Origin of the sequence: Cohnella thailandensis, assembly GCF_014212135.1 — a bacterium.
GTDB classification, from domain to species: Bacteria; Bacillota; Bacilli; order Paenibacillales; family Paenibacillaceae; genus Cohnella; species Cohnella thailandensis.
This window is the reverse complement of sequence record NZ_JACJVQ010000007.1, coordinates 57,672-399,691: the sequence shown is the minus strand read 5'-3', so window position 1 is coordinate 399,691 and position 342,020 is coordinate 57,672. Positions and strand designations below refer to the sequence as shown.

The window sequence follows — 342,020 nt, the reverse complement described above, 5'->3', positions numbered from 1 at the left end:
GGCGGCTTCGCGTGGACGAGCGGCGCCGGCGGCTGCGCGGCGAGCGCCGGGAAGCCGAGCTGCGGCTCGCGGCCGGCCGCGACGCGACAGGCCTCGCCGAGCTCAAGGCGAGGCTCGCGCGGAGCGACGAAGCCGCGCTCCGGCTGGAGCTCGCGCAGGCGCTCGAGGCCGTGCGCGAGCAAGAGCGGCTCCGCTCCGAGCTGCTGGAGCGGCGCGGGCGCCTCGCGCAGCAGCTGGAAAGGCTGCGCGCCGAAGCCGAGACCGACGATCGCGTCGTCTCGATCGAGGAGAGGCATGCCGAGCTCGCGCGGCTTGCCGAGAGATACGCCGTCCTGGCGATCTGCGGCGAGCTGATCCGGCGCACGAAGACCGTGTTCGAGCAGGACAAGCAGCCGCTCGTTCTGCATAAGGCATCTCGCTATTTCTCGATCCTCACGGCCGGCGCCTACATTCGAATCGTTGCGCCGGGCGATTCTCCCGTCCTGCTCGCCGAGACGAGGGACCGGAAGGTCGTCGACAGCTCCTTCTTAAGCCGGGGCACGAGGGAGCAGCTTTATTTGGCGCTGCGTTTCGCGCTGGCGGGAGCCGCTTCGCCGGAGCAGGAGCTTCCGCTGCTGCTCGACGATCTGTTCGTACACTTCGACGACGTCCGCTTGAAGCAAGCGGCGGAAGTATTGAAGGAGGTATGCGCGGAGAGGCAGGTTATCCTGTTTACTTGCCACGAGCACGTGGCGAAGAGCATGGCGGAAGGAGTGCCGGGATCGCTGCTGGTCAGGATGAAGGGAAGGTCGGCGGCCTTGGCCGAAGCCGGTCGTCTTTTCCCATGAGAAGCAGCCAGCCCAAGCTAAGCATTCCGAACATCGGATACAGCGTCGTCAGAAGCGGACCGAAGCCGAATTGGCCGGCCGCGTAACAGAACAGGAGAACGCCGAGCGTGAGCCACATTTTGCCGACGTGGATTCTCTCCTGCAATTGAAGCGTGAGACCGTAGATGTCGGCGACCAGGGTCGTGAAGATCTCCATAAAAATTAGCAGAACGAAGATCCAATGGATCCAAGGCCCGACTTCCCGGGCGATGCCGCCCATGGGGATGTCGTACTGCCTCACGCCGGGCATTCGCGAAGATAGAGTCAGATGGCCGGCGAGCAGCATCACCCCGATTCCGACCCCTCCGAGCCACGCTCCCCTTTTGAGAACGACGGGGTCGGAGACGGCGTTGCCGAGCGGAACGAGCACCGCTTGCGACATGGATAGGTTAAAAGCCGCGTAAAGCAAAGGCGACATCCATGCCGCCCAAGGGGAGTGGTCGGTCTCGAGCGTCAGCCAGCGGTCGGCGCCCGGACCGTTCAAGGCGTGGACGACCAGCATCGACGTGAATACCATCATAAGAGGAACGACGACGGAGTTGATCGTCAGAATCGCGGACATGCCTTGGCGAAGAAGAAAGAAGCAGGCGAACATCGTAACGAGAAGCCCCGTCTGGTAACCGAGATTCAGATGCTCGGAGAAGACGGACCCGGCGCCTGCCAGCATGACCGAGTTCACTCCCAGCATCACGATAAGCATCAGGTGGCTGACCCATTGTCCCGCCCGGTCTCCGAACAAATGCCTGTTCATGTCTTCGAAGGACTTGGCTTTGATCTCGGCTGCGGTGAGCATCATCTTGGAGCCGAGCCATACGAACAACGAGGTCGAGACGAGAATCATCAAGGCGCCCCAGTGGCCGAATCGGGTGAAAAACTGCATCACCTCGCGGCCGGTCGCGAAACCCGCGCCGACGACCGTTCCGATAAAAGTGAAGGCAATCTGCAAGCTTAACCCCCAACGCTTCATGCGCGGTACCTCCAATGCCACCTAATCCTTGTCCTTCTACTGATTCTATGATGGAAGTCGGACGGGCATGCCTGCGAGACGTCGGCCGCGCGAATCTATCATACTATCGAATACTACTGGAGTCCGAGCCCAATGGCGATCACAAGCTCTCTTACCGTATTTATCGCAACCTTGATTCTGATTATCCGCAAGCCCAAGCAGTGGCACGAAGCGATGTTCGCCGTTCCGGCGGCGCTTCTGCTGCTTATCGTCGGCAATATCGGCCTGGACGACGCCTCTTACATATGGAAGCTGATCTGGAACGCGACGCTTTCCTTGATCGGCATCATGATTCTGACGACCGTGCTCGACGATATCGGGTTTTTCCGATGGGCGGCGCTTCATATCGTCGGCAAATTCCGGCGCCGTCCGCTGCTGCTGCTAATCGGCTTCGCCGCGCTGTCGAGCCTGATCGCGACTTTCTTCAACAATGACGGCGCCGTTCTCATCATGACCCCGATCGCGCTGGAAGCGACCCGCCTGATGGGCATGAGCCTTCCATCCAGATTAGCCTTTCTGCTGGGCGTCGGCCTTATGGCGGATACGGCAAGCGCCTCGCTTCTGGTCAGCAATCTGACCAACATCCTGACGGCGGATTACTTCGGCATCTCGTTCGGCGATTACGCCCGTCATATGCTATTCCCGGGAGCGACGTCCGCGCTGGCTACGATGTTCGTTCTCTTCGTCGCTTTTCGCGGCACCCTGCGCAAGGAGACGAAGAGCTTGCCGGACTCCATGCTATTCCCTCCGCCGAGCAGCGCCATCGAAGATCCGGGATTGTTCCGCTTCTCGTGGATCGTTCTCGTTCTGATTCTTGCCGGCTATCTGCTTGGAGAGAAGCTCGGCATCCCGGTATCGGCCATCGCTTGCGGAGGAGCCGCGCTTCTGTGGACGGTCGCCGGCCTCAGGGGAAGCGTGAACTCCAAGCGCGTGGCGCTGCGGGCGCCTTGGCTGATCGTCGTATTCGCGTTTGCGATGAATCTAGTCGTATACAGCCTTCATCTGCACGGGGCGACCGATTGGTTCCCTGCGCTGCTTGAGCCTCTGGCGAAGGAAGGGCCGGCGGCTTCGATCTTCGGTACGGGAATGCTTGTCTCGCTGCTGGCGGCCGTTCTGAACAACCTTCCAGCCGTATTGATCTCTTCCTTGTCGATTACGGAAGCGGGGGGCGAGGGGCTGTTGCCGTTTGCGGGCTTGCTCGGCCTGACGATCGGCGCGAAGCTGACTCCTATCGGTTCTTTGGCCACGTTGCTGTGGCTTGCGTTAATGAGAAGGGATGGAATTCGGGTATCGTGGGGGCAATACATGAGAGTCGTCGCCCTCTTGACGCTGCCGGTGCTGCTTTTATCGCTAGGGGCGTTGTGGCTGCAGACGAAGCTTGGCCTCGGTTAGGACTGGCCGATCAGCTTCACCGACATTGTATTACCGGTAGAAGGATCGAGATCGATTTTGTACAAGCCACCCTCGACCTCCAGCAGAAGAAGCAGATCCTCCGGAGCGAGCGTCAAGCCTAGCGCGTCCGCTGCGGCTTGGCCGCTCTCGCCGAGACCGATTCCCTTGATTCCGGAAGAGGCGCCGATTTCGGTGAGCTCGATATAAACGGCTCGGTTATCCCTTCCGAATCCGACGGTTACGCCGGCGTAATCCTTCATATGAATCATGTCGCTATCGTCGGGAAGGTCGTATTCGTCTCGTGCCGTCCCCAACCGCTTGGATACCGAAGCAAGGGAATCGCCCAGACGGATTCCGGCAAGGCTCGGCGACTTCGGATCGAGATCGCGCTCGGGAAGCTTCTTCGGAGGGACGGCTTCTTGCTCCGGCTTAGGTTCCGTTTCGGAGGAAGAGACGGCGGCCTCCGCATCGGTCTCCGTACCGGCTCCCACGCCGGTTTCCGCGGAATTTCCTTGGACAGGCGAGGACTCGACCGAGGCCGACGGCGAAGGCGGGAAGTCGACTTCGCTCGCTTGAGGCGGGAGATCGTCCGGCGATGAGGCCGAGAAGGCGGAAGACTCGGGCAAAGCGGAAGGCGAGAAGTCTCCCGTCGGCGTACTCCCGCCCGAGGTATGGCTGCAGGCGGTCAGCATGAGGGCAAGCAGCCCTGCCTGGACGATGGACGCGCACGTTCCGGACTTCCTTCTCATCGCGATCTCCCCCTTTGGCCCGTCAGCTTATTGGTTTCCTTAATAATTATGACATTTATCACTCGACAAAAGTTTCGGCAAATTGGTAAAAATGCAAAAAAAAGTCCTTAGGTCCCATTTCACCAAAGAAAAAGAAGCCCAAACGAAAGTCGGGCTTCTTCGGCATGCTTTTCCGCTTACATTTTGATGCTAGGATTGTTCGCGGTTGCGGAATGTCCGAAGGTGCTGCTGCTTTGGATGCCGCCTTGGTTAAAGGCTGCGGATTGACCGAAAGTGCTGCTGCCTTGAGTATAGGTTGGGGATTGATAAGAGTGAGCGGTATTGAACGAAGAGGCGACGTGGGCCGTTTGCTCGATTTGCCTGCAGAGACCGGAAATTTGATTAAGCTGCTGAATGGCCGTTTGATGGCCGTGAAGCGCGTTTTGGATCATTTGAGTCGCGCGCTGCTCGCGTTGGGCCAATTCCTCCAAACGCTGAGCGTTTTGCTGCTCTTGCTGCAGAAGCATTTGATAATTTTGGCTCGCTTGCTGAGTTTGCGAAATGAGCTGTTGAATCAGATGTTCGCATTGCTGAAGGGAAGAGCTGCTGCTTTGGAAGTTGTTTTGGTACATGCGTAATGCCTCCTTTTTTTGTGAACCAAGGGTATTATCTCGTAATGGAGACGAATTATTCGGTCGATCCGGGATAACAAAAAATTGTTGCAAACGACAACCGACAGGTTATAATCTAATGAAAACAATAGTGGCTCAGGGCATGTGATTTCCTTGATTTGATGCGAATGCCGGGAATTGGGTATAGCTATGGTAGGCTTGAAGGTTACGCATATGGAGAAGATTGGACGGTGAGAGCGAAATGGATATTTTGAAGGAACGCATCCTCCAGGAAGCGACGATCGTCAATTCGGGCGTGCTGAAGCTGGACTCGCTCCTCAACCATGGAGTGGACCCCCAGCTCACGATGGAGATGGGCAAGGAATTCGCGAGAAGGTTCGAGGGCAAAAAAATCACGAAGGTCATCACGGTGGAGTCCTCCGGAATTCCGGTCGCTTTCGCCACGGCCTTGACGCTCGGAGTTCCTCTCGTCTTCGCTAGACGGAAGAAGACGCTGCTTGGAGACGCGGATGCCTATGTCGAGCGCGTTCCGTCGTTCACGAAGGGAATCGTAACGGATCTGATCGTTTCCCGGCACCTTCTCGGAGCCGAAGACTCGGTGCTCTTTATCGACGACATCATCGCCAACGGCGACGCGGCAAGAGGGCTGCTCAAGATCATCGAGCAAGCGGGAGCGTCCGTGGCCGGAATCGGAATCGTGCTGGAGAAATCGTTCCAAGCCGGAGGCAAGGCGCTGAGAGAGCTTGGTTTCCAGGTGGAGACTCTCGTACGAATCTCTTCCTTGGAAGGCGAGACGATCACGTTCGAATAAGGATAAAGCCGGCTGGGATGGATTCCTAACTATAAATTAGGCTCCAGCGGCTTTCGAATTCCGAGCTCTTGAATTATAATAAGAGTAAGTTGCAGAGGGGAGGCGAGCAGGATATGGGAGATAACGCGAATATGTCGGCCGAATTTTTCTCGGAACAGCTGAACGATGCCAAGATCCATTTCGAGCGCGCGCTCGACTGCAAGCACACCGAATTCGATGATTTGTATCCTTATATGATCGAGCATCCGCAATTTTTCTGGTATAAGAGATATGTGGCTTGGTCGGAGCTGCTGACGATAGTGAAGCTGTGCGAGAAGCTCGGAATCGCTTGGGAGAACCAGTTTACCGATCGGCAGGCCGAATATGTCCGCGGCCGGGTCATGTCGAGCAAGGTGCTGGACTACTGGTACGAGACGAACGAATCGCGCGAGCATGTCGGTTAAACTAGCATTAGGAAGCGGATCCGCTCTAGTCACTTCGACGGTGGCTGGGGCGGATTTTTGACATAGAGGAGGGATTGGCGATGATGACGGAAGAACAATTGGACAAGCTCCGGGTCGACGGCACCCTGATTCGGGTCGTGAGAGACGCCCTCGAGATGAACGATATCATCGGATTCGTCGTGGCATGGGATGATGAGAGCGTTCTCGTTCGCAGACGCAATCGCCGGGTCGTCAAGCTTAGCCGGGAATATAAGATCGTGCCGAAGAGCGAGCCGAGACCGGAATTCGAAGGATAATGATCGCAAGGCCGGAAGCGGCCATTAACTGAAAATTAGAACTTCCGATCTACGCTTGACTTGAGTCGAGCCCGCGTGATATTATAAGTCTCGTTGCTGCTGCGAATGACCTTCGAAGAAAGGCCTCGCGAGATAGCGCGACATATGCGGACGTGGCGGAATTGGCAGACGCGCTGGATTCAGGTTCCAGTGGGCTAACCCCCCGTGGAGGTTCGAGTCCTCTCGTCCGCACCACTTACTTAAATGAGAGAAGCCTTGCTTGCAAGGCTTCTTTTTTGTTGTTTGGCGCGCTTTTCAAGGATATGTTGTAGTCCTGCAGCTCCCAACTCGGAGTAGATATTTCACGCTCAAGGATCGGAGCGGGCGCGGAGATGATCTCGGATGAGACTAACGCGGCGTTCTGGGATCGGCGAGGATGCGGAGATAGTAAGTATTTAGTACCTCCGGCCGTATGGGTGAATATCCTGCCATCATAGCCTATATGCGTGGAGGAAAATGCATGATACCGATGTATCCCTACTACAGTGAAGAAACCGTGTGCAAGCAAGTGCCGATTACGTTCCCGCCTCAGCATCAAGACCGTCAACCGGGCCTTGAATATCTCATGTCGCCGGCTCCTATCTCGGATAATCCCGGGTACAAGGGGAGCGGCAAGCTCGCCGGCAGGGTCGCCATCATCACCGGAGGGGACAGCGGCATCGGCAGAGCCGTCGCCATCGCGTTCGCCAAAGAAGGAGCGGACGTCGCGATCGTGTACCTCTATGAAAGGGAGGATGCGGTTGCGACCCAGCAAATGGTCGCCAAGTACGGAGGCCGCTGCCTGTTGATCGAAGGCGACTTGCGTCATCCGGCCTTCTCGCCGGAAGTCGTGAGGAGGACGTTGGAGTGCTACGGAAAAATCGATATTTTGATTCTGAACCAAGGCGTTCAATATCCGCAGCAGAGCATTATGGGCATCTCCGACGAGCAGTTGGAACAAACGTACCGTACGAATATTTTCCCCATGTTCTACATGGTTCGGTCCGCTCTTCCTCACTTGAAGCCCGGCAGCGCGATCGTCAGCACCGCTTCGGTAACGGCGTATGCGGGAGCTCCCTTGCTGGTGGATTACTCTTCGACCAAAGGCGCCATCGTTTCGTTTACGCGATCCTTATCGCTCCAATTGGTGAAGAAGGGCATTCGCGTGAACGCCGTTGCTCCCGGCCCGATCTGGACGCCGCTGATCGTCTCCAGCTACTCCGCCGAGTACGTGAAGACGTTCGGACTCGAGACGCCGATGAAGCGGGCCGGCCAGCCGTTCGAGCTGGCACCGACCTATGTCTATCTGGCTTCGGACGACTCGTCGTTCGTGACCGGCCAAGTGTTGCACGTCAACGGCGGGATCATGACGGAGACTTGAGAAACCGTAACCCGAAGATCTCGGGTTACAGGGGTTGAGAGACGCTGGATTGAATCCGTAACCTGAAGATCTCGGGTTACAGAGGTTGCGAGACGCTGGATTGAAGCTGTAACCCGAAGATTTCGGGTTACAGAGGTTGCGAGACGCTGGATTGAAGCCGTAACCCGAATATTTCGGGTTACAGAGGTTGCGAGACGCTGGATTGAAGCTGTAACCCGAAGATCTCGGGTTACAGAGGTTGCGAGACGCTGAATTGAAGCCCTAACCCGAAGAATTCGGGTTACAGAGGTTGCGAGACGCTGGATTGAAGCTGTAACCCGAAGATTTCGGGTTACAGAGGTTGCAAGACGCTGGATTGAATCCGTAACCCGAAGATTTCGGGTTACAGAGGTTGCGAGACGCTGGATTGAAGCTGTAACCCGAAGATCTCGGGTTACAGGGGTTGCGAGACGCTGGATTGAAGCCCTAACCCGAAGAATTCGGGTTACAGCTCCCCAAAACCCAAAAAAGCGGCGAAGGGACTACTCCCATCGCCGCATTCACGTCTTATTCCTCCGAAGGCTCCAAATCGCACTCTTCGAGCTTTAGGGTTTTCGTTTTGAACTTCCACTTGTGGCCAAGCCACAAGGCCAAGAACAGCGGGATGCCGACATAGGAGGCGAACAGGAACTGCCAGTCGACCTCGCCGTCCGAGAAGGCGCTGATGCTCTGGCCGAGGATGACGATCGCGCACATGATGCCCGCCAGGATCGGTCCGAACGGGAACCATAGGGAGCGGTAAGGAAGCTCGGCGAAATCGCGGCCCTGCGCGACGTAGGCCCGGCGGAAGCGATAGTGGCTGATCGCGATGCCGAGCCAGGCGATGAAGCCGGACATGCCCGAGGCGTTGAGCAGCCAAATGTACACCTGACCGTCGCCGAAGAAGGAGGCGAGGAAAGCGAGCATGCCTAACGCCGCCGTCGCGAGCAGCGAGTAGACCGGAATGCCTCGCGAGTTCAGCTTGGCGAACGGCTTAGGCGCTTTCCCTTCCTTCGCGAGCACCCACAGCATGCGCGTGGAGGCGTACATGCCCGAGTTGCCCGCGGACAGAACCGAGCTCAGGATGACGGCGTTCATGACGGACGCCGCGAAGCTGAGGCCCGCTTTCTCGAAGACGATCGTGAACGGGCTCGCGGCCACGCTGTCGCTGGCCAGCGTATCCGTGTTATAGGGAATCAGCATGCCGACCACGAAGATGGCCAGAATGTAGAACAGAACAATTCTCCAGAACACGGTGCGGATCGCGCGGGGCACGTTTTTCCTCGGATTCTCGGATTCGCCCGCCGCGATGCCTACGAGCTCGGTGCCTTGGAACGAGAAGCCCGCCGCCATGCAAACGCCGAGCACGGCCAGCCAGCCACCCGAGACTGGGGCGTCTCCTTCCGTAAAGTGGCTGAACCCGACCGCTTCGCCGCTCCAGATGCCGACGATCATCAGCAGGCCGATGACGATGAAGATGATAACCGTCGCGATCTTGATCATGGCGAACCAGTATTCCGACTCGCCGTATCCCTTGACGGACAGTAAATTAAGGCCGACCATCAGGATAAGAAAGAGGGCGCTCCATAAGAAGGACGGGCTGTTCGGCAGCCAGAACTTGATGATGAGCGTCGCCGCGGACAGCTCCGCCGCGATCGTAATCGCCCAGTTGTACCAATAATTCCATCCGAGCGCGAAGCCGAAGGAAGGATCGACGAATCTCGTGGCGTACGTGCTGAACGTTCCGGATACCGGCATATAGGTCGCCATCTCTCCTAAGCTGGTTACCAGGAAATAGACCATGATCCCGATAATCGCATATCCCAGCAGCGCGCCGCCGGGGCCGGCATCGTGTATCGCCCCGCCGCTGGCGAGGAACAGTCCCGTCCCGATCGAGCCGCCGAGCGAGATCATCGTCATGTGGCGCGATTTTAAACTTCTTCGTAACTTGTTCTTCGTATTCACTCTCTGCGCTCTCCCCAAGATGTTTGTCGTTCGCTCGCGTTAGTATGGCTGTTCACGCCAAAAAAGCCGCCCTCGCAATGGCATGCAAGGCAGCTTCGACTCCCCCCGCATCCTCTTGTTCCAAGATAGCTCATCATTCTGTCGTCGGATCGACAGAATGACAGTTCCGCCCCTGTTCGGAAGCGGCCCCAGCCGGCGCGGTCGGTAACCCGCGCTGCTTCGGCGACGGTGCCTTTCGATCGGAATCCTTAGCCTCTACCGGACTTCCTCCGACGTACTCATCAACATCGCAACCTCTACCTCATCCAAGACGATGAGGTTGTTATATACAATTTTCTTAAAGCCTTCCTAATACTAATGAGATCGCGACGTGAAATCAATGGCTAAATCGTACCATCTCCAGTAAGAAGAAAAATAAGGGAAATAACCATAAATAGTAATAAAATAACGAGCTAATGCAAGCAATCTGAAGGAAACGGGAGGTTAACCCCAATTTCATTTCCATTACGATGGTTGCAAGCGCTTTTATTTGCATTTTATAATCAAAACCAAGTTGAAGGCCCTGATACCCGAAAAGGGGTACATCCTCGGTTACTTATGTAACGCGATGGATGTGCCCCTTTTTTTGTTGCGTCCGGAAGCAACCGGGATAGAGGGCCGTCGACGATTCCATTCCAGTTGTGAAAAGGAGAGGTCGGTACATGATCGGAAGAAAAAGAACGATCCAAACGGCAAGCGCATTGTTGGCGGTTTCGCTCGTCCTCGCGGGCTGCGGAGGCAATTCGAACGGCAACGGCAACGCGGACGGCTCGGCTCCGGCAAGCGCAAGTCCTTCGCAAGAGGGAGCCGCCGGGCAGGCGAGCCCATCCGCGGAAGAAGGAGCGGGCCTTGAGCCGGAACCCGGAGCGAAGCTCGTCGTCTGGGAGGCGAATGAGCAAGTCGAGTACATGAAGGCGGTCGCGAAGGAGTTCGAGACGAAGTATGGCGTGCCGGTCACGGTGGAAGTCGTCGCCGGAGGAGATCAGGGTACGAGGCTGTCGACGGACGGGCCGTCCAAGACCGCGGCCGACGTGTTGACGCTGCCGCACGATCAGATCGGTCTCGCGGCGAAGGCCGGGCTGCTGCTGCCGAACGACGTGTTCGAGGAGGAGACCCGGGCGACCTCCGTCGAAGCTGCAACGAACGCTTCCAGCTACGAAGGCGTTCTGTACGGCTATCCGAAATCCATCGAAACTTACGCGCTCTTCTACAACAAAGACCTGTTTCCCGAGCCTCCGAAGACTTGGGACGAGATCCTGAAGTTCGGGGAGACGTACACGGATGCCGGGCAGAAGAAGTACGCGATCATGTGGGAGTTCGTCGGCTACTACTCGTATCCGTTCATCGGCGGCTTCGGCGGCTACATGTTCGGAGCCGACGACAAGGATATCGGTTTGAACAAGGGGGATACGGCGAAGGGATTCGAATTCCTCCGCTCCCTGAAGAAGATTCTACCGATGAATGCAGGCGATATCACGTACGACGTCAAGACGCAGCTGTTCAAGGAAGGCAAGCTGGCGCTGAACATCGACGGGCCGTGGTCCGTGGCCGCGTTCAAGGATTCGGTCGACTTCGGGGTCGCTCCGCTGCCCAAGCTTCCGAACGGCAATGACGCGATGTCCTTCTCCGGGGTCAAGTCCTACTATGTCAACTCTTACTCGAATTACCCTCAGGCGGCGCGTTTGTTCGCGCACTTCGCCAGCAACAAGGAGAATCAATTGATGAATTACCGGATGACCGGAGCGATTCCGGCGAACAAAGAAGCCGGCGAAGATCCGTTAATCGCGAACGATCCGATCACGAGCGGGTTCTTCCGGCAATTCTCCCATTCCGTCCCGATGCCATCGAATTCCGGCGTGGATCTGGCTTGGGAAGCGTTGAAAGCAACCTTCATCGCTCTCTGGGACGATCCGAGCCTCGAAATCCAACCGACTCTGGACAATATGGCGAAGACGATCGAAGACGGCATCGCTTCAAGAGGATAAAGGACGCCCTTGTCCGAGGAGACTTGCCTCGGGCAAGGGTATTCCTACTAGATTCGCAAGGGAAAGAGGGCTATCGCGCATGAAAAAGCCTGTCGGAGCGGCCATTCTGTCCGCCGTCATGTTCGGGTTCGGGCAATGGAGCAATCGCCAGTGGATCAAAGGATTCGTATTCGCGGCCTTCGGGGCTGTCGGTCTGTATGCCTTAATATTCGAGCTGTTCGATTATTTGCGAGGGTTGGTCACGCTAGGGACGCAACCATCCGGATTCGTGAAGGTCGGGAAGCTGACGAAGATGGTGGAAGGAGACCATTCCATCTTCATGATGATCAAAGGACTTGCCGCATTAGCGGCGTCGCTGTTGATCTGCTTTTTTTACGTATTGAATATCCGGGACGCTTATCTCGTGGCGAAAGCGCGCAAGGCAGGACATCCGGTGCATGATTTCAGGCAATCGCTCGCTTCGCTCGGACAAAAGCACTTCGCGTATCTCGTGCTTCTGCCTCCCTTCATTACGATCGCGTTCCTGACGGTGCTGCCGCTCGTCTTCTCCATCCTCATCGCCTTCACGAATTACGCGGATCCGATTCTCCCTCCGGCGAGGCTGGTCGATTGGGTCGGCTTCGACAACTTCTCGCAGATGCTGAGCTTGAAGAAGTGGAGCCATACGTTCGGAGGGGTCCTAATGTGGACGCTGATCTGGGCGGTAATCGCGACGGCGACGACTTATGTCGGAGGCGTCCTGGTTGCGGTACTGATTCATCAGCCGCGAGTAAGATTCAAGAAGTTCTGGCGAACGGCGCTTATCATTCCGTTTGCGATTCCGAACATGATTTCTCTATTGGTCATGAGGAATATGTTCAACAACCAATTCGGTCCGATCAACGATTACCTCCGGAGAATCGGCCTTCAAGGCTTGCCCTGGCTGACCGATCCGTTCTGGGCGAAAGTTACCGTCATTCTGGTCAACATGTGGATGGGAATTCCGATTACGATGATTCTCGCTTTCGGGGTGCTCACGACGATTCCGAAGGATCTGTACGAAGCGGCGGACGCGGACGGAGCGGGCTCGTTCCAGAGGCTGCGCTACATTACGATGCCGATGGTGCTCTTCTCGACCGCGCCGATTCTCATCATGCAGTTCGCGGGCAATATCAACAACTTCAATGTCATCTATCTTCTGACGAACGGAGAGCCGGTCAATATTCGTTACCAATTTGCCGGACATACGGACTTGCTCGTCACTTGGCTATATAAGCTCGCCCTCAATCAATCGCAGTTCAGCTTCGCCTCCGTCATCGGCATCTTTATATTTCTCATCGTAGGGTCGTTCTCCATCTGGAGCTACACTCGCACAAAATCGTATCGGGAGGAGGACATGATCCATTGAGAACTTCGACGGGTAACGGGAAGTTGTTTATGACCTATGCGATCCTAGGCGTCTTAACGTTCTTGAGCTTGTTTCCGGCGCTTTGGATCGTTCTATCCTCCCTTAAGGAAGGCAACAGCCTGTACAGCGACACGCTCATCCCCCGGGAGATGACGTTCGTCCATTACAAGGATCTGTTCGAGAAAACGATGTATCCCAGATGGTTCCTCAATACGCTGAAGGTGGCGGTATTCTCGACGATTATCGGAACGTTCCTGCTGCTGCTCTCTTCCTACGCGATCTCGAGGTTCCGTTTCGCCGGCCGCAAGACGACGCTGAAGACGTTCCTCGTGCTTCAGATGTTCCCCGGCTTCATGGCGATGATCGCCATCTTCGTCATGCTGAACGCGATCGGCTTGCTGAATTCGCATTGGGCGCTGATCTTGGTCTACAGTTCCGGCTCGATTATCACGAACGTATTCGTGGCCAAGGGCTTCTTCGATACGATCCCGAGGAGCTTGGAGGACGCGGCGAGAATCGACGGAGCCAGTCCCATGAAGGTGTTCTTCTCCGTGATCGTCCCCTTGTCCACTCCGATGCTGACGTATGCCAGCCTCATGATCTTTAACGGAGCGTTCGTCGACTTTATCTTCGCCGACCTGATCCTGAGGACGGAGGAGCAACGGACGCTTGCCGTCGGTCTTTATAAGATGGTCAGCCAGCGCAATTCGACGGAGTTCACGCTGTTCGCAGCGGGAGCCGTTCTCGTCGCGGTTCCGGTGACGTTCTTGTTCTTGTTCCTCCAACGTTATCTCGTCGACGGACTGACGGCGGGGGCTTCCAAGGGGTGAGAAGGCCCGTTACGATCCGTCAGGTCGCGAGGCGAGCGAGAGTCGCCCCGTCCACGGTGTCGAGGGTCATTTCCGGCAAAGGAAGGGTGGGCGAAGAGACGAAACGGCGTGTGATAAAGGCCATGGAGGAGCTGAACTATCATCCGAACTCGTTGGCGCGGAGCCTCGTCAGCGGCGCAAGCCGCAAGCTTGGCGTCATGCTTCCCCGCATGACGGGGCAGTGGTACCAGGACACGATGATCACGGAGCTACTTCGCGGCATCGCATCGAGCGCGAGAAAAGCCGACTACGATTTATTGCTCGCAAGCGGCGAATCCGGCATCGAAGAGCTGTCTTCGTTGGATCGGCTCCTCCAAGGGAAGCGGGTGGACGGGGTTGTCCTGCTCGGCGCCGGCGAGGACGACAGGCTCCTGGACCGGCTGACGGAGGCCGGGTTCCCGTTCGTTCGAATCGGGAGGCACGAGTTCCGAACGGACATCCTGTCCGTGGATACGGATAATCGGGCGGCAGGGCAAGACGCCGTGCGCCATCTTACGGAGCTCGGCCATGAGAAGATCGGCTTCGCTATCGGGCCGCGAGGCTTGACGGCGTCGTGGGATCGGCTGGAAGGCTACGAGCTGGCTCTGAAGAAATCGGGAATCGTTCCCGCGAAGGAATGGTTGTTAGAGGGCGACGCGCTGACGCTTAGCGCGAACCGCACGCTGTCCCTCTTCCTCGGACAACCGAATCCGCCTACCGCTCTCGTCGTCGGGGACGATCGCCTTGGCATCGCCGTGATCCGTGCGCTCGCGGAACTCGGCATTCCCGTTCCGGAGAAGCTTGCGTTGGTCGCATTCAACAACAGCTCGATGGCGGATTGGACGACGCCGTCCCTGACGAGCATGGACATCGGCATCGATCAAATCGGTTTCGAGGCGGTCGAGCTGCTGCTGCGCTCCCTTACGGACGGAGAGCTCCAAGGTCGGTCGTTGACCGTTCCGCATCGTTTGGTCGCCAGGGAATCGACGCTGGGAACGCGTCGCCCCGGTGGCATCCCTTTTTCCGCCAAGCCTCGTTAACCGAGGCTTTTTCCATAAAACGCGGATTCGATCCAAAAAAACCGGATTACCTAAAAGCGCCGCGATTGGTTACAATAGAAAGTGCTATTATTCTTGCGCCTACGACCCCGGCACCTGATCGAGTTATCGGGCGGCCGGGGATTTCTGCGTTGCGCCGAAGCCGCGTTAAAAGGACGATACACATGATGAAGAGGATAGGGTCTTGGCTGAAGACCTTCCGATTGCAGAGAATCCGCAGCCGTTTTCTGACCGCCATGATCTTGGTTTCGCTGCCGCCGTTGATCGTCTTGGGCTATGTCTCCATCAATATCGCCAAGGACACGCTGGTCGAGAACCACATCGAGACGATCCAGAGCCACCTGAAGACGTCGAGCGAGATGGCGGACCTGTTGTTCAAAAACATCATCGACATGAACCGGATCATTCTGTCGAGCGACGAGCTGAGGCAGCAGCTATACAAGAGCGGGAACGCGGAGGGCGACGGCCCCGACACCATCGACGTGACGACCGCCAACCGGCTGCAGAACATCGTCGTAACGAATCTGTACGATACCCAGTACATCCAGTCGATCTGCTTGTTCGATCGAAAGTTCCGGTCGGCCTGCTACGGAAGATCGGAGCTGGCGGGGCCTTACGGCTCGGAGGTGTCGAGAGGACTGATCGCCGGAACGGATTGGTACCAGAAGAGTTTGGACGCCAAGGGCAAAGAGGTGTTCTTCGGCTATAACGTGCTCGAGGAGAATCTGGCCGGCGATACGTTCTCCAGCGTCAAAATCCTGCGGGATCCCAACCAACTGAGCGGCGACGACCTCGGCTTTCTCGTCATCAACATTCGCAAAACGATTTTCGGCCAGACTGTCAACGAGGGAGAGGACAGCGGCTTCTGGGTGCTGGATGCCGGCCGCACGACTCCTCTCATCATCTACGACCACCATCCGGACTTGACCGCAGGAGCGGGAATCGGACAAGTGTCGACCGATCCGTTCAAGGATTTGAAGGAAGCGGGTTACTTATACAGCCGGTATTCGAACGCGACAAGCGGCTGGCAGTTCGTTCATTACGTCCGGAAGGAGACGCTGCTCAAGCAGTCGAACCGAATCGGCACGTTCACGATGCTGATCGCCGCCTTTATGGCGATCATCGCTCTCCTTGTCTCTTATTTCGTCTCCGGTTCGATTACGAAACCGCTTCTGCAGCTCAAAAAAATGATCGTAGACTGGGCGAAGGGCCATTCGGCGGGCGACAACAAGGAGACGGCGTTCGTGGCGGACGAGGTCGGGGTGATCGGCCAGACGTTCCAACGGCTGTCTTCGGAATATCAGCAGATGGGCGAAAAGCTGCTTCAGTCGCAGCTCAAGGAACGGGAAGCGGAGCTGAGAAGCCTGCAGTCGCAAATCAAGCCGCATTTTCTATACAACACGCTGGATTCGATCTATTGGATGGCGATGCTCGAAGAGAAGAACGACATCGCCCAGATGGCGCTGTCGCTATCGGAGAGCTTCAAGCTGAGCCTCAACAAGGGCAAGGAGACGATACCCGTCTTCAAGGAATTGAAGCATATCGAGCACTACATGATCATTCAGAATTTGCGCTACGACAACCGATTCCGGTACGTCGCGGACGTCGATCCGGAAATCATGGGCTACGAGATCATGAAGCTGCTGCTGCAGCCGCTGGTCGAGAATTCGATTTACCACGGGCTCGAGCCGAAGGTCGGAGACGGGACGATTCGCCTTGCCGGCCGCAAGGAAGGCGGCGATCTCGTCTTCACGGTAGAGGATGACGGGGTCGGCATGGAGGATATTCGCCGAACCGAGCAGGGCTACGGAATCCGCAACGTCAAAGAGCGTTTGGCGCTCTATTACGGCGAGGGAAGCTCCTTCGTCATCGAGAGCGCGCCCGGAGAAGGCACCAAGATCACGTTGCGATTCCCTCATGGGGACAACGGAGGAGACAATCATGCTTAAGGCTCTTGTTTTCGACGATGAATTTATCGTGCTAAGGGGATTGGAGAGGCTGATCGACTGGTCCGAATACGGAATCGAGCTGGCGGGAACGGCCTCGGACGGAATATCGGCGCTGAAGCTGTTCCGCGAGATCAAGCCGGACCTTATCCTGACGGACATCCGGATGCCGGGAATGGACGGGCTGCAGCTGATCGAAGCGATTCGCGCGGAGGCACCCGACACGATGTGCATCGTGTTCAGCGGCTACAACGAATTCGAATACGTGAAGAGCGCCATCAAGCTGGGCGTCGTCGATTACCTGGAGAAGCCGGTCAACATCGAGAAGATCCGGGACGGCATCGGGAAGGCGGTCAAGCGGATCGAGGAGCTGAACGAGTATTCGTCCTTGAAACGGAAGTGGCATCAAGGTCTCTTGGAGAAATCCGTTCAACAACTGTTGGAAAAGGGAGCCGAGGCGGCCGCGGCTTGGGAGGAGCAGTTCGGCGAGGACAGCGAGCGGGTAAAAGGAGTTACCGTGCTGGTCAGCAAGGAGCAGACGGATGCCGTCCCGGACGGGGAAGGGTATCGCGTCGTTCGGACGGGCGGCGGCTCCGAGCATATCGTCGTCGTGTTCCATTTCGACCCGGCTTCGGAGGAATGGATGGCCGGACTTGCGGAATGGACTTCCGCGGTGATCGGTTCGGGTCGAACCTATCCGAGCGCGGAGGACGCTCCGAAGAGCTACAAGGAAGCGCAGCGGGCGCTTCGGTACGGCAAGTTCCTGGAAGGCAAAGGCTGGGTCCGGTTCGAGGATCTGGGCGACAGCCAGGCCGACAGTCCGCTATTGTCCGAACGGGAAGAGGCGATGCTGTTCGACCTGCGGATCGGGGACAAGGAGGGTCTCCTGGAGAAAATCGACGGTTATCTGGAAGAGTTCCGAAGCGCGAAGCTGACTCCCGAGGCGGCCGAGGTGGAGCTGCTGAAGATCGTCATGCACGGGCTGGACGTCGCCAAGGGGACCGGCGGCAATCCGTCGGACATGTATCCTTCCGGCTATTGGCCGCAGCTCGAGATTCGGAACCTGAATACGCAAGAGGAGATGGCGGCTTGGCTGCGAAGTCAGATGGAGACGATCATGGATTGGATTCTGAGCGTCCGCCATCGTTCGAAGCACGCGGCGATCGAGAAGGCACTCAAGTACATCGGCAAGAACTACGGAAGAGACCTTACGCAGCAAGAGGTGGCGGACCACGTCCAGATGAACTCCACGTACTTCAGCCTGCTTTTCAAAGAAGAGATGGACATCTCCTATATTAAGTATTTGACCCAAGTCCGCATGGAGAAGGCGAAGGTGCTGCTGGGTGCCGGAGAATCCATTCAGGAGATCAGCGAGAAGGTCGGGTATCAGCATGCTCGCCACTTCTCCGAAGTGTTCAAGAGGTACGCGGGCATGACGCCGGGGCAGTATCGGGAAGGGAGAGCGCCGAAATGAGGAGGCTGGCTGTCGCATTCGTTCTGATCTCCTTGCTGATCTCATCTTGCGGACGTACCGATTACGCAGACGAAACTCAGGCGGAAAAGAAGACGGATATCGTCTATATCTCGAACGAGGAAGTCGGGTCCAGCGTCGAAATGATTCGCCAGCTCTCCGAAGAGTACGAGGCCGAGCATCCGAACGTTCGATTCTCGATCGAGGCGATCCCGGAGGGCGATCTGTCCCAGCGAATCACGCTGCTGGCCGCGAGCAACGATCTGCCGGCGCTGTTCCGGTATCAATCGGGCCGGCCGCTTCTGGATTTGATTCGCAGCGATTCCGTGTTGAACCTGGAGGAGACGTTCAAGGAGCTGGGCCTTTACGACCGGTTGAATCCGGCTGCCGTGGAGCTGCTTAAGTCTGCCGTGGACGGAGCCGGCTTGTACGCCCTGCCGCTGGAGATGAACATCGAAGGCTTCTGGTACAACAAGGCGATTTTCGAGAGGTATGGGCTAAAAGAGCCGCAGACGTGGGACGAGATGCTGCGGATCGCCGAGACGCTGAAGGCGGCGGGCGTTCAGCCCTTCTCCGTGGCGGGCAAGGACAAATGGCAGATCACCCGTCTGATCAACGCGTATGCGATCCGCAAGATCGGCGTAGACGCGATGGAGCAGGTGGACAAGGGAACCCTGAAGCTGACGGACCCGAGATTCATCGAGGCGGCATCCGTGGTGCAGGACATGGGATTGAAAGGGTACCTGGGCGGAGCGGTCAATACGTTGGACGTCAACGCCGCGACCGACCTGTTCCTGCAAGGGCAAGCGGCGATGTACTATTCGGGAAGCTGGCTGCTGCGCGACTTCAACGTCCCGGAACGGAACAAGCTCGGCGCGGAAAATATCGGGTTCTTCAGCATTCCTCTCGTGGAAGGGGGAGCGGGACAGCTGGACGAGTATCCGATGAACGCGGGACTGACGACTTCCTTCTCCAAAGCGGCTTACACCGAGGAAGTCGGGGATTGGATGAAGGACGTGTTCGAGGAGTACGGGGATCGGGCGATGAGCGAGCTCGGCATGGTGACCGGCTTCAACGTGGAGAGCATGCCGGAGAACGTGCCGCCGCTGACGCGGATGGTTCAAGAGAAGATCGAAGGCGTCAAGCGGGCGTCGGGCTGGTTCGAAGCGAAATTCAGCACGAAGGCGCAGCTGCTGGCATGGAACAACGCGCAGCTTCTCGTTACTGACTCCAGGTTCGCGCCTACGCGTTATATGACGGAACTGCAGGCGGTTCTGGACTCGGAGCAGTAGCGAAGGATGACCCGCTTAGCCGGAAGGCTGGGCGGGTTTTTGCGTTAAGCCGCGATCATCCCCATGAAGATTCGTTCCGTGAAGTAAACGAACGTTAAGCAAGTAAAAAGATGCGAGTTGTATGGCGTTACCCGGCCTCCTATAATGAAAGCGTAACCAGCAGAAACCGATGCCAACGATTCAAAGGGTTGGCAACAACGGCAAGGGTAGCAATAGGTTAGCGGCCGCGACCAACCTGGAGGAAATCGAGTAAGAAAGCTTTCCAGCGCAATCAATGAAAGCGCTTACAATTATGTGGGCTAACTTGTATCGGAAGACGTTGTATCCGGATTTTGAAAAGGAGTGATCGGTTGCGCATGTATAAACAGACCATGAGAGGCGCTTCGTTTCGCAAGTTTCTCTATATATCGCCATTTATGGTTCTTCTGGCGATCTTCGCTTATTATCCGCTTTATGGATGGGTCTATGCTTTCTTCGACTATATGCCTCCGATTCCTCTTTCCGAATCGCCGTTTGTCGGGCTTCAGTGGTTTCGTTCCTTGGTCGAGAATCAGGTCAAGATCGATCAGTTGCTGCAGGTTCTTAAAAACACGTTCGGAATGAGCGGCTTGGCGCTTCTCTTCTCCTGGCTGCCGATGATGTTCGCCATATTCCTGACCGAGATCAAGGCCGTCCGATTCCGGAAATTCATTCAGACGGTCACTACTCTTCCGAATTTTATCAGCTGGGTCTTGGTTTACTCGTTGGCGTTCTCCATGTTCTCCAGCGAAGGGATCGTCAACGGTCTGTTGAAGCAGCTGGGGCTGATCGAATCTCCGTTCTTGTTCCTTCAAAGCTCGGACCACGTTTGGTTGACGATGTGGATGTGGATGACTTGGAAATCGTTGGGCTGGTCAGCCATCCTATATATCGCGGCGATTATGAGCATTGACGACTCCCTTTACGAAGCGGCCCATGTAGACGGCGCCACCCGAATGCAGGTCATTCGCCATGTCGTTATCCCGAGCATGCTTCCGACTTATTTTGTCTTGTTAATGCTGCAAATCGCAAGCTTCCTGAACAACGGGTTGGAGCAATACTTCGTCTTTCAAAATGCATTCAACAAAGACGCCATCCAGGTTCTGGACCTTTACGTATACAACCTCGCAATGGGGGGCGGCAGTTATTCCGTGTCCGTCGCGATCAGCATGCTGAAGAGCTTGATCAGCGTCGTGCTTCTCTTCTCGGTGAACGGATTGTCCAAACTGACGAGGGGAGAGGGGATCGTATGAGGGACCAAAAAACGAAGTATCAAGCCAGCGCGGCAGATAAATGGATTACGGTTATCATCTACGTCCTGTTCTCGGCGTTTGCCTTTATCTGCGTGTTTCCTTTCTACTCGATCATTATCAATACCATCAGCGCCAACGATCTTAGCGCCAGAGGCGATGTGGTGTTCTACCCTAAAAAAATTCATTTTCAGAACTACTTGGATGTGTTTAAGATACCCGGTTTGGGGAACGCGGCCATGATTTCGTTGGGAAGAACGGCGATCGGAACGACGCTGACGGTAGGGGCTTCGGCTTTTCTGGGCTTCATGTTTACCCAAGAGGATATGTGGGCTCGTAAATTCTGGTATCGATTTACGGTTATCACGATGTTTTTTAGCGCCGGGATCATTCCTTGGTATTTAACCATGAGATCGCTGCACTTGACCAACAACTTTATGGCTTATATTTTGCCAACTGTCGTAGCCCCGTTCTTTATCATTCTTGTCAAGACATTCGTCGAATCGACGCCTAAGGAATTGCAGCAGGCGGCCAGCATCGACGGAGCCGGAACCATGACTCTCTTCTTCCGAATCATGCTGCCCATCTGTAAGCCTATATTGGCGACGGTTGCCATATTCGCGGCCGTGGATCAATGGAATTCCTTCCAGGACACGCTGCTGCTGATGACGGACAGCAACCTCTACAGCCTGCAGTTTATCCTGTATAACTACATCAATCAGGCGAGTTCGTTATCGACCATGGTTAATCTGCAAAATGCCGGATCGACGGCCATGGCCAGCTTGGCGACCAAGCAAACGACAACCTCTATCCGCATGACGGTGACCGTTATCGTTGTAGCGCCCATCCTGCTGGTCTATCCGATCTTCCAACGGTTCTTCGTGAAAGGAATTATGATTGGCGCCGTTAAAGGTTGAACGCGCCATTATAATACAATGATGAAATATGGGGGGCTGCAAATGAGCAAGAGCAAGCGAATGGTCAAGAAATCGATAGCCGTGTCGATGGCCGGATCGATCCTGGTATCGGCCGCACTGGCTGGATGCAGTAACGGTTCAAACAACACCTCTACGGCATCGAACTCGCCATCGGGATCGAGCGCAAGCGCAAGCGCATCGCAGACATCCGGCGCCATCGACCACAGCAAGCCGTTGACCATTACGGTGTATGACAATGCGGCGAATTACCAGGGGGAACAAACGGGGTGGTACGGCAAACTTGTCAAGGACAAGTTCAATATCACTTTGAACATTCTCGCGCCGCAAGTGGCCGGCGATCAGCTGTACAAGACGAGAACGGCGGCGGGCGATCTGGGGGATCTGCTGATCATCGACAACAGCCAACTGGAAGAATTGATTCCGGCCGGACTCATCATGGATCTCACGGATAAGATCAAGAATACTAAGTACTTGTCCCAATACGTAGACAATCACTTCAAGCCGTTCAACGCGGCGTTCGATCAGGTTAATCCGGAAGGCAAGATCTACGCGTTGCCGACTATGGAAGCCGATACCTCGCCGACGACGTTCTCGGAGGAGATTCCCTATTCGAGTCCGATTATGCCTTGGGATTATTACAAGGGAGTCGGCGCCCCCAAGCTTAACAACCTGACCGATCTTCTGAACGTTCTGAAGCAGATGCAGGAGAAGTACCCCAAGACTCCGGATGGCAAGCCGATCGTTCCGATCTCCTTGTGGAAGGATTGGGACGGCGGCAGCATGGAGAATGTGCGCTGGCTCAGTAACTGGTATGGGTACGAGCAGCCGGACGGAACGTCGACCATTCAATTGAATGCGAAGGGCGAAATCGTTCCGCTTGTCGACGATAACAGCATGTACAAGAAGATTTTGCAGTTTTACTTCGACGCCAATCAGATGGGATTGGTCGACCCCGACTCTCCGACCCAGGATTGGAACAAGGTAGCCGAAAAGCTGACCAACAAGCAGGTTCTTCTTCTGTGGTACTCCTGGCAGAGAGGCTTCTACAACTCGATCGAGAGAGGCAAGAACGGAGACGGAAACGTGGCGGTTCCGATCATGGATACTCGCATTATCCAGAACAGCGACGCCTATTACGGCAATGGAAGAGTGTTCGCGATCGGCTCGAAAGCGAAGGATCCCGACCGAATCATGGAATTCATGGATTGGCTAGTCTCTCCCGAAGGGATGCGCTACTATACGAACGGCTTCGAAGGCTTCAATTACGAGAAGACGGCCGATGGCAAGTTTGCTTTGACCGAAGTCGGACAAACGGCGTTCCAGAACAATACCCCGGTTCCGGATGAATACGGCGGCGGCGGATACCAAGACGGTCAGAGCAAGATCAACACCATGATCATGGGCGATTTCACCGTCGACCCGGATACGGGAGAATTCTATAACAACAACTATTGGAGCTCGACGATCGAGGCAAACAAGACGGCCCTGACGACGGATTGGCAGAATGCCTATAACGCTAAGAACGCAACGGAATTCTATCTGAAGAACAATATGATCGATATCGTACCCAATATCAACACGAGTCTTGGAAGCGATTCCTCCGATATTAAGAACAAACGCAGCCAAATCTCGGACTATGTTAAGAATACATCCTGGAAAATGGTATTCGCGAAAAACCAAGCGGAGTTCGACCAGTTGTGGACAAAGATGCAGAAGGATGTAACGGGCCTCGGCTGGAATGACGTCGTGGCGGCGGATACGGCGAAAGCCCAGAAGATCGTGAAGCTTCGCGCGGAAGCGACGGCTAATCCGTAAACGAGCATTCCGTACTCAAGGGGGAGGATATCTTAAGGATATCTTCCTCCGATTTTTTGGGATTCGAGAAAGAAGGGAGACGATCGCGTGCTTCGAGTAACAAAGGTAGAAAATGGAATCGTGAGGGGATTGCCGGCAGCCGACCCTCGAATAACGAGCTTCAAGGGAATCCCGTTCGCCGCGCCGCCCGTCGGGGAGAATCGCTGGCGGGCTCCGCAGAAGGCCCAGGACTGGGAAGGCGTGCTGAAAGCGTACGAATTCGCGCCGGTTTCGATGCAGGTTAGGCAAGAAATCGATGTCAACAACATCTATACCCGGGAATGGGCTGTCGAGCCCGATATCGCCATGGACGAGGACTGTCTCTATCTGAATGTATGGACGCCGGCCAACGGCGCCGATGAGATGCTTCCGGTTTACGTATGGTATTTCGGAGGCGGCTTGCAGGTCGGTCATCCGGCCGAAATGGAATTCGACGGCGAACGTATTGCCCGAAGAGGGATCGTAGTCGTTACGATCAACTATCGTTTGAATGCGTTCGGATTTCTATGTCATCCCGAGATTACGGCGGAAGCGCCGGAAGCGCCGGCGAATTTCGGTCACTTGGATCAACAGATGGCTACGAGATGGGTCAAACGCAATATCCGGGCTTTCGGCGGCGATCCGGATAACATTACCATCGGCGGGCAGTCCGCCGGAGGCGGCAGCGTCATGAACCAACTCGTCTCTCCTCAGAATGAAGGACTCTTCCATAGAGCGATCGTTCAGAGCGGGACATTCGCGAAGCTTTATCCGGGAGATGGAACGCACAGGTTTCTGCGCGGCTTGTCGGAAGCGGAGGAGGAAGGAATTCGATTCTTCGAATCTCTCGGCGTAACCTCGCTAGCAGAAGCCCGAAAGCTGGATGCGGCCTATGTTCTCGGCAAATACCTGGAATCCCGTCAATTCTGGGGGACGGTAACCGACAACAAGTTCAACGTAGGCGATGCGTTTGAATTGTTTATTCAGAACAAGCGCTGGCCGGTGCCGGTTATGCTCGGGCACACGTCTTCCGAATTTTACAGCGTTCCATCCACGAAAACCATGGATGAATTCAAACGGATGGCGGCCGATCTGTTCGGAGAGGATGCGGAAACATTCCTCGCGCTATGCCGCGCGGATTCGGGTAGGCTCGAAGAGGCCGTGAAGAAGTCTTCGGTCAGCTGCATCGAATATGCGATAAGGATCGCGGGGCAGGCCAATTCCGATACCGGCGCCCGTCTCCCGTTGTATTACTATAACTTCGATGCGGAGATCCCGGGTTGGGACGATCCCGGAACGTTCCACTCGGTCGATCTTTGGTTCTTCTTCGAGACGCTTGCGAAGTGCTGGAGGCCGTTCGTCGGCAAACATTACGATCTGGCCCGCCAAATGTGCGACTATTGGGCGAATTTCATTCGATCCGGAGACCCGAACGGTCGGGGGACGTCCGGAGAGGAGCTGCCGAAGTGGGAGCCTTATACAAACGAGGCGCCGTACGGCATGCGGTTCGCGGATCAAGCCGAGTTTGCTAATGAAGAGCCTAGCGAGATCATGAAGTTTCTGGTGGGGCAATATTTCAAGTAAACCCATAGCGGGCCCAAGCGTTGTATTTCGCTTATTGAGGGTGTTTCGATACGAAGACAACCGCTTGCATTTTCTATCTATCCTCTTGATAATATGGAGAATACAGCGCTTACATGGTTGTCCGATGAAGGGGGTTGACTATGAATATTGGCAAGGCTCATTCCATTTTGGCTTTGGGTTTGGCAATGACTCTCTCGTCGGCGTTAACGGCTTGCAGCGGCAACGGTAACCATACTAGCAAGGCAACGCCAAGTCCATCTGCCAACCCGTCATCCTCAGCGGCAGCAGAAGAGGCGAATCCCATAGGCCGATACGATCCTCCAATCGAGATCACGACGGTTCGCAATCGGAGCGATGTCGTTGAAAATAACGTTCTGAGCGTGCTAAAGAACGAGAAGTTCGAGGATAATCGTTGGACGCAGCTCTACTCCGAGGAACTGGGCATCCGCATCAAGTATAACTGGGTCATTCAGGGCGATGATACGTCGGACCCTTATTTGCAGAAGATGAGCGTCATGCTGGCTTCGGGCGACCTGCCCGACATCATACCGGTTAACGCTACCCAGCTTAAGCAGCTTGTCGACTCGGACCAGATCGAAGATATGACCAATTTATTCGAGAAATACGCTTCTCCGCTTCTCAAAGAGATTCTATCCGAAGAGGGCTCCGGGCCGTTCGATGCCGCTACCTTCGACGGGCGGCTAATGGCCATCCCGCAGACGGGCTCGTCGATCGAACAAGCCCAACTCATCTGGATACGCACGGACTGGCTGAGCAAGCTGGGCATGTCGCCTCCCCGAACGATGAACGACGTTCTGGCCATCTCGAAGGTATTCGCGGAGCAGGACCCGGACGGCAACGGCAAGAAGGATACCTACGGACTGGCCATTACGAAGGACCTGTGGGGAGGGGCGATGGGATTAGAGGGTTTTATGGCGGGGTACGGGGCATATCCGAACATCTGGCTGGAGGATTCATCGGGCAAGCTGGTGTACGGAAGCGTTCAACCGGAGACGAAGAAGGCGCTTCAATCCTTGCAGACGATGTATAGAAACGGCGAACTGGATAAGGAATTCGGCGTCAAGGAAGGCCACAAAATCTCCGAGGTGATCGTCAGCGGCAAGATCGGCATGGAATACGGACAACAATGGAATTCTATCTGGCCTCTGCAATGGAATAAAAACAACGATCCGAATGCGCAATGGCAGGCGTTCCCGATCGTTACCGAGTCCGGCGAGCCGGCGAAGGTTCCGCTTAAATTCAGCACGACCAAGTTTTTCGCCGTCCGCAAAGGCGCAGCGCATCCGGAAGCCGTCATCAAGCTGTTCAATATGCACGTCGAGAAGAACTGGGGATTAACCGAGGAGAACGAGTATTACTATGCCCCTCCAGATACGGAGAGCGTCTGGCAGCTGTCTCCGGTCCAACCTGCTCCCACCAGGAAAAACCTGGAACTATACAGGACGTTGGAAGAAGTGAGGAAGACGGGCAATAAGTCGATGCTGACCGGCGAGGCGAAGGCGATTCAGAAGAAGCTGGATTCTTATGCTTCCGGCTCGAAGGAGGGGTTTGCGCTGTGGGGATGGGAGAGAATCTACGGACCTGACGGGGCTGAAAGCATTGTCGATCAATACGACAAGAACAATCAGTTCCTCCTTGATAAATTCGCCGGATCGCCGACGGCAACGATGGTGGAACGCCAATCGACGTTGGAGAAAATGAGAGACGAAGTGTTCGTTAAGATCATCCTGGGCTCGCCGATCGATGATTTCGATCAATTCGTCGAGGACTGGAAAGAGCTTGGCGGAGATCGGATCACGAAGGAAGTCAACGAATATTACGGAATGATGAAGGTAGGAAATTGACGAGTAGAGCTTTCGCTGCCTGCCATCGATGGGAACCTAACGGGGGTACGCCATGTTCAATTCGCCGATTTTCTCGATTCGCAACACTTTGTTTCTTCGTTTGATCTCTACCTTTCTACTCATTCTTATGCCGCTTATAGTCCTGGGAATATACCTCTATCAGTGGTCGATACAAACGGCGCGGGAAGATATCGTCAAGACGGCGACTTCCCAGACGGTATTTTATTTGACCGAGCTCGAGAACGAGGTAGAGAGAATCAAGCTGCTGCAATTCGGTCTTCTGGAGGACGAGGATCTAAACAAACTGACTCTCCTCTCGAACCGGATGGAGATCATAGAGAAGACCGATAAGATCAATTCGCTTCGTAAACGGCTTTACCTCATTCAGAATAGCAGCATGTACATCAAGGAGGTCAGCGTCTCCATTCGCCCGATTGGTTTTGAGATTTCGTCGGTCTATGGCGTAAGTCCGTTGGACGAGGAACGCTATGACGGTCTCGACTCCGTATTCGAAGGCCGAAATTCGAGGATCGTCGAACGGGGGAACGGATTGTTCCTAAGCGCCGCGAAGCCGAGCGGAGGCAAGACGGGGCCCCCGTTGTTCGACGTCGAGATCGAACTGGACCAGCAGAAGCTGACGGAAGCGCTGGCCCAATTCAACACCCATCCGGGAAGCGGCACTCTGCTCGTTTCGGCTAGCGGCGGGCTCGCGCTCGCAAGCGGCGCCGTCGCCTCCTTTATGGACGAAGTATCCGGCTTTGTCGGACAGTCGCGGAGCGCTTCAGGCGGATATGGCGAAGATACCGTGTTCGCAGGTCGGAGGTACTACACGGTTCATGCCGGCTCGGATAAGCTGAGCGTGTCGATCTATCGGTTTATTCCATCCGAGGTTATTCACAAGCCGTTGGATAAGTTTTATACGTGGGCCTGGTTGTTCGCAGCCGCCGCTCTCGTGATAGTCGCTCTCTATGCGATGTCGACCTATAAGTTTATTCACAAGCCGCTGCTTCGGCTCGTGAAGAGCTTTCGTCGCGTTGAACACGGCGATTTGGATCAAGTCATCACCCACGAGTCGAAGGATGAATTCGGTTATTTGTACAGCCGTTTTAATCAGATGGTCGCCAATCTTCGCTCGCTGATCGATCAGGCTTATCGACAGAAGCTCTTGACGCAGCGGGCGGAGTTGAAGCAGCTTCAATCGCAGATCAATCCCCATTTTCTCTTCAACAGCTTGTTTATGCTCAGCACGATGGCCCGATCCGGAGATAACGAGCGGGTGGAGCAATTTACGATCCAACTAGGCGAGTACTTCCGCTTCGTGACTCGCAGCGCTTCCGACGAGATTCCGCTTGCCCAGGAGATTCAGCACGCCCGCACGTATACGGAGATTCAACGGATGCGGTTCTCCAGACGAATCCGAGCGCAGTTCGACGATCTTCCGGAAGAAGTCGCGCAGCTGAGGGTACCGAGGCTAATCGTCCAACCGATCATCGAGAACGCATTCGGACACAGCCTGGAGCGCAAAGAAGAGAATGGGTTGATCGTTGTTCGCTTCGAGCGCAAGGACGATGAATTTCTTATCGTCATAGAGGATAACGGAGAGGAATTGACGGAAGAGAAGTTAAACGAATTGATGAAGGCTTTGACGAACAGGGACGAACTCGCAGAAACGACGGGGATTGTCAATATTCATCGCCGATTAATGATAACGTTCGGAGAAAGAGGCGGGGTTCGAGTCGCTCGAAGCGATCTTGGAGGCTTGCAAGCGACCCTCATCTTGCCATGGGAAGGAGAGAGCCTGTGTACCGACTGCTGATCGTGGACGATGAAGACATGATAACGGACGGCTTGTATGAGGCGTTGTCCGGGTGCGGGATGGATTTGGATCTCTACAAAGCATATTCCGGCCGGGAGGCGTTGGGCTGGCTCCACCGTACCCGGGTAGACATCGTGCTAAGCGACATTCGGATGCCGGGAATCGACGGGCTGCAACTGTTATCCATCATTCAACGGAATTGGCCGCATTGCCGCGTGATCTTCCTCACGGGCTATAGCGACTTCGATTCCGTCTATCAAGCCATTCAGACGCCCGGAGTGAATTATCTGCTCAAAAGCGAAGGGTATCCGAAGGTGATCCAGGCGGTCCGTCAGGCCGTGGCGGAACTGGACGACAGTCTGCGCGTAAACGATCTGATCCAGCGCGCGCAGGAGAAAATGAACACGCTGGAGGTGCTGGCGCGCGGCGAATACTTCTGCCACCTCCTGCACGGCGCGAAGCCGGCGCCTAACCTGGAAGAGGACTTCCGCAAGCTGAAGCTGCCTCTAGATGCTTCCCGGCCGGTATACGTCGCGTTGGGGGACATGTCTAACGGCGCTTCCGTGCTGTCCTATGCCAGCAAGCAAGAATCGGCCTTGGCCGTAACGCTGCTGGCCGAGGGTTTCTGGGCGGAACCCATGATCAGCCTAGGCATGCTTGATCGCTTCGGCGAACCGGTCTGGCTGATCCAGCCGCGGAACGATCGGGAGGAAGAGGACGAGCCGGATAAAGCCTCGCGGATGCTTCCATATCTGGAGGGCCAATTCGAGCTGATCCAGGAAGCTTGCATCGAGAGCTTGAAGCTTTCTGTCTCCATCACGCTCGGAGATCGGCCCTGCGAATGGCCGAAGCTGTCCTCCACCTATGACAAAATCAGGCAGCATCGCCAGCTGCGGGCGGGAGACGGCGATCATCTGGTACAGACGGTCGTCTTGGAAGCGGTGGAATCTCATGGGAGCGCAAGAGTGCGTTCGCCCCGGGAACGGTCGGATGCACTGGCGGCGCATCTGGATGCCGGAAGGCGCGATGACTTTCTTCAGCTGTTCGACGAACTGACCGAGTCGGACCGGGAGCATAGCGCAACGTTCCTGCAGGAGAGCTATTACACAATCGCGCTTGTCCTGCTCGCGTACATCAATCGGTTGGAGCTCGAAGATCAGGTGAGCGGAGCTTCGGCTCTCATGCGCCGGGACGAGCACCCGACATGGGAGGCAGCGTTCGCGTACCTCCGGGAGGCGGCCGAATCCCTCTTTGAGCTGAGGAGATCGGGAGAACGCAACCGCGCGGCAGGAGCTATCCGCAAAGTCTGCGAATATATCGAGGAGCATCTGGCTGAGGATCTGTCGCTGGTTCGCCTGGCCGGCTTTATCCATTTCAATCCGTCTTATCTGTCGCGGCTCTTCAAACAGGAATGCGGAACGAATTTGTCCGATTATATCGAGACGATGCGGATCGAACGGGCCAAGGAACTGCTGAAGAACGGCGAGTGGAAGGTACAGGAGATAGGACTTCGCGTCGGCTATGAGGCGTCCCAGTCGTTTACGCGTTTCTTCAAGAAAGCCACGGGAGTGACGCCGCAGGAGTATCGCGAGAACGCGAGGGCATAAGCGAACTGCCAAGGATACTCAATTAATAGAGGACTCAAAAACCCCTTAACTCCTGTTTTGGGGTCTTTCGGCATGCGATGGTTATATGGTGAATGAATGTGCGGATGTTTGTTGAAGAGAATCATCGAACCAATCGGCGAGAATCCGGTATCCGGCAAGTTGTCCCCCATCCAAAAAATCCGGTACTGAGCCAAAAAAGCATGCGCTTTATGGAGAGTGTTGCAACCCCTTACAATTAGAGTTGTTAAGAGCAATCGAACATCACACATAGGGGGATTTGCAATGAATAGCTGGAAGAAGAAAGTCGCCGGTATCACCTTGGCATCCCTGGCGGTCGCGTCTTTAAGCGCCTGCGGAAGCAACAACAATAACTCGGGCGAAGGCGCTTCGGGCAGCCCGGCGGCGTCGCCGAGCGCATCGGCATCGGCAAGCGCCAGCGCCAGCGCGAGCACCGACACGTCCAAGCCGGTTACGCTGACAATGCTGGTGTCCGGCTCGAAGGCGGCGAGCGGCGAAGACTTCGAGCTGGACACGCTGCCGAAGCTCGTGAAGGAGAAGTTCCCGAACGTGTCGCTCGAAGTGCAGAAGCTGCCGGACGACCAGTACTATACGGCGGTCAAGGCGAAGCTCGCTTCCGGCGAAGGTCCGGACTACTTCCTGGTGTTCCCTAAGCTGGCGAACATGGGCGCCATCGAAGTCGCCAAGGCCGGTTATGCGGCGGACCTGTCCGACCTGAGCTTCTGGGACAACTTCAGCCAATCGGCCAAGAACGACATGAGCTACGAAGGCAAGACATATGCGGTATCCAAGGGCATGGACATTCTCGGCGCTTACTACAACAAGGATCTGTTCGCCGAAGCGGGCATCACCGAGATTCCGAAGGATTGGCCAAGCTTCCTGGCGGCCGCTGACAAGCTGAAGGCGGCGGGTATCACGCCGATCACGATGGGCGACAAGGATCCGTGGGTCATTCAGTTCGGCATGTACCAGCTGGCGGCCAACTCGGTATACCCGTCCGATCCGGAGTTCGACACGAAGCTGCAGACGGGCGAAACCCACTTCTCCGATGCCGGATGGATCAAGACGATCAACCAATACAAGGAGCTCTATGACAAGGGCTACGTCTCCAAGAACTCCCTCGGCATGGCCAGCGCGCAAGCGATGCAGCAGTTCGTCGACGGCAAGGCCGCGATGATCTTCACGGGCACCTGGGATCTCCCGGGAGTCACGGCTAAGGGCGCAGCCGACTTCGAGCGCGGATTCTTCTCCTTGCCGGGCAACGACGCCGGACAGCCGGTCTACGCTTCCGCTTCCACGGCCGCGGGCTACGCGATCAACGCGAAGTCCAAGAACCTGGACGTCGCCAAGCAAGTGTTCGAGTACATGTTCGACGGACAGTCCCCGCTGTTCCAAGCTTGGGCAGCCTCCAACACGTCCATCCCGGTCTACACCGGCCTGAAGCCGAACAACGACATGTTCAACGACGTTCTGGCCGATATCCAATCGACCGGCCATGCGTACTACTTCTCCAACCAAATGTGGCCGGCGGGCGTGAGCGACGTCATGCAGACGAAGTTCTCCGAGATCATCGGCGGCAAGAAGACGACGGCAGAGGACGTGGCCAAGGCGATGCAGGCCAAGTACGACGAGCTCAACAAATAAGCCATAAGCCAAGCTAAATAGAGAAGGGAGAATCAAGGGAGGGCCGTCCTCCCTTGATTCATTCCCCGATAGGATAGATTGGATAGATTAGATAGGAGGAAACATCATGAATCGCGCCGTCATGAAAAAAACGATGTATTTCTTCGTGCTTCCCGCGCTTATTTTTTACCTGCTGTTCTGGATTATTCCGATTCTTAAGCTGTTCCAATACAGCGTTACGGACTACAACGGTTATGTTCAATCGTTCAACTACATCGGCTTCGACAATTTCAAGACGCTCGCTCACGAAGAGATTCTGGGCGTTTCGATCAAGAACACGCTGCTCTACACATTCATCAGCGTTATTCTCGGCAATATTATTGCCCTTGCTCTCGCTTTTCTCCTCAACGCGAATATTCGAGCGAAAGGTCTGTACCGGTCGGCGTTCTACATCCCTACTTTGTTCAGCGCCATCGTGGTCGGGTTCATCTGGAGCTACATCTACATGCCCGACGAAGGACTGATCGCCTCTCTCTTGAATAAGCTTGGCATCACCGGCATCGACACGAATTTCCTGGGCAGCTACGACAAGTCGCTGTACTCCATCATTGCGGTCGACATCTGGAAAAACATCGGAACGAGCACGATCATCTTCCTGGCGGGCCTGCAGACGGTTCCCCATGATCTGATCGAGGCGGGTAAAATCGACGGAGCGGGCCGCTGGAACCTCGTGCGCTACATCAAAATTCCGCTGCTCGCCACTTCCGTCACGATCAACGTCACGCTTAGCGTCATCAACGGCCTGAAGGCGTTCGACTACTCGTACATCATGACGAACGGCGGACCGGGCACGTCGACGAACACGCTTATCTTCGCGATCTACAAAATGGCGTTCACCGAGCAGCTCTTCGGCAAAGCCTCTGCTCTCGGCATTATCTCCTTCGCCATCATTATCGTCATTACGGCCGCGTTCGTCCTTACTCTGAATCGCAAGGAGGTATCCGCATGACCGGCACCGCAAGCCGCGCGCGCAGCGCTTTTACCCATCTTCTCATTATCCTGATCGCGTTCGTCAACCTGGCGCCGCTGCTCATCGTCGTATCGAGCTCCCTGCGGTCTCCGAGCAACATGACCAATCCGCTTAATTGGTTCAACGAGTTCACTTTCGAGAGCTTCCGTTCCGCCTTTAATCGCATGCATTTTCCGACCGCGCTGCTGAATAGCGTTATTCTGACGGGGGTTTCCGTTATCTTCGTCGTCCTTCTGGCGGCGATGGCCGCCTACCCGATGGCGCGTATCCGCAGCAAGACGAGCAAGTTCCTGTACCTGTTCTTTCTGTCGGGACTCGTCGTGCCGGGCCAGATGGTGCTGATCCCGATCATTCAGATGATCAAGGATCTTGGCATCCCAATGAACCAATATACGCCGATCCTGATGTTCATTACGTGCAGCCTACCGTTCTCGACTTTCCTCTATACGGGCTTCATCCGCAGCAGCGTTCCGGAGGAGATGGAGGAGGCGGCGCATCTGGACGGAGCGGGCTTGTTCCGCAGGTTCTGGATTATCGTGTTCCCGCTTATCCTGCCGGTAACAGTGTCCGTCGTCATCACGCAGGGCGTCTGGATCTGGAACGATTACTTCTTTAACATGGTGTTCATCACGAAGGCGCTGGAATCGCCGATTCCGGTCGCGATGCTCGGCTTCCTCGGGGACCAGCAGAACCCGGCGCAGTGGAACGTCCTGTTCGCGGCTTGTATCCTGTGCGTGCTTCCGCTGCTGTTCGCGTTCCTGTTCCTTCAGAAATACTTTATCGGCGGCCTGACGGTCGGTTCGGTCAAGGGATAAGGGAGGGAAGGGCGACATGATTCAATCATCATACGTAGACAAGTCGTTCGTGGAAAAGGCGGAGCGCCTGACGCCGACGCTGCATGAGCGCCGCGTGGAGCCGGTTCGCACCATTGAGGTGGAGGCCGATTCGACTTCGCTGCATGGGTGGAAGGTTCGAGAGACGGGATCGATCGAAGCTTTGCGCCGGCGGGCATTGTCCAAGGGAGAGAGCTTCGTCGTCGACTTCGGCGATCATCAGGTCGGGTATTTGACGTTCAAGATCCGGTCGGAGGAGGCGCGGGCAGACTCTCCGGTTCGACTGAAGCTGATCTTCGGCGAGATGCCCGTCGAGATCGGGGAGGATTTCGATACGTACGACGGCTGGCTCGACCGTTCCTGGCTGCAGGACGAGATCGTGAATCTGGATCTGGTGCCGGGAACGTACACGCTGCCTCGCCGCTATAGCTTCCGCTATCTGAAGGTCGAAGTGCTGACCCCGGCTCGCAAGTTCAAGGTCGCGTTCGACGAACTGTACGCGACTTCGGTTAGCTCGGCGGATTTGGCGGCGGTGAAGGGTTTGCCGGACAGCGTGCCGGAAGACCTGCGCGAGATCGACCGCATCGCGGTCCGCACGCTCCAGGATTGCATGCAGACGGTGTTCGAGGACGGCCCGAAGCGGGACCGCCGTCTCTGGATCGGCGACCTGCGGCTTCAGGCGCTCGTCAACTACGAGACGTTCCGCAACATGGAGCTGGTGAAGAGATGCCTGTATCTGTTCGCGGGCTTGCGGCTGCCGGGCGGCCAAGTGTGCGCCTGCGTGTACGAGAAGCCGGAGCCTTCGGCGGACGACATTTACTTGTACGACTATTCTTTGTTCTTTATCGCAACGCTGCACGATTATTATGAGGCTTCGCAGGACCGCGAGACTCTGGTCGAGCTATGGCCTGTCGCGTCGGAGCAGGTTCGACTAGCCCTGGAGAGGTTGGACGAGAGAGGAATCGTCAAGGACGACCCGTCTTGGTACTGCTTCACGGATTGGCACGACGACCTGAACAAGCAAGCATCCGCTCAAGCCGTGCTCATCTATGGCATGAAGCGGGCGGTCGTGATCGCGCAGCGGCTCGGAGACGAAGCGGAAGCGGAGAGGCTGAAGGGCGAGATCGAGCGGGTAACGGCGGCGGCGCTCAAGCATCTACGGAATCCGGAGACCGGCTTCTTCGAGAGCGGCGACGTTCGGCAAGCTTCTTGGGCGTCGCAGATCTGGATGGTGCTGGCGGGAGTTCTTCCGCGCGAAGAGAACGCGGCGCTGCTCGATCGGCTGTTCGAGGAGAATCCGGAGGTGCGGCCGATGACGCCGTACATGTTCCACCATCTGATCGAAGCGCTGCTCGAATCGGGCCGCGCGGAGAAAGCGTTGGAGCAGATGCGCGCCTATTGGGGAGAGATGGCCCGCGACGGCGCGGACACGTTCTGGGAAGTATACAACCCTTCCGACAAGAACAACTCGCCGTACGGCAGCAACCTGATCAACAGCTACTGTCACGCCTGGAGCTGCACCCCGGCTTACTTTATTCGAAAGTATTTCGCTTGAAGGGCCGGCATTGGCCATCGTAAAAAGCCCTTCTCCCATCCGTCATGGAGGGAGAAGGGCTCTTCGGGCGTTTAGTATTGGAATCGGTTGATCAGAGCCCGCAGCTCTTCGGACATCTTGGACAGGGACTCGGCGGAGGAGGAGATTTCCTCCATGGACGCCAGCTGCTCCTCGGAGGAAGCCGCGACCTGCTGAGAGGTTGCCGCGTTGCCCGTCGCGATGACGGCGAGCTCTTTGGCGCTTGCGGATACTTCCCGGATGCCCGCGGCGATCTGCTCCGCGACGCTTGAGATGTCCTCGATCTGGGGAGCGGTATCCTTCATGTCGGAGATGATCCGCTCGAACTTGCGGATCGTATCCTCCGAGAGGCGCAGGCCGCTCTCCACCTCGCCGGAAACTCTCGCCATCGTCGACACGGAGCTGTCCGTTCCTTGGCGGATCTCCGATATCAAGCCGAATATCCGCTGGGCGGAGGCGTCGGATTGCTCCGCGAGCTTGCGCACCTCGCCCGCGACGACGGCGAAGCCTTTGCCGTGCTCGCCCGCTCGGGCGGCCTCGATGGACGCGTTCAGCGCGAGCAGATTCGTCTGGTTGGCGATATCCCGGATCGCGCCGGAGATCTCTTCGATCTCCAGCGTTCTCTCGTGCAGCTCGCGGATGATGCGGTTCGATTCTTCGACCGAATCCGCGATCGAACGCATCTGGGAGACGGATAATCGAACGGCATCTCCGCCTTCATCGGCTTGAGCGGCCGATTGCTCGGACAGCTCCGCGACGGCCGCGGATCTCTCGGCGATCCTGCCGACTCCGATCGCGATTTCTTCCAAGGAGCCGACGTTGGCTTCGATGGCTCCGGTCTGCTTCTCCGCGCCGCCGGCGATCTCTTGCACGGCGATCGAGACCTGCTCGCTCGCCTCGCTCGTCTGCTTGGCGCTGGCCGTCAGCTCCTCCGAGGAGGCGGCGACTTGCTCGGCTCCCGCATCGACGTTCTTGATCAGCGTGCGCAGGTTGTCCTGCATGACATTGAACGCGTTCCCGAGCTCCCCGATCTCGTCCGTGGAATCGATACGAATGTTCTCCCGCAAATCCCCCTCGCTGATTCGGATCGCGTTGTTCTTAAGCCGGCGAATCGGACGGACGATGGACAGCATGACGAGGAAGACCAGAATCGCTCCCGCGACGACGCATACCGCTATCGTAATGGCCGTGTTGATCAGAATCGGCCGCAGCGAATCGTCGATTTCCGATGCGAAAATCGTACCGGCGATTTTCCAGCCCGTCAGCGCGTTCGTCGCGAAAGCCATATGCTTCGCACGGCCGTCCAACTCGTAATCGAAGCTAGCGGCATCGGACTCGTAGACGCGGTCCCAGAACGGTTCGACCGCGTCCGCTCCGGCAGCTTCGGTCGGGTGGGAGATGTATTTGCGAGATCCGTCGAGCAGGATGACGTACCCTTCGCTGCCGACTTTCACGTTATCCGCCTGCTTTTTGAGCTCGTTGAGATTCAAGCTGATCCCGACGACGCCCGTTCCGTCCGACGTAGCCTTCGAGATCGTGATGGTGACCTCGCCGGAAGCGGCCGACACGTACGGGGCGGTGATAAACGGCGCATCCGGGTTCTTCATCGCGCCGAGGTACCAGTCTCTGGTCCTCGGATCGTAGTCGGCGGCCATCTCTTGAGCGGGCTGACGGATAAACAACCCGGCGTCGGTTCCGACGAGGATGCTGCTCGCCTCCGGATGAAGCCTCATGTATAAATCGAAAAGTCCATTCAACTCCGGAGACGCCCCTTGACGATAAAAGGATGAGTTTAGGATCTCCGAATAATATCCGATATCGTTCAGCTTGGGTTCGATCATATTGTCGATGACCGAATCGAGCAGCTCCACGCTGGAGGAGGCTCCGATGATCATCTGTTCCCTAAGCTCGTTCTTAGCGCTGTCGACGGCAAGAAGGCCGACCGCGGCCGAAGGAATGATCAGGATGACGGCGAAAGCTACGATCAGCTTAACTTTGAAGTTCTTGTAGAAACCCTTCCATTTAGACAACTTTTTCTCGCTCCTATCTCTTCGCTGTAAGGAAAATCTCTCCAAATTTATTATAGATGGGAATTTTGCGAGGTTTATAGGACTATAAGGCAATTAATGCGCGGAGGGGTACTAAGTATACAAAATGGAACTTAAAAAAGGGAGAATGCCGGTCATCTCCTTCGGTTGGGGTCCCGATATCGCTTCGGAGTCGTACCGGCGTGCTTCTTGAACACTTTGACGAAGTGGGCGTGATCGTAGAACCCCAAGCGAAGACCGATCTCCGAGATCGAGTCGCGGGTATGGTCCAGCAGCTTCTTCGCTTCTTCGATTCGCTCTCTCTGAATATAGTTCATAAGCGTGAGCCCGGTTTCTTCTTTAAACAGTTGGGACAGATAGCCCGGATGCAGGCCGGCTACTTCCGCTAGCCGAACAGGAGTGATGTCCTCGTGCAGGTGGTTGAAAATGTACTCTTGGCAGGCATGGACCGGCCGGGACACCGATTGGCGCCGGGTTTCGCGAACCCGACTTGCAAAGTCGAGAAACGCTTGATTCAGGGCGGCCTCCACCGAGCCCGAATCGCTTAGTTCCTCGATATGCTGAATATGGAGGTCGCTGAGCGAATACGCCAATTCCTCGTACAGCCCGCCGTCGACGGCCGCTCTCGTGGCGATAGCGATTCCGCAGATGGCCAGGTTCTTCAGGTTGCGAAGCTGGCTTCTTTTGGAGAGGACGCCTACTTTCACGGAGGAGAAGTCCGCCAGCAGGCTCATCAGCTCGTCCGGCTTGCCGCCGCGAATGCAATCCAGCATCCTTCTCTCGTAATCGCGGCTGCCGGGCAGGAGGAAGGACTCTCTCTGGCTCCATATCGCGGCGTCCGTCTTCTCTCGCGAGCCGAAACGAGGATCGTCATGCAGGTTCATTTGCAGCACTTCCGTCATCTCGATCGGCTCGCGGTTCGCCGTCCAATGAGCCAGCGCGCCGACGTGAAGAAGCTGCATTCGGCTCGCGACGGGGAGAGCGCGCCAATAGCGGAGCCAACCCGGACGTTCCCGGCGAGGAACGTCGAGGTCGTTCAATTGGTTCATGGCGACTTCTTCGTCCGGATGCTGAAGGATCGTCGGTCCGACGACGATTAACGCTTGATTGGAGCCTGAGCTTCTTACGGGCACGAGAATGAACTGCTCCATAAAAGGAGTTGCTCGCAGCAGGGGATAAGGCGAATCGATTCCGTTAGCCGCGACGGAACGAATCAGCTCCGAAGGATCCGCGTAAGCCGGATGCGGCTCGAATTCGCCGTTCCATAGAACGTTCAAGTCCGGCTCGGTCGTTACGACGCACACCGGTAGCCGCACGCTTTCTTGAAGCAGCTTGCCGAGCTGGATCCATTCCATGGCAGTGCCTTCGATCGTCATGTTCATAGTGATTTCCTCGATTTCATCCTATTTTTCTTGATATTATACCATCTTGGCGGCCATAACCGTGCGATAATATAGATAGAAAACGATTACATTTCGTTATAGGAGGCTTCTCATGAGCAGAGACATTCAAGCTCTTATCTCGCAGATGACGTTGGAAGAGAAGGCGGGAATGTGTTCCGGATTGGACTTCTGGCGGTTAAAAGGCGTCGAGCGGCTCGGCATTCCTTCGATCATGGTGACCGACGGCCCGCATGGACTTCGCAAGCAGCAGGGCAGCAGCGATCATCTGGGTCTGTTCGACAGCGTTCCCGCGACTTGTTTTCCTTCGGCGGCGGGCATGGCCAGCTCATGGGACCGGGAGCTGATCGGCAGCGTAGGCGTCGCGCTCGGTGAAGAGTGCCAGGCGGAGGAGGTCGCCGTTCTTCTCGGACCGGGAGCCAACATTAAACGGTCGCCTCTGTGCGGCCGGAACTTCGAGTATTTCTCGGAGGATCCTTATCTGTCGTCGGAGATGGCGGCAAGCCACATTAACGGGGTGCAAAGCCAGGGCGTCGGAACGTCGCTGAAGCACTTCGCCGTGAACAACCAAGAGCATCGGCGCATGTCGGTGGACGCGGTCGTGGACGAGAGAACGCTCCGGGAGATTTATTTGGCCAGCTTCGAAGGAGCGGTGAGGAAGGCGCAGCCTTGGACGGTCATGAGCTCTTACAACAAAGTGAACGGGACGTACGCTTCCGAGAACGAATTCCTGCTGACTCGAATTTTGAAGGAAGAGTGGGGGCACGAGGGCATCGTCGTGACCGACTGGGGCGCGAACAACGAGCGGGTCGACGGGCTGGCCGCCGGGAACGAGCTGGAGATGCCGGGCAACGGAGGGTTCGGGGACCGGAAAATCGTCGAGGCGGTGCGCGGCGGCAAGCTGTCGGAGGAAGCGCTCGATCGCGCGGTCGCGCGGCTGCTGGAGCTTATCTTCAAGACCGTGGACGGCAAGCGGGTGAACGCCGTTTATGATAAGGACGCCCATCACGCGCTTGCCCGCAAGGTCGCCGGCGAGTCGATGGTGCTGCTCAAGAACGAAAATTCCCTGCTCCCGCTTTCGCGCGGGGGCAAGCTCGCGGTCATCGGCGCCTTCGCGGAGAAGCCGAGATTCCAAGGCGGCGGAAGCTCCCACATTAACCCGACCAAGCTGGACAATCCGCTCGAGGAGATCCGGAAGCTGGCGGGCGATTCCGCTGCCGTCGCTTACGCGCAAGGCTATTCGCTCGACAGCGACGACGCGGATGCGGCGCTGATCCAGGAAGCGAAGAACGTCGCATCGGCGGCGGACGTCGCGATCGTGTTCGCCGGACTTCCGGACCGGTATGAATCGGAAGGCTACGACCGGACGCATCTGCGGATGCCGGCCAATCAAGAGCAGCTGATCGAAGCCGTGGCTGGCGCGCAGGGCAATACGGTCGTCGTGCTGATGAACGGCTCCCCGATCGTGATGCCATGGCTTGGGCAAGTCAAATCGGTGCTCGAGGCTTATCTCGGAGGTCAAGCGGTCGGCGGCGCGGTGGCGGACCTGCTGTTCGGCGAGACGAACCCGAGCGGCAAGCTGGCCGAGACGTTCCCGGAGAAGCTGAGCGACAACCCGTCCTTCCTGTTCTTCCCGGGAGAAGAGGATCGGGTCGAATATCGCGAGGGGATTTTTGTCGGCTACCGCTATTACGATTCGAAGCAAGTGAAGCCATTGTTCCCGTTCGGGCATGGTCTCAGCTATACGACGTTCGACTATTCGGATCTGCAGCTGGGAAGCGACCGTCTGAGCGACGCGGACACGCTGGAGGTGCGGGCAACCGTCCGCAACGCCGGTTCCCGCGCGGGCAAAGAAGTCGTTCAGCTTTATGTCCGCGATGCGGAAAGCACGGTCATAAGGCCGGCCAAGGAGCTGAAGGGCTTCGCCAAAGTCGAGCTTCAGCCCGGGGAATCGAAGACGGTCACGTTCGTGCTCGACAAGCGCTCGTTCGCCTATTACAACGAGAAACTTGGAGATTGGCACGTGGAGACCGGGGATTTCGAGATTCTGATCGGCCGCTCGTCGGCGGATATAGTCTTGTCCGGCACGGTGAGGGTGGAATCGACGGTCGCGCTGCCGCTTGAGGTTCATCGCAACTCGTTGCTCGGCGATCTGATGAACGATCCGAGGACGGCGCCGATGGTTAGCGGTTTGCTGCAGCAGTTCCAAGCGGGCATGGGCGTCGGTTCGGGCGAGTCGGAAGCCCCGGATGGCATGGGGGACATGATGGCGGCCATGATGAAGTACATGCCGCTTCGCAACCTGGTCGCGTTCAGCCAAGGGGCGTTCTCGGACGAGATGCTGGACGGCTTAATCGCCCAGTTGAATCAGGGGCGGTAGGAAGAAGAAAGCCGACACCCGGATGGGTGTTGGCTTTTTTCGATATTTAAGAGTTTCCAGGCGGCCGCGGCAGCATTAACGGGGAGGATCGGGCAGCTTATACGTGCGATAGCGGGTTTTCCCGTTGGCTACGACGAGCCGTTTTTTCTCGGTTAGGCGATGAAGGATGTGACGAGTTTGACGCTCCGTTAGGCGAAGATGCGCAGATAGCTCGCGGGGAGTGAACGGAAGAACCGTTCTCCTTGCAAAACGGATCGTCTCCGCTTCCGCCCAGTTCAGCTCGGGAGGCGTCTCCATGGATAAGAATTTGCCGACAAAAGCTAGCGTCAGTTGCTTGCACACGCCAGGGTCTTCCCGTATCGAGAGATAAGCGACGGGGAGAATAAGCCAATCGTCCAGTCCGAGCAATGCTTGCTTCATGCACAGATCCTTAAAACGACCGCTCTCGATATCGCGAGCATGAGTACGATAATCTTGGATTTCGACGCAGCCTCGGGCCCCGTTCGGCATGTACGCAAGATCCAAATACCGATATCCGTTCCCCCAATCACGAATTTCGTATTCCGCATAGAGATAGTCCAGGTTGCCGACGGCAGGGAACCAGATTTCGCGCAGATAGGCAATCGTCCCATAAGTCAGTCCTTTTCTCAGCCGTTCCTTTCTCCTCGGGTTCGTTTCCTCCGTTATTTGCTTGGCTAGCCACTTCTCATAGACTTCATCGAACAAGCTCATTGACTTTCCTCCCTTGGCCATGGCCAAATGCAAAAAGCCGCCTAGATCCCTTAGCGCTCTAGATAGAGCGGTCCGGATCCAAGCGGCTTGTGCTTCAGGCCGATATGACGGATATATTGATCCCACTATATCACGCCAAAGTTGGATTGTACATCTCTTCCATTTTTGCAACGGAAATGAGAGCCCTTATTTAATGAAAAAATACGATTTTCGAATTTTTACGGAAATGAGAGCCTTTATTTTTACGAATTTAATCCGATTAAAGGGAATATCACGAAATAACGTCTCTCACTTCCGTTAGATGGGCAATCGGCCCAAAAACGGTAGAATAAGGGCCATCAGTTCCGTTAGAATCTCGTCTGCTCGGTATTGCAATGGTGGATATTTTCGAAATGATTAAGGTGGATTTTACTCTATGGATACAGTAACTAAGCGCGTTTGTGCAAGCGTTTGCGCGAATCGGGCGGCGATCGTACGGATCGTACGGCAAGCTTGCTGCCTTTGATCTGCTGGGCGAGTATTAATTCAGCAGCCCATATCGGTGACCCGACTACCGGAGCATCGCGGTCTGGTCGCCTGCCGTGGCTGCCGGGAGCGTCCGGACCGCCTATCAGTTCTGGAAAAGAGGGCTTCGCGCTTTGCGCAAGCACGGGAATTATTCGGATGTCGAAGGATTTTGCCAAAAGCTGTCGAATAGTCGAATAATCGAATAATAGACGGGAGAAGGGAGCGGGGCCATGGATACGAGGCAATGGATGTCGATACTGCTCTGCCTGGCAACGGCCCTGATGCTGTTCGTCTCGTTCCTCTCTTACCTGAAGCGGCAGCACCCGATGGCCCGAACGATGATCGCGATGATGCTGGCGGCGTCCTGCTACGCGCTCGGCTACGAGTTCGAGATCATGAGCGGCAGCCTGACCGGAGTGAAGCTGAGCTACAAGCTCGAATACTTGGGCATTCCCTTCGTCTCCGCGTTCTGGCTTCTGCTCGTTTTTCAATTTACCGGATTCGCGGCTTCGTACCGGAAGCGGCTGGCGGTCGGGCTTTTCCTCATCCCCATGGCTACCTTCCTCCTTCACCTGACGAACGACTGGCACCACTTGATATACAAGGAATTCGTGCCGAACGCGGACGGAACGGTTCCTTTGTACAACACGATCAAAGGCCCCTGGTATTCGGTACACGCCGTTTATAACTATACGATTCTGATATTCGGCATCCTTCTGTTCCTTCCCATGTACCTAAGAGCCGTTCCTATCGTAAGAAAGCAGATCGTCATCCTCGTCGTGGGCGCGGCCGGTCCGATTCTGTTCAACGTCGCCTACATGTTCAACAAGGAGATCGATTTTACCCCGCTCGGCTTCGCTTTCTCGGGCTTGATGTACGCCTGGGGAATTTTCCGCTTCCGGCTGCTTCGTTTGACGCCACTCGCTTATGCGAAGATGTTCGATACGATCCGGGATGGCGTCATTCTGCTCGATTACGAGAATCAGATCGTGAGCCGCAACGGAGCGGCCGTCGAGGTTTACCCCGAACTGGCGCGGATGAGAGACCCGTCTATCCCCGCCCGAGACGTTCTGTCCGCGAGCCCCGAGCTGCTGAAGAGGTTGGAAGAGCCGATCTACCGGGACGCGCGGTTCCCCCTTGAACGGGTGGCAGACGATCGGACAAGGCACTTTATATGCAGCATCACTCACATTTACGATACAGGGACGACCCCCATCGGGAAAATGATCATGCTCAGCGATGTTACGGAACTGAAGGAGAACGAAGAGAGACTGCGAGAGAAATCCCAGCAGCTGACGCAGCTCAACGCGTTCAAGGACAAGCTGTTCACGGTGATGGCCCACGACATCCGCGATCCCATCGCGCTTCTCGTCAGCTTGACGGAGCTGCTGGAGGCGGAACCCTCGGAGCCTGATTCGACGAAGAACGAGGTGCTTCCGGAGATCAAGCGGCAGGTCCGGGGAACCTACCATCTCGTAGACAATCTGCTAGATTGGTATCGCAGCCAGAACGGGCAAATCGCCTTTCGGCCGCTCGACTGGAACCTGCAGCAGGTCGTTCGCCAAGCGATGGCTTTGGCCGGCGCAAGAGCCGCCATGAAGAGCATAACGCTGACCGAACATGTCGATGAGAAAATAACGGTGTACGCGGACAAAGAGATGCTCGATTTGATTTTCCGAAACCTGTTGGCTAACGCCATCAAGCATACCGGTATCGGCGGACGGATCGAGGTGAGCGTCGTCGCCGGAGGGGACCGCGTTACCGTGTCCGTAAGCGACAACGGGAGCGGGATCGACGAAGAGACGGCGAAGCTTCTCAGGCACGACGAGCTTTACTTTAAGGAACCGGGCTTCGCCAGCGGAGAGGACGGGGGAGAGATGCGGTTCGGCCTCGTCCTGACCCGCGAATTCCTCCGGATGCATGGCGGAAGCTTGTGGTTCGAGAGCGAGCCCGGACTCGGAACGAAGTTCTATTTTACGCTGAAAGGCTCCGCTAGCCGCGGGGGAACGGCAATCGGCGACAGATTGGCGGTGCAAACGAATGAAAGTCATGCTGGTTGACGATGAACCGGTGATGCATTTGATCATGAGGAAGATGCTCGAGAAGCACCCGGAGATCGAAGTGGCGGGAACGTTCTCGGATTCGCAAGCGGCTTCCGCGTTCCTCATGGAGAACAAGGACGTCGAGCTCGCGTTCGTGGACATCTCGATGCCGGGGGGAAGCGGATTGGAATTCGCAGCCAGGCTGGAAGATGAGAGGATCAGGCCGCAGATCGTGTTCGTCACCTCTCATAAGGATTACGCTTTGGAAGCGTTCGAGCTGTATGCGCTCGATTATCTGATCAAGCCGGTTACCCATGAGCGTCTGGAGAGAACGGTTCATCGCGCGTTAAAAAGCCGAAAGCCGGCGCTAAGCCTTCCAACGGAGGAGTTATCGGCCGCGATTCATAACCGGGCGTACATCGCTACTCTCGGGGACTTCTCCGTACGGAGCGACAAGGGAAGAGCGAAGTGGATCTCCAGCAAAAGCGCCGAGCTCTTCGCCTACCTGCTGCTGCACCGAGGCAGATGGATCTCCCGGCAGCGTCTGCTCGGGGATATTTTCGCGGGAATGATCGGCTCGAACGCGGAGAAATATTTGAATACGACCGTCTATCAGCTGCGCAAATCCCTCGAGCCGATCGGCCTGAGGGAAGCGGTCCGCTCGGAGAACGACGGCTATGCCCTGGAGCTTGAGCATGCCTTCGTCGATTACGAGGAATTCGAGCGCCGGACGGCGATTCTCGGGAAGCTTCACGCTGGCAACGCGGAAGAAGCGGCGGAAGTGGAAAAGGCCTATACGGGGGAACTGTTCGGGAGCAAATCCTACGTTTGGGCGATTCAGGAGAGAGAGAGGCTTGCCGCCCTCTATACGGCTTTCGTTCTGGAGGCCGTCGAGGTTCTCCTCGAGCTTCCCGATCTCGCGGCCGCGTCGAAGCTTCTCGCGAAGCTGCACGCCCGAGACCCGTTGGACGAAGCCGTCGTCGGCCTGCTTATGAAGAAGCACGGGAAGAGCAGGGACAAGAAGGGATTGACCGCCCAATACACCGACTACGTGAAGCTGCTCAACAAAGAGCTGGGCATTAAGCCTTCCAAGGAGCTGCTTCTGCTGTACGATTCCCTCGTAAGCGGGCTGACCGACAGCGCCAAATAAATAAATCCGATAGGGGAAAAGGACCGCTTAGCCTTGATGCTATGCGGTTTTTCGTCATTTTTTGTCCTTTTCTTTCATTATTCTTTTATTCGGCATCCCTACACTTGATTTTGGACGCTCGCAATCTGTCTACTTTTTCCAAGGTAGTCCGATAGATGGTCGGATCAAGGCCGAGTCAAGGAAGGGGATCGTCGTATGAGGAGAAGGGCATTCGGATTCAAAGGTAAGGCCGCGCTCGTTTGGACGCTGGTGGCCAGCTTGATTTGCGGGCTTGTTCAGCCGGGTATTGGCATGGGGAACAGAGTCGCGTCGGCAGCCGGTTCCGCCGCGGCTACACGCGATATTGCCGGCCATTGGGCGGAGGAGACGATGGCGGAATGGCAGCGATTGGGGCTCATCAACGGGTTCCCGGACGGCAGCCTTCGGCCCGATCAGACCGTTAGCCGTATCGAATTCGTGGCGCTGGCGAATCGGCTATTTGCCTATTCGGGAGCGGCCGATGCCGCTTTTGCGGACGTGCCGGATAACGCGTGGTTCGCTTCTCAGGTAAAGGCTGCCGTCCTGGCGGGCTACATCAACGGGTTCCCGGACGGAACCTTTCGGCCGAACCAAGCTCTCTCCCGCGCGGAAGCCGCCGTCATGCTGGCGAAGCTCGTTCCGGTGCTCGAGAGAGACGGGGCGAATGCGCTTGGCGCGTTCCGGGACCGGGACAGCGTCCCGGCCTATGGCCGCGCTTCGCTCGGAGCATTGATCGAGAGCGGCTACGTGAAGGGCTCCGCCGATCGGACGGTTCGTCCGGGGCAGAAGCTTACGCGCGCGGAGGCCGTCGTGCTTCTGGATCGGATTCGCAAGGACTCCGTTCCGGGCACCGACGGGGGGATTGTCCCTTCCGCGCTTAAGCTGACGGAACCGGGAACTTATGGACCGGCAACGGGTACGTTTACGGTCGCGGGGGATGTTCTCATCGACGTTCCCGGAGTATCGTTGCGGAATGTAAACGTTAAAGGGAATTTAACGGTTGGCGAAGCCGTCGGAGAAGGAGACGTCTTCCTAGACCGCGTGACGGTGAACGGGCGCACGGTTCTTAACGGAGGCGGAGAGAACAGCGTGCATATCGACGACTCCGATCTCGGGACCGTCGTCATCGAGAAGAAAGACGGCCGGATTCGGGTCGTGGTCGGCGGTACGACGGTCATCGAGCGGATGGAGGTTCAGTCGGACGCGAGCATCGAATCGAACGGCGCCGCTGCAAGCGGGATCGAGGGCATCACGATTTCTGCCTCGGGGGAAGTGAGTCTATCCGGGAAGTTCCGTCAGGTCGAAATTGCGGGCGACGTTCAGCTAACCGTACGCTCAGGGGCGATCGAGCGGTTGGTCGTGAAGGAGGGCGTCAACTCCTCGGCGATCGCCTTGAATGAAGGCGTGCGGGTTGAAAGCATGGAGCTTCACGGAACGACCAGCGTGAAAGGAAGCGGCGAGATCGTCAAAGCCCTGCTGGACGCGCCGAACATCGCGTTCGATACCCAGCCGTCCGTCGTAGAGAAGACGGATCGGGCGGGAGGAAGCGGCGGTTCCTCTAGCGGCTCGGCCGGCGGAGGGAGCGGATCGGGAAGCGGGGGAGGGGGTTCCGGAAGCGGCGGCGGGGATGGCTCGGGCGGCGGCGACGGAGGCTCGGGCGGAGAGGAGCCGGATCCTGAGCCTACGAGCGTAAACGTCACGGCAGGCGAAGCGAGCGCAAGCGGGTTCCGCTTGACTCTGAGCCCCGCCGTTCCGGGATTGACCGCGTCCGCGATCGCCCTGACGAATTCTTCCGGCGAAGCGGTGACGGTCGCTTCGGCCGCGACTCTGACGAACGGCAGCGCGTACCGGGTCGTCGCTTCTTTGCAGGAGGGCGAGACCTACACGGTTCGCTTGTCCCTGATCGGATACAGCTTCGGCAACGGAGTCCGCTTCAGCGTGCCGGTTACTCCTCCTCAAGAGGTCGCGGTAACGGCGAACGTTCAAGAGATTGGGGAAGCGGGCTTTCTAGTTACGCTTAACCCGGCGGTTCCGGGACTGTCGGCGGCGAGTTTTGCCCTTGCGAGGATAGGTGCCGAGGGAGGCGCCGCTGCGGTTACGGATGCCGCGACGACCGATAACGGTTCGACCTACGTTTTATCGGCCGCTCTAGAGGAAGGCGCGACTTATTCCCTGACGATCGCGAACAGCGGATACCGATTCGGCAGTCCGATCTCCGTATTCGTGCCCGTAACCGATCCGGAAGTCGTCTCGGTGACGACGACGGTGTACGAGATCGGCGAGAACGGCTTTAAGCTGTCGTTCCGTTCTCCGGTAGCGGGATTAACCGGGGACAACTTCAAGCTTGCGAACGACAGCGGAGCCATCGTGGGGATCACCGACGTCGCGGAGGAAGCGGGAGGAGCCTCGTACGCGATTTCCGCCTCGTTGGAGGCGGGAATCGTCTACACGCTCGCGATTGTTAAACCAGGCTATAGCTTCGGCGCGGCATCGACCTTCTCGGTTCCGGCCGAGGAAGCCATCGTCGTGACGCCGGTCGCCAGCAACGTCTCGGTGAACGGATTCCTTCTGTCGATGGACAAGACGGTAACCGATCTGGACGCGTTGAACTTTGACCTAGCTGACGCCGGAGGACAGGCCATCAGCATCGACATGCTCAGCGCCGTTGTCGTCGGCAAGCAATACGAGGTATGGGCATCGCTCGATAAGAATCGGGAATACTCTTTATCCCTGAACAAAGAAGGATACGTCTTCAGCGAGCCGGCCTCGGTTCGGGTACAGCCCGAAGCGGTTCCGGCGACGGTCGATTGGGTTACGCACGGCGGCTTTAAGCTGACGTTCGCCGTGCCGGTATTCGGGTTAACTTCCGATGAGTTCGTCCTGACGGATCCGGACGGACGCGCCGTCGATATCCATGGCTTCCAGTTGGCGGCGAACGGCATGTCTGTCGTCGCAACGGCCGATTTGGCCGCGCCGGGAAGCTACGCTTATCGGTTCGAGACGGAAGAAGCCAAACAAGCGGAAGGCGCGATCGAGGTTCCCGAGGCCGTATCTATGGGGAAATACACGACTTTCGAAGGCTATGCGGGTTCTTATACCGGGCTTGCCGTTCATATGGAGCGGCCGGTGCCGGGATTAACCGCGGCTTCGTTCCGGCTGACGGATTCCGCGGGAGGCGAAGTCGTTCTCGATACGGTCTCGACGGCCGACGGCGGAAGCACGTATTCGCTCGCGACGTCGGGACTGAATTCGGGCGGCACCCCGTTCAAGCTGGGCATCGAAGCGGACGGCTATGATTTCGGGGAGCCGGCGACGCTCGTAAATCCGACTCTGAACCTGTGGGGCGCCGGGCATATCCCGACGCAGTTCATGGCCGGATTGAATCCGTACGTGGCGAATCTGACGAAGGATAACTTCTCGGCGAAGGATGCGTCGGGCAACGATGTCGAGATTCTCGACGCGTATTACGACAACAACTACCGGTTGTACATCGTTTCCTTCAACGGCTCCGGCGGCAACGATTATTGGGTATCCGTGCACGCCGACGGCTACGACTTCGGCGCTCCGAAGATGATTCACGTCTACAGCCAGACCGATATCGGAGAGATTTCCTACACAGGGTTCACGCTGGCGCTCGTTCCCCCCGTACTGATCAATACGCAGTACGGGTTCCACCTGACGAAGGTCTCCGGCGAATCGGTTCCGATCCAGTCGGTCGACAACGTCGATGGGATAGGCGGGACTTATCGGATCAACGCCCGGTTGGCGCCAGGGGGGTACTTCCTGAATGTCGATGCCGATCTCGACTCGAACGGTTTCTACGTCGACGTTCCCCTGATCGCGACCCTGTCCGTCGATCAGGCGACGAGCAAGGGGCTGACGGCCAAGCTGAACTATGCGGTCGCCGATCTGGACGAGAATAGCTTCGACTTGACGAATGCCGATTCGGGCGAGCCGGTGAGCATCGTTTCGGCGGTTACGGACGATCAAGGAAGCACCTACCGTCTTACGGCGAGTTTAACGGCAGGCAATTACAGGTTGAAGCTGGCCGGTCACCTGCCGGAAGACGGAGTCGCGTTCCAAGTCGGCGAGACGACGAACGCGGGCGCGACTACGGTCTCGAGCGTATCGACTGCGGGCTTCACGCTCGCGTTCGAGAACGCCGTGCCCGGCTTGCTTCCGGCCGATCTCGATATCCGGGATGCTCAGAACATTAAGCTTGGCGGGGTCAAGCTGACGACGAGCGACAACGGGTCGACTTACCGGGTCAGCGTGACGTTGGCCACGGGCGCGACTTACGCGGTTTCGCTGCAGAAGGACTACATCGAGTTTGATTCTCCGATCGCGGTGACGGTGAAGCCCGTCATCAAAGGGACCGTAACGGACGTTACGAGGGCCGGGAAGCTAACCTTGACGTTCGACCGGGCCTTCCCCGAGATCGAGAATTATCTAGGTCTGTCCATTACGGATCCGGACGGGCAAGTCTATACGCCGAATTACTTCGAGTCTTCGGATCATGGCGCAAGCTATCAGATTCGGGTGCCGAATAACGTCCTGAAGCCAGGCGTCGACTATACGATCCGGCTCGATCACGAGCTCTATTCCATGGAGCCGGTCAGCTTCACGGTTCCGGGCGTGCTTGCCGTTACGGATGCGACGGCATCCGGACTGAAGATTCGGTTCGACGTTCCGGTCGGCGGGCTGACCAAGGCGAACTTCGCCATCAAGAGCTCGACCGGCGAGACCTACGTCGTGTCCTCGGCCGCGACGGCGGACGGAGGATCTTCCTATACGATTGCCGCCGCATTAACGGCAGGCAAGAAGTATACTTTGCAATACAAGCCGAACGACTTGAAGATGAGCGTCGAGCCGGTCGCGTTCGTCGTGTCCAAGCTCGTCACCGCCGCCCTCAGCGACATCTCGACGGCTGGCATGAAGGTGACGTTCAGCTCCAAGGTGCCGGATCTGCAGCTTTTGCAGCTTGTGCTCGCCCAGGGAGGGAATGAATTCCATCCGGATCTCTACATGCTTAAGACGTCGGATGGCGGGCTCAGCTACCAGGTTGCCTTTAAAGCGATGTATCCGGGCAACGATTACACGATGGATCTGGCGCGAGAGGAATTTAAGCTGGCCGCACCTATCCGGTTTACGGTTCCCGCGGACAGGACGCTTAAACTGGTCAGCACGACGGAGACGCAAATCATCGTCGATGTCGGCGTTGCCGGGCTGGAGGCGGATCAATTCGCGCTGTACGACGGCCAAGGGCAGAAGGCAGCCGTCACGGTAACGGAGAACGGGAACTCCCTCGGGTCCTATGCTCTGACGGGCACCTTCGACATCAACCGGAAGTATACGCTCAAGGTGATTCATCCCGACTATACGTTCGCGCCGCTGACCGTCGGATTTAAGATCGAAATAGCCGCCTTCGTCTTCGGCTCCCAGAACGGGTTTAAACTGCTCTTGTGGCCCGGGGTGGAAGGACTGGAGCCGTCGGACTTCACGGTGACGGACGACCAAGGAGGAACGGCGACGGTCACGGATTTGCAGACGGCGGACTCCGGATGGACTTACTATGCGAAGGCGCAGCTGGTCAGCGGCAAGAAGTACAAGGTCGCCATCGCGGACAAAGGGCCGCATACGTTCAAGTTCTCGTCCAATACGTCGATTTCGCTGAACACGAACGGAGCGTCGGTCGACCGGCTGACGCTGAAGGGCTTCCGCTTGATTTTCGACGCGCCGATCTACATGTACGACAACGACGTTCGGTTGATAGACGAGGACGGGCAAGAGGTCAAGATTCGTTCCTTCTACTCTACGGACGGCGGGCTCTCCTTTGCCGTGGATGTGACGCTGGAAGCGGACAAAAACTATACGCTTAAGTTCGATAAGATCGGGTACGACTTCGGCGGAGACATTCCTATATCCGTTAAAAGCGTCAAGACGACGTTCGAGGGGATGGAGAGCGGCAACAACAACGCGTTCACCCTAAGCTTCGATAAAGCCGTGCCGGACCTTAAGCCGAGCGACTTCACGATCTCAAGATTCGGACAACGAGCTCCGTTGCCGGTGCTTGACGCGACGACCGAGGATAACGGCTACACTTACCGCATCGAATCCAGCTTCTGGGGCTCCGAGACGGTAACGGTGCTTCCGTCCAAGAACGGGTATGATTTCGGCGAGGCCGTGCGAATCCTGGTACCGATTATCGTGAGCCCGGCGGTGCTGAGAACGGGGGCCAACTACGTCGACGTCGGATTGAATCCGTCCGTCTTGGGTCTTACCGCAGCCGACTTCATCGTGAAGGATAGCGGCGGGCGCTCGCTTGCGTTGACGTCCGCGGAATCCTTCGACGGCGGGCAATCCTATCGGTTAACGGGAGCGTTCTCCGGAGGAGAGACCTATACGATCGTTCCTCGCCATGCAGGCTACGACTTCGGCAACGAGGCGCTAGCGGCCGAGCTGGCTAGAGCCGTAACGACCGAAATGGCGACGATCGACGAGACGGGAATGACGATCTTGCTGAATCCTGGAATCGCGGGCCTTGCTTCGGGTAATTTCTCGATTCGGAATGCTTCCAACCAGCCCGTCTCAATTCAAGCCGTAGAGGAGTTAAACGACGGCAAAGCGTACAGGATCAGCGCCGAGCTGACTCCGGGCGCGACCTATTCCTTGACCGTGACGGCTGCGGGCTACGAATTCGGTTCTGCCGCTTCCGCGACAGCGCCGGTTCCCGTCAGCTTTACCTATGAAGGAGTATCGACCGGCGGCCTAACGCTGAAGTTCGCCAATATGGCGATCCCTCTGTCCGCAAGCAACTTTAAGCTGATCGACGAGCATGGACAGAGCATCCCGATCGATTCGGCGACGCCGATTGACGGCAGCTCGGGCTATGTCCTTGAGGCGGAGCTGCCTTATGACCATACGTACAGCCTGAGCATTGCCGCAAGCGGATTCGACTTCGGCGCGGGGCTTGCCTTCTACGTGAAGGAGCCGGCATCGGCCGCCGTTCAGAACGCGATGCAGACGGGCTTCACGCTGAGCTTGGCTCATGCGGTCAAGAATCTGACGGCTGCCAATCTCTCGCTTAAGGACAGCAAAGGCAGCGCCGTCGCGATCGACTCCCTGACCGCTTCTAATGGCGGGCAGACCTATAAAGCGAATGCCGCGCTGATCGGCGGGGAGACATACTCGCTCGCGATTTCGTCGCCTCAGGTTGATTTTGGCTCGGCCCTGACGTTCGAGGCGAAGAGAATGATCGGAGTGACCCTCTCGGGCATCGGTCCTACCGGTTTCGACGCTGCCTTCAGCGAGCCGGTACCGAATCTGAAGGATATTCCAACGAAGCTTGTCAGTGACGACGGAACGGTTAACCCGATAAGATGGGTCGCCGTTCTAGGCTCCGACAATGCCCGTTACATGGCTCAAGTCGAGCTTGCCTACGGAGTCGTTTACTCTTTAACGATCGAAGGAACGAATCGCGCTTTCGAGGCTCCGGTCGAATTCGTCATGCCGATCTATGCGAGCAGCGCGGTGAAGGGAGTCTCCGACAGCGGAATAACGGTCGCGTTAAGCCGGACGGAGATCGAGCTTCTGCCGACGGACGTGGAGCTTCTGACTGCGGATGGGGATCCGGTTCGCGTGAGCGGGGTCGTCGCAGGAGAGACGGCCGGAACGTTCATCATTCAAGCGGCGCTGGCGCAAGGCGCGACATACTCGCTGCGCATTAACAAGCATACGTACGACTTCGGAGCGGCGAAGAGCGTTTATGTTCCTTATCGGGTCGACGCCAAGATAGCCGCCATTCACGAAGGCGGATTGACGGTAAGCTTGTCGAGTCCGGTGCCCGGCATGGACGTGAAGCTGATCGAAGCGGCGAGCGGTAGAGATTTCGTTGGCAAGGTCACCGCCATTGACGATGGCCTCACGTATGTGATCGAAGCGGCCTTGTCCTACAATAAAGACTTCACGCTTAAGCTCAGCAAGCCGGGCTACGAGTTCGGCTCCGACATGCCCGTCAACAATGCAAGCGCGCCGCCGCAAGTGGTATCGGCGGTAACTAGTCCCGATGGCAAGAGCATTACTCTTACCTTCGATAAGCAATTGAATCGGACGGACGAGAAATCGGTGTTCTCGGTCAAGATTAATTCGCAATGGCAGAGCGAGGTCTTGTCCAAGCTCGGAAGCGACAACAGGCAAATCGTGCTGTCTTGGAAAGGCAAGGTCATCGACGAGAATTCGACCGTATCGGTAGCTTCCAGCAGCGTGAACAGGGTATATGCCGTCAACAAGACGTTCATGGCGCCTTTCGAGGAAGTCGACGTGACGAACGTCGCGACACTGCTGGGCATGATCCAGAGCTATGCTTACAGGGATGACATCGCGAACCCGGCATCCTACCCGGCGCAAGTGCTTCGCGGGCAATACGGTTTGACGCCGTCCGAAGCGGCACGCAAGCTTCAAGAAGGCGGATTCAAGAATGCGGTCCTCTTCAGGGCGGTCATCAACGAATACAAGTTGGACGACTCCCAACTGGCCAAGCTGCTCTATTCGATGAATGCCGATTCGCAGACGATTTACGAAGCTTACGGCAGCTTGTATCTCAACGTCGGCAGCAACGCCGTTCCGATCGTCAAAGAATTGATCGCGGCTGGCTATACCGCCATCGAGTATGGATCCGTTCTGCAGAGAATGGCCATCTCGAGCCGGAAAGCGGCAATTGTCCTTAAGAAAGCAGGGGCGAGCGCCAATGGGGTCGCGCAGGCGCTGCGTTCCAGCTATAACGAGACGAGCGGCGGCTCGGTCTCGCAGATGAAGTCCGCGGCTTATAGACAGAGCGATATCGCGTCCGGCGTACGGGCCGCATACGGATTAGACATTCCGGATACGGTTCATGCGCTGGCGGCCGGGGGGCTGGCCGCAGGCGAGGTCGCGGCGGTCGCGCAATCGCTCTTCGGCAAGGATGCGGTGACGAATGCGGAGCTTCTGGCCCGCGCCGGGTTCGGCGCCGACGCGATCGGTTCCGCCCTGGCGCAATTGTACAGCTACGATAACGATCGCGAAGCGTTGGACGTTTTCCTCGGAGCGGGCTTCTCGGCCGCCGATTCCTACGCGATCCTGCGCAACGAATATCCGCGCGAAGCCGTCGCTTCGGGACTTCTGGACAGAGGCTTCTCCGCCCGGGAAGTCGGCGAAGCCGTACGCATGGCCGCGGACGGCGCCGGAGTGATCATTACCGCCATGAAGGGCGAAGGGGCCTCGGATTCGGCCACTGCCCAGCTCGTCAAGGACATCTGGGTGTCCTCGGGGACCTCCCTGAGCGCTATCCTTCAGGAATTCGCGGCGAACGGATATACCTACGAACAGCGCGCCGCCTTGTTGCGAGAGGAATTTGGCGCGGATGTCGCCGAAGCGGCAAGCGCAATTAGCTCAAGCTTGAACTACAGCACGCGAAGCAAGATCTATAAGATTATGCTGGCGGGTGGATACGAGCCCGCGAAGCTGATGTTCTACTTCATGAAGAATGGAGTCAACCATTACGAAGTGTACCGGCAGTTCAAGCAAGCGGGCATGACGACCGCGGACGCCTTGAAGAGCGTATACGATGCCATGCTTCAAGACGGAGCGGCGTTCGGGCTGGAAGACGCGATGGCGGTCGTGCTGAGCGATTATAGCCGCCGCTCGTCGGCGCTAGAGGCCATCTCGGCCTTGAAGACGGTATTCGCCCAAGATGCGAACGTAACGCTGGATGCCGTTACCCTTGCCGGCGCGGCAAGCAATCATTGGGCCAAGCTTGAGATTGCCGGGGCCATCAAGGACCAAATCGGGTTGACGCTTAAGGAATTCGTCGACCTGGAAGGATCGGGCGGCTTCTCGAAGTTCGGTTGTCCTTGTTCGGCGGTGACGGTGGTCCGGGATGCGCCGTATTTGTTTTCGGGCGCGACGATTCAAGACCTTACCACCGCGATGAGCTTGTCCGGCGCTTACGGCCTTCGCGACGTGGTCGCCGCGAATTTCGACCTGCAAAGCACGAAGAACGGACGCGATTGGAACGCCGCCGCGCCGTATGTCTTGTCGGCCCTTAAGAATTCAGGGTATGCCTTCGAAGATATAGCGGCCGAATTCGATCGATTGAATCTGGACGGTTGGATCAAGGCCTTCAGCAAGAACGGGATCGCGGCCAGCGACGTCGCTTCCTACCTGAAGAACAAGTCCGTTACGGCCGATGAAACGGTCGTTAGATTAGCTCCCTATCCTCTGACGGATCGCGCACTCGTCCTGCGCGAGGTATACGGCATCGACTCCGCCGAAGCGCTTGCAAAGCTGGTAGCCGGAGCGAACGAGGATGACGAAGAGATCGGCCGGGCAGTCGCTTGGGCGTACGGGGGCGATCCCATTCACCTGTGGGTTCAGACCCTACGTTCGCAAGGAGGGACGGCGACGTCCGTCATGAATTCGATACTCGCCCGGTATCCGAGCTATCGCGATGCCGGCACCATCGGACCGATTCTGATGAATGCCGGATTCTCGCAGGACGACATCCTGGAGGCCATGATAACGATCGCCTATCGTTATTACGGCGTCGTTCAGCTCAAGGACACGATTCGCGTGCTGCAATCGCTGTATTCCCAGCAGCAGGTGACGATCGGCCAGCTTCTGAAGTCGGCGTCCTTGACGACGCCGGAGAGCGGAATCGACTTCCTGTCGTACGCCGGCTACAAGATGGGGGATATCGCGGGAAGCTTAAAGGATTACTACGGTCTGACGGCCGGGGAGGCGTCGGCGCTTCTAGCGAAGAAGTATCCGAACGACAAGAAAGCGATCGTGTCCGTTCTGGCCGGCTTGTACGGGCAGAATCTCTCGGAGACGATGGCCGAATCGTTGGAAGCGGCCGGGATCGCGACCGCGGAAAGCGCGCTCGATTATTTGCGCTATGAAGGCTTCGGAATTCAGGAATTGGCCGTCCTGTTCAAGGACCGGTTCGGCTGGTCGGTCGGACAGACGGCGGCGGCCTTCAGCCAGAGGAATATGGGAGGCACCGAGAACGTGCTCGTGACGGCGATCGCGGCCGCTTACGAGCTTCCGGCGGAGAAGGTCATCCACGCGTTGCTCGTATCCTCGGGAACGGGCACCTATGCCGGAGCGATCTCCTTCATCTACCACGCCCCGTTCTCCCTGGCGACCAGCGTGAAGGTCGCGAAGGACGGCTACGGGGTGTCGTCCGGGGAAGCGTTAAAGGCCCTGCTGGCTTCCGGGTTTTACCCGCAATCGAATGTCGTTAGCGCCGTAGCGGACGGTTATGGAACTTCCCAACAAGCAAGCATCGTGGATTCCCTGGCGGCCAATGGGTTCGATACGTTGGCGAGCGCGGCTGCGTTTTTGGGCCGAATGGGCTTCGGCTTGAGCGACATCGTTCGGGTCGGCAAGGAATATTACCATCTGACCGCAGGAGATGCCGCGGCATCGTTGAACGGCTTTTACACTTCGGAAGAGATCCAACAGTCCGCGACTTACGTATACGGACAAACGATGACGCAGACGATGCTCGATACGCTGACCGCCATGGGCAAACCGAATTTCTCGGACGGCATTCCCGAGATGCTGAAGCTCCAATACGCTTTGTCCGATATCGTTCTTGCCGGCAAGGACTATTATAAGCTGAGCGCGGGGCAAACGACCTTCGCGTTGCTGGAATCGAAGCAATTCGCGACGGCGAACGTCTTGGCTGCCGTAGCCGAGTTTTATGGCAAGCCGATTGCCCAGAGCGTTCAAGACGTGCTGGACGAGAGCGGAATCGCCGGAATCGGCGACGCGGCCGTGCTGCTAAGGTCGATGGGCTATTCGCTGAGGGACGTGGCCGAGATCTCGAAGACGTATTACGGCAATTCCCCGCAGGCTACGATCGATGCGCTCTCCGCGCTCGGCTTCGAGGACGGCGCCCTTATCGAATGGACGGTACGGAACGCATACGGAGAGGCATCGGGGGGAGCCTCCGAATCCCTTACGCCGATAGAGGCGCTGGAGGATGCGGGAATCGCCGATGGAAACGCGGCGATCGATTACCTGTGGAACGCGGGCTATTCCGTTCCGGAGATCTCTCAATTCCTGAAGGAATTCCACGGCAAGTCGGCCGTCCAAGCGGCCGGAATGCTGCTAGCGAACCCGTCCCTAGACCGAATGGCCGTCTTGTACAGCATGAACGGAGTATACGGCTCCTCCTACGACGAAGCGATGATCGAAGTCTTCAAGGACTCGGGGGTATTCGATTCGGCGGACACGGCTGCCCGAATGCTTAGCGGAAGCGGGTTCCGGATGGCTTACATCGCCGAGACGATGAAGAAGAGCTACGGCAAGACGTTTACGGAGACGCAGGCGATACTGACTTCGTTAAGTTTATATTCTTCGTCCGCCATCGAGACGACGGTCTCGCAGATCTATGATTCGGTCAGCATGTCTTCCGGAACGCTGCAGCAGGTTCTGGACCTGTACGGCATAACGACCAAGGAGAGCGCCGTTCCGTTCTTGAAGGGGCAAGGGGTACCGGTTCTGGACATCGTCCAATACTTGAAGGACGCGTATGAGCTCGGCGCCGACGAAGCGACGGAGACGCTCGTTCCGTTCTACCCGGGATCCGACCTCGGACTGGCCATCGTCAAAGCGTATTACAGCGACAACAGCATTCAATACGTCACGCAAGTGATCTCGGGCGACGGGAATACGCCAAGCTCGGTCGTCAACGCGATGAAAGGCAAATTCGGGAACGCGCAGCTCGCCCTTGCGTTGAAGGTCATGTTCCGATTGGATGCCCTCGGGGTCGCCGACGCGATGACGAACGGAGGGATCCCGGCCGAAACGGTACGCTCCGCCGTCGCGGAAGTATTCGGGGAAGATCCGTTGTTCGCCTACCTGAAGCGAATGAAGGACATGGGCAAGACCGCCTACGACATCGCGGCCGAGCTGAATCAACGCGGACTGTTAGAGGCGAATCCGTCGGGTTATCTGGTCGATCTGCTGCTGCAGCTCGGCTACGACAAAGATACTATTTTGAAAGTGCGCTACCTTTATTACAACACGGGTCGCTTCAACGAAGGTACCGAGCTGGAGCAAGGAACTCAGTTGGCTCGGCTAGGCGCGACTTCGCCGACGGATGTCATGGTCGTCCTAAGCCCGTATTCGATGCTGGCTTACAAGGCTATCGCTATCATGAGGACGGCAAATCCGAATGCTGCGCTCGAAGAAATCGCGCTTGCGATGAAGGATTACGGCCATTGGACTGTCGCGGATATCATGGGAGGAATAAGCGCCGTCGGCGAGAAGCCTTCATCGCTCGCCGCCAAGTTCAAGAGAATGGGCTTGAACGCTCGCGAAGCGATGAATTATGCCAACGATCTGCCTAATGCCGACATGGTTCGAAATCTCGTCGCCAACGGATATGCGATAACCGATTACTTCCGTTATCTGGATCTCGATACGGCCTCCGAGGGAACGATCGCGGCCTTGAGGCAATCCGGGTACTCCGCGAACGAGCTCGCGAAGCTTATGGTCCAGTATCGGAACTTCGGCTTCTATCAAGTCGCCAAAGTTCTGTACGACGGCGGATACACGTCGATCAGCGAGGTGGCGGGAGCCCTCTTGGCCGCGAATTGTTATCCGGAGACGATCATTTATTACCTGGACCCGATCGCGGATTGGACGCCCAAGGGCATCGCCAAAGAGCTGCTGGATTCGGGTTTGCTCTCCCTTGTCGAACTGGTAGGAGCCCTCCAGTACGCCAACGACAACCGATTGAACGACACCTATTCGATCCTTCGCGAGATCTCGACGAAGGAGAGACAGGCGTATTACGACAATCTGGACTCGGTCAGCCGCAAGATCTTGAACAACGACGAGATCGCGATGATCGTCATGGCGACAACGCTGCGATACGCGAATATCAGCCTGACGAACGTCGCCGAACAGCTGCTGAACACCGAGCGGGAATACGATCTTATGACCGCCATGAAGGTGTTGGCATACTCCGGCTTCAACGTGCTCGACGTCGCGGAGACCATGTGGGACGTGTATCGGGACGTCATCGGCTTCAGCATTCTCAAGTTCATGGTCGTGAAGGCGGCCTCAAGCTTTATTCCGAACTTCAAGCAATATTACGATATGGCGAATCGGCTTTACAAAATCGTCAATTTAACGGTTAAAGTGGTCGATGCAACGACTTAAACGTATGAAGGAGCTGTCCCTGGTCCTATGGATCATCGGGGGCAGCTCCTTTTTTTGACAATACCTGACATGAAGCGCTTTCATTTCAGTGTGCGGACAGATTGCTTCGCTAAAATAGGGAATTGAATGCAGGCCGAATGCTCGCATAACATCGGCACACACATAGGAGGGGTGTTCATGAGCGACCAAGTAGTCGGAGAAGTACGAATGTTCGGTGGCAAATTCGCGCCGGTCGGATGGCTATTCTGCGAGGGGCAGCTGCTTAAGATCAACGATTATTCCGCTCTGTATAGCGTAATCGGAACGACATTCGGCGGAGACGGGCAATCGACCTTCGCCCTTCCGGATTCCAGGGGACGCGTTCCGGTTCACCAAGGGTGGGGCGATTTCGGCAAGGAGTATTCATTAGGCGGGTACGGAGGAGCGGAATCCGTCGTTCTGTCCCGATTCGAGCTGCCCGAACATACGCATGCCGTCCATGCGTCTTCCGCTCCCGGGACGACAAACAATCCGTCGGACGCGGTTTGGGCCGTCAGCACCGTAGCTCAGTATTCGACGGATTCGGGCAATGAAGCCATGATCGCGGGCAATATTTCGGTAGAAGGCGCCATGCGGCCGCACGATAACATGATGCCGTACTTGCCGATATCGTTCATTATCGCGATAGAAGGAGACCTTCCATGATCAAGATTGGAATGTTGCCGACATCGCATAAATTAGGAGGGCTGTCACATGGCTGCTGAACCGTATATCGGCGAAGTCCGTATTTTTGCTTTTGACCGCGTACCGAATGGCTGGCTGCCTTGCAAAGGGCAAATGCTGCCGATCGCGACTCATGGAGCCTTATATTCTATCCTGGGAACGACTTACGGAGGAGATGGAAGGAGCACCTTTAGTCTTCCTGATCTGCAAGGGAGAGTTCCCATCCATCCCGGAACGAACATCTCCCTCGGTCAAGCCGGCGGCGAGGAGAAGCATCGATTGACGATAGAGGAGATGCCCGTACATTCGCATCGGGCCGTCGCGGGTTCCGATGCGCCCTCTACGGCTACTTCTCCCAAGGGGAAGACGTGGGGCACCTCTTTTGTGAATTCCTATTCGAGTATCAAAGACGGCCTCATGAAGGCAAGCGCGCTTGGAGAGAGCGGGGCAAGTCAGCCTCATAATAACATGCAGCCTTATATTGTATACCAATACTGCATTGCGATTGCGGGATATTATCCTCCTAGACCATAACGAAGAGAGGGTTGGAACATGGATCCATATGTTGGCGAAATTCGAATATTCGCGGGCACGTTCGCTCCTAGGGATTGGAAGCTGTGCGACGGATCGGAATTGTATATCCGCGACTTTCCGGAGTTATTCTCCGTTATCGGCACGGCATACGGCGGCGATGGAACGTTTCGCTTTGCCTTGCCCGATTTAAGAGGCAGAGCTCCGATGCATTTCGGCGAAGGACAGGGACTAAGCAATCGTCCGTTCGCAGAGGCGGGCGGATCGGCCAAAGTCGCATTGATTCCCGAGCAAATGCCGCCGCATGTCCATACCGCAAGCTGCAGAACAGGAACTTCCTTGCTAAAGAATCCTATAGGAGCTGTCTGGTCCGAGTCCACGGACGGCCGCAAAGCCCCCGGAATTTATTCGACGAAGTCCGATCTGAGGATGAGCCCCGAGGCGATCGGAGCAGCGGGCGGAAGCGAACCGCACAATAATCGGCAGCCCTATCTGGCTATCCATTATATTATCGCGACTACAGGCGAGCTTCCTCGGCGTCCGTCCGACAGCTAAGGAAGCGGACCGTTCAAGCTCGAGCGGAGGGTTCAACATTGTATCCTAATCGAATCAATAAAAGTTTGGCCATCGTACTCCTTGTCGCTATTTTGCTCGTTTCCGTTTTTCCGACAGCTTCCCAAGTACACGCCGCGACAGCGCCTGTAACGGTGGAATTGCCGATCGTAAACGATTATTACGTAGACGAATCGGGCAACTACCCGGCGGGAGACGGCGTATACAATGCAAAATCCGGCAATTGGGTGGGCAGCTCTTCCGATCCCGAATACGGAGAAGCTAGGGCAGCCGTAAAATTCGATCTGTCTTCCCTGCCAACGAACGCCTCTATCTCTAGCGCCGAGCTGAAAATTTACGTAAACGACGCGCTGGGATCTCCGGATTCGCTAACCGTGTGGGGCTCATTCACGAACGATTGGGACGACAATCGGACCTCGATGCTCCCCATGGATGAGAAGCTTAGCGAGAAAACGGGGGACATAGCCATCGGTCAATGGCTCTCGTTACCCGTAACGGGGTTTGCGGAGCGCCGTTTGGCCGCCGACAAGCTCGTCAGCTTGGTGCTGACCGGCAACGCGACGGGCAATGCCTCCTTTAATTTCAATTCCATGGAATCGACGGATAGCGAACAGTATGGTCCGGCTAACCACCCCGTGTTGACGGTCACCTATTCGATCAAAAGCTCCAATGCCGATCTTAGCGATTTATCTGCATCGAATATTTCGCTCACTCCCGTTTTTAACGCGGGTACGACCAGCTATTCGGCTTCGGTGGCTAACGAGGTGGCTAGCGTTGATCTTACTCCGACATTGGCGGACAGTACGGCAAGCGTAACGGTGAATGGGAGTGCCGTCGCAAACGGAACGGCTGCCACGGTGGAGCTGGACGTTGGAGTCAATGATATTGCGGTCGAAGTGACGGCCGAGAACGGAACGACGAAAAAAACGTATACCGTGACGATAACGCGGGCGGAGTCTAGCAATGCGGATTTAAGCGGATTGGAGCTGAACGCGGGAGAGCTGAATCCGGCGTTCGAACCGGCGAAGACGGAGTACGTCGTTAGCGTCGGTAATAGCGTTGCCAGCATGGAGATGAAGCCAACCGTTGCGGACAGCACGGCGTCGGTGGCTATCGAAGGCGCGGAGGTTCCCGGCGGCAGCACTAGTTCTGTGCCCTTGGCAGTAGGAGCGAACGAGATCGAGATTGTCGTCACGGCTCAGGACGGCACGGAGAAAACGTATAAGTTGACGGTTACGCGAGCCAAGTCTAGCAATGCGAATCTAAGCGGATTGGAGTTGGATGAAGGCGAGCTGAGCCCAACGTTCGATCCTTCGAAAACGGAATACGCGGTGAGCGTTGGCAATGACGTAAGCGGCGTCGAGTTGATGGCAACCGTTGCGGATAGTACGGCGACGTTGACGATTGACGGTGAAGCTGTGACGAGTGGTTCCTCAAGAGCTGTGCCATTGATAGTTGGTCCGAATGAAGTGGAGATTGTCGTCACGGCGCAAGACGGTACCAAGAAAATATATACGGTAACAGTTACGCGAGCAGAATCCAACAACGCGGATCTGAACGGATTGGAGCCGGACGTGGGAACGTTGAGTCCAACATTCGATCCGGCGAAGACGGAATACGCGGTGAGCATCGGTAATAGCGTAAGTAGCATTGAGTTGACGGCAACCGTTGCGGATAACACAGCGACGTTGACGATTGACGGTGAAGCTGTGACGAGCGGGACTGCATTTTCGATCCCGATAAACGTTGGTTCGAATGAGATCGAAATCGTCGTCACCGCACAAGACGGCACGGAGAAAACTTACACTGTGTTAGTGTCGAGAGCAGAATCTAGTAACGCGGATCTGGTAGGATTGGAGCCGGACGTGGGAACGTTAAGTCCGACATTCGATCCGGCGAAGACGGAATACGCGGTGAGCGTCGGTAATAGCGTAAGTAGCATTGAGTTGACGGCAACCGTTGCGGATAACACAGCGACGTTGACGATTGACGGTGAAGAAGCGATAAGTGGAACGGCATTCCCAATCCCGATAAACGTTGGTTCGAATGAGATCGAAATCGTCGTCACTGCACAAGACGGCACGGAGAAAACGTACACTGTGGCTGTGACGCGAGCGGAATCTAGTAACGCAGATCTGAGCGGATTGGAGTTGGACGAAGGCGAGTTGAGTCCAACTTTCGATCCGGCGAAGACGGAATACGCGGTGAGCGTCGGTAATAGCGTAAGTAGCATTGAGTTGACGGCAACCGTTGCGGATAACACAGCGACGTTGACGATTGACGGTGAAGAAGCGATAAGTGGAACGGCATTCCCAATCCCGATAAACGTTGGTTCGAACGAAATCGAAATCGTCGTCACCGCACAAGACGGCACGGAGAAAACATATACGGTGACGGTAACCCGAGTAGAATCCAGCAACGCGGATCTTAGCGGATTGGAGTTGGACGAAGGCGAGTTAAGCCCAACGTTCGATCCGGCGAAGACGGAGTATGAGGTTAGTGTCGCTAATAGCGTAAGCAACGTCGAAATGACGGCAGCCGTTGCAGATAACACAGCGACGTTGACGGTCAACGGCGAAGATGCGACAAGCGGAACGGCATTCTCAATCCCGACAAACGTTGGCTCGAACAAGATCAAGATCATCGTCACGGCACAAGATGGAACGGAGAAAACGTACACTGTGACAGTGACGCGAGCAGAATCTAGTAACGCGGATCTGATAGGATTGGAGACGGATGTGGGCGAACTAAGTCCGATATTCGATCCGGCGAAGACGGAGTATGCGGTGAGCGTTGGCAATAGCGTAAGCATCGTCGAATTGACGGCAGCCGTTGCAGATAACACGGCGACGTTGACGATTGACGGTGAGGATGCGACAAGCGGAACGGTATTCTCAATCCCGATAAACGTTGGCCCGAACGAGATCAGGATCGTCGTCACGGCACAAGATGGAACGGAGTTAACGTACACTGTGACAGTGACGCGAGCAGAATCCAGTAACGCGGATCTAAGCGTATTGGAAACGAACGTTGGAACGTTGAATCCATCATTCGATCCGGCGAAGACGGAGTATGAAGTGAGCGTCGGTAATAGCGTAAGTAGCATCGAGTTGACGGCAACCGCTGCAGATAACACGGCGACGTTGACGGTCGACGACGAAGTAGCGACAAGCGGAACGGTATTCCCAATCCCGATAAACGTTGGTTCGAACGAGATCGAAATCGTCGTCACTGCGCAGAACAGCACGGAGAAAACGTACACTATAACAGTGACGCGGGCAGAATCTAGTAACGCGTATCTGATAGGATTGGAGACGGATGTGGGAACGTTAAGTCCGACATTCGATCCAGCGAAGTCGGAGTATGCTTTGAGCGTCGGTAATAGTGTAAGCATTGTTGAATTGACCTCAACCGTTGCAGACAGCACGGCGACGCTGACGATCAACAATGAAGAAGCGACGAACGGAACCGCACAAGCAATACCATTGGAAGTTGGCCTGAACGAGATCAAAATCGTCGTCACTGCGCAGGACGGTACGGAGAAAATGTATACTATAACAGTGACGCGAGCAGAATCCAGCAACGCGGATCTGAGCGGATTGGAGTTAGACGAAGGTGAGTTGAGTCCAACTTTCGATCCGGCGAAGACGGAGTATGAGGTGAGCGTTGGTAATAGCGCAAGCAGCGTCGAATTGACGGCAACCGTTGCTGATAGTACGGCGACGCTGACGATCAACAATGAAGATGCGACGAGCGGAACTGCACAAGCAATACCATTGGAAGTTGGCCTGAACGAGATCAAGATCGTCGTCACGGCACAAGATGGAACAGATAAAACGTATTCGGTGACGGTTACGCGAGCAGAATCTAGCAACGCGGATTTAAGCGGATTGAAGACGGATGAAGGTGAACTGAGTCCGATGTTCGATCCGGCGAAGACGGAGTACGCGGTGAGCGTTGGCAATAGCGTAAGCGGCGTCGAGTTGACGGCAACCGTAGCGGATAGTACGGCGACGTTGACGATTGACGGTGAAGCTGTGACGAGCGGTTTCGCAAAAGCTGTGTCAGTGGCAGTTGGTCCGAATGAAGTGGAGATTGTCGTCACGGCGCAAGACGGTACCGAGAAAACATATACGGTAACGGTTATACGAGCTGAGTCTAGCAATGCGAATCTAAGTGGGTTGGAGTTGGATGTAGGAGAGCTGAGCCCATCGTTCGATCCGGCGAAAACGGAGTACGCGGTTAGTGTCGCTAATAGCGTAAGCAGCGTTAATTTGAACGCAACCGTCGCTGACAGCACGGCAATGTTGATGATCGACGGTGAGGATGCGACGAGCGGAACGGCAAGAGCTGTACTGTTGGCAGTTGGTCCGAACGAAGTAGAGATCGTCGTTAAGGCGCAAGACGGCACGGAGAAAACGTACACTGTGATTGTGACGCGAGCAGAATCCAGCAACGCGGATCTGAGCGGATTGGACTTGAACGTTGGAACGTTGAATCCATCATTCGATCCAGCGAAGACGGAGTACGCATTGAGCGTCGGAAGTAACGTAAGTAGCTTCGAATTGACAGCAACTGTTGCTGACAGCATGGCAACGTTGACCATTGACGGCGAGGAAGCGACAAGTGGTATAGCTTTCTCTCACCCGATAATCGTTGGCCCGAACGAGATCAATATCCTCGTCACTGCGCAGGACGGCACGGAGAAAACGTACACTGTAACAGTGACGCGAGCAGAATCCAGCAATGCTAGTCTAAGCAGGTTGGAGACGGACAAGGGTACGTTAGGTCCGACTTTCGATCCAACGAAGACGGAGTACGCATTGAGCGTCGGAAATAGCGTAAGCAGCCTCGAATTAACGGCTACTGTTGCGGATAGCACGGCAACGGTGGCTATAAATGGCGCGAAAGTTGCCAGTGGAAGTGCTAGTGCTGTGCCGTTGGCAGTGGGATCTAACGAGATCAAGATCGTCGTCACCGCTCAAGATGGAACGGAGAAAACGTACACTGTGACAGTGACGCGAGCAGAATCTAGTAATGCGGATCTAAGCGGATTGGACACGAACGTTGGAACGTTGAATCCATCCTTCGATCCAGCGAAGACGGAGTACTCATTGAGCGTCGGTAATGGCGTAAGCAGCGTTGAATTGACACCAACCGTTGCGGACAGAACGTCGAAGTTGATGATCAACGGCGAAGAGGCGACAAGCGGGATCTCACAAGCCATACCATTAGCAGTGGGAGCGAATAAGCTCGAGCTCGTAATTACCGCGCAAGACGGAACAGAAAAAGCCTACAACATAACCATAACGCGCGCCTTTTCCAGCAATGCCAATCTTAGCAGTCTGGCAACCGATCCAGAAGGGTTAAGTCCGTCGTTTGCTCCCGGGTTTTTTTCGTATAACCTCAACACCACTGCAACCGAATTGAAAATAAAGCCAACGGCAGCGGATCCTGCTTCAATCGTTAAGGTGATGAACGCCGTCGTGGCTAGCGGTTCGCAGGCGAGCTTAGATTTGAAGGTGGGAGCGAATACGATAACGGTGACCGTCGTAGCCCAAGATGGCGTCACTGAGCAGACTTATTCGATAAACGTCATCCGGAGTCTTATCGATTCGAACCCGGGCCCCGGACCGGGAACGATCTTCCCTCCAGGGAATCAAGATGCGGATAGCGACACCGGTACCGACGTCGAACAAGATGACGAATCGACCGTTTTTACCGACGATGTGGACTCCGAGCGGCTAACCCAACTCTTGACGCAGCTTGGACCGGATAGAACCATTTCGATACCGGTATCCTCAGGAGCCAATGCTGTCTCTATTCGTTTTAACGGCTCTGATGTGTATAAGCTTGCGGAACAGCACGTCTTGGCGGAGGTCCGGGCTCCAATCGGCACCTATACCGTTCCCGCTGCGGACATTCCGTTCCGACAGCTATTAAGCGAATTCGGTCAACCGGCCGATGTTTCAGATATCGTCTTTACTATTGAAATCTCGATTAGCGATAAGGATAATGCCCAACTCGTGGAGAAAGCGGCTAGCGAAAGCGATTATCGGCTTCTCGTGCCTCCGGTAGATTTCTCGATGAGCGCAACTTATCGGGGACGGACGATCGAGATAGAGAGGTTTAACCGATTCGTGGAACGCCGAATTCCGATTCCCGATGGCACGGATTCGAGCCGTATCAGTACGGCGGTTGTGTTAAATACGGATGGCAGCCTTAGGCCCGTTCCAACGCGGTTGGAGGAGAAGGATGGCCGAACCATCGCCATAATAAGCAGCTTAACGAATAGCACGTATGCGATAGTCGGTTTTTCTCCCAAGTTTGACGACATTGCACGTCATTGGGCGGCCGATGCCATCCGCGACTTAGCTTCCCGTCTTATTGTTCGCGGGGGGACGAGTTCCGCTTTCAATCCGAACGTTTCGATTACCCGAGCCGAATTCATCGCAATCGTGGTTCGAGCCCTCGGTCTTCCGGAAGATGGAGAAACATCTCGTTACGCGGACGTCCGAGCTGGAGATTGGTTTAGAGGAGCGGTAAGTGCCGCGCAAGAATACGGGCTGATTCAAGGGGCATCGGATGGCCGTTTTCTTCCGTTGAATACGATATCGAGGCAGGAAGCCATGGTTATCCTATCGCGGGCGATGGAGTTGGCCGGAATGAATACCGACATATCGGCAGAGGAGTCCGAAGCAGTTCTATCCAAGTACGCCGACTATGGGAAAATCGGGGCTTGGGCCAAACAAGCGGCAGCGGCATCGGTTCAGAATCAGCTCATTACGGGCAACGAAGCAGGGATCATGCCTCTGAGGAACCTGACCCGAGCGGAAACCGCGGCCGTCGTGCAACGATTCCTCGCGAATGCCGGGCTGATCTAGAGAGGGATTGGCCTTCGTTGCAAGCTTTGATGCAGCGGAGGCTATGGCCTCTTGCAACATTAGCAAAATATTAAGCAAATGAGAAACCGGCTTTACTTTGTCTTTGTCCGGAAATATAATGATATCTGTGCTTTGCGGACGTGGCGGAATTGGCAGACGCGCTGGATTCAGGTTCCAGTGGGCTAACCCCCCGTGGAGGTTCGAGTCCTCTCGTCCGCACCATCTATTTAAATGAGAGAAGCCCTGATTGCAAGGCTTCTTTTTTTGTTTTTTGCAGCTCTTGCTAGATTAGAGTGCGGAGATAATCTCAGATGAGACTATCTCTGCCGGCGGGGAGCGTTTGGGATAAGGAGATCGTCTCACCTTTTTGTTCGATTTCTATTGGAATTCCCGTAAGAAATCGATATGATGATGGGGCGATATTTCGCAGCAAGGAGAATCCCATGGACTACACGACTCTTCAAGTGATCGTAACGATCGTCTGCGCAGTGATGGTCGGCTTCACGAAGACGGGCTTGCCGACTCTTGGCATTTTCGTCGCATCCATCATGGCTTCGACTTTCCCGGCTCGCGAATCCGTCGGCTTGCTAACGCCTATCCTTATTACCGGCGACATCGTCGCGATTCTCTATTATCGCAAGGCGGTCGTGTGGAAGCATCTGTTTACGCTGCTGCCGTGGGTGCTGGCGGGAATCGCCGTCGGCTTCGTCGTGTTGGACTACATAAGCAACGGCGCTTTGTCCGTACTGATCGGCTCTCTGGTGCTGGCGCTGATCGTCGTGCATCTCTTAAGAGCGAAGATAGAAAGCTGGCTTCGCATCTCGCTTGGCCAATCGCGCTTATTTACCGGAACGCTTGGCGTGCTCGCGGGCTTCACGACGATGATCGGCAACGCGGCCGGAAGCATCATGTCCATCTACTTGCTGTCCAAGGGAATGAACAAGACGAATTTCGTAGGAACGAACGCCTTTTTCTTTTTTATCGTCAACGTCATCAAGGTTCCTTTCACCGTCTACCTCGGGTTGATCGACGCCCGATCGCTTACGCTTAACGTCTGGATGATCCCGGCCGTGCTTGTCGGCGCGGCGATCGGCTTCAAGGTGCTTCCGCTCATTCCTCAAAAATACTTTCAGGCGATCATTCTCTCCCTGGCCGCCCTTGGAGGCCTTCATTTGATTTTCTTCTGAGCAGGTTAATAGAGGCGGTATTCATTTCGATACTAATTGACACCCTCCGACAAGCGTGGTAAATTGATCCATACAGTCAGCTAGAACCATTCTTCGTCCACCGATGCTCCGTTTACGGTCGCATGTGTAGGGACGCTCACGGGAGATTCCGGTCTCCTTTGAGGCGTCCCTATTTTTATTTTTCTTCCGAGCGATATTCCTCCTGCACTCTACCGAAAATTCGACCCGATCGGACGCGAAGTAACAAAATTTATACGATTATTAGTATGAAAAATATACCATAAAAACAAAATTAATCCTCGATAATGATTGAAGTCCTAGGACTTGTGACTTATAATTGCCGAAGGATTAAGTAAAATTTACCTATAAATCGAGGGTAGGTCGCAATAACTATATTTTTTGCAATATAGGAGGATTTTATGGATGTTCTAATCACGGGAGGTTCCGGTTTTATCGGGTCGTTCGTTGCGGAGAGGTTCCACAAGGAAGGACATAAAATCTATATCATCGACAATCTATCGACCGGCCGGAGAGAGAATCTGACGATCCCCCACAAGCTGTATACGCTCGACGTCGAGGATCCGAAGTGCGACGAGGTGTTCCAAAGCGTATCGCCTGACGTGGTCATCCACCTGGCGGCCCAGGTTGACGTCGCAACGTCCATTTTGCGTCCGCAGCTGGATACGCAATCGAATATCAATGGTCTCGTGAATATGCTGCAATGCGCCAAGAAATCGGGAGCCGGCAAGTTTATTTTCGCCTCGTCGGCCGCCGTTTACGGCAAGGCGGAGGAGATCCCGCTTCGCGAGGATGCGCCGGCCGAGCCCTTATCGCCTTACGGAATCAATAAGAAGATGGGCGAGTATTACTGCGCGAAGTGGAAGGAGATGTACGGCCTCGATACTCTTTGCTTCCGGTTCTCCAACGTATACGGTCCCCGGCAAGGCGGCAGGGGGGAGGGCGGCGTCGTTTCGATTTTTGCGGAGAGGATCATCGAGGGACGGGAACTGACCGTTTACGGGGACGGCGGACAGACGAGGGATTTCATCTTCGTGCGGGACGTCGTCGATGCGATCTATCGCGGCGCCATGAGCGGCGCTACGGGCGTCTACAACCTGTCTACCCAATCCCAAACAAGCGTGAATCGCCTCCTGGAGACGCTTGGAAAGTTCGCGGAGCTTCCGAAGATCGCCTACTCGGAGCCTCGCCCGGGCGATATCTATCATTCCAGCCTGGATAATAGCCGCGTTAAGAAGGATCTGGATTGGGTACCGCTCTATTCGATCGAAGAGGGGCTAAAGCTGACGTACGAGTGGTTCCGCGAGAAAACGCCGGACAAGGCGGACAAGCCTAGAGAGCGAAAGGCATCGAGCGTACTCTGGTCCCGGTGGATCAAGCCACTTGCGGAGAACCTGATCGCCTTCGCCGCCGTCGCCGTTTTGGCCAAGACGGACCTTCTTTTTCATAGCAATATCGACTTTAAGCTGATTTACGTCATCCTGCTCGGAGTCGTATACGGCATGCGCCAATCGATCCTATCCGCCGTTCTCGCTTCCGGATTGTACTTTTACGAGAGTCTGTCCGCCGGTCGGGAATGGGTGTCTCTTCTCTACGACCCGGAATCGTTGTTTAACGTCGCGATTTATCTCTTCTTCGGCTTCCTGGTCGGCTTCGTCGTCGACCGGAACAAGCGGACCGTCAAGCAGACGAAGACCGATCTGAACGTCCTTCGGGAGAAGTATTCGTTCCTCAAGGGCATCTATTCCGACACGAAGAGCATCAAGGAGCAGCTGCAGCGCCAGTTGATCGGAAGCAAGGACAGCATCGGGCGGATCTACGGCATTATCAGGCAATTGGAGAAAATGGAGCCGGAGGAGGTCGTCACTTCATCGGTAGGCGTCCTGACGGAGATCATGGAGGCGAAGCGAATCTCCGTCTATTCGACCAACGGTTCCGATTATATGCGGCTTCTGCTTCATTCCTACGATACCGGTTTCTCTCTTCCGAAGACGATGAGGCTGTCCGATCATCCGCAATTGCGCGACGTCGCCTTGCACGGAAGAATGTTCGTCAACCGGGAACTTACGCCGGATCTGCCGATGTTCGTGGCGCCGGTCATGCAAGGCGATCAGGTCGTGGCGCTCGTCTCCCTGCACGATCCCGACTTCGAACGCTTGAACCTCCGCTACGAGAACCTGTTCAAGGTGTGCGTGGAATTGATCTCGGGCTCGCTCTCCCGCGCGTTCCAGTACGTCGGAGCCACGAGAAGCGATCGTTTCGTCGGGGACACGTCCGTGCTGCAATCCGCCGTGTTCAAGCAAGTGCTGGAGAGCAAGGCAGCCGCGAAAATGCAATATAACGCCGATTACGTTCTGCTCGGCATCGAGCAGGGGGACGAGGAGTTGAAGCCGGTAGCCGACCGTCTGACATCGGCCCTTCGGGATTCCGACTATCTGGGAATGGTGGACGGCGAGCTCGTGCTCTTGCTCTCCAACTCGAGCGAATCGGATGCCGCCCACGTCATTCACCGTCTGGACCGGACCGGAATCCGGACCCGAAGGATCAGCGAGGAGCAGCTATATGGTTGAGGCTGCGCTGCTTGGCTATTATGCGATTGCCGCCATGTACCTGATCCTGCGTCTGCGGACAACAACGGGGGCCAGGCTAGCAGATGCGACGTTGGTTGTCGGGCTTCCCTTCGTCGGCCTTCCGCTGGCCGTCCTTCGGGCGATCGCTTCCCGGATGAAGCCGGTCGGGACGCCCGACATGGCGGCCGAAGGCGAACAAGAAGAGTATGAACAGCCGTTGTACGATCGGATTAACGTAAACAAAGAGAAAAATCGCGTTCCCTTGGAAGAGGCGCTCCGCATCAACGATATGCAGACCCGCAGAAGGCTGATGCTCGACGTCCTGAAGGAAGAGCTGAACGAGGAAGTCATTCCGCTGCTCGAGCTGGCCGCAAGCAACGAGGACACCGAGACGTCGCATTATGCGGTAACGGCGGCGATGGAGCTCAAGCGCAAGAGGATGCTCGACATCCAGAAGCACTCGGTCGAATTCGAACGCGACCGAAGCAATCTCGATGCCGCGGAAGCGTATGCCGAATCCATTCGCCAATATCTGGCCAGCGGATTCATGGACAATAGAACGCAGACCGCTTACCGGCTGACGTATGCGCAGCTGCTCGGATTACTGGTCGATTCGGAAGCGTGCAGCGAGGAATGGCTGGAGAAGAAAATCCTCTGCGAGATGGAACTGGGGAATTACGAGGAAGCCCTTCGCTGCTGCCGGCTCTATCTCGAGAAGTATCCGGACAGCGAGCAAGCCTACATCGCTTCTCTGCACCTGTATTACCGCTTGAAGCAAGGGGATAAATTCGAGGAGACGCTGCACCGGCTCAAGTCATCAAGAATTCGCGTATCGAATGAAGGTTTGACGATCATTCGATACTGGTCCAATAAGGGTGCGTAACGAGGATGAAAGAATTTAAGCTTAACAGGCAAATTTACATCATATTAGGCGTCGTCCTGCTGCTCGCCATCCTGATCCAGACGACCCGGTTCGAGACGTTTCTGGACGTCGGATCCGATCCCAACAAGTGGTCGGAGACCGCCGGGGGAGCGGAACCGTCCGACGCGCTCTCCGCCGCCGAGACGGCAAAGCTGGACGAGCGGAAGACGCTCGTTCTCTATGACCCCGAGGAGTCTTATAGCGTCCGTCTTAAAGACAACGCGATCCATTTGCTGGATTACATGAAAAAAAGCTTCGAAACCGGAGACATTCGGTCCTACTCCGGGAAGGGAGACGGCTATCTATCGGTTATTCTGACGTTTACCAACCTGGAGCGGATGAACGACACCGATTGGATCGACGGGTTCGTGAACGACGGCGGATCCGTTCTGTTCGCGACAATGCCGGAGCCGGGGGATACCATGCTTCGAATCTACCGGAAGCTCGGCATTAACGAATGGGGCGACTACTTGGTCTCCAAAGGGCTTGTGCTGACGAGCAACGTGCTCATTAACGAGAAGGGCAAAACCTACTCCGAGGAGATTATCGAGAACACGAGCTTCCAGGTTCGGCTCGGGAAGGAGAGCGAGGTGCTGGCGGAATCCAAGGACGGCCTCCCTTTATTGTGGAGAACGCCTTACGGGAACGGAGTTTTTGTCGTCTTCAACGGAACGATGCTTCAGGAGAAGTCGAGCCGAGGATTCTTCGCCGGGGCGATCAGCGAGTTGAAGGAAGTGGACATCTATCCGGTCATTAACTCCAAGCTGATGTATATCGACGATTTCCCGGCTCCTTTTCCGACGGGGTACCAGGAAGACATCTTCGATCTGTACCGGAGAGACTTGACCCGGTTCTTCAAGGAGGTGTGGTGGCCGGACATGATCCGGCTGGCCAGCCACCACGGGTTAAAGTATACCGGCGTGGTCATTCAAACCTACGAGAACAAGACTCGGGGACCTTTCAACGCGGACTCCGACCGCTACTATCTGAGGACATACGGTCGCGAGATCCTGAAGCGCGGCGGGGAGGTCGGCATCCACGGCTACAATCACCAGTCGTATACCGACAATCCGGCCGTCCTGGAAGAATACGGCTACAAGGCGTGGGCTTCGGAGGAGGACATGCGCGCTTCCGTTCGAACGGTGGTCGATTTCGTGGGGAAGTCTTTCCCGGATTACGGCCTTCATACGTTCGTGCCGGCTTCGAACGTGCTTAGCTCGCAAGGACGGGAAGCGCTGAAGGAAGCATGGCCGGAGATGCGGACGATCTCGGCCGTTTACAACACGGATCCCGAAGGTCTTAGCTACGTTCAGGAGATCGGCGTGGCGGACGACGGGATCGTCGAACTGCCTCGAATCACGTCCGGCTACAAGGAAGACGAGTTTAACTTATGGGCGTCGGCGAACGCGATTACTTCCGTCGGATTATTCTCCCACTTCGTTCACCCCGACGACATCCTGGACCGCGAGCGAAGCTTCCCGTACAACTGGGACGACCTTTATCGGATGACGGACGGCTTCCTAAGCGAGGTCGACCGGGAATGGCCGTGGCTTCGCGACATGACCGCCAACCAGGGGAGCATGGAGGTCGTCCGATATACAAAGAACGACCCGCACTTTCGATACACGGACGAGGGAGTCGAAGGGTACGTCAATCATTACATGGGCGGCGAGATGTATTACTACTTAAGAACGGACAAGCAAGTCGGCCGCCTGGTGAACTGCAAGGCTTACCGGATCGACGACGGTACGTATCTCGTGGAGGCTTACGACAAGCGGTTCTCGCTCGGATTGGAGGGGTAAACGATGAAAATCTGTCTCGTAGCGGAAGGATCCTACCCATACATCACGGGGGGCGTATCCAGCTGGATCCATTCGCTCATTCGCAACCTGCCGGAGCACCGGTTCGTCATTCTGGCCATCGCCGCGGAACGGAAGCAGCAGGGCAAGTTCAAGTACGAGCTTCCTTCGAACGTCGAGGCGGTCCAAGAGGTGTTTCTGGACGACTATTTGCGGATGGAAGGGGAATGGAAGCGCCGCTCGGTGCTCGGGTCCGCGGAGCGCGATGCTCTCAAGAAGTTCCTGACGGGCAGCTCCGAGCTGGATTGGGGACTTCTCTTCGACCTGTTCCGGCACGCGAAGTTCGAACAGGCGACCGATCTTCTAATGAGCCGGGATTTCTTCGACATCCTGAACGAGATCTGCCACGAGAAATACGAGCATATCCCGTTCACCGAGATGTTCTGGACGGTTCGCTCCATGATTCTGCCGCTTCTACTTACGATGCGCGAGTCGGTTCCGGAGGCCGATCTCTACCATTCGGTATCGACCGGATACGCCGGGGTATTCGCCGGACTCGGCAAGCATCTGTACGGCAAGCCGATGATCCTGACGGAGCACGGCGTTTATTCCCGGGAGCGGGAGGAAGAGATCATCAAGGCGGATTGGGTCAAAGGGTACATGAAGGACATCTGGATCGAATATTTCTACACGCTGTCCGCCGGAGCCTACCATTATGCGGATCGCGTCATCACTCTCTTCGAGAGGAACAAGGAGATTCAGATCGAGCTGGGCTGCCCGGAGGACAAGATCCGCATTATCCCGAACGGCGTGCCTTATGCCGAATTCGAAGAGCTGCCGGCCAAACCCGCGGATGAGCCGCTATGGGTCGGAGGATTCGTCCGGGTCGTCCCCATCAAGGATATCAAGACGATGCTGCTCAGCTTTCAAGCCGTCTCCCACGAGCTTCCGGACGCCAAGTTCTTTATCATGGGTCCCTACGAGGAGGCTCCGGACTACTACGAGGAATGCTTGGCGCTGACCGAATCCCTTAAGCTGAACAACGTCGTTTTTACCGGCAACGTTAACGTCAAGGAATATATCGGGAAGATGGACGTACTGGTCCTGACGAGCATCAGCGAAGGCCAGCCGCTGGCCGTTCTGGAAGGGATGGCGGCCGGCAAGCCGTTCGTCGCGACCGACGTCGGCAGCTGCAAGGAGCTGTTATACGGCGTTCGGGACGACTTCGGCAAGGCGGGATTCGTCGTTCCCGTCATGAATCACGAAGAGATCGGCAAAGCGATCGTGACGCTGGGCCGGAGCGCGAAGCTTCGCAAAGAGATGGGACAGAACGGGTTGAACCGGATTCGCAGGCACTATACGAGCGAAGCGTTTATTTTCAGCTACCGGTCGCTCTACCAAGCTAGCAGGGAGGGCAAGTAGAATGGCGGGTATCGGGTTCGAATTGAAGAAACTGTTCGACAAGTCGGGACTGGTGAACAAGGCGAGGGCGTTCGCGTACTCGTCCGTGGTAACGATAGGCCCGATGCTGAGCTGCATCGTGCTCGTCTCGATTATCCAGGCGCTGCTGCTCGAGACGAATGTCGGCTTCACCGACCGGGAGCTTTTTATGGCTTGCGTCGTTTATGCCTTCACGTTCTCTTATATCGTCTCCAATATCATGAACCTGTTCGTGACGAGAACGGTATCGGATTTTCTCTACTTGGGATACAAGCATGCGCTGCTGCCTTCGTTCTATGGAAGCTTGACGGTCAACGCCGTCATCGGAGGAGTTCCCGCGCTCGTCTTTCTGGCGTTCGTGCCGATTCCGCTAGAGGTCAAGGCGCCGTTATTCCTCCTGTATATGCTCCTGCTGACGATTTGGTCCGAGACCGTCTTCATTTCCGCCATGAAAAACTTCCGGATGATCGGATACTCCTTCATCATCGGCGCGGCCGTCGCGCTCGGAGGAGTTCTGGCTCTGCTTTATCTGGCGGAGATTCGGTCGATCCCGTTCATTCTGGGAGCCGTCGACCTCGGCTTCGCGGTTACGGCGGCCATGCTGCTGGTTCAGATCGAGAGGTTCTTCCGGACGGACAAGGCGGTATCGCCGTTCACGTTCCTCGCCTATATCCGCAAGTATCCTTCGCTGATCGCGACGGGGACGATCGGCGCGCTCGGCCTGTACGCCCATCAATTCGTGCAATGGTTCGGGCCGCACGGCTCCATGATCGGGGAGAGCTTCCGGATGGCTCCCGCTTACGACATCGCCGTGTTCTACGCCTTCCTGTCCGTCGTTCCGACGATGGTCATGTTCGTCGTAGCCCTGGAGACGGCGTTCTATCCGAAGTTCAGAAGCTATTATCAAGCCGTCTTGGAGCAAGGCTCGATCGCCGATATCGAGAGAGCCAAGAAGGAGATGTTCCAGGTCGTCCTGCAGCAGCTGACGATGATCATGGGCATTCAGCTCTTCTTCTCGATCATCTCGGTCGCTCTCGGCATCCGGTTTCTGCCGTATATCGGATTCACGTCCGCGCAGATCGATACCTTCAACATACTCGTCATGGGCTTCTATGCTTACATGATCACGAGCGTGCTGCTGCTTCTGCTGCTCTACTTCGACGATCGCAAGGGTACCTTGGTCCTTCAATGCGCGTTCCTCGCGTTCAACACGGTGCTGACCGGATTCTCCGTCTATCTGGGAGATATGGGCTTCTCGTTCTTTATCGCGGCGTTCGTAACGCTGCTGCTGACGATTCTTAGGCTGGTGTACCTGTTCCGCAACTTGAACTATTACACCTTCAGCGCCCAGCCGCTCATCGCGAAGGAATACGACAACAAATACACGCGCATTTTGAAGCGCAGCGCGCAAGAGCTGTAAGCGAACAGGAAAATACGAAGGAGGGAATTATGAGAATCCAGAACAGAACGGTCAAAGCGGCGGCTGTCGCCGCGCTGGCGCTGTGGCTGGCGGGCTGCACGGCTAGTCCGGCCGACACGGGCGGCAACGACGCAAGCGCCGAGCTTCCGATCCCAACCTCCAAGGCCGAAGCCGTCGCGCAAACCCGCGACAAGCTGGTCGAGGACCGAAGCGTTTATCTCGACGACCAAGAGGATAGCATCGTCGACTTCTATATCACGGTAACCAAAGACAACTTGACGGCGGAGCCGCCCATGACGTGGGGGGAGCTTAACGCCATCCATTCCAAGGCGGAGAATACCGAAGAGAAGAAAGTGCAGGTTATCCTTCAGGAGGGCAACGCGGAAGGCCCGGAGAACGGCCTGTTCGGCTACTCGGACACGCACGCGAACGGGGACTTGACGCTGCGGGGCAACTCGACGCTCGCCGCCGCCATGAAGTCGTATAAGATCAAGCTGTACGACGAGGCGGGACAGTGGCGCGGCCAGAGCACGATCAACTTCGTCAAGCATGCCTATGATTTTACCCGTATCCGCAATAAGCTCAGCTTCGATTATTTCAAGATCCTGCCGGACTTCACCAGCCTGAGAACCCAGTTCGTGCACCTGCACGTGAAGGACTTGACCTCGGGCGACACCGCGTTCCGGGATTACGGGTTGTACGAGCAGATCGAGCAGCCGAACAAGAGGTTCCTGAAGTCCCATGGCCTCGATTCGAACGCTCAGCTGTACAAGGTGACGAGCTTCGAGTTTCTGCGTTACGAGGACGAGCTGAAGGAAGCGGACGATCCCGAGTACGACGAAGCGAAGTTCAATTCCATTCTCGAGATCAAAGGCAGCAACGACCATAAGAAGCTGCTAACCATGTTGGACGATATCAACGATTACTCCTTGAATTTCGATCAGGTGTTCGATAAGTACTTCGACCGGGACAACTTCCTGACCTGGCTGGCGGTGAACATTCTGACCGACAACATCGACACCATCAACCAGAACTACCTGCTCTATTCGCCGGTCAATTCGGAGAAGTTCTTCTTCCTTCCCTGGGATTACGACGGGGCGTGGGGGTACAACGATTTCAACCGCGAGGAGGACAGGCGGGCTCCTTGGCAGAGGGGAATCTCCAACTATTGGAGCAATACGCTCGAGAACCGCTTTTTCAAAAATCCGGACAACGTCCAGCAGCTTCTCGATAAAGTAGCGGAGCTGGAGAAGATCTTCACGCCGGAGCGGACCGCGCAGATGATCGAATCGTACAAGAAGGTGGTCTCCCCGTTCGTTCGCCGGAGCCCCGACTTGGATATTCAGCGCGCGCCGATCGAGCTGTTCGACGAGGAATTAAAGCGATTGGAGACGCTGCCCTCCTTGAATGCCCGGCAATTCAGGGAGAGCCTGGAGAACCCGATGCCGTTCTTCCTGGCCGAGCCGGATTCGTCCGGGAGCGAGACCGTCTTTCAATGGGGAGCATCCTATGATCTTCAGGGCGACGACATCAAGTACGACTTCCAGGTAGCGAAGACGCCGGACTTCCGGAATCCGATCTCCCGCCAGACGGGACTCCAGACGACGAGCGTCAAGCTGCCGAAGCTGGAGCCCGGACGTTATTTCTATCAAGTGACCGTCACGGATTCCAAGGGCAACTCGAACACGGCGTTCGATATTTATCAAGATACGGATGACGTCAAGTACTTCGGAGTCGTGCAATTTTACGTGGAATAGACATTCGCGCCGAAGAAAGGCAGGCAAACCATGGAATTCTCGGGCAAGAAGCTGAGGCACGAATTGAAATATTACATCCATGAGCACGAGGGCATCGGGCTGAGACATCGAATCCGTCCCTTAATGAGAATGGATGACCATTCTATCGGTACGGAAGGCTATCATATCCGGAGCCTTTACTTCGATAACGTGCACGAAGCTTCTCTATACGACAAGAACAACGGTATCTTTCAACGCAAAAAGTACCGGATCCGGATTTACAACTGCAGCGACAGAGTCATAAAATTGGAGCGCAAAAGCAAGTTCAACGATTACATCGCCAAGGAATCGGCGAGCATTACCCGGGAGCAATACGAACGGCTCGCGATCGGAGACGCATCCGCGCTCAAGGGGGAGAGCCATCCGTTGCTTCAGGATTTTTATCACGACGCCGTCAGCGGAAGGATGCTGCCGACCGTCGTCGTCGATTATATCCGCGAAGCGTATATTTACCCGGTCAGCGACGTGCGCATTACGTTCGACAAGCGCTTGAAGGCGAGCATCCAGTCCATGGACATCTTCGATCCCGACCTGCCGATGGTCGAATCGATAGCGAGTCCGAAGACGATTCTCGAAGTGAAATACAATCAATTCCTGCCTGAATTCATTCAGAACCTCGTTCGGATGTCCGCGCACAACCGATCGTCGATCTCGAAGTACGTCATCTGCAGAGAAAAGAGAAAAAGTTACGCGGATTAGCCGCTGGGAGGCCACATCGTGGGGGAAGAGCTTAATTTCACGGACATTATCAAGAAGAGCGTCCTGAATCTGGAATCGTTCCAGCAGGCATCCGTCATCCAGATTATCATCGGACTCGTGCTGGCGTTCGCGCTGGGGATGTTTATCTACTGGACCTATTACAAGACGTTTCGGGGCGTCGTCTATAGCCACAATTACAATATCACCTTCGTCATCATGACGATGCTGACCACGCTCATCATCATGACGATCAGCACCAACATCGTCCTGTCTCTCGGCATGGTCGGCGCGCTCAGCATCGTCCGGTTCCGGACGGCCGTCAAGGATCCTCTCGATATCATGTTCATGTTCTGGGCGATTGCGGTCGGCATCGCCACGGGCGCCGAGATGTATCCCCTCGCGGTCATCGGCTCGATCGCGACGAGCGCGGCCTTGTTCTACCTGTCCCGTCGCCGGAAGATCGGCGCTCCTTATCTCGTGATCATTCAATTCGAGGAGAAAGCCGGAGACGAGGTGAAGATCGCCCTTCGCAAGCTGAAATACGTCCTGAAGTCCAAGACGGTTCGCAAGCAGATGACCGAGATGACGGTCGAAATCCGGCTTCGCGAGGACAACACGGCGTTCGTCAACGAGCTATCCGCGATCGACGGCGTTCAGGACGTCGTGCTGGTCAGCTACAACGGCGATTACGCTCCGTAATAGGAACGGAAAAGGGGAGGTCCCAGATAGAATGGGACCTCCCCTTTACGTTTTTCGCACGATTCCGCCGATTCCTCGGCTATGCGCGGGACATGCCCGTTGAACCGAATCTACTCCCCATTCATTATCCTCGGATCTCGACTTCCCCGAGAGAATATCTTCCGTCCGCGCGTTTTCCTTCCATGGCCCAATCCACGGCGGGATTGCCCGACTCCGGGTCGAGGATCGCGACGTTCACGGTGTAGATTCCTTCCGTTAAACCGTCGGGAACGGGCAGGTCGGCCGAGACGTCCGACGTTCCGGGAAGCCACTTGCGAATGTCGGCGCCGGTCCGGACGGTCGCCGCGATGCGGCCTTCCGCGTCGGAGAGGGAGAGCTCCAGAGGCCACTCGAAGTAGAAGGGAGCGACCCCCCGGTTGTTGATTCGGAGTTCGACATGAAGCGTATCGCCCGGCTTGGCTTCCCGTTCGTGCGACTCCTCGGCGACGGCGAATCGGTACCCGATCGCGTTCAGGAAGCGATCGATATTGCTCTGAATGGAGCTTCCGATCGGTTCGTCATAGGGGGCGTTCGGCCCCAACCAGGAGACGTGAGTCATGCGGGCTTCGAGAATCGCTTCTTCGATTTGGCCGTCCGATAGATCCGCGCCTCCCGCGAATTCGCCTCCGCTGGGCGCGACGGTCCAGAAGTCGGGCATGGCGGGCTCCTGCTCTCCGGTCAGCCAATTCTCGTAGCCGTTCAAGTACCAATCCCTGAACTCTTCCAAGGTAGAGTCCCTGCGCCCGAACGCGTCGTTGAACAGGCCCATGCCGTTCTCCTTCGCGATTGCGTGAGGCCGGCGCATCATCAGAAGCTTGTCGTCGAAGTAAGTCAAGTAGGGCTGCACGTATTGATCCGTGATCGCATGCTTAGGGAAAGGAATGACGGCCGATTGGGTCCCGTCGTACGTATGCCACTCGCCCCAATGCCCGACGCTGCCGAGCGCCACGAAGGCGATCTCGGGATCGTCGTTATATCTCTCGGCGAGTCTCTTGATAAGATCCTCATGCGCGCGTATGAGGACGGGGCTCGAATAATCCGGGCTGAAGCCTTTCCCGTATTCGTTGTCGTACTTCGTGCCTTTGCCGCCGATCTCCTCATAGAGCCATTGGGGGATGTCCATGTGCGCCTCGTCCCTGGGGTAATCGAGAACGACCCGGATGATGAGCTTCACGCCTTTGCCGCGCCAATAGTCGTACCGGATGCTGCGCTCGATGGCTTCGAAGTCGATCTTGCCCTGCTCCGGTTCGAGCTCGGACCACATCAGGTTGGCGTACGCGAGCCGGAACGGCTGCTCGAACTCCTCTTCGGAACGGGCGGAGACGGCGAAGCCCATATAGGGATTGTTCAGCACGTCGTCCGTCTCCGCGGGGATATAAGAGATTCGGGATGGCGGCGTGTCGGCCAGCATCGTTCGCTGCACGATCGCGGCGGCGGCGATGCAGAGCAAGATGGACAATCCGATTAGAGTACGTTTTCGATTCCTCATGTCAACCTCCATTGTCCGTTCGCGCGACGATCTGAATCGTGCGGGTCGGTCCTTCCCAAGCGATGTCGGAGCCGACGGCCTCCGATACGACCCTCAAAGGCACGTAAACGGAACCGTCATGGACCCTCGCCGGAGAGGCTAACGTCACGGAACGGGTGCCGACGACGGCCTGCTTGGCGCCTAGCTTTAGCTTGAGCTTCGCGCTGCCTTTGGCCACCGTAACCGTCTGAGAAGCCGAGTCCCATTGCACCATCGCTCCCAGCTTCTCCAGCACTCCGCGCATCGGGACAAGCGTCGTTCCTTGCGCGACGACCGGCTTGCGCGCCATAAACAGCTCTCTGCCGTCAAGGAAAAGGCGGGGAGAGTCCGATTTCTCCCGGATGCCGATCAATCCCCAGTCCGCCGACAGGCAGGCCGAATCGCCGGATGGAGCGACTACGCAGGCCGGAACGGAGCGAGATGGCTCATCGCCGAACCGCAGGGAGAAGCGTTCTTTCCCTCCGGCGTCGACCGAATACCAGTTGCCCTTCGAGCCTTGGATGTACCAATTGCCGGAGGCGTCCGCCTGCAGCGTATCGGATCGCAGCGACGGCTCGCCTTGAATCTCGTAAGTCCATGCGTTGCCCGGTTCGCGTGATTGCAGCCGGTTGGACTCGATTGATAAGCCGGAGTCGGCTGCGGGCCGGGCGCTCGAAACGAGCGAGCCAGCGTCCGCCGGAACGCCTGAAGGGAGGACGGCAAGCCGAACGCCGTCGCTGACGTAGGTGAAGGCGCTGTCGGCATCGACCGCCAGACTAGCGGCCCCTTGGCCGACGGTTCGCCTCCATTCGACCGAGAAACGGGCGGAGCCGCTCAGCTCCGCCTTGTATTCCAATGGGAGCGAATCCGCAGCATTGTAGACTTTGAACACGATCGATCGGGCGTCTCGCGCCAGGTCGGCGGAGGCCGTAGCCGGAACGGCGAAGGAGAGCAGAGCCAGCAGCGCAAGCTTCCGGCGGAAGTAAGTAGTCAAGAATTCGTCCTCCGCGACAGTAGTAAACAATGGAATTAATTATACATGATTTGTCGAATGAGGAGAACCGAATAATCGCGTCAGCAATAGGATTGGAGGCCGGAGGAGGGATTGCGGCGCGCGGCTTCTCACCCGAACCAATAGCTTATGTACAGCATCATCAGCAATCCCAGAATGAAGGAGTAGGTCGAGGGCCGTTCATAGCCGTGTCCATGGCTCTCGGGGATCAGCTCCTTGTAGGAGATAAACAGCATGGCTCCTGCCGCGAAAGCGAGGCCGGCTCCGATCAAGCTGTCCACGTAGCTCGCGGCGAAGTAACCGGCGACGGCGGAGACGGCCTCCATCAAGCCTGTCAGAACGACGATCAGGAACGATTTGAGCTTGCTGGCTTTCGAATTGATCAGGAAGACCGCCAGAATGAGTCCCTCCGGAATGTTCTGCGCCCCGATCGAGATGGCCACGAGAGGCCCGAGCCCTTCGTTCTCGCTGGCATAGCTGAAGCCCGTGCTGAGCCCTTCGGGAATGTTATGGATAAACAAGGCGATCAGGACGAGAAGAGTCTTGGAATCGAAGGATTGCTTAAGAGGCTTGTTCTCCACGTCGATGTGCGGAACGTTCTTCTCGATCAGATCCAGGACGATGATTCCGAGCAGCAAGCCTAAGGTCAACGCAACGATGCCCGACTCCTCGATCGCTTGAGGCATCAAGCCGAAGGTGGACGCGGAAACCATGATTCCCGCCGTGAACGCCACCAGAATGTCTTTCCATTTCTCGGACAGCCTCCGGATAAAGAAGATCGGTGCCGCTCCCAAAACCGTTGCCATAGCGGAGATGATGCTTCCGATTAACGCCGATGCCAAAAAAGTCGCTCCTCTCCACAGTTAAAATTGCCCAGTCTTTTTCCCATTTTATTATATACGGCCAAGAGGTTACAAACGACGCGAGCTTGCGAGAGAGAAACGGCAGCGTTTGCGCCCGATAGACGTTATCTATAGCGTCATTCAATCTATCTACCAATGATTAACGGCGAACTTACGAGCAGCTAACGTCCGGCAGACGATCCCTTGCTAAATTGGAAGCATCCCCAATGCAAAGGAGAGAATGGATGGATGAAAAAGAAGCTCAAGACCGTCGCGGGAAGAATTTTGCTTGGCGCGGGTCTGCTGACGGCAGGCCTGTCCGGCTTGACTCCGGCCCATGCCGCCGGAACGGCGGTGCCGAATTACGAGGTGAAGTGGTATCTGGATCCCACCGTCGTTCTGGACTCGGATCACAAGCTGAAGAGCTCCGTGCGGAGCGAATTCGGCATGCCTTCCACCGTGGAGAAGATGAACGTGGAATATCTGGATAGCGACGACTTGGAGCTGAACGACGAAGGCTGGAACGTTCGGATTCGCAAAATGGAGGAATTCAGCGACGAGGAGTTCGAGCTTACCTACAAGAAGCGCTACCCGATCGTGAACGGCGACATTCAAGCGGCGCTGGAAGCGGCGGCGGACGACGGCTTCGACGCGGACGAGGAGGATTACAAAGCTCAGGTAGAGTGGGGCTACTCCTCGCAGACGCTAAGCTTCAGCAACGACAAGGATGCCGAGGAGAACGGCTACGACGGCATGGAGCTGCCGGACGCGGGCGATTCCCGCGACATGGCCGTGGATAAGCTCCCAGGCAAGCTGGAGGATTGGCAGTCCGGCGGTTGGGCCGAAGACATTCTCGACGACGCGCATATTTACGGACCGGCAGAAGCCAAGCGGTCGATCGGGGAATGGGACGGCGAGGAGCTGTATATCGAGGTTTGGGAGATTCGCAGCGCGGCCGGAACCGGATACGACTATCTGGTGGAAGCTTCGATGAAGATCGACGGCTACGCCGCCGCTTCTTCCAAACGGGATTCGCTTAAGAACAAGCTGATCGCGAAGGGATGGTTCCTGCCGATCGACGGCTTGAAGACCTCGCTCATTCTGGAGCGGTATTGAACGGCTAGTCGATTAACGCGGGTACCGGCATTGAATGCCGGGCCCGTTTTTTTTATGTCGCCATCATTTAACATAATGCCCAATTCCTTATGACTCTGGGAAAACAGTATGAATTTACATTAATAAAGGGATCCGGCAGCACGAACTTCCTATCGTCCCACCACCATTCGTAGGAGGAAAAGAGAAATGCGGAGAGTTGGAGAGAAGAAAAGATGGTTTTCCGTTCTAAGCGCGACCGTGGTCCTGTCCTCGATCTTGTCCGCATGCGGGGACGACGATAACGGCGGCGGCAAGGATTCGGCTACCGTGAGCGTAACCGTGGATTCCTCCTCCCTGGCCGAAATCGAAGCGAAGGCCAAGGAAGAAGGCGCCGTCGCGAGCGTCGGAATGCCGGACAGCTGGGCGAACTGGAAGGATACCTGGAACGATATTCAAACGAAATACGGCCTGAAGCATACGGATACCGACATGTCGAGCGCCGAAGAGATCGCGAAGTTCGAAGCCGAGAAGGACAAGCCGACCGCGGACATCGGGGACGTCGGCATCGCGTTCGGACCGGTTGCCGTCGCCAAGGGAGTCACGCAGCCCTACAAGCCCACCCACTGGGAGGAGATTCCGGACTGGGCGAAGGACGAGGACGGCCATTGGGTCGTCGCTTACCAAGGCACGATCGGCTTCCTGACCAACAAGAACCTCGTCAAGAACCCTCCGAAGAGCTGGGAGGACCTGAAGAACGGCGATTACAAGATCATCGTCGGCGACGTCACGAAGGCCGCCCAAGCCCAAATGGCGGTGCTTGCGGCCTCGATAGCCTTCGGGGGCGACGAAAGCAATATCGAACCGGGAATCGCGTTCTTCGAGGACCTGGCCAAGAAGGGGCGCCTGTCCAACGCGGATGCGAGCGTCGCCAACATCGAGAAAGGCGAGGTTCCCGTCACCCTGCTGTGGGATTTCAACGCGCTGAATTACCGCGACCAGATCGACAAGGACCAATTCGACGTCGCGATTCCGACGGAAGGCAGCGTCGTCTCCGGGTATGCGACGATCATCAACAAGTACGCGCCTAACCCGAACGCGGCCAAGCTCACGCGGGAATACATCTTCAGCGACGAAGGCCAGATCAACCTGGCCAAGGGGTACGCTCGCCCGATCCGGGACAGCGTGAAGCTTCCCGACGACGTGGCCGCCAAGCTGCTGGACAAGGACGAATACAAGAACGCGAAGCCGGTCGGGGATTACTCAGTTTGGGACACCGCGTCCAAGACCTTGCCTCAGACCTGGCAGGAACGCGTGCTCGTCCACATGAATTAACCGAAGCCGCAAGACAAGATGGATAGCCGCAGGCGTCTTCGTCTCGAACGAAGGCGCCTGCTTCGCGCCCCGAAGGGATGTGTCCTCGTGATAAGCAAGAAGAAGCGATATCGGCTTCGCGGCCGGCTCTGGGTGCTTGGGCTAGTGCCGTTCGCGGTCATGGTGCTGGCTTTCCAACTCGCTCCCGTCTGGTCGATGCTCTCGGGAAGCTTCCGATCGGATGCCGATTCCCGTTGGACCTGGCACAACTATTACACGGCACTGAATAGCCCGTTCTATCTCAAGGCGATCGAGAACAGCCTGCTGATCTCCGCTTATTCCAGCCTTATAGGGATCGTCGTCGGCCTCGTCTGCGCGTATTCCGTGACGCGGTTCGCCCCGACCGTACGGGACCGGATCCTGATGCTGTCGAACATGACTTCGAATTTCGCGGGCGTGCCGCTCGCTTTCGCTTACATTATCCTGCTCGGCTCGAACGGGGTGTTCACTCTGCTTTTCCGGGAGTGGGGCTGGAACGTCTTCGACGGCTTCGACCTCTATAGCTGGACCGGGTTGACTCTCGTCTACGTGTATTTCCAGGTGCCGTTATCGCTCCTGCTTCTTTACCCTTCCTTCTACGGCATCCGGGAGCAGTGGAAGGAGGCGGCCTCAATGCTGGGGGCATCCTCCTGGCAATTCTGGCGCTCGATCGGCGTGCCGATACTCGCTCCCGCCATCTTCGGTACGCTCGGCATTTTGTTCGCCAATGCGATGGGGGCGTATGCGACCGCTTATGCCTTGGTCGGCGGCAACTACAATTTGCTCGCGATCCGGATCGGCTCGATCGTATCGGGCGACGTCACGAACCAGCCGAATCTCGGCAGCGCGCTGGCGGTCCTTCTCGCCTGCACGACCTTGCTCGCCGTATCGCTGAATGCCTGGATGACGAAGCGCTCCGCGAGGTACTTGACGGGGGCCGCGAAGGCGCCGCCGCGGAAGGGGTTTGTACGGCAAAGAGGAACGGGAGTCGCGTTGGCGGAAGCGAAGGAGGGGACGGGATGACCGAACGGAACCAAGCCGGATGGGGGCACCGGACGCTGCAATCCTTGCTGCTCCTTTATTTGCTTCTTCCGTTGGCGGCGACGGCCGTCTATGCTTTCGCGGGAGATTGGCAGGACACCGTCCTGCCGAAGCAATGGACGTTGGAATGGTTCGAGAGCCTGTTCCAAGACACCCGGTTTCTTGAAGCGCTATGGAACTCGCTTTATCTCTGCTCCATTAGCGTCGCGCTAAGCCTGGCGGTCATGATTCCGGCCGTATTCGTCCTAACGGTATACGCCCCGCGCCTCGAATCGCTGATGAAGGGGATTGTCGTTCTCCCGTACGCGGTGCCCGGCGTGGTCGCCGCGGTGGGGCTGATTCGCACGTATTCGGGCGGACCGATCGATATCGCGGGCACGGCTTATCTGCTCGTCGGCGCCTACTTCGTCGCCATTCTACCGTATATGTACCAAGGAATCCGCAACAGCCTGCTGACCGTTTCGGCTCCTGAGCTCATGCAGGCGGCCGGGCTTCTCGGCGCGGGCCCGGTCCGGGCGTTCCTGACGGTCGTGCTTCCGAATATCGTCCCGGGAATCCTCGTGTCCACGCTCCTGAGCTTCTCCGTGCTGTTCGGGGAGTTCGTGCTGACGAACATGCTGGTCGGGGCCCATCTTCAGACGGTTCAGGTGTATCTGTCCCGGAGGATGGGAGAGAGCGGCCATCTGGCGAGCGCCATCGCGATCTCTTACTTCGCGTTTATTCTCATTCTATCCATGGTTCTGATGAAGCTTGGTCAAACTAAAGGCAGGAGGGTCAGAGGATGAATTCCTATCTCGAATTGCAAAGCGTTCGCAAACGATTCGGCAACGCCGCGGTGCTGAACGGCGTTCATCTGGACGTCGCCGAGGGGGAGCTCGTAACCTTGCTCGGTCCTTCCGGCTGCGGCAAAAGCACGCTGCTCCGGTGCATCGCCGGCCTGGCCGTCCTTGACGGCGGCAGGATCGTTCTTCAAGGCCGGGATCTTGGAGGGCTGGCGCCGCGGGAGAGGCAGGTCGGGATGGTATTCCAATCGTTCGCGCTGTTCCCGAACCTGACGGCCGGAGAGAACGTCGAATACGGCCTGCGGATGCGCGGCGAGTCCAAGCGAGGCCGCAGGCGCCGGGCGGAGGAGCTGCTCGCCCTCGTCGATCTGGAAGACAAGAGAGACGTCTATCCGCACCATCTATCCGGAGGCCAGCAGCAGCGGATCGCGCTCGCCCGTTCGCTGGCGGTTCAGCCGAAGCTGCTGCTGCTCGACGAGCCGCTCAGCGCGTTGGACGCGCAAATCCGCAAAAACCTGCGTTCGGAAATCCGGAGCATCCAGCAACGGCTGAACATGACGACTCTGTTCGTAACCCACGATCAGGAAGAGGCGCTGACGATGTCGGATCGGGTGTGCATCATGAACAAGGGCGTCATCGTTCAGGAAGGAACTCCGGAGCAGATCTATATGACGCCGCGAACGGAATTCGCCGCGAGGTTCATGGGAAGCTACAACGTTATGACCCGTCCGGAAGCTCTTCGCCTGTTCGGCAGTCTCGAAGGCTCCTCGGACAGCTATGCCCTTCGCCCCGAATCCGTGAAGCTGATCGGGATGGAGGAGGACCCGTCGGGCCATGCCGGCAGAGGCAAGCGAATCGTGGACGGAACGGTCGATTCCGTATCCGTGCTGGGCACGATCGTTCGTTACTCGATCGAGGCGGCCGGCGTGAAGCTGACGATCGACGCGCTGAACGACGGCAGATTGATCGGGATCGGCGAGCGAAGGAATGTACGGCTTGCGCTGGATTGTTCGCAATTGCTGCAACTGGAGAAGGAAGGCGCCTGAGGCAAGCGAGTAAGAAGTGTCGGGACTCGTAAAAAAGGGAGGCGAATGAGGCTAATGGGGAATCGCGAAGGCAATAAAGTCATCATGGTCGTCCTGGACGGCCTGCGTTACGATTCGGCTCGCAGGTATTTAGGTTATCTCGAGCATCTCGTCGAGCAAGGAGCCGCGGCTTGCCGCCAAGTCCGCTCGGAGCTGCCCAGCCTGTCGAGGCCGTTGTACGAGGTGCTTCTGACCGGCACGCCCGCCGTCCGCAACGGCATTACGGCCAATCCGATCGCGCGCCGCAGCCGAGAGCTCAGCCTCTTCCATTTGGCGGCGGACGGCGGGTTGACGACCGCGGCGGCCGCTTATCACTGGGTAAGCGAGCTCTACAACTCGGCGCCCTTCAATCCGCTGACCGATCGCCATCAATACGACATGAACAAGCCCATCCAGAACGGCATTTTTTACTTCGAGGATTCGTATCCGGACAGCCATCTTTTCTCCGATGCCGAATATTTGAGGGGGGCCTGCAATCCGGACTTCCTCTATATCCATTCGATGAATATCGATTACGCGGGGCATCTTCACGGGGGAGAGAGCAAGGAATACGCGGCGGCCGTCCGAACGGCCGACACCCTTCTCGCGATGCTTGTGCCCCAGTGGACGGAAGAGGGCTACCTTGTCATCGTTACATCGGATCATGGCATGAGCGCGGACGGTCAGCACGGGGGCACGGATCCCGAGGAGCGCCTTGTTCCGCTGTATATTTTGTCCCCTTCCGTGGAATTCAAACGCACGCTGCTCGTCGACGAACCGCTGCCCCAGCTTGAAGTCATGCCGATGGTCGCCGATTTATTGGGATTAGAAGGATAGATAAATAAATGCTTGACTTAACTAATTGATCTATGATAAATTATATTTCGCTGACGTTGAACTACTTCGACAACGGCGAATATGCGGACGTGGCGGAATTGGCAGACGCGCTGGATTCAGGTTCCAGTGGGCTAACCCCCCGTGGAGGTTCGAGTCCTCTCGTCCGCACCACCCTAAGAATGAACCAGCTCTTGAATCGGTCCCTGCGACGATTCAGGAGCTTTTTGTTTGATTGGAATTTGCAATGCGTTGCTCATGACCTGCGCCGACGGAACCAAAGAAGAACCTGGATGACAACTAAATAGAGAATATAAAAAAATCGAATCCGAATTGCGGCGCATTAGACAGCTGACCAATCGGTCCGATTCCTATAAGCAATGTTATTGGAAAAGTAAGGGGTCAAAATTGTTCACGCGAGAGGGTCAATTAATTATACCGTGCTTCCTGATCTCCCAAGCTACACTAACGATAGTGAACCATTCTGTACCTCAATTCGATTGGAACGGAGGCCTTTTCGTTAGATGGCGGATAAACAGGGCGTAATCACATTGGAACCCGATCTTTTCGTTGCCGGGGGAGGAATATCGGGGGTGTCGGCAGCGATTGCGGCGGCCCGGAATGGAGCCCAAGTCGTTCTATGCCAGGATCGGCCTGTGCTCGGGGGCAACGCTTCTTCCGAGATACGGATGCACATCGTTGGGGCGGCTAACTCCAAACGGAGAAAGGAACTTGAAACGGAGGCGCGCGAAGGCGGTATTCTGGAAGAGATCCTTCTGGAAAATGCCGTTCGCAATCCCCAACGGAGCGCCTCGATGTTCGACTTGATTCTCTACGAGAAATGCAGGGCCGAGCCCAATCTGACGCTTCTGTTAAATACGACGGTAATCGAAGCGGATGTGAAGGATGGCAGGATCGATTCCGCTCTGGCGGTTCGAGAGAGCACGGAGCATCGGTTCCGGATCCATGCCAAAGTGTACATGGATTGCACAGGGGATGGGCGGCTGGGGATGGAAGCGGGCGCCTTGTATAAGACGGGGCGCGAGGCGGCAAGCGAGTATGGGGAGACTCTCGCGAACGAGAAAGCGGATTCCTATCGGCAGGGCTCGTCGCTCTTGTTCACCACCCGGGATATGGGCCGGCCTATGAGCTTCGTACCTCCCGCTTGGGCGCGCAAATTCTCGGAGGAGGATCTGAAATTCCGCAACCACTCTACCTGGGAATATGGCTACTGGTGGGTCGAATTCGGCGGGATGATGGACACGATAGCCGATAACGAGAGGATTCGGGATGAACTGTTGGCGATAATGATGGGCGTCTGGGATCATATCAAAAATAGCGGCATTCATCCCGAGTCGGAGAATTGGGCTCTGGACTGGTTCGGATTTGTTCCCGGAAAAAGAGAGTCGCGTCGCTTCATCGGAAAATACTTGCTTACCCAGGTCGATCTGGAGCAAGCGACGCACTTCCAAGATGTGATCGCGTACGGAGGCTGGCCGATGGATACGCATCCGCCCCAGGGCATAGATGCAACCGAGCTGAATCCAGCCCATCAGCCGATCAGCCGGTACGTGTACGGCATTCCGCTCAGGGCGCTGATCAGCGCGAATGTGGAGAACTTAATGTTCGCCGGGCGAAATATCTCGGCGACGCATATCGCTTTCTCCAGCACGCGCGTGATGGGAACCTGCGCCGTGATGGGACAAGGCGCGGGCACGGCCGCCGCGTTAGCCGTTCAAGCCGGCTTGACGCTGGAGGATGCGCTACGCAGTAAGGAGTTCATACAAAACGTTCAGCAGCAGCTATTGAAACAAGATGCGTATTTGCCGGGGGTTACGCCGGCTAAAGATAACCTAGCGTTAAGCGCGATTGTCCGCGCTTCTTCCGAACAGCCGGACGGTCAAGCCGCCAACGTCACGGACGGCTATACCCGATCGATGCATGGTCCGGGCGGCGCCAGGCCGGAACTGACCGTCCCCGGAACGCACCGCTGGATGTCGCAGCCCGGCGACCCGGCGCCTTGGATCGAACTGGAATGGCCGGCGCCCGTGACGATTAGGGAGATCGTGCTCGTATTCGACACGGGGATGCACCGAAGACTGACCCTGACCCATTCCGACGAAGTATTGAGAACGATGGAGTGGGGGCCTCAACCGGAGACGGTTAAGGACTTTCGGGTGACGGTAAGCTTCGCCGATCCTGAAACTTCGGACCTTCAAGTCATTTCCGTCAGGGATAACTATCAACGGCAAATCGTCCGCAGCGTGAACCAGGAGAAGGTGATCAAGCTGCGCGTGGATATCGACGGCACCCATGGGCTGGTCCATGCCCGAATATTCGAGATCCGCTGTTACGAATAACCAATCGCGCAAAGCGGCCAACCGTCATCGGTTGGCCGCTTTGCGTTCAGGTCAAAATTGTGCACATAAAGGAGTCGCAAGGCTATACCGTAATCTCCGAAGCCTCTTGCTACAATGAATTCATAGCAAAGCGGCACATGGAGGTATATACAAATGAGCGAACGGATGATAGTCCGGGATTCGGCCTCGAGCGCCAATCCCAAAACATACTGGACGCGCAAGCGGCGCGAGCAATGGGCCGGATGGGTCTTTATCGCGCCGGAGGTCATTGGCTTAATCGGGCTCTCTCTGTTCCCGTTGCTCTCCAGCCTTGTTCTTAGCTTCACGGAGTGGAACCTGGTGGGCGGCCTGTCGGCCATTCGTTTTAACGGGGTGGACAACTTCGTTCAATTGTTCAAGGATGATCATTTTATCCTTGCCCTGAAGAACAATGTCCTCTTCTCGGCGGGCACGGTTCCGTTGACCATGCTGATCGGCATCGTTCTGGCTGCGTTGATCCATAAGAAACTGTATGCGAAGACATTTTTCAAAGTCGCCTTCTTTATTCCTTATATTTGCTCGACCGTAGCGATTGCAGCCGTGTGGCAAGCGCTCTATCATCCGTCCAAAGGTCCGCTGAACCAACTGCTGATGCAGCTTGGGATCTCCAACCCGCCGCATTGGCTGGTCGACACGAGTTACTCGCTGATCGCGATTATGATCATCTATATCTGGCAGATTCTCGGCTACCAGATCATTATCTTTCTGGCGGGGATGTCCAATATTCCGGAAGAGCTGTACGAGGCCGCGAAGATCGACGGAGCGACCGGCATTCAGCAGTTCAGACGCATTACCTTGCCGCTGCTGGGTCCGACTACCTTTTTCCTGGCTATTACGAGCACGATATCTTCCTTTAAGGTGTTCGATCTTATCAAGTTCCTGACGAACGGAGGCCCGAATTACTCGAGTACGGTTATTGTGTACCAGATTTACGAGGAAGGGTTCGAGCGCTTTAGGATGGGATATGCCTCGGCCATGTCATGGGCGCTGTTCCTGATGATTCTGCTCGTCACGTCCATTACCTGGATGACGCAAAGCCGGAAAGTCCATCAATAGACCGAAACGAAAGGAAGCCATGAGATGTCACTAACTCGAATTAAGCCAAGCAATGTGATTTTGACCGTGTTGTTCGCGGTATTGTCCGTATTCTTCTTGCTGCCGCTGTTCTGGATGTTATCCGCCTCCGCGAAGACGGAACGGGATGTGTGGACATTCCCGATTCAATGGATTCCGAAGGAATGGAACCTGATCGCCAACTTCAAAGCGGTGTGGATGGGCGACGTCTCCTTCGGCTTGTTCTATATGAACTCGATCAAGATCGCGGTGATCTCCACCCTGGCGACGATATTGATCTCTTCGATGGCCGGCTATGCGCTATCCAAACTGGAATTCAAAGGCCGGGCGTTTGTGTTCAGCCTGATGCTAGCGTTCATGATGATTCCGGAGCAGGCGACGCTTGTCCCGCGTTACATTATGATCAAGGAAGCGGGATTATACGACACTCACGCCGCCCTAATACTGATGGGAATATTCTCCAGTTATTTTTCCTTTCTTTTGCGCCAGTTCATGGCTAGCATCCATGACGATATGCTTGAAGCGGCCGAACTGGACGGCGCCGGGTTTTTCCGCGTCTTTTGGAACATTATGCTCCCCCTGAGCAAGCCGATTCTGGCGACCGTAGGGATTATTAAGTTCATCTGGACCTGGAATGATTACCAGGGACCGCTGATCATGCTCACCTCGACCAAATTATTCACGATTCCGCTCGGCATGCAATTTTTCCAAGAAGAATTCGGCACGCGAATCGCGGTAATGATGATGGCTTCCGTAGCGGCGATCATCCCCTTGCTTGCGTTATTCCTGGCGCTGCAGAAGCAGGTTATTCAAGGGATTGCCATCGGAGGGGTCAAAGGCTAGGCACGGGTTTGGCCCATGCAGAGCAGCCAGGTCAAAAATGTCTACGCGCAAACCGCAATTCTGTACACGGTATAGACCATGATAGGGTAGTATAATGAGCCTGCAACAACCAATAGAAGGGGGAAATAGTTTTGAAGAAAACGCCATTGTTATTGATTTGTCTGTTCCTGGTTCTTGCCGTAGCCGCATGCGGAAGCAAGGGCAATAACAATCCTTCCGAGGCGAGCGCGTCGGGATCCGGCGGACAGGCCGCAGGCAAGGAGAAGATTAAATTCTATACCTTCAAGGTCAGCAAGCCGGATGAGCCGATTTACAAGGCCGTTCAGGCGTACAATGAATCGCAGGACAAGGTGGAAGTGGAATATGTCTCCCTTGTTCAGAACAGCAACAGTACGGATTTTATGAAAAAATTGGACATCATGATCAGCAGCGGCGAAGTCGCCGACGTGTTCATGACCGGCAATGAAGAAGAATTGCTTGAACGCGCTTCGCGAGGAGTCGTGGAACCGCTTAACTCGTTCTTTGAACAAGAGAAGGTAAACCCGGAAGAAGAATACAACAAGGTTATCAAACTGGACGACCAAATCTACGGTCTCTTGTCGAGCTCTACTCAATGGCTTACGGTATTCAACCGCGAACACCTCGAGAAGGCGGGCCTTAAGCTTCCCGAGATGGGCTGGACGTGGGACGACTTCCGCGATTACGCCAAGAAGCTTACGGCGGACGGACATTACGGCACGTACTTCCACACTTGGGGCGAATATGCTAACATCATCGCGTATACCGAACGACCGAATCCGCAATTGGATGCGAACCTGAACCCGATCTTCGACGATCCTTCTTTTAAATACTTCTTCGAATTGCGTCGCGCGATGGAGAAGGAGGACAAGAGCGTGGAGCCCTATTCGGATGTGCTGGCATCCAACTACCACGTGCTGCAGCAGTTTTTTGCCGGCAACGCCAGCATGCTGGCGGTACCTAGTTACGTGGTACGAGCCGGTCTGAACCAGGAGAAATTCCCGCACGACTTCCAGATGGTCTTCGCGCCCGTGCCTCGCTCCGTGGATTCGCAAGAGATCGGCATGACCAGCATCGGCGGCGGCGGACTTGCGATCGGCGCGAAGTCGAAGCATAAGGAAGCGGCGTTCGACTTCGTGAAATGGATGACCAAAGAGTCCTATAAATACACGCATGAAATTCCTACCTATAAAGGCGTTGACGGCGCCGTGTTGATTAACGACTTTTTCAAAGAGAATACGGATCTGATCGATACCGAATCGTTGACCAAGACATTGTTCGATCCCCGCATTAAAGTCGCGAATACGTTTAGCGTGCCTTATGGATCCGAATTGAAGACCATCGTCGAGAACGGCTTCTCCAACTATATGCTGAATAACTTGAGCTTCGATGAAGTAAAGACCACGATGACGAATGAGGTTAAAAAAGTGGTGGAGGCTAACAAGTAGAAATTGTCAGACCGGGAACGTGCGCGGCAAGTATAATGAAACGTAATCATGAATATTTCAGGCAGGTTGATCACGTTATGGAATGGTTAAGCCGATTTTCTTTTCATCGTAAAATGCAGTTCTCGTTCCTGGTCTTTATCCTCTTGCCGTTTATCGCCGTCACGTATTGGTCGTATTCTTCCGTGAAACAGAACGTGAGCGTGAAGCTGGCCCGTTCGAACGAAGAGACGCTTACGGTCATCGCGAATCAAATCGGGAAGACGATCGACAGCATCTCCTTCGCATCGGTCTACTTCTCTCAATCGTACAACCCGGATATTTTAGAGAGCTTTCGGCATCTGAAGGATGCCGAAAGCTTTGCCGATTTCGAGACTTATCAATCTTATTCGCGGTTGGACACGATGGCCGATCTGTTGTTCATGCAGTCGGCCGATGCCGACTTGAAGATGATGATCGTGAATAAGGAGAACCGAATGATCATGGGGGACAAATCCGTTCCCGTGTTCTCCGCGCTGTCGGAGTCGTTCATGCGGGAGAGCGGCCGTCTGGACGCGAAGGAGACGACTTCGCTGCAGTGGTTTCCTTCCGGAGAGAAGGATTCCGCTCCCGAATATTATTATGCGGCCCGATTCATCGTCGATCCCCGCAACCGCGAGAAGCTGGCGACGTTGTTCATCGGAATTCCTCAATCGTATTTCCACGGCTTGCTGGACACCGGCAACCCGGATATTGTGTTCTCGCTAACCGATCGGTCAGGCGAGATCATTGCCGTTAAGGGCGGGAGCGAAGCAGGAGCGGCCGGCGGCATGCTGGTTAGCAAAGTCTCCATACCGAAGACCGGCTGGGTGCTGTCGAGCGAGATGCCGCGTTGGCTGATCGACAACCAGATTAACCGGGAATTTAAGGTATCTCTTTCATTGGTCGGCTTCTTTTTCCTCGCGTTCTTGATCTTGTCGATGTTCTGGGCCGGATATATCCACAAGCCGATCCGTTTGCTCCGTTCCAGCGTCAAGCAGTACGTCGGCGGGAAGCGAGACGTCCGAATACCGGTCAAAGGAAAAGACGAGGTTGCCGTTCTCTCCGCCGCGTTTAATCAGATGCTGGACGATATCAACGGGCTGCTGCATCAAGTGGAGAGCGAGCAGGAGGAGAAGCGGCTGCTGGAGCTTCAGGCATTGGCCGCGCAGATTCGGCCGCATTTTCTCCTGAACACGCTAAATTCCATCAAGGTCAGCTTGCTGCTTAGCGGAGACGAGCCGCATGGCGCCATGCTCGACGCTCTGATGCGATTATTGCGGGCCTACGTTCATATCGACGAACCGCTTAAGCTGGCCGAGGAATGCAAGGTGCTGGGAAGCTATGTGCAAGTCATGCAAATTCGCAACCGATTGGACATCGAGTTCACCTATGAGCTGGGAGAGGGAACGGAATCGATCCAGCTCCCGAGGTTGCTGCTGCAGCCCATCGTCGAGAATGCGATCCAACACGGATTCTCCTCTCGGCCGGAGAACCCGGCCATCGAGCTTCGCGCGGCGATTCATGGCCCTATGCTGGAGATTGCCATCGGAGACAACGGCCGAGGGCTTAGCGAAGAGAACGTCTCCCGCCTGATCCGACGGGTAAACGGAACGGCGGGTGAAGCACCAAGTCATCAAGATAAAGGCGTAGGCTTAGTCAACACGGCACGCAGATTGCAAGTGCTGTACGGAGGACAAGCGCGAATCCAGGCGGCGGCCCGCCCGGGCGGCGGCATGATTTTCACCTTATACATCCCGATAGCAAGCGGCAAGGAGACGGATATTCATGATGAAGGTAATGCTAATCGATGACGATGTTCCGATGCTGGAGTACGAGGCGCATCTCCTGGGCGCCCTTGATTTGGAGTTGCGGCTTGTCGCATCGGCTTCCGGCAGCGCCCAGGCGCTCGAGGACTTCCATGCGACGTTGCCGGATCTCGTGATCATCGATATCGGATTGCCTGGAATGGACGGATTCGAACTGGCCGAGGCGTTCCGGATTACGAAGCCGGAGGTCCGGCTTATTTTCCTGACCTGCTACGAGGACTTCCAATATTCCAAAAGGGCGTTCCAGCTCGAAGCCGACGATTATCTGATCAAGGACGAGCTGTCGCTTGAGCAGCTTAAGGGGAGTCTGCTCAAGGCGATGAGCCGGTTTCGCAGCAGGGAGGAGCTGCTGGAGCACTTTTCGTTCCGGCAGACGGTCGAACGCAATAAAGAGGTGCTGCTGCAGAGCTTGCTGAAGCAGATGCTGTCTCCGGGAACCGATGCCGCCGATACGCTCTCGCTGAGCGAACGTCTCGGCATCTCATGGAAGCTGCCCTATTTCCGCCAAGGCTTCATCCATATCGACGCCGCTTCCTTGATCGAGCGTTACAGCTATGAGGATGTTCGCCTGATTCATTTTGCCGCGAACAACATTGCCATGGAACTATCCGCGGAGCATAAGGCGATTACGCCGATTCTGACTCCGGAATCGGGGATTTATCTCATCTGGAATGTATCGGAACCGGACGCTTCGTATCAGCCCTTGATCGAATTCATGGAGTCGGTTCGGGCCAAAGTGGATCACTATTTGAAAGTTAAGGCGAAGGGCTTCTATTCGGAGGAAACCGTGCTGCTGCAGCATTTCGATACCGTGTACAAAAAGTTGAACGAATGCCGGGACGACCGCTTCTACGAATCGAATCCGGATGATGGAGCCGTTGCCGCCGTGGGGCCGCGCGCGGCATTCCGGCCCATGACGGAGCGGGGGTGGGAGAAGGAACGGCATATGCTGTCTCTGGCGCTTGAGGAGGGGAATGCCGCATGGATCGATATGGCGATGAATCCTTGGATTCAGCATATCGCCGCCGAGCGTCTTCTGCCCCGGCTGGTGAAGGATATCTGCAACGACCTCGTCCGCCAGATGGTGTTCGAATCGAACGGCGTCGCCGAGAGCCGCTTCTTCGTCCTGCTCGAACAGGCCGTGCACGTCGACGAAGCCGCTCGATTGACCAAGCGGGAGCTGCGGAATCTGTGGAGGCAGCATACGCTGACGCCGGTTCCCGCCCAAGGGAAGGATGTCCGCCTGCAGGCGATCGACCGGTATCTCGAAGAGCATGTCGACCGGATGATCACTTCCGTGGATATGGCCGATCATCTGCATTTAAACGCCAGCTACTTCTCCAGATACTTCAAGAAGCTGGCCGGCGTTAATTTCACGGATTACGTGAACCAGTTCAAAATGAATATGGCGATTGCGATGCTATGCCGTCAGAACGAGACGGTGGAGAACGTGGCGTATGCTCTCGGCTTCTCCGACCGGGCCTACTTCTCCAAAGTATTCAAGAAATACAGCGGAAAAAGTCCGAGCGAATATAAAAATCAGATGAACGCCTGCGGGGAAACGGCGGAATGAGATCATTTACTTTTTTCCTATCGCTAATACCGTTGCCCCTTTATGAAATCCCCCTTGAAGCCGGATATGCTCATAGGGAAGATTCGGATTGGACAGTCTCCACAGCATTCGATCCGCTCCGCGAACTCCCGCTTCCTTGATGGGGAGCTCGGGCCTGGTCAAATCCGGCAGGTGCGCGTTCGGCGCATGCTCCAGGCCGATAAGCGAGTAATCGTCCGGAATTCGACGGCCCAGCAGGCTGCAGCCGTAATACACCCAGGCCAGATCGTGCTCGAGACCGGAGAGAATCGCTGTCGGCTTCTCCCGGATGAGCAGATCGGACAACAGGCGGGTATACAAATCCTTCGACCCGGCCCGGGTCAGATGCCTGTCTTCTTCCGCGGACATTCCGGCCGAGGCCATCGCTTCCTGGAATGCCTGCCAACGCATCCGAAACCCCCGGTGCAAGCGAATGTCCCCGATATATAAGATACGCCTATGACCGTTGGCCAGCAGGTATTGCACGGATTGATAAACGGCGGAGGAGACGTCCCATATTACGCTGTCCACTTGGGCGGCCGGAGGCGGATAGTTGAGCAATATTTTGGGTACCGATAATCGCAACAGCCTCTCTTCCGTTCTTGCGCTGATCATCGGGGTCAAAAAGAGGCCGTCCGTATAGAGCAAGCCGTAGGTTTCCGCCCATTCGTCGAATTCCGCATCGGATCCGGCGTCCGGCGGCGCGAACAGCATCTCGAGCTTATGCCCGAATTCCGCCAGCCTCGCCTGAACCCCTTCGTACAGCTTTTGGTGAATAAAGACAAGCCCCGAATGCGGAACGACGAACGCGAATCTTCGCGGCTTCGACGAATAGATCGGAATTCGTTCTACGGCCATGCCCCGCTCCTGCTCCTTCGTCCGGTATCCCAATCGGCCGGCCGCTCCGATAACCTCTCTGCGCGTCTGTTCGGACATCCCCGGCAGCCCGCGCAATGCCTTGGACACCGTATGAACCGTCAACCCCAAATGATCGGCAATCGTTTGCAGAGTGACCTTCTTTTTATTCGGCATGGCGACCTCCCGGTTGTAAGCTGCTTGCTTCATTATAAGGAAAAACGAAACAAAAATGAAACTAAAAATGAAGCTTCATGGACGATACAATGAAAGCAAATCCATGGAGGTGGTCCGAATGATTGATATCGTACCCACGATTCGAATGCCGGAGCGCGATATTTCCGTCTACGCGAATGCGGACGTCGTTGTGGCGGGAGGAGGTCCGGCCGGGGTCGGCGCCGCGCTAGCCGCTGCCCGGAACGGGGCATCCGTCTTGCTGATCGAGCAGAGAGGGTATTTGGGAGGCATGGCGACGGTCTCTCAGGTTCCCGCTTTTTGCCCTTATACCGATCACATCAAGCCGGTGATCCGCGGCATCGGGCTGGAGATTCTGAGCGATATGAAGCGGAGGATGGAGGCGGCGTTCCAAGAGGAATGGCGGGAAGAGCTCGATTGGGTGCCGATCGATGCGGAAGCGTTAAAGCGTTTATTGGACGAGAAGATGGCCGAGGCCGGCGTTAAGCTGCTTTATCATACGTTCGTCGGACACGTCCTGCAGCAGGACGGCGTCCTCGAAGCGGCGATTATTCACAACAAGACCGGGACGCAGGCCGTCAAGGCCAAGCTCTTTATCGACGCGACGAGTGATGCGGATCTCACGTATCTGGCGGGAGGCGAGCTTGTCAAAGGCGGAGACGACGGCGAGCTCCAGCCGGGGACGATGTGCTTCGTGCTTCATAACTTGGACAGGAATAAGTTCCTCTCCGTCGCCGATATTCACGGCCGCGATCTGAAGCATGCGATCCACAAGGCGAAGAGCGAAGGGAGACTGCGCGTGGCCAGAGATTGGGCAGGCATCTCTTGGCTTAACGACCATACGGCCGGATTTAACTTCGGGCACGTCTTCGGGATCGACGGCTCGAACGCGGACGACCTGACCCGCGGAGCGATCGAAGGGCGGGCGCTTGTCGAGCACATTACCGAGTGGCTGCGGGAATCGATCCCCGGCTTCGAGAACGCCTTCCTGTCTTTGACGGGGGAACAGATCGGGATCCGCGAGACCCGCCGGATCGTCGGGGATTATATCCTCACCGCGGACGATTTTCTGAAGTGCCGTTCGTTCCCGGACGACATCGCGCGCAATGCCTACTTCATCGACATTCATATGGCGAAGCCCGAGAGCGGGATGACGATGGTGCATCTGCCGCCCGGAGAGTCGCACGGCATCCCGTATCGCTCGTTGCTTCCGGCAGGAATCAAGAACGTGATCGTGGCCGGAAGAGCGATATCGACCGACAGAGCGACTCAAGGCTCCACCCGGGTGATGCCGAATTGCTTCGCGATGGGCGAAGCCGCCGGCACGGCCGCGGCGATCCTGGCCGAGCAGGGCTCGCGCGATACGCGCAGCATCGATATCGAGGCCTTGCAGCGGAAGCTTGTCCGACAGGGAGCCTGGCTGGGCGAGGCGATTCAGGAAAGGTGGAAGGAGGATGATTAAACGAAAGCCGCTGTTCCCGAAGCTGAACCGGATGCTGCACGGCGCGGATTATAATCCCGAGCAGTGGCTGCATAGAGCCGACATTCTGAATGAAGATAGGCGCTTAATGAATCTGGCCAAGTGCAACGTCATGGCGATCGGCATGTTTTCATGGTCCAAGCTGGAGCCCCAAGAAGGAGTATTCGACTTCGGTTGGTTGGACGACGTGATGGATAAGCTGTACCGCGACGGCATTTATACGATATTGGGAACGCCCAGCGGAGCTCGTCCGGCCTGGTTGGCGCGGAAATACCCGGAGGTGCTCCGCGTCAGGCCGGAGCGAATCCGCCATTTATATGGACTTCGGCATAACCACTGTTATACGTCGCCGATATACCGGGAGAAGGTTAAGGACATGAATACGCGGCTGGCGGAGCGATATCGCGAGCATCCCGGCTTGCTGCTATGGCATGTCTCTAACGAATACGGCGGGGAATGCCATTGCGACCTGTGCCAGGCCGCATTTCGATTATGGCTGCGGAAGAAATACGACAATGATCTGGACAAGCTGAACGAGGCCTGGTATACGACTTTCTGGAGCCATACCTACACCGATTGGGAGGAGATCGAGTCTCCGTCTCCCATAGGAGAATTCAAGGTCCAAGGCATGAATCTGGATTGGAAAAGGTTTGTCACCGATCAGAGCATCGACTTTATGCTTCGGGAGATCGAGCCGCTGAAGCGAATATCGCCGGACATTCCCGTCACGACGAATTTCTTGGGCGGGTGCGCGATCAATTACGAACTCATGGCGGAGCATGTGGATATCGTCTCTTGGGATAGCTACCCCCGTTGGCACGAGCCGCGTCCCGACTGGCAGACAGCTTGCCATACGGCGTTCATCCATGACAGATATCGGTCGTTCAAGCCCGGGCAGCCGTTCTTGCTGATGGAGAGCACGCCGAGCATGACGAACTGGCAGGAGGTTGCCAAGCCGAAGAGGCCCGGAATGCACGCGTTGTCCTCGATTCAAGCGGTCGCGCACGGCTCCGATTCCGTGCAATATTTTCAGTGGCGCAAGAGCAGAGGCGGCTCGGAGAAGTTTCATGGAGCCGTTGTAGACCATAGCGGACACGAGCATACGAGGGTATTCCAAGAGGTTGCAGGCCTAGGAGCTTGCCTGGAACGACTGGATTCGATCTCCGGAACGGTCGTCCCGGCGGGAGTCGCATTGATTTACGACACCGAGAATAAATGGGCGGTAGAAGGCGCGGACGGACCGCGAAAACCGAATCTTAGCTACGATCAGGAAGTGCTGGACCATTACGAGCCGTTCTGGAAGCAAGGAATTCCGACGGACGTCGTCCCTATGGACCGTCCGCTGGACCGCTACAAGCTGGTAGTCGCTCCCATGCTTTATATGTTGAAGCAGGGTACCGCCGAGAGGCTGGAAGCCTTCGTACGTTCCGGAGGAACGCTTGTCCTGACTTATTGGAGCGGGATCGTCGACGAGAACGATCTTTGCTTCCTGGGCGGATTTCCCGGGCCGCTCCGCAAGCTTGCGGGAATATGGGCGGAGGAGCTTGATTCGCTCTATGCGGAAGATCGCAACTCGCTTGTCATGAACGAGAAAGGGTTCGACGGCTTAACGGGAACGTATTCGGTGTCGCTGATGTGCGAACGGATTCATGCCGAATCGGCCGAAGTCGTTGCGGAGTATGGGGAGGATTTCTATAGAGGCTCTCCAGCGTTAACCGTCAATCGTTTCGGCGATGGGGAAGTTTATTATTTGGCGGCGCGAACGGAGCAGACGTTTAGAGATGGCTTCTATAGCAGGCTTGCGATCCGTTGCGGGGTCGAGCGGGTCATTCGGGCGGATTGGCCGGAAGGAGTAACCGCTCAGGTGCGTACGGACGGTACCGCCGATTACATCTTTCTTCAAAATTATTCGGATACGGATCAGCCGGTCGCGCTCAAGGAGCTTCTATGCGATCTGGAGGGGAATCCGGTCGGCGAACAGGCGCTTCTTTCCTCTTACGGGTTTCGAATTCTGAAGAGAGAAAGACATGTTTAAACAAAGCTTGCCTGCAAGCCTGCAATTCGATGCCGCCGCCGCGAATTCCTACCTATGCCGAACGGCCGGAGCATCGCTCCGGCCGGTTCCTTGTCTGGCTAGTTCCATACGGCCGCCTAAGCTATTCCTTGACGGCGCCCAGTACGATTCCTTTAACGAAGTACCGTTGCAGAAGCGGGTAGACCGCCAGGATCGGAAGCATGGCAATGAAGATTTGCGCCGCCTTAACGCTTCGGTTCGACAGCATCTCCAATTGCTCGGGATTAATGCCGGTCTTGCTGAAGTCCTGCACCACGACGATCGTCTGCAGAAGCGTAGCCAGCGGCCACTGGTCCGCGGTTCTCAAATAGAGCATCCCGTCGAACCAACTGTTCCAATGGCCGACCAGCGTGAACAAGGACAGAGTCGCGATCGCGGGCAAGGAGACGGGCAAGTAGATCGAAGCGAAAATTTTGAAAGAAGAGGCTCCGTCCACGATGGCCGCTTCGTCCAGATCCTTGGGAATCGCCCGGAAGAAGTTCATCATGAGAATCATATTCCATACATTGACCAGATGCGGCACGATGAGCACCCAGAAGGAGTTCACCAGCCCGACCTTCTGAATGAGCATATAGTGAGGCACGAGTCCGGCATCGAAGATCATAATGATCAGGAAGAACCACACATAAAAGGTGCGGGCTTTGAATTCGAGATGGGTTCGCGACAGGGAAAAGGCCGCCAGCATGGTGACGATCATGCCCATCGCCGTGCCGATCAGGCTGCGCAGAACCGATACCGCGGTAGCGGACAGGAAGTTGTCGTTCTTAAAGGTCTGCGCGTAACTATCCAACGTGAAGTCGATGGGAAGGAACGTGACCAGATTGGAATCCGCGGCGGACTTCCCGCTCAGGGAGACGGCGAAAATATGTACCATCGGCATCACGCACAGAAGGGAAATCAAGATCAGAAAAGCGATGTTGAAGTAGGAAAACGTCCGATAGGACGGGCTTTTATAGTACATGGCATTGTCCTCCGTAGTTCTTTAACTTTAAAAAATGCGGTAATTCGCCACTTTGTAGGCGAAGTAATAACCGCCGCTGATCAAGACGAAGCCGACTGCCGATTTAAAGATGCCGACCGCGGTCGCCAGGCTGTATTGGCCTCCCTGGAAGGTGCGGTACACATAGGTATCGATAATATCGCCTTTCTCCAGAACCAGAGGATTCAGCAAATTGAAGATCTGATCGAAGTTGGCGTTCAGCACGTTCCCCAAGGACAAGGTGAAGACGACGATGATTATCGGAAGCAAGGAAGGCAAGGTAATATAGAGCGTCTGCTGCAATCTGCCGGCGCCGTCGATCTCGGAAGCTTCATAGAGAGCCGGATTGATGCCGGACAGCGCGGCCAGGAACACGATGGCCGAGAACCCGAATTCTTTCCACAGATCGCTGACGATGACCGTTGCCCGGAACCAGTTCCCGTCGCCGAGGAACAGGATCGGTTCGAGATGGAAGGCGGTCACCAACCGGTTGGCGAAGCCGTCCAACGAGAGCAAATCCAGCAAGATGCCGCCCAGAATGACCCAGGACATGAAGTGAGGCAGATAAACCAGCGTTTGAATCGATCGCTTCAAGGCGATATGGCGAATTTCATTCAATAGCAAGGCGAACGTGACCGGCACGACAAGGCCGAACAGGATTTTCAGAACCGAGATGAAGATGGTGTTCCAAATGACTTGCACGGAATCGTGCATGGTAAACATGAGCTTGAAGTTGTCCCAGCCGACCCAGGAAGATCCGCCGACGCCGAGCCAAGGTTTAAACTCCTGGAAGGCCATAATTACTCCGGGCATCGGGGCGTATTTGAAGACGAGAGCGACCAGCACGGCGGGTAGCAGCATGAGATGAAGCCTCCAGGTTTTGCGGAACGGGCGTTTATGTCTCGCCTTTAACGGGACCGCAGGCGACGATGGAATCGCGGTATTCTCCAAGCGAACTCCTCCTCCTAGGATGTTTGTGGAATAGACACATTCTATTCTGGAAGCGCTTTTTTTGATAGAATCCATTTTTAAGATCGCTGTCAAAATATTAAGGAGATGAAGCTATATGCGGCACAGGCCGGTGTTCCTCAAGATGAACGGGGCGCTTCTTATCTTGCTGCTCCTCATCCTTCTTCTGTACACCTACTTCAGCCGAACGAGCTTCCATGTTATCGATTCCCAGATGACGGACTACAACGAAAGCCAGCTTATGTTCCTCAAATACCAGATCGAATCCAATGCCGAACGGCTGTCTCTGGCTTCCAACCTCCTGGTCCGGGACTCCTCCCTCCTGGATTTGCAGCTCAGCATATTAACCCAAGACTACTACCGAATGTTGGACTTCCAGACCCATGTCAAGGAGAAGCTGAATCTCCAGAGCTTCTCCAGCAATTGGTCCAACCAGTTGTCCGTCTATTTGCCGGATATCCAAACCCGGGTATCGACCGATCTGAGCGACAGCTACGATCCCGGCGACCTGGAAGGAGCCGTCAATGGCAAATGGCGGTTTCATCTCGGCGATTCCCGGAGTTCCGCCTATTACCAGCTGTTCCTATGGGATCCGTTTCTGTCGGAAGCCGGCTCTCCGGCGGTCAATGCGGTGTTCGAGGTGCGATTCGGCCTCGACAATATTCGCAAAATGCTGCAGCATTACAAGCTGGACGGTCCGGGCGCCTGCTTTTTGCTTACGGCCGACGGCAGGGTCTTCTCCGACGAGGAGCCGAAGGACGGGGAGTTCGAGCAGCTCGGAGAGAAGCTGCTGAAGGAAGGGCTAAACGGCAACGGGCATCGAAATCAGCTGGTTAACGGCGAGAAAGTGTTTCTGAGTCACGCCTATCTTGCGGATCTGGATGCCTATTTGATCGATTTCGTTCCCACTCGCGTGTTCCACGAGCCGATCGTCAAGAGCCGGAATTTGTTTTATGCCAGCATGGGAGTGTTGATCGTCCTCGGACTCGCCGCCGCCTACCTGCTATATTTGAACGTGCAAAAACCGGTGGCGATGATCATGAAGGGCTTGAAGCGATTCGAGATAGGGGATTATTCGTTCCGGATCCATCGGAAGCTTCGCAATGAATTCGACTACATGATGCAGCACTTTAACGATATGGGGGCGAAGATCCAACATTTGATCCAGAATGTCTACGAAGAACAGGACCGGTCGCGGCTGGCCACCCTGAAGCAGCTTCAGTCCCAGATCAACCCGCATTTCCTGTACAATTGCCTCTCCTTTATCGCCGGCTGCGCCAAGATTGGCCACACGGAGACGATCAAGGAGATGGCTTATCACCTGGGAGGCTATTATCGCTATATCACGCGGGTCGAAAATCAAATGCCCCTCCTGCAAGAAGAAGCCGATCTCGTCACCCACTATCTGGAGATTTACTCGTTCCGGCTGGAGCGCGTCGAGTATCGGATCGATATTCCGCCGGATATGAGGGATGAGCCGGTGATGCGGCTGATCTTGCAGCCCGTCGTGGAGAATGCCGTCGTGCATGGGATCGAGCCCAAGCCCGGCAAGGGAACCGTCCTCATCGCAGGCCGCCGGGAGCCGGAGTGGAATGTTCTGACGGTCGAGGACAGCGGCGACGGAATGACGGAGCGGGAGATCGAAGCTTATATGCGGAAGCTGGATCAGCCTATGGACGGCGACACGGGATGCGGGCTTTGGAATGTTCACCAGCGATTGAAGCATCGGTTCGGCGCGGGAGCGGGCATCTTCATGCAGCCTTCGAACAGGTTGTCCGGATTGTGCGTGACGCTCCGTTGGAGAAGAGAAGAGGATTCGGGAGGAGAGAGCGCATGATCACCCTTCTGCTGGTCGACGACGAGCCGATGCTGCTGAAGAGCATGGCAGCCAACGGCTGGGAGCGTATCGGAATCGAGTGCGTTCTGCAGGCCTCTTCCGGACTGGAGGCGGCGGAAATTCTGAAGACGACCTCGGTCGACCTCGTCGTGACGGATATCCGAATGCCGGGCATGGACGGACTGCAGCTGTGCAAGCATATTCAGGAACGTTACCCTCGAACCAAATGCATTCTGTTGTCGGGATACGGGGAATTCGAGTATGCGAGGGACGCCATCCGTTATGGAACGGCCAATTACTTGTTGAAGCCCGTCAAGGACGAAGAGCTTATAGACGAGGTTGCCCGCGTCAAGTCCCTTATCGAGCGGGAACGGGAGCGGATCGGTTCCTTCGAAGAAGCCCGGCGGACGCTTCATGTCCATCTGCCCTTATTAAGATCCAACTTGCTGATCGAACTGTTGGCCGGGAACTCCGGATCTCATTCCGAATTGGCCAGGAAAATGGACGAGTACCGGCTGCCGTTCGAACTGGGCAGAGAGTGCGCGATGCTGCTGATCCGGTTGGATGGCGGCTTCGGCGAGTCCGATGAGGATTCCATGCTCTATGAGTTCGCCGTTCATAATATCGCAGGCGAACTATTGGAGTCGGATTTTCACGTATGGTCCTGCAAGGACTCCTATGGCTATTTATGCTATGTGCTGCAGGCCAAAACGACCGATCGCGGAAGTTCCGGCAGCCGCATCCATGACGCGACGTTGGATAGGACGGCACAGGAGCTGCAGGCGAAGGTATTCGGCTATCTCAAGGGGCGGATCTCCGTCCTGATCGGAAGTCCGTGCCGGTTGCCGGAGCAAGTCGCCGAGCCATACCGTCAATCCTTGAATGCGATCCGCAAGGTGCCGCGCAGCGAACGGGGAATCGTTGTCAGAGCCGAAGAGTCCCGTCCCCGGATCGCCCCGCTTCATTCCCTGTACAGCCCCCCAAGCTTTCAACAGCTGCTGGAAGCCGGACGATGGGCGGATGCGCGCGTCAAGCTAAGCAGCGTATTCGAGGAATTGCGCGCCAAGAAACTCGATACCGAAGAGCATATGCTGGAGATCGTTTGTTCATTGACGAATTCCTTTCTCTATATCGCCCATCTGCAGAGCAAGACCCTGATGGAACTATCGGGACTCGAGGCGGATCAGGCGTCGGATCCCCGGAGGCTAAGTCAATCCGGCCGGGTCGCGGAGTGGGCGGGCAAGCTGCTGGATAGCCTGGAATCCGTCAGCGTTCGCGAGCTTAAGGACGCGAAGAATCAGTTGATCGTCAAGATTCACCGCTTCATCGAGGAGCGGATTGCCGAAGACGTCTCTCTGCAGAAGATTGCCGACCATGTCAAGCTTCATCCCGCGTACTTATCCTCGCTTTATAAGCAGGAGATGAAAGAGAATATAAGCGACTTTATTCTGAGGTACCGGATGGAAAAGGCGGGGATCCTGCTTCGCGCGACGGATATCAAGATCTATGAGCTGGCAAGCCGGATGGGGTTCCAGAATCCGCCTTACTTCAGCAAGCTGTTCAAAAACTACTACGGCGTTACCCCGCAGGAATACAGGGATCGTTATCAAGCCGAATCTTAATAAATTCGCATGTCATCTTAAAACTTTGTCTCTTACCCGGTTGTAAGCGCTGTACTATGATGAGTTTGCAACTTACAAACCGATAGGGGGATTCGAATCGTCATGAGTAGAAAACGGTCGCTGCTGGCGCTGTCGCTGACCGCGCTCTTAACCCTTGCAGCATGTTCCGGGAAGAACGATAACAACGCGAACACGGCCGAAGGAGCCGACGGCACCGCAAGCGGACCGGTCCAATCGCAAGCCGCCTCGGAATCGCAGGATGCCATTGCCGAAGCCATTCGGAAAGGAACGTACAAGTTCGAGACGCCCGTGAAGATCACGACCGTCAAAGCGACCGACTCCACCATGAAGTACAAAAACGGCGAGAGCGCCGAAAACAACGTGCACACGAAATGGGCACGCGATGAATTGGGCATCGATATTAAATATTTGTGGCAAGTGCCCGGCGATCAATTCGCGACGAAGATGAGGTTGATGCTGACGTCGGAAGAGAGCCTGCCGGACGTGTTGATGACAGAGGATATGACTTTGCTTAACGAATTGATTCAATCCGGCAAGTACAAGGATATCACGGAGGATTACGAGAAGTACGCTTCGCCCACCATCAAGGAGATATATAACTCCAATCCGTTGATGTGGAGCCAGGTCACCTATGACGGCAAGAAAATGGCGTTCCCCAACTTCGCCCATGCCGGGAACGACAACGGCGTCATGTGGATCCGGCAGGATTGGCTGGACAAATTGGGCATGAAGGCACCGACGACCTTCGAAGAGTTGGAAGTCCTTATGCAAGCCATGCTGGACAAGAAGCCGGGCGGTTCCGACAAAATCGTCCCTCTCGGCGTAAGTCTCGGATCCGGGGGCTCCAACCCCAGCATCTTTAACGGCTGGCTGGGAGAGAGCACGTGGGTGTTCGGACCCTCGGGCACGATTCCCAACCAGTGGCTGGAGAAGGACGGGGAGCTGGTTCACGGGTCGACACGGCCGGAGATGAAGGAAGGCTTGACCCGGCTAAGAGACTGGTACGACAAGGGCTATATCTCGAAGGAAGCGGGCTTGCATGACGAGAACAAGCTGGCCGAATTAATCGGGCAAGGCAAAGTCGGCATCGTCGTCGCGCCTTACTGGCTGCCGAACTGGCCGATTCCCGATCTGGAGAAAAACGTGCCCGGCGCGACGATGAATCCTTATCCGTTGCCGTCCCTAAACGGCAAGGCGGCGGCACGGGACTCCACCTTCCTTCGGGGCGGCTTGATCGTCAAGAAGGATTTCGAGCACACCGACGCCCTGTTCCTCTACCTCAACCGCATTTTCGAAAAAGGAAAAACGGGAAGCGAGTTCGAGAACGGCTGGTACGAGGATTACGACTACACCGTCAAAGCGGACGGAACGATCTCCGTTGACGATGCGGATATCCCTGGCGGCAAGGTCGGTCCGGCCAAATATTTGCTGATGGAGCCGAAGAATCCTTTTACCAATCTGAAGACGCTGGCCAAAATGAGCAGAGGAGCCGAGCCGAGCTCGGCGGAAGAAGAGAGAGCGCTGAGAACGAACCCTAAAGTTCTGAAGGCGGGAGAATACGTGGACGACGGCTGGCAAGCGAATACGTACGTTCCGAACGCGTTCACGGGCTCTCCTACCGCAACGATGCAAACCAAAAACGGCATTCTGTCCAAATTGGAAGGCGAGACGTTCCTTGGCATCATTTACGGCAAAAAGTCGATGGACGACTTCGATAAATTCGTCAAGGAGTGGAATAAAATCGGCGGCGAACAAGTCACCGAAGAAGCCAATGAGTGGTATCAAAAGTCGAAATAAGTAGCATGGGAGCCATGCGATCGATGCGGGCTCCCGTTGCACGGCTTAACCATTCCGCGAAACGAGGTGTTGGATGGATGAACAACAAACGGATGCCCTTCAAGGTATTCAAGTTCGTCGCTGCCGCGGTGGCGCTGATGATGATGGCGGCTTGGGCCATGCCGCCTGCCGCGGCAGTTGCGGCGCAAACGAATGGAAGCGTTTACTATGTCGATTCGGCCGGCGGCGACGACTCGAATGCGGGCACAAGCCCGGAGACGGCGTGGCGGACGCTGGACAAGGTGAACGCCTCCGTCTTCGAGCCGGGCGACTCTATTTTGTTCAAGGCGGGCGGGGTTTGGAACGGGACGCTGTCTCCCCAAGGATCGGGATCGGCCGGCCATCCGATCCGGATCGACAGGTACGGCGACGGCAACAAGCCTCTGATCGCCGGCGGCGGAGCGGAGGCGGCGGTCTACTTCTATAATCAGGAGCAGTGGGAAGTCCGCAATCTGGAGATCACCAACGATTCCGATACGAGGGCAGCCCGCAGAGGGATTCACGTGGACGGCAGCAGCGGCGGGTTCTCCAATCCGCGGGTTTATCGTCATTTTCTGTTCGAGAATCTGGACATTCACAACGTGAAGGGCGATCCTTCGAACGATTACGCGCATAACGGCGGGATTATCGTCTGGGGAACGAATTGGGACTATCACGTATCGGACGTGGTTGTGAACAACTGCGCGATCTACGCGGTGGACAGCGTCGGCATCTATCTGAACGGGGCGCAGAACACGTATTCCTCGGATCTGAAGGTGACGAATAACGTCATTTACGATGTGGGGGCCGACGGCGCTTTTATTCTGAATACGACGAACGGCGTCATCGAGCACAACGTTGTCCACGACATGCACGTTCGCGCTAGCGGCTACCATGTTCCGCTGTGGGTGTGGGGAACGAAGGATGCGGTCATTCAGTTCAATGAAGTCTACAATACGGCAGCGGGCGGCGACGCCCAGGCGTTCGACGCGGATTACAACAGCGACGGTACGATTATCCAATATAATTACAGCCATAACAATGCCGGCGGCCTGGTGCTGGTGGTGAACGACGGCACGAAGGCCGGCAATTTCAACACCGGCACGATCGTTCGATACAATATCAGCCAGAACGACGGCGGAGCCGTATTCAACTTCAACGGCACGCCGAACCATACGAAGGTGTACAACAATACCGTTTACCTTCCCCGGTACTCGGAAGCGAAAGTCATCAACCATTCCAATTGGGGCGGATACGCCAGCAACACGTCCTTCTACAACAATATCATCTACAACCTGGGCTCGGGCGGATACAGCTTCGGCAGCAGCACGAACAATGTATTCGAGCGCAATGTATTCTACGGCAATCATCCGCCGAGCGAGCCGGCCGATCCGTACAAGATAACCGCGGACCCGCTGCTGGCTTCGCCCGGCTCGGCCGGCATCGGCATGGACAGCGCCGCGGGCTACCAACTGCTCGACACGTCTCCGGCGATCGGCTCCGGCGCGTTGATGGCGGACAACGGAGGCCGCGATTATTTCGGCAATCCGGTAGCTTCCGATACGGCCGCGCCGAATATCGGAGCGTACGAGGGACCGGGGCTCGACCCCGACAATCTGCCGGAGCTTCCTTCGCCGCCGCCGGAGACCAACCTGCTGAAGAACGCCGATTTCGAGAAGGGCGACTTCTCCAATTGGCCGACCGTGTATAACGGCGCCGCCATTGCGGGCGATGCCCATTCCGGCCACTACGCGGCCCGACTGACCGGTTCCTATGCGGGCGCCGAGCAGGTCGTCGGCGGCTTGTATCCGAACACGATCTACAAGCTGTTCGCGTGGGGCAAAAGCGAGGGCGGCGGCGACGCGGTGTTCGGCGTCAAAAACTTCGGCGGCGCGTCTGCGGTAGACGTTCACGTGAATTCGGCCAATTATACGCGCAAGGAATTGACGTTCACGACCGGAAGCGACAGCACGAGCGCCACCATCTACTTGTACAAAGCCGGCGGCGAAGGAAGCGTGCTGTTCGACGATCTGGAGCTCTACCAGTTCAGCGCGGCGCCAGGCGGAGATTCGGGCCCGCCCGACGATTATGAGACCGGCACGAATGACGAGTTCGATTCCGGCGCGCTGAACGATCAGTGGCATTGGATCCGGGAAAATCCGAACAAATGGTCGCTTGACGCGCAGCCGGGCCACATGCGAATCGTCGCCGAGAACGGCGATATCGCGAACGGCACGGCCAGCGCGAAGAATATTTTGCTGACAGGCGCTCCGGACGGGGATTGGACCCTCGAGACGAAGCTGGACGGCAAGCCGACGTCCGCGTGGTCGCAGGGCGGATTGATCGTCTACGTCAACGACGATACGTATATTCGGATGACCCGGCTGTACGGGACAGGGAATCAGTTCCAGTTCGATGCCAAGAACAATGGAGAGCGCGTCCATGAGGAGACGGCGGATACGATCGGCTCGTCGTCGGCGTATTTGCGAATCGTGAAAAGCGGCAATACCTATAGCGGTTATTATTCGGCCGACGGAGTTGCCTACGCGCAGGTCGGCACGACGCGGACGTTAGACTTCGCCGCTCCGAAGATCGGACTGACCGCTTGCGCGGGAACGGGACTTACCGCTAACTTCGATTACTTCCATATCGTTCCGGCGCCGGAACCGGCGTCCAATCTCTTGAACAACCCGGGCTTCGAGACCGGCGACTTCGCCGGCTGGAATAATCATTTCAACAATGCGGCGGTCGTAGGTGAAGAGGCGCATAGCGGCGAATACGCGGCAGTGCTGACAACGCAGTACGGCGGCATTCAGCAGACGGTTACCGGCCTGGAACCGAACACCTCCTACACGATCTCCGTCTACGCCAAGACGGAGGGCGGGGTCAGCGGCGAGTTCAGCATCAGCGAATACGGCAGCTATCTGCGTACGTTTCCGGTTCGTTCGGCCGATTATGAGCGGAAGTCCTATACGTTCACGACCGGCAGCAACAATACGAAGGTGACGCTGGAGCTCTACAAACGCTCGGCCGGAGGAGCGGTTTATTTCGACGATCTGGAGTTGGTCAAGGCAGGTGCGTCCGTATAAGTCGGGAGGCGGAGGAATGAATCGGGCGATCGTCGCGTCGGTTTGCTTGGTTGCGCTCGCAATAGCGGCCATCGGGTATTACGTGCTGCCTCGAACTGCCGCGGAGGACGCCGCTGTAGCTTCGGTGAACGGGGAGCCCGTTGCGATGGCGACGCTCGAACGGGCGATGCGCGGACAGCGGGCCGCGGTAATCGAATATTTCCGGAAGAAGGGCCTGGCAACCGTCGACAAGCGTTTCTGGCATACCCGATTCGGCGGCGAAGCGCCGATCGACGTGCTCAAGAACCGAGCGCTGCAGGCGGTTGTCAAGGAACGGGTCGAACTGGCGTTGGCCAAGTCGATCGGTTTAATCGCGGATACGTCCGACGAGGACTTGATGCGGGAGAAGGCGGAAGAGAACGAGCGCAGAGCCAAGGCCGTACGGAACGGCGAACCGATCTATGGACCGGCGAAGCTCGATACAGGCATGTTCATGGCTTATTATTTCAGCAATTTAACGATCCGGTTGAAGGACAAACTGGCGCAGACGAAGCTGGCCGCGACGGATGAACAGCTGCGAAGCTACTACGACAGCATCAAAGAACTTCGGTTCAAGCGGGAGGATACGCTGGACTTCGCGTTAGTCTCCGTCTCTTATCTGGGCGAAGACGGGAGCGGCGCGAGCGGGAAGAAGCGGCAAGCGCAAGAGGCTCTGACGGCGATCAGAGAGCGGATTGTCCGGGACGAAGACCTCGATGCCGCAGTCGCCGACATCCGGAAGGAGTATCCCGACCTCGAGGCGGTTGTCGCGCGACGGACGTTCTCTCCTGACAACGCCCGTACGTATGCGAGATACGAGCCGGCGTTGTTTCAGGCATTGACCTCCCAGCCGGCAGACCGGCCGGTCAGCGAGGCGATCGACGAATCGTCGAACGGGAGCCTGGCGGTCTTCCGGGTGCTTGACCGGCGGGAGGGCGGCTACGACCGATTCGAAGACAGGGCGGAGAACGTCCGGAACCTGTATATCGACCAGGCATTCGAGGCTTATGTGGATGCGCTGGTCCGGGAGGCCGACGTGCAAATCGACGAGGAACGGTATGCTAAGGCGACGATCGAGTGACGCCGTTTCCGAAGGAATTTTCTATAAAAGGAACGAAATTGCAAGCGGGTTGGCTTCTTTGTTATCGATAGGGGGAGTCTCATTACAAAACTGCAGGCTAAAAACCGATTGCAAGCGTTGGAACGTGTCAGGACACTAGAATGGTTCTGATCCGTTCCTCTTTTTTGCTCAGAACATCTCCACACCCTCTCTCAACTTTTTCGCGTTTGGCGATAGGCTGGGTTGATCATAAACCTATTGGAATCAGGTATAATCGGCAAGAAGAAAGGTATTTAGAAAAAGTGACTACAATCAAGCGCCTAAGTAAGAGCGTATTTCCATGCCTGATTGCTGCATTGTTGATTCAGCCATTTTCATATTAGCATCCTTTATCGAAAGGATAAATTTATGGGGCAAGCTGCGAAACGATTTATAGATGAATTGCAATCTATCATTCGAAATGTTATGGCGCTATTCACTCGGTCGTTAGGGTGAAAAAATGACGTATTGGAAAAGGCTGTTGAAGTTACAACGCGAGGGAGAAGAGCGATAATGAATGCATTGGAGCAAGCCGTAAAGAACAATTTAACCGTTCGCATCATATCCGGCGCGGAGCTGCAGGCTCGCGACGTCAGGCTGATTACGGTCCGCGCGGATCAGTTCGAGGAACGGCGGAGCATCTACGAGCTGCACCGCCATGACGATTGCTACGAGATCTTCTGGCTAAGCTCCGGCAGCGGGGAAGTGCAAATCGACTTTCAGAAGTACGCCTATTCTTCCCACTCGGTATGCTTGATCTCCCCGGGCCAAATTCACGGCCTGATCGAGAATCGATCGGAGGAGCCGCCGGAAGGGTACATTCTGGTCTTTCCGAGGGAGTTGCTTGCCGGCGCCCAAGCCGAATATGTCGATCGATCCGCGAGCTCGCTCGTCCAATGGTCCGGACACAATCCGTTCTGCCGCATAGAGCCGGAGCAATCCGCCATCTTCCGCGATTTATTCCGGTTGCTGGAACGCGAATTATCGGCGGGAAGGAAGTATCGCAAGGCTGCCGTTTGGAATTACGTGCAGCTGCTGCTTATCGAGATCGGCCGAGCCGGCGAACGCGCACAGGAAGCCCATCGGGAGGAAGCGGGATTCCTTCTGACCAAGCAGTTTCTTGCCCTCGTCGAAGCCCAGTTTCACACCGTGAACGGCGTGTCCGAATACGCGTCACGGCTTCACGTGACGCCGAGTCACCTGATCGAATCCGTGAAGAAGACGTTGGGCAAATCGGCAGGCGAAGTGCTCCAGGAACGGAAGCTGCTCGAGGCGAAGCGCCTGCTCCGCTATTCGAAGTTGCCCATTCGGGATATCGCGTTTCGGTCGGGCTATCAAGACCCTTCCTACTTCGGGCGATTATTCAAGAAGAGGACCGGAGCGACTCCGATCGCCTTCCGCAAACAGGACTAGCGCGCGGCAGCGCTCTGCTCTTTAATCCGACTCTCCCCAAACCGTCTCTCCACCGTCTCACTACCGTCTCTCCGCTTAGCCGCGGAAGGCGGATTTCTTCTTTTTCCCGTCCAAAACCGGACTTCTTATGGCACTTTCCCCCTCTCCATTGACGCTGCCGACTCGGAGCGAGCATAGTAGCAGACAAAGAAGCAACCAAGAAGGAGGAGTAGGCATGAGCTGGGAAAAGACGATCCGGGAGAGGCGCAGCATTCGCAAATTCAACTCCGACCCCGTGACCGAGGAACAAATCGCCGCGTTGTTTCGGGAAGCCGAAGGGCTGTGCCCTTACGACGGCCGAGCCCGTTGGCGTTATCTATATGCCGGCACGGAGGAAGCGCGCCGTCGGCTGGCCGACTATTTGCTGGAGAAGGTATTGGATAGCAAGATGGCTCGGTTGGTGCCGGGCAAGCTGATCGAGGTTTACCGGAAACGGTTTATGGAGGCGCAGGCCAACGTCGTCGTTATTGCCGAGAAGGACAACGATCCTTCGAAGCATGACGAGAATTACGGCACCGTCTGCCGAATTCTGCAGAACGCGCAGCTGCTGGGCTGGAAGCGGAAGCTGGGGATGATCTGGGTCACGGAATCCTACATCCAGAACGAGACGTTCTTTGCCCGAATCGGGCTGCAGGCTAACGAAAGGTTCGTCGGCGTGCTGCAGATCGGTCATTTCGACAAAACTCCGAAGGGAAAATCGCGGACTCCCGCCGAACGCTTCTGGACCGATGGCGGAGAGCGGCCGAACCGTTCGGGCGAAATCCGGCCGGATACGAGGGAGCTGGTGCTCGAGCTGCTGAATCACGCCGTTTGGGCTCCGAATCACGGACTCAGGGAGCCGTGGAGATTCCATTATCGGTCCGGGGACGCCGTCCGCGGGCTGCAAACGGGAACCGCCGAAGCGCGGGAGCTTCTCATCGTAACGAACAAGCAGGAGAGCGACGAGTTGAAACGGAACGAGAACCTGGCGGCGACGTTCTGCCTCGTTCAGAACTTCAAGCTGCTCGGAGAGGAGAGAGGGTTGACGGGGAAGGTCGTTTATCCGGAATGGATGCGAGATCGGGAAGCCTGCCAAAGGCTGGGCATTCCGGATAAGGAACGGGCGGCTGCCGTAGTCGAGATCGTTCGCGGGCCGGAGAGCAAACAGACATCCCGGGCTTCTGCCGAAGCTTCGCCTCGTTGGAGTCTGCTTTAGGTAGACGGAACGTGGCAAAGAAAGTAAACTGAAACTGCAATCGAAAGTTTCTAAATACAAACGGTATGGAGGGAACACCATGGGAAAGATCGCGATTTACGGCTTTGGACGTATCGGAAGGCAGCTGCTGCGGGTAGCGTTGCAGGACAATCTATTCGTTCCGTTATCGATCTCGGACATTAAGGACGAGGCGACGTTAGCCGCCCTATTCGAAGTCGACACGAACTACAAGCGCTGGCCGGAGCAAGTATCCGCCGCGGAAGGGCATATCGTCATCGGCGGTCGCGACATCCTGTACCTGAACTCCTCGAAGGAAATTCCCGATTGGAAGGCGCTCGAAGTGGATTTGGTCATCGATTGCACCGGCAGAGCCGTTACGCGGCAGGTTGCCCAGCTTCATCTGGAGCGCGGCGCCAACCGGGTGCTCGTCAGCGGCCCGAGCAAAACGCTGGACGATTGCGATGCCGTATTATTGAAAGGAATCAATCTGGATACGTTCGATCCGGACAAGCATAAGATCATCAGCATGGCGAGCTGCACGACGAACGCGCTCGCGCCGGTCGTCAAGGTCGTCCGCGAGAGCTTCGGCATCAAATACGGCCTGTTCTCTACCGTTCATTCCTATACGAACACCCAATCGCTAACGGATCAACCGATGAAGGACCGCCGGGACTCCTGGGCCGCCGCCGAGAACATCATCCCGTCGTCGTCCGGCGCGGCCAAGGCTCTTAAGTTCATCTGGCCCGACCTGCAGATCACGGGCAAGGCTTACCGCATCCCGACCCGCACGGGCAGCATCGCCGAGCTCAACCTGGTCACGGAGAAGCCGTGCACCGCGCAGGAGATCAACGACCTCTTCCGCAGCAAGGCGAAGGAAGGCGAGCTTGCGGGCGTGCTGGACGTTCTCGAAGGCGAGTGGGCTTCCTCCCGCATCGTCGGAGACTCGCATTCCTCGATCATCGATCTGCCTCTCACCCATGTGCAAGGAGAGCTCGTATCCATCGCCGCATGGTACGACAACGAGTGGGGCTACGCCTCCCGCCTGGCGGAGGTAGCCGCTTTCTTGGCGGGACAAGGCAAGTAACGGAGTAACGAAGATCAACGAATTAGTGCGGCGAAATCGGCTGCTTGCAAGACAATATGCAAAGAGAAGACCAAGGGCACAACCTCCGTTACGTCAGGTAACGGAAGGTTGTGCCCTTGGTTTAAACCGGGGGTATAGTTACGCGTGATGAATTCGCGGCATCGGCATCGGTTCCTTGCCGAGCTCGGCCCAGATGTACTTCAGAAGAAGCTCCGTCTTCAGCCGTTCGTGCGCCGGATCGTCCCACAGGTTGCGAAGCTCGCCGGGATCCGCCTCCAGATCGAACAGCTCGCCGTAGGTCTGATTGTAGTACACGGTGATTTTATAGCGTTCGTCCACGTAAGTCTTCTGATGAATCGTCGTAGGCTCGTGCCGGAATTCGCAGATCGCGTGCTTCCTGGCGTGCTGCTTCTCGCCGAGCCACACCTCTCGTTGATCGATGCCGGTCATGGCGGAAGGAATCGGGATGCCGCTGAACGACAAGAAGGTCGGAGCCAGGTCCACCAAGGACTGGATGGCGCCCGAACGGCGGCCTGCGGGCACCTTGCCGGGGTAACGGACGATAAACGGAAGCTTGATCAAATCTTCGTAATGGAATCCGCCCTTGGCCTGGAGGCCGTGCTGGCCGAAAAAATGGCCGTGGTCCGTCGTGAAGACGACGAGGGTATTCTCGGCCAACCCGAGGGCGTCCAGCTTGTCGAGGATCTTCCCGATATACTTGTCCATCATGCTGATCATGCCGTAGTAGACGGCGACCAGCTTCTTGCGGTCGTCCTCCGTCAACCGGAATTTCGTGCCGTACTCGTAATAATGATGGGAGCGATAGCCGTGAATGCCGAACCCGGTCTCGGCCAGGTAAGAGAAGTCCGGGTTCTCCTCTTGGGTGAGCCCGAAGTGCGGCGGGTTGCGATCGTGCTCTCCGGGGACGAGGGACGGAATCGTCAGCTTATCCGGATCGTACATCGTATCCCAAGGCTCCGGCACCAAGTACTCCGGATGAGGATCGAAGAAGCTGGACCACAGGAAGAACGGCTCGTCCGCCTCCTTGTACTCCTCCAGCAAGGAATTGGTGCGTTCCGCGATCCAAGTATTGTAGTGATACTTTTCCGGAATGGGCCACTTGTACGTCATCGCGGGATCCATCGTGCCGGTCGGCGGCAGGAAGTAGTCCCGCCAATTCTCGCAGCCTTGCTCTTCCATCCACAGAGCGTAATGCTGGCCGACATGGGCCTCGTTCGTATGGTTGCGGGCAAGCTCGACATGGTCGAAGCCGTAGAAGGGTCCCCCGAATTGCCTCCAATAGTCCAAATCCTGCAGAAGCGGATAGGCTTCTACCGATTCGTAAGCTTCGGTCGACTTCAAGGGTTGGAAGTGCGCCTTGCCGATCAGCGCGGTCCGGTAGCCGGCAGCCATGAAGTCCTCTCCGACGGTATGACGGTCCTCCAGCAGCTTCGTGCCCAGCGTCCAAGCTCCGTGCTGGCTCGGGTACATGCCGGTAATCATCGAGGCTCTGCTAGGGGTGCAAGTCGGATTCGGGCAATAGGCCCTGTCGAACGTCGTGCCTTCCCGGACCAGGCGGTCCAGGTTCGGCGTGGAGATCTCCGGTTGGAACGCGCCGATGGTATTCCAATGCTGCTGATCGCTGGTTATTAGCAAAATGTTAGGTTTTCTAGACAAGGATTATCCCCTCCTAGTATGATACTAGTGAATTTATATGGATTTATAAATATCAGCATGTTAGATTATTATTGTCATTTTGTTGCATGTGGATAGGAAAATGAAGGAGAAGGGAGAGGGCGGGATTGATGCAGGAGTACGATTACGAATTTGCCCAATTCATTTATTATACGCCCGGCAATCTGGATAAAGAGGCTCAGCTCTGGCCGGTCAGGGCGGGACGCAGCATCGCGAAGCCCAACTACAAGGTCGGTCCGAAGAGGATCGAATGCTACAGTCTTCATTTCGTATACGACGGCAGGGTCAGGGTCGAATGGGACGGCAATTGGGCGGAGCTGCAAAAAGGGGATCTGTTCTGCCTGTTCCCGGGAAGAACGTATCACTACCGCATGCTTCCCTCGGAATCGCCGCTTAGGATGAGCTGGCTGGCGCTGGACGGCGCCAGGGTTAAATCCTTGCTCTCGCTGGCGGAGGTGTCGCCTTCGGCGCCGTACCGCAGGCAAGCGTTCGCTTCCGCGACGCAAGAGACGGCCGAGAGCGCGATCGAAGCGTTGGCCGGAGCGGAGCGGTGGAAGCCGGCCGAAGCGATGGCGCTCCAGTCCATGATCTGCAGGCTGTTCGCGGAACTCATCCCCGACGGAGCCTCCGTCGATGCCGAGGAGCCTTCCGGCTGGATTCGCGAGTGCATCGGGTTCATGGAGCTTCACGCGACGGAGGGGATATCCGTTCAGCAGGTGGCGGAATTCGCGGGCGTGCACCGTTCTTATTTCTCGGGCGTGTTCGCCGGTCAAGTGGGCATGCCTCCTCTGAAGTACATCCAGAAGATCCGCATGGAGAAGGCTCAGCGGCTGCTTTCCGAGACGGACGCGACGGTGACGGAGATCGCCTTTTCTCTTGGCTATCCGAATTTGTATACGTTTACAAGAGCTTTCAAAAGCTACTTCGACTTATCGCCGTTAGCCGTGCGCGCGAAGCGCGGCCGAGAGGCAACGGATGAATAACCGCAAAGGAGCCCGGCGTCTATGAAGCTTCCGTTTCTGCGCAGAATCCTCTCCCCCCGATTGAACATGCAAGGGAAAATCTTCATCGCGTTCGGTTTGGCCGCGCTTCTGTCCATCGTGTCCGTGACCAGCATCATCTACATGAACATGCGCGAGACGATCAAGGATAACGCGGTCACCTCCGTCCTGGACAGCATCCGCCAAGCCGACGAATCGGCCAACATCATGCTGCAGGAGATCGATCGGCTGAATACGGTCGTCGTGACCAACAAGTACGCCGTTATCGATACGATCTTAAGCCCTAGCGAGGAGATCAGCTATGAATGGTTTCAGGAGCAGAAGCTGATTACCGGGTTCCTGTCGGGCTTGATCGATTACAAGCCTTATATCACCCGAATAGCCGTGGTCGGACTGAACGGGAAAGTATTCTTCTCCGGCGGTCCCTGGCTGGACCGCACGTTTCTGGAGACGCCGATGATGGACTATATGCTGAATAACGGATCGCGGCACGCGTATTTCAAGCCGCAAGGATCGGCGGACGCCATCACCGTCGGGCGCGAGATCCGCTACGATCGCGAGGCGATCGGCGTCGTGATGGTGGATTTGAACTACGATTTTATCAAGAAAACATACGGCGTGAAGCCGACCGAGGATAGCCTGCTGTACGTGCTGGACGAGCAGAACGGGTTCGTTTATCAGACCGAGCCGACGTCGACGGGCGCTCCCGGCCAAGAGACGCTCGTCAAGCTCAAGCATCAATTCGCGGGCCAAGGAGATGCCGCCGAGAAGACGATCGGAGGCCGATCTTATATCGTCGTCAGCCGGCAATCCGCCTACACGGGATGGACGACGCTGGCGCTCATTCCGACGGATTCCCTGCTCAGCGAATCCGCCCGGATCCGCAACTTGATGATCGAGGTGTCGGTCGTCGTCTTTATCGTTGTCCTGTTCGTCTCGCTCCAGATGTCGTCCCGGACCACCATCCACATCCGGCGTTTGAAGTCGATGATGTCGCGGGTCAAGGAAGGGAACCTGGATTTTCCGAGAACGGAGATCAAGTCCAAGGACGAGATCGGAGAGCTCAATCAGGTCTTTATCGGCATGGTGGAGGAGCTGAAGAGTCTGATGGAAGACATCCGGATGAGTGAGAGAGAGAAGCGGGAGGCGGAGTTGACTGCCCTGCAGGCGCAGATTCGCCCCCATTTTCTCTATAATTCTCTCAATACGATCAAGTACTTGGCCAAGCTGAACGGCGTGCCCAACATCGAAGAGGCGTCCGGCGCGCTCATCGAGCTGATGCGGGGAGTATTGGGCAATTCGAACGAGTTTCTGACGGTGCGGGAGGAGCTCGATTACGTATTCAGCTATGTCGCGATCGAGAAATACAAGTTCCTGGCGCCGATCCGGGTCGAGACGCAGGTCGAGGACGAGTCGCTGCTGGAATGCCGGGTGCTCAAGCTGATGCTTCAGCCGCTCGTGGAGAACGCGATCATCCACGGCGTCGGCCCATCCGAGCAAGGCGGCGTCGTGCTCATTCGGGTCTATGAGGAACAGGAGATTCTCAAGATCGAAGTGACCGATAACGGGCAAGGCATGACGAAGGAACGGATGGAGATTCTGCTGGGGCAGCCGGGAACGGAAGAGAAGCCGTCGCGGTTCTCCGGCATGGGGGTGAGCAACGTGCATGAACGGATTCACCGGATGTACGGCGATCCGTACGGCGTCAAGCTGTACAGCGAGCCCGGGCTCTATACGAAAGCGGAGATTTGGTTCCCCCGATTGCCCGATACGGAAAATAACCCGAAAGAGGTGCTGAGCCATGTACCAAGTGCTGCTAGTTGATGACGAGCCGCTCGTGCGCCACCATTTATCGAGACTATTGAATTGGGAGAAGCACGGCTTCGAGCTTCGCGGCGAAGCCTTTAACGGCTCCATGGCGATGGAGATGATCGAGCGTTCGGAGCCCCACGTGGCGATTTTGGACGTAAACATGCCCGGGATGAACGGCGTGGAGCTCAACCGGTCGATCCGAGGACGATTCCCGTCCGTGAGAACGATCATGCTGAGCAGCTACGACGATTACGATTACGTGCGGGAATGCCTTAAAGACGGGGCGACCGATTATTTGCTCAAGCATCGGCTGGACGAATCGGCTCTTCTCTCGACATTGAACAAAGCTGTCGCGGACCGGGGACTTGGAACCCTCGCGACGGGGGAGAAGAGCGCCGAATCGGCGGTTGAAGATCCGTCCCGTCCGACAGCGGTCCTTCGCGATTATCTCGCGGATTTGGCGAGGGGGAAGCCCGGAGCGGCGGAGAAGCTGGAAGCTTACGCGAAGGAGAGCGGGCTGTTCCCGGGCGCGAAAGGCTTCGTGGCGGCGGCCGTGCAGATCATCTCCTTCCGGCTTCTGACGGAAGGACGCAGCGACGTGGAGACGAGCCGGCTCTCGCGGCAGGCCGTCGACATCATGCAGCAGAGCCTGGGCGACGTTCGGGAACGAACGGCAGCCTATGCGGAGGACGGGCGGCTGATCGTCTTGTTCGCGTTCAAGGAACGAAGCGAGCATCTCATCGCCGGCGAGGTCAGCCGCGCGGCGAGCAAGCTTCAATATGCGCTCGAGCTGTTCCTGAACCAGAAGTGCATGGTAGCGGCCGGCCATGTGTGCGGCAGCCTGTCGCAGCTTGGCGCCAGCTACGGCACGGCGACGCGGGCGCTCGACTTGACGCCGTCGTCCGCTCAGCCGCAAGGCCTGTTCGACGCGCGCGTCTCCCTGACCATCGAGGAGCAGAAGGAGCTACTGCTCTCGATCGAGCTTCTGGACGTGGAAGGCATGAATCGGCTGCTGGCCTCCGTGTTCTCCTCCGTTCGCGGACAGCCGGTCCATTCTCAGACGGTGCAGATGATCGTCAGCGAGCTGCTGCATATCGGCGACAAAGCCGTTAAGAAGTGGATGCCCGCGCTGTCGTCCGAAGGCGCCGGCGAGCTCCCTTCGCGCGGCGGTCTCGGGAAGATCGCCGACATCGGCGAACTGGAGCGATGGCTTCAAGCTTATTACGCCAGCCTGTTGGAGCTATTGAAGCGCCGCCGCGCGAACGGCCCATATTCCCGGCATGTCTCGCAGGCGATCGAGCTCATTCTGGAGAAGTACCCGGGCTATATCACGCTGGAGATGGCGGCCGGAGCGATCGGACTCCATCCTTCGTACTTAAGCCGGATCTTCAAAGAGGAGACGCGCTCGACGTTCTCCGAATACCTCAACCGGGTTCGCATCGACGTCAGCTGCAAGCTGCTGGAGAGCGGCCGATATACGATCAAGCAGATCAGCACGCAGGCGGGCTTCGCCAACTACAATTATTTTTTCAAAGTGTTCAAGGAAGTAAAAGGCATGACGCCGCAGGCTTATCTGAACGGCGACCGCAGCGTCAAAAAAGTGGAGTGAATAGTCATATTATTGCAATTGGCAGCGCTTGCGCGGCAAGTAAAATGATTGTACGCCGCTAAAGCGCTTACAGGCACGATTCGGCGATTACACAAAAAGCGGAGGTCACAGATTTATGCTTAAACGCTGGCAGAACTACGCAATCGGCACGGTGGTCGCTTCCACCTTGGTACTCTCCGGGTGCAGCTCCGATTCCGGCTCGAACGACGAAGCCGGGGCATCGGCTTCGGCTCCGTCATCGGCGGCCAATGCCGTCAAACCGAGCGGGTTCCCGATCGTGGAGCAGCCGATCAAGCTGAAGTTCTTCACCCGGATCGCCCCCACCAACGGACCGTTCAAGGACATGCCCGTCTTCCAGGAGTACGAGAAGATGAGCAACGTCCAGGTCGAATTCACCGAAGCGCCGACGGACGGCTTCCAAGAGAAGAAGAACCTGCTGTTCGCGTCCAACGAGCTTCCCGACGCGCTGTACCGCTCGCAGCTTACGCAGTTGGAAGCCATTCGGTACGGAGCGGCCGGCCAACTGATTCCGCTTGAAGGCTTGATCGAGCAATACGCGCCTAACCTCACCGCCCTGATGGAGCAATATCCGGAGATCCGCTCGGGCATCACGACTCCGGAAGGCCATATCTACGCCATTCCGGGCATCGTCACGCTGGATTCCGCCCGCACGGACAAGAAATGGATCAACCAGGCGTGGCTGAAGAAGCTGAACCTGAAGATGCCGGAGACGACCGATGAGCTGTATGACGTGCTCGTCGCCTTCCGGGACCAGGACCCGAACGGGAACGGGCAGAAGGATGAGCTTCCGCTGACCGCGCGGACTCCGGTGGCCGGTCAAGGGCTGCCGATCGTGAACATGATGAGCGGTTCGTTCGGCTTGGACTTGCAGATGGGCTACAACATCAATATCGCCGACGACAAAGTCGAAATCTGGATGGGCAACGAACGGAACAAAGAAATGCTCATGTACCTGAACAAGCTTTATCAGGAGAAGCTGCTCGACCCCGAGATGTTCTCGCAGAAGGAAGCGGACTATCTGGCCAAGCAAGCGTCGGGGAACACGGGCATGTTCTTCGACCAGACGAACAACGTGTTCCTCGAGATCCAGGATCAATATACGGGCATGTCGCCGGTCAAGGGTCCTCACGGCGACCAGCTTCAGAGCCAAGGCGCGCCGATCGCGCGGGACTTCGGAGCGTTCGCGATTACCTCCGTCAATAAATATCCGGAAGTGACGATGCGCTGGATCGATTACTTCTACAGCGACGAAGGCTCCACGCTGCTTCGCTTCGGCCGGGAGGGCGAGAATTACGAGCTGAGAGACGGAATTCCTTATTATACGGACGCCTTCATGGAGACGGGCAACCAGCCGAAGATCACGCCGTATGCCGGCGGCGGAGCGCCTCATCTGATCAGCGAGAAAGTGGCCTCCCTCATCAATCCTCCGCAGGTTCAGGAAGCTCAGGATAAGCTTACTCCGTACATGCCCGAGGTCCGCTACGCGGCGCCGATGTTCGACGAGGAGACGGCTCAGAAGGTCAACATCCTGCGCAACGATCTCGACAAGTACTACGAGGAGCAAAGCACGAAGTTCATTGCCGGCGCGCTCAGCTTCGACAAATGGGACGAGTTCCAGGCGACGCTGAAGAAGCTCAAGATCGACGAGCTGCAGCAAATCTATCAGGAAGCGTACGACAAGATGGCGAAGTAAACCCGGTCCGCGCCGGAATTGCTATGGAGAGAACGGGGAGGAGCTCTATCTGATGGGCGATCGCAAGCGCCGTTTGGCGTCGTCCGTCCCGGAGGGAGGCTCCTCTCTCGCAATCGGATAAGGAGTCGATAGATATGGAGATCTCGCAAGCGGAGACGGCGGAAGAGGCGGCTAGAGGCCTTGCGCGCAGGAGCGGAGGCATGCTCGGACGGATGGCCAAGCGATTCGACCTCTACTTGATGCTCTTGCTGCCGATCGCTTGGTATTTGCTTTTTCACTACGGTCCGCTGTACGGGTTGCAGATCGCCTTCAAGGATTTTAATCCGGGCAAAGGGATCGGCGGAAGCGAATGGGTAGGCTTCGATCATTTTCAGAGGTTTTTCGAATCGTACTATTTCGAGAGATTGCTATGGAACACGCTGTCCATCAATCTTTTCTCCCTGCTGATCGCGTTCCCCGTTCCGATCATCCTGGCGTTGATCGTGAACGAGCTTCGCAGCAAGTCGTTCAGCAAGTGGCTGCAGAACATCACCTTTATTCCCCACTTCATGTCCGTGGTCGTCATCGTCGGCATCCTGTCGGTCTTCCTCTCCCCGAACACGGGCCCGGTCAACAAGCTGATCGAGGCGTTCGGGGGCGAGCCGATCCGCTTTATGGAGTCCGCGGGCTGGTTCAAGACGATCTTCATAAGCTCGAATATTTGGCAGAACATGGGCTGGCAATCGATCATCTACATCGCGGCGCTCAGCGGCGTGAATCCGCAGCTGTACGAGGCGGCCAAGATGGACGGGGCTTCGAGGCTTCGGCGCATCTGGCACGTCTCCCTGCCGGGGATCGTTCCGGTTATCGTCATTCTGCTTATCCTGGATATCGGCCACTTCATGGACGTCGGCTTCGAGAAAATTCTGCTTATGCAGAATAACCTGAACCTGGAGTCCAGCGACGTGATCTCGACGTTCGTTTATACGACGGGCATTCTGAACGGCGAGTACAGCTATACCGCCGCGATCGGCCTGTTCAACTCGCTGATCAACCTAACGCTGCTGCTGCTCGTGAACCGATTCGCGCGCCGAACGGCGGAGACTAGCCTATGGTAAAGGAGGCCAACGCGATGAGCAAGCAAGCAACCGCCAAACCCGTATCGGACGGCCGAGCATTCGACATCGTCGTCAACGTTCTCGCCGTCCTCGTTATTCTCGTCGTCCTTTATCCTCTGATCTTCGTCGTCAGCGCTTCGTTCAGCGATCCGGCCAAAGTGCTGGGAGGCGAAGTTTGGCTGCTTCCGAAGGGCTTTACGTTTGAAGCCTACGAGAACATCTTGCATAACGGGAAAATCTGGACGGGCTACCGCAATACGATTTTTTACGCCGCGGCGGGCACGTTCATCAACATGATCATGACGGTCCTCGCCGCCTACCCGCTATCGAGGCCCGACCTTCCCGGCCGAAAGTTCCTTATGGTACTCATTACGCTCACGATGTTCTTCAGCGGCGGCCTGATTCCGACTTACATGCTGGTCAAGAACCTGGGCATGGTCGATACGGCGTGGGCGCTGCTCGTGCCCGGAGCGATCGCCACGTACAACCTGATCGTCATGAGAACTTACTTCCAGAACAGCATCCCGTGGGAGCTGCAGGAGGCCGCCCATATGGACGGCTGCTCCAATTGGCGGCTTCTATGGAGCATCATCCTGCCTCTGTCCAAGCCGATTCTGGCGGTCATGGTGCTGTTCTACGCGGTCGGCCACTGGAATTCCTTCTTCAACGCGTTGATCTACATCCGTCAGGAGTCGCTGTATCCGCTGCAGCTGGTGCTGCGCGAGATTCTGATGATCAGCCAATCCGCGGCGGTGGACGCCACCGTCGGGATCGAAGACAAAATTCTGCTCGCCGAGAGCATCAAGTACGCCGTCATCATCGTATCCAGCCTGCCGGTCTTGGTCATGTATCCTTTCGTCCAACGCCACTTCGTCAAAGGCGTCATGATCGGTTCGGTCAAAGGATAAAGCGAACTTAAAAATCTTGAGCAAGGAGGGTCATCTTGAAAAGAAACGCAACGATAACCGTCGACTGCAGCCGCCCGAGCGGACATACGATCAATCCGTACCTGTTCGGCCACTTCGTGGAAGATATTCGGGACCACATGGAAGCGATGCTTGCCTTTCCCCTGAAGGACATGGATTTCGAGAGCGAAGCCGAGTCGAGAAGGGCGGTCTCCGGCAGCTGGTACGCTTATACGAACGGCAAAAACACCGAATACGCGCTGGAAGCGCCGGCTCCGAGGCATTCGGGACGCGCCCAGCGAATCCGCCTGTCGAGCGACGACGAGGCTTATGCCGGAATCGCCCAGAAAGCCGCGTTGAAAGGGCCGATGACTTATACGGTCAAGCTGGTGGCGCGCGCTTCCGTGGAGATTCGTTATCTGCTTATAGAGGCGGTCGACCGCCGCAAGGAAGAATCGCTGGGCAGCGTCCGCATCGATCTGGTCAGCCATAACTGGCAGGATTACGAGGCGAAGCTGATCTTGCCGAGAGAATGCGCCGACGCGGAGATTCGGGTTTACGTGCCGGCCGATCATCCGAGGTGGATCGATCACGTGTCGACCGGCATGCTGTGGCTCGACCACGTCTCCCTGCTGCCCGATGACAGCATCGCCCTCGTGAAGCGGGAGGTCGTGGACATGACGCGCGAGCTGAACGCGGGAATGATGAGGCTCGCCGGCAACTATATCAGCGCCTATCATTGGGAACACGGCGTGGGGCCCGCGCTAGAGCGGCCCGTCATGTACAACGAAGCATGGGGCGGTTGGACCAGCAAGTACTTCGGAACGGACGAATTCATCCGCTTCTGCCGGGAGCTTCGGGTGGAGCCGCTTATCTGCGTCAACGACGGATCCGGCACTCCCGAGGAAGCCGCGAGGTGGGTGGAGTATTGCAACGGAGGCGTCGATACGCCGATGGGCGCGCTGCGGGCGGCGAACGGGCATCCGGAGCCGTACAACGTCCGCTATTGGGAGATCGGCAACGAGGTCTGGGGGCAGTGGCAGGTCGGCACGTGCAGCGCCGACCGGTTCGCCGAGCGGTGCGTCGCTTTCGCCCGGGCGATGAAGGAGACCGATCCTTCGCTCGTGCTGCTGGCTTGCGGCCACACCGATCAAGAGTGGAACGAGGCGGTGCTGGACATCGCCGGCGAGCACATCGATTATTTGACGCTGCACTTGTATCATGGCTTAGGCCGCTTCGGGATGAACCGGGAGACGCCGGCCGAAGATCGCTATAAGGCGATGGCGGCATTTTCCGAATGGACCCGAGAGGATATAAGGGAGACGGCGGCCCGGATCGGCTCCGACCCGAAGCACGGCCACGTGAAGCTGGCGATCACCGAGTACAACACGATGTATTACCCGAACACGATCCGCAAGGGGCTGCCGGACGAGCATACTCTCGGCGCGGCGGTCGCCAACGCCGCCAACTTGAACGAGATGCTGCGCTGGAGCGAGTTGGTGCAGATCGGAAGCTTCTCCGATCTGGTGAACGGCTGGCTCGGCGGCTGCATCCGGGTAGGCGACGGCTACGCGGACCAGTTCCGCGGCAAGGAGGCGGGCTGGAGCGGACTTCCGCTTACCGTATACGGAACGCCGACCTACGAGGTCATGAAGCTGTACGCGGGCATGGACATAAAGCGCATGCTTCCCGCGGATAGCGCCTGCGGCAGCTTCACGGTCCGCGCAGACAAGCCGGCTCCCTTCGAACTTGACGCGCTGCCGGACCTGGACGTCGCGGCCTGCTCGAACGAAGACGGCAGCGTCGTGACCGTATTCATCGTGAACCGCAGCCTGACGGAAGTCAGGGCGGAGCTTCGACTGGACGGCTTCGCCGCCGCGGAAGCGACGACTCTCCACGAAATTACCGGAGATTCTCCGGAGGCGATCAACTCCGTCTTCGAGCCTCGGGCGATCGTCCGCAAGACCCGAACCGTATCCGCCGATGAGTGGCGGGTCGGCTATCCGCTGCGTCTGTCGTCCGTCTATGCGGTGACGATTGCAGCCAAATAACGAAAGGAAGGTAAGGCATGACAACCGAATCCTACATCAAGGATTATCCGAGACCGCAATTCGTACGGGACAATTGGCTGAACCTGAACGGCAAATGGGATTTCCGCTTCGACGACGGCAATGCGGGCGAACGGGAGAAATGGCAGGAGAAGTTCGAAGGAACCCACGAGATCAACGTGCCGTTCACTTACGAGACTTCCGCGAGCGGGATCGGAATCGAGGAATTCCACCCATACGTCTGGTATCGCAAGACGATCTCGGTCCCTAAGGAGGCCGAGGGCAAGCGGGCCGTCCTGCACTTCCAGGCGGTCGATCATACGGCCAAAGTATGGGTGAACGGAGAGTTTGCGGGCATGCATCGGGGAGGCTATGCGGCTTTTGCCTTCGACATTACTCCCTTCCTAATTTTCGGAGCAGATAACACGATCACGGTCAAAGCCGAGGACACCGACAGCTGCACGCAGCCGCGGGGCAAGCAGCGCTGGACCAAGGACAACTTCGAATGCTTCTACGTGCAGACGACGGGCATCTGGCAAACGGTATGGCTGGAGTACGTCTCCGAGCAGCGGCTGGAAGCCGTCAAGATAACGCCGGATATCGACCGCAACATGGTGCGCTTCGACTACGAGGCGGCCGGAACGGACAAGGCGGGCTCGCTTCGGCTGGAAGCCGCGATCTCCTTCAAGGGCAACCCGGTGAAGCGGGTCAGCCTGGAGCTGGACCGCCCTTGCCTGACCGTTGAGGTCGATCTGATCCACGAGGCGAGCGGACCTTGGAAAAAGAGCTGGTGGACGCCGCAGAATCCGAATCTGTACGACGTCGAATTCGTGCTGTACGCGGACGGACATCCGGTCGACCGGGTTCGTTCCTACTTCGGCATGCGCAAGATCTCGATCGAGAAGGGCCAGGTGCTGCTCAACAATGTGCCGCTCTATCAACGGTTGATCCTGGATCAAGGCTATTGGACGGAAAGCCATCTGACGCCGCCGAGCGAGGAAGCGCTCGTCGCCGATATCGACAGCGTGCTCGCGATGGGCTACAACGGCGTGCGCAAGCATATGAAGATCGAGGACGCGCGCTTCCTCTATTGGTGCGACGTGAAGGGGCTGCTCGTCTGGTCCGAGATGGCGGCGACGTTCGAATACCACGACCGGGCGGTCGAGACGTTCTCGAACGAGTGGCTGGAGATCGTCCGCCAGCAATACAACCATCCGAGCATCATCGCGTGGGTGCCGTTCAACGAGTCGTGGGGCGTTGCGAATATCCTTCGCGACAAGAGGCAGCAGAAGTTCACCGAAGGCATCTACCATCTGACCAAGGCGATCGATCCGTACCGTCCGGTGATCACGAACGACGGCTGGGAGCATACCGTGTCGGACATCCTGACGCTTCACGATTACGTGGAGACCGGGGACGAATTCCTCAAGCGGTATGCGAACGTCGAAGCCGTCGCAAACAACGACACGACGTGCAACCGGTGGAAGTTCGCCTTCGCCGAGGGCTACGGGTACAGGGGGCAGCCGATCATGATCACCGAGTTCGGCGGCATCGCGTTCAAATCGGACAAGGGCTGGGGCTATGGCGAGCAGGTCTCCTCGAACGAAGAGTTTATCGAGCGGTTCGCCGGCTTGACCCGCGCGATCAAGAGCGTGGACGCCATCTGCGGCTACTGCTATACGCAGGTGACCGACGTGCAGCAGGAGATCAACGGGCTGCTGACCGAGGACCGCAAGCCGAAATTCCCGCTCGAGCTGATTCGCGAGATCAACCTGTCTTAAGCGGGATTCTCCATAACGTACAAGAGCCAAGCTGCGATCGCAGCCTTGGCTCTTGCCGATTCAGGATACAAAAGTGAAATAGGAGAAGAAATAGACGATCCGGGCAACGAACCGGCTGCGAGCTCTCGATATAATGAGGGAAACGCCGTTCATACTTGGAGGTTAACATGAGGAACGCCCTCGCAGCAGACCGATCTTACCCAACCGGCACAAGGAAGGAGAGAAAGCTTTGGAAGGCTGCACACCTTCCGTTTTATTTGATGATTTTGCCCGGTTTCTTGTATTTTATCGTGTTTAAATACGTTCCGATGTTCGGGCTTCTTATTTCGTTTCAGCGATACGATCCGTTCGTCGGCATTCTGGACAGCCCCTGGGTCGGCTTGGACAACTTCCGCCGGCTGTTCTCGGAGCAGGACTTTCCGCTGCTGCTTAAGAATACGTTTACGTTCGCGCTGCTCGACATTTGCTTGTTTTTTCCCGCTCCTATCGTGCTGGCGCTTCTGCTGAACGAAGTTCGGCTCAAGCCGTTTCGCAACGCGGTGCAGACGATCCTGTACGCGCCTCACTTCATCTCCTGGGTCGTGATCGTCTCGCTGACGATGACGCTGTTCAACTCGCAGGACGGCATCGTCAATCAATGGCTTTCGTCCGCGGGTTTAGGAACGATCGACCTGTTCACGAAGCCGGAGTGGCTTAAGCCGATGTGGCTGCTTCAGAATATTTGGCAGGGCGTCGGCTGGGGCTCGATTCTCTATCTCGCCACGATCGCGTCCATCGATCCGGCCTTGTACGAGGCGGCCAAATCGGACGGCGCGGGGCGGTTCCGCCAAATTTGGCACATCACGCTGCCGGGCATCCGGTACGTCATCGTCGTGCTTTTTATCCTGCGGCTCGGCAACTTCATGGAGATCGGCTTCGAGCACATCTTCCTGCTGCAAAATCCGCTGAACGTCGAAGCATCCGACGTGTTCGACACGTTCGTGTACCGAACGGGCATTCTTCAACGGGATTACAGCTACTCGGCGGTCGTAGGGCTGTTTAAATCCCTGGTCGGCCTCGTGCTCGTCTTGGGCGCGAACAAGCTTGCTCGGAAATTCGGCGAGGAAGGGGTGTACTGATCGATATGACCCAAATGACCATTCGCGACAAAGCGTACCAGCTGCTGATTATTCTCGTTCTTCTCGCCATGGCGCTGGCCGTCGCAGTCCCGTTCCTCCTCACGGCGTCGAGTTCGTTCGCTTCCAGCGGGGAGCTGCTGATGAAGGGCGCCGTTTTCTGGCCCGAGGATTGGACGCTGGAGGCGTACCGCTTCCTGTGGGACAACGAGCAATTCATCCAGGCCTTCACGAACGCGATCGTCATTACCGTCGTCGGAACCGCGATCAATATGACGTTATCGGTTCTGATGGCCTACGGATTGGCTCAGCCGGACGTGCGGGGCCGAACCGCCGTCAACTTCATGGTGCTGTTCACGATGCTGTTCCACGGGGGCATGATCCCGACCTACCTGGTCGTGAACAAGCTGGGCCTGATCGATTCGTATTGGTCCCTCTGGCTCGTCAACGCGATCATGCCGTTCAACATGATCATCATCCGCAGCTTCTTCCAGACGCTGCCTAAGGAATTGAAGGAGTCCGCCCGGATCGACGGATGCGGGGAATTCAAAATCCTGCTGAGGATCATCTTGCCGGTGTCCATGCCGATGCTCGTGACCTTCACTCTGTTTTACGCCGTCGCCAACTGGAACACTTACTTCCAGGCGGTGCTGTATTTGAACGATTCGAGCAGCTACCCGCTGCAAGTCTTCTTGCGGCAGGTGCTGATCGTGAATCCTTCGGAGCTTAGCCTGGCCGTTACGGACAACGGGTTCATGTATACGCCGGCGGTGCGCCATGCCGCGATCCTGCTCACCGCGCTGCCGCTGCTGGCGGTCTACCCGTTCATGCAGAAGCACTTCAGCAAAGGAATGATGATGGGTTCCGTCAAAGGTTAGGAGGAGAACAATCCGATGTACCATGTGCTAGTCGTCGAGGACGAGCCGCTCATCCGGGACGCGATCGTGGAGATGGTGAACCAACTCGAAGGCTTCCGGGTGACCGGAGAGGCTTCGAGCTGCGAAGAGGGATGGAGGCTCGTCCAGGAGCTATGGCCGACGCTTATCGTCACCGATATCCAGCTGCCGGACGCCGACGGGCTGGAGCTGATTCGCCGAATCCGCGAGCAGAAGTCCCCGATCGTCACGGTTATCGTCAGCGGGCACGACAACTTCTCGTATGCCCAGCTTGGCATCCGGCTGCACGTATCCGAGTATCTGCTGAAGCCGATCTCCGAGAAGGAGCTGCACGGCGCGTTAACCCGTTCGCTCGAACGGCTCGAGACGTTCGCCGAGCCCAACCGGGTCCTGCTCGACATCCAAGGCTTCGTCGACGGCATGGCGGATTGCGAATCGATCCGGCTCTTCGAGCGCGCCGAGCGGATTCTAAATACGATCCGCGGCAGCCGGATCGTGGAGCCGGGCATCCGGCTCAGCTACGTTCGCATCTTCGCCGGCAAACTGGCGGAGCTGATCAAGGCCGTCGATCCGTCGTACCGGGCTCCCGAGCCGGCCGACGCTTACGACGACCGGGAAGCGCGCCAGCTGATCAGGGAGCTGCTGCACGAGTGGATTCGGAGCTATCCGCAGTTCGCGAACAACAATATGCGCTTGGTCATCAAGCGCGCTTGCGCTTATATGGAAGAGCATCTGCAGGATGAGATCACGCTGAAGCAGATGGCCGATTACGCCAATTTGAGCGTCTCGTATTTCGGAGTCCTCTTCAAGCAGCATACGGGCAAGAGCTTCGTGAATTATCTCAATCAGATCCGCATCGAGAAGGCGCTTGAGCTGCTGCGCGGCACCGATCGGAAAATATACGAGATCGCGGAAAGCGTCGGCTTCGTCTCGCTGCCTTACTTCAATCGCGTGTTCAAGCAGGTGTCGTCCATGGCGCCGAACGAATACCGGAAGAGCCTCGGCGTATGAGATGGGAAAGATGGCTGAACCGGTATTCGATCAAGTTCAAGCTGATTCTGATTCTGCTGGCCGCGACGCTGTCCTCGATCGGGCTGACGGGCGCCTTCTCGCAGTATTTCTACATGCAAGCGGCCAAGAAGGACTTTTTTCAATTCGCGGACGACGCCTCGTATCGGTTGAACCGCCAGATCGAGCTTTATTTTCAGCAGATGAAAATATCCGTCTCCTCGCTGCTCGCGGGACCGCTGCCGAACCGCAGCGACCTCACCCGCGCGGCGGAGGACGTGGGCATTATCCAGAACTGGCTGGCAAGCGAGGGGCCGACGTCCTCTTCGCTGCTGGCCGATCTGCAGGATGTCCTGAACAATTACGTGGCTCTGAACTACAGCGAAGTGGACAGCACCTTCCTCGTCGCGGTGGACGGGAGAACGGTCTCGAACCTGCAAGGAATCGACGAATCGATCGAGGAGTACCGGAGCGAGCCGTGGTTCGGCGCCGAGATGAACGAGAGCCTGAAGGTCATGCCGACTCACCTGTCCGAGCAGACCGGCAACCAAGTCATCTCGCTCATCGTTCCGGTATTCTCGACCGATACGATGCAACTGGCCGGGAGGCTGATCATCAACCTTAGGGTCAGGGAGCTGGAGAAGACGATCGTAAGCGCCACCCTCGCGAAGAAGGGATACTTCTTCATCGTCTCGGATGACGGCACGGTCGTCTACCATCCGGATTCCTCTCTTCTGGGATTGCCGATCCAAGACACGGAACTGGCGGACTTGAGGCTGAACCGCTCCTCCTCCGTCCAAACCATTCAAGGAACGGAGATGCTCGTCTCGAGCAGCGAGTCGGAGCTGGCGAGCTGGAAGCTGGTCGCGATGGTGCCGTTCGCGGAAATGGCCAGCGGCGTTAAGGTGGCCCGCGACGCCGCGCTCGCCGCCATCCTGATTCTGGTAGCCATCGTCCTGATTGTCGTGCCGATCGCCGCTCAGCGGTTCACCCGCCCGCTCCGGGAGCTGAAGCGGCTCATGGAGCAGGCGGAGAAGGGGGAGCTGGACGTGAGGGCGGAAGTCGTGCCCGGCAAAGACGAGATCCAGCTGCTCCGTCACGGCTACAACCGGATGACGAGCCGGCTAAGCCAACTGATCGATACGGTTGGCAGGATGAAGGTGAACGAGATGAACATTCTGCTCGGCCAGAAGGAAGCGATGATCCGGGCGCTGCAGAATCAAATCAATCCTCATCTGCTGTACAACACGCTGGAGATCATCAACAGTCTCGCTTACGTCGAGAGGAACGAGCGAATCCAAGTGATCGCCAAGAACCTTGGCGACTACTACCGCTATACGGCCTCGATCCAAGAGCCGTTCGTCTCTCTTCGCGAAGAGATCGAGCATGCGAAGAAATATTTGGAGATCGTCAAAATCCGGTTCCCGCGGCATTTCCAGAGCCGGTTCTACGTGAACGAGAAGTACCTCGACGCGCGGATCGTCAAATGCTCGCTCCAGCCTCTCGTCGAGAACGCCGTCAAGTATGCCGTAGAGCCCAATAGCGGCAGCGGGACGGTCATCGTCAGCGCGTATCACGAGGAGCGGGACCTCGTGATCGAGGTCGCGGACAACGGAGGCGGCATCCCGGCGGACAAGCTGGAACAACTGATGCTTCGGCTCGACGGCATCGCCGCGCGAACGGAAGATCAGCTAAGCGGCAGTCCGTCGCTCGGCATCGCCAACGTCCATGCGCGGCTCGTGCTGCATCACGGGCCGCGTTACGGCCTGTCGATCGCTTCCTTCGAAGGAAGGGGCACGGTCGTCTCGATCCGCGTGCCGCTGGAGGACCAATCCGGAGAATTCCGGCCTGTCGAATTAGAAGAATGAGGAGGATTCATCCATGAACCAAAAGAACCGGACGGCCCGGATCACGGTGGGCGCGGAAGTGTCGAAGCATACGGTCAGCCCGTATCTGTTCGGGAACTTCATCGAGGATATCGACGACCACATGCCGGCCATGCTGGCTTATCCTCTGCGCAATATGGACTTCGAGGAAGAGGATGCGGACGGAGACGGTGTCTCCGGCCCCTGGCGGCCGCTCGGCTTCGGCAAGCATACCCGCTATGCGCTCGAGCCGGCGGCCAGAGGCCATGGCGGGCATAGCCAGCGCATTCGGCTGTTCAACAAGGACCGCTGCGCGGCGGGCATCGGCCAGGCGATCGAAGCGAAGGGGGACGCCCTCTACCGGCTGCGAATCATCGCCAGGGCTACTCGAGAGATCGCGAAGCTTCGCGTCATGCTGGTCGACCCGGCCGCGGGCGAGACGCTTGCGTCCGTCGAATTGGAGCTAAGCAGCCACAGATGGCAGAAGCTCGGCGGCACCCTTCGGGCCGCGCGCTCCTGCGCCCGGGCCGAGCTTCAGGTATGGGCGGAGCCGCTTCCGGCGTCGGAGTGGGAGGATTCGGCATCGACCGGGTACGTCTGGTTCGACCACGTGTCACTCCTTCCAGAGCAGGAGACCGGCCTGCTGAAGCGGGAAGTATTCGAGATGACCCGCGAGCTGAACTGCGGCATCCTGAGGCTGGGCGGCAACTATATCAGCCTCTATCATTGGGAGGACTTCGTCGGACCGGCGGAGCTGCGGCCGAACTACGTGAACGAGGCTTGGGAGGAAGCCGGGCAGGTGCACAAATATTTCGGCACCGACGAGTTCGTCTCGCTATGCCGGCTGCTCGGCGTCGAGCCTCAGATCTGCGTCAACATGGGGACGGGAACGGCCGAGGAGGCGGCGGCGTGGGTCGAGTACTGCAACGGCGACGTCGCTACTCCCATGGGCGCCCTCCGCGCGGCCAACGGATACCCGGAGCCTTACGGCGTCCGGTATTGGGAAGTCGGCAACGAGATGTACGGCCCGTGGCAGGCAGGCGTCTGCACGCCCGAGCAGTATGCCGAGTCCTATCTGGAATTCGCGGAAGCCATGAAGGCGAAGGACCCTTCGATCCTGCTGCTGGGCTGCGGAACCGCGAGGGATTCGCTCGCGCCGGGCTGGAACCGCAAGGTGCTGGAGCTTGCCGGTCCGGCGATGGACTTCTTGACCCTTCATATCTATCAGGGCCGCAACTTCTTCCCGATCGACGCGGGCACGCCGGGACCGGAACGCTTCCGGGCGATGACGGCGTATTCCGAGGCAGCGGGTTCGCTTTTCTCGGAGATCGAGACGCTGATCGGCGAACGGGACGAGCTGAAGCACGTCAAGCTTGCGGTGACCGAATGGAACACGATGTATTTTCCCAATCCCGATCTTCCCAATGCGCATACGCTGGAAGCGGCCGTCGCCAATGCCTGCATGCTGAACGAGATGATGCGAAGGAGCGAAATCGTGCGGATCGCCAACTTCTCCGATCTGGTGAACGGCTGGGTCGGCGGCTGCATCCGGGTGGGCGACAACTACGAACGAATGAAGAGAGCGGGCTGGAGCGGACGGGAGGAGGTCGTGTTCGGCACCGCCACGTATCATCTACTGCGCATGTATGCGGGACGTCGCCCGCATCGCCTCGTGGAGACGAGCGTCGAGTGCGGAACGTTCGACGCGGGCGCCTCGTCGCTGCCCGTTCGCTTCGACGGATTGCCGAAGCTCGACGTAGTCTCGTGCCTGTCCGAAGCCGGCGACGCGGTCATCGTCTATATCGCGAACCGTTCGCTTGACGGCGCGGAGCTGATCTGCGATCTGTCGGCATGGACGGCATCGGGAACCGCGACCGTGCGCGAGCTGGCGGGGCCGGATTGCGAGTCGCGCAATACGGTCTTCGAGCCCGAGCATCTTCGGGAGGAAGTCAGGCTGGAGAGCCTGCGGGACGGTTGCCTGGCGACCAAGCTATCGCCGCATTCGGTATGCGTGCTGGAAATTCCCCTCGACGCCAAGCTCAATCGAATCGGATAACTTTTCGAGTTTCTGTGTAACGCAATCGCCCCGGGCAACCCGCATACTGATAGCAGCAACATCCGAATATGGGAGGGCCCGGCCGAGAAGCCGGTCCGCGAATGGGGGGGCGTTATTGGGTTTGCGTATACGAGTAGAGAGGATGCAGGAGAAGATCAGCCGTTGGCGCGTCGACAAGCGCATTCTCGGCAAGTTTTTCGAGATGAACGGGAGGGATACCTACCCGGGGATCGTGGAGGACGGGATCGCCAACGGATCGTTCGAGGCGTGGCATTCGAAGCGGAAGAAAGACGGCACGAACCTGCCTTGGACGATGCGAACCGAGATCATGTACCGGGATACGCCGATGACGCCGGGACTGGCGTATCCGTGGGAACCGGCCGGCGGCCGCGAAGCTTCGTTCGAGCAGCCGGAGGGCGGAGTTCACGGCAAACCGAAATGGAAGCGATTCCAGAGAATCCGACTGTCGCCGGAAGCCGGAAGATGCGGCATCCTGCAGCGGATTACGTTGGCGGACGAGAGAACGCTCGACTACCGCATCGGGCTCAGCGCCCGCGCCTCCGCGCCTAACGTCCGGCTGTATGCGGCGCTTGAAGATAAAGACGGCACCCGCCTCGCCGAATGCGCCATCGCGCCCGGAGCGGATTGGGAGCGCTTCGACGTTCGGCTGACGCTGAGCCGCGCCAGCCGTCACCGCTACGAGGCTTCTCCCTTCGGAGAGTACCGTCTGAGCCTGACCGCAGAGACGGAAACTGCTTGCGAAATCGATCTGGATTGGGTGACGCTGGCTTCCGGCGACGCGGTCGAAGGAGTGTTCAATCCGACGACGATCGACCTGCTCAAGCGGTATCGGGTCACTTCGATCCGCTGGGGAGGCAACTACGCCAACGAATACAACTGGAAGGATGGCATCGGGCCGTGGGAACGGCGGCCGGTTCGGAACAACCTGAACTGGGGCGGGTTGGAGCCGAATTACTTCGGCACGAACGAGTTTCTGCGCTTCTGTCAGCTCGTCGGAGCCGAGCCGTTCCTGAACGTCGGCTTCAGCCATGACCTGCCGCCGAAGCTCGCGGCGGAGTGGGTGGAATACGTCAACGGCGCCGCGGACACCCCGATGGGCAAGCTGCGCGCGGAGCATGGGTATCCGGAGCCGTGGGGCGTCAAGCTGTGGCAAGTCGGCAACGAGTCTTACGGCGACTATCAATTCGGCTATACCGATTCGATAGACTTCTCCAACCGGGTCCAGGCGTATTGCGACGCGATGAGAGAAGCGGATCCGTCGATCGAGATCGTCATCGCCGGCGAGGACCCGATGTACGTCGATTATTCGGAGATCCCCGGCGAGCCGCCGATCTGGAACCGGAGGCTGTTCGAGATCGCCGGACCGGCGTATGCCTCCGGCCTCGATATTCATCAGTATACGAGGGGCATTCGCGATGCCGGCTTGCGCGGCGAATGGCTGGCGGCCAACAAGGCCGATCCCGTCTTCTACAATCAAGTGCTGGTCGCCTATCCGACCCAGTACGAGACGCTGATCCAAGGGCTGAAGCAGCTCGCGTCGGGTTACGGCATCCAAGAGCTCGTCCTCGAGATCGGCGAATGGAACCTGGAGCCCGAGACCGGCCGGGATTGGCCGAAGGCGGAGTACGAGACGATGGCGCACGCTTGCTATGTCGCCTCGATGCTCAACGCGTTTATCCGTCAGGGGGATTCCGTCAAGTATGCGTACCAGCGGGACAACACGCTGTATTACCGGGCCTACCCGGTCGATATGCGGCCGGTTAATCCGGGCAACGACACGTCTCTGCTATACGCCGACGTTCTCGCTCGTCCGGATACGGGCTGGCGCCGCGTCGAGCTGTCGACAGAAGGCGCCGGCTTCGAGATGCCGCGGACGTGGGTGCGGATTCGCCCGATGGCGGACATCCCCTACGTCGATGCCGCGGCCGTGCTGTCGGACGCCGAAGACGAGCTCGTCCTATTCGCGGTCAACCGCGATCTCAAGCAAGCGCGGACCCTTTCGGTCGAAGGCGATTGGCGCGCGGAGGCGGTCAAGCGGATAGAGGTGCGGCTGCAGCACGCCGACTCGCCGTTCGACAGGCACGAAGACTGGTACGAGACAACCGCTTACCGTATGACCGATTCCGGGCTGGAGGCCGGCCCGGACGGCCGATACAAGCTTGAATTGCCTGCCGGCTCGGTCGCCCGCATCACCATCCAATTCCACGATAAAAGGTGACAAACGATGAAAAAGCGACTCCTCCTTGTGACCGCCATTCTGGCGGCTAGCAGTCTGACCGCATGTTCCTCGAACAACGGCGGCAATTCGTCCGATTCCGGCACTCCGTCCTCTTCGGCAACGGCGCCGGCATCCGATTCAGCCGCGACGCCGTCCGCGGATGCCGCTTCGATCGACGACGGCACGGAGACGATGAACATCTCCCTAATGGTTCCGCAATACGCGGAGATGGGACCGTCCAGCGATTCCGAGCTGGTGAAACGGCTGAACGAGAAGCTGAACGTCAAGCTGGACATCCAGTGGGTTCCCGGAGCGAGCTACAATGACAAGATCAGCGTGCTCGCCGCATCGAACAGTCTGCCCGACGTCTACCGGATCACGTCCCAAGACTATATGCAATGGCGCGACAAGGGAGTCTTCCTGGACGTCAAGCCTTCGCTCGCGTCCTATCCGAATCTGACCTCGCATCTTCCCGAGAAAGCTTGGCAGGAGCTGAACGACCAGGACCATTATTACGGCGTTCCGTATTACGGCATTCCGCATCTGTTCTCGATGTCGATCCGCCAGGACTGGCTGGACAAGCTGAACCTGCAGATGCCGACGACGATCGACGAGTTCTACAGCGTGGCCAAGGCGTTCGTCACCGAAGACCCGGACGGCAACGGCAAGGACGACACGACCGGGTTCTCGATCATCGTGAATTCGAGCGGGCTGTTCGAGAACGCGGCGTACTTGATGGGCGCGTTCGGTCTCGGCAACGAGTGGGCGCTCAAGGACGGCAATCTGGTCGCCATGCAGGCGCAGACGGAGGAGTTGAAGGGCTTCGTCGGTTTCCTGAGGAAGGCGTACGAGGAAGGCGTGCTGGACAAGAACTTCCTGGTCATGAAGCCGGCCGACGCCAGAAACAAGCTATGGAACGGACAAGTCGGCATCCAGCATGTCAATCCGAACGAGGCGCTTCGTCTCGACGAGCCTAACATCCGGAAGAACTTCCCGCAAGCGGAGCTCGTTCAGCTGCTGCCGCCGGCAGGGCCGACCGGACTTCAGGCGACGCAGACGGACGGCATGGGCCAGACCAAGGTCGTCATCAACTCGAAGATCGATTCGAAGAAGCAGCAGCGGATTCTGAAGCTGCTCGACTACATGCTCTCCGACGAAGGCTACGATTTGATCAAGGAAGGCGTCGAAGGCGTGGACTACAAGAAGAACGCGGACGGAAGCTTCGAGAAGCTGGAGACGAAGGTGGCGGGCAATCTGTTCTCCATCAACTTTTTCCGGCGCGCGGACAATGCCATTCAGCTTCACAAGTACAACGATCCCGAATACGTCAAGGAAGTCGAGCAATGGCTCAGCAACAACGACAAGTACGATTGGCCGAATTACGGGCTGGGGCTGGCCGCGGAGACGGAAGCGTACAAGAAGATCAACATCGCGACGCTCAATACGAAATGGATGTCGACCATCGTCGGCGTCATCACGGGCGCCGCGCCAATGGAAGACATCGAGAAGGCCGCGGGCGATTGGCTCAAGGGCGGCGGCGAGCAGCTGACGCAGGAGGTTAACGAGATTTACAAGGCACGGCAATAAGCAGGCAGAGAAGGACAGGCGATACTCGCGAAGGTCGCCTGTCCTTCGCAAGCTGGCGCGAGGCCGCATCACCCATTCTGTAAGGCAAAGGAGAACGAATCATGAGGAAAACCGGCATCTGGGCAGTCCTATTGGTATATGCTTCCGCCTTCTTGATGATGTTCGCTTCCCCCTCGGCAACGCATGCGGATCCGATCGCCGCCGTCATCGATATCGATACGAGCGAGGCGATCTCCTACAACCCCGACTTTCGCGGATTGAACAACGAGCCCGAGCGCACGCCGATCGTGATGAACAATCCGGATGTCGTCGACGCGGCTCTGGAATACGGTCGCATCGGCTTCGTGCGCTGGCCGGGCGGCACCCCGACCAACAGCTTCTCGTGGAAGCTCGGTTTTACGGATTCCGAATTCACGGGCCAAGCGCAGAAGGAGCCTCGACGCTATTACAACCAGCTTTATTCCAAGCGCTACCAGATCGCCAAGGGCGGAGAGCAAATCTCCGACTACGTGGAATTCCTGCAGCGGACGGGAGCGAAGGCGGTCATCATGGTCAACGTCCTGCAGTACAATCCGGAGCAGGCGCGCGATCTGGCCAAGTATCTGTACGACAATCACGTGCCCGTCCTCTACTTCGAGCTGGGCAACGAGATTTCGTTCTACGTTCCGGACAGCGGCAACCAGCAGGCCGCGTTCAAGACCGGGACCGACTACCTGGACCGGGCCAAGGTATTCAACGACGCGATCAAGTTGGCATATCCGGGCGCCAAGACGGTCATCTCGATGAGCAACGGACAAGTGCAGAACTTCGACGAGGATGTATACAACTATCCGAATCGGTACTGGGACGCGATCACGACGCACCGGTTCGCGGGCAACGGAACGACCGCAAGCGCGGCGATGACGAATGCCAACGGCTTCCTGAACGGATGGGACTCCCTGATCCAGAATAATTACGTGGCCAACCTCGGCGATCCCGAGATCTTCATCGGGGAGCACGGCGTCCAGCTTGGCGGGCTGCTGGACAATACGCAGTACGGCGGCATCTATGTCAGCGAATCCGTTCTGCGCCTGGTGACGAACCCCCATATCTCCTATCTGGCGGGCTACCGCTTCGCCAACGGCGTGTTCACGCCCTCCGTCAACCATGGGACGCTGCTGGAGGACGCTTACCAGGACGGGACTGCCATCGATACATCGGCGCTGGATTTCGTGCCTTATTACAGCACGCCCGCCGCATCGCTGCAAGTCGTCGACGGAGCCGTCAATCAGGGCTCGACGGCTTGGGGCACGACGGTCACGGGCGGAGGAGACGTCAGCATGACGGGCGGCACGATGCCGGCGTTGTTCGCGCAGGCTTTCAAGGGAGATAACGGGAAGAACTACGTCGTTCTGACCAATAAATCCGCCAATGAGCTCGAGGCGGATATCCGAATGGACGGCAGCACCGTAACCGCCGCCATGACCAAAACCTACACGACGTCGGCCGATCCTCTGGCGACCAATAGCGCGGCCAGCCTGACGGTCGTCGCGGTGCAGTCCTCCGCTACCGGGAACCCGGTGCTCGTGCCTCCTTACAGCGTCATGAGGGTAGAGTGGACGCGCAGCGCGACTCCGGAAACTCCGAGAGCGCCCGCGCTCATGAATACGGAGGTTGGCAACCAGTCCGTGACGCTGAAATGGCAATCGAGCGTAAACGCGACGGGCTATAAGGTGAAATACGGAACCTCCTCCGGCAGCTACACGACAACCGTGGATGCGGGCAATGCGTTAACGCAGACCATCTCGGGACTTTCGAACGGAAGCACCTATTACTTCTCGGTGACCGCTTATAACTCGGGAGGGGAGAGCGCGGTTTCGAACGAGACGTCCGCGAAGCTGTCCGCGCCGGCGGCTCCGATGGCCAGACGGGCGTATGCGGAGACGTCCGGCAACATCGCCGTCGAGTGGCAGAGCGTGCCGGGTGCCGCGGGCTACAAGCTGAAGTACGGTCCCGCGCCGGGCTCTTACCCGAACGAGATCGACGTCGGCAACAACCTCGGCAAGCTCGTCACGGGCCTGACACCGGGCACGACGTATTACTTCGCGGTCACGGCTTATAACGGAAGAGGAGAAGGAGCCGCTTCGGCAGAGATGACGGCTGCCGCCGCGGGCGCGCTGCCGCTCGCGCCGCACGATGCCGCCATTACGAGCGAGAGCTCCACGTCCATCGGCATAAGCTGGGTTCCGACGCGAACGGAGACGTACCGCGAATTCTTCGAGGACGGCATGGCCAATTCCTGGACGGCCAAGACGGGAACTTGGTCCGTCGTCACCGACAACGCCCGGGGAGCGAGCTTCTACCAATCCTCGCTCTCGGGTACCGGACTGACGATATTCGACAGCAGCGCGACAGGCAGCTATGAAGGGGAAGCGATGTTCGAGCCGGTCGCGGCCGATGCCGGCAAAGCGGCATATGCTTACGGAGTCGTGGCGAGGTATGTAGACAATTCCAACTATTATAAGTTCGTCTACAACGTGAACGAAGACAAATTCAAAATCGTGAAGGTCTTGAACGGTACGGAAACCGTGATCGCCTCGAAGACCCGGGCTCAGGTATTGAACGGAGCGAACGCCGCGGCTTTGGATTTATCGCACCTGCTCCTGCATATCCGCGTCGACGGCAGCACGATCGAAGGCTCCGTCAACCAGTTCGGGCCGATTCTGACCGTCACCGACACGGCGCATCCGACCGGCAAGTTCGGCCTGTACACCTTGAACGAGCGGACGAACGTCAATTGGACGCGAATCTACCGCAACAACGCGGACAGCTACACGGTCTACCGGAGCACGCAGCCGAATACGAATTTCGCCGTTCTGCAAAGCGGCATTACGGGGACGTCCTATACCGATTCGACCGCGGCGGCCGGAACGACTTATTACTACCGGGTCACCGCCGAGAACGGCAACGGCTCTAGCTACCACCACTCCAACACGCTTCGCAAGAATTAAGGAGAGCGACAACGATGACGACCTCAAGCCAATCCAAGCATCATGCCTATATCATGGGGTACTTCCGATCCGGTCCGGGCCAGACCCACAAGACGGAGCAGCTTCATTATGCCTATAGCCGGGACGGAAAACACTGGTACGAATTGAACGGCAACAAGCCCGTATGGTCGGCGACGATAGGCGATGGGATCCTCCGGGATCCCTTTATCGGGCAAGGGCCGGACGGCAGGTGGCATCTGGTGTTCACGATGCGCCCGCAAGGACACTCGATCGGGTATGCGGTGTCCGACGATCTGATTCATTGGACGGGAGAAACCGCGCTGCCGCTTATGCGGGATATTCCCGACACGGTCAACAGTTGGGCGCCGGAATTCAGCTACGATCCGGCAACGAGCGAATTTCTCGTTTATTGGGCTTCGAGCACCGGGAAGGATCTGAGCAACAGCAAGCACTACTGCGCGCGCACAAGGGACTGGCTCGCTTTCTCGAAGACGGAATTGTTCTTCGATCCGGGCTTCCAGACTATCGACGCCAGCCTGGCGGAGCATGGCGGGAGCTATTATATGGCGGTCAAGGACGAAAGCCACGTTTACGAGCCTCTGAAGCGCCCTCAGCCTCCGATGAACTTCCTGGCCGTTGCCGAACGGCTGGAAGGACCTTACAAGAGGCTGCCCGGCATCCAGACTCCGGATTACACGGAAGGGCCGGCCTTTCTATGGATCGACGCCGAGCAAAAGTGGCTGCTGATCTATGATTATTGGGCTTACGGCAAATTCGGAGCGATGGAATCGGAGGACATGCTTCGCTGGTCCGCGGAGCTGGACGAGAGCCGGGTTCGGTTCCCATACCGGGCTAGGCACGCGAGCGTGTTCCCCGTCTCGGAGGAGCGGCTGCGCCGCTTGCTGGACCGGTACGCGCTGCTCGCGCATTACCGGACGGCGACTTACGCGCCGGTGCGGGTCGCCGCCCGGGAGACGGACGGTTTTATGCACGACGCGTTTACCTTGCGCTCGGTAACGATGCGGATCCATCCGAACTCGGAGATATCGGGCACGCAAGTGCTGTACGACGAAGGCGACGAGCGCAACGGGCTGGCGCTGCGGATCCGCGGCGGCCGGCTGGAAGCGGCCGTCTGCTCGGACGGCAACCGGCTGACCGTGACCGCCGATGCGGGACTTCTGGAACCGTCGCGTTGGCATGACATCGCGTTGACTTATGAAGACGGAACGCTAACCTTATACGCGCACGGACGCGCGCGAGCGCAAGGAATCGCCCCGTACGCGCTCGTCGGAAGCCATTCCGGCGAGGGCGGCTACGGAGGCCGATTCGGCGCGGACGCGTTCGGCGACCGTTCCGGCCGCGACGCGTTCGACGGCGCTATCCGTGACGTGCGCGTTTATTCCGTCCCGCTGCGGGAGAAGGATTTGGCGCTGGCGGCACAGTCGTAGCTCTCGCCGCCGGTTCGGGAGAAGGCGATTAGGGAGAGGTTATTTCGAAGCGGGTTGCAAGTCGGCGGAGAGATCCGCGGCAGGCAGCCCGCTTCGTTTCACGTCGACATCCGATTAGGAGTCGATCCGATCCTTATCTTCTGCCTCTTAAGCCGAGTCTGGACCGGGAGCCGCTCCGGTGAATGCCGCGCGTCTCGGCCATGTCGTCGCAGAAGACGTCCTTGGAGGAACAAGTGTAGATGTGCTGGGGAACCGGGACGCAGTGATGGCGGCGGATCACCTCGACATGGTGCACGACTTGCACGACTTGCGGATGATAGATGTCTTCATAGACAACCTGCGGCGGATCATAGACCGTTTTGGTCGGACATTTCGGGCAGTCAGACAAATCAGCCATCTCCTTTCGTGGGGTGTGCTCCATTATACGAACAAGGCGAATGTTATGCTTGTTTAAATGCCTACTGGCACCTGTCCTCCCCATAAACGGGCAGATGCTAGGGGAACGAGCTTCCGGGCAAGGCGAATATCGGAACGATGGGGACGATTGTCCGTGGAGGATAACTAAAAAAAGAAGCCGGTACCCGCCCGTGGGCGGATGCCGGCTTCCCTTGTTCTATTCGACGAATCGAATCGTGTTGTTCTCTAGCGACGCTACTCTCGCAAGCGATTCTACTCGGAATCCCGCGTCTAGCAGAACCTGGCGTCCGTTCTGGAACGACTTCTCGATGACGATGCCGATGCCGGCGACCTCGCCGCCTGCCTGCCGCACGATCCGGGCGAGCGCAAGGGCGGCTTGTCCGTTCGCGAGGAAGTCGTCGATGATGAGCACGCGATCCTCCGCGTTCAAGAACGACTTGGAGACCGTGATTTCGTTCTCTTCCTGCTTGGTGAACGAGTAGGCTTTCTCTGTATAAATATCATCGCGAAGAGTCAGCGATTTGCGCTTGCGAGCGAAGATCAGATCCACCTCGAGCCGCAGAGCCGCGAATACGGCGGGGGCGATTCCGGAGGACTCGATGGTGAGAACTTTGGTGATGCCGGCATCCGCGAACAGCTCCGCGAAGGTGTCGCCGATCCCGGACATAAGCACGGGGTCTATGCGATGATTGAGGAAGGAATCCACCTTGAGCACCTGGCTGCCGAGGACGACGCCGTCTGTCAGGATTTTGCTTTTGAGCGCTTCGATGACACATATCTCCTTTGTTCGCTTAAAATATCACCCTCCATTATACACGATCCTTCGCGGCGGATTCTCGTTTTTTTGCATCCCAAGAGGTTCGGCGTATATTTTGTCCTTCTCCCTGACACACTTTAGACGGTGCGTTTAATTGGCAAGGATAGGGAGGATTCCATAAGTTGAGAGCATACGGACAAATCTGGGGGCGTCGATTGTCGTTATGGACGCTGTTGATCGCTACGTTGACGGCAGGGGCTACCGGAACGGCGTCGGCATCGGAGGCGGGGGCGCAATCTGCCGGGCAAGCCGAGCCCTCCGGGGAAGTAGGGAGACAGATCGCCGTCGTCATCGACGATTTCGGCAACAACATGAAGGGTACCGCGCAAATGCTCGACCTGCCGATCAAGCTGACCGCGGCGGTCATGCCCTTCCTTCCGTCCACGAAGCGCGACGCGGAGGCTGCGTTCCAAAAGGGGCACGATGTCATCGTTCATATGCCGATGGAGCCCGTAAAGGGAAGGCCGAACTGGCTGGGGCCGAACGCGATTCTGACCTCGCTGTCAGACGAAGAAATCCGGAAGCGCGTGGAGATGGCGATTAGCGACGTCCCGCATGCCGTAGGAATGAACAATCACATGGGCTCCAAAGCGACCGCCGACGAGAGAGTCATGCGCATCGTCCTGCAAGTGTGCAAGGAGAAAGGGTTGTTCTTCCTTGACAGCCGGACGTCTTACAAATCGGTTATTCCGAAGGTCGCGGCGGAAGTCGGCATTCCCTTGCTGCGGAACAACGTGTTCCTCGACGACGTGTACACGACGCGGCACGTCTCCAAGCAGCTGCAGGTCGTCCGCGAGCATCTCGGCAAGCACGAGAGCTGCGTTACGATCGGGCATGTCGGTCCTTCCGGGCTGATAACCTCGGGCGCTCTTCGGGAAGCCATTCCCCAGCTGGAACGAGACGCAAGGTTTGTGAAGCTGACCCAGCTGCTGCCCCCGGATCCCCCGTTGCCGGCAAATAAATAATCCGAGAGGCCATCCTAAAGTTCGTAAACTTGGGATGGCCTCTATTGTCTCGATTTGCATCCATTCGGTTCTCCTCACGAAGGGGAAACGCAGAAGTAAGCGAGAATGCCGTCGGCAATCGCCAGGGCGACGCGCGATTGGCCGCGCGGAGAGATAAGCATCTCCCGGTCCCGGGAATCGCTAAGAAAGGCGGTCTCGACGATAACGCTGGGGACTTTGACCCGATTCAGCACGTAATATTTATTGCTCGGTACCGGCAATCTTCTCGAGCTCTGCTGGCGGTTCAGGCCATCTTGGATAAAAGCGCCGAGAAGGGCGCTCCGGCCTTCGTCTTGGTGAATGACGATAGGACCGCGATTGCCGCGTTTCTTCGACCAGTTCACATGGATGCTGACGAACAGCTCGGGCTCGATGACGTCGCTCAGCCCTTTCCGTTGGGCGAGGTCCCGGTTATGCCGGGAAGCGCTCTGCCATCGATTATCGTCGCTAAGGGCATAATCCCCGGTACGGTTAAGAACCGCCTTGATCCCGCGTCCTCTCAGCACGATGTACAGCTTACGGGAGATGGCGAGATTGATATCCTTCTCCATAACGTCGCCCCAATGAGTTCCGGAATCGATCCCTCCGTGCCCCGCATCGATCAACACTTCCGCTGTGGGAAGGGTGTGCCGGACATGGGATAGAGGCTCCGGGCTATCCAGCCGCTGCGGGGGAGGAGCCCACGCTCCTAGCAGTCCCGCTCCCGTCAAGCCGATGGCCGTCAGCCAAACGATTCTGCTTAAGCCGCCGCCGCGCAACAACATCCTCTCACGATCCTTTCCATTGGGAGTAAGCCGAGTTCCGTTTAACGCCTCTTTTATCGTGGCTCGGATAGGGGAATCTCATACGGCTATGTTAGATTGAGGTTCCGTTTGATTCGAGATGCGGCAGGGCATGCTAAGAAAAAGCAGAGGGAGGGATGACGGATGGCGGGAGAAGGCGCGGAATTGGCCAAGGAGATGTTCAAGCGAGTCGCGACGTATTTGACGACTCCTGCCCAGGGAACGAAGCCGGAGAAGGAACGCAAGCGCAGCCGCAGGCTTCCTTGGTATACCCACGTGTTCGGGGTGCTGCTGCCGATGGGCATGCATCTCTGGTGGCAACATAGGCGCAGAAACAAGCCGCATGCTCCCGGTTCTTGACCGAGGGCTGCGGCTTGTTTTCTTTATGGATAAAATAGACCCAGTTGATTCAGCGAGGCAAGAGGAATGAAGCGGGTTCCGTTCATGTCCAGCGCCGCGTCCAGCCTTCCGCTTGTCCACTGGTGATAGCCGATAACGGATAGAGCGTACAGCATCTTGTCGCCGAAAGGCTCGGAGACGTAACGGAGCGGCAGGTTATCGGATAACCGCTTGGAGAACGACGTTACGTCGGAGGCGTCGAAGGGCTTCTCGCCCGACAGCCAGGGCAGACGCTCATAGGGATCGAAGGGGGCGTTCAGCACAAGGGTCCGCGTTCGGTCCGGCGATCTATCGGAACCTTCGGAAGCCTTCGGGTTAAGAACGGATAAGGGCTTGGACCCGATCGCGATCGAGTCCCAGGATTCGGGGTTCAGCGGAAGCAATTCGTCGCTCTTGGCGTCGAGCCAATAGGTGTCGGAGCCGATGTTCACCTTCCAAACGGCGGCGAACGGATGGACATAATGCATGGTTGCCGTGTAGCCGGCATTCGACAGCGAGTCGATCAAACCGTTGGCGAACAGCGACTGCTTAAGCGAGGCTTCGTCGAAGAGCGGCTGTCCTCCGAGCCCGTACTCGCCCAATTGGTAAGTGCGATCGTCCGCGGCATAAGCGACCAGGTATCCGATCGCTTGCCCGTTCGGCTCGTGAACGGTAACGAGCCAGCCGTGCGTGCCGGGGCCGAGCGGCTGGATTCTCAGCTTCGAGTTTTTCCAAGAGGCGAATGCCTCCTGCTCGGATAGGGTGCTGACCCAGCTGGCCGCTTGCTTCATTAGGGTCTCGCGGGAGGCGGATTCGGCGGCGGTTAAGGCATGGACGGCAGGGCTGCTGCGGGCTTGCTCAATGGAAGCGGAGGCCGCGTTGCCGAAAGGCAGCAACATGGCGAAGAGAAGCAAAACCGGCGTGGCGGCGCGCAGCTTGATCATGGTTCGAAAGCTTGGCAAGATTCGCATGGGGATTCACCTTCCCTTTTCTACTCGGAATCCGGTCGGCCTGTCTTGTCCGCTTCTAGCATTATAATGGACAAGCGCTGCCGATCCTGTTAGAACGTGTCGGGCGCCGCATAGGGTGTCCGAACTATTTTCATCGAACCATAAGCTACTCAATGCCCGGCAGGTGGAAAATGCCGCAATTGATCACGGATAGAGAGACCCTCGGGCGATACTGCCAATCGATCTCGCTGGCGCGCTGGCGGTATCTGGCGGAGATCGCGTCCTTCTGCTCCTGCGTCGCCGATCTCTCGATCATCGGCTTGTAATACTGATCGACGCGCTCCAGCTCGTCGAGACGCCGCTCCTCCGCTTCTTCCGCCCAACGGAAGTCGCTCTGCTTGATCCGGCGCTCCAGAGAGCTCTCCAATTGGTTCATCGCCTTGCGTAGAGACAGCCCGTTGCGCAGGAGATGGACGTTGGAAGGAAGCCGAGGGGTGAGCTTCGTTTCCCTTAGGCGCGCGAGAAACCGTTCGTCGATGACGCCGGTCGCAAGCGAAATGCCGATCCCGTACAGCTCCTCGCGCCTCATGTCGCATTCGTAGCTGACCTTGAAGTTCGCGCCGAGCCATGCCGTATAGGGCTGGGAGCCGAGAGGATTGCCGGAGCCGCGCGACGGCTCGGCGAACAGGGTGACGCAACGCCCCGCCTGCTTGATCGTCTCGAAGAGCTGGGTCAGCCGCCTCGAGCCGAAGTAGACATCGTCCTGGATGACCCTGACGCCGTTCGGCAGAAGCGGAGCCGTCTGCGAGGCGGGCGCGGCCGGATGGGGATCGAACAGGCTGGCATGCGTCGGCGCCGAACCGGATGCGGCCTCGTTGTCCGTTTCTCCGGGCGCCGCGAAGTTCCAACGGAACGTCATCGTCTCCGGTTCCGTTCCGGTCCGATCGACGAAGTTCCAATAGTAAGGACGGTTGGTCAGCGCCCGGTCCGCCTCCGGGGACAGCTTGACGGTGACGTGATAGGGGCTTTTCTCGATAATGTGGCACTGCGTCGCCTGCAGATAAGCGAGGGCGAACTTCTGCGCTTGCTTCGCGTTCATGGCTTTCGCTCCTTCCGCAGTTGGTTCTTCGCGTCGAGAAGGGAGTCTCCAAGCCCGTCTATCTTCTTGCGCAGGTCGGAGGCGTCGCTCGATTCCAGCACCATTCTCGCCAGCTTGCGTTCCAGCGATTCTTCCTTTTCCATCCGCTCCACGATCTCGTCCAGGTCCCCGATTACCATTTCAAACATGTTGATTTTCTCATGGAGCAGGTGTACGATATGTTCCTCAATGGTCCCGTACGTGCACAGGTTGAAGATATTCACGTCCTCCGTCTGGCCGAGACGGTGGACCCGGCCGATTCGCTGCTCGACCCGCATCGGATTCCACGGAAGATCGAAGTTGATGATATGGTGGCAGAACTGAAGGTTGATTCCTTCCCCTCCTGCCTCGGTAGCGACCATCACTTGGGCCCGCCTCCGGAACAAATCCATCATCCAATCCTTCTTACCCCGATTCATGCCCCCGCGATAGGGGACGGCCGTCAGGTCGTGCTCCTTGAAGTAGCGGATCAGGTAATCCTGGGTGGCGCGGTACTCCGTGAACACGATCACCTTGTCGTCGATATTCCGGATGATCTCCATCGTTTTCTCGGCTTTGGTGTTGGATTTGATGTTGCGAATGAGGTCTACCAGCTCCCAGATCCTGTGCTGAAGAGGAGAATCGGGGGTGACCTTCTTCGATAGGTTGATCAGCGTCAGGAACACGGCGTCCCGGCTGGAGCACACCTCGCGCTGAAGGGTGACGAGAGACAGCATGCTGGCCATGTCGCCCTTCTCCGAGCGGGTATGCTGCCGAACGTATTGCGTCACCCCGTCGTAGAGAGCCTGTTCGTCGTCGGAGAGATGGAGCGGGACGTTCGTCACGGACCGCTTGGTGAATTCGAGCGAGCCGTCGCTTCGCCGGTTGCGGATCATGACTTGTCCCAGGGCGGCATGAAGCCGGTCCTCGTTCTTGGCGGTGCGCCGATCGGCCACGAAGTTGCTTGCGAATTCGCCTTCGCCGCCGAGTTGGCCGGGCTTCAGCAGGGTAATGAGATTGTAAAGCTCGTTCAGGTCGTTCTGCACGGGAGTCGCGGTCAGCAGCAGGCAATATTTCTTGCGCAGATCGCCCGCGAATTGATAGTTGCCCGTTCGTTTATTTTTAAGTTTGTGAGCTTCGTCGATGATAAGCATGTCGTACTCGCTGTCGAGAATGACGGCGCGATGCGGGTCGCGCTTCGCCGTGTCCATGGAAGCGACGACGATGTCGTTCGCCCAGTGGTAGCCTTTCTTCTGGGCGATCGCGGAGATGCCGAACTTGGCGTTAAGCTCGCGCACCCATTGCAGGACCAGGGAGGCGGGCACTAGAATCAGAGCGCGCTTCACGAGACCCCGCACCATATATTCCTTAAGAATAAGCCCGGCTTCGATCGTCTTGCCGAGTCCGACCTCGTCCGCCAGGATGGCACGGCCCCGCATCTCGTGCAGGACGCGCCGGGCGGTGTCGAGCTGGTGCGGAAGCGGCGTGAGTTGGGGAAGCACCCGCAGCGATTGGAGCTCGTGGAAGTCGTCGATGCGGCAAGCCTCCTCGGCTTCCCAAGCCATCTGATACAGACCCCAATCGTCCCAGGGGCCGTTGCGCTCGATCCGTCTCTCCAGCTCTTCGAACGAGCTTCGGTCGACGTAGAGATCGACGAGCGGATGGAGCTTGCGGGCAGGCTGCGCCGGCTTCGGTTGGTTATCGGTGTCGGAGCCCGGAGCGGCCAGGCCGTCAATGGACGTCTTAACCTCCTCGGCGGCGGGGGTGACGGTCAAGTTCTGCAGCGGATCGTAGCTCAACGTGGGTCAGCCTCCTAGCTCTGTCTATCGCGAGCGGCCTGTGCCTCTAATGCTGCGTCTCGCGTGGCGGAATAACCTTTAGTATGAACCAACGATAGGAATTCAAACCTAATCGGACTATGAAAAAGAGAGATATTCGGAGGATGAGCGAGGGTGTTCGACCTCATCGGGCATCTTTCGAGGAGACAGGTCTTTTGTTCGGTGGAAGCCCCATATGTGGTGTAGTATAATGAGAAACGCACACTATATATTGAAATTTTACATACATTGTTGGATGATGAGAGTATGAGGAACGTTGCTGCAAAGCCAATAAGAGAGGGTGTACCGGATTGAAGACGACGGTGGAGACGAAGCGGTTAGAAGGACTAAGCGAGAAAATTTTCCTGGACCGGTATGCTTGGAAGAACGCGGAATCCGATCAGGCGAAGGTCGGCGACGTCGTCCTCGTGCTGACGAAGGACGATCCGAAGTTCCCGGCGAAGGAAGTCGGCGAAGTGATTGCCCGGGAAGGACGGATCGCGACGGTTCGGACGAGAAGCGGCGAAGTCGTTCAATCCGAGGTGGAGAAGCTTACTCTGACGATAGAGAAGACTCCCGAAGAGATGTGGGACCGCTTGGCCGGAGCGATGTCGTCGGTCGAAGCGCCGGAGAAGCAGAAGGAATGGCAAGAGAAGTTCCGCTGGCTGCTGGACGATTGGAAGCTCGTTCCGGGCGGACGGATCGCCGCGGGAGCGGGCGCCAGCGACGAGCTGACTCTCTTCAACTGCTACGTGATTCCTTCTCCTAAGGACAGTCGCGGCGGCATCATGGAGACGCTGACCGAGATGACCGAGATCATGGCTCGCGGCGGCGGAGTCGGCATCAACCTGAGCTCGCTTCGTCCTCGCCGCGCGGTGGTCAAGGGCGTGAACGGCTCCTCGAGCGGCGCGGTATCGTGGGGCGGCCTGTTCAGCTACACGACCGGCCTGATCGAGCAAGGCGGCAGCCGCCGCGGCGCGCTCATGCTCATGATGAACGATTGGCATCCGGACGTCGTCGACTTCATCACCGTCAAGCAGACGATGGGCCAAGTGACGAACGCCAACCTGTCCGTTTGCGTAAGCAACGGCTTCATGAAGGCGGTCAAGGAAGACCTCGACTGGGAGCTCGTGTTCCCGGACACGAAGGATCCGGACTACGACGCGCTGTGGGACGGCGACCTCGACAAGTGGAAGAAGGCGGGCAAGCAAGTCATCCCGTACCGCACGGTTCGCGCTCGCGAGGTATGGAACACGATCATCGAGTCCGCCTGGAAGTCGGCCGAGCCGGGCGTCGTCTTCATGGAATACTACAACCAGATGTCCAACAGCTGGTACTTCAACCCGATCATCTGCACGAATCCGTGCGGCGAGCAGGGACTTCCGGCTTGGGGCGTCTGCAACCTGTCGGCGATCAACCTGTCCAAGTTCTACGACGCCGAGAAGCACGACGTCGCTTGGGAAGAGCTCGGCCGAGTCGTTCGCTACTCGACGCGATTCCTTGATAACGTCATCGACAAGACGCCTTATCACTTCCCCGAGAACGAAGCGAACCAGAAGAAGGAGCGCCGCGTCGGTCTCGGAACGATGGGTCTCGCCGAGCTGATGATTCGCCTGGAGGTTCGTTACGGCAGCCCGGAGAGCCTGGAGTTCCTAGACAAGCTGTACGGGTTCATGGCCAAGGAAGCGTATCTCGCTTCCACGGAGATCGCGGCCGAGAAAGGCTCGTTCCAAGCGTTCGAGGCGGAGCCGTTCCTGCAAAGCGGTTTTATGAAAAACATGCATGAAGTGTACCCGGAAGTGACGGAAGCGGTTCGCAAGAACGGCATGCGCAACGTCACGGTGCTCACCCAGGCGCCTACCGGCTCCACGGGCACGATGGTCGGCACGTCCACGGGCATCGAGCCGTACTTCGCGTTCGAATACTTCCGCCAGAGCCGCCTCGGCTTCGACAAGCAGCTCGTGCCGATCGCGCAAGAGTGGAAGGACGCGCATCCGGGCGAGGAGCTGCCGGAATGGTTCGTCACCGCGATGGACTTGTCCGCGAAGGATCACATCCGCTCGCAAGCGGCGATCCAGCGCTGGGTGGACAGCTCGATCTCCAAGACGGCGAACTGCCCGTCCGACTTCACGGTCGAAGAGACGGCCGAGCTGTACGAGCTCGCGTTCGAGCTCGGCTGCAAGGGCGTTACGATCTACCGCGACGGCAGCCGGGACGTTCAGGTTCTGAGCACGTCCAAGGACGAGAAGAAGGACGAGGCTCCGGCAGCTTCGGAATCGGCTGGCGCATCGGTAGCGGCAGAATCGGCTCCGGCGGCGGAAGCTCCGGCTACGGCCGGCGAGACGGCCGCGATCGGAACGCTTGCCGAATCGCTTCCGGTGAAGGCGACTCCGCAGCAGCTCGGCGTCTTCGACAAGCAATACAAGAAGCGTCCTAAGGTGCTGCGCGGCGCGACGTACAAGTTCAACACGCCGTTCGGCATGGCGTACATCACCGTCAACGACATCGACGGCACGCCGGGCGAGATCTTCCTGAACGTCGGCAAGGCCGGCTCCGACGTGTTCGCGATGGCGGAAGCGCTCGGCCGCGTCTGCTCGCTGTTCCTCCGGTACGGCGACCATGGCAACAAGGTGCAGCTGCTCGTCAAGCACCTGAAGGGCATCGGCGGCTCCGGCGCCGTCGGCTTCGGCCCGAACCGCGTCGAGTCGATCGCGGACGCCGTCGCCAAGGCGCTCGAGCTGCACGCCGACCTGCTCGCCGAAGAAGAGCAATCGGCCGCCGTCGAAGCTCCGATCGCCGCGACCTCCAGCGCGTTCAACGTGCTGAACGACCACGGGCATGGGGGATCGAGCTCGCTAGCGCCGTACGCGTCCAAAGACTTCTGCCCGTCCTGCGGCTCGGCTTCGCTGCTGAACGTGGAAGGGTGCAAGACCTGCGCGAATTGCGGGTATAGCAAGTGCAGTTAAGATAGGATGAGGAAAGCCCCCGGGGACGGGGGCTTTTTTCATTTGAAGCAGAATCAACCTAAATTCGGGAGACTCGGAAAATAAGTTGTAGACAAAAGGTCTCCTCTCCATTATTGTGCAGGGAGAACCGTTTCTGCGAATCTCTTTTCAGAGAGCCAACCAGACGTAACAGGAGGAAGAGGTGCGGATGATGCATCCTTATCGCAGTCTCGTAGCATAGCGAAGAGAAGGATTGCGCCATCAAACAAACAGCAGATGGGAAGCACTGGCGCCAGTGTTTCTCCGTCTGCTTTTTTCGATTGCAATGGTTGTCGCCAGTACCGTAGGTTTATTCCGCCGAAAAACGTTTAAAACAAAAGGCAACCCTGTGACCGTATGTCTTCATCAATGGCCGTCCGGAATACTCTGCATGCGAAGCGAGCTTGCGTCGGGCTAGAATATAAGAACATAAAAAAGATCGCCCATATTCTTCAGTGTATTCTACTTCGTTGATCCAAATCTCATATACGGTGCCCGAGGACTCATAAAGACATGGCTTTAATTTTGTCTATTACGGAATTCTTGGGGGGTACACCCATGATGCTTCTTGAAGATCTTAATGAAGTGCGGAGGAGCCAGGAAGCCGAGCTGGCTGCTGATCTCCGCGATCTTGAGCTCCGTATCGCGCAGGAGATAGGCGGCTCTCTCCATTCGGGTCCGATAGAGATAGTCTCCGATCGTCTCCCCGGTGATCGTCTTGTATACCTTGGACAGATAGACGGGATGAAGCCCGACATGATCGGCTACGAGCTGAAGGGAGATGCCTGCAGCCAGATTACCCTGAATGAACGCGCGAACCTTGGAAGCGATCTGACGATGGGCATCCTCCATTCCGTCGGAAGCTTTGGCGCGAATAGCCCCGATCCGGCTCTCGGCCCAATCGAGGATTCGCTGTCGGGAGAGATGGCTTTTCTTCCTTAATAGCAGGTCGAATTCCTCTCCGAGCTGCTCCTCCACGGTGCCGTCCTCCGCCGAGAAAGCGAGACTGAAAGCGGAAGAGAGGTAGAGCAGAACCGTAAGCAGATGATCCGGAGTTGGCTCGGCATCGGCCTCGTTCCTGAATAACATTCTGCGAACTTTAGCCAACGCTTCGGCCCAATTGCCTTCTTCCAGCAGAGAAGGAAGCAGCGGCGGCTCAAGAAGCGAGATTCGCCGCCTATCGTTAACAGGAGCGAGAGCGTCTTCCGTCGAGATAAAATAACTATGATGACGCCCCGCATTCCGTTGGATAGATGATATCGAAGACAGGTACGTTTCCGATAAGCCGTTTGGGAATTCGCCGATTCCGCTCAGGCAGATCGTCAGGGAGCCTTTTAAGAATTTCTGAACGTGGTTCTGGAATTTGACCGCGTAGGAATCGGCCAACGCCATTCCATCCTCGACACGGCTGCGAAGGAGGAACACCAGATATCCCTGCTCCGTCGCGCCGTGCCAAACCTCGTACAAGTCCTGAAGCACTTCTTCCGCGATATTGCTTACGGCGTATTCGAGCAAGGACAACGACTTAAGGTCGTAGCCGGAGAAGTCCTCCTCCAGACGGACGACCATCATCCGATACGGGCCTCCAGACCGAAAGTCCAAGCCAAGAATCGAGAGCCTCTCTTCGAGTACATCGCTGCGAAGCGGCCTATTCCGAAGCAAGTCGTTAAGCAATTGGTTCCGAAGCATGGGCAGGTTCGCATGCAGGGTTTGCTGCAATCGCCTATGCGAGCTGATCTCCAGCCATTCACGTTCGATATCCTGGATGCCCGATCTCACGGCCCGGATTAGTTCCTCGATATCGACCGGCTTCAGCAGGTAGCTCATCGTTCCATATTGAATCGCCTTCTGGGCGTATTCGAATTCATCGTGACCTGACAATATGATACAGCGAATCTTGCGCGAGAAGCGGCGGATACGTTCGATAAGTTCAAGTCCGTCCGTCTCAGGCATACGAATATCGGTCACCAGCACGTCGATGGCGTGCTTGTTCGCGATCTCCAACGCTTCTTCCGCAGAATAAGCGCAATGGACTTCTTCGATACCGTAGTCCTCCCAAGAAATCGTTAACGCCAGACTGTCGACGACAGACCGTTCGTCATCTACGATCAGCAATTGATACATGCGTTAATCCTCCTTCACAACAGAAGCTTTCCAATGCAGTACGACCGCCAAACCTCCCTCGGGGCGGGGTTCGATCTCCATTCCGGAGGGAGGATCGAAGTGTACGCCCATTCGTTGGGAGACGTTCCATAAGGCTCGTCCCATCGAATCGTCAGGCGGCAATTGCAGTCGTCCGAGCAGATGCCGGATCTCCTCTTCGGACATGCCTTTCCCATCGTCTTCTACTCTGATTTCATAGGATCCGTTCTTTAGCTTTCCCGATACCTTAACCCATCCCGAGCTTCTTTTGTTCTCGATCCCGTGAATGACGGAATTCTCGACCAAAGGTTGAAGCAGCAGCTTAGGTACTCGAAGCCGAAGCATGGGCTCCGGTACGTCGATCTCGTAACTCAGCCGATCCATCCGCAGGCACTGGATTTCCAAATAGTTGCGCACGACACCAAGTTCCTTTTCCAAAGTCGTTATCGGCTCATCCAACCGGGTCGAATAGCGGAAGTATTCCGCCAGGTTTTTGGTCATCGCCGTGACGGCTTCATCGTTCCCTAATCGGGTCATATTGTTAATGAAGAATAAGCAATTGTACAGAAAATGAGGGTTAATCTGAGCCTGAAGCTGTTTAACCATAGCCTCTCGGGAGGCAATTTTTTCTTTATATACTTTCTCGATCAAATCTTCGATTTGAGCCGTCATGTCGTTAAAATTCTCGTACAGGATATCGAACTCGTTGCGGCTGACTTTCTTGATTCGGTAAGAGAAGTCCCCGTGCTTAAGAAGGCGGACTCCCTTTAACAATGTGACGATCGGAACTTGGACCTTGCGATAGAGGAACACCGCGATTAGGACTCCGGCAAGGAACAGAGCGATGCAAGCCGCATAGAAGTAATTCTGCGTTCGGACGATAGGCTGCAGCGCTTCATTAGAGGGCAGATAATCGATTAGGTACCAACCGAGCGAATCGGCGAGCAAATAATTGACCATGTACGGGGTTCCATCCAACTTGACGATGGCGGTTCCTTCCGGCTTGACCAGCCTCAGATTGGCGATAATTCCTTCGATTCGCTTCGGATCCGAATCACTGTTCGCAATGATCGAGGCGTCGGCTTTGTAGAAGAACGGATCATTGTGTTCGATTTTCGCTTGATCGAGCATCTGCCGGATGTTGTCCCGTGGAAAAGAAACTTGAATCGTATATCCGGTATGAAATCGATAAGAGATAAATGTCTCCCTGGCTACATCCAGGATCCATTTGTCCTCGTCGGCTTTGTTCGGAACCGATAGAGGAGTAGGGGAGGAGCCGATCCATTGATCCAGAACGGGAGAATAAATGGCAATCTGATTGTTCCAGCCCTCCGAGAAGCTCTGAAGGTTCATTTTGTCCGTCAAATCCAGAATGAGCTTTACCTGATCATAGCTGTCCATAAGGTCGATAGAAGGCAAAAGCCCAAGTTTCTTATCGGCTTCGAGCGCCATGCCCAGCATATCCAATTGTCGTACGCTATGGTCCAGATTGTTCACGACGAAACGGATGCGATTCAGATTATTCGTTTGAATGTCTTGTTTGACCGTGGACAGGCTGATGTTGATCGTATAGGAATACATAACGATGACGATCGTCGTCGTCAGCGCAAGCAGCAGAAGGACGCTGTAGAAGGTTCGGTATTGTTTGAACATAGATCCGGTCCCTCGTTTTGTCGAATTGGATGCCTTGTCTTCGATTATAGAACATATCGCGTACGAGAAGGGAAGAAGTTAAGATTGCGTTATTCGTCCTTTGGAATGCATTATTTCGCCTGTCTAGCCGCGGTTTTACAATGAAGGCATCTCGTATGACAACTCAACATGGGAGGATATCATGAACACGGCAACGACCATCAAGAAAAAAGAGAAAATCGTAAGGCGAAAAGATAACTGGCAGTTGTATCTCATGTTATCGCCGGCGGTGGTTCTCGCGTTTATTTTCGTTTACATCCCATTCGGCGGAATCGTTATGGCTTTCCAAGATTATAAGCCGTACTTGGGCATATCCGGTTCGAAGTGGGTCGGATGGGAACAATTCAAGTTCATGTTCGAATACCCGGATAGCGTTCAGGTGTTCTGGAACACGCTCCGGATCTCTTTGCTTAAGTTGTTCTTCGGTACGGTCTCTACTCTGACGTTCGCTCTTCTCATCAACGAGGTTCGCAAAAAGTTCCTTCGAAGCGCGGTCCAGACATTCGTGTTCTTACCCCATTTTCTGTCTTGGGTCGTGCTCGGCGGAATCTTCCTTGAAATTCTCGATCCGACGAACGGATTGGTGAACGAGGCCTTGAAGGTCATAGGCTTTGACCCGATCTTCTTCCTCGGAGATAATAACTGGTTCGTTATTACGGTTGTCGCGAGTGATGTTTGGAAGGAGTTCGGTTATGGTTCCATCGTTTTCTTAGCCGCATTGGCCGGAATCAATCCCGCGCTCTATGAAGCGGCTCAATTGGATGGGGCGGGCCGTTGGAAACAAACGCTGCACATCACGTTGCCATCTATTGTCCCAACGATCGCCGTCGTGCTTACGTTATCGATCAGCCAGGTGCTGAATGTCGGCTTTGATCAAATCTTTAACTTGTACAATCCTCTAGTATATGGCAAAGGAGACATTATCGACACCTTCGTATACCGAATGGGGCTAGTTGATGGCAATTACAGCTTCTCCACGGCAGTCGGTCTCTTCAAATCCGTCGTCAGTCTCTTCCTCATTCTCGGCGCATACCGAATCGCTTATAAGGTCGCCGGCTATAAAATCTTCTAAGGAGTGAATTCACTTGCAACCGACGACTACAGCCGAGCGTTCATTTCAAATTTTCAATCAAATTCTGATGGTATTTCTCGCCCTGGTTTGTTTGGTGCCGCTGCTTCATGTGCTTGCGCTATCTCTAAGCTCGAGTGCGTCCGTCATGTCCAATCAAGTGACGTTCTGGCCGATCGGTTTAAACTTCAATTCTTATGAGAAGGCGCTTGAGAATCCGACTTTCCTTCCGGCATTAGGGTTATCCGCAAAGCGTACGATCCTTAGCCTGGCTGTCAGTCTCCTCGTGAACTGTCTAGCAGCTTACGTTCTGTCTAAGGGAGGAGGCCGGGACGGAATTGCCGGTTACAAGGGGTTTGTCGGTTTCTTCATCGTGGCCATGCTATTCAATGGAGGCATGATTCCGACCTACCTTCTCGTAACCAAGATCGGGCTATATAATTCGATCTGGGCTCTTATTTTGCCGAGCGCGGTCAACGTATTTTACTTGATTCTGATCATGAACTTCTTTAAGGCACTTCCTAAGGAATTGGAAGAGGCAGCCTTTATGGATGGAGCTAATCACTGGCAAGTGTTCGCGAGAATGTTTCTACCGCTTTCGTTACCGGTTCTGGCTACCGTCGGCTTATTCATGGTCGTGAACGACTGGAATGAATGGTTCATGGGCTCGATCTATATGAAAGGCGACAACGTTCCTCTTAGTACGCTGTTGAAGTCGATCATTTCGGTTCCTATCGTGGATGCATCCAATGCCAGCGAGGTGGCCAAACTGAATAATCGCTCCATTCGAGCCGCCCAAGTTCTAATCGGGGCGCTGCCGATTCTGCTTATTTATCCCGTTCTTCAACGTTTCTTCACGCAAGGAATTGTCATCGGCGCGGTCAAGGAATAGAAGAGCCCTGCCGGCCATGTTAAGATTCCGTTATGCCAGGTTTGTTTCGCGCTATATAACCAATATGTAAGCGTTTCTATAATAAAAGGGCAAACATCATTTATGGCCATAGGGGGCTAATAAGTATGAAAAAGAAAGCAAAGATAGCGGCTTCGATTCTAGCGATGTCCGTCGGAATCGCTTCGCTTGCGGCATGCAGTTCGAATAACGGAAATTCCGAAGAAGCATCTCCCAGTCCTTCCTCCAGCAGCCCTGCGTTAAATATCGTTGACGGTAAAATCGATCATGCCGTTACGATTACAACCGTCCGCGGCGAGGATCCGACCGCTACATTTAAGAACGGAGAGAATTATTCGGATAACGTTCACACTCGTTGGGCTAGAGATACTCTAGGCGTTGACATCAAAACGCTTTGGACCTCACCCACCGGCGACGGCTCTTACGACACGAAGCTGAAGCTTATGCTCTCGTCCGGCGACAAGCTCCCCGACATCTTTGTCTCTACGCAGCAAGAGACGACGAGCATGTTCATCGAATCGGGGAAGGTCATGGACGTGTCAGAGGCGTTCGAGAAATACGCTTCGGCGACGTGGAAGGCAGCTCTGGCGGAGACGCCGACTGCGTGGCAGCCCTTCATGAAGGACGGCAAGAAGTACGCCATCCCGGTTATCCGCCAGAACATGGGCACTCAGTCTCCGCTATGGATTCGGCAGGATTGGCTGACGAAGCTTAATCTGCAGGCGCCGACGACGCTTGAGGAACTGGAGAAGGTCATGGACGCGTTCGTGAACCAGGATCCGGACGGGAACGGCAAGAAAGATACTGTAGCGCTGGATTTCGGCATGAAAGACGCGTTTCTAGGCTACCCAATCGGTGATACTTCGTGGATCTTCGGCATGTTCGGTGCCATTCCGGAAAGATGGTATCCTGGCGAAGACGGCAAGCTGCAATACGGCTCGATACAACCCGGCATCAAGAACGCGCTTACGAAACTTAAAGAGTGGAAGGACAAAGGTTATATTGCAACCGATATCGCCTTGCATGATTTCAATAAAGTCGCGGAGACAGTCGCGGCTGGCAAGGTAGGCATGCTGGGCGGCGAGAACTGGTTGATGGTATACCCGGGTTCTCTGATGCTCGCTTCGAATCCGACGGCCATGTACGTCCCTTATACGTTGCCGACAGGCGAAGGCGGACAAAAGACGCTTCGCACGATCGGAGTTCCCTATACTAGCGCGATCTTGATCAGTAAAGACATCACCGACGAGGCTCTGCAAGCGTTCTTCCATTATCAGAACACGTTGTATACTGCCTTCGAGAGCGACGATCCGTTCTTATTTAAGGGATTCCAGGAAGGCTATGATTATGTTATTAAGGACGGCAAGGCCGACATGAGCGAGCAGGACATTCCTGGCGGCAAAGCCGCAACGATGAAATACACGTTGACGGGCGCAGCTTCCATTTATCCTTCCAAGACTCTTGCGACGGACATTAAGATCGCGAAAGGCGAAGAGTTGACTGGTTCGGATTTGGCATCCATGGCGACGACGGGAATTATCGGAGTAGATGCAACCAATCCTTTGGAATTGATCACTAGACAAGCTACTCTTGTCGCGATGGAGCAGACGGATTCCGACGTGCCGGAATACTTCCTCGGGTCTTCCACCGATACGATGTCCTCGCGCAACGAATTGTTGAAGAAAATGCAGATGGATACGTTCACGAATATCATCTACGGCAAGGCCTCTCCGGATGAATTCGATTCGTTCGTGAAGAAGTGGAAGTCTTCCGGCGGCGATGACATCACGAAGGAAGTCAACGAGTGGTACGATTCGGTCAAGCAATAAACCTACAACAACCGCGGCGGCTTCGGGGATACCGAAGCCGCCGTCCCTTTAACAGCCGAACAAATGGCGCAATCTCATATATCGCGAGGATAAATGCTCCTATAATGTTAAATTCAATCTAAAGATGCATGGGAGAGTAAAATATGACAACATGGCAAATGGAGTATTTTCGATCTCCGTCTAAACGATTCCGTCCGCGAATGCGATGGTGGCTACCCGGCGCGTTCATGGAGAATGAGGAAATCAAACGGGAAATCGAGTGGATGGCGGAGGCAGGTTACGGCGGTGCGGAAATTATTCATTTCTTCCAGATTCCGAATGTAGAAGTAAAGCCCTCAGATTATGGCCGATATGGGTTTGGGGGTCCGGAGTGGAACGATCGGATGAAGGCAGCGCTAGAAGCGGCAATTCCGCTAAACTTCCAATTAGACTTCACGATCGGACCGCTGTGGCCGATTGCGACTCCCGCCATCATGGATAAGAACGATGAGCGGTGTGCTCAAGGGCTTCACGTGGGAACGATCATAGTAACAGGAAGTTATAGCGGCGAGATTCCCGTTCCCGCGACAATCGATCCGGAAAGGAATTATAAGCTAACAGCCGTAACCGCAGCTCGCCAAGTAGAAGGCGGGGAGACGGTAGGCAACCTGAAGACGCTCGAACTGGAGACGGCCGTTGATCTAACGCACAAGACACGAGGCAAGCGCATCGAGTGGACGGCACCCGATAGCGGCAAGTGGTGCCTGTTTGGCTTCTGGAGCCAAACAAACGGCCAGATGAACGATTCGATCGGAGCCCCCGTCATCGATCATTATTCGAAGGCTTCCGCCGATGCGGTGACGGGTTTCTGGGAGGAGCACCTTTTTGCAGATCCGTACATTCAATCACTGTATGAGAAGAACGCCGGCAATTTATTCTGCGACTCGATCGAGCTAAACGCGACTATGCAAGGAGGAATGTACGGCGCAACTCCGATGGCCGTCGCGATCTGGTCTCCGAGCGTCTTGGAAGAGTTCCGTGCCCGTCGGGGCTATGACTTGACTCCTTTTCTTCCCGCTATCTTCGTTAAGGGACTCTATCAATTGGGCGCGGGCAACAGAACGGACGGAAACTCGGAGTACGATTTCGCCGAACGCGAGGCGAACGGCCGCATCCGAAACGACTTTTTCACTACGTTGACTGAGCTGTTTCGCGACAATCATTTGCGGACGTTAAGACTATGGGCGAACGGACACAACATGAAGCTTAGATATCAGACCTATGGGATGACCACGGAGTTGACGTCAGGTTTAGCCGAAGTCGATATTCCCGAGACGGAATCGCTTGGCTTCCGCGATTCGACGGACGGATATCGGCTGCAGTCGGGGGCGGTTCATCTCTATGAGCGCGAGATTTATTCCATCGAGGTCGGTGCGGTGATGGGATACGGCTATAAGCAAACCTGGACGGGTCATGATTTCGGTCTGTTATGGCAGTTGCATCGCGGTTTCTCGGCTGGCGTCAACCAAGCTGTGCTCCATGGCATGTCCTACGAAACAGCGTCCGCCTCCGGCCATTTCGAGGCGATGTTCAAGTGGCCGGGAATGTCTCTGATGGGCAGTATGTTCTCGAATGAATGGGGGACTCGCCAACCTACCTCCAGGCATGCCAGAGCATTAACGGATTATATTGCGCGAAGCCAATACGTTTTGCAACAAGGAAAGCCCAAGGTCGATTTGGCGATTTACCGGCACCATATTGACGGGATCCATGAAGGTATGGGAACGGAGCTTACACCTTATGAGTTAGCGGGATATACGTATGATTTTATCAGTCCCTGCCTGTTGGAGACACCGAGTGCCAAAGTGGGAGAGTTTAACGGGCAACCCGCTTTGGCCGCGGACGGGCCGGCTTACCGGGCGATTATCGTCGACATGCGCAAGAATACGGTCAGCGGCGATTGGATGTCTTCCGATCTCCCAGTCGAGACGGCTGAACGGTTGATCGCTCTAGCCTCAGAGGGACTTCCTATCGTTCTAGTTGGAAACATTCCCTGCCGAGTCGTCTCTTATCCGGGAAGCATTGCTGACCTGAAAATCCAGGAATCTCGATTACAGGAGCGGATTGCCGTCTTGCTGGATAGGCGTACAGTACGGCTTGTTCCAGATCAAGCACATGTATTCGAGGCGTTGGCTCAGCTCAATGTCGTCCCTGCGGTGCAATTCCGAAGCGGATTACCCTTATTATCTGCTCGACGTAACCAAATAGGATGCCAATACTACTTCTTATACAACCCTAGCTGTGATGAGACCTATGACGGAGAAGTTCTGCTAGAGGGGCGGGGGGTTCCGGTTCGTTTGAACGCTTGGGATGGTTCAGCGAACCCAATAGCGGCGAATTTGTTTCCACTTGGGCGTGCTGGAGTGAAGCTCCGACTGGCCCCGAACGAATCAGCGCTCTTCGCTATCCTCGAAGAATGGCCCGAAGGGGACGGTCTGGAGAGTCCGAAACCATCGGGTACAGGAAAACACGTCGTTATGGATTGTTGGTCGCTAGAGGTGGAAGGTTGGAGTCCGGGCGATCAACCGACCTCAACTAAGCTCGAGCATATCGAGGTGGAGCTGGATGAGCTTCGTTCCTGGACCGAACTGCCGGAACTGCGATCCGTGTCCGGAATCGGCCGATATCGAACGGAACTTCGACTGGAAGCTCACGGGGGGAATAGGAATTCCGTCATTCTGGACTTAGGTGAAGTGAGTGATACATTCCGAGTATTTGTGAATGGGAGGGGGATACAAGGCGCGAATCAGATCGGCCGTCGGATTCAGATCGGCGAATATATCCAATTCGAAGGAGTTAATACGCTAGAGATCGAAGTAGCGACGACTTTGAACAACGCTTTAATGGCGTCGGATCCGAATCGTAAACCGCAAGAGTGCGGATTAATGGGACCTGTAACAATCTATTATAATATTTAGCTTTAGAGGTATGGGGCCGAATTCGGCTCCTTTTTCCGCATGTACAACCAATTATTTCTTGCATGATACGAAATGTTAAGATAGTGCTATTTGATCTTTGAATCGCGTTATATAACGCTACCGAAGCCTCCGGTACACTTTTAGATATGCACGCACCCATTGTCGGACTAGGAGGCATATCAATGGAGAGAGAACTTTCGAACAAAGCGCTGGCGGGAGATGCGATGGGGCAGTTTGCCCTCAATATAGGCACAGGCTTATTAGGAATGATCACTTATTATTATACCGATATCGTCGGGGTGTCGGCGGGAATCGTAGGCACGATCATGCTCATGACCAAAGCGATCGACGCCTTCGCGGACGTAGGCATGGGCGTTCTGGTCGATCGGACGCGTTCTAAACATGGTCAGGCAAGGCCTTGGCTGTTGTGGATGATGGTTCCTTTGTTCGCGTCCATCTTGCTGTTATTTTCGGTGCCGGATATAGGGCGGGACGCTAAGATTGCCTACGCCGTGGCAACCAATATCCTTTTCTTCGTGTTCGTTTACACGCCTCTGTCGATTCCCTACGTAAGCCTGATGGCTTTAACGACGCGAAATCCGGCCGACCGCGGACTTATGGGGGCGTTCCGGGCGGGGGCCGGCTATTTGGCGGGCATGGTCGTAGCCATAGGTTTCGTTCCGATCGTTAATGCCATGGGGGGCGGCAGGCTGGAATGGACAATGCTTGCGGCGATCTTCGGCGCCATTGCCGCAGCTGGAGTTTACGTCGCCTTCCGTTCGACGAAGGAGAAATATAACACGCAACAACTGAAAGACAGCGGCGATGTGAAGAAGACGTTAACGCTTTTCTCTTCCTTCAAGTTGCTTTTTACGAACCGGTACTGGCTTATTATCTTCAGCGCGGGGCTGTTGTCCCAGATTCTATTCGGGTTATCGGCGACTTCCGGCATGTATTATGCGAAGTACGTCTGGGGCGACGTCAATTTGGTCAGTCTGATGGGCGGCATCGGCCTCATTCCCGTAGCGATCGTATTCTTGGCATCGGGGCCGCTGATGAAGAGAATCGGCAAGCGCAACACCGCAGTCCTCGGTCTAGCAATTGGCACGCTTGGGATCCTGCTTAGAATGATGGATCCAGAGAGCATATCGCTCGGCTTGGTTGGGTCGCTTGTACAAGCCTTCGGCATGATTCCCCTTATGATCGTTCTTCAGCCCTTGAATGCGGACACGATCGAATACGGCGAATGGAAACACGGTCAACGCATCGTCGGATTGACGAACAGCGTGAACAGCTTCGGCGGCAAGATCGGAGCCGCATTGGGGACGGCGATAATCGGCTGGATGCTGGCATGGGGCCATTATGTGGAGGGCGCCTCCGAACAGAGCGCGGCCGCGAAGCAGATGATCATTACGTTTAACTTGCATATTCCTCTGGCGATTTATATCGTCGTTGCTATTCTGCTGTGCTTTTTCTCTTTAGAGAAGCAATATACGCGTATTCTTGACGATCTGGAACAGCGCAAGGGAACTTTCGGCATGTGAGGGGAGGATCAATCATGAACGCAGATTGGTTTGAACGAAGAGTCGGAGCCATCTTGATCGCTTTCGCTTCGAATGGAAAGGGAAAGCTGAATTACGGAAGCAAGCCAATCCGATTCGAGCGCGGCGATTTGATTGTTCTTCCGATAGGCGACGAGCTGGACGTTGCAGCCGACGAGGAGACTCTCGCTTACCTGCAGCTCGTTTGTCGCAGGCTTGTTTCCAGCGACCTGGGAATGGCTGCGCCGATTCTTCCGATGAGGTGGAGGGTACTCCCGCCATACGCGGAGGAGTTCGAACGGCTTCTAAGCGGTTTGCCTAAGGGTGAACGACTTTCCTCTTCAGTTGGAGGCTCCTCCCCTGGATGGGAGACGTTCATGGATTGGTTGCTGCGGGAGCCGGAGAAGTCGGAGCTAAAGCCTTTCGAGCAGGACGAATCCCCGATCCGCCAAGCTCTGTCCATCATGGGCTGCCGATTCATGAATTCGCTATCCGTCACGGAGATCAGCAGACTTGTCGCGATGAGCACCCGGCATTTTCAACGTATGTTCAAGACGGTCACAGGAAAGTCGTTCGTGCAGATGCTTCAGGAGGTTCGGATTCGGCACAGCTGCGGATTGCTGCAATTCACGAGGCTAAGCGTCCAATCGGTCGCGGAGACCGTCGGCATCTTCGATATGTACTCTTTTTATCGCCTTTTTCAAAGCCATTGCGGGATGACGCCGGGTGCATTCCGCTCAAGGATGCAGTCCTGATTTCCCCCCTGAAAATGGCGCGATTCCACATCGTTTTCGCCTCCGCGGTCTGTTATTTTCAAGGAGAAGCAACATTCTTAAACGAGGAGGAATTCGGGCATGCACGAACATCATCGAAGAGCTTTGGAGGCGCTTGCCGAAGAGATTAAGCAAGACCCCGACGTGTTGGCGCTGGTGACCGCGGGCTCCGTCGCTCAGGGCAGAGCGAGAGAGTCGTCGGATGTGGATGTTTTCTTAATCCTGAAGGACGAAGCTTACGAGAGACGCAAGAATTCGAATGATTTGTCTTATCTGAACCGCGAGATCTGCGATTACGAGGGCGGATATATCGATGGGAAAATGGTGAACGTCCGGTTCCTGGAGCTGGCGGCGGAGAGGGGAAGCGAGCCGACCCGGAACGCTTTCGTCGGATCCAAAGTCGTTTACTCGCAATTGGAAGGCCTTCAATCGTTGATCGACCGGATTCCGGTATACCCCGAAGAGAACCGCGAGCGTAATCTGCGCGATTTCTATGCACAAATTTATTTATACGGCTATTATTTCTCGAATGAAGCAGCCCAGAAGGGCAATGTATACCTCCTCCATCATTCGGCAACGCAGCTCGTCCTGTTCGGCGGCCGAATCATTCTCGCCCATAACCGATTGTTGTTCCCTTGCCACAAGGACTTGATGAAGGCAGAAAAGCAAGCGCCGTACAAGCCGGAGGGGTTCGCGGAGCAGGCTGAAGTCCTGCTGAAGGAGCCGACCGTAGACAAATGCATGTCCTTCGCGGCGATGCTGCTCGGATTCCGGGATCCTGGCATTCCGTTCGAGCAGGCTGTCAGCTTGTTCGTCGACAACAACGAATGGAATTGGCTCGAGCACGAGCCTCCTCTAACGGATCGTTAATTCAAGTGGCTCGCAGAAAGGATGAATTCCCATGATCATCACTAGATTAAAAACAAATCGAATCCCTAATCCATTAGGTTTTTTCTTAGGAGAGCATCCCCGACTTTCTTATGTGGTGGAAGAAACGAACGCAAAGAAGCAAACCGCCGCCCGGATTGAGGTTGCCCTGGACGAAGCTTTCGCCAATTCCATTTATGATAGCGGTAAACGAGCCCACATTGACAGTCTTTCCTTCGAGCTGCCAATCGAGCTTACGCCGAGAACCCGATATTATTGGCGAGTCGAGGTTTGGGCGGACAACGGCGATCACTCCGTTAGCGAGACGGCCTGGTTCGAGACGGCTAAGCTGGACGAGCCTTGGGAGGCGAAGTGGATCGTTCCCGAGATGGACAAGGAACAGCACCCGGTTCTCGGCCGTACGTTCGAGCTGGCCGGTCCTATCAAATCCGCGCGAGCTTATGTTTGCGGACTGGGCTTATACGAGATGCAACTGAATGGATGCAAGGCTGGCGACGAATATTTGACGCCTCACTTCAACGCTTACCAGAAGTGGCTTCAGTACCAGACGTACGACGTCACCGATTTGCTGCGGCAAGGCGAGAACCGGGTGGAGGTCAGCTTGGGCAACGGTCTCTACAAGGGGCGCTTCGGCTTCGAGGGCGATAAGTCGGAGCTGTACGGAAGCGAGTTCGCTCTCTTGTGCGAGATTCGCGTCGTCTACGCCGACGGAACGGCGGAGGTGCTGACTTCCGACTCGGATTGGACGGCTACGAGAAGCCGGGTCTTGAGCGGCAACCTTTACGACGGCGAAGTTTACGACTCGACTTTCGAGTCGATGATCTCGTACCCGGTGCGGGCGGCCGAGCTCGGGTATGATCGCTTGACGGCAAGGCTTAGCTTGCCGGTTGTCATCAAGGAAGAGCTTAAGCCGATTGAGGTCATCCATACGCCGGCAGGCGAGACCGTGCTCGATATGGGCCAGAACATGGTCGGCTGGATGCGATTCAAGACCAGTGCTCCGAAGGGAACGATTATCCGACTCCAACACGGCGAAGTGCTCCAGGACGGCAACTTCTACCGCGACAACCTGCGCACGGCCAAAGCGGAATATGTGTATACGGCCAATGGGGAAGAGACGGTCGTTCGACCGTACTTCACGTTCTACGGCTTCCGGTACGTGAAGGTGGAAGGCTGGCCGGGCGAACTTGATCCGAACGACTTCACGGGATGCGTGCTCTACTCCGACCTGGAGCAGACCGGCAGCTTCGAGACGAGCGACCCTCTCGTGAATCGACTGTTCCTGAACGCTCTGTGGGGCCAGAAGGGCAACTTCCTGGACGTTCCGACGGACTGCCCCCAGCGGGACGAACGGATGGGTTGGACGGGAGACGCTCAAGTCTTCTCCGGTGCCGCCTGCTTCAATATGGACTCGTATGCGTTCTATCGAAAATATGGCTACGACATGGGCAAGGAGCAAGAGGATCGCGGCGGCATGGTGCCAATGGTCGTCCCGGCGGCGAACGTCCAAGGAGGCGGCTCCAGCGCTTGGGCCGACGCGGCGACGATTATTCCATGGAATGCTTATCTCCATTACGGCGACAAGGCGATCCTCGAGCAGCAATTCGACAGCATGAAGGGCTGGGTCGACTACATTATCCGCGCCGACGAAGGCTCGGGAGGACGCCGGCTGTGGACGGTCGGATTCCACTTCGGCGATTGGCTGGCGCTTGACGGCAGCAATCCGGATTCCCCGATGGGCGGCACAGACACGGACTTTATTGCTTCAGCTTATTATGCCTATTCGTCGCGATTGGTCGCCAAAGCTGCCAAAGTGTTGGGCAGGGAAGATGAGGCCGACTATTACGAACGGATCTCCGAAGAAGTGAAGCAGGCGATCGAGGACGAGTTCTTCTCCAGGAACGGACGTCTCGCATTGGATACTCAGACGGCGCATGCGGTCGCTCTTTACATGGATCTGGTTCCGGAGGCCTTTAAGGTAAGGGTAAGAGAAGGATTCGTCCGAAGGCTGAAGCTGGACCGCAATCATCTGAGAACGGGATTTGTCGGAACGCCTTACCTGAACTTCGCGCTCTCGGACAACGGACTCGAAGAGCTCGGGTATACGTTGCTGCTGAACGACGATTACCCAAGCTGGCTGTATGCCGTCAAGCTAGGCGCCACGACCATCTGGGAGCGATGGAATTCGATTCTTCCGGACGGCAAGATCAGCGGAACCGGCATGAACTCCCTGAATCATTACGCATACGGCGCCATCGCGGAATGGATGTACCGGGCGATCGCGGGGATCAATCCTACCGAAGAGTCGCCAGGCTTCCGACATGTCGAGCTTGCTCCGAAGCCGGATTTTCGCTTGAAGTGGGCGAGAGCCCAAGTAAATGCCGCATCCGGCACCTATAGGAGCGAATGGGCCTTCGATGACGAAGGCGGGCTTGAATTCCGCTTCGAGATTCCGTTTCATTCGACGGCCCGGGTACGGTTGCCGCGCGCCGACGCCGCGACGCTGGAGATTGAGGGGCCATTGTCGGCGTCAGAGGCGGCGGTTCAAGAGGGAGAAGACGCCGTGCTTGAGCTGGACAGCGGAAGCTATGCGATCCGGTATCTGCCGACTCGAAGCTACATCAAGATTCTGAGCACGAGTACGCCGTTGGCCGAGCTTGTTGCGAACGCGCGCGCGCTGGAGTTGATCGCGCCTTTGGTTCCTCCCGGCATCGAGCTGAACCCCGATTCGCTCCGGTTGACGATCGGCGACGCATCGCCACGAGAGCTGGCTGTTTATTATCCGATGGACGAGAGCTTCTTGGAGGATCTCGATTTGAAACTGAAAGCCATTAGCAACTGAGGATCGTTAGCCAGAGGGAAAGGAGCTTGACATGAAACATTTCTCGTTGGATCTCACGAACGAAGGAGTTGCTCTGACGGCCTACCTATTGGATTCGTCGGCGGAGATGCCTAACGCGAACGTTCGACCGGCTATCCTTATCTTCCCGGGCGGGGCTTATCGGGTTTGCTCCGACCGGGAAGCCGAGCCGATCGCCCTGGCCTTCCTTGCGGAAGGCTATCACGCCTTCGTCCTGCGCTATTCCCTGAACGAGAACGCGGCTTTTCCCCGTCCGCTTAATGACGCTGAGGAAGCGATAGAGAGGATAAGGGAGCACAGCGAAGAATGGGGAATCGATCCGGACCGGGTGGCGGCCTGCGGATTCTCCGCGGGGGGCCATCTGGCTGCCGCGCTAGGAGCGATGGGGCGGCTTCGCCCCAATGCGCTTATTCTCGGATATCCCTGCATCCTGGAGTCGATGGGCGGCATTCTGCCCGCGCCGATCCCGGATGTAAGCAAAGCCGTCGATGGAAGGACGCCTCCGACCTTCCTGTTCCATACGTACTCGGACACGCTCGTTCCCGTCGGCAATTCCTTGGCGTTCGCATCCGCGTTGGAGCGCGCCAAAGTTCCGTTCGAAATGCATGTTTTCCAGAATGGCGTTCACGGCTTGTCTCTCGCGAAGGCATCGACTTCCGGCGGTTCGAAGGCGATGGCGGACGCGGACGCGGCCAAGTGGTTCGGTCTCGGCGCCGCTTGGCTGAATAATGTCTTCGGGGATTTTCCCGCCGATCGCGAAGGATCGTGGGACGTTGAAGTCGAACAGTTCGGCGTGGACGTTCCGCTTGGCGTCTTGTGGAAGAACGCGGAGTGCAAGCGTCTCGTTCTCGAGAGACTTCCCGTTCTGCAGGAGAGCCCGCAATTGGACGACGCGATGGGCGTTCCGCTTCGAATGGTGGTCGAATTCGGCGGAGGCTTGCTGACGAACGAACAGCTTGACGCACTGGATCAAGCTCTGCGAACGGTACCCGTAAAGGCGAATAAAGAAAGGAGGAGCGAACAATCATGAGCCGATCTATTCGCGATATCGTCGCGCAATTATCGTTGGAAGAGAAGGCCGGTCTCTGTTCAGGAGACAGCTTCTGGATGACCAAAGCGGTCGAGAGGGTGGGCATTCCGTCCATCATGCTGACGGACGGTCCCCATGGCTTGCGCAAGCAAGCCGGAGACGCGGATCACCTCGGCCTTAACGCGAGCGTGCCGTCCACTTGCTTCCCGTCCGCCGCCGGAATGGCCAGCTCTTGGAACCGGGAACTGGTTCGCCGCATCGGCGTCGCGCTCGGAGAAGAGTGTCAAGCGGAAGGAGTAGGAGTGCTGCTCGGTCCCGGAGCCAACATTAAGCGTTCTCCGTTGTGCGGCCGGAACTTCGAATATTTCTCCGAAGACCCTTATCTTACCGGCGAGATGGCCGCAGCCCACATCGAAGGCGTGCAGAGCCAGGGAGTCGGCACGTCGCTGAAGCACTTCGCCGTCAATAACCAGGAGCATCGCCGCATGACGACCGATGCGGTCGTGGACGAGCGAACGCTGCGAGAAATCTACTTGACCGGCTTCGAGTCCGCGGTGAAGAAGGCCCAGCCTTGGACGGTGATGTCCGCTTACAATAAGCTGAACGGAACGTATTGCTCCGAGAATGAGACTCTTCTCACTCGGATTCTTAAGGAGGAGTGGGGGCACGAAGGCATCGTCGTCTCGGATTGGGGCGCCGTCAACGAAGCCGCGGACAGCGTCGCGGCCGGCATGGAGCTGGAGATGCCGTCAAGCCACGGAGAAGGAGCTCGCAAGATCGCGGCAGCCGTGCGCGCCGGCAAGCTGTCCGAAGATATGCTGAATCGATCGGTCGAGAGGCTGCTGTTGGTCGTCTTTAAGGCGGCGGACAACCGCAAGCCTAATGCCTCCTACGATCCGGAAGCGCATCACAAGCTTGCGCGCGAAGCGGCCCGGGAGACGATGGTTCTGCTGAAGAACGAAGGGAACCTGTTGCCGCTTCCGAAGAGCGGCAAGCTGGCGGTCATCGGAGCCATGGCAGAGAAGGTCCGCTATCAGGGAGGCGGAAGCTCCCATATCAATCCGACGAAGCTGGACGATATTCGGGAGGAAATCCGCCATTCCGCAGGCAAGGCTTCGGTGGGCTTCGCATCCGGCTATCTGCTGGATAGCGACGATCACGACGATGCTCTGATGGAGGAAGCGAAGAAACTGGCTGCCGGATCCGATGCGGCGGTGCTGTTCGTTGGGCTGCCCGACCGTTATGAGTCGGAAGGCTACGACCGTACTCATCTGAGCTTGCCGGCCAACCAGATCCGGCTGATCGAAGAGATCGCATCCATTCAGCGGAACGTCGCGGTCGTGCTTAGCAATGGCGCTCCGGTTGTCATGCCATGGCTTGGAAGCGCGAAAGCCGTGCTGGAAGCGTATCTGGGCGGACAAGCGGCCGGAGGAGCGATCGCGGACTTGCTGTTCGGCGATGCCAATCCGAGCGGCAAGCTAGCCGAGACATTCCCGGCCAGCCTAAGACATAATCCGTCGCATCCCTACTTCCCCGGCGAAGGCGATCGGGTGGAATACCGGGAAGGGATCTTCGTCGGTTACCGCTATCACGACGCGAAGGATATCGAGCCGCTCTTCCCGTTCGGCTTCGGTCTAAGCTACACGACCTTCGCTTACTCCGACCTTGAGCTTGACCGAAGCGATATCGTCGACAGGGATACCGTCAAGGTAAGCGTCAAGGTAACCAACACGGGCGATCGTTTCGGGCAGGAGGTCGTGCAGCTTTACGTGAAGGATATCGAGTCGACCGTCATTCGTCCGGAGAGGGAACTGAAAGGCTTCGCCAAGGTTGCGCTGCAACCCGGAGAAACAAAGATCGTTCGCTTCGAGCTGGATAAACGAAGCTTCGCGTTCTACGATGTCGAACTCAAGGATTGGCGTGTCGAGACCGGGGATTTCGAGATCGGCATCGGCGGCTCGTCCCGCGATATCCGGCTGACAGCGACGCTTAAAGTAACCTCAACGCACGAGATCGTCCCGCACTTTCATCGCAACACGACGCTGGGAGAACTCATGAGCAACCCGGCCACCGTGCCGATTCTAGCGCAGCTTCAAAGCATGGCTCCTTCTTCCGAGCCTCAATCGGAAGCCGTGAGCGCGGACATGATGATGGCGATGATGCGCTACATGCCGCTTCGCGCGTTGCTTCCGTTCACGGGCGGCGCGATGACCGAAGAGCACCTCGCCGGGCTATTGCAGCAATTGAATACCGCCGTTCGGGCAAATTCCAATCTAGCGGAGGGAACAAGCATGACGTATAACGGAGATTCCAAAATCGGCGACTTGCTCGCGAACGAGACGACGAAGGCCTTGCTGGAGAAGCATCTGCCGGGCATCTCGACCAATCCGATGATCGAGATGGCGAAGGGCTTCACGCTGACTCAGTTGGGCGCTCTTCCGCAAGCGGGCATCCCGGTGGACACGCTGGATGCGCTGCTCGCGGATTTAGGCGGCGTGGCAAGCGAAGAAAATCCGACTCATGCAGCCCCGGCATCGGAGAGCCCGAAACCGACTGCTAGCATCGGCGCGCAGGTTGCCGTCGTCACGGGAGCCGGCAGCGGCATCGGTCGCGCGTCTTCCCTGAAGCTATCCGAAGCCGGCTTCAAAGTCGTGGCCGTCGACTTCAACTCGGTGACGGGCGAAGAAACGCTGAGCCTCATGCGCGAGCAGGGCGGCGAAGGTCTCTTCGTGCAAGCCGACGTCTCGAAGGAAGAGGACGTCGAACGTTATGTCAAAGCGGCCATGGACACTTATGGCCGAATCGACGCCTTCTTCAACAACGCGGGCGTGCTGCAGAAGTTCACGCTTCTGGAGAACCTGGACGTCACCGAATTCGATCGCATCCTGAATGTCAACGTTCGGGGCGTGTTCCTCGGCCTGAAGCATGTGCTCAAGGTCATGCACGCTCAAGGCTCGGGCTCGGTCATCAATACCGCTTCAACGGCAGGGCTGCGGGCCGAACATAGCATGTCGGCATATACGGCGAGCAAGCACGCCGTCATCGGTCTCACGAAATCGGCGGCGATCGAATACGTCAAGAAAGGCGTGCGCGTGAACGCGATCTGCCCGGGCGGCGTCGATACGGCGCTGACGCAAGCGGTTCCCGCCATGATGCAGGAGTCCGGTTATGTTCCGGAGGAGTTCCCGAACATGCGGATGGGACGCTTCGCCGATCCGGCCGAACTGGCGGAGATGGTGGTCTTCCTCGCCTCCTCGAAGTCCAGCTATATGACAGGATCGGTTATCGCGGTAGACGGCGGGTTGACCTTATAGTTCATTCAAAGGCTGTCCCGAAGTCATTAGACTTAGGGATGGCCTTCCTTCTTCGTTTGAGTTGCCGATATAATCGCCTTTCTATGTTCTTCACGCGCTAGCCCAACTGTTTTCTAATCCCGTTAGACCGTGTTAAGATAGGGGCTATTACCAAGTCCTCCGGGAGATATCGTCATGAAGATAACATTCCAAAAGCTGAACGGACTCCTAGCGAAATGGAAGTGGAATAGATGGAGCATGAGAAGAAAGCTGCTAGTGTTTTATCTTCCGTTATTCGTCCTTCCGTCCGTCATCGGGTTAAGTCTTCTTGCTAAAAGCTACAATACCGCCACCAAAGAAAATGCTACGGCCTACTCCACGACCATCGTAAATCTTACCGCCGATAAGTTGAATTCAGAGATAGCTATCCTAAACAGCCTTAGTCTGCAGATTCTGAATTCATCCGAAGTCATCTCCACCTTGTCGGCTTCCAGCTCGAACGAATTTGAAAAATTGGAAATTCAAAGGTCCTTGGAGCAAAAAGTGCTTCCCATTATCGGAGGAATCGATAAAGATCGAATAATGGGTTGCGTTTTCATGATGCCTAACGGATCTTTTGTCATTGGCCAGAATCCGGGTTCCGAACTGGATATCGTCAGTAAGAATGAAATTCGATCCAAGAACGGAGCTCCCTACTGGTCTTCCGTAAAAGATGATCCTCAGGAGAACGGGGAAGTTCGCGCATTTAGGCTGAGTCGGGTTTGGAAAGACGATGCTTTCCGGCCTGTCGGTACTTTCTATCTTATCGTCAACGCGGACGTGTTTAGGGATATCTTGAAATCCGCGATGACCGGAAGCAATTCGCGGTTGGAGCTGGCAGGAACGGAAGGAGTATTGCTAGGAGAACAAGTACAGGAATCGAATGCATCCTTGCAAACGATACGCCTTGCCAAAAGTCTCGGCATCAACAACTGGACGCTGGATGCTTATTTTGCGCCGCATTCCCTTTATAGCACCGTCTATCGAATGAGCACTTTCGCGGCTTGGCTTGCCGTCGGTTGCATTCTTCTCGGGATCGTCGCTTCGCAAATCATTCGTTCGGACGTGGCCGTCCCCATACACAAGCTGATGACGAACATGAGATTGGGATTAAAAGGACATCCTCCTAAATCATTACGCAAATTTAACGGCGCTCGGGAAATTACCGAATTAAACGATACCTTTATATCGGTTATGTACGAGATCTACAACTTGGTCGAGGAAGTGAAGAAAAGCGAAGGCCGCAAGCGGGAAGCGCAACTAAAGGTCTTGCAGAACCAGTTATCCCCTCATTTTATGTACAACACGCTAAATTCGATCCGATGGATGGCCATGATCCGCAAGCAGGACCATATCCGCGAAATGGTCGACGCGTTAAGCAACTTGTTAAGATATTCGATTCGGGATACGGACGAGCTTGTCAGCTTGGAAGAAGAGCTGGACGTCATGCGTAATTTCGTCAAAATCCAGCAGGTCCGTTACCAGAATTTTGCATTTGCCGTGGAGCTTGACGATGCGGTTCGCGAGCATCGATTGCTTAAATTTCTACTGCAGCCGTTATTGGAAAACGCAATCATTCATGGACTATCCGCGATCCATCATGCGGGCGAAATTCGAATCGAAGCAACCAGAGACGCCGGATATTTAAGAATATGGATCAAAGACAACGGAATCGGCATCCCCCCGGATAGGCTAAATCGAATTCGGGAGGATATCCGCACGGGGAATCCGAATAACCACATCGGTTTATCTAACGTTAAAGAACGAATCGAGCTCCATTACGGCCCGCCTTATGGACTGGATATCGCGAGCCGTCAAGGGGAAGGTACTTTAGTGGAACTTAGACTTCCGCTTCTAGAGAAGAGGGAGGCGAACCCGAATGTATAAAGTAGCCATCGTCGACGACGAATCGTTGGTCCGCGTTGGGTTTCAAACTATCATAGATTGGCAGGCGAACGGTTACGAGCTGCAGGGGACGTACCGGAACGGCAGCGAGGCATGGAACGCTTTCTGTGCCGAGGGATATCCGGATATCTTGCTCACGGATATTCGCATGCCCGAGATGGATGGACTGGAGCTGATTCGCAGAATCAGGGAAACCGATGAAGACATGATCATCCTCGTATTGAGCAGTTATGAAGAATTCGAATATACCCGACGCTCGATTCAATTGGGCGTTCATGATTATATCCCGAAGCATCTATTCGATCCGGAAGAATTGCTCGGCACTCTCGGGAGATTGAACGATAAGAGAAGCATCCATGCCGCCAGCAAGCTTACCCATCCGAATAAATCGGAAGGGCTGAAGGCGGAGAAACGCAGCTTGATGACAAAATCGAGATCGATTCCGGGCATCATAGAACCATCGGATCCGGTACCCGACAAAGATTTTCCTTTACTCATCGAGCAGGCGGAGAAGGGGGCGCTTATCGAGTGGATCGCCATTCGCGAAGTGTTTGCGGGTCAGCCTTATTTGGAGTCGGATTTGTCCGCGCTCGGGTTTTTGCTTCACGATTTAATGGATAAAGCAGAAGGCTGTCTTCCTCTCGGCATTGATCAAGGGGTATTTCTTGGGTTGATTACCGCTCCACGATCGAAAGGGCGGACAGATCCCTCGTCTCTACTCGGAATGATAGAGGAGTGGATAGAAACGGTACGGCAGAACCTTGCCGTGACCATAACAACAGGAATATCGGCGACGGGGGAATTCCGGGAAGCGAAGAAACTGAGGGCTCAAGCCGAAAGGGCTCTGAATGGCGTCTCCTTTTTTAAAGGCTCGGGAATGAATCGGTATCGTCCTGAAATGTCGGATGAACCCTACATCCGGAACAAGTGGCTGCAATGGCAGGATCATGCGAGGGAAGCGATTCAGAGAAGGGATGCCGCCGCACTGACGGAATGGATGATCCAGTCTGGCGAGGATATGGCAGACTGGTGTTCTCCTGACGAAGCGATTCGATTGGTGAATTGGGCTTTGAAATTATATCAGTCGAAAACGATGGATTTGGGGCTTGGAGAGTTAAGCTCGTCCATGATTCCGGAAATCCGCCTGCTCGAAACGGCGGGTCCAGCTTCTTCGTGGTCCGAAATCGTTGCCAAGTTCGGCCAGGCTATCGAGGGAATAAGGCAGTTGCCGAAGGGAAATCTCCATAGCAAGTCGTGGCTAACGCCCGTGTTGGCCTACGTCGATGAACATTATGCAGAAGGAATACGGTTGGAGGATGCCGCAAGCATCGCGAATCTGAATGTCAATTACTTCAGTCATCGTTTCAGTCAGGATGCGGGAATGACCTTTCTGGAGTATTTGACGCGAGTGCGTATCCGTGAAGCGATCGTCTTGATTCGCGATCGACAATTGTCTTCCGAGGAAGCGGCTTCGCGAGTAGGCTACCCCAATGCGAATTACTTCGTTAAGGTCTTCAAGAAGGTTACGGGAATGACGTTATCGGAATTCCGAAGAGCGGAGCAGGGCCATCTAAAGAATTGGAACGGAATCGAATAATTCGACATCTCCACCTCCCGTATCGGATACGGGAGGTTTCGTTATCCATTCGTTGTTGCAGAAGAACGAAAAAATCGGAATCAAACGCTAAATAACGTTAATGGCGGCTAAGGAAAGTCGAGTCTAGAATAGAACTCGAGCATGACAATACGAACAAAAAGAGGTGAGTTTCAGCATGTCACAAAAAATGAAAAAGTATGCGTTGTTGACCGGTGCGTTGGCTATCGCCTCCGTAGGCTTGACCGCATGCGGGAGCGATTCGAATAACGATGCGGCGGGTAACGCTTCATCGGGCACGGATTCCTCCAAGCAAGTCGAATTGACCGTATGGGGAGATCAGCCTAACCAATCCTCGTTCGAATCCGCCTTCACGAAGATCAATCAAGCATTCGAAGAAAAGCATCCCAATATTAAACTGAACTATCAATACTCCGGGACCGAAACCTCGATCGATACGGCCGTCAGAAGCAATTCGTTGCCGGACGTGTTCTTCGTCCAAGGCAACAAAACGCCGAAAATGAAGCTGTACGTAGAGAGCGGAGCTCTTCTTCCCCTGGACGAATATGGACTGGATACGAGCCGATACGGAGAGGATGCGCTCGAATACGCGACAGTCGACGGCAAGCTGTATTCCTCTCCGCCGGGTTTCATGGATTCGCAACTGATTTACTTCAATAAGGATATCTTCGAGAAGCAAGGCCTGGAAGCTCCTAAGACGTTCGAAGAATTCTTGGCGCTGGCGGACAAGCTGAAGTCTTCGGGCATCACTCCGTTAAGCGTACCGGGCAAGGCGGAATTCGAGCGGGCATGGATTGCCTTCGCCTTGATGCCTGCCGTAGCCAACGATGCTATCGACAAGATCAAGAACGGCGAGGGCACCTTCAAGGATCCGTCTATCGTTCAAGCCTTCCAGACGATCCGCGACTTTGCGGACAAAGGATACTTCAGCAAGGACTTGGCATCCGTAGATAATGCCGGAGCTCAACTCGCTTTCACGAACGGCAGTTCGGCGATGATCGCGGACGGGACATGGAACGATCCTACGTTCGTAGGTGCCGGAATCAATCTCGGTAGATTTTACATTCCAAACTCCGATGGGAAACGAATCGCTCCGCAAAGCTTCAGCAACGCAACGACCTATGCGGTATCCGCGAATACCAAGTACCCGGCCGAAGCGGCGGAGTATGTCAAATTCCTCACTAGCCTGGAAGCGCAGCAATTGTTCGAGAACGAGACGGGAGCGGTTCCCGCCCTTCAGGATATTACCCCTCGGGATGAAGGCGTCAAGGAATTAAGCGCTTACGATTCCTTGGGTTATAACATTTACTCCGTTCTGACCGATCTGTCGACGGAACAAGTAAAGTTAAACGATATTTTCCTGCAGGAAGTGATGCCTAAGCTCTTGACATCGACTATCGACGGTCAGCAAGCGGCAGACGTTCTGGAAGAGGCATGGACGCAAGCTAAGCAATAACGGATTCCGGGGGATGGATAAGCGCCTGCTTACCCCTCCCCCTTTTGTTTATGGAGGTGTAGGGATAATGGGATCCTTAATCAAAAACAAACCTTATTTGTGGTTTATATTGCCGGGTTTTATTCTCTATTCGATATTTATCATTTACCCCATTTTCTCCGCGGCCGAGCTGAGTCTGTTTCATTCGAACGGATTCGGAAGCAAGACGTTTGTGGGTTTGGAGAACTACCGCGAGCTGTTTACGAATCCCGAATTAAAGCGGCAGTTTTTTAACGCGTTAAAAAATAATCTTATCCTTGTCGTTCTTAATGTCGGCCTGTTGATTCCCATTCAATTGTATTTTGCCTACGTTATCTATACCCGAGTGAAAGGCTACCGCTTTTTCCAGACGATGATCTTCGCTCCGCAATTTATCACGACCAGCGTCATCGTGTTTCTGGCTACTCTCGTTTTCGACCAGAATATCGGTATTTTCAATGAGCTATTGGTGAAAATCGGCTTGGGAGACCATGTTCGCAATTGGCTGGGAGTTCCGGGGTATGAACTGGTCACCTTGTTTTTGATAAATGCTTGGGCAGGAGTAGGCTTCAGCATGATTTACTTTGTCGCAGCGATGAAGATGCTCTCGGACGAGGTGATGGAAGCCTCTTACCTGGATGGTGCCGGGTACTGGCGGCGCTTCTTCCTCATTATCATTCCGCAAATCCGGGCAAGCATCGTCAATATTGCGGTAATTAGCTACATCGCGGCAATGACAACCTTCGATTTCAGCTATCTGCTAGGGGGAACCAGCGGAGGGATCGGCAACAAGATGGATGTGATGACGTTGTTCTTCTACCGAATCACATTCGGTACCAACGGCGCTATGGGAGGGTCGGTGAGTTCCAACTCGGTAGGAATGGGAACCACGATCGCCTGCGTCATGTTCGCCATCATATTCCTCGTGGCGCTGCTGCAATTAAAGTTGTCCTACCGAAAGGAGGATCACTAAATGGCAGATACGAAACGACTGTATTTAACCAAGGTAGTCTTGTGGATATACTCCTGTTTTACTTTATTGATTCTGGGCTATCTCGTCTGGAATTCGTTCCGATCCAAGCAGGACGTCTTGACGAACACGATCGGTTGGCCTCGGGAGTTCACTTTCGATTCTTATGCGGCTGTCTTCCGAGACGATCATTTCGGAACGAACATCCTTAACAGCGTGTTTATTCTTGCTGCGACGTTACTGATCACCGTTATCCTTTCCTCCATGGTCGCATACGGTTTGGGGCGATACAAATTCAAGTTCAAACAAGGCGTGATGATGTATTTTTTGGTGGGGTTAATGTTTCCCATACAGCTCGGCGTCGTGCCCGTTTTTCTGATTATCAAGAATCTGGATCTCATTAATTCCCCTTGGAGCGTTATCCTGGTGTTGTCCGCCGGGCTTTCGATGCCCGTATTGCTTCTGACGAACTTCTTCTCCGGCTTGCCGGAAGCTCTTGCGGAATCGGCGCGGCTGGAAGGGGCCGGGGAATGGAGAATCTTCTATCGCATCATGTTCCCGTTGGCTTCTCCGGTCATAGTGAGCCTATGCATTGTCCTGTCGGTCAGCGTATGGAATCAGTTCTTCCTGCCGCTTATCCTGTTGCAGGATGAAGCCGTCAAGACCATTCCGCTAGCCGTCATGAAGTATACGAGCAACATCTTGCTGAGCATGGACAAGGCTCTGGCCACTTCCGTGCTGGCGACGGTGCCGATATTGCTTCTCTTCTTCCTATTCTCGGAGCGGATCATCTCCGGCGTCGCGTCCGGCAGCGTTAAAGAATAATTCTTAAGGATCGAGGAGGAGAGACATGAGTCCATCCTGGGAAGAGGAAGCGAAGTGGATCTGGACTCCGGATTGGAGGCCGGAGGACGAGGTCGGCGTAGGCAAATTCGTTTATTACCGCAAGACTTTCGAATTGGAACGGGGAGTTCACGCCTGTGCGATCCGGATATCGGCGGACAGTCGATATCGATTATGGGTGAACGGCGTCCCCGTTAGCCGAGGCCCCTGCAAAGGGGACCGCTTTACCTGGTATTACGATTCGGTGGAGATCGGCAATCTCTTGAGAGAAGGGGTCAATATTCTGGCCGTTCAGGTCTTGCGTTACCCCTATCTCGGCGGCGGGAATCAGTCCGTATGGCGCACGAGGCTGCCTGGCTTGTATGTCCATGCGGATATTATCGATGAGAAGGGCGTCTGCACGGCAAGGGTTCATAGTGACGAGTCCTGGATCTGCTTGAAGGACGAGTCGATTCAATTATCCCAGGGCGTGTACACTCAGTTTCTGGGGATCGCGGAGACGGTCGATGCGGCTCGCAAGCCGATCGGATGGATGGATGCTTGCTTTGATTCCGCGGCATGGATTCATGTCGTCGCCTACGAATTCGATATTCAGCATGGAGGATTGAAGCCTTGGGAGCTAAGCGAACGGCCGATACCGGCATTGTACGAAACGGAGCGAAGGTTTAATCAAGTCAGCCGAATTCTGTATTCGGATGTCGAGCTAGAATTGTGGCAGCGACTGATTAGGGAGGATTCGCCTGTTGGAATTCCACCCCGGACGATAGCCGTCGTGGACTTGGATGCAGGCGAGCTGACGACGGGATATTTGGCATTGTCAATGAGCCGGGGGAAAGGAACCGTCATTCGACTGCTATGCGCCGAATGCTACGAGCGCGAACCCGTTCTTGTCCCTTGGTTGCGCGATAAAGGGGATCGTACGGACAGCGTTAACGGAGAACTCTATGGGGACGAAGACGTTTATAAGGTTTCCGGCGACGGTACGCTGTCTCCGTTGTCGCCCGAAATCTACGAGCCTTTCTGGTTTCGGACTTTCAGGTACGTCAGATTGGTCATCGAGACGGGAGAAGAGCCATTCGATTTAATCGGATTCGGCTACAGGGAGACGGGATACCCGCTCGACGTAGCCGCTTCCTATCGTTCCTCCGATCCCGAAGAAGATCTTCTGTGGGACATTAGCGTAAGAACGCTTCGGCGATGCATGCACGAGACGTACGAGGATTGCCCCTATTACGAGCAGCTTCAGTACGTCATGGATACGCGTTCTCAAATCCTGTTCACCTATTCCTTGTCCGGCGACGATCGATTGGCTCGGAAAACCTTCTACGATTTTCACAGCTCTCTTCTTCCGCAAGGACTCACCCAATCCCGGTATCCTTCCGATGAAGCTCAGGTCATCCCGGGATTCTCGCTATATTGGATATTCATGCTCCACGATCATATGATGTTCGCGGGGGACCGCGATTTAATCGCGAGATACTTACCTAGCGTAGATGCGATTCTTGGCTACTTCCACCGAATGAGAGACGACAGAGGACTCGTGGGGCGCATGAACCCGAGATACTGGTCTTTCGTCGATTGGGCGGACCGCTGGAAAGAGAGCTACGGCGTTCCGGATGCCGCGAAGAAGGGGCCGTCTACGGTTTACTGTCTAATGTACGCCTATGCTCTGCAGCAGGCTGCGGAGTTGGCATATTTCGCGGGCAGGCATGGGCTGGCGGAGGAATATGAAGGCCGTGCCGAGCAGATGCGCCAAGCGGTCCGAGAGAATTGCCGATCGGAGCTTCATTTCGGTTGTTTTACGGACGGGCCCGGTTCCGAAGAATTCAGCCAGCATTCGCAAATATGGGCGATTCTGAGCGGAACTTCGACCGGCGACGAAGCCCGAAGAATAATGGAAATTGCCTTGACGGACGACGCTTTCGTTCCTTGTTCCTTCGCCATGTCGTTTTATCTGTTTCGCGCGCTAAGCATGACGGGCTTGTACAACCAAGTGTACGAGCTCTTCGCTCCATGGCGACAAATGGCAAAGGATAATTTAACAACGTGGATGGAAGATACGGTCAGCCAGAGAAGCGATGCCCATGCGTGGGGATCGGTTCCGGTCTACGAATATTTGGCCGAGACGCTTGGCGTTCTGCCGATCGCTCCGGGTTATGGCGAAATCGAGATCCAGCCGAGGATTGGCCGACTGCATCAAGCGCAAGGTCGAGTAATGACTTCTCATGGACCGGTGGATATCCATTGGCATCTCGAAGGTGAAAGGTTTCATCTGTCGGCGAAATGGCCGGAGCAGGTACCTTGCGTCATACGCTTGCCGAATGGACGAAGGACCCGAGTCGAGACAGGAGGAGCATTCAGCGTATCCGTTCTCTTGTCTAATTAATGGACCAATTTTGCAAATAGGTAGGGGGGCTTGCTAAATAGGCAGCCCTCCTTATTTTGCACCAATCTTAAGATATCGATATTCCGCCTTTAAAAAACGTTATGTAATCGCGTTTGAAAACTCTGTAAACTTGCAGCGGATGTATTTGACGACAAGGAGAGGCGAGTATGTTAAAAGCGGTTGTATTTGACGACGAGCCCATCGTATTAACGGGACTAATGAAGAAGATCGATTGGGGCCGATTCGGCATCGAGCTGGCGGGAACGGCGAGGGACGGTTTATCCGCCTTGCGACTGGCGCGCCGGATTCAACCGCATATCGTGCTAACGGATATACGAATGCCAGGCATGAATGGCTTGGAATTGATCGAGAAATTGTCCGCGGAATTGTCTAATACGATGTTTATCGTCTTTAGCGGGTACAACGAGTTCGAATACGTTCGGCGGGCCATCGGTCTCGGGGTCGTGGATTACCTAGAGAAGCCTATCACGATGACCAAGGTAGAGAAGGCCATTGCCCGGACCCTCGAGATCATCGGGAAGGAACAAGCGTTCAGCGAGCTTAAAGTCAAATGGGAGGAAAGCCGGGAAGAGAGGCTGGAGATGGCGACTCTCGAGTTGCTGTTGATCGGCGAAGAAGCGACGGCAAGATGGAAGGAAACCTTCGGCGAGGGTAGTTCCCGCTTGTCCGCCGTAACGGTTTTTGCTTTCGAGTGCGCGGGTCCTCCGTTGCCCGAACATCCGCTTTATAGGGAGATTAAAGTCAGGAACGGCAACGAGTATCTTTCGGTCGTGTTTCACGCGGAGAAGAGAAGTCCGGCATTGGAGGAGCAATTAAACCATTGGGATAACCGGGTGCTTTACGGCTCGGGCAGAACCTACGCTTCGCTCGGAGAAGCGAAACGAAGCTATCGGGAGGCCATCCGGGCGCTGCGATACGGCAAATTCCTGGAAGAAAGCGGCCGGGTTCGAATTGAAGACGTCGAAGGAAAAGAAAGCAAGGGCTATGTCGACCTTCAGCAGCACGAGGAGGCGATCATAGTCTCCCTTCGAACGGGAGATAAGGAAGGATTGGAATGGGCGTTGAACGGATTCCGAGCCTGGACGAAAGAACGCAGACTAACGCCGGAGCGAGTGGAAGAGGAGTTGCTTAAGCTTGTGTTTTTATGTGTGGACATTGCCAGAGAGACGGGGAGGGACATGACAAGTCTAGGGATCGTTCGCCACCGGGAGCTTCATGAGCTTGACGCTCTCGACCGAATGTTCGACTGGATGCGCGGCAAGTTGGAGGAACTGGTCGCCTGGACGACTAGCGCTAGGCGCGAGATGAAACATGCCTCTCTGGAGAGAATTCTGGATTATATGGAGGAACGCTACGCCCAGGACCTTTCGCTTCAGGAGCTCGCGGATCTCGCCGAGCTTCATCCCGCCTACTTAAGTTTATTGTTCAAAGAGCGCCTTGGCGTCTCCTATAGAAAATATCTGACGGGTATCCGAATGGAGAAAGCAAAGGCTTTGCTTAGAGAAGGAGAGCGGGTTCACGAGGTATACGGCAAGGTTGGCTATGTCAATCAGAGACACTTCGCGGAGACGTTCAAGAGAGCGGTCGGAATGACGCCGGGTCACTACCGCGATCTGCACGCCGCGGGACGAAGGTATGCGAACGATGAAGACGTCTAAGTTCCGATTTTCGCTTAGAATCCGGACCATCCGGAACCGGTTTCTCGTTGCCATGATCCTATGGGCGCTCCCCGCCATTTTGTTATTGGGCTATACCTCCTACAACATCTCCAAAGCGACGGTCATGGATATGAACGAGAAGTCGAATAGGGACCGTTTGCGGACGTCCAGCGAGATTGCCGATCTTCTCTTTCGCAATATTAACGGACTTCATTTCTCGATCGTTGTGAACGACGCGATCCGCGGCGATCTGATCGCGAAGTCGGAAGAGGATTCATTTTCGCGGTCCGAGAACCGTCAGGCAGGCACGTCGGCGATCTTGCAGAGGATGATTAGCAACAGCTCCGCCGACACCAAATATGTAACGTCCATTTGCTTGTTCGATCTACGGCTTCGCGTCGCTTGCTCCGGAAGATCGGATGACGCCGGACGATACGAAGGACCGGATCGCGACCAGAGCATCAGGGAATCCGATTGGTACCTTGACGCTTATGATAGCAAGGGCAAAGTCATTTATTATCCGACGGATATCTTCGGCGATTCGGAATCGTCTTTCTCGACCATTAAGCTGTTCCGGGACAAGAGCGCGACCGACGGCGAGCCGATCGGCATCCTCGTCATTAACGTTTCCAAAACGATCTTCTCCAAAGTGTTCGGTAATGACGGAGAGTACGGCAGCTATATGAGTCTCGACGAACGCCAAGGAGTCACGCAGGCGGTCTTCGGCGATAGCGGTCTCTTACCGGAGAACGGCAGCCTCGGAAGGACGATAAGCAGCTTAAGAAAGCAGGGGTACCTGGTCGGATTCTACGATAATCAGACGACGGGGTGGACTTTTCTTCATCTGGTGCGTTCGTCGGAGCTGCTACGTCAATCCCGCAACATTCCATGGGTGACGACGGCGATCGCGGTGGCGTTCGCGGCGGTTGCCCTTGCGATTTCCTACCTGATATCCAGGACGGTAACCAAGCCGCTTCTGAAGCTCAAGAAAATGATGCTGGACTGGACCAAAGGCACCCGCGATTTTCCCGTCATGTTCGGCAACGACGAGGTCGGAGTCATCGGTGAGACATTCAAGAGAATAGTCCGTCATAACGAGGAATTATCCGCGAGGCTGATCCGCTCCGAGCTTAAGGAGCGGGAGGCGGAATTGCGCGCCCTGCAGTCTCAGATCAAGCCTCATTTTCTCTACAACACGCTCGATTCCATCTACTGGATGGCCGTTCTTGACGATAACGATCAAATCGCGGATATGGCGGAGTCTCTCTCCGTTAGTTTCAAACTCAGCCTGAACAAGGGAAGGGATTCGATCGCGGTCCGCGATGAGCTCCTTCATATCCGGCACTATATCCGCATCCAGAACCTTCGGTTCGAGAATCGGTTCCGCTATGTGGAGGAAGTCGAGGATTCGATGTTGGACTGCGAAATCATGAAGCTTCTTCTTCAACCGCTTGTTGAAAATGCGATCTTCCACGGTTTGGAGCCCAAATTGGGCGAAGGCACGATATGGCTTAAGGGAGTTCGCGAAGGAGAAGATTTGCTGTTGACCGTCGAGGACGATGGGGTCGGCATGGAATCTCTATCGGTTACGGAACATGGCTACGGGTTGCGGAACGTAAAGGAACGATTGCGTTTGGCTTATGGCGAGCGAAGCATGCTGGAGATTTGGAGCCAGCCTGGAGCCGGGACACGAATTGCGGTCCGGTTTCAACCGTCAAACCTTAAAAATACGACGGATACCTGAAATTTAAAGCGCTTACTTCCCGGTCGGGCGATTCGCTACAATGAGAAGGCCGGGAAGCTTCAAAACCGGTTAACCATTCAAGTTAGGGGGATCTATCAAAGTGAACACGATGACAAAGATGAAACCGGGATTGACGCTGTTATCCGTTATTTTGCTTGCTGGAGCGCTATCGGCTTGCGGGGGAAACGACGGAAATGAAGAGAAGAGCTCCGCTTCTCCATCCCAAAGCGAGACGGCCGAAGGAACGGCTGACGCCAAGGAAGTGACCATTACATTATCCACGGACAATTCGCAGGACGCAGTCAACACGGCTAACGCCTATATTGCCGCATTCGAGAAGAAATACCCCAACATCAAAGTGGAGTTGGAGACTCGGCCGGGAGGCACCGAAGGCGACAATATTGTAAAGACTCGATTGGCTACGGGCGATATGACAGATGTCTTTTTCTACAATTCCGGGTCCTTAATGCAAGCGCTTACTCCTGAGAAGAATATGGTCGATCTAACGAACGAAGCCTTCCAGCAGAACGTGATCGATTCGTTTAAATCGACCGTCTCCTATAACGGCAAAGTATATGGGGCGCCGACGGCCTCGACGATGGCCGGAGGCTGGTTCTACAACAAGAAAGTGTACGCCGACCTTGGCTTGCAGGTTCCGAAGACTTGGGCGGAGCTCATCGCCAACAGCGAGAAAATCAAGGAGGCAGGCATGACGCCCGTCATCGGCAGCTACAAAGATACGTGGACGTCTCAGCTCGTCGTTCTTGCCGATTATTACAACGTTCAAGCACAAGTTCCTTCATTCGCGGAGGACTTCACGGCCCATAAGGCAACAAATGCGGGAACGCCTGCCATGCTTCGCGCTTTCGAGAAGCTGCAGGAGCTGCACGACAAAGGGCTGATGAACAAGGACTTGTTGGCGACTACCTATGATGTCGGATTGAAAATGCTTGCGGAGGGCAAGGGGGTTCAATATCCGATGCTGTCGTTTGCTACCCCGGCCATCCTTCAAAATTACCCGGATCAAATCGAGAACCTTGGCTTCTTCGCTCAGCCGGGAGACGACGCTTCTTCGAACGGTCTAACCGTCTGGATGCCCGGAGCGGCTTACATCTATAAGGAGAGCAAGCATGTCGAGGAGGCTAAGCAGTTCGTCGCCTTTGTCGCGTCCGTCGAAGGCACGGAAGTCGCTTCTACCGTGTCCAAGCCGACAGGTCCTTACTTAATCAAGGGAGCATCGATTCCCGATGATGTTCCGTCTCTCGTCAAGGATATGCTTCCTTACTTCGATAATAATCAGACGGCACCGGCTTTGGAATTCGTGTCCCCGGTCAAAGGACCGAGCCTGGAGCAAATTACGGTCGAGGTGGGATCGGGCATCAAGGACGCCAAGAAAGGCGCCGAAGCCTACGATCAGGATGTCGAGAAGCAAGCGAAGCAACTTGGCTTGTCGGGCTGGTAATCTAGCAAGCGGCAGAGACAGCGGGCATCGTTCGCTGTCTCGCCTTTCCTCTCGAAAAGGTGTTATCACAGAGAGAAATTCAGAGGATAGAGGAGAGAATGCACATGAATGGCGTGTTTAAACGGACCTATTCCTATTGGTTTCTACTGCCGGCGGGCATTATCTATCTGCTTATTTTCCTTACCCCTACGATCTCGTCCTTTTTCTTCAGCTTTACGCGTTGGGACTTGTCGGACTGGCAATACATCGGCTTCGAGAACTTTCGAATGTTCTTCCGGGAGCAGTCGCTTGCGATTGGCTTTCGAAACACGTTGATATACGCCGTTGTTACCAGTTCCCTTAAAGTCGTTCTCGGGCTGCTTCTTGGGGTGTTATTGACCTCGAAGCTGCGTTCGAAGCACTTTCTTAGGTCCATTATCTTTTTTCCGACCTTGGTAAGCACGATTGCCATAGGTATCGCCTTTAGCATGATGATGCATCCGACCGAAGGCTTGATCAACTCCGCACTGTCCGTCGTCGGCATAACGGGACCGGACTGGCTCGGCAATCCGAAATTGGCTTTGCTTTCCGTAGCGTTTGTCGATGTCTGGAAGGGAGTGGGCATCGCCCTCGTCATCTATATCGCCGGCATTCTTTCCATCCCCGAAGATTATTACGAAGCGCTTCAGATCGATGGGGGCACCGGGTGGAACAAATTCTGGAGCATCATCGTTCCGCTCAGCAGGCCGGCTACTCATTCCGTCATTATTTTGTCGTTCATCGGAGGTCTTCGATCCTTTGACCTGATCTGGACCATGACCAAAGGAGGACCCGGTTTTACGACCGATCTTATCGCTTCTATTATTTATAAACAATATCAAGGCGGATTTTATGGTCTCGCTACAGCCGGAAACGTGATTCTATTCTTGGTAGTTGCCGCGCTGGCGGTGCCTTTGAACCTGTACATGAACCGAAAGGAGGTGGATTTGTGAGAAGGGTCCGATCCTTCGGCTTCGAAGCTCTTGGCGTTGCGTTCGCTCTCCTTGTCTTCGGTATTCCTTTCTACTTCATGATCGTTAACGCAGGCAAGGATGCGAAGGAGGCTTCGTTGCTGAATCTGAACTGGCCGACATCGCCTCAGTTTTGGGACAATATCCGTACAGTAGCCGAAACGCGGGATTACATGCTCTTAAGGGCCTTTGTCAACAGCACGGCTCTGACCTTATTTTCCATCGTTGTTCTCATTCTATTTTGCGCCATGGCCGGCTTCGTGCTTCAGAGACGCAAGGGCCGCGCTTCTCCCGTATTCGAATTTCTGATTCTGTCCGGATTGATTATTCCTCCCGCGATCGTGCCTACGATCTGGGTACTGGACGGCATCGGCTTGTTCAAGACTTTGCTCGGGCTTATTCTCGTTGAAGTGGCGCTGGGGTTCCCGTTCTCGGTCATGCTCTACAAGAATTTCATGGCGACAGTGCCGCGAGAAATCGACGAAGCGGCGATCCTTGACGGGTGCGGCGGCATACGCTTGTTCTTCCGAATAATAATGCCGCTGCTGCAGCCGGTAACGGCGACGATAGTGGTCCTGTCTTCCGTAACGATTTTTAATGATTTTACGAATCCGCTTTATTTCCTTCCCGGGGCGGACAACGTAACGGTTCAATTGACGCTGTACAACTTCCAAAGCCAGTTTGTCACGCAGTATAATTTGCTGTTCGCTAACATTTTGCTGATCACGATTCCGCCGTTTATTTTATTCCTAATCTTCAATAAACGCATCGTGGCAGGGATGACGGCGGGTTCGGTAAAAGCGTAAATAGGAGGATTCTCATGAAGAAACTAACGGTCACCGCTTTGCTAGTTTCGCTATTCATGACGATTGGATTCCCAGCCTATGCTTCCGGTCCCCATCAGAATGGAAATCAGATGAGAATTGCGCTGTCTCTGGGACAAGGGGCGAAAAGCGCATTCGAAGAAGGTTACGTGTTTAAGCGAGGCAACCGAACGGCGACCAATTTGGAACAGCTCCAGAAACTCTATAACGAGGCCGGCGCAACCGAGATGTTCGTTCGGATCAACACGAAGCGATATAACGATGGAGATTTGTCGGTCGATCCCGCCCATGCCGAGCTGCATTCGCTCGAATCCGGACTGGAGATTTGCAGAGTAGCATCCAAGCTTCGCATGCCGATCAACCCCGAGATCATGGTCGCCTATACGTACATGGACTCCTTCTCCCAGCAAGCGCCGGATTTCAAGGATTATCCGGAGATCGTGAAGCCGAATAAGCCTTGGTCGGAGTATACGCTGGCCGAGATGAAATCCGTACTTAAACAGTATGGGGAGTTGGTCGCCCGCGAATTGCAAAGAACGGGATGCCAGGTCGATTATTGGAATCTTGGCAACGAAGCGAACTTCGGATTCGGCGGCGTTAGCATCGGATTGAAGACAGCCGTGAATCCGTTACTCGAGAGCAAGACATTATACGATATGTTCGTGCTTCCCTCTTTCGGAGCCGACTGGCTCAAGGATAACGTTTGGAACTATAATGGCCAGATGATGGCGGCGTTGGCGGAGGGAATCCGGAAGGTGGACCGCAACGCCAAGTTTTCGACTCACGTGACGACTTCTGTCGCGGACGCGACCTCGATAACGACCTTCTTCCAGACGTTGGCCGCGAACGGATTTACGGTTGACCAAGCCGGAATCAGCTTCTATCCGACTTCGATGACCTATAATCCTGATCCGGTGGGAACGGTCAAGTCGATGATTACGGCCGTTCATCAGGCACTCGGCGTCCCCGTCTTTATTGCCGAATACGCCTATCCATCCTCGCCGATAGACAGCGGAACTTATCAGGAGTGGGATACTCCTGTTGCCGGCTATGCGATATCGGAATCGGACCAGGCCAGATTTACGGAGGATTTTCTGGCTTGGGGCAAGGATAACGGAGTAAGCGGCATTCGACCATGGGCGCCGGATCTAATTACGGGAGAGTGGAGCTCCATGTCTCTGTTCAATGCGGATCCGACAACGAAAATCGCGACGGCAAAACCGATTCTTGACGTGTTCGACGATTGCAATTAAGTAGGGATCAAGCGAGAAGCCCCGTTCTATTCCGAGCGGGGTTTCTCGTTTCGCTTTCCTCCCATAGATTGGCGCGATTCCACATCGCGCTGCCGGATTTAACTTGATAGTCTAGATGCGATAAGACTAAAAGTTAAAGGGATAATCAATGGAGGCGGCTTGAGATGAAACGATTGAAGGTATCGGGAATGCAATTCGTTGATGAAGACGGGAATCAGGTCATTATGAACGGGTTATGTTTCATCTGCAGGGACAAGGATAAGGGTTATCTAGAACCGGACATCGAGAACAAGCTGGAGTTCTATGCCAAACGGGGATTCAACTTGATTCGTCTGGGCATCTTCTGGGACGGAGTCGAACCTGAGCCTGGGTTATATGATGACGCTTACCTGAACAGAGTAGCCAAGGTCGTGCAATTTGCCGGGAAGGTCGGCATTTACGTCTTCCTGGATATGCATCAGGATCTGTTCTCGGCCAAGTTCATCGACGGGGCTCCGGAATGGGCGACTTTGGACGATGGACTGGAGCATCCGAAGGGGCTCAGTATTTGGTACGAGGCTTATGTGAAGAGCCCTGCCGTCATCCGGGCGGCGGATAGCTTCTGGGCGAACCGCAAGGCGGCGGACGGAGTCGGATTGCTCGATCATTATGAAGCGATGTGGGAGTACATTGCGGATAAATTCAAAGCTTATTCCAATATCGTTGGCTTCGAGCCCATGAATGAACCTTATATGGGGAGTCTAGCGCCGCAAGCTTTCGGCATGGCCTTCGGGGAGATCATGAGGAGTAACCCGGCTTTTGATCCGAATTCGCCCCAGACAGCGACTCCGGAGGAAAGCGAAAGAATGACAGCCATTCTGACCGAACATTTCGTAAAATTCGATAAAGTGATCTTGATGCCATTCTATAATCGGATGTTAAAGGCGATACGCAAATCGGGGGATATCCCTTTGGTTACTGGAGGGAATGTTTATGGAACGGCTGTCCAAACGGGCATAGAACGGATCTCGAACCCGCAAGGCGAGATCGATTCCCAACAGATTTATGCTCCTCATGGTTATGATGTCGTGGTCGATACCGATCGATACGAGGATTACAGCAAGGATAACGTGACAAGGGTGTTCGCGCGAAAGCGCGCATCCCAGTTGGAGTTGGGCCTTCCGGTCATCGTCGGCGAATGGGGGAATTTTCCGAGCGGAGAGTATACGAACGAATTAATCGAACATATGACGGAGATATTGGAGAACTATCATTGGGCTAGCACTTATCATCAATATGTAACCGGGATGGAGCTAGATCCGAACTATCGCAGTTTGGAAAGAGGATATCCCGTTAAGGTTTCGGGCGAATTGCAATCGTATCATTACGATTATAAAAAGAAAAAGCTAACGGCAAAATGGACAGCGAATAAGAATGGGAAAACAATCCTGTATTTTCCTGATTTATCGGATGTCTGGAAACAGGAGGTGAACGTATCGGCTAAAGCGGAGATTTCGATCGATCCTATCGAGGGAGCATCCGGAGGATTCGTGATCATTGTCCCGTTAGAGGACGGGAAGATAGAAGCCGAGATCGGCTGACAGGGAACGCTTGAACAGAGGCAGGCATTCGCGAAACCCGCGGATGCCTGCCTCCGTTCATTGCCGGGAACGAGATTGGACTGCTCGTTAGCTTATTCGTCTTGTTGCAAGCTAGCGTTCGCTTTTTCTTCCTTCTTCATTAGCATTAGATTGCGAGTGTAAATAAAAATTCCCGGAGCCTGCCCAATAATGTATACGGGATCTTTACGATAAACGGCATAGACGGACAATATGGTGCTGCCCAGGATGCCGAACACCCAGAAGGACTTCGTCACGATGCTTTTTTTGGCTTTTTCGCTTGCGATCCACTGAACGACGAAGCGTCCGGTAAAAAGGAGCTGTCCGAGAAGGCCTAATCCGACCCAGAACCATTCCCTTGCATCGTAGTTCATTGCTTAGTTGCCTCTGATGCGGTAGTTTATCGTGCGTTTTCGGAGCCAGCCGATGACGATGGCATCCATCAGCCCGACGAATGCCCGGTTGAGAACCCCATACTTCGAATGGCCTGCCGTTCGCTCCCGATGCCCGACCGGAACTTCGACGACGCGAAACCCGTTCATTCTCGCTAGCGTCGGCAAGAACCGGTGAAAGCCCTCATAGAGATTAAAACTCTGAGCCACATCGCTCTTGAACACCTTCATCGGACACCCGGTGTCCTGAACCCGATCTCCCGTTACCCGGTTTCGTACGCCATTGCCTATCCTGGAAGATATCTTCTTGAGCAGCGTATCCTTACGTTCAACTCTAGTTCCGTTTGCGAAGTCGAACTCCTGCATATACGGAAGAAGCTTAAGGATATCTTCCGGATAGGTCTGGAGATCTCCGTCCATTAGAGCGATAAAGCAACCTTCCGCCATCTTTAGACCTGCCGATATCGCCGCCGTTTGACCGTAGTTTCTTTGGAAGGGAATGACTCTAACCCTTGGATCGTTCTCCGCTATACGATCCAACAATGTTTCGCTTCCATCGGTGCTGCCGTCATTCACGAGGATGATCTCATACTCTCCGATAAATGGATCAAGTGCTCCGGTAATCGCAAAATAAAGCCTCATCAAATCGTCTCGTTCGTTATAAAGAGGGACGACAACCGATAGTTCCTTCATGAAATTCTCCTTTGGTCAGTGGAGGTGGTTCGCTTGTCATGCTGGAACGCTTCGCCTTCGATATCGATCTTCGGCAGGATTCGATCGAGCCATTTCGGGAAATACCATGCCGACTTGCCGAGAAGTGCCATGATGGCAGGAACGAGAGTCAGACGGACGATGAATGCATCGAAGAGGATGCCGACGGCGAGGGCAAGGCCCATCGATTTAATGATCGAATCCTCCGCGAAGATAAAACTGGCGAACACGGTAACCATGATGAGTCCTGCGGCGAATACGACTTTGCCGTTCGTTTTGAGCCCGTACAATATGGCTTTCTTCGGATGCTTGCTGTGGGAATACTTCTCGCGCATTGCGCTGACCAGGAACACCTCGTAGTCCATAGCCAAGCCGAACAGAATGCCTGCAACCAAGACCGGAAGGAAGTTCAAGACCGGAGCGGCTTCCGGTATTCCGAAGAGGCTCGCCATATTCCCGTCCTGGATGACAAATACGATAAAGCCGAGAGTGGCCGTCAACGTCAGCAGGTATCCGACAACCGCTTTGATCGGGATCAGGATAGAACGGAAGACGATTGCAAGCAGAATAAAGGCAAGTCCGGCAATCAATCCGGCGAATTTAGGCAAAGCTTGGTTCAACATGTCCGAAATATCGATGTCGACCGCCGTGGAGCCTGTCACCATTAATTCGACATGAGTTTTTTCATGGATGCTATCGGCTTGTTGGCGAATCTGCTTGACCAATTCGCTCGTTTCCGTGTCCAGAGGATCCGTGCCCGGCAACAACGTTAAGATTGCCGTGTCGCCGGAAGCGTTCGATTGCGGAGGCGTGACGCTGGATACGTTAGGCAATTCGGACAATCCCGCCGTGGCTTCGCCGATGGCTGCAGCCGGATCGACGACGTCGGAGTCCGATTTAGCAACGATAATAAGGGGGCCGTTGAAGCCCGGTCCGAAGCCTTCGGACAGAAGGTCGTAGCCTCGCCGTTCCGTCGTATCGGTCGATTTGGTACCGTTGTTCGGAAGTCCCGTATGGATATGCAGAGCCGGCAGACTGACCAAGCCTAGCAGGAGGACGCAAACGATCAGGACAGGCAAAGGGTACTTGGTGACGAAGCGGCCCCATCGATTCGATTCGTCTGCTTGACGACCGTTCGGATGAGTATCGCTTTCGATTTTCCCGGCTTTCGGAAGAAACAATTTCTTAGTCGCGCCGAGAAGAGCCGGGATACTAATCAAGGAAACGATCACGGCTGCGAATACGGTAACGGCTGCGGAGATGCCCATCGCTCCCAAGAACGGTATGCCGGTTACAGTCAAGCCTAGCAGGGCGATGATGACCGTGAGGCCGGCGAACACGACCGCGCTTCCCGCCGTCGCGTTGGCCATTGCTGCCGCTTCCGCGCGTTCCATGCCTTCGTTAAGATTCTGTCTAAATCGGGATAGGATGAACAGCCCATAATCGATTCCGACTGCCAACCCCAGCATGGAGGCAAGGGACAAGGAGAAGGATGGGATAGCCGTAAAATGCGAGCCGACGAAGATCAACATCATGCCGATCGCAAGACCAATAACCGCTGTTAGAATGGGCAGCCCCGCCGCAACGAAAGAACCGAAGGTAAGTACCAGTATCAAGAAGGCGACGGCAATTCCGATGACCTCGGAGATTCCCCCGATTTCCAGTTCGGATAAGGCGACCGATCCTCCGAGCTCGGTCTGCAGCCCTTTATCGTTGACCGTCTCTACGGCTGAACGGACATGATCGATCGATTCTTCCGTAACCTCATCGGCAGCTACCTTATAGGTGACAGTAGAGTAGCCGATCCGTTTATCCGGACTAAGCGATCCTGAATCGAACGGGGACGCGATGGAGGCGACTTCCCCATCCTTCGCGACTTCTTGCTCGGTCGTCTGAATAAGCTGTTTGACGGATTCCGACTCAAGCGTTTCTCCCTCCGGAGCCTTATAAATCAAAGTAATCGTGCCGCCTCCTTCGGAAGATGTCCCGAAGGCTTCGGCCAACATTTTCTGAGCTTTCTCCGATTTGGTTCCGGGGATGCTCATGTCGCCGCTGAAGTTGGATCCCATTCCGATGCCGGCTGCAATAGCGATGACCAGAACGGCTATCGTTCCGATAAGCGCCGTTTTTCTTCGGCGAAACGACCATTTCCCGAGATTGTACAACCATTTTGCCATTTTCGATTCCCTCCGTTTTGTCTGCGTTGGATAATATGGATCCATCATACCTCAGCTAAACGAATAGGAAACCGTCCGAAAGGGCATGCCCTTTCGGGCAAAATAGGGCAATGAATGGGATGAAGGATTCTGTTCCAGGACATACTTCTTGCAACTCGAGTTATTAATCGATGCTAAACAAGCCCGCGTTCCGTTGCGACGGCAACCGCCTGAGTCCGACTGTCTACGCCTAGCTTGTTGTACAAGCCGGTAAGGTATGCCTTTACCGTTCTCTCCGAAATTCCGAGATCCGCGGCGATATCTTTGTTCCGAAAGCCCTGGGCGATCGCTTGCAAGACCAGGCGCTCTTTCTCGGATAGTTGCGCGGATTCTCTAGCTTTGGCGGGAGTCGCTAGCTTCTGCTTTGCCTCGAACACTTTGGTCAGGATTTCAGGTTGGAGCAGTGTTTCGCCTCTAATAGCGGATTCCAAGGTTCGGAATAATACCTCTCTCCCCGTGTCTTTCAGTAGATAGCCTTTGGCCCCTAATTCGAGTCCCTGCAGCATCAGTTCGTCTTCATTGTAAGTCGTCAGGATAATGACCGGGATGTCGATCCTCCTCGACTTCAACTCGTGCATCGTGTCTAACCCGCTCATCTTAGGCATATTGAGATCCATCAGAATCACGTCGGGTTTCGTCGATTCCAACAGCTCCAAGGCTTCGATTCCGTTGCTTGCCTCGGCAGCGACTACGAAGGATTCGTTTGTCTCAAGTATCAGCTTAATGCCTTCTCGAATATAGAAATGATCGTCTACGATCATAATTTTGTAAATCATGTTTTTTACTCTCCTTCCGTCAACGGGACCTGAATTCGTATTAGAGTACCCTCCGAGCCGCTTTCAATCTCGAACGATCCCCCGATGATGCGGACTCTTTCCTGCATGCCTACCAAACCGTAATGACCTAAGCTCTTGCCGATCGTTGCCGTATTAAAGCCTATCCCGTTATCCCGAATCTCGATGATCAGCATCGATCGGATTTGATGGACTCTAACCCAAACCCGACTCGCTTCCGCATGCTTGGCTATGTTGGTTAAACTTTCTCTTATAATGTGAAGGGCGTGCTCGGATAGAAGCTTGGACATGGAGGCCGGCATCTCCAGCTCCAATTGAACGTCCAGTTGCTCCTCCTGCCGGAATCGTTCGATCTCCTCGGCAACCCTTTGCGCGAAGTCGACATTCGAATCCGAATGGATACGGAGGTTATCGATGACATCCCTGGCCTCGGTCAGAGCTCTTCTAGCTCGTCCCATAGCTTGATGAACGATCTCTTGGGCGCGGAGTGGCCGATTCGCCTGAAGATGGGCATCGATGGCTTCGAGCTGCATGACGATTCCGGCTAAGCCTTGCGCGAGCGTATCGTGCAGATCCCTTGCCATTCGTTGTCGCTCGTTCGCGATCGACAGCTCTTCCACCCGCTGATGGGCAATCTCTAATTCCGTCAAGAACGATTGGGTGCGGTACTGGCTCTGGAGTTGCCCGACGGCCAGATTGGTTATCGTCAGCATCACGACGCACATGGGGATAAACCAGACGAAATACAACGCCCAGTGAAGCGGATCGCTAAGGTAACTCGTCGTGATGCTGAATAGGAGGACGTTTTTAATCAGGGCAATGGCGAATTTTCGTTTGTTCGGATAAATGACATAGCTTTGACTAATGATTATCGGGTTTAAGGCAGCGATAAGAATCGGGGAGCCATCCGGCATGAGCAATGCGGCTCCGTTGATTAGAATGGATTGAATATCCAAATACACCCACGAATGCTTCTGGGTGAGAGAATCGGCGTGCCAGGTCAAGGAAGCATGGAGCATAATCAAACCGATAAAGAACAGCAGGGGAACGATATGCAGATAAGACAGCGATTGAAGAATAATCGTTCCGCCGAAGGTGAGCGAAATCCAGCCCAAGAGAGGGCCGCGGCTCATCGTGAGGATCGGCGATCGTGCCGAGAGCGGGGACCTTTTCCGGTTTGTCGTCACGTTGTCAGCTCCTTTTCCGGTTTACGGCTAGTCTATGGAATTCAATCGTTCGCCGGGTTTATCAAAAATGGCAAGGGCACTATCGGATAAACCGAAAATGAGTCGCGTCAACTCTTCAACAGGCAAATCGAAGTCCGATTCCATCCATTTCGTAATCATGCTCAAGCAACCTATGGTCAAATAACGGAAGACGTAATCGGAAATCGGTTCCGGGCAGTTCAAGGAAATATTGTGCTTAAGATTTCGGATCGAGATATCGACGAAACGGGTTTGGAAAGACAAGCTCTCCGGATGACATAACAGGATTCGGAAGTGAGCAGAATTGTCCTTTATATAACCGAGCAATTCCTTTAGATAATGGAGATTGTTCTCGTTGGAATCGATCTTCTTCAAGTGCTGCTCCGCTAAGTGCAATAATTCCGATTCGACTTCATTCAACAGCTCGAATTGGTCCTTGTAGTAGAGGTAGAAGGTCGAGCGGTTGATGCCGGCATTCTCGCATATTTCTTTAATGGTGATCTTGGAGACGGGTTTGGAAGCCATCCGATCCATGAGGCTGCTTTTTAATAAGGTTTTGGTCAACCGGATTCTTTGATTTTCTTTCCTGTTCATTTCCCGAACTCTCCTTTGCATCCTATTTCGAAGAATTAGATGGTTTTACGACAATATGATGGTGATATGTCTTCCATACGACAATGTAAAGACAACTGATGGTTGTAAAATAGACACTCTGTCAGTATATATAAAACTATGGACATCTATTGTCAAGTTGAAGAACGAAAGGGGGAACGTTTTTGCTTAAGCAAAGAGTGCTGCTGACCGGTGCAACGGGAGGAATGGGCTTCTGGGTTCTGCAGGAATTATTGAAGGATACGGACAAGCAAGAAATTGCGATCCTGGTCTTGGATACGGAGACGGACAGACGGAAGCTGGAGGGCTTCGAGAATCGGAATGGTCTTACCGTTCATTGGGGAGATGTAACGGACTACCAAGACGTTTACGAATGTGTGCAAAACGCGGATATTGTCCTGCATGTTGCGGCCTTGGTATCCCCGGCCGCCGATTACAACCCCAAGCTGGCGATGAAGGTAAATTACGGCTCGATGAGGAATATCGTTCGTGCCATCGAGGAACAGAACCGTATGGACGAAGTCAAGGTCGTATCGATCGGAACGATTGCCGAGACGGGAGACCGCATGCCTCCGATTCATTGGGGGCGTGTCGGCGATCCCATCAAGCCCAGCGTTTACGACTATTATGCGGTATCCAAGATTGCCGCGGAACGTCACTTGATCGAATCCGGATTGAAATATTGGGTCAGCCTCAGGCAGACCGGCATCATGGGACCGGCCATGAGCAAGATCAAAGACGCCATCATGTTCCATAACTGCTTGGACAATGTCCTGGAGTATGTCTCCGACAGGGATTCGGGAAGACTGTTAGGGAATTTATGCCGTAGAGAGCATACCGGCGAACTGTCGGACAATTTCTGGGGGCATATTTACAATATCGGCGGAGGAGAAAGCTGCCGGGTCGATACTTACGCCATGTACAAGAAGCTGTACGGGGCTATAGGCTTCAAGGATCTTAAGCACGTCATCGACCCCAAATGGTATGCGACACGAAACTTCCATGGACAATATTATCTCGATTCGGACAAGCTGGAGGAGCATCTCCAATTCAGACGGGATTCGATGCAATATTTCTACGATGCTTATCTGGAAAACCTGGGAGCCCCCGCGACGATTTCCCGAATGATTTGCCGTCTGCCCGGAGGACAGAACCTGATGGGAAGCCTGATGAAGCGTATTTTCTTGAAGGAGGCGAGAACGGAGCACGGCACGGTTCGGTTTATCGAGGAAAATCTGCAGGAGAAAATCGATGCTTATTGGGGCAGCAGAAAAGCTTGGGAAGCGATCCCCGACAACATTAACGATTTTCAGCATTTTCAGGATTGGGATAAAGTCGTGCATATCGATCACGGGTACGACGAATCCAAACCGGAGAGCGAATTGGAGCTGGAGGACATGAAGGGGGCCGCCAGGTTCAGAGGAGGCGAATGCAGTTCGGAGAACATGAGCAAAGGGGATTGGAGAGGCAAATTGACTTTCTCCTGCGCCTTCGGTCATGAATTCGAAGCCAGTCCTCGTCTGGTCCTGGAAGGCGGTCACTGGTGTCCGGATTGCGAGCGCAATAGCTGGAATTATGCGGCAAGGGCCAAGGTAGATCCGTTCTTCGCTCAAGTGTGGTATCCGCTTCATGATGCGGATGAGCCGGAACGGGAATACCGCAAAGCGGTGTCGGAGCTGGACTTCTAATAGCAAAGTACAAGAAAAACGGCGGGTTCCTCCAAAGGCGTGCATTGCGCTAAGGGAAATCCGTCGTTTTTTAGCATTTCATTTTGCATGAATAAGAGCGATTTGGTTTGGCTGATTCAACCGCAAGAAGGGCATTCGACTGATTCTCATGGTTTTGACGATATCGCGAGATTCCTGGAGAGAACGCTTGAGAGAGTCCAATCGCGCGGAGGGAGCGATGTAGGAGGTTCGCTGCTATAACGATCATTTGGAGGAGGACCTCTCCCTTGTATTTCACTCTAAACGGTTCCACTTCAATCCGTCATACCTATCCCGTCTCTTCAAACAGGAATGTGGCTTGAATCTTTCGGAATTCATCGATAAGGCAAGGGTGAAGAGATCGAAGGAATTGCTGCCCAAGAAAGTTTGGAAATTCATGCAATCGGCACAACCCATTTTGAACCCCGTATTCCCCGTTTTTTTGAAAATTCTCGTCGTGTTTTTATAAGATCGAGCCGACCCGCCTGAGCTAAACTGATAGCATCTCTTCATTGCGCATTAAACAGAACCGGGGGAACGACCACGATGGATTTTCAGGAAGCGCTGCATTTCGAGGACAAACCGAACGATCTGCTGACGGTCGGAGAGCTTCTCGTCGATATGATCTCCGATGAATACGACGACACCTTCATGTCCAACGGATATACGAAATATCCGGGAGGATCGCCTTCCAATATCGCGATCAACGCCAAGAAGCTGGGCATTCGCTCCCAGATCGCTGCCTGCGTCGGAAACGACGGCTTCGGCGACTACCTTTTAGAATGGCTTAGCCGGGATGGGTTAAGCACGCACTTCGTCCAACGGGCGGACGAATCGACAAGCATGGTCGTCGTGACCCGAAGCCGGGCGACCCCGATTCCGATCTTCTATCGGGGAGCCGATTACAAGCTCTCCTATTCTCCATTGCTGGAAGGAGCGCTGCTGAATTCAAAGGCGATGCATTTCTCCTGTTGGCCGCTCTCCAGAGTTCCGTCCCGCCAAACGATTGAGCGAGCGATCGATATCGCCAAGGCTCATGGGGTTAAGATCGGCTTCGACCCCAACTACCATCGGATGATCTGGCAGAAGGGGGAGGACGGCGTCTCTTATGTTAAATCCATTCTGTCCAAGGCGGATTTCGTCAAGCCGTCCGAAGACGACGCGGAGCGATTGTTCGGCCAAGACACCCCAACTAACCAATTGGAGAAGTTCTTGGAGTTAGGGGCCAAGCTGGTCATTTTGACTCTCGGCAAGGACGGTGCTCTCGTCTCGAACGGGAAGGAGACGAAGGAATTCGCGACAATGGCTTCCGAGGTGGCGGATACGACGGGGGCGGGCGACGCCTTCTGGTCCGGCTTCTACGCGGCCGCGCTCAAAGGCTATCCGCTGGAAGAAGCCTTGAGGCTCGGCTTCGCCGTCAGCGCCTATAAGCTGAAGTACGCCGGTGCCGTCGTCGATCTGCCGAAACTAGAAGAAATCAAGATTCAATATCGCTTATAGGAGGCGTTGACCGTGCCCATTCAGAATAAAGTGCAATTAATCACCTACCCGGATTCCATGGGTGGGGATCTGCGCACGCTTAACGAACTGCTGAGAAAGCATTTTGCCGATATCTTCGCGGGCGGGGTGCACATTCTTCCGCCATTTCCTTCCTCGGGAGACCGAGGCTTCGCGCCGCTTACTTACCTGGAGATCGAACCGAGCTTCGGAACCTGGGACGACATTCGCGAGATCGGGGAAACGTTCGACGTTCTGGTCGACCTGATGGTGAATCATATTTCCAGACAGTCGCCGTACTTCCAGGACTTTCTCGCCAAAGGGCGCGATTCCGAATATGCCGATCTGTTCATTCCGCTCGAGAAAATATGGGAGGACGGCACGCCCGTTCAGGAGGACATTGACAAGATGTTCTTGAGGCGTCCGCGGCCATACTCGGCTTACCGAATAGGGGAGAATGGCGAAGAAGCGAAGGTTTGGACAACCTTCGGCAAGACGGATCCTTCGGAGCAGATCGACCTGGATATCCGATCCGAAATCACGAGGCGCTTGCTGCGAGCGTTCTTCGAGAATTTCAAGCGGAACAACGTGAAGATCGTTCGTCTCGATGCCGTCGGCTACGTGATCAAGAAACTCGGAACGAGCTGCTTCTTCGTCGAGCCGGACATTTACGAATTCCTGGAAGAAATCAAAGAACTCGCCGACTCGCTGGGGATCGAGCTGCTGCCCGAGGTGCACGCGCATTACAGCACGCAGTTCAAGCTGGCCGATCGAGGCTTCTGGATCTATGATTTTATCCTTCCATACCGCGTGTTGGAGGCGATAATCGGGAAGTCCAACAAAGAATTGAACAGCTACTTAGACGTTCGCCCGCACAAGCAATTCACGATGCTGGATTGCCACGACGGAATCCCCGTCAAGCCGGATATGGACGATCTGATCGACACCGCCGAGGCAAGAAAGCTGGTCGATTTATGCGTGGGCAGGGGGGCTAACCTAAGCTTGATCCTGTCTGACGAACACAAGGCGGAGGACGGCTTCGACGTTCATCAGATCCGCTGCACCTATTACAGCGCGCTTAACGAAGACGATGACGCTTATCTGGCGGCCAGGGCGATTCAGTTGTTCGTTCCGGGAATCCCGCAGGTGTATTACGTGGGCTTGCTTGCGGGGGAGAATGACTTTGAAAGCGTCAAGCGGACCGGCGAAGGCCGAGAGATCAATCGCCGCAATTACTCGGCGGAAGAAGTCGAGCTTGCCCTCGAGAAACCGGTCGTTCAGAGGCTGCTGAAGCTGATTCGCTTCCGGAACGAATACGAAGCCTTCGACGGAGAATTCAGCGTGCTGGCCTCAGCCGCGGACGAGGTTCGCCTGCGTTGGAGCAAAGGAGAACAAGTCTGCGAGCTCTATATCGATCTGAACAGCTGCCGCTCCGCTATTCAATACATCGATCGGGAAGGACGAATGATCTCGTATGAGATTTAAACGATAGAGGAGGTTTCAATATGGCCATCTTGAACCTGCATTTTTTCTCTCGCTGCCTGAAACGCGAAGTCCCGTTGACCGCGCTCCTTCCCGTGGATTCCCCTTTCTTGCCTGCCCAAGAGGATTCAACGTTTCAGCCGCTAAAGGCCTTGTATCTCTTGCATGGCTATTCCGGCACTCATTCGGATTGGGTCAACTTCTCTCGCATACGGGAGCTCTCGGACCGCTATCGGATCGCCGTGTTCATGCCTTCCGGAGAAAACCACTTCTACGTGGACGATGAGGATAAGGGAGCTCTATATGGGGAATACATCGGGAGAGAGCTGATCGACTTTACCCGCAAGCTGTTCCCACTCTCCTCTTCCCGGGAAGATACGTTAATCGGCGGATTGTCTATGGGCGGGTACGGAGCGATTCGGAACGGTTATAAGTATTCGGACCGATACGGTCATATTATCGCATTGTCTTCGGCGCTTATCCCGTATAAAATCGCTAATATGGAACCCGGCTTCAAGGACGGAATCGCCGATTACGGCTATTATCGGAGCGTATTCGGGGATTTGACCAAGTTGCTCGGCAGCGATAAGGATCCGGAAGCGATCGTCCGGCGGCTGTGCGAGAGAGGCGAAGAGCTTCCTAACCTCTACATGGCTTGCGGTACCGAGGACTTCCTATTGGATGTGAACCGGCGTTTCCATCATTTTCTCGAGGCAAATAAGGTCGAACATACCTACCGCGAAAGCGCGGGCGCCCACACTTGGGATTTCTGGAACGAAACGATCGCGGACGGTTTGAATTGGGCATTAGGAGAGCCTCCTGCGTATCCGAAAGCGGACTAGCTTCAAGGCACGCCCCTGATTCTCGATCCCAAGATCGAGGCGGGGGCTTGCTGGATTTTTGGGGAGAAAGTGGAGGGCGCGCGATGCGTACGAACAGTATCGTTTTCAAGTTTGCCTTGCAATTGACTATCATCGTGGCGATCCTGTTCGCTATCCTTGTCCTAAGCAACGTTTACTCGCTGGAAGTCGTGAGGAAGAACACTTTGGATAGCGCGCGCAATACGCTCTCCCTGTATCAAGCGAATATCCGGAATGACTTGGATAGTTTCTCCAAGGACCTGACCGAAATTTTCGAGAACCATGTCGACGCGGCAAGCGAGTTCGAGCAATTAAGCGAGGAAGGACGATACTTCAGGGCGATTCAGCTCAAGAAGGCGCTGACCGCGAAGATGTCCGGCAACGATGCCAGCGACGGACTCTTTATCCGGCTGCCCGGCGAAACGCTGCTCGCTCAGATCAGCTCCCGCATCGACTCCAACGAGAAGCTGGCTCTGATCGACTATATCGAGATGAGGGAATGGGCGCCCGATCCGAACGGCAAAGTAGACGAGTGGACGTCTCTCTCCATTCATGGCGTTCATTATTTGTTTAAATACATGACTTACTCCGGAATTACTTTCGGTACTCTGGTGAACGCCGACACTCTTCTGGACATGGTGAACCGGGGAGGCAACGATCGGAATAGATACGTGCTTAGCGATCGAGATGGATTCCTGCTAACCTCGAACCAAGTAAGCACGGAATCAATCTCATCCATGGACGAGCTGAGGAACGAATATAGCGGCCGATATCTCATGATCTCCGAGCCGATTGCCGAATTCGGCCAGATCACGAACCTTGTCGCCAAGCAGAGCGTGTTCTCCAAGCTGAAAGTGATTCAATGGATTATCGTCCTACTGGCGCTAGTATCGATATTCGTCGTGCCGCTTGTCCTTCGCCGGCTCGCAAGGGATATTCTGAAACCGGTTCTCGAGCTGGTCAAGGCGGCCAAGGAGGTCGAGAAGGGGCAGCCGGAGCTGCAAATTCCGGCAGGCGCGCATTATTCGATGGAATTTACGAAGCTGTTCCGCTCCTTGCAATCCATGGTGAGAGAAATTACGGACCTCAAGATTCAATCCTACGAGGAGCAGATCGAGCGCAGCCGGGCGGAGATCAAATACCTGCAGATGCAGATCCGTCCGCATTTCTTCCTGAATGCCATCTCGACGGTGACCAGCCTGACCTATCGGAACAAGAACGAAGAGATTCGCAGTCTGATCCATCACCTGTCCGAGCATCTGCGTTATATGTTCAAAGTCGGCCTTGCCGTCGTCCCGCTCGAAGAAGAAATAAAGCACGCCGTTAATTATATACGCATGCAGGAGATCCGTTATCCCGACCAGATTTTCCACATGATCGAGGTTCGGGAAGAAGCCGGCTTAGCGCTCGTGCCCCAATTCATGGTTCAAACGTTCGTCGAGAATATCTTTAAGCATGCTATGTTCTACGGCGAGATGCTTTCCATTTATATACGAGCCGGCATAGAGACAAGAGAGGAAGCGCCCTTCGTCAAGATTGTCATCGAGGACAACGGGGGAGGCTTCTCCTCCGAATGGCTGGGAAGCTTCTCGTCCGGCGATGAGCCAGAAGGGGGAACTCATATCGGAATCGCCAACGTCCGGAGAACGCTTCAGCTCTTGTACAAGCGGGACGATCTAATGAACCTGTCCAACGGCGATCCGTCCGGTGCGCGGGTGGAACTCTGGATACCGGTTACGAAAACAGACGAATGAACGGAGTATGCGTAGGAGGAATAGAAATGCGCTGCTTATTGATTGACGACGACATCCCTACGGTCGAGGCGCTGCTTCGCATCATGAATTGGAACGATTACGGGATTGTCGAGACGATGACCGCAACCAATATTCAGGATGCCAAGAGGCTGTTCGAGACCGCTCGACCTGACATTATGATCTGCGACATCGAGATGCCGCGCGGCTCCGGGCTCGACTTGATCAAATGGGTTCGGGAGCGGGAGTATGACGGCGGCTTTATTTTCTTCACCTGTCATGAGAGCTTCGAGTTCGCTTCGACGGCCATTTCGTATAAAGCGGACGCCTATCTGGTCAAGCCAATCGACAAGACGAAGCTGGATGCCGCTCTGCGCAAAGCCGTCGAAGCTCTGAAGCAGAGCCGAATGCTGGACGAATACAGCAAGCTTGGCCTGACCTGGATCAAGAACAAGGAGTGGGTGGAGCGTAATTTCTGGAGGGACATCCTTACGGAAGCGATCTCGCCAAGACAGGACCTTATTCAAAGCGAGATCTGCAAGAGAGAACTGACGTTATCCGTCGAAGGACAATACGTTTTGTTTCTCGTTGGAGTTCCGAGGTCCCAAGTGGAGGGGATGTGGGATAATAGCATCTTTCTGTACGCTTTATCCAATCTAGGCTCCGAGGTGCTTTTTGAACAAGTCAACCACGATCGGGTCATCCCTTATCAGACGGAATCCGCCTTCTACAATGCGATGATCATGGAAGGAACGTACGGCGCGGATCAATTGACGGATATCGGGGAACGGCTGATTGAGCTGTGCAAGCATTATTTAAAATGCACGATAACCTGCTACATCGGCAAGGCGGTCTCCATCTCCGAACTCTCCCGAACTAGAGCGCAATTGGAGCAGCTGGATGCTTCCAATATCATCTTCAGAGGGAAGGTTCATCTGCAGGGAACTCCTTTTCTGTACGACAGGACCGATAGCTATGCTTTGGACATGGACCGCTTCGCGCTCCTATTCGTTCAGAAAGAGAAGGTTCAAATCGTCAACGGACTCAAGAAGGAACTGGAGAGGCTGGCCGAGCAGAACAAGCTGGATCCGGCGACCCTGCATTCGATAAGGGAAGATTTCCTTCAAGTCGTGTATTCCCAGCTCTTGAGAAACCATATCCAGGCGCACCGGCTATTCGCCGACGAAGCCATCCTGCGCTTGGCGCAACAAGCCGAGAGCAGCGTATTCGACTTCATGAAGTGGGCCCAAGCGATCACCGACAAAACGATCGACTCCATTCGGGAGGCGTTGAAGTCCGAAGGGGTCGTCGACAAGGCCAAGCGGTTCATTCATGAGAATTACAAGCAGGAGTTGAGCCGGGAAGACGTTGCGGCTCACGTGTATCTGACGGCGGATTATTTGGCCAAGGTGTTTAAGGCGGAGACGGGCCTTGCCATCAAGGAATACTTGAACGAATGCCGGATAAACGCGGCCAAGCAGCTGCTTCTGGAGAGCAAGGCTAGCGTGAGCGAGATCGCGCTGGAGACCGGCTTCGATACGCTGTCTTACTTCTCCACCGTATTCAAGAAGATGACGGGGGAGACCCCCAACGCGTACCGTTCCAAGCATAAGTCGAATCCATAGGCGAACTCCGCTTTCGATGGGAAGCGGAGTTTTGATTATGCAGAACGGCAATGGGGAGCAGCGCTTGTTTTCTAAAATACAGGCCGTCTTTTTGAAAGCCGAGCTTACCGCTAGCAGGTAAACTGAAAGCGAAATCAACGACAGGAGGCATCATGATGAATAGAAAAAAAGGGATGGCGGCGTTACTTATGTCGGTGACGCTCGGAGGGGCGGTATTGACGGCATGCAGCAATTCGAATACGACGTCTTCGTCCGAAGAAGGCGGCAAGGTGGAGGAGATCGTCTTCGCCATGCCTTCCTTCAACCGGATCCCGGACGACTTGAGCAAGGTGACCGACGCGATCAACGCCATTACGACAGGCAAAATCGGCGTTAAGGTCGATTTTCGAATTTACGGGCCGGCCGACTATGCGCAGAAGGTAAACCTGGCGCTCCAGAGCGGGGAGAAGATGGACGTCTTCACGACGCTAGGCCAGTTCTCGAACTACGTCTCGAAGAGTCAAGTCGCTCCGTTGGACGATCTTCTCGCGGAATATGGCAAAGAAATGACCGCCCTTCTGGAGAAAGACTTCGGTGCGGACATGCTCAAGGCCACGACGATAGGCGGCCGGATATATGGCATTCCGGTGAACAAAGGCATGTCTCTTCCGATTAACTTCGTCTACAATGCGGACATGCTGCAGGCGGCCGGCTTCACGGCAGACGACGTCGAATCGGTGGAGGATCTGCCAGCCATCTTTGAAGCGGTCAAGAGCGCGAATCCGGACGTCGTTCCGTTCGGACCGATCAACGTCAACCCGAGCGACACCGGTCTGATCAACCTGTTGAAGGGGACGTACAAGGTGGATATGCTGACGGATACGACCGGGGTCGGAGTCGTGGTAGGCAATGACGGCAAGGTTGTCAATCTGTACGAGACCGACGCCTTCAAGAACGGCGTTCAAATGATGAGAGATTGGTACGACAAGGGGTATCTGCAGAAGGACGCGGCGACGACGACGATTACCTCCAGCGAGATGGTTTCCTCCGGACGGGAGTTCTCCTTCCTGGGAGGCTACGGCGGCTTGGAGGTCGGGAAGACGATCAGCGCGCAGACGGGCAAGAACGTCGAGACGAAGAGGATCGCTCCGTTCTACTTCGACACGAGCGCGGTCAATTCCGTAAGCTGGATGGTTTCGAGTACATCGAAGGTGCCGGAAGCTTCGGTTAAGTTCCTGAACCTTCTTTATACCGACGAGCAGCTCATCAACACGATCTTGTACGGCATCGAAGGCGAGGATTACGTGAAGGTCGACGAACATCACGTCAAGTTCCCGGATGGCAAGGACGCGAACACCGTCTCGTACACGGCTATGCTTAGTACGGGTATCGTGGGCTCCGAATCGCTTCAGTATCAATTCGAGGGCATCAATTGGTCCGACATCGAAGTGAAGCTGAAGGAGAACAAGGAGACGGAACGCTCGCCTTACTTCGGCTTCATCTTTGATCAGAGCGACGTGAAGACGCAGATCAGCGCCGTAAACAACGTCGTCAACCAATACCTGCCTGGACTCGTTACCGGCTCGCTCGACCCGGAGACGACGCTTCCGAAGTTCGTCAAGGCGCTGAACGACGCAGGCGCGGCGGACGTAATCAAGAGCAAGCAAGAGCAGCTGGATCAATGGCTTGCAGCGCAAGGCAATTAATACGGAAGGGCATTAAGGAGAATGGAGCCTGATGAAGGTTCCATTTTCCTTAATGGAGGAGGGTATGGAATGAGAAACGCACGCGGAACGACGAGCGCGCTCCGGAAGACGGCGCCGCTCCTGATGCTGGCCGCTCCGGGCCTGCTCTATTTTCTGATCAACAGCTATATCCCCATGTTCGGCGTGTTTATCGCTTTCAAGGACATCAATTACGCCAAAGGAATCTTCGGCAGCGACTGGATCGGCTTCGACAACTTTCAATTTCTGTTCAAGACGACCGATGCCTGGATCATGACGAGAAACACGTTGCTTTATAACTTAACCTTTATCGTCATCGGCACGATCTGCTCGATCTTCATCGCGATTCTGATGGCGGAGCTGCTGACGAAGCTATATTCGAAGTTATACCTGTCCGGCCTCGTTCTGCCGAGCTTGATCTCGATGGTCGTGCTGTCGATGCTCGTATTCGCCTTCCTGAACGCGGACAGCGGCTTCGTCAACAAGTCGATTCTAAGACCGCTCGGACTTCCGGAGATCAATTGGTATTCGGAAGCGAAATATTGGCCTTACCTTCTCGTCATTATCCAGATGTGGAAGACGGCGGGCTATGGCTCCATCGTGTACTTCGCTTCCATTGCCGGAATCGATAAGAGCATCTACGAAGCGGCCAAGATCGACGGTGCCGGCAAGCTGAGGCAGATCCGGACGATTACGCTGCCGCTTCTCAAGCCTACGGTTATCGTGCTCGGGCTCATGTCAATCGGACGCATCTTCAACTCCGACTTCGGTCTGTTCTACCAGGTTCCGCTCAATGCGGGAGCATTATACAGCACGACCCAGACGATCGACACGTACGTCTACCGGGCGCTGATGCAGCTTAACGACATCGGCATGTCGGCTGCGGCCGGCCTGTACCAATCGATTGTCGGCTTCGTGCTCGTCCTTGTCGTTAACTCGATCGTCAAACGAGTCAATTCGGAAAATGCTTTGTTCTAGGAGGGATGTCCATGATTCAAACGAGAGGGGAACGCGCCTTCGCCCTGTTCTCCGCCATCCTGATGGGGTTCATCACGCTGGCCGCTTTCTTGCCGTTCATTCTTATCATCATCGCTTCCGTCACGAAGGAGTCCAGCTTGATCAACGACGGATACAGCTTCTTCCCGAAGGAATTCAGCATGGACGCTTACCTCTATCTGAAAGCTTCCGCTTATACGTTCCTTAGAGCTTACGGGGTCTCCTTCCTCGTGACGATCATCGGCACGGCCGTCGGTCTGCTCATCACAAGCATGCTCGCCTATCCGATGTCCCGAAGGGACTTCAAATACCACAACGCGCTGGCTTTCGTCGTATTCTTTACAATGCTGTTCAGCGGGGGAGTCGTACCTTCCTATATCATGTGGACGCAATACTTCCATATCAAAGACTCCTTGGCGGCTTTGATCGTGCCGAACCTGCTTGCGAACGGATTCAACGTGCTGCTCGTCCGGAATTACTTCAAGAGCAACGTGCCGATCGACTTGATCGAATCCGCGCAGATCGACGGAGCGACCGAGATGAGGACGTTCTTCCGGATCATGCTGCCGCTCTCCGTGCCCGTTCTGGCGACCGTCGGCTTGTTTATGGGACTCGCCTATTGGAACGACTGGATTAACGCGCTGTACTACGTTAGTAAGCCGCAATATTACGGAATTCAGAACCTGCTCGTTCAATTGATGAACAACATTCAATACCTGAATTCCGGCCAGGCGGGCAATGCGGTCGGAGCGGGCGCGGTCGAACTGCCGAGCAGCGCCGTCCGGATGGCGATGGCCGTTCTCGGAATCGTTCCGATTCTCGTCGTGCTGCCGCCGCTGCAGAAATATTTGACCCGAGGCGTCGTCATCGGAGCCGTTAAGGGTTGATGGGAATCATTACAGTAGAGGAGATGTTCGCACATGAAAGTGCAAGACGTTATCGATCGAGTATTGGAGAAAAGCTGCGGAGGACGCAAGCTGGAGCAGACTTGCGACGTTCTGGCTAGCGGAAGCCCGGACCAGGAGGTATCGGGCATCGTTACGACGTTCACGGCGACCGTGGACGTGATCCGAGAGGCGATCGCTATCGGAGCGAACCTGATCATCACGCACGAGCCGACTTATTTCACCGGAGCCGACAAGGTGGAATGGCTGGAGAACGATCCCGTTTACGCGGCCAAAAAGAAGCTCATCGACGATAACGGAATCGCGATCTGGCGCTTCCACGACCACATGCATATGGCTAAGAGCGATTTGATCTACGACGGGCTCATCAAAGAGCTTGGCTGGGAGCAGAAAAGGCTCGATCCGTCTTCGCCATGGTCGTATGTCATCGAGCCCACGACCGTCGGGGAGTTGACGGAATTCTTCAAGAGGAAGCTTGGCATGAGCAAAGTGAGGATCGTAGGCAAGCCGGAGTCTCCTTGCTCCAGGATAGGCATTCTGGTTGGGGGAGGCAGCCTGGGCCTCGGTCGAGAGGAGATGCCGATGGAGCTCATGCGCGACAAGGAGCTGGACGTCATGGTATGCGGCGACATAACGGAATGGACGCTGTGCGCGTACGTCAACGACGCCTCCATGCTCGGGATGAACAAGGCGATGATCGTGGTCGGACATGAGCGCACCGAGGAATGGGGAATGAAGTACTTGGCCGAATGGCTTCTGCCGATCGCGGAAGGAGTACCGGTGACGTTCGTCGATGCCAAGGAGCCGTTCGTTTATTTGTGATAGCATGGGTTTGAAGTCACGAGTACGGCCGGATCGATGATTTTAGTAACGGACATGAGAATCCCTTAAACGCCCGTTTGCGATCTCTAGCGTTTTTAACGGACATGTGGAGCTCTTAAATCGATAATTCTCGCCGTCTCGGGCGAAAAAATCGGTCTAGGAGTCTCGCCTGTCCGTTAGGTTTAGTAAAGCTATATTTCTAGCTTTTAAGCGTCTTTCATGTCCGTTAGCTGTATGTTGTCATTTAGCGATCGTTCCCCCAAGGGACGGTCGCTTTTATGGATTGGACATTTTCCGGGATTGGCTTAATGGAATACGTACAGCAGTTTCCGCCATCGACGAGGCATTCCAGTCGCTTGACATCGGCTTCGAGCAAATTGCTGAAGAGCTGTTGTTCGCAATGACAAGCTTGGCGGTAGCGTTTGGCTACTTGGGTGACGGGACAATTCCGTTCGTACAGCTTGTAACTGCCGTCTTCGTTCGCTTCCCATTCGGCCATGTAGCCTCCTGCATTCTGGATGGCCGCCAGTTCGGCAACCTTCTCTTCCAGCGTCTTGTCCTGCAGCCTTCCCCGATATTTAGCTTCAAGCTTCGAACGTCGGCCCGCAAACAGCTTATCGACCATCTCCGTTCCGCCGCTCTGTTCTTCAACCTCATTGAGCAAATCCAAAGTAAGGTGGTGATAACTTTTGGGAAAAAGATCGTCCGCCTGTTCAGTCAGAGAGTATTGATAGAAGGGTCTTCCCATTGGTTGGCGAAGCATCGCGGATTCAACGAGCCCGTCTCTTTCCAACGTTTGAATATGTCTGCGGACTCCCATCTCCGTTATGCCTAGATCCTTGGATAGTTCCGTGATGCTGGAGCTGCCTTTTATTCTAAGTACTTCAAGAAGCTGTCGACGGGTCGTTCCTTCTGTTTGCATCTTTTAATGCCATCCTTCCGAAGATAAGTTAGCGTTGGGAAAAGAACCGGATAGCTTTCTCTATAGAACCGGCCTCTTCGGGAGGAACATCATACTCTTCGTAAATTGCGCCTACCGGGCAGGCGGCTTCGCAAGCTCCGCAGGATATGCATAGGTCGGCGTTAATAAAATATTGATCTTCGCCTTTGACAATGCAGTCCACCGGACATACGTCCAGACATTCTGCTGCCTGTTCGTCAATGCATGGGGATGTTATGACGAATGCCATCCATCTCGCCTCCGACTAATGTTTAATAATTGGCATCATCATTTTAAGCTTCTCACGATCACTTAGTCAACATTTTAGTTTATTAAGTTTAGATATTGACGAGGGGGAAAAATAGGGCTAAGATCAATCACAAACATTCTAAATATCGATGTATAAAAACTTACGATCGTTTGGGACGAGGTGAGAATGATGATTGAGATTAGCGATAAAGCTTCCGCTCAAATCAACGAAATGATCCTAGATTTGAATTCCCCGGGGCTATTCTTGCGGGTAGGCGTCGTAGACGGCGGCTGCAGCGGATTGTCTTACGATCTGCGATATAAAGATCAAGGAATGACAGGCGGATTCACCATGGACAATCCGAACGTGAAAGCCAGCTGCGGATGCGGAGCTAGCTTCCGAACGGCTGCATACCGCGGCAAAGCGCAAAAATGCTAAAGGAGCAAAGGCGATGAATCAACCACGCGAGAATGAGATTGTCGATATGATTATCATTGGAGGAGGACCTACGGGCATGTTTGCCGGATTCTATGCGGGCATGCGCCAAGCAAGCGCGAAGATCATAGACAGTATGCCTCAATTGGGAGGCCAGCTGGCCGCTTTATACCCTGAAAAGAAAATCTTCGACGTGGCTGGATTTCCTAACGTTACGGCACAAGGGCTTGTGGACCGGTTGGAACGCCAAATGAGTGTCTTCCCGATTCAAGTCCGTTTAGAAGAAAAAGTTCTGCAAGTGTTTAAAGAAGAGGAACGCCTTTTTAGAATCGTTACGGATAAAGGGGTTCATTGGGGACGTTCGGTCATCATCGCGGGAGGCGTCGGAGCATTCGAACCCCGAAAGATGGACTTGCCGGAAGCGGCCGATTATGCGGGAAGAGGAATTCACTACTTCATTCGCGATCTTAAAGCGTTTGCCGGGCAAGAAGTTGTCGTGTGCGGGGGCGGGGATTCCGCAGTCGATTGGTCTTTAATGTTAGAGGGCGTCGCGAAACGAGTTACGCTCATTCACCGCAGAGATAAGTTCAGAGCGCATGAACATAGCGTGGATAGGTTGATGAAATCCAGCGTGAACGTCTTGACTTCAACTGATATTCTTCAAATTAGGGGCGATGATCGAGTTAGAGAATTGACGATCGCGAGCAGCCTGAAGGGAGAAGAATGGCAAATCCCGTGCGATTCATTAATCGTGAATTATGGATTTGTCTCATCGCTAGGTCCGGTCGCGGAGTGGGGGCTGGATATCCAACAGGGCTCTATCCGGGTAGACACAAGGATGGAGACGAACATTCCGGGGATTTTTGCCGCTGGAGACATCACAACTTACCCCGGCAAGCTGAAGCTTATTGCCGTAGGGTTCGGGGAAGCTCCGACAGCGATTAACAACGCCAAAGTCTACATCGATCCTCAGTCTAAACTTTACCCGGGACATAGCAGCCATATGAAGTTTAATTAGCCATTATCATGGTACGGGTTCGGTAACGAGTGCCCTCAGCAGTCTGGAGCAAAATACCGGCAAGAAAATACATCGATATGAAGCCGCGAGAAGCGCGGCTTTTTTTATATTAATGAAGGCAAAGTCCTTGCCTAAAGCACAGGACAAGAACATTAACCCTTCGGAATGCTTCGGTATTCCGTCGGCGATACGCCCATCATCTTCTTAAACATCCTGGAAAAGTAGTAGGGGTCGGGTATCCCCACGGCACCGCAAACTTTCTTCACGCTCAGGTCGGTCAAGTCGAGCATTTGGCCGGCGCGCTGCATTTTCATTCTTAAGAAGTAATCGATGGGCGGACATCCCGTTTCCTTTTTGAACAAATAAATCAGATGTTGCTTTGAAAGGCCGGTGTGCTGGGCCAATTCAAGGAGCGTTACGGAGCCGTTCAGCCGGTCGGTCATGTACCGGATGGCTTGCTCTAAGTAATGCTCTCTTTTTTTGTCCTGTGCCGAGTGACTCGCGCTGATGCCTACGGTGCTAAGGAGATGCCGAACGGTTTGAGAGACGTGAATTTGGACCTGTAGAGAATACGTTTTGTCCGTTAGGAGGGCGAAGCATTGCTCGAAATGCTCCAGCCACTGGGCATGCGTTCCAAGCGGAAGAGACAAAGGGCCTGAATCCAAGCCATATGCCCGAATCAGTTGCGTAGCGTGCTCTCCTTTGAGATGGAACCAATAAATGGTCCAAGGGTTGTCAACGGCCGCGCCGTAGCGGTGGGCCATACCGGCGGGAATGACGGCAAGCTGATGCGGCGCGATTCGTGCCTGCCTGTCGCTGCCGTTCCATTCGATCCAGCCTTCGCCTTCCACGCAGTAGATGAAGATGTGGGAGTCGCAGCCCTCGTTTCTTTCCCGGTAATGATATCTGGCTTGGGGAAAATAACCGATGTCGCTTACATAGAACGATCGGGTAAGCTCCTGGGATTGAAGGTCGTTCTGCATGTATTCGGGCTGAATGAACAATCTCTGGGAGTCGAAGCCTTCCGGTTTCCGAATCGTCGCCATCCTGCTAGCGTCCCTTCTTTGTCAAAAGTGTGAGAACATATTCCATTCCGCTTCTCTATGGTTCGTTGTTATTAGGATCTTGATCTTCATCGATATAAGAATATAATCCATCAAATGCCGAGTTTCGTCAATTGGAATCCGATCGCGCTTGCGGTAAATTGGAATCATCAAACAAGGGAGGGTAACCGATGAGCATTCAAGAGAAAGCCGCGTCGGCAGCTTTTCAGGCTGTGCGCGTATGGGAAGAGGATAAGGATATCCCGACGTACGGTACCGGCGAACCGGACAAAAACCCGATGTTCTTGGAGAAGCGCGTCTACCAAGGAAGCTCCGGCCGCGTCTATCCGCATCCGGTTATCGATAGAATAGAGGACGAGAAGAAGCCGAAGACTTACCGGCTGGCCATCCTCGAGAATGAATATGTCCGAATCGAAATCATGCCGGAAATAGGCGGCAGGATATACCGAGCTCTGGATAAAACGAATAACTATGATTTCGTCTATTACAACCGGGTCATTAAACCGGCACTGGTCGGATTGGCGGGACCTTGGATCTCCGGCGGAATCGAGTTCAATTGGCCTCAACATCACCGCCCGAACACGTTCGGACCCGTTGAGCATCTGCTATCGCCGAACGAAGACGGCAGCGCAACGGTATGGGTCAGCGAGATCGATCGAATGTACGGAACCAAGGTGACGACGGGCTTTACCTTATATCCGGGCAAAGCGTACCTGGAGATTTCGGCCCAGTTGTATAATCGAACGGCTCAGCCGCAAACGTTCCTCTGGTGGGCCAATCCGGCCGTCGCCGTGAACGATCATACCCAGTCCGTCTTCCCGCCCGATGTCACGGCCGTATTCGACCACGGCAAAAGGGACGTATCCCGGTTTCCGATCGCAACGGGGACGTATTACAAAATGGACTACTCGGAAGGCGTCGATATTTCGCGCTATAAGAACATCCCGGTACCGACTTCGTACATGGCGTATAAGTCGGACTATAATTTCGTCGGAGGTTACGATCACGGGGTCCAGGCAGGACTTCTCCATGTAGCGAATCACCATATTTCTCCAGGCAAAAAGCAATGGACCTGGGGGAACGGGGAATTCGGGCAAGCATGGGACCGCAACTTGACCGACGAGGATGGGCCTTACATCGAGCTGATGACGGGCGTATACACCGATAATCAACCGGACTTCACCTGGCTTCAGCCTTATGAGGAGAAGACCTTCAAACAATACTTCATGCCTTACAAGGATATCGGAGTCGTCAAGAATGCATCCATCGAGGCCGCCGTCAATCTCGAAGTGGACGAACCATCGCGCACGGCAACCGTCATGGCTTATGCCACCTCTGTGCTCAAGGACGCTGTCGTAGAGTTAAAAGGAAAGAAACGGATTTATGCACGCGATACGGTGGAGTTATCCCCGCTGTCGACCTACAAGTCGATTATCGCGCTGGACGAACAAGACCGGGCGCACGACCTTCTAGTGACGGTATTCGATTCGGAAGGCAGGACATTAATCTCCTATCGTCCCGCCAAGCCTTCCATCGAGCAAGTGCCGGACGCGGCGAAGCCGCTGCCGCTGCCGGAGGAGTTGAAGACGAACGAGCAGCTTTATCTTGCCGGACTTCACCTGGAACAATACCGGCACGCTACGTTCGAGTCGGAAGCCTATTACCTGGAAGGCTTGAAACGCGACGCATCCGATATCCGAATCAATGTCGCGTACGGCACGTTGCTGCTCCGAAGAGGGCTGTTCCGGCAAGCGGAGAATCACTTCCGTACTGCAATCAAGTCGCTCACCTGGCGGAATCCGAACCCGTATGACAGCGAAGCCTATTACCAACTCGGCATGTCGCTTAAATTACAGGGGCGGATGGAAGAGGCCTTCTCGGCATTCTACAAATCCGTATGGTCTGCGGCTTGGCAGGACAGCGGGTACTTCTCGCTGGCTCAAATCGCCTGCGGCAAAGGGGCTTATGCGGAAGCCCTTGAACTGGCTGAACGTTCGCTCATACGCAATAGCCGCAACTACAAATCCAGGCATTTGAAAGCGGCGCTGCTGCGCAAGCTCGGACGTTATGCGGAAGCGCTTGCCTATGCCGAAGAAACGCTTGCTCTCGACGTAGCCGATTTTGGTTCTGCTTATGAACGAGTCCTTCTGTTCTCCGCATCGGGTAACGAGCAGGATGAAGCTACAGCAAACGATAAGCTAACGACTCTGATGCGTAACGACGTCCATAATTATTTGAACCTGGCGTCCGACTACGCCGGCTGCGGTCTTTACGATGAAGCCGCGCAAGTGCTGGAGCGGATCATCCAGCTAACGGGCTCTTCCTCGTATCCCATGCTGCATTATGCGCTGGCTTACGTGCTGGAAATGTCGGGTCAACCGGCGGAAGCCGGCGTCCAGAGAAGAGCCGGCCATGACGCGGCGCCGGACTATTGCTTCCCGAACAGTCTCTTTGATCTGTTGGTGCTGGAAAGCGCGGTCTCCTTGGATTCCTCGGATGACAAAGCCCGTTACTACCTGGCCAACCTGCTGTACGACAAGAAACGTCCGGAAGAATCTATTCGTTTGTGGGAGGCTTCCGTTTCGCTATTCGACGGTTTCGCGACGGCGCATCGGAACCTTGCGCTTGCTTATTACAATAAGCGCAATGCTCCCGAACAGGCGCGTAAGGCTTTGGAGAAAGCATTTGCCTGCAATACCTCGGACGCTCGCGTATTTTATGAACTGGACCAGCTGTACAAGAAAATCGGCCTCTCCGCCGCAGACCGTCTGGCGAAGCTGGAGCGCCACATGGAATTGGTCGAAAAACGCGACGATCTGTATGTGGAATATGTAACGCTGCTTAACTTGCTCGACAGGCATTCCGATGCCGCAACGGCAATCGCCCGCCGGAAGTTCCACCCATGGGAAGGCGGAGAAGGGAAAGTGACCGGCCAATACGTGCTGGCGCACGTCGAACTCGGCAAACATTCTCTCCGACAAGGGAAGTTCGAGCAAGCGGCGGACCTGCTCAGCCGTGCTCTGGTTTACCCGGAGAACTTAGGGGAGGGCAAGCTCGCCGGCGCGCAGGAGAATAACGTTTACTACTATCTCGGCAACGCGTACGAAGGATTGGGTCAATCCGAGAAGGCAACCGAATGCTGGTCCATTGCTTCGCAAGGCTTGGAGGAACCGGCCAGCGCGATGTTTTACAATGACCAACCGCCGGATATGATTTTCTATCAGGGTCTCGCCTGGAGGAAGTTGGGCGTCGTTAAGGAAGCGAATCGCCGGTTCAACAAATTGATCGATTATGCCGAGAAGCATCTGTTCGATGATGTGAAAATCGATTATTTCGCCGTTTCCCTACCGGACTTTCTCGTGTTCGAGGATGACCTGAATAAGAGGAACAAGGTCCATTGCCTTTACATGATGGGGCTTGGATGGCTTGGCCTGGAGCGGACCGCGGAAGCGAAGGCAAGACTCGACGAAGTGATCGAATTGGAGACGAACCATCAGGGCGCGAGAATTCACCTGGCCTTGTGCGACTAACAGGTACGGAGAAGAAGGCGGAGGCTCCGGCGAGTTGGTATGCAGCATACATTGTACAAAGGATATTCCATCCCACTCCATCATTGGTTACCGTCTGAACATCCGGACGGAGGACGATGCAGAGGAACAGAATTTCGACATTCCAGATTTAATTCCGGGAGAAGGGACAACGATTCATGTGCTGAATCCTGCTAAGGATGGCAAAACGGTCTTATCTATCATCCGGCCAACGGGATATACCATGTTGGTTCGGGAATTTGATTAAAATGAGAAATGAAGAAAGCGATCATTCCTTCGAAGAATGATCGCTTCTTTCTTAGATTCGTTGCGGAAACAAAGATACTTGATACTCGGGAATCGCGCGGATGGAACGGAACTCCGCGATCTCGACTCCCTCGAACCGTTCGACTTGGGCTTGGTTCACGAACGTGGTGACCGTTCCTTTGCGAACCGGGGTGATGGCCAGATGCACATCGCCTTTATCGAGATCGTTCCGGAACTGCTTCAACCCAATCTGCCAGGGATGTCCGTAATAAATATGGTCGGTTAGAAGCCTTGTCCCTAGATAAGCTTCAGCAACATCGCCTTCATAATCGATGTGGAGCCAGACGTCGTTCACTTCCGCAGGCCATTCCTTATCGATTTTTAACAGGGCGGAGCGACCTGAAGGCTTGGAGACGGACAGACTCGGTTCAAAAGCGGGAATGGAGATCTTGAAGGTTTCGAACACGCCGTCTTGTTTCCTCGCAAGAGTCCCCTTGTTCGAACGCAAATCCATGGTCCCGGTTTGAAGAAGGGACACCGTTACCTCGCTGTTAGACGAGGTACACACAAGTCGATTGTTGTGCACGAACAGATGGCTGTCGCTAATGACGAGCGTTTGTTTGTTCCACAGGGAGACCTTGTAGGATTGAAGGGCTTCTTCACGCGTGAGTACCAAAATACGGACTTCATGGCCATCGGACGTTCTCGCGCGGACGACATGTCTTCTGCCTGCAGCGGGACGAACAATCGAGTTCGGGCCGATGTCTTCTACGGTTCCAGCGCCAGGATCAATAGACGACAATGACGATTTACGGAAGACGAGTTCGGGAGTCATGCCTTCATGCGCATAGAAGACGAAGGTTTGCTCCCCATCGGACTCCAGTTTTGTTAGCAATTGAGCCGTCGCGCTAACTAATTGAATCCCGCCGAGATCGAGGTTGAACGGCAGCACGACACCAATCCCGCCTTTGATCGTGATTTCACCCGTGCTCGGCAAAGAAACGTTCCCTTGGGAAGTCTCGAGTTCGATTCGGAAACGGCGGTCGGGCATTTCGATATGATCCTGAAAATTATTAACGAAAACGAAGCCGGAGCCGTCCTTCTGCCTGACGCACCAGCGCAAAGTCGAGGTATCCTCCGATGGAATATCGCTTTGGCCCTCCGGTATCGTTGTGGGCATTGGAGCGAGTACGTCGCCGAACGCTTCGAGGAACATCGAGAGGGTGCGAATCCGGTCGTACGATTCGCCGACCCTGCCGAACTCCCCTAACGGAGACTGATAGTCATACGTGATTTTCGGAAGGAACTGTTCGTTCAAATACGTTTTCTTGCCCACCGGATTGGAGCCGCCATGATACATATAATAGCCGAGAAGATTGCTGCCGCTTGCCAGCTTGACCAGCGTCATGGCTTCGACGCTGTCTGCGGGAACGTACGGTCTTGCGTTATAGCTAACTTGCATGCCGCCCGCCATCTCGCAATAAGCGACCGGATATTCCCGCGTATCGTAGTTAACCGGTTCTGCAGGAGTATGATGAAGATCGCGGAACACGAATTCCCGGCTTGGCGGTTGATTCGGAATCCACGGCGTATAGGCATAGCCGGCCAGCATCGGAAGGGTGCCTTGCTCCGGTACCGCGGCGCCTCCCCAAGCCGTTGCCGTAAAGAAGAGCGGTTTAATGCCCGCTTCGATGGCGATTCGTTGCAATTCCATCAAGTGATCGTTGCCGCCCGTTCCGGAAGTCATGAACTTGCCGGCTTTGTATCCCCAAGCATCGTTCGGCGCCCCGCAGTGCATGAACTCGTTTTCCAACTGTACGGCAATGACCGGACCCCCGTCCTGATAGAGCGAGCCCTTCATCTGTTTGGCGATTTCTCGGTAAAGCTTGTTGGCCAGAGCCAGGTATCCAGGATCGTTGGAACGGATCTCGATCGGTTTGGAGAACACCCAATCCGGGATCCCGCCATTACGGACTTCCCCATGACAGAATGGTCCGATTCTTAGGATCAGAGGGAGGTCCAGTTTGGCGCACAAGTCGATAAAGTGACGTAAATTCCGGTCGCCGCCCCATTCGAATATCCCTTCTTCTTCTTCGTGGAAGTTCCAGAATACATAAGTAGCCACGATATGGACGCCGCCGGCTTTCATCTTGAGAAGCTCTTCTTCCCAATGCAAGTAAGAGAACCTGGAGAAATGAAATTCCCCGACAACCGGGATGAAGGGTTGACCATTGCGCGTCATGTAGAAGTTCGTGAAACCGTAAGCGTCTCCGGAGGGGTTGCTTCCGCCGAACTCCCCCAGTTTGCCTGGACGGATCTCAGGGGCAGCGGTGTCTGTTAGCGAAAGCTTGTAAACAGAGTTGTTCATTGTCGATCTTGCCTCCTTATGTTATTTTGAAAATGCGATGAATTCTACTGAGTCAATCAGTGGGGAAAAGCACCGATGGTAATAATTTTAAATAATAGATGGGCTTATGAGGAGTAGCGAAATGGCTAAAAAACCGACGAATTATGCTATTAACGAAGAGCGTCCCTACGGAATTCTCATCTCCGGCCATTACCGGGAGGAGCTAGGTTATTCTGTCCACCGTCCTTCGGGAAGCGTGGATTGGTTGCTCATGTATACGCTTTCCGGCGAAGGGGTTGTCCGAACGGCAGAGGAAGACGTGCTGTGCCGAGAGGGGGACGCCGCCATCTTGCTTCCGGGCATTCCGCACCAATATGGTACTCATGGAGAAGCATGGGAATTTCTATGGGTTCACTTTATTCCAGACCCGGATTGGAGTCCGTGGCTTAGACTGCCCGTAAGATCCGAAAGATTCTTTCACTTGAGCTTGCCGGCGGAAGTCCGTCACGCGGTGGTCGATCCGTTAAACCGCATGCACCGCCATTCTTTGCGGGATGGCCGTACAGCCTTGCACGGCAGGTTATCGGAGTTGGCGTTGGAAGAGGCGCTGATTCAAGTCAGGTTGGCCGCTTCGGATGTCGGAGAAATCGCGATGGATTCCAGGATCGCGGAAGTATTGCGGTATTTGCAATTTTCCTTCAAGGAAAAAATAGGCTTGCCGGAATTGGCCCAACTGGCCTGTTTGTCACCGTCGAGGTTGTCCCATCTTTTCAAAGAAGAAGTGGGAGACACGATTTTGAATACCGTAAACAAATTCCGGCTCGAAAAAGCGGCTCAACTATTGTCCTGCACGAGCAGGCGGATTTCGGAGATTTCCTCCGATGTCGGGTTCGAAAGTACGGATCATTTTACAAGAATGTTCCAACAATCGTTCGGAGAGACTCCGTCAAAATATCGCAAACGCAAGACGAGTTTATAATGACCGGACAAGCCGTCTCTATTTTTAGTAGGCGATACCTACGCGCGACTTTATATAGTCGCTGGCTTTTATCTGGCTATATGTAAATTCAGCTGTATCCGCGACGGATATTTCAACCCCACCCTCAGGCAAAAAATCACGTTCTACGCGGTAATTGCCTTTCCTTACTCCGTCGGGCAGATACGTGGGACAGACAATAGTCCATTCTAATGTTGATTGTTTGAGCATATCGTAAACGTTATGATGCTCTTTCGCCGCACGGACTGATTTGCGCTTTGATTCACTTGACTGATAACGCAGGGAATTTGGGGCAGATCTACTTTGCAGAATACCCGCAGTCCCTATCGTTATCATTCGTTGTATACCTTCGCGTTCCATTGCTTCGATAATAAGGGGCATGCTTTCTGTTAGGGTAGTTGTCCCATCCGTATTTAGTGCACTAATCACGGCATCCATCCCATGCATGGCGCGTACGATATCCTCTTTATTTAAAACATTCCCTTGAATAATAGATAAATTGTTATCGTTGATCTGAATCTTTTCCGGAGTTCGAACTAAAACCGTAACCTGATGTCTGTCATAAAGGGCATAAGTAACGATTTGACTTCCGACTCGTCCAGTTGCGCCTAAAATTAATATATTCATAAGTTCGAACCTCCCTGTTGTGCTAAAAGTAATTATATCGTCTTTCTGCATCGACGTGGGATTTCTTGTTTTATTTCCAATTTACGCAATCGGAACATGGAATGTATAATATTGGATGAAAGCGAGCGCACGACGATCCTAGCAATAGGAGGTTACGCTGTGAGAGCCGGAATAGGGAGAAACGAAGGGTTGCTTCTCGCGATGGTTGCTGCGATACCGTGTCTTTTTTTGTCGGCCTGTCAAGAGGCAGGATCCTCCTCACCCGATACCGCCATCCCGCTAGGTCCCACTCCGCCGGCGGCGCATGCGGCAACGGCTGACCCGATCGCGATAACGACCGTCGAGGAAATCGTGCCTTCCATGCGGTTTAAGTACGGAGAGACTCCGGCAAACAACTGGCATACCAAATGGGCCAGGGAGAGACACGGCATCGATTTTAAAGTGCTATGGTCGGCCGACAGCCAGAACGAGGCTTATGTGACGAAGCTTCGGCTTTCGCTTGACGCGGACGAGCCGCTTCCCGATACCTTCCACGTATACGATAAAATGTTCGCCGGCGAGCTGATCGAAGCCGGCAAGCTGCTGGACATTACGGAAGAGTTCGAGCGATATGCATCTCCGCGGATGAAGGAACTGTACGCCAAGTATCCGGAAGTGTGGTACCCGGTGACCTATAACGGGAGAAAGTACGGATTGCCGGTACTCACGGCGGGAGACGAGCAGGACACGCTCATGTTCATTCGCCGGGATTGGTTGGACAAGCTGGGACTCGAACCTCCGGCCACCATCGAAGAACTCGAGAACGTCATGGACGCTTTCGTGAATGAAGATCCGGACGGCAACGGACTTAAAGACACGATCGGCATGTCGGCAGGGATCAAGGACAGCGTATCCTCCGTCGTCGGCGACGCCAGCTGGCTGTTCGGCTCCTATGGAGACGCCTTGCCGGATCAATGGATTCTTACGGATGACGGAACGCTTCAATACGGCTCGTTGCAGCCGAATGCGAAGCAGGCGTTATCCAAATACGCGGAATGGCTGAGAAAAGGATATTTAGACCCCGAAATCGCTTTGATGGACGGGGTCATGGCCGCCGATGCCTTCACCAGGGGCAAGTCCGGCATTTATTTCGGCGCCTTCTGGAGCGGGGGATGGCCATTGGGCGACGTCAAGACGAACGTGCCCGGAGCCGAAGTCATGGCTTATCCGCTGCCGTCGGGACCGAACGGGCAGATCGCCCGCAAAGCGACGCCGCTTTCTCTCGGACTTATTTTGTTCAATAAAGATTTCGCGCACATGGATCGGATCCTGCAGTATTACGACGACTTATACGGTTTCGTTTTCTCGGGAGAGACGGACGTACTGAGATTCGGATTCGCCGAAGGGTACGATTACGCGTTGGTGAACGGTGAGCCCGTCTACGACGACGATCGAATACCCGGCGGTAAAATCGAAGCCCAAAAAGTCATTCTGTCCAACGAAGAACCGAACATTCCGTTCAAGCAGACGAAAATCTATTACGACTTGTACCATGGGAAGAAGCCAGAATCGTTCTATGAGAAATACCTGTCGGGAGCGGGACCCGAAATTCTTCAGGCGGGCGCCGTCAATTATGAGATGATGAACTATTCCGTCCGCGACCGGTTTATCGGAGCCCCGACGCCGGCGATGAAGGAGCGGCACGAGTATCTGAGAAGCTTGGAGAACGACACGTTCACGCGGATCATTTACGGCAACGCGCCTCTGGAGCAATTCGACGACTTCGTACGGAAATGGAAGAGCTCGGGCGGAGACGTCATTACTCGGGAAGTGAACGACTGGTATAGGACGGTTAATCCCGAAATGAGGAGAGAATAGTGAGCTTCCGGTACTCGTTGTTCGTCAAAATGTCGATTCTGATTCTGATGCTTCTCGTTCCCGTCCTTCTTCTGATCGGATATTCGCATAAGGTCAGCGTCGAAGTCGTGGAGACCGAGCTGGAGCAATCGAACCTAAGACGGCTTTCCGTTCTTCTCCGCCACATGGATTCCTCGATCGGGCAACTGCAGCAGTTGGCCGTTTTTTTGAACCGCGATCCCAGCGTTCGTGATCTTCCGAATCTCCCGTATAAAGACAGTCTATTGGACAGGGTCAAAACGAAAATCGCCGTTCAGGAGAAGCTTAAGCTGCAAAGTCTCTCCAGCGACTGGAGCAACGAATTCGTCGTTTATTCGCCCGTTGCCCGCCAACGCGTCGATCTGCTGTCTACCGCCGAATACGACGAGAACGACTTGCCCGAGCATCCGTCCGCCTCCTGGAGTTTGGAAACGACGGATTCGAAATCCGGTCTCGAAACGCGGAGGTTCAAGCGATATATCGTGGACGAGTACATGCCGAACGAAGAGATTTCGAAATCCAAGTTGATAGTGGAAGTTAGCTTTGATTCCAATAATTTAGCCGCTCTCTTATCCGACTATCAAGAAGGCGGAAGGGGCAGTCCGTTTCTATACCGAGCGGATGAAGATGCCATTCATGGGAGTCCGAAGGACGAGGCAACGACTGAAGCGTTGATCTCCTGGCTCGACGGAAGGAGTCTCGGACAAGAAGATGCGCCTAGGGTGAAGCTGAATGGCAAAGACTATCAAGTCTATTATCTCAAATCGAGAACGTTGGATTGGTACCTTGTCGATTTCCTGCCTTTGAACGAGGTCGTTTCTCCCCTCTACGAAAGCCGCAATCTCTTTTACGCCGCGATTGGCTTGCTGCTGGCCGTCAGTCTCATCGCGCTTGCGCTGCTTTACCGAAACATTCAAATTCCGATCAGCCAATTAATGAATGGGTTCAAGCAGATTCGGGACGGACGATTCTCGGCTCGCGTTCCGACGGGTTCCAGTCGCGAATTCGTTTATATGCAGACGGGCTTTAACGAGATGGCGAAGGAAATCCAACTTCTCGTCGAGTCGGTCTACGAGGAGCAAATCCGCTCCAAGGACGCGAGGCTGAAACAGCTGCAAGCCCAGGTGAATCCGCATTTTCTCTATAATTGCCTGGCTTACATTACGAGCATGAACGAATTGGACGATCGCGAAGCGGTCTCGTCCATGGCTCACAATCTTGCCGATTATTACCGGTATACGACGCGATCCGATAAGGAAACGGCGACTTTGCGGGAAGAGCTGTCGATGATCGAGAATTATTTGAATATTCAACGGATGAGAATGCCGCGGCTTCGATTCTCGATCGATGTTCCGGAGACCATGGAAGAGATGATCGTTCCGAAATTAACCATTCAGCCAGTCGTCGAGAACGCCGTCTTGCACGGGATCGAGTTGAAACCCGGGGAAGCGGAGATTCGCATCACGGGCTCCATGGAACAGGGATTCTGCTACCTCCATGTTGACGACAACGGCACCGGTTTGCCGGAGGAACGGATACAAGCCATGGATAAGAGCATGCGCCTAACGACTGAAAGCGATATCGGCTACGGGCTATGGAACGTCTCTCAACGGCTACAGCTCATGTTCGGGCCGTCTGCCGGAGTCTGCTTCTCTCCATCCCCTCTTGGGGGATTGCGCGTTCGACTGGCCTGGCCCACGCCGGGATCCGAATCCGAAAAGAGGGATGAACATTGATCACGCTGCTGATCGTTGACGACGAGACTCATCTGGTCGACAGCCTTGCGGAGTCCCTGGATTGGAGCACCCTCGGCATTGAAGCGGTGTTGAAGGCGTATTCCGCGGCCGAAGCGATAGAACATATGCGAGCCCAATCCGTAGACATCCTGATTACCGACGTGCGAATGCCCGGCATGTCGGGTCTCGAGTTGATCGCTTATGCGAATCGTCATCATAAGAAAACAAAAACCGTCCTTCTGACGGGGCACGCGGAATTTGCCTATGCCAGGCAGGCCGTTCAAGAGCAGGCCATGGACTACTTGCTCAAGCCGGTGCGAGCGGAAACGCTCGAACAATGTCTGCAACGGATACTGGATCGGATCAGGCAGGAGTGGGAGGAGGTCGGCTCTTACCAAAGAGCCGTCGCGACAGTCCGCGGAAATCTTCCCCTGCTTCGTTCCTCGCTTCTCGAGAACCTACTTTATGGCAAACGATACGCGCCGGCGGAATTGACCGACCGTTTGACGCTTTTTGAAATCGCTTTCCGGACCGGCGACGAATTCGCGATGATGCTGATTCGGCTGGAGGACGAGTTCGCGCATGATGACGTTCAAGGAATGAATGTCATCGAGAACGCGGTAACGAACATCGCCGAGGAGATTTTCGGAGAATGGTTCGAGCTCTGGTATTGTCGCGATAAGAGAGAATATCTCGTTTTTCTCGTTAAAGCGAAGCAGCCTCTGGATCGCCTACGCTATCATTTGGAAGACGCCGCGACCCGATTGCAATTTAATGTTAGCCGTTATCTTAGAGGAACCGTATCCGTCATCATCGGCGACGGGCTAACTTTTCCCGACGACGTATCCGATATCTACCGCCGGATGGTCGCGACATTTCTTAAGAAGGTCGGCAGCATCAGAGACATGTTCGTCACGTTGTCCGACCGGCGGGTAGAAACCGGCGAGGTTCGTTCGCTGCGCGTGTTGCACGAATCGCCCGCGCTAATCAACCTATTGGAAGCCGGCAGATGGGAAGAAGCGGAGGATAAAATCCAGAGCATACTGGATGAATTAACCGCCGAGTGGCAGGCTTCCCAAGCACATCTTTACGAGGTGTTCTTCCATATTGCCGGCGCGTTCATTCATATCATTCACCGCAGCGAGCTGGTTCTGTCCACCGTGCTGGGGGAAGATTTCGAGAAGCTTGCAGCCGGGCCGTGGTGCCGTTCGCCGAAGCTGTTGGGAGAGTGGTCGATGCGGCATCTGCATCGGATTCGCGAAGAGCTGGCGCTGCGATCGGCAAGCAGCCAGAGCTATCTCGTTCGGCAAGTGTACGCCTTGATCGAGCGGACGCCGATTAAGGAACTCACCGTGCAATCGATCGCCGACGAGGTTCGGCTGCATCCTGTTTACCTGTCCAAGATATTCAAGCTCGAAACGGGGATGAGCATCAGCGATTATTTGCATCGGTGCCGGATGGATCGGGCTTGTTATTTGTTGTCGAATACGATGGGCCGAGTTTACGAGATTACCGCTGAGCTAGGATTTCAAAATCCGAATTATTTCGCTAGAGTGTTCCGTCGCCAGTTCGGCATGACTCCCCAGGAATACCGCGAACGGTCGAATCTTAAATGATTATCCGGAATGTTGCAAATCTACCCTCCAATCCGACACTCTTCCGTTGATACACTGAATTTGCAGTCAACTTTATTCTCGAAGGAGTGTTCAGGATGAAACGATTCTTTTTCCTAGTACTTGCGGTATTGCTCCTGTTGCCCACAATAGGACAAGCTTCGGCAGAGGAAGCCCCGCAGAGCGCGTGCACGTCAGGAGGAGACGGTACGGCTGAGAGTCCTTATGTGTTGTGCACGGATTCTGATTTGGAGCTGCTTCGCATTCATCCGGACGCACATTTTGAATTAGGTGCGGACATCCACAATATGGGACCATGGAATAGTAGTTTTTTTTTCAGCGGGACTTTAGATGGCTTAAATCACACAATTTCGGGCTTTTTTACAACCGGGGCGATGTTTTATTCACTCCAAGCAAATGGCGTTATTCGCAATTTGAATTTGGGTCAAGGAGTAGTTTCGGATATTAGCGGTACTGTAGCAAGTCTTGTTTACAACAATTATGGGTTGGTCGATAATTGTTCTTTCTCCGGTAGTATTGGTGCTCAGTATGGGGGAGGAGGTTTGGTAGCATACAACTATGGTGAGATTCGTAACAGTCGTACATCCGGTTCCGTTGGTGGTTGGAGCGCGGGGGGAATTGCAATTTCTAATGCAGGCGTAATCTCGAATTCTTATTCGGACTCCAAGGTAAGTGGCGTCTATTATGCTGGAGGAGTAGTATCAACAAATAGCGGAGTCATCCAGATGACCGAAGCTCATGGGCTGATATCTCGAACCATTTACAGCGGCACCCCTGTTGGGAGCGACTCTTCCTATTACTTTGGTGGCTTAGTCGCAAAAAATAATACAGCTGGCACATTGGATCACTCATACGCTTACGGTAATTTATATGGCAATGACGGAAGCAAAGTACACTACGGGGGTCTTTATGGTAGTAATGAAGGAAGTATAAATGAGAGTGTTGGTTATGGTCAGTACTTTGCCAACGATTCGATTGCCCCGACAGCACCTGGGAACGTCGTTGTTACTTCGATAAAGCAAGACAGTATCACGCTTACCTGGGACGCTTCTACCGATAACGTTGGGATATCTGACTATCATATCGTAGATGAGGGGAAAATTAATGGATGGACATCGTCCACCACTTATACCGCGACCGGGCTTGAACCGAACACCACTTATCATATTACGGTAACGGCAGGGGACGTATTCAACAATCGCTCTGCTGAAAGCATACCTGTAACTATAACGACAGAAACCGCACCTGAGCAAGGCCCGCCCGTCTTCTACAAGGGAATCAATTTTAACGGCAGCGCAGTAACGGTTGGAGGCAATGTATGGTTAGCAGAGAGCGTGGCTGGCGTTACGATCTCTAGTGTCCAAAGGCATGCAGGAGACATAAATCTACTTCCATCGGTAGACAACGATACAAATACGATGCTGAATACTGCTATTTACGCGAATAAGACGATTAATATCAATCAAACTCTCGCAAATGGAGGATACGAAATTTATTTGTGGATATCCGAAACCAATAAGGGACACTCTCGGACTTTCGACGTCTACTTGGAAGGCTTTAGGCAAGCAACGTACGGTTCCATTGGTTCGATGCCGCTTAACGAATGGCGTAAGTACGGACCGTACAAGGTATGGCTGCAAGACGGGAATTTAAATCTGGATCTTATCAAAATTAATGAAGCGAACGGAGACCCTACAATTTCCGGCATGGAGATTTATTCGACAGATTTAGTACCTCCTCCTCAAATTGACACGACTCCTCCCACGGCGCCCGGCAATCTGAGGTTGGTCTCGAAGACGCACGATAGCGTAACGGTTGAATGGGATGCTTCTCAAGATAACGTGGGGGTAGACAGCTACGATGTGATGCAAGACGGCGTCGTGATCGATCAAACTTCGGATACCACAACCGACTTCTCCGGATTAAGTCCGAATACAACCTATAGCTTTACTGTACAAGCGAGAGATGTGAACGGAAACCAGTCGAATCCGAGCGAGGAGTTGCTCGTCACAACGAATCCGGTGTCGGCGCCAGAACCGATCTTCGTCAAGGGAATTAATTTTAACGGCTCTGGCTATTTTATCGAAGATAATATGTGGTTGGCAGAAGACGATGCAAGCATCGTTTCGACATCTACAGCCAGAAGATATACGGACAATGCTTCTTTGCAACCTGCCGTGAACGATTCCACGAGCATGATGCTTAATAGCGCTTTGTTCTCCGACGATACCTTTAGCATAAGCCAGCAATTAGCCAATGGAACTTATCAAATTTACTTGTGGACCATCGAGACTTATTTGGCGAATTTCAGATCTTTCGACGTCAAAATGGAAGGCGCAATCTTGTCGGATACCCCGATCGGGACCATGCCCTTAAACGAGTGGCGCAAGTATGGGCCGTTTACCGTGACGGTTCAGGATGGGGTCCTGGACATGGAGCTTGTGAAGGTATTCGGGGATCCTTCGATATCCGGCATGGCGATCTACTCCGTAGATACGGAGTAGAAGAAGCGGACGATTTTAGCAGGAGCTTCCCCGAAACCCGAGGGGAGGCTCCTCCTTTCGTTCAACGCAATAGATTGAAAATCTTGACTTGGATTTTTTTTCTTATTATGATTGAAACACAAAAAACCCAAAAACGTAACGAGCAGGCAGTGCGAAAGAAAGAAGGGATGGTCGTGCCGCTTACGAAACGACGGATGCAGTTTCTAAGCAAGCTAGTGGATCTGTATCGGAAAACGAATCTGCCTATTCACTACGAAGCGCTGGCGAAATCGATCGGAGTCAGCAAGTGGACGGCGTACGACATGCTGAAGGAAATCGAGAAGCTAGGGTTCATCACGCGCAGCTACGAAGTGAATACGAAGGAAACGGGCAGGTCCCAGGTGGTCTTCATCCCGACGGCGCAAGCAACGGAGCTATTCGACCAGCCCCGCAAGGATACGTTCGATCCGGAGGAATGGGAGCGAACGGCAGCGAAAATCTCAAGGTTGCTTAAGGATTTGAAGCAGGCTAAACCCGATGAAGCCTTACGGCAGATGATCGATGAAATCGTCAAACACACTTCGAGACTCGATTTTTGCGCGTATGTAATCGGAATGCTGCTGGTCTACTTGAAGAAGTTGGGAGGCAAGACCGAGGCGTTTATTCGCCATATGGTGAAGACGGCGCCAAGCAACGAGACGGGAATGACGATGTTTATCGGCACGGTTTTGGGTACGGCGATACAAACGCTGAGCGAAGAACTTAGTCTCGAGATCTCGGAGCTGGTCACCAGGCTATTGAAATCCATAGAGGACCTATCCGGCGAGGAGAAAGCCCGGTTATCTTCTTTCTTGAGCGAGGTAGGGCAAAATGGATAAAGTCGGTTTGGTGTTAGGCGGAGGAGCGGTTAGAGGGGCTGCTCATATCGGCGTTCTGAAGACGTTAGAGAGACATGGAATCTCCATTGATAGCATCGTGGGCACGAGCATGGGCGGCGTGATCGGAGGGTTATACGCGGCAGGTATACGTCCGACCGATATGGAGGACTTCATCCGCAAGACCCCCAAGTTCCGTCTCCTCGATCTCGGGATTCGCAAACGCGGATTGATTGCCGGCAATAGCCTTCATGCCGCTATGCGCGAGTTGTTGCACTTGCAGGGCAACCGCTCCGTTCTCATCGAAGAGCTGCCTATTCCCTTCAAGTCGGTGGCGGTGGATTTAATGGAAGGCAAGCAGGTGATCTTCGACAAGGGAGATCTGTTGACCGCTCTTCGGGCGACAACGGCTTTCCCTGGAATCTTCTCTCCCTTGATGTACGAAGGAATGATGCTCGTGGACGGAGGCGTATTGAACAATTTTCCCGTGGATGTTCTGGATCGAGACCGAGTCCGCTTGGTCGTCGCCGTCGACGTGGCGCGGGATCACGAGAAGAGACCTCCGCGCAACCTGTTCGAAGTCGTGTATCGCTCGTATAGCCTCATGACCGCGGAACGCAAACACGCCAATCTTCGGATGGCCGACATCGTCATTCGTCCTGAAGTCGGCTCTATTCCCGCATTTGATTTTACGAAGTGGGAGGAATGCATCGAGGCAGGAGAGGAGGCGACCGAACGAATCGTCGAAGAGCTGAAGCGGAATCGGGGCGAGGAACGCGGTGCGGGCGAGCTTTCGTCCTCGAAAAAATGAGCTTGGAGAGGAACGGAAAGGACGAAAGGAGCTGTATGTTGCTATTCGTTTAGTTTTTGGGTCTCTTGTGATATTAAAAGCAGAGTGGAGCGTGAAGGAAAGTGAAACGTTTTTTGGAGGGTAGTGGAGAGATGATTAAGGCGTGAAAAGGAAGTAGTAGTTGTGAAACAACGGTGACGGAGATTCGCGAGTATGCGAGCTCCGTTTTCTATTTATTTGGATTTTCACGGGGGCTTCTACCGGTTCACCAGGCAGGGCGGCAAAAGGAGTTACAGCTACAAAAGTCCAGCCTTCATTACGCAACGATTTATTTTATTATGTCTCATTCTTCTCCAACAACGCCAATTTGTTGGCTAACATCCGGGCGAGAAGAGACTGCGATTGTTCCAATTCTCTTTTCCTACGGTCCATCTCCTTCATCTTCTTCTGCAAAAATTCAATGGCCCGGGAGAGCTCAAGTTTGTTCCCTTCTTCTTCCTTCATAATAGCTTTGATTTCCTTTAGCGTAAAACCCGCAGCCTGAACTCTTTTGATCAGCAGAAGGTGTTCGACCGCGTCCTCGGTATAGTCCCGATAATTATTGTCCCTGCGCTCGACGTGGCGTCTATCCAGCAATCCTTCCTTCTCGTAATAACGAATGGTCGGCGGTTGTAACCCGGTTTTTTGTGTCAGCACATGAATTTTCATGCTTTCCTCCGCGTATAAGGTTTGACATTCAAGTATACTTTATAGTTTATACTTTAGAAGCCGAACGGAACCTTGTCAAACCAACTGGCATAATGATCGATCAGAAGGAGGAACTGTGAATGAACGCTCAGAAAAGGAAATCACCGACTCGAGCCGTCGTTTTGGGTGGCGGCGGTGTAACTGGCATCGCTTGGGAGGTTGGCGTCTTAGCGGGACTGCTCGAATCCGGAGTCGACCTCCGTCGAGCTGACGTGGTCATCGGAACGTCTGCCGGCGCCTTCGTTGGAACAGCCCTGGCCAGTGGGTACGATATGAACAAGCTGTTTGCTGCCCAGTTGGAGCCAAACCCGATCGAGATACCAGTCAACGCGTCGAAAGAATTAATTCAAGCTTGGTATAAGGCATTTATCATAGGAGGAAGTGATCCGCAAAAAGTCGGAGTAGAATTCGGGATTATCGCCAAAAACAATCCCTCCCCCGTGTCGCCCGAACAGCGGCACACCGTAGTCGAGAGCCGCCTCGTGACCAGAGAATGGCCGGCACATCTTCAGGTGACCGCCATCGATGCCGATACCGGGCAACTTCATACTTTCGATCATCAATCGGGAGTTTCTTTGCTCGATGCCGTGTCGGCCAGCGGAGCCGTTCCGGGAATTTGGCCGCTTGTCTCAATCGGCGACCGCATCTGGACCGACGGAGGAATGGTGTCCACGACCAATGCACGGCTGGCAGAAGGCTACGAACGGATCGTGATTCTCTCCCCGATGCCGAATGGTTATGGCTCCATTCCAGGAGCGGCGGAAGATGCGGCAACCATGCGTACAAGCGCGGACGTATATCTCATATCACCCGATGAACGCAGCGTTGCGGCGATAGGCCCGAATCCGTACGACCCGACACGCCGCAGCGTAACGGCGATCGCCGGGCGGGAGCAGGGATGCTCGATCGCCGAAGCCGTTCTGACTATGTGGTAAGATGCCGCTTCTTGTCTATGGTCTCGCATGTCCGTTAGGTTTAGAACAGCTCTATTTCTAGCTTTAAGCTTCTTTCATGTCCGTTAGTGTCGGTCTTGTGAACTAGTTCATTGTAATTAGTTTATAGCCGAATACGAATAGACAATGAATCCTTCGTATGATATATTTTCCGTAATGGTAAAATAAACCATGCCTTCTCGGTAAATAACATCACGGAGTGAAAACCTTGTCTAAACTTCATTGGGCTGTCAACGGCGTGCTTTTCCTGGGCATCTGTACATTTGTTTATTTTACTCGTTCGGACTTGGTTTTGGATAACGCCCGTAATACGCAATCGCAACCTGTACAATCCGAGCAACCTGCACAATCGGCTGAAGCGGCAAATTGGAAGGAAGAACCGATCGAAACGGCGTCCGCATCCGCATCTGCTTCTGCTCCGATTGAACCGGTCGTGACGACAAATGCGGACCCTGCTAAGTCTACCATTGAATCCAAGGTTATGATCAATGGTAAATCGTATAAATATTTTGGAGAAAGTTTGAATGGTTTGGCGCATGGGCAAGGAACGGCTTATCGTGCCAATGGACAAAAGCGTTACGAAGGCGAATTTCTCCATGGACAGCCTACTTTTGTCGGCAAAGAGTATTTTGAGAGCGGCAAGCTTATGGCAGCCGGAACCAGAAACGGTTCGCTTGTCGAAGTGATCGAGTATAACGAGGATGGAACGGTCTATTCCCGTTCGTCATTCGAGAACAATAGCAAGAAGGGTACAGCAGAAATTTATTATCCCGATGGCAGTTTGCAATATAAAGGCGATATGACAACGGATAAATTCCGTCCCGATGGTCAAGGCGTCGAATATTATTCGAATGGCGGCAAGCGATACGTAGGATCGTTTGTTGATGGAGCCTTCCAAGGTCATGGGGAATTCTATGATGAGAACTCGAACCTATTGTATATGGGTCAGTTCGAGAACGGTACGCTGGATGCGGAAGGGAAATTCTATGACAACGGAAAGATATTATATGATGGTGAGCACGATCAAGGCATCTATAACGGGAAGGGAAAATTATATATCGACGGTAAGCTAGCTTATGATGGGGATTTCGTGAATGGAGTCCCGAACGGACAAGGGAAGCTTTATGATTACACAACCGACGGTCAACTTATTTACGATGGGGAATTTATAGATGCCAAACCTACCGGGAACGGACAAACTTACTCGAACTCGAAAGTAGAAATCAACATCACGATTCGAAATCAAGGAAGCAACGGTTCCTCGGGCGGATCTTTTAACGTGCCTGACGGTATTAAAATCGTTCGATAAGCGATTAGAAGAAACGATTAGGGAAACGAATATCGCCGTCCTGACACGGCCTGTCGAGCATCTCGTAAGAGATGCTTTTTTTGCGCTAACTGTAAACGAAGAATTGACATGATTTTTCCGCTAATAATACGGGTGGGATTTTTCTTGGTGTTCGATAGAATTCATAGTAGCGATCTCTGCGATCTCTTATCCAAGACACTGAGGTGGAAAATGAAATACAACAATCCCGTCATCAAAGGGTTCTACCCCGATCCGAGCGTATGCAAGGTTAACGATACCTATTATCTGGTCTGCAGTTCTATGCAATACTTCCCCGGCGTTCCCCTGTTTGAGAGCAAGGATCTCGTCAACTGGACTCAAATCGGGCATTGCCTCACCCGTAAGAGCCAGATCCAACTCGAGAAGGTGAACAGCTCGGGCGGGGTGTTCGCCCCCACGATCCGTTACCATGACGGACGATTCTATATGACCACTACGAATGATACGACTCGCCAGAATTTCTACGTATGGACCGACGACATCTACGGCGAATGGTCGGATCCCGTCTATGTGGACCAAGGCGGAATCGATCCCGATTTGTTCTTCGATGAAGGAAGCGTTTATTTCATGAGCAATGGAACGGACGACCAAGGAGTCGGCGGCATCGTTCAATGCCGAATCGACATCGCAACGGGACGCAAGCTGACGCCGAGCCGCTCTGTCTGGCAAGGGACGGGCGGACGTTTTCTGGAAGCCCCGCATTTGTACAAAATAAACGACTGGTACTATTTGGTGGCGGCTGAGGGGGGAACGGAGTTCGGACATTTCGTGACTTACGCAAGGGCAGCGTCTCCGTCCGGTCCGTTCGAGGCTTATCCCTATAATCCCGTGCTAACGAATCGAAATCTAGGCGGTTACGAGGTTCAAGCCGTCGGTCACGGCGACCTCGTTCAAGACGATTCCGGACATTGGTGGATGCTGCATCTGGGCTTCCGGCAGATCGGCCAGTGGATTCCGTATCATCACTTAGGAAGAGAAGTGTTTCTGACTCCGGTTACTTTCGGCGAAGATGGGTGGTTTACGGCCGGAGACCGCGGAACCACGCTGACTGCTTTTGAAACCGACCGGATTCCGGATGAAGTCGTTCAGCAAGAGAAGAAGCTCTATACCTTTGAGAATACGGCTTGGAACCTGGATTGGTGCTTTCTTCGTCATCCGAACAAGGACAATTACTCTTTGGAGAAGAACAAGCTGCAGCTCAGAGGCACCGAAGTCACGCTGGACCAGGCGGATTCCCCTACCTTCATCGGCATTCGCCAGAAGGATTTCGAAGCGACGATTACCTGCGATATTACGCTCTCGGACGGCGAGGCGGGCATTTCGCTATACATGGACGAGAATCATCATTACGATCTCGCCATTCGAAAGTCGGGCAGCGGCTATGAGGTCATTGAACGCTTGAACGTAGGAGACATTAAGTCCATCGAGAAAACGATCCAACTAAAAGAGGACAGAAGCGCAACCTTGATGGTGCAAGCGAGCCATACCCATTATCGTTTCTACCTTCGTTCCGGCGGCGAAGACCTTCTTTTGGGTACCGCGCAAACGAAATACCTTTCCTCCGAAGTCGCGGGAGGATTTACGGGCGTCATCATCGGATTGTACGCGTGCGGTCCGAACTCGTTCGCGGAATTCTCTGATTTTAAATGCGAGTATTGATAAGTAAGGCTAACCATAACGGGACCACGAGCTTACTCGGGCTCCGTTTTTTTATTTTGCAAAGGAGCGCCTTTCAAGAAAATTAATAGGATTAATTTCCTTTATATGATACTTTATTACTTGTGACCTGGTTATTATTTCATTTCATAGGGGGATCTTGACATTATGGAAACGGTTAAAAGAAGAGTATTATTTCGTCTCCTGTTGTACATTTTTATCCTGTGCCTATTAAGTACCAACATTCCTCTTGCGAATGCAGCTGTCGAATCAACGCCGAGTGAAGCCCATCCAATCATGAACGTCGATTCCGTGAACGAGACCGGGACAGCAAGTTCAGCCGTTCCCTCGGCAAGTAACGATATCCTGCCCGATATTAAAGAAACGATTTCGATCATCCCGCCAATAACGGTTGCGCGAGGGACGAGCGTTAACGACCTCTTCATGCTGCTGCCGTTCCAAGCGGAGGTTATGATGGATGATAACACCGTACGTTCCGTCGACGTGGGATGGGATACGTCTAAAATTGGCCTTACGCTTGACGAGAATGCGCAATCGTTTACGATCGCGGGCAAGATCCGGAGCGAGCAATCGACAACGGGCCAGCCAACCGAATTCACGAACAGCAAAAATCTTGGATTCGAAACGACGGTAACATTCGCCTCGCAAGCGGATTCGGCGAGCATCGTTCAATCTATCCCTTATGTTCCTATGCCGTATGATCTTGAGAAGCAGCCGAATCCAACCGCGGCATCGTTAGGGCTACCGGATCAATTTCAAGTCACGTTAGGCAATAATAGCAAGATCGCGGCTGATCTTACCTGGGAGATTGCCGTGCAAAACAACTTTTACAAGGTTACGGGGATTCTCTCGAACCTTCCCGCAGGAGTGGTTAATCCGGGATTTAAGATCGCTTCTTCTATTACGACTCATGAGCTGTCGGACATCAAATCAGTGCCTTACATAGATCTGACTGCAGCGAATGGAGCCGCCAAAACAGCCGAAGGTTTGGGATTGCCGGCGCAAATCACGGCGACCTTATATAATGGCAGTACGGCGATCGTTCCCGTCTCATGGAAGATGGACACGGTGAATTATGACCCTGCGATTCGCACGAGGCAATGGGTTTACGTGTCAGGCTGGTTTAATAATCTTCCGGCAGGCGTAACGAACGGACTCGGGAAAATGGCCTTTGCTCAAGTACAGGTTATCGCGGATCCGAGTCTCTTAGAGATAAAAGGTTCTCCTGCCCAAATTACGAGTCTAGTCCCCATCGGTGCTCCTAAAACGACAGCCGGCCTGGGATTGCCCGCCCAAGTCGAAGTCCCGTTGTCCGATGGAACCCGGCGCCTTGTCGACGTCGAATGGAGATTGGAATGGGTGAGTTACGACCCGGCATCAACCAACGCGCAGAGCTTCTGGGTTACGGGCGAATTCGTCCATTTGCCGGAAGGAATCTATAATAGCAACGGGTATAGCGCAAGCGCCAAAGTCACCGTGAAGAATCGATATATTACGAGATATGCGGATATTTATCGCTCGCTTGATCACGGCGCGCCCAGAACGAAAGAAGGCTTGCAATTGCCTGATCAAGTAGAATCCGTGTTGGACGATGGCAGCAAGGTTATGCTGGACGTGAACTGGGAATCGGACAATGTTCAATACGATCCGAGCAACAAACTCGAACAGAATTTCTGGGTTTACGGCACCGTAACCAATCTCCCTGCCGGTATTACGAATGTCTACGAGTTCATCAAAGTCAGCGCCCGCATTACCGTTCAGGCATACGCCTTGCACGTCATTAGTGACAATCCGATCGCGGTGACGACCGAAGTGGAGCATGGAGCCCCTGCAACCGTGGAGGGTTTCGGATTGCCGCATCAAGTCGAAGTGCTGTTGTCCGATCGGAGCAAAATAAATGTCGACGTCAATTGGGAGCTTGACGCTAACAACGGCGGTACAACGTACGATCCAAATCAAATGGATGAGCAGCAAATCAGAATCAGAGGTACGCTTACCCATCTTCCGGAAGGCGTTTACGATAACCAAGGGACGGTCGTATGGGCTACCGTGAAAGTGAAAAAGGCGATTACCGACTTCAAGCATATGATAGACATCGAGTATCCAAGGCTGGTTGCTTCGCATGGAACGGCCAAGAGCTTGGATGCCTTCCATTTGCCTTCTACTGTCGAGGCGATTCTGAAGGATGGCAGCAGAATGACGGTAGGAGTAGAGTGGCAAATTTACCATTACTTCGGATGGGAAGACTATTCGCCGACTAATCCTGCTTATCAAACCTTTCTCGTATCGGGCAACGTCAATTTGCCGCCGGACGTTATCAGCGATATCGGCGGAAACGTGCTCGCGAGGGTCGAGGTCTGGGCCGATCAGAGCGTCAAGGAAATCCTGGAAATTCCCGAGCAGCCATTCGAGCTCGTGAATGGCTCCCAATTGCCCCGGGAAATCGACGTTCGTTTGGATAATGGCAACATGGTGAAAGCAAGCGTACGTTGGGAATTAACAGGCGTGCCTTGGGACTTAACTAACTATCAGCTTGCGGGTTCGCTTGTCCTGCCGGACGGTGTCGGCAATAGCCGAAAAGAAGCCTTTAAGCTAGGCTTCGAATTCGGCGATAAAGCGTACTTCAGAGATCCCGATTCGAACCTAAGCGGCGACTATCCAATGCGCAGCTTTCTTGTATCCATTGAACCTGTCGAGATTTATTCCGGGGAGCCGCTGCCGACACAGGTAATGGCGACATTTGGCGATTACCCAAAAACCGAGTTGCCTGTAAACGTATGTTGGTATGGCGGTCTGGCGTCGGACGAAGATACTCGGATCGGAATTCCTTGCGGCACCTTTAAATACTATTTAAACGCGTACAACATTGTTGCCGTCGCCCATATCAAGCCGCCGGCCATAAAGGCCATACAAGAGCCTATTGGAGTGTATCCATACAAGGAACTGCCTTCTGAGGCTACGGCCGTATTGACCAACGGCGAAACCATGAAAGTGAGCGTCTGTTATGTGGATGGGAACTATCCGCCGACGGGGATATTTTCCATTGTCGCCTATGCGTGCAATCTACCTAGCGACATCGTAAATTTATCCGGATTCTTCCGGGTGGACACTTACTACGCGCCCGGCGTTCCGGAAGAACCGGAGACGAGGCATAAAGTCGTTGACGTCCAGCAATTCAACGAGGTCATCAGTCAATCCGATCTTCCCAGAGAGGTCAACGTAACGCTGGATGACGGACGAACGATATCCACTGGGGTTTGCTGGGAGACAGGCGATCTGGACAACCTAAACGACGATGACGTTGCCATCGCAACGGGCAAGCTGTGCAAATTACCGTCAGCGGATGTGGGCAATCCGGACCAACTCTACTCGCTTGCCTATATTCATAAATCGGCCACGGATCTCCATTTCGACTTCGATGTACCAACGAACGATTCTTCGGTCGAAGAACAATTGAAGAACGTAAGATTCGTGGATTCGAACGGTAAGATTACGATCCATGTAACGTCGTATGATCATCCGATCAATTCGGCTACCGCCTCGTATAATGGACAAACGATTCAATTGGAGAAAATATCGGACAACGAGTACATCGCCGAGTGGAAACCGGACGTGGCGGATCGAGGACTTGGCATCGAAATTCCAGACAATGAGCAAGACTATGAGGCATTGACCGGCGAATCGGTCAAAGGCGCTTTTCATACTTTCGAAGTGAGAATATATCCGCAGAACGATACCGTCCGATACATCCGCAAACAAGTTTATATTGCGATTCGGGATATCGATGATTTCAAATCCATCATCACCAATTTGCCAATGCCTCGGATCATTTCTCCGGCGGATGCAAGCTATAATTGTCTGGGCTTTGCCTTAGACAAAACGGAATATTACTATTGGCTGTGGTTTGATAATGATGGACCTTATTATCCGAATCATGAAGAGACGGTTGCCAGGTTGGACATTGCCGGGTATGAACAAACATCGGATCCGAGCGAAGCAACGATTTTGGCATTCGGCTCGAACGGTCAAATATTCCACTTTGCAAAATACGATTCCGAAACAAACATCGTTACTTCGAAAGATGCGGTAGAAGAAGTGGTCGAATATGAAGGCATTCCTCAATATGCGAACCATTACGGAACCGTTCAACTTTACTTTAAAAAGAAGAACGAACCCGCAAATTAAAGAATCATTGCAAAACGGGAAAGAGGCTGATCGAAGGATCAGCTTCTTTCCCGTTTTATTCCCAACGAAATGAGGCTTTATAATCATTGACGAATTATGCCGAAGAAAGGCACGATGGAAGGAAAATATCGCCAAGAAAGGTAGAGTGCCCAATGCAAGCCATTCGTCATCGTCATAGCACTTTTTTCAATGTCGTGCTGTTGACGCTTCTTTTTGCCGGAACCATTATGCCATCCTTCGTCAATTATGCCTATGCTGATGCTTCTTGGCCCGCTTCTCCGCCAGCGGCTGTATGTACGGATCCGAGATTATTAAGCGGTCCAAGCGTCGCTCCCGATGGGGCTGTGATCGTGCCGGCAGGGGATAACGGCGGCTTCGATTTCAATCGGCCGGGGGCTACGTTCTGGTTTGAGCCAGGCACGCACACGCTTGCAGACGATATTTATGGTCAGATTCAAGCCAAGGCCAACACGACCTATATTGGAGCTCCGGGCGCAATTCTCGATGGACGGAATAATAATTTGTACGCATTCACGGGCGATGTACCGAACGTAACCATCCAGCATCTCACCATCACAAATTTTGGCCGAGGCAATGATAACAATAACGAAGGCGTCGTCAACCACGATGCCGGCACCGGTTGGACCATTCAATATAACACGATCTCCAATAATGACGGCGCAGGCGTGTTTCTAGGCACGGATAATGTTGTCCGTTACAATTGCCTGAAGGATAACGGTCAGTATGGCTTTAGCATGTATAAACCTCCGATTGAAGGAGATTCGGCCATTAAAAATATCGTGCTCGACCATAACGAAATTGCCGGAAATAATACGGATAACTGGGAAGCTCAGATTCCCGGTTGCGGCTGCACAGGAGGAGGTAAATTTTGGGATGTGGAAGGCGCGAAGATAACCAACAACTACATACACGATAACAAAGGAACCGGTCTGTGGGCAGATACGAATAACATCGATTTCCTGATTGAAGGGAATTGGATCGACCATAACGACGGCGAAGGCATTTGGTACGAAATTAGTTACAACGCTACGATCCGAAACAATACGATCAGCCGCAATGCATGGGTAAGCGGCAATAACAATCAAGGATCGCCCGGCCCGGCCATTTACCTGTCCGAATCGGGCGGCGATGCGCGTCTTGCTTCGACCGTAAGCGGAGCGCCAAAGATCCGAATCTACGACAATTCGTTCATCGATAATTTCTCGGGCGTTTCTATCTACGAAAATGCAAACCGATTCTGTAACTCAAACGGCAATACAAGCACGGGATACTGTACGCCATTCGTGGATCCAACGATTATTCCCGACACCGGGCGCAGTTATGATTACCCGAATCCGATCAGCGACGCGCATCCTTGCTATACCGATATTGCCTCCGAACCCTACAAGACCGATTGCCGGTGGCATGCAAGCAATATTGAGGTAAATAACAACGAGTTTCATTTTGACGAGAATGTTGTGCCTTGCGCGGGTACTTACTGCGGCGTACAGGCTTTGATTGCAACGGGAGCCGACAATATACCGTGGTCGCCCTATACCGTTGCCGGCATTCAAGAGGATGTGATGTTCGGGAACCATAACCGCTTCCATGATAATCAATACGTCGGCAATTGGCGCTTTGCCCAAGGATACGGAGAGGCCGTGTCGTTTAATACTTGGAGATCCGCGCCATTCAGCCAAGATAGGAATAGCACATTCGACGGCGATCCCGACTTCGGCGGTTCAAGCGGCGGAACGCCGTCGGCTGAACCTGCCGCGCCTGCCGCAAATGATCTGGACGCGGATTCGGCTACTCTAGAAGACTCTATCGGAAAGTGGCAAAACTGGTATTCCGCATCAGTCACGCAGTCTGCTCATGAAGCGAACAGCGGAACGCACAGTCTTCGTATCGATGTTACCGACCCATGGGGCTGGGGAGCGGCGCTTTCGAATTGGCCAGGGTTTTCTACGACAGCAGGATTGAAGAAGCTTAGCTTCTGGGGCAAGCTTGGTTCGGGGACAAGTTTGCAACCCAGGATGATTGTAAAATGGCTGGATAGTAACAACATGGTACTGCAAACGAACGAACTGAAATCGCCTGCTCTGACAGCCGAGTGGCAGCAATCGTCCGCATTGGTCGATGCGCCTGAAGGAGCATCGACCGTGCTCGTATCTCTTATCGGTTCGGGGAATCCGGGAGATTATCTCTACCTGGATGACATGGTAGTTGGCGATGCGCCTAATGCTCTCGATGCCGACACGGCCGGCGGTGAAGCCTCGGCCGGTCTATGGCAGTCCTGGTATTCCGCTTCCGTTACGGCATCGACATACGAAGCGCATCGCGGGACCGGCAGCCTTCGTGTTGACGTAGCGGATTCATGGGGTTGGGGCATAGTAACCGCGAATTGGCCCGGGTTTACGGCAAGTGCCGGCAATAAGCGGGTGAGTTATTGGGCCAAGCAAGGTACCGGATCTCTATCCGAGGTGACGCTCAGGGTTAAATGGTTTGATAGAAGCCAGACACTATTGCAAACCGATCTTATACCGCTGAGCGGGTTATCGACTAACTGGCAGCGGGCCGACGCTAACATTGCCGCGCCTAACGGGACTGCAAATGTCTATCTCGAGATATATAGCCCGTCAGGAGCCCCGGGTGACAGTCTTTACCTGGATGAGATCGTTATCGCCGACTCGAACTAAGTCGGTCATAGGCAAAGCGGTAGATTAACGGGAAGTTTAATGGAATAAGAAAACTCGCCTTTCCATAGAGGCGAGTTTTTTTATTTCTGGCGTGTCCAGCTAAGCACGTCTCTTCTAGCTGATGGAAGTCCGGTCGCGGTATGGGTCCCGAAGTGAATTTACAATGCCAATTACATGGACTCAAAACCCTTTTATAAGTCGCATGCACATGAATGACGAACATCGGAAAGCTGTATGAGGGAAAACCTCACGTACGGTTTGATGAGGAGGGGCTGAAAAAAACTCAGCTCTTTACTCTAGCAATGAAGGATCGGATGTTCCATACGATCAATCTTTCAAAATGAAGTTGTTAGACGATTAGATGGTTTCTGTGAAGATTTGAAAGGTAACTCCAAACCGATCCGTTACCATGCCGAAGGCGGGACTGAAATAGACTGGTTGCAAAGGCATGAGTACCTTTCCTTCCGAGCGCAACGAATCATAAATACGCTCTGCTTCCGGTACTTCCTTCACGGTAACGCAGATGTTGACCTGATCTCCGCGCTCCAATTGCTGGTTAGGTTCTGTATCGCCGACGAACAGTTCGGAGCTGCCGACAACCAATACGGAATGGGCAATTCTTGGCTTCCATTCTTCGGCTATCGGCGAGGGGTTTCCATCCTCTGGAATTTCCCCGAACGTTTGTTTGAACACGACTTGCGCGCCAAGAGCCTGTTCGTAAAACCGGATTGCTTCATTTGCATGTCCATCGAGCATAATAAATGGGGTGAATTTGACATTCATCTTCCTACAACTCCTTCAATTAGATTTAGGATTGGACTCCTCTATGATTGTATTGGATAATAGTGACAAATCACGTCATGGTTATAGCGGATTTTTGGCAAGCAAGGAGGATTGGCAAGTGTCTAAAGCTAAACGGTTGATGGAATTAATTGTTGCGGTCAATCGCAAGCGCCGATTTACGGTCAAGGAGCTTGCCGATGAGTTCGGCGTTTCTATGAGGACGATCCTTCGGGATTTGCAGGAGTTGAGCGAGCTAGGCATACCTCTGTATTCTGAAGTAGGCCCGCATGGCGGCTACCGGATTTTGCAAGAACGGCTTTTGCCTCCGATCGCCTTTACAGAGCGGGAGGCGGCGGCGGTGTTTTTCGCTGTTCAGGCGTTGCGTCGATATTCATCTCTGCCGTTTGAAACCGAAACGTCAACCGCGTTGAACAAATTCTATACTTATATGCAGGAAGATGTGCGCGCCCGGATCGATAAGATGAGAGACAGAGTTGATTTCATTACGCCGGTTCGACGAGCACAGTCACCGCATTTGCCCGTATTGCTGGATGCAGCCATCCGACAAGTTGTCTTGCTTGTGGATTATGCATCTAAACAGCAGCGGGGAAAACGAGAGATTCAACCGATAGGCATATACACCCAAGGGGGACTGTGGTACTGCTTGGCCTATTGCTTTCTTCGCAAGTCTTTTCGTGTGTTCCGCTGCGATCGGATCGATTCAGCTGTTCCTTCGGATTCCCCGCCGCTTGACTTGCAGCAGATTCATCTGGGGAGTAAAGAAGAGTTAATTCGCCTTGAAGAAGATAGCGTGTACCTGTATGCTGATCTGTCCAAAGAAGGTGTGGAAGCATGCGAAGCGAATCCTTGCCCGGTTCCCCTGCTCCATGTTTTCAATGACGGCACGGGGCGGCTCGAAGGAAATGTGGAGAGAAGCGATATCCCGTATTTCGCTTCTTATTTTGTCGGGCTCGGCAAGGAAGCTACGGTGCGGCAACCGAAGGAGCTGCGTGCAGCGATTAGGCAACTGCTGTCTGATTTGATGGTTCGTTACGCAGACGAAGGGATCGTGACGCAGGAATAAAGGCATTCCTCTAAACTCATTTTAGCCGCAAGAACAACAAACGAGGTTTAGATTACCCCTTAAATTTACGGAGCCGCGAGCTTTCTCAGGCTCCGTTTTCTATTTTGCAAGCCTGCGATTCGCCAAATTTGAGGATGTGCAGAAATTGAAAATCGGGCCAAAGGCAGCATTGCAAGCGCCAACATGGCAACGTTTTCAATAAATGCCGATGGCTCAAAAACTGTTTCTATACAGCTCCTCCTCAGCGCGGATAAGGTGTTAATGGGATCGCGAAATCGAAAGGCGGCGGTTATCGTCTTACGCTTCCATAAGGGCGCATCGGGCATGAACGATCCCTGCATCTGAACTAATCACGCTTGGTAAAAGGGAGGATTACAAATGAGAAAAGCATTACCCGCATTGCTTACGGTCGGCTTGGTCGCGTCATTGCTTGCAGGATGCAGCGGCGGCAACAACGGGAATAACTCTTCCGCAAGTCCATCGGGGGCCAACGCAAGCGCAAGTCCCGCCGATTCCGGAAGCGGCGCCCCGGCAGAGACGGTGAAGCTGACGGGACTCATCGTTAAACATCCGCTCACGCAAGAGTTGTCCAAGATGGATTGGCTGACGAAGGCGGAGGAGCGCGCCGGCGTCAAGATCGAGTGGCAGGAGATCTCCGCGGACTGGGATCAGAAGAAGGGAGCGCTGCTCGCGGGCGGCGACATTCCGGACCTCATCGTCGGGCCGAACGCGATCACGGACGCGGACTTCGCGCAATTCCCCGGCTTGTTCCAGGACCTGACCGAGCTGATCGCCTCGAACGGACCGAACGTGCAGGCGATGTTCGACGAGAAGCCGGAGACGAAGGTCATCGCGACGCAGACGGACGGCAAAATCTACGGTCTTCCTAAATATCAAAGGTACTGGCCTTCGACGGTGTCCCGTCAATATATCAATCAGAAGTGGCTCGACAATCTGGGGCTCCAGATGCCGACGAATTGGGACGAGCTGTACGACGTGCTCGTCGCCTTCAAGGAGAAGGATGCCAACGGCGACGGCGACGCAAACGACGAAATCCCGATGGACTTCGCTCCGGTCGGCACGACGGGCTTCGGCTTCTTCCAGCCGCAGGTGCTGCTCGGCAGCTTGGGCATTACGCTTACGGACAGCAGCGGGCAAGGGTACTTCGCGGAGGACGGCAAGATCAAGAACTTCTTCGTCGACGACCGGTACCGGCAGCTCGTCGAGTTCCTGAACAAGTGCTGGGAGGCCGGCCTGATCAATCCGGAGGCCTTCACGCAGGACTATTCCAAGTTCCAATCGGTAGCCCGCGGCAGCGGCGACAAAGCGAAGGTCGGGTTCTCCTGGGGCTGGGAAGTAACGGACCGCTTCGGCAATACGTTGGCGCCGCAGTACGCGTCGATGTCGCCTCTTAAAGCTTCCGCCGATTCCAACGTTCAATTGTCGTACGACTATGACTTCAACACGCTGAACTACGGCGTGAACATGATCGAGATGTCGGCGAAGACCAAGAACAAGGACGCGGCGATGCGGTTCATCAATCAACTGTATGACCCGGTCGTCAGCATGCAAGTGTTGTTCGGCTCGATTGGCACGAACATCAAGGATAATGGCGACGGCAGCTATGCGGTGCTGCCGCCGACCGACGCCAACATGGATCCGGGTACGTGGAAGTGGACGTCTACTTGGGCGGACAACGGCCCGATGTATATCTCGGATTCCCTGAATCTGACTCTCGGAACCGACATGCAATCCGTCGGCAAGCAGACGGAACCGCTCGACGCGGTCATGAACGCGATCGACAAGGAGAACGACGTGCTGCCGAGCATGTTCATCAAGTACAGCAAGGACGATAACAACGCGATGAGCCTCGTGAACACGAACTTGATGAATCTCGCGATGGCCAAGTTCTCGCAATGGGTAACCAAGGGCGGAATCGGCAAGGAGTGGGATGCGTACGTGAAGAACATTCAGAAGATCGGCTTGGACGGCAACCTTAGCATCATGCAGAAATATTACGACGATTACAAGAGCAAGAATTAATCGGGTTCGGGTTCGCCTAGCACACATTCCGGAAGGATGCTTCATCCTCCCAGAGGAGAGGCATCCTCCTTTCTCAGGAGGCTGATTATGTCGTCAAGGACGCATAAACCCGCTAACAGAGCCTTGTCGGAGCTTCGGCGCGACTATCAGCTCTGGTTGATGGTCTTGCCGGCGATCGCCGTCGTGTTTCTTTTCAACTATGTCCCGATGTATGGCATCCAGCTCGCTTTCCGCGACTTCGATTTTTCCAAGGGCTTAACGGGTGGAGAATGGCGCGGGTTGCACTATTTCTCGCAATTCATTCATAGCTACCAGTTCGGCGATCTGATGAAGAATACGTTCTTTATCAGCTTGGCGACGATCGTGTTGGGGTTCCCGGCTCCGATCCTGCTGGCGTTGATCCTGAATCAAGTCAAGTGGGTTAGAGCCAAGAAATTTCTGCAGACGATCGTCTATATGCCTCACTTCATCTCCATCGTGGTCATGGTCGGGCTGCTTAACGTTCTGCTGTCACCGAATACGGGCATCGTCGGGCATTTGATCTCGAGCATCGGTCATACGGATTTGAACCTGCTGGCGTCGACCCGCTCCTTCGTTCCCGTCTTCGTCTTGTCCGATATCTGGCAGCATGTCGGCTGGAACAGCATTATCTACCTGGCCGCGCTCTCCACGGTCGATCCGAGCCTGTACGACGCGGCCAAGATGGACGGCGCGAACAAGTGGAAGACGATGCTCCACGTCGATATTCCTGCGCTCGTTCCGACGATCATTATCCTGTTTATCTTGAGCATGGGGAACGTCTTGAGCACGGGCTTCGAGAAGGTGTTCCTGATGCAGAATTCGCTTAATCTTCCCGTCTCCGAGGTCATCTCGACTTACGTGTACAAGATCGGGATCGTCTCCAACCAGTTCAGTTACTCCGCGGCGATCGGTCTCTTCAATACGTTCATTAACTTCGTTTTCCTCTATACGATGAACTGGATAGCGAAGCGCAATTCCGATATTAGTCTCTGGTAGGCAGCCCGGGAGGGGGATCTTATGCAGGCGCAAACGATACGTTCGGGGAAAAGAAGCCGCGGCGAGACCGCCTTCGACGCGGCGATCGCGGTTTTATGCATCCTTATCTTCATCATTATCGCCTATCCGCTCTATTTCGTGATCATAGCCTCCGTCAGCGATCAGACGCTGGTCTCCACCGGCAAGGTGACCTTATTTCCGCGTGGGTTCAGCACCTTCGGTTATGGCGAAATCTTCAAGGACAGCCGGATTTGGACGGGGTATCGCAACACGGTCTTGTATACGGTCGCCGGCACGCTCTTCAATCTGCTGCTCACCCTTCCGGCGGCGTATACGCTCTCCAGGCCTGAATTCCGGGCAAGGCGGATTCTCATGTTCCTGTTCGTCTTCACCCTGTTCTTCAACGGCGGCCTGATTCCGACTTATATCCTGATGAAGGATTTGCACCTGACGAACACCATGTGGGTGTTTATCGTTCCGTTCGCGGTGAACGTCTTCAATCTGATCATTGCGCGCACCTTCTTCGAAGTATCCCTTCCCAAGGAACTCTACGAGTCCGCTTCGATCGACGGGTGCTCGCACTTCAAATTCTACGCGTTGATCGCGATGCCCTTATCCAAGGCGATCGTCTCCGTAATCGCGCTCTATTATTTGGTGGCGCATTGGAACGATTTCTTCACGGGCCTTATCTATATTCATTCCAATGACCTGCAGCCTCTGCAGATCGTCCTGCGGGATATTCTCCTCTCCAATCAAGTATTCTCGCAGGGAGCGGGGTCCGGCGGCAACGCGGGCGGATACGCGCAGCAATTCGCCGATCAGGTGAAGTACGGGGTCATTATCGTGTCCACGCTGCCGATTCTGATCGTGTACCCGTTCATTCAGAAGTACTTCGAGAAGGGCGTCATGATCGGTTCCGTCAAAGGATAGGCAGGCGAGCCGCGAATAAGGAAGACGGCCCGCCCGCTTACCGGAGGCCGTCTATTCTTGTCAATGCTTATAATAATCGTCATAGGCCTGCTGATACATCCGTTTCAATAATGGAAGTCCCATCTGGTCAAGCTGCTTCAAGTAGTCGTCCCATTGCGAATCCGCGTTGGACTTGACGATCCATTCCGCGAATTTCTGATCGACCAGCTTCAAGATATCCCTCTTCGCAAGCGACATCTCGTCGATCTGCTCGGCCGAGAATTTCACGATAGGGTAGATATCCCTCGGGTCGGCAGGCGCATAATCGCGGTATACGTCGTCCAGCTCTTGCCGGGCGATGACGGAAGGCGGCTGGATCGTCTTGCTCTCCAATTCGTCGGAAGCGTACAGGGGGCCGTCGTCGACCAGCGCGTTCGTCCATTGTTGGGTGTCCTGATCTCCGTCCGGGGCAGGGGTGATCTCGTAACGGCCGTCTTCGCGTTTGGCAATGAACTCCGGCATGGAGCCATAGTAGCCTTGGATGGAGTTATCTTCGCTATAGAAGCTGTTGATCCACTTCATCGTCTCGATCGGGTGCGCATTGCTCTTCGTCATGGTGAAGAGGTTCGTCAGAAGCTGGACCCGGTCCGGGCTGGTCGGCCATACGGGCTTGATGTCGTCGCTGCTCTTAAGCGGCGCTAACGGTTCGTATTCGGAGGCCCATTGGTCGACCCGATCGGTAAGCGACCATCCGAAGGTGACTCCGACCGTGGCGACATCGTCCTGCTGCGCCTTCGCCTTCATGCCGGTGTAATCCTGCGTGAACACTTCCGGATTAATGAGCTTCTCTTGCCAGAGTCCGGCAAGGTATTCGACTAATTTCTTGTATTCTTCTCCCGCGAACAGGAAGCGAATATTGCCGTTCCGAACTCCGATCATCTCTTCGGTGAAGTGGTCCGAGATGCCGTAGGCGCCCAGCAGGCTCGTAACGCTGAACAGCCCTCGGCTGCCCATGCCGCCGCCGGCCCCGGCCCACCAGTCCAAGCCGATCTCGTCCGGCTTGCCGTTGCCGTTGGGATCCTTGTCTCGGAAGGCGATCAAGACGTCCCGAAGCTCTTCCAGCGTCGTCGGTTTCCGCAGGCCGAGCTTGTCGAGCCACTTCTTGTTGATCATCATGACGTTTAAGCTATTCGGCCGTATGGGCCTCACCGCTGGGAGAGAGTAGATCTTGCCGTCCGGGAACATGCTGATTCGTTTCGTATCCGGCCTCTCCGCGAACATCTTCTTAATGTTCGGAGCGTACTTGTCGATATATTCGCTCAGGTCGACGAAGTGGTCCTTATTCGCGATAATATCTTGATCGGTCAATCCGGCGAGGAAGGCATCCGGCAGGTCTCCGCTCGTCAATACGACGCTCTTCCGCTCCTCCCAGCCGGTGCGGAGCTGCGTCCATTCCACGTTCACGTTCGCGTCCCGGGCGATTTGCGTCAAGTAGGGAATATCCTGCAGGTCTTTCGTGAGCTGATGCGTGACGGTCATCACCTGGATGGTCACCGCGCCTCGGCCGCCGGTTCCGTTGTCGGCAACCGTGCTCCCATTTGCATTGCTGCAGGCCGTAAGCGCCGTCGCGACGAGCGCGAAAGCAAGGCCGATTGCCGTGCGTTTGCTCTGGATCATGCGTACCCCCCTCGTTTGGATATCGGCATCGGTTACCGGTTGATCTCCCGGAATTGGCCGGGCGTAACGCCGACGCTCTTCTTGAACGCCCGAATGAAGCTGGACGTGTTGGCATAGCCCGTCTGTCCCGCGACTTGCTCAAGCGGCAGGCGGGTCTGGATAAGCAGCTGCTTGGATTTCTGAATGCGGCGGCCGTCCACGTATTCCTTGAAGTTCTGACCCGCCGTCTTCTTGAAGTAGTGGCTGAAATTCGATACGGACATTCCGTAGCGTTCGGCGACCGTCTGCAAGGAGAAGGTAGGCGCGTATTCGTTCTCCTCGATATAATGCAGGACGTCGTCTAACGTCGCCGCCTTGGCGGACGCCGTCGCGTTCGTCATCAAGCCGCACAGCAGTTCCGTGCTTTCCTTCAGAAGGGCCGTCATCTCTCCGACGGAGAAGCGATCCTGGAACGTAGTCGCGCTTAGCCGTTCAATCCCTTCCTGATGCTTGAGGCGATGAAGAGAGCCTGCGAGGATATGGGATAGATTCCAATAAACCGCGCGGATCATGAAGGGAGGCGTCCGATCCTGCCTCAGAAATTCGATGAGATGGGCGACGGTTCTTCGTACTTCCGGCACGTCGTTGGTCAAGATAAACAATTCGAGAGAATGGATGGCTTCGGAAGGATAGGGAACGGATTCATTCCTTCGTTCCGTCAGCGAATCGAACGATACGATCGAGGTGTCGTTCTTGATGCGAAGATGCTCGACCGCGCGGAGAGCGTTCATATAAGAGACGTGGAAGCCTTCGGGTCCGTCCGCCTCGTTGCCGATTCCGATGCAGAGCTTAGTCCCGACGCGGCTCGCGATCTCTTCCTTAAGCTCGCGGAGCGCGCACTCCAGGCTAACGTCCGGCCGATGGGTCGACACGAACACAATGTCCTCGTGATGGATGCCCTTGATGAAGTAACCGTCAATGCCGCTGGCTATGCTAGGCTCGCGTCTCTTCAGCTCGCTAAGGATGGCCTCCGCGTCCCCCTCGGACGCGAGAACCGCAACCGAACACTTCGGATAGCCGAAGCGCAAGCCGTAGGCATTCGCCTCTTGGGCGAACTGCTCCAGCGAGGCATATTGGCCGCTTAACAGCTCCGAGAGCAGGGTATCCCTCACCTTCGGAACGCTTCGCTTCACGCTCTCGTCGAGCTTGTAGTTCTCGTCCGACAGATTGCGGAGAGCGGAATGGATAATATCGAGCTCATTGCCGCGTTTCTCCTCTACGCCGCCGAACACGCTTTTCGATAGGTGGACGAGAGCTTTGATCGGATTATAATTTTTGCGGATGGAGACGGAGATGACCATGATCTCTATCAGCAAAATAATCCCGACCAGCACGAACGTATTGCGCTGCGTCTCCTTCGTCTGTTGCAAGGCTTGCTTAAGCGGATTGATGCTGACGTATTTCCATCCGTTCTGCTGGGACACGGTCTGAGAAGCGATGTAAGAGGTGCCGTCATAGGAATAGACCCCCGACTTCCCGGATTGAAGCCGGCTCATGAATTGCTTGAACCCTGCCGACCGCAGATCGTCCCGTTCGCTAAGCGTAAAGATCGGGTTGTCGTTCTGATCCAGGATGATAAAGTCCCCCGTGTACGCGTTGGATACGGATTTCATCAAACGGGCGAGCGTATCGTGCTTGATCATGAAGAGGACGCTGCCTTCTCGGCTGTTGCCGAGCGGAAGCGGAAGCAGTATCGTGATCATCTTGACGCGCCCTTCGCCAACGATCGTAACGTCCTCCGTAGGACGAACTTGAATGGAATCGAGTCGATCCAGGTCGCGGGCGAACTGTTCCGGGCTCCAATCGGCATAGACGAACCCGGATTTGGGATTCATGAACTCCTTGAGCTCATAGCTGAATCCGGTCCGCGAGAAGAGGTAGCCGTTTTTTTTGACATAGAGGAAGGTATTGTAGAACAAGGCATCCAGAGAATTGTATTTTTTCATCTCGTTCGTGACGACCAAGCGTTGATAGTCATCGGCGCCGATGAGGGAGAATTTGATCTCCCGGTTATCCACGATGGAAGCGGGAAGCGTGTAGACGGACTTCATGAAGATATCCATGCTGTTCGCTACCTGTTCCGTCACGTGCTCGTTCCAATCCATTTCCTTCTGCTTCACGATGGACGTAGAGTACGGATAGTAATAGAAGAGAATGACGGTCAACGGCAGCAGCAAGACGACGATATAAGAGACCATGAACTTCCATAGCAACTTCATCCGTTTTTTCTTCATAATAGCGCCTCCATAAAAATTCAAAAAAAGAAAGCGGCCCAAAGCTAGTTCTGTCTCTAGGCGCTTTCCTATGTATAGAGTTGGCTATGAAGCTGATGTAAGCCCTTTCTTACAGTATAATCGTGAAAATACCCGGTATCTAGCCTGTTTCTTACGGCATATTCAACCTATTTTACGATGCGGAGGAGGATCCGAAGTGGAGAATGCCCTGTTCGAGCATACGGATATTCCGGACCGAACTTTTCCAATCAACGTATTCCAGGTCTCTCTGCCTCATCCGACTTCGATTCCTCTTCATTGGCACGATCATCTGGAATGGATGCTTGTCCGCAGGGGAGCCTTTCGCGTTCGGATAGGCTCTCATTCGGAAGAGCTCGGCGAAGGAGACATGCTCTTCGTTAACGCCGGAGAGATCCATGCCGCGTTTCCGTTAGGCGACGATACGGAGCTGATCGCGATCGTATTCAACGATGCGCTGCTGCGCAATTCCGCCCTCGACCGAACGGAGAGGGCATTCGTCATGCCGATCTTGAATCGAGAGATAACCGTCCCAAGCGTCATTAAGGCGAGCCATCCTCTTGCGAACGCGATCGGCGAATGCTTGGAGCGAATCGATGTGGCCTATAGGGAGAAACGCAAAGGCTATGAATTGTTTATCAAATCCGATTTGCTTCGATCGATCGCCTACCTTCTGAGCGCCTCGGAGGATGAACCGCCCGTCGACCGGGCGGCCGGCGGCGAGTCTTCGATCGAGAAATTCCTGCGGCACGTCAGCAGCCGGTTCCGGGAGCCGATAACGATCGAGGAGGCTTCCGCATTTTGCAACTTAAGTCCGAACTATTTTTGCGCTCTCTTTAAGAAGACGACAGGGAAGACGTTCACCGAATATTTGAACATGCTTAGGGTGCACGAGGCCGAGCAGCTGCTGCGGACGGGCCAAACGACGGTCAGCGAGGCGGCGAGAATATCCGGTTTCTCGAACTTGACTTATTTCGGCAGGGTGTTCAAGCAGTTTAAAGGAGTCCGTCCTAGCGAGATCCTGGGACATGCCAAGGCTCTTAGAACCTATTAAACGGGCTGCTCTTTGCGGTATCGGGAAGGGGTTATGCCCTTGTACTGCTTGAACAGCTTCGTGAAGTAGTTCGGATTGTCGCATCCGATATTGCCGGCGATCTCGGTCACGGACAGCTCCGTCCCAAGAAGCAGTCGCTCCGCCTCGTTGACCCTGCAGAGGTTGACGTACTCGATGAACGTGCGCCCCGTCAGCTTTTTGAATATTTTGCAGAAATGATAGGGATTCAGGCTTAACTGCTTGGCGGCGCTGTCGACCGTATGCTTCTCCGATAAACGGCTTTCGATATCCTGAAGGAGAGACTTGAATCTATCGCTGTTCGGATCGGGACGGCGGCCCGGCTTGCCCGACTGGCGCTGCGGAGGGAATATTCCCGAGAGCCGGGTCAGCAGCATATGAAGCTGGGAAACGATAATAAGCTGATAGCCGGGGGGCTTGGCGAGGAACTCCGCTGCGGCCTGATCGAGCAAATCGTAGGATTTCGCGCATGAAGGCTCGATGGCTGCAGGCTTAACCGGCAACGAGGCTCGGCCTTCCAAGTAAGGAAGGACATAACGAGCGTGGACCGGGTCTTGGACCCAATTGCGAAACAGGGAAGCGTTGTAAACGATGGAAAGATAGGCGATATCCCCCGCGCACGTGCTGAAGCCCGTATGCAGGCTGCCCGCGGGTACGAACAACACGTCGCCGGGTTCGACCTCGTAAGGCTGGCTGTCGATATGGAAAACGCCGGTTCCTTGCCGCATGACGATGATTTCGAAGTGCTCATGCCAGTGCAAGAAGAGGATACACTGATCGATTCGGGCATCGCGGCATTCGTTGAAGAAGAAATGGATCGGATGATCCTTGTCCGCAATGCTGGTCAGTTCCCGCAATTCCTTTGGATAAGTCATACGAGCTCAACTCCCCAAGATAGGACGATAATAGCACAAGATTAGAAGGGTAAGCGTTTCATTCAGCCGATATAATGAGCCTATATTCCCTACATTACCTCAAAATAGGAGTGGTTCTCAAGATGTCGATTGGGCAGATTCGAATTGGCACGCTGGTTGGCGGAGGCGATGCGGCGCGCGTTATTCCTCAGATCGCCCCGCACGGCTTCGAGTCGTATAGTTTGACCTTCTGGCAAACGACGGGAAGCACGGATCTTAAAGAAACGTCGAAACAAGTTCGCGAGCTGGCGGACAAACACGGCTTCGTCATATCGTCGCTCGGCATTTTCGGTAATCCGCTCACCGGAGAAGGCGATAACGCGGACTCTTTGGCCAGCTGGGAACGATTGATCGACCACGCCCCTCTGTTCGGGACGGATATCGTCTCCGGATTTACAGGCCGCCTGACGGGGCAATCGATCGATGCTTCCTTGCCGAGATACGCGGAGGTATTCGGAGAGCTGTCGCGCAGAGCGGCGGATAAGGGAGTTCGGATCGCCTTCGAGAACTGCGATATGGGCGGGACCTGGGAATCCGGGGATTGGAATATCGCGCATAACCCGACGGCATGGGAGAAGATGTTCAACGCGATCCCATCGGATAACATCGGTCTTCAATGGGAGCCATGCCACCAGATGGTGTCGCTCATCGATCCGATTCCCCAATTGCGCAAATGGGTCGATAAAGTGTTCCATGTGCACGGCAAAGACGCGACGATCGCGTGGGATGTCGTGAGGGAATACGGCATTCACGGACCTAAACCGTTCGTATGGCACCGGACTCCGGGGTTCGGCGATACGAATTGGTCCGATATCATTACGATCCTTATGCAGGCAGGCTACCAGGGAACGATCGATATCGAGGGATGGCACGATCCGGTCTATCGGGACGAGCTGGAGATGACGGGACAGGTTCACGCGTTGAACTATTTGAAGCGGTGCAGGGGCGGCACGTTCGTCGCGAATCCGGTGTGAGTCCAAGACGGGGAGGCATTCAGAGATGACTTCGAAATATAAGGCGGTTGTCGCCGGCTGCGGCGGAATGTCCAATGTATGGATCGATTACGCGATGCAACGGCCGGACACGGAGATCGTGGGCTTGATCGATATTCAACTGGAATTTGCGGAGAAAATGAGGGAGAAAAAGGGGCTGGCATGCGGCGTCTTCACCGATTTGTCGGAGGCCATCGAGCAGACGGGAGCCAACCTTGTCTTCGACGTCACGATCCCGGCAAGCCACTTCCAAATCAGCAGCGCCGCCATGAAATTAGGCTGCAACGTGTTCGGCGAGAAGCCGCTGGCCGAGACGATGGAGGATTGCAACGAGATCGTCCGGATCTCGGAACGGACGGGCCGCACGCATGCGGTCATGCAAAATCGCAGGTACGATCCGCGCATTCGTGCGCTTCGCCAGATGATCGCTTCCGGGCAGATCGGCGACGTCGGGTTCATCGGCGCGGACTTCTTCATCGGAGCGCATTTCGGCGGATTTAGGGATGCCATGGACAGCCCTCTGCTGCTCGACATGGCGATTCATACGTTCGACCAGGCAAGATTGATTACGGGTGCCGACCCGATCTCCGTGTACTGTCACGAGTTCAACCCGAAAGGCTCGTGGTATGGGGGCAACGCATCGGCGATCTGTATCTTCGAGATGTCGGACGGTTCCGTGTTCAACTACCGGGGATCGTGGTGCGCCGAAGGAGCGCCGACGTCTTGGGAGGCGCAGTGGCGGATCGTCGGGGACAAGGGCACGGCGATCTGGGACGGCCATGGCCAGCCTTATGCGGAAGTCTTGGCGCCGGGAGAGCAAGAGGGCAAGTTTATTCGGGACTGCGTTCGGATCGAACCGGAGGCAGGAGCGTATGAACGGATGGCGACCGGGCATCATGGCTGCCTGGACGAGATGTTCCTTGCTCTGGAAGAGGGACGGCTGGCGGAGACGGATTGCCGGGATAATCGCTACAGCATGGCGATGGTGTTAGCCGCTCTGGAGAGCGCGAAGACCGGACAGAAGGTGATGCTGGAGTCTATGTTAAAGTTAGGCAAGTGACTCTAATGGAAGTGCTTAAACAACGGGGCCGTCCCTAGTCATTAGTGACTAGGGACGGCCCCTTGATGAATTAATATTGTAATTTCTTGAGGCGATTAAACAAGATTTATATAATAGGAAAGTGCCTGTCTACGGGAATGATTGGTAAAAGGGGGGATTATGATATTGAAAAAAACTTTAAAAGACTCTGCTATTGTTACAGTAATTGTCTTTGCCTTTAAGATTATTATACGGCTTATTTTTAACCCTTCTTCTTTATTAGAGATGTTTGAGTATGGAGTTTGGACTGGACTAGGAATGTATCTAACTTCTTTGGTACTTCTGTTTATGGTTACTTTCCTAATCCTTATTGTAGTGAGAACAAGAAAAACAAGGACACAAGGATAACGTTCCTTATGTCCCTATATTCTTACCAAACAGGATTATGGAATCAGAGACTTCTCCGGAAGCAGCAGCAAGTATTGGATCGCCGCCAGCTCCTGTCGGGTCAAGTCGCGCTTGGAGCCGAAGTCGATGGCGCCGCCGGCGGCTTTGACGACTTCGGGGCCGTGGATCTCGAGATCGACGAGGGTCAGAACGGACGTCTCCGCCCATTTCGACGTTCCGGGCGCAAGGACAACGGAACGGTTATCCGGCACGACGTAGCCGGAGATTTCCAGAAGCTTCCGGACGAACTCGGCCGCTTCCTCCCGTTTGATCGGACGGTCCGGCTCGAAGCTGCCCCCTCCCGTCCCCGATATCAAGCCGAGCTCGGCGGCCGCCTGGATTTCGCCTTTGTACGGAGACTCCGACACATCCTTGAATACGGCTTCGTTTGCCGAAGGCGGAATATGGAATTCGCGAAGGATTGCGCTGACGAATTCCCCTCGCGCCACCGTCTCCTCCGTCCCGAACGTTTGAGCAAGGTCTCCCGGATAGAACCCCAGGGATTGCAAGCCGTGAATATAGAAGGCATAGGGGTGATCGGCGGGCACGTCCGCGAATCCCGGCGCGTCAGGCGTCTTGGCCGCATAGCTCCCCGGATTGTTGTATTTCAAATAAAGAACGTTGCCCTGCGAATCCGTCTTGAACGCCAGAGGGTTGCCGTATTCGTCGACGAATAGCAGATCGCCTCTTTGCGTCAGCGTGGCGCGTACTCCCGCACTGTTGCCGCTCGTCAACGTTCCGTCCTCGTTCGCTTTGATGCTCGTCAGCAGCCCGAGGCGCAGATCCGCGTACGTTCCGTCGAATTTTTTCAGCTCGGCTTGAGTACGGGCTTTGTAGTTGGGATCGCCGAACTTCGTCTCGCCGGGATAGAACCGATCCATGTACTCTTCGTATAGCCGAAGCATCACGTCGGAATCGGAGTTGAACGTCACGAACACGCCCGTCTTCTTGTCCGGCAGCAGCCACATCAGAGAGCCGAAGCCGGGAATGCTGCCGCCCTTCGCGATGACGTTCTGGCCGTTGGAATCGGGAAGCGGCGGCGCTTCGAATCCGTATGCCATGTCCGGCACGTCGGGATCGATTTGCAAATGATAGGTCGACATCGCCTGGATCGACTGCTGCGATAGAATCGTCTTCCCGTCCTGCGTCTTGCCTCCGTTCAGGAAAGAAATCATGAACCGCGACATGTCCGAGGCGGTCGTAATCAAGCTGCCCTCCGGAATGACGTCCGGGGAAAGCCGGTATACGGGCGCCGCCGTTCCGTCCGCGCCGTAGACCGTAGGCAGCCTGCCGAGCAGATCGTCCGATTGCACGAAGCTGCTGGACGTCATGCCGAGAGGCTCGAACACATGCTTGGTCATGTACTCGTTGAACGGCTCGCCGCTTACTTCCTGCACGATGTAGCCGACGAGTCCGGACGCGAAATTGTCGTACATATAGGAGGTGCCGGGTTCCCGGACGACCGGGGGGAAAATCTCGAAGAGAGCTTCCTTCAATGCGAGCGGCTTCCGCGACGGGTCGTATAGAATGTTGGCATCCGTCGGGTCCCGAACCTCGAAGCCCGTGGTGTGGGTTAGAAGCATCTCCACCGTGACCGGCTTGTCGAACGGATTCGTCAGCTTATAGCCTCCGAGATACTTCTGGATATCGTCCTGAAGAGACACTTTGCCTTGATCGACGAGCTGCATGAGGGCGAGGGCGGTGAACACCTTGGAGACCGATCCGACGCGGAACGTCGTGTCGGCGGGATCGACCGGCTTCCCCGAGGTCTTGTCCGTAACGCCGTACCCTTTCTCGGCGAGCACGCGGCCGTCTTGGACGACGGAGACGACGAAGGCGCTGGCTTGGCTTACCACGTCCGCCCGGGCAAAGAAAGCGTCGAGGAACGCCGCCGTATTCTGGGAATCGGAGATGGCGGAGACGGCAGGGGATGCGGCGGACGGGGCCGTTGCCTCCGCAGCAGAGACGCCGGGGACAGATAAGGCCATTGCAGGAAGGCTAAGCGCCAGGGCCGTCGCAAGAACGCAGACGACGGTAGAGTTCCTTTTCACTCGGGAAACCTCCTAAGTTTACGCATGAATGCGTCTGGGATCTTCTTGCAATCCGATTATATCAACGCGATTCAAGCGGGCAACTGGACTCGAGTCCAATATTTAACAGACTGAGGTCCTGTTTCCAGAGGGAGCCGCTGGCACTGCCGTTAGCTCATCTCTCCGGGCCGCGGCGATAAGCGGACGGCGTCTTGCCGACGATTCGCTTGAACAGCCGATGGAAGTGGGGCAGATTATCGAAGCCGCATTCCGCCGCGATTACCGCGACGTTAAGATCGGTCTCGAGCAGCCTTTCCTTGGCCTTGATGATGCGTTTCGCGGCTATAAACCCGGTGACGTTCATGCCGGTCAGTTGCTTAAACACTCGGCTGAAATGAGCCGGGCTGACGGAAGCCCGTCGACTTAGCTCGTGAAGCCCGATCTCTTCCGAATAATGCTCGTCGATATGGAGAAGCGCGTCCCGCATCCAGACCGGCCCGATCGCGGGCGACGGGGAGCTCTGCCGGAGCTCCGCCCCCAGCTCGCGATGGACGGCCAACAGGATTCGTTGAAGCAGAAGCGACACGGCGTGCCGAACGCCGGATTCCGAAGCGCGTAGCTCCCGGTCGATCTCATTCAGGGATTGTTCAAGAGCCGCTTGCAGAGAGGGGCTGCACTTCAATCGGTACGTGCGGTTTAGCCGGCTTCGGTCGAAGCTTTGCAAATACGAGAAAGGCTCACCCAGCGATTGCAAAGGCAACAGAATCGGATGGAAGAATACGGCGGTCGACGTAACGGGATCCAGGGCGTCCGGAATGGCGCGATGGATCGTATTGCCCGGAATAAGGAATAGACTGCCCGCGTTCATCTCGTAGAAAGTCCTATCGATAAAGAACGTTCCTCGGCCGCCGTGAACGTACACCATCTCGTACCAATCGTGCAGATGGTCGGGGAGCTCCCGCTGCTTCGTTTTGGTATCCCTGTACACGAACGAGAAAGGAAACGAAGGCGTAACGTTAAACTGCTTCTGAATGGGCTTCATGCGGCAACAGTCCCCTACGTAACTCGTTTATTATTCAAAATATCAAAAAAGGATACAAATTAGCAAGCGAAAGCAATTTTAGAATAGATGCGGCATGCTAGAATGGGGAAAAGAGCGGTTACAACCTTTAAACGAAAAGGAAGATGCCCTAGTGAGAATCGACGCCCATCAGCACTATTGGAGGATCGATCGGGGAGATTACGGATGGATTACGCCGGAGATTCCCGTCCTGTACCGGGATTTCCTACCGCCCGACTTGCTGCCGCATTTGAAGGAGCACCGGCTGGACGGGTCCATTCTCGTTCAAGCGGCGCCGACTCCCGAGGAGACGATCTTTATCTTGACGCTCGCCGAGCGGCACGAGTCGATTAAAGGAGTCGTCGGATTCCTGGATCTCGAGGATGCCCGCCATTCCGAGCATTATGAGCGGTACGCCAAGCATCCGAAGTTCGTCGGGTTTCGCCTTATGATCCAGGATATGCCCGATGCCGGCGTTATCCTCTCGCCCTCCTATATCGAAGCTCTGCAAGCCTATGCGGCCAAGGGAGTTCCCGTCGATCTGCTCCTGAAGTCCGACCAGTTGGCGGAGGCAGTCGAATTGGCGAAGCGGGTTCCCGGTCTCCGGGGCGTGATCGATCATATCGCCAAGCCGCGAATCGCCGAGGGACGGATGGAGCCGTGGGCGGAGCAGATCAAGGAATTGGCTTCGTACCCGAACCTATACTGCAAGCTATCCGGCATGGTGACCGAAGCGGATCGTTCGGGCTGGACGTCGGAGCAGTTCGTCCCTTATGTTCGCCATGTGCTGGAGTGCTTCGGGCCGGACCGCGTCCTATTCGGAAGCGATTGGCCGGTCTGCTTGCTGGCGGCGAGCTACGGCGAAGTGGTAGACGTTCTCGAACGCGCGCTGCCGGACTCTTGGGGAGATGCGGAGAAAGCGAAGCTGTTCGGCGGCAACGCCCAGGCTTTTTACAGGCTATAAAACTACCGAAGGGGGAGTCTGTCACATGAACTATCGCAAATTAGGCAAAACGGGACTGAACGTATCGGCGCTTAGCTTCGGCGCTTCTTCCCTTGGCTCCGTCTTCCGGGATACCGATGAAGCGGACAGCATCCGAACGGTGCACCAAGCCATCGACTGCGGAATCAATCTCATCGACGTTTCTCCCTACTACGGGTTGACCAAAGCGGAAACCGTGCTGGGCAAGTCTCTGAAGGACATTCCGCGAGACAAGTACTTCCTGTCGACGAAGGCGGGCCGCTACGGCGCCGATACGTTCGACTTCTCCGGCGACCGGATCGTCTCGAGCCTGGAGGAGAGCCTAAAGCGTCTGAACGCGAACGAGGTGGATATTCTCTATCTTCACGATATCGAATTCGTTCCGGCGGACATCATCCTGGAGGACGCGATTCCCGCGCTGCAGCGGCTGAAAGCCAGCGGCAAGATCCGGTTCGCCGGCATCTGCGGCCTTCCGTTGGAATTGTTCGAGACGTTCCTTCCGCGCGTCGAAGTGGACAGCATCATCTCGTACTGCCATTATTCCTTGAACGATACGAGTCTCCTGGGACTGCTGCCTCTGCTGGAAGCGAACGGCATCGGGCTGGTCAATGCCTCGCCCCTCTCCATGGGGCTATTGGGAACCCGCGGAGCTCCGGATTGGCACCCGGCTTCTTCGGAGATCAAAGAGGCTTGCTTGAAGGCCGCGCGATTTTGCGCGGATCAAGGCGCGGACATCGCGAAGCTGGCCGTTCAATTCTCGACGGCGAACGAGCGGATTCCGACTACGCTCGTCAGCACGGCCAATCCGGCCAACATCCGGAAGAACGCGGAGTGGGCGGAGGAACCGATCGACGAGGGGCTTCTGGCCGAAGTTCTGGCCATCCTGAAGCCCGTGCACAACCGGACTTGGCCCAGCGGCCGCCCCGAATACAATACGAAGATCGGAGGCGAGCCGAGATGAGAGGAATCGTCTGCGCGGAGATCGAACGGTTTCAAGCCGCCCGCGACTTGCCGGAACCGATTCTCGAGCCGGGCCGGGCCATCGTGGCGATCCGCAGGATCGGAATCTGCGGAACCGATCTGCATGCCTTTAAGGGGAGACAGCCTTTCTTCGTCTATCCCCGTATTCTTGGGCACGAGCTGGCCGGGATCATCCAAGAGATCGGCCCGAACGAGCAAGGGCTGCGGATCGGCGACCAGGTCAGCGTCATCCCGTACATGCATTGCGGGAGCTGCATCGCCTGCCGCAACGGCAAAACGAACTGCTGCACGGAGATGAAGGTGCTCGGCGTCCATATCGACGGCGGCATGAGGGAGAGAATCTCCGTGCCGGTTACGCATTTGATCCGGGCGAACGACCTGACGCTCGACCAAACGGCGACGCTCGAGCCGTTCGCGATCGGGGCGCATGCCGTGCGCCGGTCGGGACTTGCCGCCGGGGAGACCGCGCTCGTCATCGGGGGCGGGCCGATCGGGCTGGGCGTCATGGCGTTCGCGAAGTCGAGGGGCGCCAAGGTCGTCGCTATGGACGTAAACCGGGATCGCCTTGCGTTCTGCCGAGATTGGGCAAGGGCGGATGCGACGGTAAACGCGCTGGAGGATCCGCTCGGCCAAGTGCTGGCCGCAAACGGCGGAGAGCTGCCAAGCGTCGTGTTCGACGCGACGGGCAATGCGCAATCGATGGCCGGGGCTTTCGGTTATGCCGCACACGGTGGAACGCTCGTCTACGTCGGGCTTGTCGGAGCGGACATTTCGTTCCACGACCCCGAGTTCCACAAGCGCGAGTTGACCCTCATGGGAAGCCGCAACGCGACCCGCGAGGACTTCGAGCGCGTGCTGGAGGCGATGGCTTCCGGGGCTATCGATGTCGGCCGCTATATCACGCACCGAGCCGCTTTTGACGACATGATCGGGAGATTCGAGGATTGGCTGGAGCCCGAATCGAAGGTGATCAAAGCGATGGTCGAGCTTTAACAAACGCAAGAAATCAGGTCGGAGAGGGCTTCGACTGAAGCTCTCTCCGGAATCCGCTCGGATTCGTGCCGATCCACCGGCGGAATTGCTCGATGAAGTGGTTGTAGTTGCGGAACCCGACCTCGTAGGCGACCTCCGAAGCGCTTCGGTTCGTGTGCTCCAGCAGCAGGGCGGCTTGGCGAATCCGCATTTGATTCAGGTTGTCGATGATGGACAGCCCGGTTTGCTCCTTGAACAGATGCGATAAGCGGGAGGAAGAGATTCCGATCGATTTGGCCAGCCTATCGATTTGAATCGGATTTCTCATATGCACGGAGAGATAATGCAAAGCTTCCGCGACCCGCGAATCCAGCTTGCGGCTGCGTCTCTGCGACAGCAGGATCAAGATTTCGCGAAGCGAGTTCACGCACAGCTCGTGCCAGAACTCGTTGCGCTCTCTCGAGTCGGAGAGGATGCGGCGGAAAGCCTCATACAGGCGCGTACGGATCGAACCGCTCTCGAACGGCTGAACGAGCAGAGGCTCGGCGGGCAGCAGTTGGTCCCCGACGGAGCTGGAGGAGAAGTGCGCCCATACGAAATTCCAATTTTCCCCTTTAACCGTGCCGTACTCGTGGGGAGTCCCCGGCTTCAACAGCGCGAGATCGCCGGCGGTGCATTCGGCCGTTCCGTGAGGCGTCTTGAAGTAGCCTTTGCCGCTCAAGGTAAAGGCAATCAGCCAGTCCTCCATTCCATCGGGGCGGTTGGTCGCGTACGTATCGTCGACTTGAAAATGTCCCGAGATGACGATTCCGTACGATTTGCCGTCGTAACGGGACGGTTCGTCGTATGGTTCCATGGCAAGCCCTCCTCCGAATCAAAGCCTATATCTCAAGCCTATAGACCCGTATCCAACCCTATCCTAAGAATAACCCGTTCCGGCCTTACAGGCTAGCGAATAGCAGAATAGCGTGACTCTTAAGCAGGATAGATACTGCCTTGCCTTCGGGATCGCGACTATACTTAGCGTAGGATAGATAAGGAGGAGATAGCATGGCGTACTCGCTGACAACATTAACCGAAGAGCAGAAAAGGCAATTCGAGCAAGAAGGTTATCTCATCGTCAAAGGATTGTTCGATCAGCATCAGCTCAAGGAGATCGAGGACACGTTCGAGGCGATCAGCCAAACCGTGGTGCCGGGGCATTTCGAGCCGGACTTGTCCGGAGAATCGACCGATCCGTTGAAGAGATATCCGCGGGTCATGCACCCGCACCGGTTTAACGACACGGCCAAGAAGTACATGCTGAATGCTCCGGTATTGGCCGTCCTGCAGGATCTTTACGAAGAGCCGCCGCTCGCCGCGCAGAGCATGTTCTATTACAAGCCGCCGGGGGCCAGGGGCCAAGCCCTTCACCAGGACAACTTCTATCTGAAGGTGGAACCGGGGAACTGCATCGCCGCTTGGACGGCCGTCGACGCGACCGACGAGGAGAACGGCAGCTTGATGGTCGTGCCGAAGACGCAGGACTACGATATCGTCTGCCCGGACTTGTCGGACTCGAAGGAGTCCTTCACGACGCATTACGTCAAACCGCCGAAGGATCGCAAAGTGATGCCGGTTACGATGGATCCGGGAGACGTGCTGTTTTTTAACGGCAATCTGATTCACGGCTCCTATCGCAACAAGACGAAGGATCGGTTCCGCCGGTCGTTTATTTGCCACTACGCGAACGAATCGGCTTCCCAAATCGGACAATTCTACAGGCCGTTGTACCGAGCGGACGGGTCGGAGGTCCAATTGGAGTTGAATCCGGACGGAGGTCCTTGCGGTGTCGAATTCGAGACCTTATACCCGCACTGATACGGATTCGCCTTATCTTGACGTGCAGATGTCATGGTGGGGAATGGAGGGCTTGGAGGCTAAGGCGCGAACGGTTGAAGACAGGGTGGCGCTGATCGCCGGAGCGGGCTTCGACGGGATCAACGGTTTTCTTCCCTCTCCGGAGGAAGAAGACCGCTGGCGGCGTCTGCTCGAGCGGTACGGCTTATCCTTCAGCGTAAACGCGTATCCGAAGACGGCGGAGGACATGGAGCGATTCCTGTTAAGAGCGAAGGAATTCGGGCAGGTTCAGCACGTCAACGTCCAAGTCATGACGCCTTTCCTCGTCGATGAGTCTGCCGTCGGCTTGCTTCGCGAGCTCGTTCGATTATCTAGGGAGAAGGGAATTCCGGCGTATATCGAGACGCACCGAGGAACGATTACGCAGGATCTTCTCCGCACCGTCGGTTATCTGGAACAGCTGGAATCCCTTCGTTTGACCATCGATTTGTCTCACTACGTCGTGGCCGGCGAGATGCATACCGAATCGGAGGAGGCGGAGATCTTATTTGGAAAACTGCTGCAACGAACATCCGCCTTCCATGGCAGGGTATCCAACGGGGAACAGGTTCAGATCGACGTCGGTCCGAATGGCGAGCATCCGATGATGCGGCGGTTCGAACGCTGGTGGGGCGATGGAATGAGGCTGTGGAAGGCAAGCGCCGTCCAAGGGGACGTATTGCCGTTCGTGGTCGAGCTCGGTCCTCCGCCTTACGCGATCACCGTGGACGAAGCTGCTGGAAGAACGAACGAAATAAGCGATCGCTGGCAGCAGTCGCTTTTGTTTCTTCGGACGGCCAGGAGGCTGTGGTCGGAAACGGAATAGCCGGGGATAGCAGTGAATAGCAGTGAATAGCAGGGAATAGCAGTGAATAGCAGTGAATAGCAGGGAATGGAAGAACTGTCGCGGGCGAGCGGCAGTTTTTTTCTTTGGCCGGACCCGACGTCCTTGCAGGCGATGTCTAGATCATGCTACTTCCATGACTCGATAATGAAGGTTTAACGTCGCCTCTTGAAATAACATTAATAACGAGTTTGCATCCAGCGGATTCCTGACATCCGTAGTTAAAGAGGTGTGTAGCGTAACAATGCGGCAGTTTACCAATCCCGTCATCCCCGGCTTTCATCCCGATCCGAGCGTTTGCCGCGTCGGCGACGATTATTACTTGGTCACCAGTTCGTTCGAATATTTTCCCGGGGTTCCTATTTTCCATAGCAAGGATCTGGTTCACTGGCGGCAAATCGGCCATTGTCTAACGACCGAAAGTCAATTGCCCCTTGGCGGAGTCCCGAGCTCCTGCGGCATCTACGCGCCGACGATTCGATACCATGAAGGCTGGTTTTACATGACCACGACGAACGTTGGCGGAATAGGCAATTTCATCGTCCGAACGCAGACGCCGGACGGTCCGTGGTCCGATCCGATCCCCGTCGCGCAGGGCGGCATCGATCCGTCGCTGTTGTTCGACGAAGACGGACGAGTCTACTTTCAATCCGCTTGCTCCGGAGATCAGGGAGAAGGGATCTATCAATGCGAGATCGACATCGAGAGCGGAAGAATGCTGACGGACAGCCGGTTGATTTGGAGGGGGACCGGAGGCGCCCATCCGGAAGCTCCTCATCTCTACCGAATCCATGGCGTTTATTATTTAATGATTGCCGAAGGCGGGACCGAGTACGGGCATATGGCCACCATCGCGAGAAGCTCGGACCCGTACGGCCCTTATGTGGCTTGTCCGACGAACCCGATTCTGTCGAACCGAAGCTTGAAGAGCGGCATCCACGCGACGGGGCACGCGGATCTGGTGCAGGCCCGGGACGGCAGCTGGTGGGCGGTATGCTTGGGAATCCGGCCCGTCGGCTATCCGATGCGCCACCATCTCGGCCGCGAGACGTTCCTTGCCCGAGTGACATGGACGGCGGACGGTTGGCCGGTCATCGGCAACGACGCGCATATCGAGTCCGTTATAGACGCGCCGGAGCTTCCCGAAGTCCGGTGGCCCGATAAGCCCGCCCGCGACGACTTTGCCGATTCTCGGCTCGGCTTCGACTGGACCTTCCTGCGCAATCCCAAGCCCGGGAGCTGGTCGCTCTCGGAGAGGCCGGGTTATCTTGCGCTGCATGGCAACCCATCCTCTTTGAACGATGCCGGAGCTCCGGCCTTCGTCGGACGCCGTCTTAGCCATTTCTCTTGCGACATCGCGGTAGCTCTGGAGTTCGAACCGGCTGGCGATGGAGATGAAGCGGGACTGACCGTGTATATGAATGAGAACTATCATTATGACTTAGCCGTTAAAAGGATCGATGGGCGGAGGAAAGCGATTTTCCGGCGAACCGTCGGATCGATGAGGGTGGAGAACGAGCGCGAGTGTCCGGATGGCCCTCTCGTGCTGAGAATCCGGGCTTATCCCGATAAATTCGAGGCTTCCATTCGATCCGGGCAATCGGAAGCGATCGAGATGGGGTGGGGGGAGACCCACCTGCTGTCTACCGAAGTTGCGGGCGGATTCACGGGGGTTTTTGCGGCCATGTATGCCGTTAGCGACTCGGGAACGCCGTCCCCCGCGTACTTCGATTGGTTCGATTACGAGCCTCGCAACTCTTGAAATTCGAACATCCAACCGGCAGCGCCTGAACGGGCTTCTGCCGGTTATCGCATTTTGCGGAAGGCTTTGGGCGACATCCCGTACGTTTTCTTGAATTGACGGGCAAGATAATTGCTATCGTAAAAACCGCACGAATACGATATCTCCGTAATCGAGAGGTTCGAATTCCGCAGCAGCGAGCAGGCCCGTTCCAAGCGGAGGCGCTGAAGATAAGCGAACGGCGTCGTCTGATAATAGGCTCGGAAAATCCGGTTTAAGTGCCGAACGGATATATCCGATTGGGCCGCGATATCCTCGAGCGTCAGCGGCTCGAGATAATGATCTTCGATATAGGAGATCGCGCCGGCGAGATGCATAAGGCTGCTGTCGATGTCTTTCTCCCGGTTGTCGTACTGTCTGGACAAATAAACGACCAATTCCATGAATTGAGAAGCCAGCATGCTCTGATAGCCCGGAAGCTTGTCTCGGTATTCTTCGATCATGGCCGCTATCATCGAGGTGATCCTCTCCAGGCTCGAGATCGACATGTTGAGCTTGCTGGTATAGGCATGATTGTGGCGATAGAACGGCTCGAGGATAAACAGCGCCTGATAACCGTTCATGGTGCGCAGATCCGGGCCGGCGGACTTGAGCAGCTCGGGCTTGTACATAATGTTGCAGATCTTGAAGTCCACGGGCTCCTTATAAGCATGCGGCGTCTCGCCGTTGATCACGAACACGTTGCCTTTCTTGATGAACGACTCTTCCTCGTTGACGATATGCGTGGCATGTCCGTTCAGGACGATGACAAGCTCGGAGAAGTCCACATGACGGTGAACCGGCATGTCCTCTTCATGACCTCCGTACTGAATAAAAAAGGGGAACTGCTCGTCCGTCGTAAACCAATTTAAGTAAACGTTGCTCAAGCGAATTCCCTCCCTAGCTCATCGATGTCTATATCATGCTATTAAGTGACTTGAAAATCAAGGTTTGCCTCCGAAGCGTTCCGTATAATAACGAACTGTAAGCGTATTCTGTTATCCAAACAAGGGGGAAGTTCAATGAAGGGAAACAGCATGAAATCGGTCTCTCTGCTTACGTTGACAGGCGTGCTGCTGCTTAGCGGCTGCAGCGGAAACAACGATAATTCTTCGGGCCAAACGGAGAGCGTTTCCGAATCCGCTGATGCCGGCGGCGTGGCGGATACGGCTCCCGTAACGTTCTCGTTCTTCGGCGCCGATACGAGCCCGAACTGGAACAACATGCAGGACGACGTGGGCAAGGCCATCACCGAGAAGACGGGCGTCACGATTAACGCCGAGTTCGACGTCGCCAGCGGCGGAGGCCAGAGCAAGATCTCCCTGATGGCCGCGAGCGGGCAGTATCCGGACTTGATAGCCGCCAAAGGCGAGCTGGGCAAGCTGATCGACGCGGGCGCCATTCTCGATCTGACCGACCTCATCGATAAATACGCTCCGAACATCAAAGCCCTCATGAAGGACAACATGAACCGCATGAAATACAGCGTCGACGATCCGGCGATTTACTCGATCCCGACGAACGTCGGCGTCGGCAACGAATACTTCGACTCGACCGGCGGCTTCGAGGTTCAGCTTCGCGTGCTGAAGGAGCTCGGCTACCCGCAGATCAAGACCGTGCAAGACTTTGAAAACGTACTCAAGGACTACGCGGCGAAGTATCCCGCGACCGACGGGCAGCCGACGATTCCGCTGCTGCTCAACGGCGATGGCTGGAAACGGATGATTACGATCACCGACCCGGCCTCGAACGCGACCGGCGCGGGGGGCGACGGCGAATATTACGTCGATCCGAGCACCTATACCGCTCAGCTCCACTACAAACGGCCCGAGGAACGCGAGTACTTCAAGTGGCTGAACCATATGTTCAACGAAGGACTTTTGGACAAGGACACTTTCGTCCAGAAGGACGATCAGTATCAGGCGAAAATCGCCAGCGGCCGCGTACTGGGCCTGATCTCGCCGGAGTGGGAGTACGGCAACGCGGAGAACGCGCTGAAGTCGGCCGGCCAACACGACAAGACGTACGGGCACTTCCCGGTTACGTTGAGCGACCAGTTCCAATCGCACGAACTGCAGCCTTTCGGCGTCGACGGCTACGGCATCAGCATCACGACGGCGTGCAAGGACCCGGTTCGCGCCATCAAGTTCCTGGATTGGATGGCTTCCGAGGAAGGCCAAATCCTTAACAACTGGGGCGTCGAAGGCAAGCAATACACGGTCGATTCCGCCGGCAAGCGCGTCATTCCGGACGACGTCCTGAACGCGAAGGTGAACGACAATGCCAACTTCAGCAAAACAACCGGCGTCCAGCTGTATACGGTCTTCAGCGCGCACTACGGCGACGGCGTGAAGGATTCGACGGGCAACTACTACACCACGAACTTCCCGGAACAGATCGAGGCCAGCTACTCGGACGCCGAGAAGGAAGCGCTTAAAGGCTATAATGCCAGGACCTGGAAGGACCTCTGGCCGACCGATTTGCCCGTCAAGGAATGGGGCGCGCTGTACAACATGCAGGTTCCGACGGACGGCGACTACCTCGTGCTGTACCAGAAAACGCAGGATATCGTCGACAAGAGCATTCCGAAGGTGATCATGACGAAGCCGGAAGAGTTCGACAAGGCATACGACCAATTCCTCGCCGACCTGAACAAAGCGGGAGCGGAGAAGATGGAGGCTATCTATACCGAGCTCGTGAAGGACAGAGTCCGGTTGTTTACGGGGAAGGAGATTCAGTAAGGGATCGCCAATCGAGGTTTGAAAAGCCAAAAAGGAGTCTCCGTGGGAGATTCCTTTTTGGTTTGCGCTACTGCGAGCAAGCTTGGCGTCTGTCCATCTTGTTCGCGTAATGGGATTTACGGCTGGAGCAACCAGCGGTGTACTTCGGGGAACAGTTCGCTCCACGTGATTCGTGGTGCGTTCCGCCGGGAACGACATCGAACCGGATGCGGCTCTCCGGGACCCCTGCCGCTATCAGCGTCCGGCGGGCCAGCGCAACGTGCTCGTTGGCAAGCCGATTGAACTCGGGATTGTCGGTCTCCAGTTCTCCGATGCTTAGGAAGACGCGCAGCGCGGGGGAAAGAACCGATTGCCGGATCAACTCGAGGATCGCGCCGTCGTCGTGCCACATGACGAAGGAAATCCCGCCTACGAGGCCAAAAAGATGCGGATAGCGAATGGCCGCAAACAGCGAGACATAAGCGCCGAACGAGCTTCCGCCGATGATCGTATGCTCCGGTTCGGGAAGCGTCCGATAGCGGCTGTCGATATACGGTTTGAGCGTCTCCGCCAGGAACGCGGCATAGGCCTCTCCTTTGCCTCCGAAGCCATATTCCGCGTTAATCGTTAAGTTATATTCATGGTTGCGCTCGTCGCCCCCATGATCGACAGCGAGTTCCCCGGCAAATAAATCCAGACTCTCCGCTCCGTCTGAAGCTGCGGAATCGGGAAGGCTTCGATTATCCGCACATCGCCAGCGACGGTGTGGGCAGCCCCGTCCGTAAAAACTTCTCTCCAAGGCAATGGAGCGCTAATCGGCATGAGTGACTCTCCTAGTCATTGTATTTACTAGAATCGTAAAGCACAGCCCGTCCGGATGCAATGGATGATTATCGACTACTGATCTTTTGGAACGATTCGCCTTCGATATCGACCTTCGGCAGGATGCGATCGAGCCACTTCGGGAAGAACCAGGCGGACTTGCCGAGCAAGGACATAAGCGCCGGTACGAGCGTTAATCTCACAATGAAAGCGTCGAAGAGAATGCCGAAGGCGAGGGCGAGTCCCATGGATTTGACAATGGTATCCTCCGCGAAGATAAAGCTGGCGAAGACGGTTACCATGATCAGACCGGCCGCGAGCACGACTCTGCCGTTCGACTTGATCCCATACAGGATGGCTTTCCTCGGATGGTTCTCGTGAACGAACTTCTCGCGCATCGCGCTGACCAGGAACACTTCGTAGTCCATGGCGAGCCCGAACAGGATGCCCGCGACGAGGACCGGCAGGAAGTTCAGCACGGGGGCGGGCTCCGCGATCCCGAAGAAACCGGCCATGTGTCCTTCTTGAACGACATAGACGACAAACCCTAGCGTCGCTGTCAGCGTGAGCAGGTAGCCGAGAACCGCCTTGACCGGAATCAGGATCGAACGGAACACGATGGCCAGAAGAACGAACGCGAGTCCGGCGATCAGCCCGGCGAACTTAGGGAGCGCCTTGTTCAGCATATCCGAGATGTCGATATCGACCGCGGTGCTGCCCGTTACCATCAATTCCGCGTGAGTTTGCGCATGGTTGCTATCGGACTGCTCTCGTATGAGTTTCACCAGATCGCTTGTCTTCGTGTCCAGAGGATCCGTATCCGGCAGCAGCGTCAAGATCGCCGTGTCGCCGGCCGCGTTGAGCTGCGGAGGAGTGACGCTGGCCACGTTCGGCAGGTCGATGAGGCCTTTGGTCGCTTCGGCAATCGCTGCCGACGGATCGGTTGCTCCCGAATCCGCTTTAGCCACGATGACAAGAGGACCGTTGAAGCCCGGGCCGAAGCCTTCCGCAAGCAGGTCGTAGCCTCTGCGTTCCGTCGTGTCGATCGATTTGGTTCCGTTGTTGGGCAATCCGGTGTGCATGTCGAGGAACGGCAGGCTGATCAAGCCTAATACCAGAACGGATACGATGACCGCCGGCAAAGGAAACTTAGTGACGAGACGGCCCCAGACATTGGATTCGGAAGACTGCTTCTCTTGCGATCGAGCGGCATTTGCATTTTTCTTAGCTTTCGGTACGAATAATTTCTTCGTTGCGCCGAGTAGAGCGGGGGTAAGGACTAAGGAGATCAGCACGGCTACGAGAACCGTAACGGCTCCGGCGATGCCCATCGCGCCCAAGAAGGGAATGCCCGTAACCTGCAGCCCGAGCAACGCGATTATGACGGTAAGACCCGCGAACACGACGGCGCTTCCCGCGGTCGCGTTGGCCATGGCCGCCGCTTCTTGGCGCTCCATGCCGGCCTTCAGATTCTGCTTGAAGCGGGAGATGATGAACAAGCCGTAATCGATTCCGACGGCTAGTCCAAGCATGGACGCAAGGGATAAGGAGAACGTCGGAATGGACGAATAGTGCGAGACGACGAAGATCAGCATAATGCCGGTTCCCAGTCCGACGAGGGCCGTCAGAATAGGAAGGCCGGCCGCCACGAAGGAGCCGAAGGTGAGGATCAGAATCAGGAACGCGACCGCGACTCCGATTACTTCGGATATCCCGCCGGGGCTTACTTCGGACAACGCGACCGTTCCGCCGAGCTCGGTCTGCAAGCCGCTGTCGTTGGCTGCTTCGATGGCCGTTTGAACATGCTCGATGGATTCGTCCGTCACGTCGCCTGCGGCCGACTTATAGGTGACGGTAGAATAGCCGATCCGCTTGTCCGCGCTGATCGTATTCGATTCATATAACGGGGCGATCGAAGCGACTTCGGAATCCTTCGCGACTTCCTGCTCGGTCGATTGGATCAACTGCTTGACCGACTCGGATTCGAGCGTCTCGCCTTCCGGCGCCTTATAGATCAAGCGGATCGTTCCGCCCCCTTCGGAGCCGCCCCCGAACGCTTCCTGCATGACGATCCCGGCTTTCTCCGATTTGGTTCCGGGAATGCTCATATCTCCGCTGAAGGCGGAGCCCATGCCGATGCCTGCCGATATCGCGAGAATCAACAGTCCTAACATGCCCAAGAAAACCGTTTTTTTACGGCGGTAGGCGCCTTTGCCGAGATGATACAACCATTTTGCCATGTGTTTGTTCCCTCCACTTTGTCTCTGTAGGATGAATTCATCTTACGGGAGATCGGAGGGACGCGAATCGTTCGAAAGGGCATGCCCTTTCGGGCAATTATGGGCAGAAAAAAGACGTATGAGAGAGCTAAAGCAGCTCTGCCATACGTCTATAACTTCTTCTATACGAGACCGCGCTCCGAGGCGACGGCGACCGCTTGGGCTCGGTTATCGACGCCCAATTTGTTGTACAAACCGGTAAGGTGAGCTTTGACCGTTCTCTCGGAGATGCCGAGCTCTAGGGCGATCTCCTTGCTCCGGGCTCCCCGGGCGATGGCTTGCAGGACCGCTCTTTCTTTATCGGATAGGGGCGGCATATCCTTGCGGGCAGTCGGCGCGGATATAGCCGCTTCTTTCGATTTTGCCTCGAATACGCGGGTCAAAATCTCGGGCTGAAGCAGCGTCTCTCCCCGCAGAGCGGACTCGAGCGTTCGAAACAGGGCTTCTCTTCCCGTGTCCTTCAAGAGATAACCTCGTGCTCCGAGCTCCAGCCCGCGAAGCATAAGCTCGTCCTCGTTGTAGGTGGTGAGGATGATGACGGGAATATCGATCCCTCGTTCCTTCATCTCCCGCATCGTCTCCAGCCCGCTTAACCGGGGCATGTTCAGATCCATCAGGATCGCGTCGGGCTTCGCCTCCGCCGCTTCCAACAGAATAAGCGCTTCGGCTCCGTCCCCCGCTTCGGCTACAACCTCGTAGGTATCGCTCGTTTCCAGGATAAGCTTTAAGCCCTCCCGAATATAGAAATGGTCGTCCACGATCATGACTCGATAAATCATGTTAATCTCCTTCCGGCAGCGGAGCAAGAATCCGAATGGAGGTGCCCTCCGAGCCGCTGTCGATCTCGCAAGACCCTCCGATAATGCGCACGCGCTCCTGAATGCCCACCAAACCGTAATGCCCCAAGCTTTTGCCGATGAATGCCGTATTGAAGCCTTGCCCGTCATCCCGAATCTCGATGGCCAGCGAACGATCGGCCTTATGGATTCGAATCCAAACATTGGTTGCCTCTGAATGCTTGGCCGCATTCGCAAGACATTCCCGGACGATATGAAGACCATGCTCCGCGAGGATATGGGTCAGCGGAGAAGGCGCCTGGATATCCAGTTGAACCTGCATGCCCGTCTCTTGCCGGAAGCGATCGGCTTCCTCCTTGACGGCTTGCGCGAAGTCGAGCTTCGGCTTCGACAAGGAACGGAGATCGTCGATGGCCTCTCTCGCTTCCGCCAACGTGCGCCGGGCCCGGTCCATGGCTTGCCGCACGATCTCCCGGGCCCTCTCGGATCGATTCTTGGAGAGGTTCGCGTCGATCGCTTCCAGCTGCATGACGATGCCGGCCAAGCCTTGCGCGAGCGTATCGTGAAGATCCCGGGCCATTCGCTGGCGCTCGTTCGCGATCGTCAGCTCCTCCACCTGCTGGTGAGCTACCTCGAGCTCGGTCAAGAACGATTGGGTGCGAAACTGCGTTTGAAGCTGCCGGACGGCCAAGTTCGTTATTCCCAGCAGCACGACGCACATGGGAATGAACCATGCGACGAATAAGGCCCCATGATGGGGAGTTTCGGTTATAGCCATCGTCGTCGCGCCGAACAGACAGGCGTTCAGGGCGAACGTCGCGATGAATTTCCTTTTGTCCGGGTAGATCGCGTAGCTCTGGCTGATGATCACCGGATTCAACGCCGCGAGCAGAATAGGGGAACCATCCGGCATTAGCAGGGCGGAGCCGTTGACGAGAAGCGATTGCACGGTCAGATAAAGCCAAGGCCTGCGGTTGGTCAGCGTGTCCGCCTGCCAGATCAGGGAGGCAATCAGGAGGGTCAAGCCGACGAAAAAAAGCAAGGGGACGATCCGCAGCTCAGATACGGACTGCAGGATAAGCGTTCCGCCGAAGACCAAGGCAATCCAGCCGACGGCGGGACCGCGGCTCATTCTTAAGAGAGGGGAGCGGGCGGAGCGATTCTGGCTCTCTAGCATACGGTGGCTCCTTCCGGCGATGTGTATTAGTTATTTTAATCCATCTAGCGTTAACATTGAAAGTTTCCGATCGAAGTACTATAAAGTCGGTGAACCGCGGCGGCTCACGGATTTAGGAGGCGCTAACGGACACTGGAGACGCTTAGAAGCAAAAATAGCGGGGATTCGGATTTTAACGGACATAGGAGACCCTTAGCGTGACTTTTTGCGCTCAAATAGGCGGAAATGAAGGTTTAAGGGGCTCCTATGTCCGTTAGAATTTGTAGTGTGCTTAAAGTGGCGAATAAGGGTCGCTCACGTCCGTTACACGATTGGAGGGCAGGGTTCCGACAACACTCCGAACATCCGCACTCCAGCACACTCCAGCACACTCCCGCATTCTCCGAAAGCCTCTCGCAAACTCCGTCACTCCCGTCTTCGATTCCTATACTGCCTGGGAGTAACCCCCGTATGCTTCTTGAACGCTTTCACGAAATGAGCCTGGTCGTAGAAGGTGAGCCGATCGCCGATCTGCGAGATCGGATCTCGGGTGTTATCGAGCAGCCTCTTCGCCTCTTCGATTCGTTCTCTCTGAATGTAGCTCGTGACGGACAGCCCCGTTTCTTTCTTGAACAGCTGCGATAGATAATGAGAGTTGAGGCCGCTGACCTCCGCGAGCTTGTCCATCGGGATGTCTTCGAACAGATGCAAGTAAATGTACTCCATGCTCGCCCGGACGGATTTGGAGACGCCGCGATGGCGGCTTTGGCGCACGCGGTCGGCGAAGTCGAGGATAGCTGAGAACACGGCGGCTTCGACCTGCGACAACTCGTTCAATTCCTCGATATGCTGAATATGCAAATCGCAGAGCGTCATCGCCGCCTCCTCGTACAAACCGCCTTCCATGGCATCGTTGCTGCTTAAGGCGATGGCGCATATGCACATGTTTTTGACTTTGCGAAGCCGGCTTTGTCTAGAGAGATCCTTGACCTGACTGTCGTCTTTGACGGCCGTCATCAGCATCCTCATCAATTCTTCCGGTTCCCCGCGCCGAATGAGCTCGCGCATCTGGCGATATTCCGCGATACCTTCATGGAAGATGGAGAGCTCCCGCCGTTCGGCTAGCTCCAGCTCCTTCTCTTCCCGCCCGTTCGGCAGCTTGTATCGGAAGCTGGATTGCAGCACGTCCGTAATGTCCAGCGCTTCGCCGTTCAGCATCCAATTCGCGGACACGCCGATATGAAGAAACCTCATCCGGTCCGCGAAAGGAATGCTCTTCCAGTACTCCAGCCATTTCGGCCGCTGGGGGATGGGGATCCGGTGATCGATCGAGAGCTCCCGGTATAGCTTCTCGCTCGCCATTCGATGGGTGGAGGGTCCGATCACGATGACGGCTTGCGGCTGATCTTCTTGCCGCTTAACGGGGATGACGGCGAACTGCTCCAAGTCGTTCGACTCGTACAGGATAGGGCCGGCTAGGTTCGAACCCTGTCGGGCGATCATGCGGTACAAATCGGCCGGATCGTCGAACAGAGGGTGAGGAGCCGAGCTCGAGCTCCGAAACAGTACTTCCTGACGATCCGTCAGGCAGTAGACGGTAAGCTGAAGCATCTCATGAAGCAGCTTGCCCGCATAAGCCGCATCGGTCCTCTCTGCTGCGTTGAACATTTTTGCACCCCTCAACTTTTCATACAAAATATCTGCTAATTATACCATTGAGCTCAAAAAATGTATGCCATAATGACCGTGTAAAGGCTTTCAAAACTATGGCGGAGGGAACATTATGGCAGCGAATAAGGCTGTTGCTCAAGCGGTTGGCGGGGAAGGGGAAGAACCGCGGCTCAAACTAGGGGAGAAAATCGCCCTCGTCATCGGCAGCGCGCCGAATACGTTTCATTACCAGATCATCCAGATGTATTTGCTGTTCTTCTATACGGATGTGATGAAGATCAGCCCGGCCTTCGTAGCCGTTCTGTTCTTGGTGGTTCGGATCCTCGATGCGGCGATCGCTCCTTTCTTCGGCGCTTTCTTGGATAAGGTAAAGACGCCTTGGGGCAAGTATACCCCTTGGTTTGTCCTCCTGGGCGTCCCCTTCGGGATCGTAGGCTGGCTGACGTTCACGGTTCCGGATCTAGGCGAAACGGGGAGACTCGCCTACGCCGTCGTCACCTATACGGTTTACAGCGTTTTTTGCACCGTGATCACGATTCCGAGCAATGCCGTCGTTCCGGTAGTCACCCGCAGGCTGGAAGAAAGAATCACCGTCGGGCAGCTCAACTTTCTCTTTATTATGCTAGGGGCTTTGCTTGTGCAAGTAGGGGTCGTTCCTCTGTACAAAGCGCTTGGAGGGGGAAACGATGCCCGCGGCTTCTCTCTATTGATGGCGGCGGTTGCGGTCTTGACCGTTCTCCTCTCGATCTATCAGTCGGCCAAGGTTAAGGAACGATACGCGATCGAGACGAAGAAGGACGAGAAGCCGCCTTCGCTTAAACAGATGCTGGCCGCTACTTTTACGAACAAATATGCCTTGATCTTGTACGTTTACATATTTGCAAGCGCTATCTCGTCCGGAATACGATCCGGCGTTCAAATTCACTTCTACAAGTATTTCTTCGATAACGAGAGCCTGATGGCCCTCATGGGAATCGTCGCCCTCATCCCGACCTTGTTCGGAGTCGCCTTCAGCCAGCGGGTGATCCGGAGATTCGGCTTGAAGCAGACGGTGGTGGCCGGCGTTATCGCCAACCTGGCGACCTGTCCGATCTTCCTCTTCATTCCCGCGAACAATACCGGATTGATTATCCATATTGCGGTAACCTGCATCACCAGCTTAATAGGCGGATTCGGCACGCCTGCCCAAGGGGCGATGATGCCGGCCGCCATCGATTACACCGAGTGGCGAAGCGGACTGAAGCTGAACGGGTTCATGAGCTCGTTCAACGGATTCATTCAAACGTTCGCAACCGCCTTATCCGGGGCGATCGCGGCCTGGTCGCTAACGCTGATCGGATACGTGCCGGACGTGGAGCAGTCCGACTCGACGCTGTTCGGCCTTCGGGTTCTCGTGGGTGTCCTGCCCGCCGTATTCGGCGCGTTCGCCATATGCATGCTGTGGTTCGACTTGACGGAAGAGAAGCAGAAGCGGATTTTCCGAGACTTGTCCGAGCGACGCAACCAACAACAAACCCATACCGAATCAGGAGGAATGTAACCATGTTCAATCAAGAAACCGATCCGGCAAACCAAGCGAGCTCGCTATATGACGGGCGGAACGATCCCCAGTTTCGAACTCCTTACGTGGACATCGAGGAATGGCGGGAGGCGCCGGTGCGGCATCGGTACGTTCACGGCGGCTTCGAAGGGACCGAGACCCGATTCTCCTTCTATTTCCCGGATAAGGAAGTTTACAAGGGGCGCTTCTTCCAACCGGTTTATCCGGTGCAAGGGAGCGAGAACGCGTCGCAGAGCCATATCGACGGCGTGGACGACAAGATCGGCTTCGCCGTCTCCAGCGGTTCTTATCTGGTAGAGACGAACATGGGAGGCGCCTCCCCCGACATCACCCTTGTATATCGGGCCAGTGCCGCGGTCGCGAACTACTCTCGGGTCAAGGCGGTCGAATACTTCGGCCCGCATCGTCCCTATGGATATATCTACGGCGGCAGCGGCGGCGGCTTCAAGACGATCAGCTTCATGGAAAATACGACGGGGATCTGGGACGGAGCGGTGCCGTTCGTCATCGGAACGCCCGTGGCGATTCCGAACGTGTTCACGGCAAGAGTTCATGCGATGAGGCTCCTCTGGGATAAGTTCCCTTCTATCCTGGATGCGATAGAGCCCGGCGGCAGCGGGGACATGTACGCCGGCTTGAACGAAGAGGAGCGGGAAGCGCTCGAGGAAGTAACCAAGATGGGCTTCCCTCCGCGGGCATGGTTTGCCTATAAAGAAATCGGCGACGGGGCTCTGACGGTTCTCTCGCCGCACGTGATGAATCTGGATCCTGCGTACTTCGAGGAATTCTGGACGGTTCCCGGCTATCTGGGTGCCGATCCGGACAGCTCGGCGGCCAAAGCTCGGCTTCGGCACAAGACTGTCGTCACGGAGGTCATCTGGCCGCGAAGCGAACGACGATCGGGCGCGGATAGCTCGACGAAGATGGGGGTAGACGAAGCTTGGAAAATGCTGACGGCAGCGGCGGATACGATTCCTTCCTTCCGGTTGGCTAATGCCCCGGCAGCGGATGCTTATCTGCAGGGAGCCTACATCAAGATCTTGAGCGGCGAAGCCGCGGGCGTGAAGATCCCTCTAGGAAAAATCGATGGGGACGTCGCGACGATCGGCTCGGCGTTCGGCTTCTTTGCTTCGCTGGATAGCTTGGCTAGAGTGAAGGCCGGAGACGAGATCGCGGTCGATAACTCCGACTACCTGGCTCTGCAAACCTATCATCGGCATCAAGTCCCGACGCCGGATTATGCCGTGTGGGATCAATTCCGGGATGAGCGCGGAGAACCGATCTATCCGCAGCGTCCGCTTCAAGTGGGGCCGATGGTTGCCTACGGAGGAGCGGGGTCGCTTCAGAGCGGCCGTTACGAGGGTCGAATGATCGTCGTGCAAACGCTCATGGACGAGAGCGCGTTCCCTTGGCAGGCGGACTGGTACCGATCCAAAGCGAAGGAGCATCTCGGCGATCGAATGGACGATCGGTTCCGGCTGTGGTACGTGGATCATGCCCTTCACGCGGACGATAGCTCGAACAACGTTCTGGACGCTCTCCATATCGTAAGCTATGTACCGGTGCTGCATCAGGCGCTGCTCGATCTGAGCGATTGGGTGGAGAGAGGGATAGCTCCTCCCTCCAATACCCGATATGAAGTGAAGGACGGCCAGGTCATCGTTCCTCCTACCGCCGCCGAACGCCAAGGGATTCAGCCGGTTATTCGTCTGACGGCGAACGGCGGAGAACGCGCCGACGTCGGGATCGGCGAAGCAGTGCGATTCGAAGCGAAGATCGAAGCGCCTCCGAATACGGGCCGAATCGTGTCCGCGGCATGGGATTTCGAGGGGGAAGCGACGTTCCCGATCGAGGGAACGATCGTCTATGAGAATGAGGAAGGCTCGCAAGCCGTCGTCCGGGCAACGCACTCGTTCTCCAAGCCCGGCACGTACTTCCCGGTGCTGCGCGCGGGATCGAGCCGTAACGGGGATAGCGAGGACTTGTATACGCAAGTGTTGAATCTGTGCCGAGTGCGGGTGGTCGTGAAGTAACGCATTCTGCCTTCAAGGCCCTCAAGGATACAGCGACAGCGCAGGACTTAGGCGTCCATGGCTGTCGCTGTTTTCCGAGCCGTTACGAAGCCGAGAAGAACCGCGACAAGGGCGGCGGCAAGGAAGACGACCGATCCCAGCATGGAGGCCGAAACGCCGTGGGCGAACTCCAGCCGGGAAGGCGGATCGGCAGGGAGCATTCCGTTAAATACGGTTACGAGAACGGCCAACCCCAGCGAAGAACCGCTCTGATGCGCGACGTTGACAAGGCCCGAGGCCGCGCCCGAATCGCGAGGCTCCACGTCCGAGAGTCCCATGGCGGTGAGCGGTTGGAACGCCATGCCGGCTCCGATGCCCATTAGGATCAACAGGATGAACATAAGCGGGAAAAACCCGTCCTGCACGTAAACGATCCGGCTTAACCAGAGCGTGCCCAGAATGGCGAGCAGCAGCCCGGCGGTCAGTACCTTCCGGTTGCCGAAGCGATTCACCAGCCCGGGGATCAGGTACATCATCGCGAACTGGGCGCCCGTGAACGGCAGGAAGGCCAAGCCGGCTTGAAGCGAGCCGTAACCCAGGACGTTCTGCAAGTATTGAGGGATAAAGAAGAAGAGAGAGAAATTCCCGCTCACCAAGAGGAACCGTCCCAGATACGCGACGGACCTTTGGCGGCTTGCGAACAATCGGAGCGGGACGATCGGTTCGGCCGCCCGCGCTTCGATTCGAACGAATGCCGCCAACGAAACGATGCCGGCCGCAAGCCAAATCCAGGTTGCCGGATTCCCCCAACCGAGATCCGCGGCTTGAACGAAGCCGTATACGAGAGCGGTCATGCCGATGACCGAGGACATCGCCCCCCAGAGATCGAACCTTCCTTTTCTCGTGCCCGTCGGCTGGATATGCCTCTGAACCAGAATCAGCAATACGACTCCGATAGGGACATTGATCAGCATCCCGGCGCGCCAAGAGATAAGATCCGTAAGCAATCCTCCGAGAAGGAGACCGATGCTGCCGCCTCCGGCCGAAACCGAGCTGTACATCGCGATCGCCCTCGAGCGTTCCTTGCTCTCTACGAAGCTTGCGGATAATAAAGCCAGGGCGGCAGGCGTTGCCAGCGCGGCCGAGAAGCCTTGGACGGCGCGGGAGACGAGCAGGAATCCGGCTGTCGGCGCCAAGCCCGCCGTCAGAGAGGTAAGCGTAAATAATCCGATGCCGATCGCAAGCATTCTTCTGCGACCAAGCAGATCGCCCGCCCGGGCGCCCAGCAGCAGCATGCCGCCGAAGGCCAAGATATAGCTGTTCTGAACCCAAGTCAAGCTTGTCGTCGACATGCGCAGCGAACGGCCGATTTCCGGAATGGCGGTTACCATGACGGAGGCGTCAAGCACCACGATAAGCTGGCAGGCGATAATAATGGTTAAAAGGATCGATTTTGATGGAATCATAACAGGCTTCCTTCCCTTGAGATAAGATAACGTTCCGAGAATCATTATGGATGGAATCGGCGGAAGGAAGTAGACCGTTCCTGCTTATTTATTGCCTAAAGCTGCAAATCCGCTTTATAATTCGAGCTAGGAACGGAGGGGGAGAATGACGGAACACAAGAAAGCTTTGAATCGACTCCTTGCCATGACGAATCGAATTCCGCTTGCGGAGGGACGAACGCCAACCGGCGTCCCGTATCTGAGCATCGTTAAACATAGCCGCGATACCCTGAGGAGCTCGGGGATTTTGACCCCGTCTTTTTGCCTAATTCTACAGGGGGGCAAGAGGTTCTATCGGGTCCGAGAGATCTTTGATTATTCGGCTGGAGATTACTTGGCGTCTTTGATCGATATGCCGGCGTCCGCCCAAGTCGTCGGGGCGACGGAGCAAACGCCTTATGTCGGGCTGCGAATCGATTTGACGACGCAGGAGCTCGCGTCCGTGGTCATGGAGGCCGGTCTGGTCGCGGATCCGAAGGGGAACGGTCCCGATGCCGGAGCTTTCATCGGCCGATCGGATGCCGAGCTGTTGGATATCTTTTACCGGCTGCTAAAGCTGCTCGGACGTCCCGGGGAAGTTCGCTATCTGTCCGAACTGCTCAAGAAGGAGATGATCTTCCGCTTGCTGTCCGGGGAGTACGGTCACTTGTTTTTCCAGAAGTGGCTCTTCGGTCATCGCGAGGATGGGATCGGCAAGGCGATCCAGTGGATCAAAGACCATTACGATCGTTCGTTTACCGTCGAGGAGCTTGCCAAATCGTGCAACATGAGCGCTTCCGGGCTGCATCACAAATTCAAAGCGATCACGACCATGGGTCCCTTGCAGTATCAGAAGCAGCTTCGGCTGCAGGAAGCCAAGCGGCTGATGTTAAGCGGTTCCGTAGGAGCCACGATGGCCGCCTCGGCCGTCGGCTACGAAAGCCCGTCGCAATTCAACCGGGAATACCGCAGGCTGTTCGGCCTGCCTCCGCTGCAGGACATGAAAGAGATGCGTAAATCTTCTGCCCCATGGGGGGTTGAGGATTGATAGCCGTCTTCCAGTCGCGAGAATAATATCTCATGTGTTTAAGGGCAAAACGGCAAAAGGGGCGGAACCGCTTCGACCAAGGAAAGGTCGAAGCGGTTCCGCCTCTTTTTCTGGAGTCTATCATGCGCGAAGCCTGCCGTTTAGCCATCTTTTATAGCTTATAAGAAAAATAGATAGATGAGCAGATGAAGAAGTCTACGCATGATAGCAGATACGATCATTTACTAAGTAGCGAGAAAGGAGGTGACGAACATGAGAAAAATGCGCAAGGGCAAAATCGTCAGACTCCGGAGAGTTCGCATTCGCCAAAATCTTGGCAATGGATTTCTTCGCTCCGTCTTCTCTTCCGATACCGTTGACGCCAATTCGTTCGTGACATTTAATCTGACGGCCGCAGAAGGCAGAGTCGTGGTGAACGCAGGCTGGACCATTAGCACTCCGACGGCGATGGCTTTTGCTTCCGAGAGCTTCCCTACGAGCACGACGAACTGGCGGATCACGATTCAGAATCCGACGAACACGCAACGCACCGTAACTCCTTACCTCATCACCAAGCTGGCCCCTTAATAAGGTCTTGATACCCGAATAACCGAACAGGCGTAGGCGACGCCGAGCTTGAGGGTGTCTCAGCAGTCATCGCGGATGACGGAGACACCCTTATTCCAGTCAATAAACCTTCTTCAGAAGCTCGATCGCTTCCTCTAAGCTGAGGCCGAAGGATTTGTAGTAGTCCGTGTCGCCGGCCATCTGCTTCATGATCATATCGTTGCGCATCCGAAGCATTTCTTCGGAGGAGAAATCAGCGACGAAGCACCCTTTTCCCGTAGTCGTAGTGATCAACCCGCTTCGTTCGAGCTCTTCCCAGGCTTTCTTGATGGTGATGACGCTGATGCGAAGCTCCTGGGCCGCTTGCCGAATGGGCGGCAAGGGATAGCCGCCGGGCAACTCGCCAGTTAGAATCTGGGCACTGATTTGATCGAAAAGCTGCTGGTAAATCGGTTTTTCGGAGGTGTTCGAGATAGCTACATTCATTGGATCTCCACTTTCAGGAATCGTTTAAAGGCCATTCGATAAGCGATCCACGTGAACGCGATAAAGATCGCGATTCCCGCTATCAGGATGGAGGAGTGAAGGGCCATGTGGTCGCCGACGGTCACGTTAAATATTTCGGACATCTTCGTATTCTGGATTCCCAGCCATTGAGCGGCTACGGCAAAGAGCATGGCACTTGTAATGGAAACGATCAACGCCGAGCCGAATTTATACGCCGTTTTATAATACATTGGGATTAAGGTCAGGTTGAAGATCGCCAGCATGACAAAGCATAAGCCCCAGAAACCCGGGGAGGGCTTGAAGAAATAGTAGTCTATGTTCGTGTATAAGCGAGTCGTGATCAGACCGTAGAGCATGGCGATCACGATATGCAGAAGTTCCAGAATGACAATAACGGATATCCTTGCTTTCACCATATCCTTTTTGCTCACGGGCATCATGGCGGTAAACATCAAATCGTTCTGGGACCTAAATCCGTAGAAAATATTCGGGACCGTGATCCAGCAGAAATACAGAAGAACAATGAAATAGATCCAGCCGGGAATGAGCATCAAGGCGCCCATTAAAAGCGGGAAGAGAAAAAACATAGGATGTACTCCTATTTTTAAATCCTTCCTCAATAAGTTATACATACGTTTCCTCCTTTTTCGCGAAAAAGATCATGATCTCCTCGAGGCTCGGTATGGTTGCCCGAATATCGAGAGCCGGATCGAAGTCTCCGGCGTGGATCAAACCCGTAAAGCCGAAGGAGTTCACTTTGTAGGAAATAAGCTTGTCTTTCACCTGATGCAGATCGCTTTCTTTGCCGTTCAGCAGTCGGTAGGTCTCCCTGAAATGTTCTTTATCCGAACTATTGACGATTTTGCCGTTATCGACGAAGGTGATGAAATCCGCGCACTTCTCCAAATCGGATGTGATATGAGTCGAGAACAGGATGCTGACTTCGCCATCAAGGACGAGCGATTGGAAAATATCCAAGAGATCGTCTCTTGCGACCGGATCGAGTCCGCTTGTCGGTTCGTCGAGAATGAGCACCTTAGCGCCATGGGATAGGGCAATGGCCAGATTGTACTTTACTTTCATCCCCGCCGACAATTCGGCGATTTTTTTGTTTTCGTCCAATTTGAATCTTCTAAGATAGGTGGAATACGTGTCATCGTTCCAATTTTTGTAGAACTTCTTGATCACGTCGGTCAACGTTTTGATTTTGCTTCGGGTATAGAAGTCGATCCCGCCGAAGGCGAATCCGATCTCTTGTTTCAGCTCGGTTTCGTGCTCCGCCATTTTCTTGCCCAGTATGCGAACCTCTCCGCTATCGGCCTGAATCAAATTCAGCATCGATTTGATCGTGGTCGTTTTGCCTGCGCCGTTGGCGCCGATAAACCCCATGATATAACCCTTTTCCAACTGGAACGATACGTCTCGAAGCTCAAAGTTCGGATATTTCTTATTTAAATTCCGGATGTCCAAGGCCAGCATGTCGTACCTCCGTTTCAAATTGTGTATGTTGTGTATGCACAATATAACACTGACTGGCATTTTAAGTCAACTGCAAAAAATGACACCAAACCGGTCAAACGAATCGGATTCTACGCGGAATGAGCGGGTGATAAAATGAGGTTCCAATAAGACTTAAGCGCCGAAAAGGGGAACGATCATGAGCATACGACCGGAATATCCGCGCCCCCAATTTGTAAGGGATACGTGGATGAGCTTAAACGGAACGTGGGAGTTTCGCATGGATGACGGCCATGTCGGAATGGCCCAAAGATGGTACGAGAAAGGGGAGTTCGACCGGACGATCGCGGTTCCGTTCTGCTACCAGAGTCCGCTCAGCGGCATCGGGGAGACGGAATTCCACGATGTCGTCTGGTATCGCCGTACCGTGCGGCTTCCCCGCGAAGCGGAGAACAAGCGCGTCGTCCTTCATTTCGGAGCGGTCGACTACGACGCTTCCGTCTGGGTGGACGGACGGCTGGCGTGCAGCCACGAAGGAGGCAACGCTTCTTTCTCCGCCGACGTGACGGACATCCTTGCCGAGGGAACCGAGGAGCATACGATCGTCGTCCGCGCCCAGGATTACTTCGAGGACTTGGCGCTGCCGCGCGGCAAGCAATACTGGAAGGAGAAGGGCGAAGTCATGTGGTTTCGGAACATGACCGGCATCTGGCAATCGGTCTGGATGGAATTCGTCGACTCCGTCTCCCTATCCCGGGCCCGCTTCACTCCGCATCTGGACACGAACGAGATCGAGATCGAGACCAGGATCGAAGGTTTGGCTCCGGATGCCCGAGCCGATCTGGAAATCAAAATCTCCTTCGACGGCAAAACGATCGCCAGGGAACGAATCGAAGCGGGAGCGCTTGAAACCCGCCGCATCAACCTGAAAGACTTCAACGATCACGGCTTCGGACGGTGGTGGTCGCCGGAGAAGCCGAATCTCTACGATGTCGAATTCACTCTCTATGTCGAGGGTGAAGTCACGGATCGCGTGACAAGCTACTTCGGAATGCGTAAAATCTCTGTAGAAGACGGTAAAGTATGCTTGAACAACAAGCCTTATCCGATGAAGCTGGTGCTGGATCAAGGATACTTCCACGACGGCATCCTGACGGCGCCGTCGGACGAAGCGATTCGGCTGGACGTGGAGCTCTGCAAGCAAATGGGCTTTAACGGCATGCGCAAGCACCAGATGGTCGCGGATCCGAGATACCTGTATTGGTGCGACAGGCTGGGCGTACTGGTGTGGGGCGAAGCCGCGAATGCTTATGCCTATTCCGAGGATTATGCTTACCGGATGACCCGGGAATGGGGAGAGATCATCCGGCGCGATTACAACCATCCTTGCATCGTCGCTTGGGTTCCGCTCAACGAGAGCTGGGGCGTGCCGGACATTCTGATCGATCCGAAGCAGCGGCATCACGCGATGAGCCTGTACCATTTTACCAAGTCGATCGATTCGACGAGGCTGGTGCTGTCCAACGACGGCTGGGAGCACTGCCTGTCCGATCTATGCACCGTTCACGATTATTCGCGGGACCGGCGTACCCTGCTCGACCGGTATTCCGATCTGGAGCGAATACTAAACGACATGCCGGGCCGCAAATTCGTCTACGCCCCGGGCTATCGATATGGCGGCGAGCCGATCATGGTAACCGAATTCGGAGGCGTCAACCTGCGCGTCCTGGAGGAATCTCCCGACGTGACGCCATGCGCGTCGGACGAGCGCGAATTCCTCGAGCAGGTTACGGACGTCATTCATCCGATGGTCGTCTCCGGTCTTGTCCAAGGTTATTGCTACACGCAGCTGACGGACACAGAGACGGAAATCTGCGGTCTGCTGACCTGGGATCGCAAGCCCAAAATTCCGCTGGATGTCATCCGTCGCATCAATGAAGGGGAAATCCCGACCGCCTACTAACATCTTCGATGACTCGCACGGGAGGAATAACCGATGTCGCTGCCGCTTGTCCAAGCTTTTTTTGCAGCCCAGATTCGTTTCTTGAGGCGCTTCACGGTAAAGCGGAGGCTATTCTTCACGTTCTTGATCATCTCCATCGCACCGCTCGCCATCGTGGCGACGGTGTCTTTTTACTATTCCTATAAAGATGCCGCCCAGAAGATCGAATCGTATTCGCAGCAGATCATTCGCCAGGTCGAGATCAATACGGACGCGGTCGTCTCCGATTATGAGACCCTGCTGCAGACCGTCGTCAACGAAGACGTGATCCAGAACGACATGAAGGGCGCGGCCGGGCTGGACAAGCTGGGCCAATACCGGCTGGACGACGAGATCAAACGAATGCTGAACGTGAAAATGATGAACAATCTGGCGATAACCGGCATTACCGTGGCTCTTCTGGACAACCGGTACAGCATGTTCGTCGGGAACCGGATGGTTCCGTCGATCTACGGCGGCACGCGGCTCTACGGGGAGACGCTTGGCCGGGACGGCGGCGGATTCCTATGGATGCCTCCTCACTTGAACGAGGTGAAGGGCTTCTTTCAAACCGGCGAGAAGGTGCTGACCCTGTCCGTGCCGATCAAAGACCGTTGGCGGGGAACGAACTTCGGCTTCGCCGCTCTCGCCGTTAGGCCGAACAGCTTCAAGCCGATCATGTCCGCTGCCGGGGCTTCCGAACAAGGGCAGGTCTACGTTCTCGACGAATCGGGATCGGTGATCTACAGCGACGAGGAAGCGCAATGGGGAATGCCGCTCGACGATCCGGAGCTGATCGGCGCCTTGAAGAAGCAGACTTCCGATTACGGACATTTCAATTACACGGTCCGCGGGGGAAGCAAGTACCTGTTGTCCTTCACTCGCATGAAAAGCACGGGATGGACCATCGTCAACCAAATTCCTTACCACTATCTCATGCGCAGCACATGGAGAATCCTGACCTTCACGATCGTCATCGCCGGGTTCTTCATGCTGCTGTCCGCTTATATCGCCGCTTTGGTGTTCAACAGCATATTCAGCGGTATCTACCGGCTGATGCGTTCGATGCGGAGCCTGGAGATGGGCGACTTCCAGGTAACGAACATGGGGAAGACGGGCAAGGACGAAATTCAGCAGCTTACGACTTCCTATGACCGGATGGTGGACCGATTGGACGATCTCATCAACGAGCTGTACCGCGAGAAGGTCGTTCAGCAGGAGATGCAGATCAAGGCGCTGAAAGCGCAGATCAATCCCCACTTCCTATACAATACGCTGGAGACGATCTCCAGCCTGGCGAAGATACATGGGGTCCGAGGGATCAGCCGGATGACGACGTCTCTGTCCCATATTTTCCGTTACAGCATAACGGGGGATGAGGACATCGTTCCGCTGAGGGATGAAATTCGCAGCGTGGAGCATTATTTAAGCATTATTCAAGCGAGATACGGGGACCGGATGTCGTTCCGGATCGACGTGCCGCAGCCGCTTCTGGAGTGCAAGGTGCTCAAGCTTATCTTGCAGCCCCTTGTGGAGAATGCGGTTCAGCACGGGATCGAGCCCAAGCCGGAACCGGGAAGGGTGAGCATATCCGCCTTCCGGGAAGGCGACAAGCTGCGGTTGGTCGTTGCGGACGACGGAGCGGGGATCGCCGCCGACCGGCTGGCGGAGCTGAACCGGCTGCTGGAGAGTCCGCCGGATTCCTCCCATTCTAAGGGTTCGGGTTCCGGCGGCATCGGCCTGCTGAACGTGAAGGAAAGGCTGTGGCTGGCTTACCGTGAACGATCTTCGTTCCGTCTGTCCAGCACGGCCAATCAAGGGACGACGATCGAGTTGACGCTGCCGATCGAGACCGGCGGCAGCGAGGCAAAGGAGGTTGAAGAGCGTGTACCGCGTACTGATCGTGGAGGATGAGGAGATTATCCGGCAAGGCTTCAAACGAACGATCGAATGGAAGGACTACGGCCTCGAGATCGCGGGCGAAGCGAAGGACGGAGCCGAAGGACTGGAGGTCGCGAAGCGGCTGCGTCCCCATCTGATCTTCGCCGACATCCGGATGCCGGGGATGGACGGTCTGGCTTTCGCGGAGCAGGCTATAAGGCTGCTTCCCGACGCGAAAGTCGTTATCGTCAGCGGCTATAAGGATTATGAGTATTTTCGCCAATCGCTCCATCTCGGCCTGTTCGACTACCTCTTGAAGCCCGTCGAAGAAGAGGAGCTCGTTCGAGTGGTCGAGAAGGCCGTGCGGAGCCTCGATGAGCTTCAAGCCTCGCGCCGCGAGGAGATCGAAGCTTCCTCGCGCCTTCGCAAGAGCGAGAGCGTGCTTCATCACGTTCTGCTCAGCAGGCTAGCCGAAGGCGACCTGTCGCCGCTGCGCGAGTCGATGCCGGACCCTTATTTGCGGGAAGTGTCCTTCGATCGTTACGCCGTCGCCGTCCTGCGCATCGACAACTACGGGGAGCTAGCCAGGGGGATCTACGCGGGGGACGAGGAAATCTTGCTGTTCTCCGCCGTGAACATCTGCGAGGAGTTTGCCGGCGCGAATACGTTCGTATTCCGCCAGCTCGGGTTGAAGAAACAGATTACGCTGCTTAAAGGAATAAACGAAACGGAAGGCGGCGAGGCCTTCGAGAAGGTTCAATCGGAGTTTCGATCGGAAGCGGCGGGTCTTCTCGAGAGCTTCAACCGGTTCGGGAGGTTCAAGATCACCCTCGGCGTCGGCCGGGCTTACGAGGGATGGGAAGGCATTCACCGCTCTTACGAGGAAGCGACCGAAGCGGCGGAGAGTTCGACCTTCCGCTCCGGAAGCCGTCTTGTCGTGCATTCCGGCGAAACGATTCTCGCCGAGGGGCCGTCTTGGTGGACCGGCGAATTGGAGGAGCTTTTCCAATCCGTCTGCAAATTAAGAGACGCCGAGAGGGCGGCCGGCTTGCTCGATACGGCTCTCCAGTCCCCGGAAGCGGAAGACGCGTCGCGGGGACGGGTGTACGGCTTCGCCGCAAGAATGCTGGAGCTCGCCGACCAAGCGGTTCGGGCCGGCTCCTCCAGCCTGAACCGAGACGTTCCTTATTGGTTCGATTGGACCCGAATCCGAGCTCTGGACGACTTGCGGGAGATTCGCGCGTGGATTGCGGCCGAGCTGGTTCGGTTGCTGGGCCGGGGGAATCCGGTCTATTGGGATTCGAGATCGCTGATCCGCGATTTGAAGGAGTACGTGGCGCGCCATTTCACGTCCGAGGAGATGACGCTCGGCTCGCTCTCCTCCAAGTTCGGCATGAACGTCTATCAGATTTGCCGGTTGTTCAAGAGCGAATTCGGCACGAACTTTCACGTCTTTCTGACCGAGCTGAAGATGGAGAAAGCCAAGGAAATGTTACGGAGCAGCGCCATGCCCGTGCAGGATATCGCCTTTCTGGTCGGTTACAAGGAGACGAAGTATTTTTTCAAAGTATTCAAGAAGCACGTCGGCATGACGCCTTCCGAATATCGCAGCCAACCTTAAAACGAGCTTGTAAATGAGCTTGCCATCCGATGCGCCGCCCCTCTTGTCCCGAACCGTCAGGTTCCGGGCAAGGGGGGCGTTTTTTACCGTTTGTCTCGCAAAAAGTTGCACCCGATTCGGCAACGGCGTCGGATTATGGCTGCCGCGGCCGCATGCTAAGATGAGGTCATTAACGAACCGGATGGCGTGGCAGAAAGGAAGATTCGTATGATACGCGCAGGACGCAAGGGTTTCGGCCGCCGGATGGATCGGTGGGCTCCGATCGTGTTCACCGCTCCGACCTTATTGTTTATCGTAGCTCTGATGGTGTTCCCCTTCTTGTATTCCGTTTACCTGAGCTTGCTTAAGTACAAGTTGACGCTCCCGGCGGCAAGCATCCATTTTACCGGGTTCGATAACTATCGCTATATGTTGGACAACGCGAGCTTCCTGAGGGCGGCGCAATGGACGTTCGTCTTCTCGGTTATCGCGGTAGCGGCGGAAGTGATCCTCGGAATGATCATGGCGCTGACCCTGAACAGCAACGCGTTCGGCAAACGCACGGCGGTGTTCAAAAGCTTGTTCATCATGCCGCTGATGCTGGCGCCGATCGTCTCCGCGAAGATATGGTCGCTGCTTTTCCAGGTCATTTACGGCCCGATCAATTACGTTCTCTCTTCGCTGGGTTTCGACCGGGTAAGCTGGAGCGGGGAGCCGCTTCCGGCCAAGCTGTCGATCATTCTCGTCGATATTTGGCAATCCGCTCCGTTCTGCATGCTCATTCTGCTCGCCGCGCTCAAGACCGTTCCCAAGGAATTGACCGAAGCGGCGGCCATCGACGGCGCCGGGCGAATCGGCAGCTTCTTTAAAATAACGCTCCCCTTGATCCGCCATTTTCTCGCGCTTGTCGTCTCCATTCGAATCATGGACGCGCTCCGGGTGTTCGACAGCGTCGTCGCGCTCACGAACGGGGCGCCGGGCGACACGACGGAGACTCTCGCTACCATTACCTATAAGACCGCGTTCCGATACGCGGACATCGGCGCCGGCTCGGCGGGCTCCATTCTTTATTTCCTATTTATCGTCGTCTTCTCCTTGCTCGCCTTCGTGTTCATGCGGCGCAAGGATCCGGCCTGACGGAGGTGCATCGCAATGAAGAATAGAACGGAAAAAACGCTCGTCTCCTTGTTGCTCGCCGTGTTCTCGCTCTACTTCCTGTTCCCGATCTATTGGACGGTGACGACTTCGATCAAGCCGAAAGGCTCTATCATCAAGCTGCCGCCGGAATGGTTCCCTCAACGGTTTACGTGGTCGAATTACGCGGATGTGTTCACCCAGAATCAAATCGGCCGCGTGTTCCTGAACAGCCTGCTGGTCGCGACGGTTACGACCGCGATCACGGTGTTCGTCACCGCGCTCGGAGGCTACGGCTTCTCCCGATTCCGCTTCCGGGGACGCAATCTGTGGATCTATACGACGATTATCGTGCGGATGATTCCCGGCCTGCTGCTGATCATTCCTTATTATCTGATGTTCCAGAAGGCCGGCTTGCTGGACTCGCTGTTCGGGCTGATCATCGTCTATGTCTCCGCCGCCATCCCGCTGGCGATCTATTTGTTCATCGGATTCTATAACGACATGCCGGCGGAGATCTTCGAGTCGGCGCGGATCGACGGGTGCTCGGAATACAGCGCGTTCTTCCGTATCGCCCTTCCGCTAGTCGTTCCCGGCATCGTCGTGACCTCCATCCTCGTCTTCATGGGGGCGTGGAACGAATTTTCTTTATCTCTTATTCTTACTTTCTCCGACGACAAGAAGCTGCTTCCGCTGGCGATCAGCAGCCTGGTCCAAACGCAGAAGGACACGCCGCTCGGCACGCTGGCCGCGGCCGGCACGTTGGCCATGATTCCGGCCATCGTGCTCTCCTTGACGACGCAGAAATACATCGTCGAGGGATTTACGGCGGGTGCCGTAAAAGGATAATCGCAGCCTGATTCGGAGAGGAGCCTGACATGGAGAGGAGGTGACAGCCGGACAACAGAAAGGCGTTGGCGGTTGTTATTCGGCAAGATAAGGTTATGATTCCATTAGGGGGTTAATCGACATGGTAAACGCTTATCGCAAACCTATTTACGCCGCTTTGGGGATGACGCTCGCTGCCGGCCTTGTACTGTCCGGATGCTCGGGCGGCGATAACGAAGGGAACGCGGCGCCGTCCGCAAGCTCTGCCGGTTCCGCTTCGGCCGGCGGAGAAGCGGTCTCGTTGGATGGGCCTACGGTTTACGGCATCAAGCTGCAGGACATGGATGCGGGAGGCACGCTGAAAGGCCAATATCAAGGCAAGAAGATCGTCGTCGCGACGATGGCCGGAGATACGGAGAAAGCGCTGAAGGACGCCGCGTCGTACTTCGAGAAGGCTTCCGGCGCGACGGTCGAAGTACAAAGCTTCCCGGCGGAGTCTTATATGGAGAAGATTCAATTGGATCTGCAAACGAACCATTCGTTCGATTCCGTCGTCATGCCGGTCGCCCTCATCCACGGGTATGCGGAAGGCGGACTGGTGCAGGATCTGAAGCCCTATATCGACAACAAAGAGCTGGTCAGCCCGAATCTAGACCTGGACGACTTCATTCCGAGCTTGCTCGATATCTACGGCAATTATAAATCCAAGCTGGTCGCTTTCCCTTACAAGCCGGATGCGCAGATCTTCTTCTACCGGAAGGACCTGTTCGAGGATCCGAAGAACCAGGCCGACTTCAAAGCGAAGACGGGACACGATCTGAAGGTGCCGGAGACGCCGGAGGAGATGGCCGAGGCCGCCGCGTTCTTCACCAAGAGCCTGAATCCGGAATCGCCCGTTACCTACGGGTACAGCACGATGGCCGACAACACGTCCAGCCGTTGGATCTGGACGAACCGGCTCGCCGCTTACGGCGGCAAGGACGTGGATAAGGACTTCAAGCCGGCGTTCAACAACGAAGCCGGGCTGAAGTCGCTTCAATTCGCGAAGCAGCTGACGCAGTACGCGCCGAAGGAGCTGCTGACGCTCGGTTGGGACGAGGCGAATACGCTGTTCGCCAACGGCGAGGCGGCCATGATGGAGCAATGGCCGGGACTGATGCAGACCGTCGAGGCGGACGGATCCAAGGTGAAGGGGAAAGTCGGCTATGCGGTGACGCCGGGAGGAGCGCCGACGATGGGAGGCTGGTCGATCGCCATGACTTCTTCGACGGATAACGCCGATCTCACGTATAAGTTCATCGAATATGTCACTTCCAAGGACATGGAAGTGCTCAAGATCCAGAACAAGATGGATCCGACCCGTACGTCCAATTACATGAGGCCGGAGCTTCAGCAGCAATTCCCGATGTATCAGACGCTGCTCGACTCCCTGACCAAAGGCAAAATCATGGCCGACCCCGACGTTCCTTACGTATCGCCGAGGCTGGACGACATCATGGAGCAAGCGGTGCAGTCGGTGCTTCGCGGCGATCTGGATCCGCAGAAGGCTCTCGATATTATGGAGAAGAGCTTCACCGAAGAAATCGAAGGCGCCGGCATTTCGGGTTAAGCACCAAGAGGAGAAGACATCGATGACTCGCGTGATTCGCAAGGAATATCCGAGACCGCAGTTCGTGCGAGCGGAATGGATCAATCTCAACGGGGAATGGGAATTCGAATACGACGACAGAGACCAAGGGATCGCGGCAGGCTGGTATCGGGGGCGGACGTTCTCCAGCCGGATCCAAGTCCCGTTTTGTTATCAAAGCGAGCTTAGCGGGATAGGAACGACCGAATTCCATGACGTGGTCTGGTATCGCCGGAGCTTCGTGTTGCCCGAGGAAAACTCCGATCGGCGCTGGATCCTGCACTTCGGCGCCGTCGATTACGAGGCCAAGGTGTGGGTGAACGGGATGCTTGTCGCCTCTCATGAGGGCGGCCATACGCCTTTCTCGGCCGACATCACCTTCGCGGCCAAGGTGGGCGAGAACGAAATCGTGGTGCGGGCGCAGGACTACAGCGAGGACGTATGCCTGCCGCGCGGCAAGCAATATTGGAAGGAAAAGTCCGAGCTTATCTTCTATACCCGCACGACGGGAATCTGGCAAGCCGTATGGCTGGAACCGGTGGCGGACACCTTCTTGCAGTCGGTTCGCTTCACGCCGGATATCGACAGCAACGAGATTCGAATCCGAACGCTGTTCGGAGGCCGATCGCCGCAAGGGCAAGGCATCAAGCTGCGAATCCATATTGCGTTTAACGGGGAGACCGTGTCGGAGGACGAAATTGCCGTACGGGAAGAAGACGAGACGCGCGCCATCCGGCTGCACGACTTCAACGATCATGGGCTCGGCCGATGGTGGACGCCGGAGAAGCCGAATCTGTACGACGTCCGCTTTACGCTGCTGAAGAAGGAGCAGGCGACCGACGACGTGCGGAGTTACTTCGGAATGCGGAAGATCTCCGTCGAAGACGGGAAGATCTGCTTAAACAACCGTCCGTATTATATGAAAATGGTGCTGGATCAGGGCTACTTCCCGGGAGGAATCCTGACCGCGCCAACCGGAGACGATCTGCGCAGGGACGTGGAGCTGACGAAGGAGATGGGCTTCAACGGCGCTCGCAAGCACCAGAAGATCGAAGATCCGTTGTACCTGTACTGGTGCGACAAGCTCGGCCTGCTCGTCTGGGGAGAGATGGCGAACGCCTACCAGTATTCGGAGAAATACGCCCGCCGGATCGTCGGGGAATGGCAGGAGGCGATCGAGCGGGATTACAATCATCCGTGCATCGTCGTCTGGGTGCCGCTGAACGAGAGCTGGGGCATCCCGAACGTTCTCGTGGACAAGCGCCAGCAGCATCATGGCCTGGCGATGTACCATCTGACGAAGTCGCTCGATCCGACCCGGCTCGTTATCTCCAACGACGGTTGGGAGCATCTGAAGTCCGACATCGCGACGGTCCACGACTACGAATGGCGGGAAGAGATTCTCGCGAAGAGGTATGCCACCGCCGATAACGCGATCGGCAGCATCGCCCAGAACCGGTGGATTTACGTACCGGGATTCCCCTACGACGGAGAGCCGGTGCAGCTGTCGGAATTCGGCGGGATCTCCTTCCGGGCAACGGAGAAAGACGGGGATGGCTGGGGCTATTCGGCAGCGGAAAATCCCGAAGACTTCCTCGAGCGGTTGACCCGCGTCATGAGGCCGGTTCTTCAATCTCCAGCGCTGCAAGGCTATTGCTATACTCAATTGACGGACGTCGAGCAGGAGATAAACGGGCTCCTGACGTTCGATCGGACCCCCAAGCTGCCGCTTGAAACGATTCGCCGATTGAATGAAGGGCGATTCGATTCCGGATCGGTTTGAAGTTTTTAAGTGATATGAAACACGGGATTCCAACGAAACGGATTCCCGTGTTTCTTTATGCTTGCGGAGAAAGAAGGGTCATCCAATTCACCTCAAGAATGGACCACAATCGTTCCGTTAATTCCTCCGCAGAGCAAGTCATGGACGGGGTGAACCACCATTCGATCACTCCGACTATCGCCGAACTCATAAATTGCGCGAAGATCGATTTGCCCAGATCGTCTAAGCTTATCTTATGTTCGTTCATCTGTTCCACGATCTGCATATGGATCATTTTACTCAGATGGACCCGGAAGGAAGAAACGTCTTTGATGCTCAACAAGGACTGAAATAAAGGAGCGTTATTTTCGATTTCTTTAACCGTACGGAGCAAGGTAATCTTGGATGGGAAAGGACCGGTCGTTTCCGGCGAGTAGCAGCATTCCATCAAATGCGCCAATTGGGCCTCGATGCATTTATCCAATAAATCGTATTTGTCCGCGTAGTGCGAATAAACGGTGCCCCGATTGACGTCGGCGCGCTCCGCGATATCGTTGATCGTTATTTTCTCGAATTCTTTCTCCGCTATCAGTTGCATTAAAGCGTTCATGATCGCGGATTGATTCTTTTTTATTCTTCTGTCCATGAAGATCTCCTTTATTGACCAATCCGTTATCGTTTGTTGAAAAACCGACAAAACCGGTCCATCTAGCGATTGCTGCCGGCTGGAAGGACTGCTAATGTGATTTTATTGAATGAGTGGGCAAAAATCAACGAATGTTGAATAAAGGAGATTGGACGATGAGGATATTGGTTTACGGCGCGGGCGTTCTAGGCAGCTATCTGGCTCATGTATTGGTGCGCGGCGGGAATGAGGTTACTATGTTGGCAAGAGGCAAGAGAGCGGAGCAGCTCAAGACGAACGGGCTCGTCATTCGGCACTATTTTCAGCTTCGAACCACGGTCGATGAAGTTAACGTCATTCAAGAGCTTGTTGCCGACGATCTCTACGATCTTATTTTTGTCGTTATGAAATACAATGATTTCCCGTCCGTGCTGTCCACTCTAGCCGAGAATTCGTCCGACAATATCGTTCTCGTAGGGAATAACGCAGATGCTCGCGGGATGCAGTACGAACTTCAGGCAAAAAGCAAGACGAAGAAGAATGTCCTCTTCGGATTTCAGGTTAGCGCAGGACACCGGGAAGAGAGCGGCCGCATCATCTCGATCCGCGGAGGCGGACAAATGCTGTTAGGAAGCTTGGACGGCGAGATCTCTATCAAGCCCATCTTAGAGAAAGCGTTCAAGCGCGCGAAGTATAAATTAATCTATCATGAGGATATCGATGCCTGGCTTAAAAGCCATATCGTTCCTATAGTCGCAATGACCTCGGTTGGTTTTCTATACGACGGCGATTTGCCGAAAGCATCAAAAGACAAGAAGCTCTTAAAGCAAGCCATAGCCGCGATGGACGAGGGATTTCAACTATTGGAGAAGTTGAATTACAAGGTCACTCCTGCCAGCCAGGTTAACCTTATTCGCAAGCATAGAGGGGTCGCCTATCAAGGTCTAAAACTAATTCATAAATTGCCGTTTATGAAATGGGTGGATGGGTCTTTCGGCGAAATTTCCGCTTTGTACGATTCGTTCGAGAAGCTGAAAAACCAAGCCCATGCCGCGACTCCACATTGGGACGATTTGGAGAAGCGAACGAAGGCCAAGTTCCTGAGGCGGTAGAAGATAATAAAACGAATAGGAAAGAAGTACTTTACAATTAGCCGTTAACTATATATTATTAAGTAAATTAATTAATACTAGATCTTCGGGGCAGGGTGAAATTCCCTACCGGCGGTATTTTCCTCTATCGGAATGAGCCCGCGACTCCCAGGCATTCAGACTGCAAGGGACTGATTTGGTTAGAATCCAAAGCCGACGGTATAGTCCGGATGGAAGAAGATCAGCAATAGGCTTGCCGTTCCTACGATAGCAGGTTTATTTGACTGGCCCCGTCACGCATTTTCCATGCGCGACGGGGCTTTCTTCGCTTCGCTCCTTGGTCGGAAGGGGTTGTTAGGAAATGAATACCGCAACGATAGGAGACCGCGCGCGCGGAATTCCGGGAATCTGGCTCGTGGTGGCGGGAGCGGGACTGTGGGGAGTCGATCCGCTGTTCCGGGTGCTGCTTCTGGAATCGTTGACATCGACGCAAATCGTCCTGTTGGAGCATTTGGTCTTGTTCGCGATCGCCGCGCCGGTTCTATGGAAGAGGAGAAAGGAGCTCCGAGGAATCCGGGCCGTTCACGTCGGCGCGCTGCTCTTTATCTCTTGGGGAGGCTCGGCGCTGGCGACCATCCTGTTTACCCAAGGGCTTGCCCACGGAGACTTGAACGCCGTCCTGCTGCTCCAGAAGCTTCAGCCGCTCATGGCCATTCTGTTGGCGCGATATTTGCTGAAGGAGCGGCTGCCTCGGTATTTCGGCGCGCTTCTCGCGATCGCCCTTGCCGGCACTTACTTGCTGACCTTCGGTTGGGCCGCTCCGAAAGTAGGTCTCGAAGGCTTTGCTCAGATGGGCAGTCTATTATCGATAGGAGCCGCGCTTCTGTGGGGAGGCTCGACCGTCATGGGGCGCTTCATGCTAGCCTCCATGTCCTACGAAGCCGTCACTTCGTTGCGGTTCGTTCTAGCGCTGCCGCTATTGTCCGTTATTGCTTTATCGGAAGGACATGCTTGGGCTTTGCCCTCCGGGGCAACCGATCAGGCGCTCGTCGCTATCAACCTGCTGCTTCAGGCGCTCCTCCCGGGATTGTTCAGCTTGATGCTCTACTATAAAGGATTGAGCTCCGTCAAGGCTTCTTATGCCACGTTGGCGGAACTCAGCTTCCCGATGGTCGGGGTATTGATCAACTGGTTGTACTTCGATCAAGCGGTTACGGTCTCCCAGCTCGTCGGATTCGCGCTGATCTGGCTCACCTTGTACTTGATCTCCCGGAAGCCAAGCACAGGGGGGCCGATTTACAGCTGACCGAATCCTGGTTTATTGCATAGACTGCCGAACTCCTCAAGGCAGTCTTTTTTTGCTATAAACCTATGAGAAGGAATTGTGGTATCATATATTCTGAAAGCGATTACATTTATTGCAGCCTAAACGGGGAATACGGGGGCACGATACCTTTTGAAAAGCTTCTTCGGCATCTTGATCAACGACAAATATCGATCGTTGTTCTACCGTCTATCCGCCGCGCTGGTCTTGTCGGTCGTTCTGGTCGGCTTAGGCATCTTTCTTTTTAACAGCGCTTACCATCATCTTCAGCAAAAATCGAAATTCGAGGATGTCAGCGCGGAAGCGAAAACGCTATTCAAAAACTACTACAATAACCTATTCCAAGATATGGACAACAAGTCCATCGATCTCGCCAACAACAATAAGCTGCCGGGCATTCTCCGGGACTCCGAACCGGACGGCAGCATCAGCCTCATCGACGTCCTCAACGGCGGTGCCGATTTTTGCTGCATGGTATCCATCGATATTTACACGCACGACCGCGCCTTTCGGTATAATCACGGCCGAATAGAGGACATCCCGCTGCTGAGCGACGCGGAGTGGCAAGCGAGCATAAAGGATGTCCGGAAGGGCACGAACTGGAAGCTTGACGAAGACGGCTCCGGCACGGCCGTCAGTCCGCCCGCCGTTCATATCCTCCGCAGCCTTCCGAATATCGCGACGGAGCCGTACGGGTTTATCAAAATCAACTTAAACAGCCAGTCGCTCTTTCAAAACCCTTACGGGACAGGAGAGCACGAACGGATGTGGCTGGCAACGCCCTCGGGCAAGCTGTTCTCGCTGAACACGGGGCTGCTCGATCAATCGACCATGGCCGGCGCTCCGCGATTCGTCTCCGAGTCCCCGGAAGCGATCCGAATGGGGGGCGAAAGCTACCTATACTATATGACGCCTGCCCAAATAGCGGGATGGAGCTTCGTCTACGCGGTCCCGGAAGGCAGCGTCGCGAACGGAATGTACATCGATTCCCCGCTATTGCTCACGGTACTCCTGCTGTTTATGCTGCTGGTCGTCTATACGTTCTTCCTTATCCGCAGCGTTTTCGGCAAGATCCGCACGATTCAAGAGGTCGTAGGCAACCCGAACGGCGCGGGCGCGACGAAGGGGGAGAGCTTCTCGCTAGACGTGCTCATCAACAGCGTAGCCTCCTTGAAGGTGCACCGGGAGAACATCGAATGGCTGTACCGGAAAAACATTCCGATCTTGAAAAAAGCTCTTTGCTACCGTTTGCTTTATCATGATCGGGGCGATTGGCCGGATATTCAAGATCAGATGGCGCAGATCGGATTCACGTTCGCTTCCTCTCAATTTTCGGTGATTCTATTCCGCATCGATAAGTACTATGACTTTTTGCAGAATTATAACAAGGCCGATCAGAGCTTATTGCGCTTCTTTATCTATAAGATGGCGGAGGAGATGGGCAGCCAGTCCCTAAAGGTGCTGATTTGGAACAGCGAGAGCCGGGATATCGTCATGATCGGCAACGCCCTGGCCCCCATGGAGACAGAAGAGTTCAAGGCGCATCTGGAAAGCGTCGTGCATTCGATCGTTCAGCAAATCAACAGTTACCTGAAAATGACCGTCACCGCCGCGATCGGCCATCCGATCCAGGATGTGCGTCATATTCCCGATTGCTGGAACCGGGTCGTCAATGATATGGATAGCAAAAGGTTCGGCGGAAGCAACGTGCTTAAGGGCTGGGACCGAGGGAATGAAGCTCCTCCGTTCTCGGACATGCTGGAAGCGTCGCGCCGCCGGAAAGAAGCCTTGCTGCAAGCCGTCAAAAGCAACGATAAAGGGCTTGTCGACGAAGAATTGGATCGGACGATGGCGTTTCTCGAGTCTCTGGACGGCTATCCGATGATATTCGTTCAACAGCTGCTGATCGATTCCGTCATGTCGGTCGCTTATGCCCTAATGGAGATGGGGACCAAGCTGCAGGTCGAAGCCGTATTCGCGGAGATGCACCTGGAACTGCAGCGCTTCGAGAGCATTCAGGACGCGGTTGCCTGGGTGAAGCGCAAGCTGTCCGATTGGCTGGACGGCATGGAGGACCATCGTTCCGATAACGCCGACCTGATCTCGCACGTGCTGGAATACGTGAAGGCGAATTACGATCGCGAGATTTCGCTTGGCGGTATCGCCGGGGAATTGCAGATGAACTTGGCGTATCTTAGCCGACTGTTCAAGAAGAGCACCGGCAAAAATTTCATGGATTTTCTCATCGACCTGCGAATCGAGAGGGCGAAGCAAATGCTGACGGATTCCTCGGAGACGGTTCAGGCCATCGGGGAGAAAGTAGGGTACGTCAACACGCAAAGCTTCATTCGGATCTTCAAAAAGAACGTCGGCGTGACGCCCGGCTACTACCGGGAGAGCAGGGCCGAAGAGGCCGGGAAGCGCTTGGATACGGAGAAAATCTACTAGTCAAAAGCGGTTCATGGATCAAAAAAGGTTCATCGGACGGCATTCGTCGGTATGAGGGCAGCGTGCAAACAATGATCATCGGATCAAAAATGCACGCTGTTTTTTTTATTCCGGGCGAACTATAGTCAGAGCCAAGATCAGCCGACAGCCTTATCGGCCGGCGGATCAAACTCTACATCGGGAGGAAGAACGATGATTCAAAAAAGGGGAAAAGCCGCTTTGTCGTTAGGCATGGCCGCAACATTACTGATGGCGTCCGCATGCTCGTCCGGCGGCAGCACGGCGGGATCGGAGGCATCGGGCGGAAGCAGCGGGAGCGGCGGCTCGGGGAAGGCCGTGACGCTGAAGGTATGGGTGCCGATCAATACGCCCGAACTCGACGCGGTGTATCAACAGATCGGCGACGACTTCGAGAAGACGCACGACAACATCAAGGTAGAGATCACGACGATCCCTTTTGCGGATTATTTCCAGAAGCTATCGGTCGCCTACGCCGGCAACATTCAACCGGACGTTCACGGCCTCGGCTTCGGCCAGCTGATCTCGACGGTAGACCAAGGCAATTATATGGATCTGAATTCGCTGATTCAAATCGACAATTGGTCCGGCAAGGACGATTTCTATCCGGATATTCTCAAAGCCGGCGAATGGAACGGAGGGCTGTATGGCCTGCTCATTCCCGAGATCCGTCCGCTCGTGTGGAGAAAGGACTTCTTCAAGGAAGCCGGGCTCGATCCGGAGCAGCCTCCGCAAACGTATGAAGAGTTGTTCGAATTCGCGAAGAAGCTGGCAAAGAAAGAAAACGGCAAAGCCGTGCGCTCCGGTCTCGATATCACGACAAGCACCGTCAACAACGCGAATTCGGAGCAATCGTTCCTGAGCATGCTGCTGCTCAACGGCCTGAACCTGTACGATGACAAAGGAGATCCGACCTTCGATTCGCCGGAATCGATTCAAGTCCTGGAGCGGATCATGGATCTCGTCAAGGACAAGGACATCGTCTTCCAGACGGATGTCAACGTCACGGGAACCTTGTTCCAGAACAATCTGGCGGCCATGTCGTTCGCGAGCTCCTACTCGCTGGCGCAATTGAGCAAGTCGATCGGCGCGGAGAATCTCGGGTATTCCTTGCCGCCCAAAGGACCGAACGGCAAGCAAACGTCGCTCATGCTGGGCACGTTCATGACGATGGCCAAGAAGACGGCCCATCCGCAGGAAGCATGGGAGTTCCTGAAGTTCATGTTCTCGCCGGAAGAGCTGCTCCCGTTCGCGAAGGCATCCGGTTACATCGCGCCGCTCCAATCGCTTAAGGAAGAATTCGTCAAGCTCGACCCGGCCAATCAGGTGGTCTTCGACGCCATGAACGACGCCAGCAGCTATCTTCCTTCGGCCAATTGGAGCACGAACGTCAAGTACCTCCGGATAGGGCTGGAAGAAGCCTACTTCGAGAAGAAGTCTCCGGAGCAGGCGATGAAGGATGCCGCGGCGTCGGCCCGTCAGGAGAACGCCAAAAAGTAACGGGAAGGCCGATTCCCGCGTCCTTTCGATTCGCGAACGTTCGAAGGGCGCGGGATGGAAAGGGGAGAACGCATGAACGCGAAGTGGAAAAGAACCTTAACGCCTTATCTTTTGATACTGCCCAACGTCCTCATCTATTTCATCTTTATTTTCGTTCCCCTTCTGTGCGTCGTTTATTTAAGCTTCACGAATTACAGCATTCTGTCCGCCGGCCATTGGGTCGGGCTATCCAATTACGCTCGATTGCTGGAAGATAAGCTGTTCATGGGAGCGGTCCGAAATACGATCGTCTTCTGGATCGTGTCGGTGCTGCCGCAAATGGCCATCGGACTCGTCTTGGCTGCCCTGTTGAATTCGAAAATCAAGGGATTGCCTTTCTTCCGCGCGGGTTTATACCTTCCCAGCGTCATCTCCGGCGTTGCGGTATCCATGACGTGGCTCTATCTGTACGACTATCAGAGCGGCCCGTTCAACGCGGCGTTGAAGGCGCTTCATCTGAATCCGATCAATTGGCTCGGCGATTCCCAGTACGCGCTAATGTCGATCAGCATTCTCGGCGTTTGGGTCGGCACGGGCTACGCGCTGATTGTCTACCTGGCGGGTCTGCAATCGATCTCCCAGGAATTATACGAGGCGGCGAGCATCGACGGGGCAACCCGCCTGCGCAGCTTTATCCGGATCACCGTGCCGCTGCTTAATCCGATGACGTTTTTTATCTTCGTAACCGCGACGATTCGCTCGTTCCAAGTCTTCGACTACGTTTACGTGATGACCAAGGGAGGACCTCTTAACTCGACGAACACGATCGTCAACAGCATCGTAGACACCTCCTTCGCCCAGTACGAGATGGGATACGCTTCCGCGCTGTCCATTTTTCTGCTCGCCATTACGCTGGTCATCACTTTGATTAATTACCGGGTCGGAACGAAGACGCTCGACAGTTGAACGGAGGAAGGAGCGAGCCGCTTGAAGAAAGCCGGTGCAACCAAAAGTCTTATATACGTATTTCTGATCGTCATTACGCTGCTCAACCTGGTACCCGTTGTCGTCATGATTTTCACGTCGCTCAAGAGCAACGACGAGCTCGTTTCGGGATCGTTTTCGCTCTTGCCCAAGCATTGGATGTTCGATAATTATCGGCAAGCGATGGAGAGCGGGAATTGGGCGCTTTATTTCAAAAATTCCTTCGTCGTCACCGTGGTCGTGACGGCCGGCAGCCTTCTGTTCAACACCCTAGCCGGCTATACGTTCGCCCGAATCCGTTTTCGGGGCAGCACGATGATCTTCGTATGCCTGCTGGCCGGCATGATGGTGCCCGCGCAGTCGATCGTCGTTCCGCAGTTCATCATCATGAAGAGCATCCCGCTGTTCGGCCATAACGACATCTGGGGCCAAGGCGGCACGGGCTGGCTGAACACGTATTTCGCCTTGATCATTCCCGCCTTAAGCGGTTCGATCGGGATTTTTATGGCCAGGCAATTTTACGCTTCGTTTCCGAAGGATCTGGATGAGGCGGGTTACATGGACGGCCTTGGTTATCTCGGGACTTATCTGCGAATCTATCTGCCGTTAAGCGGCCCGCTGATGGCGACTCTCGGCATTCTGAAGATCGTCTCCGTCTGGAACGAATTTTTCCAGCCGCTCATCTTCACCAACACGGAATCGATGCGGACCATCCAACTGGCGCTCTCCCTGTTCAAGGGCGAGTTCACGATCCAATACAACTTGCTGATGGCCGCGACCGTTCTGGTGTCCCTGCCGATGCTGGCCGCCTTCCTGTTGTTCCAGAAGCAATTCGTCGGCAGCGTCGTCTCGTCCGGCGTAAAGGGTTAAACCATGACGAAAGCGAGGCTCACGCGATGAAAGCGATCATGCTTATGTTCGATACGTTAAACCGGCACCTGCTGCCGCCATACGGCTGCGATTGGATCCATGCGCCGAACTTCAGGCGACTTGCCGAGAAGACCGTCGTCTTCGATCAAGCCTACGTCGGGAGCATGCCGTGCATGCCGGCGCGGCGCGAGCTTCATACGGGCCGCCATAACTTCCTGCATCGCAGCTGGGGGCCGATCGAGCCGTTCGACGACTCGATGCCCGAGCTGCTGGGGAATAGCGGCGTGTATACCCATCTCTCGACCGATCACCAGCATTATTGGGAGGATGGTGGCGCGACTTACCATACGAGGTACAGCTCGTGCGAGTTGATCCGCGGCCAGGAGGGAGATCCGTGGAAAGGCGAGGTCGCCGATCCCGACCATCCCGAATCGATCGGAATGAAGGCGATGAACAAGCTGGTCCGGCAGGACTGGATCAACCGCAAATACGTCCGCGAGGAGAAGGACTTCCCGCAGGCGCGCACGATGGAGAACGGGCTGGAATTCATCCGGACGAACCGCCACGAGGATCGGTGGTTCCTTCAGATCGAGACGTTCGACCCGCACGAGCCTTTCTACGCCCCCCAGAAATACCGCGATCTCTACCCTCATGACTACTCGGGCAAGCATTTCGACTGGCCGCCGTATGGCCCGGTCACGGAGACGAAGGAGGAGGTCGACCATCTCCGCTTCGAATACGCGGCGCTGCTTAGCATGTGCGACCGTTATTTGGGCAAAGTGCTGGACGTCATGGACGAGCTGGACTTATGGAAGGATACCCTGCTGATCGTGAACACCGACCATGGCTTCCTGCTCGGCGAGCACGATTGGTGGGCCAAGTCGATCATGCCGTATTACGACGAGATCGCCCACATGCCGCTGTTTATCTGGGACCCCCGCAGCGGCAAGAGAGGCGAACGCAGGCAAAGCCTCGTGCAGACGATCGATCTGGCTCCGACGCTGCTTCGCTACTTCGGGGTCGGCGTGCCGAAGGATATGCAGGGCAAGGACCTCGAAGCGACGATCGCGAGCGATCGGCCGGTCCGCGACTCGGCCATCTTCGGCATGCACGGAGGACACGTGAACGTCACGGACGGGCGATACGTCTATATGCGCGCGCCGGTAGCGGAGACCAACGAGCCGCTGTTCAACTACACGCTGATGCCCACTCACATGCGCAGCCGCTTCTCCTCCGAGGAGCTGCGGGGAGCCGTGCTGCAGCCGCCGTTCTCCTTCACGAAGGGCATGCCGACCTTGAAGGTTCAAGGCGTCGGAAGCCATAAGCTGGCTCATTCGTTCGGCACTCTATTGTTCGATTTGCAAGCGGATCCTAAGCAGCAGCATCCGATCCAGGATGCCGTTCTCGAGCATAAGATGATCGAGCTGCTTAAGCGAAACATGGAAGCGAGCGAGGCTCCGCCCGAGCAATACGTCCGGCTAGGCTTGGCATAGAAGCAAGAACCGCAATCAATCTTGAAGGTAAGGAGCGTGCTTGTCCATGCGCATTCTGTTTTTGGATCTCGATTCGCTGTCTCCCGATCACTTGGGTTGTTACGGCTATCCCCGCGACACGTCCCCGAACATCGACCGGATCGCCGAACAGGGCGTTCGGTTCACCGGCTATTACACGTCCGACGCGCCTTGCGCGCCGTCGCGGGCCGCGCTTATGTCCGGACGCTTCGGCATTCACTCCGGCCTGGTGGGGCACGGCGGGACGGCCGCGGACTTCCGTAGGGAAGGGGAGTCCCGGCAATTCCGCGACCTGCTCACGACCGAGAGCTTGCCGGGTTTCCTGCGCTCCGCGGGTCTGAAGACCGTGCTGTTCAGCCCGTTCGGCGAAAGGCATTCGCAATGGACGTTCTACGCGGGCTTCTCGGAGATCCATAATTCGGGCAAGAGCGGCATGGAATCGGCGGAGGAAGTGACGCCCGGCGTGCTGGACTGGATCGAACGCAATTCGCAAGAGGACGACTGGTTCCTGTACGTCAATTATTGGGATCCCCATACGCCGTACCGGGCGCCGGAATCGTTCGGCAACCCGTTCGCGAACGAACCGCTTCCCGATTGGATGACGGAGGAGATGCTGGAGAGGCACAAGAGGAAGGTCGGCCCCCACAGCGCCCGGGAGATCAACATGTTCGACAACAAGACGAACCCGAAGTGGCCTCGCCAACCCGGCGAGCTGCTCGACATGAATGACTTGCGGCAGATGATAGATGGCTACGACTGCGGCATTCGTTATGTCGACTCGCACGTCGGGCAGCTGTTGGACGCGCTGAGCCGTAATGGCATCATGGAGGATCTGGTCATCATCGTATCCGCGGATCATGGCGAGAACCAGGGACAGCTCGGCATCTACGGCGAGCACGCCACGGCGGACCAAGGCACGTGCCGCATCCCGATGATCGTTCGCTGGCCGGGCGTCACCCGTCCGGGCGTGGACGAAGGCCTGCACTATCATCTGGACTTCTTGCCGACCGTCGCCGAGCTTCTCGGCAAGGAGCCTTCCCCGACCTGGGACGGCCGAAGCTACGCTCCCGCCTTGACGGAAGGGACGGACTGCGGCAGAGAGTACCTGGTATTGTCTCAATGCGTTCATGTGTGCCAGCGCAGCGTCCGCTTCGGCGATTGGCTCTACATGCGAACGTATCACGACGGCTACCATTTGTTCCCGAAGGAAATGCTGTACAATCTGAAGGCGGACCCGTTCGAGCAGCAGGACGTGGCCGGGGAGTTTCCGGACGTCTGCATGCAGGCGGTCTACCGCTTGAACGATTGGCACGACGAGATGATGGCGACGATGAAGCACGACGTCGATCCGCTCTGGACCGTCATCCGGGAAGGCGGCCCTTATCATGCGAAGGGCCATCTCCCGTATTACGTCCAGCACCTGGAGCGAACGGGGCGCGGCGATGCCGTCCCGGAGCTGAAGAAGCGCCATCCCGGAGAATTCCAATAGAAATCGTCATCAAGCCCAGGAGATAAAAAACGGAACCCGCGAATTCGCGGGTTCCGTTTTTTATTCCGTGTCGCTTGCTATATCGCTCGCCCCGCTCTCGCTGCCCCCGAAGAAAACCCCCGCCCGTAGATCATCCACGAACCGCTGAAGCCAATCGTAGTAGCCGACGGCGTGCTTCAGCTTCTGCAAATCCTGCAGGCAGAGCTTGCGCTCGTCATCCGGCGTGCCGGCGTCCAAGATCACTTCGGACAGCTCGGGAATGGCAGTCTCGAGGGCCCCGCGCATCACGTCGACCTCCCGCTGCAGCTTGGCGGCGAAGAAGTTGCGGAACGCCTGGAAGAAATCCGTCTCGGCCGCGTACAAGTCCTTCCGCTCGTCCTTCTCCTTCAGCTTCGATACCATCTTGGAATCCATGAGCGACCGAACGGCGTAGCTCATGTTGCTTTTGCTCATGTTCATGTAGCCTTGCATGTCCTCGAGCGTCATCGGCTTATCCTCGAAGTACATGATTCCGTAAAGCTGCCCGAACGTATAGTTGGCGCCGTACAGGTCCATCGTCTCCGCGATCGCGTCGATGACTTGATGGCGAATCGCTTCCCGGGGGAATGAAGGCTCCTTCAAGCTGCTGCTGGCTTTTTTCACGAATGCTCTCCTCCGGATTCTTCCGACTCGCGACTCTGCGTTTTCTACCCTATTTTACAAAAAATTAATTCTCGCATGATCAAGCATTAACCATCTGAATGCCAAACGAGCGTACAATAATTTTTGAACATATGAGCTGAAGGTTCTGGTTTAACCTATATTATAGCGAAGATTAAGATATTTTTGAACGTACTTTAGGAGGGGATGAAGAGAAAATATGAGAAGATCAAGGCTCGCCTCGGAGGGCAAGGCGCTGTTGTTCACGCTGCCCGCGATGATTCCTCTCAGTCTATTCTGGTTTTACCCGCTCGTCTATGTCGTCTATCTCAGCTTCACGGAATGGGACTTCATGAGCCCGGTCAAAACGTTCGTGGGTCTCGACAACTACCGCTACCTGCTCGATAATCCGGAATTCTATCAAACGCTGAGGGTTACCCTGTTGTTCTGCGTGGGAAGCGTGCTGCCGATCATGGCTGTTGGATTGGGACTCGCCATTCTGCTTAGCCGCAAACGAAGGGGAGGAGCGTTCTATCGCATGCTGATCTTCTCTCCTTGGGTAACGCCGACCGTCGCCGTCTCGATCGTCTGGTCCTGGATCTACGAGCCCGACGTCGGTCTCGCCAACAACGTCTTGCATGCATTCGGGCTGGAAGGAATCCGCTGGCTGGAGGATCCGAATTGGGCGCTCGTCTCCGTCCTGCTCGTCACCGTCTGGAAGTCGGCCGGCTGGAGCATGATCTTCTATCTGGTGGCCATCGGCCATGTGCCCCCGGATTATCTGGAGGCGGCCGAGCTCGACGGCGCGAGCGGATGGCGCAAGTTCCGGAGCGTCACGCTGCCGCTCATCTCGCCTACGACGTTCTTCCTGTTCGTCGTCCTGACCATCTCGTCTCTACAGGCTTACGACCAGATCAACGTCCTGACGCAGGGCGGTCCGGCCGGTTCGACCCGCACGATGCTCTATTTCTACTACTTATCGGCATTCGACGCGTTCCAGATCGGGGAAGCTTCCGCCGTCGCGATTCTCCTCATCGTCGGTTGCGTCGCGCTCTCGTTGTTATCGTTCTGGATCGGCCGCCGTACCGTCCACTACTCCTGATTCGGGAATCGAAAGGCAGGGATATCGATGCACTACCGCAGCGGCATGCGCCGCCTGCTCGCGCACCTTCTTCTCGCCGCAGTCGCTTTGTTAATGGCTTTTCCTTTCTATTGGATGACGACGAGCGCGCTCAAGACGAACGACGAGATCTGGCAGTTCCCGCCGACGCTATGGCCGCACTCTCCTCTGTGGAGCAACTTCGCCGATGCGTGGGATGCCGCGCCGTTCGCCCGCTATATAGGCAACAGCATCTTCGTCGCGGCGGTAATCGTTGTCATTCAGATCGTCAATTCCGGGATGATGGCTTATGCCATGACGCATATGCCATTCCGGCTGAAGAACGCGTTCACGGCGCTCATTCTCGTCGGTTACATGGTTCCGGTCACCGCCGTTTATCTGCCCGGCTACGTCGTGCTGAGCAACTTGGGCCTTCTGGACTCGTACGCCGGAATCATTCTCTCGAACAGCGTCAGCATTTTCTCGATCTTCCTCATCCGCCAAGCGTTCCTGCAAGTCTCCCATGAGCTGGTGGAAGCGGGGCAGATCGACGGAGCCTCCCATTTTCGAATCTTATGGACCCTTGTATTCCCGCTTGCCCGATCTTCCTTCGCGGTGCTGGCGCTCATTACCTTTATCGAGCAGTACAACAACTACTTCTGGCCGATGCTCATCACCAAGAATCCCGATCTGCAGCTCGTGTCGGCCGGGCTGAGAAGCTTCTTCGTGCAAGGGGGTGCATACGGGCTCAAGTGGCCGCTTATCATGGCCGCCAGCGCATTTACGATTCTGCCGCTGCTGGTTCTCTTCCTGCTGACGCAGAAGACGATCATGCGGAGCGTGAACTTGTCGGCGGGAGCAAGCAAAGGCTGAAGGAATCGGCTATTAACCAAGAGAAAAGGTGGAGGAAACGACAAATGGTAACGATGAAGAAAACGACGGCGGGTCTCGCGCTTGCCGCAGTAATGGCTTTGACGGCTTGCGGCTCCAACAATAACGAGGAATCGGGCAGCAGCGCATCGCCTTCCGGCTCCGCGTCTTCCGAAGCGCCGGCTTCCGCATCCGAGACGAGCTCGGCAACGCCGGAGGCTCCCAAGGAGCCGGTCGCGATCGAGTTCTGGTACGGACTCGGAGGCAAGCTCGGCGAGAACATGCAGGCGCTGATCGACAAGTTCAATTCGTCGCAGCAAGAAGTCGTCGTGAAGCCGGTCGTGCAAGGGGACTACTCGGAGACCGAGAAGAAGCTTCAAGCCGCGATCGCCTCCGGCACCGTTCCGGCCGCGGTCCTGTCCTCTAACGTGGACTGGGCGCGCAAGGGCTATTACGCTTCGCTGGACGAGCTGATCGCCTCTTCGGCCGAGTTCGACAAGGACGACGTCATTCCGACCTTCCTCGAGCAAGGCAAGGTGGACGGCAAGCAATACTTCCTGCCGATGTACGGCACGACTCAAGTCATGTACTACCGCAAGGACGCTCTGGAGAAAGCGGGTCTCAAGCCGGAGGACCTGACGACTTGGGAAGCTCTGGCCAAGGCGGCGGAGATGATGACCGTCAAAGATGGCGGGAAAACGAAGTTCTACGGTTGGGAACCGATGTGGGGTGCCGGGAACATGGTGGACGCGGTGCTGGGCAAAGGCGGCAAATTGCTAAGCGACGACGGCAAAACGGTGCTTATCGACTCTCCGGAGTGGGTGGACACGTGGGAGCTGTTCCGCAAGTGGATTCACGATGACCAGATCATGCGCATTCATTCCGGCGGACAAGGCTGGGAGTATTGGTACAAGACGATCGACGACGTCATGAAGGGACAAGCGGCCGGCTACACGGGGTCGAGCGGCGACCAAGGGGATCTGGACTTCGGCATCGTCGGCGCGATGGAGCAGCCGGGCTGGGAAGGCGTCGGCGCCGGCAAGCCGGTGGCGGAAGCGATCATGGCCGGCATTCCGGCGAAGGCGAGCCCGGAGCAGCAGGAGGCGGCGTTCAAGTGGTTCCAGTTCTTCATGAGCGCGGAGAACACGGCATTCTGGTCGATGAACACCGGTTATATCGCTGTTCGCCAGTCCGCGCAGGAAGATCCGGCGTTCGTGGAATTCAGCAAGACGAATCCGCAGATCACGATCCCGCTTAAGCAAGCGGCTCATGCTTCCGCTCCGTTCCTGGACCCGACGGGAGGCAAAATCAACGACGCGCTCAAGGTAGCCGCGGACAACGTGCAAATCAAAAACATGCCGGCCGCGGAAGCATTGAAGGCGGCCAAGGAGACCGCCCAGCGCGAGCTGGACCGGCTGAACAAGTAGGGGGACGACCATGCCGATCTTGCGCGCGGCGGGCACGGATTATCGGATAGACGGAATTCTGTTCGATAAGGACGGCACGCTGCTGGACTTCATCTATACGTGGGGGAACTGGAGCGAGCGATTGCTCGCCCGGTTCTCCGCTTTTCTTCAAGAGAGAAAGCTGCCTCCTCCGGACGCCGATCTCGATGCGCTCTGGGGCGCTCTTCGCGCGAACGACGGCAACGTCTCCGACTACGATCGGAACGGACCGTTGGCCATGGGGACGGTAGACGAGATTCTGACGATTCTGGCCTGGCAAGGCTACCGCTCCGGCCTGTCCTGGGCGGAAGCGAAGACGCTCGCGGCGGATGCCAAGCGATGGGCCGACGAAAGGCTGGAAGCCTCGCGTTCGGCTCGCTTGCTTCCGCACGTGTTGCCGTTTCTCGAGGAATGCCGGCGAAGCGGGCTTCCGCTCGCGGTCGTGACCGCTGACGACACGCTTCCTGCGGTCAAGCATCTGGAGTGGCTCGGAATCCGGGAATTCTTCTCCGCGGTTATCGGAACGGATCAGGTCAAGCAAGGCAAGCCTTATCCCGATATGGCCCTGCTCGCTTGCGATCGGCTCGGATTGGATGGCGGCAGGTTCGCGGTTATCGGGGATACGGAAGGGGATATTCGCATGGCCAAGGAGGCCGGGGCGGCCGCCGCGATTCGCATCGCGGCGATCGGCGATCGAGGCTCCGCCGCCGACGGTTTCTCGCCGGCAAGCGAAGCGGATGCGATCGTCTCTTCATTGCGCGAATTATCCATTATTCAGGAAGAAGGACCGACATGAAAGGTGCGGCAAACATGGGGTGGCTTTTTCTAAGCTTGGCGATTGCCTTCGAACTGTCCGGAACGATCTCGATGAAGCTGTCGGAGAGCTTTACGCGCCTCGTTCCTTCGCTGCTGATGTTTTTGTTTTACGGCATCAGCTTTACCTGCCTTAACTTTGCGCTGGGGTACATGGAGGTCGCGGTCGTCTACGCCATCTGGTCGGGAGTCGGCATCGTGTTGATCGCCGTGGCCGGTTATTTTATTTTCCAGGAAAAACTGCCGCTCAGCTCGCTTCTCTGGATCGGCATCATCATCGTGGGCGTGATCGGCTTGAATATCAGCAAGAACGGGCATTGATCCCATATTCGGCAAAGGAGGGTTTGTCATGAATCAAAGCGGCGCAGGTCCGCTCCTAACGTTCCAGGTCATCACCGATACTCACGTCACGGCGGATCCGGACCATGTCTACAACCGTCATTTCGAGCAGGCTCTGAAGGATATCGCGGCGAACGATCCGAACAGCGTCGGCATCATGCATGCCGGAGACGTGACGGACCACGGTTTTCCGCCGGAGTACGAAGAGTTTCGACGAATATGGGACCGGTGCAAAGGGGGGCTTCCCCCGTTGTATTTGACGACGGGCAACCACGACGTTGCGCTCGGCGTCTGGGATTCCCGCCTCGGGAACTTTCTGGCGGCGACTCGGATGCCGGCCGCGTATCACGATCATTGGATCGGCGGTTACCACTTTATTTTCCTCGGAACCGAGCAAGGGCTTGAGCTCTTCTGCCATCTGTCGGACGAGCAGCTTAAATGGCTGGACAAGAAACTTGGCGAGAATGCATCCCCCGGCAAGCCGGCCTTCGTCTTTCTCCATCAACCGCTCAAAAATACCACGGCCGGATCGATGGAGGAGCAGAAGTGGTACGGCGTGACGCAGGACGGCGAGCTGAAGGCGGTCTTGGCGAAGCACCGGCACGCGATCCTGTTCACCGGGCACGGCCACTGGGAGCTGGAGGCGCCCCGCAATTATTACGACGGAGAAGGCAGGCTTCCGGCCATGTTCAACGCGGCCTCGGTCGCTTATTTATGGACGGACGAGGATAAACGCAAGGAAGGCAGCCAAGGCTATTACGTCGAAGTCTACGAGGACCGCGTTCTTGTCCGGGGCAGGGATTTCGCCGCCGGCGCTTGGGTGGAGTCCGCCCGGTTTGAAGTAAGTTTTGCTTGACTTAAAGCTAGTTTGAAGTGAGATACTCTAGCTATCCATATCATTTTTTTGGAGAGCGAGGGAAACGAATGGAATATGCGAAGCTTGGGAATACCGGTCTGGACGTGTCCCGGATTTGTCTCGGCTGCATGAGCTTCGGCGTGGCGGAGAAGTGGACCCATCCGTGGGTCCTGAACGAAGAGAAGAGCCGTCCGATCATCAAGAGGGCTCTGGAGCTCGGGATTAACTTCTTCGATACGGCGAATGTTTATTCGGCCGGAACGAGCGAGGAATTCGTCGGCCGCGCGTTGAAGGATTATGCCCGCCGGGAGGAAGTCGTCATCGCGACGAAGGTGTTCTTCCGCATGCAGGAAGGGCCGAACGGGGCCGGTCTATCGCGCAAGGCCATCCTGAGCGAAATCGATAACAGCCTGAAGAGATTAGGTACGGATTACGTCGATCTCTATCAGATCCACCGATGGGACTACGGTACGCCGATCGAAGAAACGATGGAAGCCTTGCACGACGTCGTGAAGGCGGGCAAAGCCAGATACATCGGCGCTTCCGCCATGTACGCGTGGCAGTTCCAGAAGGCGCTGCACGCGGCCGAGAAGAACGGGTGGACCCGCTTCGTCTCCATGCAGAATCACCTTAACCTCATCTATCGCGAAGAGGAACGGGAGATGATGCCGCTGTGCAAGGAGGAGAAGATCGGCGTCATTCCTTACAGTCCGCTAGCTTCCGGCCGTCTGGCGCGCGATTGGACCGTGACGACGCGCCGATCCGAAACCGATCAGGCCCAGAAAATGAAGTACGGCTCCACGGAAGAAATCGATCGGTCGGTTGCGGACCGGGTTACGGCGATCGCGGAGCAACGAGGCGTTCCCCGCGCGCAAATCGCTCTTGCCTGGCTGCTGCAGAAGGAACCGGTAACGGCTCCCATTATCGGCGCGACGAGTATCGGCCAATTGGAAGAAGCGGCAGGTTCCGTTGCGGTTACATTGACGCGGGAAGAGATCGCTTCGCTGGAAGAGCCCTATGTTCCTCATCGGGTCGTCGGCGCTCTTTAAACATTGAACTATTAATCAAGCCGGCGGACTTCCGCCGGCTTGAGGCTTTTAAGAAATCAGCTTACATACAATTGGCGCCCTTGAAGTTGCGGATCGTCTCGGATGAGCCTATCTCGGACTGCATAGAGCGGCGAGGGCGCGGAGATAGTATCGAATGTGACTATCTCGGCTTGCAAGCAGAGTTGAAGAGTGCGGAGATCGTCTCGAATGAGGTCATCGTGAATGATCGTCGTTACCCGGCAATCGGATCTCTGCGCCAATTCCCCTTTTCTCGCGAGGTTGAAGCGAAAGGTTGTCACAAAATAGTTCCGCTCGTTGTCTTCCTATAGGAAACAAAATGAAGGATAAGGGAGAGATCGAAGATGGAGAACCTGCTCGTTATTAATGCGCATCCCAAATGGGATTCCGATACGTCCGTCAGTTTGCAAGTGCTTCGTCATTTTCTGGAAGCCTATAAAAGAAGGCACCCGGAATCGTCCGTCGAACAAATCGATTTATATCGGGAATACATCCCTTGCATTGACCGTACCTTTTTAAGCCTGCAGGAAAAAAAGAGGAGAGAGGAACGCTTAACGGAAGAAGAACGAACGCTCGACTCCCGAATGTCGGAACTGATGCGGCAATTTAAAAAGGCGAAAAGATACGTCATCGCCATGCCGCTTCATAACTTTAACGTTCCGTCCAAGCTGAAAGATTACATCGATAACATTCTGATCGCTAAAGAGACTTTCGCCTATACGGACAAGGGATCGGTCGGTCTGCTGAACGACGGGAGGAAATTGCTTGTCATTCAAGCGAGCGACGGAATCTATACGAACCAGGATTGGTACTCGGAAGTCGAGTTCTCCCACCAATATCTAAAATCGATGTTCAACTTTATGGGAGTCGACTATCAAATCATCCGTGCGCAAGGGAATCATTCCTTAAGCAGAGAGGAAGTATTGGGCAAGGCTTTCCAAGAAGCAGAGGCTGCGGCTTATGATTTTAACGATTATTAATGGCGTGAGAACGAGGTTTCCGACGGCGGCCGACCAACATCGGCCGCCGTCGTTTGATTTATTCTACGTATTTACGTACGGCTCGACGATTCGCCTGACTCTCTCCAGACCTTCCCACATGTCGCCCGGGCCGTCGTAGATGAGCACGTACGCGCCGTCGAATCCCGACCTTCGCGAAGCGTCCAGGCAGCGCCGGAATTCCTCCTCCTCGGGAAGCCCCGCCTCGTCATAATTGGCCTTGGCGTGCACGGATACGCTGCGCGGCGACAATAGGGCGATGTCCTCGTACTTCTTCTCTCCCGCGTAGTTGCCGAAATCGGTGATGAAGCCGACTTCCTCGCCGGTCCGCTCCAGCAGCCGGAGGGAGCTGGAGCCGGTCGAGGTGAGCGCCTTGAAATTCTCGGTGACGACGCGCACGTTGCGGTCGTCCCCATAAGAGGCAAGCTCGCCGAGTGCCGACGCGGAACGTCGGATGGCATCCTCGTCCGTCGGCGGCGCCTCCCCGGCGATGATGCGGATCCGTTTGGCGCCGCAAGCGGCGGCGACATCGATCCACCGCTTCGCAAACTCGAGATCCGCCATGGCGCGGCGCCCGTCCGTCGATGTCAGGTCTCCGTAGTCGAGCAGCAGCGTATCCAGCGAGACGCCGGCCGCGGCAAACGCTCCTCGCAATCGGGCCAAATACGCTGCCTCCGTCGAAGGAAAGTGAAAGTGGCAAATCTCGACCGCCGCAAATCCTCGCTTTGCGGCCTCCGCGGGCAGCTCAAGCAGCTCATGAACGAGTGGCTGCTCTTGAACCTGCGTCTCATGCGTACCGGAGGCCGAATTCCAGACGGTCCAGCGTAATGGACCGAGCAGTCGGTGCAGGCTCCAGGTGCTGACAGACAAGTAAGACATGAGATTATCCCTCCGGAATATAAGATGGTTAGCTCCAGCGCGTTTTCCTAAATTATACAGGATTACACGCGGATCCGGATAGCGGTTCAAACAAGGATCAAACAAGCTATCCTATCGTTTTCCCTTCGGAAATATAGTAGGAGAGAGGGGGGAAGCCGATGTGGAGCCGGATCAAGCCGAAGAGGATGTATTCCGCCGTTTTTCTCTATTCCTGCGTCGCCGTCAGCTTGCTGACCATGACGTTTACGCTGCTGCTCAGCCAGCAGTTCGCCCGTAACGCGATGAACGAAATCCATAAGGCGAACGAAGAGAAGCTGAACCAGGTCGTGCAGACCTCGGAATTCACCCTGCAGAAGCTGCGCCAGTTCGCTTTGAGAATTTATTCGGATGAGAATATCGGGCTATGGATCAACATGAACGACCGGGACGAATCCCCTCTTGCCCTGAATAAAGCGGCCGCGAGCGTGAGGGAATTTACAAGCAGCGAGCCTTTTATCGACGGCATTTATTTGATCAACTTCCAGCTCGGCCAAATCTACGCGTCGGACTCCAGCATTTATACGATGCGGGATTTCGAAGATCAACCGTTGCTGGACCGCATTCGAAATCAGAAAACGCCTTATCTGCAGTTTGCCGACCATGAGGCCAAGGGAGAGTCGCACCTGGCGCTTGTCGTTCCGGCGGCCGGGCTCCATCAGAATTACAGCGGATTCGTCGCGATCCTCTTCGACAAGCCGCTCCTTAACGAGCACATGCTGCAAATATCGGCGGAGGACCAGAACAAAATCATTGTTCAAGGCCCCAATAAGGAGTTTCTGCTGGGGAATTCGGATGCGGGGCTAACGACGGCGTTCATGGAATCGGAGAAGAAGACGGCGGAGAAGAGCTGGAGATGGGAATCCGGCCGCGAGACGTGGTCCGTTCAAACGGCGCAGCTTCCTATCGAGGGATGGATGGTTTATCATCTGTCGCCGATCTCCCTGTGGCAAACGAAGATCACGAAGATCCGGACGGAAATCATCGGTTCCTCGATCGCCTTGCTGCTCGCCCTTCTGATGTTCTTGTTCTGGCAATCCTATCGCAGCTTAAAGCCCGTAAGCGACTTGGCTCTGCAAGTGCAGAGGAGACTCGGCAAGAAGCATCCGATGGCGGAGACGGCCCATGCCAGCAGCGACTTGGAGTGGATTCACTCCGGCTTCGATCTATTGGCCGATCAGGTCGATCGGTTGGATAGGTCGATCAAGAGCAGCCAAGCGCTGGTCAAAGAGGATTTTATGCGTCAATGGATTCTTAATCCTCAGGCATCCGGCACCGTCAAAGCCTTTATCGGCAAGGAAACGAGCCTTCTTCGGACGGGCTTCCTCCGCATAGCGGTCATCCGTCTGGAATCCTACGGCCGATTCAAGGAGAACTACGACTTCGCTTCCCGGCAGCTGCTCCGCTATGCGCTCGGCAACATTACGGTCGAAGTGCTCGCGAATCGCGGCTTCGACGCGGAGACCGTCGACTTCGGCTCCGACCATCTCGCGGCGCTGATCGTCTCGTCCGCGTCCGAGGATGAGGCGGCGCGGGTCATCGAAGCGTTGGGAGAGGCGAGAGCCCAGATCGGAAGGTGGCTGAAGCTGGACCTGCAAGCGGCCGTCAGCTCCGCGATTCCTGCGGAGGATAATATGCATGCCGTTTATTCCCGGATGTACGAGCTGACGCTGATCGGCTTTATTCATGACGAGAATCGGATCTTTACCGCCGAGGATCTGGAGAAGCACCGGCTGGACGAGGACAGCGAGCCGGACGAGAAGCTGATGAAGCAGATTCTTTATGCCGTTCACCTTAAGAACGAAGAGGCTCTGAAGAACGGCCTGGACCGGCTTGCCCTGCAGATGCAGTCGCTAAGCTATGAGGAGTGCAAGCTGCAGCTGACGCACCTGATTTATTCGATTATGAAAAGCTTCAAGGACGATAAGGCGTTCCGCGGGATGAGTAGCATTCATGCCTTCCTGGACCGGTTCGCGACGATAGGAGAGGTGAACTCCTGGCTTTACGGGGAGCTGCTGCAGATCATGGACCGTCACCGCAGGAAGAGTGCCGCAAGCCGCAAGGACGAGGTCGCCGCCGAGATGATCGAATACGTGCGCAACCATCTTCACAACCCGATGCTGTCCGTGGACGATATCGCCGCGCACGTGGCCGTCTCCGTGAATTACGCCCGGCAGATCTTCAAGGAGCGCTTCCAGTGCTCCTTATCCGATTATATAACGGGCCAACGGATCGAGTACGCGATCAAGCTGCTGACGACGACCGACTTGACCGTCGCCGATATAACCGAACAGTCCGGTTTTCAAACCAAGAGCACCTTCTATTCGCTGTTCAAACGGGCAACCGGGATGACGCCGAACCAATACCGCTCCGAGAATGCGCAGGCCAAAGCGTAGAAATCCGTACTTCGGACGGCGGGAAAACGAATACCGGCCCCATCGGTAACATCCGAACCGATCGGTAGATCCCGGACTGTACGGAACGGGGGCGACGCAAGTATGCTCATACCGAATCGGAATGCCGGGCCGCATCCGGCCGCCGCCCGGGGATCGAACAGGAGGGGTATGCGAATGAAGGGAAGAAGCAGAAGAGGTCTTGCGTCCATGGTCGTAACGCTTATGCTTGCGGGAATGCTGGCTGCCTGCAGCTCGAACGGCAACGGGCCGTCCGCGTCCGGCGAATCGCCGCAGGCCGACGGGAACGGGAAGCCGAATCCGGTCACGCTTAAGATCCTATTCCCCGGAGATCCGCCGGCGAACTGGGACGAAGTGAAGAAGGAGATGGAGAACCGTCTGGCGGATTCGCTCAACGTGAAGCTGAACGTCGTGTTTATCCCATGGTCGGACGTGCAGCAGAAGCGCCAGGTCGCCCTGTCGTCCGCGGAAGACTACGATCTGATCTGGGACAACAACCCGGTGCAGAATATTGCCGCCGGCCTTTATGAACCGCTGGATGAGCGGATCGAGAAATTCGGGCCGGACATCAAGGCGAACCGCTCGACGGAGCTAATGGAAGCCAACAAAGTAAACGGCAGCCTGTACGCGGTTCCGCTCGAGGTCAATTTCATCCGCCCCTGGACGTTCGTCATTCGCAAGGATATCCGGGAGAAGCTCGGCGTCCAGCCGATCAAGAGCTATCAAGAGCTGATCGACTTCATGTATCTGGTGAAGGAGAAGGCGCCCGACATCACGCCTTACATTCCCAACGGGACCGAGCATATCGGCCTGCGTCTCGCCGGCATGCTCGATCCGAAAGCCAACCTGGCGGCCGTCCTGAACTATCCCGGGCTGTACACCAAAGGGAACGACGGCAAGGTGTACAACATTTTCGACGATATGGATCCCCTGATCCTGCAAAATTTCGAGCAGAATCACAAGCTGTACCAAGATGGTGTCCTCGCCAAGGATGCCCTTACGCTGAAAAATACCGAGTTCGCCAAAGGCAAAGCCGCCGTCTCCACGTTCAACGACTTCGGCATTAACCTGAGCACCCGTACCGCGCTTGAGAAGTCGGTTCCAGGAGCTTCCGCGGAAGCGTTCTCCCTGTACGATCCAAGCTTGAAGCTGAGCTCAACTTACAAAGCCGGCAATTTTATCGCCGTTCCGGTCGTCAGCAAAAACAAGGATCGAGCGGTTCAATTCCTTAATTGGCTGAACCGGAAAGAGAATTACGATCTTCTCGCCTACGGAATCGAGGGCAAGAACTGGGAGGACGCGGGCGAAGGCCTTTATAAGCCGATCAGCGAGAACCCGTATGCGGGCGTTCCGTTCGCCTGGGGCTGGAATCCGAAGCTGGACCGCATCGACGCCAGCCTGCCCGAGGAGGTCATCGCGCTGAACAAGTGGCAGAGGGATTCGAGCAACTTCACGAAGGATATTCTGGCGGGCTTCACGTTCGATCCGAGCCCGGTCGCGAATGAGATCGCGAACTTGAACAACGCGGGCACGGAGTTCTACAACCCGATCGTGATGGGGCTGGCGGAGCCGAACGAAGGCTTGGCCGTGTTTAAGGAGAAGGCCTACGACAACGTAAAGAAAGTCCAGGCGGAATATCAGAAGCAGCTGGACGAATTCCTGGGGAGAGCTTGATCGGGATGAGCATTCTGAAGGAGCTTGGGAAGAACAAATGGCTTTACGCAATGACGCTTCCCGTCGTTGTCTACGTGTTTATTTTCTCCTACGTGCCGATGTCCGCCCATCTCCTCGCCTTCAAGCGGTTTATCCCGGTCAAAGGGCTCTGGGGAAGCGAATGGGTCGGTCTCGACAATCTCAAGTTCTTCTTCGCCGGCCCGGACTGGCTGGGGGTGACGCTTAACACGATTTACTTGAATCTCCTGTTCATCGTTGCGGGTACGGCCAGCTCCTTATGCATCGCGCTGCTGCTGAACGAAATCCGTCATTCTTTATTCAAGAAGGTCTCGCAATCGCTCGTCATCCTGCCGCACTTCATCTCCATCGTCGTCGTGAACCTGATCGTCATCAACTTCTTTAACGGCCAGGACGGCACGATCAATCTTATGTTGAAGGAGTTCGGGCTGCCGACGGTCTCGTGGTTCCAAACGCCGGACGTTTGGCCTTGGCTGCTGACGATTATCTTCGTCTGGAAAGGAGCGGGGTGGGGATCGATCATCTATCTGGCCACCTTGACGGGGTTCTCCGAGGAGTATTACGAGAGCGCTAGAATCGACGGGGCCAAGCGGTGGCAGCAGATCTGGCACATCACGCTGCCGCTGCTCAGGCCGACGATCATCATGCTGACGCTGCTTGCGCTCGGACGCATTTTCTACGGGGATTTCGGGTTGATCTACGGCATCATCGGGGACAACTCGCTGCTCTTCGATTCCACGGACGTCATCGACACCTATACGTACCGTTCCTTGCGGTCCACGAACATGAACAGCTACAGCAATGCCGCGGCCGTCGCCTTGTTCCAATCGGTCATGGGGCTGATCGCCATTCTGTTCTTCAATTGGACGGTCCGGCGGGTCGACAACGATTCGAAGCTGTTCTAGGAAGGAGGCGGTCTTGTGCGGGTGAGATCGAAGGATAAGTCGCAGCTCGCCGTGTCCGTGAAAACGAAGGATAAATCCCAATACGCCGTGTCCGTTGCGGCCTATCTCTTCATCGGCGGGTTCGCGCTGATCTGTTTGGTTCCTTTCTGGCTGATGTATATCGGGTCGTTCACGGCGGAGAGCCAGATCGTCCAAGGCTTCCGCCTGTTCCCGACGGAATTCTCGCTCGATTCCTACCGCTTCTTGTTTCAAGGCAGCCAGGTCTATACCAGCGGCTTCGTTTCGATTGCAATCACGGTCGCGGGCACGGTCGCGGCCGTGCTGATCACGGCCATGTTCGCCTACGTCACGGCCCATCCGAAGGTCAAATACCGGTATATCCTCTCCTTCTACATCTACTTCACGATGCTTTTCCCCCCGGGACTGGTCGGCTATTATCTGCTCATCTCCAATTGGCTGCACCTGAGGGATTCGCTCCTGGCGCTGCTGCTGCCGCTCTTGTTCTCCGCCTTCAACGCCTTCCTGATGACCTCGTACTTCCGCACCCTTCCGTTCGAATTGAACGAGGCGGCGACCGTGGACGGCGCGCACGAGCTGTATATTTTCTTCCGGATCATCTGGCCCCTGTCCATGCCGGTTATCGCGACGATCGCCTTGTTCTATGCGCTCTCCTATTGGAACGACTGGTTCAATGCCCTCATGTTCATCGACGATCCGCAGCGCCATCCGCTGCAGATGATGCTTCGCAGAATCGTGTCCAATTCGCAGAATCTGGACTACTTGAATTCGAATATCAACATCCCCGTCGCGGCGACGGGCGTTCAGCTCTCGACGGTCGTCATTACGATCGGGCCGATCGTGTTTCTGTACCCTTTTCTGCAGCGTTACTTTATCAAAGGGATGACCATCGGAGCCGTTAAGGGATAAGGGGGAGTCGGCATGTCTGCTTCTGCTTCCGGGAAAGGTGCGGATTTATGGGCAAATCTGGCGGAGCGGGACGCTTCCTACGATCCGGAGGTTCGCCTGCTGGTTCGGCCGATGACGAAGACGTACCATACCTCGTTCCGCCAGGAGACCCAACCTTATGCGCACTGTCTCTACTCCTCCGCCGTTTATGCGCTTGAGCTGCTGGACAGCGGGATTCCCGAGAATCAGGCTCGGGCGGAGGATATTTTAGGCGCGATCCTGCCCATGCAGGATAAGAATCCGGACCGTCCGACCTGCGGCATCTGGCCCTACTTCCATGAAGAGCCGCTGGAGAGGATGCGGGAGCCGGATTGGAACTACGCCGACTTCATCGGCAAGAAGCTCGTTCTGGCTCTTAAACGCCACGGAGACCGGCTAAGGAGCCCGGCGCTGAAACGAGAAATGGCGGAAGCCATCGAGCTCGCTTGCCATGCGATTCGCAAACGGGATGTCGGTCCGGCCTACACGAACATTGCGGTCATGGGGGCTTTCGTGACGCTCGTCGGCGGCGAGGTCATCGGGCAGATGAGCTATGTGGAATACGGGCGGAATCGGCTGAAGCGGCTCTATGATTATACGCTGCGGCTCGGCACCTTCGTCGAATTCAACAGTCCGACCTATACCGCGATCGCGATCGAGGAGCTTAACCACATCCATGCGGAGACCGGCGATCCCGAATCGATCCGGCTATCGGAGCGGCTGCTTTACCTGGCGTGGAAAATGGCGGCCGAGCGTTATCACCCGCGCACGAAGGAGTGGGCGGGACCCCACAGCCGCGCGTATTCCGTCATGCTGGACCGAAGCGGCGCGGAGAACGCCCTGCGGCGGTGGGGAGAGGAGGAAGAGAACGACGATCCGGAGCCGGAGGCCGTTCGCTGCCCGGAAGAGCTGCGCTCTTACTTTCGTACGGAGGAGGAACGTTGCTTCCGTTGTCCCATTCTCGACGAAGAAGAGACGGGGTATCAGAGCTATGCCACCACCTATATGACGGAAGAATACTGCCTGGGCTCCTTTTCCAAGGACATGATGTGGCACCAGCGCCGGAACTTGATCGCTTACGTCGATAATGGCGGCAAGCCGGCTTACGTGCTGCTGCGCTTCTTGAAAGACGGCAAGGATTTCTCCTCCGCCGTCTTCACGGGCGTGCAGGACAAGAGCGATATCGTGTTCGGGATCAACATGGCGCTGGATTACGGGGATTGGCACCCGGTGCTCGATCCCGCGAACGGCGTCTTCGAGGCCGACGACATTCGAATCCGCCTCGAGATCGGCGGCAACGTCCGCGGGGTGGATGTTCGTTTAGGCGACGAGGCCGGGTTCGATGCCAGCGCAGCGATCGGGGATCAGACGTTGAGGGTGAAGCGGCTTGCTTCCTGCTCGGATAAAGGGATTCCGCGGATGGCGGTCGCGAGATCGGAGAAGCAAGGGACGATCGGCATCGATTATGTCATCTATTCGGGACCTCGGGAACGGTTCGATCTTCGGACATGGGAACAGGCGGCATGGGCGATCTTGTTCACGCTGTCGCCCAGAGCGGAAGAGCTGCAGGCCGGAAGCGACTTCCGCGAAGGGCGCTTATCCGCCCGGTGCGAGAAAGACGGGCGAATGATGGGCATCCGCATTCCCGCGAAGCCGGATCGCCTCGAGCGGTTGTACCGGTACAATGAAGTCTCGTTCATGGAGGAGGCGTAGCGAATGGCTTATGCGAATAAGCGGGCCTGCGAAGAGGCGGCCGGCCGTATCGTCGCCTGCATGCTGAAGGGACGGCCCGGCGACTGGGGGATGGATATCGACAGCTGGGATTGGAATCCCGGCGTGTCGCTGATCGCGCTGCTCGACCATGCGGAATGCACGCGGAATTCGGAGCTTCTGGAGGAGGTGATCCGTTGGACGGAGCGCAACCGGCTTCGGGCCGATCGGCACAGGGCGGTAAACGCCATGGCTCCGTTTGCGATCTATCCCGGCTTGTATGAGCGGACGGGCGACTCTTATTTTATGCAGCATGCCGTTGAGATCGGGGATTGGATGCTGACGGAAGCGCCAAGGACGAAGATCGGCGCCTTCGAGCATACGGTAACGGAGTCGGAGGAGTTCGCGGAGCAGGTATGGGCGGACACGGTGTTCATGGCCGTGCTGTTTCTCGCCCGTCTTGCAAGAGCAACGGCGAACAAGAAGTACGGGGAAGAGGCGCTGCTCCAGCTCCGGCTTCATTATCGGCTGCTGCAGGACGAGGAGACCGGCGTGCTGTTCCATGGATGGGATTGCGCCAGGAACAACCCCATGTCGGCGGCTCGCTGGGGGAGAGCCAACGCGTGGATCGCGCTCGCCACGCCTTGGATCCTGGAAGAGCTGGACGGCATGGCGGTTGCTTCGAAGGAAGCCGCGGCTTTTCTTGTCGAGCGTTGCCGCGTATTGCTTCAGGGGCTGAAGAGTTGCCAATCGGAGAACGGACTGTGGCCGGTCGTCGTCAACCGGCCGGAGTTCCGTCCGGAGATGTCCGGCAGCGCGGGGATCGCCTGCGGCTTCGTCAAGGCCGCCAAGCTGGGCTGGGTCGGCGCGGATTATCGCGCGGCCGCGGACCTTACGCTTGAACGACTGCTGGGTGCCATTGATGTCGACGGCTGCGTTGGCGGCGTGTCGGGAGGGACGCCCGTCCTGCCGACCGAAGAGGCCTACAACGCGTTCGAGGTTCGGCCGACGCTGTACGGGCAAGGGCTGGCGCTCCTTCTGCTGAACGAATATTTGCGCGGGCAGGAGGTGATGAAAATGTAAGCGTTTACGATTCGGAATGACTGTCCCTACGTGTCCATGATTGTCAATGAGGAGGGTTACTATGGGCAAAAGGAATTCATGGCGCCCGGGCGATGTCTTTACACGACTTCTGGCCGTCCTGCTGGCAACGGCTCTCGTCTCTATCCCCATCCCTGCCGAAGAAACCTTCGCCGAGGGCACGCCGCTGCGAACCGGCAACTATTACAGCAGCCCGGCGCCGGATGGAGGCAATTCCCCCGACAGAAGCGCAACCGGCCTGATCTCGTCGGAGAACGGCGTGCTTCTGGACGGCTTGACGACGACCTATGCCGGTTGGATGGGGAGCGCGACCTCCAAGGGAACGATACAGGTCGTGTTCGACCTGTTGAAGGATTATCCGCTGGACAGCATCAATCTCGTCTTGAATTCGCCCAACATGTATTGGGGATTTAAGGAGCTTACGGTCAAGTACCGCGCCGAATCGACGACGGATTATTACTATATCGCGGGCAAGCATATCAAGTCCGGAACCGCTTTGACTTATTCGGTCAACCTGCCGATGAACGACAAGACGGCCCGATTTATCGTTATCGATATCAAACGCTCGCATGCCTATCAGCATATCCCCCTTACGGAGGTTCAGATTTATAAAGGCGTAGGAGAGGAAGGGCAGAATCCGGCTCCCGCCTTGACCGTAGAGCAAATGCAGGCCGAGCTTGGGAAAGACGCCATGATGGTGGATAAATACGGACAATGGATCTACGAGACTTGGCCGGGCAAGGTCGTCTCCGACGAGCAGCTGCGCCAGGAATACGCGGCCGAGGCAAGCGCGCTGGAGGGAGTATCGTTAAACCGCAGCAAGTATGACCAGTACGGCGGGATCAAAAGCGGGGGACGGTACGAGGACACCGGATTTTTCCGCCTCGAGCAAATCGATAACAAGTGGTGGTTCGTCACGCCGGACGGCTATAAGTTTTTCCTGAAGGGCGTGGACGCGACGAGTCTATGGGAGTGGGGGTACGGGACGCCTTACCTCAAAGCGGACGGCACGCCAAGGAGGGTGTTCGAGGAACTCCCCGATTCGAGCGCCTACGCCCCCGCCTACGCCAACGATTCCAATGGCGAGAGGGTCAGCTTCGTCGTGGCCAACGTCATGAGAAAATACGGCGGCGAATTCGAAGCGAAGTGGGAGGAGATGACCAAGAAGAGATTGATCGATTGGGGGTTCAACGCGTTCAGCAAGTGGACCAAACCGAGACATATCGAGAAGTTCCCCTATATCCAGGTCCTTCAGGATCCGACCAGCCTGAGAAGAATTCAATGGACGTACGACGTGTTCGATCCGCAGGCGGAATCCATTATCGACAGCGCATTAAGCCCTCAGCTGCAGAGGGCGAGCAATGATCGGTGGCTGATCGGCTACACTTACGATAATGAGGCCGGCTGGACGGCCGATATCGTGAAGGAAGTGTTGACCTACGACTCGGCTTCGGCGGCGAAAGGCGCTTTTGTCGATTTTATGGCGCCAAGATACGGCAACGACCTCACGGCCGTCAACCAGCTTCTCGGCACGAGCGCCGAATCGTTCGACGCTTTGAAGAACGCGCCGATCGCGATCGCGAACGTACCGGCGGCGGACGTATCGGACTATATCAAGCTGGCGTCCCGAACGTACTTCTCGACGGTTCGCAAGGTGATCGAGAAATACGACACGAACCATTTGTTCCTGGGCTCCTCCGTCGTTCCCACCTGGCGGACCAGCCTGGACTGGGATTCGGCCGCCATGGATTACGTGGACGCTTTCTCCGTAGATAACTATACGAAGAATGCGGGTTATCTGTCCCGGTATGAAGCGTTCGGCAAGCCCCTGCTGAATCTGGAATTCACGTTCAGCTCCAGCGGGCGCGGGCTGTCTCCCGTCAATGCGGACACGAACGTACCGAGCATAGCGGACAGAGGCGCGGCCTTCGAAGCCTTCGTCGAGGGCCAGGCGGCGCATCCGTTGTTCGTCGGTTCGGGCTGGTTCTCGTATTACGATCAGTCGGTTACCGGACGCAAAGGCGGCGAGAACTTCAACATCGGATTGGTCAACCAGCAGGACCAGCCTTATACGGATATGGTCAACGTCATGAAGACGGTCAACGCGAGGCTGGAAGCCGTTCACGAGAACGGGGGCTGAAGCGGATTGGAACGGAAAGCTCGGCTTGGACATGAGGCCGACCGGAATTGACGGGTCGGCCTCTTTACCAGGTGGATAAAAATACCTGTTGCGAATCCGGCGTTCCCTATGGTATATTCTAATTCCGGTTGCGAGATTACGAGCGCCGGATCAAGTAGAGTCGGATACATACTATTCCCTGATAGCTCAGTCGGTAGAGCACTCGACTGTTAATCGAGTTGTCACAGGTTCGAGTCCTGTTCGGGGAGCCAGATGGAGAGATACCCAAGTGGCTCAAGGGGACCCTCTGCTAAGGGGTTAGACTGCGCAAGCGGTGCGAGGGTTCGAATCCCTCTCTCTCCGCCAAGAGGCACCTGTGGCCCGTTGGTCAAGCGGTTAAGACACCTCCCTTTCACGGAGGTAACAGGGGTTCGATTCCCCTACGGGTCACCACAAGTTCATGGAGGCTTAGCTCAGCTGGGAGAGCATCTGCCTTACAAGCAGAGGGTCGGGGGTTCGATCCCCTCAGCCTCCACCATATGCAACAAGCAACATCCTTCGCGGAGCCGTGGTGTAGAGGCCTAACATGCCTGCCTGTCACGCAGGAGACCGCGGGTTCGAATCCCGTCGGCTCCGCCACCCAACAACATACGCGGAAATAGCTCAGTGGTAGAGCATCTCGTTGCCAACGAGAAGGTCGCGGGTTCGAATCCCGTTTTCCGCTCCATAAGCGAATTCGAAGGAGCCTTGATAGGCTTTTTTTTTATTTTTAACAAAGGCTAATTTAGCGCTAAAAAAATCGGCAACCGAGGACCTTTCAATCTCGGTCTAAGGCTGCCGTTGCTTGCTTCTATCTGATCGTTGCCTGGCTGGCGGTCGGCTCTTCGGTCAGGAATAGGCGACCCGGAAGCCCATGTTGCCGGTGGAGCTGTCGGGCGTGTTCGAGCTTCGGGCGGCGACCCGGTACCGATTGCAATAAGAGCGGTGGCATAAGTAGGAGCCTCCGCGCGTGGAACGCCTGCCCGTCGGCTGCTCGAACCGCGGATTCTCCGATGCCGTCTTGGAGTGGTATTGCGGACTGAACCAATCCTCGCACCATTCCCATACGTTTCCTGCCATGTTATACAACCCGTACCCATTAGGCTTGTAGGCATTCACGGGAGCGGTGCCTACATAGCCGTCGCTGGCATTGTTCTTGGTCGGGAACTTTCCTTGCCAGATGTTGCACATATGTTCGCCGTCCTGTTTAAGGAGATCGCCCCACGGATAAGTTTTGCGATCGAGCCCGCCTCTAGCGGCGTATTCCCATTCCGCTTCGCTCGGCAGGCGTTGGCCTGTCCAACGGCAATAGGCCTGCGCGTCGTTCCAGGAGACGTGAACGACCGGATGATCCATGCGTTCGAGAATGTTGGAATCGGGTCCTTCGGGCTTCGACCAGGAGGCTCCGTGAACGACATACCACCAAGGAGTCGCTTGCGCAACGTTGTTCACCTGCTGTTTCGTCTCTTCGGAGACGAACAGATGGAAGACGTAAGACCAGCCGAATTTCTCGGCTTCGGTCACATAGCCGGTAGCGTCGACGAATCGCCGGAATTGCTCGTTCGTTACCGCATGCGGAGAAATATAGAAAGGGGAAACCTTGATAAGACGGACCGGACCTTCGCCGTCGGAAGGGAATCCCTCCTTCGTATCCGTGCCCATATAGAATTCGCCGCCGTCCAGCTTGATCAATCCCTCCGTAGGCGTCGCATTCTCAGTAGAAGAGACTGCGTGGATAGAATGTTCCGAGGAATCGCTCGATGAATCTTCGTTTCGGCTTGCGGAACAGCAGCAAGCTTTAGGGGGTTGATACTCCATGCCGATAAGCTCCTTCCTCTAGTACGTTCAGGTTCGCTATCAAATAGTATATCATTTTTGTTCCATGGAGCTATGGAATAATCGGAGAGGCCCCCCGCCGGGGAGGCCATATTGGTAAGCGCAATTAACAATTGACGCTATAACGCTACGGGAGCAGTCCCAATCTTGCATATTGCTCCGGAGGAGCATCGTTCTCCTTCATCAATCGGATCAATAGCCGCTCGAACCGGCTTTCCAGTTCCTTGTCTGCCAGAGGCGCGATCTGCCCGGGATCGTTAACGACGTCGAACAGCAGAGTGCCGAACCGATGAGCGCCGTGGGACATGTCGGGTCGAGCTTTTATTTTCATTACGCTGCAGCCTTTCGTGAACGAGAAGGGCTCCGCCAAGGCTAAGGTTCGAAGCTCCTCGGGAGCGAAGCGGCTTCGCATATGCGTCGGCATCAGCGTATATTCGTACAGCGGCGAATTGTCCGGAGCCTGAGGCGCTCTCATATAGACATAACGGCCGTCCGTGCAGTTGACGTGACCGCCGTGGATGCCGAAGAGGAGACCCTCCCGGGTCGCGCGGTCGTTCTCGATGACCGGCTTCAAGCTACTCCCCTGCATGTCCTTCGGAATCTCGACCTGGAAAAATTCGAGCAGCGTCGGAGCAAGGTCAACGGTCGAGACGAGCGCATCCCGGCGCTCGCCCCGCACGCCAAGCCTCGGATCCCACACGAATAGCGGAATGTGCGCGACTTCCTCGTAGAAAGGCATGATGCACTTGGCCCACCAATCGTGCTCGCCAAGAAGGAATCCATGGTCCGTGTTGACGATCAGCATCGTATCCTTCCACAGATCGTGCTTGTCCATCGTATCGAGCACTTGGCCCAAGTAATGGTCGCACATGGTGAGCAAGGCTGCGTATAACGAGCGAACATGCTCTACGTAGGGCCTCTCGCGCTCGTCTACCGATTGATAAGTCGGCCAATCGAACGCGGGACCGGACGTCTTGCGAGGATACAGCGATTGGTATTCCTCTAGCGTGAAGAACGGTTCGTGTGGATCGAACGTCTCGATCTGGAGGAACCAGTTGTCTTCGTCCTTGTTCTTCTCGATGAATTCGAGTCCGAGCTCGAACGTTCGAGCTTGCGGCATGTCCTCTTGGCGCCGGATGTACTTCCGGTTAATGAGATCCTGGCGCTTGGATTGACCGAGATGCTCGGGCACCTCCGGATCCTGGACTTCGCCCTTCCATGGATCGCCTTCCTGCCCTCTGATAAGCTCATGAGAGCTGTATCGCGTATGGTAAGTTCCGCCGCCGTCTTCCCAATAATGCTGGTGATCCGTCACCAAGTGCGAGTAGACGCCGTTCTCCTTCAGAAGCTCCGGCATCGAATCGTCGAACGGCTCGATCGGGCTCCAGCTTCGATGGAGGAAGTTGTGACGTCCCGTATGAAGCTCTCGGCGAGCCGGCATGCAAGCCATGCTGCCGACGTACGCCGTATCGAAAGTGACCGTTCGGGCCGCCAACCTCTCGAAATTAGGAGCCTTGGTCCAATCGCAGCCGTAATTCGGCAAGAATAATCGATTCAACGAATCGAACATGACCATAATGGCCTTCATGACCGTTTACACTCCCTTGTATGCGAAAATGCGCAATAATTCTACTGATCGATATTTATATTAACCAAATAAAATAAAGAGGTACATGTCGATAAACGATATATTCATGTTATAATACGAACTGTATATCCATCAAGGAAGGGGGGCATCATGCGATGTTGAAGAGCGATGGTGCGATTGACAATCTTCGCTATATGATCGGCCGGTTATCGAATGAATACGTCATCCGGTTGCACGGAAGCTTCCGCTTCCCCGTCTATCCCGGATGGAAGAGCGGCCTGCAGGTTCAAGAGGATATGCATATCCTGTACGTTCGGGGAGGAGAAGGGCGGTATACGATGGAAGACGGGACCGTCATCCCGCTGCGCCGGGGAAGCCTCGCGTTCATCAGCGACAGGTACCCATACTGGTCCAGTCATGAACTGGACAATCCGCTTGTCATCCACGGACTCCGATTCGGTCTTTATCGCCGCGATAACGAACGGGAGACGTTCCGAGCCCCGTCGCCATTCTATTGCTATGTCAAGGTGCCCGACCATCGTTATTACGATACGCTGACTTATCACATTCATAGTCTCTATCACGGAGATTACGAGCCGGACATCAAGCTGACAGCTTCGGTAAGCGTGCAGCAGATTCTAAATGAATTGTATCTGATGCTGCTGCGCAAGAACGTCGGTTCGGAGAAGTTCGAGTCCAAGGTGCAGCTGGCCAAGCAGTATATCGAAGAGCGATTGGACGAGAAAATCAGCATTCGCGACGTCGCCGACCACGTCGGCATGTCCGTTCGTTATTTGCAGAAGCTGTTCAAGTCCGAGGTCGGCTATTCGCCTAAGGAATATCATCTGTCCGCGCAGATGGACAAAGCCCATCGGGATCTGGAACAGTCGGGCCAAACCGTCACGCAAGTCGCGGAACGACTTGGCTACAGCGATGCGTTCGCCTTCTCCCATCAATTCAAAAAACACTTCGGCTTTCCGCCGCTATCCGTCATAAATAGGAGTCCGAAATGAAGAGCATCTACGGGAAGGGGTCGAGAGTGAAGGAGGGGAGTTTAGGCAAGAGGATTGGATAATGGAAGAAGAAGGCAAGCCGTCTCGACAATGCCTTCTTCCGCGACCTTCTATTTAAACCAACCCTTCTCCTTAAACCTCGTGATCGCTTCGATCCGGTTGCTGACGTTCAGCTTGTCGAGGATGACGGAGATGTAGTTGCGGACCGTGCCCGTAGTGATATAGAGCTTGCTCGCGATTTCCTTGGTGTTCTTGCCGTCGGCGATAAGGCCGAGAACCTCTACCTCGCGATCGGTTAAGGGATTGTCCGTGCCGTAGGCTTCGTCGACGAGCTCCGGCGCATAGATCCGCCTTCCGGCCATGACGCTGCGGATGGAGTCGGCCAGCTCTTCGCTGGGGCTGTCCTTCAGCATGTAGCCGCTCACTCCGGCTTTGAGCGCCCTTTCGAAATAGCCGGACCGGGCGAACGTGGTCAGAATAATGACCTTGCAGCCGCATCCTTTGATTTCCTCCGCGACGTCCAAGCCGCTCTTGCCGGGCATTTCGATATCCATGATGCAGACGTCCGGTTTGTGAAGATGGATAAGCGACAACGCCTCTTCGCCGTTGCCCGCACGGCCGACGACCTGCATATCCTCTTCCAGATCCAGCAAGGAGGCGAGCGCGCCCAGCAGCATCCGTTGGTCTTCCGCGATGACGATTCGAATCATCCTTGTTCGCCTCCCGCTTGGCTTTGATTAAATACGATAGGCACCTGCATGATGAGAGTCAAGCCCTGGCCGGATTGAAGCTCCAAGGTGCCGTTCACGAACTCCAGCCGCTCCCTTATGCCGCGAATTCCGCTGCCCCTGAAGGCGAAGAGGTTCCCTTGGACGCCGGAGCCGTTATCTTGGACGACGATCGTCAGATGGTTGGCGCTCCGCTCGATGCGGATCCGGCAACTCGTCGCCTTGCTGTGCTTCACCACGTTGGTCACCGCTTCTTTGAGACACATGCTCAGCACGTTTTCCGTCAGCAGCGGAACGGCCGTTATGTCGTCGTCGCTCTCGATGCGAGCTTCGATCCGGGCGGCGTTCAAGATCTGCCTGACATGATGAATCTCGTCCTCGAGCTTGGTTCCCCGCATCTCGGTGACGATCTCCCGGACCTCCTTCAGCGCGACCCGGGCCGTCTGCTGGACCTCTTTCATCTCCATTCTGGCCTGATCCGGGTTGGAGTGGGCGAGCTTCCCCGCCAGATCGCTCTTGAGTCCGATGAGAGAAAGCTTCTGTCCGAGGGTGTCGTGCAAGTCCCGCGCGATCCGCTGCCGCTCCTCCATGACCATCAGCTCGGAGATCCTCTTGTTCGCGTCCTCCAGCTGATCTTCCAGCTTGCCCTGCTTGTTGCGGTTATAGATGTTGAACGGAAGCAGGATGACGACCAGAAGGTTGATAAAAATAAACGGGAACTGCGTGATAAACACCGGCTTGGAGGAGGCGAGACCGTAATTCATCGTGACGAAGGTGCTCACCAAGTGGATGACGTACATCGTCAGGAATCCGGCGCGATTCCCGATATTGCCTATAAAGTATGCGAGAAACAACGCAAAATAGACAT

Annotated in this window: 238 protein-coding genes, 9 tRNA genes, 1 pseudogene and 2 riboswitches (1 of these 250 only partly in view); of the genes and pseudogenes, 190 read left to right on the top strand and 58 right to left on the bottom strand. The window is 55.5% G+C overall.

The features are described 5' to 3' along the window. Positions 1–827: ATP-binding protein (locus H7B67_RS11490; protein WP_425489421.1), on the top strand; the 827-nt coding region annotated here is incomplete at its 5' end. Here the strand turns inward: H7B67_RS11490 and H7B67_RS11485 are convergent. After that, complete coding sequence (locus H7B67_RS11485; RefSeq protein WP_185119956.1) at positions 772–1,833, bottom strand: YkvI family membrane protein; 1,062 nt, start codon at positions 1,831–1,833, stop codon at positions 772–774. The two genes, H7B67_RS11490 and H7B67_RS11485, sit on opposite strands and share 56 nt — an antisense overlap. A gap of 132 nt (positions 1,834–1,965) precedes the next feature. Here H7B67_RS11485 and H7B67_RS11480 point away from each other — a divergent pair, with 132 nt between their 5' ends. Continuing rightward, positions 1,966–3,264, top strand: a complete 1,299-nt coding sequence (locus tag H7B67_RS11480) for an ArsB/NhaD family transporter (RefSeq protein ID WP_185119955.1) — start codon at positions 1,966–1,968, stop codon at positions 3,262–3,264. Here the strand turns inward: H7B67_RS11480 and H7B67_RS11475 are convergent. After that, positions 3,261–4,013, bottom strand: coding sequence for a hypothetical protein (locus tag H7B67_RS11475; RefSeq protein WP_185119954.1), 753 nt, complete (start codon positions 4,011–4,013; stop codon positions 3,261–3,263). The genes H7B67_RS11480 and H7B67_RS11475 overlap by 4 nt on opposite strands. A gap of 176 nt (positions 4,014–4,189) precedes the next feature. Next, on the bottom strand, positions 4,190–4,624 hold the full coding sequence (locus H7B67_RS30855; RefSeq protein WP_245363267.1) for a hypothetical protein: 435 nt from the start codon (positions 4,622–4,624) through the stop codon (positions 4,190–4,192). 241 nt (positions 4,625–4,865) lie between these two features. Between H7B67_RS30855 and H7B67_RS11465 the strand changes: the two genes are divergently transcribed. From H7B67_RS11465 to H7B67_RS11445, 5 genes are all read left to right on the top strand, one after another. After that, entirely contained in the window at positions 4,866–5,435 is a 570-nt protein-coding gene (locus H7B67_RS11465) for a xanthine phosphoribosyltransferase (protein ID WP_185119953.1), read from the top strand. Between the two features lie 113 nt (positions 5,436–5,548). Beyond that, positions 5,549–5,878, top strand: a complete 330-nt coding sequence (locus tag H7B67_RS11460) for a hypothetical protein (RefSeq protein ID WP_185119952.1) — start codon at positions 5,549–5,551, stop codon at positions 5,876–5,878. A gap of 80 nt (positions 5,879–5,958) precedes the next feature. Beyond that, positions 5,959–6,174 (top strand): hypothetical protein, encoded by a 216-nt coding sequence (locus tag H7B67_RS11455; RefSeq protein WP_185119951.1) that lies wholly within the window; start codon positions 5,959–5,961, stop codon positions 6,172–6,174. Positions 6,175–6,320: 146 nt separating this feature from the next. Then, positions 6,321–6,408, top strand: a tRNA-Leu gene (locus H7B67_RS11450). Positions 6,409–6,673: 265 nt separating this feature from the next. Next, positions 6,674–7,573, top strand: coding sequence for an SDR family oxidoreductase (locus H7B67_RS11445; RefSeq protein WP_185119950.1), 900 nt, complete (start codon positions 6,674–6,676; stop codon positions 7,571–7,573). A gap of 546 nt (positions 7,574–8,119) precedes the next feature. Here the strand turns inward: H7B67_RS11445 and H7B67_RS11440 are convergent. After that, complete coding sequence (locus tag H7B67_RS11440; RefSeq protein WP_185119973.1) at positions 8,120–9,511, bottom strand: amino acid permease; 1,392 nt, start codon at positions 9,509–9,511, stop codon at positions 8,120–8,122. A gap of 163 nt (positions 9,512–9,674) precedes the next feature. Beyond that, positions 9,675–9,863, bottom strand: a riboswitch (Lysine riboswitch). 394 nt (positions 9,864–10,257) lie between these two features. Here H7B67_RS11440 and H7B67_RS11435 point away from each other — a divergent pair. The 18 genes from H7B67_RS11435 to H7B67_RS11350 all read left to right on the top strand — a co-directional run bounded on the left by H7B67_RS11435 (position 10,258) and on the right by H7B67_RS11350 (position 35,552). Then, entirely contained in the window at positions 10,258–11,580 is a 1,323-nt protein-coding gene (locus H7B67_RS11435) for a sugar ABC transporter substrate-binding protein (protein ID WP_185119949.1), read from the top strand. A 79-nt stretch (positions 11,581–11,659) separates the two neighbouring features. After that, entirely contained in the window at positions 11,660–12,967 is a 1,308-nt protein-coding gene (locus tag H7B67_RS11430) for a carbohydrate ABC transporter permease (RefSeq protein WP_185119948.1), read from the top strand. Positions 12,968–12,996: 29 nt separating this feature from the next. Next, positions 12,997–13,797 carry a sugar ABC transporter permease gene (locus H7B67_RS11425; protein WP_185119972.1) on the top strand — a complete coding sequence of 267 codons (801 nt, stop codon included), beginning with the start codon at positions 12,997–12,999 and terminating at the stop codon, positions 13,795–13,797. After that, complete coding sequence (locus H7B67_RS11420; protein ID WP_185119947.1) at positions 13,794–14,855, top strand: substrate-binding domain-containing protein; 1,062 nt, start codon at positions 13,794–13,796, stop codon at positions 14,853–14,855. The genes H7B67_RS11425 and H7B67_RS11420 overlap by 4 nt, the downstream gene beginning before the upstream one ends. 182 nt (positions 14,856–15,037) lie before the next feature. Beyond that, positions 15,038–16,822 (top strand): sensor histidine kinase, encoded by a 1,785-nt coding sequence (locus H7B67_RS11415; RefSeq protein ID WP_245363268.1) that lies wholly within the window; start codon positions 15,038–15,040, stop codon positions 16,820–16,822. Further along, a complete protein-coding gene (locus H7B67_RS11410) occupies positions 16,815–18,293 on the top strand; it encodes a response regulator transcription factor (RefSeq protein ID WP_185119946.1) in 1,479 nt (492 codons plus the stop codon). The genes H7B67_RS11415 and H7B67_RS11410 overlap by 8 nt, the downstream gene beginning before the upstream one ends. Then, complete coding sequence (locus tag H7B67_RS11405; protein ID WP_185119945.1) at positions 18,290–19,582, top strand: ABC transporter substrate-binding protein; 1,293 nt, start codon at positions 18,290–18,292, stop codon at positions 19,580–19,582. Before H7B67_RS11410 ends, H7B67_RS11405 begins: the two co-directional genes overlap by 4 nt. Positions 19,583–19,938: 356 nt before the next feature. Continuing rightward, positions 19,939–20,853, top strand: coding sequence for an ABC transporter permease subunit (locus H7B67_RS11400; protein WP_185119944.1), 915 nt, complete (start codon positions 19,939–19,941; stop codon positions 20,851–20,853). Further along, entirely contained in the window at positions 20,850–21,767 is a 918-nt protein-coding gene (locus H7B67_RS11395) for a carbohydrate ABC transporter permease (protein WP_185119943.1), read from the top strand. Before H7B67_RS11400 ends, H7B67_RS11395 begins: the two co-directional genes overlap by 4 nt. 42 nt (positions 21,768–21,809) lie before the next feature. Continuing rightward, positions 21,810–23,603 carry a type 2 periplasmic-binding domain-containing protein gene (locus H7B67_RS11390; RefSeq protein WP_185119942.1) on the top strand — a complete coding sequence of 598 codons (1,794 nt, stop codon included), beginning with the start codon at positions 21,810–21,812 and terminating at the stop codon, positions 23,601–23,603. 87 nt (positions 23,604–23,690) lie between these two features. Next, on the top strand, positions 23,691–25,205 hold the full coding sequence (locus H7B67_RS11385) for a carboxylesterase family protein (protein WP_185119941.1): 1,515 nt from the start codon (positions 23,691–23,693) through the stop codon (positions 25,203–25,205). A gap of 140 nt (positions 25,206–25,345) precedes the next feature. After that, complete coding sequence (locus H7B67_RS11380) at positions 25,346–27,070, top strand: extracellular solute-binding protein (RefSeq protein ID WP_185119940.1); 1,725 nt, start codon at positions 25,346–25,348, stop codon at positions 27,068–27,070. A 52-nt stretch (positions 27,071–27,122) separates the two neighbouring features. Further along, the gene (locus H7B67_RS11375; protein ID WP_185119939.1) at positions 27,123–28,886 is read left to right on the top strand and encodes a sensor histidine kinase; all 1,764 of its coding nucleotides are present in this window, start codon (positions 27,123–27,125) and stop codon (positions 28,884–28,886) included. Beyond that, a complete protein-coding gene (locus tag H7B67_RS11370) occupies positions 28,871–30,493 on the top strand; it encodes a helix-turn-helix domain-containing protein (RefSeq protein WP_185119938.1) in 1,623 nt (540 codons plus the stop codon). Before H7B67_RS11375 ends, H7B67_RS11370 begins: the two co-directional genes overlap by 16 nt. Before the next feature lie 282 nt (positions 30,494–30,775). Then, positions 30,776–32,155, top strand: coding sequence for an ABC transporter substrate-binding protein (locus H7B67_RS11365; RefSeq protein WP_185119937.1), 1,380 nt, complete (start codon positions 30,776–30,778; stop codon positions 32,153–32,155). Between the two features lie 106 nt (positions 32,156–32,261). Further along, entirely contained in the window at positions 32,262–33,143 is an 882-nt protein-coding gene (locus H7B67_RS11360) for a carbohydrate ABC transporter permease (RefSeq protein ID WP_185119936.1), read from the top strand. After that, positions 33,140–33,979 carry a carbohydrate ABC transporter permease gene (locus H7B67_RS11355; RefSeq protein WP_185119935.1) on the top strand — a complete coding sequence of 280 codons (840 nt, stop codon included), beginning with the start codon at positions 33,140–33,142 and terminating at the stop codon, positions 33,977–33,979. The genes H7B67_RS11360 and H7B67_RS11355 overlap by 4 nt, the downstream gene beginning before the upstream one ends. 16 nt (positions 33,980–33,995) lie before the next feature. After that, the gene (locus H7B67_RS11350) at positions 33,996–35,552 is read left to right on the top strand and encodes an alpha-L-rhamnosidase-related protein (RefSeq protein WP_185119934.1); all 1,557 of its coding nucleotides are present in this window, start codon (positions 33,996–33,998) and stop codon (positions 35,550–35,552) included. 71 nt (positions 35,553–35,623) lie between these two features. Here H7B67_RS11350 and H7B67_RS11345 read toward each other — a convergent pair whose 3' ends face one another. Then, entirely contained in the window at positions 35,624–37,600 is a 1,977-nt protein-coding gene (locus tag H7B67_RS11345) for a methyl-accepting chemotaxis protein (protein WP_185119933.1), read from the bottom strand. Between the two features lie 152 nt (positions 37,601–37,752). Further along, positions 37,753–39,000, bottom strand: a complete 1,248-nt coding sequence (locus H7B67_RS11340) for a helix-turn-helix domain-containing protein (protein WP_185119932.1) — start codon at positions 38,998–39,000, stop codon at positions 37,753–37,755. 112 nt (positions 39,001–39,112) lie between these two features. On the opposite strand from H7B67_RS11340, the gene H7B67_RS11335 reads away from it, so the two are divergent. Then, the gene (locus H7B67_RS11335; protein WP_185119931.1) at positions 39,113–41,398 is read left to right on the top strand and encodes a beta-glucosidase family protein; all 2,286 of its coding nucleotides are present in this window, start codon (positions 39,113–39,115) and stop codon (positions 41,396–41,398) included. Between the two features lie 75 nt (positions 41,399–41,473). Here H7B67_RS11335 and H7B67_RS11330 read toward each other — a convergent pair whose 3' ends face one another. Further along, positions 41,474–42,130 (bottom strand): transcriptional regulator, encoded by a 657-nt coding sequence (locus H7B67_RS11330; protein WP_185119930.1) that lies wholly within the window; start codon positions 42,128–42,130, stop codon positions 41,474–41,476. 737 nt (positions 42,131–42,867) lie between these two features. Here H7B67_RS11330 and H7B67_RS11325 point away from each other — a divergent pair. The 17 genes from H7B67_RS11325 to H7B67_RS11245 all read left to right on the top strand — a co-directional run bounded on the left by H7B67_RS11325 (position 42,868) and on the right by H7B67_RS11245 (position 81,298). Beyond that, on the top strand, positions 42,868–44,697 hold the full coding sequence (locus H7B67_RS11325) for a sensor histidine kinase (protein WP_185119929.1): 1,830 nt from the start codon (positions 42,868–42,870) through the stop codon (positions 44,695–44,697). Then, positions 44,678–45,829 (top strand): response regulator, encoded by a 1,152-nt coding sequence (locus H7B67_RS11320; RefSeq protein ID WP_185119928.1) that lies wholly within the window; start codon positions 44,678–44,680, stop codon positions 45,827–45,829. Before H7B67_RS11325 ends, H7B67_RS11320 begins: the two co-directional genes overlap by 20 nt. Before the next feature lie 195 nt (positions 45,830–46,024). Beyond that, positions 46,025–60,058, top strand: coding sequence for an S-layer homology domain-containing protein (locus H7B67_RS11315; protein WP_185119927.1), 14,034 nt, complete (start codon positions 46,025–46,027; stop codon positions 60,056–60,058). Between the two features lie 177 nt (positions 60,059–60,235). Next, positions 60,236–60,742 (top strand): phage tail protein, encoded by a 507-nt coding sequence (locus tag H7B67_RS11310; protein WP_185119926.1) that lies wholly within the window; start codon positions 60,236–60,238, stop codon positions 60,740–60,742. Between the two features lie 48 nt (positions 60,743–60,790). After that, complete coding sequence (locus H7B67_RS11305) at positions 60,791–61,294, top strand: phage tail protein (protein WP_185119925.1); 504 nt, start codon at positions 60,791–60,793, stop codon at positions 61,292–61,294. A gap of 18 nt (positions 61,295–61,312) precedes the next feature. Continuing rightward, positions 61,313–61,846: a phage tail protein gene (locus H7B67_RS11300; RefSeq protein WP_185119924.1), complete on the top strand. Its 534-nt coding sequence runs from the start codon at positions 61,313–61,315 to the stop codon at positions 61,844–61,846. Between the two features lie 38 nt (positions 61,847–61,884). Continuing rightward, complete coding sequence (locus H7B67_RS11295; RefSeq protein WP_185119923.1) at positions 61,885–68,748, top strand: cadherin-like beta sandwich domain-containing protein; 6,864 nt, start codon at positions 61,885–61,887, stop codon at positions 68,746–68,748. Between the two features lie 134 nt (positions 68,749–68,882). Then, positions 68,883–68,970: transfer RNA gene (locus tag H7B67_RS11290), tRNA-Leu, on the top strand. A 221-nt stretch (positions 68,971–69,191) separates the two neighbouring features. Beyond that, positions 69,192–69,935 carry a sulfite exporter TauE/SafE family protein gene (locus tag H7B67_RS11285; RefSeq protein ID WP_185119922.1) on the top strand — a complete coding sequence of 248 codons (744 nt, stop codon included), beginning with the start codon at positions 69,192–69,194 and terminating at the stop codon, positions 69,933–69,935. Between the two features lie 419 nt (positions 69,936–70,354). Continuing rightward, the gene (locus H7B67_RS11280) at positions 70,355–72,523 is read left to right on the top strand and encodes an NAD-dependent epimerase/dehydratase family protein (RefSeq protein WP_185119921.1); all 2,169 of its coding nucleotides are present in this window, start codon (positions 70,355–70,357) and stop codon (positions 72,521–72,523) included. Further along, complete coding sequence (locus tag H7B67_RS11275) at positions 72,516–73,406, top strand: hypothetical protein (protein WP_185119920.1); 891 nt, start codon at positions 72,516–72,518, stop codon at positions 73,404–73,406. The genes H7B67_RS11280 and H7B67_RS11275 overlap by 8 nt, the downstream gene beginning before the upstream one ends. A 5-nt stretch (positions 73,407–73,411) precedes the next feature. Beyond that, complete coding sequence (locus H7B67_RS11270; RefSeq protein WP_185119919.1) at positions 73,412–75,247, top strand: DUF2194 domain-containing protein; 1,836 nt, start codon at positions 73,412–73,414, stop codon at positions 75,245–75,247. 3 nt (positions 75,248–75,250) lie between these two features. Then, positions 75,251–76,666 (top strand): GT4 family glycosyltransferase PelF, encoded by a 1,416-nt coding sequence (gene pelF, locus H7B67_RS11265; protein ID WP_185119918.1) that lies wholly within the window; start codon positions 75,251–75,253, stop codon positions 76,664–76,666. Between the two features lies 1 nt (position 76,667). Further along, positions 76,668–78,104, top strand: coding sequence for an exopolysaccharide Pel transporter PelG (gene pelG / locus H7B67_RS11260; RefSeq protein WP_185119917.1), 1,437 nt, complete (start codon positions 76,668–76,670; stop codon positions 78,102–78,104). Between the two features lie 29 nt (positions 78,105–78,133). Then, a complete protein-coding gene (locus tag H7B67_RS11255) occupies positions 78,134–79,861 on the top strand; it encodes a CotH kinase family protein (protein WP_185119916.1) in 1,728 nt (575 codons plus the stop codon). Positions 79,862–79,891: 30 nt separating this feature from the next. Continuing rightward, positions 79,892–80,599, top strand: coding sequence for a polyphosphate polymerase domain-containing protein (locus H7B67_RS11250; protein WP_185119915.1), 708 nt, complete (start codon positions 79,892–79,894; stop codon positions 80,597–80,599). 18 nt (positions 80,600–80,617) lie between these two features. Next, positions 80,618–81,298 carry a DUF4956 domain-containing protein gene (locus H7B67_RS11245; RefSeq protein WP_185119914.1) on the top strand — a complete coding sequence of 227 codons (681 nt, stop codon included), beginning with the start codon at positions 80,618–80,620 and terminating at the stop codon, positions 81,296–81,298. 124 nt (positions 81,299–81,422) lie between these two features. On the opposite strand, the gene H7B67_RS11240 is transcribed toward H7B67_RS11245, so the two are convergent. From H7B67_RS11240 to H7B67_RS11230, 3 genes are all read right to left on the bottom strand, one after another. Then, the gene (locus H7B67_RS11240) at positions 81,423–82,826 is read right to left on the bottom strand and encodes a DUF4832 domain-containing protein (protein WP_185119913.1); all 1,404 of its coding nucleotides are present in this window, start codon (positions 82,824–82,826) and stop codon (positions 81,423–81,425) included. A 1-nt stretch (position 82,827) separates the two neighbouring features. Then, on the bottom strand, positions 82,828–83,838 hold the full coding sequence (locus H7B67_RS11235) for a copper amine oxidase N-terminal domain-containing protein (RefSeq protein ID WP_185119912.1): 1,011 nt from the start codon (positions 83,836–83,838) through the stop codon (positions 82,828–82,830). A 128-nt stretch (positions 83,839–83,966) separates the two neighbouring features. Beyond that, positions 83,967–84,698 (bottom strand): ZIP family metal transporter, encoded by a 732-nt coding sequence (locus H7B67_RS11230; RefSeq protein ID WP_185119911.1) that lies wholly within the window; start codon positions 84,696–84,698, stop codon positions 83,967–83,969. A 249-nt stretch (positions 84,699–84,947) separates the two neighbouring features. On the opposite strand from H7B67_RS11230, the gene H7B67_RS11225 reads away from it, so the two are divergent. The 13 genes from H7B67_RS11225 (at position 84,948) to H7B67_RS11165 (ending at position 100,063) form a co-directional block, all read left to right on the top strand. Then, positions 84,948–85,814 carry a hypothetical protein gene (locus H7B67_RS11225; RefSeq protein WP_185119910.1) on the top strand — a complete coding sequence of 289 codons (867 nt, stop codon included), beginning with the start codon at positions 84,948–84,950 and terminating at the stop codon, positions 85,812–85,814. Positions 85,815–86,000: 186 nt separating this feature from the next. After that, positions 86,001–87,125 (top strand): ABC transporter substrate-binding protein, encoded by a 1,125-nt coding sequence (locus H7B67_RS11220; RefSeq protein WP_185119909.1) that lies wholly within the window; start codon positions 86,001–86,003, stop codon positions 87,123–87,125. A 159-nt stretch (positions 87,126–87,284) separates the two neighbouring features. After that, positions 87,285–88,166, top strand: a complete 882-nt coding sequence (locus H7B67_RS11215) for an ABC transporter permease (RefSeq protein WP_245363313.1) — start codon at positions 87,285–87,287, stop codon at positions 88,164–88,166. Then, complete coding sequence (locus tag H7B67_RS11210; RefSeq protein WP_185119907.1) at positions 88,163–88,969, top strand: ABC transporter permease; 807 nt, start codon at positions 88,163–88,165, stop codon at positions 88,967–88,969. The genes H7B67_RS11215 and H7B67_RS11210 overlap by 4 nt, the downstream gene beginning before the upstream one ends. Next, a complete protein-coding gene (locus H7B67_RS11205; RefSeq protein ID WP_185119906.1) occupies positions 88,966–90,012 on the top strand; it encodes an ABC transporter ATP-binding protein in 1,047 nt (348 codons plus the stop codon). The genes H7B67_RS11210 and H7B67_RS11205 overlap by 4 nt, the downstream gene beginning before the upstream one ends. Before the next feature lie 54 nt (positions 90,013–90,066). Then, on the top strand, positions 90,067–90,867 hold the full coding sequence (locus H7B67_RS11200) for an alkaline phosphatase family protein (RefSeq protein WP_185119905.1): 801 nt from the start codon (positions 90,067–90,069) through the stop codon (positions 90,865–90,867). A gap of 83 nt (positions 90,868–90,950) precedes the next feature. After that, positions 90,951–91,038 (top strand) — tRNA-Leu (locus H7B67_RS11195). 350 nt (positions 91,039–91,388) lie between these two features. Continuing rightward, a complete protein-coding gene (locus H7B67_RS11190) occupies positions 91,389–93,224 on the top strand; it encodes an FAD-dependent oxidoreductase (protein ID WP_185119904.1) in 1,836 nt (611 codons plus the stop codon). A 153-nt stretch (positions 93,225–93,377) separates the two neighbouring features. Further along, complete coding sequence (locus H7B67_RS11185) at positions 93,378–94,319, top strand: carbohydrate ABC transporter permease (protein ID WP_245363269.1); 942 nt, start codon at positions 93,378–93,380, stop codon at positions 94,317–94,319. A gap of 24 nt (positions 94,320–94,343) precedes the next feature. Next, positions 94,344–95,180 (top strand): carbohydrate ABC transporter permease, encoded by an 837-nt coding sequence (locus tag H7B67_RS11180; protein ID WP_185119903.1) that lies wholly within the window; start codon positions 94,344–94,346, stop codon positions 95,178–95,180. Between the two features lie 131 nt (positions 95,181–95,311). Continuing rightward, positions 95,312–96,646: an ABC transporter substrate-binding protein gene (locus H7B67_RS11175; RefSeq protein ID WP_185119902.1), complete on the top strand. Its 1,335-nt coding sequence runs from the start codon at positions 95,312–95,314 to the stop codon at positions 96,644–96,646. A gap of 77 nt (positions 96,647–96,723) precedes the next feature. Further along, positions 96,724–98,475, top strand: coding sequence for a sensor histidine kinase (locus H7B67_RS11170; protein ID WP_185119901.1), 1,752 nt, complete (start codon positions 96,724–96,726; stop codon positions 98,473–98,475). Continuing rightward, positions 98,450–100,063, top strand: a complete 1,614-nt coding sequence (locus H7B67_RS11165; RefSeq protein ID WP_185119900.1) for a helix-turn-helix domain-containing protein — start codon at positions 98,450–98,452, stop codon at positions 100,061–100,063. The genes H7B67_RS11170 and H7B67_RS11165 overlap by 26 nt, the downstream gene beginning before the upstream one ends. 6 nt (positions 100,064–100,069) lie before the next feature. Here H7B67_RS11165 and H7B67_RS11160 read toward each other — a convergent pair whose 3' ends face one another. Beyond that, entirely contained in the window at positions 100,070–101,113 is a 1,044-nt protein-coding gene (locus H7B67_RS11160) for a LacI family DNA-binding transcriptional regulator (protein ID WP_185119899.1), read from the bottom strand. A 118-nt stretch (positions 101,114–101,231) separates the two neighbouring features. Between H7B67_RS11160 and H7B67_RS11155 the strand changes: the two genes are divergently transcribed. Next, positions 101,232–102,593: an FAD-dependent oxidoreductase gene (locus H7B67_RS11155; protein ID WP_245363270.1), complete on the top strand. Its 1,362-nt coding sequence runs from the start codon at positions 101,232–101,234 to the stop codon at positions 102,591–102,593. Next, a complete protein-coding gene (locus tag H7B67_RS11150) occupies positions 102,586–104,646 on the top strand; it encodes a beta-galactosidase (protein ID WP_185119898.1) in 2,061 nt (686 codons plus the stop codon). Before H7B67_RS11155 ends, H7B67_RS11150 begins: the two co-directional genes overlap by 8 nt. A 121-nt stretch (positions 104,647–104,767) precedes the next feature. Here the strand turns inward: H7B67_RS11150 and H7B67_RS11145 are convergent, their stop codons facing one another. Beyond that, complete coding sequence (locus H7B67_RS11145) at positions 104,768–105,646, bottom strand: carbohydrate ABC transporter permease (protein ID WP_185119897.1); 879 nt, start codon at positions 105,644–105,646, stop codon at positions 104,768–104,770. 27 nt (positions 105,647–105,673) lie between these two features. Beyond that, the gene (locus tag H7B67_RS11140) at positions 105,674–106,525 is read right to left on the bottom strand and encodes an ABC transporter permease (RefSeq protein WP_245363271.1); all 852 of its coding nucleotides are present in this window, start codon (positions 106,523–106,525) and stop codon (positions 105,674–105,676) included. A gap of 205 nt (positions 106,526–106,730) precedes the next feature. Between H7B67_RS11140 and H7B67_RS11135 the strand changes: the two genes are divergently transcribed. The 8 genes from H7B67_RS11135 to H7B67_RS11100 all read left to right on the top strand — a co-directional run bounded on the left by H7B67_RS11135 (position 106,731) and on the right by H7B67_RS11100 (position 119,865). After that, complete coding sequence (locus tag H7B67_RS11135) at positions 106,731–108,470, top strand: sensor histidine kinase (protein WP_185119895.1); 1,740 nt, start codon at positions 106,731–106,733, stop codon at positions 108,468–108,470. Further along, positions 108,467–110,092, top strand: a complete 1,626-nt coding sequence (locus H7B67_RS11130; protein WP_185119894.1) for a response regulator transcription factor — start codon at positions 108,467–108,469, stop codon at positions 110,090–110,092. The genes H7B67_RS11135 and H7B67_RS11130 overlap by 4 nt, the downstream gene beginning before the upstream one ends. Before the next feature lie 102 nt (positions 110,093–110,194). Beyond that, entirely contained in the window at positions 110,195–111,910 is a 1,716-nt protein-coding gene (locus tag H7B67_RS11125) for a type 2 periplasmic-binding domain-containing protein (protein WP_185119893.1), read from the top strand. A 77-nt stretch (positions 111,911–111,987) separates the two neighbouring features. After that, positions 111,988–115,017 carry a beta-xylosidase family glycoside hydrolase gene (locus tag H7B67_RS11120; RefSeq protein WP_185119892.1) on the top strand — a complete coding sequence of 1,010 codons (3,030 nt, stop codon included), beginning with the start codon at positions 111,988–111,990 and terminating at the stop codon, positions 115,015–115,017. 16 nt (positions 115,018–115,033) lie between these two features. Beyond that, positions 115,034–116,116 carry a hypothetical protein gene (locus tag H7B67_RS11115; RefSeq protein WP_185119891.1) on the top strand — a complete coding sequence of 361 codons (1,083 nt, stop codon included), beginning with the start codon at positions 115,034–115,036 and terminating at the stop codon, positions 116,114–116,116. A gap of 531 nt (positions 116,117–116,647) precedes the next feature. Beyond that, positions 116,648–117,547 (top strand): helix-turn-helix domain-containing protein, encoded by a 900-nt coding sequence (locus H7B67_RS11110; RefSeq protein WP_185119890.1) that lies wholly within the window; start codon positions 116,648–116,650, stop codon positions 117,545–117,547. Between the two features lie 214 nt (positions 117,548–117,761). After that, positions 117,762–118,781: a nitroreductase family protein gene (locus H7B67_RS11105; protein ID WP_185119889.1), complete on the top strand. Its 1,020-nt coding sequence runs from the start codon at positions 117,762–117,764 to the stop codon at positions 118,779–118,781. A gap of 79 nt (positions 118,782–118,860) precedes the next feature. Continuing rightward, complete coding sequence (locus H7B67_RS11100) at positions 118,861–119,865, top strand: type I glyceraldehyde-3-phosphate dehydrogenase (RefSeq protein ID WP_185119888.1); 1,005 nt, start codon at positions 118,861–118,863, stop codon at positions 119,863–119,865. 138 nt (positions 119,866–120,003) lie between these two features. On the opposite strand, the gene H7B67_RS11095 is transcribed toward H7B67_RS11100, so the two are convergent. Beyond that, complete coding sequence (locus H7B67_RS11095; RefSeq protein WP_185119887.1) at positions 120,004–121,542, bottom strand: sulfatase family protein; 1,539 nt, start codon at positions 121,540–121,542, stop codon at positions 120,004–120,006. Positions 121,543–121,670: 128 nt separating this feature from the next. Here H7B67_RS11095 and H7B67_RS11090 point away from each other — a divergent pair, with 128 nt between their 5' ends. From H7B67_RS11090 to H7B67_RS11010, 17 genes are all read left to right on the top strand, one after another. Continuing rightward, positions 121,671–122,543: an AraC family transcriptional regulator gene (locus H7B67_RS11090; protein ID WP_185119968.1), complete on the top strand. Its 873-nt coding sequence runs from the start codon at positions 121,671–121,673 to the stop codon at positions 122,541–122,543. A gap of 21 nt (positions 122,544–122,564) precedes the next feature. Beyond that, positions 122,565–124,385 (top strand): sensor histidine kinase, encoded by a 1,821-nt coding sequence (locus H7B67_RS11085; protein ID WP_185119886.1) that lies wholly within the window; start codon positions 122,565–122,567, stop codon positions 124,383–124,385. Then, positions 124,363–125,982 (top strand): response regulator, encoded by a 1,620-nt coding sequence (locus H7B67_RS11080; RefSeq protein ID WP_185119885.1) that lies wholly within the window; start codon positions 124,363–124,365, stop codon positions 125,980–125,982. Before H7B67_RS11085 ends, H7B67_RS11080 begins: the two co-directional genes overlap by 23 nt. A gap of 115 nt (positions 125,983–126,097) precedes the next feature. Next, positions 126,098–127,696, top strand: a complete 1,599-nt coding sequence (locus H7B67_RS11075; protein ID WP_185119884.1) for an extracellular solute-binding protein — start codon at positions 126,098–126,100, stop codon at positions 127,694–127,696. A gap of 200 nt (positions 127,697–127,896) precedes the next feature. After that, on the top strand, positions 127,897–128,793 hold the full coding sequence (locus H7B67_RS11070; RefSeq protein WP_245363315.1) for an ABC transporter permease: 897 nt from the start codon (positions 127,897–127,899) through the stop codon (positions 128,791–128,793). A 14-nt stretch (positions 128,794–128,807) separates the two neighbouring features. Continuing rightward, a complete protein-coding gene (locus tag H7B67_RS11065) occupies positions 128,808–129,701 on the top strand; it encodes a carbohydrate ABC transporter permease (protein ID WP_185119882.1) in 894 nt (297 codons plus the stop codon). 35 nt (positions 129,702–129,736) lie between these two features. Beyond that, positions 129,737–131,749, top strand: a complete 2,013-nt coding sequence (locus H7B67_RS11060; RefSeq protein ID WP_185119881.1) for an alpha-L-arabinofuranosidase C-terminal domain-containing protein — start codon at positions 129,737–129,739, stop codon at positions 131,747–131,749. A gap of 17 nt (positions 131,750–131,766) precedes the next feature. Next, complete coding sequence (locus H7B67_RS11055; protein WP_185119880.1) at positions 131,767–133,527, top strand: glycoside hydrolase family 2 protein; 1,761 nt, start codon at positions 131,767–131,769, stop codon at positions 133,525–133,527. 167 nt (positions 133,528–133,694) lie between these two features. Further along, positions 133,695–134,645, top strand: coding sequence for an ABC transporter permease (locus H7B67_RS11050; RefSeq protein WP_185119879.1), 951 nt, complete (start codon positions 133,695–133,697; stop codon positions 134,643–134,645). A gap of 5 nt (positions 134,646–134,650) precedes the next feature. Next, entirely contained in the window at positions 134,651–135,520 is an 870-nt protein-coding gene (locus tag H7B67_RS11045) for a carbohydrate ABC transporter permease (protein WP_185119878.1), read from the top strand. A 15-nt stretch (positions 135,521–135,535) separates the two neighbouring features. Beyond that, on the top strand, positions 135,536–136,549 hold the full coding sequence (locus tag H7B67_RS11040; RefSeq protein WP_185119877.1) for a response regulator: 1,014 nt from the start codon (positions 135,536–135,538) through the stop codon (positions 136,547–136,549). Further along, on the top strand, positions 136,546–138,414 hold the full coding sequence (locus H7B67_RS11035; RefSeq protein WP_185119876.1) for a cache domain-containing sensor histidine kinase: 1,869 nt from the start codon (positions 136,546–136,548) through the stop codon (positions 138,412–138,414). Before H7B67_RS11040 ends, H7B67_RS11035 begins: the two co-directional genes overlap by 4 nt. 13 nt (positions 138,415–138,427) lie before the next feature. Then, positions 138,428–140,467, top strand: a complete 2,040-nt coding sequence (locus H7B67_RS11030; RefSeq protein ID WP_185119875.1) for an alpha-L-arabinofuranosidase C-terminal domain-containing protein — start codon at positions 138,428–138,430, stop codon at positions 140,465–140,467. A gap of 142 nt (positions 140,468–140,609) precedes the next feature. After that, a complete protein-coding gene (locus H7B67_RS11025; RefSeq protein ID WP_185119874.1) occupies positions 140,610–142,706 on the top strand; it encodes a hypothetical protein in 2,097 nt (698 codons plus the stop codon). Between the two features lie 6 nt (positions 142,707–142,712). Continuing rightward, complete coding sequence (locus H7B67_RS11020; RefSeq protein WP_185119873.1) at positions 142,713–144,293, top strand: extracellular solute-binding protein; 1,581 nt, start codon at positions 142,713–142,715, stop codon at positions 144,291–144,293. A gap of 101 nt (positions 144,294–144,394) precedes the next feature. Then, positions 144,395–147,283 (top strand): fibronectin type III domain-containing protein, encoded by a 2,889-nt coding sequence (locus tag H7B67_RS11015; protein WP_185119872.1) that lies wholly within the window; start codon positions 144,395–144,397, stop codon positions 147,281–147,283. Positions 147,284–147,297: 14 nt separating this feature from the next. Further along, complete coding sequence (locus tag H7B67_RS11010; protein WP_185119871.1) at positions 147,298–148,731, top strand: LamG-like jellyroll fold domain-containing protein; 1,434 nt, start codon at positions 147,298–147,300, stop codon at positions 148,729–148,731. A gap of 133 nt (positions 148,732–148,864) precedes the next feature. On the opposite strand, the gene H7B67_RS11005 is transcribed toward H7B67_RS11010, so the two are convergent. Continuing rightward, positions 148,865–149,119, bottom strand: a complete 255-nt coding sequence (locus H7B67_RS11005) for a hypothetical protein (protein ID WP_185119870.1) — start codon at positions 149,117–149,119, stop codon at positions 148,865–148,867. Between the two features lie 225 nt (positions 149,120–149,344). Beyond that, positions 149,345–149,917 carry a xanthine phosphoribosyltransferase gene (locus tag H7B67_RS11000; protein ID WP_185119967.1) on the bottom strand — a complete coding sequence of 191 codons (573 nt, stop codon included), beginning with the start codon at positions 149,915–149,917 and terminating at the stop codon, positions 149,345–149,347. Positions 149,918–150,087: 170 nt separating this feature from the next. On the opposite strand from H7B67_RS11000, the gene H7B67_RS10995 reads away from it, so the two are divergent. Beyond that, positions 150,088–150,930, top strand: a complete 843-nt coding sequence (locus tag H7B67_RS10995) for a divergent polysaccharide deacetylase family protein (RefSeq protein ID WP_185119869.1) — start codon at positions 150,088–150,090, stop codon at positions 150,928–150,930. A gap of 74 nt (positions 150,931–151,004) precedes the next feature. On the opposite strand, the gene H7B67_RS10990 is transcribed toward H7B67_RS10995, so the two are convergent. Then, entirely contained in the window at positions 151,005–151,733 is a 729-nt protein-coding gene (locus tag H7B67_RS10990) for an N-acetylmuramoyl-L-alanine amidase family protein (RefSeq protein WP_185119868.1), read from the bottom strand. A gap of 162 nt (positions 151,734–151,895) precedes the next feature. Between H7B67_RS10990 and H7B67_RS10985 the strand changes: the two genes are divergently transcribed. Continuing rightward, a complete protein-coding gene (locus H7B67_RS10985; protein ID WP_185119867.1) occupies positions 151,896–152,111 on the top strand; it encodes a YqzE family protein in 216 nt (71 codons plus the stop codon). 23 nt (positions 152,112–152,134) lie between these two features. Here H7B67_RS10985 and H7B67_RS10980 read toward each other — a convergent pair whose 3' ends face one another. The 3 genes from H7B67_RS10980 to H7B67_RS10970 all read right to left on the bottom strand — a co-directional run bounded on the left by H7B67_RS10980 (position 152,135) and on the right by H7B67_RS10970 (position 155,923). Beyond that, on the bottom strand, positions 152,135–153,100 hold the full coding sequence (locus tag H7B67_RS10980; protein WP_185119866.1) for a hypothetical protein: 966 nt from the start codon (positions 153,098–153,100) through the stop codon (positions 152,135–152,137). Between the two features lie 145 nt (positions 153,101–153,245). Further along, the gene (locus H7B67_RS10975; RefSeq protein ID WP_185119865.1) at positions 153,246–154,178 is read right to left on the bottom strand and encodes a YqhG family protein; all 933 of its coding nucleotides are present in this window, start codon (positions 154,176–154,178) and stop codon (positions 153,246–153,248) included. Next, entirely contained in the window at positions 154,175–155,923 is a 1,749-nt protein-coding gene (locus H7B67_RS10970) for a DEAD/DEAH box helicase (protein WP_185119966.1), read from the bottom strand. Before H7B67_RS10970 ends, H7B67_RS10975 begins: the two co-directional genes overlap by 4 nt. Positions 155,924–156,324: 401 nt before the next feature. On the opposite strand from H7B67_RS10970, the gene H7B67_RS10965 reads away from it, so the two are divergent. After that, entirely contained in the window at positions 156,325–158,979 is a 2,655-nt protein-coding gene (locus tag H7B67_RS10965; protein ID WP_185119864.1) for an adenosylcobalamin-dependent ribonucleoside-diphosphate reductase, read from the top strand. 537 nt (positions 158,980–159,516) lie between these two features. On the opposite strand, the gene H7B67_RS10960 is transcribed toward H7B67_RS10965, so the two are convergent. After that, positions 159,517–161,121, bottom strand: coding sequence for a response regulator (locus H7B67_RS10960; protein WP_185119863.1), 1,605 nt, complete (start codon positions 161,119–161,121; stop codon positions 159,517–159,519). A gap of 3 nt (positions 161,122–161,124) precedes the next feature. Then, on the bottom strand, positions 161,125–162,792 hold the full coding sequence (locus tag H7B67_RS10955; RefSeq protein WP_185119862.1) for a sensor histidine kinase: 1,668 nt from the start codon (positions 162,790–162,792) through the stop codon (positions 161,125–161,127). 181 nt (positions 162,793–162,973) lie between these two features. Between H7B67_RS10955 and H7B67_RS10950 the strand changes: the two genes are divergently transcribed. The 24 genes and pseudogenes from H7B67_RS10950 (at position 162,974) to H7B67_RS10840 (ending at position 198,744) form a co-directional block, all read left to right on the top strand. Beyond that, positions 162,974–163,903 (top strand): ABC transporter permease, encoded by a 930-nt coding sequence (locus H7B67_RS10950; protein WP_185119861.1) that lies wholly within the window; start codon positions 162,974–162,976, stop codon positions 163,901–163,903. A 13-nt stretch (positions 163,904–163,916) separates the two neighbouring features. Then, positions 163,917–164,792: a carbohydrate ABC transporter permease gene (locus H7B67_RS10945; RefSeq protein ID WP_185119860.1), complete on the top strand. Its 876-nt coding sequence runs from the start codon at positions 163,917–163,919 to the stop codon at positions 164,790–164,792. 125 nt (positions 164,793–164,917) lie between these two features. Beyond that, the gene (locus H7B67_RS10940; RefSeq protein ID WP_185119859.1) at positions 164,918–166,639 is read left to right on the top strand and encodes a type 2 periplasmic-binding domain-containing protein; all 1,722 of its coding nucleotides are present in this window, start codon (positions 164,918–164,920) and stop codon (positions 166,637–166,639) included. 143 nt (positions 166,640–166,782) lie between these two features. Continuing rightward, entirely contained in the window at positions 166,783–169,596 is a 2,814-nt protein-coding gene (locus H7B67_RS10935) for a glycosyl hydrolase (RefSeq protein WP_185119858.1), read from the top strand. Between the two features lie 182 nt (positions 169,597–169,778). Beyond that, positions 169,779–171,140: an MFS transporter gene (locus H7B67_RS10930; RefSeq protein ID WP_185119857.1), complete on the top strand. Its 1,362-nt coding sequence runs from the start codon at positions 169,779–169,781 to the stop codon at positions 171,138–171,140. Between the two features lie 14 nt (positions 171,141–171,154). After that, entirely contained in the window at positions 171,155–171,892 is a 738-nt protein-coding gene (locus H7B67_RS10925) for a helix-turn-helix domain-containing protein (protein ID WP_185119856.1), read from the top strand. A 99-nt stretch (positions 171,893–171,991) separates the two neighbouring features. Then, complete coding sequence (locus tag H7B67_RS10920) at positions 171,992–172,780, top strand: nucleotidyltransferase domain-containing protein (RefSeq protein WP_185119855.1); 789 nt, start codon at positions 171,992–171,994, stop codon at positions 172,778–172,780. 31 nt (positions 172,781–172,811) lie between these two features. Further along, the gene (locus H7B67_RS10915) at positions 172,812–175,640 is read left to right on the top strand and encodes an alpha-L-rhamnosidase (RefSeq protein ID WP_185119854.1); all 2,829 of its coding nucleotides are present in this window, start codon (positions 172,812–172,814) and stop codon (positions 175,638–175,640) included. Positions 175,641–175,671: 31 nt separating this feature from the next. Further along, entirely contained in the window at positions 175,672–176,688 is a 1,017-nt protein-coding gene (locus H7B67_RS10910; protein ID WP_185119853.1) for an alpha/beta hydrolase, read from the top strand. After that, positions 176,685–178,937 (top strand): annotated as a pseudogene (locus H7B67_RS10905) (beta-glucosidase); the annotation flags it as partial. The gene H7B67_RS10910 and the pseudogene H7B67_RS10905, both read left to right, overlap by 4 nt. Positions 178,938–178,979: 42 nt before the next feature. Further along, entirely contained in the window at positions 178,980–180,002 is a 1,023-nt protein-coding gene (locus H7B67_RS30845; RefSeq protein ID WP_343069207.1) for an SDR family NAD(P)-dependent oxidoreductase, read from the top strand. 576 nt (positions 180,003–180,578) lie between these two features. Beyond that, complete coding sequence (locus H7B67_RS10900) at positions 180,579–181,907, top strand: sensor histidine kinase (RefSeq protein WP_185119851.1); 1,329 nt, start codon at positions 180,579–180,581, stop codon at positions 181,905–181,907. Further along, positions 181,900–183,522, top strand: a complete 1,623-nt coding sequence (locus tag H7B67_RS10895; protein WP_185119850.1) for a response regulator transcription factor — start codon at positions 181,900–181,902, stop codon at positions 183,520–183,522. Before H7B67_RS10900 ends, H7B67_RS10895 begins: the two co-directional genes overlap by 8 nt. A gap of 175 nt (positions 183,523–183,697) precedes the next feature. After that, positions 183,698–184,996, top strand: a complete 1,299-nt coding sequence (locus H7B67_RS10890; protein WP_185119849.1) for an ABC transporter substrate-binding protein — start codon at positions 183,698–183,700, stop codon at positions 184,994–184,996. Positions 184,997–185,009: 13 nt separating this feature from the next. After that, positions 185,010–185,987 (top strand): carbohydrate ABC transporter permease, encoded by a 978-nt coding sequence (locus tag H7B67_RS10885; RefSeq protein WP_185119848.1) that lies wholly within the window; start codon positions 185,010–185,012, stop codon positions 185,985–185,987. Further along, positions 185,988–186,809 carry a carbohydrate ABC transporter permease gene (locus H7B67_RS10880; RefSeq protein ID WP_185119847.1) on the top strand — a complete coding sequence of 274 codons (822 nt, stop codon included), beginning with the start codon at positions 185,988–185,990 and terminating at the stop codon, positions 186,807–186,809. Positions 186,810–186,834: 25 nt separating this feature from the next. Continuing rightward, positions 186,835–189,213 (top strand): alpha-L-rhamnosidase-related protein, encoded by a 2,379-nt coding sequence (locus tag H7B67_RS10875; RefSeq protein ID WP_185119846.1) that lies wholly within the window; start codon positions 186,835–186,837, stop codon positions 189,211–189,213. A 167-nt stretch (positions 189,214–189,380) separates the two neighbouring features. After that, positions 189,381–190,892: a response regulator gene (locus H7B67_RS10870; protein ID WP_185119845.1), complete on the top strand. Its 1,512-nt coding sequence runs from the start codon at positions 189,381–189,383 to the stop codon at positions 190,890–190,892. After that, positions 190,879–192,636 (top strand): sensor histidine kinase, encoded by a 1,758-nt coding sequence (locus H7B67_RS10865; RefSeq protein ID WP_185119844.1) that lies wholly within the window; start codon positions 190,879–190,881, stop codon positions 192,634–192,636. The genes H7B67_RS10870 and H7B67_RS10865 overlap by 14 nt, the downstream gene beginning before the upstream one ends. A gap of 109 nt (positions 192,637–192,745) precedes the next feature. Continuing rightward, positions 192,746–194,098: an ABC transporter substrate-binding protein gene (locus H7B67_RS10860; RefSeq protein ID WP_185119965.1), complete on the top strand. Its 1,353-nt coding sequence runs from the start codon at positions 192,746–192,748 to the stop codon at positions 194,096–194,098. Positions 194,099–194,202: 104 nt separating this feature from the next. Further along, positions 194,203–195,069, top strand: coding sequence for a carbohydrate ABC transporter permease (locus tag H7B67_RS10855; RefSeq protein WP_185119843.1), 867 nt, complete (start codon positions 194,203–194,205; stop codon positions 195,067–195,069). Further along, a complete protein-coding gene (locus H7B67_RS10850; RefSeq protein ID WP_342592408.1) occupies positions 195,066–195,893 on the top strand; it encodes a carbohydrate ABC transporter permease in 828 nt (275 codons plus the stop codon). Before H7B67_RS10855 ends, H7B67_RS10850 begins: the two co-directional genes overlap by 4 nt. A gap of 14 nt (positions 195,894–195,907) precedes the next feature. After that, complete coding sequence (locus H7B67_RS10845) at positions 195,908–197,164, top strand: glycosyl hydrolase 53 family protein (RefSeq protein WP_185119842.1); 1,257 nt, start codon at positions 195,908–195,910, stop codon at positions 197,162–197,164. A 164-nt stretch (positions 197,165–197,328) separates the two neighbouring features. Further along, entirely contained in the window at positions 197,329–198,744 is a 1,416-nt protein-coding gene (locus H7B67_RS10840) for a cellulase family glycosylhydrolase (protein WP_185119841.1), read from the top strand. 92 nt (positions 198,745–198,836) lie between these two features. On the opposite strand, the gene H7B67_RS10835 is transcribed toward H7B67_RS10840, so the two are convergent. The 6 genes from H7B67_RS10835 to H7B67_RS10810 form a co-directional block, all read right to left on the bottom strand. Next, entirely contained in the window at positions 198,837–199,136 is a 300-nt protein-coding gene (locus H7B67_RS10835; RefSeq protein ID WP_185119840.1) for a lipid-A-disaccharide synthase N-terminal domain-containing protein, read from the bottom strand. A gap of 3 nt (positions 199,137–199,139) precedes the next feature. After that, positions 199,140–199,847: a glycosyltransferase family 2 protein gene (locus H7B67_RS10830; protein ID WP_185119839.1), complete on the bottom strand. Its 708-nt coding sequence runs from the start codon at positions 199,845–199,847 to the stop codon at positions 199,140–199,142. Next, the gene (locus tag H7B67_RS10825; protein ID WP_185119838.1) at positions 199,844–202,042 is read right to left on the bottom strand and encodes an MMPL family transporter; all 2,199 of its coding nucleotides are present in this window, start codon (positions 202,040–202,042) and stop codon (positions 199,844–199,846) included. Before H7B67_RS10825 ends, H7B67_RS10830 begins: the two co-directional genes overlap by 4 nt. Positions 202,043–202,215: 173 nt before the next feature. Next, positions 202,216–202,857 carry a response regulator gene (locus H7B67_RS10820; RefSeq protein ID WP_185119837.1) on the bottom strand — a complete coding sequence of 214 codons (642 nt, stop codon included), beginning with the start codon at positions 202,855–202,857 and terminating at the stop codon, positions 202,216–202,218. 5 nt (positions 202,858–202,862) lie between these two features. Beyond that, positions 202,863–204,062 carry a histidine kinase gene (locus H7B67_RS31275; protein ID WP_185119836.1) on the bottom strand — a complete coding sequence of 400 codons (1,200 nt, stop codon included), beginning with the start codon at positions 204,060–204,062 and terminating at the stop codon, positions 202,863–202,865. A gap of 27 nt (positions 204,063–204,089) precedes the next feature. Beyond that, entirely contained in the window at positions 204,090–204,674 is a 585-nt protein-coding gene (locus tag H7B67_RS10810) for a TetR/AcrR family transcriptional regulator (protein WP_185119835.1), read from the bottom strand. 182 nt (positions 204,675–204,856) lie between these two features. On the opposite strand from H7B67_RS10810, the gene H7B67_RS10805 reads away from it, so the two are divergent. The 10 genes from H7B67_RS10805 (at position 204,857) to H7B67_RS10760 (ending at position 218,039) form a co-directional block, all read left to right on the top strand. Next, a complete protein-coding gene (locus H7B67_RS10805) occupies positions 204,857–206,380 on the top strand; it encodes an NAD-dependent epimerase/dehydratase family protein (protein WP_185119834.1) in 1,524 nt (507 codons plus the stop codon). Between the two features lie 564 nt (positions 206,381–206,944). Further along, the gene (locus tag H7B67_RS10800; protein WP_185119833.1) at positions 206,945–207,898 is read left to right on the top strand and encodes a carbohydrate kinase family protein; all 954 of its coding nucleotides are present in this window, start codon (positions 206,945–206,947) and stop codon (positions 207,896–207,898) included. A gap of 12 nt (positions 207,899–207,910) precedes the next feature. Continuing rightward, positions 207,911–209,380 (top strand): sucrose phosphorylase, encoded by a 1,470-nt coding sequence (gene gtfA, locus H7B67_RS10795; protein ID WP_185119832.1) that lies wholly within the window; start codon positions 207,911–207,913, stop codon positions 209,378–209,380. Between the two features lie 20 nt (positions 209,381–209,400). Beyond that, positions 209,401–210,219 (top strand): alpha/beta hydrolase, encoded by an 819-nt coding sequence (locus H7B67_RS10790; protein WP_185119831.1) that lies wholly within the window; start codon positions 209,401–209,403, stop codon positions 210,217–210,219. A gap of 83 nt (positions 210,220–210,302) precedes the next feature. Then, positions 210,303–211,991, top strand: coding sequence for a sensor histidine kinase (locus tag H7B67_RS10785; RefSeq protein ID WP_185119830.1), 1,689 nt, complete (start codon positions 210,303–210,305; stop codon positions 211,989–211,991). 26 nt (positions 211,992–212,017) lie between these two features. Further along, on the top strand, positions 212,018–213,613 hold the full coding sequence (locus H7B67_RS10780; protein WP_185119829.1) for a helix-turn-helix domain-containing protein: 1,596 nt from the start codon (positions 212,018–212,020) through the stop codon (positions 213,611–213,613). A 155-nt stretch (positions 213,614–213,768) separates the two neighbouring features. After that, on the top strand, positions 213,769–215,298 hold the full coding sequence (locus H7B67_RS10775) for an ABC transporter substrate-binding protein (RefSeq protein WP_185119828.1): 1,530 nt from the start codon (positions 213,769–213,771) through the stop codon (positions 215,296–215,298). A 69-nt stretch (positions 215,299–215,367) separates the two neighbouring features. Continuing rightward, positions 215,368–216,294, top strand: coding sequence for an ABC transporter permease (locus tag H7B67_RS10770; protein WP_185119827.1), 927 nt, complete (start codon positions 215,368–215,370; stop codon positions 216,292–216,294). 11 nt (positions 216,295–216,305) lie between these two features. Beyond that, positions 216,306–217,199, top strand: coding sequence for a carbohydrate ABC transporter permease (locus H7B67_RS10765; protein ID WP_185119826.1), 894 nt, complete (start codon positions 216,306–216,308; stop codon positions 217,197–217,199). A 33-nt stretch (positions 217,200–217,232) separates the two neighbouring features. Next, the gene (locus H7B67_RS10760) at positions 217,233–218,039 is read left to right on the top strand and encodes a Nif3-like dinuclear metal center hexameric protein (RefSeq protein ID WP_185119825.1); all 807 of its coding nucleotides are present in this window, start codon (positions 217,233–217,235) and stop codon (positions 218,037–218,039) included. A gap of 244 nt (positions 218,040–218,283) precedes the next feature. Here H7B67_RS10760 and H7B67_RS10755 read toward each other — a convergent pair whose 3' ends face one another. Beyond that, positions 218,284–218,961, bottom strand: coding sequence for a helix-turn-helix transcriptional regulator (locus tag H7B67_RS10755; protein WP_185119824.1), 678 nt, complete (start codon positions 218,959–218,961; stop codon positions 218,284–218,286). Between the two features lie 28 nt (positions 218,962–218,989). Continuing rightward, positions 218,990–219,229 carry a ferredoxin family protein gene (locus tag H7B67_RS10750; protein WP_185119823.1) on the bottom strand — a complete coding sequence of 80 codons (240 nt, stop codon included), beginning with the start codon at positions 219,227–219,229 and terminating at the stop codon, positions 218,990–218,992. A 186-nt stretch (positions 219,230–219,415) separates the two neighbouring features. Between H7B67_RS10750 and H7B67_RS10745 the strand changes: the two genes are divergently transcribed. Together H7B67_RS10745 and H7B67_RS10740 are read left to right on the top strand one after the other, a co-directional pair. Next, positions 219,416–219,667, top strand: a complete 252-nt coding sequence (locus H7B67_RS10745) for a HesB/IscA family protein (RefSeq protein WP_425353884.1) — start codon at positions 219,416–219,418, stop codon at positions 219,665–219,667. 13 nt (positions 219,668–219,680) lie between these two features. Next, positions 219,681–220,682, top strand: coding sequence for an NAD(P)/FAD-dependent oxidoreductase (locus H7B67_RS10740; RefSeq protein ID WP_185119822.1), 1,002 nt, complete (start codon positions 219,681–219,683; stop codon positions 220,680–220,682). Positions 220,683–220,834: 152 nt separating this feature from the next. On the opposite strand, the gene H7B67_RS10735 is transcribed toward H7B67_RS10740, so the two are convergent. Beyond that, positions 220,835–221,728, bottom strand: coding sequence for an AraC family transcriptional regulator (locus H7B67_RS10735; RefSeq protein WP_185119821.1), 894 nt, complete (start codon positions 221,726–221,728; stop codon positions 220,835–220,837). Positions 221,729–221,916: 188 nt separating this feature from the next. Here H7B67_RS10735 and H7B67_RS10730 point away from each other — a divergent pair, with 188 nt between their 5' ends. After that, entirely contained in the window at positions 221,917–225,276 is a 3,360-nt protein-coding gene (locus H7B67_RS10730; RefSeq protein ID WP_185119820.1) for a DUF5107 domain-containing protein, read from the top strand. Positions 225,277–225,592: 316 nt separating this feature from the next. On the opposite strand, the gene H7B67_RS10725 is transcribed toward H7B67_RS10730, so the two are convergent. After that, positions 225,593–227,908 carry a beta-galactosidase gene (locus H7B67_RS10725; protein ID WP_185119819.1) on the bottom strand — a complete coding sequence of 772 codons (2,316 nt, stop codon included), beginning with the start codon at positions 227,906–227,908 and terminating at the stop codon, positions 225,593–225,595. 106 nt (positions 227,909–228,014) lie between these two features. Between H7B67_RS10725 and H7B67_RS10720 the strand changes: the two genes are divergently transcribed. Further along, positions 228,015–228,866 carry a helix-turn-helix domain-containing protein gene (locus H7B67_RS10720; protein ID WP_343069206.1) on the top strand — a complete coding sequence of 284 codons (852 nt, stop codon included), beginning with the start codon at positions 228,015–228,017 and terminating at the stop codon, positions 228,864–228,866. A gap of 24 nt (positions 228,867–228,890) precedes the next feature. On the opposite strand, the gene H7B67_RS10715 is transcribed toward H7B67_RS10720, so the two are convergent. After that, positions 228,891–229,511: an NAD(P)-dependent oxidoreductase gene (locus H7B67_RS10715; RefSeq protein ID WP_185119817.1), complete on the bottom strand. Its 621-nt coding sequence runs from the start codon at positions 229,509–229,511 to the stop codon at positions 228,891–228,893. A gap of 159 nt (positions 229,512–229,670) precedes the next feature. Here H7B67_RS10715 and H7B67_RS10710 point away from each other — a divergent pair, with 159 nt between their 5' ends. The 6 genes from H7B67_RS10710 to H7B67_RS10685 all read left to right on the top strand — a co-directional run bounded on the left by H7B67_RS10710 (position 229,671) and on the right by H7B67_RS10685 (position 238,925). Next, complete coding sequence (locus H7B67_RS10710; protein ID WP_185119816.1) at positions 229,671–231,368, top strand: extracellular solute-binding protein; 1,698 nt, start codon at positions 229,671–229,673, stop codon at positions 231,366–231,368. Then, entirely contained in the window at positions 231,368–233,122 is a 1,755-nt protein-coding gene (locus tag H7B67_RS31270) for a histidine kinase (RefSeq protein ID WP_185119815.1), read from the top strand. Before H7B67_RS10710 ends, H7B67_RS31270 begins: the two co-directional genes overlap by 1 nt. After that, on the top strand, positions 233,119–234,738 hold the full coding sequence (locus H7B67_RS10700; RefSeq protein ID WP_185119814.1) for a response regulator: 1,620 nt from the start codon (positions 233,119–233,121) through the stop codon (positions 234,736–234,738). The genes H7B67_RS31270 and H7B67_RS10700 overlap by 4 nt, the downstream gene beginning before the upstream one ends. 95 nt (positions 234,739–234,833) lie before the next feature. Next, a complete protein-coding gene (locus tag H7B67_RS10695; protein WP_185119813.1) occupies positions 234,834–237,260 on the top strand; it encodes a fibronectin type III domain-containing protein in 2,427 nt (808 codons plus the stop codon). A 167-nt stretch (positions 237,261–237,427) separates the two neighbouring features. After that, entirely contained in the window at positions 237,428–238,117 is a 690-nt protein-coding gene (locus tag H7B67_RS10690; RefSeq protein ID WP_221468744.1) for a LexA family transcriptional regulator, read from the top strand. Beyond that, positions 238,110–238,925: a patatin-like phospholipase family protein gene (locus H7B67_RS10685; RefSeq protein ID WP_185119811.1), complete on the top strand. Its 816-nt coding sequence runs from the start codon at positions 238,110–238,112 to the stop codon at positions 238,923–238,925. Before H7B67_RS10690 ends, H7B67_RS10685 begins: the two co-directional genes overlap by 8 nt. A gap of 315 nt (positions 238,926–239,240) precedes the next feature. On the opposite strand, the gene H7B67_RS10680 is transcribed toward H7B67_RS10685, so the two are convergent. After that, positions 239,241–239,612, bottom strand: coding sequence for a MerR family transcriptional regulator (locus H7B67_RS10680; RefSeq protein WP_185119810.1), 372 nt, complete (start codon positions 239,610–239,612; stop codon positions 239,241–239,243). Between the two features lie 119 nt (positions 239,613–239,731). On the opposite strand from H7B67_RS10680, the gene H7B67_RS10675 reads away from it, so the two are divergent. The 5 genes from H7B67_RS10675 to H7B67_RS10655 all read left to right on the top strand — a co-directional run bounded on the left by H7B67_RS10675 (position 239,732) and on the right by H7B67_RS10655 (position 250,513). Continuing rightward, entirely contained in the window at positions 239,732–240,586 is an 855-nt protein-coding gene (locus H7B67_RS10675) for a patatin-like phospholipase family protein (RefSeq protein ID WP_185119809.1), read from the top strand. 226 nt (positions 240,587–240,812) lie between these two features. Beyond that, on the top strand, positions 240,813–241,913 hold the full coding sequence (locus tag H7B67_RS10670; protein ID WP_185119808.1) for an MORN repeat-containing protein: 1,101 nt from the start codon (positions 240,813–240,815) through the stop codon (positions 241,911–241,913). Between the two features lie 210 nt (positions 241,914–242,123). Continuing rightward, positions 242,124–243,611: a glycoside hydrolase family 43 protein gene (locus H7B67_RS10665; RefSeq protein ID WP_185119807.1), complete on the top strand. Its 1,488-nt coding sequence runs from the start codon at positions 242,124–242,126 to the stop codon at positions 243,609–243,611. A gap of 165 nt (positions 243,612–243,776) precedes the next feature. Next, positions 243,777–247,814, top strand: a complete 4,038-nt coding sequence (locus H7B67_RS10660; protein WP_185119806.1) for an Ig-like domain-containing protein — start codon at positions 243,777–243,779, stop codon at positions 247,812–247,814. A 152-nt stretch (positions 247,815–247,966) separates the two neighbouring features. Then, positions 247,967–250,513 carry a right-handed parallel beta-helix repeat-containing protein gene (locus H7B67_RS10655; RefSeq protein ID WP_185119805.1) on the top strand — a complete coding sequence of 849 codons (2,547 nt, stop codon included), beginning with the start codon at positions 247,967–247,969 and terminating at the stop codon, positions 250,511–250,513. A 357-nt stretch (positions 250,514–250,870) separates the two neighbouring features. Here H7B67_RS10655 and H7B67_RS10650 read toward each other — a convergent pair whose 3' ends face one another. Next, entirely contained in the window at positions 250,871–251,296 is a 426-nt protein-coding gene (locus H7B67_RS10650; RefSeq protein ID WP_185119804.1) for a VOC family protein, read from the bottom strand. A gap of 118 nt (positions 251,297–251,414) precedes the next feature. Here H7B67_RS10650 and H7B67_RS10645 point away from each other — a divergent pair, with 118 nt between their 5' ends. From H7B67_RS10645 to H7B67_RS10630, 4 genes are all read left to right on the top strand, one after another. Further along, positions 251,415–252,380 carry a WYL domain-containing protein gene (locus H7B67_RS10645; RefSeq protein WP_185119803.1) on the top strand — a complete coding sequence of 322 codons (966 nt, stop codon included), beginning with the start codon at positions 251,415–251,417 and terminating at the stop codon, positions 252,378–252,380. Between the two features lie 378 nt (positions 252,381–252,758). Beyond that, complete coding sequence (locus H7B67_RS10640) at positions 252,759–254,423, top strand: type 2 periplasmic-binding domain-containing protein (RefSeq protein ID WP_185119802.1); 1,665 nt, start codon at positions 252,759–252,761, stop codon at positions 254,421–254,423. A gap of 87 nt (positions 254,424–254,510) precedes the next feature. Beyond that, positions 254,511–255,440 (top strand): ABC transporter permease, encoded by a 930-nt coding sequence (locus H7B67_RS10635; protein ID WP_185119801.1) that lies wholly within the window; start codon positions 254,511–254,513, stop codon positions 255,438–255,440. 21 nt (positions 255,441–255,461) lie between these two features. Continuing rightward, positions 255,462–256,370, top strand: coding sequence for a carbohydrate ABC transporter permease (locus tag H7B67_RS10630; RefSeq protein ID WP_185119800.1), 909 nt, complete (start codon positions 255,462–255,464; stop codon positions 256,368–256,370). Between the two features lie 60 nt (positions 256,371–256,430). Here the strand turns inward: H7B67_RS10630 and H7B67_RS10625 are convergent, their stop codons facing one another. Together H7B67_RS10625 and H7B67_RS10620 are read right to left on the bottom strand one after the other, a co-directional pair. Continuing rightward, complete coding sequence (locus H7B67_RS10625) at positions 256,431–258,026, bottom strand: extracellular solute-binding protein (protein WP_185119799.1); 1,596 nt, start codon at positions 258,024–258,026, stop codon at positions 256,431–256,433. A 32-nt stretch (positions 258,027–258,058) separates the two neighbouring features. Continuing rightward, positions 258,059–260,299 (bottom strand): helix-turn-helix domain-containing protein, encoded by a 2,241-nt coding sequence (locus tag H7B67_RS10620; RefSeq protein WP_185119798.1) that lies wholly within the window; start codon positions 260,297–260,299, stop codon positions 258,059–258,061. A gap of 196 nt (positions 260,300–260,495) precedes the next feature. Between H7B67_RS10620 and H7B67_RS10615 the strand changes: the two genes are divergently transcribed. Beyond that, positions 260,496–261,371, top strand: coding sequence for a helix-turn-helix domain-containing protein (locus H7B67_RS10615; RefSeq protein WP_185119797.1), 876 nt, complete (start codon positions 260,496–260,498; stop codon positions 261,369–261,371). On the opposite strand, the gene H7B67_RS10610 is transcribed toward H7B67_RS10615, so the two are convergent. Beyond that, complete coding sequence (locus H7B67_RS10610) at positions 261,368–262,264, bottom strand: helix-turn-helix transcriptional regulator (RefSeq protein WP_185119796.1); 897 nt, start codon at positions 262,262–262,264, stop codon at positions 261,368–261,370. The genes H7B67_RS10615 and H7B67_RS10610 overlap by 4 nt on opposite strands. Positions 262,265–262,386: 122 nt before the next feature. Between H7B67_RS10610 and H7B67_RS10605 the strand changes: the two genes are divergently transcribed. Continuing rightward, positions 262,387–263,277 (top strand): sugar phosphate isomerase/epimerase family protein, encoded by an 891-nt coding sequence (locus H7B67_RS10605; RefSeq protein ID WP_185119795.1) that lies wholly within the window; start codon positions 262,387–262,389, stop codon positions 263,275–263,277. Between the two features lie 25 nt (positions 263,278–263,302). Continuing rightward, the gene (locus H7B67_RS10600; RefSeq protein ID WP_185119794.1) at positions 263,303–264,355 is read left to right on the top strand and encodes a Gfo/Idh/MocA family protein; all 1,053 of its coding nucleotides are present in this window, start codon (positions 263,303–263,305) and stop codon (positions 264,353–264,355) included. A 422-nt stretch (positions 264,356–264,777) separates the two neighbouring features. On the opposite strand, the gene H7B67_RS10595 is transcribed toward H7B67_RS10600, so the two are convergent. Beyond that, entirely contained in the window at positions 264,778–266,832 is a 2,055-nt protein-coding gene (locus H7B67_RS10595) for a serine hydrolase (protein ID WP_185119793.1), read from the bottom strand. A gap of 154 nt (positions 266,833–266,986) precedes the next feature. Next, positions 266,987–267,853, bottom strand: coding sequence for an AraC family transcriptional regulator (locus H7B67_RS10590; protein WP_185119792.1), 867 nt, complete (start codon positions 267,851–267,853; stop codon positions 266,987–266,989). 151 nt (positions 267,854–268,004) lie between these two features. On the opposite strand from H7B67_RS10590, the gene H7B67_RS10585 reads away from it, so the two are divergent. From H7B67_RS10585 to H7B67_RS10575, 3 genes are read left to right on the top strand one after another with little or no spacing between them, the layout of a single operon-like run. After that, complete coding sequence (locus H7B67_RS10585) at positions 268,005–268,835, top strand: amidohydrolase family protein (protein WP_185119791.1); 831 nt, start codon at positions 268,005–268,007, stop codon at positions 268,833–268,835. Positions 268,836–268,860: 25 nt separating this feature from the next. Continuing rightward, entirely contained in the window at positions 268,861–269,814 is a 954-nt protein-coding gene (locus H7B67_RS10580; RefSeq protein ID WP_185119790.1) for an aldo/keto reductase, read from the top strand. After that, positions 269,811–270,827: a zinc-binding alcohol dehydrogenase family protein gene (locus H7B67_RS10575; RefSeq protein WP_185119789.1), complete on the top strand. Its 1,017-nt coding sequence runs from the start codon at positions 269,811–269,813 to the stop codon at positions 270,825–270,827. Before H7B67_RS10580 ends, H7B67_RS10575 begins: the two co-directional genes overlap by 4 nt. A 13-nt stretch (positions 270,828–270,840) precedes the next feature. On the opposite strand, the gene H7B67_RS10570 is transcribed toward H7B67_RS10575, so the two are convergent. Then, complete coding sequence (locus H7B67_RS10570) at positions 270,841–271,662, bottom strand: helix-turn-helix domain-containing protein (protein WP_185119788.1); 822 nt, start codon at positions 271,660–271,662, stop codon at positions 270,841–270,843. Positions 271,663–271,856: 194 nt separating this feature from the next. On the opposite strand from H7B67_RS10570, the gene H7B67_RS10565 reads away from it, so the two are divergent. From H7B67_RS10565 to H7B67_RS10555, 3 genes are all read left to right on the top strand, one after another. Beyond that, complete coding sequence (locus H7B67_RS10565) at positions 271,857–272,666, top strand: phytanoyl-CoA dioxygenase family protein (protein WP_185119787.1); 810 nt, start codon at positions 271,857–271,859, stop codon at positions 272,664–272,666. Then, positions 272,635–273,510 (top strand): sugar phosphate isomerase/epimerase family protein, encoded by an 876-nt coding sequence (locus H7B67_RS10560; RefSeq protein WP_342592409.1) that lies wholly within the window; start codon positions 272,635–272,637, stop codon positions 273,508–273,510. The genes H7B67_RS10565 and H7B67_RS10560 overlap by 32 nt, the downstream gene beginning before the upstream one ends. 262 nt (positions 273,511–273,772) lie before the next feature. Next, positions 273,773–275,290: a glycoside hydrolase family 43 protein gene (locus tag H7B67_RS10555; RefSeq protein WP_185119786.1), complete on the top strand. Its 1,518-nt coding sequence runs from the start codon at positions 273,773–273,775 to the stop codon at positions 275,288–275,290. Between the two features lie 44 nt (positions 275,291–275,334). Here H7B67_RS10555 and H7B67_RS10550 read toward each other — a convergent pair whose 3' ends face one another. Further along, positions 275,335–276,195, bottom strand: coding sequence for an AraC family transcriptional regulator (locus tag H7B67_RS10550; protein ID WP_185119785.1), 861 nt, complete (start codon positions 276,193–276,195; stop codon positions 275,335–275,337). Positions 276,196–276,330: 135 nt separating this feature from the next. Here H7B67_RS10550 and H7B67_RS10545 point away from each other — a divergent pair, with 135 nt between their 5' ends. Continuing rightward, positions 276,331–278,049 carry an ABC transporter substrate-binding protein gene (locus H7B67_RS10545; protein WP_185119784.1) on the top strand — a complete coding sequence of 573 codons (1,719 nt, stop codon included), beginning with the start codon at positions 276,331–276,333 and terminating at the stop codon, positions 278,047–278,049. A gap of 67 nt (positions 278,050–278,116) precedes the next feature. Here H7B67_RS10545 and H7B67_RS10540 read toward each other — a convergent pair whose 3' ends face one another. The 5 genes from H7B67_RS10540 to H7B67_RS10520 form a co-directional block, all read right to left on the bottom strand. Continuing rightward, positions 278,117–278,827: an alpha/beta hydrolase gene (locus tag H7B67_RS10540; protein ID WP_245363272.1), complete on the bottom strand. Its 711-nt coding sequence runs from the start codon at positions 278,825–278,827 to the stop codon at positions 278,117–278,119. Between the two features lie 91 nt (positions 278,828–278,918). Beyond that, entirely contained in the window at positions 278,919–281,090 is a 2,172-nt protein-coding gene (locus tag H7B67_RS10535; RefSeq protein ID WP_185119783.1) for an MMPL family transporter, read from the bottom strand. Positions 281,091–281,251: 161 nt separating this feature from the next. Next, positions 281,252–281,908, bottom strand: a complete 657-nt coding sequence (locus tag H7B67_RS10530) for a response regulator (RefSeq protein WP_185119782.1) — start codon at positions 281,906–281,908, stop codon at positions 281,252–281,254. Position 281,909: 1 nt separating this feature from the next. Further along, positions 281,910–283,103 (bottom strand): sensor histidine kinase, encoded by a 1,194-nt coding sequence (locus tag H7B67_RS10525; RefSeq protein WP_185119781.1) that lies wholly within the window; start codon positions 283,101–283,103, stop codon positions 281,910–281,912. Between the two features lie 405 nt (positions 283,104–283,508). Next, positions 283,509–284,750 carry a helix-turn-helix domain-containing protein gene (locus H7B67_RS10520; protein ID WP_185119780.1) on the bottom strand — a complete coding sequence of 414 codons (1,242 nt, stop codon included), beginning with the start codon at positions 284,748–284,750 and terminating at the stop codon, positions 283,509–283,511. A gap of 115 nt (positions 284,751–284,865) precedes the next feature. Here H7B67_RS10520 and H7B67_RS10515 point away from each other — a divergent pair, with 115 nt between their 5' ends. Both H7B67_RS10515 and H7B67_RS10510 read left to right on the top strand, forming a co-directional pair. After that, a complete protein-coding gene (locus H7B67_RS10515) occupies positions 284,866–286,293 on the top strand; it encodes an MFS transporter (protein ID WP_185119779.1) in 1,428 nt (475 codons plus the stop codon). A 2-nt stretch (positions 286,294–286,295) separates the two neighbouring features. Next, positions 286,296–288,347 carry a PKD domain-containing protein gene (locus tag H7B67_RS10510; protein ID WP_185119778.1) on the top strand — a complete coding sequence of 684 codons (2,052 nt, stop codon included), beginning with the start codon at positions 286,296–286,298 and terminating at the stop codon, positions 288,345–288,347. A gap of 47 nt (positions 288,348–288,394) precedes the next feature. Here H7B67_RS10510 and H7B67_RS10505 read toward each other — a convergent pair whose 3' ends face one another. Next, complete coding sequence (locus H7B67_RS10505; RefSeq protein ID WP_185119777.1) at positions 288,395–289,792, bottom strand: MFS transporter; 1,398 nt, start codon at positions 289,790–289,792, stop codon at positions 288,395–288,397. A 145-nt stretch (positions 289,793–289,937) separates the two neighbouring features. On the opposite strand from H7B67_RS10505, the gene H7B67_RS10500 reads away from it, so the two are divergent. After that, the gene (locus tag H7B67_RS10500) at positions 289,938–290,858 is read left to right on the top strand and encodes an AraC family transcriptional regulator N-terminal domain-containing protein (protein WP_185119776.1); all 921 of its coding nucleotides are present in this window, start codon (positions 289,938–289,940) and stop codon (positions 290,856–290,858) included. Positions 290,859–291,110: 252 nt separating this feature from the next. Beyond that, entirely contained in the window at positions 291,111–291,425 is a 315-nt protein-coding gene (locus H7B67_RS10495) for a hypothetical protein (RefSeq protein ID WP_185119775.1), read from the top strand. Positions 291,426–291,524: 99 nt separating this feature from the next. Here the strand turns inward: H7B67_RS10495 and H7B67_RS10490 are convergent, their stop codons facing one another. Genes H7B67_RS10490 through H7B67_RS10480 form a run of 3 tightly spaced genes read right to left on the bottom strand, consistent with a single transcriptional unit; the run spans position 291,525 to position 293,390 of the window. Then, positions 291,525–291,890, bottom strand: a complete 366-nt coding sequence (locus tag H7B67_RS10490) for a GntR family transcriptional regulator (RefSeq protein ID WP_185119774.1) — start codon at positions 291,888–291,890, stop codon at positions 291,525–291,527. After that, a complete protein-coding gene (locus H7B67_RS10485; protein ID WP_185119773.1) occupies positions 291,887–292,543 on the bottom strand; it encodes an ABC-2 transporter permease in 657 nt (218 codons plus the stop codon). Before H7B67_RS10485 ends, H7B67_RS10490 begins: the two co-directional genes overlap by 4 nt. After that, on the bottom strand, positions 292,536–293,390 hold the full coding sequence (locus H7B67_RS10480; RefSeq protein WP_185119772.1) for an ABC transporter ATP-binding protein: 855 nt from the start codon (positions 293,388–293,390) through the stop codon (positions 292,536–292,538). Before H7B67_RS10480 ends, H7B67_RS10485 begins: the two co-directional genes overlap by 8 nt. A 178-nt stretch (positions 293,391–293,568) precedes the next feature. Here H7B67_RS10480 and H7B67_RS10475 point away from each other — a divergent pair, with 178 nt between their 5' ends. From H7B67_RS10475 to H7B67_RS10445, 7 genes are all read left to right on the top strand, one after another. Next, positions 293,569–295,332, top strand: a complete 1,764-nt coding sequence (locus tag H7B67_RS10475; protein WP_185119771.1) for a glycoside hydrolase family 2 protein — start codon at positions 293,569–293,571, stop codon at positions 295,330–295,332. A gap of 33 nt (positions 295,333–295,365) precedes the next feature. Further along, on the top strand, positions 295,366–297,264 hold the full coding sequence (locus tag H7B67_RS10470; protein ID WP_185119770.1) for a cache domain-containing sensor histidine kinase: 1,899 nt from the start codon (positions 295,366–295,368) through the stop codon (positions 297,262–297,264). Further along, positions 297,236–298,852 carry a response regulator gene (locus tag H7B67_RS10465; protein ID WP_185119769.1) on the top strand — a complete coding sequence of 539 codons (1,617 nt, stop codon included), beginning with the start codon at positions 297,236–297,238 and terminating at the stop codon, positions 298,850–298,852. Before H7B67_RS10470 ends, H7B67_RS10465 begins: the two co-directional genes overlap by 29 nt. A 207-nt stretch (positions 298,853–299,059) precedes the next feature. After that, complete coding sequence (locus H7B67_RS10460; protein WP_185119768.1) at positions 299,060–299,968, top strand: carbohydrate ABC transporter permease; 909 nt, start codon at positions 299,060–299,062, stop codon at positions 299,966–299,968. Positions 299,969–299,983: 15 nt separating this feature from the next. Continuing rightward, entirely contained in the window at positions 299,984–300,814 is an 831-nt protein-coding gene (locus tag H7B67_RS10455) for a carbohydrate ABC transporter permease (protein WP_185119767.1), read from the top strand. Between the two features lie 121 nt (positions 300,815–300,935). After that, positions 300,936–302,402 (top strand): ABC transporter substrate-binding protein, encoded by a 1,467-nt coding sequence (locus H7B67_RS10450; protein ID WP_185119766.1) that lies wholly within the window; start codon positions 300,936–300,938, stop codon positions 302,400–302,402. 22 nt (positions 302,403–302,424) lie between these two features. Beyond that, positions 302,425–304,203, top strand: a complete 1,779-nt coding sequence (locus H7B67_RS10445; RefSeq protein ID WP_185119765.1) for a glycoside hydrolase family 2 protein — start codon at positions 302,425–302,427, stop codon at positions 304,201–304,203. 55 nt (positions 304,204–304,258) lie between these two features. On the opposite strand, the gene H7B67_RS10440 is transcribed toward H7B67_RS10445, so the two are convergent. Further along, complete coding sequence (locus H7B67_RS10440) at positions 304,259–304,828, bottom strand: TetR/AcrR family transcriptional regulator (RefSeq protein WP_185119764.1); 570 nt, start codon at positions 304,826–304,828, stop codon at positions 304,259–304,261. 155 nt (positions 304,829–304,983) lie between these two features. On the opposite strand from H7B67_RS10440, the gene H7B67_RS10435 reads away from it, so the two are divergent. The 8 genes from H7B67_RS10435 to H7B67_RS10400 all read left to right on the top strand — a co-directional run bounded on the left by H7B67_RS10435 (position 304,984) and on the right by H7B67_RS10400 (position 316,021). Beyond that, positions 304,984–305,919 (top strand): ketopantoate reductase family protein, encoded by a 936-nt coding sequence (locus H7B67_RS10435; protein WP_185119763.1) that lies wholly within the window; start codon positions 304,984–304,986, stop codon positions 305,917–305,919. Between the two features lie 77 nt (positions 305,920–305,996). Beyond that, positions 305,997–306,144, top strand: a riboswitch (FMN riboswitch). Between the two features lie 115 nt (positions 306,145–306,259). Continuing rightward, positions 306,260–307,204 carry a DMT family transporter gene (locus H7B67_RS10430; protein ID WP_185119762.1) on the top strand — a complete coding sequence of 315 codons (945 nt, stop codon included), beginning with the start codon at positions 306,260–306,262 and terminating at the stop codon, positions 307,202–307,204. A gap of 150 nt (positions 307,205–307,354) precedes the next feature. After that, entirely contained in the window at positions 307,355–309,670 is a 2,316-nt protein-coding gene (locus H7B67_RS10425) for a helix-turn-helix domain-containing protein (RefSeq protein WP_185119761.1), read from the top strand. A 192-nt stretch (positions 309,671–309,862) separates the two neighbouring features. Beyond that, entirely contained in the window at positions 309,863–311,188 is a 1,326-nt protein-coding gene (locus H7B67_RS10420; protein ID WP_185119760.1) for an ABC transporter substrate-binding protein, read from the top strand. Between the two features lie 72 nt (positions 311,189–311,260). After that, a complete protein-coding gene (locus H7B67_RS10415) occupies positions 311,261–312,133 on the top strand; it encodes a carbohydrate ABC transporter permease (RefSeq protein ID WP_185119759.1) in 873 nt (290 codons plus the stop codon). A 21-nt stretch (positions 312,134–312,154) separates the two neighbouring features. Beyond that, entirely contained in the window at positions 312,155–313,021 is an 867-nt protein-coding gene (locus H7B67_RS10410) for a carbohydrate ABC transporter permease (protein WP_209649165.1), read from the top strand. 26 nt (positions 313,022–313,047) lie between these two features. Next, complete coding sequence (locus tag H7B67_RS10405; protein ID WP_185119758.1) at positions 313,048–314,514, top strand: sulfatase; 1,467 nt, start codon at positions 313,048–313,050, stop codon at positions 314,512–314,514. A gap of 46 nt (positions 314,515–314,560) precedes the next feature. After that, entirely contained in the window at positions 314,561–316,021 is a 1,461-nt protein-coding gene (locus tag H7B67_RS10400) for a sulfatase family protein (protein ID WP_185119757.1), read from the top strand. Between the two features lie 60 nt (positions 316,022–316,081). Here H7B67_RS10400 and H7B67_RS10395 read toward each other — a convergent pair whose 3' ends face one another. Continuing rightward, entirely contained in the window at positions 316,082–316,663 is a 582-nt protein-coding gene (locus H7B67_RS10395) for a transcriptional regulator (protein ID WP_185119756.1), read from the bottom strand. A gap of 217 nt (positions 316,664–316,880) precedes the next feature. On the opposite strand from H7B67_RS10395, the gene H7B67_RS10390 reads away from it, so the two are divergent. The 8 genes from H7B67_RS10390 (at position 316,881) to H7B67_RS10355 (ending at position 324,129) form a co-directional block, all read left to right on the top strand. Beyond that, a complete protein-coding gene (locus H7B67_RS10390) occupies positions 316,881–317,762 on the top strand; it encodes a carbohydrate ABC transporter permease (RefSeq protein WP_185119755.1) in 882 nt (293 codons plus the stop codon). Between the two features lie 27 nt (positions 317,763–317,789). After that, positions 317,790–318,632, top strand: a complete 843-nt coding sequence (locus H7B67_RS10385; protein WP_185119754.1) for a carbohydrate ABC transporter permease — start codon at positions 317,790–317,792, stop codon at positions 318,630–318,632. Between the two features lie 44 nt (positions 318,633–318,676). Then, positions 318,677–320,056, top strand: coding sequence for an ABC transporter substrate-binding protein (locus tag H7B67_RS10380; protein ID WP_185119753.1), 1,380 nt, complete (start codon positions 318,677–318,679; stop codon positions 320,054–320,056). 10 nt (positions 320,057–320,066) lie between these two features. Then, positions 320,067–320,870: an HAD family hydrolase gene (locus H7B67_RS10375; protein WP_185119752.1), complete on the top strand. Its 804-nt coding sequence runs from the start codon at positions 320,067–320,069 to the stop codon at positions 320,868–320,870. Continuing rightward, positions 320,867–321,208 (top strand): DMT family transporter, encoded by a 342-nt coding sequence (locus tag H7B67_RS10370; protein WP_185119751.1) that lies wholly within the window; start codon positions 320,867–320,869, stop codon positions 321,206–321,208. The genes H7B67_RS10375 and H7B67_RS10370 overlap by 4 nt, the downstream gene beginning before the upstream one ends. Positions 321,209–321,236: 28 nt before the next feature. Then, positions 321,237–322,082 carry a metallophosphoesterase family protein gene (locus H7B67_RS10365; RefSeq protein ID WP_185119750.1) on the top strand — a complete coding sequence of 282 codons (846 nt, stop codon included), beginning with the start codon at positions 321,237–321,239 and terminating at the stop codon, positions 322,080–322,082. Positions 322,083–322,150: 68 nt separating this feature from the next. After that, entirely contained in the window at positions 322,151–323,131 is a 981-nt protein-coding gene (locus H7B67_RS10360) for an aldo/keto reductase (RefSeq protein WP_185119749.1), read from the top strand. A gap of 362 nt (positions 323,132–323,493) precedes the next feature. Beyond that, a complete protein-coding gene (locus H7B67_RS10355; protein ID WP_185119748.1) occupies positions 323,494–324,129 on the top strand; it encodes an FMN-dependent NADH-azoreductase in 636 nt (211 codons plus the stop codon). Between the two features lie 63 nt (positions 324,130–324,192). On the opposite strand, the gene H7B67_RS10350 is transcribed toward H7B67_RS10355, so the two are convergent. Beyond that, positions 324,193–325,026, bottom strand: a complete 834-nt coding sequence (locus tag H7B67_RS10350; RefSeq protein ID WP_185119747.1) for a sugar phosphate isomerase/epimerase family protein — start codon at positions 325,024–325,026, stop codon at positions 324,193–324,195. A gap of 158 nt (positions 325,027–325,184) precedes the next feature. On the opposite strand from H7B67_RS10350, the gene H7B67_RS10345 reads away from it, so the two are divergent. The 13 genes from H7B67_RS10345 (at position 325,185) to H7B67_RS10285 (ending at position 336,675) form a co-directional block, all read left to right on the top strand. After that, positions 325,185–327,458, top strand: a complete 2,274-nt coding sequence (locus H7B67_RS10345; protein WP_185119746.1) for an AraC family transcriptional regulator — start codon at positions 325,185–325,187, stop codon at positions 327,456–327,458. A 174-nt stretch (positions 327,459–327,632) separates the two neighbouring features. Further along, a complete protein-coding gene (locus tag H7B67_RS10340; protein WP_245363274.1) occupies positions 327,633–329,150 on the top strand; it encodes an extracellular solute-binding protein in 1,518 nt (505 codons plus the stop codon). Between the two features lie 5 nt (positions 329,151–329,155). Beyond that, positions 329,156–330,073, top strand: coding sequence for an ABC transporter permease (locus H7B67_RS10335; protein WP_185119744.1), 918 nt, complete (start codon positions 329,156–329,158; stop codon positions 330,071–330,073). Positions 330,074–330,088: 15 nt separating this feature from the next. Then, a complete protein-coding gene (locus H7B67_RS10330; RefSeq protein WP_342592410.1) occupies positions 330,089–331,000 on the top strand; it encodes a carbohydrate ABC transporter permease in 912 nt (303 codons plus the stop codon). A 12-nt stretch (positions 331,001–331,012) separates the two neighbouring features. After that, positions 331,013–332,731 (top strand): hypothetical protein, encoded by a 1,719-nt coding sequence (locus H7B67_RS10325; RefSeq protein ID WP_185119743.1) that lies wholly within the window; start codon positions 331,013–331,015, stop codon positions 332,729–332,731. A 3-nt stretch (positions 332,732–332,734) separates the two neighbouring features. Next, entirely contained in the window at positions 332,735–333,811 is a 1,077-nt protein-coding gene (locus tag H7B67_RS10320; protein ID WP_185119742.1) for a glycoside hydrolase family 88/105 protein, read from the top strand. Positions 333,812–333,872: 61 nt separating this feature from the next. Next, positions 333,873–335,969, top strand: coding sequence for a hypothetical protein (locus H7B67_RS10315; RefSeq protein ID WP_185119741.1), 2,097 nt, complete (start codon positions 333,873–333,875; stop codon positions 335,967–335,969). 175 nt (positions 335,970–336,144) lie between these two features. Then, positions 336,145–336,220: transfer RNA gene (locus tag H7B67_RS10310), tRNA-Asn, on the top strand. Positions 336,221–336,223: 3 nt separating this feature from the next. Continuing rightward, positions 336,224–336,314 (top strand) — tRNA-Ser (locus H7B67_RS10305). Positions 336,315–336,326: 12 nt separating this feature from the next. After that, a tRNA-Glu gene (locus H7B67_RS10300) sits at positions 336,327–336,401 on the top strand. Between the two features lie 9 nt (positions 336,402–336,410). After that, positions 336,411–336,486: transfer RNA gene (locus H7B67_RS10295), tRNA-Val, on the top strand. 24 nt (positions 336,487–336,510) lie between these two features. Further along, positions 336,511–336,587, top strand: a tRNA-Asp gene (locus tag H7B67_RS10290). A gap of 13 nt (positions 336,588–336,600) precedes the next feature. After that, positions 336,601–336,675, top strand: a tRNA-Gly gene (locus H7B67_RS10285). Between the two features lie 161 nt (positions 336,676–336,836). On the opposite strand, the gene H7B67_RS10280 is transcribed toward H7B67_RS10285, so the two are convergent. Both H7B67_RS10280 and H7B67_RS10275 read right to left on the bottom strand, forming a co-directional pair. After that, positions 336,837–337,811, bottom strand: coding sequence for a formylglycine-generating enzyme family protein (locus H7B67_RS10280; RefSeq protein ID WP_483417625.1), 975 nt, complete (start codon positions 337,809–337,811; stop codon positions 336,837–336,839). Between the two features lie 139 nt (positions 337,812–337,950). Then, complete coding sequence (locus H7B67_RS10275; RefSeq protein WP_185119739.1) at positions 337,951–339,411, bottom strand: sulfatase; 1,461 nt, start codon at positions 339,409–339,411, stop codon at positions 337,951–337,953. Positions 339,412–339,566: 155 nt separating this feature from the next. Between H7B67_RS10275 and H7B67_RS10270 the strand changes: the two genes are divergently transcribed. Further along, positions 339,567–340,424 (top strand): AraC family transcriptional regulator, encoded by an 858-nt coding sequence (locus tag H7B67_RS10270; protein WP_185119738.1) that lies wholly within the window; start codon positions 339,567–339,569, stop codon positions 340,422–340,424. A 110-nt stretch (positions 340,425–340,534) separates the two neighbouring features. Here H7B67_RS10270 and H7B67_RS10265 read toward each other — a convergent pair whose 3' ends face one another. Continuing rightward, the gene (locus H7B67_RS10265) at positions 340,535–341,134 is read right to left on the bottom strand and encodes a response regulator transcription factor (protein ID WP_185119737.1); all 600 of its coding nucleotides are present in this window, start codon (positions 341,132–341,134) and stop codon (positions 340,535–340,537) included. Beyond that, positions 341,131–342,020, bottom strand: the 3' portion of a protein-coding gene (locus H7B67_RS10260; protein ID WP_185119736.1) for a sensor histidine kinase. 250 nt of this gene lie beyond the right edge of the window; 890 of the gene's 1,140 nt are visible here — the last part of the coding sequence; its start codon lies beyond the right edge, outside the window — the gene reads right to left on this strand; the stop codon is at positions 341,131–341,133. The genes H7B67_RS10265 and H7B67_RS10260 overlap by 4 nt, the downstream gene beginning before the upstream one ends.

Coding starts and splice junctions, on each gene's coding strand:
- H7B67_RS11485 (WP_185119956.1), bottom strand. CDS start 1,833: ATGAAGCGTTGGGGGTTAAGCTTGCAGATTGCCTTCACTTTTATCGGA.
- H7B67_RS11480 (WP_185119955.1), top strand. CDS start 1,966: ATGGCGATCACAAGCTCTCTTACCGTATTTATCGCAACCTTGATTCTG.
- H7B67_RS11475 (WP_185119954.1), bottom strand. CDS start 4,013: ATGAGAAGGAAGTCCGGAACGTGCGCGTCCATCGTCCAGGCAGGGCTG.
- H7B67_RS30855 (WP_245363267.1), bottom strand. CDS start 4,624: ATGTACCAAAACAACTTCCAAAGCAGCAGCTCTTCCCTTCAGCAATGC.
- H7B67_RS11465 (WP_185119953.1), top strand. CDS start 4,866: ATGGATATTTTGAAGGAACGCATCCTCCAGGAAGCGACGATCGTCAAT.
- H7B67_RS11460 (WP_185119952.1), top strand. CDS start 5,549: ATGGGAGATAACGCGAATATGTCGGCCGAATTTTTCTCGGAACAGCTG.
- H7B67_RS11455 (WP_185119951.1), top strand. CDS start 5,959: ATGATGACGGAAGAACAATTGGACAAGCTCCGGGTCGACGGCACCCTG.
- H7B67_RS11445 (WP_185119950.1), top strand. CDS start 6,674: ATGATACCGATGTATCCCTACTACAGTGAAGAAACCGTGTGCAAGCAA.
- H7B67_RS11440 (WP_185119973.1), bottom strand. CDS start 9,511: ATGACGATGATCTCGCTCGGCGGCTCGATCGGGACGGGACTGTTCCTC.
- H7B67_RS11435 (WP_185119949.1), top strand. CDS start 10,258: ATGATCGGAAGAAAAAGAACGATCCAAACGGCAAGCGCATTGTTGGCG.
- H7B67_RS11430 (WP_185119948.1), top strand. CDS start 11,660: ATGAAAAAGCCTGTCGGAGCGGCCATTCTGTCCGCCGTCATGTTCGGG.
- H7B67_RS11425 (WP_185119972.1), top strand. CDS start 12,997: ATGACCTATGCGATCCTAGGCGTCTTAACGTTCTTGAGCTTGTTTCCG.
- H7B67_RS11415 (WP_245363268.1), top strand. CDS start 15,038: ATGATGAAGAGGATAGGGTCTTGGCTGAAGACCTTCCGATTGCAGAGA.
- H7B67_RS11410 (WP_185119946.1), top strand. CDS start 16,815: ATGCTTAAGGCTCTTGTTTTCGACGATGAATTTATCGTGCTAAGGGGA.
- H7B67_RS11405 (WP_185119945.1), top strand. CDS start 18,290: ATGAGGAGGCTGGCTGTCGCATTCGTTCTGATCTCCTTGCTGATCTCA.
- H7B67_RS11400 (WP_185119944.1), top strand. CDS start 19,939: ATGTATAAACAGACCATGAGAGGCGCTTCGTTTCGCAAGTTTCTCTAT.
- H7B67_RS11395 (WP_185119943.1), top strand. CDS start 20,850: ATGAGGGACCAAAAAACGAAGTATCAAGCCAGCGCGGCAGATAAATGG.
- H7B67_RS11390 (WP_185119942.1), top strand. CDS start 21,810: ATGAGCAAGAGCAAGCGAATGGTCAAGAAATCGATAGCCGTGTCGATG.
- H7B67_RS11380 (WP_185119940.1), top strand. CDS start 25,346: ATGAATATTGGCAAGGCTCATTCCATTTTGGCTTTGGGTTTGGCAATG.
- H7B67_RS11375 (WP_185119939.1), top strand. CDS start 27,123: ATGTTCAATTCGCCGATTTTCTCGATTCGCAACACTTTGTTTCTTCGT.
- H7B67_RS11365 (WP_185119937.1), top strand. CDS start 30,776: ATGAATAGCTGGAAGAAGAAAGTCGCCGGTATCACCTTGGCATCCCTG.
- H7B67_RS11360 (WP_185119936.1), top strand. CDS start 32,262: ATGAATCGCGCCGTCATGAAAAAAACGATGTATTTCTTCGTGCTTCCC.
- H7B67_RS11355 (WP_185119935.1), top strand. CDS start 33,140: ATGACCGGCACCGCAAGCCGCGCGCGCAGCGCTTTTACCCATCTTCTC.
- H7B67_RS11350 (WP_185119934.1), top strand. CDS start 33,996: ATGATTCAATCATCATACGTAGACAAGTCGTTCGTGGAAAAGGCGGAG.
- H7B67_RS11340 (WP_185119932.1), bottom strand. CDS start 39,000: ATGAACATGACGATCGAAGGCACTGCCATGGAATGGATCCAGCTCGGC.
- H7B67_RS11335 (WP_185119931.1), top strand. CDS start 39,113: ATGAGCAGAGACATTCAAGCTCTTATCTCGCAGATGACGTTGGAAGAG.
- H7B67_RS11330 (WP_185119930.1), bottom strand. CDS start 42,130: ATGAGCTTGTTCGATGAAGTCTATGAGAAGTGGCTAGCCAAGCAAATA.
- H7B67_RS11325 (WP_185119929.1), top strand. CDS start 42,868: ATGGATACGAGGCAATGGATGTCGATACTGCTCTGCCTGGCAACGGCC.
- H7B67_RS11320 (WP_185119928.1), top strand. CDS start 44,678: ATGAAAGTCATGCTGGTTGACGATGAACCGGTGATGCATTTGATCATG.
- H7B67_RS11315 (WP_185119927.1), top strand. CDS start 46,025: ATGAGGAGAAGGGCATTCGGATTCAAAGGTAAGGCCGCGCTCGTTTGG.
- H7B67_RS11310 (WP_185119926.1), top strand. CDS start 60,236: ATGAGCGACCAAGTAGTCGGAGAAGTACGAATGTTCGGTGGCAAATTC.
- H7B67_RS11305 (WP_185119925.1), top strand. CDS start 60,791: ATGGCTGCTGAACCGTATATCGGCGAAGTCCGTATTTTTGCTTTTGAC.
- H7B67_RS11300 (WP_185119924.1), top strand. CDS start 61,313: ATGGATCCATATGTTGGCGAAATTCGAATATTCGCGGGCACGTTCGCT.
- H7B67_RS11285 (WP_185119922.1), top strand. CDS start 69,192: ATGGACTACACGACTCTTCAAGTGATCGTAACGATCGTCTGCGCAGTG.
- H7B67_RS11280 (WP_185119921.1), top strand. CDS start 70,355: ATGGATGTTCTAATCACGGGAGGTTCCGGTTTTATCGGGTCGTTCGTT.
- H7B67_RS11275 (WP_185119920.1), top strand. CDS start 72,516: ATGGTTGAGGCTGCGCTGCTTGGCTATTATGCGATTGCCGCCATGTAC.
- H7B67_RS11270 (WP_185119919.1), top strand. CDS start 73,412: ATGAAAGAATTTAAGCTTAACAGGCAAATTTACATCATATTAGGCGTC.
- pelF (WP_185119918.1), top strand. CDS start 75,251: ATGAAAATCTGTCTCGTAGCGGAAGGATCCTACCCATACATCACGGGG.
- pelG (WP_185119917.1), top strand. CDS start 76,668: ATGGCGGGTATCGGGTTCGAATTGAAGAAACTGTTCGACAAGTCGGGA.
- H7B67_RS11255 (WP_185119916.1), top strand. CDS start 78,134: ATGAGAATCCAGAACAGAACGGTCAAAGCGGCGGCTGTCGCCGCGCTG.
- H7B67_RS11250 (WP_185119915.1), top strand. CDS start 79,892: ATGGAATTCTCGGGCAAGAAGCTGAGGCACGAATTGAAATATTACATC.
- H7B67_RS11240 (WP_185119913.1), bottom strand. CDS start 82,826: ATGAGGAATCGAAAACGTACTCTAATCGGATTGTCCATCTTGCTCTGC.
- H7B67_RS11225 (WP_185119910.1), top strand. CDS start 84,948: ATGAAAAAGAAGCTCAAGACCGTCGCGGGAAGAATTTTGCTTGGCGCG.
- H7B67_RS11220 (WP_185119909.1), top strand. CDS start 86,001: ATGCGGAGAGTTGGAGAGAAGAAAAGATGGTTTTCCGTTCTAAGCGCG.
- H7B67_RS11215 (WP_245363313.1), top strand. CDS start 87,285: ATGGTGCTGGCTTTCCAACTCGCTCCCGTCTGGTCGATGCTCTCGGGA.
- H7B67_RS11210 (WP_185119907.1), top strand. CDS start 88,163: ATGACCGAACGGAACCAAGCCGGATGGGGGCACCGGACGCTGCAATCC.
- H7B67_RS11205 (WP_185119906.1), top strand. CDS start 88,966: ATGAATTCCTATCTCGAATTGCAAAGCGTTCGCAAACGATTCGGCAAC.
- H7B67_RS11200 (WP_185119905.1), top strand. CDS start 90,067: ATGGGGAATCGCGAAGGCAATAAAGTCATCATGGTCGTCCTGGACGGC.
- H7B67_RS11190 (WP_185119904.1), top strand. CDS start 91,389: ATGGCGGATAAACAGGGCGTAATCACATTGGAACCCGATCTTTTCGTT.
- H7B67_RS11185 (WP_245363269.1), top strand. CDS start 93,378: ATGAGCGAACGGATGATAGTCCGGGATTCGGCCTCGAGCGCCAATCCC.
- H7B67_RS11180 (WP_185119903.1), top strand. CDS start 94,344: ATGTCACTAACTCGAATTAAGCCAAGCAATGTGATTTTGACCGTGTTG.
- H7B67_RS11170 (WP_185119901.1), top strand. CDS start 96,724: ATGGAATGGTTAAGCCGATTTTCTTTTCATCGTAAAATGCAGTTCTCG.
- H7B67_RS11165 (WP_185119900.1), top strand. CDS start 98,450: ATGATGAAGGTAATGCTAATCGATGACGATGTTCCGATGCTGGAGTAC.
- H7B67_RS11160 (WP_185119899.1), bottom strand. CDS start 101,113: ATGCCGAATAAAAAGAAGGTCACTCTGCAAACGATTGCCGATCATTTG.
- H7B67_RS11155 (WP_245363270.1), top strand. CDS start 101,232: ATGATTGATATCGTACCCACGATTCGAATGCCGGAGCGCGATATTTCC.
- H7B67_RS11150 (WP_185119898.1), top strand. CDS start 102,586: ATGATTAAACGAAAGCCGCTGTTCCCGAAGCTGAACCGGATGCTGCAC.
- H7B67_RS11145 (WP_185119897.1), bottom strand. CDS start 105,646: ATGTACTATAAAAGCCCGTCCTATCGGACGTTTTCCTACTTCAACATC.
- H7B67_RS11140 (WP_245363271.1), bottom strand. CDS start 106,525: ATGCTGCTACCCGCCGTGCTGGTCGCTCTCGTCTTCAAATACGCCCCG.
- H7B67_RS11135 (WP_185119895.1), top strand. CDS start 106,731: ATGCGGCACAGGCCGGTGTTCCTCAAGATGAACGGGGCGCTTCTTATC.
- H7B67_RS11130 (WP_185119894.1), top strand. CDS start 108,467: ATGATCACCCTTCTGCTGGTCGACGACGAGCCGATGCTGCTGAAGAGC.
- H7B67_RS11125 (WP_185119893.1), top strand. CDS start 110,195: ATGAGTAGAAAACGGTCGCTGCTGGCGCTGTCGCTGACCGCGCTCTTA.
- H7B67_RS11120 (WP_185119892.1), top strand. CDS start 111,988: ATGAACAACAAACGGATGCCCTTCAAGGTATTCAAGTTCGTCGCTGCC.
- H7B67_RS11115 (WP_185119891.1), top strand. CDS start 115,034: ATGAATCGGGCGATCGTCGCGTCGGTTTGCTTGGTTGCGCTCGCAATA.
- H7B67_RS11110 (WP_185119890.1), top strand. CDS start 116,648: ATGAATGCATTGGAGCAAGCCGTAAAGAACAATTTAACCGTTCGCATC.
- H7B67_RS11105 (WP_185119889.1), top strand. CDS start 117,762: ATGAGCTGGGAAAAGACGATCCGGGAGAGGCGCAGCATTCGCAAATTC.
- H7B67_RS11100 (WP_185119888.1), top strand. CDS start 118,861: ATGGGAAAGATCGCGATTTACGGCTTTGGACGTATCGGAAGGCAGCTG.
- H7B67_RS11090 (WP_185119968.1), top strand. CDS start 121,671: ATGCAGGAGTACGATTACGAATTTGCCCAATTCATTTATTATACGCCC.
- H7B67_RS11085 (WP_185119886.1), top strand. CDS start 122,565: ATGAAGCTTCCGTTTCTGCGCAGAATCCTCTCCCCCCGATTGAACATG.
- H7B67_RS11080 (WP_185119885.1), top strand. CDS start 124,363: ATGTACCAAGTGCTGCTAGTTGATGACGAGCCGCTCGTGCGCCACCAT.
- H7B67_RS11075 (WP_185119884.1), top strand. CDS start 126,098: ATGCTTAAACGCTGGCAGAACTACGCAATCGGCACGGTGGTCGCTTCC.
- H7B67_RS11070 (WP_245363315.1), top strand. CDS start 127,897: ATGCTCGGACGGATGGCCAAGCGATTCGACCTCTACTTGATGCTCTTG.
- H7B67_RS11065 (WP_185119882.1), top strand. CDS start 128,808: ATGAGCAAGCAAGCAACCGCCAAACCCGTATCGGACGGCCGAGCATTC.
- H7B67_RS11055 (WP_185119880.1), top strand. CDS start 131,767: ATGACAACCGAATCCTACATCAAGGATTATCCGAGACCGCAATTCGTA.
- H7B67_RS11050 (WP_185119879.1), top strand. CDS start 133,695: ATGAGGAACGCCCTCGCAGCAGACCGATCTTACCCAACCGGCACAAGG.
- H7B67_RS11045 (WP_185119878.1), top strand. CDS start 134,651: ATGACCCAAATGACCATTCGCGACAAAGCGTACCAGCTGCTGATTATT.
- H7B67_RS11040 (WP_185119877.1), top strand. CDS start 135,536: ATGTACCATGTGCTAGTCGTCGAGGACGAGCCGCTCATCCGGGACGCG.
- H7B67_RS11035 (WP_185119876.1), top strand. CDS start 136,546: ATGAGATGGGAAAGATGGCTGAACCGGTATTCGATCAAGTTCAAGCTG.
- H7B67_RS11030 (WP_185119875.1), top strand. CDS start 138,428: ATGAACCAAAAGAACCGGACGGCCCGGATCACGGTGGGCGCGGAAGTG.
- H7B67_RS11025 (WP_185119874.1), top strand. CDS start 140,610: ATGCAGGAGAAGATCAGCCGTTGGCGCGTCGACAAGCGCATTCTCGGC.
- H7B67_RS11020 (WP_185119873.1), top strand. CDS start 142,713: ATGAAAAAGCGACTCCTCCTTGTGACCGCCATTCTGGCGGCTAGCAGT.
- H7B67_RS11015 (WP_185119872.1), top strand. CDS start 144,395: ATGAGGAAAACCGGCATCTGGGCAGTCCTATTGGTATATGCTTCCGCC.
- H7B67_RS11010 (WP_185119871.1), top strand. CDS start 147,298: ATGACGACCTCAAGCCAATCCAAGCATCATGCCTATATCATGGGGTAC.
- H7B67_RS10990 (WP_185119868.1), bottom strand. CDS start 151,733: ATGTTGTTGCGCGGCGGCGGCTTAAGCAGAATCGTTTGGCTGACGGCC.
- H7B67_RS10985 (WP_185119867.1), top strand. CDS start 151,896: ATGGCGGGAGAAGGCGCGGAATTGGCCAAGGAGATGTTCAAGCGAGTC.
- H7B67_RS10980 (WP_185119866.1), bottom strand. CDS start 153,100: ATGCGAATCTTGCCAAGCTTTCGAACCATGATCAAGCTGCGCGCCGCC.
- H7B67_RS10975 (WP_185119865.1), bottom strand. CDS start 154,178: ATGAACGCGAAGCAAGCGCAGAAGTTCGCCCTCGCTTATCTGCAGGCG.
- H7B67_RS10960 (WP_185119863.1), bottom strand. CDS start 161,121: ATGTATCAATTGCTGATCGTAGATGACGAACGGTCTGTCGTCGACAGT.
- H7B67_RS10955 (WP_185119862.1), bottom strand. CDS start 162,792: ATGTTCAAACAATACCGAACCTTCTACAGCGTCCTTCTGCTGCTTGCG.
- H7B67_RS10950 (WP_185119861.1), top strand. CDS start 162,974: ATGAACACGGCAACGACCATCAAGAAAAAAGAGAAAATCGTAAGGCGA.
- H7B67_RS10940 (WP_185119859.1), top strand. CDS start 164,918: ATGAAAAAGAAAGCAAAGATAGCGGCTTCGATTCTAGCGATGTCCGTC.
- H7B67_RS10935 (WP_185119858.1), top strand. CDS start 166,783: ATGACAACATGGCAAATGGAGTATTTTCGATCTCCGTCTAAACGATTC.
- H7B67_RS10930 (WP_185119857.1), top strand. CDS start 169,779: ATGGAGAGAGAACTTTCGAACAAAGCGCTGGCGGGAGATGCGATGGGG.
- H7B67_RS10925 (WP_185119856.1), top strand. CDS start 171,155: ATGAACGCAGATTGGTTTGAACGAAGAGTCGGAGCCATCTTGATCGCT.
- H7B67_RS10920 (WP_185119855.1), top strand. CDS start 171,992: ATGCACGAACATCATCGAAGAGCTTTGGAGGCGCTTGCCGAAGAGATT.
- H7B67_RS10915 (WP_185119854.1), top strand. CDS start 172,812: ATGATCATCACTAGATTAAAAACAAATCGAATCCCTAATCCATTAGGT.
- H7B67_RS10910 (WP_185119853.1), top strand. CDS start 175,672: ATGAAACATTTCTCGTTGGATCTCACGAACGAAGGAGTTGCTCTGACG.
- H7B67_RS30845 (WP_343069207.1), top strand. CDS start 178,980: ATGACGTATAACGGAGATTCCAAAATCGGCGACTTGCTCGCGAACGAG.
- H7B67_RS10900 (WP_185119851.1), top strand. CDS start 180,579: ATGATGCCTAACGGATCTTTTGTCATTGGCCAGAATCCGGGTTCCGAA.
- H7B67_RS10895 (WP_185119850.1), top strand. CDS start 181,900: ATGTATAAAGTAGCCATCGTCGACGACGAATCGTTGGTCCGCGTTGGG.
- H7B67_RS10890 (WP_185119849.1), top strand. CDS start 183,698: ATGTCACAAAAAATGAAAAAGTATGCGTTGTTGACCGGTGCGTTGGCT.
- H7B67_RS10885 (WP_185119848.1), top strand. CDS start 185,010: ATGGATAAGCGCCTGCTTACCCCTCCCCCTTTTGTTTATGGAGGTGTA.
- H7B67_RS10880 (WP_185119847.1), top strand. CDS start 185,988: ATGGCAGATACGAAACGACTGTATTTAACCAAGGTAGTCTTGTGGATA.
- H7B67_RS10875 (WP_185119846.1), top strand. CDS start 186,835: ATGAGTCCATCCTGGGAAGAGGAAGCGAAGTGGATCTGGACTCCGGAT.
- H7B67_RS10870 (WP_185119845.1), top strand. CDS start 189,381: ATGTTAAAAGCGGTTGTATTTGACGACGAGCCCATCGTATTAACGGGA.
- H7B67_RS10865 (WP_185119844.1), top strand. CDS start 190,879: ATGAAGACGTCTAAGTTCCGATTTTCGCTTAGAATCCGGACCATCCGG.
- H7B67_RS10860 (WP_185119965.1), top strand. CDS start 192,746: ATGACAAAGATGAAACCGGGATTGACGCTGTTATCCGTTATTTTGCTT.
- H7B67_RS10855 (WP_185119843.1), top strand. CDS start 194,203: ATGAATGGCGTGTTTAAACGGACCTATTCCTATTGGTTTCTACTGCCG.
- H7B67_RS10845 (WP_185119842.1), top strand. CDS start 195,908: ATGAAGAAACTAACGGTCACCGCTTTGCTAGTTTCGCTATTCATGACG.
- H7B67_RS10840 (WP_185119841.1), top strand. CDS start 197,329: ATGAAACGATTGAAGGTATCGGGAATGCAATTCGTTGATGAAGACGGG.
- H7B67_RS10835 (WP_185119840.1), bottom strand. CDS start 199,136: ATGAACTACGATGCAAGGGAATGGTTCTGGGTCGGATTAGGCCTTCTC.
- H7B67_RS10830 (WP_185119839.1), bottom strand. CDS start 199,847: ATGAAGGAACTATCGGTTGTCGTCCCTCTTTATAACGAACGAGACGAT.
- H7B67_RS10825 (WP_185119838.1), bottom strand. CDS start 202,042: ATGGCAAAATGGTTGTACAATCTCGGGAAATGGTCGTTTCGCCGAAGA.
- H7B67_RS10820 (WP_185119837.1), bottom strand. CDS start 202,857: ATGATTTACAAAATTATGATCGTAGACGATCATTTCTATATTCGAGAA.
- H7B67_RS10810 (WP_185119835.1), bottom strand. CDS start 204,674: ATGAACAGGAAAGAAAATCAAAGAATCCGGTTGACCAAAACCTTATTA.
- H7B67_RS10800 (WP_185119833.1), top strand. CDS start 206,945: ATGGATTTTCAGGAAGCGCTGCATTTCGAGGACAAACCGAACGATCTG.
- H7B67_RS10790 (WP_185119831.1), top strand. CDS start 209,401: ATGGCCATCTTGAACCTGCATTTTTTCTCTCGCTGCCTGAAACGCGAA.
- H7B67_RS10785 (WP_185119830.1), top strand. CDS start 210,303: ATGCGTACGAACAGTATCGTTTTCAAGTTTGCCTTGCAATTGACTATC.
- H7B67_RS10780 (WP_185119829.1), top strand. CDS start 212,018: ATGCGCTGCTTATTGATTGACGACGACATCCCTACGGTCGAGGCGCTG.
- H7B67_RS10775 (WP_185119828.1), top strand. CDS start 213,769: ATGAATAGAAAAAAAGGGATGGCGGCGTTACTTATGTCGGTGACGCTC.
- H7B67_RS10770 (WP_185119827.1), top strand. CDS start 215,368: ATGAGAAACGCACGCGGAACGACGAGCGCGCTCCGGAAGACGGCGCCG.
- H7B67_RS10765 (WP_185119826.1), top strand. CDS start 216,306: ATGATTCAAACGAGAGGGGAACGCGCCTTCGCCCTGTTCTCCGCCATC.
- H7B67_RS10760 (WP_185119825.1), top strand. CDS start 217,233: ATGAAAGTGCAAGACGTTATCGATCGAGTATTGGAGAAAAGCTGCGGA.
- H7B67_RS10755 (WP_185119824.1), bottom strand. CDS start 218,961: ATGCAAACAGAAGGAACGACCCGTCGACAGCTTCTTGAAGTACTTAGA.
- H7B67_RS10750 (WP_185119823.1), bottom strand. CDS start 219,229: ATGGCATTCGTCATAACATCCCCATGCATTGACGAACAGGCAGCAGAA.
- H7B67_RS10745 (WP_425353884.1), top strand. CDS start 219,416: ATGATGATTGAGATTAGCGATAAAGCTTCCGCTCAAATCAACGAAATG.
- H7B67_RS10740 (WP_185119822.1), top strand. CDS start 219,681: ATGAATCAACCACGCGAGAATGAGATTGTCGATATGATTATCATTGGA.
- H7B67_RS10735 (WP_185119821.1), bottom strand. CDS start 221,728: ATGGCGACGATTCGGAAACCGGAAGGCTTCGACTCCCAGAGATTGTTC.
- H7B67_RS10730 (WP_185119820.1), top strand. CDS start 221,917: ATGAGCATTCAAGAGAAAGCCGCGTCGGCAGCTTTTCAGGCTGTGCGC.
- H7B67_RS10725 (WP_185119819.1), bottom strand. CDS start 227,908: ATGAACAACTCTGTTTACAAGCTTTCGCTAACAGACACCGCTGCCCCT.
- H7B67_RS10720 (WP_343069206.1), top strand. CDS start 228,015: ATGAGGAGTAGCGAAATGGCTAAAAAACCGACGAATTATGCTATTAAC.
- H7B67_RS10715 (WP_185119817.1), bottom strand. CDS start 229,511: ATGAATATATTAATTTTAGGCGCAACTGGACGAGTCGGAAGTCAAATC.
- H7B67_RS10695 (WP_185119813.1), top strand. CDS start 234,834: ATGAAACGATTCTTTTTCCTAGTACTTGCGGTATTGCTCCTGTTGCCC.
- H7B67_RS10690 (WP_221468744.1), top strand. CDS start 237,428: ATGGTCGTGCCGCTTACGAAACGACGGATGCAGTTTCTAAGCAAGCTA.
- H7B67_RS10685 (WP_185119811.1), top strand. CDS start 238,110: ATGGATAAAGTCGGTTTGGTGTTAGGCGGAGGAGCGGTTAGAGGGGCT.
- H7B67_RS10680 (WP_185119810.1), bottom strand. CDS start 239,612: ATGAAAATTCATGTGCTGACACAAAAAACCGGGTTACAACCGCCGACC.
- H7B67_RS10675 (WP_185119809.1), top strand. CDS start 239,732: ATGAACGCTCAGAAAAGGAAATCACCGACTCGAGCCGTCGTTTTGGGT.
- H7B67_RS10665 (WP_185119807.1), top strand. CDS start 242,124: ATGAAATACAACAATCCCGTCATCAAAGGGTTCTACCCCGATCCGAGC.
- H7B67_RS10660 (WP_185119806.1), top strand. CDS start 243,777: ATGGAAACGGTTAAAAGAAGAGTATTATTTCGTCTCCTGTTGTACATT.
- H7B67_RS10655 (WP_185119805.1), top strand. CDS start 247,967: ATGCAAGCCATTCGTCATCGTCATAGCACTTTTTTCAATGTCGTGCTG.
- H7B67_RS10650 (WP_185119804.1), bottom strand. CDS start 251,296: ATGAATGTCAAATTCACCCCATTTATTATGCTCGATGGACATGCAAAT.
- H7B67_RS10640 (WP_185119802.1), top strand. CDS start 252,759: ATGAGAAAAGCATTACCCGCATTGCTTACGGTCGGCTTGGTCGCGTCA.
- H7B67_RS10635 (WP_185119801.1), top strand. CDS start 254,511: ATGTCGTCAAGGACGCATAAACCCGCTAACAGAGCCTTGTCGGAGCTT.
- H7B67_RS10630 (WP_185119800.1), top strand. CDS start 255,462: ATGCAGGCGCAAACGATACGTTCGGGGAAAAGAAGCCGCGGCGAGACC.
- H7B67_RS10625 (WP_185119799.1), bottom strand. CDS start 258,026: ATGATCCAGAGCAAACGCACGGCAATCGGCCTTGCTTTCGCGCTCGTC.
- H7B67_RS10620 (WP_185119798.1), bottom strand. CDS start 260,299: ATGAAGAAAAAACGGATGAAGTTGCTATGGAAGTTCATGGTCTCTTAT.
- H7B67_RS10610 (WP_185119796.1), bottom strand. CDS start 262,264: ATGACTTATCCAAAGGAATTGCGGGAACTGACCAGCATTGCGGACAAG.
- H7B67_RS10605 (WP_185119795.1), top strand. CDS start 262,387: ATGTCGATTGGGCAGATTCGAATTGGCACGCTGGTTGGCGGAGGCGAT.
- H7B67_RS10600 (WP_185119794.1), top strand. CDS start 263,303: ATGACTTCGAAATATAAGGCGGTTGTCGCCGGCTGCGGCGGAATGTCC.
- H7B67_RS10590 (WP_185119792.1), bottom strand. CDS start 267,853: ATGAAGCCCATTCAGAAGCAGTTTAACGTTACGCCTTCGTTTCCTTTC.
- H7B67_RS10580 (WP_185119790.1), top strand. CDS start 268,861: ATGAACTATCGCAAATTAGGCAAAACGGGACTGAACGTATCGGCGCTT.
- H7B67_RS10575 (WP_185119789.1), top strand. CDS start 269,811: ATGAGAGGAATCGTCTGCGCGGAGATCGAACGGTTTCAAGCCGCCCGC.
- H7B67_RS10570 (WP_185119788.1), bottom strand. CDS start 271,662: ATGGAACCATACGACGAACCGTCCCGTTACGACGGCAAATCGTACGGA.
- H7B67_RS10565 (WP_185119787.1), top strand. CDS start 271,857: ATGGCGTACTCGCTGACAACATTAACCGAAGAGCAGAAAAGGCAATTC.
- H7B67_RS10555 (WP_185119786.1), top strand. CDS start 273,773: ATGCGGCAGTTTACCAATCCCGTCATCCCCGGCTTTCATCCCGATCCG.
- H7B67_RS10545 (WP_185119784.1), top strand. CDS start 276,331: ATGAAGGGAAACAGCATGAAATCGGTCTCTCTGCTTACGTTGACAGGC.
- H7B67_RS10535 (WP_185119783.1), bottom strand. CDS start 281,090: ATGGCAAAATGGTTGTATCATCTCGGCAAAGGCGCCTACCGCCGTAAA.
- H7B67_RS10530 (WP_185119782.1), bottom strand. CDS start 281,908: ATGATTTATCGAGTCATGATCGTGGACGACCATTTCTATATTCGGGAG.
- H7B67_RS10525 (WP_185119781.1), bottom strand. CDS start 283,103: ATGCTAGAGAGCCAGAATCGCTCCGCCCGCTCCCCTCTCTTAAGAATG.
- H7B67_RS10520 (WP_185119780.1), bottom strand. CDS start 284,750: ATGTTCAACGCAGCAGAGAGGACCGATGCGGCTTATGCGGGCAAGCTG.
- H7B67_RS10515 (WP_185119779.1), top strand. CDS start 284,866: ATGGCAGCGAATAAGGCTGTTGCTCAAGCGGTTGGCGGGGAAGGGGAA.
- H7B67_RS10510 (WP_185119778.1), top strand. CDS start 286,296: ATGTTCAATCAAGAAACCGATCCGGCAAACCAAGCGAGCTCGCTATAT.
- H7B67_RS10505 (WP_185119777.1), bottom strand. CDS start 289,792: ATGATTCCATCAAAATCGATCCTTTTAACCATTATTATCGCCTGCCAG.
- H7B67_RS10500 (WP_185119776.1), top strand. CDS start 289,938: ATGACGGAACACAAGAAAGCTTTGAATCGACTCCTTGCCATGACGAAT.
- H7B67_RS10495 (WP_185119775.1), top strand. CDS start 291,111: ATGAGAAAAATGCGCAAGGGCAAAATCGTCAGACTCCGGAGAGTTCGC.
- H7B67_RS10490 (WP_185119774.1), bottom strand. CDS start 291,890: ATGAATGTAGCTATCTCGAACACCTCCGAAAAACCGATTTACCAGCAG.
- H7B67_RS10485 (WP_185119773.1), bottom strand. CDS start 292,543: ATGTATAACTTATTGAGGAAGGATTTAAAAATAGGAGTACATCCTATG.
- H7B67_RS10480 (WP_185119772.1), bottom strand. CDS start 293,390: ATGCTGGCCTTGGACATCCGGAATTTAAATAAGAAATATCCGAACTTT.
- H7B67_RS10475 (WP_185119771.1), top strand. CDS start 293,569: ATGAGCATACGACCGGAATATCCGCGCCCCCAATTTGTAAGGGATACG.
- H7B67_RS10470 (WP_185119770.1), top strand. CDS start 295,366: ATGTCGCTGCCGCTTGTCCAAGCTTTTTTTGCAGCCCAGATTCGTTTC.
- H7B67_RS10460 (WP_185119768.1), top strand. CDS start 299,060: ATGATACGCGCAGGACGCAAGGGTTTCGGCCGCCGGATGGATCGGTGG.
- H7B67_RS10455 (WP_185119767.1), top strand. CDS start 299,984: ATGAAGAATAGAACGGAAAAAACGCTCGTCTCCTTGTTGCTCGCCGTG.
- H7B67_RS10450 (WP_185119766.1), top strand. CDS start 300,936: ATGGTAAACGCTTATCGCAAACCTATTTACGCCGCTTTGGGGATGACG.
- H7B67_RS10445 (WP_185119765.1), top strand. CDS start 302,425: ATGACTCGCGTGATTCGCAAGGAATATCCGAGACCGCAGTTCGTGCGA.
- H7B67_RS10440 (WP_185119764.1), bottom strand. CDS start 304,828: ATGGACAGAAGAATAAAAAAGAATCAATCCGCGATCATGAACGCTTTA.
- H7B67_RS10435 (WP_185119763.1), top strand. CDS start 304,984: ATGAGGATATTGGTTTACGGCGCGGGCGTTCTAGGCAGCTATCTGGCT.
- H7B67_RS10430 (WP_185119762.1), top strand. CDS start 306,260: ATGAATACCGCAACGATAGGAGACCGCGCGCGCGGAATTCCGGGAATC.
- H7B67_RS10420 (WP_185119760.1), top strand. CDS start 309,863: ATGATTCAAAAAAGGGGAAAAGCCGCTTTGTCGTTAGGCATGGCCGCA.
- H7B67_RS10415 (WP_185119759.1), top strand. CDS start 311,261: ATGAACGCGAAGTGGAAAAGAACCTTAACGCCTTATCTTTTGATACTG.
- H7B67_RS10405 (WP_185119758.1), top strand. CDS start 313,048: ATGAAAGCGATCATGCTTATGTTCGATACGTTAAACCGGCACCTGCTG.
- H7B67_RS10400 (WP_185119757.1), top strand. CDS start 314,561: ATGCGCATTCTGTTTTTGGATCTCGATTCGCTGTCTCCCGATCACTTG.
- H7B67_RS10390 (WP_185119755.1), top strand. CDS start 316,881: ATGAGAAGATCAAGGCTCGCCTCGGAGGGCAAGGCGCTGTTGTTCACG.
- H7B67_RS10385 (WP_185119754.1), top strand. CDS start 317,790: ATGCACTACCGCAGCGGCATGCGCCGCCTGCTCGCGCACCTTCTTCTC.
- H7B67_RS10380 (WP_185119753.1), top strand. CDS start 318,677: ATGGTAACGATGAAGAAAACGACGGCGGGTCTCGCGCTTGCCGCAGTA.
- H7B67_RS10375 (WP_185119752.1), top strand. CDS start 320,067: ATGCCGATCTTGCGCGCGGCGGGCACGGATTATCGGATAGACGGAATT.
- H7B67_RS10370 (WP_185119751.1), top strand. CDS start 320,867: ATGAAAGGTGCGGCAAACATGGGGTGGCTTTTTCTAAGCTTGGCGATT.
- H7B67_RS10365 (WP_185119750.1), top strand. CDS start 321,237: ATGAATCAAAGCGGCGCAGGTCCGCTCCTAACGTTCCAGGTCATCACC.
- H7B67_RS10360 (WP_185119749.1), top strand. CDS start 322,151: ATGGAATATGCGAAGCTTGGGAATACCGGTCTGGACGTGTCCCGGATT.
- H7B67_RS10355 (WP_185119748.1), top strand. CDS start 323,494: ATGGAGAACCTGCTCGTTATTAATGCGCATCCCAAATGGGATTCCGAT.
- H7B67_RS10350 (WP_185119747.1), bottom strand. CDS start 325,026: ATGTCTTACTTGTCTGTCAGCACCTGGAGCCTGCACCGACTGCTCGGT.
- H7B67_RS10345 (WP_185119746.1), top strand. CDS start 325,185: ATGTGGAGCCGGATCAAGCCGAAGAGGATGTATTCCGCCGTTTTTCTC.
- H7B67_RS10340 (WP_245363274.1), top strand. CDS start 327,633: ATGAAGGGAAGAAGCAGAAGAGGTCTTGCGTCCATGGTCGTAACGCTT.
- H7B67_RS10335 (WP_185119744.1), top strand. CDS start 329,156: ATGAGCATTCTGAAGGAGCTTGGGAAGAACAAATGGCTTTACGCAATG.
- H7B67_RS10325 (WP_185119743.1), top strand. CDS start 331,013: ATGTCTGCTTCTGCTTCCGGGAAAGGTGCGGATTTATGGGCAAATCTG.
- H7B67_RS10320 (WP_185119742.1), top strand. CDS start 332,735: ATGGCTTATGCGAATAAGCGGGCCTGCGAAGAGGCGGCCGGCCGTATC.
- H7B67_RS10315 (WP_185119741.1), top strand. CDS start 333,873: ATGGGCAAAAGGAATTCATGGCGCCCGGGCGATGTCTTTACACGACTT.
- H7B67_RS10275 (WP_185119739.1), bottom strand. CDS start 339,411: ATGAAGGCCATTATGGTCATGTTCGATTCGTTGAATCGATTATTCTTG.
- H7B67_RS10270 (WP_185119738.1), top strand. CDS start 339,567: ATGTTGAAGAGCGATGGTGCGATTGACAATCTTCGCTATATGATCGGC.
- H7B67_RS10265 (WP_185119737.1), bottom strand. CDS start 341,134: ATGATTCGAATCGTCATCGCGGAAGACCAACGGATGCTGCTGGGCGCG.